The sequence below is a fragment of the Syntrophaceae bacterium genome (assembly GCA_013177795.1).
In the GTDB taxonomy this organism is placed as follows: Bacteria; Desulfobacterota; Syntrophia; order Syntrophales; family UBA2192; genus UBA2192.
Genome location: JABLXY010000004.1, coordinates 159044 through 505583, shown reverse-complemented (window position 1 = coordinate 505583; position 346540 = coordinate 159044). Strand labels below are relative to the sequence as shown.

At 63.1% G+C, this 346540-nt stretch carries 333 protein-coding genes, 3 tRNA genes, 1 other RNA gene, 7 pseudogenes and 1 riboswitch (1 of these 345 only partly in view); of the genes and pseudogenes, 206 read left to right on the top strand and 138 right to left on the bottom strand.

The window, feature by feature from the left end; all coding sequences use genetic code 11:
* Positions 1 to 186: 186 nt before the first annotated feature.
* From cobO to HPY67_16510, 7 genes are all read right to left on the bottom strand, one after another.
* Positions 187 to 744, bottom strand: coding sequence for a cob(I)yrinic acid a,c-diamide adenosyltransferase (gene cobO, locus HPY67_16540; GenBank protein ID NPV06323.1), 558 nt, complete (start codon positions 742 to 744; stop codon positions 187 to 189).
* A 193-nt stretch (positions 745 to 937) separates the two neighbouring features.
* Entirely contained in the window at positions 938 to 1909 is a 972-nt protein-coding gene (meaB, locus tag HPY67_16535; GenBank protein NPV06322.1) for a methylmalonyl Co-A mutase-associated GTPase MeaB, read from the bottom strand.
* Between the two features lie 15 nt (positions 1910 to 1924).
* Complete coding sequence (locus HPY67_16530) at positions 1925 to 2329, bottom strand: cobalamin B12-binding domain-containing protein (protein ID NPV06321.1); 405 nt, start codon at positions 2327 to 2329, stop codon at positions 1925 to 1927.
* Positions 2330 to 2347: 18 nt separating this feature from the next.
* Positions 2348 to 3997 carry a methylmalonyl-CoA mutase family protein gene (locus HPY67_16525; GenBank protein NPV06320.1) on the bottom strand — a complete coding sequence of 550 codons (1650 nt, stop codon included), beginning with the start codon at positions 3995 to 3997 and terminating at the stop codon, positions 2348 to 2350.
* A gap of 287 nt (positions 3998 to 4284) precedes the next feature.
* Positions 4285 to 5454 carry an aminopeptidase P family protein gene (locus tag HPY67_16520; GenBank protein NPV06319.1) on the bottom strand — a complete coding sequence of 390 codons (1170 nt, stop codon included), beginning with the start codon at positions 5452 to 5454 and terminating at the stop codon, positions 4285 to 4287.
* A 101-nt stretch (positions 5455 to 5555) separates the two neighbouring features.
* Positions 5556 to 6533, bottom strand: coding sequence for a DUF3391 domain-containing protein (locus HPY67_16515; protein ID NPV06318.1), 978 nt, complete (start codon positions 6531 to 6533; stop codon positions 5556 to 5558).
* A gap of 60 nt (positions 6534 to 6593) precedes the next feature.
* Positions 6594 to 6980 (bottom strand): type II secretion system protein, encoded by a 387-nt coding sequence (locus HPY67_16510; GenBank protein NPV06317.1) that lies wholly within the window; start codon positions 6978 to 6980, stop codon positions 6594 to 6596.
* A 424-nt stretch (positions 6981 to 7404) separates the two neighbouring features.
* Here HPY67_16510 and HPY67_16505 point away from each other — a divergent pair, with 424 nt between their 5' ends.
* The gene (locus tag HPY67_16505) at positions 7405 to 7692 is read left to right on the top strand and encodes a hypothetical protein (protein NPV06316.1); all 288 of its coding nucleotides are present in this window, start codon (positions 7405 to 7407) and stop codon (positions 7690 to 7692) included.
* Positions 7693 to 7774: 82 nt separating this feature from the next.
* On the opposite strand, the gene HPY67_16500 is transcribed toward HPY67_16505, so the two are convergent.
* From HPY67_16500 to HPY67_16405, 20 genes and pseudogenes are all read right to left on the bottom strand, one after another.
* Positions 7775 to 9634 (bottom strand): GTP-binding protein, encoded by a 1860-nt coding sequence (locus HPY67_16500; protein ID NPV06315.1) that lies wholly within the window; start codon positions 9632 to 9634, stop codon positions 7775 to 7777.
* A 74-nt stretch (positions 9635 to 9708) separates the two neighbouring features.
* Entirely contained in the window at positions 9709 to 10392 is a 684-nt protein-coding gene (locus tag HPY67_16495) for a hypothetical protein (GenBank protein ID NPV06314.1), read from the bottom strand.
* 50 nt (positions 10393 to 10442) lie between these two features.
* The gene (locus HPY67_16490) at positions 10443 to 10853 is read right to left on the bottom strand and encodes a hypothetical protein (protein ID NPV06313.1); all 411 of its coding nucleotides are present in this window, start codon (positions 10851 to 10853) and stop codon (positions 10443 to 10445) included.
* A 23-nt stretch (positions 10854 to 10876) separates the two neighbouring features.
* A complete protein-coding gene (locus tag HPY67_16485; GenBank protein NPV06312.1) occupies positions 10877 to 12052 on the bottom strand; it encodes an MBL fold metallo-hydrolase in 1176 nt (391 codons plus the stop codon).
* A 19-nt stretch (positions 12053 to 12071) separates the two neighbouring features.
* Complete coding sequence (locus HPY67_16480) at positions 12072 to 13499, bottom strand: hypothetical protein (GenBank protein ID NPV06311.1); 1428 nt, start codon at positions 13497 to 13499, stop codon at positions 12072 to 12074.
* A gap of 73 nt (positions 13500 to 13572) precedes the next feature.
* On the bottom strand, positions 13573 to 13830 hold the full coding sequence (locus tag HPY67_16475; protein NPV06310.1) for a hypothetical protein: 258 nt from the start codon (positions 13828 to 13830) through the stop codon (positions 13573 to 13575).
* Positions 13831 to 13899: 69 nt separating this feature from the next.
* Positions 13900 to 14229, bottom strand: coding sequence for a hypothetical protein (locus HPY67_16470; protein ID NPV06309.1), 330 nt, complete (start codon positions 14227 to 14229; stop codon positions 13900 to 13902).
* Between the two features lie 219 nt (positions 14230 to 14448).
* Complete coding sequence (locus tag HPY67_16465) at positions 14449 to 15786, bottom strand: sigma 54-interacting transcriptional regulator (protein NPV06308.1); 1338 nt, start codon at positions 15784 to 15786, stop codon at positions 14449 to 14451.
* A 151-nt stretch (positions 15787 to 15937) separates the two neighbouring features.
* A complete protein-coding gene (locus tag HPY67_16460) occupies positions 15938 to 16339 on the bottom strand; it encodes a redoxin domain-containing protein (GenBank protein NPV06307.1) in 402 nt (133 codons plus the stop codon).
* Positions 16340 to 16408: 69 nt separating this feature from the next.
* Positions 16409 to 16663 carry a redoxin domain-containing protein gene (locus HPY67_16455; GenBank protein ID NPV06306.1) on the bottom strand — a complete coding sequence of 85 codons (255 nt, stop codon included), beginning with the start codon at positions 16661 to 16663 and terminating at the stop codon, positions 16409 to 16411.
* Between the two features lie 89 nt (positions 16664 to 16752).
* Positions 16753 to 17778, bottom strand: a complete 1026-nt coding sequence (locus HPY67_16450) for a (Fe-S)-binding protein (protein NPV06305.1) — start codon at positions 17776 to 17778, stop codon at positions 16753 to 16755.
* Between the two features lie 75 nt (positions 17779 to 17853).
* Positions 17854 to 18291 carry an iron-sulfur cluster assembly scaffold protein gene (locus tag HPY67_16445; GenBank protein NPV06304.1) on the bottom strand — a complete coding sequence of 146 codons (438 nt, stop codon included), beginning with the start codon at positions 18289 to 18291 and terminating at the stop codon, positions 17854 to 17856.
* A 115-nt stretch (positions 18292 to 18406) separates the two neighbouring features.
* Positions 18407 to 18646 (bottom strand): zinc ribbon domain-containing protein, encoded by a 240-nt coding sequence (locus HPY67_16440; protein ID NPV06303.1) that lies wholly within the window; start codon positions 18644 to 18646, stop codon positions 18407 to 18409.
* A 27-nt stretch (positions 18647 to 18673) separates the two neighbouring features.
* Complete coding sequence (locus HPY67_16435) at positions 18674 to 19492, bottom strand: Mrp/NBP35 family ATP-binding protein (GenBank protein NPV06302.1); 819 nt, start codon at positions 19490 to 19492, stop codon at positions 18674 to 18676.
* Positions 19493 to 19526: 34 nt separating this feature from the next.
* Positions 19527 to 20417 carry a P-loop NTPase gene (locus tag HPY67_16430; protein ID NPV06301.1) on the bottom strand — a complete coding sequence of 297 codons (891 nt, stop codon included), beginning with the start codon at positions 20415 to 20417 and terminating at the stop codon, positions 19527 to 19529.
* On the bottom strand, positions 20374 to 21261 hold the full coding sequence (locus tag HPY67_16425; GenBank protein NPV06300.1) for a P-loop NTPase: 888 nt from the start codon (positions 21259 to 21261) through the stop codon (positions 20374 to 20376). The genes HPY67_16430 and HPY67_16425 overlap by 44 nt, the downstream gene beginning before the upstream one ends.
* Positions 21262 to 21266: 5 nt before the next feature.
* Positions 21267 to 22314, bottom strand: a pseudogene (locus tag HPY67_16420) (hypothetical protein).
* An 84-nt stretch (positions 22315 to 22398) separates the two neighbouring features.
* The gene (locus tag HPY67_16415; GenBank protein ID NPV06299.1) at positions 22399 to 22725 is read right to left on the bottom strand and encodes a DUF5320 domain-containing protein; all 327 of its coding nucleotides are present in this window, start codon (positions 22723 to 22725) and stop codon (positions 22399 to 22401) included.
* Between the two features lie 494 nt (positions 22726 to 23219).
* On the bottom strand, positions 23220 to 23687 hold the full coding sequence (locus HPY67_16410) for a transcriptional repressor (protein ID NPV06298.1): 468 nt from the start codon (positions 23685 to 23687) through the stop codon (positions 23220 to 23222).
* Between the two features lie 196 nt (positions 23688 to 23883).
* Complete coding sequence (locus tag HPY67_16405; GenBank protein ID NPV06297.1) at positions 23884 to 24462, bottom strand: C_GCAxxG_C_C family protein; 579 nt, start codon at positions 24460 to 24462, stop codon at positions 23884 to 23886.
* A 297-nt stretch (positions 24463 to 24759) separates the two neighbouring features.
* On the opposite strand from HPY67_16405, the gene HPY67_16400 reads away from it, so the two are divergent.
* Both HPY67_16400 and HPY67_16395 read left to right on the top strand, forming a co-directional pair.
* A complete protein-coding gene (locus HPY67_16400) occupies positions 24760 to 25518 on the top strand; it encodes a cytosolic protein (GenBank protein ID NPV06296.1) in 759 nt (252 codons plus the stop codon).
* Between the two features lie 28 nt (positions 25519 to 25546).
* Positions 25547 to 26548, top strand: coding sequence for a s-methyl-5-thioribose-1-phosphate isomerase (locus HPY67_16395; protein NPV06295.1), 1002 nt, complete (start codon positions 25547 to 25549; stop codon positions 26546 to 26548).
* 77 nt (positions 26549 to 26625) lie between these two features.
* Here the strand turns inward: HPY67_16395 and HPY67_16390 are convergent, their stop codons facing one another.
* Positions 26626 to 26841, bottom strand: coding sequence for a hypothetical protein (locus HPY67_16390; protein ID NPV06294.1), 216 nt, complete (start codon positions 26839 to 26841; stop codon positions 26626 to 26628).
* 266 nt (positions 26842 to 27107) lie between these two features.
* Here HPY67_16390 and HPY67_16385 point away from each other — a divergent pair, with 266 nt between their 5' ends.
* Entirely contained in the window at positions 27108 to 27422 is a 315-nt protein-coding gene (locus HPY67_16385) for a hypothetical protein (protein NPV06293.1), read from the top strand.
* A 63-nt stretch (positions 27423 to 27485) separates the two neighbouring features.
* Here HPY67_16385 and HPY67_16380 read toward each other — a convergent pair whose 3' ends face one another.
* The gene (locus tag HPY67_16380; protein NPV06292.1) at positions 27486 to 30230 is read right to left on the bottom strand and encodes a PAS domain S-box protein; all 2745 of its coding nucleotides are present in this window, start codon (positions 30228 to 30230) and stop codon (positions 27486 to 27488) included.
* A gap of 262 nt (positions 30231 to 30492) precedes the next feature.
* Here HPY67_16380 and HPY67_16375 point away from each other — a divergent pair, with 262 nt between their 5' ends.
* The 4 genes from HPY67_16375 (at position 30493) to HPY67_16360 (ending at position 33391) form a co-directional block, all read left to right on the top strand.
* Complete coding sequence (locus HPY67_16375) at positions 30493 to 31293, top strand: TPM domain-containing protein (protein ID NPV06291.1); 801 nt, start codon at positions 30493 to 30495, stop codon at positions 31291 to 31293.
* A 72-nt stretch (positions 31294 to 31365) separates the two neighbouring features.
* Entirely contained in the window at positions 31366 to 32097 is a 732-nt protein-coding gene (locus HPY67_16370; protein NPV06290.1) for a nucleotidyltransferase domain-containing protein, read from the top strand.
* A 123-nt stretch (positions 32098 to 32220) separates the two neighbouring features.
* Positions 32221 to 32790 (top strand): LemA family protein, encoded by a 570-nt coding sequence (locus HPY67_16365; protein NPV06289.1) that lies wholly within the window; start codon positions 32221 to 32223, stop codon positions 32788 to 32790.
* A 139-nt stretch (positions 32791 to 32929) separates the two neighbouring features.
* On the top strand, positions 32930 to 33391 hold the full coding sequence (locus HPY67_16360) for a hypothetical protein (GenBank protein ID NPV06288.1): 462 nt from the start codon (positions 32930 to 32932) through the stop codon (positions 33389 to 33391).
* A 7-nt stretch (positions 33392 to 33398) separates the two neighbouring features.
* On the opposite strand, the gene HPY67_16355 is transcribed toward HPY67_16360, so the two are convergent.
* Together HPY67_16355 and HPY67_16350 are read right to left on the bottom strand one after the other, a co-directional pair.
* Entirely contained in the window at positions 33399 to 34238 is an 840-nt protein-coding gene (locus HPY67_16355) for an NUDIX hydrolase (GenBank protein ID NPV06287.1), read from the bottom strand.
* A gap of 142 nt (positions 34239 to 34380) precedes the next feature.
* On the bottom strand, positions 34381 to 35550 hold the full coding sequence (locus HPY67_16350) for a class I SAM-dependent RNA methyltransferase (GenBank protein ID NPV06286.1): 1170 nt from the start codon (positions 35548 to 35550) through the stop codon (positions 34381 to 34383).
* A 287-nt stretch (positions 35551 to 35837) separates the two neighbouring features.
* Here HPY67_16350 and HPY67_16345 point away from each other — a divergent pair, with 287 nt between their 5' ends.
* The 8 genes and pseudogenes from HPY67_16345 (at position 35838) to HPY67_16310 (ending at position 42644) form a co-directional block, all read left to right on the top strand.
* On the top strand, positions 35838 to 36680 hold the full coding sequence (locus tag HPY67_16345) for a rhomboid family intramembrane serine protease (protein ID NPV06285.1): 843 nt from the start codon (positions 35838 to 35840) through the stop codon (positions 36678 to 36680).
* A gap of 111 nt (positions 36681 to 36791) precedes the next feature.
* Complete coding sequence (locus tag HPY67_16340) at positions 36792 to 37184, top strand: DUF3568 family protein (GenBank protein NPV06284.1); 393 nt, start codon at positions 36792 to 36794, stop codon at positions 37182 to 37184.
* A gap of 14 nt (positions 37185 to 37198) precedes the next feature.
* Positions 37199 to 38368, top strand: coding sequence for an MFS transporter (locus HPY67_16335; protein NPV06283.1), 1170 nt, complete (start codon positions 37199 to 37201; stop codon positions 38366 to 38368).
* A gap of 104 nt (positions 38369 to 38472) precedes the next feature.
* The gene (gene sfsA / locus HPY67_16330) at positions 38473 to 39627 is read left to right on the top strand and encodes a DNA/RNA nuclease SfsA (protein ID NPV06282.1); all 1155 of its coding nucleotides are present in this window, start codon (positions 38473 to 38475) and stop codon (positions 39625 to 39627) included.
* 75 nt (positions 39628 to 39702) lie between these two features.
* Entirely contained in the window at positions 39703 to 40212 is a 510-nt protein-coding gene (locus tag HPY67_16325; protein ID NPV06281.1) for a TIGR00725 family protein, read from the top strand.
* A gap of 291 nt (positions 40213 to 40503) precedes the next feature.
* Positions 40504 to 40986, top strand: coding sequence for a PilZ domain-containing protein (locus tag HPY67_16320; GenBank protein ID NPV06280.1), 483 nt, complete (start codon positions 40504 to 40506; stop codon positions 40984 to 40986).
* Between the two features lie 12 nt (positions 40987 to 40998).
* Positions 40999 to 41856 carry a flagellar motor stator protein MotA gene (motA, locus tag HPY67_16315; protein ID NPV06279.1) on the top strand — a complete coding sequence of 286 codons (858 nt, stop codon included), beginning with the start codon at positions 40999 to 41001 and terminating at the stop codon, positions 41854 to 41856.
* Positions 41856 to 42644: pseudogene (locus HPY67_16310) on the top strand (OmpA family protein). Before motA ends, HPY67_16310 begins: the two are co-directional and overlap by 1 nt.
* 358 nt (positions 42645 to 43002) lie before the next feature.
* On the opposite strand, the gene HPY67_16305 reads toward HPY67_16310, so the two are convergent.
* The 4 genes from HPY67_16305 to HPY67_16290 form a co-directional block, all read right to left on the bottom strand.
* Positions 43003 to 43569: a histidine phosphatase family protein gene (locus HPY67_16305; GenBank protein NPV06278.1), complete on the bottom strand. Its 567-nt coding sequence runs from the start codon at positions 43567 to 43569 to the stop codon at positions 43003 to 43005.
* Positions 43570 to 43710: 141 nt separating this feature from the next.
* A complete protein-coding gene (locus HPY67_16300) occupies positions 43711 to 44781 on the bottom strand; it encodes a linear amide C-N hydrolase (GenBank protein ID NPV06277.1) in 1071 nt (356 codons plus the stop codon).
* Positions 44782 to 44833: 52 nt separating this feature from the next.
* A complete protein-coding gene (locus HPY67_16295) occupies positions 44834 to 45574 on the bottom strand; it encodes an alkaline phytoceramidase (protein ID NPV06276.1) in 741 nt (246 codons plus the stop codon).
* Positions 45575 to 45674: 100 nt separating this feature from the next.
* A complete protein-coding gene (locus tag HPY67_16290) occupies positions 45675 to 46811 on the bottom strand; it encodes an META domain-containing protein (GenBank protein ID NPV06275.1) in 1137 nt (378 codons plus the stop codon).
* Positions 46812 to 47170: 359 nt separating this feature from the next.
* On the opposite strand from HPY67_16290, the gene HPY67_16285 reads away from it, so the two are divergent.
* The 3 genes from HPY67_16285 to HPY67_16275 all read left to right on the top strand — a co-directional run bounded on the left by HPY67_16285 (position 47171) and on the right by HPY67_16275 (position 49298).
* Positions 47171 to 47734 (top strand): twin-arginine translocation pathway signal, encoded by a 564-nt coding sequence (locus tag HPY67_16285; protein ID NPV06274.1) that lies wholly within the window; start codon positions 47171 to 47173, stop codon positions 47732 to 47734.
* Positions 47735 to 47770: 36 nt separating this feature from the next.
* A complete protein-coding gene (locus HPY67_16280) occupies positions 47771 to 48442 on the top strand; it encodes a hypothetical protein (protein ID NPV06273.1) in 672 nt (223 codons plus the stop codon).
* Positions 48443 to 48710: 268 nt separating this feature from the next.
* Complete coding sequence (locus HPY67_16275) at positions 48711 to 49298, top strand: hypothetical protein (GenBank protein NPV06272.1); 588 nt, start codon at positions 48711 to 48713, stop codon at positions 49296 to 49298.
* Between the two features lie 138 nt (positions 49299 to 49436).
* Here the strand turns inward: HPY67_16275 and HPY67_16270 are convergent, their stop codons facing one another.
* From HPY67_16270 to HPY67_16260, 3 genes are all read right to left on the bottom strand, one after another.
* Positions 49437 to 50972 carry an alpha/beta hydrolase gene (locus HPY67_16270; protein NPV06271.1) on the bottom strand — a complete coding sequence of 512 codons (1536 nt, stop codon included), beginning with the start codon at positions 50970 to 50972 and terminating at the stop codon, positions 49437 to 49439.
* 11 nt (positions 50973 to 50983) lie between these two features.
* Positions 50984 to 52180 (bottom strand): alpha/beta fold hydrolase, encoded by a 1197-nt coding sequence (locus tag HPY67_16265; GenBank protein ID NPV06270.1) that lies wholly within the window; start codon positions 52178 to 52180, stop codon positions 50984 to 50986.
* 84 nt (positions 52181 to 52264) lie between these two features.
* Positions 52265 to 53101, bottom strand: a complete 837-nt coding sequence (locus HPY67_16260; protein NPV06269.1) for a neuromedin U — start codon at positions 53099 to 53101, stop codon at positions 52265 to 52267.
* A gap of 588 nt (positions 53102 to 53689) precedes the next feature.
* On the opposite strand from HPY67_16260, the gene HPY67_16255 reads away from it, so the two are divergent.
* From HPY67_16255 to HPY67_16235, 5 genes are all read left to right on the top strand, one after another.
* A complete protein-coding gene (locus HPY67_16255; GenBank protein NPV06268.1) occupies positions 53690 to 54133 on the top strand; it encodes a DUF202 domain-containing protein in 444 nt (147 codons plus the stop codon).
* A gap of 70 nt (positions 54134 to 54203) precedes the next feature.
* The gene (locus HPY67_16250) at positions 54204 to 55697 is read left to right on the top strand and encodes an arylsulfatase (GenBank protein NPV06267.1); all 1494 of its coding nucleotides are present in this window, start codon (positions 54204 to 54206) and stop codon (positions 55695 to 55697) included.
* 230 nt (positions 55698 to 55927) lie between these two features.
* The gene (locus HPY67_16245) at positions 55928 to 56365 is read left to right on the top strand and encodes a DUF1622 domain-containing protein (GenBank protein ID NPV06266.1); all 438 of its coding nucleotides are present in this window, start codon (positions 55928 to 55930) and stop codon (positions 56363 to 56365) included.
* Between the two features lie 53 nt (positions 56366 to 56418).
* A complete protein-coding gene (locus HPY67_16240; protein NPV06265.1) occupies positions 56419 to 56874 on the top strand; it encodes a hypothetical protein in 456 nt (151 codons plus the stop codon).
* Positions 56871 to 57314 (top strand): DUF202 domain-containing protein, encoded by a 444-nt coding sequence (locus tag HPY67_16235; protein NPV06264.1) that lies wholly within the window; start codon positions 56871 to 56873, stop codon positions 57312 to 57314. The genes HPY67_16240 and HPY67_16235 overlap by 4 nt, the downstream gene beginning before the upstream one ends.
* Before the next feature lie 61 nt (positions 57315 to 57375).
* Here HPY67_16235 and HPY67_16230 read toward each other — a convergent pair whose 3' ends face one another.
* The 10 genes from HPY67_16230 to HPY67_16185 all read right to left on the bottom strand — a co-directional run bounded on the left by HPY67_16230 (position 57376) and on the right by HPY67_16185 (position 68581).
* Positions 57376 to 58731, bottom strand: coding sequence for an anaerobic sulfatase maturase (locus HPY67_16230; GenBank protein ID NPV06263.1), 1356 nt, complete (start codon positions 58729 to 58731; stop codon positions 57376 to 57378).
* Between the two features lie 35 nt (positions 58732 to 58766).
* Entirely contained in the window at positions 58767 to 59144 is a 378-nt protein-coding gene (locus HPY67_16225) for an SHOCT domain-containing protein (protein ID NPV06262.1), read from the bottom strand.
* Between the two features lie 177 nt (positions 59145 to 59321).
* On the bottom strand, positions 59322 to 60182 hold the full coding sequence (locus HPY67_16220) for a nitroreductase (GenBank protein NPV06261.1): 861 nt from the start codon (positions 60180 to 60182) through the stop codon (positions 59322 to 59324).
* A gap of 26 nt (positions 60183 to 60208) precedes the next feature.
* Positions 60209 to 62479: a DEAD/DEAH box helicase gene (locus HPY67_16215; protein ID NPV06260.1), complete on the bottom strand. Its 2271-nt coding sequence runs from the start codon at positions 62477 to 62479 to the stop codon at positions 60209 to 60211.
* On the bottom strand, positions 62476 to 63567 hold the full coding sequence (locus tag HPY67_16210; protein NPV06259.1) for an exonuclease: 1092 nt from the start codon (positions 63565 to 63567) through the stop codon (positions 62476 to 62478). The genes HPY67_16215 and HPY67_16210 overlap by 4 nt, the downstream gene beginning before the upstream one ends.
* A 134-nt stretch (positions 63568 to 63701) precedes the next feature.
* Positions 63702 to 64754, bottom strand: coding sequence for an RNA 3'-phosphate cyclase (rtcA, locus tag HPY67_16205; protein ID NPV06258.1), 1053 nt, complete (start codon positions 64752 to 64754; stop codon positions 63702 to 63704).
* A gap of 159 nt (positions 64755 to 64913) precedes the next feature.
* A complete protein-coding gene (locus HPY67_16200) occupies positions 64914 to 65075 on the bottom strand; it encodes a rubredoxin (GenBank protein NPV06257.1) in 162 nt (53 codons plus the stop codon).
* A gap of 160 nt (positions 65076 to 65235) precedes the next feature.
* Positions 65236 to 66009: a bifunctional DNA-formamidopyrimidine glycosylase/DNA-(apurinic or apyrimidinic site) lyase gene (gene mutM / locus HPY67_16195; GenBank protein ID NPV06256.1), complete on the bottom strand. Its 774-nt coding sequence runs from the start codon at positions 66007 to 66009 to the stop codon at positions 65236 to 65238.
* 61 nt (positions 66010 to 66070) lie between these two features.
* A complete protein-coding gene (locus HPY67_16190) occupies positions 66071 to 67549 on the bottom strand; it encodes a hypothetical protein (protein ID NPV06255.1) in 1479 nt (492 codons plus the stop codon).
* A gap of 87 nt (positions 67550 to 67636) precedes the next feature.
* The gene (locus HPY67_16185) at positions 67637 to 68581 is read right to left on the bottom strand and encodes an MBL fold metallo-hydrolase (GenBank protein ID NPV06254.1); all 945 of its coding nucleotides are present in this window, start codon (positions 68579 to 68581) and stop codon (positions 67637 to 67639) included.
* Positions 68582 to 68783: 202 nt separating this feature from the next.
* On the opposite strand from HPY67_16185, the gene HPY67_16180 reads away from it, so the two are divergent.
* From HPY67_16180 to HPY67_16155, 6 genes are all read left to right on the top strand, one after another.
* Positions 68784 to 70253, top strand: a complete 1470-nt coding sequence (locus HPY67_16180) for an FAD-dependent thymidylate synthase (protein NPV06253.1) — start codon at positions 68784 to 68786, stop codon at positions 70251 to 70253.
* Positions 70254 to 70270: 17 nt separating this feature from the next.
* On the top strand, positions 70271 to 71551 hold the full coding sequence (locus tag HPY67_16175) for a M48 family metallopeptidase (protein ID NPV06252.1): 1281 nt from the start codon (positions 70271 to 70273) through the stop codon (positions 71549 to 71551).
* 292 nt (positions 71552 to 71843) lie between these two features.
* Complete coding sequence (locus HPY67_16170) at positions 71844 to 72335, top strand: zinc ribbon domain-containing protein (GenBank protein NPV06251.1); 492 nt, start codon at positions 71844 to 71846, stop codon at positions 72333 to 72335.
* Positions 72336 to 72362: 27 nt separating this feature from the next.
* The gene (locus HPY67_16165) at positions 72363 to 73073 is read left to right on the top strand and encodes a DNA mismatch repair protein MutS (GenBank protein NPV06250.1); all 711 of its coding nucleotides are present in this window, start codon (positions 72363 to 72365) and stop codon (positions 73071 to 73073) included.
* Positions 73070 to 73477, top strand: a complete 408-nt coding sequence (locus HPY67_16160) for a hypothetical protein (protein ID NPV06249.1) — start codon at positions 73070 to 73072, stop codon at positions 73475 to 73477. Before HPY67_16165 ends, HPY67_16160 begins: the two co-directional genes overlap by 4 nt.
* A 55-nt stretch (positions 73478 to 73532) precedes the next feature.
* The gene (locus HPY67_16155; protein ID NPV06248.1) at positions 73533 to 74483 is read left to right on the top strand and encodes an aminoglycoside phosphotransferase family protein; all 951 of its coding nucleotides are present in this window, start codon (positions 73533 to 73535) and stop codon (positions 74481 to 74483) included.
* Between the two features lie 87 nt (positions 74484 to 74570).
* Here HPY67_16155 and HPY67_16150 read toward each other — a convergent pair whose 3' ends face one another.
* From HPY67_16150 to HPY67_16120, 7 genes are all read right to left on the bottom strand, one after another.
* The gene (locus tag HPY67_16150; protein NPV06247.1) at positions 74571 to 75188 is read right to left on the bottom strand and encodes an HAD family hydrolase; all 618 of its coding nucleotides are present in this window, start codon (positions 75186 to 75188) and stop codon (positions 74571 to 74573) included.
* Positions 75185 to 76228, bottom strand: coding sequence for an S-methyl-5-thioribose-1-phosphate isomerase (gene mtnA / locus HPY67_16145; protein NPV06246.1), 1044 nt, complete (start codon positions 76226 to 76228; stop codon positions 75185 to 75187). Before mtnA ends, HPY67_16150 begins: the two co-directional genes overlap by 4 nt.
* The gene (gene gatB, locus HPY67_16140; protein ID NPV06245.1) at positions 76225 to 77658 is read right to left on the bottom strand and encodes an Asp-tRNA(Asn)/Glu-tRNA(Gln) amidotransferase subunit GatB; all 1434 of its coding nucleotides are present in this window, start codon (positions 77656 to 77658) and stop codon (positions 76225 to 76227) included. Before gatB ends, mtnA begins: the two co-directional genes overlap by 4 nt.
* Positions 77658 to 79115: an Asp-tRNA(Asn)/Glu-tRNA(Gln) amidotransferase subunit GatA gene (gene gatA, locus HPY67_16135; GenBank protein NPV06244.1), complete on the bottom strand. Its 1458-nt coding sequence runs from the start codon at positions 79113 to 79115 to the stop codon at positions 77658 to 77660. The genes gatB and gatA overlap by 1 nt, the downstream gene beginning before the upstream one ends.
* 64 nt (positions 79116 to 79179) lie before the next feature.
* Entirely contained in the window at positions 79180 to 79467 is a 288-nt protein-coding gene (gatC, locus tag HPY67_16130; GenBank protein NPV06243.1) for an Asp-tRNA(Asn)/Glu-tRNA(Gln) amidotransferase subunit GatC, read from the bottom strand.
* A 184-nt stretch (positions 79468 to 79651) separates the two neighbouring features.
* Positions 79652 to 80395: a transposase gene (locus HPY67_16125; protein NPV06242.1), complete on the bottom strand. Its 744-nt coding sequence runs from the start codon at positions 80393 to 80395 to the stop codon at positions 79652 to 79654.
* A gap of 681 nt (positions 80396 to 81076) precedes the next feature.
* Positions 81077 to 82135 carry a histone deacetylase gene (locus HPY67_16120; GenBank protein ID NPV06241.1) on the bottom strand — a complete coding sequence of 353 codons (1059 nt, stop codon included), beginning with the start codon at positions 82133 to 82135 and terminating at the stop codon, positions 81077 to 81079.
* Between the two features lie 153 nt (positions 82136 to 82288).
* Here HPY67_16120 and tatB point away from each other — a divergent pair, with 153 nt between their 5' ends.
* From tatB to ilvD, 7 genes are all read left to right on the top strand, one after another.
* Entirely contained in the window at positions 82289 to 82570 is a 282-nt protein-coding gene (tatB, locus tag HPY67_16115) for a twin-arginine translocase subunit TatB (GenBank protein ID NPV06240.1), read from the top strand.
* A gap of 101 nt (positions 82571 to 82671) precedes the next feature.
* Positions 82672 to 83427, top strand: coding sequence for a twin-arginine translocase subunit TatC (gene tatC / locus HPY67_16110; protein ID NPV06239.1), 756 nt, complete (start codon positions 82672 to 82674; stop codon positions 83425 to 83427).
* Positions 83428 to 83513: 86 nt separating this feature from the next.
* The gene (locus tag HPY67_16105; protein ID NPV06238.1) at positions 83514 to 85466 is read left to right on the top strand and encodes a PBP1A family penicillin-binding protein; all 1953 of its coding nucleotides are present in this window, start codon (positions 83514 to 83516) and stop codon (positions 85464 to 85466) included.
* Between the two features lie 336 nt (positions 85467 to 85802).
* On the top strand, positions 85803 to 87515 hold the full coding sequence (gene ilvB / locus HPY67_16100; protein NPV06237.1) for a biosynthetic-type acetolactate synthase large subunit: 1713 nt from the start codon (positions 85803 to 85805) through the stop codon (positions 87513 to 87515).
* An 87-nt stretch (positions 87516 to 87602) separates the two neighbouring features.
* On the top strand, positions 87603 to 88088 hold the full coding sequence (gene ilvN, locus HPY67_16095; GenBank protein NPV06236.1) for an acetolactate synthase small subunit: 486 nt from the start codon (positions 87603 to 87605) through the stop codon (positions 88086 to 88088).
* 123 nt (positions 88089 to 88211) lie between these two features.
* Entirely contained in the window at positions 88212 to 89264 is a 1053-nt protein-coding gene (gene ilvC / locus HPY67_16090) for a ketol-acid reductoisomerase (GenBank protein ID NPV06235.1), read from the top strand.
* Between the two features lie 188 nt (positions 89265 to 89452).
* Complete coding sequence (gene ilvD / locus HPY67_16085) at positions 89453 to 91117, top strand: dihydroxy-acid dehydratase (protein ID NPV06234.1); 1665 nt, start codon at positions 89453 to 89455, stop codon at positions 91115 to 91117.
* A 215-nt stretch (positions 91118 to 91332) separates the two neighbouring features.
* Here ilvD and HPY67_16080 read toward each other — a convergent pair whose 3' ends face one another.
* Positions 91333 to 92361 carry a hypothetical protein gene (locus HPY67_16080; protein ID NPV06233.1) on the bottom strand — a complete coding sequence of 343 codons (1029 nt, stop codon included), beginning with the start codon at positions 92359 to 92361 and terminating at the stop codon, positions 91333 to 91335.
* Positions 92362 to 92565: 204 nt separating this feature from the next.
* On the opposite strand from HPY67_16080, the gene HPY67_16075 reads away from it, so the two are divergent.
* Together HPY67_16075 and HPY67_16070 are read left to right on the top strand one after the other, a co-directional pair.
* Positions 92566 to 93375: an alpha/beta hydrolase gene (locus tag HPY67_16075; GenBank protein NPV06232.1), complete on the top strand. Its 810-nt coding sequence runs from the start codon at positions 92566 to 92568 to the stop codon at positions 93373 to 93375.
* A gap of 43 nt (positions 93376 to 93418) precedes the next feature.
* Positions 93419 to 94054, top strand: coding sequence for a hypothetical protein (locus HPY67_16070; GenBank protein ID NPV06231.1), 636 nt, complete (start codon positions 93419 to 93421; stop codon positions 94052 to 94054).
* A gap of 115 nt (positions 94055 to 94169) precedes the next feature.
* Here HPY67_16070 and HPY67_16065 read toward each other — a convergent pair whose 3' ends face one another.
* Entirely contained in the window at positions 94170 to 94508 is a 339-nt protein-coding gene (locus tag HPY67_16065) for a hypothetical protein (GenBank protein ID NPV06230.1), read from the bottom strand.
* A 185-nt stretch (positions 94509 to 94693) separates the two neighbouring features.
* On the opposite strand from HPY67_16065, the gene HPY67_16060 reads away from it, so the two are divergent.
* The 6 genes from HPY67_16060 to HPY67_16035 all read left to right on the top strand — a co-directional run bounded on the left by HPY67_16060 (position 94694) and on the right by HPY67_16035 (position 101544).
* Positions 94694 to 94984, top strand: a complete 291-nt coding sequence (locus HPY67_16060; GenBank protein ID NPV06229.1) for a hypothetical protein — start codon at positions 94694 to 94696, stop codon at positions 94982 to 94984.
* A gap of 75 nt (positions 94985 to 95059) precedes the next feature.
* Positions 95060 to 96313: a cytochrome C gene (locus HPY67_16055; protein ID NPV06228.1), complete on the top strand. Its 1254-nt coding sequence runs from the start codon at positions 95060 to 95062 to the stop codon at positions 96311 to 96313.
* Positions 96314 to 96411: 98 nt separating this feature from the next.
* Complete coding sequence (msrA, locus tag HPY67_16050) at positions 96412 to 97536, top strand: peptide-methionine (S)-S-oxide reductase MsrA (protein NPV06227.1); 1125 nt, start codon at positions 96412 to 96414, stop codon at positions 97534 to 97536.
* Between the two features lie 69 nt (positions 97537 to 97605).
* Positions 97606 to 98370: an imidazole glycerol phosphate synthase subunit HisF gene (gene hisF, locus HPY67_16045; GenBank protein NPV06226.1), complete on the top strand. Its 765-nt coding sequence runs from the start codon at positions 97606 to 97608 to the stop codon at positions 98368 to 98370.
* Between the two features lie 77 nt (positions 98371 to 98447).
* Positions 98448 to 99242, top strand: a complete 795-nt coding sequence (locus HPY67_16040) for a sterol desaturase family protein (GenBank protein ID NPV06225.1) — start codon at positions 98448 to 98450, stop codon at positions 99240 to 99242.
* 172 nt (positions 99243 to 99414) lie between these two features.
* Entirely contained in the window at positions 99415 to 101544 is a 2130-nt protein-coding gene (locus tag HPY67_16035) for a fused MFS/spermidine synthase (protein NPV06224.1), read from the top strand.
* Positions 101545 to 101652: 108 nt separating this feature from the next.
* On the opposite strand, the gene HPY67_16030 is transcribed toward HPY67_16035, so the two are convergent.
* A complete protein-coding gene (locus tag HPY67_16030) occupies positions 101653 to 102264 on the bottom strand; it encodes a transglycosylase SLT domain-containing protein (GenBank protein ID NPV06223.1) in 612 nt (203 codons plus the stop codon).
* A gap of 487 nt (positions 102265 to 102751) precedes the next feature.
* Between HPY67_16030 and HPY67_16025 the strand changes: the two genes are divergently transcribed.
* The 10 genes from HPY67_16025 to HPY67_15980 all read left to right on the top strand — a co-directional run bounded on the left by HPY67_16025 (position 102752) and on the right by HPY67_15980 (position 113151).
* Positions 102752 to 104185 (top strand): DegQ family serine endoprotease, encoded by a 1434-nt coding sequence (locus HPY67_16025; GenBank protein ID NPV06222.1) that lies wholly within the window; start codon positions 102752 to 102754, stop codon positions 104183 to 104185.
* Between the two features lie 184 nt (positions 104186 to 104369).
* Entirely contained in the window at positions 104370 to 104936 is a 567-nt protein-coding gene (locus tag HPY67_16020; protein ID NPV06221.1) for a hypothetical protein, read from the top strand.
* 51 nt (positions 104937 to 104987) lie between these two features.
* Entirely contained in the window at positions 104988 to 106103 is a 1116-nt protein-coding gene (locus tag HPY67_16015; GenBank protein ID NPV06220.1) for an MlaE family lipid ABC transporter permease subunit, read from the top strand.
* A gap of 16 nt (positions 106104 to 106119) precedes the next feature.
* Positions 106120 to 106881 (top strand): ATP-binding cassette domain-containing protein, encoded by a 762-nt coding sequence (locus tag HPY67_16010; GenBank protein NPV06219.1) that lies wholly within the window; start codon positions 106120 to 106122, stop codon positions 106879 to 106881.
* A 16-nt stretch (positions 106882 to 106897) separates the two neighbouring features.
* Positions 106898 to 107827 (top strand): MCE family protein, encoded by a 930-nt coding sequence (locus HPY67_16005; GenBank protein ID NPV06218.1) that lies wholly within the window; start codon positions 106898 to 106900, stop codon positions 107825 to 107827.
* A gap of 57 nt (positions 107828 to 107884) precedes the next feature.
* A complete protein-coding gene (locus HPY67_16000; GenBank protein NPV06217.1) occupies positions 107885 to 108514 on the top strand; it encodes a hypothetical protein in 630 nt (209 codons plus the stop codon).
* A gap of 251 nt (positions 108515 to 108765) precedes the next feature.
* The gene (locus tag HPY67_15995; protein NPV06216.1) at positions 108766 to 109329 is read left to right on the top strand and encodes a GAF domain-containing protein; all 564 of its coding nucleotides are present in this window, start codon (positions 108766 to 108768) and stop codon (positions 109327 to 109329) included.
* 75 nt (positions 109330 to 109404) lie between these two features.
* Entirely contained in the window at positions 109405 to 110415 is a 1011-nt protein-coding gene (gap, locus tag HPY67_15990; GenBank protein ID NPV06215.1) for a type I glyceraldehyde-3-phosphate dehydrogenase, read from the top strand.
* Positions 110416 to 110477: 62 nt separating this feature from the next.
* Positions 110478 to 112607 carry an adenosylcobalamin-dependent ribonucleoside-diphosphate reductase gene (locus tag HPY67_15985; protein NPV06214.1) on the top strand — a complete coding sequence of 710 codons (2130 nt, stop codon included), beginning with the start codon at positions 110478 to 110480 and terminating at the stop codon, positions 112605 to 112607.
* A gap of 19 nt (positions 112608 to 112626) precedes the next feature.
* The gene (locus tag HPY67_15980; protein ID NPV06213.1) at positions 112627 to 113151 is read left to right on the top strand and encodes a C_GCAxxG_C_C family protein; all 525 of its coding nucleotides are present in this window, start codon (positions 112627 to 112629) and stop codon (positions 113149 to 113151) included.
* A 15-nt stretch (positions 113152 to 113166) separates the two neighbouring features.
* Here HPY67_15980 and HPY67_15975 read toward each other — a convergent pair whose 3' ends face one another.
* The 5 genes from HPY67_15975 to HPY67_15955 all read right to left on the bottom strand — a co-directional run bounded on the left by HPY67_15975 (position 113167) and on the right by HPY67_15955 (position 116513).
* A complete protein-coding gene (locus tag HPY67_15975; GenBank protein ID NPV06212.1) occupies positions 113167 to 113721 on the bottom strand; it encodes a cysteine hydrolase in 555 nt (184 codons plus the stop codon).
* Positions 113722 to 113733: 12 nt separating this feature from the next.
* Complete coding sequence (locus tag HPY67_15970; GenBank protein ID NPV06211.1) at positions 113734 to 114663, bottom strand: 2-dehydropantoate 2-reductase; 930 nt, start codon at positions 114661 to 114663, stop codon at positions 113734 to 113736.
* A complete protein-coding gene (locus HPY67_15965) occupies positions 114660 to 115076 on the bottom strand; it encodes a redoxin domain-containing protein (protein ID NPV06210.1) in 417 nt (138 codons plus the stop codon). The genes HPY67_15970 and HPY67_15965 overlap by 4 nt, the downstream gene beginning before the upstream one ends.
* 30 nt (positions 115077 to 115106) lie before the next feature.
* Positions 115107 to 115244 carry a redoxin domain-containing protein gene (locus HPY67_15960; GenBank protein ID NPV06209.1) on the bottom strand — a complete coding sequence of 46 codons (138 nt, stop codon included), beginning with the start codon at positions 115242 to 115244 and terminating at the stop codon, positions 115107 to 115109.
* Positions 115245 to 115448: 204 nt separating this feature from the next.
* A complete protein-coding gene (locus HPY67_15955) occupies positions 115449 to 116513 on the bottom strand; it encodes a tetraprenyl-beta-curcumene synthase family protein (GenBank protein NPV06208.1) in 1065 nt (354 codons plus the stop codon).
* 117 nt (positions 116514 to 116630) lie between these two features.
* On the opposite strand from HPY67_15955, the gene HPY67_15950 reads away from it, so the two are divergent.
* Both HPY67_15950 and HPY67_15945 read left to right on the top strand, forming a co-directional pair.
* Positions 116631 to 117731, top strand: a complete 1101-nt coding sequence (locus HPY67_15950) for a DUF362 domain-containing protein (GenBank protein ID NPV06207.1) — start codon at positions 116631 to 116633, stop codon at positions 117729 to 117731.
* Between the two features lie 137 nt (positions 117732 to 117868).
* The gene (locus HPY67_15945; protein ID NPV06206.1) at positions 117869 to 118291 is read left to right on the top strand and encodes a DUF1893 domain-containing protein; all 423 of its coding nucleotides are present in this window, start codon (positions 117869 to 117871) and stop codon (positions 118289 to 118291) included.
* A gap of 70 nt (positions 118292 to 118361) precedes the next feature.
* Here HPY67_15945 and HPY67_15940 read toward each other — a convergent pair whose 3' ends face one another.
* Both HPY67_15940 and HPY67_15935 read right to left on the bottom strand, forming a co-directional pair.
* Positions 118362 to 119312 carry a diguanylate cyclase gene (locus tag HPY67_15940; GenBank protein ID NPV06205.1) on the bottom strand — a complete coding sequence of 317 codons (951 nt, stop codon included), beginning with the start codon at positions 119310 to 119312 and terminating at the stop codon, positions 118362 to 118364.
* A gap of 118 nt (positions 119313 to 119430) precedes the next feature.
* Complete coding sequence (locus HPY67_15935; protein NPV06204.1) at positions 119431 to 120471, bottom strand: DUF362 domain-containing protein; 1041 nt, start codon at positions 120469 to 120471, stop codon at positions 119431 to 119433.
* Between the two features lie 169 nt (positions 120472 to 120640).
* Here HPY67_15935 and HPY67_15930 point away from each other — a divergent pair, with 169 nt between their 5' ends.
* The 3 genes from HPY67_15930 to HPY67_15920 all read left to right on the top strand — a co-directional run bounded on the left by HPY67_15930 (position 120641) and on the right by HPY67_15920 (position 121724).
* Entirely contained in the window at positions 120641 to 120817 is a 177-nt protein-coding gene (locus HPY67_15930) for a hypothetical protein (protein ID NPV06203.1), read from the top strand.
* Between the two features lie 76 nt (positions 120818 to 120893).
* A complete protein-coding gene (locus HPY67_15925) occupies positions 120894 to 121205 on the top strand; it encodes a hypothetical protein (protein NPV06202.1) in 312 nt (103 codons plus the stop codon).
* Between the two features lie 69 nt (positions 121206 to 121274).
* Positions 121275 to 121724, top strand: a complete 450-nt coding sequence (locus HPY67_15920) for a hypothetical protein (GenBank protein ID NPV06201.1) — start codon at positions 121275 to 121277, stop codon at positions 121722 to 121724.
* Positions 121725 to 121787: 63 nt separating this feature from the next.
* On the opposite strand, the gene HPY67_15915 is transcribed toward HPY67_15920, so the two are convergent.
* Both HPY67_15915 and HPY67_15910 read right to left on the bottom strand, forming a co-directional pair.
* Positions 121788 to 123377 (bottom strand): 4Fe-4S binding protein, encoded by a 1590-nt coding sequence (locus HPY67_15915; GenBank protein NPV06200.1) that lies wholly within the window; start codon positions 123375 to 123377, stop codon positions 121788 to 121790.
* Positions 123370 to 124272: a DUF362 domain-containing protein gene (locus HPY67_15910; protein NPV06199.1), complete on the bottom strand. Its 903-nt coding sequence runs from the start codon at positions 124270 to 124272 to the stop codon at positions 123370 to 123372. The genes HPY67_15915 and HPY67_15910 overlap by 8 nt, the downstream gene beginning before the upstream one ends.
* Positions 124273 to 124546: 274 nt before the next feature.
* Here HPY67_15910 and HPY67_15905 point away from each other — a divergent pair, with 274 nt between their 5' ends.
* The 4 genes from HPY67_15905 to HPY67_15890 all read left to right on the top strand — a co-directional run bounded on the left by HPY67_15905 (position 124547) and on the right by HPY67_15890 (position 129213).
* Positions 124547 to 125836: a 4Fe-4S dicluster domain-containing protein gene (locus tag HPY67_15905; protein NPV06198.1), complete on the top strand. Its 1290-nt coding sequence runs from the start codon at positions 124547 to 124549 to the stop codon at positions 125834 to 125836.
* Positions 125837 to 126393: 557 nt separating this feature from the next.
* Positions 126394 to 126636, top strand: a complete 243-nt coding sequence (locus HPY67_15900; protein ID NPV06197.1) for a hypothetical protein — start codon at positions 126394 to 126396, stop codon at positions 126634 to 126636.
* 106 nt (positions 126637 to 126742) lie between these two features.
* Positions 126743 to 128368 (top strand): 2-oxoacid:acceptor oxidoreductase subunit alpha, encoded by a 1626-nt coding sequence (locus HPY67_15895; protein NPV06196.1) that lies wholly within the window; start codon positions 126743 to 126745, stop codon positions 128366 to 128368.
* 26 nt (positions 128369 to 128394) lie between these two features.
* Positions 128395 to 129213, top strand: a complete 819-nt coding sequence (locus HPY67_15890; GenBank protein NPV06195.1) for a 2-oxoacid ferredoxin oxidoreductase — start codon at positions 128395 to 128397, stop codon at positions 129211 to 129213.
* A gap of 664 nt (positions 129214 to 129877) precedes the next feature.
* On the opposite strand, the gene HPY67_15885 is transcribed toward HPY67_15890, so the two are convergent.
* Complete coding sequence (locus HPY67_15885) at positions 129878 to 130375, bottom strand: VUT family protein (GenBank protein NPV06194.1); 498 nt, start codon at positions 130373 to 130375, stop codon at positions 129878 to 129880.
* A 124-nt stretch (positions 130376 to 130499) separates the two neighbouring features.
* On the opposite strand from HPY67_15885, the gene HPY67_15880 reads away from it, so the two are divergent.
* From HPY67_15880 to HPY67_15860, 5 genes are all read left to right on the top strand, one after another.
* Complete coding sequence (locus HPY67_15880) at positions 130500 to 131747, top strand: alpha/beta fold hydrolase (GenBank protein ID NPV06193.1); 1248 nt, start codon at positions 130500 to 130502, stop codon at positions 131745 to 131747.
* A gap of 153 nt (positions 131748 to 131900) precedes the next feature.
* Complete coding sequence (locus HPY67_15875) at positions 131901 to 132473, top strand: nitroreductase (GenBank protein NPV06192.1); 573 nt, start codon at positions 131901 to 131903, stop codon at positions 132471 to 132473.
* Positions 132448 to 134040: a cryptochrome/photolyase family protein gene (locus tag HPY67_15870; protein ID NPV06191.1), complete on the top strand. Its 1593-nt coding sequence runs from the start codon at positions 132448 to 132450 to the stop codon at positions 134038 to 134040. Before HPY67_15875 ends, HPY67_15870 begins: the two co-directional genes overlap by 26 nt.
* The gene (gene phrB / locus HPY67_15865; protein ID NPV06190.1) at positions 134037 to 135404 is read left to right on the top strand and encodes a deoxyribodipyrimidine photo-lyase; all 1368 of its coding nucleotides are present in this window, start codon (positions 134037 to 134039) and stop codon (positions 135402 to 135404) included. Before HPY67_15870 ends, phrB begins: the two co-directional genes overlap by 4 nt.
* A 135-nt stretch (positions 135405 to 135539) precedes the next feature.
* Positions 135540 to 137231, top strand: coding sequence for a L,D-transpeptidase family protein (locus tag HPY67_15860; protein NPV06189.1), 1692 nt, complete (start codon positions 135540 to 135542; stop codon positions 137229 to 137231).
* A 106-nt stretch (positions 137232 to 137337) separates the two neighbouring features.
* Here HPY67_15860 and HPY67_15855 read toward each other — a convergent pair whose 3' ends face one another.
* Positions 137338 to 138021, bottom strand: a complete 684-nt coding sequence (locus HPY67_15855) for a DUF882 domain-containing protein (protein NPV06188.1) — start codon at positions 138019 to 138021, stop codon at positions 137338 to 137340.
* Between the two features lie 282 nt (positions 138022 to 138303).
* Here HPY67_15855 and HPY67_15850 point away from each other — a divergent pair, with 282 nt between their 5' ends.
* The 5 genes from HPY67_15850 to HPY67_15830 are packed head-to-tail and all read left to right on the top strand — an operon-like array spanning position 138304 to position 142981.
* A complete protein-coding gene (locus tag HPY67_15850) occupies positions 138304 to 138714 on the top strand; it encodes a hypothetical protein (GenBank protein ID NPV06187.1) in 411 nt (136 codons plus the stop codon).
* Position 138715: 1 nt separating this feature from the next.
* A complete protein-coding gene (locus HPY67_15845; GenBank protein ID NPV06186.1) occupies positions 138716 to 139168 on the top strand; it encodes a pyridoxamine 5'-phosphate oxidase family protein in 453 nt (150 codons plus the stop codon).
* On the top strand, positions 139165 to 141348 hold the full coding sequence (locus HPY67_15840) for a hypothetical protein (GenBank protein ID NPV06185.1): 2184 nt from the start codon (positions 139165 to 139167) through the stop codon (positions 141346 to 141348). Before HPY67_15845 ends, HPY67_15840 begins: the two co-directional genes overlap by 4 nt.
* A 39-nt stretch (positions 141349 to 141387) precedes the next feature.
* Positions 141388 to 142248: an epoxyqueuosine reductase gene (locus tag HPY67_15835; GenBank protein NPV06184.1), complete on the top strand. Its 861-nt coding sequence runs from the start codon at positions 141388 to 141390 to the stop codon at positions 142246 to 142248.
* 4 nt (positions 142249 to 142252) lie between these two features.
* Positions 142253 to 142981 (top strand): cysteine dioxygenase family protein, encoded by a 729-nt coding sequence (locus tag HPY67_15830; protein NPV06183.1) that lies wholly within the window; start codon positions 142253 to 142255, stop codon positions 142979 to 142981.
* A gap of 18 nt (positions 142982 to 142999) precedes the next feature.
* On the opposite strand, the gene HPY67_15825 is transcribed toward HPY67_15830, so the two are convergent.
* Together HPY67_15825 and HPY67_15820 are read right to left on the bottom strand one after the other, a co-directional pair.
* Positions 143000 to 143437 carry a pyridoxamine 5'-phosphate oxidase family protein gene (locus tag HPY67_15825; protein ID NPV06182.1) on the bottom strand — a complete coding sequence of 146 codons (438 nt, stop codon included), beginning with the start codon at positions 143435 to 143437 and terminating at the stop codon, positions 143000 to 143002.
* Between the two features lie 48 nt (positions 143438 to 143485).
* Positions 143486 to 143890 (bottom strand): cupin domain-containing protein, encoded by a 405-nt coding sequence (locus HPY67_15820; GenBank protein NPV06181.1) that lies wholly within the window; start codon positions 143888 to 143890, stop codon positions 143486 to 143488.
* 111 nt (positions 143891 to 144001) lie between these two features.
* Here HPY67_15820 and HPY67_15815 point away from each other — a divergent pair.
* From HPY67_15815 to HPY67_15795, 5 genes and pseudogenes are all read left to right on the top strand, one after another.
* A pseudogene (locus HPY67_15815) lies at positions 144002 to 144949 on the top strand (DUF523 and DUF1722 domain-containing protein).
* 56 nt (positions 144950 to 145005) lie between these two features.
* Complete coding sequence (mutY, locus tag HPY67_15810) at positions 145006 to 146106, top strand: A/G-specific adenine glycosylase (protein ID NPV06180.1); 1101 nt, start codon at positions 145006 to 145008, stop codon at positions 146104 to 146106.
* Positions 146107 to 146181: 75 nt separating this feature from the next.
* The gene (gene ybaK / locus HPY67_15805; GenBank protein ID NPV06179.1) at positions 146182 to 146664 is read left to right on the top strand and encodes a Cys-tRNA(Pro) deacylase; all 483 of its coding nucleotides are present in this window, start codon (positions 146182 to 146184) and stop codon (positions 146662 to 146664) included.
* Positions 146665 to 146734: 70 nt separating this feature from the next.
* On the top strand, positions 146735 to 147193 hold the full coding sequence (locus HPY67_15800) for a thioredoxin fold domain-containing protein (GenBank protein ID NPV06178.1): 459 nt from the start codon (positions 146735 to 146737) through the stop codon (positions 147191 to 147193).
* Entirely contained in the window at positions 147190 to 148140 is a 951-nt protein-coding gene (locus HPY67_15795) for an iron transporter (protein ID NPV06177.1), read from the top strand. Before HPY67_15800 ends, HPY67_15795 begins: the two co-directional genes overlap by 4 nt.
* Here HPY67_15795 and HPY67_15790 read toward each other — a convergent pair.
* Positions 148124 to 148411, bottom strand: coding sequence for a hypothetical protein (locus tag HPY67_15790; protein NPV06176.1), 288 nt, complete (start codon positions 148409 to 148411; stop codon positions 148124 to 148126). The two genes, HPY67_15795 and HPY67_15790, sit on opposite strands and share 17 nt — an antisense overlap.
* Positions 148412 to 148792: 381 nt before the next feature.
* Between HPY67_15790 and HPY67_15785 the strand changes: the two genes are divergently transcribed.
* The 3 genes from HPY67_15785 (at position 148793) to HPY67_15775 (ending at position 152364) form a co-directional block, all read left to right on the top strand.
* The gene (locus HPY67_15785) at positions 148793 to 149146 is read left to right on the top strand and encodes a hypothetical protein (protein NPV06175.1); all 354 of its coding nucleotides are present in this window, start codon (positions 148793 to 148795) and stop codon (positions 149144 to 149146) included.
* 178 nt (positions 149147 to 149324) lie between these two features.
* On the top strand, positions 149325 to 151004 hold the full coding sequence (locus tag HPY67_15780; protein NPV06174.1) for a PAS domain S-box protein: 1680 nt from the start codon (positions 149325 to 149327) through the stop codon (positions 151002 to 151004).
* Positions 150991 to 152364, top strand: coding sequence for a sigma-54-dependent Fis family transcriptional regulator (locus tag HPY67_15775; GenBank protein NPV06173.1), 1374 nt, complete (start codon positions 150991 to 150993; stop codon positions 152362 to 152364). Before HPY67_15780 ends, HPY67_15775 begins: the two co-directional genes overlap by 14 nt.
* A gap of 33 nt (positions 152365 to 152397) precedes the next feature.
* Here the strand turns inward: HPY67_15775 and HPY67_15770 are convergent, their stop codons facing one another.
* Entirely contained in the window at positions 152398 to 153315 is a 918-nt protein-coding gene (locus tag HPY67_15770; protein NPV06172.1) for a hypothetical protein, read from the bottom strand.
* A 117-nt stretch (positions 153316 to 153432) separates the two neighbouring features.
* Between HPY67_15770 and HPY67_15765 the strand changes: the two genes are divergently transcribed.
* The 6 genes from HPY67_15765 to HPY67_15740 all read left to right on the top strand — a co-directional run bounded on the left by HPY67_15765 (position 153433) and on the right by HPY67_15740 (position 156530).
* Complete coding sequence (locus HPY67_15765; GenBank protein NPV06171.1) at positions 153433 to 153759, top strand: YkgJ family cysteine cluster protein; 327 nt, start codon at positions 153433 to 153435, stop codon at positions 153757 to 153759.
* 228 nt (positions 153760 to 153987) lie between these two features.
* Positions 153988 to 154338, top strand: coding sequence for a hypothetical protein (locus tag HPY67_15760; protein ID NPV06170.1), 351 nt, complete (start codon positions 153988 to 153990; stop codon positions 154336 to 154338).
* Positions 154339 to 154654: 316 nt separating this feature from the next.
* Complete coding sequence (locus tag HPY67_15755) at positions 154655 to 154903, top strand: hypothetical protein (GenBank protein NPV06169.1); 249 nt, start codon at positions 154655 to 154657, stop codon at positions 154901 to 154903.
* Positions 154904 to 155002: 99 nt separating this feature from the next.
* Complete coding sequence (locus tag HPY67_15750) at positions 155003 to 155728, top strand: SIMPL domain-containing protein (GenBank protein ID NPV06168.1); 726 nt, start codon at positions 155003 to 155005, stop codon at positions 155726 to 155728.
* A gap of 7 nt (positions 155729 to 155735) precedes the next feature.
* Complete coding sequence (locus tag HPY67_15745) at positions 155736 to 156110, top strand: hypothetical protein (protein ID NPV06167.1); 375 nt, start codon at positions 155736 to 155738, stop codon at positions 156108 to 156110.
* 15 nt (positions 156111 to 156125) lie between these two features.
* Positions 156126 to 156530 (top strand): cell envelope biogenesis protein OmpA, encoded by a 405-nt coding sequence (locus HPY67_15740; GenBank protein ID NPV06166.1) that lies wholly within the window; start codon positions 156126 to 156128, stop codon positions 156528 to 156530.
* 141 nt (positions 156531 to 156671) lie between these two features.
* On the opposite strand, the gene HPY67_15735 is transcribed toward HPY67_15740, so the two are convergent.
* A complete protein-coding gene (locus HPY67_15735) occupies positions 156672 to 157337 on the bottom strand; it encodes an MBL fold metallo-hydrolase (GenBank protein ID NPV06165.1) in 666 nt (221 codons plus the stop codon).
* 184 nt (positions 157338 to 157521) lie between these two features.
* Between HPY67_15735 and HPY67_15730 the strand changes: the two genes are divergently transcribed.
* Entirely contained in the window at positions 157522 to 158457 is a 936-nt protein-coding gene (locus tag HPY67_15730) for a DMT family transporter (GenBank protein ID NPV06164.1), read from the top strand.
* Positions 158458 to 158604: 147 nt separating this feature from the next.
* Here HPY67_15730 and HPY67_15725 read toward each other — a convergent pair whose 3' ends face one another.
* The 5 genes from HPY67_15725 to HPY67_15705 form a co-directional block, all read right to left on the bottom strand.
* Positions 158605 to 160047 (bottom strand): RtcB family protein, encoded by a 1443-nt coding sequence (locus HPY67_15725; GenBank protein NPV06163.1) that lies wholly within the window; start codon positions 160045 to 160047, stop codon positions 158605 to 158607.
* Positions 160040 to 160450, bottom strand: a complete 411-nt coding sequence (locus HPY67_15720) for an archease (protein NPV06162.1) — start codon at positions 160448 to 160450, stop codon at positions 160040 to 160042. The genes HPY67_15725 and HPY67_15720 overlap by 8 nt, the downstream gene beginning before the upstream one ends.
* A 436-nt stretch (positions 160451 to 160886) precedes the next feature.
* Complete coding sequence (locus HPY67_15715; GenBank protein NPV06161.1) at positions 160887 to 161069, bottom strand: hypothetical protein; 183 nt, start codon at positions 161067 to 161069, stop codon at positions 160887 to 160889.
* A gap of 36 nt (positions 161070 to 161105) precedes the next feature.
* Positions 161106 to 161372, bottom strand: a complete 267-nt coding sequence (locus HPY67_15710) for a hypothetical protein (GenBank protein NPV06160.1) — start codon at positions 161370 to 161372, stop codon at positions 161106 to 161108.
* Positions 161373 to 161685: 313 nt separating this feature from the next.
* A complete protein-coding gene (locus HPY67_15705; GenBank protein ID NPV06159.1) occupies positions 161686 to 162162 on the bottom strand; it encodes a glutaredoxin family protein in 477 nt (158 codons plus the stop codon).
* A 255-nt stretch (positions 162163 to 162417) separates the two neighbouring features.
* On the opposite strand from HPY67_15705, the gene rpsA reads away from it, so the two are divergent.
* The 3 genes from rpsA to tadA (HPY67_15690) all read left to right on the top strand — a co-directional run bounded on the left by rpsA (position 162418) and on the right by tadA (HPY67_15690) (position 167289).
* Entirely contained in the window at positions 162418 to 163593 is a 1176-nt protein-coding gene (rpsA, locus tag HPY67_15700; GenBank protein ID NPV06158.1) for a 30S ribosomal protein S1, read from the top strand.
* A gap of 26 nt (positions 163594 to 163619) precedes the next feature.
* Complete coding sequence (locus tag HPY67_15695) at positions 163620 to 164072, top strand: hypothetical protein (protein ID NPV06157.1); 453 nt, start codon at positions 163620 to 163622, stop codon at positions 164070 to 164072.
* Between the two features lie 385 nt (positions 164073 to 164457).
* Entirely contained in the window at positions 164458 to 167289 is a 2832-nt protein-coding gene (gene tadA / locus HPY67_15690; GenBank protein ID NPV06156.1) for a Flp pilus assembly complex ATPase component TadA, read from the top strand.
* Between the two features lie 75 nt (positions 167290 to 167364).
* Here the strand turns inward: tadA (HPY67_15690) and HPY67_15685 are convergent, their stop codons facing one another.
* Positions 167365 to 167748: a response regulator gene (locus HPY67_15685; GenBank protein ID NPV06155.1), complete on the bottom strand. Its 384-nt coding sequence runs from the start codon at positions 167746 to 167748 to the stop codon at positions 167365 to 167367.
* A 288-nt stretch (positions 167749 to 168036) separates the two neighbouring features.
* Positions 168037 to 168129, top strand: a riboswitch (cyclic di-GMP riboswitch).
* A 159-nt stretch (positions 168130 to 168288) separates the two neighbouring features.
* On the opposite strand from HPY67_15685, the gene HPY67_15680 reads away from it, so the two are divergent.
* Positions 168289 to 170241 (top strand): hypothetical protein, encoded by a 1953-nt coding sequence (locus tag HPY67_15680; GenBank protein NPV06154.1) that lies wholly within the window; start codon positions 168289 to 168291, stop codon positions 170239 to 170241.
* Between the two features lie 254 nt (positions 170242 to 170495).
* Here the strand turns inward: HPY67_15680 and HPY67_15675 are convergent, their stop codons facing one another.
* The 9 genes from HPY67_15675 to rsmG form a co-directional block, all read right to left on the bottom strand.
* Positions 170496 to 170639, bottom strand: a complete 144-nt coding sequence (locus tag HPY67_15675; GenBank protein ID NPV06153.1) for a hypothetical protein — start codon at positions 170637 to 170639, stop codon at positions 170496 to 170498.
* A 50-nt stretch (positions 170640 to 170689) separates the two neighbouring features.
* On the bottom strand, positions 170690 to 171181 hold the full coding sequence (locus HPY67_15670; protein ID NPV06152.1) for a hypothetical protein: 492 nt from the start codon (positions 171179 to 171181) through the stop codon (positions 170690 to 170692).
* A 46-nt stretch (positions 171182 to 171227) separates the two neighbouring features.
* Entirely contained in the window at positions 171228 to 173726 is a 2499-nt protein-coding gene (gyrA, locus tag HPY67_15665) for a DNA gyrase subunit A (protein ID NPV06151.1), read from the bottom strand.
* Positions 173727 to 173865: 139 nt separating this feature from the next.
* Complete coding sequence (gyrB, locus tag HPY67_15660) at positions 173866 to 176283, bottom strand: DNA topoisomerase (ATP-hydrolyzing) subunit B (protein NPV06150.1); 2418 nt, start codon at positions 176281 to 176283, stop codon at positions 173866 to 173868.
* Positions 176284 to 176359: 76 nt separating this feature from the next.
* Positions 176360 to 177481: a DNA polymerase III subunit beta gene (gene dnaN, locus HPY67_15655; protein NPV06149.1), complete on the bottom strand. Its 1122-nt coding sequence runs from the start codon at positions 177479 to 177481 to the stop codon at positions 176360 to 176362.
* A gap of 233 nt (positions 177482 to 177714) precedes the next feature.
* On the bottom strand, positions 177715 to 179067 hold the full coding sequence (dnaA, locus tag HPY67_15650) for a chromosomal replication initiator protein DnaA (GenBank protein ID NPV06148.1): 1353 nt from the start codon (positions 179065 to 179067) through the stop codon (positions 177715 to 177717).
* Positions 179068 to 179189: 122 nt separating this feature from the next.
* Positions 179190 to 180038, bottom strand: coding sequence for a ParB/RepB/Spo0J family partition protein (locus HPY67_15645; GenBank protein ID NPV06147.1), 849 nt, complete (start codon positions 180036 to 180038; stop codon positions 179190 to 179192).
* Positions 180035 to 180811 (bottom strand): ParA family protein, encoded by a 777-nt coding sequence (locus HPY67_15640; protein ID NPV06146.1) that lies wholly within the window; start codon positions 180809 to 180811, stop codon positions 180035 to 180037. Before HPY67_15640 ends, HPY67_15645 begins: the two co-directional genes overlap by 4 nt.
* 150 nt (positions 180812 to 180961) lie before the next feature.
* Positions 180962 to 181576 carry a 16S rRNA (guanine(527)-N(7))-methyltransferase RsmG gene (gene rsmG / locus HPY67_15635; protein NPV06145.1) on the bottom strand — a complete coding sequence of 205 codons (615 nt, stop codon included), beginning with the start codon at positions 181574 to 181576 and terminating at the stop codon, positions 180962 to 180964.
* A gap of 178 nt (positions 181577 to 181754) precedes the next feature.
* On the opposite strand from rsmG, the gene HPY67_15630 reads away from it, so the two are divergent.
* The 7 genes from HPY67_15630 (at position 181755) to HPY67_15600 (ending at position 188566) form a co-directional block, all read left to right on the top strand.
* Positions 181755 to 182489: an RNA methyltransferase gene (locus tag HPY67_15630; protein ID NPV06144.1), complete on the top strand. Its 735-nt coding sequence runs from the start codon at positions 181755 to 181757 to the stop codon at positions 182487 to 182489.
* A gap of 86 nt (positions 182490 to 182575) precedes the next feature.
* Positions 182576 to 183733 carry an iron-containing alcohol dehydrogenase gene (locus tag HPY67_15625; GenBank protein NPV06143.1) on the top strand — a complete coding sequence of 386 codons (1158 nt, stop codon included), beginning with the start codon at positions 182576 to 182578 and terminating at the stop codon, positions 183731 to 183733.
* Between the two features lie 150 nt (positions 183734 to 183883).
* A complete protein-coding gene (locus HPY67_15620; protein ID NPV06142.1) occupies positions 183884 to 185086 on the top strand; it encodes a DegT/DnrJ/EryC1/StrS family aminotransferase in 1203 nt (400 codons plus the stop codon).
* Positions 185087 to 185157: 71 nt separating this feature from the next.
* On the top strand, positions 185158 to 186129 hold the full coding sequence (gene rfaD, locus HPY67_15615) for an ADP-glyceromanno-heptose 6-epimerase (protein NPV06141.1): 972 nt from the start codon (positions 185158 to 185160) through the stop codon (positions 186127 to 186129).
* Positions 186130 to 186332: 203 nt separating this feature from the next.
* Positions 186333 to 187076: a 3-deoxy-manno-octulosonate cytidylyltransferase gene (kdsB, locus tag HPY67_15610; GenBank protein ID NPV06140.1), complete on the top strand. Its 744-nt coding sequence runs from the start codon at positions 186333 to 186335 to the stop codon at positions 187074 to 187076.
* Between the two features lie 7 nt (positions 187077 to 187083).
* Positions 187084 to 187830 (top strand): amidohydrolase family protein, encoded by a 747-nt coding sequence (locus HPY67_15605; protein NPV06139.1) that lies wholly within the window; start codon positions 187084 to 187086, stop codon positions 187828 to 187830.
* 94 nt (positions 187831 to 187924) lie between these two features.
* Positions 187925 to 188566 carry an MBL fold metallo-hydrolase gene (locus HPY67_15600; protein NPV06138.1) on the top strand — a complete coding sequence of 214 codons (642 nt, stop codon included), beginning with the start codon at positions 187925 to 187927 and terminating at the stop codon, positions 188564 to 188566.
* Here the strand turns inward: HPY67_15600 and HPY67_15595 are convergent.
* The 6 genes from HPY67_15595 to HPY67_15570 form a co-directional block, all read right to left on the bottom strand.
* Positions 188553 to 189074 carry a hypothetical protein gene (locus HPY67_15595; GenBank protein NPV06137.1) on the bottom strand — a complete coding sequence of 174 codons (522 nt, stop codon included), beginning with the start codon at positions 189072 to 189074 and terminating at the stop codon, positions 188553 to 188555. The two genes, HPY67_15600 and HPY67_15595, sit on opposite strands and share 14 nt — an antisense overlap.
* Before the next feature lie 143 nt (positions 189075 to 189217).
* The gene (locus HPY67_15590; GenBank protein ID NPV06136.1) at positions 189218 to 190447 is read right to left on the bottom strand and encodes an FtsX-like permease family protein; all 1230 of its coding nucleotides are present in this window, start codon (positions 190445 to 190447) and stop codon (positions 189218 to 189220) included.
* A 93-nt stretch (positions 190448 to 190540) separates the two neighbouring features.
* Positions 190541 to 191755, bottom strand: a complete 1215-nt coding sequence (locus HPY67_15585; protein NPV06135.1) for an FtsX-like permease family protein — start codon at positions 191753 to 191755, stop codon at positions 190541 to 190543.
* Positions 191756 to 191853: 98 nt separating this feature from the next.
* Positions 191854 to 192528, bottom strand: coding sequence for an ABC transporter ATP-binding protein (locus HPY67_15580; GenBank protein ID NPV06134.1), 675 nt, complete (start codon positions 192526 to 192528; stop codon positions 191854 to 191856).
* The gene (locus HPY67_15575) at positions 192528 to 193745 is read right to left on the bottom strand and encodes an efflux RND transporter periplasmic adaptor subunit (protein ID NPV06133.1); all 1218 of its coding nucleotides are present in this window, start codon (positions 193743 to 193745) and stop codon (positions 192528 to 192530) included. The genes HPY67_15580 and HPY67_15575 overlap by 1 nt, the downstream gene beginning before the upstream one ends.
* Positions 193746 to 193810: 65 nt before the next feature.
* Positions 193811 to 195148, bottom strand: coding sequence for a TolC family protein (locus HPY67_15570; protein ID NPV06132.1), 1338 nt, complete (start codon positions 195146 to 195148; stop codon positions 193811 to 193813).
* A 444-nt stretch (positions 195149 to 195592) separates the two neighbouring features.
* Between HPY67_15570 and HPY67_15565 the strand changes: the two genes are divergently transcribed.
* From HPY67_15565 to HPY67_15550, 4 genes are all read left to right on the top strand, one after another.
* The gene (locus tag HPY67_15565; GenBank protein ID NPV06131.1) at positions 195593 to 196399 is read left to right on the top strand and encodes a fumarylacetoacetate hydrolase family protein; all 807 of its coding nucleotides are present in this window, start codon (positions 195593 to 195595) and stop codon (positions 196397 to 196399) included.
* Positions 196400 to 196569: 170 nt separating this feature from the next.
* Positions 196570 to 198105: a DegQ family serine endoprotease gene (locus HPY67_15560; protein NPV06130.1), complete on the top strand. Its 1536-nt coding sequence runs from the start codon at positions 196570 to 196572 to the stop codon at positions 198103 to 198105.
* Between the two features lie 24 nt (positions 198106 to 198129).
* Positions 198130 to 198888, top strand: coding sequence for an endonuclease III domain-containing protein (locus HPY67_15555; protein NPV06129.1), 759 nt, complete (start codon positions 198130 to 198132; stop codon positions 198886 to 198888).
* On the top strand, positions 198825 to 199967 hold the full coding sequence (locus tag HPY67_15550; GenBank protein NPV06128.1) for a PHP domain-containing protein: 1143 nt from the start codon (positions 198825 to 198827) through the stop codon (positions 199965 to 199967). Before HPY67_15555 ends, HPY67_15550 begins: the two co-directional genes overlap by 64 nt.
* Positions 199968 to 200069: 102 nt before the next feature.
* Here HPY67_15550 and lipA read toward each other — a convergent pair whose 3' ends face one another.
* From lipA to gcvT, 6 genes are all read right to left on the bottom strand, one after another.
* Positions 200070 to 200909 (bottom strand): lipoyl synthase, encoded by an 840-nt coding sequence (gene lipA, locus HPY67_15545; GenBank protein NPV06127.1) that lies wholly within the window; start codon positions 200907 to 200909, stop codon positions 200070 to 200072.
* A gap of 101 nt (positions 200910 to 201010) precedes the next feature.
* A complete protein-coding gene (locus tag HPY67_15540) occupies positions 201011 to 202807 on the bottom strand; it encodes a KamA family radical SAM protein (protein NPV06126.1) in 1797 nt (598 codons plus the stop codon).
* Positions 202808 to 202918: 111 nt separating this feature from the next.
* A complete protein-coding gene (gene gcvPB, locus HPY67_15535; protein NPV06125.1) occupies positions 202919 to 204370 on the bottom strand; it encodes an aminomethyl-transferring glycine dehydrogenase subunit GcvPB in 1452 nt (483 codons plus the stop codon).
* 57 nt (positions 204371 to 204427) lie between these two features.
* Positions 204428 to 205753, bottom strand: a complete 1326-nt coding sequence (gcvPA, locus tag HPY67_15530; GenBank protein ID NPV06124.1) for an aminomethyl-transferring glycine dehydrogenase subunit GcvPA — start codon at positions 205751 to 205753, stop codon at positions 204428 to 204430.
* A gap of 79 nt (positions 205754 to 205832) precedes the next feature.
* Entirely contained in the window at positions 205833 to 206231 is a 399-nt protein-coding gene (gene gcvH / locus HPY67_15525) for a glycine cleavage system protein GcvH (GenBank protein ID NPV06123.1), read from the bottom strand.
* Between the two features lie 75 nt (positions 206232 to 206306).
* Entirely contained in the window at positions 206307 to 207401 is a 1095-nt protein-coding gene (gene gcvT, locus HPY67_15520; GenBank protein ID NPV06122.1) for a glycine cleavage system aminomethyltransferase GcvT, read from the bottom strand.
* A 554-nt stretch (positions 207402 to 207955) separates the two neighbouring features.
* Between gcvT and HPY67_15515 the strand changes: the two genes are divergently transcribed.
* Entirely contained in the window at positions 207956 to 209269 is a 1314-nt protein-coding gene (locus tag HPY67_15515) for a pyridoxal phosphate-dependent aminotransferase (GenBank protein ID NPV06121.1), read from the top strand.
* A gap of 99 nt (positions 209270 to 209368) precedes the next feature.
* Here HPY67_15515 and HPY67_15510 read toward each other — a convergent pair whose 3' ends face one another.
* Entirely contained in the window at positions 209369 to 209728 is a 360-nt protein-coding gene (locus tag HPY67_15510; GenBank protein ID NPV06120.1) for a J domain-containing protein, read from the bottom strand.
* Positions 209729 to 209812: 84 nt separating this feature from the next.
* A complete protein-coding gene (locus tag HPY67_15505; GenBank protein NPV06119.1) occupies positions 209813 to 210589 on the bottom strand; it encodes an enoyl-CoA hydratase in 777 nt (258 codons plus the stop codon).
* A gap of 174 nt (positions 210590 to 210763) precedes the next feature.
* On the opposite strand from HPY67_15505, the gene HPY67_15500 reads away from it, so the two are divergent.
* Positions 210764 to 211888 carry an NADH:flavin oxidoreductase gene (locus tag HPY67_15500; GenBank protein NPV06118.1) on the top strand — a complete coding sequence of 375 codons (1125 nt, stop codon included), beginning with the start codon at positions 210764 to 210766 and terminating at the stop codon, positions 211886 to 211888.
* Positions 211889 to 211942: 54 nt separating this feature from the next.
* Here the strand turns inward: HPY67_15500 and HPY67_15495 are convergent, their stop codons facing one another.
* Both HPY67_15495 and HPY67_15490 read right to left on the bottom strand, forming a co-directional pair.
* Positions 211943 to 212347 carry a PaaI family thioesterase gene (locus tag HPY67_15495; GenBank protein NPV06117.1) on the bottom strand — a complete coding sequence of 135 codons (405 nt, stop codon included), beginning with the start codon at positions 212345 to 212347 and terminating at the stop codon, positions 211943 to 211945.
* 11 nt (positions 212348 to 212358) lie between these two features.
* The gene (locus HPY67_15490) at positions 212359 to 212913 is read right to left on the bottom strand and encodes a TonB family protein (protein NPV06116.1); all 555 of its coding nucleotides are present in this window, start codon (positions 212911 to 212913) and stop codon (positions 212359 to 212361) included.
* Between the two features lie 93 nt (positions 212914 to 213006).
* Between HPY67_15490 and tadA (HPY67_15485) the strand changes: the two genes are divergently transcribed.
* The 8 genes from tadA (HPY67_15485) (at position 213007) to recR (ending at position 217961) form a co-directional block, all read left to right on the top strand.
* Positions 213007 to 213459 (top strand): tRNA adenosine(34) deaminase TadA, encoded by a 453-nt coding sequence (tadA, locus tag HPY67_15485; protein NPV06115.1) that lies wholly within the window; start codon positions 213007 to 213009, stop codon positions 213457 to 213459.
* A 10-nt stretch (positions 213460 to 213469) separates the two neighbouring features.
* Positions 213470 to 213564: transfer RNA gene (locus HPY67_15480), tRNA-Ser, on the top strand.
* 198 nt (positions 213565 to 213762) lie between these two features.
* A tRNA-Ser gene (locus tag HPY67_15475) sits at positions 213763 to 213857 on the top strand.
* A gap of 72 nt (positions 213858 to 213929) precedes the next feature.
* Entirely contained in the window at positions 213930 to 215159 is a 1230-nt protein-coding gene (thrC, locus tag HPY67_15470; GenBank protein NPV06114.1) for a threonine synthase, read from the top strand.
* A 7-nt stretch (positions 215160 to 215166) separates the two neighbouring features.
* Positions 215167 to 215264, top strand: an RNA gene (ffs, locus tag HPY67_15465) — signal recognition particle sRNA small type.
* 19 nt (positions 215265 to 215283) lie between these two features.
* Positions 215284 to 216933: a DNA polymerase III subunit gamma/tau gene (gene dnaX / locus HPY67_15460; GenBank protein ID NPV06113.1), complete on the top strand. Its 1650-nt coding sequence runs from the start codon at positions 215284 to 215286 to the stop codon at positions 216931 to 216933.
* A 106-nt stretch (positions 216934 to 217039) separates the two neighbouring features.
* Positions 217040 to 217348: a YbaB/EbfC family nucleoid-associated protein gene (locus tag HPY67_15455; protein NPV06112.1), complete on the top strand. Its 309-nt coding sequence runs from the start codon at positions 217040 to 217042 to the stop codon at positions 217346 to 217348.
* Positions 217349 to 217361: 13 nt separating this feature from the next.
* Positions 217362 to 217961 (top strand): recombination protein RecR, encoded by a 600-nt coding sequence (gene recR, locus HPY67_15450; protein ID NPV06111.1) that lies wholly within the window; start codon positions 217362 to 217364, stop codon positions 217959 to 217961.
* Between the two features lie 125 nt (positions 217962 to 218086).
* Here the strand turns inward: recR and HPY67_15445 are convergent, their stop codons facing one another.
* Positions 218087 to 218848 carry a sulfite exporter TauE/SafE family protein gene (locus HPY67_15445; protein NPV06110.1) on the bottom strand — a complete coding sequence of 254 codons (762 nt, stop codon included), beginning with the start codon at positions 218846 to 218848 and terminating at the stop codon, positions 218087 to 218089.
* A gap of 240 nt (positions 218849 to 219088) precedes the next feature.
* On the opposite strand from HPY67_15445, the gene HPY67_15440 reads away from it, so the two are divergent.
* The 12 genes from HPY67_15440 to HPY67_15385 all read left to right on the top strand — a co-directional run bounded on the left by HPY67_15440 (position 219089) and on the right by HPY67_15385 (position 229301).
* The gene (locus HPY67_15440; GenBank protein ID NPV06109.1) at positions 219089 to 219643 is read left to right on the top strand and encodes a pyruvate synthase; all 555 of its coding nucleotides are present in this window, start codon (positions 219089 to 219091) and stop codon (positions 219641 to 219643) included.
* A gap of 18 nt (positions 219644 to 219661) precedes the next feature.
* Positions 219662 to 219970: a 4Fe-4S binding protein gene (locus HPY67_15435; protein NPV06108.1), complete on the top strand. Its 309-nt coding sequence runs from the start codon at positions 219662 to 219664 to the stop codon at positions 219968 to 219970.
* A 1-nt stretch (position 219971) separates the two neighbouring features.
* Positions 219972 to 221135 carry a pyruvate ferredoxin oxidoreductase gene (porA, locus tag HPY67_15430; protein NPV06107.1) on the top strand — a complete coding sequence of 388 codons (1164 nt, stop codon included), beginning with the start codon at positions 219972 to 219974 and terminating at the stop codon, positions 221133 to 221135.
* Positions 221135 to 222082: a pyruvate synthase subunit beta gene (locus HPY67_15425; protein ID NPV06106.1), complete on the top strand. Its 948-nt coding sequence runs from the start codon at positions 221135 to 221137 to the stop codon at positions 222080 to 222082. Before porA ends, HPY67_15425 begins: the two co-directional genes overlap by 1 nt.
* A gap of 54 nt (positions 222083 to 222136) precedes the next feature.
* Entirely contained in the window at positions 222137 to 224041 is a 1905-nt protein-coding gene (locus HPY67_15420; protein ID NPV06105.1) for an FAD-dependent oxidoreductase, read from the top strand.
* An 89-nt stretch (positions 224042 to 224130) separates the two neighbouring features.
* On the top strand, positions 224131 to 224838 hold the full coding sequence (locus tag HPY67_15415; protein NPV06104.1) for a 4Fe-4S dicluster domain-containing protein: 708 nt from the start codon (positions 224131 to 224133) through the stop codon (positions 224836 to 224838).
* A 96-nt stretch (positions 224839 to 224934) separates the two neighbouring features.
* Positions 224935 to 225010, top strand: a tRNA-Asn gene (locus tag HPY67_15410).
* 496 nt (positions 225011 to 225506) lie between these two features.
* Positions 225507 to 225665: a hypothetical protein gene (locus HPY67_15405; GenBank protein NPV06103.1), complete on the top strand. Its 159-nt coding sequence runs from the start codon at positions 225507 to 225509 to the stop codon at positions 225663 to 225665.
* A 129-nt stretch (positions 225666 to 225794) separates the two neighbouring features.
* Positions 225795 to 226334, top strand: coding sequence for a DUF2924 domain-containing protein (locus HPY67_15400; protein ID NPV06102.1), 540 nt, complete (start codon positions 225795 to 225797; stop codon positions 226332 to 226334).
* 41 nt (positions 226335 to 226375) lie between these two features.
* On the top strand, positions 226376 to 227944 hold the full coding sequence (locus HPY67_15395; protein ID NPV06101.1) for a recombinase family protein: 1569 nt from the start codon (positions 226376 to 226378) through the stop codon (positions 227942 to 227944).
* Positions 227941 to 228384 (top strand): hypothetical protein, encoded by a 444-nt coding sequence (locus HPY67_15390; protein NPV06100.1) that lies wholly within the window; start codon positions 227941 to 227943, stop codon positions 228382 to 228384. The genes HPY67_15395 and HPY67_15390 overlap by 4 nt, the downstream gene beginning before the upstream one ends.
* Before the next feature lie 92 nt (positions 228385 to 228476).
* Positions 228477 to 229301, top strand: coding sequence for a DUF169 domain-containing protein (locus tag HPY67_15385; protein ID NPV06099.1), 825 nt, complete (start codon positions 228477 to 228479; stop codon positions 229299 to 229301).
* Positions 229302 to 229408: 107 nt separating this feature from the next.
* Here HPY67_15385 and HPY67_15380 read toward each other — a convergent pair whose 3' ends face one another.
* Positions 229409 to 230053: a TetR/AcrR family transcriptional regulator gene (locus HPY67_15380; GenBank protein ID NPV06098.1), complete on the bottom strand. Its 645-nt coding sequence runs from the start codon at positions 230051 to 230053 to the stop codon at positions 229409 to 229411.
* A gap of 263 nt (positions 230054 to 230316) precedes the next feature.
* Between HPY67_15380 and HPY67_15375 the strand changes: the two genes are divergently transcribed.
* From HPY67_15375 to HPY67_15305, 15 genes are all read left to right on the top strand, one after another.
* Positions 230317 to 232542, top strand: a complete 2226-nt coding sequence (locus tag HPY67_15375; protein NPV06097.1) for a molybdopterin-dependent oxidoreductase — start codon at positions 230317 to 230319, stop codon at positions 232540 to 232542.
* Positions 232543 to 232594: 52 nt separating this feature from the next.
* Entirely contained in the window at positions 232595 to 233761 is a 1167-nt protein-coding gene (locus tag HPY67_15370) for a hypothetical protein (GenBank protein ID NPV06096.1), read from the top strand.
* Positions 233751 to 234812: a hypothetical protein gene (locus tag HPY67_15365; GenBank protein ID NPV06095.1), complete on the top strand. Its 1062-nt coding sequence runs from the start codon at positions 233751 to 233753 to the stop codon at positions 234810 to 234812. The genes HPY67_15370 and HPY67_15365 overlap by 11 nt, the downstream gene beginning before the upstream one ends.
* Positions 234813 to 235109: 297 nt before the next feature.
* On the top strand, positions 235110 to 235442 hold the full coding sequence (locus HPY67_15360; protein NPV06094.1) for a hypothetical protein: 333 nt from the start codon (positions 235110 to 235112) through the stop codon (positions 235440 to 235442).
* A 182-nt stretch (positions 235443 to 235624) separates the two neighbouring features.
* Positions 235625 to 236221, top strand: coding sequence for a sigma-70 family RNA polymerase sigma factor (locus tag HPY67_15355; protein NPV06093.1), 597 nt, complete (start codon positions 235625 to 235627; stop codon positions 236219 to 236221).
* Positions 236222 to 236359: 138 nt separating this feature from the next.
* Entirely contained in the window at positions 236360 to 236674 is a 315-nt protein-coding gene (locus tag HPY67_15350; protein ID NPV06092.1) for a hypothetical protein, read from the top strand.
* Positions 236674 to 237690: a hypothetical protein gene (locus HPY67_15345; protein NPV06091.1), complete on the top strand. Its 1017-nt coding sequence runs from the start codon at positions 236674 to 236676 to the stop codon at positions 237688 to 237690. Before HPY67_15350 ends, HPY67_15345 begins: the two co-directional genes overlap by 1 nt.
* Positions 237691 to 237716: 26 nt before the next feature.
* Positions 237717 to 238496 (top strand): ATP-binding protein, encoded by a 780-nt coding sequence (locus tag HPY67_15340; protein ID NPV06090.1) that lies wholly within the window; start codon positions 237717 to 237719, stop codon positions 238494 to 238496.
* A gap of 24 nt (positions 238497 to 238520) precedes the next feature.
* Positions 238521 to 239015, top strand: a complete 495-nt coding sequence (locus HPY67_15335; protein ID NPV06089.1) for a DUF669 domain-containing protein — start codon at positions 238521 to 238523, stop codon at positions 239013 to 239015.
* Between the two features lies 1 nt (position 239016).
* Complete coding sequence (locus tag HPY67_15330; protein ID NPV06088.1) at positions 239017 to 239481, top strand: hypothetical protein; 465 nt, start codon at positions 239017 to 239019, stop codon at positions 239479 to 239481.
* Complete coding sequence (locus HPY67_15325) at positions 239451 to 241679, top strand: AAA family ATPase (protein ID NPV06087.1); 2229 nt, start codon at positions 239451 to 239453, stop codon at positions 241677 to 241679. The genes HPY67_15330 and HPY67_15325 overlap by 31 nt, the downstream gene beginning before the upstream one ends.
* A 29-nt stretch (positions 241680 to 241708) precedes the next feature.
* A complete protein-coding gene (locus HPY67_15320) occupies positions 241709 to 245029 on the top strand; it encodes a DNA primase (protein ID NPV06086.1) in 3321 nt (1106 codons plus the stop codon).
* 384 nt (positions 245030 to 245413) lie between these two features.
* The gene (locus HPY67_15315; GenBank protein NPV06085.1) at positions 245414 to 246304 is read left to right on the top strand and encodes a hypothetical protein; all 891 of its coding nucleotides are present in this window, start codon (positions 245414 to 245416) and stop codon (positions 246302 to 246304) included.
* Complete coding sequence (locus HPY67_15310) at positions 246301 to 246567, top strand: helix-turn-helix domain-containing protein (protein ID NPV06084.1); 267 nt, start codon at positions 246301 to 246303, stop codon at positions 246565 to 246567. The genes HPY67_15315 and HPY67_15310 overlap by 4 nt, the downstream gene beginning before the upstream one ends.
* A gap of 84 nt (positions 246568 to 246651) precedes the next feature.
* Positions 246652 to 247182, top strand: coding sequence for a hypothetical protein (locus HPY67_15305; GenBank protein ID NPV06083.1), 531 nt, complete (start codon positions 246652 to 246654; stop codon positions 247180 to 247182).
* A 311-nt stretch (positions 247183 to 247493) separates the two neighbouring features.
* On the opposite strand, the gene HPY67_15300 is transcribed toward HPY67_15305, so the two are convergent.
* A complete protein-coding gene (locus HPY67_15300; protein NPV06082.1) occupies positions 247494 to 248453 on the bottom strand; it encodes a tyrosine-type recombinase/integrase in 960 nt (319 codons plus the stop codon).
* Positions 248407 to 248808: a hypothetical protein gene (locus HPY67_15295; protein ID NPV06081.1), complete on the bottom strand. Its 402-nt coding sequence runs from the start codon at positions 248806 to 248808 to the stop codon at positions 248407 to 248409. The genes HPY67_15300 and HPY67_15295 overlap by 47 nt, the downstream gene beginning before the upstream one ends.
* 341 nt (positions 248809 to 249149) lie before the next feature.
* On the opposite strand from HPY67_15295, the gene HPY67_15290 reads away from it, so the two are divergent.
* The 41 genes and pseudogenes from HPY67_15290 (at position 249150) to HPY67_15090 (ending at position 291166) form a co-directional block, all read left to right on the top strand.
* Complete coding sequence (locus HPY67_15290) at positions 249150 to 250667, top strand: hypothetical protein (protein NPV06080.1); 1518 nt, start codon at positions 249150 to 249152, stop codon at positions 250665 to 250667.
* A gap of 248 nt (positions 250668 to 250915) precedes the next feature.
* Positions 250916 to 252358 (top strand): annotated as a pseudogene (locus HPY67_15285) (phage portal protein).
* 77 nt (positions 252359 to 252435) lie between these two features.
* Positions 252436 to 257001 (top strand): minor capsid protein, encoded by a 4566-nt coding sequence (locus HPY67_15280; GenBank protein ID NPV06079.1) that lies wholly within the window; start codon positions 252436 to 252438, stop codon positions 256999 to 257001.
* Positions 256998 to 257474: a hypothetical protein gene (locus tag HPY67_15275; GenBank protein ID NPV06078.1), complete on the top strand. Its 477-nt coding sequence runs from the start codon at positions 256998 to 257000 to the stop codon at positions 257472 to 257474. Before HPY67_15280 ends, HPY67_15275 begins: the two co-directional genes overlap by 4 nt.
* Entirely contained in the window at positions 257471 to 257815 is a 345-nt protein-coding gene (locus tag HPY67_15270) for a hypothetical protein (protein NPV06077.1), read from the top strand. Before HPY67_15275 ends, HPY67_15270 begins: the two co-directional genes overlap by 4 nt.
* A gap of 142 nt (positions 257816 to 257957) precedes the next feature.
* Entirely contained in the window at positions 257958 to 261818 is a 3861-nt protein-coding gene (locus tag HPY67_15265; GenBank protein ID NPV06076.1) for a hypothetical protein, read from the top strand.
* A 16-nt stretch (positions 261819 to 261834) separates the two neighbouring features.
* Positions 261835 to 262197: a hypothetical protein gene (locus HPY67_15260; protein ID NPV06075.1), complete on the top strand. Its 363-nt coding sequence runs from the start codon at positions 261835 to 261837 to the stop codon at positions 262195 to 262197.
* 18 nt (positions 262198 to 262215) lie between these two features.
* Complete coding sequence (locus HPY67_15255; protein ID NPV06074.1) at positions 262216 to 263079, top strand: hypothetical protein; 864 nt, start codon at positions 262216 to 262218, stop codon at positions 263077 to 263079.
* An 18-nt stretch (positions 263080 to 263097) separates the two neighbouring features.
* Positions 263098 to 263454 carry a hypothetical protein gene (locus tag HPY67_15250; protein ID NPV06073.1) on the top strand — a complete coding sequence of 119 codons (357 nt, stop codon included), beginning with the start codon at positions 263098 to 263100 and terminating at the stop codon, positions 263452 to 263454.
* On the top strand, positions 263441 to 263899 hold the full coding sequence (locus HPY67_15245) for a hypothetical protein (GenBank protein ID NPV06072.1): 459 nt from the start codon (positions 263441 to 263443) through the stop codon (positions 263897 to 263899). Before HPY67_15250 ends, HPY67_15245 begins: the two co-directional genes overlap by 14 nt.
* On the top strand, positions 263896 to 264258 hold the full coding sequence (locus HPY67_15240; protein NPV06071.1) for a hypothetical protein: 363 nt from the start codon (positions 263896 to 263898) through the stop codon (positions 264256 to 264258). The genes HPY67_15245 and HPY67_15240 overlap by 4 nt, the downstream gene beginning before the upstream one ends.
* The gene (locus HPY67_15235) at positions 264248 to 264733 is read left to right on the top strand and encodes a hypothetical protein (protein ID NPV06070.1); all 486 of its coding nucleotides are present in this window, start codon (positions 264248 to 264250) and stop codon (positions 264731 to 264733) included. Before HPY67_15240 ends, HPY67_15235 begins: the two co-directional genes overlap by 11 nt.
* 73 nt (positions 264734 to 264806) lie before the next feature.
* Positions 264807 to 265355 (top strand): hypothetical protein, encoded by a 549-nt coding sequence (locus HPY67_15230; protein ID NPV06069.1) that lies wholly within the window; start codon positions 264807 to 264809, stop codon positions 265353 to 265355.
* A gap of 17 nt (positions 265356 to 265372) precedes the next feature.
* Positions 265373 to 265579: pseudogene (locus HPY67_15225) on the top strand (hypothetical protein).
* Positions 265580 to 265645: 66 nt separating this feature from the next.
* A pseudogene (locus HPY67_15220) lies at positions 265646 to 265975 on the top strand (phage tail protein).
* Between the two features lie 315 nt (positions 265976 to 266290).
* Positions 266291 to 267502 (top strand): phage tail protein, encoded by a 1212-nt coding sequence (locus tag HPY67_15215; protein NPV06068.1) that lies wholly within the window; start codon positions 266291 to 266293, stop codon positions 267500 to 267502.
* Between the two features lie 11 nt (positions 267503 to 267513).
* The gene (locus HPY67_15210) at positions 267514 to 267975 is read left to right on the top strand and encodes a phage tail protein (protein ID NPV06067.1); all 462 of its coding nucleotides are present in this window, start codon (positions 267514 to 267516) and stop codon (positions 267973 to 267975) included.
* Between the two features lie 16 nt (positions 267976 to 267991).
* Positions 267992 to 268669 (top strand): hypothetical protein, encoded by a 678-nt coding sequence (locus tag HPY67_15205; GenBank protein NPV06066.1) that lies wholly within the window; start codon positions 267992 to 267994, stop codon positions 268667 to 268669.
* A 145-nt stretch (positions 268670 to 268814) separates the two neighbouring features.
* Positions 268815 to 272720: a phage tail tape measure protein gene (locus HPY67_15200; protein ID NPV06065.1), complete on the top strand. Its 3906-nt coding sequence runs from the start codon at positions 268815 to 268817 to the stop codon at positions 272718 to 272720.
* Positions 272721 to 272727: 7 nt separating this feature from the next.
* Complete coding sequence (locus HPY67_15195) at positions 272728 to 273039, top strand: hypothetical protein (GenBank protein ID NPV06064.1); 312 nt, start codon at positions 272728 to 272730, stop codon at positions 273037 to 273039.
* A gap of 2 nt (positions 273040 to 273041) precedes the next feature.
* On the top strand, positions 273042 to 273512 hold the full coding sequence (locus HPY67_15190; protein ID NPV06063.1) for a hypothetical protein: 471 nt from the start codon (positions 273042 to 273044) through the stop codon (positions 273510 to 273512).
* Positions 273509 to 273799, top strand: a complete 291-nt coding sequence (locus HPY67_15185) for a hypothetical protein (GenBank protein ID NPV06062.1) — start codon at positions 273509 to 273511, stop codon at positions 273797 to 273799. The genes HPY67_15190 and HPY67_15185 overlap by 4 nt, the downstream gene beginning before the upstream one ends.
* 98 nt (positions 273800 to 273897) lie before the next feature.
* Positions 273898 to 275163, top strand: coding sequence for a phage late control D family protein (locus tag HPY67_15180; GenBank protein ID NPV06061.1), 1266 nt, complete (start codon positions 273898 to 273900; stop codon positions 275161 to 275163).
* 13 nt (positions 275164 to 275176) lie between these two features.
* The gene (locus tag HPY67_15175) at positions 275177 to 275608 is read left to right on the top strand and encodes a DUF882 domain-containing protein (protein NPV06060.1); all 432 of its coding nucleotides are present in this window, start codon (positions 275177 to 275179) and stop codon (positions 275606 to 275608) included.
* Positions 275595 to 275921 carry a hypothetical protein gene (locus tag HPY67_15170; protein NPV06059.1) on the top strand — a complete coding sequence of 109 codons (327 nt, stop codon included), beginning with the start codon at positions 275595 to 275597 and terminating at the stop codon, positions 275919 to 275921. The genes HPY67_15175 and HPY67_15170 overlap by 14 nt, the downstream gene beginning before the upstream one ends.
* Before the next feature lie 15 nt (positions 275922 to 275936).
* Positions 275937 to 276986, top strand: coding sequence for a baseplate assembly protein V (locus tag HPY67_15165; GenBank protein NPV06058.1), 1050 nt, complete (start codon positions 275937 to 275939; stop codon positions 276984 to 276986).
* An 11-nt stretch (positions 276987 to 276997) separates the two neighbouring features.
* A complete protein-coding gene (locus HPY67_15160; GenBank protein ID NPV06057.1) occupies positions 276998 to 277765 on the top strand; it encodes a glycosyltransferase in 768 nt (255 codons plus the stop codon).
* Positions 277758 to 278132: a hypothetical protein gene (locus tag HPY67_15155; protein NPV06056.1), complete on the top strand. Its 375-nt coding sequence runs from the start codon at positions 277758 to 277760 to the stop codon at positions 278130 to 278132. The genes HPY67_15160 and HPY67_15155 overlap by 8 nt, the downstream gene beginning before the upstream one ends.
* Before the next feature lie 2 nt (positions 278133 to 278134).
* Positions 278135 to 278401 (top strand): PAAR domain-containing protein, encoded by a 267-nt coding sequence (locus HPY67_15150; protein NPV06055.1) that lies wholly within the window; start codon positions 278135 to 278137, stop codon positions 278399 to 278401.
* A gap of 11 nt (positions 278402 to 278412) precedes the next feature.
* A complete protein-coding gene (locus HPY67_15145; GenBank protein ID NPV06054.1) occupies positions 278413 to 278715 on the top strand; it encodes a hypothetical protein in 303 nt (100 codons plus the stop codon).
* A gap of 12 nt (positions 278716 to 278727) precedes the next feature.
* Entirely contained in the window at positions 278728 to 279699 is a 972-nt protein-coding gene (locus HPY67_15140) for a hypothetical protein (GenBank protein ID NPV06053.1), read from the top strand.
* On the top strand, positions 279699 to 280154 hold the full coding sequence (locus tag HPY67_15135; protein ID NPV06052.1) for a GPW/gp25 family protein: 456 nt from the start codon (positions 279699 to 279701) through the stop codon (positions 280152 to 280154). Before HPY67_15140 ends, HPY67_15135 begins: the two co-directional genes overlap by 1 nt.
* Before the next feature lie 67 nt (positions 280155 to 280221).
* Positions 280222 to 281631, top strand: a complete 1410-nt coding sequence (locus tag HPY67_15130) for a baseplate J protein (GenBank protein ID NPV06051.1) — start codon at positions 280222 to 280224, stop codon at positions 281629 to 281631.
* On the top strand, positions 281631 to 283202 hold the full coding sequence (locus HPY67_15125; GenBank protein NPV06050.1) for a phage tail protein: 1572 nt from the start codon (positions 281631 to 281633) through the stop codon (positions 283200 to 283202). Before HPY67_15130 ends, HPY67_15125 begins: the two co-directional genes overlap by 1 nt.
* Positions 283203 to 283211: 9 nt before the next feature.
* Positions 283212 to 283805, top strand: a complete 594-nt coding sequence (locus tag HPY67_15120; GenBank protein ID NPV06049.1) for a hypothetical protein — start codon at positions 283212 to 283214, stop codon at positions 283803 to 283805.
* 9 nt (positions 283806 to 283814) lie between these two features.
* Positions 283815 to 284801: a hypothetical protein gene (locus tag HPY67_15115; GenBank protein NPV06048.1), complete on the top strand. Its 987-nt coding sequence runs from the start codon at positions 283815 to 283817 to the stop codon at positions 284799 to 284801.
* A gap of 182 nt (positions 284802 to 284983) precedes the next feature.
* A complete protein-coding gene (locus HPY67_15110; GenBank protein ID NPV06047.1) occupies positions 284984 to 285385 on the top strand; it encodes a hypothetical protein in 402 nt (133 codons plus the stop codon).
* 13 nt (positions 285386 to 285398) lie between these two features.
* A complete protein-coding gene (locus HPY67_15105) occupies positions 285399 to 285932 on the top strand; it encodes a hypothetical protein (protein NPV06046.1) in 534 nt (177 codons plus the stop codon).
* An 11-nt stretch (positions 285933 to 285943) separates the two neighbouring features.
* A complete protein-coding gene (locus tag HPY67_15100) occupies positions 285944 to 289537 on the top strand; it encodes a DUF4815 domain-containing protein (protein ID NPV06045.1) in 3594 nt (1197 codons plus the stop codon).
* A gap of 13 nt (positions 289538 to 289550) precedes the next feature.
* A pseudogene (locus HPY67_15095) lies at positions 289551 to 289751 on the top strand (VrlD).
* A 101-nt stretch (positions 289752 to 289852) separates the two neighbouring features.
* The gene (locus HPY67_15090) at positions 289853 to 291166 is read left to right on the top strand and encodes a hypothetical protein (protein ID NPV06044.1); all 1314 of its coding nucleotides are present in this window, start codon (positions 289853 to 289855) and stop codon (positions 291164 to 291166) included.
* Positions 291167 to 291200: 34 nt separating this feature from the next.
* On the opposite strand, the gene HPY67_15085 is transcribed toward HPY67_15090, so the two are convergent.
* From HPY67_15085 to HPY67_15060, 6 genes are all read right to left on the bottom strand, one after another.
* Positions 291201 to 291470, bottom strand: a complete 270-nt coding sequence (locus tag HPY67_15085) for a hypothetical protein (protein NPV06043.1) — start codon at positions 291468 to 291470, stop codon at positions 291201 to 291203.
* 108 nt (positions 291471 to 291578) lie between these two features.
* A complete protein-coding gene (locus HPY67_15080; protein ID NPV06042.1) occupies positions 291579 to 291734 on the bottom strand; it encodes a hypothetical protein in 156 nt (51 codons plus the stop codon).
* Between the two features lie 52 nt (positions 291735 to 291786).
* The gene (locus HPY67_15075) at positions 291787 to 292140 is read right to left on the bottom strand and encodes a MerC domain-containing protein (GenBank protein ID NPV06041.1); all 354 of its coding nucleotides are present in this window, start codon (positions 292138 to 292140) and stop codon (positions 291787 to 291789) included.
* Between the two features lie 23 nt (positions 292141 to 292163).
* Entirely contained in the window at positions 292164 to 293843 is a 1680-nt protein-coding gene (gene merA, locus HPY67_15070) for a mercury(II) reductase (protein NPV06040.1), read from the bottom strand.
* A complete protein-coding gene (locus HPY67_15065; protein NPV06039.1) occupies positions 293843 to 294529 on the bottom strand; it encodes a hypothetical protein in 687 nt (228 codons plus the stop codon). Before HPY67_15065 ends, merA begins: the two co-directional genes overlap by 1 nt.
* Positions 294489 to 294941: a MerR family DNA-binding protein gene (locus HPY67_15060; GenBank protein ID NPV06038.1), complete on the bottom strand. Its 453-nt coding sequence runs from the start codon at positions 294939 to 294941 to the stop codon at positions 294489 to 294491. The genes HPY67_15065 and HPY67_15060 overlap by 41 nt, the downstream gene beginning before the upstream one ends.
* Positions 294942 to 295208: 267 nt before the next feature.
* On the opposite strand from HPY67_15060, the gene HPY67_15055 reads away from it, so the two are divergent.
* The 9 genes from HPY67_15055 to HPY67_15015 all read left to right on the top strand — a co-directional run bounded on the left by HPY67_15055 (position 295209) and on the right by HPY67_15015 (position 304211).
* Positions 295209 to 296198, top strand: a complete 990-nt coding sequence (locus tag HPY67_15055; protein NPV06037.1) for an amidoligase family protein — start codon at positions 295209 to 295211, stop codon at positions 296196 to 296198.
* Between the two features lie 170 nt (positions 296199 to 296368).
* Positions 296369 to 296695 (top strand): DUF5049 domain-containing protein, encoded by a 327-nt coding sequence (locus HPY67_15050; protein NPV06036.1) that lies wholly within the window; start codon positions 296369 to 296371, stop codon positions 296693 to 296695.
* Positions 296695 to 297477, top strand: coding sequence for a glucosamine 6-phosphate synthetase (locus HPY67_15045; GenBank protein NPV06035.1), 783 nt, complete (start codon positions 296695 to 296697; stop codon positions 297475 to 297477). The genes HPY67_15050 and HPY67_15045 overlap by 1 nt, the downstream gene beginning before the upstream one ends.
* A 71-nt stretch (positions 297478 to 297548) precedes the next feature.
* The gene (locus tag HPY67_15040) at positions 297549 to 298052 is read left to right on the top strand and encodes a gamma-glutamylcyclotransferase (GenBank protein NPV06034.1); all 504 of its coding nucleotides are present in this window, start codon (positions 297549 to 297551) and stop codon (positions 298050 to 298052) included.
* Between the two features lie 128 nt (positions 298053 to 298180).
* Complete coding sequence (locus HPY67_15035; GenBank protein ID NPV06033.1) at positions 298181 to 298378, top strand: helix-turn-helix domain-containing protein; 198 nt, start codon at positions 298181 to 298183, stop codon at positions 298376 to 298378.
* A gap of 2 nt (positions 298379 to 298380) precedes the next feature.
* Positions 298381 to 300753: a DEAD/DEAH box helicase family protein gene (locus tag HPY67_15030; protein NPV06032.1), complete on the top strand. Its 2373-nt coding sequence runs from the start codon at positions 298381 to 298383 to the stop codon at positions 300751 to 300753.
* 9 nt (positions 300754 to 300762) lie between these two features.
* Entirely contained in the window at positions 300763 to 302325 is a 1563-nt protein-coding gene (locus HPY67_15025; GenBank protein NPV06031.1) for an N-6 DNA methylase, read from the top strand.
* Positions 302326 to 302351: 26 nt separating this feature from the next.
* Entirely contained in the window at positions 302352 to 303476 is a 1125-nt protein-coding gene (locus HPY67_15020; protein NPV06030.1) for a restriction endonuclease subunit S, read from the top strand.
* Positions 303477 to 303482: 6 nt separating this feature from the next.
* The gene (locus HPY67_15015) at positions 303483 to 304211 is read left to right on the top strand and encodes an HNH endonuclease (GenBank protein NPV06029.1); all 729 of its coding nucleotides are present in this window, start codon (positions 303483 to 303485) and stop codon (positions 304209 to 304211) included.
* Positions 304212 to 304245: 34 nt separating this feature from the next.
* On the opposite strand, the gene HPY67_15010 is transcribed toward HPY67_15015, so the two are convergent.
* From HPY67_15010 to HPY67_14980, 7 genes are all read right to left on the bottom strand, one after another.
* The gene (locus HPY67_15010; protein NPV06028.1) at positions 304246 to 305562 is read right to left on the bottom strand and encodes an IS5 family transposase; all 1317 of its coding nucleotides are present in this window, start codon (positions 305560 to 305562) and stop codon (positions 304246 to 304248) included.
* 381 nt (positions 305563 to 305943) lie between these two features.
* Positions 305944 to 307530: a multicopper oxidase domain-containing protein gene (locus HPY67_15005; GenBank protein ID NPV06027.1), complete on the bottom strand. Its 1587-nt coding sequence runs from the start codon at positions 307528 to 307530 to the stop codon at positions 305944 to 305946.
* A gap of 19 nt (positions 307531 to 307549) precedes the next feature.
* On the bottom strand, positions 307550 to 307786 hold the full coding sequence (locus HPY67_15000) for an SHOCT domain-containing protein (protein NPV06026.1): 237 nt from the start codon (positions 307784 to 307786) through the stop codon (positions 307550 to 307552).
* Positions 307787 to 308330: 544 nt separating this feature from the next.
* The gene (locus HPY67_14995; GenBank protein ID NPV06025.1) at positions 308331 to 308801 is read right to left on the bottom strand and encodes a periplasmic heavy metal sensor; all 471 of its coding nucleotides are present in this window, start codon (positions 308799 to 308801) and stop codon (positions 308331 to 308333) included.
* Between the two features lie 318 nt (positions 308802 to 309119).
* Entirely contained in the window at positions 309120 to 309851 is a 732-nt protein-coding gene (locus HPY67_14990; protein ID NPV06024.1) for a peptidoglycan-binding protein, read from the bottom strand.
* A gap of 8 nt (positions 309852 to 309859) precedes the next feature.
* Positions 309860 to 311236, bottom strand: coding sequence for a sigma-54-dependent Fis family transcriptional regulator (locus tag HPY67_14985; protein ID NPV06023.1), 1377 nt, complete (start codon positions 311234 to 311236; stop codon positions 309860 to 309862).
* A gap of 2 nt (positions 311237 to 311238) precedes the next feature.
* Entirely contained in the window at positions 311239 to 313029 is a 1791-nt protein-coding gene (locus HPY67_14980) for a PAS domain S-box protein (protein NPV06022.1), read from the bottom strand.
* 294 nt (positions 313030 to 313323) lie between these two features.
* Between HPY67_14980 and HPY67_14975 the strand changes: the two genes are divergently transcribed.
* The 6 genes from HPY67_14975 to cadA all read left to right on the top strand — a co-directional run bounded on the left by HPY67_14975 (position 313324) and on the right by cadA (position 319358).
* Positions 313324 to 313701: a hypothetical protein gene (locus HPY67_14975; GenBank protein NPV06021.1), complete on the top strand. Its 378-nt coding sequence runs from the start codon at positions 313324 to 313326 to the stop codon at positions 313699 to 313701.
* 73 nt (positions 313702 to 313774) lie between these two features.
* A complete protein-coding gene (locus HPY67_14970; GenBank protein NPV06020.1) occupies positions 313775 to 314041 on the top strand; it encodes an SHOCT domain-containing protein in 267 nt (88 codons plus the stop codon).
* Positions 314042 to 314080: 39 nt separating this feature from the next.
* On the top strand, positions 314081 to 314392 hold the full coding sequence (locus tag HPY67_14965) for a hypothetical protein (GenBank protein NPV06019.1): 312 nt from the start codon (positions 314081 to 314083) through the stop codon (positions 314390 to 314392).
* A gap of 8 nt (positions 314393 to 314400) precedes the next feature.
* Positions 314401 to 316389 carry a protein kinase gene (locus tag HPY67_14960; GenBank protein ID NPV06018.1) on the top strand — a complete coding sequence of 663 codons (1989 nt, stop codon included), beginning with the start codon at positions 314401 to 314403 and terminating at the stop codon, positions 316387 to 316389.
* A gap of 20 nt (positions 316390 to 316409) precedes the next feature.
* On the top strand, positions 316410 to 317189 hold the full coding sequence (locus HPY67_14955) for a metallophosphoesterase family protein (protein NPV06017.1): 780 nt from the start codon (positions 316410 to 316412) through the stop codon (positions 317187 to 317189).
* A gap of 18 nt (positions 317190 to 317207) precedes the next feature.
* A complete protein-coding gene (gene cadA, locus HPY67_14950; protein NPV06016.1) occupies positions 317208 to 319358 on the top strand; it encodes a cadmium-translocating P-type ATPase in 2151 nt (716 codons plus the stop codon).
* A gap of 235 nt (positions 319359 to 319593) precedes the next feature.
* Here cadA and HPY67_14945 read toward each other — a convergent pair whose 3' ends face one another.
* From HPY67_14945 to HPY67_14930, 4 genes are all read right to left on the bottom strand, one after another.
* Positions 319594 to 320787, bottom strand: a complete 1194-nt coding sequence (locus tag HPY67_14945) for a pyruvate carboxyltransferase (GenBank protein ID NPV06015.1) — start codon at positions 320785 to 320787, stop codon at positions 319594 to 319596.
* Between the two features lie 161 nt (positions 320788 to 320948).
* A complete protein-coding gene (gene katG, locus HPY67_14940) occupies positions 320949 to 323150 on the bottom strand; it encodes a catalase/peroxidase HPI (GenBank protein ID NPV06014.1) in 2202 nt (733 codons plus the stop codon).
* Between the two features lie 127 nt (positions 323151 to 323277).
* Positions 323278 to 323724: a transcriptional repressor gene (locus HPY67_14935; protein NPV06013.1), complete on the bottom strand. Its 447-nt coding sequence runs from the start codon at positions 323722 to 323724 to the stop codon at positions 323278 to 323280.
* 180 nt (positions 323725 to 323904) lie between these two features.
* Positions 323905 to 324597: an MgtC/SapB family protein gene (locus HPY67_14930; GenBank protein ID NPV06012.1), complete on the bottom strand. Its 693-nt coding sequence runs from the start codon at positions 324595 to 324597 to the stop codon at positions 323905 to 323907.
* A 195-nt stretch (positions 324598 to 324792) separates the two neighbouring features.
* On the opposite strand from HPY67_14930, the gene larA reads away from it, so the two are divergent.
* From larA to HPY67_14915, 3 genes are all read left to right on the top strand, one after another.
* Positions 324793 to 326040, top strand: coding sequence for a nickel-dependent lactate racemase (gene larA, locus HPY67_14925; protein NPV06011.1), 1248 nt, complete (start codon positions 324793 to 324795; stop codon positions 326038 to 326040).
* Between the two features lie 131 nt (positions 326041 to 326171).
* Positions 326172 to 327560, top strand: coding sequence for an FAD-binding protein (locus tag HPY67_14920; protein ID NPV06010.1), 1389 nt, complete (start codon positions 326172 to 326174; stop codon positions 327558 to 327560).
* Between the two features lie 24 nt (positions 327561 to 327584).
* Positions 327585 to 328811 carry a (Fe-S)-binding protein gene (locus tag HPY67_14915; GenBank protein ID NPV06009.1) on the top strand — a complete coding sequence of 409 codons (1227 nt, stop codon included), beginning with the start codon at positions 327585 to 327587 and terminating at the stop codon, positions 328809 to 328811.
* A 64-nt stretch (positions 328812 to 328875) separates the two neighbouring features.
* Here the strand turns inward: HPY67_14915 and HPY67_14910 are convergent, their stop codons facing one another.
* The 4 genes from HPY67_14910 to HPY67_14895 all read right to left on the bottom strand — a co-directional run bounded on the left by HPY67_14910 (position 328876) and on the right by HPY67_14895 (position 334387).
* The gene (locus HPY67_14910; GenBank protein ID NPV06008.1) at positions 328876 to 329955 is read right to left on the bottom strand and encodes an ABC transporter ATP-binding protein; all 1080 of its coding nucleotides are present in this window, start codon (positions 329953 to 329955) and stop codon (positions 328876 to 328878) included.
* A gap of 64 nt (positions 329956 to 330019) precedes the next feature.
* A complete protein-coding gene (locus HPY67_14905; GenBank protein ID NPV06007.1) occupies positions 330020 to 331705 on the bottom strand; it encodes an iron ABC transporter permease in 1686 nt (561 codons plus the stop codon).
* A 74-nt stretch (positions 331706 to 331779) separates the two neighbouring features.
* Positions 331780 to 332805, bottom strand: coding sequence for an ABC transporter substrate-binding protein (locus HPY67_14900; GenBank protein NPV06006.1), 1026 nt, complete (start codon positions 332803 to 332805; stop codon positions 331780 to 331782).
* Between the two features lie 136 nt (positions 332806 to 332941).
* The gene (locus HPY67_14895; protein NPV06005.1) at positions 332942 to 334387 is read right to left on the bottom strand and encodes an iron-containing alcohol dehydrogenase; all 1446 of its coding nucleotides are present in this window, start codon (positions 334385 to 334387) and stop codon (positions 332942 to 332944) included.
* Positions 334388 to 334544: 157 nt separating this feature from the next.
* On the opposite strand from HPY67_14895, the gene HPY67_14890 reads away from it, so the two are divergent.
* From HPY67_14890 to HPY67_14880, 3 genes are all read left to right on the top strand, one after another.
* Positions 334545 to 334877, top strand: coding sequence for a hypothetical protein (locus HPY67_14890; protein ID NPV06004.1), 333 nt, complete (start codon positions 334545 to 334547; stop codon positions 334875 to 334877).
* A 288-nt stretch (positions 334878 to 335165) separates the two neighbouring features.
* On the top strand, positions 335166 to 335480 hold the full coding sequence (locus HPY67_14885) for an AtpZ/AtpI family protein (GenBank protein NPV06003.1): 315 nt from the start codon (positions 335166 to 335168) through the stop codon (positions 335478 to 335480).
* A gap of 307 nt (positions 335481 to 335787) precedes the next feature.
* Positions 335788 to 336720, top strand: a complete 933-nt coding sequence (locus HPY67_14880) for a DUF475 domain-containing protein (protein NPV06002.1) — start codon at positions 335788 to 335790, stop codon at positions 336718 to 336720.
* Positions 336721 to 336853: 133 nt separating this feature from the next.
* On the opposite strand, the gene HPY67_14875 is transcribed toward HPY67_14880, so the two are convergent.
* Together HPY67_14875 and HPY67_14870 are read right to left on the bottom strand one after the other, a co-directional pair.
* Positions 336854 to 338245: a hypothetical protein gene (locus HPY67_14875; GenBank protein ID NPV06001.1), complete on the bottom strand. Its 1392-nt coding sequence runs from the start codon at positions 338243 to 338245 to the stop codon at positions 336854 to 336856.
* A gap of 1 nt (position 338246) precedes the next feature.
* Positions 338247 to 339527 (bottom strand): FAD-dependent oxidoreductase, encoded by a 1281-nt coding sequence (locus HPY67_14870; protein NPV06000.1) that lies wholly within the window; start codon positions 339525 to 339527, stop codon positions 338247 to 338249.
* 139 nt (positions 339528 to 339666) lie between these two features.
* Here HPY67_14870 and HPY67_14865 point away from each other — a divergent pair, with 139 nt between their 5' ends.
* Positions 339667 to 340011, top strand: coding sequence for a hypothetical protein (locus tag HPY67_14865; protein ID NPV05999.1), 345 nt, complete (start codon positions 339667 to 339669; stop codon positions 340009 to 340011).
* 160 nt (positions 340012 to 340171) lie between these two features.
* On the opposite strand, the gene HPY67_14860 is transcribed toward HPY67_14865, so the two are convergent.
* Together HPY67_14860 and HPY67_14855 are read right to left on the bottom strand one after the other, a co-directional pair.
* On the bottom strand, positions 340172 to 340750 hold the full coding sequence (locus tag HPY67_14860; protein NPV05998.1) for an O-methyltransferase: 579 nt from the start codon (positions 340748 to 340750) through the stop codon (positions 340172 to 340174).
* Positions 340751 to 340874: 124 nt separating this feature from the next.
* Positions 340875 to 342152 carry an amino acid permease gene (locus tag HPY67_14855; GenBank protein NPV05997.1) on the bottom strand — a complete coding sequence of 426 codons (1278 nt, stop codon included), beginning with the start codon at positions 342150 to 342152 and terminating at the stop codon, positions 340875 to 340877.
* Between the two features lie 167 nt (positions 342153 to 342319).
* On the opposite strand from HPY67_14855, the gene HPY67_14850 reads away from it, so the two are divergent.
* Positions 342320 to 342856, top strand: a complete 537-nt coding sequence (locus tag HPY67_14850; protein ID NPV05996.1) for a hypothetical protein — start codon at positions 342320 to 342322, stop codon at positions 342854 to 342856.
* Between the two features lie 240 nt (positions 342857 to 343096).
* Positions 343097 to 343435, top strand: a complete 339-nt coding sequence (locus HPY67_14845; protein ID NPV05995.1) for an RNA-binding protein — start codon at positions 343097 to 343099, stop codon at positions 343433 to 343435.
* A 128-nt stretch (positions 343436 to 343563) separates the two neighbouring features.
* On the opposite strand, the gene HPY67_14840 is transcribed toward HPY67_14845, so the two are convergent.
* The 4 genes from HPY67_14840 to HPY67_14825 form a co-directional block, all read right to left on the bottom strand.
* Positions 343564 to 344352, bottom strand: a complete 789-nt coding sequence (locus HPY67_14840; GenBank protein NPV05994.1) for a crotonase/enoyl-CoA hydratase family protein — start codon at positions 344350 to 344352, stop codon at positions 343564 to 343566.
* A gap of 166 nt (positions 344353 to 344518) precedes the next feature.
* Positions 344519 to 345085: a LysM peptidoglycan-binding domain-containing protein gene (locus HPY67_14835; protein NPV05993.1), complete on the bottom strand. Its 567-nt coding sequence runs from the start codon at positions 345083 to 345085 to the stop codon at positions 344519 to 344521.
* 185 nt (positions 345086 to 345270) lie between these two features.
* Positions 345271 to 346194 carry a 3-keto-5-aminohexanoate cleavage protein gene (locus HPY67_14830; GenBank protein NPV05992.1) on the bottom strand — a complete coding sequence of 308 codons (924 nt, stop codon included), beginning with the start codon at positions 346192 to 346194 and terminating at the stop codon, positions 345271 to 345273.
* 21 nt (positions 346195 to 346215) lie between these two features.
* Positions 346216 to 346540 carry the 3' portion of an NAD-dependent epimerase/dehydratase family protein gene (locus tag HPY67_14825; protein ID NPV05991.1) on the bottom strand. It continues 638 nt past the right edge of the window, so only the last 325 of its 963 coding nucleotides appear in the window; its start codon lies beyond the right edge, outside the window; its stop codon occupies positions 346216 to 346218.

Below are 346540 nucleotides of genomic sequence, written 5' to 3'. Positions count from 1 at the left end.
CATGAGCGCATCTCCTTTCGCGGAGCACTCTAGCACACCGGGCCGGGGTTGGCGATCCTTCGAGGTGCGTTACGGATATTTTTTTGTCAAAGAACTCAGCCCCTACTCCCTATTGCGACACAGCCTCCCGGGGGAGAGGGAAATTTTGGATTTCCTCTCCCGACGGAGCAGAGGAAATCAATAAGGTCAGAATTCTATGCCGGCGCGTTCCTTGATCCCCTGGCTGTAATGGTGCTTGATCTCCTTGACCTCGCTCACCGTGTCGGCGATTTCGATGATCTGCTTCGGGGCGTAGCGGCCCGTGAGGATGACGTCGACGCCGGCGGGCTTGTGCTTGAGCATGGAGACGACGCTGTCCACGGGGATAAGCCCGAAGTCCATGGCCACGTTGATCTCATCGAGGATCACCATGTCGTACTCGTCGGAGAGGATGGCGTTGCGCGCAAGGTCAAGACCCTGCCGCGCCAGCTCCACGTCCACCGGCGCGGGGTTTCCGCGCATGACGAAGCTGTCGAGGCCGCAGAGGCGCACCGTGAGGTTGGGGAGGCACTGCTCGGCGCAGAGGACCTCGCCGTACTTGCGGCCCTTCATGAACTGGATGACGAGGACCTTCTTGCCGTGGCCCAGCGCGCGCAGGGCCTGCCCGAGGGCCGCCGTGGTCTTGCCCTTGCCGTCGCCCGTGAAGACCATGATGAGGCCGCGGCTGTACTTGGCGAGGGTTTCTTCGATAGGATCCTTGGTCATGGTGCCTCCGATTCGAGGAGCTGGAATATCGGGTCTGGTGAACCCTTTTGCAAAGGGGGATGTCTTGAGGAAGGGGAATGATCCCCCTCACCATAGCCCTCTTCCGCCGGGGGAGAGGGCATTCAGATGAAAAAGCCCGGGAGGCCGGAGTCCGACCGTCCCGGGCTTTTATCCCATCAGTTGACGGTTTCGCTCACAGGCACCCCTCCAGGTACCGCTTGGCGATGTCCTCGGCGATGGTATAGGGGTCGACCTCCTTCTTCATGACCTTGTCGATCATCCCCTCCATCTCGCCGCTGCCGATGAGCTTCTGAAGGACCGGCTCGAGGATGCTCGCCCGGATGGCCTCGTTGAGTTCGACCGTGGCCTTGCGCCGCAGCCGGTTGCCGATAATGTCCTTCTGGACGAGGTGCTGGTGGTGCTCCTCGATCTTGTTGGCGATGTCCTCGAGCGCCTTGTTGAACCCCACCGGCTCGAAGGCGTTCTCCACCTTCATGATGGGCGGCCGCCATCCCCCCTGGAACGTGGACGGCGGGGCCATGTCGAGCATGGCCATCAGCTCCCTCGAGAGCTTGGAGGAGCCCTCGCGGTCTGCCTTGTTGACGACGAAGATGTCGGCGATCTCCAGGATACCGGCCTTGATGGCCTGGATCTCGTCGCCCATGCCCGGCACGAGAACCACGAGAACCGTGTGGGAGTGGTTGATGATGTCCACCTCCTGCTGACCCGTGCCGACGGTCTCGACGATGATGATGTCCTTGCCCAGGACGTCCATCACGTGGATGGCATCGCCGACGGCCTTGGCCAGGCCGCCCAGGGCCCCGCGCGTGGCAAGGCTCCGGACGAAGACGCCCGGGTCCTCGGCGTGGCGCTGCATGCGGATGCGGTCGCCGAGGATGGCGCCCCCCGTGAAGGGGCTGGTGGGGTCCACGGCCAGCACGCCGACGGTCTTGCCCTTCCTGCGGAAGCAGTCGATGAGGCCGTCGGTCAGCGTGCTCTTCCCGGCACCGGGCGAGCCGGTGATGCCGATGACGTGCGCCTTCCCCGTGAGGGGGAAGAGGTGCTTTATGGTGGTCTTCGCCTCGGGGATGCGATCTTCCAGGTTACGGATGAGGCGAGAGGCGGCGCGGATGTCGCCGTCCTTGATCTTCTTTGTGGTTTCCATTCCGGATGTCCTTGCCTAGTTTCTCGGCTTCACGTTTTTGTTGATCCAGTCGATGATCGACTCCAGCGTGGCGCCGGGCGTGAAGATCGCTTTCAGGCCGGCGTCGTACAGAATCTGGAAGTCCTGGTCGGGGATGATCCCGCCGCCGATGACGGTGACGTCGTCGACGCCCTTCTCCTTCAGGAGCTTCGTGACCGCGGGATAGAGGTAGCGGTGGGCCCCGGAGAGGCAGCTCAGCCCCAGGAGGTCCACGTCTTCCTGGATCACCGCGGATACGATCTGCTCGGGCGTCTGGTGACAGCCCGTGTAAATCACCTCGTAGCCGGCATCGCGGAAGCAGCGGGCCAGCACCCTGGCGCCGCGGTCGTGCCCGTCGAGTCCCGGCTTCGCAACCATCACACGCAGTTTTCTCTCTGCCATCGTCGTGTCCCCTCCTTCCTAGTAGAGTCCCGGATCGCGGTATTCGCCGTAGACCTCGCGGTAGACGTCGCAGATCTCCTGCACGGAGCACAGGGCCTTGACGGCCTCGATGCAGTAGGGCATGACGTTCTCGCCCTTCTTGCAGGCCTGCCTCAGGTCGTCGAGGCACTTCTTGACGGCCTTGCTGTCGCGCTTGCGCCGCACGGCGTTGAGCCGCTCGATCTGCTCGGTCTCGACCCTGTCGTCGATCTCGAGGAAGGGGATGGACTCTTTTTCCGCAGAGACGTACTTGTTGACGCCGATCATGATCTTCTCGCCGGCGTCGACCTGCCGCTGGAACTTGTAGGCCGCATCGGAGATCTCGAGCTGGGGGAACCCCTTCTCGATGGCCGCGATCATGCCGCCCATGTCGTCGATCTTGTGGATGTACTCCCAGGCCTGCCTTTCCATCTCGTTGGTCAGTGCCTCGACGAAGTAGGAGCCGGCCAGCGGGTCGATCGTGTTGGCCACGCCCGTCTCCTCGGCGATGATCTGCTGGGTGCGCAGGGCGATCTGGACGGCAAAGTCGGAGGGCAGGCACCACACCTCGTCGAGCGAGTTGGTGTGCAGCGACTGCGTCCCGCCGAGAACGGCCGCCAGGGCCTCCGTCGCGGTGCGGACGACGTTGTTGTAGGGCTGCTGGGCAGTGAGCGAGCAGCCTGCCGTTTGCGTGTGGAACCGCATCCACCAGGAGCGCTCGTCCTTGGCCTTGTATCTCTCCTTCATGGCCTTGGCCCAGATCCGGCGGGCAGCCCTCATCTTGCAGATCTCCTCGAAGAAGTCGATGTGGGAGTTGAAGAAGAAGGAGAGCCTCGGGGCGAAGGCGTCGACGTCGAGCTTCTTGCGGCGGATCACGTCCTCGACGTACTCCATGCCGTCGCGCAGCGTGAAGGCCAGCTCCTGGACCGCCGTGGAGCCCGCCTCGCGGATGTGGTAGCCCGAAATCGAGATCGTGTTCCACTTGGGGACCTTCAGCGTCCCGAACTCGACGGTGTCGCTGATGAGCTTCACCGAGGGCTCAGGCGGGCACATCAGGGTCTTCTGGGCGATGAACTCCTTGAGCATGTCGTTCTGGATCGTGCCGCCGATCTTGGTCAGCGGGACCCCCTGCAGCTCGGCCGCGGCGCAGTACATGGCCCACAGGGCCGTGGCCGGCGGGTTGATGGTCATGGAGGTCGTGATCTTGTCCAGGGGGATGCCCTTGGTGAGAACGAGGAAGTCCTCGAGGGTGTCGATGGCGACGCCGCACTTGCCGCACTCACCCCGGGCCTTCGGGGAGTCGGTGTCGTAGCCCATGAGGGTGGGGAAGTCGAAGGCCGTACTGAGGCCCGTCTGGCCTTCCTTCAGGAGCAGATGCCACCGGGCGTTCGTTGTGGCGGCATCCCCCATCCCTGAAAACATGCGGAAGGTCCAGTACTTGCCGCGGTAGCCGGTGACCTGGTTGCCCCGGAGATAGGGGTACTGCCCGGGGTAGCCGATGTCCCGCTCGAAATCCATGTCCTTGATGTCTTCGGGGGTGTAAAGACGTTTGATGGGAAGATCCGAAACCGTCGACCACTGGTTCTCCGGCTTCTGATCGGGCCACTTGGAGACGAGCTTCTTGACCTCGTCTTCCCAGCGTTGCCGCATCCTGCTGGACGACTCGAGAACTTCTTTTGCGAAATACACGTTTCCTCCCTCCTTGTCCGTGAATTTGTAGAAATTTAAGCCATATACACTCCTTGAACCGTATTAATCCCTGACAATCCCTGAATAATAGACCCAATCGAACCCGTATACAAAAACCCCCAATTTGTCAAGCGAAAAGACGGCGTTTTTGCCCATTTCATGGGCTTCTCGGGGCAGGGGTCCTGCTGCAGCAGGCAAGCGTGCAGGGTCCCCCGGACCCATGGGCCTGCCACGAAGGGCCGCAAGCTTCAGACCTCGAAGAGCCGGCGGGGCGTCCTCGTCAAAATCTCGTTGCCCCCGCTGCAGACGAGGATCATGTCCTCGAGTTTGACCACTTTGCCCCCCTCGGACATCATATGCATGTCCAGGGCGACGACACAGCCCTCCGGGATCGACGAGACATCGTGCTCGGAGAGGATCGGGGGCTCGTTGAGCTCGAGGCCGACCCCGTGGCCGAGGATTCGCGACGCCTTCCCCCCGCCGAGGGACATGAACTCCTGTGTCCGGCCCAGCTCATCCGCCTTCTGCCTTGCCATCCGGCAGACGTCCCTCCCCGTCATGCCCGGCCGGATCGCGCTGACGAGGAGGTCGGCGATCGCCAGAAGATCGTCATGAAGCGCATGGACGGCCCTCCCGGCCCTGCCGACGCAGTAGGTTCTCGTCTGGTCGGCGTGGTAACCCTCAACGAGGGTGGGGATGTCGACGACGACGGTCTCGCCCCGCCGGATGGTCCTGCGAGACGGGCCGGCCGGCACGGCAGGGCTCAGACCCACACCAGTGATGGTGTAGACGACGCCGCTGATCTTCGAGAGATTCGGGCCCGCCCCGATGGGGCCCCGGCTCATGAAAAAGTCGGGCAGCCGGATGAAGAAGACCCCCTCGTGACCCGCAAGACGGTGGGCATTCTCGACGGCGGCGGCCAGCTCCAGCTCCGTGATCCCCTCGCGAAGTGTCGCCATGACCGCCTCGTGGCCGGCGTGCACGGCATCGCAGGCCCGGCGCAGCTTATCGATCTCCACGGGCTCCTTCGCCTTGCGCTGCTCCAGGGTGAGGCCGGAGACGCTGACGAAGTCGACGCCGGGGGCCGCTTTCCGAAGGGTCTCGAACTGCTCGGCCGTCAGGATGTCGAGTTCGGTGCCGATTCGTGCGGGCTTTCCCCCCAGGCGGGTCAGCAATGCGGCGAGAACCTTCTCCAGATGCCTCTCCTCGGCAAGCGATTCGCGGGGGATGAAGACATCACGCTCGGCGAACTCGAACCCGCTCCGGACATGCAGGGTGTAGGCGTCGGGAGTGACGAGAAGGCAGGCCGGCTGGGCCGTGCCGGTGTAGTAGAGGATGTCGCGGGAGTAGATGAGCAGGGCGGCGTCAAGGCCCCCGGCGGCAAGGTTGCGCTGCAGCACGCGGATGCGGTCTTTCATGGCGTTCCCCCGGCTCGGCACCATTATAAGTCCCGCGGGCCGCCGGTCCAGGCTTTTTTCCGCCTCTCCTTGAGGATGGTGAAGCGGTGCGGGACCGGCGGTCAGTTCTCGCCGAGGACCATGACGAGAGTTTCGAAAAGTTCCTTCTGCGTCCTGTCGTAGAGCCTGCCCTTGATGAGGTTGAGCGCCTGGAAGGGGGTCATCTTGCGACGGTAGGGGCGGTCCGATGTCAGGGCGTCGTAGACGTCCACGAGCGCGCAGATCCGGGCGTAGACATGAATCTCGCCCCCGAAAAGGCCGTAGGGGTAGCCCCGCCCGTCATCCCGCTCGTGATGCTCGAGGACAATCAGCTTGCACTCGGTGGTCAGCTGGTTCGTTTCCTTCAGGATGTCGAACCCGTAGAGGGGGTGCCTGCGCATCTCCGTCAATTCCTCGTCGTCCAGCAGACCCTCCTTCGTGATCACCCCGGGGTTGACACGGGTCTTCCCCAGGTCGTGCAGGAAAAACCCGATGCCGAGTTCGCGCAGGTCATGGCGGTCGGATCGCCCGAAGTATTTCCGGGCGACCAGCAGCGACAGGACCCCCACGTTGACGGAGTGCGTGTAGGTGTACGCGTCGTGATCCCGGATGGAAAGAAGGTAGCGGCTCAGATGATCCACCTCCAGGATGCAGTCGATGACCTCGTAGAACCCCTCTTTGGCCTCCTGGATGGTCTCCTCGTCGGGGGTGCTTTCCATGAGCCGCTGCATGACCATCTTGGAGCAGGCTTTCACGGCGGCGGCCCTGCAGTCGGGGGCGACGCCCCGGTCGTGCATCGTCTCCATCAGCGACGGCTGGATCGGTTCCTGCTGCACGGCGGTATCGGGGAACCCGGGCAGGCCCCCGTCGAGGATGGGCGCCGTGACGGTCCTCGGGGTATCGACGCTCACCGTCTTGACGCCCCAGTGTTTCATCTTCTCAATGTCCCGCTGCGAGTTGAGGGTGAAGCGGCTCCGGACGAAGGGGTGCCGGAACCACGACCCCGGGATGGTCACCTGCATCCCGACTTTCAACTCATTGACTGGGATCGACTGCTGCATAATGCCTCCAACAAAAAAACCCGGCCGGCTTTTTCGCGAATCCCGCGACCCGTCACGCGCCTACCGGCTTCTCCATTTCCCCCTCGCCGTCCCGGATGCCCCCCTCTCCGGGATGCCGGTCGCCGTGATCTCGATCTCGCTTCCCGCCACGGCAAAGCTCAACCGGTAGTCGCCGGCATCGGTGCTCACCGAGGAGAGGATGGCGTTCAGGTCGTCTGCCTCTTCCCGGGAAGTCATCAGCTTGATGGCGTACTGGTTCGTGAGCCTGTTCTGCGCCTCCATCACGGCCTGCATGGCGGCCCTGTTTTCGGCTTCCGCTTTCAGACCCACGAACTTCGGCGCGGCCACGGCGCTCAGGATGCCCAGGATTACGAGCACGGCAATGATCTCCACAAGGGTGAAGCCCTTCTGGCTGCGGCACCGGTCTGCGCTGACAAGCGGGTTCATCGGGTTCCTTCGAGACTCTGGATTCATGGCTGCCTGTTGCCTGAGCATGGACGATACCAGGCGGCCGGCCGGCTGCGCGTTAAAAATAATCCAATTATTTCATAATATTACAGGTCTTCGGCTCGGAGGGGCCCTCCGGGTCCCGCCGCCGCAGATGTGCCATTTCGGAACCGCAAGGCGACAAAACCAAATTATTTCGAAGAGATGGGATGATGATGCCGTTTCGGCACATGCCGGGATGGCACCATGGGGAGGCAATTCGGCATTGACAAAAGAAGTTGCGTCACTAATCTAAAAATAGGATTGAATTCGGACTCACACCCAATCGGGCAGTTCCCCACGGCAATCGGTTAACAAACTTCCGTATTGAAGATCATTCGATTTTCCCGGCTCGCCGGCCGGGTCGCATCGCTCGGGTGGTTTCATGGGAACTTTCTTCGAGATTTCGGTGCTTCCCGTCGTCCTCTGCCTCGGTCTCGGCGCCGGCAAGAGGCTGCTCGACGCCTTCGTCAGGCCGGGATGGGAGGAGGGTCTCTCCGAGCTGGCGGAACTCTCGACCCTGTGGATGGGCTATGTCTGGCTGTCGAACTTTACGGGCAGATGGGCCATCGGGTGCCTCGACGAGGGCGACATTATCAACGTGCTGGGGTTGGGTGTGGTCGTCCTTTTCGTCACTCTCTTCGGCGGCCGCGCCGGCCGGTTCGACGCCTGAGCCGCTTCTAAAGCGACAAATCGAAAAGGAGGCGGGGAACGATAACCCGCCTCTTCCGTTGCTTCTTCCGTTTTCCTGTCCGTCAAGCCCGTTCCATCTCGGTCTTCCAGACCTTCCAGACGTTTCCGACCAGGTCCGGTTCATCGCCTTGCGCAATGATGGTCAGGAAGCGGTCGGCAACCGCAGGCTGGGGAAACAACGACAGCTCGTAGCGGCCGGCAACATACTGGAACAGCATGGGTTGGGGGCTGTCGGTGAACTCTACGATCCCCTTGACGCGGAAGACCTCGGCGGGAAGCGATTCAACGGCGGAGAGGAATTTCTCACGATCCAGCGGTCCGGGGATTTCCAGGGTCTCGCAGCGCAGGCCGTCGTCAACGTGAGAATGACGGATGGGAACAGGTGACCCTGCTGTGACGGGCAATGCGTCTCTTCCCCGCCCCTGGTCTCCGATGTCGAAAATGAGGGCCGGGTTCAAATCGCCCCGTGTCGTCATGAATACAACGGCCCTGGGGTTGATCTCCCGAAGCCGTCTTCGCGCTTGCTCCAGGCATTGGCCGCTCACGAGGTCGCACTTGTTCAGCACAAGGACGTCCGCGGCGCGGATCTGATCCGCCGCAATCGAAAAGCGGGACAGCGTGGAATCGAGATTGAGCGCATCGACCACAGTGACCGTGCAGTCGTATCGCACCAGTTCCTCCAATTCTCCGATCTCATCGAGCAGATTCAGGGGGTTGGAGGCGCCCGTGGTTTCGAGGATGATGGAATCGGGCTGGAAGCTCGACAGGATGTCATGCACGGCCATCTTCAGATTGCCCGCCAGGCTGCAGCAGACGCATCCCTCATCGATCTCCGTGACCGTGTAGTCCAAAAGTTTCCCGTCCAGCCCGACCTCGCCGATCTCGTTCTGGATCACCGCGACGAATCGGCTGCGCTGGGTCTGATACTCGATGAAATGCTGCAGAAAACTCGTCTTGCCCGCGCCGAGGAAACCCGCCAGGATCGTGAGCGGCGGCCGCTCGTCGATCCCGAGGCTTTTCTTGTCCAGTGTCTTGTAGTCGCTTGTCTGCCGGGCGTTCCACCACCGCATGCTCCCGTAACCGGGGGGGATGGCCTCCCCCTCCTGCCATCGCAGGTCCCTGCCCGGGGCACGATGCGAACCGGCAAGGGCATCGAAGAGCTCGTCAAAGCGGCCCTCGCCGTACCCCAGGCCGACGAGGACCTCCTCGATGTCCGCTGCGGGAACTGTCTCGATTGCCCCCGCCGGATCATAAACGATTTCCGTGCCGGGAAACGAACGCTCGAACAGGCAGCCGGGGGACCGTTCGAGATGGAACGCCAGCGATGACGCCAGGACGTCGAAAAAGGCCCGCGTGATCGGCAGGGCCGGGAAATTCTGATCCCGTCCGCCGGGCTCGATCACCTGCACCATCCGCCCTTCCCGGGGCAGGCGGACCCCGGCCCGGGCGATGCTGCGCAGCACGGAGAGGCTCTCCATGCCCAGGTACAGCGCCTGCTGCCGGGCATCGAGGGCCAGGAGCAGCGTTCCGACCCTGAAAAGGGCGGCCGTCTCCTCGTGCTGCAGGAACTCGCGGACGAGGGTCATGTAATCGGGGCGCTGGGTGCAGGCCGCTGCACGCAGGGAACAGCTCTCGACGAGCGCCTCGCCGGCACCGGGGAAATAGCTCAGGCCGAATGTGCCGACCACCCAGCCCGGCGCATCTTCCATGCCGGAGAAGCGCAGCCCGAAAACGCCCTCATGCCCGGCGATCCGGGCCGTCCAGCCCTCCGCTTGCGCCGTGACCGACTGCTTCAGCCCCCGCCAGCCCAGCGAGTGGCGAACGCCGGGCACGAACTGGGCGCGCACCAGGATGGCGCGCATCAGTTCCTGCACGGCACCGGCGGCATCAGACCGGATGTCACCCCGGAAAAAATGACGCAACTCCACAGCAGACCCTCTTCAGCCCCCGGGAGGACGATGCCCGAATCGCTGCAGGGCACCTGCGGGGCCTCCCTCTAGCGTACAGGCTTTTTCGGGCCCAAAAAATTCAGCGCGACGATCCTGCCGTTCTTCCAGCTCACCGTGTACCTCTGCAAAGTATCGGCTGGAAGTTCGCTCGAGGTTTCGACGGTGCGGCCCTCGACCGTGTAGGTTATGACCGGCCCCTTCTTCTCGGTTTTGACGACGTAGGGCGTCTTGATGACCAGCAGCCCCATGGCCTTGCGCATGATCCCCGGGTCGCAGTATTTCTTCAGAACCGCCTCGTACTCCGCGGGCGACCCATGGGATCGCAGGCACTCCCGCATCTCAGGGATGACCTCCTCGTACACCCTTGGTTTGGCGTCGTAGAACTCGAGCGATACGACCCGGCGGTTCTTCCAGCAGACGTTGTACGTTTGCGTCGTGTCAGCAGGCAACTCGTAGGATGTCTCCACCGTGGTGCCCTCCACTGTGTAGCAGATCATATCCCCCTTCTGCTCGGTCTTGATCACGTAAGGTTTCTTGATGACCAGCAGCGCCATGGCCCTGCGGATGATCCCGGTGTCGCAGTATTTTTTCAGCGCCGCCTCGTACTCCGCGGGCGATCCGTGGGACTGCATGCACTCCTGCATCTCCGGAATGATGCCCATATCGGGGCCGGCCCACGCCAGCCCCGTCAGGCAATAACCCATCGCCATCATGAAAACGATTCGCTTCATGACTTCCCCTCTTTCTTGAGAAGCATCCTCCCAGGGGTTGTGACCTTTTCTCAGTACTCCACCTTGCCGCCCTTGGGGCCGCCCCAGGAGAACTTGACGATCTTGCGGTCCTTCCAGCCCATCTGGAAAATCCTCACCGTCCCCGTGGCTGCCGGTGATTGCTCGCATTTCTCGACCCTGGATTCCAGCGTGTAGTACGTGATGCCCTCCCTTTCCTCGGTTTTCGTCACGACCGGTTTGGCCATCTCGCACTGGGTCAACTCTTTGGGCACGACACCGGGCGCTCCATATTTTTGCAGGACCGCTTCCCGCTGGGACCGGTCGGCGAACCGGTCGATCACCTCTTTCATCTCGGGGCTGACCTTCGGCCCGAGGAACCCAAGCAAGCCGCCGGCCAGCAGCAGCAGAAGCGCGAGTATCCCTTTGCCTCCGGCAAACTTTCCTCTGACAGACGTCACCATGGCCGCCTCCTGCGCGGTGATCTTCACACGTCGATCCCGAAGCCGATCCTGTCGCCGTTGCCCAGGTATGCCGTGTCCTGTGTCCTGAAACGGGCCGTCCCCTTCTGGACCGGGTACCCTCGCTCGATGAATTTCTTGGCGCACAGGATCCCGGTGCAGTGGTTGCACCCGATCTTCTGAAACCCGTATTTGCCCAGGGAAATCACAAGGTCGTCATACTTCGGGTCCCAGTCCTCGAAGGGGGAGATGTGAAGGCCCCCATAGATGCCGTACAGTTGGTTTTTCTCGTATGCGATCTCCCGGTAGGCCGTCTCGGCGAACTGGATGATGCCGAAGTGGCAGCACCCCGTGGTGCTGACCAGCCCGAGGTCCTTCACGTTGGCATAGACGGCCTGCTCCCCGTAGACCCGGCAGATGATGGGAACGGCGAAGACATAGGTCGCCAGGCCGGGGATGATGGGGTTGAGCCCCGGCTTGACCTTGATCAGTTTCCCCTTGTGGCCGGCGTCTTTCAGATACTGCAGGCCCTCGGGGTAGAAACCGTCGGGGATGTAGGTGGTGATGTTGGGGGCATACTTGAAGGTGACCGGCACGCCCCAGAAGTGATCGAAGTGCTCGTGGGAGATGAACAGGGCCTCGATCTCCCCGTTTTTCAGCATCTGGTCGATCCCCTCGCGCTTGAAGCACTCGTGCATCCACTTGTAGGACCACCCGCTGTCGAGGAGGAATTTCCGCTTCTTGCCGCTCAGCTCCTCCACCTCGATCAGGGCGGCGAACCCCCCGGCGTTTTGCGGGTTCACAGAGAGTTTCTCGGTGATCGCCCACGCCTCGTCGACGTTGTGCGGCAGCAGGTGCCTGATCTTGGCGACGCCCGATTCGAACGAGCCCTTTCCCAGTCCGGTTCCGTCGCCGAAGGGCGGCCAGTTGTAGCTGTACTGGTTCACCAGGAGTCCCCCGGCGCCCTTGATGTCGCCCATCAGCACGGAGTTCTGAAACCAGCTGGTTTCGGAGATGTTGGTCACCTTGACGCTCTTGCAGACGCCGATGTCCGCCATCTTCCGCTTCACTTCGGGGAAGTAGCTCTTGCGCCAGGGGCTGTAGGAATAAACGCCCATCGCCAGGAAACTGCCCCCGAGAACGCCCGCGGCGGCTCCCTTGAAGAAGTCCCTGCGGCTGAATTTGCCCTTATCTTCAGACATAACGCCTCCTTGTCAAAGTCTACCGGATCACGGTGATGTTCTTGTACAACCAGGGCAGGATACCCAGTGTGATGAAGTACACGGCAACCCCGCAAAGGGCCCCGACGCCCAGCCCCCAGCCCAAAGAGGGATTCCACCGGACTTCGGCCACCTTCGCCTTTTCGGCGGCATGCTCCTCGGCGATTTCCTCCGCCGTCTTCGGCACCATCTTCCAGGCGGGCCAGTTGTCCATGAACCAGTGGTGAACCAGCCAGATGTTGATCAGCCAGATGGTGGGGATCATCGGGAACTGCTGCTCGTGCATGAACCCCTTCTGGGTGCCCAGGAAGTCATGCGAGAACATGTAGTACAGGATGTAGATCAGGCTGGCGGCGACAATCGTGATGACCGTGCGGACCAGCACGTTGACGGGCAGGCTGAAGCGGCGCGGCCAGTTGTTGCAGTAAAACGTGATGAAGATGGCCGGCAGCAGGAAGAAGACCGCCATCTCCCCGACGTGCAGCCAGCGCCAGTCGGGTGCATTGATGAGCCGCGTGCCGCGGATGGCAGGCCCCCAGGTGAGCTCCTGGGCGAAGTAGAGGAAGAAGAACATGGCCCAGGCCAGGGCGATGATCCCGAAGAACGCCGTCACCCGCCGCAGCCAGTCCGTCTTGATCAGCTTGAAGGGGAAACGTTCCCAGATGGTCTCCACGATCCAGACCATCACCGTGCAGCACATGATCCAGGCCACGTGGAAATTGCCGGAAACCGTGTTCGCGAACTGCTCCCAGTAGGGCGGCGCAATGGCAGTGAAGTACTGCCACGGGTAATACAGGATCCCCATGTGGGAGTGCATGGTCATGAAGAAAATCAGCGTGCTCAGGAAGAAGGTCATCACCAGGATGCTGATGCCCTTGCCGGGCTGCTTCATGTTCTGCCAGGGCACCTCCTCGCAGGCCACCACCCAGGCCGGGCTCAGCCAGGAGGCGATCGCGGCGAACATCAGGCAGGCAAGCGATGCGTACTCGAGGGCGAAGAACTCCGTCATCCGGGGCAGCTGCATGAGCCTGCCGGGGTTGAAGTAGGCGATCCCGAAATTGCCCAGGAGCCCCTCGAAGAAGCCCTTGATGAGCACGTAGAGGATGAAGACGGAGATGAACGTCAGGATGCTTCCCTTGACGACGGGGTGTGTCTTTTCCAGCCAGGCGCGCTTGAAGGGCCAGTAGTTGAAGATGTAGACCATCCAGATCAGCATGATCAGCCACCAGCGGGTGTACATGTAGCCCACGTACGGCGTGTACATCCGCAGCCAGCCCCGCGGGTCCTGGAAGATCCACCACGTGGCGTAAAACACCGCCAGCGTGAGGAGCAGCGCAACGATCGCCGGGATCGGCTGCCGCCAGCGCGGGATCAGCTTTCGCTCCTCCAGGTACCCCTCACCGTAAAGCCTTACTGTCTTCTCTTCCATCGAAGAACCTCCTTTCCCAGTCTCCATGTCGATCATGAAAGCCCTCTATCTCCCAGGTTTGGTTTCACCTCCTTCACGCGTTCTGACGGGAGAAGATCTCCCGGGCGATGTCTTCGCGGCTCCGCCCGGCGGTATCGATCCCGAGTCGTGCGGCCTCCTCGTAAAGGAATTCCCCGGCGTCGGCCAGCAGCGGCTGGCAGGATTCGAAGGTGGCAAAATAGTCCCGCGGCCGCTCCTCCTCCCCGCAAGTCCCCGATCCCTCGATGAGCTTCACGAGGCCCCCGAGAAGGTCCCTGGCCAGAAATTCCCGCCTGTTGCGATCAAAAGACATGGATCCGCCCTCCTTCGAAGACGGTTCATCGCAATCGCTTCATTCGCCTCTTCAACCTGCGCGGAAGGATCAATTGATGACTTCGCCGCTGCGCAGGGTCCCCTCGAGATAGCGGGCGACGGCATCATCGACATTACCGATGACGTTATCGATGAAGCGGATGTTGTGCTCCCGAAGGTGGCACTGACACTCCTGTTTCGCCCCGCCGCAGATAACCAGCTCCACACCGAGCTGGCCGAGCATGGCCGTCTGTTCCGCGGACGTCATGGAGCCGACATTGATGGTCCACCGCTCGAGAACACGGCGCTGGTCATCTATGGAAAAAACGACGAATTCGGGCGTGGTGTCGTAGAGCGGAGCGATGCGCCCGGCAAGCTGGCAGACGGCGATTTTTTTCATGCGATGAGCAACGGCAGGAATTATGCCAGCACCAGATCGGAAAATTCTTTAATGATTACAAAAAGATAAGAGCCAGCGGGGCCTGTCGGAACTGCCGACCCGTTGCATGAACGTTGCGTTCATTTAGGCAAACAGACGGGAAAGAAGAAGATATCTTAACAAAAATAAGGATGTAACATTGTTGCTTGGAATTGCAACATCGTTGCGCAATATGCAACGTCAGGTGGGGTCGCCTGGGAGAAGCCCGTGCTTTTTCATGCGGCGCCAGAGGGTTGTCCGGTTGATCCGGAGTGCCCGGGCCGCCGCTGTCCGGTTCCAGCCGTGGGTCTGAAGCAGCGCTTTTAGGGAATTTCGCTCGCCGTCATCGCCCGCAGCGGCGCCCCGCTCATCTGCGCCCCCTTCGCGTCCGGCGGGACTCAAAAGATAGGCCGGCAGATACTGCACGTCGAGCTTCTGTGCCCCGGCGAGAATGACGGCGTGCTCGATGATATTCTTGAGTTCCCGCACGTTCCCCGGGTAACCGTAGTTCAGAAGGGTCCTCATGAACTCCGGCGTGACCTCGAGCCTGGGCTTTCCGCTCAGGCGGGCGTGCTTGTCCAGAAAATGGCCGATGAGCAGGGGGATGTCGGCGGGCCTCTCCCTCAGAGGGGGAATCTCGATTTCGACGACGCTCAACCGATAATAGAGATCCGCACGGAAGTCCCGGTCGGCGGTCATTTTCCGGAGACGCCTGTTGGTCGAGGCGATGACCCTCACGTCGACGCTCACCGGGTGCGTGGAACCCAGCGGGAAGAACTCCTTCTCGTCGAGGACCTGCAGAAGCTTGGCCTGCAGCTCCCGCGGCATCTCCCCGACTTCATCCAGGAAGATCGTCCCTCCCTGTGCCAGCTGGAAGCGCCCCGGCTTGTTGGTCCTGGCATCGGTGAACGCGCCCTTTCGGTAGCCGAAAAGCTCCGACTCGAGAAGCTGGGGCGGCAGGGCGGCACAGTTGACCTTGATGAAGGGACCCTTCCGGCGCGGGCTTGCGTTGTGGATGGCGCGGGCGATCAGGTCTTTCCCCGTGCCCGTCTCTCCCTGGAGCAGGACGTGCGAATCCGTGGGGGCCACGGTGCCCAGGACATCGAAAACCTTGCGAGTCCGGTCGTCTCGCCCCACGATGTCCTCGAAGTGCCAGGAACCGCGGATTTCCTTTTCGAGGGACACCCTGACCGAGTCGTCGAGGAAGGATTCGACACCGCCGATGACGTTGCCGTCGCCGTCGAGGAGGACGGACACGGTGATGTCCACGGGGACTTCCCGGTTTTCCCGGTTCAGGATGACGTTGCGGACCTTGACGATCTGGCGCTTGGTTTCAATCGCCCTGCGGAGGGAGCATCTCTCGAGACACCGCTCGGTCCGGAAAATCTCGTAGCATTTGCGGCCGAGGGCTTCCTGCTTGGTGAACCCGGTGATCGCCTCGGCCTGCGCATTGAAGAAGCGGATGGTCAGGTCCGTGTCGACGCTGAAAACGCCTACGGCCACGCTGTCGAGGATTCGGTCGCAGTCCTTTGTGAGCATTGTCCGGAAGGCCCGTCATCGAAGATAGGCAATTCAAGTTACCAGCAGACCGTTCGAAAGTAAAGACGGCACTCCTGTCAAAAAAATGAAACGGGCTGAGGGTCTTGCCCCAGCCCGTCCCGTGTCCTTTCTCTCCGAATCACTCCCGTTTTCAATCCCGTTCCATCTCGGTCTTCCAGACCTTCCAGACGTTGCCGACCAGGTCGGGGCCGGGCTTGAGGGTGAGCTTGCCGGGACGCCAGCCCGAGGGCGTGGCCTCCGTGCCGCCGCTGTTGCGGACATGCTGGAAGGCCTGAATCTGCCGAAGGGTCTCTGAGACGTTGCGGCCCACGGGCGGGGTCAGGACCTCGTAGCCCTGGATCACCCCGTCAGGGTCGATGATGAAGCGGCCCCGGGTCTCCACCCCGGCCAGGTCGTCGAAGACGCCGTAGGCCGTGCCCACCTTGCCCCCCACGTCGGAGAGCATCGGGTAGGGAACGACCCCCGTCTTGACCATCTTGGAGATCTCGTGATCCACCCACATCTTGTGGACGAACACGCTGTCGATGCTCATGGTGAGCACCTGGACCCCGAGCTTCTCGAATTCCGCGTGTCTATCGGCGACCGCCGATATCTCGGTCGCTCAGACGAAGGTGAAATCCCCCGGGTAGAAGCAGAGAAGCACCCACCTGCCCAGGTAGTCCGAGAGATGCACGTTGATGAACTTTCCCTGGAAATACCCCGGCGCCATGAAATCGGGCGCCTTCCTGCCGATCATGATCATGGACCTCACCTCCTTCTTCGGTTCCGCCGCTTCCGCTGGTTTGTCCCCTGGGGGCTCCTCGCCGACGAGCCCCCCTGTCGGCCTCGCACAGCCTGCCTTGATCTCTTCAGCCAATGGGTCCACCTCCTTTCTCAACAGGATGCATTGTAAACGGCCGGGTCGTGCCCCGCAAGGGTCTTTTCACCTCCGGCCGTCTCCGGGGATCACTGGGGCCTGTCCGCCGGAAGCTCCTCGCCGAGGGCGAGCCGGCAGAGGTCGCTGATCATGTAATTCTTCATGCCCGCCTCGCGGACCTTCTTGTTGAGAATCGTGAAGCACATGGGGCAGAGGTACACCATCGCCTCGGCGCCGCTGGCCTTCGCGTCCTCGACGTTCTTCACCCGGAAGGGCTCGAAATTCTTCCCGCGGGGGAAGAGCTTGAGGCCCGGGCCCGCCACCTCCACGCCGCAGCACAGGGCGTCCTCGCCCTCGTACCGCCGCTTCATGCGCGTCACCCCGATGAGGTCGAAGATCTCGTTTACGATGGGGTCCTTCTCCGGCGTGTAGCGCGAGGCGCAGGGCCGCTGGTAGGCGACCTTCATGCCGAGTTTCTTCAGGCTCCCCTTCTTCTCCTTCAGGACGTCCCGGAGGTGCTCGAAGAGGTGGATCGGCTTGAAGGGGACCTTGATCCCCAGCTCGGGGGCGATGCCCATGAGCGCCGCGTAGCAGTCGTCGTGCAGGAAGACGATTTCCTTCGCCCCGGACTTGGCCAGGTTGTCCACCATCCCCTGGATGCGCTCGCGCAGGATCGACTCGTCGCCCATGTGGGAGAAGAGCACGTTGCAGAAGTAGTGCTTCCCCTTGAGCAGGGGGATCGTCTCGAAGAGCTGCCCCTGGATGGCCCAGGGCATGTTGCCCTGCATGACGCAGATCGACATGACGCGCTCGGCGGGCGGAACGGGCTTCGGCTCCCCTTCGAACTTGAACCGCGCCGCCATGTCGGCGCGCAGCTTCGGGTCCGTGAAATCCCCCGCCTCCTCCATCCGCTGCATGATGAGGTCGAAGGGCCGGGCCTTCGTCGGGCAGTACTCGTCACAGGCCAGGCAGGTCACGCAGTCGTAGATCCAGTCGGACTTCTCGCCCGCGACGAGCTTCCGCATCGCCGCCGAACCGCTCTCCTTGTCGAAGTCCAGGTACTTGCAACGCGCCAGGCAGTCTCCGCAAAAGTCGCATCTTTCCTCGTGGAACATAACCTCTCTCCCTTTCACACTCGTGTTGCATCACGTAACGTCATCCGCGTTTCATGATGCTGCTTCCATTCCTGTTCAGCCTTTCCGGGTTTTCCCGACGGCGTAGTCCCGCAGGGCCTTCTGGAGGGCCCGGGCCGCCAGCAGGGCGCAGTGGCGGTCCTCCTCGGGCATCCCGCCGAGATACTCCGCGATGGCGCTCTGGTTGATGTTCAGGCAGCCCCGAAGGGTCCTGCCCCGCGCCATCTCGGCGGCGGCGGCCATCGACGCGAAGGCGGAGATGCAGCCGTCTATGGTGAAGGCGGCGTCCTCGATCCGCCCGTCCTTCACCCGGAGAAAGAACTCCACCGTGTCGCCGCACTCGCCCACGAGCGTCGCGTAGCCGTCGGGCTTTTCGATGCGGCGGTTGTTCGTCGCGTCCGTCCCGAGCCGGATCAGTTTTTCCGTGTAGCGCCTGCCGGTGCGCTGGAAGAGCATCTCCAGCAGCGCCCGTATCGTTTCCGCGTCGCGTTCCATCGAGACAGGTTCCCTTCCTGCCGGTCACCCTTTTTCCTTCCCCTTAAGCACAACCGGCCCCCGGAATCAATCGGGCCTTTGCAAGGCAGAACGGCATCGGCGGTCCCCGCCCCGATCACCGATCACACCGGCCTTCCCCGCCGCAGGGCGGCCGATCGCATCGCTCGTCCCTCCCGCAGCAGGGGCGACCGCCCGATGGACCACGGCTCCGGCCGATGACGCTCGGCGAGAGGACCCGCTTCATGTCACCGCTGCCGCACATCCGGCAGGCGACGGGCTCGTCCCGCCCGCTGCTGTCCACGAGGAATTCCGACAGCCCGCCGCAGTTTCCGCATTGATACTCGTAAATCGGCATCGTTTGGCCCTCCTTTCGGGACTCGCCTCAAAGGGAGGTCACGATGTGCCGCACGATCCCCTGGAACGCGGCCGCCGACGGCGAGTCCTTCCGTGATTGGACGAAGGGGAGCCCCCGGTCGGCCATCTCCACCAGCTCCGGTTCGAAGGGGATTCGCCCGAGGAAGGGCACGCCGAGGTCCTTCGCGGCCCTCTCGCCGCCCCCCTGCTTGAACAGGAGCGTTTCCTTCCCGCAGTGCGGGCAGACGAAGCCGCTCATGTTCTCGATGATCCCGAGAACAGGAATCTTGAGCTGGCGCGCGAAGAACACGCTTTTCCGCGCGTCGAGGATCGAGACGTCCTGGGGCGTCGTGACGATGACGGCCCCGCTGACATCCGGGATGAGCTGGCAGGCGCTCAGCGGCTCGTCGCCCGTGCCGGGCGGCGAGTCGACGATCAGGAAGTCCAGTTCGCCCCAATTCACCTCCTCGAGAAACTGCCGTATGGCGTTGGCCTTCATGGGGCCGCGCCACACGATCGGGTTGTCCGCACTGGGCAGGGCGAAGGCGATGCTTGCCGCCTTCAGGTTGGGGAGCACCCGGACGGGCTCGATCCCGTTATCCGACCCGACGAGGCCCTGTCCCTCGACGCCCAGCATCTTGGCGATGTTGGGTCCGTGGAGGTCGATGTCGAGAATCCCGACCTCCCGGCCGGCCCTCGCCAGGGTATAGGAGAGGTTGACGGCGACCGAGGTCTTCCCCACGCCGCCCTTGCCGCTCATCACGATGATCTTGTGCTTGATCCGGGACATCCGGTCCTTGAGCTGCTTGTCTTCGTCCTTCGGTTCTTGGATCTGGATCGGTTTCATGGGTTGATGCTGTGTGACTCCTTTCTGGGATTTCCTATGACGGCCGGCAGTCCTTGCCCGCCGGTTCGGAATCGATCTTTTCCCATGCGCTGCGGATCGCCGCGGCGACTTCATCCTCGGCCGTCTCGACGTAGGGGACCGCACGGATCAGGGATTCGGCCACCCGTTTCGAGAAGGGAATCCGCCCCAGGAGGCGCACCCCCTCGTCGGCGCATAGGGCCTCGATTTCGCGGCTGCGCTCCGGGTTGATGTCCCACTTGTTGATCACGAGGCCGGCGGGGATGCGGAAATGCCGGGCCAGCTCGAGCACCCGGCGCGCATCGTGGATGCCCGACAGGGTCGGCTCCGTGACGATGACGGCGAGGTCCGTCCCGGTGAGCGAGGCCAGCACGGGGCAGCCGATCCCCGGGGGGCCGTCGATGATCACATAGTCCATGTTGCTCGATTGGGCAAGCTCTTTCGCCTTCTCCCGGATCAGGGCGACGAGTTTCCCCGAATTCTCCTGGGCGATGCCCAGCTTCGCGTGGACGAAGGGCCCATAGGCCGTCTCCGACAGGTACCAATGGCCGCAAAGGTTTTCCCCCATTTCGACGGCCTCGACGGGGCAGATGCGGGCGCAGAGCCCGCAGCCCTCGCAGGCGAGGGGATCAACGGCGAAGCGGTCGTCGGCCCCGCGGATCGCATCGAATCGGCACACCTCGGCGCACTTGCCGCATCCGATGCAGATGTCCGGGTCGATCCGCGCGGTCTTGCCGCTCCGGAACTCGTGCGTCTCGACGACGCGCGGGTTGAGCAGGAGATGCAGGTCTGCCGCGTCGACGTCGCAGTCGACCATGACCTTGTTCTTCGCCAGCGAGGCGAGCGACGCCGTGAGGATCGTCTTACCCGTGCCGCCTTTGCCGCTGATCACCACGATCTGCTTCATAATGATTCCTGATCGCCTCGTAGAGGCCGCGGAATTTTTCCGCGTACTCCCCGTCCGTTTCGACGACGCTGAGCCCCCGGGAGTAGAGCTCCGCGATCGTCCTGTCAAAGGGGATGCGCATCAGCACCGGGATGCCGTTGGCCTTGGCATAGGATTCCACCCCGTCGTCGCCGATGTCGCACCGGTTGATGACGAGCCCGTGCGGGATCCCCATGACCCGGAGAACCTCGACGGCGAGGATGAGGTCGTTGAGGCCGAACGGGGTCGGTTCCGTAACCAGCAGGCAGTAATCGCTGCCGTCCAGGGCATTGATTACCGGGCATGAGGTGCCCGGGGGCGCATCGATGAGGGTCGTCCGGGTCCGATCGATATGCTTCTTGACCTGCCGGATCAGCGGGGGAGACATGGCTTCGCCGACATGCAGGCGGCCGTGGACGAAGCGGATGGCCCCAGCCCACCCTGCTTCGACAACGCCGATCTCCCGGGGAACCTCACGGATGGCACCCTCCGGGCAGAGGAGGTAACAGGCACCGCAACTGTGACACAGATTCGGAAAGACGAGAACACCGCCCTTGAGACCGGCCCTCGGGGGGATGACGGCGATCGCGTTGAAGGCGCAGACCTCCGCGCATTTCCCGCAGTAGGTACATTTCTCCTCGATGATCTCGGGCACCATGACCCGGGCCGGGATTTTCTCCGTAAGCTCGGGTTTCAGGAAAAGATGGGCGTTCGGCTCCTCCACGTCGCAGTCGAGGAGATGGACGTCCCCCAGCACGCGGGCCAGGCTGACCGCCACGGTCGTCTTGCCCGTCCCGCCCTTTCCGCTTGCTACGGCGATCACCATGCCGGTTACTCCCGCACCATGGCCGACCCGCACTCGGGACACTTGACCGTGTAGCAGGGAACGCCGGGGGTGTGGGGCGTCTTGGTCCCGCAGTTCGGGCACAGGCAGTTCCCGCCGGGGCCCGCGCCCGCGCGGGTGCCTCCCATGCGTCCCCCGCCTCCGCCCGGGCCGCGGCCGCCTTCGGCACCTCGTCCGCCTCCCCGGCCTCCGCCTCCTGCACCGCGGCCGCCACCCTGTCCTGCTCCTTTTCCAAACGGCATGTCCAACCTCCTGTGTCGTCTATTTCGCTCCTGACTTGGCTCCGGCCGTCGGAACGCCCGTCGCCTTGTAGGTACCTCTCTTGAACCCTTCGACGGCCTCGCGAACCGTCCCGGACGCCCCCGTGTAGATGTCGATGCCTGCGGCCTGGAGTGTCTGAAAGGCGTTGGGTCCCACGTTACCCGTCAGAACGGCCTTCGCGCCGTGAGACGCGACGAGTTGGCCCGCCTGGATGCCGGCGCCGCCAGCCGCCCCGCCCGCGGCGTTGTCGACGGCCTCGAAGGCCATCGTTGCCGTGTCCACGAAGATGAAATAGCGGCAGCGGCCGAAGCGCGGGTCGACGTTCGAATCCAGGGTGTTTCCTTCCGCCGTCACGCAGACCCGCGTGTTCCCGGAAATCCCGGTCTTTTCCGCCCGTGCAAAGTCCCCCGGGGCGGCTGCGTGTTCATGATGGGAATCCCCGTGCGGATGGTCGCAGGAGCTGGGACCGCCCTCAAGAGTTCCGGAGAGGAACTGCTCGATCACGTTGTCGACAGGACCGCTCACCCCCTGCAGGGTCTTGATGCCGAGTTCCTGAAAGATATCCTGCGCCCGGGGCCCCATCCCCCCGGTGAGTACCACGTTGACGCCCTTTTCGTGAAGAAAGCGCGGGATGAAGCCGGGCTGGTGGCCCGGGTTGGGGATCGTGGCCCTGGCCTTGACCTTGCCGTCTTCGACGTCGATCAGCGTATAGGCCGGGCAGCGGCCGAAGTGGGCGGCAACGAAATTGCCGTCTGTTGAGATGGCGATCTTCATTTCTCGAGACACTCCTTTCAAACTGGACGGGGAGGCCCCTTCGCGAAGGGGCTCTCCCCTCAGGGAGGCAGATTCAATCTGCCGCTACTCTCTTTCGCCTTGCAGGGCGGCGAGGCGGTCCTCAAGGGCCTTCAGCCTCGACCGCAGAAAATCGGCTTCGCTTTTCAGCGCCTGTTTTTCGTCCTCCGCCGATACCGGGGCGCCCCAGACAGCCCAGCGCTGCCACCGGGGAAGCCCCGTGGCGTAATACTGGTTCCTCCAGCCCCTTCCGCCGCCGCGGCCGAAGAAGCCCCGGCCGCCGAAGAACGGCCTGCCGTAACCGGTCGCATAACCGGGAGCTGCGCAGAACCCCCTGCCGCCGCCCGTCATGGGGCCCATGCCCCTCGGACCTGTTCCGTCAAATCCTGGCATTGTACAAACCTCCTGATTGTTTTTTTCTTTTTTATTCTTTGCCCCTCGGGATGAACCGTCACGTTCTCTTCACGCCGGGGGCAGATGTTTCCCTGTATTCAATGAGACGGGGACGGGCATCCGTCTCCAGCACTTCCCGTTTTTTTGCGGGCCAGCCGGTGTTTGAAGCCGTCGCTTGTTCTCCTGCTCGGGCAGGCCGCAATCCGAAACGGACAGGCTTGGGCCTGACTTGACGCCGCGCAGTGCCTTGACGGCCCCCCAGATTGCGATGGCCTCCCGGACCAGCCACAGAATGTCCGAGAACCTGCCGCCCGCTCTCACCGGCGTGACGGTCCCCTTGCCGCCGCTGTCCCGTCGGCACTTGCCTCTGCCTCTCCCCATCCGGCGACCGAGACCCCTCGGACCCGTCCCATCATAATTCGGCATCGCCCTTGGCTCCTTGGCGTGATTTATCACAAATGAAAACCATTTTCATTTATCGGCAAAAATAAAATCTACCCCTTCCTGCATGCCGAGCACAGGCCGTAGAACTGGATGAGGTGATTGGTGATCGCGAAGTCGTATTTCTTCGACAGGCCCTCCTCCGTTTTCTTCAAAAGAGCGATCTCTTCGTCGATGAAGTCCCGGTAATTGATCACGTTGCCGCACCCCGTGCAGACGAGATGGTGGTGGTGGTCCTTGCCTTTCGGCCCCTCGGCCAGTTCAAACCGGGCCCTGCCGTCGCCGAAATCGAACTTGTAGACGAGACCGATGTTGACGAGCATGTCCAGGGTCCGGTACACGGATGTCAGGCCGATGGACGGGTAAATCTTGTGAACCTGAAGGTATATGTCCTCCGCGCTCAAATGCGCGTCCGTGCGGGACAAAACATCAAGTACGGCTTCACGCCCCAGGGTCATTCTGAACCCGCAACCCCTGACTTTTCCGTGGCACCATTGGTGCCCCCTCTTAAGATTCTCCATCACGAACGCCTAAATTGATATTGAAAACCATTTTCATTTGCAATCTACTCCCTCCTTCTTCCATTGTCAACTATTTTTTCAGGGTGCGAAGGGGCGATGGGGGCAGGGACGCAAAAGGCCCCGCATGCTCGAGCCGGGGCCTTTTGCCGATTTTCCGATTCTTTTGTGAGCGACCTGCTCACGATGCGGCGGAGCCTCAGGTCCCTTTTCCCGAGAGATCACAGGCCTCCGGCGTCTCCTCGAGGTGCTCGACGTTCTTTCCGAAAGGCCTCGATGCCGCCTCGTCACGGTCCGTCATGATGAGTTCCGCGGCGATGCCCGCCGCGTCGGTGATGATCTCCCTGCAGTACAGTGCGTGTTCCTTGCAGAGCCAGTTGTTCTGCCACTTCGTCGTGAGGTCGCGGCAGGCCGTGCAGCCGTACTTTTCGAAGAACTTGTTCGGGATCTGGTTGAAGAGGCGGTACAGGCCAGGCTTGCCGTAGAGCTGCTGGGCCGACTTCTTTGCCGCCTGCTTCGGGTCGGGGTCCTCGGGGAGCGTCGAGCGGCCGTGGACGCAGCCCACGGCGATGACGGCGCCCGTGATGGCCCCGCAGGTGTCCCCGTAGAGGCCCACGCCTCCCCCGAACCCGGTGGCGACCTTCTTGACCTCCGGCGGAAGCCCCGTGTCCACCAGCGCCAGGACCGCTTCGGTGACGCACTCCGTGCAGTTGTATCCGAGGGAAAAGTTCTTTCGTGCCCGTTGACGGATTGCCTCGATTTTCTCCTCTTTCGTCATGGTCCCGTCCCTCCCGTTTTTTTGTGGCTCATCCTAAGACCAATTTTCTGACAATATCAAGAATATTTTTCCCGGGGGGCGGCGGCCCGGCTGCCCGCGGCCTGCCGGGCGCGGCTCGCCGAGGCAGCCGGGGGAGAGACGCGTCGCGGGACGTTTCGCGCGGTTGATTTTTCCCTGGCGTTCATGTATGGACAGGTGGGGTCTGAAAAGGGCACCTGCCTTTCCTGTTCCCCGCCACGGAAGGGGTCTCCGACGGCGGGCTGGCCATCATCGAATCTTTGACAAGGAGGGAAAATCATGTCGTATCTGCAGAACGTCAAGAGGCCCGAGGATCTCAGCCAGGAGGACCTGGCCCGCTTCGTCGTCGACGCCTTCCACCGTGTGATCGTCCACTACACCATGTGGTTCATGGAAACAGAGCACCAGCTGGGTCTGGCGAAGTCCCTGGACATCTTGAAGGAGGCCCGCAAGAACAGCTACAATATTCAAATGGACCGCCTGTCCAAGACGCTGGGCTTTGCGATGAAGGACGGTGTGCCGAAGGTGCTTGCCGACATGCCGAAGGACCAGCTGATCAACCTCCTGAACAACGTGGGGATCAACTGGCTGGCCAACGACGGCGTCTGGTTCACCTGCGTCGAGGCGGCCCGCGACATGTTCGACGCCAAGCGCTGCAACGACTCCACCTGGACGCGCTTCTCCCCCTTCGAGGCATGGTCCATCAAGCAGTTCCTCGGCATGCCCGAGCAGCCGGGCATCGAGGGCCTGAAGGTGGCTCTGCAGTTCCGGATGTACGCCCGGATCAACGTCCAGTCCATCCTCGACGACGGCCCCAACGCCATCATCTTCCAGATGAACGACTGCCGCGTCCAGTCCGCGAGGAAGCGAAAGAAGCTCGACGATTACCCCTGCAAGTCGGCGGGTCTCGTGGAGTACACCACCTTTGCCGAGACGATCGACAGCCGCATCAAGACGGAGTGCATCGGCTGCCCGCCCGACAAGCACCCCGAGGAGTGGTTCTGCGCCTGGCGGTTCAGCATCCCCGAGAAGAAGTAGGCCTCAGGACACCGCGCCGGGACCGCTCATGAAAAAGCCGCTGCTCATGGACCTGGAGGAAAACGTCTTCCTTGAGGGCAATGCGCTCGTCGTCATCGACCGGCGGAGGCTCCCGCAGGAGATCGTCCGCCTGCGATGCCCCGACCACGAGGCCGTGGCGCGGGCCATCGAGGAGATGGCCGTCCAGGGGGCGGGGGACATCGCCATCACGGCGGGTTACGGCCTTTTCCTCGCGGCGCGGGCGGCCGAGCGGGGCGACCCGTCCCGCAGGGACGCGATGCTGCAAAAAGCGGCCGAGCGCCTCATCGCCACCCGGCCCACGGGCTACCACCTGGCGGCCCTCGTGAACAAGCTCATGCGCCGCGTTGGCGAGGCCGGGCCGGCGGCGCCGGCCTCCGAGGTCATCCTCGCGTCCCTGAAGAGGTCCCTGGAGGCGCAGCGCCGGATTTCCGAGGACACGGGGCGCCAAGCCGAGACGCTCCTGGCCCCGGGCGACCGCATCCTGACGCACTGCTTCCCGGGCCCGGCCCTGCTGTACATGCTGTGCTTCGCCCGCGAGAAGGGCAAGGACGTGCGGGTGCTCTGCACGGAGACGAGGCCCTACCTGCAGGGGGCGCGCCTCACGGCCTGGTCGGTGAGCGAGCTGGGCATCGACACGACGCTCATCACCGACAACATGGCCGCCTACTGCATGTCCAGGGGGATGGTGAGCAAGGTCTTCGCGGCGGCCGACCGGGTGGCCATGGACGGGGTCGTGGCCAACAAGGTGGGGACGCTGCAGCTGGCGATCTGTGCCGATCACTTCCGGATCCCCTTCTACATCCTCGCCTACGGGGGACCGGACGCGAAGACGCCGCGCGGCGCGGACATCCCCATCGAGGAGAGGGACCCGCGTGAGGTCCTCGAGTTCCGGGGCTCGCCGATCAGCGGCCCAGCCGTGAAGGGCTACTACCCGGCCTTCGACCTCACGCCGCCCGAACTGGTGACGGGAATTGTGACGGCACGGGGGGTGGAGCTGCGAAGGCGCTGAATGCGAAAGGGAGGCGATTCCGAGAACCGCCCCCCCTCGTTCTCGCCCGGGCTTCCGGGCCAACCGTTATCGTTCGATCACTGGTACAGGAGATCCCTCTCCGCTTCAGGGCCGACCTTTTCCACCGCGAGGGCCGACCCGGGGATCAGGTAGCTGCGCATCCGGCTGGGCAGGTAGACGAGGAACCAGGGGTCATCGGCCCTGTATTCGCCGCGCCTGCCGACGATCTTCCCCCGGGCTCCCTTCATCGGGTGCCCGGGATGGGTGACGCGGACAAAATCGCCGAGGTCCATGGTTTTTGATCCCCCTTGGCTTTTCGGGCAGGCCGAATGTAGCACAGCAGGGGGCACGAAACAATCAAAATAACGGCACGGACGCAGATTTCCAGACGCGGCTGTGACAAGGCTCGCCGCAGCATTCAGCGGCGATCGATCCAGAAATGCTCCTTTTCTTTCCTGACGCCTGTTGCCTTTGCCGTTCATCGGCGCAGGCCGGGGACGCAAGGCCGAGCGGTCGGAAAGGGTCGCATGGAGTGCATCGAACGCGAGGAGGGACACCGATGACAGACATCAAGATGCCCATTCATTTCCACGCCAACTACAAGGTCATCATCCGCACGAAGGACTGGGAGACGAGGGAACGGGCCCAGAAACTCACCGTCCGGGAGTTGACACCGGAGGAGCAGAGGGCCTCCTTCAAGGACCTCGCCGAGAAGGACATGCCGACCCACCAGGTCACGTTTTACGACTTCGGCTGCAAGCGGGTGATCGAGGGAAAGCTGCTGCAAAACGAGGAAGAGAAGATCGTTTTCCAGGTCCAGGAAAAGGAGTACGAGTTCTCGCACCTCAGGCCGCCGGCCGCCCGGGGCGATTGATCACCGGCTCGGCCCCCTTGCCCCCGCCCTCTCCCGCCGGGGGAGAGGGGAACGCAGAGGGAATCACGCCACGGCGCGCGTCTCTTCCGGTTTGTCGAGGATCTCGCGGATCTTCTTGGAGAGGTCGATGATGCTGAAGGGCTTCTGGATGAAGCCGCCGCAGCCGCGCGAGAGGATCTGTGCGGCCTGCCCGTTGAGACTGTAGCCGCTCGCCAGGAGGACCTTCACCGAGGGGTTGATGGCCTTCATCGCGTCGAACACCCTCCCGCCGCCCATCTCGGGCATGATCATGTCGAGGATCACCATGTCGATCTCGCCGGCCTTCTGCCGGTAGATCTCGATCGCCTCGGGCCCGCCGCGGGCCGCCAGCACCCGGTAACCCAGCGTCTTGAGCACCTCGATACCCACATCGAGGACGATGTCCTCGTCGTCGACGATGAGGATCGTCTCGGTCCCCCTGATGACCTGGCGGTCGAGCGAAGCATCCGCGACGGCCCCGCTCGAGGAGACGGGCAGGTAGAGGTTGAATGTCGTGCCGTGCCCCCGCTCGCTGTACAGGGTGATGAAGCCGCCGTGGTTGCGGATGATCCCGTAGGCCGACGCGAGGCCGAGGCCCGTCCCGCGGCCCCTGCCCTTCGTCGTGAAGAAGGGCTCGAAGACGCGCTGACGGGTCGCCTCGTCCATGCCGATCCCGGTGTCGGTGATGGAGACCTTCACGTAGCGGCCGGGCTTGGCCTTGTGTGGCTTCACATACTGCTCGTCGAGAATCATGTTCTGCGTCGCGAGGGTCAGCTCGCCTCCGCCGGGCATGGCCTGCCAAGCGTTGACGTACATGTTGAGGAGCACCTGCTCGATCTGCCCCCGGTCCGCATCGACGACCCAGAGACCCTCCTGCTCGCGGCGGGTGATCTTGATCTCCTTCTTGGTCCGGCCGAACATCTCCGAGGACTTGCGGAGCAGGTCGTTGAGATCCGTGGGCTTGACCTCGTACTTGCCGCCGCGGGCAAACCCCAGGAGCTGCCGCGTCAGCGTCGCGCCGCTGCGGATCATGTCCTCGATGCCCGTGAGGTGGACGGCGTGGGGGTGATCGGGGGTGACGTCCATGAGCATGAGCGACACGTGACCCTGGATGCCCATCAGGAGGTTGTTGAAATCGTGCGCGATCCCGCCGGCCAGCGTGCCGATGGCCTCCATCTTCTGCGCCTGCAGCAGCTGCGCCTCGAGCTGGCGGGTCTGCGTGATGTCGCGGGCGATGCCGCAGATGCCGCTGATCACGCCGGCGTCGTCGAACATGGGGACCTTCACGACGTGCAGCGTCACGGGCACGCCGTTGATCGTGTCGCTGTACTCGACCTCCACCATCTCGCCGTCGAGCACGCGGTAGTCCATCTCGCGGGTCCGCTGCTCGGTCTCTTCGCCGAACAGCTCCCCGTCGGAGAGCCCCACGATCTCGGAGGCGGGCTTCCCGAAGAGCGCCTCCATGCTCGGGTTGACCAGCACGTACTTCAGGGCGCGGTCCTTGATGAAGATGCAGTCCGGTGCCGTCTCGAAGATGGCGCGGAAGTTCTCCTCGCTCTTGCGCAGGGCCTCCTCGGCGAGCTTGCGCTCCGTGATGTCGTGGACCATGGCGATGACCCCGACGATCTCGCCGCGGGAGTTGCGGTACGGGGCGTAGGTGCCCGCAATCCAGCCCGTCTTGCCGCTCTGGGGCACGTAGTAGGTGAGGTCCGGCGCCGTGATCGTGGCCCCCTCGAGGGCCCGGTCCAGCAGCAGGTCCACGCCCTGCTCCCTCAGGTGGGGGAACACGTCGAAGGCGCTCACACCCAGGACCTCATCGGCGCGGAGCCCCGTCAGCTCCTCCATGAAGCGGTTCCAGACGATGAAGCGGAACTCCCGGTCGTAGACGATGATCCCCTCGTTGGCGCTGGAGATGATTTCCTTGTTGAACCGCTCGGACTCCCGCAGGGCCTTCTCGCTGCGCCGCCGCTGGGTGATGTCCTCGTAGACGGCGATGATCCGCCCCTCGCGGAGGGTCTCGCCGATCCGGGAGGCGTGGAGCCGCACGACGATCTCGCGGCCGTCCATGCGGCGGCAGGGGATCTCGGCGCTGCAGGTGCGCTGCCGGCGCAGCGTGGAGTAGAGGAACTTGCCGATGTCGTTGTACTCCTCGTCGCTGCGGTAGAGGATGCGGGTCGTCTTGCCGATGAGCTCCTCGGGGCGCCACCCGAAGACGGCGTCGACGGCGTCGTTGGCAAAGATGATGTGGCGCTTTGCAAGACCCAGCACCGCGTGCGGGATGGCGTCGAGGATCGAGGCCTCCAGGGCCTCGAGCTCCTGGAGCCTCCGGCTGCGCTCCTTCTGGGCCGTGATGTCCATGGAGTTGCCCAGGACGGCCCGCCTCCCCCTGTACTCGATGGGCGTGACGGTCTCCATGATCCAGCGGATCTGCCCGTCCTTCGTGATGATGCGGTACTCGTAGGGGGCCGACCGGTAGCCCTTGAGCATCGCGACGGCCTGCTCGAGGATCGCCTCCCGGTCCTCGGGGTGGACGATGTCGATGCTTCGCATGCCGATCATCTCGTCGGCGCTGTACCCCGCAAGCAGTGCGGCCTTTTCGTTGAGAAAGTCGAAGCGCCCGTCGAGGATGACGTAGATGCCGGCATGGGAGCTCTGCGCCAGGATTTCGTAGAGCTGGCGGGATTCGACCGGTTCGATCCGGGGAGGCGGTTCGCGGGAGTCCAGCTGTTTCCGGAGGGCCTCGATCTCTTCGATGAGCTGCTGTTTCGTTTTCCTGCTGGGGACGGCCATCTGCTCTCCCGGATAGACCGGTTTTGGTCGAGGCTGTGACATCGGAAACGGTGCGGCTGGGGTACCCGCAAGCGTGCAAATACTCTGCCAAGAAAAGCCGCCGGGACGACACCGGACGGGGCCATTCTATCCGCCCGGAATCCCGAGGAAAAGTTTGACTTCACCGCGACGCGTGCGTAGGATAGATGACGCTCGGGCGTCAGCAACCCGACCCCATGCAACAATCCTCTGACACGAGGCCCCGAAAGCTCCGCCGGCGCACATGACGAAACGCTTCCTCACCGCTCTTCTGCTGGTACTGGTGTCCGCCCTCTCTGCGGGACCGTCCGCCGCCGCGGAACCGGTCTTTCCCCGCCCCATCGGCGCCGTGAACGACTTCGCCAACGTGATCCCCGCGGCAGAGCGCGAATCCATGGAGAACCTCGCCCGGGAGGTTCTGCAGAAGACCGGGACGGCCGTCGTCGTGGCCACGGTGAGCAGCGTGGGTGACATGTCGCCCGACGAGTACGCGACCCGCCTCTACGAGTCCTGGGGCATCGGGAAAAAGGGCGAGGACAAGGGCGTGCTCATCCTGCTCGCCCTCAAGGAGCGGCGGGTGCGGATCGAGACGGGCTACGGCGTCGAGGGCATCCTGCCGGACGGGGTCGCGGGCGAGATCCTGCGCCTGCACGTCATCCCGCACCTGTCGCGGGGCGATTACGGCAAGGGGCTGTCCAACGCCATGGCGGCCGTTTCGGACGTGATCGCCCGCCAGGCCGGCGTGACGCTCACGGGCAGGCCCCCGATGCAGCCCGCCAGGCCGACGGGGGGGACGCCGGTGAGCCCCTTCACCATGATTCTGTTTTTCATCGTGGTCCTCCTGCTGCTCTTCACGGAGACGGGACGGTACATCCTCGCCATGCTCCTCTTCAACTGGTCCGGCGGCGGCCGGCGCTATGGGGGGGGCCGCTACGGAGGCAGCTGGGGGGGAGGCTCCTCCGGCGGCTTCGGGGGGTTCGGCGGGGGGTTCGGCGGGTTCGGGGGCGGGATGAGCGGCGGAGGCGGGGCAGGGGGAGACTTCTAGAAAGACAGAGGTTGAGAAGGTAAGAAGGTGTGAGGGTAAGAAAAAGACCGGGGATCATTCAGGAAGGGGTTTATGACCAAGGCACCGAAGACACCGCAGGAGGTATTCCCGGAGATCGTCGGGGATCTCAAGGGCATCTACGGAAACGGGCTGCTTTCCGTCATCCTCTACGGGAGCGGCGCACGGGGGGACTACATCGCCGGGAAATCGGACATCAATTTCCTCGTCGTCCTCGCGAAGGACGCGCCGGACGGCCTGGAGAAGCTTCTGCCCCTCATCCCGAAATGGAGGAAGAAGGCGGTCGCAACACCGGTGATCATGACAAAGGATTTCATCGGTTCCTCCCTCGATGCCTACCCGGTGGAGTTCCTGAACATGAAGCGGCACTACGAGGTCGCCTTCGGCGAGGACGTGCTCGCACAGCTCGCCTTCGATGAAAAGGCGCTGCGCCTCCAGTGCGAGCGGGAGCTGAAGGGGAAAGTGATGCTGCTGCGCACCCGCTTCCTGGAGACGGCGGACAAGGCGCAGGAGCTCCGGGCACTGCTGGCGGCATCGATCACGGCCTTCCTGTCCGTTTTCGTCGCCCTCCTCGCCCTGAAGGGCCGGGAGGCGCCCCGGGGAAGGCGGGAGATCGTGGCGGCGGTGGCCGAATCGTTCGGGATCGAGACAGCGCCCTTCCTGCGCTGCATCGACCTCCGCGAGGGCGAAAAGGGGTTGACCCTGCCGGAGCTCAGGGGCATCTTCCGGTCCTACACGGAACAGATCGAGAAGCTGATCGGGGCCGTCGACGCACCTGGGCCTTGAGAGACAATCCTCCCCGCGACGCCATGTCTCCCTCGACGGGGGCGGGTCCGGGGCAGGGAAAATCAGGTGGAAAGATCGGAATCATCCGGATAGAACGACAGGACAGACCAGATTGGAGGACCTATGGCAAAGAAAGGACTCTGGATTGCGCTGGCCGTGGCGGCCGTCATCGCCTTCTCCCTGTACGGCTTCGTCAAGGGGACCTACAACGAATTCGTCACCCTCGACGAGAAGGTCAAGTCGTCGTGGGCGCAGGTGGAGAACCAGCTCCAGCGCCGCTACGACCTGATCCCGAACCTCGTGGAAACTGTCAAGGGATACGCCAAGCAGGAGAGGGAAGTCTTCATCGAGGTAACGAACGCACGAGCGAAGGTGGGCGGGGCCGGGACGATCCCCGACAAGATCCAGGCCAACAACGAGCTCTCCTCGGCGCTGAGCCGGCTGCTTGTCGTCGTGGAGAACTACCCCGAGCTCAAGTCGAACCAGAACTTCCTCAAGCTGCAGGACGAGCTCGCCGGCACGGAGAACCGGATCGCCACGGAGCGGAGGCGGTACAACGAGGCCGTGCAGGCCTACAATATCAAGATCCGCAGCTTCCCGGCGAACCTCCTCGCGGGCCTCTTCGGGTTCTCCCCGGCAACGTTCTTCGAGGCGCCGGCGGCGGCGAGGACGGCCCCGCAGGTCAAGTTTTAGCAACCGGCACGGGCCGCAAGGCAAAGGGCGGAAGGAAATGCGTTACTCTGACGGGACATGCCGGTTGTCATGCACAGCGGCGCTTGCCTTGTCGCTGGCTGCGTTTGCGTTGACGCTCGCCGGGTGCGAGTCAACCCCGGTGTGGAAGGACGTCCTTTCGAAGGAAGGCGGGTTTTCGGTCTCGATGCCGGGCACGCCGGCCGAGAAGCGCCAGGCCTTTCAGACTGCGGCCGGACCCGTGGAGGCACACTTCTTCACGGTGGAGGCCGACGGCGGCGGCACGGTCTACATGGTGGTCTACGGAGACTACCCCGAGGCCCTCACGGCGACGAGCGACAGGGAGATGCTGCTCGATGCGGCACGGGACGGCGCTGTAGGCAATATCCGGGGCACCCTGCTGGGCGAACGCAGAATCTCGATGGGGAGTCACCCGGGGCGGGAGCTGCAGGTGCTGTCCTCCGACGGGAGGCTTGCCCTGCAGATGCGCATCTACATCGTCAACAACCGGCAGTACCAGGTGGTGGCGGTGACGCCGAAGGAGACCCGCTCGACGGCGGACAGGGACCGGTTCCTCGACTCCTTCAGGCTGACGGGGAATTGAGACAGGCCTATTCCTTCTCGGGCCAAGAATAGACGGGCGGGCGGCGTTCATAGGCGGTCCCGTCGGGCATGACCTCCACGTCAGCCCCGCCGATCCGCCGGATCTTCGTCAGGTTGGCGGGCACCTGCCGGTCGATCGTTGCGGCGATGGCCTCCTCGACGGTCCTGAACCGGGAGACGTCGACGAGTGTCATGATCTGGGGCAGGACCAGGCCGATCCTGCCCTTTTCGTACTCCTCGAGGGCCTCGGCGGGCGTGAACCACCGATGCTGCGTCAACTCCTTTCCGTCGTGGTTGACGGCCTGCGCCGCGGGGGCCTCCGCGAGGAAGAACCGCACGTCGTAGCGAAGCGGCAGGGGCTCGGGCGTGATCCAGTGGGAGAAGTAGTGGAGGCGCTCGAGGGGCAGGATCAAACCCTCCTTCTCGAGCATCTCGCGGAATTTCATCTCTCCCCTGTTGAGCGCCTTGCGGTAGCCGCAGAAGCGCCTGCGCTCCGCCTCCGTCTCGATCGTCACGGGGGAGCCGTCCCTGCGCAGGGCGATGAGCATCCCCACCTCCTCGAAGCTCTCGCGGATCCCCGCGACCCAGGCGCCCAGGGCCTTCTCGGGGCTGGACATGTCGTGCAGGATCCCGGAGGCCCGCGCCCGGTCGATCCCCCGGCAGAAGCGCTCGATGCCGGGCTCGTAGTCCTCGGCGTCGAGGATGCCGCCCGGGTAGACGTGGTAGCCCGGCACGAACCGGCTTCGGCGGTTGCGCAGGACCATGAGGACCTCGATGGCCTTTTCCGCCGCGTTGGCGCGGGGCCTGAGGAGCATGACCGTTGCGGCATCGGTGGGCGTTGCGTACATAAACTCGGGTCTTTCTCGAAAAGGGCCTTTTCAAGCCGCCCTTATCTTAGGCAGTGTGCAGCGGTTTGTAAAGCTTGCGATGTCTCATTGAAAAATGGACCGAGCAGGTCCTTTGTCATCATCGAATCCGCATACTCCACTTTCAGCGCTTGACGAGCAGGGCGACGCACTCGATGTGCCGGGTCTGCGGGAACATGTCCACGGGCCGGACGGCGATTAGATCGAACCCCCCATCGACGAGCAGCCGGGCATCGCGGGCGAGCGTGGTCGGGTCGCAGGAGACGTAGACGATCCTCGAGGGGCGAAGACCGGCGACGAGGTCGATCACCTCCCGCTCGCAGCCCGCCCTCGGGGGGTCGAGGACGATTGCATCGGCCGCACCCTTGCCCCCGCCGAATTCCCTTTCCAGGACGTCCCGGACGTCGCCGTGATGGAAAACGGCGTTTTCGATCCCGTGCCTCGCCATGTTGAGCCGCGCGCACCCGACGGCCTCGCCGTCGATCTCGATGCCGGTGAGCCTCGCGCAGGACGTCGCCAGAAACAGGGAAAAGAGGCCGGAGCCGCAATACAGGTCGAGCACCGCATCGCCGGGGCGGAGCGCGGCCAGTTCGATCACGCAATCGACGAGGCCGTCCGTCAGGGCCGTGTTGGCCTGAAAAAACCCCTCGTGGGGAACGAGGATCTCGCGCCCCTTGACGAGCCGCACGACGTGCTTTTCCGCGCCTGCGCCGGTGAGCGACCACACGACGTAGCGGTCGACGCGCGGGGGGGAATGGGTCGGCCGGCGCAGGTAGGCGAGCTGCTCGTTGATGGAGTCCTCCATGATGGCGCAGCGCTCGATATCGACGAGGCGGCCGCCACCGACATCCATGAACCCGATGCGGAAAGCGCCGTCGCGCGAGCGCTCCACGTGGAACTCTCCCTTGCCGCGGTAGCCGTAGGGGAGGGGCGAGGCGAGGGCCGGCTCGACGGGCGCAGACTGGAATTTCCCGATCCGCGCGAAGGCCTCGGCCACCTGGCGGCCTTTCATCGCCACCTGTTTCTCGTATCCGATATGCTGGTAATGGCAGCCGCCGCAGCGCTGATAGTAGGGACAGGGAGGCTCCACCCGGTCGGGCGAAGGGGTGAGCAGCTTCCTCACCCGGCCGCGGAGGAAACGCTTCTTCGCCTCCCGGATCTCCACCTCGGCCACGTCGCCCTCGGCGGTGAAGGGAACGAAGACGACGAGGTTCTCCACGCGGCCGATCCCCTCGCCGCCGAAGGCGACCGTCTCGATCGTCAGCGTGACGACATCCCCCTTGCGCATGGCCATTGCGATCCCCCTTCTCGTTCGGCCACTATAACAGCTATTGCCATGACAAGTAAATCATTCCCGGAGAAGGCAACTGGGGGCGAAGCTTGGAAGCTGTGAAGCTAGGAAGTTTGGGGCAGCAGGAGGCATGGATTTGACGGCCAGCCATTCCACGCTTCACAACTTCTCAACTTCACAACGTCTCGCCCGTTAGGGCCCACGCCGCCGCACAAGGCCGAATCACCTGCAATTCCTTTGACAGCCTTTCCCTGACTGTGTTACCGTGCCCCGAAGCGTGAGGCGTAACGATGGGTCAACTGGACAAGAAATCGATGCTCTGCCCCGGCTGCCGGAGGCTGATCAGCTCCGACGAGACCTCGTGCCCCTTCTGCGGGCTCGTGAACCCCGGGTCGCCGATCCGTCAGGGGCTCTCCCGGTTCTCGCTGCGCGACAGCGAGAGCATCATCCAGTTCATCATCTACGCCAACGCGGCCGTCTTCATCCTCGCCCTCGTCCTCAAGCCCTCGGAGATGGGGATGTCGCTCAACCCCTTCACGCTGCTGTCGCCCTCGAGCACGAGCCTGATGCTTCTCGGCGCCACGGGGACGTTCCCCATCGACTACTACCACCGCTGGTGGACGATCCTCACGGCCTCGTGGCTCCACGGGGGCATCCTGCACATCGCCTTCAACATGCTGGCCCTTCACCAGCTGGGCCCGTTCGTGGCGCAGGAATACGGCACGGCACGATTTCTCGTCGTCTACCTCCTGAGCGGCATCTGCGGCTTCCTTCTCTCCTATCTCGTCGGGATCCCCTTCACGCTGGGCGCCTCGGCCTCCGTGTGCGGCCTGATCGGCGCCATTCTCTACTACGGGAAATCCCGGGGCGGCTATTTCGGAACGGCCATCTACCGGCAGGCCATGGGGTGGATCATCGGCCTGGTCCTCTTCGGCCTCCTGCTGCCCGGCATCAACAACTGGGCCCACGGCGGGGGGATTGCGGCGGGGATCGCCGCGGGCTTCGCCCTCGGCTACGACGAGAGGAAACGGGAGACCCTGGTGCACCGCATCGCCGCGGCGGTCCTGGCCATCGCCACGGCGGGGGCCGTTCTGTTCACGATCGTGCAGGCGCTCCTCATCCGGTTTTCCTGACGTCGCGGACGGGATCGCCCGGGGTCAACGGCAACTCAACCGGCATCGGGCCGCGGCCGACGCCGCATCCCCTGCGCCCGGAGCCGAAAACGAATCACCGGGAGGTACGCTATGCTGAAACGAATCGCCCTTGTGGCCGGCCTTCTCTCGCTTGCCGCCCTGACCGGCTGCGCCGTCGTCGCCGGGGACACCGTCATGGGGTATGAATCGGGGAAGTTCGTCTATCACGACGGCAGCCTCGAGTCGGTCTACAAGTACCCCATGGACCAGGTGTGGGATGCCGCGCGCAAGGCCCTGGCGGATCTCAAGGCGACGGATATCGTGCCGGACCGCAGGATCGAGAAGGGCACGATCGACGCCGTCCTCTACGAGGAGAAGGTGAAGATCACCGTGACCTACCTCACGCGGACGGACACCACCGTCTCCGTGCGGGTCGGCACGGCGGGAAGCAACATCGGGGCGAAATACGTCCACGACAAGATCGAGGCGAACCTGAAGAAGTAGCGCTGGCCGCCATCATGGAATCGGACAACCGGCGGGAGCCGCCACCCGGAGAGACGAAGAAGACCGTCCGCACCTTTGCGTTCGCGTCGTTCTTCAACGACATGGGGTCGGACATGATCTACCCCATCTGGCCCCTCTTTGTCGCGTCCCTGGGGGCCAACATGGCCGTCCTCGGCCTCATCGACGGGATCGGCAACGCCGTCGTCTCCCTCTCGCAGGCCCTATCGGGCTACATCTCCGACCGGACGCGCAAGCGCAAGGTCTTCATCTGGCTGGGCTATCTCTTCGGGGCGGTCTCGCGGCTGGGCTACGCCCTGTCTGCCACGTGGCACTGGCTCGTCCCCTTCCGGATCCTCGACCGGGCGGGCAAGATGCGGGGCGCCCCGCGGGATGCCATGGTGGCGGACCTCTCGAAGCGAAGCAACCGGGGCGAAAACTTCGGGCTCATCCGGACCCTGGACAATGCCGGCGCGCTTGTCGGGATCGTCTTCTGCATCGTGGCCTTCCCGTTTCTCGGCTACCAGAACCTCCTGCTCATCGCCGCCGTGCCGTCCTTCATTGCCGTCGCCCTCATCGTGGTCAACATCCGCGAGCAGCGCCTCGAAGACGCAAAGCTCTTCAAGGGAATCACCCTCGCCAACCTCGACGGGAACTTCAAGCTCTTCGTCCTCCTGAGCGCGGTTTTTTCGCTCGGGGCCTTCAGCTACTCCTTTCTGCTCATCTTCGCCAACCGGTTCGGCTTCCAGGTCACCACGGTGCCCGTCTTCTACCTGCTGTTCACGCTGGTGGCGACCTTCTGCTCTTACCCCTTCGGCGTGCTCTCCGACCGCATCGGCCGCAAGGCCGTCCTCCAGATTTCCTACGCCCTCTGGGGGCTCGTCTGCCTGACCATGATCCACGCCGACAGCGCGTGGATGGTCGTGGCGGCCTTTGTCCTCTTCGGGCTGCATCAGGCCGGCATCGACACGGTGCAGAAGGCCTTTGTCTCCGAGCTGGGCCCGGTGGAGTACAGGGCGAGCGCGCTGGGCGGCTTCCAGATGGTGACCGGCCTGTGCGCCCTGCCGGCCTCCGTGGTCGCCGGCCTGCTGTGGGACCGCTTCGGAATGGAGGCGCCGTTTATCCTGTCGCTGGCGCTGACGGCGGTTTCGGCAGCACTGCTGTTTTTTGTGAAAGAACGGCCCTGAGGCCGCAGGCATCGGGCACCAGGCATCGGGATTGAAATAAGAAAATGAAAAAAGGCCGGCCGGCTTCGCAACTTCCCAACTTCTCAGCTTCACAGCTTCCGATTATGAAGGCCCGGTTCATCGGGAGGCCGAACCGGTTTCTCGTTCTCTGCGATCTCGGCGGCAGGACCGTCGAGGCCTACCTGCCCAACCCGGGGCGTCTCTGGGAGCTTCTGCTTCCGGGGCGGCTCCTGTACCTTGCCGCAAACGCGCCCGGCCCGCCCGCGAGAACCCCGTACACGGCCCTCGCCGCGGAGCGGGAAGGGATGCCCGTGCTGCTCCACACGCACCTCGCCAACGACGTGGCGGCCCGCCTGCTGGAGGCGGGAAGACTCCCGGGGTTCGAACAGGATTCGGTCATCCGGCGCGAGGCCGCCGCGGGGTCGAGCCGATACGACTTCCTTCTCGACCGCGGCGGGAGGGAGTTCTTCCTCGAGGTCAAGTCCTGCACCCTCTTCGCGGGCCGCATCGCCATGTTCCCCGACGCCGTCACCGCGCGCGGCCGCAGGCACCTCGAGCAGCTCGCCCTCCACGCGCGGCGGGGGATCCCCGGCGGGGTCGTCTTTCTCGTCCACTCGCCGCAGGTCGACACTTTCATGCCCGACTACCACACGGATTTGGCCTTCTCGCAGACGCTCCTGGCGGTGCGTGACGACATCCTCGTCAGGGCCGTCACCCTGTCGTGGACGGCGGATCTCGCTCTCGGGCCCTCCGTCAGGGAGGCCAGAATCCCCTGGGAACTCATCGAGCGCGAGGCGAGGGACGAGGGGGCCTACCTCCTGGTGCTCGAAATGGCGCGCAGCCGGCGGGTCGACGTCGGCACACTCGGCCACATCGCCTTCCCGAAGGGGTATTACGTCTACGCCGGTTCGGCCCGCGCAAACCTTTCGAAGCGGGTGGAGCGGCACCTGCGTCTCCGCAAGCGGCATCACTGGCACGTTGATTTCCTGCGCGGCGAATCCGATTCCTGCACGGCGCTGCCCGTCCGGGCAAGCGAGGACCTTGAGCACGACCTCGCGGCGGCGCTCGGGGGGCTTGCCGACTGGGCGATCCCCCGGTTCGGCTCGTCGGACTGCCGATGCCCGACACACCTCTTCGGCTTTCGTGAAAACCCCCTTCGCGACCCGCGGTTCATCGACCTGCTCCTCGGGTTCCGGATCGGGCGCCTGGAGGCCTTCCTGGGAGATAGCCCCGGGAAACAAGACGCAGGGGCATCCTGAGCCGCATGCCTCGCCTTGCCGGGAATTGACTCTGCCTGCTCCGTGGAGTAGAGGGTGATTGAGGTCCGTGATCGTATGACGAAAATCGAAGTCAGCAGAAAGCCCTTCGTCATCGGCGTCATGGGAGGGCACGATGCCCCGCCGGAGATCCTCGATGACGCCCGGCGCATCGGCAGGGGAATCGCGGAGCGGGGGCACGTCCTCCTGACGGGGGGAGGCGACGGGGTGATGAAGGCCGCCTCCGAGGGGGCATACCGTGCCGGGGGGCTTGTCCTGGCCGTTTTGCCCAGCGACCGCGTGCGGCCGCTCGCGGGCTACCCCAACGAGTTCGTCGACATCGCCATCCAGACCGGGATGGCCGATGCCCGTAACGCCATCAACGCCAAGACGCCGCACGTGATGATCGCCGTCGACGGCGGGTGGGGAACGGTCTCCGAGATCGCCCACGCCCTGCGCAACGGCACCCCCGTCATCGGGCTGAAGACGCCCGCGATCGGCCTGCCCCATGGCAAGAGCTTCACGGCCGTCGACACCGTCGAAGACGCCCTCGCCGCACTCGACCGCCTGCTGCCCGCGCCGATGTAGTTTTTCCTGATCCCCGCCTTCTTTCGCCCGCCTCCCGTCACCTGCATCCCGCGCCTGCGCACCGTTGCGTGGCACCTGCCTTGCATTGGCCCCCTGTGCCGAACCGCACGGGGTGAACCCAAAATAAGTGCCGCCATTACAGAGACTTGCATGGGAAAAATCTTCTTCAAGTTATAACGAAGGCAACCGATAAGAGAATATGAAACCGTTGCAACGTTTGCCAGGATGCCCAAAATGAATTTCAAGACAGAATTTCCCTGTCAGCCGAACCGCCGGGAATATTCCAGGGTTATGGCAGTCGTGCCCTTCGGCGTGCGGCTCGTCCCCGAGGAGGAGCGGAAAAGCCTCCTCTCGAGGATCTGCAACCAGACCACCGTCGATCTCGGGGGGCTTCCGGAGATCCAGGACCAGGCCCTTGCCGAGTGGCTCTCCACGATCAACCGCAAGCTCGACCTCCTCCTCAACACGCTGGGCGCGCAGAAGCTGGGGTTCAGCTCACTGCCGGTGCGCCGGATCAACATCAGCGGGGGCGGCCTGTCCTTCACCTCGAGCGAGCCCTTCAACCGCGGCGATATCCTCGAGGTCATGATGGTGCTCTCAGCGGGCACCTCGGTTGCCGTCTACGTCTACGGGGAAGTGGTGGCGGCAGAGTGCCGCAGCGACGGCTACGAGATCGGCCTGAAATTCGTCGCCATGGATGACGAGATCAGGGACGAAATCTGCCGGTTCGTCTTCGAGCGGGAACGGCAAATCCTTCGCGAGAAAAGGAGGTAGCGCCGGCTTCCCATGTTCACGATCATCGGAGCGACCATCGTCATTGCCTGCGTCATCGGCGGCTTCCTCCTGGAGAAGGGGAACCTCGCCGTTCTCTTCCAGCCCGTCGAGCTTCTCATCATCGGCGGGGCGGCCCTGGGCGGCTTCATCATCGCCTCGCCCATGAAGGTCATCAAGGCCGTCATGGGGGGCATCGTCAAGATGCTCAGCGGCAAGGGGTACACGAAGGCCGACTACCTCGAGGCCCTCACCATGCTGGGCGAGGTCTTCTACAAGATCCGCAAGGAGGGCCTGGTCTCCGTCGAAGGCGACGTGGACAACCCGAAGGAGAGCGTGATCTTCACGAAGTACCCGAAGTTCTTCAAGAACCACCACGCCCTCGATCTCGTCGTCGACACCCTGCGGACCGTCATGACGACCAAGATCGAGCCCAACGAGCTCGAGGCGCTCATCGACGCGGAGCTCGAGAGCCACCACGAGGAGCTCACGGCGCCCAGCAAGAGCGTGGCCACCGTGGCCGACTCGCTGCCCGGCCTCGGCATTGTCGCCGCCGTTCTCGGCATCGTGCTCACCATGGGCAAGATCAGCGAGCCGCCCGAGGTCCTCGGCAAGTCGATCGGCGCGGCCCTCGTCGGCACCTTCCTCGGCGTGCTCCTCTGTTACGGCTTCGTGGGGCCCATGTCGAGAAACATGGAGCACTCGGCCGCGGAGGAGCTCCAGTACCTGTCGGTTCTCAAGATGGCCATCGTGGCCTTCGTGGGCGGGGCCGCCCCGCAGGTGGCCGTCGAGTTCGGACGCCGCGTCGTCCCGGCCGTCGACAAGCCCACCTTCGCGGAAGTCGAGGAAGCCCTGAGGAGAATCAAGAAGTAATGTCGGAAGCCGTCCGCAAGGTCATCGTCAAGAAGGTCAAGAAGAAGCACGGCGAGGGGCACCACGGCGGCTCGTGGAAGGTGGCCTACGCCGACTTCGTCACGGCCATGATGGCCTTCTTCCTCCTGCTGTGGCTGCTCTCCATGGTGTCCACGGAGAAGCGGGCCGTCATGGCGGAGTACTTCAAGAACTTCAGCCTCTTCAAGGAAAGCGGCAAGACCTTCCAGCCCGGCTCGGCCTTCGTGATCACCGACCACATCAAGAAGGCCGAGCTCAAGCCCGAGAACGTGGCCATGTCGCTCCGGAAGGCGATCCGCGGCAAGGGCGCGGGGCAGCAGGGGGTGCAGGGAAGCGCCCAGGGGGCGGGCCAGGGGCAGGGCCTGGAGCAGGCGCTCATGGATCACGTTCGCGTCGACGCCGTCGAGGGCGGGGTGCGGATCCAGATCGTCGACAGGGAAGGCAGCCCCATGTTCCAGCTCGGAAGCGCCGAACCCACGGAGAAGTGCCGGGAGATCATCGCCGCGGTGGCCGAGGTCATCCGGGACCAGGATGCCCGGATCGCCGTCGAGGGGCACACGGACGCCGCCCCGTTTCGGGGCGACCAGATCACGAACTGGGAGCTCTCGACCAACCGCGCCTCCTCGGCCAGGCGCATGCTCGAGCTGAGCGGGCTCGACCCCGCGAGAGTGGCCCGCGTCGTGGGGTACGCCGACACGGACCTGCTCGTCAAGGAAAACCCCAAGGACCCGCAGAACCGCCGGATCAGCATCATCCTGCTGCAGCCCAGGGACGGGGGCGCGGCCGCAACGGCGCTCACCAAGCAGGAGGCCCAGGGGTCCGTGCAGCCGCAGATGCCCGCTGCGGCCGCACAGCAGCCCCAGGCGGCGCAGCAGACCCTGGCGTCTCAGCAGCCTGCCGAAAACCAGCAGGCAGCCCGGCAGGCGCAGCCAGCCGAGGCCGAAAAGGCGGCCGCCGAGGTCGCGGACAGGGAGAAGGCCGCCCGGCAGGCCCTCCAGGAAAAGAAGGCGGCCATGAAAAAGAAGAAGCGCGACGTGATGGGGCTCTGGGACTAGGGATCGGGGGCGTCGGACCGCATGATTCCCTGACGGATCGGGAACGTGGAATTCCCGATCCGTTTTTTTATGCTCAACGCGGCTGCCCTTCATCCGGGAAACGCCCGGCGACGGCAAGCCCCCCCGGCTCGCGGCGCAGGACGAGGATCTCGCCCTCGGCGGGGAAGATGCCCGTGAGGGCCGTGATGTTGACCTGGTGGGTGACGAGCACCACGGGACGGCTGAGGTCGGCCGCCGCGATCCAGGCCCGCAGCGCCCGGTCCTGCTTCTGCTCCTGCTCCGGGGTCCGGAAAAAGGAGTTCAGGGCAGGAAGCTCGACGACGGGTCCCACGGCCATCAGGCGCGCCGTCTCGAGGCACCGGCACCACTGGCTGCTGTACACCGTGGTCTCCCCAAGGCCCGCATCGCGAAGCCTTTTGCCGATGCGCGCCGCCTGCCTGCGGCCCTCCGCCGAGAGGTTCCGCTGGGTGGAGCAGTCCCCCAGTTTGAAATTGGCGGGGTCACCCGTGCCCGGCGCCCGGGCGTGGCGCAGCACGATGACGTGCCCCGGCTTGCCGACAAGCGCGGACAGGTCATCCCCTGCCGCGGCGGCCGTCATCGAGAGCAGAAGCGCAAGAACACAGGCTGCACGGATGATGATCATGGGGCACACCTCCCTGCCGCACTCCCCGGCAGGCCCCCTGCCGGGGGGACGTCATCGTTTCCCCTCCCCCGGTCGACCCTGTCCTCGAACCCGTGACAGGCCCTGCGGCCGTGCCCCTTCGTCCGCATCTCCCCGCCGCTACTTCACCGGGGCGGGCAGAAACGCGAAGGGCTGCGCCGGCTGGAACTGCGCCGCGGCGTTGCCGGCAAAGACGGCGCCGCCGGTCAGCGTGAGCTTCCGGGTCGGCTTGCCCGCCGCGAAATCCAGGTCGGCCAGGTTCACCCAGAAGACGTTCGGGCTCCGGGTGGACTCGAAGAAATAGCGCCGGTTCTTGTGGTCCGCGACGGCGCGCCAGATCGTCGTTGCGATGTTGGGCTGCCCGGGCGTGTAGATCCCCAGGGGCACCGAGGCGTTCCGAATGATCGAAAAGGCGCCGGCGACGGCTTCGACGGGATCCGACGTCTTCGGGATCACGTTGATGTAGAACGAGGTCCGTACGAACCGGTCGGCCGAGCGGTTGGTGCCCGGCAGCATCGCCTCCCCGCCGATCTCCTTCCAGTAGGCGTTGAGGGCGAGCTGCTGCTCGAACGGGGGCGAGTTCGTCATCACCTGGTATTGCCGGCCGTGGTGAATGACCAGCCGTCCGCCGAGGTACTGGAAGATGGCGGAGTCGCCCGTGGCATCGGAAATCGACAGGTGCAGCTTTCCGGGGCGGCCGTCCGGCGTATCAACCGGAACGACATAGAACGGTTCCCGGCGCAGCGCCTCCACCGCCTCCGCGACCGTGGCGAAGTTGTCCAGCACGTATTGCGCCCATGCGGAGATGGACATGGGCTTGCGCCTGTCATCGGGGGCGGGCTTGACGTACTCGGATTCCACCAGGTAGTGCAGGTTGGCGACCAGGCCCTTCTCGTTCATGCCGTCCGCCGTGCCGACGTCCCACCCAGCCGCCGCCAGGCTGCCGTATTTCGACGTCCAGCGGATGGCGTTCGGTCCGGCGGCGCCGTCGCGGTTCATGCCGCGCGGGAAAGCCCAGAGGTTTGTTCCCATGTCCGTCGCCCAGTCCATGCTGCGTGCGGTGATGACCATGTCCTCCGGGCCGAGGTAGACAACCCGGGTGCAGGCGCCCGCATCCTGCACGGGCATCCCCCCGACGATCAGGGCCGCCAGCATCCCGCAGAGCGCACATTGCATCGTGACTCTCTTCATTGCGATTTCTCCTTTCACTGTTCTGCCTTGCAGGTTTCAGGGTTCATGCAACTCATCCGTCACCGGCGGCCGGGAGCGGCCGTCTCCTCTGCAGCATGCGCAGGATCCAGTAGGCGGCGGCTGCGGACGCCAGGTGCTTCAGGGTGTGGCCGCTCACGATGCGTCCCATCGCGAAAATCCGCTCGTCGAGAATCTCCAGGACCTTCGCGAGGGCGTAGAGCCCGACCACGACCGCCAGGTCGGCTCCCCGCGTGTAGCGCGGCGGCATGAACAGCGCGATCACGAGCACGAGAACCGAGTACGCCTGCACCGCGGCATAGAAGCGCAGATCGCCCGCGCCGCGCACCTCGCTCGCGTACCAATGCAGCACGCTGCCGATCCCGATGAGCAGCAGTACCGGCAGCAGCCGGAGGCCGGCCCGCAGGCTCACGCGCTCCGCGATGACGGCCGCCACCAGCGACATGAACGCGACCGCCATCGGCAGCCTGTCCCACATGAGCGATGCGTTGTCCGGATGGAGGTGGTAGAACCAGGAGCCGACTCCCGTGAGCAGCGATCCGGCGAACACGAACAGGTACGGCCGGCGCTCGCGCCGGTCAAGAAAATGCCTCTGCATCTGTGGGGGTTGGAGCCGCAGCAGGAAGACGAGGCCCCACAGCCCGACGGCCACGAAAGCCAGATTGGACACGACATCGCCGATGTTCGGCAAGCCCAGGACACTTCGCTGGTCGGCGAACCGGTGATAGTCCTGCGGCTGCGGAATCCGCGGCACAAGGAGCGCGACCGCAGCCAGGATGCCCGTGACGGCAAGCAGCAGCAGCGCGCTTGCTCTGCGTGAGATCACTCGCTCTCCTTCTTCCCTGCCTGTCGCCCGGAGTCGAGGGCCGTTCGCGTCACGGCTTCACGATTTCCGTCTGGACGATCAGGTCCAGCACGTAGAGGGTCGGAGAGGCACCGGGAGGCACCGGGGTGCGGTTGAACCGCTTGACCCGCAATATCGTGCGTTCGCCTTCCCTGTGGGTGAAGCCCTCGATGTTCTCGTGCAGAAGCCGCCATTCGCCCGGTTCCCCGACGGCAAGGCCCTGCGCGTCGAAGTGCCTGTCGCGGACCAGGAGGCAGCGGGTGTTCGGGGGCGGCGGGTTCGCGCACTCCACGCTGCGCGCGGCGACCTCCAGAAAGGCGATCGTCCCGGGACCGTACAGGGCTTCCGGCGTGGCCCGGCCGGTGAAGGTCAGCGTCTCCTTCGACGCCGAGACGAGCCGCAGCCGGGGGGTGGGGGCACTGTCCATCTCGGCCTGCAGGGGCCCGGCCAGCAGGCCGGCAAGAGCGGCATCGGCACGCATCAGCTCCGGCGCGCAGGCCATGTTCGTGGAAGCCATGCCGCTTGCCGTGAGCCGGTTGGCGGCACTGACCTGGTAGGACCCCATCATCCGGTTGCAGGCGCCCTGCACGGCGAGCCTGGCGCCGGAGAATTCGAACACGACGGGGCGATCCTTTCGGGGGGCAAGGGCCTCGATGGGCTTTTGCCGGCCGTCGGTCGCGGACTCGAGGGTCCAGCGATAGCGCTCGAGCCTCTGCGCGAGGCCCTCCCCCGCTGCAGCCGCCTGCGGAACGAGCATCAGCACGGCCCCGGGCACCGGCTTCCCCCCGTCAGGGTGAAGCAGGAGAAGCCTGCCCTCGCCCACGGCGAACTGCTGCCCGCCGCCGGGCTCGTCGAGCCGGATGGCGTTTCCGCTCGGCTGCCATGCGAAGCTGCCGCGCACGGTCCGTGCCGCTTCCTGCAGGCCCGCGGGCTGGGTCACGCGCTCGTACGTGCCGTCCCGGCGGAGTGTCAGCCGCGTCTTGACGCCGGCGGCATCTGCGCCCGGCAGGACCCCCTCGTAGATGCCGGCCCAGTCGAGCGAGTCCCGGCTTGTGTGCATGTCGGGGGGCTTGGCCGTCACCGGCGGCGCTGCCCGCTCCATCGGCTGCGCACAGGCACAGAGCACCGCGGCAGCAACAAACGCGATGAGTAACGCTTTCCCGTTCATTTGACCTCCCGTATCCGTTAGAACAATCCGAAAACCATTTCCGGTGCAATCCCGCTTGACAGCCTGCCGCACGTCCCCTCGCATCGCCGGTGCGGCGGGCCGCCGTGATATCCGCGGGCCCGGCGGACCCGGCCGACCTTGCCGATTCGGCGCTTTCCCCGGACCGCGACCGACACCGTCACTCGAGCAACCCTGGCGACGTTGTCGGGTCTGACAAGTTGCCGTTTATTTTATGTTGACTCCGTTCAAATCTGCAAGCATTATATATTTGAGGTAAAATTTTTTTAGTTCCAACAGCAGAAAGCAAATAACGGTTTCCGCGCATCTCAACCATCGGATCTGAAAAAAGGAGGGTGATTATGAAGAAAATCCTGGTATCGGTTTTCGCTGTTATCCTGATGCTGGCCATCGGCTGCACCACCACGGGCCCGCGTTCGGGCGACCCCGACCTGACGCGCAAAAGCCTCAATACCGACGCCGACGCCGCGCTGTCCAGGCTCTATGCACAGGTCGCCGGATCGGAGCAGATGGTGCGCCAGGCCAGGGGCGTCCTGGTGTTCCCGAACGTGCTGGAGGCCGGCTTCGTCTTCGGCGCCTCGCGCGGCAATGGCGTGCTGCGCGTCGGCGGCAGGACGGTGAGCTACCACACCACGACGAGCGGATCCTGGGGTCTGCAGGCCGGCGCCCAGTCGACGGCGGTCTTCATCCTGTTCATGACGGATGAGGCGCTGAATCGGTTTCAGAACAGCTCGGGCTGGACCGTGGGCACCGACGCATCGGTGACCCTGATCTCGGTGGGCGCGAGCGCCCAGGTGACGACGGCCACGGCGCAGCAGCCCGTCGTCGGGTACGTGCTCTCCAACCGCGGGCTCATGGCGGGCATCACGCTGGAGGGGACGCGCATCACCCGGATGGACCTCTAGCCCGTGTCCGGGCGGCACGAGGCCGGCGAGGGCATCATGACCGCGCGGCGAGTCGCGGTTCTGCTGGCCGCGGCCGCGGTCCTGGCGGGCTGTGCAATGGCGGGACGCGCGGACCCGGCAGGAAAGGACCGACTGGTGCTCCGGGGAGAATTGGTCTCCCCGGAGCGGGTCGATCTGACGCCTGACTCGCTGGCCATCCTGGAGCTGCGCGCCGACGGCGCCGGACCCCCGCAGCCGGTGGCCGAGCATCGCCGGCAACTGGGCGGGCGGCCGCTGCCGGTCCCGTTTGAGCTCAGTGTGGATTCCTCTGCGCTGGAGAGCCGGAGGCGCCTCGTTTTCCGCGGGGCGATCGTTTCAACGAGGGGGCCGATGCACGTCACGGAACCCGTGGAGATCGAGGCCCGGGCCGGAATTGTGGAGCTGGGGCCCCTGCGGCTGCGGCGGGTGGAACGGATCGCCTTCGGCACACCGTACCGCTGCGGTGACACGCTGGTCGTCTTCGGCGCGCTGGGTCCGCATCCGCGGATGATCGTCGGCGGCGAGGCCTTCGACCTGGAAGCGGCCGAGTCGGCCTCGGGTGCCCGCTGCGAGGCGCTCGACGGCTCGGACACCCGCTTCTGGAGCAAGGGCGATCGCGCCACGGTGACCGTGCGCGGCGTGAAACTGCCGGAGTGCCGGGTCATCGTCGAGCCCGGGCCCGTGCGGTAGACCTTCCCGCCTGTGTGGACATGAAGCGCGACTGGAACACCCTTTTCCGGCCCGAGTAGGGCGCGCTCGCCTCGAACCGGGCCGCTACGCCGCGAGTCCTTCAGCGTGTCAATCCCGGCATGCACGTTCCTCTCGACCGCGGTCCGCTCCCGCGGGCAAGGCGAGCAACGGGGTGCATCACGGGAAGTGCTTCTCCAGCGGCCGGGTCTGCATCATCGGCCCGGAGGGGTTCTGGAGCAAGGCAGCGCAGAAAGGGAGAGGGAGAGTCATGTCGAGTGAACTTGTCGGGTTGCTGGCTATCGCCTACGGTGCGGTCTTTGCGCTGTTCGGCTATCCGATCTTCCGCATCCTGCTGCCGATTTACGGGGCCGTGATCGGCTACATCGTGGGAATCACGATCGTCGTTCCCGAGTATCCGATATCGGCCCTGGTCGTTGCGGTCCTTCTGGCGATCCTGTTCGCCAGCGCGGCCTACCTGTACTGGAGCGTCATGATCGGTATCGCCGGGGCGGTTCTCGGGTACGGCCTTGTCACGGTCCTGTTCGATGCCCTGTGGCCCTCAGCCACGCATACGCCCCTTCTGGTCGGTCTGGCGGGCGCCCTGGCCGGCGCATACGGGTTCGTGTGGGCCAAGGATACCATGGTCATGGTGGCCAGCGCGCTCAATGGCGCGATGATCGCGGCTTGGGGATTTCGGGCCTGGCTCTATCCCGGTTCGCGGATCCTGGACGCCTTCACAGTCATCGTGTTCGTCCTCCTGGCGGTCACAGGTCTCGCGGTGCAACTTCATTTTTTCGGTCAGCAGCGCAAGTATGCCCGCGAAACCGAAAAAGGACCCTCGAAGGAAGAAAAGTAAGGCTGAGCTTGGCGGGCCGATGGATGGTCCCGGCGGGCAATGCACCGGGACCCGCACGGCAGGGCCGGCCGGACAGGCGCCAGGTTCCCCTCTCATCGTTGCGGGATCAATACGGCCGGCGGCGGGGCTTGCGTTTTCTCATCGCCCGGGAGGGGTGACGCCGGCGCCTTTCTCGACGGTCGCTGACAGCCCCCTTTCGTCATTTCCGGAAACCCGCGCGTTCTCCATCCACTCCAGCACCCGCATCTCGAGATACGCATAAAACGGGTTGTGCCGTATGCGCAGCAGCCAGTCGGCGGGCAGGATGAACAGGCCCCGCTCGCCCAGGACGGCCATCTGCCCGAGAAAGAGAAGGTCCTCGTTGTCGGGAGGGCGCTGACCGTAGAGAGGATCGTCCGGCGGGACGGGGAGCGCGACATGGGACAGCGAGATCACCCCCTCCGGCCAGGCAAGGTTCAGCGGTTTGGTCTCCGACACGTCGGCCGAGAACGGCGCCTGGCGGCGTGCGACGACCGCGAGGCTCTCCGGGCTCTCGTTGGTGACCAGGGTCACGGCGAACGGCAGGCTGCCGTCGCCCATCACCCGGTTCGTCAGCTCCCCCGGATCGGAGACCTGCAGGATGGTCTTGGCGGCAAAACGGTTGATGTCGAACAGCACGAGCTCATGACGATGGGGGTCCAGAAGACGAAGCAGCCGGTCCACCACGGCATCCGTCGAAACGGTTGAGTCCACGCTCGACTTGAAAACCAGCGTCGGCGGCAAGACCCTGTCCGGATGTGTCCGGGACCGGCCCTGGATGTGCTGAGCAACGGATCGCGACAGCCGGAAAACCTGTTCGCCGGCATTGGTCGTGAAGGAGTTGTACTTGTACGGGTCGAACTCCGGCAGAACCTGCAGCCAGGCGAGGCTGCCCAGGCCGGGCAAGAGGGACATCCGGCGTTTCCACGAGGCCAGGGCCGCCGCCGGGTGGAGGCCGATGGCCGGGGAGATCAGCACCAGGCTGGCGGGCACCGGCGCGGCCTTCCCCTCCAGGGCGTTGAGGGCGAAGTCCAGGGCCAGGGGCGCCCCGGTAGAATAGCCGATGATGTGGATCGGCTTCTGCCCCGTCTTGGCCGCCAGGTGCTTGACTCCCAGCTGGACGGCGGCGGCCATGTCCTCCCACTGGACGTTCAGGAGCCCCGATGGCACCGTTCCGTGGCCGGGCAGCCGGAGACCGATGACCCAGTACCCGCGCCGGTTGAGGGTTTGCCCCAGGGCCCTGAGGCTGTAGGGCGAATCCGACATGCCGTGCAGGAGCAGCACCCCGCCGACAGGCGCCTCGGCAGGCAGCTCGAAGCTGCGGTTCCAGTTGGGCTTGCGGCCCTGCGGGTCGGCGGCGCTGCCCTTGCTGTAGCGCTCGAGCTTGTGGCCGGGCCCGGTCGCGGTGTGCGCGTAGACTTCCTCCTCCAGTTGCGCGAACAGGCGGTCTTCCAGCCGCTGGTAGTCCTGGAAGGTTTGCACCTCGCCGGCCTTGCGTTCCGTGAATTCCGCCGTCAGCGATTTGGTGTGCCAGAGCTCCAGGGACGTGCCCTTGCAGCCCTGGATGAAGATCGCGGCGGCGGCCAGAATGCCAAGGGCGCCCCATCTGAGATGGGACGGCAGATGTTCGACGACATGAGGAACGATAAATCGCATCGGGCCTCCGGTTAATGGTCTCGCTTCAGGATCCAGTAGATCGTGCCGTTGGGGGCCTCAACCGGGTAGAGCAGCCGGCTTCGGGGCGTCTTGGCGTTGGTGAGCCGCAGGAACAGGTCGTCGAAAAACTCCGGCGTCTCCAGGCTGAAATTGTGGAAATTGCGCGTGCGGTTCACCGCCGTGACATCCACCACGGCGACGGCCTCGCTGTCCGGATCGAGGTCCAGCACGCGCACCGCCTCCGCCACGCGGCTCGCATCCAGGGTGCTCTCTCCACGCCGCTTTCCCCAGTTGAGCAGACGGCTCGCCACCAGGGCCCTGTCGTTGGAGGAGACATAGACCGTGGTCCTGCGGGCCAGGGCCTCGAGCGCCTGCCGGAACCGTTCGTCCTCGAAATCCTTGAAATCGACGTCCGGCGCGGTCAGCACCAGGTGCTCGAGCAGGGTCTCCAGGTCGGCAGGGTCCGCCTGCCGGGAGAGGAGGCGAACGGCGTCGACGACAACCTGGCCCCCCATGCTGTTGGCGATCAGCCACAGCTTGTCGGGCCGGATCTCCCGGGCGATCATCTCCAGGGTGCGGGCCAGCTCCGCCCCGGACGCCTCGGCAACCCGGCGTGCCTGCCGGTAGCCGCCCGGCGTGCTTCCCTGGTTGCCGGGCCAGTCGAACAGGAGGATCGGCGAGTTGACGTCCAGCACGTAGCCGACGAAAGCGGTCTTGCGCAGGGCAGAGGGGAACGCCTCCCTGAACCCGTGCACGACGACAAGCAGCGATTTCTGCGGGGATGCCTGAACGAGCCCTTGCAGCTGCGTGACGAACGCGGACCGCTCCAGCCCCTCCACCGCCTTGAGCCGGATCTCCTCGTTCTGGAACCACTCGCTCGGGTTGATGATCATGCCCGGGCCCAGCTTCTGCTCGATCTTGACGTCGAAGAAGCCGAACGTGAGGGCCTCCCCGCGCTCCCTCCCGAACCGCTCCTCGAGGGGCCCCGCATCGCCTTCCGGGCGGCGGTTCGTGACGAAGAATAACCGATGCCCCCCCTGCTCGCTCAGCTGTGCGACCTGCATTCGCCGCAGCCAAAAGGTCTCGGCGAACCGCAACGCGCTGTACGTGGAATGAAAGTAGAAATAGTAGAACCAGACCCCGAGTCCTGCCAGAACCAGCACGCCGAGGCCCGCGACGATCACGGCTCGTCTCTTCAACCGGGTCATGACGCCTCCTCGTGCACCCGACGGGTGCAGATCCGGTCCTTGCCCCGGGGCGGCATGCGCCCCTGCGCCGATCGGCCGGTCACGCTATTTCGGCAGCAAAAACTGTATAAAGAACCGGACGCTCCACTCGGGACCCGCGTCCGGGCGTGCCACGTTGTAATACCCCTGCAGCGAGAGGTTCACGGGCAGCCCGCCGACCCACACGAGCCTGCCCGCTCCGCCCCCGAGGGGCACCGTCCACTGCTTGCTGTCGGCCATCATGTCCACCGTGACGATGGGGGCCGACACGACGTACCATCCCCCCGGGAGGTTGTAGTTGAGAAAGGGCTGGATCGTCCACGCGCTTACGGCCCCCCGGTCGTCCTGGCCCGCGAAGGACGAAAGGTAGTTGACCAGCGCCCCGTAGACCCAGTGCCCGGGCTTCTTCAGGACGACCGCGGACGGACCCGCCGCCCATTTGCCCGTCGTGGTCGAATTGTCCGTGCCCGACGGGAACAGGACGACGGGACCCGCGCCCCAGATGAGCTCGCCGGGCCTGGAAGGCGACAGGAAGGCCGTCATCGTGATGTCGCCCAGCCCCCAGGCATCGCCCACGCCGGGGGCCAGCTGAGGCTGGTAGACAATCGGCATGATCGTGCGCGTGATGATGTTCCAGTTCTCCGTTGCATGAAAGGGGTAGACGGGCTGGAGGTTGCCGACGTACTGCATCCTGTTGTGCGGACCGACGTTGAAGTTGAAGTTGTTCGACAGGGGGATGCTGATCAGGTCTGCAACCGGGTTCTGGGCCTCTTTGGCCAGATTCTCGGTGCCCTCGTCGGTCATGGCTTTTGCGTACCCCTGCGCCAAGCAGCGGGCAGCACAGGCGCCGAGGATCAGAAAAACGGCGAGCCCGGCAAGCAGCCGGGTTTTCATACGTCTCACAGTTCGATATCCTCCTTTCGGTCAAGAATGCGACATCCCGAGTCGCCGCACTTCACGTCCTGATCCCCGTCCCGGCCGAAGACCCGTCACGCCGGCGTCGATTCCCGGTCCAAACCCGCGGCAACCTTGCAGTTCGGCGGCGGAAAGAATTCGCCGCGTCCGTGAATCTGCACGATTTTACTCCACAAATCGTCAGCATCAGCCAGAGTCTTCAGGTGTCGGCCTGCCTGCATGTACCGGAATACCGTCGCCGCACCGCCGGGCGCGATGATTCAGCGTCGTCAATTATTTACATAGCATATATTTTGTATTCGAAGTATACTAAAAAGTAAGAGATTGTGGTTATGCAGTCCCGCCACACGGCCGCGGGCAGATATGCTGCCCTGCAGGCGTAATCATGCACTCCTGTACGGCCTCTCACACCGCCGCGGAACGGCATGCTCCGAAAGAAGCGCCATACCGGCGCATGACCTCAGCGGCTTCGCGAGCCAATAGCCGATGCAGCACGGATGAAGCGGCTTCGGACCGGGCTGTGGCGACGGCCAGTGCCCGGCTCGAGCGGACACCGGCGGAGAAGGGTGCAACGCGATGGGCAAACCGGAAGCCGGCAGGCAACCCGAACGGTTTGCGGTCCGACCGACGGCCGACAGTCATCTTGCCTGGGTGCGCACGCGGCTTGCTGCGGAGCGCACGCTCATGGCCTACATGCGCACGGCCGTCTCGCTGATCGGGTTCGGCTTCGCGATCGTCCAGTTCTTCGAACGCCTGCACGAGATGCCCGGGGCCGCACCCGCCCTGTACCCGGACGCCGCGCGGTACCTGGGCCTTGCGCTTATCTTCTGCGGCGTCATGGCGATGGTCATTTCAGCCTGGGAGTTCCGGTGGACGATTCGTTACCTGTGGGGCGAGAATTTCGCCGCGATCGCAGGCATGACGGCGGAGGGAAGGCAGACCCCGCTCTACGCAGTGGCAGCCGCCATCGTCTGCATCGGAACCTTCGCCTTCTTTGCCGTGCTGCTGCGTCTCGTGTAACGATTCACGCGGAGAAGACATCCACTGATAACCGACTGAATAAGGCAGGACCAATCAAAAGGAGGGCACCATGACGAAACCGAAGAAACCGAACATCCTGGTCCTTTGGGGCGACGACATCGGCTGGTGGAACATCAGCTACAACAGCCGCGGCCAGATGGGCTACCGCACGCCCAATATCGACCGCGTGGCCAACGAGGGCGTCGCCTTCACCGACTACTACGGCCAGCAGAGCTGCACCGCCGGCCGGGCCGCCTTCATCACCGGCCAGAACCCGATCCGCACGGGGCTGACCAAGGTGGGCATGCCGGGGGCCCCCCTGGGGCTCCAGAAGGAAGACCCGACGATCGCCGAGCTGCTCAAGCCGCACGGCTACGTGACCGGTCAGTTCGGCAAGAACCACCTGGGCGACCGCGACGAGTTCCTGCCGACGATGCACGGCTTCGACGAGTTCTTCGGCAACCTCTACCACCTGAACGCCGAGGAGGAGCCCGAGGACCCGGACTACCCGAAGGACCCCGCATTCAGGAAGCGCTTCGGGCCGCGCGGCGTCCTGCACTGCTGGGCCGACGGCAAGGGCGGGCAGAAGATCAAGGACACGGGCCCGCTCACGAAGAAGCGGATGGAGACGATCGACGACGAGGTGACGGACCACGCCCTGCGATTCATCGACGACGCCCACAAGGCGGGCAAGCCCTTCTTCCTCTGGTACAACACGACGGCGATGCACTTCCGGACCCACCCGGCCGAGAAGCACAGGGGCAAGAGCGGGCAGGGGGACTACAACGACGTGATGGTTGCCCACGACGAGAGCATCGGCCGGATGCTCAACAAGCTCGACGAGCTCGGCATCGCCGAAGACACGATCGTCATGTACTCGACCGACAACGGCGTCCACTACAACACCTGGCCGGACGCGGGCATCACGCCGTTCCGGTCCGAGAAGAACACCAACTGGGAAGGCGGCTGGCGGGTGCCGGCCTTCGTGCGCTGGCCGGGACGGATCAAGGCGGGCACGGTCCTGAACGGCATCGTCACCCACCAGGACTGGCTGCCCACGTTCCTGGCCGCGGCCGGGGAGCCGGACATCAAGGAGAAACTGCTCGAGGGCCACAAGGTCGGCGACCGCACCTACAAGGTTCACATCGACGGGTTCAACCTGCTGCCCTACCTGCAGGGTGAGGTGAAGGAGAGCCCGCGCAACTCCTTCGTCTACATCAGCGACGACGGGGACATCCTGGCCATCCGCCTGCACGACTGGAAGGTCGTGCTGATGGAGCAGCGGGCAAAACAGCTGCAGTGCTGGTTCGAGCCGTTCGTGAAGCTGCGCATCCCGAAGATCTTCCACCTGCGGCGCGACCCCTTCGAGCGGGCCGACGAGAACTCCAACACCTATTGGGACTGGTGCATCTCCCACGCCTACCTCGTGTACCTGATGCAGGGATTCGTCGCGGGGCAGATCGAGAGCTTCAAGAAGTTCCCGCCCCGCCAGAAGCCGGCCTCGTTCAACCTGGACGCGGTCCTGCGGACGCTGGAGGACGCGGGAGGCGGGGCAAGCCACTGACCTGCCGTGTCATCGGCGCAACCCGGGGTGCCGCATCCGGCGGGTGCGCCGGCTGCGGCACCCGTTGACGCGGGCGGCGGCAGGCTGTTCAAGCCGCCGCTCCGTGCCGATCGAATCCCGGCCCGCCCGATCGTCTGCGGGTGGGCCGGGACGGGGTCGGCGTCGCGCCCCCTCGCCGGTCATGCCGCCCCGTAACGGGCCGGGCTAGACCCTCGGCACTGGAGGATCGGATGAAGGAATGGCTCACCGCCATCGCCGAAAACGCCGTTGTGATCATCCATGCGATGGCGCTGGTGATCATCGTCATCGGGACGGTCGAGGCTTTCTGCCGGAGCATTCGCGCCGTCTTCAGCCCGTCGGCGGGCGGCCGCCTGTTTCGTGATGCCTACCTGCGGTATGCGCGCTGGCTGGTGGGCGGGCTGACGTTTCAGCTTGCCGCGGACATCCTCGAAACGTCCATCTCGCCCACCTGGGATGACATCGGGCGAGTGGGCGCCATCGCCGTGATCCGAACCTTCCTCAATTTCTTCCTCGAGCGGGATATCGCCGAGGCGGAGCGTCACGCATCCGAGGCTGGAGGGGCTGCCGCCGGGCCGCCGCAGAACGCCCACCCCCGTGACCCTGCCGGGCATCAGCGCGTTGTGCCGGAGAAGGAGCCCGAACGATGACAGAGACCGTATCGAAGACAAAAATCCTGCTGGCCCGGCTCGTGGTCGCGCTGATGCTCGTCTTCGTCGTTCTCGGCGCGGTGCTGTACGGCGTCTCGGCGGAGGTGTTCGGCCGCATCTGGCGAAACATGCTCGACCGTACGGGCGGGCCGATGACCTTCCGGTTCCTCCTGCAGCCCGTCATGGCGTCGATTGCCGCGCTGCTCGACGGCATCCGGGACGCCCGGGCCGGCCGCGGCTACTATCTCCGGACGATTCTCACCGACCCGGCCGCGCGCGCCGGCCGCCTGCACGAGGGGCTGATCGCCTCCGCGAGAATCATCCTCCTCGGGCTGTGCATGGACGTGATCTACCAGGTTATCGAGTTCAGGACGTTTTATCCCGCAGAAGCCGTCATCATCGCGCTCCTGCTTGCCTTTGTCCCCTACGTGCTGCTGCGCGGCCCGTTTGCGCGCATCGCGCGCCGGTGGCCCGGCAGCGGTCCTGCGAAAGAAAAAGGTGAACCATGAGTGACCCGGACACCGGCAAACAACCCCACCGCTTCGACGTTGACGTGACGGCCAACAACCATTTTGCCTGGGTGCGCACGCGGCTCGCCGTCGAGCGCACGCTGATGGCCTACATGCGCACGGCCGTCTCGCTGATCGGGTTCGGCTTCGCGATCGTCCAGTTCTTCGAACGATTGCGCGACATGCCCGGGGCCGCACCCGCCCTGTACCCGGACGCCGCGTGGTACCTGGGGCTTGCGCTGATTTTCTGCGGCGTGATGGCCATGGTGATTTCGATCCGGGAGTTCCACTGGATCCTTCGTTACCTGTGGAGCGAGAATTTCGCCGCGATCGCGGGCATGACGGCGGAGGGAAGGCCGACCCCGCTCTACGCAGTGGCCGCCGCCATTGTCATCATCGGCACCTTCGCCTTCTTTGCCGTGCTGCTGCGTGTCGTGTAGCTGCACGCGGGGAGAAAGACCCGCCGGGGCCTCGTACGGCGGACCCCCTCCATCGCCATCCTCAGCCCGTCCGCGGGCCGGGCGGTCCGTGCCGCTTGACGGCGGACCGTGCCTGCGGTTCCGGCAGCGTCCTCCTGACGGGGCCGGCCTGCGGCCGCCCGTGACAGCCCGCGAACGCGCGGCCGCTGCCGCAGGGGCAGGGATCGTGCCCGAGGACGCCGTCAAAGGCCCGGTCCAGGACGGGCATCACGTCCCTCGCATAGCGGCCGCGCCGCATCAGGCCGGCCATGAGCTGCATGGCGAACCCGGCGTGGCGGAAGAACGCCTTGAGCCCGGCGCACAGGTAGTTGAGGCCCGGTTCGCCGTCCGGCGTTGGGACGAAGCGGTTCTTGGGGCACTCGCCGTGGCAGGCGAAGCGCACGTCGCACTCCAGGCAGAGGCGGGGCAGGCGGTCCCGCTTGTCCCGGCCGAATTTCAGCTGCCGGGCGGAGGCCACCATCTCGATCATGTGCCCGTCGTGGATGTTGCCCAGGAGGTGCTTGGGCTCGACGAAGTGGTCGCAGGAGTAGAGATCGCCGTTGTGCTCGAGGGCCGGGCCCGTGCCGCAGGTCTCGTTGAAGACGCACATCCCGGACGTCGCCATGCCGAGCCAGTTGCGCAGCGTCGCCTCGAAGGTCTGGACGAAGATGCGGCCCACGTCGCGCCGGACCCACTCGTCGAAGACGGCGCACAGGAAGCGGCCGAACTGCTCGGGCCCCACCGAGCGTTCGGACACCCCCGGCCCGTCGGCACCGACGCGCTCCACCACCGGGATGAACTGCATCCAGGTCGCCCCGGCCTCGTCGCGCAGGAAGCGGTAGACCTCCAGCGGGTAGTCGGCGTTGACGCCGTTGACGGCGGTGAGCACGTTGTACTCGACGCCGTGCTTCTGCAGCAGCCGCAGGCCGCGCATCACCCTGTCGAAGGTCGGCCGCCCGATCTTGTCCACGCGATAGACGTCGTGCACGTCGCGCGGCCCGTCGATGCTGATGCCGATCAGGAAGCCGTGCTGCTTGAAGAAGGCCGCCCACTCGTCGTTCAGCAGGGTGCCGTTGGTCTGCAGGGTGTGCAGGTAGGTCATGCCCGGGCGGCGGTATTTCTCGGCCAGCGCCATCGCCCGCCGGTAGAAATCGAGGCCCATCAGGGTCGGCTCGCCGCCCTGCCACGCGATGTTCACCGTGTCGGCCCGGTGCGACTCGACGAGCTGGCGGATGTAGAGCTCCAGCGTCGCGTCGCTCATGCGGAAGCGGCTGCCGGGATAGAGCGCCTCCTTGTCCAGGAAGAAACAGTAGGCGCAATCGAGGTTGCAGGCTGCGCCCGTGGGCTTTGCCAGGAGGTGGAACGCAGGCGGTGCGTTCTGCGGTCGCGGCATTGACATGGGGCGCCCCTTTCGGCCTCCGCGCGCCCGTGGGCTCAAGAGAGCGCCTTGGCCTTCAGCCGCGCGAACTCGTCCTGGCTGATGGCGCCGGCATCGAGAAGCGCCTTGGCCTCGGCAATCTGCTCCGCCGGCGATTTCCCGGCCACCCGCCTGATGTACGCCTCGGTGTCGGCCTTCACCCTGTCCTGGAAGGCGCGCTGCCGCCCGGCCATGCCGCCGCCGCGAACGATCAGGTAGAGAAACGCCGCAAACACCGGCACGGCGATGAGCACGAGGATCCAGAGGGCCTTCGAGAACCCCCCGAGCTCGGGGTCCCTGAAGATGTCGGTGACGATCTGGAAGAGGATCATCAGGTACGCGATGAACACAAAGACCTCGAAGATCAGCACAAAAACCTGCCAGAAGCTGCTCATGGGATTTCTCCTCGGAAGGGGGGGTTGGGATGATTGAAACCCGATCGATGACGGGCAGCGCGACCGGACTGTCAGCAACGCCGCTTCAGGGGGCAGGAAAAAACGGCTTGTCGTGAGAATTACCAAGTTGCCTGGAGATTGTCAAGGCGCTGCCGGGCAGGATCCGGCACCGGGTGCTCATCGCCGTTCCTCTCCCGTGACCCAGCTCGTGACATGCTCCCACGTTCCTGCATCGAAGCCCGGTTTCGCCTGCTGCCAGCTTCCCCCGATCCCGAGTTCCGAGACTGCGAGCTCGAAGTGGCACAGGGCGATCCCCATGTCCACGTCCTGGAGCTTCACCTCGCCCGTCATCTTGTCATAGCCGGGTGTCCTCTGGAGGAAGAAGTGGAAAAACGCTCCTTCACGGACGATGCGCCAGGGCTGGCGGTTCGAGGCCGAGGGGCCGATCCTGACCGCCTCGAGGGCCTCCGCGAAGGGCCCCGCCTGTTCCCTCGCGAGAGGGTTGCCCGGCCTGCCGTCGAAGAAGAGCTCCTCCCAGGGCTTTCGCCTGTCGGACTTCGCCATGAACCGAAAGGCCCGGTCCGTGAGCGTGCGCTTCTGCGCCGGGTAGCCGACAGGGCTGATGGCGGGCATCAGCTCGTTTTCCGCCAGGGCGATCTTCCGGGCGAAGCCTGCACGGTTGAGCGTCCCGCCGAGCCAGCAGGTCCCGAGGCCCAGGGACGTGGCGTAGAGGATGTTCCGCTCCATCGCGTAGCCGAAATCCACGAGGGCCCGCGGCCCCTTCCGCACCGCGCCGGCGATGTAGAGGGAGGCGCCCCGGATAACGCCGTAGGTGCCGAGCGTCTTCAGCTCGGCCCTCTCCGCCTCCGTCAGGTCGATGAGCTCGAACCGAAGGGCGTTGCCGAAGGGACCCCGGGTGTTCTCCCGGAAGAAGGCCCGCAGAGTCTCCTTCATGCCGTTTTCCAGAGGCCTGCCGTCGAAGCTCCGGCAGGAGTTTCTTTTTCTCATCGTGTCGACGGGAGACGGGATATCCATCATCTTTCTTCCCCTGAACCTGCCAACTGTTACCTGCCGCCTGTCACCTTCATGTTCTCCAGCATCCCCTCGAGCAGCAGGAGCGCCCCCTGCTTGTCCATGGGCCGGTTGTCGCTGCCGCACTTGGGCGAGAGGATGCAGGCGGGGCAGCCCGTCTCGCAGGGGCAGACGCGGATGAGCTCCAGGGTCAGGCGTGTCACGCGCTCCATCAGGCCCTGCGCCTTCTCCGTGAGCCCGATGCCTCCCTCGTAGCCGTCGTAGAGGAAGATGGTGGGCTCCCCCGTGCCGGGGTGGCCGGGTGTGGAGAGGCCGCCGATGTCCCAGCGGTCGCACATCACCTCGAAGGGCAGGACGGCGATCATGGCGTGCTCGAGGGCGTGCAGCGCGCCGCCGAAGTTGAGGCCGCGGTCGTAGACGGCCCGCCTGAGCTCGTGGGGGATCGTGAACCACAGTCCCGTCGTCCGGAACCGGAGCGGCGGGAGCTCCAATTCCTCGCGCGCGATGACCTGGTCGTCACGGATGACCTTGTAGCCCAGGGTGGTCTCCGTGACCTCGAGCTCCCCCAGGTGGATTTCAACCTGCCCGAGCCGTCGCGTGCCTCTCGTGGCCAGGATCTCCAGGTCCACGGCCTTCACCGCCTGGGTGTAGTAGTCCACGTCGCGGCGTTCCGCCTCGACGAGGCGGTTCTCCACGTCGAAGCGCCGCACCACGTAGGTCTCGCCCTGGTGCAGCAGCACGGCGCCCCTGTGGGCCTCGCGGTAGGCCTGGCTTGTGTCCATCGTCTCGAGGAGCACCCCATCGCACAGGATGCGGTAGGCGTCGCGGGCGATGTGGTCGAGCCCGACGGCCTCCACGGGCCTTCCCCGGCCCGTGTAGACCCAGCCGTGGGGGGTCTTTCTGACGAGCCCCTCGGCGGCCAGCTCCGGCAAAAGCTCCGCGAGGTGCTCGCCCGGCAGGATGTCCTCCTGCCCGGCGTCGAAGGGAAGCTCCGCCACGGCGCACAGCAGCTGCCCCGAGAGGATGTAGGGGTTCGCGAGGTCGATGATGGCCTGCTCGTGGGGCTTGCCGAAGAAGGATTCGGGGTGCTTCATGAGGTACTGGTCGAGCGGGTTCTGGAAGGCCACGAGCACGGCCAGGGCGTCGCGGTTGCGCCTTCCCGAGCGGCCCGCCTGCTGCCAGGTGGCAAGCACCGTCCCGGGGTAGCCCGAGATGATCACGCAGTCGAGCGAACCGATGTCGACGCCCACCTCCAGGGCGTTGGTCGACGTGACGCCCGTGAGCAGGCCCCGCTTGAGGGCATCCTCGATCCCGCGGCGCTCCTGCGGCAGGTAGCCCGCCCGGTAGGCGGCGATCTGCCCCGAGAGCGCCGAGCCGGCCGTCGCCGCCTCCTTCGACCACAGGGCGATGAGCTCCGCCATGCGCCGCGAGGCCGTGAAGCACAGCGTCTGCAGCCCCCGCTTTACGAAGTACAGGAACAGGTCCCGCGTCTCCTGGTGGGGCGAGAGGGTGCCCGCACCGTCGAAGAAGGGGTTGTAGAACAGGAAGGTCTTCCCTCCCCGGGGCGAGCCGTCCTCGGCGATCACGTCGAAGGGCAGGCCCACGAGCTTCTCTCCGAACTCCCGCGGGTTGGCAATCGTGGCCGTGGAGAGGACGAATTGGGGAGAGGCCCCGTAGAACCGCGCGATGCGGCGGAGCCTGCGGATGACGAAGGCCACGTTCGAGCCGAAGACCCCCCGGTAGCGGTGGGCCTCGTCGAAGACGACGTAGCGCAGGTTGCGGAAGAAGCGCTCCCACTTGGCGTGCCAGGGCAGGACGTGGTGGAGCTCGTGGGGGTTGGTGAGGATGATCCGCGACATCTCGCGGATGCGCCCGCGGCGCGAAACCGGCGTGTCGCCGTCGTAAACGGCCGCATCGGCCCGGATGCCCGTGGCGCGCTCCATCTCCCGGAAGACCTTGAGCTGGTCGTTGGAGAGGGCCTTGGTGGGGTAGACGAAAAGGGCCGTGGCCTGGCGGTCGCGCTCGAGGGTCTCGAAGACGGGCAGGTCGAAGCCGAGCGTCTTGCCCGACGCGGTGGGCGTGCAGAGGATGACGTTGCGGCCCGCGCGAAGGGCCTCGACGGCCTCGCACTGGTGGCTGTAGAGACGGATGCGCCGGGCGCTCAGGTAGTGGGCGATGCCCGCAGGCAGGGGCTCTTTGAGTTCCCCATATCGGGGCTCCCGGGCCGGCAGGACCTCCACGTGCGCGATGCGGTCCCGGAAGCGGGGGCTCCGTTTCAGCGATTCCAGGGCGCTTGCGATCACGGCCGCCACTCCTCGTGGAGCTTCGAAAAGAGACCCGCCAGCGTGAGCAGGTCGCGCCGGTTGTGCTCAACGATGGGGACGAGAGGCCCGGGGTTTCCCGTCTGCATGTAGCTCTCGTAGAACTCGGGCACCAGGGCGCTCGGCACGTCGTCTTCCCGATCGATGCCGAGGAAACTTCGCTCGAGTGTCGTCAGCCTGCAGTCGGGCACGCAGCCGCGCCAGGCGCGGCGGGAAAAGTGCAGGACGTCGAAGTGGGGGCCCCCGAGGTCGGCCCGGATGCCGTAGTAGGCCAGCCGCTCCCGGATGTAGGGCAGGTCAAAGGTGCGCCCGTTGAAGGTGACGAAGGCCCGGCGGCCTCCGAGGTGATCGAGCAGGCCCGCCAGGGCCGCCGGCTCCTCGTCGATGCGGCGCAGCAGGTACTGATCCACCCGGATCCCGCTGCCGCGGACCTGCGCCAGGCCGAGCAGGATGATGGGCCGCTGGAACATGCCGAGGGTCTCGATGTCGACGAGGACGAAATCCTCTTCGCTGTGAAAGCCCGATGCCAGCAGGGCCAGCGGGTGCGACGCCCGGAACCCCCGGCCGATCCGGTCCAGGAGTTCCGACGTGTCGGCCGCCTCCACCATGCGCAGGATTTCCCGGGCCTGCCGGCCGAAGCGGGGGTGATCGGCCAGGTCGGCGATCGTCGAGACGCCCTGCCTCTTGAGGGCCGCCTCGGTCACCTCGCCCACGCCGCAGAGGAGCTTGAGGTCGGACAGGATGCTGCGGCGCGCCGCGTCGGGGCCGACGGTGCGCAGCCGCCCGTCTTCGCGGCTCACAAGACGGTAGCAGACCCCGCGCGCCGTGCGGACCTCCTCGCCGGGCAGGACCTCTTCCAGGCGACGGCCGCGATACCGGCGGAGCAGTTCCCGCTTGAGCCTCTGGGCCTCGTGGAACTGCCGGGTTTCGACCCAGGCGGCGCCGAAGGGCCGCGAGGCCGTCACAGGCTCCCGCTCGGCAACGACGATGTCCCCCGACCTCTCGAGGCTCTCCCGAAGCCTCCGGCCGATGTGGCTGCTGATTCGTTTATCCCGGTCGCCTTGGTTCATGATGGTTCATTGAAATGCACGGGTAACCTCGCAAAGCTCACGAAGTTGGGAAGTTATGAAGTTGAGAAGTTCGGAGGGGCTTCCCGCTGACGTCTCTCCGGCGGACCCTCCAAGCGTCCTAACTTCCCAGCTTCTCAACTCCCTCTCACCGGAGGCGCGAACCCTACGCCCTCGATGGAGATGACGTTCCCTTCCCGTGCTGTGCGGGCCCCCAGGATCGTCTCCACGAGCCACAGGTTGGACTCCACGTGATCGGTCATCGCGGGGACGCGGTAGCGCGTCGTGCCGCCGGCCAGGGCCGCAAAGGGGATGAGCTGGTCCGCCAGGTGACGGTCTACCGTGGCCCCCGCGGAGAGGTCTTCCCGCAGGGACGACACGACGAATTCGGCAATGGCCTCCGATCGGCGACCCCTCTTGCCGGCCCGGTCGGCCCCGAGGATGCAGCCCGTCGTCGTCTCCGCCCCGAGGAAGAGGGCCGCCCCCCTCTGCGGGGCCGTGGAATCCCGCAGGACGTCGATCTCCACGGGGGCATTCCCCTCCAGCAGTTCCCGGCAGCGTGCGGCCATTCTCTCGCTCACCCTTTCTTCGGCCAGGTGGGAGGCAAGCGCGACGCCCCGGAACCGCCGGGGTTCGCCCGGCTCGAGCCGCTGCAGCGGCGCCAGCCGTGACCGGAGCGGCTCCACCTCGAGCGTCAGCCGCCCGCCGCCCTTCGGGACATACCCGGGCCTCTCGACCGCCATCCGGACCCGCGCCCCCATGCTTTCCAGGTGGGCGAGGAGAACGTCGCGCATGTGAAAGGCCCCCGGGGCGAAGTCCTGGAAGATCCCGCCCGTCAGGGAAAAGCGGCTGGGCGACCCGGCATGAAGGGCAAGGGGAATGAGGGTGAGGGCGAGCATGGTGGCCGAACCGGCCGTCCCGATGTCGAAGCGGAACGCGCCGCCTTCCCGGATGCGTCCGGGCCGAAAGACGACGGTGCGGGACCCCACCTCGTCTCCTTCCAGGAGCCCGCCGCAGAAGGCGGCGCAGGCGCGCACGGCCTGCAGGTGCTGGGGCCGCAGGCCGGGCTTCTGGCGCCTGGCCCGGATGTTTCGAATGCGGACGGGCTCTGCCCGGAGCGCGGCGAGGGCAACGGCGAGCCGGAGCACCGTGCCGCTGCCGGAGTGCATGGAGCCGTCGATCTCGATCATGACTTCCACCCTCCTGGAGGGACCGGGAACGGGCCCTGTACCAGGCGGGTCAACAATTCCCAGATGCAAGGCCCCCGAAGTCCCGAGGAGGGAGGCGTACTTGGCGCGTACGCCGACTGACGAGGGAAACGCCGCAGATGGGCGTTTTTCACCCGTCTGTCAATCGACGGGGCTGAACTCGCTCTTCGCCGCCCCGCAAATCGGGCAGACCCAGTCCTCGGGCAGTTTCTCAAAGGCCGTCCCCGCCGGGATCCCGCCGTCGGAATCGCCTTCCTCGGGATTGTAGATGTAGCCGCAGACGGAGCATTCGTATTTCTTCATGGCTTGTGTCCTTTCGTGGCAGAACCGATTCGGCCGACAGGAATGTATAACCGATATGCACTGGAACCACAAGGGATCAGGTTGCAGGTCCCTCCTCTTTTTTCCCTGCCGCCTGTCCCCTCATCGGCGGCATGGCGGAACAGAAGCCCCGTGCCGCTGGTCAGCTCTGGCAGCGCGGGCAATAGAACGTGCTCCGGCCCGCGATGAGCACTCTGCGGATCTCGCCGCCGCAGGTCCTGCACGGCTCGCCCCGCCTGCCGTAGACGCGGAGGTGACGCTGGTAGTCCCCGGGCCCCGCGTGGAGGTCACGCCAGTCTGAGATCGATGTCCCGCGCGATTCGACGGCCTTCTTCAGGATGCGCGCCGAGGCCGACGCGATCTTTTTCCACTCGGCGGGAAAAAGGTCGCAGGCCGGGCGCAACGGGTCGATCCCCGCCCGGTGCAGGATCTCGCTTGCGTAGATGTTGCCGATGCCGGCAACGGCCTTCTGGTCCATGAGGAAGGACTTGACCGGGAGGCGGCGCCTGCGGGCTGCATCGGCAAGGCGCTTCGGGTCGAGCGCCCCGAGCCCGTCCGCCGCCGGGCTGCACGGCGCAAAACGGCAGAGCTCCACGGTGGCAAAGCGCCTCGGGTCGGAGAGGACGACCCGGCCCGCGGAAAAGGAGAGGACCAAGCGCGCATGAGGCGGGGTGTCGTCCCCCTCGAGCCAGAACAGGCGGCCCGTCATGCGGAGCTGGAAGACCAGGTATTGCCCGTCCGAAAGCAGCCAGGCCATCCGCTTGCCGTGCCGCTCGATCGACCGGACCGACCGGCCCTCGAGCGGCGGCAGGTTCCCCAGCCTCGCGTCGAGAACACGAAGCCCCAGGATTGCCCGGCCCACGATCACCGGCCTGAGCTGACGGCAGAGGGTCTCGACTTCGGGGAGTTCAGGCATGGGGGGCGATGCTCTATTCGGGGTATCCGTTACTGTTTCATGCCGGGCCCGGCCTCGGAGGCTAATCCGCCGGCCCGGCGGAGGCCGCCCCTTTCGACGCAGCCGCCCTGGGCCTGACCCGGATGGTCACCTCCACGAACAGGGGCTTCCCCCCCTCGAAGGATACCTCCGGCGGGGTGATCAGCTTTGCCGTCACAGTGGTCGATGCGGTGACTTTCTTCAGGTCGATGGGCTCCGTGGGGATCTGCAGGTCCGTCCCGACAAACCGCTTCGGCACGAGCACCGCGACGTGGGTCGGCTTCACCTCGATGCGCTGCAAGACGACCCCTGGGGGCAGGTTTCCTTCGGAGCGCACGTCCACGGGGAGCACCGCGGTGCGCAGGCGGGAGGCGCTCACCACGATGCGGGAAGGCGACACGTTCACCACGGAGATGTTGGCGGGCGTCCGGATCATGTCGTTCGTGAGCTCGATCTCCTGCCGCCCTTCCCGGATGTTCGACAGGTCGACGGAAACCCGGAGGCTCGCGGGGTTCAGGAGGTTGAAGGCCTGCTCGGGGCCCGACAGGGTGACCTTGGCCTCGGTGACCTTCGTGCCCTCGATGACCCACTGGGGCGAGAGGTTGCGATACTCGATGGGCAGGGTGAAGTCGCGCCGGACGAGATCCCTCTGATAGCCGAAGGCGACCCACAGCAGGGAGGCCAGCAGAATGGCCGTCGCCTTCTCCAAGGGGTTTCGCCGGAACCAGCCGAGAATGTAGCCGGCCCCGCTCTTCGGCATCTTCTTGCCGTAGAGGCGCTCGAGGATCATGCCGAGCTCGGTGGGGCTCTTCAGGACGTCGATTCGCCCGCCGAAGGCCACGGAGACGGTGCCGCGCTCCTCGGAGACGACGATGCAGGTGGCGTCGGTCCGCTCCGAGAGCCCGAGGGCCGCCGTGTGGCGCAGGCCGAGGTTGCCGATCTTCTCCGCGTTGGTCGAAAGCGGGAGGTGGCACCCGAAACGGACGACCCGCCCGTGATCGATGACGACGGCCCCGTCGTGGCCCATGGAGTGGGGATCGAAGATGCTCTCCAGCAGGGGCTGGCTGAGGACGCCGTCGAGGGGCACACCGCCCGCCAGGTGCCGGTCCAGGGGATCCTCGCCCTGGATGACGATGAGGGCGCCCGTGTGCTGCCGCGCGAGCGTCGCCACCGACTGGACGATGATCTCCACCTCCTCGTGGAGCGTGGAGACCCTGCCGCTCTTGCGGAAGCGGCCCCAGGTGGCGATCCGCTCGAAGAAGCGCCGGAGTTCCTCCTGGAAGATGATCACCATCGCCAGCAGGATGACGGCAAAGAACCCCTGCAGCACCGCCGCCGAGAGGTAGAGCTGGAACGAGCGTGCCAGGTAGTAGATGATGCCCAGGATGCCGATCCCGACGAGGACGAACCGCGAGGCGGCGTCGCGGAACCAGACCAGGAGCCCGTAGATCATGAAGGTGATCAGCAGGATATCGAAGAAGTCCTGGATCCGGAAGCCATGTACGAGGTGCGTGAAATCCATCGTCGTCCGCGTTCGTTTCGCATTTTTTCCGGGGCCGGCCGCCGGCTGAACGGGCAGGCCGCGGGCCGTGGCATTTCCGGGGGCGAATCAGGCCCGGAAGGTCAGGGTCGTACCGGACATGTTCAGGATGAACTGCCCGGGCATCTCCTGCTCGAGCCGCTGGATCGCCTTGCGCCCCGTGCAGTGGCAGGGGATCACATAGTCCGGCCCGATTGCCTTCATCGCCTCCGCGGTGGGCGCGACGACCGCCTCGAAGGCGGGCCCCGAGAGATGAAACCCCCCCATCACGGCGTGGACCCTGGCGACCCCCGTGACGGCCATGGCGTGACGCACCGTGTTGACGATCCCCGAGTGGGCACAGCCCGACAGGACGATGAGCCCCTTGCCCCGAAGCCGCATCACGATGGAGGAGTCCTCCTCGATGGGATCCCGGGCCTCCTTGCCGTCCTGGAGGAAGAAGGCATGGGGCATCCCCTTCTCGAAGGGCGTCGTGCGCGGGATCTCGCCGAGAAAGAGGGCATCGCCGCCCAAGAGGGGCAGGGGCTCGCGGGTCGCCACGACGCGCAGACCGAGCGCTTCCAGGTCCTCCCGGACGAGCCGGGGGAAGCGATCCTTCGAGCCGTGCCGCACGAGGTAACGGTCGGGCTTGAAGGCCGCAGGGTGCACAACGAGATCGAGGCCCCGTTTGCCGATTTTCGAGAGGAGGCGCTGCAGGCCGCCCGTGTGGTCGCCGTGCCCGTGGGAGAGAACGAGCAGCTCCACCTCGCGCAGATCCGCATCGAGGGCGTCGGCGTTGAAGGCCGCCCCGTGCTCCGAGAAGCCGAAATCGAACAGGATCGTTCTCGTCCGGCCTTCGCGGCCCAGCCGGACGAGGGCCGAGAACCCGTGCTCGGCCAGGATGGAATTGCAAATCAAGCCGTCCCGGACGTTCCGGGCCCTCCGGACGACGTCGCCGTCGTCCATGGCCGTGATGTCGATGTAGTTGTCCTGGAGGGAAAGAATCTCCACCCGGTCGAGTTCGTTGAGTGCCATCCCGCTTTCCGTTGAGCGCACCGGGGCGCTGCGCTTTTTCTATTTAACACATTTTGCCCAAAACGCTACCCCTAAATTGCCTCATTCCCCGCAAACCCGCGGACGGACGGCCGGGCGGGGCCGCCAGTCGGAGAAATGCGGTTTGACCGGTGCGGGAAATCCTGTTATAAAATCCCGCCTGCCACAGGAGGGGGCGCAACCCGTGAAGGTCATCCTTGCCGGCTTCAACCTCGATGTCGAAACGATCCGGGACATCCGGGCCGCAAACCCGCACGCCGAGCACTTCACGCCCGAGACCCTCTCGGCGGCCTATGCCCGCATCAGCCGAAGCCCGGCCCCCGTCGACGAGCTCAGGGCCGCCGCCCGCCGGGACGTGGACAAGGCCCGCCGCTCCAACCAGGCCATCGTCTTCGACATGGGCCACAGCTCGATTGCCGAGCACGCCGTGTTCAACATCGACGTCCTGGGGGTCTCGCGCCTGCTCGTCGAGGAGATCGAGAAGTTCCGGCTGTGCTCCTACACGGAGAAATCCCAGCGTTACGTCCTGCTGCAGGACGACTTCGTCATCCCCCGGGAGATCCGGGAGGCCGGCCTCGCCGAGACCTTCACGGTGACCGTCAAGGCCCAGAATGCCCTCTACCACAGGCTCTACGAAAGACTGCTGCCCTGGGTCCTCGATGCAAACCGGGAGCTTGCCGCCGTCCCCGCCAACCGCCCCATGCTGGAGGGCTGGGCCAAGGAGGACGCCCGCTACGTGCTGTGCCTCGCCACGGAGGCCCAGCTCGGCATGACGCTCAACACGCGGAACCTCGAGCTCATGCTCCGGCGCCTCGCGGCCCACCCGCTCGAGGAGGCCAGGGAGTACAGCCGGCAGCTCTACGACGCGACGAAGGGCATCGCGCCCTCGCTCGTCCGCTACACGGAGGCCACGGCGTTCGACCGCCTCACGCGCGACGATCTCCGGGCGATCGCCGGGCCGGCCCTCGACCGGGCGGGGCTCGCCCCGGCCGCCGGGCCCGTGGAGGAGGTCCGCCTGGTGTGGGCGACCCCCGATGCGGACACCCGGATCGCCGCCGCCCTTCTGCACTCCTCCTCCCGGCTTCCCATGGCACAGTGCCTGAAGGCCGCGGCGGCCCTCCCGCCCGAAGACCGCGCGGGCCTCTTCAAGGCGTCCTTCCGCCGCATGCAGCCCTGGGATGCGCCGCTGCGGGAGTTCGAAAATGCGGATCTGCAGTTCGATCTCGTCGTGAGCGCATCGTGCTTCGCGCAGCTCAAGCGGCACCGGATGGCCACCCTGGTCGCGCAGGATTACGACCCGGCCCTCGGCGTGACCGTGCCGCCCTCGATCGCCGCCGTCGGCATGGAGGCCCCCTTCCGAGAGATGACGGCCCGCACGGAGGAGACCTACGAGGCGATCCGGCGCGCCGCGCCCTCGGCGGCGCCCTACATCCTGACCAATGCGCACCGCAAGCGCGTCCTGATGAAGCTCAACGCCCGGGAGCTCTACCACATCGCGCGGCTCCGGGCCGACCGCCACGCCCAGTGGGACATCCGCCGGCTGACGGAGAGGATGCTCGCGCTGGGGCGCGAGGCCATGCCGCTCACCCTGATGATGGCCGGGGGCAAGGACCGCTTCGCGGAGATCTACCGGGACGCCTTCCCGCCCGCATGACCCGGGGGCCAACCGCCATGATCCAGTTCAACGCCCTGTCCGCGGCCTTCTTCACGTTGTTTGCCGCCGCCGCCCTCACGCGGTACGCGCTGACCTGGCTCAATGTCGCCCACCTGCTCCGGCACGGCCACATCGTCCCCGGGGCCTTCCGGGGCGAGATCGACGCCGCCACCCTGGCCCGCATGCGGGACTACACGGTCGAGTCGTCGCGCTTCCACGCGCTGGAGTCGCTCGCCGACGACGCCATCCTGCTGGCCGTGCTGCTCGCCGGTGCCCTCCCGTGGCTCGCGGGCTCGGTCGAGGCCCTGGGTATCCATCCTGTCTGGTCCGGCACGCTGTTCTTCGGCATCCTCTACGGGGCGAGCGTCCTGCTCGACATCCCGTTCAGCCTCTGGGACACCTTCGTCATCGAGAAAAAATACGGCTTCAGCACGATCACGCCTCGGCTCTGGCTCGCCGACCTGGCCAAGTCCACGGCCGTCTCCCTCGTCCTGATGGCCCTGCTGTTCATCCCCTTCCTCTCGCTCGTCCACTGGCTCCCGCGGGCCTGGTGGCTGGCCGCGTGGGCGTTCTTCGCCCTGTTCCAGATGCTGATGATCTGGCTCTACCCCCTGGTGATCGCCCCGCTGTTCAACACGTACACGCCGCTCAGGGACGAGGCGCTGCGGGAACGCATCCTGCGCCTCGCCGAAAAGGCGGGGCTCCGGGCCGAGGGGATCTTCGAGGTCGATGCCGGAAAGCGCAGCCGGCACTCCAATGCCTACTTCACGGGCCTGGGCCGATCGAAGCGAATCGTGCTGTACGACACGCTCATCGCCACCCACAGCCACGACGAGATCGCCGCCGTGCTTGCCCACGAGATCGGCCACTGGAAGCTTCGCCACGTGCTCAAGCAGCTCCTGCTCATGGAGGCCGTCTCCTTTGCGGGGTTCTACGTCGTCTTCCGGCTCATGGGCTGGCCGCTGCTCTACGAGACCTTCGGGTTCGCCGCTCCCCTGCCCTACGCGGGGCTGCTGCTGGCTGCCGTCGTGCTCAAGCCGGCCGTCTTTTTTCTCTCGCCCCTCGGGGCCGCCCTCTCGCGCAAGTACGAGCGTGACGCCGACCGCTATGCGCTCGGGCTCGTCGGGTCGACCCGCTCCCTCGCCCAGGCCCTCAGGAGGTTGGCGAAGGAGAACCTGGCCAATCTCCACCCGCACCCGGCTTACGTCGCCTTCCACTACTCCCACCCGCCCCTGGCCGAGCGCGTGGAGCGGCTGGAGGCGATGAACGGGGAAGAAGGCATGACGGTGCGGGGGTGAGAACGAGCCCTCTTGATTTTGACCCTTGAATCGCTACAATGATGCCCAACGGACTGGTTTCACATCCGCTTCCGCATGAGACGAGAGCGAGCAGGATTCTGGATAGCGAAGTTTGACGCGTTTCCGGTAAACGCTCTTTGCGAAGCGAAGCGCCTGCAGCGCAAACTGTTTGAGCCCGGAGGGCGAGTTTTTGCGCCTGCAGCGAAGCGAGCATCAGAGCGGTCGGAAACCGTCAATTCGCTGTAAGAATCTTGCTTGATCGAAACCGCTTCGATCAGGCGAGGTAGGCCCCATGCCCATCTACGAGTTCTACTGCCGCAAGTGCAACACGATCTACAATTTCTTCTCCCGCAGCGTGAACACGGAGAAGATCCCCTTCTGCCCGAAGTGCAGGAAAGTCAGGCTCCAGCGCCAGATGTCGGTCTTCGCGAAGCTATCCGGGAAGAAGGAGGAGCCCGGTGGCGACGAGCTCGCCGGTCTCGACGAGGCGAAGATGGAAAAGGCCATGGAGATGATCGCGCGGGAGGCCGACGGGCTCGACGAGAACGACCCCCGCCAGGCGGCCCGGCTGATGCGGAAGCTGACCGACGCCACGGGGCTTTCCCTGGGGCCGAAGATGGAGGAGGCCCTCGCGCGGATGGAGAGGGGGGAGGACCCGGAGAAGATCGAGGAGGAGATGGGGGATGCCCTCGGGGACGAGGATCTCTTCTCGCTGGCCAAGAAGGCCGTCCGGGGGAAAAAGGGCGTGCGCCCGTCGGTCGACGAAAAACTCTACGACCTCTGAGACGGGGGTCGGCAGCCGGAGCGGACCGTGGAATCGAATCGAGCACCCCTCGGGCATCAGCCCTTCAAGGGGTTGAAATCCCGCCTCAAGGACGCCCCGCCCGCTGGCAAGAAGGCGCCTGCAAAACCTGTCGCGCCGCCACCCCCTCCAGACGACCCGGACGAGGAGAGACGGTTCTTCCTCCGCGCCATGGAGGGCATCCGCCCCGTGAGCGGCCCGGAGCGGGAAGGGGGGCGGGGGACCCCGCATGCCGGGGGCGCGGCACCGAAGGCCGGCGGGGAGGACGCCGTGGAGGGGATGAAGGCCCTGATCGCGTCCGGCCGCGGTTTCGTCGTGGCGGACACCCCCGAGTACATCGAGGGGACGGGGTACCGGGTCAGCCCGAAGATGGCCGAGAGGCTTCACCGCGGGGAGTTCTCCATCCAGGCCCACATCGACCTGCACGGCCTCGGCGTCGAGGAGGCCCGCGCGGCCTTCGAGGATTTCCTCCGGGAGTCGGTGATCCGGAACCGCCGCTCACTCCTCGTCATCCACGGAAGGGGGCTCTCCTCCCAGGGTGAGCCGGTCCTGAAGGCCAAGGTGACCGAGTGGCTCACCCGCGGGCCATGGCGCAAGTGGGTGATCGCCTACTCGAGCGCGAGGCTCTGCGACGGCGGCGCCGGGGCGACGTACGTCCTCCTGCGCACCAGGCCGGTCACGAAGAGCCAGAAAAAATCCCCCCCGAGGGAGCAGACATGAGAAAATTCGCCAGGACCCTGACCCTCGCCTTCGGCGCGGGGGCCCTGGGCGGGCTCGTCAACAGCCTCAGCCTTTGGCTGGCCGTGAAGTACGGCCTCACGGGGGCCCTCGGCGTGAGCCTCTCGGCGCCCCTGACGCCGGCCTGGCTCTACCCGAGGATCGTCTGGGGCGGGATCTGGGGGCTTCTGTTCGTCGTCCCGCTCTGGGAGAGAAACATCTTCCTTCGCGGCCTGTTCTTCAGCATCGGGCCCACCCTGGTGCAGCTCTTCGTGATCTTCCCCCTGAGGCTGGGCAAGGGCATGATGGGCCTCGACCTCGGGACGTGGACGCCCGCCCTTGTCGCCCTATTCAACGCCGTCTGGGGCTGGACGGCGGCGGCGTGGATGAAGTGGACAGCGAAGTAAGCAACCATCCGTCAGGATTGCTACCGGCGGGAAGTTCCGAAAAGGACTCGCATCATTGACCATCCCCCATTTCAGCGACATCCTCCGTCACTGGGATATCGAATTCAAGGCCGAGCGGCCGGAGCTGACGCCTGCAGGCAGCCCCGAGCGGTCCCTGTTCAGGACCGTGGTCGAGGACGCGGGGGGAAGGCGTTTCGTCCTCGAGCAGGTCGCCCCCCGGACGGTCGGGCGGAAGCGCGAGATCGCGGCGACGCTCGACTGGCTCGTCTCGCGGGGGCTTGCGGGCGTCCGCGGCTACCTCAGAAACGGGCAGGGGGATTCCCTCGTCAAGGAGGGCGGCGGCTTCTGGCAGATCTCCCCCTTCGTCGACGGCGTCGAACTCGCGCGCCCGGGTTACGCCTTCGAGGCATGGAGGGGGCAGGCACTGGCCCGGTTCCTCATCGACCTGAAAGAGACATCGCAGGGCATCCCCTTCGGCAAACCGGGGCGTCCCTTTCCCATCGCCGAGTTCATCCGCGATCTGATGACAAAAATCGCCCGTCACGCACACGGCTGCTGCGCGGCCGTCCGGAGGGTGCATGAGAATCTGGAGGCCTGCCTGTTCCCCGTCCACGACCGCCTCCCGGCCGCCTTCTGCCACGGGGACCCCCACCCCGTCAACGTCATCTGGGGCGAGGAGGGGATCCGCGGCGTCATCGACTGGGAGTTTTCGGGGTACAAGCCGGAGATCTACGATGCGGCCCTCGTTCTGGGCTGCTTGGGGATGGAGGACCCCGAGGCCCTCGCGGGACCCATGGCCCTGGCGTTCATCGGGGAACTCCGGGCATCGGGGCGTTTCGACGCCTCCGGCTTCGCCGTGCTTCCCGAATTCGTGACGGCCGTCCGCTTCGCCTGGCTCTCGGACTGGCTGCGGAAACAGGACGGGGACATGGTCGAGATGGAGACCGATTATCTGAACCTGCTGCACGACAGCCGCGAGGAACTTAGGCTGGCGTGGGACCGTTGAGTGGCGTCCCGGGGCGCGGCAAACCCGCTCAAGGGGTCACAGCCGCGGGGCCCCTGTCAATCGCCGCAGGCAAGACGGACTGGGAATTCAGCACAGGTCGAGCAGGTCCGCCGGCTGATCGATCATCGCATCCGGCCGGGCCCTTTCGAGCCTTTCTCTCCGGTGCCAGCCCCAGGTGACGGCCGCTGTCCTGACGCCGGCCTCCCTCGCCTCCCGGACGTCGCCCGCGGTGTCGCAGACGTACCAGGTGCGCGCGGCATCCGTCCCGAAGTGTCCCTTGGCGTAGAGGATCTTCTCGACCTTGCTGAAGTTGAAATCGGCCCCCAGCACGTCGTCGAAATAGGGCTCGAAGCCGAACTTGGCGAGCATGAGCCGGATCGCAAAGGAGGAGTTCGAGGAGATGATGACCAGGCCGTGGCGCGCCTTCATCTCGGCCAGAACGGGCAGGAGCCCCTTGACGGGCTGCACGACGCCGTAGTCGAGCGTGGGGGTCACGGCCTTCGAGGCCGCCATGAACGCCTCCACGTCGACGCCGCGCCTCGCGATCGCGCTGTAGAAGTTGTCCTCGAAGAGATCGAGAAACTCATCGCGGCTCCCGATCGGGGGCCGGCCGATGCGCTCGAGGCACACGTTGACCGACCGCTCGTAGAGCGCCAGGGAATCGACGAGGACGCCGTCGAAGTCGAAGAGGAAGAGCTTCATCATGCCGGGGCCCTGAACAGCCGGCGGATCGAGGGGCCGAAGGGCCGCTTCGCGACCCCGGCCTCGGTGATGATGGCCGTGATGTAGCGGTGCGGGGTGACGTCGAAGGCGGGGTTGTAGACGCCGACCTTCTCGGGGGCCGTCCGGACGCCGCAGAGCTCCCTGACCTCGTCCGCGTGACGCTCCTCGATGGGGATGCCGGCACCGTCGGCAACAGAGCGGTCGATGGTGGACAGCGGCGCCGCCACGTAGAAGGGGATCCCGTGCTCCTTCGCCAGGACCGCGAGCGAGTAGGTGCCGATCTTGTTGGCCGTGTCGCCGTTGGCGGCGATGCGGTCGGCCCCGACGATCACGAGGTTCACCCTGCCCTGGGCCATGAGGAAGCCCGCCATGCTGTCCGTGATGAGGGTTGCCGGGATGCGGTCCTCGAGCAGCTCCCAGCAGGTGAGCCTCGCCCCCTGGAGAACGGGGCGCGTCTCGTCGACGTAGACGTGAAGCCTCTTTCCGTCCTCGCGGGCCGCCCGGACGACGCCCAGGGCGGTGCCGTAGCCGGCCGTGGCCAGGGCCCCCGCGTTGCAGTGGGTGAGGATGTTGTCGCCGTCGCGGATGAAGTCCTTGCCGTTCAAACCGATGCGGCGGTTGATCTCGATGTCCTCCTCGCCGACGGCGACGGCCTCCGCGACGAGCGCCTTCTTGGCCGCCGCGATGCCCGAGGGGAGGGTCTCGTCGAAGCGGCGCTGCATCCGCTCGATGGCCCAGAAGAGGTTCCGCGCCGTGGGGCGGGCCTTCGCGAAGGCCTCGCAGAGCCTCGCGAAGGACCTGCGGGCCTCCAGGACGGAGGACTCGGGGAGATGCAGGGCGCCCAGGGCGATGCCCATGGCCGCGGCCACCCCGATGGCCGGGGCCCCGCGGACGGTGAGGTCCTTGATGGCCCCGAGCACGTCGCGCCAGTCCGTGAGGGTGAGGTAGCGCACCTTCCCCGGCAGGGCCTTCTGGTCGATGAGCACGACGGCGTCGTCGGCCCAGAGGATGGTACGGATCATGACCCCGAGAGCATCTTCTTGAGCAGGTCGTTGACGAGCTGCGGGTTGGCCTTGCCCTTGGTGAGCTTCATCACCTGGCCCACGAAGAAGGCGAAGAGCTTCTCCTTGCCGGCCCGGTACTCGGCCAGCTGCGTCGGGTTTTTCGCCATGGCCTCCTCGATGGCCTTGACGACGGCCCCCTCGTCGGTGATCTGGGTGAGGCCCTTTTCCCGGACGATGTCGGAGGGCCGCTTCGAGGAGCGGTACATCTCCTCGAAGACCTCCTTGGCGATCTTGCCGCTGATGGTCCCGTTGTCGATGAGGTTGATCATCTCCGCCACGTGGGCGGGCGTCACGGGGCTGTCCTTGATGTCGCGCCTCTGCTCGTTGAGGTACCGCAGCAGGTCGCCCATCACCCAGTTGCTGACGATCTTGGGCTTGCCGCAGAGCCGCACGGCCTCCTCGTAGAAATCGGCCAGGGCCCGGGTGGCGGTCAGCACGCCCGCGTCGTAGACGGGGATGCCGTACTGCTCGACGAAGCGGTCCTGCTTCTCGAGCTGGAGCTCGGGGAGCGTCCGGCGGACCTCCTCGATCCACTCGCGGGAGATCATGATGGGGACGAGGTCCGGGTCGGGGAAGTAGCGGTAGTCGTGGGCCTCCTCCTTGCTGCGCATGGAGTGCGTCTGCCCCTGGGCGTCGTCCCAGAGGCGGGTCTCCTGGACCACCTCGCCGCCGCTCTCCAGGATGTACTGCTGGCGCTTGATCTCGTACTCGAGGGCCCGCTGGACGTTGCGGAAGGAGTTCATGTTCTTGAGCTCCGTGCGGGTGCCGAAGGCCGTCGAGCCCTTGGGCCGGATCGAGACGTTGGCGTCGCAGCGGAAGGAGCCCTCCTCCATGTTTCCGTCGCAGATCTCGAGGTACACGAGGATGTCGCGCAGGCGGCGCAGGTACTCGGAGGCCTCCTCGGGGCTGCGGATGTCGGGTTCGCTCACGATCTCGATGAGGGGGACGCCCGTGCGGTTGAAGTCCACGTAGCTCCAGGGGTTGCGCTCGTCGTGGACGAGCTTGCCGGCGTCCTCCTCCATGTGGATGCGGGTGATGCCGATCCTCTTCTTCCCGCCGTTGACGACGATGTCGACCCAGCCGTGCTCGGCCAGGGGGTGGGCGTACTGCGAGATCTGGTAGCCCTTGGGCAGATCCGGGTAGAAGTAGTTCTTGCGGGCGAAGTTCTCGTAGGCGTTGATCGTGCAGTGGGTGGCCAGGCCCATCTTGATCGTGAACTCCACGACCTTCTTGTTCAGCACGGGGAGCACGCCCGGCATCCCGAGGCAGATCTGGCAGGTGTGCTGGTTGGGCTCGGCCCCGAACTTCGTGGAGCAGCCGCAGAATATCTTCGAGTCGGTCAGAAGCTGGGCGTGGACCTCCAGCCCGATGACGGGTTCGTAAGCCATTAGAGTTTCGGCCTCCTTCGTTCGATTCCGGAATGTTTCTCGTAGGCGTGGGCGACCTGGAGGAGCTTGCCCTCCTCGAAGTGGCCCGCCTGGAACTGGACCCCGATGGGCAGGCCCGCCTGCGTGTAGCCGCAGGGCACCGAGATGCCCGGGATGCCCGCGAGGTTCGTCGAGATGGTGAAGATGTCCGAGAGGTACATCTGCAGGGGGTCGTCCATCTTCTCGCCCACCTTGAAGGCGGGCGTGGGGGTCGTGGGGGTCAGGATGACGTCGCAGGTCTTGAAGGCCTCCTGGAAGTCCCGCTTGATGAGGGTCCGCACCTGGGAGGCCTTCTTGTAGTAGGCATCATAGTAGCCCGAGGACAGGGCGTAGGTGCCGATCATGATGCGGCGCTTCACCTCGGCGCCGAAGCCCTGCGAGCGCGTCTTCTTGTACATCTCCATGAGGTCGCGCCCGTCGGCGGAGCGGTAGCCGTACTTCACGCCGTCATAGCGGGCGAGGTTGGAGCTCGCCTCGGCCGGCGCGATGATGTAGTAGACCGCGAGGCAGTACTCCGTGTGGGGAAGCGAGATGGGGACGCTCTTGGCGCCAAGCCCCTCGAGGACCGCGATGACCCGCTTCACGGCGGCATCCACCTCGGGGTCGATGCCCTCGATGAAGTACTCCTTCGGGATCCCCACGGTGAAGCCCCGGATGTCCTTGCCGATGAAGGAGCGGTAGTCGGGCACGTCCATGGGCACCGACGTGGACTCCATGGGGTCATAGCCGGCGATGGCGTTGAGCATGATGGCCGCGTCCTCCACATCCTTCGTGAAGGGGCCGATCTGGTCGAGCGACGAGGCGAAGGCCACGAGGCCGTACCGCGAGACGCGCCCGTAGGTGGGCTTCAGGCCCACGACCCCGCAGAGGGCCGCCGGCTGGCGGATGGAGCCGCCCGTGTCGGAGCCCGTCGCGGCGATGCACTCGTCGGCGGCCAGGGCCGCGGCGGAGCCGCCGCTCGAGCCGCCGGGGATGCGCTCGAGGTCCCAGGGGTTGCGCGTGATGCCGAACCAGGAGGTCTCCGTGGAGGAGCCCATGGCGAACTCGTCCATGTTGGTCTTGCCCACGAAGACGGCGCCCTCCTCGCGCAGCTTCCGCACCACCGTGCCGTCGTAGGGCGGGATGAAGTTGTGGAGGATGCGGGAGCCGCAGGTCGTGCGGACCCCCTTGGTGCAGTGGATGTCCTTGAGGGCGATGGGGATGCCCGTGAGCGGCCTGAGGGCCCCCTTGCGGATCTCCTCGTCGGCCCGCCTGGCCCCCTCGAAGGCGTCCTCCCGCATGACCGTCGTGAACGAGCGGACCCGCTCCTCCACGGCATCGATGCGCTTGAAGACATCCGTGACGATCTCCGTGGACGTCACTTCCTTTTTCCGGATCAGATCCTGCAGCTCGTGTATCGTCAGTTCATTCAGTCCCATTCCGATCTCAAACGCTCCTTCCTCTTTTCCTGGTGCCTGCTGCCTGCTGTCCGACGCCTCAAGCCTATTCGATCACCTTCGGCACCCGGAAGCAGTTTCCGCTCTCGGAGGGGGCATTGGCCAGCGAGAGCGAGTGGGGGAGGGACTCGCGGACGATGTCCTCGCGGAAGGCGTTCTGGATGGCGATGGCGTGCGTCTCGGGCTCGACGCCCGTCGTGTCCACCTCGTTGAGTTTCTCCATGTAGAGAAGGATGTCGTTGAGCTGGGTGGTGAACTTCTCCTTCTCCTCCTCGCTGAACTCGAGCCGCGCCAGGTGCGCCACGTATTCGACCTGTTCCTTCGTGATCTTCAAGGGATACCTCCAAAAATGGCTGAAGGCTTAGGGCTCATGGCTTAGGGCAGAGGAGGCGGAATTTTCTATGCCCCTGAGCCCTGTGCCACACGCCTTAAGCCCGATTGTTCACCCTAGTTCTTATGTGACAAGTGTCACGACATAGGTAACCCGGGTCTAAGGGTAAAAAGTGTCATGACATAGGTTACCCAAGGACGTTATTCCCAAGTTTCGGTAGGCATTCGATACTCGAAGGCCTCCACCAACTCTTCCCGAGATAGACTTTCAAAACGTGATCCGCAGTGACGATCACGGCTTTGACATACGAGTAGACCAGCTCTTTGGCAACGACGAACCGCTCCCCGAAGATATCCAGCTTCCGGTCGCTGCGGATGAACCGGATCAGGATGATGGTCCCCTCGGGGATCTCTTCGAGTCGGGGCACCCGAGCATTGGGAGGCACCCTCATGGGCTGGTAGCCGGAGGCGGCCAGAACCTCCATCGGGGTTTTGCCGCCCAGGCAGCTGTACCGATGATGGCGGTTATGGAACCGCTGGAAGTTTTTGCTTTGCCGCTTGAGGGCCTCGTAGCTCGGGAACCACTGCCTGCGAAAGAACATCTTGTCGTAGGTCTCGTTGAACCGCTCCACATCCCCGTTTCGCCAAGGCTCGCTGATGGGGATAAAGACCGGCGTGACCCCGTAATAGAGACACAGCCGGATCACGATCCCGAAGGATCGGGGATAACGGTTGCTGCCCCGGAAGCTCAGCTCGTTGTCGAACTGGGCAAAGTCCGGGATGCCCATGGCCTTCCAACTCCGCAAGAGACTGGCGGCCACCGGGTCATCGGCCTTGGTTCGCTGCGACTCGAGATAGACCGCATGGCTGAAGCGATCCATCACGTTGAGCGAGTAGAACCGGCCGTCGCCTTTGATATACCGGGGCCCCACCAGGTCGATCTGGTGGATGTTGTTGACCTCCAGGGCCTCCGCAAAGTAGGGGTAGGTGACCCCTTTGGCGACGTACGCAGTTTTTTTTAACGAGCCCTGCCCGCTTCAGGATCCGGGTGATGTGCCGGTCCGAAGGGAACGGGGCCTTGAGCTTCTTCAGGGCCCACTTGATGGCGGTTACACCCGTCTGGGCATAAGGCTCAGTCTCCAGACGCTGTCGGGTGGCAATGATGAGATCCTGCTGCTTTTGGCTCGTCTGGGTCGGACGCCGCCGGGGTGCACGGCCCTGATCCTTGAACCAGTCGGCATCTCCCGTTTGGTAGCGTTTGAGCCATTTGAAGAACCATTTTTTCGATCGCTTCAGGCTCGTGTAAATGCTCTTGGGAGATTCGCCATCTGCGATATGCCGGTAAATGGCTTGCCTGCGGATCTCTTCTTCCATGGATACTCTCCTTTCGGGGTTCTTCAAAGAGAGTATCGTACAGGATATGTTCCGTCAGGGTAACCGATGTCCTGACACCAAAAGGACCCTTAAGAGTAACCTATGTCATGACACTTTTGGGTAACCGATGTCCTGACATTTGACACTTATGCCTTTGAATGACTGAAGGCCCAGGGCCAAATCACTTCCTTATTGTACCCTTCGCCCTATGCCCTGTGCCTTTAGCCTTATGCCTGTCTTTATTGAAAACATTTCCAGTACGGCTTGATCTGGCCGATTACCGACTCGATCGTCCGGTTGATGGACGCATCGGCCTCGCTCTCGACACGCTGCAGATCCGCCTCCGTCACCCGGGTGGCGCCGCACATCTCGTCGAGGACTGACTTGATCCCCTCCGTGAGACCCCCCAGGTGATAGCCGCCCTCGAGGACGGCGGCGAACCGGCCGCCGCAGCACGCTTCGGCGATGTCCATCAGCACGCGGGCGAGCATGCCGAAGCCCGCCGGGGTCACCTTCATGCCCCCCAGGGGGTCCCGGAAGTAGATGTCGAACCCCGCCGAGAGCAGCACGATCTCGGGCATGTACTCGAACGCCAGGGGCTGGAGCACCCTGCGGAAGATCCGGACGTACTCGGCATTGCCCGGGCCCGCCCTCAGGGGCACGTTGACCGTGAAGCCCTGGCCGTCGCCCCGGCCGATCTCCTGGAGGCCCCCCGTGCCGGGGTAATAGGGGTACTGGTGCGTCGAGAAGTACACGACCCGGGGGTCCTCGTAAAAGGATTTCTGGGTCCCGTTTCCGTGGTGGAGATCCCAGTCGACGACGAGGACGCGCCTCATCCCGTGGACCTTGATGGCGTGCATCGCCCCGATGGCCACGTTGTTGAAGATGCAGAAGCCCGCCGCGCGGTTCTCCTCGGCATGGTGACCGGGCGGCCGCACGAAGGCGAAGGCGTTGCGCAGATCACCCTTCACGATGCCGTCGATGCAGTTGAGAAAGCCGCCCACGGCCAGCTTGGCCACCTCGTAGGACTCGGCGGAGGCCTCCGTGTCGGGGTCGAGGTAGGTGTGGTCCTTTCCCGCCGACTGGGCGATCATCTTCACGTACGAGTGCTTGTGGATCATCTCGATCTCTTCGTCGAGGGCGACCCGGGGCTTCACCTCCACGAATTTCCCGGCCATCTCGGGCGATTCGAGCATCTTGTAGATCGCCTCGAGACGCTTGGGGGACTCGGGGTGGTAATGTCCAGTCTCGTGACGGAGGTACCGGTTATCCTTTACGATTCCAGTGGCCGCGGCCATAGGCGCCCCCTTCGGGTTGAGATCGGAAGAAACCCTTTACCACACAATCCCTTAAAAATCAAAAGGATTCCCTTGCGAAAAGGGGCAAAAGCCTTGACAATGGGGGGGACAAAAGCTATGTAAACCAAATTCCGCTCCCGCGAGGTGTCTGCCGTGTTCGGCATCGGCATGCAGGAACTGATCATCATCCTGATCGTGGCGCTCATCTTCATCGGGCCGAAGAAGCTGCCCGACCTGGCCAAGGCGCTTGGCAAGGGGGTCGCCCAGTTCAAGAACGCCATGGACGACGTCAAGGGCACCTTCGACGAGGGCATCCGGAAGGAAGTCAACCAGGTGAAGGACTCCCTCCTCGAGGACAAGAAGGCGGACAAGGCGCCGTCGACCCCCGCCGACCCCTATGCGACGGCGGAGGAAAAAAAAGACAAGCCGGCATAAGGATCCAGGCGCAAGGATAAAGGGCAAAGGCTCGGGGGAAGAGACATGACCGGTTTCTTGCCATACGCCATTTGCCTTTCGCCCTTCGCCGTTTTTTTATCATGACCGACCCCAACGAAGACAAGATGCCCCTGACCGCCCACCTGGAGGAGCTGCGCAAGAGGCTCGTCCGGAGCCTGATTGCCGTGGGCGTCGCCTTCGTGGCCTGCTTCTTCTTCAAGGAAGACCTCTTCGCCATCGTCGCCCGCCCGCTCATCCGCGTGCTTCCGCCCGGCAGCCACCTGATCTACACGGGGCTGCCCGAGGCCTTCTTCACCTACATCAAGGTGTCCTTCTACGCGGGCCTGTTCTTGGCCAGCCCCGTCGTGCTCTACCAGGCCTGGAAATTCATCTCGCCGGGGCTCTACCCCGGGGAGCGCAAGTTCGTGGCCCCCTTCGTGGCGACCTCGACACTGCTGTTCGTCGCCGGGGTCTGCTTCGGGTACTTTCTCGTTCTGCCCCCGGCATACAGCTTTTTCCTGGAGTTCTCCACGGACTTTCTCAAGCCCATGCTTTCCATGCGGGAGTACCTCACGCTGACGCTTAAGCTGCTGCTTGCCTTCGGCATCATCTTCGAGATCCCCGTGTTCCTCTTCTTCATGACGAAGATCGGCCTGGTGACACCCCGCAAGCTCGCGCGGATGCGGCGATACGCGATCGTGGTCTTTTTCATCGTCGCCGCCCTCATCACCCCCACGCCGGACGCCTTCACGCAAAGCATGATGGCCATCCCCATGATCATCCTCTACGAGGTGGGCATCCTCGTTTCCAAGCTCGCAGCCCGGCGCAAAGACCGCGAGGACACTGAAACCGCCTGATGTCACCGAGCAGCCGTTCCTCCATCAAGAGAGCCGTCGTCAGGAGGGCCCGCAGGAGCCGGATCTTTCGGCGGGTCTTCACGTCCATGATCGCCGTGGGGCTCCTGGCCGGCCTTGGTGCCGCGGGCTTCATCGCCTGGCTCATCCACGAGTCCCCGAGCGTGGACACTCTGAAAGACTACCGCCCGAGCACCACGACCCGGATCTACTCGGACAGGGGCGAGCTCATCGACTCCTTCTATGCCGAGGACCGGCGGGTCATCCCCATCGCCGAGGTCCCCGACGTGGTCATCAAGGCCTTCGTGGCCGGCGAGGACGCGCGTTTCTTCCAGCACGAGGGACTCGACCTGATCGGCATCCTGCGGGCCTTCGTCAAGAACATGCTCGCCGGCGAGATCGTCCAGGGCGGCAGCACCATCACCCAGCAGGTCGCCCGGTCGCTCTATCTCTCGCCGGAGCGGACCTTCACGCGCAAGATCCGGGAGGCGATCCTCGCGTACAAGATCGACCGTTACCTCAAGAAGGAGGAGATCCTCGAGCTCTACCTCAACCACATCTACCTCGGCCATGGGGCCTACGGGATCGAGGCGGCCTCGCAGAGCTACTTCGGGAAGTCCGCGCGCGACCTCACCCTGCCCGAGGCGGCCCTTCTGGCTGGCCTGCCGAAGGCGCCCAGCCGGTTCTCGCCCTACGTGAACATGGAGAGGGCACGCCAGCGCCAGGCCTACGTGCTCACCCGGATGCAGGAGGACGGCTACATCACCCCGGCGGCAAGGGACCTGGCGATGAGGGAGCCCTTGAAGCTCATCTCGTCGAAGCCCCGGGAGAAGATCGCCCCCTACTTCACGGAGAACGTGCGCCGCTACATCCTGGAGAAGTACGGCTCCGATGCCCTGTACCGCGAGGGGCTCGAGGTCCACACGACACTCAGCGTGGATCTGCAGAAAGCGGCCAACGAGGCCGTCGAGCGGGGCCTCCGGGAGATGGAGACACGGGAGAAGTTCACGCCGGGCGAGCTCCAGGGGGCCTTGCTTTGCATGGACGCCCGGACGGGCGAGATCAAGGCCATGGTGGGGGGACGGGACTACAAGAAGAGCGAGTTCAACCGGGCCACCCAGGCCCGGCGCCGCCCCGGGTCGTCGTTCAAGCCCTTCGTCTACACGGCCGCCTTCGACAAGGGGATGACGCCGGCGACGGTCATCCTCGATGCGCCCATCATCTTCAACGACCCCGTCCGCGGGGAATGGAAACCCCAGAATTTCGAGCACAAGTTCTTCGGGCCCACGACGCTCCGGACGGCGCTGACCTTCTCGCGCAACGTGGTGACCGTGAAGCTGCTCCAGGAACTGGGACTCGCCTACGTCATCGACTACGCCCACAACATGGGGATCAAGTCCCCGCTCACCCGGGATCTCACTCTGGCCCTCGGGACCTCGACGGTGACGCTGCAGGAGATGGTCCGCGGCTACGGGGTGCTGGCCAACGGCGGCAGGCGCGTGGAGCCCTACTTCATCCGGAAGATCGTGGACCGCAACGGCCACGTCCTCGAGGAGCATGCCCCCCAGGTGGAGCAGGCTATCGACCCCCGCGTGGCGTTCCTCACGACGTCGGTGCTGCAGAACGTGGTCCAGGAGGGTACGGGCGAACGGGTCAAGGCCATCGGGAGGCCCGTGGCCGGCAAGACGGGAACGACGGACGACTACGTCGACGCCTGGTTCATCGGCTACACCCCGTCGCTCGTGGCCGGGGTCTGGGTCGGCTTCGACGCGGAAAAGACGATGGGGCGATCCGGCGTCGGCGGCCGGGCCGCGGCGCCCATCTGGCTCTACTTCATGGAGCAGGCCCTGAAGGGAGTGCCCGTGGAGGTCTTCACTGCGCCCGAGGGGGTCGTCTTCGCCCGCATCGACCCCAGGACGGGCCTGCTGGCCGGCCCGTGGACGAAGGATTCCGTCTTCGAGAGCTTCCTGGAGGGCACGGCGCCCAGGGAGTACTCGCCCCCCTCGGGCGACGAGCCGGCCTCGGAGCCGGTGAGGCCCTAGCGGGCAGGGACCGGGGTTTGGGGACGGGTCCCGGGCAAGGAAAAGAAAAAAGCTTGACAAAGGCCCGGTTTTATTGCATAAGGGCCCTCGTTTGCACCGTCTGGAGAGAATGTCATGTTCCGTCAGATCATTACGAGCATCGTGGTCGTCGTTGTTGTCGTCATCGTACAGGCGGGGACCGCAGCTCGCACCCTCTGATGGAAACATAGAGCAAAACGAGCCGCGGCCCCCGAAAGACCGCGGCTTTTTCCTGTCGATCAAGCCGCGACGGAACCCGTTGGCGGCTTTTTTTGTTGCCATCATTATTTATTCTTCATGATTGGAGGAGGTAGTCCCGTGAAAATGAAAGGAACCCAGATCCTGCTCGAGTGCCTGAAGGCGGAAGGCGTGGAGGTCATGTTCGGATACCCCGGCGGGGCCGTCATCGACATTTACGACGAGCTGCACCGCAACCCTGCCGTCAAGCACATCCTGGTCCGCCATGAACAGGCCGCCGTGCACGCCGCCGACGGCTACGCCCGCGCGACGGGTAAGGTCGGCGTGGCGCTGGCCACATCCGGCCCCGGGGCCACCAACACCGTGACGGGAATCGCCACGGCGAACATGGACTCCATTCCCATCGTCGTGTTCACGGGGCAGGTCCCGACGCACCTGATCGGCAACGACGCCTTCCAGGAGTGCGACATCACGGGCATCACCCGTCCCTGCACCAAGCACAACTACCTCGTCCGCAACCCCGACGAGCTGGCCAGCACCATCCGCGAGGCCTTCCACATCGCGCGGACGGGCCGCCCCGGGCCGGTGCTCGTCGATTTGCCGAAAAACGTCATCGCCGCCGAGGTGGACTACGACCCGGCGAAGATCCGGATCAACGCGACGAAGCTCTCGCTGCCGCCCAAGCCGTCGTCCAAGAAATTCGTGCAGATGCTGGAGATGCTGAGGGCCTCGAGGCGGCCCGTGCTGCTCACCGGCGGCGGGATCCTCCTGGGCAAGGCCTCGGACGAGCTGCGGGCCTTCGCCCGCCGCGCGAAGATCCCCGTCACCTCGACCCTCATGGGCCTCGGGGCCTTCCCGGGCTCGGACCCGCTCTTCCTGGGCATGCCGGGGATGCACGGCACCTACTACGCCAACATGGCCATCAGCCACTGCGACCTGCTGATCTGCATCGGCGCCCGCTTCGACGACCGGGTGACGGGCAAGCTCGACACCTTTGCCTCCAACGCGCAGATCATCCACATCGACGTGGACCCCTCGTCGATCAACAAGAACATCGTCGTGGACCTGCCCATCGTCAGCGATGCCAAGAGCGCCCTGGAAAACATCAACCGCCTGCTGAAGGACAACAACTACGCGCCCACCGACGCGGAGCGCAAGGACTGGCTGGAGCAGATCGAGGCGTGGAAAAAGAAGGCGCCCCTGGCCTACTGCCAGGACGCCGAGCACATCAAGCCCCAGTGCGTCATCGAGACGCTCTACGAGCTGACGAAGGGCAAGGCCATCATCACCACCGAGGTGGGCCAGAACCAGATGTGGGCGGCCCAGTTCTACCGCTACGACGACCCCAACACGTTCATCTCCTCGGGCGGGCTCGGGACGATGGGATACGGGTTCCCCGCGGCCCTCGGCGTCAAGCTCGCCTTTCCCGACCGGATCGTCGTGGACATCGCCGGCGACGGCAGCATCCAGATGAACATCCAGGAGATGGCCACGGCCATGCAGTACAACATCCCCGTGAAGATCGTCCTGCTCAACAACGGCTACCTCGGGATGGTCCGCCAGTGGCAGGAGCTCTTCTACGAGAAGCGATACTCCAACACGGACATGACCTTCCAGCCCGACTTCGTGAAGGTCGCCGAGGCCTACGGGTGGGAGGCCTTCCGGGCGAAGAGGCCCGAGGAGATCCGTCCCGTGCTCGAGAAGGGGCTCTTCAGCAACAGGCCCTGTCTCATGGACTTCCAGATCGCCCGCGAGGAGTGCGTCTACCCGATGGTGCGGCCGGGGGCCTCCATCAGCGAGATGACGCTCGGGACGCGGGAAATGACGAATTAGGCTTCAGGCATCGGGCTTCAGGAAACGGAACGAAACGGGACCGCAGAGAGGCGGCCCGGAATTCATAGCAAAGGAAGGCGCGGCATCATGGAAAAGAGAGAAAACGTCATCTCCATTCTCGTCAACAACAAGCCTGACGTGCTGGCCCGCGTGGCGGGGACCCTGGGCGGCAAGGGGTACAACATCGAGTCGCTCTGCGTGGACGTCACGGTCAACCCCGACGTCTCCAAGATCATCCTCACGACGATCGGCACGAAGGCGACCATTCAGAAGATCGAGGCACAGCTCGCCCGCCTCATCGACGTCATCAAGGTCGAGAACCTCACCGACGTGGAGACGGTCAAGAGGGAACTGGCGCTGATCCGGATGACCCTCACGGCTGACAACAAGAACGAGCTGATCCGGAAGATCAATCAGCTCAACTGCAAGATCCTGACGTTCAACTCGGACCACTGCGTCCTGGAGTTCAGGGGGAGCAAGGCCGAGGTCGACAAGGTCCTCGAGACCCTGAAGCCGCTCGGAATCGACGACGTCGCCCGGACGGGCATCGCCGCCCTGGAACGGAAGAACTGAGAGCCTGCGGACGCCGCCGGGGGCACGCATTTCCTGCCGGCAGGACAGCGGGGGGTATTGCCCTTTTTTCGGGATGCCCGGCGCAGGCAATCCGTCAACCCAACACGACCGAAGGAGGAACCCATGGCAAAGCTCAACATCGGCGGGGTGGTCGAGGAGGTCATCACCTCGGAGGATTTCACCCTGGACAAGGCCCGCGAGGTTCTCAAGGACGAGGTGGTGGCCAGCATCGGTTACGGCGTCCAGGGGCAGGGCCAGTCCCTGAACCTGAGAGACAACGGCATCCGCGTGATCATCGGTCAGCGGCAGGGAACGGCCACCTGGGACAAGGCCGTCCAGGACGGATGGAAGCCGGGCGAGACGCTCTTTGACCTCGAGGAGGCGGCGCGACGGGGCACCATCATCCAGTACATGCTCTCCGACGCGGGCCAGAAGGCTCTCTGGCCGAAGCTGAAGCCTCACCTGACGAAAGGCAAGGCCTTGTATTTCTCCCACGGGTTTTCCGTCGTCTACAAGGAGCAGACGGGGGTCATCCCGCCGCCAGACATCGACGTGATCCTGGTCGCCCCGAAGGGCGCAGGGCGCACGGTGCGGCGGAACTACCTGGCCGGAAGCGGCATCAATTCCAGTTTTGCCGTCTTCCAGGACGCAACGGGCAGGGCCCGGGACAGGGCCCTGGCGCTCGGCATTGCCATCGGCTCGGGGTACCTCTTCCCGACGACGTTCGAGCACGAGGTCTGGAGCGACCTGACGGGGGAGCGGGGCGTGCTGATGGGGTGCCTCGCCGGGGTCATGGAGGCCCAGTACAACGTGCTGCGGAAACACGGGCACAGCCCGAGCGAGGCCTTCAACGAGACCGTCGAGGAGCTCACCCAGAGCCTCATGCCGCTGGTGGCCGAAAACGGCATGGACTGGATGTACGCCAACTGCAGCACCACCGCACAGCGCGGCGCGCTGGACTGGAAAAACCGCTTCCGGGACGCCGTGGCCCCCGTGTTCGACGAGCTTTACGACCGGGTCGTTTCCGGCAAGGAAACGGCAATCGTTCTGGAGGCGAACAGCGCCCCGGATTACCGGGAGCGGCTCGAGCGGGAGCTCGGGCAGATGCGCAACTCCGAGATGTGGCAGGCGGGCGCCGTGGTCCGCTCCCTGAGGCCGGAACGGAGAAAAAAATAGAAGCTGGGAAGTTACGAAGATGAGAAGTTGAGAACGAGGGGACAAAGGAGAGCCTTCGGACTCTCCGAACTTCCCAACTTCCGAGCTTCTCAACTTCGCCAGGACAAGGGAGGGACCCAACGATTGACCCTCCCTTTGCCTTGTGGCATAAGGAGAGCATTCCGCAACCGAAAGGGAGGGGAAAACACATGCGAAGCGACCTGATGAAGAAAGGCGTGGAGAGGGCGCCCCACCGCTCCCTCTTCAAGGCCATGGGCTACACGGACGAGGAGATTGCGCGCCCCCTGATCGGGGTCGTCAACTCCTACAACGAGATCATCCCGGGGCACATCCACCTGCGGAGCGTGACCGAGCAGGTCAAGGCGGGCATCCGGATGGCGGGCGGCACCCCCGTGGAGTTTCCCACCATCGGGGTCTGCGACGGCATCGCCATGGGGCACGTGGGGATGAAGTACTCGCTGGCGAGCCGCGAGCTCATCGCCGACTCCGTCGAGGTCATGGCCATGGGACACCCCTTCGACGGCCTCGTGCTCATCCCCAACTGCGACAAGATCATCCCCGGGATGCTCATGGCGGCCCTGCGGCTCAACATCCCCTCCATCTTCATCAGCGGCGGACCCATGCTGGCCGGGAAGCTGCGGGGCAAACCCATCGACCTCATCACCGTCTTCGAGGGGGTGGGCGCCGTGAAGTCGGGCAAGATGACGGCCCGGCAGCTCAAGGAAATCGAGGACTGCGCCTGCCCGGGCTGCGGCTCCTGCTCCGGGATGTACACGGCCAACACGATGAACTGCATGACCGAGGCGCTCGGCCTGGGCCTCCCCGGCCACGGGACGATCCCGGCCGTCGACGCGGCAAGGATGCGACTGGCCAAGGAGGCCGGGATGAAGATTCTGGAGCTGGTCAAGAAGAACATCCGGCCCCGGGACATCGCGACACTGGCCGCTTTCAAGAACGCCATCGCCGTGGACATGGCCCTCGGCGGCTCGACGAACACCGTGCTGCACCTTCCGGCCGTTGCCCATGAAGCGGGTATCCGGCTCGACCTCGAGCTCTTCAACCAGATCGGGTTCAAGACGCCCAACCTCTGCAAATTGAGCCCCGCGGGCGCCCACCACATCGAGGACCTCGACGCGGCGGGAGGCGTGCAGGGCGTCATGAAGGAGATCAGCAAGCTCGGCGTGATCGACGGGAGGGCCCTCACCGTGTCCGGCCCGGTGGCGAAGAACCTCAAGGACGCCAAGGTCTGGGATTACTCCGTGATCCGCCCGATCAAGAACCCCTACAGCCCTGACGGGGGCCTCGCCATCGTCAAGGGGAACCTTGCGCCCGACGGGGGCGTCGTGAAGCGCTCCGCCGTGGCCCCGAACATGCTCGTCAACGAGGGCCGCGCCCGCGTCTTCGACAGCGAGGACGACGCCATCGAGGCCATCTTGGGCGGCAAGATCAAGCCGGGCGACGTGGTCGTCATCCGCTACGAGGGCCCGAAGGGGGGCCCCGGGATGCGCGAGATGCTCGCACCGACCTCCGCCCTGGCGGGGATGGGTCTTGCCGAGTCGGTGGCCCTGCTGACCGACGGGCGCTTCAGCGGCGGCTCCCGCGGCGCGGCGATCTGCCACATCTCGCCCGAGGCGGCCGAGGGCGGCCCCATCGCACTGGTGAAGGAAGGCGACCGCATCGCCATCGACATCCCGAAGCGCAAGATCACCCTCGCGGTGAGCGCCGAGGAGCTCAAGAAGCGCAAAAAGGCATGGAAGCCCCCGAAGCCGAAGATTCAGTCGGGCTATCTGGCCCGGTACGCCTGCCTCGTCACCTCCGGGAGCACGGGCGCCGTTCTGAAAGACAGGGTGTGATTGCAAAAGGGAAGGGGAGCCGACGAGGCTCCCCTTCCCTACTCAGAAGCTGGGAAGCTATGAAGTTGGGAATTTCGGTTCGCCGCAGACCGAGCGCTGCCCACCGGGTTCTCCTAGCTTCTCAACTTCCTGATAGCAACAAAAACACGTTACCTACTGATACGCCCTTAGGGGCACTATCGGTTTTTCATTGAGCCGGTAGTGGAACAGCACCGTCAGGACGTTTTCGATCCCGCGGTCGCTCCAGCGGGCCCCGCATCGGCCCTGCGGTTGAGTTCCCTCATCTCCCGCTCCAGGGGAGCGGTGGTCGTGAAGGCAAAGCCCTTGTCGGCCTGCCAGCTGAAGGCGTGCGGCTGAGCGTTTTGGAGGTGCTCGGCCGACTGACGGAAGCCGTCGCGCTGCAGCTCTTTGATAAAGGCATCCAAGCCCTCGGGGGCTCGGGGCCCCCGGCGCCACAGCAACCGCTTGAGGCGCTTCTGGTAGTGCCGGCGCTGCTCGACCTGCATGCCGTCGAGCCAGAGGTAGTGATTGAGCTGGTGCACCAGATGCCAGCGGCAGCGCTGGACCGCAGAGGCACAGGCCTCGAGGTTCAGGCCCCCATCATGCACGAGCCGCTCGATGGGCAACCCCAGCAGTCGCCGGCGAAGCCCCTCGGCATCACCCACGTGCACGTGCACCAGCCGCTTGACGATGGTCGGGCGTCCGGCCACCGCGGGACCCGGGATGGCGCTGACGGCCAGATAAACGGCCGAGCCCCGCGGGTTCTTCCCCGCCTTGACCCGGGTGCCGTCGACCAGCACGGTCTTGCCGGCCACCTCGTCGCTCGGGGCGAGCGTCGCGGCCCGGGCGGCGATCTGGCGCCGCAGCCCCTCCGGGGAAGGCGCATCGGCCAGCAGCGCGCGCAGGGCCCAGGAGGCCCGCCCGAAGGGCATCTGGATCCCCAGCCCGATGGCCTTCTCGACCAGCTCGTCGAGGAAGCGCCGCCCGAAGGGAAGCCCCAGCACGGCATTGACCGGCCGAAACGTCCGGCCGCAGGCCTTGCAGCGCATCTGCAGGACCGCCAGTGACAGGCGCCCCCGCGACGTCCGCAGCACCCGGCTCCGCCAACCCTTGCGGATCAGCGCCGTGCCGTCGCAGCGCGGACAGCGCAGCCGGCCCCGATGGGCCGACAGCCACTGCAGCTGGATGTCCCGAAGCCGCTGCCCGTAACTCCGGGGAAAGGCCTGATCGTACAGGGCGGCCAAATGAACAAACAACCGGTTGACAACGTCCCCGGGGCAGGCAACAATCCATCCGGGAGGGGTAACTCTCCTGGGAGCATCTTGATACCTCCTTTCGAGTTTTGGCGAATTCTCCAAAGGCGTATCAGATGCTCTCTGCTTTTTCAAAGAACAGGTAACGCGTATTTTACGCTATCAACTTCCTAACTTCGCAACTTCATTATCTCCATGGTTTCCGCCGCCCTTCGCGCCATCGCCCTTTCCGTCACGGGGGTACTCGCCTTGATGTTCTTCCTGCAGTCGCGGCTCGTCTACTTCCCGGACGGGCAGATCGTCGCCACGCCGGGCGACCGGGGAATGGCCTACGAGGAGGTTTCCTTCGAGGCCGCCGACGGCGTGCAGCTGGCGGCCTGGTACGTGCCGTCGGAGGCGGGCCGCGGGGTCGTCCTCTTCAGCCACGGAAACGGCGGCAACATTTCCTACAACCTCCCCTTCGTCGAGAACCTGCATCGGGTGGGGCTCTCCACCTTCATCTACGATTACCGGGGCTACGGCCGCAGCGAGGGAAAACCCTCCGAGGAGGGCACCTACAGCGACGCGGCGGGGGCATGGCGGTACCTGACGGAGAGGCGCAAGGTCCCCGCCGGAGAGATCCTCCTCTACGGGCAGTCCCTCGGCGGCCCCATTGCGGCGAAGCTCGCCCGGGAGAAAACCCCCGCGGCACTCATACTCGATTCCACCTTCACGAGCTTCGTCGACATCGCGGGCCACCACTACCCGTTTTTGCCCGTGCGGTGGCTCGCCCGTTTCGAATACAACACCCTCGAGCACGTCCGCAACGTCCGCTGCCCCGTGCTCGTCATCCACAGCCCCGACGACGAGATCGCCCCCTTCGCCCAGGGGGTCTCCCTTTACGAGGCGGCGCCTGAGCCGAAAGCCTTCATCAAGCTGCGCGGCGGGCACAACGACGCTCTCTTCCTGTCTGCCGGGGCCTACCGGGAGGGCATCGACGGGTTCCTGAAGAAAATCGGCCGCTAGGCAGCCATGATGGGCGGCATCTTTCGTGCATGGCCCCTTTGGCATGTCCATCACTCCGCAGCGAATCATCAGGGCCGCCGGGAACAGGGCCGAGCTCGCCTTTCGCTTTTTCCTGTGCCGGTTTTTCAGGATCGACAGGTGGCACCAATGCCCTCTTGCGGCGAAGGACTATGCCGTCGCCGTCATTCAATATCTCAACGCTCAACCGGCGGCACGGAGAAAAAGAGTCGTCGATATCGGCTGCGGACTCGGGGACATTCTCCTGAACCTGGACTACGAGGAGCGCCTCGGCCTCGACAGGGACGAGGCCGTCCTGCGCGGCGCGGAAGTCTTCCGCAGGACACATGCCAAAGGGAAGGCCCGATTCGCCCGAAGCGAGTTCCCCCGGGATGCGCTGCACGGCACATTCGACGCCGTCATCATGGTCGGATGGACACACGCCATTGCTCCGGAGATCCTGCAGGGCGGAATCCGAAGCCTCGTGGCCGACAATCTGCGGACCGGCGGGGTTCTGATTACCGATACGGTGAGCGGGGAAGGCTACCCTCACAGGCATTCGCCCGCCACACTCTTCGAGGGCCTTGAAGGCCGCGTCGAAAGCCTCGGAACTTTCGTCAATACCCGCCGGGTCTTCTCGTTCACCAAGTCCCCTGCGGGCGCAGGGTGTGGAAGAAGATGAAAATCGGTGACCGGAGATCAGTGACCGGGGAGAGATGAAAAGCAAGAAGATTTGTCCCGGTTGAATCTCTCAGGCGGTATGCCGCCGACTGTCGGCTGCTGACGAGCGAGGCGCCTCAGCGGGTGGGTCCCCACATCTCCCGGCGCTCCCAGTAGGACTTTCTCTCCCAGATGTTCCGCAGGCCGATCTCGCGCTGAACGTCCCGCATCCGCTGCTGCAGATCGGCAGTGTAGACGTCCGCAGGAACGCCTTCCGGGGCGGCCCCGCCGGCATGGACGCGGGCCAGTTCACTCTCCACCCGGTCCAGATGACGGATCAGCTCGGGTTTGGACATGAGCCTGTGGTCCGCAGCGAGGACCCCCTCCGCGTAGACACGCGGATGTGGCGCGCACCCCGCCGTCGCAAGGGCCAGGACCGCGATGCACAACAAAACGGCGGCTCGCCTGTCAGTCACGGGTTTCCTCTTCTTTTTTTTCTGCATCGAAGCAGCCTCGGGATACAGCATAAGGCCCTTCCGCACCCGTTTCAAGGGTTGTCCTGAAAAGAAATCAGTTGGCAGCAAACGGGGAAAAAGTGTAGGGTAGCCCCTGTGATAACCGCAGCCGCCGTTTGCGCAACGACGCCCGAGAGGTTCCCGATATGAAAGCGAAGCCGATCCTCGTTGCATGCCTTGCCGCGCTCCTGTCGCTTGTCACCCTGGCCGGCTGGTCCGCGCCGCCGTCATCGGTGGAGCAGGTCCCCCGCCTCACGAAGGAGCAGGTCAGGGGGATGCTCGGGAAGCCCGGCGTGGTCGTCATGGACGGCCGCTACATCAAGCAGTACGAGCAGAGCGACCGGAAGCTGCCCGGCGCCGTTTTCTTCCAGCCCGAGACGCTCGACGAGTTCGTCAAGAACCACCCGCAAAAGGACAAGACCTACATCATCTACTGAGCCTGACCCAGGGAATACACGGCTGCCCGGGCGGCGGTCGAGCTCTACAAGCGGGGATACACGAAGGTCTACGCCCTGGCGGGCGGCTGGAACGAGTGGGTCAAGGCGGGCTTGCCCACGGAGAACAAGTCGGTCCAGTCGGCGAAGCTCTGTGCGGACTGCCACGCGGCGGTCACGCCGGGCATCGTCTCGGACTGGAAGCTCAGCAAGCACAGCCAGAAGGGTGTCGACTGCGCGGTCTGTCACGGTGACAAGCATTTCTCGCCCGAGACGGTCGCGCTGGCCGAGATTCCGACGCCCGAGCGTTGCGCCTACTGCCACGGCACCCAGGTCAAGCAGTTCAAGGACGGCAAGCACGCCAAGGCCTGGGACGCCATGAAGGCCATGCCCACCTTCCACATGCAGCCCATGGCGATGATCGACGGCATGAAGGGCTGCGGGGGATGCCACAAGATCGGGATCAAGACGGAAGCCGAGATCAAGGAGCTGAGAAAGCAGGGCGGCCAGTTCGGTGTGGCCTCCTGCGATTCCTGCCACACCCGGCATATCTTCTCGAAGACGGAGGCCCTGCAGCCACAGGCCTGCCGCACCTGCCACATGGGCATCGACCACCCCCAGTGGGAGATGTACTCCTCGTCGAAGCACGGGGTGCGCAATGAGCTGAAGCAGCTCGGCGCCCTTCCCGGGAGCGCCGCGGCGCCCACCTGCCAGAGCTGCCACATGACGAACGGCAACCACGCCGTGCGGACGGCCTGGGGGTTCGTGGCCGTGAGGCTCCCCATGCCGGATGATCCCCAGTGGGCCGCCGACCGGACGAAGATCCTCAAAGGGCTCGGGGCCCTGGACCCGGCGGGCAAGCCGACGGCCCGTTTCGGCGCGCTCAGGGACCTCGACGTGTTCCGCACGACCCAGGAGGCCTGGCAGAAGGAGCGGGACCGGATGTTCGCCAACTGCCGTCAGTGCCATTCGCCCAACTTCGCCCGCGGCGAGCTCGAAAAGGGCGACATGATGATCCGCGAGGCGGACCGGCTGCTCGCCGAGGCGATCGAGATCGTGGCGGGCCTTTACCGGGACCGCATCATTCCAAAACCCGGGCATTACGCCTACCCATACCCGGACCTGCTGGCGTTCCACGACGCGCCGACGTCGATCGAGCAGAAGCTCTACCTCATGTTCCTCGAGCATCGGATGCGGACCTTCCAGGGCACGTTCCACGCCAACCCCGACTACGCCCTCTGGTACGGCTGGAGCAAGATGGTCTCGGACCTCACGGAGATCCGGAAGATGGCCGCCGACCTGAGGAAGGAAAAGAAAGGCAAGAGAAGATAGGGCGATAGGCCCTTTCGGCAGGCGCCCCCGCGACCGGGGGCGCCTTTCTTTTTTCCCCGCCCTTTACAATCGGCCGGGGCGCCACCAAATTACGGGACATGAGGGTCCATACCGTGGTCAAGAGAAAATGGATTTTCGCCGGGCTCGTCTTGATCCTGGCCCTGGGCTGCCGGAGCCCGGAAACCAGCGCCATCGAGGGGAAATCACCCATGACGAAAGAAAGCGCACACACGAAGGTCGCCACCTTTGCGGGCGGCTGCTTCTGGTGCACCGAATCGGACTTCGAAAAGGTGCCCGGTGTCCTGAAGGTGATCTCGGGGTACACGGGCGGCAGGAAGGAAAACCCCACCTACGAGGAGGTGTCCTCGGGGCGGACGGGCCATTTCGAGGCCGTCCAGGTGCACTACGACCCGGAGAAGGTCACCTATGAGCAGCTCCTCGAGGTCTTCTGGCGGCACATCGACCCCACGGACGGAGGCGGGCAGTTCGTCGACCGGGGTCCCCAGTACCGCAGCGCCGTCTTCTACCACGACGAGGAGCAGAAACGGCTCGCCGAGAAATCGCGCGATGCGCTGGCCCGCTCCGGGAAGTTCGCCAGGCCCATCGCGACGGAGATCCTTCCCCTGACGACATTCTACGAGGCCGAGGACTACCACCAGGACTACTACAAGAAGAGCCCCCTGCGCTACCAGTTCTACCGATCCAACTCGGGTCGGGACCAGTTCCTGAAGAAGACCTGGGGCGACGAGAAGCCGAAGTCCGCGGGACCCGCCGGGAAGTCCTGGTCGAAGCCTGACGACGCGACCCTGCGGCAGAGACTCACGCCATTGCAATACCAGGTGACGCAGAAAGACGGGACGGAGCCGCCCTTCCGGAACGAGTATCACGACAACAAGCGGGAGGGGATCTACGTGGACATCGTCTCCGGCGAGCCCCTGTTCAGCTCGCTGGACAAGTACGATTCCGGCACCGGCTGGCCGAGCTTCACCAGGCCGCTGGAGCCCGGCAACATCGTCGAGCGGACGGACCGGAGCCTCTTCATGGTCCGCACCGAGGTCCGCAGCCGGCACGCCGACTCGCACCTCGGGCACGTCTTTCCCGACGGGCCCGCGCCGACGGGCCTGCGCTACTGCATGAACTCTGCGGCCCTGCGCTTCATCCCGAAGGAGGACCTGGAAAAGGAGGGCTACGGGGAATACCGCAAGCTCTTCGAGAAAAAATAACATTGAAGGCAAGGGCCCGAATCGGGTATCCATCGGGAACCGCTATTCTGTGACGAGGAGGGGAACGCGATGGATCCGATCAAGGTCATGCCCTGCCTGGACATGAAAAACGGCCGCGTCGTCAAGGGGGTCCACTTCGTGGACATCCGGGACGCGGGCGACCCCGTGGAGAACGCCGCCTTCTATGAAAAGGAAGGGGCCGACGAGCTGGCGATGCTGGACATCGCGGCCACGGTCGAAAACCGCAAGACCCGCCTGGAGTGGGTCCGGCAGGTCTCGGCCGTCATCTCGATCCCGCTGACCGTCGGGGGCGGGATCAACAGCCTCGAGGACATCGAGCTCGTCCTCGGGGCGGGTGCCGCCAAGGTCTCCATGAACAGCGCCGCCGTGAAGAGGCCGGCGCTCGTCCGGGAGGCGGCCGACAGGTACGGCACCGGGAGGATCACCGTCGCCATCGACGCGCGGCGCAACAAAGCCATGCCCTCGGGGTTCGAGCTGGTCGTGGCGGGCGGCACCACCCCCGTCGGAAAGGACGCCATCGCCTGGGCGAGACAGTGCCAGGACCTCGGGGCGGGTGTGATCCTGCCGACGAGCATGGACGGGGACGGGACCCTGGCAGGCTATGATCTTGAGTTCACGAGGGCCGTCGCCGACGCGGTCAGCGTGCCCGTCGTGGCCTCGGGCGGGGCCGGAAAGCTCGAGCACTTCTACGAGGCCGTCGTCAAGGGCGGCGCGAGCGTCGTCCTTGCCGCCTCGGTCTTCCACTTCCGGACCTTTAGCATCCGCCAGGTGAAGGAGTACCTGCGGGACAGGGGGCTCCGTGTGAACCTGTAACGGAAGCGTTCCCGTTTGATCGCCGATGCTCTTCCGGGGGGTTGCTGGAATGTTACGCAACATCGGGTGACGGCCTCGTGGAAAACGAAGCAACAATCCGCCTGGGCTTCTTCCTGGGGGCCCTTCTGGTCCTCGCCGTGCTGGAGCGGATCGCGCCGAGGAGGGCCCTGACGGTCTCCAAGGCCGCCCGGTGGGTTGCCAATCTCGGGATCGTGACGCTGGGCGCCCTCATCGTCCGTTTCCTCTTCCCCGTTCTCCCCGTGGGCTTTGCCCTGCTGTGCAGCCGGGAAGGATGGGGGCTTCTGAATGCCTACCCCGTCCCTTACGGGGCCGCGGTCCTCATCGGGGTGGTCCTCTTCGATCTCTTCATCTACGTCCAGCATGTGCTGTTCCATCACCTGCCGGCGCTGTGGCGTCTGCACATGATCCACCACGCCGATCTCGACTTCGACCTCACCACGGGGATCCGCTTTCACCCCCTCGAGATCGTCCTCTCCATGGGGATCAAGCTCGGTCTCGTCTACCTCTTCGGGCCGCCTGCCCTTTCGGTCATCCTCTTCGAGATCATCCTGAACGCAACGGCCATGTTCAGCCACAGCAACCTGAGGCTCCCGCTCGGGCTCGACGGCGTGCTGAGGCTTCTCGTCGTGACACCGGACATGCACCGGGTCCACCACTCCGTCGTCATCCGGGAGCGCAACAGCAACTTCGGCTTCAATCTCTCCATCTGGGACCGGCTCTTCGGCACCTACCGCCCCCAACCCGAGCGGGGACACGAAGGGATGACGATCGGGCTGGCCAACTTCCGCGACCCGTCGCGGCTCGGCCTTGTGCAGCTGCTGGCCCTGCCCTTCACGCAGAGGCACCCCTGAAGAAGGGAAACCGGAATGTCGGAATAATGGAATATTGCAAAATGATCCATTACGCCCATCCTTCCAATACTCCATGATTCCAGGTTTTCTGGCCTGCGTGTCCCCCTCAAAAAACAGCTTGCCCATCGGTCCGATAAGCGGTATGGAATACCGCTTTCGGAGGTTGGGAGGGATGAAAACGGCGGATGCGGGAAGCGACCGGTTGGCCATGGCCGTCCTGACGGCCATGGTCTTCTGCGGGGCGATTCTGCTCTTCGGGCTGGAGCCGCTCACGGGGCGGCTGCTGACCCCCTATTTCGGCGGGGCGGCCCACGTGTGGCTCACCTGCCTGATGTTCTTCCAGGCCGTCCTGTTCATCGGGTATCTCTACGCCCACCTCTTCGCCAGGAAACTCGGCGTGTGGCACCTGGCCATCCTTGCCCTTCCCCTCGTGAACCTGCCGCTCCGGGTCCACGCCCAGCCCGACCCGCATGCCCCGCTCGGGCATCTTCTCTACGTCCTGTCGGTCTACGTCGCAATCCCCTTCGCGGTGCTCTCCACGACGGCCGTCGTGGCCCAGGCCTGGCTGAGCGAGTCCCGCCTAGGCACGCAAAAGGAGCCCTACCCGCTCTACGCCGCGTCCAACGCGGGCTCCCTGATCGCCCTGCTGGGATACACCTTCGTCGCCGAGCCCCTCATGGGGGTGAGGCTGCAGAGCATCGCCTGGAGCCTGACGTATGTCCTGTACGCCGCGCTCGTCGTCGCATCGTGGTTCCTGCTGCGCCCCAACCTGGGACCGGCGGCGGCATCCGCCCAGGGCGAAGGACGGCAAGACGGGGTGGCCGTCGGCGCCGCAACCTACGGCAAATGGCTGCTGCTGTCCTGCCTGCCCTCGGCATTCCTGCTGGCGGTGACGAACTACATCGCCCTCGAGGTGGGGTCCTTCCCCCTGACCTGGATCCTGCCGCTCGCCCTGTACCTGGGGAGCTTCATCGTGACCTTCCGGACCGGCGGCGGCGTGCCCCGCGCGCTCCGCAACGCCTGGCCCGAAATCCTGCTGGCCGGACTTCTCATGTACCTCCTCGGGCCGGTGCACTGGCTCGCCATCATCGGGCACCTGACGGTTTTCTTCCTCGTCTGCCTCGTGTCCCACGGGACGCTCTACGAGCTGAGGCCCCCGGCATCGCGCCTGACGAATTTCTACCTTGCGGCGGCCCTGGGCGGCTGGGTCGGCGGGGCACTGATCAGCCTCGGGGCGCCCTTCCTGTTCTCGGCGCTCTATGAATACCCGATCATCATCGTGCTGCTGGCCCCCACCTTCTGGTGGTGCCGGGAGAAGCCGCTGACCCGTCCCAGGACCGGTCTCTCCTACGCGGTCGCTGCGGGCCGTGCCGTAACGGTGGCCTTCCTCGTGTTCCTCATCGTCAAGGAAGGCTCGGACGCCCTGCAGGAGCCCGTGCGCTTCCGCCACCGCAACTTCTACGGCACCTACACGATATGGGACGTGGAAGCCCACCCCCACGACGTGCGGCAGCTCCTTCACGGCCGCACCATCCACGGCGCACAGCTCCTGGACCCCGAGGAGCGACTGACCCCCATCATGTACTACTTCATCGGCGGCGGGATCGCGGACGTCTACGAGACGACCCCTCCTGTCCGGAGAATGGCCGTTCTGGGGCTTGGGGCGGGCGCCGCGGCGGCCTACGTCAAGCCGGGCGAAACCATGGTCTTCTACGAGATCGACCCCGACAACGAGGGGATCGCGCGCCACTGGTTCTCGTTCCTGAGTGAGAGCAGGGGGGACGTGCGGGTCGTCGTGGGTGACGGGAGGCTTGCGATGCAGAACAGCGGCCGGCATGAGCCCCCGTACGACATCATCCACATGGACGCCTTCACGGGCGACGGCATCCCGACCCATCTGCTGACGCGGGAAGCGGTCCAGATCTACCTGGAGCGGCTCAAGGCCGACGGGGTGATCCTCTTTCACGTGTCGAACCGCTACTACGAGCTGCGCCCCGTCATCAAGGCGATTGCCGCCCAGCTCGGGCTCGCCGGCGCGATCAACGTGCCGACGCCGAAAACCGAACTCAAGGCGAACCAGAGCGCCACGTGGTGCGTGGTTCTTGCCAGGAAGCCCGAACGGCTGAGGGCCCTGCTCAAGAAAGGCTGGATCCCTTTCGGGCCGGGCGACGGCCTCAGGGAGGCGGTCCCCTGGACGGACGACTACATCAACATCCTCGCGCCGCTCAGGGACAGCACGAAGGAACGCTGGGGGGAGTTCAACCTCAAGGCCTGGCTCGAGTCCATCCGGCCCTGGAGATGACGGAGCGAGCGGCCACGGCAAAAACGGCAAAAAAAAGCCCCCGTGCTTCCGTCCCGGAAGCGGGGGCTTTTCCTTTCTGCACGGGCCCTTTTGCCTGAGGCCGCCGGGTCAGACGCCCGGGAGCCTGGCGCGGTTCCGCTCATACTCCTCCATGACTTTCCTTGTGTACCAGGTCTTCGGTTCGCTGTTGCGCTGCATGTTCTGCCGGGCCCGGGTGAAGCCCACGTTGTAGGCGTAGAGGACGGCGTACTCGTTGTCGTAATGCCGGCTCAGCCACGACAGGTAGTAGACGCCGAAGCGGACGTTCGCGTGGGGGCACTGGAGGACGTCCCGCCTGTACGGGATCCCCACCTCTTCGGAGAACTCCCGGGCCACGACCGGCTTGACCTGCATGATCCCGATGGCCCCCGCGTCGGAAACGACATTGTGGCGGAAGTTGCTCTCGGCGTCGATGACGGCCAGGACCAGTCGGTAATCGACTTCGTAGCGCCGCGCGGCGTCGTACATGGTCCTCGCAATCTCCCGGAGTTCCCCGTCGGGGATGAGGGCGTTCTTTTCCGCCAAGTGCGCCGCGATCAGCTCCACGGCGCGCTCCTCCTCCCAGTTGAACTCAAAACCGAGGCTGCTGTACTGAGCGGCCTCGTCGGAAAAATTCAGGCTCGTCAGCGACACCACGCCGACGATCAACCCCAGCAGGGCCAAGTATTTCATCGCTTTCATGTCTCCTCCCCTTCTTTCTCCTGTCCTGTCCCCACCCGGCTGGTCCTGTCGAGAGGCTTTTTCTCAGGCGTTGTCGTTGGGGGATTTCAGCGGGACAAGGGGACCGGAAGGTCAGGCTGGTTCAAAGACTGCTGTTGAATCGTGCACCCGCTGCAACTTTGTTTTTATGAATGTTACAAGCCGATGACGGGGATTGCAAGAAAAAAGTGGCCGTTTTCTTATAAAGATCAATATTATCAAGAACATACGAGAAAAACGGGGCATTTTTGGCCTCCCGATGCATAAAAAGCTTGATTTTTTCTTTTCTTGAAGGCCGGATTCCGGGGGCGCGGCAGCGACGAAGCCGCAGGCCGTGCCCGCCCCGCCGCGGGTGGGGCCTTTTCCTCCCTTGCCAGCCCCGGCGTTTTCAGTTAACGTGAAATCTCCGCAATGGGGGCCCGGCAGCGGCCCCCGGGACGGGAAAACAATCCCATCATGGAGACACACGATGAAAGACCCGAGATACGCAAAATCGACCCGGCGGGTGGTCGCAACCCTACTGGGAATGATCCTGTTCGCCGTCGTGTTCCCGGGTATTGCCGCCGCCCAGAAGGCGGGCGCCCCGGATCTCAGCACCGCCATCATCCAGATCGCAAGGGAGAACATCCCTGCCGTGGTCCACATCGAAGTGACCCGGACCCAGGAGGTCCGGCGCCCCACGCTGCCCTTCGAAGGGGACCCGTTCTTTCGCTTTTTCCAGGACCCGCAGCAGGCGCCCCGGAGGTACAAGCGGGAGATGAGAGGGCTCGGCACGGGAATGATCACCGATGCCAAGGGGCATATCCTGACCAATAACCACGTCGTCGGCGGCGCCTCGAAGGTCCAGGTGCTTCTCGCCGACGGCACCCGGTACGAGGCCCGCGTCGTGGGGACAGACCCCAAGACCGACCTTGCCGTCTTGAAGATCGATGCCGGCAAGCCCCTTCCTCATGTACGATTCGGCGACTCGGACGCCGTGGAGGTCGGCGAGTGGGTCGTCGCCATCGGCCACCCCCGGGGCCTCGACCAGACGGTGACGACGGGAATCATCAGCGCCAAGCACCGCAGGGGGATCACGGACCCCTCCGGCTACCAGGACTTCCTCCAGACCGATGCGGCCATCAACCCGGGGAACAGCGGCGGGCCCCTGTTGAACCTGCGCGGGGAGGTGGTGGGGGTGAATGCCGCCATTGCCTCCACATCGGGCGGGTTCGAGGGTATCGGCTTTGCAATCCCGAGCAACATGGCCACCTATATCTCCCGTGAACTGATCGCCAAGGGAAAGGTCGAGCGCGGCTGGCTCGGCGTCTCCGTGCAGGACCTGACCCACGACCTCGCCAAGACCATGGGCATCGAGACCACGCGGGGCGCCCTGATCTCGGAGGTGCACAAGGCCAGTCCCGCGGAGAGGGCGGGGCTCAAGCAGGGCGACGTCGTGGTCGCGTTTAACGGCAAGCCAATCCGCGACGCCTCGCAGCTCCGCAACGAGGCGGCCGCATCGCCCATCGGCAAGGAGGTGCGGGTGACGATCCTCCGCGAAGGGAAGAAGCGCGATGTGCCCCTGCGGATCGAATCCATGGAGAGCCGCGCCCAGGCATCCGCCGTCCCGATCCAGGAGCGCCTGGGCGTCACCGTGAGGCCCGTGACGTCCAGGGAGGCCTCGCGCCTGAAGCTCCGACCGGGCCAGGGCGTCATCATCACCCGCGTCGAGGCGGGAAGCCCCGGCGCCAGGGCGGGGCTGGAACCCGGGGACGTGATCCTCGAGGTCAACGAGATGCCGCTCTCGAGCGCCCAGGACCTCTCGGCGGCCCTCGCCCTCGTGAAGCCGGGGGAGCAGATCCTGGTTTCGATCGTGGACGGGCGCACCCGGGACAGGGGATCGCTCCAGATCAGGCTGCGATGAGCCGCAACGGGAAGAACACCCGACGACGGGGGCCGCCGGCGACAATCGGCGGCCCCTGCCTGTTTCCGGGCAGCCGCACACGCCGCCCCCTCAAGAATCCGTGAATTCGAAACCCCTTTTTGCTATACTGCAAATCCGGGCGCGGACGAAGCCGCGCGCCCGACTCTTTCCAAGGGGATGTAACGTGGCAGCTTACCCGGCGGCGCGAAGGCCCGGGATGCGATTTCTGGGCGCGATCCTGGCTCTTGCGGCGGCGTCCGCATCGGCGTGCGCCCCCCCGGCACCCGGCCCCTCGAAGGCCGAGGAAGCCTTCCGGAAAGAGGTCCTGGCGGCCCGTGAGGCCTTGTCGGCTTCCCTGACAGACGCCGCGGCCAACCGCGAACCCCAGGCCGCCGGGCGCATCCTGCAACAGACCTGCTCGCTCGCCCGGGAGAGCGGCCGCCCCTTTGCCTGCGGAATCACCGTCCTGGACCGCCAGGGCATCACCCTTGCCTCCGCTACGCCCGGTGCGCCGTTTCGCCGCCTCGACTATTCGCGATACGACGCGGTCTCAAAGGCCTTGAAGGAACGCAGGATCGTCAAGACGAAGCTCTACCTGCAGGACCGCTCGGCGCTCTACGTGGTGGCGATCCCCCTGGAGCGGCGGGGCGAGGCGGTGGGGCTCCTCGTGCTGACGTTCGATCGGGAGGATCTCTCGAACCGTCACGGTCTGACCGAAGAGGAATTCCAGCGGGTCGACCTGGGCCGTTGAGCCCCGCCTACAACGGGAGCCATGTCTGCAAATCGAACTGCCGGATACAGGATGAGCGTCGAGGGCACCCGGGGTGCGGAGGCAACGGTGCGGCTTGCAGGCCGCCTCGCCCTCGCGGACCTCGAGCCCCTCATGGCGGAGCTCCAGGCCATTCCGGTGCGCCTCGAGCCCCGGAAGATCGCCGTCGACGTCTCCGGCGTGGAGTACCTCGACAGCGCCGGGGCGCTGGCCCTGATCGAGATGGAGAACCTTACCCGGTCCAGGGGGATCCCCTTCGAGCTCCTCGGCGTGTCCGAGAAGGACCACGGCCTTCTGAGCCTCATCGACCGGGAGGCGCTGCAGAGGCCGCCGCTGAGGCCCGAGTCCGAAAGGCCTCTCGTCATAGAGAAGCTGGGTGAGCTGGCCCGTCGCCAGTACCGGGACTTCCTGGAAATCATGTCCTTCGTCGGCGACCTCGTCTCGGCCCTCGCCTACTGCCTGGCGCACCCGCGCAGCGTGCGCTGGGACGAAGTCAAATTCACCATGAAACGGGCCGGCGCCGACGGGCTTCCCATCGTGGCGCTCATCAGCCTCCTGCTGGGCCTCATCATGGCCTTCATGTCTTCGCTGCAGCTCAAGCAGTTCGGGGCCAACCTCTACGTGGCCAACCTCGTCACCATCGCCATGGTCCGCGAACTGGGCCCGATCATGACGGCCATCATCGTCGCGGGGCGGTCGGGCTCGGCCTTCGCCGCCGAGATCGGCACCATGGTCGTCAACGACGAGGTGAACGCGCTGGTGACCATGGGGTTCGACCCGATCCGGTTCCTGGCCGTCCCCAAGGTGCTCGCGGCGATGATCGTCGTGCCCATCCTGACCGTCTACGCCGACTTCTTCGCCATCCTCGGCGGCCTCATCGTGGGCATCACGGGGCTCGATCTCACGGCCTTCACCTACATCCAGCAGACGAAGGCCAGCATCCGGGTCTTCGATTTCACCACGAGCCTCGTCAAGGCGGTCGTCTTCGCGGCGCTGATCGCCGGGATCGGCTGCCAGCGGGGGTTCCAGGTACGGGGAGGGGCCGAGGGGGTGGGGCAGTCGACGACCTCGGCCGTGGTGTCGGCGATCTTCCTGATCATCGTGGCCGACTCGGCCTTCGCCATCATGCTGCACTACATCCGGTACTGACAGGGGTGAAGCAAGGATGGCATCGTCGAACAGCGACCCGGTCATCATCGTCGAGGGGCTCACCGCGCGATACGGCGACGTGACGATCCTCGAGGACGTGAGCTTCGAGGTCTACCGGGGAGAGCGTTTCATGATGCTCGGGGGCAGCGGATGCGGGAAGTCGACGCTCCTGAAGCACATGATCGGGCTCCTCCAGCCCGCCGCGGGCCGGGTCGTCATCAACGGCGTCGACATCACGCGGGCCGACGAAGACACCATGCGCCGGGTCCGCAGACAGATCGGCGTGCTCTTTCAGGCCGACGCCCTGTTCGGGTCCATGTCGATCGCCGAGAACGTGGCCCTGCCGCTCGCGGAGTACACCGACCTGCCGCCTGAACTGATCCGCGAGATCGTCCGGATGAAGCTCGGCCTCGTCGGGCTGGCGGGATACGACAACCACATGCCCTCCGAGCTCTCCGGGGGCATGCGGAAGCGCGCGGGGCTCGCGCGGGCGATGGCGCTGGACCCCATGTTCCTGTTCTACGACGAGCCGTGGGCGGGTCTCGACCCTGTCACCGCCGCCGAGCTCGACATCCTCATCCGGAGCCTCAACGAGGGGATCGGGACGACGATGGTGTTCGTCACGCAGGAACTGGCCTCGATCTTCAGTCTCGGTCAGAGGGTCATCATGCTGCACAAGGACGCCAAGGGCATCATCGCCCGGGGGACGCCGCAGGATCTCCGGGACAACTCCACGGACCCCCGGGTCAACCGTTTCTTCAACCGCCAGGCGTACTAGAGGGAGAACGTTTGCGATGGCCAGACAGGTATCCAACAGGGCCCTCGGCATCTTCGTGACCGCGGGCGTCCTTCTCGGGGTGGCCGCCGTCATCTGGGTGGGCGCCTCGAAGTACTTCGAAGAGGGGTCCCGTTACGTCAGCTACTTCGACGAGTCCGTCCAGGGGCTCCAGCGGGACTCCGCCGTTAAGTACCGGGGCGTCGATGTGGGACGGGTGGAGGACATCCGGGTGGCACCCGACAACCGCCTCATCGAGGTCGTCATGAAGATCCGGCTGCGCGACGAGGTGGAGAAGAACACGGTGGCCTCGCTGAGGGTCGCGGGGATCACGGGCATCGTCTTCGTCGAACTCGACCGCCGCGACCCCGACGAACCCGACCAATCGCCCAGGCTGGACTTTGCCTCCGAGTTCCCGATCATCCCTTCGAGGCCGTCGCAGATCCGCCAGATCGTCTCCAGCATCGACGAGATCGTCGAGAAGATCAAGCAGGTCGATCTCGAAGGGATTTCAAAGAGCATCACCCGCTCGGCGAAGGCCGCGGAGGATCTCCTGTCCGGCCCCCGGACACAGAGGGTGCTGGCGAACCTGGAGTCGATGTCGTCCAACCTCGACCGGGTCGCGGCCCGGGTGGAGAAGGTGACGGCCGAGGGCCGGCTCGAGGGGATCGCCGACGAGACGCGGGCGGCCCTGGCCGAGGCCCGGTTCCTGATCGCAGCGACCCGCGACGAGATCAGGGCCCTGCGGCTTGCCGAGACGGCCGAAAAGGCCAATCGGGCCGTGGATCATTTCACGAGAGCATCGAGGACGACGGCCCGCGATGTCCAGCTCATGAGCGAGAACCTGCGGCGGGCCTCGGAGACCCTGGAGAGGCTCCTCGAGAGGCTGGAATCGAACCCCTCGGATCTCCTTTTCGGAGGCAAGTCTCCGGCGGGCCGGCGGGACTAGAAAAAGAAGGAAATTAAGAAGTTGCGAAGTCAAGAAGCTCGGAATGAGGGAGGAGTGATGAAGCGGCTCCCATACTTGCTGTTGGCATGCATGGTCATCGTGGGCTGCGGGGGCGGGAAGTCGACCTATGTCGTGAAGCAGTATCTTCCCGAGTACCCCCCGCCTGCGGCGGCCGGCCAGCCGAAGATCGACGCCGCAATCCGCGTCGAGCCCTTCTCCACGGCCCGGGCCTTCGCGGGGACGGCCATGGTCTACCGGCCTTCGCCCTACGAACGGGGGACCTACAGCCGGGAGCGATGGCGCGTGACGCCGGGCGACATGGTGACGGATTTTGTGCTGAGGGACCTGCGCGCCTCGGGCGCCTTCAAGGCCGTGCTCGGCTACGATGACTCCGGCGAGGGGCGCTTCGTCCTGGCAGGCGCCGTCACCGAGTTCATGGAAACCGAGGGGGCAGGGGGCCCGGCAGCGCGTCTGGCCGCCGACGTGACGCTGCTGGACACGACCCGGCAGGAGATCACGCAGCGCGTCGTCTTGCAGAAAACCTATGCCGTCGAGGAAGCCATGAAGGAGAAATCGGCGCGGGCGCTGGCCGAGGCCATGAGCGGGGCCATGCAGAAATTCTCCGCGGCCCTCCTGGCGGACTTGCACAGGGCCGTCGTCGAGTCGAAGAACGCCAAGGCGCCCTGAGCGTTCCGGAGGGCTCTCCCTCCCCCGGTCAACGCCGGTATGGATCCGGGGCTGGGGGAAGTGCCTCCGACGGCACGTGAAAAACCCCGGTCCGCAGGGACAGGGGCTTCACAAAGGAGGAGAAAAAGGAGACCGGTGCAGGCCCTCAAGGGCCTGACCCATTCAATCACTTTAATCAGCATAAACCATGCCAAGGGGCGCCGCGAAGGGAAGGGGCCCCGATGCGAAAAACGCCGGACAAGGGGGATGCCATGACGAACAGGGAAAAAGATTATTTCACGGCCCTCTACGAGGTGGCCAAGGTGGTCAACGCCTCCCTGGAGCCCGCGGAGGTCCTCGAGAGGATCGCCTGCTGCGTGACGGAGGCCATGGGCGTGAAGGCCTGCGCCATCCGGCTTCTCGACGCGCGGGGCAGGCGGCTGCTGATGGGGGCGGCCTGCGGTCTGTCGAAGGGATACCTCGTCAAGGGGCCCGTGCTGGTCCGGGAAAGCGGCGTGGACCGCAAGGCGCTGGGCGGAAAGACGATCTGGGTCCGCGACGCCCAGTCGGACAAAGGGTTCCAGTACAACGCCGAGGCCAAAAGGGAAGGGATCCGCTCCGTCCTCGTCGTCCCCCTGCAGGTGGGCAAGAAGGTCATCGGCGTGCTCCGGGTGTACACGAGGGAGGAGCGGAAGTTCGACAGGCAGGAAATCCGGTTTCTCGAGGCCGTGGCCAACCTCAGCGCCATCGCCCTGGACAACGCGCGCCTCTACAGCGCCCTCAAGACAAATTTCGACCTGCTGGTCGAGCACAAGTACCGGATCGATGACAACTGAAAGGCAAACAGAAGGCGAAGGGCTCATGGCAAAGGGTTCCAGGGACGAAGATTTCAGCCAGCCAGGGAGAAGAACATGACACGGATCGGAATCAACGGATTCGGACGGATCGGGCGCCAGGTGCTCAAGGCAATCCTCGAGCGCCACCCGGACACGCTGCAGGTCGTGGCGGTCAACGATCTCTTCGACGTGGAGACCAACGCGCACCTCTTCAAGTACGACACCAACTACGGCCGGTTCACCGGGACCGTGACCGAGGGAAAGGACGAGTTTGTCATCAACGGCAAATCCGTCAAGAGCTTCGCCTTCCGCGACCCCGCCCAGATCCCCTGGGACGACGAGGGGGTCGAGATCGTCGTCGAGAGCACGGGCCTCTTCACGGATGCCGCGAAGGCCCGGGCCCATCTCGAGGCGGGGGCAAAGAAGGTCATCATCTCGGCCCCGGCCAAGGGCGAGGACATCACGGTCGTGATGGGCGTCAACCACGGGGCCTACAACCCGAAGAAGCACCACATCGTCTCCAACGCCTCGTGCACGACAAACTGCCTCGCCCCCCCGGTGAGCGTCGTCCATGCGGCCTTCGGGATCGAGAAGGGGATGATGACGACGGTGCACTCCTACACGAACGACCAGCGGATTCTCGACCTGCCCCACAAGGACCTCCGGCGGGCCCGTGCGGCGGGCTGCAACATCATCCCGACGACGACGGGCGCGGCGCGGGCGCTGGCCCTGATCATCCCCGACCTGGAGGGGCGCTTCGACGGCTACTCCCTGCGCGTCCCCACGCCGACGGTCTCCGTGGCCGATTTCACCGCCGAGTTGAGGAGACCGGCCTCGACACAAGAGCTGCACGAGGTCCTGCGGCTGGCGTCGCGAAAGGCGCTCAAGGACATCATGGCCTGCGAGGATGAGCCCCTGGTCTCCATGGACTACAAGGGCGATGCGCACTCCTCCATCGTGGACATGGAATTCACCCAAGTCTTCCGCGGCAACATGGCCAAGGTGGTGGCCTGGTACGACAACGAGTGGGGCTACTCGTGCCGCGTGGCGGACCTGGCAGACTACATCGCGGGCAGGGGACTATGAAAGAAGGCGCACGGCGAAAGGCACATGGCTGGAGAAACGGCCGCAGACAAATGGAGACCGCAATGCCTAAGCTGACCCTCCCCCGCAAGATCCGCAAGCGCGACGGCTCCGTCGTCCCCTTCGAGAAGGAAAAGATCCGCTACGCCGTCGAGCGGGCGGCCTTCGAGGTCCTCCAGGACCGGCTCAAATCGATCGCCGTCTCCGAGGCGGTGACCGACACCGTGCTCACCGACGTCAGCCGCCTGTACCGCAGGGCGACCCCCGGCGTCGAGGCCGTCCAGGACCTCGTCGAGCAGGGCCTCATGAAGGCGGGCTACGGCCCCATCGCGCGGGCCTACATCCTCTACCGCGAGCGCCGCGCCGAGATGAGGCAGGCCAAGGCGGCGCTGGGGCTGCGGGACGACCTGAAATTCCCCATCAACGCCATGGAGGTCCTGAAGAAGCGCTACCTCATCAAGGACGACGGGCGCAACGTCGTCGAGACCCCCGGCGAGCTCTTCCGCCGCGTGGCGCGCCACGTGGCCGGGGCGGAGAAGCGCTTCCGGTCGGCCGTCTCGGCCACCGAGGCCGAGGAGACCTTCTACGACATGATGCGCGAGCTGACCTTCCTGCCCAACTCCCCCACCCTCATGAACGCAGGGACGGCGCTGGGCCAGCTCTCGGCCTGTTTCGTGCTCCCCGTGGACGACTCGATCGACGGGATCTTCGGGGCCCTGCGCCACATGGCCAAGATCCACCAGTCCGGCGGGGGAACGGGCTTCAGCTTCTCGCACCTTCGGCCCAAGGGGGACCTCGTTCAAACGACCAAGGGCGAGGCCTCGGGGCCGGTCTCCTTCATGAGCATCTTCGACGCGGCCACGGGGGTGATCGTCCAGGGGGGAAGGCGCCGCGGGGCCAACATGGGGATCCTGCGATGCGACCACCCCGACGTCATGGAGTTCATCGAGGCCAAGATCGACAGGGGCCGCTTCGCCAACTTCAACCTCTCCGTGGCCGTCACGGACCGCTTCATGGACGCCGTCCGCCGAAACGGCGGCTTCGACCTCATCAACCCCCGGACGGGGAAAAAGGACCGGACGGTCAGGGCCCGGACGATCTTCGACCTCATCGTGTACGGCGCCTGGCGCACGGGCGACCCGGGGCTCATCTTCACCGACACGGTGAACCGCCGCAACCCCACCCCCGCCCTGGGGCGGATCGAGGCCACCAACCCCTGCGGGGAGCTGCCGCTGCTGCCCTACGAGAGCTGCAACCTGGGGTCCATCAACCTGGCACGGATGGTCAGGGACGGCAGGCCCGACTGGGAGCGGATGGCCGAGACGATCCGCTGGGGCGTCCGTTTCCTCGACGACGTCATCGAGGTCAACAACTTCCCCCTCGAGGAGATCGCCGCCATCACCCGCGCAAACCGCAAGATCGGGCTGGGGATCATGGGCTTTGCCGACATGCTCATCCGCCTGGGCATTCCCTACGACTCCCGGGAGGCGGAGACGTTCGCCCGCAGGCTCATGGCCTTCATCCGCCGCGAGTCGCTGAAGGCCTCGTCACAGCTGGCCGCGGAGCGGGGCGTCTTCCCGAACTACGACCGGTCGGTCTACGCGCGGAAAAACCTGCCCCTCCGGAACGCCACGGTCAACACCGTCGCCCCCACGGGGACGATCAGCATCATCGCCGGCTGCTCGAGCGGCATCGAGCCGCTGTTCGCCATCAGCTACGTTCGAAACGTCCTGTCGGGCACACGGCTCTTCGAGATCAACCCGATCTTCGAGACCGTCGCCCGGGCCCGGGGGATCTACAAGCGGGAAATTCTCGCCGAGATCGCCCGCTGGGGGACCCTGCGCCGCATCCGGGGGATCCCGCGGGACGTCAAGCGGGTCTTCGTCACGGCCTTCGACGTGGAACCCGAGCAGCACCTGCGGATCCAGGCCGCCTTCCAGGAGCACTGCGACAACTCGGTGTCCAAGACGATCAACCTGCCCGCGGAGGCCACGATCGACGACGTGCGCAACATCTACCTCATGGCCCACCGGCTCAAGTGCAAGGGGATCACGGTCTACCGCTACGGGAGCCGGGCCGAGCAGGTCCTGTCCTTCCGGGGGGCCGACGGTGGCCCCGTGATCCTCGAGGAGGATCTCGTGGCGGCGGATTCCGAATTCGCCGGCGGATGCATGACGGGGACGTGCGCGTTTTGAGCGAAGGCACAGGGCAAAGATGAAAGGGGAGGAAGCTGAGGTGAAAGAGCGGCGCGTCGAAGAAGCGGTAAAACGGCATCAGAGCGGCTTCAGCTGCGCCCAGGCGATCCTGGCGACCTACGGGCCGGAACTGGGAATGGACCGCGAGACGGCGCTGAAGGTGGCCGGCGGGTTCGGCAGCGGCATGGGCCGCATGGCGGGGACCTGCGGGGCCGTGACGGGGGCCTACATGGTCATCGGCCTTCTCCACGGCATGACGAGGGCGGACGACCAGCAGCAGAAGGAGCGCTCCTACGAGGTCGTGCGCCGCTTCGCGGAGATGTTCAGGCGGCGCCATGGGTCGCTGGAGTGCCGGGAACTGATGGGGGTCGACGTGAGCAGGCCCGAGGGGCTTGCCGTCGCAAGGCAGAAAAACATCTTCCGGACCGTCTGCCCCGGGTACGTGCGCGGCGCGGCGGAGATCCTCGAGGAGATCCTTGCCGAATCCGGCGGTGCGGCAGGCACAGGGGCGGCCAACCTGTTCCCGCTCTACCGGGAGGAGTGAGGGGCCCCGGCCGCCTCAGCCCTGCACGGATGTCATGAACCCGCCGGCCGACACCACCTCCGCGTAGATCCCCTGCAGGGCCGCCATGAAGGCGCCGTGGACGGCCCAGGCCGGGACGGACTCTCCCTTGAAGGCGAGATTTCTCGTGGCGCAGGCGTCCTCGACGACGGTGCACCGGAACCCCAGGTCGAAGGCCGCCCTCGCGGTGGCGTCGATGCACATGTGGGACATGGCGCCGCAGATGACGAGATGCCCCACTCCTTCCTTGCGCAGCAAGTCCTGGAGGTCCGTGCCCCGGAAGCTGTTCGGGAAAACCTTGGTCAGCACCGGCTCCCCCGGAAGCGGCTCGACGGCGGGGTGAATCTCGGCCCCTTCCGTCCCGGGCAGGAAGAAGGTCGCCCCGGGGCGCTTCGAGACATGCCGGATGTGAAAGACGGGCTCGGACCGATTTCGAAACAGTTCAAGGAGCATACTTGCCTTTCCGGCCGCCGCCTCCATGCCCACGAGCGGCATGGCCCCGCCCGTGAAGTAGTCGTTCTGGATGTCCACCAGCAGCAGCGCCCGCTTCATGAACGCCCCCTTTCAGGCCCTCGCCCCCGATTCGGCCTCGATCCGTTTCAGTTCGTCGAAGAGGCGCCGGTTCACCGGCGTCGCAATCCCGTGACGCTCCCCGAGTTCGATGACCGTTCCGGCAAGCATTTCCACCTCGGTTTTCCGCCCGGCCTCGACATCCTGGAACATGGAGGTCTTGCCGTCTGCGCCGAGCCCTTCGAGGACCTTGTACCATTCCCCGATGTCCTTCTCGGAGAGATCCACCTTCAGGGCCCCGGCCAGCGCGATGACCTCCCGCATGGCTGAATCCATGAGCTCCCTGGCCTCGGGGGACGTCCGGAGGGTCCCGTAATTCGCCCGCAGGACGGCCGAGGCTTGGTTGGCACCCACGTTGACCATGAACTTGAACCAGAGGCTGCGGATCATGTCCGGGGGGATCACGTGGGCGATCCCTGCGCGGTCGAACAGTTCGTGGATGCGCCGGACCCGTTCCGTCATGGAGGGGTTCTTCGCCTCGCCGAAGAAGATGCGCCCCTGGTTGGTGTAGCGGACGCTGTTGCCCTCCCGCACGGCGTCGATCCCGAGGGTGAGGCCGTAGACCACCCGGTCCATGCCGTAGACCGCGCCGATGCGCTCCTCGCTGTCGATGCCGTTCATGACGGAGAGGACCGTCGTCGCGGGGCCGACGGCATGCTTCATCTCGGCGATGGCCTGGTCCAGATGGTAGTGCTTGACGGCCACGATGAGCAGGTCCGCCGGGGCGGCCTCTTCGGGTCTCACCACGGCGATCGCGTAGCGCCTGCCGTTCACGACGACGCCGTCGCGCTTCAGCTTTTCGAACCGGGGGCCGCCTGCGATGAAGCAGACGCACTTCGGGTCCATGTCGTAGAGGATGCTGCCGTAGGCCGCCCCGAGGGCCCCGGCGCCGATGATGGCGATGGTTTCAATGGGAGGGTTCATGGCTGCCTGGGTGACTTCTTTTCAATCGACGAGGGGCGTAGGGGGCCCGTTTCCCTGCGGGCCTTTTTCGCCCCGGGTCTTCGTTTCGCTGCTGCGACCTTCTCCAGCTCGCTTTCCAGCCGGATCACCTTCTTGAGCTCGGCGAACAGGACCTTGTTCTTGGGCCGGTCGTCGATGTCGTGGATGTCGATGTAGCGGATGATCCCGTACCTGTCGAGGACGAAGATCGCCCGCTCCGAGAACCCCTCCTTTCTCTTGACGCCGTACTTTTTCGCAACGGCGGCCTGGGGGCAGAAATCGCTGAGCAGCGGGAAGGAAATCCCGCCGAGGCTCTCCGCCCAGGCCTTGAGGCAGGGGACGTGATCGACGCTGATGCCCAGGACCTGGGCATTGAGCTCCTCGAACTTGGCCATCTCGGCCTCGTACGAGGGAAGCTGATTCGTTCAGACCGGCGTCCAGGCCAGGGGGAAGAACGCGATGACGACAGGGCCCTTGCCGAGGCACTTCGAGAGGGTCACCTTCCTGTCGAGATGACTCGGCAGGGTGAAGTTGGGGGCTTTCTGTCCGACCTTGAGTTTCATGCACATCCTCCTTTGCAAGCCGAATTGAATCAGGCGGCACGGGGTGAGCCGGGGCCGCATTTTTGAACAATCTAGCATGGATCTGGAAAAGGCAAAACGGGTTTCCGGCTTTCCGGCCAGGCTGCAGGGGCATCCATCAACCCGTCTTTCCCTCTCACCTTCTTCCTTTCCCGGCCTGACGGATTGACCTCCTGCCGGGGTCCGTCAGGTATTCCTCGCCCGGCGATAGATCCAGCAGTTGGCGAAAAAGAACCAGGCCAGCGGTCCGCCCTCCCGAAGGAGCCGCCTGGAGAGTCTCTTCGCGCGGCTGCCCTGGCGGCTCATCTTCACGTCCGAGAGGTACACCGCGAGCACGCCCTTGAGCAGCATGCGCTGAAACCCCGGGTTCGGCAGCCCGCCGAGCGCCCGGTCCGACATCCGGTAGAAATGGATGAACCGCTCGGCCATCTCGCCTTCGTCGCGGTAGTAATCACAGAAGTTCAGCTCCCCGGCCAAGCGGTCCTCGTCGCGGTCCACGCAGTAGTCGAGCAGGATGTGGAGACCCTGAACCCACGGGAAATAGGCCTCCTTGATCCCCTGCAGGGCCTCATCGGAAAGTTCGCCCGCCCAGCTCTGCGCGACGAGAGAGAAGACCCCCAGCGTGGAGCCCGAGGCGGCACAGAACTCCTGCCAGCGGATACCGGGAAACCTGTCCCGGTACCCGGCATGCCACGCCTCGAGGCGCGGCCTGACCTCCCCGGCCGCCACGTGCTTGTGCACCTGCAGCTCGCGGTAATAGCCGGCGAGCTCGTGAAGGTGCGGGGCGATCCGCCCCTGCGCCGGGTGATCCTTCAGGACGTTCTGGCAGGTCCGGACGAGGGCGGGCAGGTAGCCCCCGTCGTCCTTTTCCGAACGGCAGCGGTAGTAGTCGCCGGGCTCGGCCCCAGGGGTCAGGGCATCCGCCAGGGCCGTGTGCAAGGCCCGGAAATCCTCCGGGTCGCGCGAGGTCCCCCGGTCACAGAGGTTGTCGAGGTAGTCACTGATCGTCTGGTAGGCGACGATGAAGCGCATCGTCTCCCGGGCGTGCTCCCCCGCAAGCAGGGTGTAGATCCCGCCGCCTTCGCAGTGGAAGGTCTTGTTCCCGATGCTCATGAGGGCCTGGTGCCGAAGCTCGGGGTCGGGGATCTTCATCGCCTTTTCCCTCCACCCCGCGAGAAACCGGTGCACGGCGGGCAGGACCCGCGTCATGGCGATGTGCGTCAGCGTTACGAAATTTCCGGGAACCCCCATCGGTGCCTCCGTCGGCTCTCTTAACACAGGCAGTGACCCAGCACAAGGGACTCCGGGGCTTCACCGCGGCGGCGCGCTCTGGTATGATGCCACGAGGTCCAGGGCGCAGGGAGAAAAATGTCCAAGGTCATCGCCCGGCAGGCGACGTACGATTACGACCGGCTCAAACCGGCGGTCTTCGGGATCCTCGATGCCGTCGGGGGCGCCGGGATCGCGCCGGGCCGGCGCGTCCTGATCAAGCCGAACTTTCTCTCGCCGGCAAAGCCGGGCGACGCGATGCTCACGCACCCGCTCGTCATCCGGGCGGTTGCGGAATACGCCCTGGCAAGAGGGGGGCGGGTCCGGATCGGCGACAGCCCGGCCTTGGGCTCGTTCGATCGGATCCTGAAAACCAGCGGGACGCGCGATGCCCTGGCGGGACTCGACGTGGAGTGCGCCGAGTTTTCCGCATCCCGGAAGGTCGACATCGGCGAGCCCTTCGGCACGATCGACCTGGCCGCTGACGCCCTCGACGCGGACATCGTCATCAACCTCCCCAAGCTCAAGACCCACGGGATGATGCAGCTCACCCTGGGGGTGAAGAACCTCTTCGGCTGCGTCGTCGGTCTGCGGAAGCCCGAGTGGCACATGCGGGCGGGTGTCAACCGCGATCTCTTCGCGCGTCTTCTCGTCCAGATCTGCCGCACCGTGAACCCGGCGGTGACCCTCCTGGACGGCATCCTCGCCATGGAGGGCGAGGGGCCCGGCAAGAGCGGAAGGCCGCGCCGCCTCGGGGTTCTCATGGGAAGCGCCGACACGGTCGCCGTCGACCGCGCGGTCTGCACCCTCGTCGGCATGGACCCCGAGGCGCTGCCGACGAACCGGGCCGCCCGGCAACTGGGCATGGCCGGCGGGGAGATCGAGATCGACGGGGTGCTCCCCGAGGTCGGAGACTACGAGATCCCCGGCATCCGTGCATCGGGCAGGCTCGCGGGACTTCTGCGGGAGCGGCTCGTCGCCAAGCCCGTCGCCGATGACGACGCCTGCACGCTGTGCGGGGAGTGCCGGGAATACTGCCCGGCGAAGGCCATCACCACGGACGGAAACCGGATCCGGTTCGACTACGCGGCATGCATCCGCTGCTTCTGTTGCCTCGAGGTCTGCCCCCGCGGGGCGCTGCGGATCCACGAGTCCCTCCCCGCGAGGCTCGTGAGGACCTTGACCGACAGGAAGCCGTGATCGAAAACAAACCCGGTGCAAAACCGGGGACGGCCGTGGTACGGTAAAGCTCTGTTGAAAAGGGATGCACACGGTGGGGCCCCGAAATCGGTGCTGGCCGGATTCCGCTTCCCGACGGGGAGCGGAGGCCTCCCGGTTTGCAGGACCTCCAGACGGTACCCGGTATGCCGACGCCCGACTTCGACCGCTACAGCCTGGCCCTCTTCGACGGGGACCGCATGGTCTTTTCTTCCGGGAAGGAGGGGCTTCGGCCCCTCGTGGAGTGCATCCGGGCCTGCCGGGGACTCTATCGCGGCTGCGAGCTCCACGACCGCGCCATCGGCTTGGCGGCGGCGAAGCTCACCGTCGCCTCGGGGATGATCGCCCGGATCGTCGCCCGGAGGGCTTCCGCCGGGGCCGCGGCATTCTTGGAGCGCCGCGACGTCCCGCTCACCGCCGGCGAGGTCGTGCCGATCCTCCTGAACCGCGAGCGGACGGCCCCCTGCCCCATGGAACAGAAGGCCTCGGCGACGGAAGACCCGGATCAATTTCTCAGGGAGATCGACGCCCTCTTCACATGAACCGCGGGCGGCCGGGGCATTCCCCCTCAGGCGGCCGGTTTGGATCTTCGCGGGGGAGAGGGACGGGGCGTCAGGTCGTCTGCGTGAAGCAGACCTGGTTCTTTCCGGCGGCCTTGGCCCTGTAGAGGTTCTGGTCCGCCCGGCGCAGGAAGTCCATCATCTCTTCATTCTTGGCGTGCTGGGCCAGCCCGATGCTCACGGTGACCCGGATCTCGGTGTCGGGGCGCGGTCTGAAGATCTCGTTTTTCAGTGCGAGCCGAACGCGCTCGGCCGTGATGATCCCCTGCTCGCCCTTCGTGGACGGCAGGATGACGGCAAACTCCTCTCCGCCGTACCGGTAGGCCGAGTCGGTCTGGCGCAGACAATCGCGTAGGATCTCGGCGAACCGCGACAGGACGCGGTCGCCCTCGAGATGCCCGTAGGTGTCGTTGTACTTCTTGAAATCGTCGATGTCGAGCATCAGCACGGTGAGCGGGTGGTCGTAGCGGTTGGAGCGCTCGATCTCGCCGTGCAGGACCGCATAGAACTGGCGCGAGTTGAACAGTTTCGTCAGGCCGTCGGTGATGCTCAGCTCCTGGTACCGCTGCTCGCTCTCCCTGAGCTTCTCCATGGCGAGGTTGCGCTCCCGAAGGAGGGCCTTCTCCCTCACCACGCGCTTGATCCGAAGATCCAGCTCGGGGATGGCCACGGGCTTGACCATGAAGTCGCTTGCCCCCTTCGTGATGATGTCCTCGTAGTTGTAGTCGTCGGTGTAGCCCGTTATCACGATGACACCCACGTCGTGATGCTGCTTGATGTGCTCCGTGAGTTCGAGGCCGTCCATCTCCGGCATCTTGATGTCCGTCAGCACCACGTCAACGGCATTGACGGCCAGGCACTCCAGGGCCTCGCGGCCGTTGCCTGCCGTCAGGCACTCGTAACCGTAAATGACCATCGCCTCCCGCAGCATGTCGCGAAGCTCGACGTGGTCGTCGACGATCAGAATACGGGTCTTGTTCTCGCTCTGTCCGTTGTTTTCCATGATGCCTGGCGGGGGAAGATTTCCGGGTCGGCCCCGGACGACTCAGAACCCTGATGCACGAACCGTACCCGCTTCATCGCAGGGCGCATGCCCTGTGCAAGACCCTTTCCCGGCAGCCTCACAGCCGGATCAGCGAATAGTCCCGTCGGCCGAGCCCGATGGACTCGGCATAGGCGAGGATGTGGGTCCCATCCATCCGCGTCGCGTTCTTGAAGATGTCGACGTCGCCATGCCGGGCCTTCACCAGATCGAAGGCGGCCTGCTCGCAGGCCACGGGGTCGACGGAGGCGACGATGCCCACGTCGCGCCCGATGAGCTCGCTGTCGGCCATGCAGTCGCAGTCCTTGGCGATGTTGTTGACAAAGGTCACGCAGACGCAGGGTTTCCCGTTTACGGCCCCCAGGGCATACTCGGCTGTCCTCTCCATGACGGCGCTCGAGGCCAGGGCCATCCAGGGAATCTCGACGGCGTCGAATTCGCAGGCGGCGATGCAGCTCGCGCACCCTTCGCATTTCCCGGGGTCGATGACGGCCCTGTCCTCCCCCAGGAGGATCGCGTCTGCGGGGCAGACCTCGACGCACCGGCCGCACAGGGTGCAGCCCTCGCCGATCGAGGGTTTCAGGGTGGAGTGCATCTCGAGCTTCCCTGCCCGGGAACCGCACCCCATGCCTAGGTTCTTGATGGCCCCCCCAAACCCGAAGAGGATGTGCCCCTTGAAGTGGGAGACGACGACGAGGGCCCGGGCCTCGGCGATGCGGCGGGCGATCCGCACGGTCCTGAAAATCTTCCCCGCGATCGGGACTGCCGTTTCCTCCTCTCCCCTCTCCCCGTCGGCAATGAGGATGGGCACCCCGAGGGCGCCAAACCCGTGCCTGCGGGCAAGCTCCAGATGGTCCGTCGCGTTGTGGCGCCTGCCCCGGTAGAGGGCATTGGCATCAGTGAGAAAGTGATTGACATTCTGCCTGGCCAGGCGAACCAGAAGGGGCCGCAGGTTGGCCGGGGAGACGAAACGGGTGTTTCCCTCCTCTCCGAAGTGCAGCTTGACGGCGACTCGATCCTCCTTTCCGATCCGCCCTCCCGTGTCGGCCAGGGCCTTGTCGAAGAGGCGGCCGATTGCATCGTCGCCGAATGTCTCGGAAAAATAGACGGCAGCGGCCATCGCGCAACCCCCTGATCCGTGTTGGCAAAACCATACCGAAAAAAACGCGGTTTGCCAAGTGGCGTTTGCGGTATTCTCTTTACAAAACGGGGCCTTTTCGTTATATTGGGCGCAACGGCCGGTTCTTTGTCACGGGGGCCGGCCATTTCTCGAGGGGAGGGGGAAGACCATGTCCCAGATAATGCCCGAGGGAGAGGAGATCAGGCGTGCCATCAAGTGGATCTCCGACAACCTGGATACCGGCAAAACGAAGGCAAAACTCATCGAAGAGGCAGCCCTCAAGTTTGATCTGTCCCCGGCACAGACCGATTTTCTCATGAACTTTTTCTCGAAGAAGCAGGGCTGAGCGAAAACGCCCGTTCGGCGGCGGGGTTGGGTGGAGCGGCCCCTCTTTGGCGACGGGTCCGTCGTAGAGGTTTTGGATGAGAATCGACGGTGCGACGGGGACAGGACATCCCGATCGGGCGACCGCCGTGCAGGGCGTCAGCCCTGCGGGGGCGCTGGTCCCGGCGGGATCCGGCGAAGGCCGCCGCGGCCATTTCCCGCAGCCCCCGCATGTCCCCCCGGACGGGTTCGCAGTTGTTCACGACCCTGCGCACGGTGCCGTCGTCATCGACCTCTGCCGCACCATCCTGCAGAAAGACGAGTCCCCCACGTACCGTCTTTCGCGGGAAGGCACCTTCGAGATCGGCTCGAAGCCGCGCAAAGGGGGCCTCATCGACCTGCGTGCGTGATCCCGCGCATACGTGAACCCCACGAGGGACCCGGACGAAACGACAACGACGATCAGGAGGGAGCCGCACATGTACGCATTCGCCGACAAGCTGCTCGAGGTGACGGAGCGGCACGCCGAAGAGATTGCAGCCCAGTGGTGCAAGGCCGTCAGGACAAACCCTCACACGCCCTGGTTCCACGTGCAGCAGTCGGAGAGCTGCACTGCCTTCGCCCTCGATTTCTACAGGAACTTCCGTGTCGTCTATTTCGACGAGAAGCCGTACAAGAAGCTGGAAAAATACTTCGCAGACTATGCCGAGGAGTGTTTTCGGAGAGGCGTCCCCATGGAGGAGGCCATCTATGCCCTGATCATGATGAGGCGGCACATCTGGCTCTTCGCGGAATTCCAGGCGCTCTTCGTCACTGCCGTCGACGCCCACCGGGCGGTGGAGACGCTCAACCGCACGATCCGCGTCTTCGACCAGGGAATCTTCGTCATCATCCGGCGCTACGGGGAGCTGCAGAAAGCAAAGAAATAACCGGTATCGTCGCGAAAGAGGAAAGCCCCGCGGGCGGCCGCCTGCGGGGCTTTTTCGTTCGGCTCATGTCCCGGGCGATGCGGACCCGGCCGGGTCCAGCAGAAGGAGCTGATGCTCCGGCGAGCGCGACTCGCCTGCAACCGTCACGTAGATGGCAGGCTGGCCCACCACGGGGCAGTGCTTCTCGCAGGCCCCGCATCCGATGCACGCCGTGAGGTCCACGTGGGGCTGCTGCAGCCGGACGGGCCTCCCCCCGCGGTCCCGCACCGTCACCTCCTCGAGCCAGATGGCCTTTTTCGGCGTCGGGCAGGTCTCCTCGCAGACGATGCAGGGCGTGGCGTGGGCGAAGGGCAGGCAGCGGCCCCTGTCGATGGCGGCGTGCCCCAACCGCACCCGCTGTTTCTCATCCAGGGGCAGCCTGCGGATCGCCCCGGTCGGGCAGACCTGGCCGCAGAGGGTGCAGTTGAACTCGCAGTACCCGATGCGCGGCACGAGCACGGGCGTCCAGAGCCCCTCGAGACCGCCCTCCAGCCATGTGGGCTGGAGCCCGCCCGTGATGCAGACCTTCATGCACTCCCCGCAGCGCACGCAGCTCTGCAGGAATTTTCCTTCCTCGAGCGCCCCCGGCGGGCGGATGAGCCTCGCATCGGACATCCGCGGCCTGGCAAGCGGCGAGATGCGCAGCAGGGGCACGGCAAAGGCGCCCGCGAAGAACGCCGCCATGACGTTTCTCCGGCCCAGGTCGAGGCCTGTCGCGGGGCGCCCCTTCGTAAAGCCGAAGCGCACGGCGTTCTTCGGGCAGATGTCATCGCAATTGTTGCAGACGAGGCACTCCGCGGCCCGTCCCTTCTCCTTTGCGGCCGGCGCGGCGTCGGCCTGGCAGACCCCGGCGCAGGCCCCGCAGGAATCGCACTCCTCGCTCACGCTCCGGCGCAGGATGGACCAGCGCGACAGCAGGCCCAGCAGGGCCCCCAGCGGGCAGAGAAACCGGCACCAGAAGCGCCGCTGCACGAGGTTCAGCGCAAGGACGCCGAGAAAGAGAAGGCCGATGAAGGTCCCCTGCGCAAACCAGGGCTGCTGGAAGGGAAGGAGCGTCTTTTTCAGCAGGGCGTAGAGAGCCTCCGAGGCGGGGGTGACGGCAGGAAGGTTCAGCCGGTACAGCGCGTCGAAGAGGGACGCGGCCGCGTAGCTCATCGCGGGGTAGAGGGCCAGCGCGAAGGAGCGGATGGTCAGCGAGATGGGGTCCAGGATGCCGGCCAGCTGCACGCCGAAGAGCGACGAGGCGAGAAGGCCGATGAGAAGATAATACTTGACCCGGAACCACCCGGGCCCGGGCGCCTTGGGCCGCTTCTTCCGCAGGCTGCCCGCCAGATTGTTCAGCGTGCCCAGGGGGCATACCCAGCCGCAGAAAACCCTCCCGAGCACAAGCGTCAGGCCCACGAGGATGAATGAAAGCCAGAAGAGCCCCTCCACGCGGTGCGCGGCAAGAAAGGTCGTCAGGACGATCAGGGGGTCGAAGTCGAGAAAGAGCTTCACGGGCCATCCCAGCTCGTCAGTCCCCTTCGACTCCGTCTGGATGAAGAGAAAGAGAAAGAGGGCCAGGAAAAACCCCTGGACGATGCGCCGCGCGCGCGTCAAGGTCAACTCAGACACCGATCCTCTTGATCTGCAGCTTCGAGAGGTCCATGACCCCGAGGCCCGCCTGCGCCGCGAGCCTCACATGCCCGATGTCGGCGGGCTTCATGCCGAAGAGGGTGGCTCCGAAGGCGTCGACAGCCACCGGGTCCACACCGACGACGACCGTGTCCAGCCGCTTCACGTCGCCGAGATCGCCCCCGGTCGGCCCGTTGGCCGTGAGAATCCGGACGGCGTCGAGCACGGTGAGCGTCGGCTTGATGACACGGCACAGGTCGACGAGGCTCTCGTCGAGGCGCTGGTGGACGCGGAACCGCACGCCCCCCATGACCCCCATCCAGTTCTTCATGCCCAGGGTCAGCCCCGAAAGGCTGTGGGTCTTGGCGATGGGAACGTTGATCAGCTTGTCCGCCTCGAAGATCTCGCCGTAGAGGGGCCAGGACTTCAGCGCCGTCCCGTTGATCTTGACGTCCCTGTACTTCCGGCCGTCCATGACAACCATCTCGGCCCCCGCCGCGGCGGCGGCATCGGCGATCCCGCTCTGCCTGTAGCAGCGTCTTGCGTCGTTGACGGTGTTGTCGAAGACCCGGACCTTCTTCGCACCCGCCTCGAAGCACAGCTTCGCCAGGGTGCCCACGACCTCCGGGTTCGTGGTCGCCGCGTACTGCGGTGTGCGGTCCCAGCCGATGTTGGGTTTCAGGATCACCACATCGCCCCGGGCGACAAAGCGCTTCATCCCCCCCATGGCATCCAGGGCCGCCCGGACGACCTGCGGTGTCGGGGTCCCCCGGGCAACGACGAGGTCCGGCCACTGCGCAGCCTGCGCGATGCGCCCCAGCATGGGGAGGCTGACGGGAAGCGCAAGCCCCGCGGAGGAAACGGCCGTCCATTTCAGAAAGTCGCGCCTTTTCATGCAACACCTCTCGGCTTCAATATATTAAATTACCATGATCAGCCGAACGAGGTAAATCGAAAAGGAGATTCTGCTTTCCAGCCGGTCGCCCATGTGATAACGTCCGCACGAGATTTCCCGCCCGGGACAATCGGGTCGTGAAGCGGTTCTGCGACGATTGTGCAGAACCCTCGCGCCGAGGTGCCGGGAATACTGAAGGACCGGGTTTATTCTTGATGATGCCCGCTCGGCCCGCGGCAAGCTGCGGGGAATGCGCGTGCACAAGGTTTCAGCCATGGGACACATCGTCAACCCCGACCGCGAATACCGCCTGCTGCAGCAGCGCCTCGATCGCAACGTGACGGGCGCCCCGGATTCGCCCCACTTCATGCAGATCCTCAAGATCCTCTTCTCGCCCGAGGACGCCGCGATCGCCCGTCAGATCCCCACGCGCTTCATCACCGTGGAGAGGCTCGCGAGGAAGCTGGGCATGGAGACGGCCCGCCTGGATGACTGGGTCACCGCGATGGCCCAGAGGGGACTCGTGATCGACATCGGCCGGGGCAGGCGCCGCTTGGTGTCGCTCGCCCCCGTCGTCATCGGTTTCTTCGAATACACCTTCATGCGCACCGACGACAAGCTTCCCCTCAAGGAGCTTGCCCGGCTCTTCGACGCCTACATGCACGGCGACGACCGCTTCGCCCGGTCGGTTTTCACGGCCGATACCCAGATCGGACGCTCGCTGGTCCGCGAGGAGGCCCTGCCCGAGGGGGACCACACGGAAATCCTCGACTGGGAGCGGGCGACGTGGCTCATCGAGTCGGCCACGGCGGCCTCCGTCTCGATCTGCGCCTGCCGGCACAAGGCTTCCCACCTCGACAAGGCCTGCGACAGGCCGCAGGAGAACTGCATCGCCCTCAACACGGGCGCCGAGATCCTTGTGAAAAACGGGTTTGCCAGGCCCGTCTCGACGGCGGAGGCCTTGAGGATTCTCGAGCACAGCAAGGAGCAGGGCCTCGCCCAGACGGGTGACAACGTGCAGAAGGGCGCAGCCTATATCTGCAACTGCTGCGGCTGCTGCTGCGAGATGATGAAGGCCGTGCGCGTCATGGGCCTGCGAAACGCCGTCGTCACATCGAACTGGACCGTCGAGATCGACGAGTCGAAATGCAGGGGCTGCGGCAAGTGCGCCAAGCTCTGCCCCGTGGAGCTGATCGACATGGTCCCCGCCCCATCCGAGACGGGTGAAAAGCCCCGCAAGAAGGCGCGTCACGAGGGGGAGTTCTGCCTCGGCTGCGGCGTCTGCTACACGGGGTGCAAGACCGGCGCGATCCGAATGAAGCCGCGGGCCAGACGGGTATTCACCCCGGAGACGGCCTTCGACAAGATCATCACCATGGCCATCGAGCGCGGAAAGCTCGCCCATCTCGTCTTCGAAGGCCACGAGCACTGGGGCTGGCGGGCCTTCGGGCGGATCGCCGCCGCGCTGGAGAGCACGCCGCCCGCCCGGGCCCTGATGGCCATCGGACCGCTGCGATCGGCCTTTTTCGAAGCCGTGGTCCGCAGGGCCAAATCCCCACTCTGAGAGCCGGCCCCTGACGCCCCTCAACCTCCCCGAGCAACACAGGGATGGTCCGCTCCGCGCCGGGAATCTTTTGTATGGATTTTGGCTGCCGGAGTGGTTACTATAGTTTCACTTCAACAAGGAGGCTTCCCTATGAAAAGAACGCACCTGATCGTGCTGGTCTCGGTTGTGCTCGCCGTGCTGGTCGGCGCCTCGTCCGCCATGGCAAAGGAACGGGTCGTCCAGATCCTCCTGCCGGACTGCTCGTGACCCTTCACCCGGGAGAGGGTCAGTTGGACCCTCGAGAACGTTGCCAAGGCAAAGGCCCTGGACATCAACGAGTACACCCATATGGCGGTTGTGCAATTCGATGACGAGGTGACGAGCATCGAAAAAATTGTGGAGGCTCTTGAAAAGGCGGGATTCCCCCTGGGGGGTCCGCCCAAGTTCCTGAAATAGACAGCTGAAAGCGGGGCGGCGGCTTTGACAGGTGCGCCGCCCCGCCTGTTTTCGATGTGTCCTGCTCCCAGCCCTGTTTTTCCTCTCTGCGCACAGCAGGCCCCGGAGGTGAAAAACCCATGGACGGCTCCCCGCGGGAAAAATTCCTCGACACCCTGATTCGGTACCAGGAGCGATTCGGACAGGAGAAGGCTTCGGCCATCCAGGAGAGATTCCGACAGGAAAGGGAGCGGGTCGCCGCGGAAAGCGCGGCGGAAATCGACTGGTTCCCTTCCTGGAAGAAGAGTCAGATCCTCGAGTCCCTTCTGGAACAAACCTATCGGGACCTCATCCTGGAAATGGAACGCGAGGGTCGCAGCTGACGAGGGCATCCCCGCCGGCCGATACCGCCTTGCACGGGCGATCAGCCACGCAAAGGGTAGCCTTCGCGCCTTGCCGTTCGGTCGAAGAAACCCGCAGGAGGTCACCATGGAATTCAATGTGCTCATCGGCGGGGAGGCCGGCCAGGGGATGTTCTCCGTGGAGCTGGAGCTCTCGGAGACCCTCTCCCGCCTGGGGTATCCTTTCTTCGCAACAAAGAACTACATGTCTAGGATCCGGGGAGGACACAACTACCACATGATCCGCGTGGCCGACCGGCCCGTTCATGCCCTGAGCGGCAAGCCCTGGGATCTGGTCATCGCGATGGACAGCGCGGAGACGGAGCGCAGGCACAGGCCCTCCCTGGCGGCAGACGGAATCTTTCTCGGCGCGGACCGGGTCGGTCAGATCGAAGCGGAGGCCCGGGAAACATTTCGGGACCCCACGGCCTCGAGCACCATCCTCGCAGGCCTGATCCTCGCCTGCATCGGCGCCGAACCCTCTGCATCGCGGCCGCTCGCGCCCGACGAGTCAGCCGCCAGGGCCCTTGCGAAGGGCGGGGAGTTTGCCGCCCGCTGGGGGCTGGCGGCCCGCAGGGTCATCACCCCGAGGCCCGGGGACCGCTGCAAGCTCGACGGGAACCAGGCCATTGCCCTCGGGGCGCTCATGGGAGGCTGCCAGTTCGTGGCCGGATACCCCATGACGCCCGCCACGTCGATCATGCACTATTTCGCCTCCGTTGCATCGGAAATCCCCGTCCACTTCGAGCAGGCCGAAGACGAGATCGCGGCGCTGAACATGGCCCTGGGGGCCTCTTACGCGGGACTGCGGTCCATGGTGGCCACCTCGGGCGGGGGCTTTGCACTCATGACGGAGGCCGTATCGCTTGCCGGCATGACGGAAACGCCGGTCGTCGTCATCGACGCCCAGCGGCCGGGGCCGGCGACCGGCCTGCCGACGAGAACCGAGCAGGGGGACCTGAACTTCGTCCTGCACGCCGGTCACGGGGAATTCCCGCGCGTGATCTTCGCGCCCGGCTCGATCGAGGAGGCCATCTCGCTGACCCGGAGGGCCTTCGATGTGGCGGACCGCTGGCAGATCCCCGTGTTCATCCTGACGGATCAGTACCTCGCCGACTCCGTCCAGGTCATGGAGGGGCGTGTACCGACGAAGATGCTCAGGCGTGACTACCCTGTCTTCGAGGCTGGCTACCGGCGCTATGCCATCACGGACACCGGGGTGTCGCCGCTGACCTACCCCGGCCTCTCCGAGGCCCGCGTCGAGGTGGACTCCGACGAGCACACGGAAGACGGCAAGATCACGGAGGACCTCGACCTGAGGGTCCGCATGGTCGACAAGCGGCTTCGAAAACTGGAAGGGCTGCGCAAGGAGGCCGTCATGCCCTCGCGCGCAGGCGACCGCAGGGCGCCCACCGTGCTCGTCTCGTGGGGTTCGAACCGTCAGATCGTCGAAGAGGCGGTCGAGGCCCTGCGGGCCGAGGGGATCGCCGTGTCATCGGTGCATTTCGGCCAGGTCTACCCGCTCACGGCCCCGATGGCGCGGGGGCTTGCCCGCAAGCGCCTGATCTGCATCGAGAACAACGCCACAGGGCAATTCGGGCAACTGCTCCGGCGGGAGCTCGGCCTGAAAGTTGCCCACCGGATCCTGAAATACAGTGGAGAGTGCTTCACCGTGGCCGAGCTGGTCGAACGGGTCAGGAAAATCCTCGGTTGACCGAACCGGACAGGAGGGATCGCGTCATGAAACAGGACATCGCCTGGTGCCCGGGCTGCGGGAATTTCCCGATCCGGGCCGCCCTCGAGAAGGTCCTCAAGGAGCTGCCGGTCCCGGCAAAAAACATCGTATTAACCTCGGGGATCGGACAGGCGGCTAAGATGCCGCATTACCTGCCCTACAGCTATTTCAACGGCCTCCACGGCCGGTCGCTGCCCCTTGCCGTGGGCATCAAGCTGGCCCGGCCCGATCTCACGGTCATCGCCGTCTCGGGCGACGGCTGTCACTACGGCGAAGGCGGGAATCACTTCATCCACACGATCCGGCGGCGGTTGGACATCACGATCCTGGTCTGCGACAACAAGGTCTACGGCCTCACGAAAGGCCAGAGCTCCCCGACGACGGACCTGGGGATGAAGAATGCGCTCGACCCCCAAGGCAACCTCAACACCCCATTCAGCCCCCTCGTGACGGCTCTCGCTGCCGGGGCCCCCTTCGTGGCCAGAACCTTCGCAGGCGACGCGCAGCACATGGAGCAGGTCCTGCGCGAGTCGATCCTCTTCAGGGGCCCCTCTGTTGTCGACATCCTCCAGCCCTGCGTCAGCTTCAACAAGGTGAACACGTACGCCTGGTATCGCGAGCGGCTCTACAAGCTCGAGGAGCCGCCGCGGGACCGGCAGGAGGCGATGCGGTTGGCGGAAATCTGGGGGGAGCGCATCCCCATCGGCGTTTTCTGGCGCGACGGCCAATTCGTCTGCCGGGAGATCAGGGAGACGTTCCGCAGGCCCGTCACGGAGGCAGCCGTGGCCAAGCTCCTGGACACGAAGTGCATCATGATGCGTTAGCGGCGGCTCCCCCGGTGCGTGACCGGAGTTTGACGATCAAGGGTGGGGCAGAGATCAGGGCATTGCCGAGAAGAGGGCCAGCCGGATGCTGAGCGGGAATCCTCGAGGTGAGGCCGAATGGGAGGGGCGCCGTCAATTTTCCGGCGACTGGGGCAGCCTAAGCGACGGTTTTACGTCACGGACCGCAGTTCGTGCGTGAATGGATGCCGTCATCCGGGAACGTGCTCTTCCTCCGTCCCGTCTTTTTCACACAGAGAAAAGGTGAGGGCAGCGATGAGAAAGGGGGGCCGGGTCCCTCATCAGCCGATAAAACGGCGCTTTTTCCGTTCTTCCCAGGAACCCCCCGTATCTGGCCGGCCCGGTTGGTGAGCCGGCGCACATGTTGCGCAGGGACTGCCCGTGGCCGACAAGGAAGGACAATCTTCGTACAAGGGTGAAAAAAAAAGATTGGGTGCCAGGTGAAGGAGGGGAAACTGGCACCCAGAGAGAGATAAATGGGGTTTCAGGTTATCGGATTCGCTTGATGTATATTGCAATAACCATGACAAAAACGGCGACCACCAAAAATAATTTGTGGGCCGCTGCATATTTTCCCGGAGCCCCGACCAGTCGGCAGAGAATACAGGCGCAAGTCGAACCCGTCGGCAGGGTGTGCCCCTCCTCTTCAGGCCGAGGGGGCGGCAGGGGACGGTTGGCGGGCCAGGATAAACGGAAGAACCATAAGCCCTGAAATATATTTGATTATCGCCTGCCCGATGATCGCGGGCCAAACGGGCCCGAAGGCGAGCAGGACAAACACGAGGGAGTCCGCCGGGCAGGAAACGAGATTGGACCATACGATCCGGGTGGCGAATGACCGTTTCAGGACGCGGAAAAAGAACCAATCAAGGCTCTCTGAAACGAAGAAGGCGGCCATGGAGGCCATGGCGATCTCGTAATTGAAAAAAAGAGTGATGGCCGAGGCGACGATCATCCAACCCCAGGTGGCCCAGTCACCCCAGTATCGCTGGACAAAGTCCCGAAATGAAAAGGTAAGTCCGATCCACACCACCCCGGCCGGGAAGGAGAGACCAGCTACGGTCACGATGCCGAACCAGATGACGAAGGCATTGCCCAACAGGATGCTCAGGAGGTATAGAAGACCCCACACCCACTTCTTCATGGCGGCGCTCCTACATTTTTTGTAGGGGTTTCTACAAAGGCGGGACCTTTATTTCATAGAACAACGGCCGATTCAAGGTATTTCGCCTTGGCCGCCGGGGGCGGGATGCAGGAATGAGACGAGGATGACTTCGAAAGGACCTGACCCCAAGAGGATAACGGTCACGGCAGCCGTACTGGAAAGAGACGGGAGGGTTCTCATCGCCCGGCGGAAGCGAGGGGACCGCATGGCCGACAAGTGGGAATTCCCGGGGGGCAAACTCGAGGAGGGCGAGACCCTAGAGAATTGCCTGCGGCGGGAGATGCGGGAGGAATTCGGGATCGATGTCGCCGTGGGTCCCCTCGTGGGTCGAAGCCGCCATGCATACCCGCATGGCGAGGTCGACCTCACGGCTTACCGGGTCACCCATCTCTCGGGGGATTTTCAGCTCCATGACCACGAGGAGATCCGATGGGTCTGCCCGGCTGACCTGATGACGTATGATTTTTCCGCGGCCGACATCCCGATCGCGGGCATTCTGGCGAGACAGGGGGGCGGGGTGCCTGCCGACGGTTCTCCGTCCGAACAGTTCCTGCCGATCGGCGGCCTGCAGCTTCGAATCCTGGAACAGGGCCGTGGCCGCGGCAGACCCCTGCTCCTTCTCCACGGCACCGGGGACAACGCCCACACGTGGGATCTGCTGGCGCCTGCCCTGGCCGGGACATTCAGGGTCCTGGTCCTCGATCAGCGCGGGCACGGCAAGAGCGGCTGGGCCGTTCCGCCCGCATACCGATGCGAGGATTATCTGCAGGATCTATCGGCCGTGATCGGCCTGCTCGGTCTCGAGGGCCTGATCCTGCTGGGTCACTCCATGGGAGCCCTGCACGCTACCCTCTACGCAGCCCTCAACCCCGAAAAGGTGGCGGCCCTCATCCACGTGGACATCGAGCCCTTCCCCCCGGAGTGGAACCGCAAATATCTCCTTGGGTTGTACAAGAAGCTGCCCGACTCCTACGCGCAGCCCGGGGATTTCACGGACGAGATCGCGAAGAACGCCCCATACGCGCGGCCTGAAACCTTGCAGCACCTTGCAGCCCGGTCCCTGGTCCTTCGCAGCGGCCGATGGTACAGGACCTACGACCGCGAGATCCTGGCCCGGTTTGACCGATACGACCTGCGCGGCCATCTTGGTCGAATCCGCTGCCCTGCACTCGTCATCCGCGGGTCGGAAAGCCGTGTCCTCGGGCGCGAGGCCGCCGAGCAGATGGTCCAGGCCCTGCCGGCGGGCGAGCTGGCCGAGATCCCGAGGGCCACCCACCCGGTACACCTCGATAACCCGGAGGCGTTCCGGGATGCGGTCACGGGGTTTTTGGCGCGGCATGGGCTTCTGTGAAACCTGAAGCGAGGAAGCTGTGAACTCGAGAAGTTCGGAGCAGCGGGGCCGTGAGGTCCGTTTTGATTATCCAGTCTTCAAGACTTCCCATCTACAAGGGTTCAGCACAAGATAGACACGGTTCAATGACACGATAGATATAAGGAGGGACACATGGACGTATTCGAGGCCATCAGGGCACGGAGAAGCTGCCGGAAGTTTCAGCCCGATCCGGTGAGCGACGCGGACATCGAGAAGATTCTAGAGGCAGGCAACTGGGCACCGTCGCCCGCCAACCAGCAGCCCTGGGAGTTCGTCGTCATCTCGAGCCCCGGCATCAAGGAGAGGATCCTCGCCGAGAGCGAGGTATGCAAGAAAAAGCTCTTCGAGCGCAGCGGGTGGAAGTGGCTGGAAAAATTCCCCATCGACTTCGTCAGGGAGGCGCCCGTCATCATCGCAGTCGTGGGCGACCCGAAAAAAAGCGGCGCCGACATGTTCCTCGACGAGGGTACCGGCCGGGGATACCTGGAGGGCTGCTCGGCGGCCGTCCAGAACATGATGCTGGCGGCCCACGCCCTGGGGCTGGGAACCCTGTGGTTCAGTCTATACGAAGCGGGGGCTGTGCGGCAGATCCTCGGGCTCGACCCCGGCAAGGACCCCGTCGCCCTTCTGTGCGTCGGCAAGCCCGCGTCCGTGGCCGCGTCGAAGCGAAAGGACTTCCGTGAGAAGACGACGTACCTCCGCTAGGGGGCCGGACTCGAGTCCGGTCCGCAACCTCGTGCTCGTCCTGGGTGACCAGCTCGACCGGCGCTCGTCGGCCTTCGACGGCTTCGATGCGGGGCTGGATGCCGTCTGGATGGCCGAGGCGGCAGGCGAGGCCGATTACGTGCCGTCCCACAAGGCCCGGATCGTGCTTTTCCTCTCCGCCATGCGCCACTTCCGCGAGGCCCTCGAAGCCGAGGGGGTGCGCGTGCACTACCGCCGCCTCGAGGAGCCGGAAAACCGCGGCACCCTCGCGCTTGAACTCCAGGCTGCCTGCCGGGACCTCAGGCCGCGCAGGCTCGTCATCGTCGAGCCGGGCGAGTGGCGGGTGCTCGAGGACATCAGGGCCGCGGCGAAAAAGGCCGGGGCCGACCTCGAGATCCGGCAGGACCGGCACTTCCTCGCCACCCATGAGGATTTCGACCGTTTCGCCGGGGGCAAAAAGCAGCTCCGGATGGAGTTTTTCTACCGCGGGATGCGGCGCAAAACGGGGCTCCTGATGGCGGGGGAGAAACCCGAGGGCGGCCGGTGGAATTACGACGCCGACAACCGCGGGGCCTTCCCGAAGGAAGGGCCGGGCAAGGTCCCCGCACCGGTGTCCTTCCTGCCCGACTCGATCACCCGCGAGGTCATCGAACTGGTGGAGAATCGCTTTGCCGCTCACCCGGGGAGCCTGCGGCACTTCGACTGGCCCGTCACCCCGGGGCAAGCCGGCAAGGCCCTGAGGGACTTTGTCGAAAACCGTCTTTTTCTCTTCGGGCCCTATCAGGACGCCCTGTGGACCGGCCAGCCCTGGCTCTACCACTCGCGGCTCTCCTCGTCGATGAACCTGAAACTGCTCGACCCCCGCGAGGCGGTGCAGGCCGCCGCCGAGGCGTACGGGAGGCGCCGCGCCGCGCTTGCCTCTGCCGAGGGGTTCATCCGCCAGATCATCGGCTGGCGGGAGTATGTCCGGGGGGTTTACTGGCGCTACATGCCCGATTACATCGGCATGAATGCCCTGGGGGCGTCGCTGCCCTTGCCGTCGTTTTACTGGACGGCGCAGACCGAGATGCAGTGCCTGCGCGAGGTGATCGGCCAGACGCTGGAGTACGGCTACGCCCACCACATCCAGCGGCTCATGGTGACGGGGCTCTTCGCCCTCATGCTGGGGGTTGCGCCCCGGGAGGTCCACCGATGGTATCTCGCGGTCTACGTCGATGCCGTCGAGTGGGTCGAGCTGCCCAACACGCTCGGCATGTCCCAGTTCGCCGACGGCGGCATCATGGCCTCCAAGCCCTATGCCGCCACGGGCAAGTACATCGACCGGATGAGCAACTACTGCAGGCAATGCCGATACGACCCCGCGCGGACGGACGGCGGGTCGGCCTGCCCCTTCTCCGTCCTCTATTGGGATTTTCTCCTCCGAAACCGGGACCGCCTCGCCCGCAATCCCCGCATGGGTCTTCAGCTCCGCAACGCCGACCGTCTTGCGCCGGCCGAGGCCAGGGCCATCCGGCGAAGGGCGGACGCCCTGCGGGACGCAATCGACTTCCGGGAGTATCGCCCATGATCCATCCCGCGCGCATCCAGCCCCTGAACCGACGGAGCATCCAGGACGGACGGTACGTCCTGTACTGGATGCAGGCCTCCCAGAGGGTCGAGTGCAACCATGCCCTCGAGTACGCCGTCGGCGAGGCCAACGGGCGCCATCTTCCCGTTGTGGTTGTCTTCGGCCTCACGGACCGATTCCCCGAGGCCAACCTGAGGCACTACACCTTCATGCTCGAGGGGCTCGAGGAGGTGCGGGAGGGTCTCCGCGCCAGGGGCATCCGCTTCGTGCTCCTGCACCGCCCGCCCGAACGGGCCGCCGTGGATCTGGCCGCCGAGGCGGCCCTCGTCGTCACCGACCGCGGCTACCTGCGCATCCAGCGGCAGTGGCGCAGCCACGTCGCGGCCAATGCGCCCTGCGCCGTCGTGCAGGTGGAATCCGATGTCGTCGTGCCCGCGGAGACGGCCTCGCCGAAGGAGGAGTACACGGCGGGCACCCTGAGGCCCAAGCTGCACAGGGTCCTCAAGGGGTATCTGGCACCGCTCGGAGAGAGGCCGGTCCGGAAGGATTCGCTTTCCCTTCGGCTCGACGTCGACGCGCAGGAGGATTATGCAGCGCTGGCCCGCTCGTTGAAGGTCGACCGCACGGTGCCCCCCGTCGTCTCGCTGCGCGGGGGCACGGCTGCGGCCCGCGCCCGCCTGGAGACCTTCATCGCCGGGAAGCTCCGCCACTACGGAGACCGGCGCAACGACCCGGGCCTCGACTATGCATCCGGCCTCAGTCCCTACCTGCATTTCGGCCAGATATCGCCCCTGGCCGTCGCCCTGCGCGTCTGTGCAGAGAAGACCGTGCCCGCCGCTGCGCGCGACGCGTTCCTCGAGGAGCTCATCGTGCGCCGCGAGCTGGCCGTCAACTTCACCCTCTACAACGAGCGTTACGACGAGTACGCAAGCCTCCCCGACTGGGCGAGAAAGACGCTGGCCGCCCATGCGCGCGACCGCCGGGAATACCTCTACGACGAGGGGCAGTGGGAGCGTGCGGAAACGCACGACCCCTACTGGAACGCCGCGCAGCGCGAGATGGTCCTGACGGGCAGGATGCACAACTACATGCGGATGTACTGGGGGAAAAAGATCCTCGAGTGGAGCCGGAGCCCGGAGGAGGCCTTCCGCACGGCCCTGCGGCTCAACAACAAGTACGAGCTGGACGGGCGGGACCCCAACAGCTTCGCCGGGGTGGCGTGGTGCTTCGGCAAGCACGACCGGGCCTGGCCCGAGCGGAAGGTCTTCGGCAAGATCCGCTACATGAACGACGCGGGGCTCAGGCGCAAGTTCGACATGCCGGCCTACCTGGAAAAGGTGGCCGCCCTCGAGAGGGGCCGCTGAGCGGCGCAAAAAACCTGTCGACATTCGGCTGCGTTGCAGGTATATATCCCTCGGGCGCGCCAGGGCCATGGCCGCTCCGATCGCCGGTCGCGACCGGCGGTTTTTTTATATGACTCCCGTATCCGGACAAGATCGATGACCCCCGCACGACTGTGTTGCCGTTTGCCCCTGCCGCTGCTCATCGTCCTCGTCGCCCTCACGGCCGGCAGCGCCCTTGCCCAGACCCCGTCCGAGGACATCCGCAAGAGCCTCGAGAAGGCCGTCCGGTCCGGCGCCGTCAAGAAGGCCGTCTGCCCCGGCGCGACCTACTGCAACCCCGGGTTGGTCGCCTACTTCTACCAGAAGAGAAAATTCGAGCCCGCCTGGACGCGGGAGGGCATTCCGCTGCCCGCAGCCGACACCCTGGCCCGTGCCATCCGTTCGGCCGATGCCGAAGGCCTTCAGCCGAAGGACTATCACCTCGAGCGCATCGACGCGTCGCTCGGCGAGCTCCGGCAGATCCTTGCACGGAACGAGAGGCCCGATGCGGCCCGCGTTGTCGCCCTGGAGTTCCTCCTGACCGATGCCTACCTGGTCTACGCCGCCCACCTGCTCAACGGCCGCGTCAATCCCGAGACGCTTCACGCCGACGAGTGGACGATTTACCCCACGCGCTTCAACCTGGCCCGTTATCTCCAGACGGCCCTGGAGGGCGACGGGTTCGAGGAAAGCCTCCGGCGGCTGCTGCCGGCCCAGCCGGGGTACGGGCGGCTCAAGACGGCGCTGGTCGTCTACCGGGCGATCGCGGAGAGGGGCGGCTGGCCCGCCGTCCCGGGCGACGGCAGGCTCGAGAAGGGCATGAAGAGCGAGCGGGTTGCCGCGCTGCGCGCGCGCCTCAAGGTCACCGGCGACATGCCGGCGGAGGCCGACGGGACCGGTGATCTCTTCGACGACGCCGTCGAGGAGGCGGTCAAGCACTTCCAGCGGCGCCACGGGCTTTACGACGACGGCATCGTCGGCGCCAGGACCCTGAAGGCCCTCAACGTGCCGGCGGCAAGCCGCGTCCGCCAGATCGAGCTGAACCTCGAGCGCTGGCGCTGGCTGCCCCAGAACCTCGGCAACCCGTACATCCTCGTCAACATCGCGGGCTACGGCCTCGAAGTCGTGGAGAACGAGGCGCCGGTTTTGACGATGAGGATCGTCGTGGGCACGGCGTTCCAGAAAACGCCCGTTTTCAGCGGCAAGATGACCTACATCGAGATGAACCCCTACTGGAACGTCCCCCACAGCATCGCCACGGAGGAGACCCTCGAGAAAATCCGGAAGGACCCGAACTTCTTCGCCAAGGAGAACATGAAAGTGTTCAGGGCGGGTCCGAACGGGGAGATGGTCGACCCGGCCACCGTCGACTGGGCGGCGCTTTCGGCGAGCAACTTCCCCTACCGCCTGCGCCAGGAGCCGGGCCCCCGCAACCCCCTGGGGCGCATCAAGTTCATGTTCCCCAACAAGCACAGTGTCTACCTGCACGACACCTCCGATCCGCACCTGTTCCGCCGGGAAAGGCGCGGGTTCAGCCACGGCTGCATCCGGATCGAGAAGCCCATGGAACTGGCGGAGTTCGTCATGCGGGGAAGCAAGGAGTGGCCGAAGGAAAGGATCGCGGCGGTGCTCAAGACGAGGGAAACGACGGTGGCCAACCTGCCGAAGCCCATCCCCGTTCACATCCTGTATTTCACGGCATGGGGCAACGGCGACGGGACGGTCCACTTCCTGGAGGACATCTACCGGCGGGACGAGCGGCTCGACAGGGCCCTGCAGCAAAAAGCAAAGCCCCGGCCAGGGCCGTGAACCCCTAGCAGGGCGACTGCACCGCAAACGAAATCCCCCTCCCAATCGAGAGAGGGGGATTTCGTTTTCCCTGCCTTGCTGCCCGGACCCTACCGCTGTGTCCTGCTCAGGCCTTCCCGGCTGCCTTCTTCTTTCTTCTCCTGCCGTCCTGCCAGGTGCGGACATCCCCCACATCGAGGTGCACGAAGCCCCGCCTGGCGTAGTACCCGACGCCTCCGCAGCGCATCTCGAGCGCCGCGTTGCAGAGGTGCTTGACGTGCACGTCGGGCACCCGCAGGTCCACCGCCATCCCGGCCATGTGCAGGCTGTTCCGCGCCACGCGGCGGTTGCGCCTGCGCAGGGCCGCATTCGTCTTCGGGGAGCGGTAGCCGGAGATCACATGGAAAGGCTTCTCGAGTTCAAGCCTCTGATTGAGATTGTAGAGAAGGTCAAGCAGGTTGGGGTCGATTTCCTTGACCAGGTTGGCCCGGTAGTCTCGCATCAGGTGGTCGATCTCCTCGAGAGCCTCGGGGATGTAGTCCCCGTCGGCCCAGTAGACCCCGTTGAACGTCTCGCCCGTGTTGGTGCTGTAGAGGTGGAGCCGTCTTTCCCCGCTGGGCTCCATGATGAGACCGGCCTCGTCCTTCCACCCCGGGGAGCCGATGATTTCAGGCGAGGTCACCGGCTCGAGGCTGGCCAAGACCTTCTGCGGGAGAAAGAGAAGAGCGGAGCCGAGAAGACCCAGTTTCAGAAAGGAGCGGCGGCTGAACGGTTCGACGAGAGGATCGCCATGTTTTCTAAAGGAACGCATTGTCCCCTCCTTTGCTTTTCCTTAAGAAAGCATGCGCCAAGGCGGCAAAAACGGTGCCCTTTTACCCCGACGGGAAGGAAAAAATCAAGAAAAAATTTCATTCTCTCGCAGAATCAAACACTTGGCTGATATTCGTTGCACAAAAAAACCGGTGTCGCCCCGGTATCGTCCAGTATATCGGCTCGACCCCCGACCGGCTTGAGCGCCTTTCCCCGACGTCTATGACGGCGAGAGCGCAGATCGGAATGGAAAACTTCGGGGGCCTTCACTAGAATATACGGCATGAAACCGACCCCCTTTGACCCGCAAACCGATCTGGCCCCCATACCCTTCGACGGCCGCCACCGGGAAGCGGCCCGGCGCCTGAAGCAGGCCGGACTCGCCTGGGAACCCCATGTCGGCTGCTTCGTATGGGACCCGGACGGGTTGCTCCCGGTGGATTCGCCGTTTCCCGACCGGGTCTATTTCATCCTCAACCTGGGTCATTTCGTCCGCCTGCTGGGCTCGGTCGATGCCGTGCGGGAAAGGCTCGTCTGGCTGCCGACCTGGCACCAGGCGAGGCTTGTCGCCGAGGCGCTCGGCGTGGGTGAAGAGGCAACCCGCACGATCTGGGCCGGCGGGAAACCCCCCGGGCCGGGGGAGGATCTCCTGATGCTCTATGGGCGGATCCTCGAGGCCCTCGAGAGGCGCTGACATGGAAGAGATGGAGAACCTTCGCGGCAGGCTCGATGCGATGCTGCAGTCCCAGCGACTGGCCGTGCTTTCCACCGCAGGCGCAGGGGGCGCCCCGTACGGCAGTCTCGTCTCCTTCGCGGCACTCGGCGCCGGGCGGCTGCTGTTCGCCACGACCCGGGCGACCCGCAAATATGAAAACCTCAGGGCCGATGCCCGGGTGGCATTGCTTGTCGACAACCGAAGCGGCGGGGAGGCTGATTTTCACGAGGCCCTGGCCGCCACGGCCCTGGGCAGGGCTTTCGAGCTGACCGGGAAGGATCGGGAGGAGGGGATTTCCGTCTACATCGCGAAATTCCCCTTTCTCGAGGAGTTCGTCCGCGCGCCGTCGTGCGCACTCTTCCGCGTGGACGTGGAACGCTGGGTCGTGGTCACGAGATTCCAGAACGTCATCGAGGTCAAACCCCTCCCATGAGCTTCATCCTGCCCCTCGACCGGGTCGAGCCCCGGGACCGCGAGCGCGTGGGCGGCAAGGGTCATGCCCTGGCCCGGATGGCCGGTCATGGGTTCCCCGTCCCCGATGCCCTGCTCGTCACGGTCGACGCCTACAGGCATTATCTGCGGCATACGGGGATCGGCGAGGCCGTCGCCCTCGAGATCAACCGCAAGATCGCCGACGAGATGCGCTGGGAGGAGATGTGGGACGCGGCGCTGCGCATCCGCAACCTCTTCCTGCGGACCCCCCTGCCATGGGGGCTCCGGGACGAACTGGCCCGAGCGATCGAGGCGCGGTTCCGCGGCGCCGCCGTCGTGGTGCGCTCCTCCGCCCCCGGCGAGGATTCGGCAAAGGCCTCTTTCGCAGGGCTCCACGAGTCCTTCGTGAACGTCCGGGGCACGGAATCCATCCTTGACCGCATCCGCCTCGTCTGGGCCTCGCTGTGGTCCGACGCGGCGCTGCTGTACCGGAAAGAGCTCGGGCTCGACGTCGCCACGAGCACCATGGCGGTCGTCGTCCAGGAGATCGTGGCGGGCGACCGCTCCGGCGTTGCGTTCAGCGTGAGCCCCGAGGACCCTTCGCGTTCGGTCATCGAGGCCGTCCACGGGCTCAACCAGGGTCTCGTCGACGGCACCGTCGAGCCTGACCGCTGGGTCATCGACCGCGGGAGGGGGCGGATCCTTTCTCACAGGCCCGCGACGAGGGAGAAGGCCCTCTTTGCAGCCGATTCCGGGGTTGACGCCCGTCCCCTCCCTGCCGCGATTGCCGGGACACCGCCGCTTGAAGCGGAGGAAGTGCTCCGCGTTTTCCGGACGGTCATGGACGCCGAGCAATTCTTCGGGTCGCCCCAGGACATGGAGTGGACGATCCGGAGCGGCTCGCTTTACATCCTGCAGGCGCGCCCCGTGACGGCAGGCGGCTCCGACGGCGACAAGAGGGCCTGGTACCTGACGCTGCGGCGCAGCTTCGAAAACCTCAAGGCGCTCCGGCAGGAGGTGGAGGCAAAATGGATCCCCGCGATGGTGAGCGATGCCGATGCGCTCGCCGGGACCGACCCCGCGGCCCTGTCCGATCAAGACCTCGCGGCCGAGATCGGGAGGCGGCAATCCCTTCTCGACAAATGGCACGACATCTACTACGCTCGGTTCATCCCTCTGGCCCACGGGATCCGGCTCTTCGGGCAGGTCTACAACGACGCCCTCCGGCCCGCGGACCCTTACGAGTTCATGGACCTGCTCGGCGGCACCGAGATGATCAGCCTGGAGCGCAACCGCCTCCTGGCAAGGATGGCGGGCCGGATCCGAAACAACCCGCTTCTGGCCGTGTCGTTGAGGCGGGGCTCGCTCGCGGGCGTCGACCCGGCCTTCGACGCGGATTTCGAAACATTCAGCCGCACCTTCGGCAACCTGGGCTGCGGGACGGACCGCTGCTTTTCCGGGCAGGATGCCCTCCTCGGGCTTCTGCTCCGCATGGCCGAGGCCCCGCCGGCGCGGGAGCGATTCGACGCCGGCGCGATCGAGGGGCGCAGGGAGGCCTTTCTCAAGAGTTTCGAGGGCGATGCGCGGCAGCGGGCCGCGGAGATCCTCGACCTCGGCAGGGCAAGCTACCGCCTGCGGGACAACGACAACATCCATCTCGGGAAAATCGAGGGGGCGCTGCTCGCCGCCGTCGACGAGGGAAAGCGGCGGCTGGCCCGGCAGCGGGGGGCTGCCGCTTCGGCCCTCTCCGCCGAGGATACCGCCCGGGCGCTTCGCGACCCGGACTGGCGCCCGCAGGAAGGTGTCCGGCAACCGGAGGGCAAGGGGCCCGCTCCAGGTCTCCGCGCGCGGCAGCTCCGCGGACAGCCGGCGGGACCGGGGGTTGCGCGAGGCCCGGCACGGGTGATCGCAGGCCCAGAAGACCTGCTCGAGATCCGGGCGGGGGAGATCCTCGTCTGCGACGCGATCGACCCCAACATGACCTTCGCCGTCCCTCTCGCGGCGGGCATCGTGGAGCGCCGGGGCGGGATGCTCATCCACGGCGCCATCATCGCCCGTGAGTACGGGATCCCCTGCGTGACTGGAGTCCCGGGGGCCGCCGAGCTGATCCGGACGGGCGACCGGGTCAGCGTCGACGGCTGGCTCGGCATCGTCACGATCGAGGCTTCGCCTTCCCTTTGAGCGAAAAATGGACTATAAGGAAACGAGAGGAGCCGCTGATTGATCCCCCCCGGCCAGGAACTCAAGGACGACATCACCCGCTTCTGCAGGGAACGTGGCGCCGATCTGGTGGGCTTCGCCCCCGTGGAGCGCTGGGACGAGGACGGCATCGTGCCGCCCGATTTCCGTCCGAAGGCCCTGTTCCCGACGGCCCGCACCGTCATCGTCATCGGCATGTCCATGCCGCTTCCCGTCGTCGAGACGACACCGTCGGCCCTCCACAAGGAGCTCTACGACACGACGAACCGGCAGCTCGACGACCTGGCCGTGGGACTCACGAGACACCTCAACCGCCAGGGTCACGCCTCGATGCCCTTTACCCGAGACACCTACACCTCCATGCGGGCCCTGAGGGAGAACAACCTGGCCGCCTTCGGCCACGTCCCGGCGGCAACGTACGCGGGCCTCGGAACGATCGGGGTCAACCAGTGCGTCCTCACCCCCGACTTCGGTCCCCGGGTCCGCTTCGTCTCGGTCTTCACCGAGGCGGCGCTGCCCCCCGACCCCCTGCAGCCCAAGGAGCTGTGCATCCGCTGCGGGCTTTGCGCCGAGTGCTGTCCCAAGAACGCCCTCACGCCGCGGGAGGACAGAATCATCGGGGAGTTCGACAAGACGGCCTGTCTCGAGATGCACGAGGAACTCGTCAGGATGCGCTGCTACCCCTGCGGCATCTGCACGAAGGTCTGCCCCGTGGGGAAGGACCGCGCGCTGTATAAGAGCAAGGGGATCCGGAAGAAATACCAGAGGGAACGGGAAACGATTGCGACAAACCCCGACGCCCCCGAGTACCGACCGTGGACCCATGTCCGCAAGTACGGGGTCGCCCGCAAACCCCGGGACAAAGGAAAGGAGAGGGAGTAGGCGCATGAACCGGTTCGAGGCCTTCTGCGGGAAGATGGGGAAAATGCTTGCCGGCGACAGCCCCGTGATGCGGAAGATCGAAAACGGCAGGGAGATGGTCTCGGAGCTGACTTCAGACCCGCGGTGGTTTTTCGACACCTTGAAGGCGCTGGTGCTCGATCCGGCCGCCATGGAACGCCAGAAACCCGGCATCTGGCCCAATGAACTCACGCTGCACCGCGCCCCCGACCGCTCCTTCGTCGTGCTGGCGTACATCTGGGACGCGGGTCTTGCCGATACAATCCACGATCACGGCTCCTGGGGGGTCATTGGGACACTTCTCACAAGGCTGGGGGAGAAAAAATACGAGCGGGTGGACGACGGGAAGCGGGAGGGGTACTGCGAGCTCCGGGAGACGGCGAGCGGCGTCTTCAGCCCCGGCGAGACGACCTTTGTCCTGCCCCTCGACAAGGGGCTTCACGCCATGGACAACCCCACCGAGGGCATTGCCGTGAGCATCAACGTCTACGGCAAGACGGTGCGCCAGGGGTACATCCAGTTTTTCGACCCGGTGAAAAAGACGGTCACCCGGGCCTACCCGCCCAGGACGCTCAAGGAAGTGCTCGCCGTCAAGACCCTGGCGGCCCTCGACCCGTCGCAGGCCGAGGGGGTGCTCCGGGAAGCCCTGTCGACACCTCGGCCCCCGCACCTCCGGGCTCAATACGAGGAGACCCTCCGGAAGCTCGGGGGCTGAAACCCGGCCCCCGGACCTCTACGTCAGCTCTTCGTAGTAGGCGTCCTTCACCCCGTCGAGCAGCTGGAAGCTCTTCACCTTCACGGCGAAGACCTCCGCGTCGGGGTCTTCCGCAAAGGGCTTGAGCTGGGGGTGTCTTCTCAGCAGCCTCTGGCGCACGAGCTTCTTCTTGGCCTTGTCGCCGATGGTCGAGAAGACGCCGGTCACCGTGAGGGCCTTGATCTTCGATCGGTCCGCCCCGCAGTCCTCCTCGCGGGTGTCGATGAGGAGGCTCACCGTCCGGTTGGCCGAGAGATTCCGGTATTTTTTCGTCCCCCTCTGCGTCATCATGTAGATCTCCCGGCAGTCGCGGTCCGCCACGTAGGACATCAGCGAGCAGTGGGGCACGTTGTCGGTGACGGTGGCCAGCACGCAGACGTCCTTGTCCTTCACGAGCTTCTTCATCTCCTTGAGCATGGGCTTCCTCCTGTCTGCGTCTGATCGGCCCGCCGGACGCGGGCCCCTTCACAGAACCTTCGCGGGCGCCGTCTGCAGCTCCTTCTCCGCGTAGAAAACGACCAGAAAGATCTCCTTGTCGGACCGATTGACGATGGCGTGGGGAAGTCCCGCGGGTATCGCGAAAAGCTCCGGCTCCCCGCCGCCGATGCAAATCTCCTCCGGCCCCGCGATAAGGGATGCCGGGCCGCCGCAGAAGAGAAGCCACTCCTCCGCCGCGCCGTGGGCGTGGTTTCCCCGCACCGCCCCGGGCCTCATCGACGCCACGTGCAGATTCCCCAGCGGCGCGCCCTCGAGCCCGGCCAGAAGAAGCGGGTCCAGGACCCAGCCCCGGGCATCCGTCCATGCCTTCTCCCCGATGGGAATCCGTCGGATCCTGTCCACGAGCGCTGCCCTCAGGGACAGTTGTCCCATGGGTCTTTCTCTAGCACGCAATCCCGGCGTCAGGCAAGCGGGACGTCCCCTCTTCCGAAAACCCCGAAGTTTTGGGTTGCCCCGGACAGAGGATGTGGTAGGATGTCGACCATGGAAAAGATCCGCCTCGGAATCAGCACCTGACTGCTCGGGGAGAACGTCCGCTGGAACGGCGGACACGCCATGGACCGCTTCCTGGTGCACACCCTCGGGAAGTACGTCGAATACGTGCCCGTGTGCCCCGAGGTGGAGTGCGGCTTCGGCATCCCGCGGGACACCTTCCGCCTCGTCGGCGACCCGCAGAGGCCTCGGCTCGTCATTCACAGGACCGGCGCCGACCACACGGAACGGATGGAGGCCTGGGCCCGCAAGCGCGTCAGGGAGCTGGAGAAGGAAGACCTCTGCGGCTTCATCTTCAAGAGCGACTCGCCCTCGAGCGGCATGGAGCGCGTCAAGGTTTATGACGACAAGGGGGTGCCCCGGAAGATCGGCGTGGGCGTCTTCGCCCGGATCTTCATGGAGCATTTCCCGCTCACCCCCGTCGAGGAGGAGGGACGCCTGCACGACCCCGTCCTGCGGGAGAACTTCATCGAGCGCATCTTCACCTGCAAGCGGTACTGCGACCTCATGGAGGGCGGCCGGCAAGTGGGCCGCCTCGTGGAGTTTCACACGAAGAACAAGCTGCTGCTCATGGCCCACAGCCCCAGGCATCTCAAGGAGATGGGAAACCTCGTCGCGCACGCCAGGGAAATGCCGACGAAGGATCTCCTGGAGCGCTACGAGAAGCTGCTCATGGAGGCCATGGCGCTCAAGCCCACGGCAGCCAAGCACGAAAACGTACTCACTCACATCATGGGCTACTTCAAGAAGGTCCTCAGCGCCGACGAGAAGCAGGAGCTCCTCGAGGTCATCCGCTCGTACCGCAAGGGGCTCATCCCCCTGATCGTCCCCGTCACCCTGCTTGCCCACTACGTCCGGAAGTACAACCAGCCCTACCTGAAGGAGCAGACCTATCTGAACCCCCACCCGGCGGAGCTGATGCTCCGCAACCACGTCTAGAAATTATGGCAAAAGGCGTAAGGCGAAAGGCAGAGGGCCCACAATGTGGGCGTCCCATGCGCCGTGCGGGCATGGGGAAACACGCCGAAGCGGACATCCCGCGGCTGCTGCTCGGCTGGTACGGGAGAAACAAGCGCGGCCTGCCCTGGCGCAGGACGACGGACCCCTACCGCATCTGGGTAGCCGAGATCATGCTGCAGCAGACCCGCGTCGAAACCGTCCTGCCCTACTACGAAAGGTTTCTGAAGACGTTCCCCGACGTCCGTGCCCTCGCCGGGGCCCGCCAAGAGGCCGTTCTCAAGGCATGGGAAGGGCTCGGGTACTACTCCCGCGCCCGGCACCTCCACGAGGCGGCCCGTGTCGTGGCGAGGCAGCACGGCGGGAAGATCCCCGCCGACCCGGACGAGCTCCGACATCTCCCCGGCGTGGGCGATTACACGGCCGGGGCAATCCTGAGCATCGCCTTCGGAAGGCGCGTTGCGGCCGTCGACGGCAACGTGCTCCGCGTCATCGCCCGTCTCTTCGCGGTCGAAGACCCCGTGGACCGCGGCACGACCAGAAAGAGGATCGGGGAAATCGCGGCACGGCTGGTCCCCGCAGACGAACCCGGCCATTACAACCAGGCCCTCATGGACCTCGGCTCGGCCGTCTGCACGCCCCGAAGCCCCGACTGCCCGGCCTGCCCCCTGGGGGCAATCTGCAAGGCGCGGAGAAAAGGCTCCCAGCATGCGATCCCCGCAAAGCGGAAGCCGGCGGCCGTTCCGCGGCGGGAGGCGGCCGTCGCGCTCATCGCCAATGACCGGGGGGAACTTCTACTCGCAAGGCGGCCGTCCCGGGGGCTGCTCGGCGGCCTCTGGCGATTCCCGGGCGGCGTGCTGAGGGAAGGGGAGACACCGGCCGCGGGGTTGCGCAGGCTGCTCCGGGAGGAGCTGAGCCTGAGGGGCAGCCCGGGGAAGGCCTTGTTTTCCGTCGAGCACGGGTATTCCCATTTCACCGTGACGGTGCACGTCATGTCCGTCTCGATCCGGGGGCCGGTTCCGTCTGCCGGGGGCGGCACCCCGCTGCGCTGGGCCGGTCCGCGGGGGCTCACCCGTCTCGCCGTCTCGAGGCTCGAAAGAAAGATCCTGGATGCGCTGCCGACGGACCGGCTGCTCTGAGGGCGGATTGATGATGGCAAAAGGACCCCCGATCGTGTTAAGGAACCCCTAGCGTACCGCACGCGGGGCAGGCCCATGAGCAAGGATCACGTACCGGCAACGCCGGCCATCCGGGTCTTGAAGGACAACGGGATCGACTTCATCCCGCGCCCCTACAAGTACGAGGAACGGGGGGGAACGGAGGTCGCCGCGAGGGAGCTCGGCGTCGACGAGCACCTCACCGTCAAGACGCTCGTCATGGAGGACGAGAAGAAAGCACCCTTCATCGTGCTCATGCACGGCGACCGGGAGGTCTCCACCAAGGAGCTCGCCCGCATCCTGGGCGTCAAGGCGGTGCAGCCCTGCGACCCTGCGGCGGCGCACCGCCACACGGGCTACATGGTGGGCGGGACGTCGCCCTTCGGCACGAAGAAGGCCCTGCCCGTCTACGTCGAGGAGACGATCCTCTCCCTGCCCGTGATCTACATCAACGCGGGCCGCAAGGGTCTCCTCGTGGAAATGAGGCCCGCTGACCTCGTGAAGCTGCTCAAGCCCGTGCCGGTCAACGTGGCCAGATGACACATCTCCGTCGAGATGTCTGTGCCGTAAGGAATGTGGGCCCGGCATGCCGATGAAGTTCAGGAAAGCAATGGATCAGGAAGCCGTCATCATCGAGTGCCTCCGCTGCGGGACCAAGAACCGCGTCCCCCGCTCGCGCATCGACGACCGGCCCCGCTGCGGGAAGTGCCGTGCGCCGCTGGCCGTCGAGGCCTTCGCCGTGAGGCCCGTGGAGACCGGGGACGGGACGTTCGCCCGCGACGTCCTGGCCTCCGGGGCGCCCGCCCTGGTCTATTTCTACTCGCCGTCGTGCCCTTACTGCCGGATGCTCTCGCCCGTGATCGACGAGATCGCCGTCAAGTACGAGGGCAGTGCGGTCATCGCCCGCACCGACGTCGCGGTCAATCCCCGGGTGGCCCAGCAGTACGGCATCCAGGGCGTGCCCTCCCTGCTCCTGTTTCGCGAGGGGAAGCTGGTGAAGCGGATGGTCGGCGTCCTGTCGGGCGACGAGATCGAGCGGAGCCTGAAAGGAATCATCAAGCTGTCGTGACCGAAACCCGGGCCAAACTCAAGGAAGGCTTCAGCGGCGGATTGAAACGGGGGTGGGGCGGATTCCTGTGGATGATGAAGATCATCATCCCCATTTCCTTCCTGACGGCCGTGCTCGCCTGGACCGGGTGGCTCGGCGCACTCGACTTTCTCCTCGCGCCCCTCCTGGGGTTCATGGGCCTTCCGGCCATGGCGGCCCTGCCCATCCTCATCGGCGGGCTCACGGGTATCTACGGCGGAATCGCGGCCATGGCGGTGCTGCCCTTCAGCGTCGCCGAGATGACCCTGCTGGCCAATTTCCTGCTCATCTGCCACAACCTCGTCCAGGAAGGGGTCATCCAGGCCAAGTCCGGTCTCAACCCCGTGAAGGCGACGCTGTTCCGTGTCGCGGCCGCCGTCGCCACGGTCTGGGCCCTGACCTTTTTCATCGAGACCAACCCCTCCGCGGCCGTCCACGCGGGCAGTCTGGTCAGTTCCTCCACGCAGGCCTTCCCCGCCATGGTCTACGACTGGGCGGTCTCCATGCTGGACCTTTCCGTCAAGGTTTTCCTGATCATCATGACGATCCTCACCCTGCTCGAAATCGCCAAGAGCATGGGATGGATCATGCCCGTCGTGAAGGCCCTGTCGCCGTTTTTGCGCGTCCTGGGACTGAGCGAGAAGGTCGGAATCCTTTGGATGACGGCCGTCGTCTTCGGCCTCGCCTACGGGGGGGCCGTCATCGTGGAGGAAGCAAGGCAGGGGCACATCTCAAAGGAGGAGCTCGAGGAGCTGCAGCTCTCCATCGGGATCAACCACTCCATGGTAGAGGACCCGATCCTGTTCATGGCCTTCGGGATCAGTGCCTTCTGGCTCTGGGTGCCGCGGCTCATCACGGCCATGGCGGCCACCCGGATGCTCACCCTCTGGGTGTCGTGGCGAAAAAGGGCCCTCAGCCCCGCGGCATGATCCGGTCCCGTATCGACAGGAGAAATGCCCGCGCCTCCTCGAGGCCGTTGCGATAGGCCTCGTCGAAGGCCTCGTCCCCCATCCGGCAGGTGAGGAAGACCGGGGTGAAATAGATTGCGTTGAAGGCCTGGACTTCGGAGGAGTTCTCCCCGCAGAGGGCCTTCAGGACCCCTTCCGTCTGTCCCCTCCATCGGACGAACTCCCCCGAAACGGAAGACGTTCCCGCCAGCCCATCGATGGCCCTGATCTGCTCCTCCAGCTTCTCGAGCATCCTGCAGCCCCCGGGTTTCGGGTTCCCGGAATTAGAAAACCATTTTTAAATCAAAGATTTGACCCTTTGTCCTTGCACCTTTTGCCTGTGGCTTCATACCACATCATCCCGTCCAAGAACAGGATTTACAGGAGTGAATCATCTGCTCCTGCAGTAAAGCAAATGCTTCAAGTTTTCAACTGGTTAATATTAAAAGGTTTTTCTTTTGTCTCCCCGGAGGGTCGCCGGCAGGCGGAGGAAGTGCTTCATTCTCCCGGGGTCACGACCGAAGGGCGACGCACAAAATGTTGTGCAATATCGAACAATTAGAAATCTTCGCAGCCGGGCACGGCCTTTGCTCTGCTGGAATTCGAACAGATTGACGAACGAGGAGGCGACAACATGAAGGCGCCGAACAGAGCCGCAACGATCTATCAGTGGGGTGCCGATCCGGCCCAAGCCTGCCTTGGCAGGACGAGGGACCGCGTGGCCGAAGTCATGGCGGCGGAACCGATTCCCGGCAGGGTGTACATTCCGGCCGGAGCGGCGGCGACAAGGGTCCGAAGGCTCCCGGAGCCGCTGGTCAAGTACGAAAAGCGCGGCTTCCTGGGTGTCATTACCGCCCGCGTCGAGAATGTCGGCGAGGTCTTCGACGAAATCGATGCCCTGCTCGATCGGATCGAACGGGACAGGGACGTCCGGTTCGTCGCCATCTACACCCTAAACGGGCTCTTCGCGTCGCTTCCCATACGCTGAAACCGGCGGAGACCCTGCTGAAACCGGATCGCTCATCGGCAGGCGGCGATTTCATTCTCCCTTTTCTTGGAACGGCTGACACGGGAAAGGGTGGGGCTGAAAAAAACATTGCAGAGCGCGCCATGATGCGCGTAATCTATTGATGCGTGGTGCCGGGAACCCACCACCCAAGGCCCGCATGAGCCCGAAAGCGCAAAGATCGACGGAAAAGCAAAGACTCTCGCCATGGACACCCCGGCAGGACAACGTCGATCTTCATGCCAAGGATCGGCTTCTCTCCTCCATCCACAAGATCAGCAGCCTCCTCATCCGGCCCGTCTCGTTGGACACCGTTTTGACCGCCATCGTCGAGGAAACCGCGCACGTCTTCGGCTATGACCGCGTGGCCATCTATCTCGTCAGCAAGGACCGCAAGCTGCTCGAGTGTAAATACGAGATCGGCTTCACGCCAGAGGAGATGGAGATCGCCTTCAAGAGGCCCTTCAGCCTCGAACGTCACGAGTGCATCGAGACCCTCGTGGTCAAAACGGGACAGACCGTCTACATCCGGGACTACAGCGCCGACAGCCGGGTAACCTACCTGGACCGGAAAGTCAGCGCAAAGCAGAACCGGTTCGCCACCATCGCCGTGCCCCTGCACCTGCGGGAATCCGTCATCGGTCTCATAGAGGCCGACAGGGGCGGCTACCCCCTGGTCCTGACGGAAGAGGACATCCAGCACCTGTCCATCTTCGCCAACCAGGCGAGCATCATCATCGAGAACACGCGCCTCTACGAACAACTCGTCAACGAGCGCAACTTCGCGGAAAACGTCGTGGAAAGCTCCCCCAACGGCATCCTGGTCGTCAACTGCGACGGGACGATCCGCACCATCAACGAAATGACGGAACGCTTCTTCGGGCTAGAAAAGGACAAGGTTGCCGGCGTGCCGTCGCGCGAGGTCTTCGACGAACCGGTCGCGGCGATCATCCAGGAGGCCATCCAGGGCCGGATCACGGAGGGCCTGGAGCTGGTCATCCGGAAAAAGCAGGGGGGCCGCGCCGTCCTCGGCGTCAGTTCCTCCCAGCTCAAGAGCCGCGACGGGGCCGTCCTGGGCGCCGTGCTCATCGCCCGGGACCTCACGGAAGCCAAGCGGTCCGAGGAGTGGATGCGGCGGATGGACCGCCTCTCCTCGCTGGGCCAGCTCTCGGCCGGCATCGCCCACGAGATCCGCAACCCCCTGGCCAGCATCAATTTCAACGTCCAGTTTCTCGCCAGGCAGCTCGACCCGGACGACAAGACCCGCAAGATCATCGACGACACGCTGACCGGCGTCGAGCGGATCAAGGGTCTCGTCAAGGGCATGCTGGATTTCTGCCGGCCCGCCCCCCCGATCCTGAAGAGCGATTCCATCAACCGGGCGATCGAGGACGCCGTCTCCCTGCTCGACTCCCAGTTCCGAAAGCACAACGTCCGCGTCGAACTGGCGCTTGAGCCGGAGGCCCCCGACGTCGTGTTCGACAGCCAGCAGATTCACCAGGTTTTCGTGAACATCCTGCTCAACGCCATGCAGGCCATGCCGCAGGGCGGCACCGTCCGGGTGGAGAGCCGCGTCGAGCCGGAGGCGAAAAAGCCGCACCGCCGGCTCAGCATCTCGTTCAGCGACAGCGGCACGGGGATCGCGAAGGAGGACCTCCCGAGGATCTTCGATCCCTTCTTCACGACCAAGCCCGAGGGGACGGGCCTGGGCCTCTCCATCGCCCACAAGATCCTGGAGCAGCACCGCGCCGTGATCGAGTGCAAGAGCCGGCTCGGCCAGGGGACGACGTTCACCCTGCGGTTCCCCATCGACGAGGAGAGGGCGCATGTACCGGTATAAGATCCTCATCGTCGACGACGACAAGCTCCTGCAGAACTCCCTGAACACCATCCTGTCGGAGAAGTACGACACCTTCGTCGCCGGAAGCGGGGAGGAGGCCCTGCGCATCCTGCCGACGCACGACATCGACCTCGTCCTGCTCGATATCCGCCTGCCGGGCATCAACGGGATCGACACCCTCGGCCATATCCGCGAGATCAACAAGGATGTCGCCGTGATCATGATGACGGCCTACGAGGACGTCAAGTCCGTCATCCGTTCCATCAAGATGGGGGCGTTCGACTACCTCGTCAAGCCGCTGGACATCGAGGAGCTCGACGTCATCATCGAGAAGGCCCTGGAGACCCTCAAGCTCAAGCGCGAGGTGGAGGAGCTGCGAAAGCAGTTCGTCAAGGACTACAACCTCGACAACATCGTCGCCCAGAGCCCGTCCATGAAGCTCGCCCTGCGGCTGGCCGACACGATCGCCCGCAGCTACGACACGACGGTCCTCATCGAGGGCAAGACGGGCACGGGCAAGGAGGTCATCGCGCGACTCATCCACCACCGCAGCGACCGGTTCGACAAGCCCTTCGTGAGCATCAACTGCGGGGCGATCAGCAAGGACCTCGTGGAGAGCGAGCTGTTCGGCTACGAGAAGGGCACCTTCACCGGCGGGCTGCAGGAGGGCAAGAAGGGGAAGTTCGAGGCGGCAAACGGGGGCACGGTCCTGCTCGACGAGATCAGCGAGCTGCTGCCCTCGGCCCAGGTCAAGCTGCTGACGTTTCTCGAGGAAAAGGCCTTCTACCCCGTGGGGGGCTCCGAGAAGAGACACGTCGACGTCCGCATTATCGCCGCCACGAACAAGAGCCTCGAGGAGTGCATCCGGGAGGGCACCTTCCGCGAGGATCTCTACTACCGACTCAACGTCGCCCGGATCACCATCCCGCCCCTCCGGGAGCGCAAGGAGGACATCGAGGCGCTCACCCTGTTTTTCATCAACAAGTTCAACCAGCGCTTCAGCAAGAATTTCCAGCGGGTCAGCGAGGATGCCAAGCGCCTCCTTGCCGAGCACCCCTGGACCGGCAACGTGCGCGAGCTGCGCAACGCCATCGAGCGGGTCATGCTGATGGAGGACGCGCCCGAGATCACCCGGAAGCACCTGGAGTTTCTGACGACGCCGCCGCCGCTGGCCGGGGGGGCGGAACCCGCGGTGCCGAGGATCCCCTCCTCAGGCCTGAACCTCGACGAGATGAACAAGGAGCTCATCGTGCAGGCCCTCCAGCGCTGCGGGGGGAACCGGACGAAGGCGGCCAGGCTCCTCGGCATCTCGCGCCCCACCATGATCTACCGCATCGAGAAGTACGGCATCAAGGTCTGATCCCTCCCGCCGTTTGCGCTTCGCACCATGCCTTCAGCGCTCTCCGTGTATGATCAGCCATCGGTACTCCCTCACGTGATCGAGAAACTCATAGGTGAACGCCTGCTCGTCCGTCGAGCACGCCCGGGCGTTGAAGATGAAGCGCGCCTTCTCCACGCTCGGAAAGCCGATCAGCTCCAGGAGGCTCCCCGTCTCGACCCTGCGGCCGAGCGAGCGGGCAACCTGCTCGAGGTGCGAAAACCGGATGGTGTACTCCGAGTGGGCCGAAAGCCGGATTTCCCGCGGCCAGCCGCCCGCATCGAGGCCCCGGACGAGAAAGGGCATCCCCGGGGGAATGAGGGGGTCACTGGCGTGCTCCGACACAAACGCCGCGCAGCCTTTTCGACAGAGCGCCTCGACGAGCCTGATCGCCCCGATGTTGAAGTGAAACGGTCCCTCCCCGGGGACGGAGAGCCCGTAGCGGTCGACCAGGGCCGCCGCATCGTCGGGAAGTCTCTTCGGGTCGAGACCCGTCCACACCGGAAGATCCCCGATCATCTCGTTGACGAGAAACAGGTCCACCCCCGAGAGGGCGGGCAGCACTTCGAGGGCATCGCCCAGGATGAAGCACACCCGGTCCTTCCAGGGTTCCAGGGCGCGGCGCTGGATGCCGATCAGGGAGCGGGAGAGATCCACCATCACGACCCGCCGCACGCGCTCCCCGTGGGATTCCAGCATCCCCCGCATGAGGCTGCCGTAGCCGCCCCCGATCTCGCAGAGCCCCGCCCCCTCGCGCAGGAGCCCCCTCTCCGCGAGACGATCGCCCAGAACCGCCCCGTAGGTCCTCTTCATGCCCAGGGCCCTGAGGGTCGGCGAGCATTCGTGACCGAGCGATTCACACACGGTGAACTCCGTCAGGAGATCGATGGGGTGGTTCAGGTGGTAGCGGCGTGTATCGTGAAGGGCGGGCACGTTTGGTTCACCCTTTTTCCTTTCGTCACGACAGGCGCGGGTGTATAGAACGAGCAGGCAACCCAGCACCACGCCATACCAACAACCGCGTTGCCCCGTCAAGCCCGGAGGCCGCAATTGTCGGACAAAGCGTCCATAGCCTGCCTTCGCTGCGGCACCTGCTGCATGGCCGACATGATCGCCGACGCCGACGCCGATGACCTGGCGCGATGGAAACGGGAGGGCCGTGACGACATCCTGCGGGCCTGCCGCGACGCTCTCTGGGTGGGAGACCATGTCCTGTCCGTCACGACGGGGATGACCATCCACGACTGCCCCTTCCTGGACTTCCGGGAGGGGAAGTTCGCCTGCACCATCTACGAGACACGGCCCCGGGTCTGCCGAGAGTTCGAGCCCGGCTCGTCGGCCATATGCCCGCAGTTCGGGAAACGGTCTCCCGATTGACAGGCCCCGGGTTCTCTGCTATTTCCCGCATGCTTCGATCCCTTCAACCGCGCAGGTCGACCGGGCGAGCGAAGGAGTCGCACGGGATCCCCCGAAGGCGGCCCTGGCGCTCAATCCGGATATCCGCAGGGATCACCCGGGCGGTTTGAGAACCGTGGTTCGAGACCCGGGGGGCGCAAACAGCGAAGAGCAGACGCTCAACGACGACCGAAACCTACAGGGACTGGGATGGAAAAAAAGAAGACGCAGACCCCAAAGCCTCCGGCGAAAAAACAGGCAGCGAAACGTGCGCAGGCACCGGAGAAAAAGCCGGAGAAGAAGGCCGCCCCGAACCCTCGCATCGCGGCTCTCGAGGACATCAAACTCCGGGGGCTTTACCTCCACGGGTATGCCATCACGATGGACTCGGCACCCGTCGTGTTCGACACGGAGGAGTTCCGCAGCCTCGTCGACCAGTTCTACGAGGAGAACAAGGACCTCGTCACCCCTGTCGTCCACCGCGCCTGCCGGGAGAACTACGAGTTCTTCATGACGATAGTGGAGAAAACGTTGAACCAATTAAACGACCAGGAAGAATAACTTCTTGTATTTGTTGAGTTATCTTCGCCTTGACATTTTCCCTCTCCCTGGGGATCATAATTCATCAACCGTCAGGGAGGATGGAGTGAGCGCTGGTGAGCAACCGGCAGGTTACGGGGTGTAAGCCCGGGCCGCCTGTCTTTCCCTTCCATCACCGGGATACGTCCCGATCGTAACCTTCTCGAGCAAATTCCTGCAGCCTGAAACCGGGGGCAGACGTGCGTCCGCCCGGAAGGGGCTGCACATTGCCGATCCTCCAGGCGCCGTATCCGGCGAAAACACGATCCCGAGCCGTTCCACCGGGGAGGTGTCTGCCATGATCACAAAACTCGTCCTGATTTTCTTTGCAGGCTTTGTCATCGACCTGCTGATCACCAAGTACACGAGCGACGTGGCCCAGAGACGCGTCTGGCGCGCGACGGTGCTCAGCGGGCTGATCACGGTCGCCAACTTCCTCCTTCTTTCCGTGATGCTGAAGGACAGCGCCATGGACGGCGTCTACAGCATCATGGCCTTCGCAGCAGGAAACAGCCTGGGGACCTTCCTCGCCATGAGGAGAGCCTGAGCAAAAATCCCTTTGCATCGCCATGGGCTGTGGTAAGATGCCCCCGTCGGGATCCCAGGCAGCGCCCCGCCGCGAATCATGCCCGACAGGGGGTACATCATGAGAAAGACCTTTGCCCTTTTTGCCGTTGCCCTGACGGCGCTCGCCTGCAGCACGGCCGCAGCCCAGTTTCCCGAAGATCCCGGATGCCGCCCGGCCGCCGTCACCGTGACGGGCTCGGGAGAGACCCACGCCAAGCCGGACTTCGCCCGGGTTCACGTGGGGGTCGTCACAGAGGGGGCGACGGCGGCCGAGGCGCTGAGGAAGAACAACGAGGCCATGAGCCAGCTCATCGTCCTGATCCGCAAGCGGGGCATCGAGGACAGGGACGTGCAGACGTCTCAGTTCAACGTCGCGCCGCGCTACCGATACGACAAGGATCAGCGGGAATCCCCGAAGATTGCGGGCTACCAGGTCACAAACGAGCTGTCGGTGAAGGTCCGGGACATGACCCGGCTCGGGGGGTTTCTTGACGAGACGGTTGCCCTGGGTGCAAACCAGGTCCGGGGGGTGAGTTTCGGTGTTGCCGAACCCGCTCCGCTCATGGACGAGGCGCGCAGGAAGGCCATGGCCGACGCGCTGAGGCGCGCCCGGGTCTATGCGGAGGCGGCGGGGGTGAGAATCGGAAAGCCCGTGAAGATCTCCGAGCAGGAAGGCGCTCGCCCCGGCCCCTACCCGGTTGCCCGCATGGAGGCCGCAGCGGCCTCCGGCGTGCCCGTCGCGCCGGGCGAACAGACCTTCACCGTCAGCGTCACCGTGAGCTACCCCATCGTCGATGCAAAGTGAGGCAGCCATGCCGCAGAAGATCAGGATCATCGTCGGGCCCGTCGTTGTCCCGGCGGAGCTTGCCGACACGGAATGCGCCAGGGCCATCGCCTCAACGCTCCCCATCGAGGCGGTCCCGAACGAGTGGGGCGACGAGTTCTACCTCACGATCCCCGTGAAGCTTCCCCTTGACGCAACGGCCACGGGGAAGGTAAGAGTCGGTGACATCGGCTACTGGCCGCCGGGACACGCCCTGGCCATCTTCTTCGGGCGCACGCCCATGAGCACGGGGGCGGACCCGGTCCCGGCAAGCGAGGTGAACCTCGTCGGCCGGATCACCTCTGATGCCCCATTGCTGAAAAAAGCCAAGGGGGCCTCGAGCATCCGAATCGAAAAGGAGTGAAGCGTGAAAACCATCATGTTCCCCGTTCTGACCCTTCTTTGCCTGACCTTCATCGGGTGCGCCGCCTCGCAGCGGCCCGTTCTTTACCCGAACAATCACCTGAGGGTGGTGGGCAATGCGCAGGCCGAGCGGGATATCGACGACTGCATGCAGATGGCCGAGGCCCACGTGAGGAGAAACCAGGATTCCAAAGTGGCCGAGGGGGCCGTCAGGGGCGGCGCCATCGGGGCGGCGACGGGGGCGGCCGTGGGTGCCGTGACGGGCAACTTCGGCAGGGGCCTCGCGGCAGGGGCCGCTGGAGGCGCTGCCGGGGGCGCCACGCACGGGCTGTTCAAGGCGGCCGAGCCGAGCCCGGTTTTCAAGAACTTCGTGAACCGCTGCCTCAGGGAAAAGGGCTACGAGCCCATCGGGTGGCAGTAGCCGGCACAACACGGCGGATGCCGAGCTTCGGGAATCAGGAATGTAGGCAAGAAGATCGAAATCCCCCTTTCCTCCCCCTTTGCACAAGGAGGAAAGTGAGGGGTTTTCTTTTCTCTGGGCCTTGAGGCTTGCGGCGGGTCCTTACAGGTACGGGAAGATCCCCTCGATCACTTTCTCAAAGTTCCTCTTCACGTTCGCCTTCCCCGTCACCATGCCCATGTGGCCGGGCAGCAGGTATTCGACGTCCAGCTTCGAGAGGCTCCTGATGCTCTCCTTGAGGAGCTTGCTGTCGCCGCCGGGAAAATCAGACCGGCCCACATTCATTTGAAAGATCACGTCCCCGGGGAAAAGGGCCTTCGTCGCAGGCCAGTACAGGGCGATGGAGCCCGGCGAGTGCCCGGGCACGATGGAGACCTGGAAGGGTTCCCCGTTGAGGTTCACCTCGCCCGCCTTCAGGGGCAGGTTCACATTTACGACGGGGGCCTTCAGACCGAAGAGCTTATAGAGATAGGCCCCCGGGCCCTTCATGAACTCCATCTCGATCTCCGACAGGGCGATCTTGACCGCGGAGCTGTCGAAGAGCGCCGAGGCCTCGTAGTGGTCAGGGTGCGAGTGGGTGTTGATGACGTATCGAATGTCTTCCTTCCTGATGCCGTCCTTGGCCATCCGCGTCAGCAGGTCCGGCAGGTGCTTGCCCAGCCCCGGGTCGACGAGCGCCCCGACGGCGCCCCCGATGAAGAAGCTGTTGCAGTTGTTCTCGAAGTAGTTCGTCCACTCGTAGACGTAGAGGTTCTCGGCAAGCTTCATGGCATCTCCTTCTCCCGGCGGCATCACGGGGTCGACCTGTCTATAGCCGATAGGGGCCGCGAAAACAAGGCCATTCTCCACATTCCCGTTGCGTCAGGGTCCGTTCTGTGATTAGCAGGACGAAGACCATCCCCCTGCATCCCCCGTTGCCGAAGGGGGACGTCGTGCAGCGAGGACATCGCCGATGGAGCGACAGACGAAGGCCTATCTCTACGCCGCGGCGACGGTGCTGCTCTGGTCGACCGTGGCCTCGGCCTTCAAGCTGACGCTCGGGCACCTGGGCTTTCTCGAGATGCTCCTGGGGGCGTCCGTCGTGTCGCTTGCAGCCCTCTTTGTCATCGTCGTCGTCCAGGGCAAGCTGGCCGTCATCGTGAACTCCCCGGCGCAGGACGTGGCCCGATCGGCGGCCCTGGGGTTTCTCAACCCCTTCCTCTACTACGTGATCCTCTTCAAGGCCTACTCGCTGCTGCCCGCCCAGGAGGCTCAGCCCCTGAACTGGACCTGGCCCATCATGCTGGTGCTGCTCTCCATGGCGATCCTGAAGCAGCCCATCCGGTGGGCAAGCGTACTTGCCATCGTCGTCAGCTTCTCGGGCGTCTTCGTCATCTCCACCCGCGGCGACGTGTTGTCCTTCCGGTTCACGAACCTCCCGGGTGCGCTCCTCGCGCTCGGCAGCTCGGTCATCTGGGCGCTGTTCTGGATCTACAACGTGAAGGACAGGCGCGACGAGGTCGTCAAGCTCTTCCTCAACTTCGTCTTCGGTTCGGTCTTCACCCTCGTTGCGGTGCTTCTCTTCGGGGATCTCCGGATCCCGCCGCCGGCGGGCCTCCTGGGGGTTCTCTGGATCGGCCTGTTCGAAATGGGGATCACCTTCGTCAGCTGGCTCAAGGCCCTGCAGCTATCGCGCACGACGGTGCAGGTGAGCAACCTCGTCTACGCCGCGCCCTTCCTGTCCCTCTTCCTCATCCATTTCATCGTCGGCGAGGAGATCCTGCCCTCCACGGTGGTCGGGCTCGTCCTCATCGTCGCAGGGGTCATCGTGCAGCAGTACGCAAGCCGCGGGGTGCGTGAGCCCGATGAGGGGCGCCTCCGAGGAAATCCGGCAGACCCTGCTCGCTGAGGGCGCCGCCCACGGGGGGGTCCTGTACGACGGTCCTCGCGGCCGAAGAGCGCGGGGACTTACCCGCACGATCTCCGTCGCCGAAAGCAGGGACCCTGTTGAATGGGATATCCGATCGTGTAAAACGGAAGGCAAAGCAGCAGGCCTTCATCCCTTGATGCAGCCGATCGCCCTGAGCCGGGCAACCTTCCTCGAAAGCCCGGCGCCGTGGACGACGTTGATGACCTCGTCGATGTCCTTGTAGGCCTCGGGGATCTCCTCGGCCAGGGTGCCCTTGGCGGCGGCCATGACGAGGACGCCGCGGTCCTCCATCTCCCGGCGGATCGCCCGGCCCTTGCTTGCCTTGATGGCCGCCGCGCGGCTCAGCACGCGTCCCGCCCCGTGGCAGGTGCTGCCGAAGGTTTCCCCCATGGCCCTCTCGGTGCCCACGAGCACGTAGGAGCCCGTGCCCATGTCGCCGGGGATCAGAACGGGCTGGCCCGTTTTTTGGAATTTCGACGCGAGAGCCGGGTGCCCCGGCGGGAAGGCGCGTGTCGCCCCCTTGCGGTGGACACACAGCCTGACCTTCTTCCCGTCGACGACGTGCTCCTCGATCTTGGCGATGTTGTGGCAGACATCGTAGACGAGCCGCATGCCGAGGTCGCGCGGGCTCATCCCCAGGGCGCGCTCGAGGGCCTCGCCCGTCCAGTGCATGAGCATCTGCCGGTTGGCCCAGGCGTAATTGGCCGCGCATGCCATGGCCGAAAGGTATTGCCGGCCCTCCGGGGACTGGATGTAGGCGCAGGCCAGCTGCCGGTCGGGCAGGCTGATGCCGATCTTGTCGACATGCTTCACCAGCCTCGCCAGGTAGTCGTCGCACACCTGGTGCCCGAGGCCGCGGGAGCCGCTGTGGATCATCACGGCCACCCGGCCCTCTTCGATCCCGAGGGCGGCGGCCACATCCCTGTCGAAGATCTCTTCGACGATCTCCACCTCGAGAAAATGGTTCCCCGAACCCAGGGTCCCCACCTGGTCCTTGCCCCGCTCGAGGGCCCGGTCGCTTACGCACTCGGGATCGGCGCCGGCCAGGCAGCCCCCGTCCTCGATGGATTCCAGGTCGCCGGGGGATCCGTAGCCGTTTTTCACGGCCCAGCGGGCCCCCTCGACGAGGACGTTCTTTTCCTCGCTGCGGGGCAGCTTCAGGGCCCCCTTCGAGCCCACGCCGGAGGGGACGTGATGGAAGAGGGCCGTGACGATCTTTGCGATCTGCGGGCGGATCTCCTCGGCGCGAAGGTTTGTCATCATCAGCCGGCAGCCGCAGTTGATGTCGTACCCCACGCCCCCGGGAGAGATGACGCCGCCCTCGAGATCGAACGCGGCCACCCCCCCGATGGGGAAGCCGTAGCCCCAGTGCATGTCCGGCATGGCAAGCGAGTGCTTCACGATCCCCGGCAGCTGGGCCACGTTGGCCACCTGCTTCGGGCTTTCGTCCTGCCCCATGGCCTTCATGAGCCTGTCGCTGGCGTAGATGATCCCCGGGACGCGCATGGCGCCCTCCTGCGGAACTTCCCACCGGAATTCGTCGAGACGGCGCAGCTTCACATCAGACATCGAAGATCACCCTTGCCTCCCAGCCCCCTGTCGTCTGCCGAACCTGGGCCTGGTGATAGGTTACCGCCTTGATTTCCTTTCGGATTTCATGCTTGCGCCCGTCGAGGGGCTCCCCGCGGGCCTCGGCCTCGAGCACATGGTCATCCACCCGGTTCACGCGGATCTCCTTCAGGAGCCAGCGTTCGCCGTTGTAGAGGTAAAGGATTTCACGGAGATAGTTGATCAGCAGGTCCTCGGGGCCGTCCCCCTCGACAAGAATGCGCCGGGTCTCGCGTGCTTCGACGAGCCCGAGGTCCGTGATGATGTCAAACACGGCAAACGCGGCGTTTGCGTAGAGATCCTCCCTGCTTTTCCCCGCCACGATGAGGCCGAGATCGGCCGTGTGATCAAAGGTTTTGTACATATGTCATCTTAGTGCGCAAGACAGGGATCTGTCAACGACGGGGGCGCCGGTTTCCGTCCTTTGTGTAGCCTTGTCCGGCTTCGTCATTTTTGTCGATAATGGGTTATTTCCTTAAAATCAGCGGGCGAGAAGGGCGATCTTTCTCTCACGGCCCCTTTTGGATTCGACATTTATTGCCGGCAAGGCGGGCGTCGATAAATTAAAAGTCGCACAATTTCATGATGTTGTACACATTTCGGATGATGGCACAGTAGGTGCAAATTACAAGAGCAACTCGCTTGACAGCGCGAGTGAAATAGGAAACCGAAAAAGGCGAAAAAAGGAAACAAGAAATCAACGATCTCCTCCAGGGAGGCGACCCGCAACGGGTCGTCTCCCTCCCCCCCTGCTAAAAAACCCCGTTGAGAAACGGGGTTTTTTCGCTGGACAGAGACGCTCAGAGGGTCTTGGCCTTCATGCGGTCCAGGATAGTCCGAATGACGGCCTCCTTGTGCTTCAGGCTGCGGCGGAACTCCCGGTCGTCGGTGTTTGCGATCTCGACGCGAAGGTCGTGATAGTATCTCTCGATGAAGGACAGAAGCTCCTTTTCCTCATCAGTCGTCAGTTCCAGATTTCCCATAGTCCGTACCTCCTTTCAAGGCGGGCGTCTGCGTCTCTACGCCCCCTGTTTCTTCACCAGCTCCTTGGTCGCCCCGAGGGGCCACACGGGGAAGATCTCGAACATCAGCAGATTGATCCAGGCTGCACGGCAGGCGATGAGCCCGGCGGCGTCGCAGTCGACCACGTAGATGGTCCGGCATCCCTGGAGATCATAGAACTCCGAGATCACCCGCACCTCCTTCGGCCACTCCCAGTTTGCCCGTTTGGTCCTGACCTCCCGTTCGTCTTGCGGATCCCAGGTGCAAATCATCATGAACAGCATATGACCACCTCCCGTTGTGGACTTTTCCCCGTTGCGGGCTCGCGGCGGTGACGGCTGTCTGGATTCTGTTGCCCGGTGGCGGGGATCGGTTTGCTGGAGCGTTGACCTGATGCGACGCGGACGAGCAAATGGAGAATGCCGGGAATGGAGCGCCCGATGGAGAACGCGAGTCGGAAGCGGAGAATGCGGTAGTCGTAAAACCGGTATGCTTAATTTTAAACGCGGCGCATCGGGCAAGTCAACGAAAAACAGCCGGAAGGGCCTTTGGCCCTTCCGGCTGCAGGGGGGTGATCGATGCAGGGAATCTTCCCCCTCATTCCCTGAAGATTTCCTTGAGCCGGTTCTGGTTGAACCCGACGATCACCTCGTCGCCGACGACGATCACGGGCACCCCGGTCTGGCCGGAGATTTTCACCATCTCGTCAAGTCCCTGGCGATCGGTGGTGACGTCGATTTCTCGATAGCGGATTCTCTTGTCCCGGAACCACGCCTTCGCCCTGTGGCACCACGGGCAGGTGGGCGTCGTGTAGATGGTGACCTCGCCGGGACGCACCCGGAATTCTCTTTTTTCCGTGGAAGGCCCGGCCGCCGGCTCTTTCGCAGGATCCTCCCCGACGACGGCCTGGGCAACGTTCACCTTTCCCTCGGGCGGGTTCTCGGAGACATGAACCACCCCCTTGTCGTCAACCCAGCGGTAAAGTGTCGCGGCGCCGGACAGGCCGGCGGCCAGCGCCACGAACAATAATATGGCTGCGCATAAAGGCATCAAGTGACGGAGGGGTTGTCTCATGCAGATGTCTCCTTCTTTCTTCTTCGGGCCGTGTCCGCCGGACGCACCGGGAGGGGCCTTCCCGTGTAATCGGCCCGAACCATCCTTAACCTTAATCCGTCGCCTGTTCAAGCTGAATTTCCAGGGGATCCGGGCTTCGCAGTGAACGTTTGACAAATGGGGCGAGTCAGACTATACGTAGACCCCTGCACGGACGCCAGCCCCTGCGGCAAGGCGGGGGGGGGCGGAAAATAACGACTGGACGGAAACAAGACCATGGAAGAGGAAAAGAGTTTCGCTGAACTCCTGGAGGCCTCCGAGCGCAAGCCGCTCCGGCTCAAACAGGGGCAGAGCGTGGAAGCGGTGATCGCCAAGATCACGTCGGACTGGGTTTTCATCGACCTCGGCGGCAAGACCGAGGGGATCGTCGAGCGCAACGAATTTCTCGACAGGGAAGGGCAGCTGACGGTCAAGGAAGGCGATACCGTCAAGGTCTACTACCTCACGTCGAGGCAGGGCGAGAGGGTCTTCACGACGAGGGTTTCGGGGGATGCCGCCCGTCAGTTCCTCGAAGAGGCCTGGCGGAATGCAATCCCCGTCGAGGGCATCGTGGAGAAGGAGGTCAAGGGCGGGCTCGAGGTCCGCATCGCGGGAACCTACCGGGCGTTCTGCCCCTTTTCACAGGCGGGCATCCCCCGCGGGGAGACGGCGGCGGCCCTCATCGGGCAGCGCCTGCCGTTCATCATCATCGAGTACGGCGAAAGGGGGCGGCGGCTCATCCTCTCGAGGCGCAGGATCCTCGAAGAGGAAGAGCGCAAGAGAAAGGACGCCGTCAGGGGAACGCTCCGCGAGGGGATGATGGTCACGGGCACCGTGAAGTCCCTGAGGGACTTCGGCGCCTTTGTCGACATCGGCGGCATCGAGGCCCTGTTGCCCATATCCGAGGTCGGCTGGGGCCGCGTGGAAGATATCCGTGACCGCTTCACCGTCGGCCAGTCCATCGAGGCGGTCATCCTCAACATCGACTGGGCGAAAGACCGCATCACCCTGAGCGTCAAGGGAACCCTGCCGGACCCGTGGGAAAACGTGGAGACCCGCTATCCGCAAGGCTCCCGCCACCAGGGGACCGTTGCGAGGCTCGCGGACTTCGGGGCCTTCATCACCCTCGAGCCCGGTGTGGACGGGCTGATCCCCATCTCCCGCCTGTCGCGGGGCAAGAAGATCCGCCATCCGCGGGAGGTCCTCGTCCAGGGGGACACGATCGAGGTCGTGGTGGAATCCTCCGACCGGGCAAAACGGCGGCTGTCGCTTGCGCCGGTGTTGCCCGAGGAGGAGCAGGAAGACTCCTACCGCCCCTTCCTGCAGCAAAAGGGAACCAAGGGGTTCGGCTCCCTTGGCGACATGATGAACCGAAAGGACTCGAAGGGGAAGAAGAACGGCACGGAAAGCTGATCCCCGGCCGAAGGGGGGCCTTGACCATGAGTCTCGATGCGATTCTCGGTTTCGCCGGACCGGCACTCGTCGTGGCGATCCCCTTCCTGCTGGTCTACGCCCTGGTCATCCGGGAAATTCGAAAGCGCCGTGAGCGGCAGGCTGCCCTGGCTGCGATCGCGACGGAGCTGGAGTCCCTCCGGCAGAGGATCGCCGTCTTCCCGTCGGCGACGGCTCCCGGTCGTAAAATCGCCGAGGATCTCGGCCCGGTCAGTGCCGAGGGCTCGGCGGGAGCAGGCTTTCTCGGGGTCGCCGAAAAGAGGGCCCTCATTCTCCTTCTCAAGCGCGCCCTTGCCCTGGGGGCCGACGCCGTCGTGGAGGTCCGTCACGAGCGCGCGACGGATGCGGCGGGAAATCTCCGCTGGCAAGCCGGCACCGTCAGGCTTGCCGGCCGGGCCGTGAAGTTGTCCGAAGAGGGGCAGCCCAATCCATCCTTGTGAAAACAGTCGGTTTCTGGTACATTTCGTGCAGTATCTCTCACCATGAATGACAGGCTCGCTCCTCGAGCGCAATACCGGGCATTCTCTGCACCTCTCGTTGCGAACTCCGATCGGTAACCCTGCGACACACTTCGTTCGAGGGAAAACGAGTCCGTGAGCGGATGAGGTCATACTATTCTCGTAGGACGAAATCATACTGGCGCCGTATTGAAAAACCGAGAGGGTCTGTTATCGTCAACTGCACTCGAACAGGGGGGACCGGCGGCCAGGCCGTCCCCGGGGCCATCCTACGGAAGCCGTTGCCGCTCTCTGTGCTCTTTCGTTCGGGCGGCAGGCCCGGGGGACCCGGTCAGCCGGACGCCATGCCCAAGAAGGTGAGAATGCCATGAAACACCCTCGCTTCAACGTCAGTCTCTACATCCTCGTGCCGATCATCTTCGGCGGGATCGCCCTGCTGTCGGTCATCACGACCCACCAGATCCTGCGGTACACGAACCTCATCCCCGACCCGGACCTCTACCTGAAGTGGTGGGGCGTGGGGATCGGGGCCTTTTCCTTCCTGTGCGCGCTGCTCATCACGTGGCTGCTCCTGAAGCCCATGAAGAACTTCATCGCCAGGATGAAAGCCATTCCCGCCGTGTCGAGACAGTCCTCCGCGAAAAAGCAGAAGGGCAAGGGTGACGACCTGAAGGAGTTCAACGCCGTCTTCGAGCAGGTGAGCGATCTGCTGAGCAAGGTGGAGGGCAAGGCGCTCTTTCCGGAATTCATCGGCCAGGGCAAACGAATCCGGATCCTCTTCAACCAGATCATGATGATCAGGCCCGAGGACCGCACCGTGCTCATCCTGGGCGAGCCGGGGACGGGCAAGTCGCTCCTGGCCAAGACGTTCCACAACTTCACGGCGAAAAACGAACCCTTCGTGATCGTCAACTGCGAGGGCGTCCCGGAGCAGGTCCTGGAGGCGGAGCTGTTCGGTTACGAAAAGGGGTCCTACACGGGGGCCACGACACGCAAGACGGGCAAATTCGAGGAAGCCGGCAACGGCACCCTCTTCCTGCACCAGGTCTCGGCGCTGCCCCTGAATCTCCAGGCGCGCCTGCTGCGGGTCCTCGAGACGGGCGAGTTCCAGCGCATCGGGGGCCGCGAGAAGATCCCGCTGACGGCACGGGTCATCGCAGCCACCGACAGGGACATCCGGGGGATGATCAAGGAGGGCACCTTCCGCGACGATCTCTACTACCGGCTCAACGTGGTCACCCTCTACGTGCCGCCGCTGCGGGAGCGCAGGGAGGACATCCCGCTTCTCGTGGATTACTTCATCCAGCTCATCAACCAGGAGTTCCGGAAGGGCCTTCACGGTGTCAGCCGCGAGGTGATGGACCGGTTCCTCGAGTACACCTGGCCCGGCAACGTCGCGGAACTGGAAAAGCTCCTCCTGCGGGCCGCATCGGTGGCCAAGGAACAGACCCTGACGGAGAGCGATTTTCCCGAGTTCATCACCGAGCTCGAGGCCTCGAAGACCGGCCCGACGGACCTGGCGGTCGTCGACGGGCAGTGGAAGAAGTTGGGCGAGCTGCTCCTGGAGGCGAGGCTGCTCGACGAGATGCAGCTCGAGGAGGCCCTTGCGGCCCAGCGCTACACGGGGCTTCGGCTCGGCAAGCTCCTCGTCCAGCAGGGGTTCCTCCGCGACTCGCAGATCGTCGACATCCTGAGCCGCCAGCTCCGGATCGAGCGATACGCACCCGACAAGTACCCCGTCGATCTGAGCCTCTCGAGGCTCATCCCGATGGACTTCGCGCGGAAGTATCAGGCCGCGCCGCTGAAGAAGACCGCGAACCGCCTCGTTGTGGCCATGCCGGACCCCACCAACCGCTATGCCCTCGACCTGCTCCGGATGCAGTCGGAGGAAGGGGTGGCGCCCGTGATCTGCACGGAGCGCGAGTTCGACAGGCTCATGGGGCTCATCTACGACATGCCTGCCGGCAGCTACTCCTCCGAGGCCCCCCGGCAGCCGGCAGCCGAACCGGCGCGCCCCCAGGCGCCGCCGGCGCCGGAAAACGGCGACCCGGCCGGCCGGTTCCTCGAGACGCTGCTCGCGCAGGCCGTGCGCGAGGGCGCCACGGACATCCACATCACCCCGCAGACGAAGAACGTCCGCGTCCGCTTCCGCGTCAACGGGACGACCCACGATCTGCCGGATCTGCCGAAATCGATGTCGATCCCCGTGATCAGCTGGGTCAAGGATCTCGCGAACATCGACGGCAGCGTGCGCGGGGTACCCCAGGAAGGGCGCTACATCGAACGGGTCGGGGACCGGGACATCAGCGTGGTCGTCTCCTCGATCCCGAGCATTCACGGAGAGAGTCTCATCCTGCACCTGACGGATCTCAGCACGAATTCCATCGGCCTGGAGCAGCTGGGCCTCGCACCGAAGGACCTCGACGGCCTGAATGAGATCCTGGAAAAGCGGCAGGGGCTGATTCTCGTGTCGGGCCCCGAGGGGAGCGGCAAGAGCACCACCCTGTACGCCATGCTCCGGCGGTTGGCGAAGGCCGAGGCCGAGATCGTCACGCTGGAAGATCCCGTCAAGTACCCGCTGGCCGGCGTGACGCAGATCGAATTCAACCGCTCCGCCGGCGTGACCCTGGCGGCGAGCCTGCGGCTCATCCTGAAACAGGAGCCCGACGTGGTCTACCTGGAGGAGATCCGGGACGGCGAGTCGGCAGTGCTGGCCGTCCAGGCGGCCATCTCGAACCACCGGTTCCTCAGCACCCTGCAGGCGCCGGATGCGGCGGGCGCCGTCGCCCGCCTCATCGAGTTGGGCGTGGAGCGGTTCCCCGCGGCGGCGGCCCTCTCGGCGTCAATCGCCCAGCGACTTGTGCGAACGATCTGCCCCGCCTGCCGGGAGCCCTACGAACCCTCCGAGCAGGTCCTGGCCTCCGTGGGTCTCGAGTCGCTGGCGGGCGGGCGTTTCTTCCGGGGGACTGGATGCCCGGCCTGCAGGAACTCGGGCTACAAGGGCCGAACGGCCCTCTTCGAGATCCTCTTCAACCACAACGGGCTGCAGGAGCTGATCCTCAAGGGCGCCGACGCGGCCGGGATCCGGGCCGCCGGGGAGCGGGACGGCAGCTTCCGGCCCCTGAAGCAGGATGCGATCAACAAGATGCTCCAGGGGGTCATCAGCCTCGAGGATGCCGTGGCGGCCATGAAGAGCTGAACGGCGAAGGCAGAGGGACAAAAAAAGGCAGCGCCCCGAGAGAGGCTCTGCCTTTTTTTCTGCCGGAGGCGGCCCTCAGGCCAGGGCGAGGACTTTGTCGATCTCGTTCATGACCTCGACGGGGGTGACGGGCTTGGCAAGGATCGGGTGGCCGTGAATCTGTCCCAAGCGCTCCTCCGCCTCGTCCTTCTTGATCGCCGCCGTGATAAAAATGAGAGGGATGTTCCGGGTCCCCTCGTCGTCGAGGAGGCATTCGGCGGCTTCCGTGCCGTCCATGTCGGGCATCATGAGGTCCAGCAGGATCACGTCGGGCCTTTCGATCTGGGCGTAACGGACCCCCATCCTTGCGTCGGTGAACGTCGTCACTTCGTATTTCCCCGTCTTTTCGAGGTATTCCTTCATCAGACGGCAGATTTCCTTGTTGTCGTCGATCATGAGCACTTTGGGCCTTTGGACCATGACTCCTCCCCTTGCGATCGGAGATCGTGCAGCCGTCGATTCTCTCAGGTTCATATCCCTACTGCCTCCCGCGATTGGAATGGCCCAGCCGGGGTCTCAAACTCAAGGAATCGGTGCCTCGTTGCCGGTCAAAGCGCACTGCGACCAATCGGGCTCGTTCCGGCTGTCGCCGCAGCGTCCACACCGTGCAGAATAGCAATAACCGTACCACACTCGGCAACGGGTTTCGCGGGATCTGCTAAAGTTTCGCCCCATGCCTGCCGATGGAGGAGACGAAGGAATTGACGCGCCTGAAAAGGGCAAACCGTCCGAAAGGATGGGACGCAAAGCCTATGGCCTACGTCCCGCGGGCTCGCGGGATAGGGCGGCAGGGCTGCCAGGCGAGCCAAGCGCCCTCCGGATCCGGGGCTCCCGGTCCCGGGGGGCTGCCTGAGGCACCCCGCCCTGCAAATCCCATCAGTTCGCGACTGCCCCGTTCCCGTCAAGATCACCCGCGCACGTGCTCGACACGGAGCCGCCGGGCAACTCTGGAGGGAAGCCATGAAAACCCGCTGTCTCGTCCTCGCCGTCACTCTGCTGTCACTTTTCGCCGCATTGTCCGCTCACGCGCAGAGCGCCCCGCTGTCTATCAGGCAGTTCGGCTCTGCCCAGATTGATTACATCAAGGGAGCCGGCGCAGACGGCCTCGGCAATGTCTTCGTGGCAGGCACAACCCACGGCGCAATCGGCACCGCTCCCGACGGAACCGCAAACACGAATAAGGGCGGTTCTGATGCCTTCCTGGCCAAGCTCAATGCGGACGGCGAGATCCTCTGGGTCGTCCAGTTCGGGTCAGCGGCGGATGATGTCGTCACGGCGATTGCCGTAAACAACCTCAGGGGCGTCACATCGGTGTACGTCGCAGGGTGGACGCGCGGAAGCATTCCCAACGCCGGCCGGCCGAGAACCGCCGGAGAATCCGACGCGGACGCATTCCTGGCAAAGATTCACGAGAGCGGTTCGGTCCAGTGGGTCCGGCAGGTCGGTTCTTCGGAAGATGACTTCGCCAACGGTGTGGCGGTCGATCGCAGCGGCCTCGTCTACATCGTGGGATCGACGGCAGGATCCCTCGACGGAACGTCGACCCCGGACAACGGTCGCGATGCCTTTATTGCGCGGTTTGACGGCACGGGTCTTCTTTGGCCGACCATTCCCCAATTCAGCATCGCGTCTCATCCGAACGGTACCTCCGCCTACGGGGTTGCCGTCGACGTCAGCACGTCGAACGATTATCTGTTCGTGACGGGTATCGCCCAAGGAGCGGACAGCGCGTCGATGTTTGTCGCCAAGTTCGACATATGGCTCGAGAGGTGGAGAACCGCCGTTCTCGCCGGGCCCAGGGCCGGCAGTGAAAGCGTTGTCGGCAGGGCGATCGCCGTGGACAGCCGGGGCAACGTCGCCGTTGCAGGCTCGACTCTGGGATCCTTCGACGGAAACGCCTGGTCGGGAGGAGAGGATATCGTCGTCATGAAGTTCACGTCGGGGCTGACGAAGCTTTGGTCCGTCCAGTACGGAACGGATTCGAATGATTGCGCCTACGGGGTCGCCTTCGACGCGGAAAACAGCATTTACGTCACCGGCATCACGGGCCACCCCTCCTCCGGTCATGGCCTCGAAGGGCAGCGGCCCCTCGGCAACTACGATATCTTCCTCACCCGCCTTGCATCGGAGGACGGCCGCAGGGTCTTCACCCGGCAGCTGGGTTCTCCGATGCAGGACTGGTCTTACGCGGCAGCCGTCGACGGCTCGGGTAACGTTTATCTGGCCGGCGCCACAGAGGGAACCCTGGCCGGGCAAGGCAACGGTTCGATCGATGCCGTCCTGATCAAGTACGGACCGGACGGGCCCGTTCCGCCGCCGGTGACGGAGTTCTCGATCGACGGCACGGTACGGGAGATTCCCTCGGGAGAGGGGCTGGAGGGCGTGAGCATCTCCATAACGGACGAAGGCGGGCAGGTCGTAGCGGACACCTCCACGGACCGGCAGGGCCGGTTCTCAGCGAAAGTCAAGAAGGCCGGCACCTATTTCATCAGGAAACTCAAGATCGGCTACACCGCCCGGGTCAACCCGGACGTCGTGCAGGTGAGCGAGGCGTCCCCCGCCATCGCGCCCGTGCTGGACATGGAGAGGATCGTCATCCCGTCGTCCATGACGTTCCGGAAAGGCTACAACACGGTGCGGTTCGAGAAGCTCCCCGCGTCGGACCGGTCCGTCCAGGGGGTCTTCGGGCCTTACGCCGGCAACCCATACGTGGGGCTCATCTTCAGCTTCCAGAGGCCGATGCAGTTCCTGATCCTTGCAAAACCGAGGTTCGCGGGGAACCTCAAGGCGCTGGAGTTCGACCGCAGCTACCTGATCTACACGGGCCGCGCCTTCACGATCGACACGACATCATGGGTCAGCCAGCCGCCCGCCGCGGCCCCGACGGCGCCGAGTCACGGCATGGGCAGATAGCGGGGACGGATACCGCCGGGTCTCCCCGCGGGAGCCTCGGATCGGCTGAAGCCTTCCCGCCGGGACGCAGCGGCACACGAACCCTCTTGAACCGGGCGGCGGTCAAATCCGCGGTCCTGCTTGAGGCACGGGCTTTTCGACGGCAAACCGGGCCCGCCGGGAAAGGAGATCATCGAGGAGGTGAGAGCGATCCGCTGTCGGACGATAAGGCCGGCAGGGAATCTGCCGCGGAATGGGAAAGCCCGTTCAATCGATCAGTTGTCGGGCGCACAGTCCGTGCAGTAGTAATGGGCGCTGACGAACTTGCGATGGTCCTTGCAGACCTTTTTCGCGCAGGAATAACAGGCTTTCAGATCGTCCTTGCTGCTGCACTTGGAACAGGTCTCCTTTTCCGACATGGCGGTCTCCTTTCCGGCCTGCCGTCCGTTCACCGGCCGGCAACCTGATTTCATCCGTTCGGATCCCTTCCCGGTCCCGCCCCTTTCCCTCCAGCGCCCTTTTGCACATCGTCTGTCTGCTCCCGGGGACCGTCGGCAGGACCCGGCGGGATGATCTCGACCGTCGGCTGCGGTGGCCCCGCCTTCGCAAACCGCTGGTACATAAACGTCCCCCGGACGGCGTTGACGAACAGCAGCAGCAGGATCCCCGCCGTCAGTATGCGCAGCAGGTCTCCGCCCTGCAGGGAGAAGAGGACCTCCGGCGCCATCATGAGGGCCCCGATGACCGCTGCGAAGCGGGACTGCTTCCTTTTCGCAAGGTAGCCGCAGATCGCGACGACGACAACGTCCAGCAGCTTCTGCGGCTGCGATGTCAGCACGGCCCCGAAGGAAAGAATCAGGTACAGGACGGCCGCCAGGAAGCCCTGCTCGGCGGCCTTTTTCGCCGACTCCAGGTCCTTGACGGCGGGCCAGAAAAACTCCTGCAGATATTTGAAATCCATCGTCGTTCACTCCTGGCGGAAAGCGCAGGCGCCCCGGTGCGCGGGATCAGGCCTCCCGTCCGTCGTCCTCCGCGTCGAACAGCGTTTCCCCCTCGGCGGAGTCATCCCCGCCGCGGGCGTCGCTCTCGCGCTCCACCCGGGCGATGCCGGAGAAGTTCTCGCCCTCCTCGAGGTCGATGAGCTTCACGCCCTGGGTCACGCGGTGCAGCACGGGGACCTCGTCGACGCGGATTCGGATGATGTTCCCCGAGTCGCTGATGAGCATCAGGTCCTCGTTGCCCGTCACCTGGCGGATGCCCGAGACGAGGCCGATCCGCGGGGTGGTCTTGAGATTCAGGATTCCCTTGCCGCCCCGGCTCTGGAGGCGGTACTCCTCGATCTCGGTGCGCTTGCCGAAGCCGCGCTCGGAGACGGTCATGATGGAATTGCCCTCGGTGAGGATTTCCATGCCCACCACGTAGTCGTCGTCGTCCATCCGGATCCCGATGACGCCCGTGGCCGTGCGGCCCATGGGGCGGACGTCGTCCTCCTTGAAGCGGATGGCCATGCCCTTGCGGGTCCCGAGGAAGATCTCCTGGGATCCGTTGGTCTGCTTGACGTCCATGAGTTCGTCGCCGGCCTCGACGTTGATCGCGATGATGCCCCCGGTGCGCGGGTTGGAGAAGGCCGCAAGCTCCGTCTTCTTGATGATGCCCTTCTTGGTGGCCATGACGACGAACCGGTTGTCCTCGAAGTCGCGCACGGGGAGAATGGCGGCCACCTTCTCGCCGGGGTTCATGTTGACGAGGTTCACGATCGCCTTCCCCTTGGCGGCGCGCCCCGCCTGGGGGATCTGGTAGACCTTGAGCCAGTAGACGCGTCCCTGGTTCGTGAAGATGAGGATGTAGTGATGCGTCGAGGCGATGAAGATGTGCTCCACGAAGTCCTCCTCCTTCGTGGTCATCCCGACCTTGCCCTTGCCGCCGCGGCGCTGGATCCGGTAGAGGCTGGCGGCGTTGCGCTTGATGTAGCCCTGGTGGGACACGGTGACGACCATGTCCTCCTCGACGATCAGGTCCTCGATGTCGATGTCCTCCGTCGACTCGACGATTTCCGTCCGGCGCTCGTCGCCGAAACGCTTCTTGGAGTCCAGGAGCTCCTCCACGATGATGTCGAGGACCTTCTGGGGATCCTCGAGGATCCCCTTGAGCTTCGCGATGAGCTGTGTGAGCTCGGCGTGCTCCGCGAGGATCTTGCCGCGCTCGAGCCCCGTGAGTCGCTGCAGGCGCATCTCCAGAATCGCCTTGGCCTGCACCTCGGAGAGGCCGAAGGTCGACATGAGGCCGGCCGCGGCCGCCTGCGGGTCCTCGGAGGCCTTGATGAGGGCCACGACGGCGTCGATGTGGTCCAGCGCCGTGATGAGCCCCTCGAGGATATGGGCCCGCTCGCTGGCCTTGTTGAGCTCGAAGATCGTCCTGCGCGTGACGACGGTCTTCCGGAAATCGACGAAGCGCTGGAGCATCTCCTTGAGGTTCATGACCCGCGGCTGCCCGGCGTCGATGGCCAGCATGCTGATCCCGAAGGTGCTCTCCATCTGGGTGTGCTTGAAGAGCTGGTTGAGGATGACGCCGGAGACCTCGTCGCGCTTGAGATCGATGACAATGCGGATGCCGTCGCGGTCCGACTCGTCGCGCAGGTCGGCGATGCCCTCGATCTTGCGCTCCTTGACGAGCTCGGAGATCTTCTCGATGAGGCTCGCCTTGTTGACCAGGTAGGGCAGCTGCGTGATGACGATGCTCTCGCGCTCGGTGCGGTGGGCCCGCTCGACCATGGCCCGCGCGCGGATGCGCACGGTGCCGCGACCCGTCCGGTAGGCCGAGAGGATCCCGTCGCGGCCGTTGATGAAGCCCGCCGTGGGGAAGTCGGGTCCCTGGATGTGCTGCATGAGCTCCTCGACGGAGATGTCGGGGTTGCGGATGAGGGCCACCGTGCCGTCGACGACCTCGCCCAGGTTGTGCGGCGGGATGTTCGTGGCGACCCCGACAGCGATCCCGGAGGTTCCGTTCAGGAGCAGCATCGGCAGCCGCGAGGGCAGCACCACGGGCTCTTCCAGGGAGCCGTCGTAGTTGGGCACGAAGTCGACGGTGTTCTTGTCGAGGTCCTCCAGGAGCTCCTCGGCGATCCGGGCCATCCGGATTTCCGTGTACCGCATCGCCGCCGGCGGGTCGCCGTCGACGGAGCCGAAGTTGCCCTGGCCGTCGATGAGCGGGTAGCGCATCGAGAAGTCCTGTGCCATGCGCACGATCGTGTCGTAGGCCGCGGAATCTCCGTGGGGGTGGTACTTGCCGATGATGTCGCCGACGATGCGGGCCGACTTCCGGTAGGGCCGGTTCCACCGGTTTCCCATCTCGTGCATCGCGAACAGCGCGCGCCGGTGGACGGGCTTGAGGCCGTCGCGCACGTCCGGGATGGCCCGCCCGATGATGACGCTCATGGCGTAGTCCATGTAGGACTTCTTCATCTCGTCTTCGATGTTCACCGGGATGTTCTTCTGATAGAGCTCCATGAAAAGCGACTCTCCTTCGGGAAACAAAATTCCCCCCTTCCCGGGGGGACGGAAAGTGTCGGCATTCTGGCTTCCGGTCCCTCGGCTTGCTCATCCCGGGGCCCGGCGCCTGAAGCCCGTTGCCTGCCGCGAGGCGGCGTCAGATGTCCAGGTTCGAGACGTACTGTGCGTTGCGGTAGATGAACTCCTTGCGCGGCTCCACCTGATCGCCCATCAGCGTCGTGAAGATCTCGTCTGCCGCCAGGGCGTCCTCCACCTTCACCTGCAGCAGGGTCCGCTTCTCGGGGTTCATGGTGGTCTCCCAGAGCTGCTCGGGGTTCATCTCGCCGAGACCCTTGTAGCGCTGAATGGTGAGGCCCTTCTTGCCTAGGTTCATGACGAACTCCGTGAGGGCCTGAAGGCTGTCGAACTTGCGGCTGTCCTTCTCCTCGCCGTCGTCCACGAAGACCGTGAAGGGCGGCTCCCCGAGGGCCTTGAGCTGCGTGAGCAGGTTTCTCGCCTCGATGAACTTCGGCGAGGCGAAGAGATCGCTGTCGATGACCGTGTTCGTCTCGAGGCCGTCGCGCCGGACCGTGAAGACCAGATTGTAGCCCCCGTGTTCGAGGTTGAAGTCCGTGCCGACCTGCACGACCTGCTCCCCGAGAATCCTGGCCACCCGCTTGCCGACGGCCGCGAGGGCTTGCTCGGAGGCGAAGTCGGCGGCCGTGAAGGAAGGGTCCGCCGCCAACACGTGGATGACGTCCCGGTTCTTTTCCTCCTTGTCGAATTTCTGGAGGATCGTGTCGAGCCGCATGGCGCGCTGGATCAGGGTGGCCAGCCGGTTGCCCGTGATGGCGTTGCCGTTGCCCGATCCCACGCGGATACGGCTCACGCCGTTCTCGAGGATGAATTTCCTCATCTCCTCGTCGGTGCTGATGTAGAGCTCGCGCTTCTTGTCGCCGATCTTGTACAGCGGCGGCTGGGCGATGTAGAGATAGCCGCGCTCCACGAGCTTCCGCATCTTGCGGAAGAAGAAGGTGAGCAGCAGGGTGCGGATGTGCGAGCCGTCGACGTCGGCGTCGGTCATGATGATGACCTTGTGGTAGCGCAGCCTCTCGATGTCGATGTCGTCCTCGTCGTCGCTGCCGCCGATCCCCACGCCGAGCGCCGTGACGATGGTCTTGATCTCCTCGTTCTGCAGGATCTTGTCGAAGCGGGCCTTCTCGACGTTGAGCACCTTGCCGCGCAGGGGCAGGATGGCCTGGTTGCGGCGGTCGCGGCCCTGCTTGGCGGAGCCTCCCGCGGAGTCTCCCTCGACGAGGTAGAGCTCGCTTGCGGCCGGGTCCTTCTCCTGGCAGTCGGCAAGCTTGCCGGGAAGGGTCGAGACCTCGAGGGCGCTCTTTCGCCGGGTGAGTTCCTTGGCGCGCCGGGCCGCCTCGCGGGCCCTCGAGGCTTCAAGGGCCTTGCCGATGATCGCCCTGGCCACGGGCGGGTGCTCCTCGAAGTAGGTGGTGAGCTTGTCGTAGACGATGCCCTCGACGAGGCCCTTCACCTCGCTGTTTCCGAGCTTGGTCTTCGTCTGCCCCTCGAACTGGGGTTCGCGGATCTTGACGCTGATGACGGCGGCGAGGCCTTCACGCACGTCCTCGCCCTTGATCGAGTCCTTCCCGTTTTTCAGGAAGCCGTTCTGCATGGCGTAGTTGTTGATCGCCCGCGTCAGGGCGGACCGGAACCCGCTCAGGTGGGTGCCGCCCTCGGTCGTGTTGATGCTGTTGGCGTAGGAAAAGACGTTCTCGCCGTAGGTGTCGTTGTACTGGATGGCGACCTCGGCGATGCAGTCCTCCTTTTCGCCCTCGATGTAGATGGGCTTCTTGTGCAGGACGCCCTTGTTCTTGTTGATGAACTCGACGAAGGAGACGATGCCGCCCTGGTAGTGGAACTCGGCCTTCTCATCGTTTCTCTCGTCGATGAGGATGATGCGGATTCCCTTGTTCAGGAAGGCGAGCTCCCGCATGCGGTTCGAGAGGATGTCGAAGCTGAACTCCGTCTCCTCGAAAACCTCCGGGTCGGGCGTGAAGGTGACCGTCGTGCCCCTGCCCTTCGTCTTGCCCACTTCCTTGAGCGGCGCCGTGGGGACACCGCGCTCGTAGGACTGGCGGTACACCTTGCCGTCGCGGCGCACCTCCAGCTCGAGGTGGCTCGACAGGGCGTTGACCACGGAGACGCCGACGCCGTGCAGGCCGCCCGAGATCTTGTAGGTCTCGCGGTCGAACTTGCCGCCGGCGTGCAGCTTCGTCATGACGACCTCTGCGGCCGAGACCCCCTCGGTCTTGTGCATGTCCACGGGGATGCCGCGGCCGTTGTCGTCGACCTGGATGCTGTTGTCGACGCGGATCTTCACGACGATCGTGTCACAGAAGCCCGCGACGGCCTCGTCGACGCTGTTGTCCACCACCTCGTAGACCAGGTGGTGCAGACCGTCGCGGCCGGTGCTGCCGATGTACATGGCGGGCCGCTTGCGGACCGCCTCGAGACCGTTCAATACCTTGATGCTGTCAGCGCTGTAGGTTTCAGACATGTTGGTTCTTCACAACTCCTGGCTTCTTGATTGGACTCCCCTGCCTGAGCGGCGGCTTGTCACCCGTGCCCTGCGGCTAAATCTTCAGCGGCATCACGATGCACATGTAGCCGCTGTCCTGGGCCGGCCTGACCATGGCGGGCCTCAGACCGCTTCGGATCTCAAGCACGAACCTCTCCTCGTCGACGGCCTCGATGGCCTCCAGCAGGTAGCGGACGTTGAAGCCGACCTCGACGTCGCCCTCCTGGTACTGGATTTCGACCTCCTCGCTGGCCTCGCCGACATCGGGGTTGATGGAATTGAGGACCATCTTGTCCGTCAGCAGCTTGATCCGAACGCCGTTGTAGCGTTCGCTGGCCATCACGCTCATTCTCCTGAGCGCGTGGAGGACCGCCGCGCGGTCGAGCTCCACCTGGGTCCCCTTGTCCTTCGGGATGACGCGCTTGTAGTCGGGGAATTCGGCATCGATGAGGCTGACCTTCAGGACAATGCCGTCCTTCTTCAGCACGCACATGCCCTTCCGGGCCCCTATCTCGACGGCCCCGTCCCTGTCCTCGACGAGGCGGCGAATCTCCGTGATCCCCTTTCGGGGGATGATCATTCCCCTTTCGAGCTCCATGACCTGCTCGACCTTGGGGTTTGCGCCGGCGATGGAGAGCCGGTGGCCGTCGGTCGCGACCATGCGCATCATGAACTCCCCCGTCTGCTCCTTCTCCGCCTTGAGGTAGACGCCGTTGAGATTGACCCTGGACTCGTCGGTGGACATGGCAAAGTAGGTCTTCTTGATCATGTCGCCGAGCATCGCGCCGTCGACCCGGATAAACCCGACCTCCTCATCGTCCACGATCTTCGGGAATTCCTCCGCCGGTATGCCCGGGACCCGGAAGTTGACCTTCCCGCAGTTGATGGCCACCCAGTTCGTCTCCTCCTTCTTGAAGTGGACCTGCTCTCCCTGAATTTCCCGAATCATCTCGTAGAGCTTGCGGGCCGGAAGCGTGATCTCCCCTTCCCGGATGACCTCCGCCTCGTAGTCCGCAATGAGACCGATTTCTCGGTCCGTCGCCACGATGCGGATCCGTTCCGACTCTGCCCTGATCAGAACATTGTTCAGTACCGGCATCGACGTGCGCCTGTCCACAATACCCAGTGTCCTCTGAACACCGCCCAGGAAAACGTCACGCTTCACACTGAATTCCATAAGCCCGCATCCTTTCCGTCACTTTATTCGCAGTGGCCCCGCTCAAGGCATCCCTTCTCCCAACTCTCTCCCCACGTTTCACAGGCCCTATTTACTCTCTTTAATAAAACAGAAAAAGAGGAGTAAGAGGATTAATCATAATAGGGACTGTTCATATGTGGATATCTCCCTTTCCTCTTCCCGGTCGACAAGATGTCTTGCCTCACGGTGTGGATATCCCCCTCGCAACCCTGTCAGCTCCTGTTGAGACTCTCTTCAATTTCCCTGACGACAAGCTCCATCTTCGGGTCTTTCTCCAGCAGGTCCTTTATCTTGTTGTTCGCATAGATGACCGTCGAGTGATCTTTCCCGCCGATCTTGGCACCGATGTCAGGGAACGAGTGGGAGGTGAGCCTTCTTGCAAGATACATGGCAATCTGCCGCGGGATCACCAGGTTCTTGTTCTTTTTATGAGATTTCAAGTCCGCGATTCTGATGTTGAATTTTGCAGCAACCGTCTTCATGATCTCGTCGATGGTCACTTCCGGCTTTTCACCCTGCTTGAAGAATTTTTTCAGCACTTCCTTGACGAGATCCATGTCGATTTCCCGTCCCGTGAGTGACGCATAGGCCCCGATGCGGATGATGAACCCCTCGAGTTCCCGAATGTTCGATTCCGCTTTCGAGGCAATGTAGTAGGCCACATTTTTTGGGAGCGAGATGTTGTTTTCCTGGGCCTTCTTGTCGACAATGGCCACCTTCGTCTCGATTTCCGGGGGCTGGATGTCGGCGATCAGGCCCCACTCGAACCGGGAGCGGAGCCTTCCCTCCAGGTTCGGGATGTCTTTGGGGAACTTGTCGCTCGTGACGACGATCTGCTTGCCCGAGTCGTGCAGCGTGTTGAACGTGTGGAAAAACTCTTCCTGCGTCCGTTCCTTCCCGGCTATGAACTGTATGTCATCAATGAGCAATGAGTCGATATTGCGGTACTTTTCCCTGAATTGCTGCATCTTGTCATAGCGGATCGAATTGATCATCTCGTTCATGAACTCCTCGGCTGAAACGTAGAGGATATTGGCCGAGGGGTCGATCTTGAAGGTGTGAAGCCCGATGGCGTTCAGGAGGTGCGTCTTGCCGAGGCCCACACCGCCGTAGATGAAAAGCGGGTTGTAGTTCTTTGCGGGCGCCTCCGCGACGGCAACCGCTGCGGCATGGGCAAACTGGTTGCTCGGCCCGACGACGAAACGGTCGAAGTTGTAATTCAGGTTCAGCGAAGGGTGAATCCGGTTAACAGGAATCGCGGGCTCGGCCGGTTTCGGGCGGTCGGCCTGCGCCGAATCTGAAACGTCGGGTCTCGCCTGTACGGGAGTCTTGTCGATGCTGAACCGGACGGTCATGGGCACCCCGGATACGGACGAAACCGAGTCCTTGATGACGTCCATGAAGTGTTCGGTCAGCCAGTCCCGGAAAAAGCGGTTTGGGACCGAAAGTTCGACACCCGATGGCTCCAGCGAGCTGATCCTCAGGGGGCTGATCCAGGTATCGAAATTTTGCTTCGTAACCTTTTCCCTTATGATATCAACACTTTTTTTCCAGAAAGATTCCACGGTCCCCCTGCCTTATAAACAGAAATTAAACAATTGTTGACAACAAAAACATGAGAATCCAGCCAGGGTCAGTCCGTTGCAATCATTGGCGTTTTCCGATAAACGCACAGTTCCCGACGCGGTCACGTCCGCAGGAGAACATCCAGAAGCCTGTCGAGCTCCTCGGGAGAGCTGAAACGAATCTCGATAGCTCCTCCCTTCCTCCCGGAGCGGACGGTGACTCTTGTCATCAGGCGCCGGGCGAGCCGCTTTTCGATTTCCGCGAGGTGCTCGTCGGCACCGCGCGTTTTCTTCACGTTTCCCGCCTTCCGCTTTCCCCTTGCAAGGGCCTCGGCCTCCCTCACGGTAAGACCCTTTGAGAGGATCGACCTGAACAGGTGATTCTGTTCCTCGATCGTTTCCAGCGCGAGGATGGCCCGTGCATGACCTGCCGAGAGGGTCCCCTTGGCGATGGCCTCGCGGATCTCCCTCGGGAGCTTGAGCAGTCTCAGGGCGTTGGTGACCGTGGAGCGGTCCTTGCCGACGGTCTCGGAAAGGGCCTCGTGCGACAGGCCGAACTCGTTGATCAGCCGATGGAATGCCTCGGCCTCCTCGATCGGGTTGAGGTCTGCCCTCAGGAGGTTTTCGATGAGCGAGAGAACCGCCGTGTCCTGGTCCGCCGCTTCGCGTAGGATGACCGGCACGCTCTTGAGCCCTGCCTCCTGGGCAGCCCGCCAGCGTCGCTCGCCTGCGATGATCTCGTAGCCCCCGTCGAATTTTCTGGCCACGATGGGCTGGATGATCCCGCTCTTTCGGATCGACGCGACGAGGCTCTTGTGCTCCTCGGGGTCGAAATCCTTCCTTGCCTGGTAGCGGTTCGGGACGAGCTCCTCGATGCCGCATGTCACGAGGACGGGCTTGTCCCCGATCTTCTCCAGGAGGTCGGGGAACATGGCCCCAAGACCCCTCCCCAGCGAGTTTTTCTTGATCATCCCTGGACTCTCCCGTCGTAGAGAATTTCGTGGGCCAGATCCATGTAGGCCACGGCCCCTCGGGACTTCACATCGTAGAGAATGATCGGGAGCCCGTGACTGGGACTCTCGGAGATCCTGACGTTTCGCGGAATCACCGTGTTGAAGACCTTCGAGCCGAAATGGTTCCTGACCTCCTCGACGACCCTGTGGGACAGGCGGTTGCGGACGTCGAACATCGTGAGCAGGATCCCCCCGAGGGAAAGAGACGGGTTCATCCTGGAGCGGACGAGCTTGACGGTGTTCAACAGGTGAGCCAACCCCTCGAGGGCGAAATACTCGCATTGAAGAGGGATGATCACGTAATCCGACGCCACCAGCGCATTGAGCGTGAGGAAACCGAGTGACGGCGGGCAGTCGATGATGCAATAATCGTATGGGACCTGCAGCTTCGCCAGGAGGTTTTTGAGCCTTTTTTCCCGCTCCTCGAGGGAGACGAACTCGATCTCCACGCCGACGAGATCCTGGTTCGACGGCGCCACATCGAGAGTCGGGATCTGTGTCTTCACGATGATCTCCTCGAGGCTGCAGCGGCCGATGAGGGCATGGTAAAGATTCTTGTTTTCGATCAAGGCCTTGTCGATCCCCATACCGCTGGTCGTGTTGCCCTGGGGGTCGCCGTCGATGAGCAGTACCCTCTTTTCGGCCGCGGCGAGGGACGACGAAAGATTTATGGCCGTCGTGGTCTTCCCGACCCCTCCCTTTTGATTGGCAATACAAATAATTTTACGCATGCTGTATCGCGGAAACTGGAAGTCTAGCCGGCTGGATAATGTTGGTCGATGCTAGCATAAAAAGGGGGTTTTTCAAAGGAAATTTTCGGAGGGGCAAAAAACTAATTTATCTAATAAAATTAGAAAGTTATAATTACAGTGACCGTCGTTTCAGCCGGGTTTATCCACAAGGACGATCCGCCGCCGGTCCCCGGTGAGCGGAAGGGTGAACGAGTGGTCTTTAAGGACTCGGAATCCTTTGAGTTTCATTGTATCCAGGGGTCCTGTCTCGTCTTCCAGGCCGGGCCCCTTCATCGCGGCAAGAATCCCCCCGGGCCTGAGAAGAGGAAAGGAGAGTTCCAGGAGCTCGTTCATCTTGAACGTCGCACGGGATACGATCATGTCGTACACAGGCGGGGTCTTGCTGGACAGGAGCGCCTCGAGGCGGCTCTGCGCGACCGCGATGTCCTTCAGCCCCAGTTTCCGGATGACCTCCTTGAGGAAGGAGCACTTCTTGCGTGAGGACTCCAGCAGGGTGAAGTGGAGATCGGGTCGGAAAATCTTGAGAGGAATCGCAGGGAACCCTGCCCCCGAACCAATGTCGAGAAGCCTGGTCCCCCCCGCGGGGAGAAAGGGCAGGAGCGTGAGCGAATCGATGAAGTGTCTCACGGGCAGGTCGGTCTCCGAACGCAGGGACACGAGGTTCATCCTGCTGTTCCACAGCAGCAGCGTCTTACGGTATTCCTCGAAGAGGGCAAGACGGTCCTGATCGATGACAATCCCCATCTCGACCGCCGCTGCCAGAAGAATCTGTTTGAAACTCCCGCCCATTGCCTGCTGCCGTTGCCGAATGCCCGCGCTGGTCTTCGCTTACCAGACGGGACGCGGGGCCGCAACGAAAAAGAGGGGATCGATCGCCGGATCTGTGGTAAACTCGCGCCACGTTGCAGAGAGGGTTTCAGGTATGGCCGCCGGAGTGCTTCTCGAGAATGTCACCGTCGTGCTCAACAGACCCAAGTACCCGGGCAACATCGGGTCCGCGGCCCGCTGCGCCAAGAACATGGGCATCGAAAACCTCCTGGTCGTAAGCGACATCGATTACGACCGGGAGAAGATCCTGCAGATGTCCACGCACCTGGCCTCCGACGTCGTGGAGCGCATCCGCTACGAGCGCGACCTGGCAGAGGCCCTGTCGGGATTTCAGTACATCGTGGCGACGACGGCCCGGGTGGGCCGTGCCAGGCCCGCCTTCCAGACGCCCCGGGAGGCAGCGGAAAAACTCGTTGAAATATCGAGGAAAAACAGGGTGGCCCTGCTCTTCGGCGCCGAGGACGCCGGACTGACCAACGAGGAGCTTCGTTACGGGCATATGCTTGTGCACATCCCGGTTTCGGAGCGTTTCCGCTCCATCAATCTCTCGCATGCCGTCATGATCCTTTGCTACGAAATCTTCACGGCTGCCTCCGAGAAGAGGACATTCGCACCGAGACTCGCCACATCGGGGGAACTCGAGGGGATGTACCGGCACATCAAGGAGGTGAGTGTCCGCATCGGCTTCATCAATCCCCAGAATCCCGAGTACTGGATGACCAGCATCAGGCGACTCCTGTCGCGGGTGGAGCTGCGGTCGCGGGAGGTGAAGATCATCCGGGGGTTCTGCAGACAGCTCGAATGGTACTGCGGGAAACAAAATCCTTGACTTTCAAAGGCGGTCTGCGCGATGCTGCACCGAAGCGCCCTCGGAAATTCCATAAGCATCAAAAGGGGTTGCAGGAGGATCGATTCATGACGAAAACCTTTTCCTTCACGGGAGCAAGAAAGATCGTCTTCGGCTGCGGCACCTTTTCCGGGCTAGCAGCCCAGGTGCGTGACCTGAGGGCGGAAAAGCCCTTTGTCGCGCTCGACGGCAACCTGGCCAATCTGGGGATGCGGGACAGGATCGCGGAGATGTTCGACCGGGAGGGCATGAAGGCCGTCCTGTACGACAAGGTGTTGCCGGAGCCGCCCCTCGAGCAGGCCGACGAGGGTGCCAAGCTCGCCCTGAAGGGCAAGTGCGACATCGTCATCGGCATCGGCGGCGGGAGCGCCATGGACGTGGCCAAGGCCGTCGCCGTGGTTGCGGCCCACGGGGCCGAGGCGAAGGACTTCCTGGGCCTCAACAAGGTCCCGGGACCGGGACTCCCGACGATCATGGTGCCGACGACGGCGGGGACGGGCAGCGAGGTGACGTTCACGGCCGTCTTCGTAAGGCCCGATCTTCAAAAGAAGGAAGGGATGAACAGCGTATACATGTACCCGGACCTTGCGCTGCTCGACCCGGAACTCACCCTGAGCCTCCCCCCGCAGCCGACGGCCGCATCGGGCATCGATGCGCTCTGCCACGCCATCGAGTCCTACACGTCAGTGATCGCAAGCCCCGTAAGCGAGATGTTCTCGCTGGAGGCCATCCGGCTCATCGCCGGGAACCTGCGAACCTGCGTCCACAACGGCAAGGACCTCGAGGCCCGGGAGGCCCAGATGCTCGGGAGCCTGTACGCGGGCATCGGGCTGGCAAACGCCGGTGTCGGCGCAGCGCACTCGCTGTCCTATCCGCTGGGAGGCAAGTACGGGATCTCCCACGGCATTGCCAACACGCTGATGCTGCCCAGGATCATGGAGTACAACCTGCCCGGGGCCCTGGAGAAGTTCGCCCTCGTGGCCGAGGCCATGGGGGAGAACACCGAGGGGCTCTCCGTTCGTGACGCGGCGATGCTGGCCGTGGAGGCCGTCGACGACCTGATCGAGGATTGCGGCATCGCCACGGGTCTCGAGGAACTCGGGATCCCCGAGGAGGACTTCCCCGAAATGGCACGGGTGGCCATGACGGTCGCCCGGCCCCTCGAGAACAACCCCCGCAAGGTGACCCTCGAGGACGCCATCGCGATCTACCGCACGGCCCTGTGAAGAAGGAAGAAGGTACGAGGGTGAGAAGGTAAGACAGAGAAGGAATTTCTGAACCTCTTACCCTCTCAACATCGTAACTTCGCGAAGGCCGGATCGGGTCTGTTCGTAACGGTATCACGAAACATCATAGAGAAACTGGAGGCAGCAAGAATGGCCGGTTCTGAGCTGATCGGAAAAGAGGAAATCAAGGAGGTCGTGGAGGTGCTGGAGACGGGCGTCCTGATGCGCTACGGGCATGACAAGGAGCGCAGGGGCGTCTTCAAGGTCCGCCAGTTCGAGCAGGAGTTCGCAAAGTACCTGGGCGCCGGGTACGCCCTGGGAGTCTCCTCGGGCACGGCGGCGCTGAAGGTGGCCCTGACGGCCATGGACGTGGGGCCGGGGGACGAGGTGATCGTGCCGCCCTTCACGTTCATCGCCACCTACGAGGCGGTCCTGGAGACGGGGGCCGTTCCCGTGGTCGGCGACATCGATGACAGCCTGAATCTCGACCCCGACAGCATCGAAAAGAGGATCACCCCGTACACGAAGGCCGTCATCCCCGTGCACATGTGCGGGGCGCCCTCGCGCATCGACAGGATCGTGGAGATCGCGAAAAAGCACAACCTCAAGGTGCTCGAGGACAACGCCCAGAGCGCGGGCGGCAGCTTCCGGGGGAAGAAGCTGGGCACCTTCGGCGATGCCGGGATCCTCAGCTTCGACTACTACAAGACCATGACGACAGGCGAGGGCGGCATGGTGGTCACGGACAGCAAGGAGATCTACGACCGCGCGGACTGGTACCACGATCACGGCCACGACCACAACCCCGCCGTGACGAGGGCCATGGAGGGCCGGTTCATCCTGGGCTTCAACTTCCGCATGAGCGAGCTCCAGGGGGCACTCGGGTTGGCGCAGCTCCGCAAGCTCGACACGATCATCGGGGAGCAGAGAAAGAACAAGGCCGCCGTGAGGGGGGCGCTGAGCGGGGTGCCGGGCATCCGGTTCCGCAACATCCCCGACCCGGACGGCGACACGGCCACGTTCATCGCCTTCAGCCTGCCCTCGGCGGCGGTCACGAAGAGGTTTCAGAAGGCCATGTCGGAAAACGGCGTCGACTTCGTGTACTTCTACGAGAATTTCTGGCACTACCTGCCCAACTGGGAGCACTTCATCGCCAAGTGCACGGCCTGCTCGGCCAAGTATCCCTTCGCCGACCCGTCCTACAAGGGCAAGGCCTCGTACGGCCGGGAGCTCTACCCGAAGGCCGAGGAGATCCTGTCGCGGACGCTCTTCATGGCCATCCCCGTGAAGATGCCGGAGGGGCGCATCGACCAGATCGCCGCCGCCGCAGAGAGGGCGGCAAAGGCGATCTGAACATTCTCGAAGGGCCCTTCGCCGCAAGCCCTTCGCAGGCCGCGACGCGGCATATCGACTAGGAGACAGGCATGTACATCGTCACCGGCGGGGCCGGGTTCATCGGCAACGTGTTCGTCTGGAAGCTCAACCAGGAGGGGATCGACGACATCCTGATCGTCGACTCCCTCGGGTGCTCCGACAAGTGGAAGAACCTCGTGAAGCGGCGCTATGCCGACTTCATCCACAAGGACGCCTTCTACGAGATGCTCTGCGGGGGCACGCTCCCCTTCAAGCCGAAGGCCGTCATCCACATGGGGGCCTGCTCCTCGACGACGGAGCGCGACGCCGACTACCTCATGGAGAACAACTTCCGCTACAGCTGCGCCCTGGCCCGGTGGGCCGTCTCGAAGAGGATCCCCTTCCTCTACGCCTCGAGCGGCGCGACCTACGGGGACGGCTCCCGGGGGTTCTCCGACGACGACCGGGTCACCCCGACGCTGCAGCCCATCAACATGTACGGCTACTCCAAGCAGCTCTTCGACCTCTGGGTCATGCGCAACAACCTGCTGGACAAGGTCGTGGGGATCAAGTTCTTCAACGTCTTCGGTCCCAACGAGTATCACAAGGGCGAGATGCAGAGCGTCGTCCGAAAGTCATTCTTCCAGATCCGGGACACGGGGAAGGTCAGGCTTTTCAAGTCCCACCGGGCGGGGTTCGGCCACGGCGAGCAGGTGCGGGACTTCGTCTACGTGAAGGACTGCGTCGAGGTCATGTGGTGGCTCCTGCAGACCCCCAAGGCCAGGGGCATCTTCAACCTCGGCACGGGCAAGGCCCGCACGTGGAACGACCTGGTCAAGGCCGTCTTCAAGGCCATGGGCGCAAAGCCCCGGATCGAGTACATCGACATGCCCGCCGAGATCCGAGACCAGTACCAGTACGTGACGGAGGCGAAGATGGACAAGCTCCGCAGGGCCGGCTGCCCCGTGCAGTGCCGGTCGCTGGAGGACGCCGTCGAGGATTACGTGAAGGGGCATCTGCAGCAGGCCGATCCTTATCTGTAAGAGGCTGTCGATCGGGTGCGCCCGACAAGAAGGTAAGAAGGCGAGAGGGTAAGAACGTTGGATGAGTCGATGGCCGAAGTCCTGCCATCCGCTTCTCCAGCCGTCTCACCTTCAAACCCTCTGACCCTCTATCCGACAGGGGGCCTTGTATCCGAACTTTTTTGACAGCCTGAAAAAAGACATCAGGCTGCCGGGAAGCAAGCATGAAGGTCGTCGTCATCATCCCCTCGCGGTATCAGTCGTCGCGGTTCATGGGAAAGCCGCTGGCCGATGTCCTCGGAAAGCCCATGATCCAGCACGTCTACGAGAGGGTGCTCCGGTCGAAGACGGCATCGCTGGCCGCCGTGGCCACGGACGACCGGCGGATCTTCGAGGCCGTGGAGAGATTCGGCGGGCGGGCCATCCTCACCTCGCCGGACCACCCGTCCGGGACGGACCGGATCGCCGAGGCGGCGGGCGCGCTCGGGCTGGCCGACGAGGACATCGTCGTCAACGTACAGGGCGATCAGCCCACCTTCGAGCCCGCCCAGATCGACGAAGTCGTGCAGCCGCTCCTCGAGGACGGTACCGTCGATTTCTCGACGCTCGTCTACCGGATCCGCAGGGACGAGGAGGTGGCCGACCCCAACGCCGTCAAGGTTGTCTTCGACAAGGACCACTTCGCCCTGTACTTCTCGCGCTCGACGATCCCCTTCGTGCGGGACCGTGGGAAAAAGGCCGACTACTGGAAGCACCACGGCATCTATGCCTACCGCAAGTCGTTCCTCGTGGCCTTCACGAGACTCCCCCAGGGCATGCTGGAGAAGCTGGAGGCCCTCGAGCAGCTGCGGGCCCTCGAGCACGGGTACAGGATCAAGGTGGTGGAGACGGCATTCGACTCCATCGAGGTGGATACCCCGGGCGACCTGGAGCGCGTCAAGGCGCTCCTTGCCGGACGGAAACCCTGAGAGGACCATGAAGATCATCGACTCCCACATGCACTGCGGGATCCAGAACGCGGACCAGCCGATCGAGCTCATCCGGGCCTATCTGGACCGGGCAGGCATCCGGGGGGCCTGCCTCTTCCCCCCCGTGGAGGACATCTACGACCGTTACGACTACAACTTCAGGGACAACGCCCGCTGGGTCGCCTGCAGGCAGATGGCCAACGAGTACCTTCTCGACATCCAGAGGCGGGACCCGGACATTCACGCGTACTTCTTTGTCTGGAACGATTTCCGCGCGGATGAGCTGAAAAAGGGCTACCGGGGGGTCAAGTGGCACCGGCACGACAACGAGCCGGTCTACCACTACGACGACCCCGCCTGCGAGGCCTTTCTCGACGAGGTCTGCCGGCTCCGGCTCCCTATCGTCCTGGAGGAGTCATTCCGGAACACCCTGTATTTCATCGAGCGGGTGGCCGGGCGCACCCCGATCATCATCCCGCATCTCGGGGGGCTCAACGGGGGATTCGACGCGCTCTTCGAGGCCGGCGTGTGGGACGGCGAAACGGTGTATGCCGACACGGCCCTCGCCTCGATTCGGGAGATGGGGGTTTTCCTTAAGCGCTACGGGAGCCGCAAGCTGCTCTTCGGCAGCGATTTCCCCTTCGGCATCCCGTCGAGCGAGCTTTCGAAGGTGCGACACCTGGGCCTGAAGGACGACGACTTCGAGAACGTCGTGAACCGCAACATCCTGCGGCTCATCGGGCGGGAAGAGTGAAGCGGGAAACGTCGAGCCCTGTACAACCCCATGCCCATGGGGTTGAGGCATGCCGCCGATCCGGGCAGGCAGAGCGGAAGAAAGGGAAACGGCAATGAAGATCCTGGACGGCCTCTACGGTTTCATCTGGCAAAGCGCCAGCGAGAACAACTGCAACAGCTTCCTCATCGACGGATCGAAGAAGATCCTCATCGACCCGGGGCACCGCCACCTCTTCCAGCACGTCCGCCGCGGGCTGGATCGGATAGGGATCACTCCCGAGCAGATCGACGTCGTCCTGGTTACCCACGGTCACCCCGATCACCTCGAAACGGTCGGTTCCTTCGGGCCCGGCACCCGGTGGGCGATGAGCCGGATCGACTACGAGTTCGTCCTGCGGTATATGGGCTCCCATGCGGGGCTGCCCCAGCCGGCGTTTTTCCTGCAGGAGGGCGATCTGGCGATCGGCGACAAGACCCTGCAGGTGATTCACACGCCGGGGCACTCGCCGGGTTCGGTGTGCCTCTACTGGCCCGAGAAGAAGGCGCTGTTCACGGGGGATGTCGTCTTCAGCCAGAGCATCGGCAGGACGGACCTTCCCGGCGGGTCGGGCAGGCAGCTCAAGGAGAGCATTGCGCGGCTTGCGCAACTCGACGTGGATGTCCTCTGCCCGGGTCACGGGGACGTCGTGACCGGGCGCGAGCACGTGAGGAAGAACTTCAAGATGATCCGGGATTTCTGGTTCAACTATCTATAGCGTCGAGGAGGCGCCTGGCGAGGGCCGCCTGCATCTCATCTTTCAGCGTCTTCCACTGCGGGTCCGCTTCAGGGTTGGGCAAGACGGCCGAACCCGCGATGCCCGATGATTCCAGTTCCGCCCTCTGCCTCTCCGCCAGGGCGGTCTTCCTCGCGGACGACTCCGCCTGCCAGGACCGCAACGTCTCCCGCAGCCGCTCCACGGGGGACCCCACCAGCCCGCTGACGATCCGGAAAAGGTGCTCGTTGTCCGAATCGGGGTCGGCATGCGCGGCCAGGGCGTTTTTCAGGTGGCCCAGGGCTTCCGCGGCGCGGCCGCTCTTCTTTTCCCTTTCCAGCTCCTCCCTCGCGTCGTCGAGGGAAAGGCTGTGGTCCAGCAGCCGCTGCACGAGGCTCCGGAAGTGCTTTTCGCGCTCGCGGCGGTGCCAGGCCTCCCGCTCTTCCGGGGTCGCGGAGAGGTTTTTCGTGCGCTCCATGATGAGATCGATGGTGCTCTTGATTTCCGCCATGGTCCTTTCCCTGCTTCGTCAGGCTCTGCTCCGGGTGGGTCCGAAGCATAATCCCTCCGAAAGAAATTGTCCATAAAAAGCTGTGGCTGTTGACAGGACGGCAGTCTTCCCGAGGCGGATGCCCGCTGCGCCGCCGCGGCCGTCTATGTCCTCAGGATGTCCACGGGCTCGAACTGGGTGGCTTTCTTCGACGGATAGATTCCCGCCAGGATCCCGACCAGAACGGAAGCGCCGAAGGCGATGGCAAGGCCGGCGAGGGACAGAGTGAAGGGGTACCGCAGCACGCGGAGCAGGATGATGCTGATCAGGGCCCCGGACAAGACGCCGATCATGCCGCCCGCGAGCGAGATGATGGAGGATTCGATCAGGAACTGCAGCACGATGTCGCGCTTGCGCGACCCGACGGCGCGCCGGATCCCGATCTCGAGCTTTCGCTCGTTGACGATGAGGATCATGATCGAGAGGATGCCGAGGCCGCCGATGATGAAGGATACCGCTGCCGCGATCCGGCCGAGGACCGTGATGAGATCCATGGCCTGCGCCTTGAGGGCCAGGACGTCCTTCATGTCGATGACGGCGAAGTCGTCGCTCTGCCCCGGCCCGGTCTTGTGGCGCTTGCGCAGCAGGGCCTCGATGTCGGTTTTGGCCGGAGAGATGAGTTCGTCGCGGGTGACCTGGACGAAGATGTTGCTCACGTTCGTCTTGTTGACCAGGACCTTCAGGAAGGTCTGCAGAGGGACGAAGATCTGGTTGTCCTGGTCGGCCCCGGAGACGTCCGAGCCTTTCTCCTCCATGACGCCGATGACCTGGAACGGTACGCGCCAGATCAGGATGTACTTCCCGATGGGGTCCTCGTCGCCGAAGAGCTTCTCCACAACGGTGCGGCCGAGGACGGCAACCTTGTTGCGGTCGAGGTTGTCCTGCTCGGAGATGAAGCTGCCTTCCCGGGCGCGGAAATTCCGGATGTCCTGGAAATTCGGTTCCACCCCGCCGATGAGGATCCCCTTGAGGGAGACGCTGCCGTAACGGACGGGGAAGGTCCTGTATCCCGCCGCGGAGAGGTCGGCAACGGCGGGGATGGAGTCCCGGATCGCGCGGGCGTCCTCGGGGGTGAGGTTGGTTGCCTGGCTCATCAGGGGCGTGCCCGCCCCGACCCGCCTGACGATCCCGCTGCGGACGATGAGGAGGTTTTTCCCGAGGCTGTCGATCTCCTGCTCGGTCTTCACGGCAAGAGAGCCGGAGAGATTGGAGACGATGATGAGCGAGAACGTCCCGAAAAACACGCCCAGCACGGCGAGCGCGGTTCGCCACTTGAACTGCGCCAGCGAGCGCCTGGCGATCTTCAGGTTGAGCAGGATACGCCTGAGGTCCATGTTTTCGTCTCTTCTCTTTCGGGCGGTTCGCCGAGGCCCGGAAGAGGGTGCCTCTGACAGAATGAAGTGCCGCGTGCTTCGTAGCGACCGATACTATGTCCGGATGGCCTCGATCGGCTTCAGGTTGGCTGCCTGCCGCGCCGGGTGCAGGCCGAACCCCACCCCGACGGCCCAGGAGAGCACCATGCCGATGGCAAAGGCCTTCCAGGAGAAGTAAACGGGAAACTCGGCCACGTACGTGAGCAGCTGGGCCGAGATCACGCCGAGGACGAAGCCGACGATACCCCCGGCCGAGGTGATGATCACCGCCTCCGTGAGAAACTGCGCCAGGATGTCCCTCCTGCGGGCGCCCACGGAGCGGCGGATCCCGATTTCCTTGACCCGCTCCTTGACGGACAGCAGGAACAGGTTTGCCAGGACAAACCCGGCGACGATGAGGGAGATCACGCCCACGACCCCGATGAAGACCACGAGGGAGCCCGTGAGGGCGACGAGGAACTTGACGATGTCCTTGGAGGTGAAGATGCGGAAGTCGTCAGGCTGCCCGTCGGGGAGCCGGTGACGGTAGCGCAGCAGCCGCTTGAGTTCCTCGACGCGGCCCTCGATGTTCTCCAGGTCGGTGAAGCGCAGGCGGACGGCGTTGACGTACTGCTGTTCGTTCAGGAGTTTCTTCATCACCGTCGTGTAGGGCATGATGATCCGGTTGTCGAGGCTGCCGCCCCCCGGCGACGTGCCGCGCTCGGAGAGCACGCCGACGATCTGGACGGGGAGGTTGCGCACCTGGACGAACTTGCCCACGGGGCTCTGCTCGCCGAAGAGCTCGCGGGCCGTTTCCTGCCCGATGATCCCCACGTTGGCAAACCGCCGGATGTCGTCCTCGGTGAAATCGGAGCCCTCGACAACGGGCCACGTCCAGGCCACGCTGTAGTCGCTCGTGGAGCCCACAATCTGGCTCTGGTACCGGTTTCCCCTGTAGGAGACCGTAGCGGTCCCCACCCACGCCGACGGGGCGACGACATAGGCCGTGGGGAAGGCCATGCGGATGGCCTCCACGTCCTCGAGGGTGATCGTTTTTTCACGCTGGCCGATGGCGCGGGACTCCTCGCTTCCCCCGATGAGCATGACGGAGTCGGGGCCGAAACTGGCCACGATGTCGAAGGCCTTCTTGTAGGCGCCCTCCGTGGCGGCGACGATGATCGTGATGGCCGAGATCCCCAGGGCGACGCTCACGAGGCAGAAGAAGGTCCTGAGCTTGAAAGCCTTGACGGCCTCGAAGGCCTGGATGAGCAACAGCGTGAAACGTTCCATGAAAACAGGCTCCAGGCATCAGGCGTCAGGCGTCAGGCGTCAGGACAGGAAAAAGACTGCTGACTTTTTCCCGGGGCCCGAGGCCTCGCGCCCGGCGCCTACTCGCTGATGATCCCGTCGCGGATGTGGATGATCCGCCGGGCGTAGGCGGCGATGCCGGCGTCATGGGTGATGACGACAACGGTCTTGCCCCGCTCGTTGGCGCGGGTCAGCACGCCCATGATCTCCCCGGCGGTCCGGCTGTCGAGCTGGCCCGTGGGCTCGTCGGCCAGAAGGAGCTCCGGGTCGTTGATGAGGGCCCTGCAGATGGCGACCCGCTGCTGCTCGCCGCCGGAGAGCTGGGTGGGCCGGAATTTCATCCGCTCCTCGAGACCGACGAGCTTGAGCAGCTCCACGGCCCTGTCGCGGACACGGTCCTTCCTCTTCTCGCGGTAGAGCGTCGGCACCAGGACGTTTTCCAGGACCGTGGCGTAGGGCAGCAGGTAGAAGCTCTGGAACACGAAGCCGATGTGCTCGTTGCGAAGCTCCGAGAGTTCGTCATCGTCGAGCTGCATGACGTCGCGGCCGGCGAGGAGAAACCGGCCCGAGGTCGGCACGTCGAGGCAGCCCATGAGGTTCATCAGGGTGGACTTCCCGGAGCCGGAGGTGCCCATGATGGCCGCAAACTCGCCCTGCTCGATCCGGAGGTTGATGCCCTTGAGAACGTGAAGGTCCTGGTCGCCCACGCGGAAGGTCTTCGTGATGTTCTCCATGAGGCAGACGGGGGTGGACATCACTTCATCGCCCCCTTCTGCGGGGCCTGCTGGGCGTCGGCGGCGACGGGCAGGATGATCTTCGTGGCCAGCACATCGCCCTCGCTTGCCCCGGAGAGGATCTCGGTCTTGTCCTCCCCGCGGATGCCGATCTTGAGGGTCAGCTTCTCGACCCTGTTCTTTCCCGTGACCTTGTAGGCCACCTGCCTGCCGCGCTCGAACTTCACGGCGGCGTTGGGCGCCGTGAGGATGTCTTTCTTCTCCTCCGTGATGATCCGCACGTGCGTCGTCATCTCCGGCTTGAGGTACGCGGCGTCTTCCGGGGGGATCTTCATCGTGGCGAGGTAGTAGACGATATTCTCCTTGACGACGGGCTGGGGGTAGATCTTCTCGATTTTTCCCTTGAACGTCTTGGCCGGGAAGGTGTCGACGTAGTACTCGACGTCCTGCCCGACGGCGGCTTTCCCGATGTCCGTTTCATCGATGTAGATCCACATCTCGAGTCTCGTGGGGTCGAGGACGGTGACGAGGTTGGCGACCTGGAGGCCCGCGACGATCGTCTCGCCCTGTTGGGCCGTCACGTCCGAGACGACCCCGTCGATGGGGGAGTAGATTCTCGTGTATGTCAGCCGGACCTCCTGCTGGCGCAGTCGCGCCTGGATCTCCTCGAGGTTGGACCGGGAAATCGTTCGCTGCGTCTTGAACTCGTCCTGCAGGCGTGTCAGGACGGCCTCGGCGGCCGTAAACTGGCTCTCGGCGCGGTCGACGGCATCCTTCGTCGTGTACTCGTGTTTCAGCAGCTCGCGCTCGCGCTCCACGTTGACCTTGGCGTAATCGTAGTTGGCGCGGGCCTCGCGGATCCTCTCGGGATAGGTCTTCTCCACCTGGGCAAGCGTGTTCTGCGCCGACACCAGGGCCGCCTGCTGCTGGCCGATCTGCTGCCGGATCTCGCGGTCGTCGACCAGGGCGATGAGCTCGCCCGCCTTGACGCGGTCTCCCACCTTGACCCGCATCTCCTGGATCCGCCCCGTCGTCTGGGCGCCGATCTTGACGACCGCCCCGACCTGGGACTTGATGATGCCCGTCGCCACGAGGACCCCGCGGATGCTTCCCCTTTCGACCGTCCCCGTTTCGAGGACCTGCAGGGACGGCTTGGCGAAGAAGACCCGGTAGAGAAGGAAGGCCGCAAGCAGGAGAACGACGGCGGCCGCGGCGGCGACGGCGATCTTTTTCTTCATCGGAAGCGCTTTGAGCGAGGAGAGATTCATAGGCGGATGCATCCGTTCTGAAGGCTGTTCGGGACCTAGCGCGTCCCTGCGTTAGCGGATTGTGCCGGGGTTTCCTGCAGGGCTTCCAGGCTCTCGACGCCGGAGACTCTCTCCAGGAGAGCCTTTGCGAGGTACAGGTTGAGCTTCGCCTGGACGTCCTGCTCGCGAGCCTGCGACAGCAGGGTCTCGGCGATCACGACGGAAAGGATGTCCCCCTTGCCGACCTTGTACTCGCCGAAGGCCTGGTCGTAGTTCTGCAGGGCCTGCTTGAGCTGTTCCTCGGCGACCTTGACGTTGCGCGACGCGGTGAGGAAGTCTTCGTAGCTCTTCCGGAGCTCCAGGCGCAGCGAGCGCTCCGTCTCCTTGAGGGTCTTGGCCGCCGTCAGGGTGTCGATCGAGGCGGCCTTCCTGCGGTAGAATTTCCCCAGCTCGAAGAGATTCCAGGTGGCCAGCAGCGATGCCGAGCGGTCCTCGTAGGGGTTGCCGTAGATGGACGCGGAGCTCGATGCGGGGTTGCTGGCGTCCGTCCGGGAATAGCTCAGGTTGCCGGACACGACGGGCAGGAAATCGCCCGTGGAGATCCCTTCGGCGCTCTCCGCACGCTTGACGGCGAGTTCGGCCTGGAGGATCTCGGGCCGGCGCATCAGGGCCTCTTCCAGCCGCTTTTCCTCGGGCAGGACAAGATCGAAGGTCAGGGCCCCCTGCAGCTCGGCGGCGTCGGTGACCGGCGTGCCGATCAGGGAGCTCAGCTCGGAGAGGCTCTTCTGGAGGCTGCCCTCGGCCTGGACGAGATTGAAGCGCGCCTGTTCGAGTCTCACGGAGACCTGCAGGACGTCCGAGAGTTTCGCCACGCCGAATTTTCTCCGCCCTTCGGCCACCTCGTAGTTCTTCTGGGCGTTCTCGAGCTGGATTTTCCGCTGCGCGAGGATCCCCCGGGTTGCCAGCGTCGTGTAAAAAGATGACTTGACGCTGAACTCGAGGTCCAGGAGGCTCCTGCGGAGGCCCTCCCGCTCGGCATTGAAATTGTAGCGGGAGATGTCCCGGTTGTGGCCGCGCTTGTAGTCGAAGAGCCGCAGCGAGGCGGTCACGTCGATGTTGTTGGAAGAGGAGTCATAACCTGCGATGTCTCTTCGGGTCGCGACGCCTGAAGCATCAATGCTGGGAACGTAGGCCCCGAGGGTGGCGTTATAGAGGGCCTCAGAGGACCGGACCCTCGCAGCCTGTGCCTGGTAGGCGGGAAGGTTCGACTTGGCCAGCGACAGGGCTTCCTCCAGCGTGAGGGCCCGTGAAAACGGGGCAGCCGGGACAAACGCAAGAAAACAAGCGAGCAACGGGACAAAAAAAAGCTTGCCGACCGGTCTGCGGCAGTCCATAAAGCTACCTCGACGAAGGGGTTGACCCCCGGGGATGGTCATGACGGCGGTAGTGTAAGAAGTTTCGCGCCCCTTGCGCAAGCATATTTTCCGCAGAAGCACCCGTATAGAAATCAGGAGAACAAAAAGCATATAGCATGCCGTCGGGTCGATAATTTATAAGTCATTGAAATATTTGATAAATAGGGATGCTCGGTCCTGGGGCCGTCGCCGCAGGAAAACGGGCTGTATAAGATTTATACTGACAGGGAACAGGAAGCGGATAAATAATATCCACAAAAAGTGTGTCCAGCATCGGGCTGATGCAAGAGTGGATGCCGCATTCTTATGATTTTTCGTTGCTGCGATTTGTGATATAAAGAGGCACAATGATTCCATAGGCGTAAAGCGGACCCGGTCGGCGGGACCACGAACGGGACGCAGGCGACGGCAAAGGAGAAATTCATGAGAATCGTTCGTTTTATTTCGGAAGACGGGGAGAGTCTCTACGGGACCGTCGAGCCGGGTGAACCGGGCAGGGCGCGCATCATCGAAGGGGACATCTTTGGAGCGTTCACCCTGTCGGGACGCAGCAAGGCGGTCAAGAAAATCCTGCCCCCGGTGCAGCCTCCCAACATTCTTGCGCTGGGCTTCAGTTACGGGAAGCACGCCGGGGAGACCGAGAGCCGCGCCCCGGAGAGCCCCGTGCTTTTCATCAAGGCAACGAACAGCCTCCTGGGGCCGGGCGAGCCGATCCTGCTTCCCAAGGCGGGTCCCGACGAAGTGGATTTCGAGGCGGAGCTGGCCGTTGTCATCGGAAAGCGGGCGAAGAACGTTTCCCCCGGCGAGGCCATGGCGTGCGTGCTGGGCTATACCTGTGGCAACGACGTCAGCGCCAGGGACTGGCAGATGCTCAAGCAGAAAAAACAGTGGGCCCGGGGGAAGAGTTTCGACACATTCTGCCCGCTGGGGCCCTATCTCGTGACGAAGGACGAGATACCCGACCCGAACAATCTCAGGATACGCTCCATTCTCAACGGGAAGGTGATGCAGGATTCCAACACGTCCGACATGCTCTTCAGCATTGCCGACATCGTGAGCGATTTGAGCCGTTCCTTGACGCTCCTGCCGGGCACGGTCATCATGACGGGCACACCGGAGGGGGTGGGCTTTGTCAGAAAGCCGCCGGTCTTTCTGCGGCACGGAGACGTCATCACGATCGAGATCGAGCGATTGGGGGAGCTCACGAACCCCGTCGAGCGTGAGCCCTGAGCGGCCCGGTTCCGGTGCAGGGGGTGAGGAACCGGTGGAAAATCCGTGAAGCCTGTGTTAGAAGCAAAAGGGGGCTTTGCGGGAGAAGCCCCCGTTTTTCATCATGAATGCACAGCGTGCGGCGGGTGAGCCTCCGGGGGCGAAACGACCGGCACACGCGGGAGGTCGAGATGAGTGACGCTGCAAGAGAGAGAAAGAATTTTTTCGTGATCCTCGTCGTATGCCTCGTGGGGTTCTTCATCCTCTCCGTGATCGGGGTGCTGCGGTTTTCCCTCGCGCCGGGGCTTCGCTCGTCCTATGCCGGGGCCGAGGGAGCCGGCGCACCGGCCACTGCCCCTGCGGCTCCGAAGTCCGTTTTTCCGTCTGTTGCCGGTTCACCCGGAGTGCCGGGATCGCTTGCCGACCTCGTGGAAAAACTCAGCCCGGCCGTCGTCAACATCAGCACGACGAAGGTCGTCAAGATGGACGGCAGGCGCTCGCCCTTCAACGAGATGTTCCCCTTCGACCGCTTCTTCGGCGGCGAGGACGAGTTTTACCGGCGCTTTTTCGGCGACAACCCCGAAAGGGAGTTCCGTCAGCGCAGCCTTGGCTCGGGCTTCATCATCAGCAAGGACGGCTATATCTTCACGAACAACCACGTGATCGAAAAGGCGGACAAGATCAAGGTCCGCCTCTCGACGGGAAAGGAGTATGACGCAACGGTAAAGGGGAGGGACCCGCGGACGGATCTTGCCCTCATCAAGATCAACCCCGACAACAGCCTTCCGACCGTCATCCTCGGCGATTCGGATCGGCTTCGCGTGGGCGACTGGGTCATGGCCATCGGCAACCCCTTCGGTCTCGATCACACGGTGACCGCCGGGATCGTGAGCGCGAAGGGCCGCGTCATCGGTGCGGGGCCATACGACAATTTCATCCAGACCGACGCCTCCATCAACCCCGGCAACAGCGGCGGCCCGCTGTTCAACATGGCGGGCGAGGTCGTGGGGATCAACACGGCCATCGTCGCCCAGGGGCAGGGCATCGGGTTTGCCATTCCCGTGAACATGGCGAAGGAGATCCTGGAGGACCTCAAGTCAAAAGGCAAGGTCACCCGGGGCTGGCTGGGAGTTTCCGTCCAGGATATCACGGAAGACCTGGCGAAGAGCATGAAGCTCAAGGACCGGAGCGGGGCCCTGGTGACGGAGGTCTTCGAGGGCGACCCGGCGGACAAGGCCGGGATCAAGCAGGGCGACATCATCATCGAGGTCGACGGCAAAAAGGTCAAGGACACGCACGAACTGCTGCGCGTCGTGGCCGTCCTGCCTGTCGGAAAGGTGGCAACGGTGAAGGTCCTGCGCGACGGTCAGGTGAAGGAGATGCAGCTCACGGTGGCCGAGCGCGAGGAGAAAAAGGAAATGGCCGCCGTCCGGGGCGAGGGAAGGGACACCTTCGGGATGACGGTTCAGGACATCACCCCGGAGATGGCCAAGCAGCTGGGCCTCCCTTCGACGGGGGGCGTCATCGTGACGAGGGTGCGCGAGGGAAGCGCGGCCGACGAGGGAGGGCTGCAGCCCTACGACGTGATTCTCCAGGTCAACCGGGTCAAGGTGTCCTCCGTGAGAGACTTCCAGCGGGAGATCTCGAAGAAGACCGCCGATGACCGCGTTCTTCTCCTGATCCGCCGGGGCAAGGGGACCTACTACGTGGCCATACGGAAGGAGTAGGGTAGAGGGCGGACCGGGAAACCATTGGACACGAGGGACCAGCTGATCTGCATCTACCGGGCGCTCGACAGGTTCTTCGGCCCGCTTCACTGGTGGCCGGGGGATACGCCCTTCGAGGTCGCCGTCGGCGCGATCCTCACGCAGAACACCAACTGGGCCAACGTGGAGAAGGCCATCGGGCGGATCAAGGCGATTGGGGCCATGAGCCCGTTTTCGCTTTACGGCCTGGATCCGGCAGACCTGGAGGAGCTGATCCGGCCGTCGGGGTACTACCGGGTCAAGGCGAGGAGGCTCAGGGCGTTTCTCGAGGTGCTGTGCGGGAGCTTCGGGGGCGACCTGGACGCGATGCTCTCCGGGGATCTGGCGGAAGCGAGACGACGGCTGCTGGCGATTTCTGGGATCGGCGAGGAAACGGCCGACAGCATCTTGCTCTATGCCGGCGGCAGGCCCGTCTTCGTGGTCGATGCCTATACGCGCCGCATCCTCGAAAGGCACGGGATTCTGAAAGGGCGGCATTCCTACGGGGAAATTCAGCGGCTCTTCATGCAAGAATTGCCGCCGGATGCCGGTCTCTACAACCAGTACCACGCCCTGATCGTCGAGGCCGGAAAGCGGTTCTGCCGCAGGGAACCGCTCTGCGGCCGGTGCCCGCTGAACGGCATTTCTGAAAGGTTCGGCAGGGCCGGAAACATCGGCCGCGAGAAGGCGGGTAGACGGTCTTGTTCGCCCGGAAAGACATTCTCAAACCAAGGCTCCAGGAAGAACGGCGCCTGTTCGTGCTGAAACTCAACGACTACGCCGGCGTCATCCACCTCCATTCCGACTACTCCCATGACGGGCACGCATCGATCCGGGAGATCGTGTCGGCGGCCAAGGCCAACGGCATCGAATTCGTCATGCTCACCGACCATAACTGGCTCGAGGCGAAATACGACGGCCACGAACGGTCCCACGACGGTGTGCACCTCTTCATCGGGATCGAGGTGACACCCCGCTATAACCATTACCTCGCCTTCGGCATCGACGAGCCGCTCATCACCTGTGACCTGCCCCGTGTGTTCCCCTACGCCGACGAACTGGACATCTCCCCGCAGAGCTACATCGACTGGGTCCGAAACAGGGGAGGGATCGGGTTCATCGCCCACCCCGACCACGATGGGGCGCCGAGGTTTCACGTGAAACCTCACAACTGGAACGACTGGACCGTCACGGGCTACACGGGGATCGGAATCTGGGACTTCATGACCGACTGGCAGGGAAAGCTGAAAGGATATGCAAGTGCCTTGTTTGCCTACTATTTTCCCGCCTACGCGCTCAGCGGCCCCAAGAGGGAGACCCTGAGACGCTGGGACGAGCTGAACCGGGCCCGCAAGGTCGTCGGGATCGGCGAGCTCGACAATCACGAAACCGTCAGGGAAATGTTCGGCCTCGAGTTCCACATATTCCCCTTCACCAAGGCCTTCCGGTTCATTCGCACACATATCCTGACGGAGGCGAGGTTTGTCGGGCAAGACGAGCTGGACCGGGAGATCATCCTCTCGGCTCTCAGGAGGGGCAGGGCCTATGTGGCGTTCGAGTATTTCGCAAAGGCCAGGGGGTTTTTCTTCGTCATCATGGACGAGTCGAAGGCGGCCACCATGGGGGACGAATTCCTGCTGGACGAAATGGCCGTTGTGCAGATCGAACTCCCCGAAAAAGGGAGAATCCGCCTGATCAGAAACGGTGAGCTTTTTCGGGAGACGGTTGGAAAAGAACTGACCTGCGGGATCGACGAGCCGGGGATATACCGTGTCGAGGCTTACATCCGCAAAGCCTTCAAGTACCGTCCCTGGATCTTCTCGAATCCTGTCTACGTGCGATAAGGCGGGCAAAAGGCTCAGGGCATAGGGCGGAATTGCAAATCCGGACCATGCGTGCGGCTCTCTTTTGACCCTTAGGCCTCTGCCTTGTCCCGTTTGCCGTCCTCATGCGTATTGCGCCGCATGGTAGGAGCTGCGGACGAGCGGCCCCGACAAGACGGTCCTGAAGCCCCTCTCGAGGGCCGCCTGCTTCAACTCTTCGAATTCCTTTGGAGTATAGAATTTCGCGACAGGCCAGTGGTGCCTCGAGGGCTGCAGGTACTGGCCGATGGTGAGGTGCGTGCAGGAGACTGCGGCAAGGTCGTCGAGCAGCGACAGGATGTCGTCAAGATCTTCCCCCAACCCGATCATGAAGCCCGACTTGATTCGGGGACGGACCGGGGATTCCGCGGCACGCCGCAAGAGCTCGAGAGACCTGCGGTAGTCCCCCTCGGGCCGCAGCCGGGCGAATAGCCCCTGCGTCACTTCCAGGTTGTGGTTGAGGACATCGGGGCGTGCCGCAAGGACCGTCTCGAGGGCTGCACGGTCTCCCCGGAAATCCGGGATCAGCACTTCCACGCGGCAGCCCGCCCGCGCACGGCGCAGCGCATCGATACACCGGGAAAACTGTCGGGCGCCGCCGTCGGGCAGATCATCCCGCGTGACGGAGGTTATGACCACGTGGCGCAGCCCCAGGGCCTTTGCAGCCTCGGCGAGGCGCTCGGGCTCCTTCTCGTCGACGGGCGTGGGCCGGCCGTGGCCAATGTTGCAGTATCTGCAGTTGCGGGTACAGCGATTTCCGAGGATGAGGAACGTGGCCGTGCCGGAGCCGAAACACTCCCCGATGTTGGGGCATCGGGCTTCCCGGCAGACCGTGTGGAGTTCAAGGCGGCCCAGCAGTTCCTGCATGTCGACGAAGGCACGGGAATTCGGCAGGGGGACTTTGAGCCAGTCGGGTTTGCGCATGCGATGGCTGATGGCAAAAGGCTAAAGGCAAAAGGCTAAAGACTCCAGAGAAAAAGCTGAAATATTTCCCTTGGCCTTTGGCCTTTTGCCCTGCGCCGTCTTTAGAAATAGTACCAGATCGAGGCGTAATCGTTCACGTTCTCCCCGTCCTGGGCCAGCCGCTTGAGATAATCGTAGATGGAAACGTCGGTGTGCAGATAATCGAGAGCGGTGACGAGGCGGACTTCCCATGAGTAGAACCGATAGATCCGGCGCCCGTCAGGCAGGATGTTGACGATCTCGTGGTCCTGCCAGGCACGGAGATTGACCTTGCCCAGTCTCGGGACGTTGAACACGGGCTCGTCGGTCCGCACGAGGCCGGGCAGCAGGCGCGCTTCCTCCATCTGCTCCTGCTCCATGCGGCAGATGGGAACCCGGAAATCGATCGTCTCCTCCTTGCCCTTCGTGCTGAAAGAATAATAGGGGTCCACACCGGAGAGCTTCAGCGTCTTTCTCAGCAGGGCCGTCTCGAAGCGGCGGCTGTTGTAGTAGGTGAAGACCTGCTGGTTGTAGATGTTCATCCCGACGCTCTTGATCTTGCGGATGCATTCCAGGGAATCGGGGGTCATCTCCGTGGGGTGCTCGAAGTGGGTGACGACGGCCAGCTCGCGCTTGCCCCACTGGTGATACTTCCGGAAGACCTCCAGGAGCCCCTCGTCGACGCGGAAGGGGAGCGTGACCGGGATTCGCGTCCCGATCCGGATCCGCTCGACGTGCTTGATGGCGGCCACCTCTCCGATGATCCAGTCCAGGTAGTCGTTGCCGAGCGTCAGCGGGTCGCCGCCCGTGATGAGCACCTCCGAGATGTTCTCGTTTGCATCGATCCAGTCGAGGGCCTCCTTCACCTTTTTCCTTGCCATCATGACCGTGTCATCCATGCCCTTGATCTCCCAGTTGCGCTGGCAGTAGACACAGATCTGCGGGCACGAGTTGTAGGGCTTGAGGATCAGGATTTCCGGGTAGCGGCGGGTGATCCCGTCGATGGGGCTCGTGGATTTCTCCCCCATGAAGTCGAGGTCGATCCCCCGGCGGCGGCTCTCGGCGACCTGCTCGCAGTAGCGCGTGCTCGGGATGACCTGGGCCCGGATGGCGCGGTCGGATTCGCCGCGGCCCTCTTTCCGGAAGAGGGAGAGATAGTAGGGGGTGATCTCCACGGGGATGTCGTTCTTCTTCGCGCTCATGAGCCCGCTGACCTCGTCCTTCTCGAGCTTGACCAGCGCCTGGATCGTATCGAGGTCCTTGATGATGTGTCGGAGGTGCCAGCGGTGATCCTGCCAGTCCTGCTCCGTGGCGCCGAAGAATCGGAGGATGTCCCCCTTGAGGGCCTTTCTCTCGCGCAGCAGGGCCTTGTCGTATCCGGTCTTGTACCGGCGGAAGTGACGCCGGATATTGCAGGCGTACTCATCGAGCTGTGTCGACCGGACAATGGCCGCCTCACGGCCGTCCTTCATCTGGAACACCTCCTTGCGCTTGAGGTGCTTGCCGCCCTTTCCCGTGATGCCGAGAAACAGGGCGAGATACTCGCAGAGGAAGGCTTCGCTGACCTGATCGAGCGCCTCCTTCTTTCCCTGCGCCAGGTCGTAGAGAACCTGCAGGGGGGAGAAGTGGGTGACGTACTCGTTCTCGGTCCTCATCGTGTTCGAAAGCACCCGGATGCATTCCTTGGCGTTTCTCTTCTCAACAATGTTGAGATTGACGAAGTACGTGTCGGACCGCATGTTGAAAAGATCGCGCTCGAGCCGATTCAAATAATCGAACAGCAGATGGCGGGCCTCTTCCATGTGCTTGGAATTTCTCAATATTTGACGAATTCGGGGCTCTGTTGCCCACAGCTGCTCAACCAGTTGCTCCTTGGTCATTTTCAGCCAGTTTTTCATGTCCCGTCTCTCCGGGTTGTTGATAAGTTGTTCGTATTCAATCCGCTGGACCAAAGACGCATCCCCCGGGTCCAGCCTTGCCGGCGGTCGGCCTCACTCCCCCTGGCAGACCGTCCAGCAAACATCCGGTTTCCTGGCCGCCAACACGTCGTCGAGCCGCCTGACCGGGGTCGTCAGGGGCGCCGAGCGCACGAGATCGGGGTTCTCTCTTGCCTCGCGCGCTATGGATATCATGGCCTCGCAAAATTCGTCCAGCGTTTCCTTGCTCTCCGTTTCCGTCGGCTCGATCATGATGGCCTCGCGCACGATCAGGGGGAAATAGATCGTCGGGGGGTGATATCCGTAGTCCAGCAGGCGCTTGGCGATGTCCGTGGTGTGCACGCCGCTCTCCCTGAGCTGCTTCTCCCCCGTGAAGACGCACTCGTGCATGCATGTCCGGTCATAGGCAAGCTGGTAGTGGCCCCTGAGGCGCTCCTTGATGTAATTGGCGTTGAGCACGGCGTTCTCGCTCACCCGCCGCATCCCGGCTGCGCCGATGGAGCGGATATACGCGTAGGCCTTCACCATGACGTTGAAGTTGCCGTAGAAGGACCGGACGCGGCCGATCGAGTGCGGGAAGTCCTCGGACCACCGGTACCGCCTTCCCCGTTTCACGACTCGCGGGACGGGCAGGAAGGGGACGAGGTGCCGCTTTACGCCCACGGGCCCGCTGCCCGGGCCGCCGCACCCGTGAGGGGTGGAGAAGGTCTTGTGGAGATTGAGCTGGATGATGTCGAACCCCAGATCGCCCGGTCTCGTGACGCCCACGAGCGCGTTGGCGTTTGCGCCGTCGCAGTAAAGCAGCCCGCCCTTGCGGTGCACGATGTGCGCCACCTCCTCGATGTTGCGTTCGAAGAGCCCCAGGGTGTTGGGGTTCGTGAGCATGAGCCCCGCCACGTCCTTCGTCATCAGCTCCCGCAGGTGCCCGACGTCGACGCCCCCCTCGGCGTCGGAGCGGACCGTAGCAACTTGGAACCCGCAAAGGGCAACGGACGCGGGGTTGGTTCCGTGCGCCGTGTCGGGGATGAGGATCGTGGAGCGCCTCTGGCCCTTCCTCTCGAAGTGCTTCTTGATGATCATGACGCCCGTGAGCTCACCGTGCGCGCCTGCCGCAGGCTGAAGCGTGAAGTCGGCCATCCCGCAGATCTCGGAGAGATACCCGGCCAGCTCGTAGAGGAGCTGGAGGTTGCCCTGGACGAAGGCCTCCGGCGCGTATGGGTGCAGGGCCGTGAAGCCGTCCAGGCCGGCGACTCTTTCGTTGATCTTGGGGTTGTACTTCATCGTGCAGGACCCCAGGGGATAGAAGCCCACATCGACGCCGAAATTGCGGCGGGAGAGGCGCGTGTAGTGGCGGACGATGTCCACCTCGGCAAGCTCCGGCAGGTTCAGCGTATCGCGCAGGAGTTCGGGCCCGATGAGCCTCTCCAGGGCCGTCTCGGGGACGTCGCTTGCCGGGACGGTGCCCGCCGCGCGGCCGGGACGGCTTTTCTCGAATATCAGTTCCATGGCCACCTCGATTGCGCTTGTAACGTTACAAGTAACGGAAGGGCGCACCCGCCCCGCTCACTTCAACAGAGAGACGGCCTTGTCCATGTCTTCCCTTCGGAGCATTTCGGTCGCGCAGAACAGGATGCCTCCGCCGAGCTCCGGGTAGTCCTTCGAGAGATCATAGCCGCCTGTAAAGCCGGCCTTCTCCAGCCGTCTGTTGGCCGCCCCTGCGTCCGGGCAGGACATCGCGAACTCGTTGTAGACGGGACCCGTGAAGAGGGGCCTCCAGCCCGGCAGGGCCGACAGTGCCTCCTTCAGGTAGTTGGCCTTCCAGACGTTGAGTGCGGCCAGCCTCTTGAGGTTCTTTCCCAGACAGGCCAGGTAGACGGCTGCCGCGAGCATGCACAGGGCCTCGTTGGAGCAGATGTTCGAGGTCGCCTTCTCGCGGCGGATGTGCTGTTCGCGCGTCTGGAGGGTGAGCACGTAACCCCGCCTGCCCTCGCGGTCCACCGTGGCTCCCACGAGCCTGCCGGGGATCTTGCGCATGAAGGCCTCGGTGCTCGCCAGGATGCCGAGGTAGGGGCCGCCGTAGTTCATGGGGTTGCCGAAGCTCTGCCCCTCGCCGACGACGAAATCGGCCCCCGAATCCCCAGGGGCCTTCAGAATGCCAAGGGAAGTCGGGTCCGTGAACCCGGCCACGAGCAGCGCCCCCCGGCTGTGCGCCAGATCGGCCAGCGGGCCGATGTCCTCGATGACGCCGAAAAAATTCGGGCTCTGGACCAGCACGGCCGCCGTCTTGTCGTCGAGCAGCTCCCGGAGCGCAGCCTGCTCGAGCCGCCCTGTCGCCCCGAAAGGGATCTCCTCGCAGGCGTACCCGTTGGCCCAGGCGTATGTCCCGACCACCTTCCGATACTCCGGGTGGACCGAGCGGCCGACGAGAAGGCGGCTCCTCCCGAGGCTCTTGGCAGAAAGCACGGCCGCCTCGGCCATGGCCGTCGCCCCGTCGTACATGGAGGCGTTGGCGACCTGCGTTCCCGTGAGCCGCGTGATCATGGTCTGGTACTCGTAGATCGCCTGCAGGATCCCCTGGCTGATTTCGGCCTGGTAGGGCGTGTAGGCGGTGTAGAATTCCGACCGCCCCACGACATGGCTCACCACGGCCGGTATGTAGTGGTGGTAGGCCCCGGCTCCCGTCAGCGTCGCGCCGGGCAGCCTGTTTCGCGCTGCCAGGCGGCCCATGTGCTCCCAGATCTCCTGCTCGGACAGAGGAGGCGGCAGGTTCAGAAGCCCGCCGAGGCGATACTTTGCCGGGATGTCGGCGAAGAGGTCTTCGAGGTCCCCGACGCCGATCACCTTCAGCATCTCCTTTTGTTCTCCCGGGGTATGCGGAACGTAGTCCATGGGATCTCCCCGTTATGGCTTGCTCGTCGATTGTCTCCCCATCCAGGCCCCGCCGCACGGCTGCTGCCCTCCAGGCGCCTCAGTGCGGGCTCGCCTTGATGTGCTCCTCGTACTGGTCCGCCGTCATGAGGCCTTCGAGCTCGTCCGGCGCATCCATCCGGATCCTCGCAATCCACCCCTCACCGAAAGCATCCTTGTTGACGAGTTCGGGCGACGCCTCGAGGGCCCGGTTGACCTCGATCACTTCGCCGCTCACCGGGGCATAGACGTCCGACACGGACTTCACCGACTCCACGACGGCGATGGGCTCCTGCTGCCTGACCTTGCGGCCCACCGCGGGAAGCTCCACGTAGACCACGTCGGTGAGCAGTTCCTGGGCGTGATCCGTGATGCCCATGGTGACCGTGCCGCCTCCGTCTGCCTTTGCCCACTCGTGTTCCTTCGTGTACTTTCGGTCATGGGGATTGGGTTTGGCCATCTGTTGCTCCTTTCGTTATCGGCTGCCCGCATCTGTCGCTGCGCGGGGCGGCCGCCCGCCTTCCTCTCGGGCCGCCTATTTTCGTCCTCGGTAAAAGGGCAGGGGCACCACCCTCGCCTTTGCCCTCTGGCCGCGGATCTCGATCTCCAGTTCCGTTCCCGGAGCCGTGAACCTCACGGGCACGAAGGCCATGCCGATGGCCTTTCCCAGCGTCGGCGAGAGTGTCCCCGAGGTGACTTCCCCGATTTTCTCCGTGCCGGACAGGACGGGATAGCCGTGGCGCGCGATGCCCCGCCCGATGATCTCGAACCCCACGAGCTTCTTCCGAACCCCGCTTTCCTTCTGCTTGCGCAGCGCGTCGCGGCCGATGAATTCCTTGTCCAGGTCGGTGATCCAGCCGTAGACGACCTCAAACGGCGTCACCGCCTGGCACATCTCGTTTCCGTACAGCATCATCCCCGCCTCGAGCCGCAGGGTGTCGCGGGCGCCGAGACCCGCAGGCTTCAGCCCGTGCGGGTCGCCGATGCGCATCAGCAGGTCCCAGATCTCGCCGATCCGATCCGCCTCGGTGTACACCTCGAAGCCGTCCTCGCCGGTGTAGCCGCTTCTCGAGACCAGGGCCGGCATCCCGGCCACGCGGGTGTCCAGGGCGTGGTAGAATCGCAGCGTCTCCAGGTCCCCCTCGGCGATCTCGGCGAGGATCTTCTGGGCGAGCGGCCCCTGGATATCCACTTTCCCGATGGCATCGGACCGGTCTGTCACGGCGGCCCCTTCCAGTCCCCGTTCCCGCCGGGCCCGGAGGATCCACTCCAGGTCGCCCTCGCGCGTCGCCGCGTTGGTTACAACCATGTAATGCCCTTCCCCCCGCTTGTACACCGTCACGTCGTCGATGATGCCCCCCCTCTCGTTGGTGATGGCCGAGAGCTTCATTTCGCCGACCCGCTGGTCTGCGAGATTGCGGCTCATCACCCATTGGAGAAGATCGAGGGCCTGGGGCCCCCGGACCTCGATCTCCCCCATGTGGCACACGTCAAACAGGCCCGCCAGTGTCCGGGTGTTGCGGTGCTCCTCGAGGATGCTCGTGTACTGGACGGGCATCGTCCATCCGCCGAATTCGGTCATCGTGGCGCCCAGGGCGAGATGCCGCTCGTACAGCGGTGTCTTCTTCATGGGGGGCTCCTGCGGGTTTGCCTGCGCAGCAGGGGAGGTGAAGAGGGGAGGGGCAGGTTTCGGGGCGGGCCCGTGCGGGTCCGCCCCCCGATACCAACGCCCGCGCTCAGGCCGGCGGGCGCCGCATGGAGGGACAGATGGAACGTCGGGCTTTCCAGAACTCGCTCTGTAGCCATCGCTGCCGGTTGCCGGGGTCGTTTCAACGACTCGTCCGGCTGCCGGGCATCCCGGTCAGCCGTCCGGTAAGAAGGGACCGTGCTGTTTGCGAAACCGCAGGTTGAGACTACACCAATCCCCGCGAGATTTCAACACGGATGTGCCCCTCATCCCCGGCGGCCGCTGGCGCGGCGAATCCGTTTTGCTGTTTTCCGCATCCCCGGGGGTGAGGGGGCAAAAAATTCAGTAGAAATTTTCCCCCAATTGTAATAAGCGAAGTGAATATTCTGCATTTTTCCTGATGATGCGCCCTTTTTTACGGCCGGTTTCGCCGGCGGCGCCGCGGAACGGATTCGTGACGGGCCGATTCTTCAGGAAGGCGCCGGGAGAGGATCATCATGAGATTCGACATCGCCAAGAGAGGCAACGGGCTTACCTACGAAATCCGAAACATCGTCGGTGTCGCGAACCGTCTCAAGGCCTGCGGCATGGAGGTGATCTGGGAGAATATCGGCGACCCCGTCCAGAAGGGCGAGCAGATCCCGGAGTGGATGAAGGACGTCCTCGTCGAGATTATCCGGGACAACACGTCGTTCGGCTACTCCCCCACGCAGGGCATGGACGCGACGCGGGAATTTCTTGCCGACCTGGTGAACAGGCGCGGCAGGACGCAGATCACCCCCGACGACATCTTGTTCTTCAACGGGCTCGGCGATGCGATTGCACGGTGCTACAGCGCGATCCGCGTGGACGCCCGGGTCATCCTCCCGGAGCCGACCTATTCCACCCATTTCCTGGCCGAGGTCCTCCATGCCTCGTTTCCGCCCAACACGTACCGGATGAACCCCTACCACAAGTGGCACCCGGACATGAACGAGCTGGAGATGAAGGTCAAGAACCACAAGGCCATCGTGGGGATTCTCGTCATCAACCCCGACAATCCCACGGGGTTCGTCTACCACGAGGAGACGCTCAAGAGGATCGTCCGCATCGCCAAGGAGAACGACCTGTTCCTCGTCTTCGACGAAACCTACATCAACATGGTCTATAACGGAAAGGTCGCCGTGCCGCTCTCCGACATCGTCGAGGATGTCCCGGCCATGAGCATGAAGGGCATTTCAAAGGAATTCCCCTGGCCCGGGGCACGCTGCGGCTGGATCGAGTTCTACAACCGGGACAAGGACGAGACGTTCCAGCGCTACACCAGCGCCATCCTGCAGCAGAAGATGTCCGAGGTATGCTCGACGACGCTCCCCCAGATGGCCATCCCGAAGGTCATGACGCACCCGGAGTACGAGAAGTACCTGAATGCCCGCATCCGCCGCTACGAGAAGCTCTCGAACATGGCCTTCAACATTTTGAAAAATGTCCCCTACATCGTCGTCAACCGCACCGACGGGGCCTTCTACATGACCGTGGTCTTCAACGAGGCCGTCCTGAACAACAAGCAGACGCTGCCGATCGAGAACGCGAGCATCAAGCAGTTCATCGAGAAGATCACCGCGGACAACATCGAGCTCGACAAGCGGTTCGTCTACTACCTGCTGGGCTCGACGGGCATCTGCGTCGTTCCGCTCACGTCGTTCTTCACGCCGCTTCTGGGCTTCCGCCTCACCCTGCTGGAGACCGACGAGGACCGCTTCGAGTACACCGTGAAGAAACTCGGGGAGAAGATCGTCGAGTACATCGACTCGACGAAACGCCCCGTGTAGGTCTGCCGGGCACAGAAACAGCAAACAGCACCCCTCCGAACCGGGGGTGACAAAAATCGAGAGGCCGTCAAACGCCGATCCCGCGGGGTCGGCGTTTCCTCATTTTTCCACCAGCCTGTTTCGCCGTCTCCGGTGCGGCGTTTCCTGCCTTTCGGTTTCCGGGAAATGGCTGCCCCAGATGTGGTCGTTGCCGAATTGCCGCCACCACCACCGGTCGTACTCCCCCCACGGGTCGAGGACGCCGAACTCCTCCTTCATCAGCAGGGCATAGGCCCCGTTGAGCTCCTGCATCCGGGCGTGGGCGTCCTCGCCGGGGTTCACGTCGGGGTGCCACTGCTTGGCAAGCTCCCGGTATCGCCTCTTGGCATCCTCGGCCGTCGCGTCTCCGGGGATGCCCAGCAGCTTCCGCGCCCGGTCTACCTTGTAGTTCCGATTTCGTATCCGCGTCGTGCCGGACATCCGGTCAATCCTCCCCTTTGCAAAAGGCCCAGGGATTCAGGCACGGAACGCCCGGGCATCCGCCCTGTCCCCTGGGCACTGTCTTCAGCGGTCTTTCCAGACGGGCTTTCTCTTTTCCAGAAACGCCGCCACCCCTTCCTTCCCGTCCTCGGTGAAGAAGTTGTTCACGATGACGTTCGAGGCCAGGTCATAGGCCGCCGGGTCCGGCAGGTTGACCTGGCTGTAGAAGGCCTGCTTTCCGATGGCGAGGCACGAAAGGCTCGCCTTCGCGATGTGCCGGGCCAGCTCCATCGTCTCCGGCTCGAGCCTCTCCGCCGGGACGACCCGGTTGACGAGGCCCCAGTCGCAGGCCTCCCGTGCGCTGATCAGCCGGGCCGTGAAGAGCATCTCCAGGGCCCTCTTTCGGCCCACGGCCCGGACGATGGACACTGCAGGCGAGGAGCAGAAGACGCCGAGGTTGACCCCCGGGGTGCCGAACCGCGCCCCCTCCTCGGCGACGGCGAGGTCGCAGGCCGCCACGAGCTGGCAGCCCGCGGCCGTGGCGATCCCGTGGACCTGGGCGATCACGGGTTGGGGCATACGCTGGAGCCGCAGCATCATCTCCGCGCAGATCGAGAACATCCTGTTGTGCACGGTGATCGGCTGGCCCGCCAGATCGCCGAGATCGTGGCCCGCGCAGAAGTTCTTCCCCGCGGCCCGGATCACGATCACCTTCACATCGCGGCTCTCCGCCGCAGCTGCGAGGAGTTGGTTCATCTCCTCGAGCAGGGCGATGGACAGGGCGTTTTGCCGCGCCGGCCGGTTGAGCGTGACGATCCCGACGCTGTCCGCTTTTTCGTACGTGATGTTCTGAAATTCCATGGATTTCCCCCCTTGCAAGAGATGGCCGCGTTCGGGCTTTCCTTGACGCCAGCCCCCCCGATGGGATAGGAATGATCGCTGCAGGTCCCCGGGGAAGCGCCTTGTTCCCCATACCGGTCAGCGTCGGCCTTGTCAACAGCAGAGATCCCCTATTGACGACGTGGAGGCGGTTGCATGAGTGATTCCGTTCTCTTTCGGGAAGCAACGATCGGCCCCCTGCCCATCCCCAACCGGTTTGTCCGCTCAGCCACATGGGAGGGCCTTGCTGCGCCTGACGGCGGCTGCACCGACGATCTCGTCAGGCTCATGTCGGATCTTGCCGAAGGCGGCGTGGGGCTCATCATCACGAGCCATGCCTACGTGAGCCCCGAGGGCTTTGCGGTGAGGGGGCAGCTGGGCGTGGACCGGGACGAGCGCATCCCGGCGCTTGCCCGCATGGCCGAGGCCGTTCACGCCAGAGGCTGCCGGATCGTCCTGCAGCTGGCCCACGGCGGCATTCTGGCCGGCACGCAGCTGACGGGACAGCCGGCCTTTTCCCCCTCGCAAGAAGGCGGTCCCGAGAAGACCCGCCGGCGCGAGATGACGCAGGCCGACATCGCCGACACGGTCAGGGCTTACGGGGCTGCAGCCCTCCGGGCGAAGAAGGCCGGATTCGACGGGGTCCAGGTCCATGCCGCCCACGGCTATCTCCTCAGCCAGTTTCTCTCGCCCTGGTTCAACCGAAGGGCAGATCGATACGGGGGCAGCATCGAGAACAGGGCGCGGATCATCCTGGAGATCCTGGCCTCGATCCGGAGCGCCGTCGGCGGGGAATTCCCGGTCCTGGTGAAGATCAACTCCGAGGACTTCCTGGAAGGCGGCCTCACCCGGGAGGACTCGCGCCGTGCGGCGCTTCTGATCGCCGAGGCCGGCGCCGACGCCATCGAACTGTCCGGGGGGACCCTTCTTTCAGGCAAGCTGAGCCCGTCACGGCCGAAGATCGATTCCGTCGAGCAGGAGGCGTACTTCCGGGATGCCGCACGGGCCCTGAAGCCGAAGCTGGCCATTCCCCTGATCCTCGTGGGGGGGATCCGGTCCTTCGATGTGGCCGAGGGGATCGTCCGGGACGGGGTTGCGGATTTCGTTTCCATGAGCCGCCCCTTCATCCGCGAGCCGGGACTCGTCAACCGATGGAAAAGGGGCGACCGAAGCAGGGCGGCCTGCGTGTCCGACAATCGCTGTTTCGGGCCGCCCATGCGCGGGACGGGATTTTACTGCGTCGTGGACAAGGAGGAAAGAGAAGAGAAGAAAGAAGGATAAGAAGCGCGGATAAGGGGAAAGGACTTTTCTTACCGCTCTTCTTCACACTCCTCTTTAACGGGTGCGGTGATAGCCCAGGGCCTGCCCCGTTGCGACGAGCGTGCCCGAGGCGTTGCGAACGTCGACGGTCCAGAGGCTGAGGGCCCTCTTGATGTCCACGGGCCTCGCCTCCGCCGTCACGGTCTCCCCGGGGGCGGCAGCGGCGAGATAATTGATCTTCAGCTCCACGAGCAGGACGTCTTCGCCCATGGAGTTGGCGGCGACTGCAGCCGCCTGGTCGATCATCGAAGACAGAATCATCCCGTGCGCCCGCCTGTGGGCGTTGAGGTACTCGGGCCTGATCTCGACGGAAAGGCGGCAGTAGGCCCGCCGCACCTCCTCGAGACGGATCCCGAGGAAGGAGGCCATGGGGTCCCTGGCCACGATCTCGCGGGCGTACGTGATGTCGGGGTCTTCCATGGGGGTGCTCCTCAATTGATCTCGTATTCGAACCTGGCCACGATGTGCAGCGTCGAGAGGTTAAACGTGTCCGGGAACGGGGCATAGGGGGCAGCGGCCTCCACGACTGTGAGCGCCCCGCGGTCAAGAGACTCGAACCCCGATGATGAGACTATGCCCGTGGCGGCCAGCGTACCGTCGCTCTGGATGGAGAAGCGAACCACCGCCGTCCCCGTCTCGTTGCGCGAATAGGCGTCCGGCGGGTATGCCCACAGGGTCTCGATCCTCCGTCGAAGGTCCCGGAGATAGGCCCGGTACTTCCCGGAGGGATTGGCGAGATCGACGGTCTCCTCGGGTCCTGCGGCCGGCTCTCTGAGGGGTTTATCGAGGGAAACCTCCCTCTTGATTTCCTCCTTTCGGCTGCCTTCGGTGTTGTATTTTGCCGGCGCATCGGCAATCTGCACGGTGAAGGTCTCGAAGGGGAGCGGGGAGCCGGACGAGACCAGCAGGCCCGCCAGCGTCAGGAAGGCCGCGTGAAAGGCACAGGACGCAAGGACGAATCGGATCAGGGCTTTCCCGGATATCATGAGGTCACACCCTTTGGAGCCCCCTTTTTATAGACAACGGCTTGAAAGAAAGCAAGTTTGCTGCCAGACCGGCAGCCGATAGGGAGATTGGCGATGGACCGGGATGAGCAATATATGCGGCTTGCCCTTGCCGAGGCGCAAAAGGCCATGGCCGCGGGCGAGGTGCCCGTGGGCGCCGTCATTGTCAGGGGCGGGGGGGTCATCGCCTCGGCACACAACGGGCCCGTGGGCCTCAGCGATCCCTCGGCCCACGCCGAGATCCTGGCCCTTCGCATGGCCGCATCCGCGGAGGGCAATTACCGCCTTGCGGGCACGACGCTCTACGTGACGATCGAGCCCTGCCTCATGTGCGCGGGGGCCCTCGTCCATGCCCGCGTTGCACGGCTCGTGTTCGGGGCGACGGACCCGAAAGGCGGTGCGGTCGTTTCCCTCTACCGGGTGCTTGACGATGCCCGCCTCAATCACCGGATCGATGTGACGGGCGGGGTCCTCGCGGAAGAATGCGGTGAAATTTTGAGTAGATTTTTCCGCGAAAAACGATTATGAGAATGAAAGCGGAGAGATACCGAAGTGGTCATAACGGGACCGACTCGAAATCGGTTTGAGGGCCTAACAGCTCTCACGGGGGTTCGAATCCCCCTCTCTCCGCCATTTTTCTGACCTTCCCCCGCACAGTGCTTTTTTTGCTGCTCCCCGCTGACGCCCGGTCCGGGATCTCCTTTTTACCGGGTTGCCTCGTGTTTTGCACGGCAAGATGGGTATGGACAAACAGCGGCTAAACTGGTAAGAGACGCCCAAAGCAAGGAGGGCTCCCGGCGGGGGCCCCTCTTTGCTGATGAGGGATTTTTCGGAGAGATGCCAGAGAGGCCGAATGGGCACGACTGGAAATCGTGTGTGCGCCCCTTAAAGGTGCACCGGGGGTTCGAATCCCCCTCTCTCCGCCAGACAGCAAGACGGCGGCAATCGGATGTTGCCCGCCGTTTTTCTTTCCCCGGCCCCGTGGTGCGGATCGAGACGTGAAACGGCTGCTGTCCACCATCTCCGGCCAGGCCTTCCCCTTCGAGCGCATCGAGGAGTTTGCCGACAACGGCGAGTCCCTGGAAGTCTCGATCGACGGGCTGGCCGGTGCCCGTGTGAGACCGGGCCGGCATCTCTGGGAGCGATTCGCCGACTTCATGCCCGTCGCGATCGACGGGGACCTGAGTCTCGGCGAAGGCAACACACCGCTTCTGCCTGCCGGTGAGGCCCTTTGCCGGCACACCGGAATCCGCCGGCTGCTCTTGAAAAACGAAACCGTGAATCCCACGTGGAGCTTCAAGGACCGCGGCTCGCTCACGACGATCGCCATGGCCCGCCTGATGGGCGAGACCGTCACGGCGACGATCTCGACGGGCAACATGGGGAACTCCATCGCCGCCTATGCGGCGCACGCGGGGATCCGGGCCGTCGTTTTCGTTCCCCGCTACGCCCCCCCGGAAAAGATCCGGGCCATCGCGATCCACGGGGCCTCCGTCGTGAGGGTCAGCGGCGCCGACTACTCCGTGATGAAGCGGACGATCCTGGGGATGGCCCCCGGGCTCAACCTCCGGGTCGTCTCGGGCAACGGCCCGATCCGGACGGAAGGCTACAAGCTCGAGGCCTTCGAGATGGTCGAGCAGCTCGAGGGGGGCGTACCCGATTTCATCGCCGTGCCCACATCGGCCTGCGGGCACATCCGTGGAATCTTCAAGGGCTACCGGGAACTCCTGGAGGCCGGGATCATCAACCGCCTGCCCCGGATGATCGTCGTCCAGGCGGCTAACGTCAATCCCCTCGTTTCGGCAATCCGGGAGGGCCGTGACCGGGTTGTCCCCGTGACCGGGAAGCGCACCGTGGCCGAGGCCATCACCTCGGGGGACCCGCCGGGCGGCGATGAGATCGTCCAAAAGGCAAGACAGTACGGCTGGCTTGCCGAGGACGTGCCGGAGGAAGAGATCCTCGATGCCCAGCGGCGGCTTGCCGGGGCCGGGTATTTCGTCGAGCCTGCCGCGGCCGCCCCGCTTGCGGCGGCGAGAAAGCTGAGAGCTTCAGGTCAGATCGGCGAGGAGCATTCTGTCGTCCTCATGCTCACGGGCTCGGGCCTCAAGGACATGAGCGCTGTTGCCCGCCAGCACCTCGAGGTCATCGAAAGCGACCTCTCGAATCTCCGGTGCGATGTGGAAAGAATCCTCGCCCCTTCCCATAAGGACAGAGAAAGGATATACTAGAAAAGATAGCCGGGCCCCGTGCAACGCCGACTTGTGAACCCCGTCAGGTCCGGAAGGAAGCAGCGGCAGCAAGAACCGTCGTGTGCTACGGCAAGCCCGGCTATCCTTATAGAACACACGGGCCATGGTTGAATACTTAGTCCTCGCCAGAAAGTTCAGACCCCAGGTCTTCGAGGACGTGGTCGGGCAGGATCACGTGGTCACGACGCTGCGCAACGCGGTCCGCCTGGGCCGCGTGGCCCACGCCTTCCTCTTCAGCGGACCCCGGGGGGTCGGCAAGACGTCGGTCGCGCGCATCCTGGCCAAGGCCCTCAACTGCGAGCACGGGCCCACGGAGAGGCCCTGCAATGCCTGCACGAACTGCCGCGAGATCACGGAAGGCTCCTCGATGGACGTCCGCGAGATCGACGGGGCGTCCAACCGCGGCATCGACGAGATCCGCGAGCTCAGGGAAAACGTGAAGTTCTCCCCCTCGTCGTCGCGCTACAAGATCTACATCATCGACGAGGTGCACATGCTCACCAAGGAGGCCTTCAACGCGCTGCTGAAGACCCTCGAGGAGCCGCCGCCCCACGTCATCTTCGTTTTCGCCACCACGGAAACCCACAAGATCCCCGCCACGATCCTGTCGCGCTGCCAGCGCTACGAGTTCAAGCGCATCACCCTCAGGGAGATTACGGCGACCCTGCGCAGGATCGCCGACAAGGAGGGCATCACGGTGAGCGACCAGGCCCTCACGTGGATCGCCCAGGGCGGCGAGGGCAGCCTGCGCGATTCCCAGAGCATCCTCGACCAGGCCGTTTCCTTTGCCGGCCACGACATCAGCGATGCCGACGTGGAGGCCCTCTTGGGGATGGGCGACCGCAGGTACCTCCTCGAGCTCTCCCGCGCCGTCCTGGCCCGGGATGCCGCAGCTTGCCTCAAGATCATCGACGAGGCCTTCTACGCCGGGGCCGATCTCAAGGTTTTCTACGAGAGGATGCTGGGCCATTTCCGGAACCTGCTGCTCGTCAAGATCACGGCAGGCGAGGGGGACCTGCTCGATCTCTCCGACCACGACGCGGCCGAGCTGCGGCGGCAGGCCGCCCCCGTCTCGCGGGAGACGCTGCAGCGCCTTCTCGATGTGCTCATGGCGGGCGAGGAGGAGATGCGCAAGAGCATCAACCCCCGTCTCGTCCTGGAGTTCACGGCCGTCAAGATGGCCTGGCAGGAGCCCCTGATCCCCGTCGACGAGATCCTCGCCCGCATGGAAGGGATCGAAAGGCGCCTCGGCCAGGGCCCCGCAGCCGCAAGGCCCGCCCCGGAGAAGACCTATGCGCCGCCTCCCGAGCGGACGGCGATCGATCCGGGATCCGACCAACCCGTGGTCAGGGAGCCGGCCGCGCAGGGCACCGAGGACCGCTGGGACGAGTTCAAGCAGTTCGTCAAGAGGAAGAGCCAGCCTCTCTGGGCGAAGATCGAGCCGGGCCGGCTCATCGGGTTCGTCGACGGGACGCTGCGGCTCGGGTTCCCCAGGGGTTATCTGTTCCTGGATTTCTTCGATGAGAAGCCCCAGCGGGAAAAGCTCGAGGCCATGGCCCGGGAGTTCTTCGGCCGGCCTGTCACCCTGGCCGTGGAGACCATCGAAAACGGTCCCGGGGAGGCGGCAAACGGCCCGAACCCCAACCGGGCGAACCATATCCGGCGGGAAGCCCTGAACCACCCGCTCCTGCAAAAGGTCATGGACGTCTTCGAGGGGGCCGAGGTGCAGGAAGTGATCGTCAAGGAAAAATAGGGGCCAGGGCACAGGGTCCGGGGAGCAGGGAGAAGGTAGAAACAATTTTGACCCCGTTGCCCGTTCCCGGAACCCAAGCGCATTTTTTATAGAGGAGGTAGCCGTCTTGAATTTCCAGAATCTCGTGAAACAGGCCCAGAAGCTCCAGGAGAAAATGGCGAAGGTCCAGGAGGAACTCGCCTCGAAGACCGTGGAGGCGACCGCCGGTGGCGGCATGGTGACGGCCGTTGTCAACGGCAAGTTCGAACTCCTGTCGATCCGGATCGAGAAGGATGTCGTCAACCCCGATGACGTCGAGATGCTGCAGGATCTCATCGTGGCGGCCGTCAACGAGGGTATCCGCAGGGCCCAGGAGATGGCCTCTGCGGAGATGGCGAAGGTCACAGGCGGGATGAAGCTGCCCGGCATGATGTGAGAGGGTGCGAGCCATGACGGGATACGCAGCACCTATTCAGAGGCTCATCCAGGAACTCGGCCGCCTGCCGGGCATCGGCGAGAAGACGGCCACGCGCCTGGCCATGTTCATCCTGAGAGGCACCGAAGAAGATGCCAGAAGGCTTGCTGGGAGCATCGTTGAGGTGAAGGAGAAGATCCGCCTCTGCACGGTCTGCTTTAATCTGGCCGAGGACGAACTCTGCGCGATCTGCAGCGACCCGGCCCGCGACCGGGAGCGCATCTGCGTCGTCGAGGACCCCGACTCGCTCACCGCCATCGAGGAGAGCGGCAGCTTTCGGGGCACCTACCACGTCCTGCACGGGGCCTTGGCGCCCCTCGACGGGATCGGGCCGGACCAGATACGGGTCAGAGAGCTGGCCGAGCGCCTCGATCGCGGCTGCATCCGCGAGGTAATCGTGGCCACCAACCCCAGCGTCCAGGGGGAGTCCACAGCCCTGTTGATTATGCGGCTTCTCAAGGAGAAAGGGGTCGAGGTCACGCGGATTGCCTTGGGGGTTCCTGTGGGCGGCGACCTGCGCTACACGGACAAGATGACACTGGCGAAGGCCATGGAGCACCGCCGCGGCATGTAAGCGGGATGCACGGGCTGTGCACCCGGTCCCTTTCAACGGCCGTTTGGGTTCTCTTCTCTTCGTATTGCATAACCCCGCATGCAGCTCCCCCTGTCCCCCGTTCCAAAGGTGAGGGCGAAGGGCATTTACGGACTCTTTGCCGACGGCGGGCGGCTCTTTCGGATCAGGTTCACTCCCAGCCAGACCAGCACGACGGAAAAGAGGACCCTCAGGGTCTGCTCCGGCAGGTGATTGGCGGCCGTTCCTCCCATAAAAGCCCCGAGGATGATCCCCGCGGCAAGACCCGGAACGATGCGGGTGGCGACGTTGCCGAGGCGCCAGTGGGCCCAGGCGCCGACGGCGGCCGCCGGAACCATGCTCAGCAATGCGCTTCCCTGGGCAGTGTGCTGGCCCATCCCGACAAAGAGCACCATCCCCGCAATCAGAAAAGCCCCGCCGCCGATTCCCAGCAGCCCCGCGATGAATCCGGTTGCAAGGCCGGTCGCCGCAAGGGCGGCAACAGCCGCCGCTCCCGTGAGGGACATGACCGCCATGGCCCCCAGGAAAGGTTTCACCGGAAGAAGGGCCGCCACAGCCACAAGGACGCAGCCGAAGTAACGCCTGAGCTTCCACTCGGGAAGGCTCGAGCTGTAACCGGCGCCGAGGCGGGCCGTCAGGGAGGCCGTGACAGCCAGGATCAGGGCCGCCGAGATGTCGACGGTCCCCTCCCTGGCATAGGCCCAAGCGCCCGAAATCCCGGCGAATACGACGACGGCAAGACTTGTCCCGTGGGCCTGCGGCTGGGCAATCCCCAGGAAACGTGTCATCATGGGGATCATCACGACCCCCCCGCCGAGTCCCACGAGGCCGCCGAAGGCCCCGGCAATCAATCCGACGAGGAAGCTCATCCGGCTCCTCCTGCTTTTGGAAGGAAAAGGTAACACAAAACAGGATCTTATATCCACCCCCGATTGGCTCTTCCCCTCGGCGGACCGAGCGGAAGCAGGCGAAAAATATATGAAAAGGTCCCAAATTGATATTGACAGACAAACCCGATTCGGATATGGAAAATCGCCTGCAATATAATATTTGATTGCACCAGTCCCTTTTTGCTCGTTTCGCAAATCCTTCTGGGGGGAGAATCACCGATGATCGAGATCCGATGGCATGGAAGAGGCGGCCAGGGGGCCGTGACATCCGTCGAGATGCTGGCTTTGGCGGCCATCGAGGCGGGAAAGTACGCCCAGGGGTTCCCGGCGTTCGGGCCGGAGCGTCGCGGCGCGCCCGTCATGGCCTTCAATCGAATATCCGACAAGCCCATCAAGATCCGTTCGGGCATCTACCAGCCCGACGTGGTCGTTGTCCTCGACCCCAGCCTCGTGGGTCTCGTCCCCGTCACCGACGGGCTCAAGCCGGGGGGGATCCTCATCGTCAACACCACGAAGCCCGCCGAGGAGATTCGCAAGAAGCTGAATTACAAAGGGAAACTCTTTACCGTCGATGCCACGCACATCGCCCGGGAAGAGCTCGGCGTCCCCATCGCGAACACGACCATGCTCGGCGCCGTCATCAAGGCCACGGGGGTTCTGGGCCTCAACGCCATGAGATCGCCCCTCGAGCACCGCTTCGGCCGCGTGGCCGCGAAGAACATGGCCGCCATGAAGCGGGCCTCCAATGAAATGAAAGCAGCAAAAGCCGCCTGATCGACAAGAGGTTTTGATATGGCAAAGAAAAAGACAGAGCAGAAAGCGTGGCCCGAGAAGTGGCATGAGGTGAACCCCGGCTGCATGGTCTTCGCCGCGGGCAATGCGGCGAACACCAAGACGGGCAGCTGGAAGTCCCAGCGCCCGGTCTGGGACAACGCCAAGTGCATCAAGTGCGGCATCTGCTACATTTTCTGCCCCGAGGCGTGCATTCAGGATACGCAGGACGGCTTCTACGAGGCGAACCTGGACTACTGCAAGGGCTGCGGGATCTGCGCCCACGAGTGCTGGCCCGGCGCGATCGTGATGCGCGAGGAGGAGGAGTGAGATGGGAAAACGCGTAGGAATGGAAGTGGCCATCGCGGCGGCCGAGGCCGTCGCGCTCTGTAATATCGACGTGGCGGCCGTCTACCCGATCACGCCGCAGTCCCACATCGCCGAGCACATGGCGGACATCGTACACGACGGCCGCATCGACGCGGAGTTCATCACCGTCGAGAGCGAGCACTCCGCCATCAGCGCCTGCGCCGGCGCCTCGGCGGCAGGGGCGCGGGCCTACACGGCGACGAGCTCCCAGGGGCTGATGCTCATGCACGAGATCCTGCCCATCGTCTCGGCCATGCGCCTGCCGGTCTGCATGGCCAACGCCAACCGCGCCGTCTCGGGGCCGCTCAACATCTGGAACGACCACTCGGACATCATGCCCCAGCGCGACAGCGGCTGGATCTGCCTGTTCACCGAGAACGGGCAGGAGGTGATCGACCTGTCGATCATGTCCTTCAAGATCGCCGAGGACCCCGAGGTGATGCTGCCCTGTGTGGTCAACATCGACGGCTTTCAGCTCACCCACATGATCGAGCCCTTCGAGTTGCCCAGCCAGGCCGAGGTCGCGAAGTTCCTCCCGCCGCGCAAGCCCTTCGCGCAGCTGCACCCGGACAACCCGATCTCCATGGGCTGCTTCGCCATGCCCGACACCTACGCGGAGACCGTGAAGGCCAAGGATGTGGCTCTTCGGGGGGCCAAGAAGGTCGTCACGAGGGTCTTTGCCGATTGGGCCAAGCGCTTCGGCCGCAAGTATAACGTTGTCGAGACCTACAAAGCCAAGGACGCCGACACCCTCATGCTGACGATGGGTTCCATGGGCGAGACGGCGTCCGCCGCCGTCGACGAGATGCGGAAGGCGGGCCGGAAGGTGGGGCTCGTGAAGCTTCGGCTCTGGAGGCCCTTCCCCGTCGAGGAATTCAAGGCCGCGGTTGCGGGCTGCAAGACGCTCATCGTGATGGACCGCGCCCTCTCCACGGGCGGCGCCGGCGGCCCCGTGGCCACGGACGTCAAGTCGGTGCTGTACGGCGAAAAGAAGAAGCCCCGCGTGCTGAACGTCATCGCGGGCCTCGGCGGGCGCGACCTGGCCGTCAGGGATTTCGAGAACATGTTCGATCTCGCGAGCAAGAAGAAAGACGAAACCTTCGAATTTTACGGAGTGAGGGAATAATGAACCCGGTACAGAATTTCGAGATCTTTGCACCGAAGCTCGTCGACCGAAAGGAATACTTCAGCTCCGGCCACCGGGCGTGCCAGGGCTGCGGCGAGGTGCTCGCGCTGCGCCATATCCTCAAGGCGCTGGGCGACGACGTGGTCGTCGCCAATGCCACGGGCTGCATGGAGATCATCTCCTCGGGCTATCCCCAGACGGCCTGGGAGGTTCCCTATGTCCACGTGGCCTTCGAGAACGCGGCAGCCGCCGCCTCCGGCGTCGAGGCGGCCCTGAAGGCCCTTCGCCGCAAGGGGCGGATCGCCGACCGCTATGTCAAGACCATCGCCGTGGCGGGCGACGGCGGCACCGCCGACATCGGCCTGCAGGCCCTCTCCGGGGCCATGGAACGTGGCCACGACATGATCTTCTTCTGCCTCGACAACGAAGCCTACATGAACACGGGCATCCAGCGCTCGAGCGCCACCCCCTACATGGCGGCCACGACGACCTCTCCGGCCGGCCAGGCCATCCCGGGGCAGCGGACCCAGAAGAAGAACGTCCCCGAGATCATGGTGGCCCACAGGGTGCCCTACGTGGCCACGGCCTGCCCGAGCTACCCGCTCGACCTGATCAGCAAGGTGAAGAAGGCCGCGGCCGTCAAAGGCCCCTCCTACATTCACGTCTTTTCCATGTGCCCCACGGGCTGGCGCTGCGCCTCGGAGATCACCATCAAGATAGGGCGTCTTGCCGTCGAGACGGGCGTCTTCCCCCTCTACGAGGTGGAGCGGGGCAAGTACCGGCTCACGATGGAGGTTCCCGAGAAGCTCCGCCCCGTCGGGGATTATCTGAAGCTCCAGGGGCGGTTCCGTCACCTGACCCCTTCGGACATCGAAAAGATCCAGGATCAGGTCAACCGCGAGTGGGAGATCCTCCTGAACAAGGTCGAGTGCCTGCAGCCCTGGTGAGGGTCCGCGTCGCGGGACGAAAACAGACAACGGAAAGATAGAGGGTGACAGGGAATGAGCGCAGTATCCTTCAGCAGCTGGAATGGCAAGATCATCGACAACCGGACCGGTAAGGCGGCAAAGGCTGCCGTCCCCGGGATTCCCACCATGCTGGGCGACAAGTCCTTCTCGGCCCTCATGGGCTGGAACGGGATGGTCGTCTCGGAGACCGTAGCGAACATCCCGTCCCTGGCTCTTGGATACCTCAGGGAGGCGAGGAAGCTCTCCTGCGGCGAATGCTCCGTCTGCAGCATCGGCATCGACCGGCTGATCGGGCTGATCGACGGCCTCATCGCCGGCAAGGGCAAGAAGCAGGATATCGCCGAGATCGAGCGCATCGCCAGGGGGGTCATGGAACTCTCCAAGTGCAACTTCGGCCGCGCCTCGGCGGTCACTCCCGTCTACGATGCCGTCCGCTACTACAAGGATGACTTCCTTGCCCTCACCGCGGGGAAGAAGGGCACCACGAGGCCCTACAAGACCGCCGTCACGGCGCCCTGCCTCGAGGCCTGCCCGGCCAGGCTGGACATCCCCGGCTACATCGAGCTCATCCGCAACAACCGGTTCGGCGAATCCCTGGACCTCATCCGCAAGCGCTGCATCCTGCCCGGCGTCATCGGCCGGGCCTGCACGCACCCCTGCGAGGACGCCTGCGTTCGCAACGGCATCGACAAGACCCTGGCCATCCGCCTGCTGAAACGGGCGGCGGCCGACAGCGACCTGTCATCCGGGGCCAGCGCCCTGAAGAAGCCCACTGCCGAGCGGCCGGAGAAGGTGGCCGTCGTGGGTGCCGGTCCCGCAGGGCTTGCCGCGACCTACCACCTCCGCAGGATGGGCTACCAGGTGACGGTGTTCGAGGCCCTGCCGAAAGGGGGGGGCATGGCCGCCGTGGGGATTCCTGACTACCGTCTGCCCAAGAGGATTCTCGAGCACGAGGTCGAACTGATCCGCAGTCTCGGCGCCGATTTCCGCTACAACCGCAGGATCGAAAAACTCGACATGGACGAGCTGACGGCCCAGGGGTTCAAGGCGATCTTCCTGGGCGTGGGAGCCCACGAGGGCACCAAGATGGGCTGCAAGGGCGAGGATGCCGGATACGAGGGCTTTGTCGACGGCGCCGTGTTTCTCCGGGAGCTGGCCCTCGGCAAGACCGTCGAGCCGAAAGGCAAGGTCGTCATCGTCGGCGGCGGCAACGTGGCCATGGACTGCGCCCGCAGCTGCGTACGACTGGGCTTCAAGGACGTGGAGATCCTCTACCGCCGCACCCGCAAGGAGATGCCTGCCCGTGCCGAGGAGGTCGATGAGGCCCTCGAGGAGGGGATCAAGATCCGCTACCTCGTGGCCCCCGTCGCTGTTCTTGCCGACGGAAACAGGGTGAGGGGCGTGGAGTGCATCCGGATGAAGCTGGGCGAGCCCGATTCCAGCGGGCGCCGCCGGCCCGTCCCGGTGAAGGGGTCCGAGTTCAAGGTGAAGGCGGACCTGGTCATCCCCGCCATCGGCCAGAAACCGGATCTCGGGTTTGCCAAGGACGTGATCCAGGTGACGGGCTGGGGCACCATCGAGGTGAACCCCGATACGCTGCGGACCAACCTGGAAGGCGTGTTTGCCGGCGGCGATTGCGTATCCGGCCCGGCTACCCTCATCGAGGCCCTTGACGCCGGCAACAGGGCCGCCCGCAGCATCGATGCCTACCTCCAGGGCAGAACCCTCGAACCCGAGGTGAGTTTCAAGGGAATCGATGTCAAGGCCCAGCGCATCGAGGGCTTCATCGATGCCTGCCCGCAGGAGAAGGTGACGCTGCTCGACCCGAAGGAGCGCGTAAAGAGCTTCGACGAGGTCGAGGGGCCCTTCGGCAATGACGCGGCCATGAAGGAAGCAAACCGCTGCCTGCGCTGCTACCGGCTGGTGGTTTGGGAATAGTGAAAATGCCCGTCCGGTCAAACGGTGAAAACGGAATGGACGAAGCGGACGGGAATGACGGAAGAGACAAGAACTCGAGGGGAATGTCGATGTTGAACGTGACGATCGATGGCAAGAAGGTGGAGGCAAAGGAAGGGACGACGATCCTGAAGGCCTGCCAGGAGAATCACATCCCCATCCCGACGCTGTGCTTCCACAAGGACCTCATGCCCTTCGGCGCCTGCCGCCTCTGCGTCGTGGAGGTCAAGGCCAACGGGAAGTGGCAGCTCACGAGCTCCTGCGACGCGGCCGTGAAGAACAAAATGGAGATCCGGACGAACTCCGAAAGGGTACGGGAAAGCCGGAAGCTCGCTGCGGAGCTTCTGTATTACAAGTACCCTTCGACAAAGGCCGTCCGCGACGTGGCGGCGAGCCTCGGGGTGAAGGTGGCCGAGGGGGAGGCCCGCGGAGCCGACTGCATCCTCTGCGGACTCTGCACGCGGACCTGCCACGAGATCGTCGGTGTCGATGCCCTCAAGTTCCTCGACCGGGGCCTCGGCCGCAACGTGGCCGAGCCGAAGATCGAGTACATCGCCGATGCCTGCATCGGGTGCGGCTCCTGCGCTTACGTCTGCCCCACGGGGTTTGTGAAGATGGAGTCTTCCGGGGACCGCCGGGTGATCTGGGACAAGTCTTTCAAGATGCTCGCCTGCGACAAGTGCGGCCGGTACTTCGCCCCCGAGGACCAGCTCAAGTGGATCAGCAAAAAAACCGGCGTGCCCATGAGCCAGCTCACGGTCTGCACGAGCTGCAGGTAGCCGGCAAGGAGACAGTCTTGCGGGTCGTAAGACCGCTCTTGACAAGGGGCGGTCTTTCCTTTAATATCCGAATTTCGATTTTCTAAACCGACAGATTCCCCGGTAGCTCAGTCGGTAGAGCAGCTGGCTGTTAACCAGCGGGTCACATGTTCGAGTCATGTCCGGGGAGCCAAAATTCAATCCGTCGATTTATACGGTCATTTGTTAGCACGAAACCCCGTGGGATCATCCCCTCGGGGTTTTGTCGTTTCAGCCGTATCCACGCCGACTTACGCCCGCCCGAACATTCTCTCCAATTCTCCGTTCCCCTCACAGCTTTCGAGTTTCAACCAAGGACGTTGACGTTCGCGCCCGCCGCTCTCCGATGTGCCCCTCGGATTCTCCGATTCTCCGTTCCTTTTTCGGACGCTGTTAACGCCCGCCTGGTCAATTCGGCCCGACACCCCGAGGGGTCCTCCGGTAGGTATCGACCGAAGCCGGGTGAATACGCCCGGCGGAAGAGAAACACCAGACAGCGGAATCGGCCGTGAGAACGGAGACCGTTGTGGGTGCCGGCGGACCTGCCCTTCGGGGCGGACCGATGGACTCCGCGGTCGAAACCTCGCGGCTGACCCATCCCTTCCCGGCGGCATCCACAATGACCCGGCGGTCGCCGCAAGGAGGACACGATGGAATTCAGAGAATCCGCAAAACGCGATCTCGAAGAAACGATTTCAGAGATCGCCTCGATCCTGGGAGAAGGCTACCTTCGCTACCGACGGGGGCGTCGGCTGCCGACATCCAGCCCGGATATGGCCGGCAATGTGGTGCAAACCAAAGAATCCTAGGCGTTTACAGAGAACCTACTTGATTGTTCCGCCGATAGAAGCCTTCATTCATGCACCGGTTAACGTCGCGAGACGGCCGGAGCACAAGGTCGGTTTTAGATACTGATCATATACTCTTTGGAGGTTGCCATGAATGAAACAACGTATCAACAGGTGCAAGCCCTTTCCCGAATGACTGTCGGGGAGCTCCGGGAAAGGTATATCGATGTCTTCGGAGAGGAAACAAGATCCCACCACAAGGATTTTCTTCGTAAGCGTATCGCCTGGCGGTTGCAGGCCCTGGCCGAAGGCAGCCTATCCGAACGGGCCAGACGGAGGGCCGAGGAGATTGCCAATGACGCGGACCTTAGAATCCGCATGCTGCGGGACCCTATTAAACCGGGATTGATGGAAGTCAGGGAACGGTCGGTGAGCGGCAGGCTGCAACCGCAACGAGATTCCAGGCTGCCGCTTCCGGGAACATTGCTCGTCAGGGAGTTCCGGGGCCGGGACATCGTGGCAAAGGTGCTGGACAAGGGCTTCGAATATGACGGCAGGTGGTTCAAGTCCCTGTCCGCTGTCGCACAGGAGGCAACTGGGAGCAAGTGGAATGGCTTCCTCTTTTTCGGACTGGTGGAGCCCAAGGGACCGCAAGATCAAGACGATGAGCCGGACGGGAGGAACCAATGAGCAGGCAATACGAAAGAAACAGTACCCCCAACCACCAGTCTATGGAGAACCGGCAAGCGACCGTGCGCTGCGCCGTCTATACCCGGAAATCCACCGACGAGGGTCTCGACCAGGACTTCAACAGCCTCGACGCCCAGCGGGAATCGGCGGAGGCATACATCGCGAGCCAGCGGCACGAGGGATGGCTTTGCATCGCCGATCGGTATGACGATGGCGGATTTACCGGCGGCAACATGGAGCGGCCCGCCCTCAAAAGACTCTTCGCCGACATCGAGGCCGGTGACATCGATTGCGTGGTCGTCTACAAGGTGGACCGGCTGAGCCGCTCCCTTCTCGACTTCGCCCGTATCATGGAGCTTTTCGACAAGCATGCCGTGAGCTTCGTTTCGGTCACCCAGCAGTTCAACACCACCAGTTCCATGGGGCGGCTCACGCTAAACATCCTTCTGTCTTTCGCCCAGTTCGAGCGGGAAATCATCTCGGAGCGGACCAGGGATAAAATGGCCGCGGCCCGGAAGAAGGGCAAGTGGGTCGGAGGCATGCCGGTCCTCGGCTATGACCTGGATCGTAAGGGAGGACGGCTGGTCGTTAACGAGGAAGAAGCCCAGCAAGTGCGAGCCGTCTATGATCTTTACATGGAGCACAAGGCGTTGATGCCTGTCGTCCAGGAACTCGAGCGCCGTAAGTGGGGTGTAAAAAAGTGGACCACCCAAAAAGGAGAGGAACGCGGGGGGAATCTTTTTACCAAAAGCAGTCTCTTTCGACTGCTGACCAACATCATCTATACGGGCAACATCAATTACAAGGGCACCGTCTACCCCGGAGAGCATGAGGGGATCGTGGCTCCGGAGCTCTGGCAGCAAGTCCAGGATACCCTTAGGCACAATGGCCGCTCCGGCGGCAAGGAAATCCGAAACAAATACGGCGCGCTGCTGAGGGGGCTGCTTTACTGCGCGCCTTGTGGAACCGCCATGGTGCATTCTTATACCGCCCGCAAGGGCAAGCATTACCGTTACTATGTCTGCCTGACCGCTCAGCAGCGAGGATGGGCGTCTTGCCCGACCAAATCGCTCAATGCTTATGAAATTGAAGACGCAGTGGTGGATTATATTCGAGGATTGGGCGCGAACCAGGAGGTCCTTTCGAAAACGGCTTCCCAGGTTCGGGTTCAAAGTGAAAAGCGTCTGGCGGAGCTCGAATCCGAGCGCCGCACCCATGAACGGGAACTCAAACGGTTGGGCGCCAGGCTCCGCGCCCTTGTGGGAGACCTGCGGGCATCGGGCACGGACCAGAGGCTGGTAACCGATCAGATGGCCGACCTCCAGGACCAAATTCGTTCTCTTGAACAAAGGATGACCGTGATCCGCGAGGAAACCATCGCCGTCCAAAGAGAAACACTCGAGGACGAAGACTTGGAAAAAGCCCTCGCAGCCTTCGACCCCATCTGGCAATCGCTTGCCCCGGGCGAACAGGCGAGGGTTATTAAAGCCCTTGTCGAGCGCGTCGCCTATGATGGCCGTGATGGCAAAGTGACCGTTACGTTCCGCTCCCCCGGCATCAAGGCCGTTTGCCTGGGACAGGCAGCCCTTGGAAAGGAAAACCGCGTATGAAACCGACCTTGAATAACCTTGGAAGCGACGGGCGGCTGGAGGTAAGTTTCACGTTCCAGCCGCGAAACAAACGAGAGAACGTCAACCCACAATCGGACAGCCGACGCGGATCAACCGGCAAAGGGAACATACCGCGGGTTGCGAAGCTCCTGGCTTTGGCGATCCGCTTTGAAAAACTGGTCAAGCGAGGGGATATCCAGGACTATGCGGACCTTGCCCGCTTGGGCTATGTAACCCGTGCGCGCATCACCCAGATCATGAACCTGCTCAACCTCGCTCCGGACATTCAGGAGGATATCCTCTTTCTTCCGAATACAATGAAGGGCCGAGACTCGATTCTGGAAAAAGACATGAGGCCGGTCGCCGCTGTCCCCCATTGGACACGACAACGCAAGATGTGGGGCGAGCTAAAAAAGGCCACAAAATCGACCGACAGTTGATATAATATTGACTTCCGGTCGATTTTCATCTAAACTCGTTGATCACCGTGAAACCCATCGAGATGGATAAAACAAGCAAAGGAGAACGATCTATGGAATCCAAAATCGCTAAAGCCATTGGACTCAAGTACAACCCCGTGGCGGTTGTTCTGGCGGATGACAAACCGGAAAACGCTCTTCAATTTAAACCGGGCAAATGGGGATGTGTGATGTTTTTGTTTGCCAATGCCGCGAGGGGCAAGACCGCAGCCTTTGACGCACAGACCTACGGCTGCTGGGGCGGCGGCGTGGGCCTGGGGTTCGGCAATGCATACGAGCAGTTTCCAGGTGGAGTCGACTGCTTTACCCGGTTTTTGTCGTCTGGAAACAAGCAGTGGGAAAAGGGAAGACAGGTTGGGGAAGGTCTTGCCGGAGCTGCGGGAAAAGAGTTTGCAGATGATTTTCTGGAGGGCGAAAGATATGTAAAGAATCCAGAGCTGGTGGATCAGTGGCTTAAGGAGGAACTGCCCATCATGGAAATCAAATCCCGTTATGTACTTTTTAAGCCGCTTTCTGATACGGACCCTGTGGCAGACAAACCGGAAAACGTGGTTTTTACCGTTGATGCAGACCAACTGTCGGCGTTGGTGGTTCTCGCCAACTACGAAAGACAAGGCATGGAAAACGTGATCATCCCCCAGGCTGCAGGGTGCCAACAAATTGGCATCATTCCCTGGAACGAGGCCAAATCGGAAAATCCCCGGGCGGTTGTGGGGCTCACGGATATTTCGGCCAGAAAGAATGTTCGCAAACTTTTAGGCTCGGAGTATCTTTCGTTTGCAATGCCCTGGAAAATGTTTCTCGAAATGGAGAGCAATGTTGGTGGTAGCTTTCTGGAGCGTCCCACCTGGCAGTCTCTTCAGGATTCCAGGCCGTAAACCTTTTACAACAGGAGCAACTGGCGCCATTTCAAGCTTGCTGGATCATCTGCCTCAGGCGATCCAGCAAGCTTGAATGCAGCCTACAAAGCATCTGCATTCGTCCCTTATTCATACACACCCAAAATACGCAGAAATAGATCGTTGAGTTTATTGGGCACGTCTTCAGCGCGCTGTGTCCCCATAATGGCCTCATCGCAACCGCCGCGAAAGCTGTAAAACATGACTACCGCAGTCCAACGTTCATCATCAACCTGCCAAGCCCCTGCCTCGCAGCCATCATGAATCAATTTTGTAAGATACCGGGTAATTTCGGCATCAACCATTGCGTGCCGAAACGGCATTCCTAAGCTATAGATCACAACGTCATGAAGTTCTTTTAATTCGAAGTAGGCATCGACCGCTGCGTCGATCCATGACTTGATACGTCCGCGCCAATCATCGGCTGGGCAGCTTTCCACACGTGCCAGGATACGTTCCATGACCTCGTTTTCGAAACCTTCCTTCAAAGCTCCAAGCAGTTCGGCTTTGTTGGCGAAGTAATGGTAAAGTGTCCCCTTTGCAAAATTGGCAGCGGCAGCGATCTCATCCATTGTGGTGGCCTCGTAGCCCTTTTCCACGAATAGTTTCCCTGCGGCTTCAATCAAGGTTGCGCGTCTCAGGTCAGCCTTCCGTGGACCCGACGGCGCGCCGATCCGACGAGTGGCCCTGGGGTCCGGAAGTTGGTTGGAGACTGAAGTTGTCTGTTTCATATTTTTCTCCTTATCGGTTATGCCGTTCGTTCAGCCAGTGAATTGCCCAGCGATACCGTGTGTGAACCTTAACGACATTATCGACCAGTGGTCGATTTTAAATTGACTCGAAGTCTATTTTATCATAGAATCTAATCAAATTACACCTTAATTATGGTACCGGCCGTGGCCCAACAGCGAGGCTGGTGGTTTTCATCGCGGCCGGGCCGGTCCATGAACCGTAAACTATAAAAAATCTTCTCAATGAGAAGCAGGAGGCGAACATGAAAAAAATTATCAGAAGTTATTGCGGCCTTTGTCATCCGCGATGTGGAACCTTGCTACACATTGAAAATGGCCAAGTTGTAAAAGTCACCGGCGATCCAGACCATCCTATCACTCGGGGAGGCATCTGCGAACGTGGACGGTTGATGCCGGATCATATTTATCATCCGCAACGCTTGAATTATCCTTTAAAAAGAATTGGTGAAAGAGGGCAAGGCCGTTGGCGGCGAGTGACTTGGGATCAAGCCTTAGACGAGGTGGCAGGGAAATTATCCAGCTTAAAAGATAAATACGGAGCTGAAACTCTCACTTTCACGCATGGCACTAAGCGAACTTATCATTGGGATTGCCGTCGTTTTTTTAACTTGTTCGGCTCTCCCAATACCTGTGGTGTGAACAACATTTGCTTTTGTCCAACTTATGCCACTGAATATGCCACTTACGGGGGGGTCTCCTTTGGTGAGATATCGGACACTCGATGCATCGTTTTGTGGGGTTGCAATGCCTCAAAATCCAGCCCTATTGGTCTGTATCCTCAACTGGTTAAAGCTCGAAAAAACGGCGCCAAACTAATCGTCATCGACCCTCGAAGGATAAAAGAGGCGGAGATGGCAGATTTATGGTTGCAGATTCGCCCAGGCACGGACCTTGCCCTGATGCTGGGCTGGATTCGCTTGATCATAGCGAACGATTGGTATGACCATGAGTTTGTGTCCCGCTGGACCGTCGGTTTTGAAGAGCTTAAAACTGCGGTTGAAACCTATACGCCGGAGAAGGTTTCCGAGATCACCTCGGTTCCTGCTGATCTTATAATAGAATCAGTAAAGTTGTATGCAACGGTCAGTCCGGCCGTGATTCCTTTTGGATTGGGGTTGGACAAACAGGGCGTCAATTCCACACAGTGCGCGCGGGCTCGGGCAATTCTCCGGGCCATTACCGGCAACCTGGAAGTTCCAGGCGGTGAGATTTTCTCCTTGGCAGGTGAAGTGGGGAAAATCCGGGATGCTGAGTATTTGGAGATAAACGACATCCTGCCTGAGAGCCAAAGGGTCAAGCAACTCGGCGCAGATAAATATCCGTTTTTCGGTTTTCCGGGCTGGGAGAGAAACTCGACCGCCAATAAAAGGCTGCCTTCGGGATACGTGGCCGCGCCTGAAGCATGGCACTCCAACCTTGCGCATGCCAGAGAGGTTATGGACGCCATTATTAGCGGTAAACCATATCCGGTGACTGCCGCCATCACCTTGGCCAACAACCCGCTTCTTGCTCTGCCCAATGCGAAACGAGTATATGAAGCCCTGCAGGGCCTTCAGCTTTATGTGGTCATGGATTACTACATGACCCCGTCTGCGGCTTTGGCCGATTATGTTCTTCCGGCGTCTTCCACTGTGGAACAACCTGAACTCTGGCTGACAAGCAGATTCTGCATGGCCTGCCCGCAAGGGATTGAACCGATTGAAGAACGACGCAACAGTTATGACTTTTACCGCGGTTTGGGTTTGCGGCTGGGTCAGGAAGAATACTGGCCTTGGGAAACCGTGGAAGAGGTTTATGACCATTGCTTGGAACCGGTGGGACTGACGTTTAAAAAACTAGTGGATCAACACGGCGTATTAGGCGAGATGGAATATCGTCGGTACGAACGGTTCGGATTCGGCACCCCTTCAGGTAAAGTCGAGCTTAAATCCTCGATTTTTGAAGAACTGGGGGCGGCTTCTCTTCCTCAATACCGCGAGCCGTTATGGAGTCCGGTGGGCAATCCGAAGTTAGCAGAAGAATACCCTCTGATCCTCATTACAGGAAGCCGCTTCATGCCCATGTATCACTCTGAACAGCGGCAAATCGAAAAAGCCCGTAAAAAAGTGCCAGATCCCTTGGTCTCAATTCATCCAGAAACAGCTGAAGAGTTGGGACTGTCCGAGGGGGACTGGGCTGTGATTTCGACCCCGCTGGGTTCGATACGTCAGCGCGTTAAGCTTTCAAATGTCATGCATCCCAAAATGGTTGATTTACAGCACTCGTGGTGGTTTCCGGAGCGTGATTCAAAGCTTCCGGATCTTTTTGGCGTCTTCGAATCGAACACCAACCTCCTTTGTCCGGATGACCCTGAGTTTTGCAGTCCGGAAATTGGCAGTTGGCCTCATTCTGCATTGTTGTGTCGTATTGAAAAAGAGCATGATAGACCTAAAAATACGGGAAAACTGATAGGCCTTGAGATATCCTGAAAAGGAGAAATCCGATCCCAATATTTTGATCGGAAAAAGGAGGTGAGAACGAATGGCGACTTACAGTCTCAGGCGTTTTGCCCATGCCGACGGCCTCAAGGCCATCGCGCGTAAGCACCTGTTGGCTCTGCTGAAACCTCACAAGCCCTACTTCGACGGCCGAGGATTGACGTTGCCACCGCCGTCCGCCTCCGACGGCATCGATTACGACCAACTCGTCAATGTGCTCATGAACCCGGATACGGACACGCCGAAGGGCCTGCTCGACGCACTCTACTTTGTGCATGAGATGGCCACGCCCGAAGCCATGGACGTCCTCCTCCAAGAGGCGGAGAACAACGGCATCTCTCTCGACGGGAACCCCGACCCCACCGCGGCCGACGTGGCCGTTCAGGTCTACCTGCAGGACAAGGACCTTCTCGAGCGCAAGCACGCCGAGCAGTACCTCTTGAAGCCCCGGTCCTTCGAGTATTTTCAGACCGATACACATCCGATCCCCAAGTTCAAACAGCCGACGGCGAAAGCGCTCGTGGCTCTGGAAAAGGACCTCGACGATTGGTTCGAGAAGAAGAAGCGCGGACGGGGATCGAAAGTCTTCGTTTACCCCAAGAAGGATTCCGTGTGGTTTCTGGTGCGCCACGGTGATCCGTTGCGGCGTGAAGGCAGCCTCGACGGCGGTCAGGCATCGAGCGTCTTCTACCGTCCCGAAAAGTACGACGTGCTGGTTTACGAACCGACCATCGGCGAGATCCGAATGCATGCTTGCGGAAAAGGGGAAAAGGACCTCTTCCGCCGGCAGTTCGGCCGCCATGTGTTCAGCAAGGAGGATTTCTTCCCTGAGACCGGCAAGTACACTCTCGAGCCGCTTCGAAACGGCGGAGACACATCCATCGTCTGCGCCGACGTGGACGGCATGGAATGGGTTCGCCTAAAGGAGATTCAGTTCTTCTGGGGCGGCTCCGAAAAGGAGATCGAGATACGTAAAGCCAACGACGTGTTCGCCGCCTATGCCGGCCGCGGCCGCGCCATGCCCCAGAAGGCACGGATCATCCGGGCGAGCTTTCAGGTGAGATTCACCGACTCCAAAACGGCCAGGACCGTGACCATCCGGCCCTCGAACATCGCGCAGTACACCAGGGACAGTGACGCCGCCGTGGTCGAGGACTGGCTCACGAAGCGAGGATTCATCCTTGCCGAGCAGGAAGACGATGACGAATAGGTCGACCGGATTCTGGCAGGCACTTGAAACCGTCCCCGGCGTGGCCGCGGTGGATGCCGAGTGGAAAGTCCGGTTCGGAAGCGATTATGGGACGGCTAAGGCCTTCCTTCGTCCGAACGGCAAGCTGGCATCTTCGCATACCTGCTTGGTTCAACGCGGCTGCGGCTGTGAGCACGAAGTGGTCGTGCACGATTCGGAGGACATTGTCGCCGTCTGCAGGTGCGAGCGTGGATGCGAGACCTTTGCCCTACAGCGATCCGACATAGTGGTCTATGAGCTGGATCGTCCGGCCCTCGACACGGCGCTCGCCAAGGTCTTCGGCCTGATCGAAGAAACCGACGCGGGAACCGACCTTCCCGGAACGACGCGCATCGGTGTTTACTCTCCATATGCCGGATACCGTTTTCCGGTCTACCTGGCGATCCAAATCGAGCCCGATGATTTTAACGAGGCGTTGGATGGTCTCTTGGGGAGGAATGGCACGCCATTCATTCTCTTGTCTCCCACGCGGGAACTCTGCTCCGCGAAGGCGGAGAAGCGGCTGACCGACAAGCGGTCGGGCTTCGTGCCCCTGTCGGAAAGCGTTGCCATCGGTGACAAGCGACAACTTCGGCTCCTTCGTCCACTCGATGAAATCCTTGCGCAATTCCGCGGGGTCAATCTTCCGCCGCCGAAGGAAGACGGTGCCTCAGCCTTTTTCCCCACACCTCCAGACGCATCGTGGGGCGACGTGTCGATCCGCTTCAAGGACGGGCATACCGTCTCGGTCAAAGCGAAGACGGTCGGAGGCGTGTTCAATTACACGCAGATGGGCATGGCCAATAAGAAAAATGGAAACCCCACCGTTCAATGGGAGCTGCTCAAGACCTTCGCCGATGAGCGAGGAATTCTGGACTGGAGCAGCAACAAGGCACACAGGCACAATCAGAAACGCCGCGAACTCCTCGCTGCCAACCTGCGCGATTTCTTCCGCATCGAAGGCGATCCCTTCCGCCTGACGGATGACGGAAAGGGTTGGCAGGCACGCTTCATCATCTCCCCCGACGAATAGCCTATCTTCCGGCCCAGCGAAATTTCGATGGGCATCCGGAAAAAAAGTTTCCCCTCCGTAGCTCAGGTATCCGCCTGAGTTTTCTTCATTTTCACGTCGCTCACCATCGACGCGCCGGGCCGTCCCGCCCCTCCCATCGAAATTTCGCCAAAGAGGGGTGACGGTCCGGCGAGACCCTCACCCTGGAAGAAACGCCCGGATAATCCGGGTGAACGCCCCCTGGGAGGTCCATTCGCCGGACCCGCCTCCCAGGGGGCTTTTCGTTGATGCGCCCAAGTGCGCGAAAGGAGGTCCGGTATGACGGATGTTGTGACAAAGGCGGCCCTGACTCCTGCCAGGAAACGCCTGGTCGAGCTGATGCAGGAGGTCAACTACGGACGGATTGAGGGACTGCGCGTCCAAAACGGCGAGCCGATCTTCGATCCTCCGCCCACCGTGCTGCGGCTGTTTCTGTTCGGCAAGGACAACGGGCCGAACGAATCCCGCGGCAACGACGGCTTCGCCCTGAAAAAGAAGGTGGCGGAGCTGTTCGAGGTCTTCGACCGGGAGCGCTCGCTCTCGATCCAGGAACTCATGATCGACAACGGATTGCCCGTCCGCATGACCGTGGCGGACGCGGTCCGGGTCTGATTCAGACCCGGCCATAGAGCACGGTCCATCACCAGACAACAGACTGGCCGCAGAGCGGAGGTCGTTGTGGGTGTCGCCGATACCGGCGTACTCGCAACACCTCCGCTCGCTTCATATAGAGCGGTCGTCCCGGCGCAGGTCGACACCCACACGAGCTCCTCCTCGGCCCCGAGGAGGCTCAAATGGGTTTCGACAAACGCTACGAAGGAATCGACGAGTATGCCGTTCGGATCATCAAGTACAAAGCAAGACAACTGGTCGGCCGGGTGGGTTTCACTGAGTCCGACCGCGAGGACCTGGAGCAGGAAATGATCCTGGACCTGCTTCAACGCCTGCCCAAATACGACCCCGCCCGCGCCCAGCGCACCACTTTCATCGCCCGCGTGGTGGACCACAAGATCGCCACCATCATCGAGGCGCGGAAGGCCGGGTTGCGGGATTACCGGCTCTGCCGCTGTTCCTTGGATGATCGTTTCGAGTACGGCGAGTATGAAGACGGCTTCTGCATCGAGCGCATGGAGATCATAGACCAGGAAGACTACCTCATGCGCACGGGCAAGATTTCACGCCCCCCTTCCGACTTGCGCGACCTCTCCATCGATGTCCGTCAGGCAATCGAAAAGCTGCCGCCGGAGCTACGCGAACTGTGCCGACGTCTCGACACGGACACAGTAACGGAAATCTCCCGCGACACCGGGATTCCGCGGGGGACGATCTACGAATCCATCAAGAAGCTGCGAGCGATCTTCGAGGACGCCGGACTGAGGGACTACCTCTGATCGTCCGACGGTCCGGGACCGCCTCCGGTAGGTAATGAGCGGGTCGGATGCACGGAAGGCGTCCGAGAGGCAGCCGAAAGCATCCGGCCCGGGCGCGCCCTCCAATAGACCTTACTGAACGGAATGGAGGCATCAAACATGAACCGAGAACTTTACCGATACAACTTCGACTCCAAGGTCCCGATCCGGGACGTCGAGGAATCCCTGCTCCTGGCGGTGCTCGCCGCCGAGAGCCTTCACGGCCGATCGCTCGTGCGGCTGGACGCGTCCTTCTGCCTGGATTCGCACAAGCGCTCCTGCATCGTGGATGCGGCGACCGAAGTCGGGCGCGCCATCGCCCGCATCTTCACCGGTTTTCTCACCCGAGAGTTCGGCGAAGAGGCCTTCAAGGTCGAACGAGTGGGCGGTCCTCCGCCCGTCGGCCCCGAACTCAAAGCCACGGGGGCCGCGTGATGGAAACGAAAACGACCACCACCTATTCGATGTGGAGCCTGTTCCGCAACTGCCGCAAGGCCTGCGAGTGGCGCTACATCCAGGAACTGGTTCCCCTGGAACGGGACCACAACCTGGCCTTCGGCACGGTGATCCACAAGTGTCTGGAGATCTGGCACGGCTGCAGGGACCTGGGACTCGTCCTCGATTTCATCGACCGGACCTACCCCAACCGCGCACAAGAGGAGGACCAGAAGCGGGAATGGCATCTGGCCGCGGCGATGATGAAAGGCTACGCGGCCTGCTATGCGAGCGAGGAGTTCGATGTCGTCTCCCTCGAAAAGACCTTCGAGGGGGGCATCGTCAACCCGGCCACCGGCGCTTCATCCAGAAGCTTCGTGCTGGCCGGAAAGGTGGACGGCGTCGTCCGAATCGGCGACGAGCATTTCCTGCTCGAGCACAAAACCGCCTCGCAGGTGGATGCGGACTACCTGGAGCGGCTCTGGACCGACTTCCAGATCGTCCTCTACTCCCGCTACGTGGAACAGACGCTCGGCATCCGCATCGCGGGCGTTCTCTACAACATCCTGGTCAAGGCCCGTCTGCAACAGGGACGCGGTGAAACCGAAGCCGAGTTCGAGGCGCGACGGGCCGATCTGATCGCAAAGTCCAAGACCGGCAAGAGCAGCGCCAAACGCAGACTGCCGGAGAGCGACGACGAGTTCCAGGCGCGGCTGGCCGCCAAATATACCGAGCCGGGCATGTTCCACCGGGAGATGCTTTACCTCTCCCGTGACCGGTTCGAGACCCTGCAGTCCGAACTCTGGGAACTGACCCAGGCATTTCTCGACGCGCGCCGTCGCGGCGTCTTTTACCAGAACACCGCCTTCTGTTTCCACTACCGCCGGTCCTGCGCCTATTTCCCGCTTTGCCGCGCCGACGGCAGCACCAACGTCATCGAGAACTTTTACCGCAAAGTCCCCCCGCACGAAGAGCTGCGGGACGAGACCTCGTTCGAAGAGGCTTCGGCTTTTTGAGGACCCCATAGAAAAGGAGAACCGACATGTTGCCTACGAAGAAAAGTCCCCCCAAGCAGGATCACGCCGATCTCACGGTGCTGGTATACGGCCCGAGCAAGATCGGCAAATCGACCTGGTGTTCCCGGTCTGAAGGCGCGCTGTTTCTCGCCACCGAACCGGGACTGAATTCGCTGGATGTCTTTCAAGTCCCCATCAGGAGCTGGGAAGAGTTGCTCGCCGCCTGCGGCGAGATCGCCGAGGGGAAACATCCTTACAAGACCGTCATTCTGGATACGGTCGACAACGCCTACCGGATGTGCAGCGACTACATCTGCACGAAGTTCAAGATCGAACACGAGTCCGATCTCGGCTACGGCAAGGGCTGGGCGCTGATCAACAACGAGTTCCACCGTGTCCTGACCAAGCTGGCCTTCCTGCCATACGGACTCGTCCTGGTATCCCACTCTCAGGAAAAGGAAATCGAGACGCGGACCGGCAAGTACATCCGCATTATCCCGACCCTCCCCGACAAAGCCCGCAAGATCGTGCTGGGCATGGTCGACCTGATCCTCTTCTGCGACCTGGAAGTGACGAGCGACGAGAGCGGAAAACCGGTCTACCGCCGCGTCATGCGAACCAAGCCCAGCCCCCACTACGAGGCGGGCGACCGCACGGGAAGGCTTCCCGAAACCATCGACCTCAATTTCCAGGCTTTCATTGAAGCGTTCAACAGGCCGGCGGCCGCGCCGAGGGCGAGTGCCCCGCGGTCGGTGCCGGCACCGGGGGACGGGCAGGACAAGAAGCCCGCACCCGCCGGTAAATAAACCCCATAGATGGAGGAACAGACCATGGAGAACGAAGACTACGGACATTTTGACCAGCCCCGCGGCGCCGAGGACATCGACCTCGCACAGTTCGACGACGATTTCGAACATGCCGAGGTCGAAGAACGCGAGTTCGAGACCATCCCGGACGGCAAGTGCCGGGTGAACGTCGAGCGGGTGGAACTGACCCGGGCCCAGACCTCGGGAAACCCCATGCTCAAGTGGACGCTGCGAATCCTCGCCCCGAAGTTCCGGGGAAGACTCCTGTGGCGCAACAACGTCATGGCCACCCGCGAAAACATCAAGTGGCTCAAGACGGACCTGCACACCTGCGGGTTGAACCTGGACAAGCTCTCCGAGCTTCCGGCCAACCTGGAGAAGCTCATCAACGTCAAGCTCGAGATCACCAAGCGCACGCGCGGCGAGAACGAGAACGTCTACATCAACCGGCGCATCGTGCTCGAAGACGGCGGAGACGAATACGACGCGGCGTCTCGCAACGCCCTGGCCCCGTTCTGACGTGAACCGGGTCACCGTCGTCGTCGACACGCGGGAGCAGGAACCCTACGCCTTTGAATCCGGTTGCACGGAGGTCGTCCGCCGCGCCCTCCCCGCCGGGGATTACTCCGTCGAGGGGCATGAGGATTCCGTGGCGGTGGAGCGAAAGACCCTCGAGGATTTCGTCTCCACCGTCATCCGATCCCGCAAGCGATTCACCAGGGAGCTGCGCCGTCTCTGCGAGTACGACGCCGCATGCGTCGTGGTGGAAGCGGACCTCCGGGACATTCTCGGCGGCCGCTACCGCTCCGGAGCACATCCCAACGCCGTCCTGGGAACTCTGCTTTCCATCGTCGTCGACTTCGGCATCCCGGTGTTTTTCTGCTCCGACCGGCAGGCTGCCTGCCGGTTTGTGGAGGGATTTCTACACAGGTATCACCGGAAGGTATCGAGACGATGCGAACAAGATCAAACAACCAATCCGTAAACGTTCGCGGCCGAATCGAAACGGTCTTCTACGCCGGGCCGCGGTTTTCCGCAGGCCGTCTCGTGACGGTCGACGGCGACGAGGTGCAGTTCGCCGGGCGGCTCTTCGCCCGTGAGAACGAACCGGTCGTGCTGAACGGCCGCTGGGTGACCCACCCGAAGTACGGCCGACAATTCGAGGTCGAGGGCATGGAATACGACCTCGATCTGGACGCCGACGGTCTCGCCAACTACCTGGCCAACCACCCGGAGATGAAGGGCGTCGGCCCTGTCAAGGCCCGCTTGATCGCCGAACGCTTCGGTCATGATTTCGACCGGATCATCACCGACGATCCCGGACAAATCGCCGAGGCTGCAAGGCTGTCGCCGGACGCCGTACAGAAGCTCCGCGTGGAGTGGCTCAAGACGCGGGAGACCAACAAGGCGATCACCTGGCTGGCCGCTTTCGATCTCACCCATCACCAGGTGACGAGCCTGGTCAAGAAATTCGGCAACGACGCGTTGGGCCTGCTCAAGGCAGACCCTTACATCATCGTGCGCGAGGTCCGCGGCTTCGGGTTCAAGCGCGTGGACAAGATCGCCAGGAAGATGGGCACCGCCAAAGACGACCCCGCGCGTATCCGGGCCGGTGTTCTCCACTGCGTGAACGAATCGCTGGATCAAGGCGACTGCTGGATCGAATTCGAGGAGCTGGTCGATCAAGCCAACGTACTGCTGGTCATGGACGTCCTCGACAGCCGCGACCGCATCGAGCAGGCGCTTGACCGGCTCATCGACGAGAAGGTCTTGGTCTGCGTCTCCCACGGCGGGAGGTTCCTCGTCGCCAAGCCAGAAATCCGCGCAATGGAGGAGGACCTGGCAAAGGTCTTCGGGAACGGCGGAGCGCCCAATCCGCACTTTTCCGACCGAGACCGCCTGCCCGACATGGTCGCTGAAACCGCGCCGCAGCTCAACGCGGGCCAGCGGCAGGCCGCCGTCACCGCACTTCGTCATTCGATTTCGCTCATCTCCGGCGGAGCGGGCAGCGGCAAGACCTTCACCGTATCCGCCATCACCGGCGTTTACGAAGAACAGGGACTGCGCGTCATCCTGGCCGCACCCACAGGCAAGGCCGCCAAGCGTCTCGAACAGGTCGTCGGCCATCCAGCGGGTACGATCCACCGGCTACTGGGTTTCAACGGCAAGGACTACGCCCGGGGACCGGACGATCCCATCGATGCCGACGTGATCATCGTCGACGAGGTCTCGATGGTGGATGTGCCCCTGGCCTGGCACCTCTTTCAGAGCATCGATCTCGAGCGGACCGCCGTGGTGCTGGTTGGAGACCACAACCAACTGCCTCCCGTCGGACCGGGCAATCTGTTGCGGGACCTTGTCCAGTCGCGGATGGTTCCCACGGTGCTCCTCGACCAGGTGGTACGGCAGGCCGGCATCCTGAAGGAGAACAGCATCGCCGTCTTGAACGGCGAGGTCCGCAAGACGAGCGACGCCGAACCCTCCGGCCGCCGGGCCTGGTACGTGGTGGATCAGTTCACCGATCAATGGGGCGCGCAGCGGTTCGTACTGGACCTCTTCGAGAATGTGCTCGTTGAACGCCTCGGGTTCGACCTGTTGACCGATGTCCAGCTTCTGACCCCGACCCACAAGGGGCCGCTGGGAACACGCGATCTCAACTGCGAGCTTCAACGTCTGGTGCAGCGCAGACTCTGGAATGTCGAAGCGCCCCCGACGACGCCAGGTCGCCGGCCCAAGTTTCTCGTGCATGACAAGGTCATCCAGACCCGGAACAACTACGAGATCGGCGTCATGAACGGCGCGATGGGCGTGGTGCTCCACGTCGGCCGAGACGGTTCCCTGAGCGTGGACTTCGACGGCATCCCGGTGGAGATAGAGGCCGGTTCACCCAACCTGCAGGACATCCAACTCGCCTATGCCCTGACGATCCACAAGGCCCAGGGCTCCGAGTTTCCATGCGCCGTGGTGGTGGTCCACAAGGCCCACTCCTTCATGCATCACAGGAATCTTCTTTACACCGGCGTCACGCGGGCCAGACAGACGACGGTCCTCGTCGGGGACCGCTGGGGCATCTCGAACTGCGCCAGAAAGCGGAAACAGGACGACCGCCGAACGTTCCTCTCCCTCCTACTGGATGCAGGTCGCCTTGAGGAATCCCGTGTTCCCGCGACGACCGGTCGGTAGCGAATGGACATTCTTGGAGCGGAGCGCGCATGACATTCGAACGTCAGGACAACGTGAGGGAGTATTACCGGCGGATCACCGAGGTCGACATCGGTATGGTCGCGCGGGAACTGCTTGGCGCTCACGTCCTGCATGAATCCGACCGCCTGCTCCAATGCGACTGCCCGAACCACAGCAGCCAGTCGCACCGGTCCCTTCATGTCATGCTCGACAAGCAAGGTTGGTATTGCTTCGGCTGCGGCGTCGGCGGCGACGTGCTCCAGCTCGTGGAGTTCATCCAGTCGGGCCGGGTGACGCGGGGCCAGTCCGGTCCCATGCCGGAAAGCCATCAACATGCCCGCGATTTCCTCGCGGCCAAGGCTGGGTTGCAGTCTTTGGCCAAGCACGGACTCTCGCCAGAGGAACTGGCGGAAGCGGATGCCCAGCGCCTGGTTGAACTGCGGGTCCATGAGGTGTTGACGGCCCTGGCGGAACACTATCACGGGCGGCTCAAGGACAACCCCGAGGTACTCGAATGGCTTCGGTCCAAGTACGGTCTTTCCGTGGAGACTGTCGATAGGCTCCGTATCGGCTATGCGGACAACGAAGGCGATGATGGCATCGTCCGGAAGTTGACCTGCAAGGAACGCGGTTTCTCCCCGCGGGACTTGGCCGCATCCGGCGCGTTTCGTCCCACCAACCAAGATGGGCTCGATCCGTTCTTCGACCGGCGCATCGTATTTCCCTACTGGAGCCGCGGTCGGGTCGTTTTCATGATCGGACGCAAGACACCGTGGACGCCTGACAAGCCATGGGAGCAAGGAAAATACAAGAAACTCCCGGTCCACGACGAAAACACCCGCAAACACATAGCCCCGTGCATCGACAATAGTCATCTCTACAACGAGGACTGTCTGCTCGCCGACCCGGAGCGGTTGATCATCACCGAGGGCGTGACCGACTGCATCTCGCTTATGGAACATGGCTTCCCGGCAGTGTCGCCGGTGACCGTCCGTATCCGCGAGGCGGATTGGGAGCGGCTGCTGCCGCGCCTTCGCAACGTAAAGACGGTCTACGTCTGCCAGGACAACGAGATCTCCCAAGCCGGGTTGAACGGCGCGCTCAAGACAGCAGCGGTCCTTTCCGAGCACCGCATACAGACCCGTCTTGCGCTTCTCCCCCTGGATGAAAGACGCGAGAACGCCCGCCGGGAATTGCGGGAGCGGTTCGGTCTCGACGCCGCGGTGGGAGCCCGCGAACTGACCAAGCGCCTCGACGGCCGGGCCCCGGATGAAATCCGCGAGGCCGAGCGCCTGCTCTCCGAAGCCAAGATCGACGTCAACGACTACTTCGTGGCCGGTCACTCCGCCCAAGACTTCGAAGAGTTGCTGGCAAAGGCCGAGACGCCCTTGGAGTTCGGCATCTCTCATCTGCCTACCGACGTCTCGGAAGAGGAGCGCAACCGACTGCTCGAACCGATCCTGCGGGAAGCCGCATACCTCTCCCCGCTGGAGCAGAACCGCCATCTGAAACTCATTCAGGAGCGGTTCGGCAAGACGGGACCCTCGCTGGCCACGCTGCGCGATCAAGTGCGGGCGGTGCAAAAAGAGCAGCGGTGCCAGGCCAGGCAGGAACGGAAGCGGGAAAAGCGATCATCGGATGCATCTCCCGGATCGTGCCGGGCACGGATCGAGGAAGTCCTGCTTGCGACCGAAGAAGAACGCGGCTCGCCCGACTTCACCCTTGCCGCCGAAGCCGCCTACGAATGGTTCGCCGCCCACGGGGCCAGGTTCTTCCGCACGCCCCAGGGCGAACCGTTCATGTTCTTCGAGGACACGATCCTGTGGATGGACACGCCCGACCGGGGCCGTAAGCGGCTCTACGCGTCCCTCATGTACAAGCACACCGGGATGGTACAGACCACCGGCGGCGGCCGCACGTTTTACGAAGTGCTGTCAAACCTGGCGGTGGAGCGCGGACAGGTGCGGGAGCATTTTTCCTGGCTTCACACGGACGTGGCCAGGGAAACGGTCTACTTCAACCTGAACAACACCGACCACGAGATCGCCAAGATCACCCCGGAGGGAGTCGAAATCCTCAAGAACGGCGGCAACGCCGACGGGATCATCCTGGACGGTTCGCGGAAGATGGCACCGATCCGCTTCCTTGCCGACGCCGATCCAGCGGAAGCCGACCGGCTCCTGGTGGAGCTGCTGCTCGACAATCTCACCTGCGCGCCGGGGGATCGAGTGCTGATCCTCTCGTGGCTGTCCTGTTTCCTCCTGATCGATTTCGCCGGCACGAGGCCCATGACCCGGTTCGAGGGTCCTGCGGGCTCGGGCAAGACCACTGCGAGCAAGTTGATTTCGGCGTTGCTCTACGGCGAGTCCCAGCAAAAGAAGAGCACCGACGCGGCCAACTATACCGACGGCTCGCAGAACCCGCTGATCGTCCTCGACAACATCGAGGTCAAGCAGATGACCGAGGACCTGACGACCTTCATCCTGACCAGCATCACCGGCATCGCCAAGGAAAAGCGCAAAAGCGGCACGGATACCGAGACGGTCATCGAGCGGACAAAGTGCCTGCTCAACACCACTGGCATCGAACCCTTGGGAGGGGAACTCGCAGAAATCCTGTCCCGCTCGTTCATCATCCGGTTCGATATGGACGAGCAGGCGAGCGATTGCTTCCTCGAAGCGAAAATTCTGGCCGCTCTCCGGGAGCACCGCGACCTGATCGTCTCTTCCCTGATGAAGCGCACGAGCCATCTGCTGGCCATGCTCCGGGCCGGCGCTCAAGAGAAGGTGATGCGGCTTCTGCACCGAAGCCTCGGGAACCACAGCAAGCGGCGATGCAACGACTACCTGAGCCTCATGTATCTGATGATGCTCGCCGGTGAGCAGGAGGAAGTGATCGACCGGGCGCTGGAAGAACTCCATCCGCAGTTTGTGGGCCGGATCGCCACGCTCAACAACGTCAGCCTCGAGACCGCCCGCGAGTCCAATCCCATAGCCACCTGCCTGGCGGCGCTCTTCAAGGCCTACCGGCACGCGCTTGAAGCGGACCGGGAGAGCTCCGCATTGAACGTCGCCAAGACCAACAAGGCGGCCTTCCTCGAACGCTACCAGCTCGATTTTCGGAACGAGACCACCGTCGAGGGCGCTCTGGCCCGCGACCTGTTCGTGGCCGTCAAACGGCTGTCCAAAGATTTCGGGCTGTCCTTCAGCATGAACTCGGTGCAGCAGTTCGCCCAGCGTTTTTCGAACGACTTGGACACCATCCGCCAGGCCGGGTTCGAGATCGCCGTCAACCGGTCGGAGCATTCCGTCCGGCGCACCGCCACCTACGACATCACCTTCCTCATCTGAGCCTTTTCCCTGCCGCCGTCTCCTTGTGCGAAGGGTACCCTTCGCAAACCGCGAAGGACCTTCGCACCCGTAAACAGCGTCATATCAAGCTGTTGCGCCGACACTGCGAAGGTGCGAAGGGTTTCAGGGGTTCACCCCCTTGCTCAGAAAAAAATACCGCATGCCGTGATCCCGTGTCTCTCGCCGGATCACCGGTTGTTTTTTCGGTCCGCGCGAGAGTGACCCTCTCTACATCCTTCGCACCTTCGCATTCTTTATTCATATCTATCAGCAATATCAATCATCTACAGCACTGCGAAGGCCCCTGCGAAGGTTCGAACCGCATTCATCGACCTTCGCACCTTCGCATCCCGGCGGTACGGACCCCGCTCCGGTAGGTATCCCATGAACGGAAACCACCTGATTGGAGCAGGGAACGTGAGCCTTCTCGAACTCATGATGCAACAGACCGCCGGAGGATCAGCCCCGGTCGATACGAGCAATCCGTCGGTCGATGTCTCCAAGCCGGAGACAACGGAACCGGCTGAGCGCAACGATCCGCAGGAAACCATCGATCCCGACGGCACCGCCCTTTACGCGGCCACGAACCTGGAATCCTGGGAAACCGACAAACCTCGACACTTCGCTCGGGACGTGGGGATCGACGGCGTCTGCTACCGCCGTCTGGACCCGGAATACTACGCATGGCTCCGGCACAAGATGGCGTTGGCAAAGAAAGCGTTGGAAGCGGGACGACTCGATCCCGCAGCTTTCGAAGAGTTGCGGAGGCGGTTTAACGACATTCATGCCTGGGCCGTCCAACGTTTCAGAGAGAACGAACTTCTCGCCGCCGTTCGGAGTATCGATCCCAAGACCTATCCTCCACCAGCGATTGACCCGGCCGCCCAAAGCCGTCCCGCTTGTACCGAACCCGTCTCTCCGGTTGTATGTCCCCCTGCACCGGCTGTCGAGCAACACCTTTACCCCAAGGACGGGGAGTGGCGTTTCACGGAAAAGGTACCGCAATCGGCCATCGACAAGGTCGATGCCATCCGCGACCAGGCGCTTTCCCTCGGCTGGTCCGAGGCGCGGCTCTATCAGAACCGGGGACGGTTCCGTTTCCCGTGCGGCGAGGACTTCGGTCTCGTCTGTTTCGTCGACGCCAAGGAGCGCATCGGCGACGTGACCCGGCAGTACATCGAGATCATCGGTCCGCCCCCGCGGGAGAACCGCCTTCGTTTTCACAACCCGGATGTGGATCAACCATGGCTCAAGAAAACGAATCCGGATACATGAAACGACCCTACGCCAATGCCAGGGATGTCCTGCCGCCCGAGGTCCTCGACACCGTCCGGCGGCATTTCACCGGTCTCCTCTGGGTGCCGAGCGATGTGGGCTTTTACGAGGAACGCCGCAAGCTCGTATTGGCGCTCAAGGATCAAGGCGTGCCCACCCGCGAGATCGCCAGGTTGTCCGGCGTGACACCCCGCCGGGTGCGCCAGATCGTGGCTCAGAGCCGCGAGGAATCCATTCCGACGCATCGCGATTCGCTCCGGTAGGTATCGAGGGGGTTTCCCCTGAAGAGGGCGAAATCCGCCTTCCGCCCCGAACCCCGAGATGCCGAAACGAAAAACGCGGTGATCATGGCAGACGACAAGGCCCAAGACAGGATCGGAAAACACGACGCGGGTCAGCTCAAACGCTGGCACCGCAACGCTGCGTCCGAGCAGGAGGTCCGCAAGACCGCCAAAGCGCGGACCGGCAGCGGCGCAGTCCCTGGCAACCAGAACAGTCTGCGCCACGGCATCTACGCCGACCGCTTCCTCTCACCGGAGGAGCGTCCCCTCTTCGAGGCCATCATCGGCCAGCTCTACCAGGACTTCGTGTTCAACAAGAGCTCTGACTTCATGCAGGTCGAGCTGGTGGCGGTCTATTTTCTCAAGCTGGGACGGGCGCAGGAGTCCGGCGACTGGGACGCCGCCGAGCGACTGGACCGGATGATCCGCTGTCACCTCAAGGACCTCAAGGCAACGAAGATCGCCCGTGAGGGTGAGGCATCCCAGGGACCGGAGACGACGCCGGCTGAGTGGGCCACGGCCCTGCTTGAAAAGCTGGCGGAGTCCCAGAAGAAACCGGCCCGGAAAAAGACCGCGAGAGGGAAAACACGGAAATGAGGTCGGATAACACCACCGTATGCCATGCAGCGACCCGCGAAACACGCGGACTTGCGGCGACCCCCGGCCTGGGAATGTCGGATAAGACGTGTTCTCTGACATTCCGAAGCCGCCGGTCACCGGAAGGTTCTCTCAATCAATGCTTCCGCCCGGCTCCCGAAGGCTCCGATGCTGCCCGCATCATTGCCTGCGGATGTGTTCGGGGACGCGACTGTAGGCGGACTGTCTCTTTCCTCTGTCATTGCCTGTCCGAAGGCGGGAATGGAAAAGCGGCCCGGGTGGACCGCTTGGCTTCCATGGTCGGCTGCGGATCAGAGGCGCTCGAGGGCGTCCTCCAGCGCGCCGTCCACGAGGTGGGTGTAGACCTGGGTAGTCGACAGGTCCCGGTGCCCAAGGGCCCGCTGGACCACCAGGATGTCCCCGGTCCGGCTGTAGAGGTGGGTGGCGAAGGTATGACGCAGCGCATGCGGACTGAGCTTCTTGTCGATGCCGGCAGCCTTGAGCCAATACTCGAGCCGCCTGGCCACCTGCCGCTCGCAGAGCCGCTCCCCGCGGTTGGAGAGGAACAAAGCCCGGCATTCGCCGTCGCCCCGGCGTCGGCGCTCGACCAGGTAACTCCGCAGGAGGGAGCGCAGAGTGGACTTTAGAAATTTCACTTGCGGGACGGAGCCCTTGGCGAGCACGCGGAGATGCTTGGCGTCGAGGTCCACGTCTTCGATGTCCAGGTCGACGAGTTCCTGCAGCCGGATGCCGGTCCCGAGGAAGACCTCGATGATGGCGCGGTCCCGGATCGCCAGGGAGGATGCCCTGCCGCGAAGTTCCTTGAGCAGACGGCGCTTCTCGGCCTCGGTCAGAAACTTGGGCGGAGTCCGGGGAAGCCTGCGAAGGGTCAACGACCCGGCCGGATTCTCCCGGACGATCCCGTTCCGCTCGGCCCAGGTGAAGAACGACCGGACGGCCGCCTTGAACCGATGCATGGATGCCGGCGACCGGACGCCGCCCCTGGCCGAGGTCGTCACCTGCGGTGAGGTCAGCGCCTCGTCGATCATGGCGCTGGTCACCTCGTCCGGAGCGGTTTCCGGATGCCTCCGGATGAGCGTCTCGGACAAGTACGAGAGATCGCGCAGGTATGCGCTGATGGTGTTCTCCGAACGCCCTTCGGCCGCGAGCCTCCTGCCGAAGGCTTCCAAGGCGTCGGTGAAACCGGGCCGCGCGTCTGAAGGCTCAGGACTGCTCAGCAGCCGGAGCCTCGATGGCGTCGTGTTCGTCATTACGCTCTCCTCCTTTCTTGGCGCTCCGGCCCATGGGCGTGTCCTTGGGCAGGGGCAGCTTGTCGATGCGGCCGGTATCCTTGGCCCAGATCAGAAACATGCGGAGCACCCGCTTGGTCTTCTCGACCGTGGGCACGGAGCGCTCCCGCCCGTTGGGCAGCTTGAGCAGCGCATCGGACTTGAAGAATTTTCCCACGTGCGGAATGAGGACGCTGGACAGCTTGCGCTCCGCACCGAAGAAGGCCTCGATCTGCTCGAAGTCCTTGCCGTAGGTGTAGAGCGTCCGCTCCTTTTTCCCCTGGGTCCGCAGGTTTTCCAGATAGGCCTGGGCGGCCTGATGCAGGGTCTCGTTCATGACTCGTTCTCCTTTCGTTCGCTGAGTTCAGGTTTCCCGATCCGGATGGTCTCGGGTTCGAAAAAGCTCATTCGGCACCTCCTTTCAAACGGCTCAAGTCCTTGTATTTCAAAGCCCTGCGCACATTCACATACAGGCTTCGTGTGCGCAGGAAGTCAAGGCGTTCCATCGGTATTTGCATGAATGTACAAACATTGCAGTGAAAGGCAGGCAATCGTGAAAAAGGAATTTGAACTCATATTGCGGGCGATTGTGGTTGCAATCCTGGCGGCATCGTTGGCCATGTTGTTTAAAATGGTCCCCTGGGGATTTTTTATGGCGAGGCCGTCTTAATGGCCCGCATGTCCGCCAAGGAGCGCAAACTGGCGGAGACCCTGGCGGACCCGGTCCTATGGGGACAGGGATACCTGCGCAACCGCGACGGGGGACAACGGGTCTACTGGCCGCACCAAGCCGAGGACCTGCTCTGCCCGGACAAGAACATCATCCACCTGGACGGGCGCGACGTGGGCAAGAGCGTCTGCATCACCACCGACGCCCTGCATTTCGCCTTCACCAACCGGGGCTGCCAGGGACTCGTCGGCGCGCCTCACCAGGGACATCTCGACACGCTGATCGAGGAGATCGAGTTCCAGCTCGACGCCAACCCGGACCTCATGGTCAGCGTGGCTCTCACCAAATACGGCAAGCCCAAAATTCACCGCAAACCCTACTTCCGGCTCGAATTCACCAACGGCGCTATCCTCTACTTTCGGCCCGCCGGAGCGTACGGCGATGCTTTCCGCTCGCTGCATGTGGACCGTGTCTGGGTAGACGAAGGAGCGTGGCTCACCGAGCGGGCATGGAAAGCCCTGCGCCAGTGTCTGAAGTCGGGCGGCAGACTGCGCATCTATTCGACGCCAAACGGGCTGCGCGACACGACCTATTACCGCTTGACGGGCTCGACCCAGTTCCGGGTATTCCGCTGGCCTTCCTGGCTGCACCCGGCGTGGACCCAGGAGCGCGAGGCCGAGCTGCTGGAATTCTATGGCGGGCGGGACAGCGCGGGCTGGCAGCACGAGGTGGCCGGCGAACACGGCAAGCCTTCCTATGGCGCGTTCAATGTCGAGCACCTCAATCTCTGCCGACAGGACGTGGTCGAGTATCAGAAGGTCGTCGTCACCGGCGAGGATCTGCGTGGCTGCGCCACCGAGGAGGAATCCCACGACCGCCTGGAGATGCTGCTCAATCTCATGCCGCGGACCGGCGTCTATTGGATCGGCGGCGACCTCGGCTACACCAACGACCCGACGGAGATCGTCGTTTTCCAGGAAATCGAACTGCCCGAGCGTAAGATCGTCAAGCTGGTCCTGCGGGTCCGCATGGAGCACGTGGCCTATCCGCACATCGCCCAGACCATCGCGCTTCTGGACCGGTATTACACAGCCGCGGGCATCGGTGTGGACAACGGCGGCAACGGAATGGCCGTCGTGCAGGAACTGCTTACCCTGGACAAGTACAAGGACTTGGTTCTTCAAGGACGGCTGCGCGGTTACGACTTCGGGGGCATGACCACCCTGGCCGTGCGCGACGGCCACGAGGTCAGGAAGCGGACCAAGGAATTCATGACCAGCCTTATCGCCGGGGCGCTGCAGCGACGTCAGCTCGTGTTCCCCGTCGAGGACCTGGAGATCGAGGACCAGTTCACCACCCACACCTATACGCTGCACGACGGACGCATCGTCTACTCAAAGGGCAACGACCACGTCATCGACGCCGTGCGCTGCGCCATGCTGGCCCGGGAGCAGGCCGTCCTCAACCAAGTGGGCGAGGAGACGGTTTCCTTGGTGCCGCTGACGACTGACCCGGTGTTTATCTGATTCGGGAGGATGCGTTCCCCTTCGTCCTTTGGAATCATCCAAGTCTTGCCGTATCCCGCCCACCGACGTTCCTTCCCCGCCTCCGGTAGATAACCCCAGGGGCGGGCTATCCCCGCCATACGGCGCGAATGTCGCGCCCACAAGGGCAAGAAACCGAGAGGACCCCGGTGGAAACACGATCCAATCCGACATCCGACAACCCGGCATCCGGATCGGGCGCTGAGTCGACGCCGCTTTCAGCGGACGGTCTGGTGCTCGTTCCTCTGGCAGCCGCCGCGGCCTTGGACCCGTCCGTGTTCAGCAAGGTCAACGCATCCGAAGCGATCCCGGCCTCCTGGGAGGACCGGGCGCGCAAGGCCTGGGAGTATTACCTCGAAGAGCCGCTGGTGAAAAACTGCGTCAACTCCTGGCGCACCTTCGCCGTGGGCGAAGAGATCAAGATCGCGGGCGATGACGAGAAGGTGAAGTGGGAGGCTGTGGATGTCGCCGACCGCCTGGGCGTCTCCGAGTTCGTCAAGGACATGATTCTCCAGCTCCTGGTCAAGGGCGACGCCGTCGGGTTCAAACGCTACACCAAGGACGGAAAGGACCTGGAGGAACTGGTCTGCGTCAACCCGGTTTCGGTCAAGGTCAAGTACGCTCAAGGGCGGCTCGTCGAAGCCCGGCAGACGCCGGAAGACAATCCCGCCGCGGACGAGGGGCTGGACCTGCCGGTGGAGCAGGTGCTCCATCTCAAGTGGGACGCGCCGGCCTTCTCGCCACGGGGCAACTCTCTCGTCCTTCCCGCTTTCCAGTCCATCGAACTCCTTCGCGACTACCGCCGGGCCGAACAGGCCATCGCCAAACGCTGGGCCACGCCGTTCAGGCTTCTCAAGGTCGGCGGCGCGTTCGGCCAGAAGATGGTCATGCCCGACCAGAAGATGCTCGAACAGGTCCGGGACATGGTCAACAAGATGGACCTCAAGAGCGGCTTGGTCGTCCCCTTCTACGTCACGGTCGAGACCCACGGCACCGAGGGGCAGGTCCTCAACGTCGAGGACAAGGTCAAGGAAGTGAAGGAAGACATCGTCGTGGCGCTGGGCCTCTCGCGGTCGCTGGTGACCGGGGACGGCCCGAACTTCGCCACGGCCTCGGTTAGCCTCCAGAAGATGCTGGTGATGATCCGGGAGATCAAACAGGTCGCCCGGATCATCCTTAACTGGATATTCAACGACTGGCTGGAGCTCAAGGGCTGGGAAGACAAGACGCTCCAGTTCCTGTTCAACGACCTCGATCCCTCGGATGCGGTCGACTTCAAGCGCCTGCTTATCGAGCTCTACGACCGCAAGCTCATCAGCCGTTCGAGCCTGCAAATCAAGATGGACCTCGACCCTGACATCGAGTCCGCCAACCGGGAGACCGAGAAGCGCTCGGTGGATCTGCTCGACGAAAAGCAGATCAAGCCCATCGTCGATATGGTGACCGCCGGGATCATGGGCGTGGAGACGGCGCAGGAGATGCTCGGCCTCGACCCGGCGAAGAACCCGGCTGGGAGCCGCGCCGAAGCATCGTGGGCCGGACCGTTCGCCCGCGCAAGCATCGCCGCCGTCTGTGACGACTGCGCGCATTTCGACGGCGATCTCAACCACTGCCGGGTCCAGCGAAACGAAACCACCTTCGATACCCCGGTCTGCCGTTTCTTCGACCCGAAGACCGCTGCGATGGAACAAGGCCCCGACCGGGAAAAGGAACCGACGTCCCGGCAGCCGGCGTGCCGGGAGTGCGCGGGATGATCGGTGCGCTCGCGGCCAAACAGCCTCTTTCTCAAGCCGAAGCGATTCGTCTGGCCACGGAGAAGAGCGTCCGCGGCCGCAATCTCTATACGGAGCAAACGGTCGCCGAACTGACCGCGATGCTTGCCGCCGCCGAAGAGGAGGTGCGCCGCGCCATCCTCCGCTACAAGAGCCTCGGCTCCCTCCCTGACAACAAGCTCGCCGCCCTCGAAGGTCTCAAGAAACTGCAAACCGACATCCAGGAGACCACGAGCCGCCTACACCGGGAGCAGACGCTGCTTTTCCGGAAGACGGCCAAAACATCCTTCCGCCAGGGCGTCTACCGAGGCATCGACGAATTCGCCGCGGCCCAGCTTCCCTTCTACCGTGACTTGACCCCGGAAGGTATCGACAAGCTCGCCACCCGAGTGTTCACCCTGGTGGACACAGATGCCCTCGATTTCATGACCAATTACAACCTGGTCTTGGCCGGCGACGTCCACCGCGAGCTGGCCGACGGCGTCAAACGCGTCGTGATGGGTGGCATCGCCACCGGTAAGGGCGTCGAGGACATCGTCCGCGACCTCGGGCGCGTGGTGAAAGACCCGGAATCCTTCCGTTATGCCGGTTCCAAGGTGTTCACCAAGGCCCAGTACCGCATGGAGGTGATCGCCCGCACGGAGGTCCTGCGCGCCCATAACCAGGGGCGACTCAAGTTCCACGACCAGGTCGGAGTCCGGAAGCTCGAATGGATGACCATGGAGGACGAGCGGGTTTGCCCGGTCTGCGGACCGCTGGACGGCAAGGTGTTCGACACGAACCGCTTTCCCCAGCAACCGGCCCATCCCAACTGTCGCTGCACGAGCGTGGTCGCGTGGCCCCTGGTGATCTGCGGAGGAGAGCTGGGGGCGAAAGCGGCGGCTGAACCCGCCGCGTGCATCATCCCGCCCCAGAGCATCGAAGAGCAGGCGAAGACCAAGGCGGCGGAAGACGCAAAGCTCAAGGCAGCTTTCGAGGGCGGACAGATCGCCGACCTGAACACTTTGAGCGTGAAGCAACTCCAGACCCTGGCCAAGCAGAACGGCGTCTCCATCGCCAGGACCAAGGCCGACTTCATCAAGCTGCTCGATGCGGCCGAGCCCGGCGTGGACCATTCCACTCTCGCGGGAGCCGGGCTCGACGCCAAGCTCAAACAACACAAGATCGGCCTGCTCCGCACCAAGGACGACCTGATCCAACTCCTCGCCCAGAAGCAGGCATCCCTCAAACAGGCGCAGCAACTCGCCGAGCAGCTCAAGAAAATCCAACCGACCGGAGGGCTGCACGACCTCACCGTGGTCGAGCTGCAGGAGATGGCCAAGGCCAAAGGCATCTCGCTGAACATGACTAAGCAGGACGTCATCGACCTTCTCGATGAGTTGGAGCCTGGAGCGGATCACGCGGGGCTCAAGGGCGGGTCCCTGATCGACGCCAAGAAGAAGCACCACATCGGCCCGCTCAAGAACAAGCAGCAGCTTGTCAAGGCGCTGGAAAAGTCGGCCGGTGAGGAACTGGCGGAAAAGGCCAAGAAGGAAGCTCTCGAAGCAGCCGAGAAGGCCGCAATCAACAAGGCGAAGCAGGCGGTTGAACAGACCGCGGCGAAAGTGGTCGTGCCGGAGTCCCCCGCAGGATACGCCGACTTTCTTTCGGCGGTGAAAGATGCGGAATCGGCGCTCGCGGCTTCGCCCGCTCTGCCGCAGGAGATACTCGAAGGACACGCCAAAGAGCTCGCTTTCAAGAAAAAACTTTTTCAGGACCAAGTCGCGTCCATGAAGGTCGGCGACCTCAAGACCCTGGCCAAGGACACCAAGGTCAAGCATTGGCAGTGGGCGAACAAGGATGAACTGGTCTCGTTGTTCACGGAGACCGATCCCGCCAAGATCGAGGCCGCCAAGGCCGGCATCGAAACGAAGCACGTAGCCTGGCTGGAAAAGCACGGCGGCAAAAAGAAAGTCGCCGCGCCTGAACCTGCGAAACCCGCGCCGACTCCGAAACCGACGCAGCCGTCCCCGCCGGTTTTCACCAAGAAAGGCGCTCAGTTCGAGGAGACGGACGCGGCGTGGATCGCCAAGGGCAAGTCGGGGAACTTCAAGCCCGCGGGCAAGGCCCAGGTCGGCGGCGCGCACAGCAAGGAGTTCTGGACCGATGAAGCGGGCGACCGCTGGCTCTTCAAGCCGGTGGAACGCGGTGGCGATGAGTTCATCGCCTATGGAGAGGAAGCCGCTTACAAGATCGGACGCCTCATCGATCCGGACGCCGTGGAGGTCCGCACCATCCGTCTGAACGGACGACTCGGCTCTATCCAGAAGTGGCGGACCGACCTGAAGGATCGCTTCGACTTCGCCGGATTGGACCTCGCAGACCTCACCACCCTCGACATCGAGCAAATTCAGCGGGAGCACGTCGTCGACTGGCTGATTTCCAATCACGACGGCCACGCCAAGCAATTCCTGCGGGGTCGTGACGGGAAGGTCTACGGCATCGACAAGGGGCAGATCTTCAAATACCTGGGTGAGGACCGCCTGGCCGTCGACTATCACCCTAACGCCAAGTACGGCGAACAAGAGCCTTTCTACAATACGGTTTTCCGCACCGCCAAGGAAGGCAAGGTCAAGATCGATCCCGCGGCGACCCTGCGCTACATCCGCGAAGTGGAGAAGGTCGCCGACGAGGATTATCTGGCTATTCTGCGTCCCTATGCTGAAGGACGATTCGGAGGGGACGAGTCCCGGAAGCAGGCTTTCTACGACACCGCACTGGCGCGGAAGCGGAACCTTCGGCGCGATTTCGAAGGTTTCTATGCGGATGTGTTGGGCCGTCGGGACTTCCGTTTCGAGGATGTGTTGGATGCGCTGCCGAAGACACGTCTGGGTCCGACCGAAGAGGCGCTTCTTGAGGAGGTCCGTTCGCTCGGTTGGCAGGGGAAGGTCCTGCCCTTCGATGAGGACGACATCGAGGACCAGAACGCCCTAATCTTTGTCGAGACATTGAAGGGAAAGCAGCGGACCGTGGTCAAGATGAAGGTTCGACCCGAAGCGGAGGGAAAGCTCCTGGACGCGCTGCGCAAGGCCGGTGTCGACACCACCGCCGTCCGGGTGGGTGAGGCGCTGCCGCAGGACGTTTTCGCGCAGGACATATTGTCCGCGGTGAAAACGGTCAACCACCATGCCACGGACCAACAGTACAACCAGGGGACACTCAAGAAGGCTACAGACCACCTGAAGGCGCTGAGACGTCTGGCTGACTCGACCGACCCGGACGAACGGGCCATGGCCCGAAGCTACATCGACTGGATCGAGAAGGTCCAGGAAGCCGCCCGTGAACACAAACCGGTCGCCGGACGGTTCGATGCGTATCTTAAGAAACACGCCGCGATGGAAAAGAAACCCAAGGAGGCTCCCTTCACCGTGCGCCGGACGAAGGTGCTTCAGGCCAAACGGGAGATCAAAAACGGCGAACTCGTTGTCGTGAACGAGGCGGCGGACAATTCCGCGCTCTTTCGCGGCCGCGGCATGAAGGCCGGCGAGCAATACGAAATCGACTTCGGCGACGGCACGCGCGCAGTCTACCGCCCGTGGTCGGACAAGAACCTCTATGCCCAGCAGGGCGAGTTCGAGCTGGTCCTTCCGGACAGACCTGACGCCAAGAGCCTCGAGCGGGCCATGGAACGTATGGAATCGCTGGGCATCAAGGCAGGTGCGGCCACGCCGCAGGACGCCGAACTTCTCTATCTTCACAAGCAAGCATACCTCGCCAAGGTGGACCGAGAGCCGGACTACAAGCGGCTGGTCGAGGAGCTGGACCGCCGGGCTGCGGGCAAGGAGGAACGGGTCCGGGAGATACGCGGCTTCTGGGAAAAACGGCTCGGAGTGAAAGATATCACCCGCATGCCGGGCTACGACCCAATGGGCGAATACCAGGCTGCCTTCAAGGACCCCGCCAAGCGCGCCGGCTACAGGCATCAATACCGCTTCGACATTTCCGACGCGGACATCGAGAAGCAGATGAAGGGATACGGCCTTCACCACCGTTTGACCAACGGCGAAGACGTGGCGTCGTTCATCGACGCGGCGCTGGGAAACAACGGAGCCATGGTAAGCACGGTCGAGAAGCTGCGCGCCGGTGTGCCGGTGGGCGGGATGTCGCCGGAAGCGGACATGGACACCGGCGGCGCGAGCTATTTCTTCACCCGGATCAAGAAGCTCCCGACGGCCGGAGGATCGTCCGACACGGGGCTCTACTTCAAGAAGCGAATGCTCCGGCGCATGGACGCCATCAGCTACGACCACGACGCCTTCGGACGAGTGAGGGACGAATACGTCTCGAACCACCGGGGGAGCACGCCAGAGGAGTGGAAACAGTTCGCCCGACGAGGCGGCAACGAGACGATCTTCAAGTACTCGGTGACCCTGCTGGACAACATCGACGTGATCGTGGTCGGAAGCGAGCGGGAAAAACAACGACTGATAGAGGTCTTCCACAACCGCAAAATCATGAAGCTGCCCGACGGCCGCAAGGTCGAGGACATCGTGCTGGTGAGGTGAGCATGAAAGAGTTCATCGAAAAAGAAAAAGCCCGTCTGCAGGCGCTCTTCGAGCCGTTCAACACCAGAGGCTCCTGGATGACGCTGGCGGAGAAAGGCCGGACGCCGGTCCGGGTCGGCATCGTGGACGGGTTCACCGTGACCCGCGTGGCCCCGCAATTCGACGCCGGGGGCGAGGTGACGCGTGTCGATTTCTGGCTTCTCATCCGGCTCTCCGGATACGACGAGGGCTTCCAGCACGCCCACACCATCAAGGTCGTCTCCTGGTCGCAGGACGACACCTACCTGCTCGATCTGCTCGATGATCGGGATCGCAGGTTCCACATCGAGCTCATCTTCCCTGACCAGGAACCCAACCAGGCGGCGGACTGGAAGCACTGGCGAGACTATAAGGCCGGAAACCAGGACCGATTCGAACGGATCGACGCGGAGCTTCTGAACGAGCACACCCGCATTGCGGAGGAATGGGAATGAAGCTCAGGTATATGATCGAATACGTGCTCCGCGACCAGATCCGTAACCCGCGCTACGAACCCATTGGCGTCTGGGTCCAGGGCCCGGGACCGGGTTTGGATCTGGTGATCGAGTTCCTGCCAGGGAATTCCGACGCCGAGGAAGATGCTCAGTGGGTGGTCAACCGGCTGGTGGAACAAGGTGTTCGCAGCCTGCCCGACGATTTTCTGGCTTACCACCAGGGCACCCTTTCCCAATACCGCGGCATGCGCGGTCCCTTTATCCAAACCGACGAATACCCGTCCACCGAATCTTGCGCCCGGTCGGTTATCGACCGGATCAAGTCGGGCCGCATCTCCTGATTCCCCCTCCGACACTTTTCAACGGTCTCCGGTAGGTATCCAAGCGACAGGGCTCTCGGCCTGAGTTCGGGGTTCGTCCCGGGCACGGGCCGACCGCTCACCGGCATCAACCGGATTTGTCGCGACATGACCGGAGAACCGAATGGAGCTTTTCGCAACCGACCGTGACCGGCTGGCGTTCCTCCTCGAAACGGACGCCGCCCTTGACCTGGACTTCGAAGCGCTCGAGGCCCAGGCCGAGGCGGCTGCCGAGGAGCCGTCGCCGGAACAGCGGCCCAAGTACATCACCAACTACATCGGCTCGAAGCAGAAGCTGGTGGATTGGATTTGGAAGCACACCCCGGACGGCGTGGAATCCGTCGTCGACGCGTTTTCCGGCTCGGCTGTCGTGGCCTACATGTACAAGACCAAGGGCCTGCGGGTCCTGGCCAACGACCGGCTGCGCTACTGCCACCACGCGGCCCGGGCGATCATCGAGAACGACAAGGTGCGTCTCTCCGATGAGGACCTGGAGGCGCTACTCGCGGACAACGCGAAGGCCGGAACCTTCGTCCGGGACAACTTCAAGGGCATCTTCTTCGCCAAGGGCGTCCACGGTCTGATCGACACGATCCGGTCGAACATCGACAAACTCTCGGGTTTCAAGAAAGACATCGCTCTCTTCGCCCTGGGAAAGACCTGCATGTCCGGCAAGGGCGGCTTCGGACATTTCTCGTCGTCGACTCGCTACGGCAAGCGCGAGGACACTCCGGAGGAATTCAAGGAGCGGCTGCGCAAGAACGTGGCACGCATCAACGCCCTCGTTTTCGACAACGGCAAGGAGTGCAAGGCATTCCGCAAGGACATCAACGATTTCCTGCCGGAGGCCAAGGCCGACCTGGCCTATTTCGATCCGCCCTACGCCACGGAGTTTTCGACCACCAACTACGAAAAATCCTACCACTTCGTGGAAGGGCTGATGACCTATTGGGAGGGGCTGACCCTCGTCGAGGACTCCAAGACCAAGCACTACGAGACCGACCATAAGACCGTGACCCGCGCCAACGCCGCGGAGTTCTTCGAGTCCTTCCTCGGAAACGCCAAGCATATCCCGCACTGGCTGATTTCATACCGCGACCACGCCTATCCGAACGAATCGGAGATGCGGCGGATCATCGCCTCCCTGGGACGGGATTCGTCGATGCGCTCCCACGATCACCATTACGCCATCACATCCCGGCACGGCGAGGCGTCCCACGCCAAGGAACGTCTGTTCATCTGCCGCAGGGCCGAGGGCGCGGAGCGATCCGCCAAGGCGTCCACACAGGACGAACTGAGCGCCGAGGCCGTCTGGGAGGAAACCGAGAACGAGATCCGCTACCGCGTCCGTAACCCGGACGAGTTCGAACCCGACAGCTTCCGCCGCAAGCCCCTGGATGGCGTCGACGGCGTTGCGATCATCATCGGACGCTTGAAAAAGGAGTTCGTGCCCGATGGCGGAAATCCGCGTTCCATGGTGCTGCAGGCCTACCGGTTCGTCCGCAAGACGGAGAAGAACCCGGACGGCTGGACCATGGAAAAAGCCAAGGAGTGGATCGACAAGCACGAGGCCGGACGGGCCGTGGATGCCGCCCTGCGAGTGGAGGAGAATCTGATCGCTCTGGCGGACGCTCCGCTGGGAGAATCGCTGGACCTCCTGAGCTGCCAGGCCGGGAAAGCGGAATCAGTCCGCGTCACCGGTTTCATGGGCAGCAAATACTTGATGCTCGGTTGGATCGAAAGCCATGTCCCCAAGGACGCGGAGAGCATCCTCGATGCTTTTTCAGGCGGGGCCAACGTCGCCTATCACTTCAAACGCAAAGGTCTGAAAGTCATCGCCAACGATCTCCTGCGGTATCCCCACCATCTGGCGCGGGCCGTGGTGGAGAACTCCAGCGAGACTCTGAGCGACGAGGACGTGGATCGAATCCTCGCCCCCAATGCGGACGCGGGCACGTTTATCGTCGATCACTTCTACGGCTACTACTACACCAAGCCGGTACTCCGTTGGCTCGACCAGGTCTGGGCGAACATCCAGAAGCTTCACGGCTACAAGAAAGATCTGGCGCTGGCCGCGCTCGGTACCACCGTGAAGGCCAAGAGCGCCTTTGGTCAGTTCTCGCGGTCCAAGATGCACCGCCGGGCCGATCTCGACACGGATGCCAGCCTGGAGCAATCCCAGCTCTCCAATCCGCCGCTGTCCAAGTTCATCGAGTCGTTCCGACGCTCGGTGGGCCAGCTCAACCGGCTGGTCTTCGACAACGGCAAGGAGTGCAAGGCGTTCAACCTGGACGCGGCCGAAGCTGTCCGTCGGTTCGGCGCGGACGTTCTGTACCTGGACCCACCCTACGTCACCGAGTTCGGCAGCAACGACTACGAGGATTCCCTGCATTTCATCGAAGGGCTCATGACCCGCTGGGCGGACAAGGAACTCCAGGACAATCCCCGCCGCAATTACCCGTCCCGGACACGCTACACCAAGGAATCGATCCGTTCCCTGATGGAAACAATGGCAGCCGACGCCCGCGGCAAGTACGGCACGGTGCTCCTGTCATACCGCGACCGGGCTTACCCGCGGGAGGAGGAAATCAAGGAAATCTTCGCCCAACACTACGGTCTGGTCCGAGTCCGCGGCATGGAAGTGGACTACAACATCGCCAAGGACATCGGCCGGGAAGGCAAACACGCCCGAGAGCTGCTCTTCGTCGCCTCCAAATCACGCGGCGCGGCGCGGTCCAAAGCGGATTCGCGGGCACCGGCGGCATGTCACACCTCGTTCCCCGTGGAGCTGTCGCTTGATACGTTCGCCGGGCTCCAGACCGAGGCGGCGGCATTGGACCAGGCCGCGGGCGATCCGCAGTTCACCTTCATTCTCTGCCGGGCCGGCACGAACAAGAACGGCGACCATTTCACCCCCGACGAACTGGCCGCCCGTTACATGTCGGCGGTCAACAAAAAGATCGACCTGAAGCATTCCCAGGATTTCACCGACATCGTCGGCGGCATCGTGGGGGCGGATTACGTCGAGGACGAAAGCGGCGGCCGGATCGAGTGCGCGGGGGAACTCTATGTCTCCGACAGCCCACACGCGCAGTTGGCTTACAAGCTCATCCGCAAAGGGATCATCTCGCAGGTCTCCATGGAATGCGATTACGAAGAAGGTGAGTGTTCGGTCTGCGGCAAACGGGTCGCCTCGAAGAGCGATTACTGTGTCCATCTGCGCAAGAACAAGGGCGGCGAGCTCCAGGGGCAGCCCGTCTACGAAATCCTCCACGGAGTCACCTTCACCGGGCTCGGGCTCCTCGACCGCAAAGGCGCGGACGAGAACGCCCGCATCCTGAAGGTCGCCGCGGCGGAAAACGATGGTTCGACAACCCACTCTGAAGGAGGTCCGACAATGGACGAGAAACACAAGGAAACCGAGGAACGAGCGCTGGAAGCCGCCAAGAAGAAGGACGACGGCGGCGGGACCGCGCCCGATGACAAGACCCGCCTCAAGGAACTGGAGCGGGAGAACAAGGAACTCAAGCAGCAGGTGCTCGGCCTGCAGAAGCAGCTCGAGGAACTGGAAGCTGAGAGGAAGGCCGCCGCGAACCGGAGCCGTGCCCAGAAGCTTCTGCGCAAGATCGAGAAAAACGGTCTGGCCTTCGAGTCCGACGAGGAGCGTGAGCAGGAACTCACCCGTCTGGCCGGACTTTCCGACGACGCCTTCGCCGCCAGCGAAGCCGCCTTCGAGCGGATGCTCAAGGCCGGTCCTCGCGCCCACGCCGACGACAAGGACGCCAATGAGCGCGGCGCTCCCGCGGAAACCGCAAAGGGTTCACGCGCAGGCGACGATTCGCCCCTGCGCAGCGATGCGGGCGTACGTCCGAAGGACATCGAAGACAAGAAGACGAGTCTCGAGGACCGGCTGAAGAGCGGCTTCATGGCCGCCTACCGGCAACGAGTGGCGTCCGCGACCGGCGAACCGGTTTCGACCAACTGACAAAGGAGGAATGACCATGGCTTTCATCAATCCCAATCACCGGGGCCTCGCTTACGGCGACGGCTACCTGCAGGGCGACGGCCAACTCGGCCAGGTGGTGAGGATCGTCGGCAACGACCTCTTCGCCGTGAACACCACGCCGACGGCGAAGTCCTTCGGCATTCTGATCAAGGACTACAAGAACGGAGAGATGCCCGGCATCTACTGCATGGGCGGCGTCTACGAGACCGACGTCTTCGAAGGGACCGTGAATCCCGGCGACGACCTGAAGGTTTCGGCCAACGGCAAACTCACCGCGGGCGTGCAGGCGGGCGAAGAAGTCATCGCCCGGGCCGTCTCCGTCTCCGGCGGAACGATCAAGTTCCGGCTGCTCATCTGATTAAAGGAGGAAAACGAAATGGAGACGATCCGCATGAACGTGCACAGCCAAGAATACATGGAGACGATGGCGCGCCTGATGTCCGAGGCGCTCGAGTCCCCGGAGGGGATGCGCGCGCTGGCCGCGGCCATCGCCGAGCCCATCGAACAGGAGATCAAACGCAAGGAAATCTCTTCGCTCCTGCTCACCAAGCATACTCTTCCCAAGGGCGAGCGTCCTCTCTATCAGAAGAAGCCCAAGGTCAAGGCCTACTGGATTTCCACCGAGGGCGAGGCTCAGGAGCAGGAAGTCGGCAAGGACGAAGTGGAGTTTCCGACCAACCGCATCCACTCCGCGCCCATGGTCGACGTCTCGGTGCTCAAGAACGGCAACATCGGCACCCTGATGGACATCCAGACCGCGGCCGCGGATGAAATCCGCAAGGAGATCGACAAACGGACCATCACGGTGCTTTCGGCGGCGGTTCCCGCGGCCAACACCGTGGAGGTGACCGGCGCGACCCTCACCGAGGAGGCGCTCAACGAGGCGATCTCCATCATCGAGGACCTCGAGTTGACGGTGAAGTACATCGTCATGCGGGGCCGCCGTTTCAATGACCTGCGGGGCTGGAACCTCGACCCGGAAACCAAGGCCGAGCTGCGGGCCAAGGGCGTGATCAAGAACTACGGGACCGGCGGCATTCTGTTGACCGCCGCGCAGGCCATCGACGAGGTGCTGCTCATCCCCGACGAGGAGGTGGGCAAGTTGCCGGTGCGCGAGAATCTCAAGACCGAAGCCATCGAGCAGAAGACCCGCTTCAAGACGGGCTGGCTCGTCTGGTCGGAACTGGGGCAAGGCATCACCCGCCCGGACATTCTCGCCAAAATCAAAATTCTCGGCTGACGGAGGTGAACCGTGACCGTGAAACTGAAGAACATCCGGCCGGGAGTTTTGATCATCGCCGATGTGAAGCTGCGCCTCGATCCGGGCCAGGCCTTCGAAACGGAGTCGATCTCCCCTCAGATGGAGTCGGCATTGTCCGCGGGAAGGCTCGCCCGGATGGACGGCAACGACGATCCCCGGAAACAGGACGAAAGCCCTCCGACCGGTATTCAAGAGGAAGACCTTTCTGGACTCACCGCAGCCGAAGCTATCTCCCGGATCGGCATAGAAGGCGATCCCGACAAGCTCAAAGCCCACCTGGCGGGTGAAAAACGCAGGACGGTGATCGACGCCCTTAAGAGGCGGCTGACGGAGGTGGAAGGTGGCGCTGGCTGATCTCGTCGCCGTTCTCCGGACCGACCTGTCCGATCCACAGAGCGAGTTGTTCACTGACGATGTCCTTTCCCGCTGCATCCTGAAAGGCGTCTATCGTCTGGCGCGCGACCTGGAAATCTCTCTTTCCATCGTGAACGGAGAGGTGGTTCCCGAGCCGGAAGGCGAACCGCGCGAGCTGCTGCTCCTGTTGGGCCAGATTCATGCCTGCCAGGTCATGCGGGCTCAGACCGCCAACGCCTTCGCCTTTTCCAGCGGCGACAAGCGGGTGGATAAAACCAAGCAGCCGGAGCATTGGGCCGGGCTCGAGGAAGACCTCAAGGCCGTGTACAAACAGCGGCTGAGTGAAATCAAACCGGGAGCCGCCGCATCCCCCGAGGACTACATCATCACGCCCGGCGGACTCGTGCCGGTCATTTACGATCAAGGAAGCGAGATTGAGCTGTGACCCTGCTGAGCGATCCCGAGAAAGCGTCTGCCGTCGGGGACGTAAAGGAACTGATCCTGGCAAGCTCACAGGAAGCCGCGTTGCTGCGTGCAGTCCCCGGTGAGCGATTGTATGGATCGGACGACGCCTCGTTCACTGAAGTGGAGACCTTTCCGCTCGAGTTCATCGAAACGCCTCCGGAAGATCTCGCCAACAAGATCGACGCCACGGCCTGCGTGCTCCCCGGTCTGGACGTGAGAGCGGAAGACCGGGTGCGCAGCGGCACAGACGTCTTCCGGGTACAGACCGTCGTGGAAGAGCGTCTCTTCGGCGTCGTGACCCACAAGGCGCTGAAACTGGTGCGTCAGCATGGGAGTTAAGCGCTTCGGAGATTGGGACAAAGCGAAGGCGAAACTGGCCGCCAATCCGGGAGCCCGGCTCGCTCTGGCGATCCGGCAGGCGACCATCAAGAACGCCCTATTCCTCGTCCGCGAAATCAAACGCGGCATCCGCTCCCAGGCACCGGGGGGCAAGGCGTTCGTCAAACTGGCCGAGAGCACCATCGCACGCAAGGGCTCCAGCAAGGCCCTGATCGACACCGGCTTCCTCGTCAATTCCATCACTCAGCGCATCCTCGCCGACCGGGCGTTCGTGGGGCTACTGCGCGGCACGGTCAACAAGGACGGCGACGACCTGGTGAACATCGGCGCGGTAATGGAATACGGAGCCACCATCCAGCACCCCAACGGCACGGTGATCGTCATCCCGCCCCGACCCTTCCTGCACCCCACCATGGAAAAGTACCGCGAGCAGATTATCGAGAACTACCGCCAGGCGATCCGCGCGGCTCTCTGATCTCCGCCGACACTTCCCGGCCGCCTCCGGTAGGTATCCAGCGGAACATTCGCTTGAACCGGAGGAACCTGACTTGGAAACCGTTCGCACAGTCGTCGAAAACCTTATCCGCCTGGTCAAGGCGGAGATCGATCCGGACGCGGTGCTTGTCGCCGCGGACGACGTCTTCGAGGTGCCCAACGTTCCGAGCTTGATTCTGCAAGGACCGACTCTGGCTGAAAACGGAGACCGACGCACCATGGCCCGTATGCAGGAAAAGGACATACCGAACCTCGTTTATGAGGAGTGCCGGTATCCCCGGCTCTACCACCTCGACTTCGACGTCATCGTCACCGCCGGTCACGAAGGTGAACTGCTGGACCTCCAGGAAAGAGTGTCCCGTTTCTATCAGCTCCACCCGATCCTGGCCGTGGAAGACCGAGGCTTCCTCAACCTGACGGAGATCGTTCCCTTGGGCGGATTGCGACGGGTGAACCTGTCGAACCTGCGCCAGAGCAGCGGCCGCTGCCGGATCGAGGACTGTCCGGTTTACGACGGCCTCGTCGAAACGGGCCCGCTCATCAAAGACCGGCGGTTCGAGTTCCGGGACGGCGTCGAGGAGGATCGGCTCCATACCCCATGAAACAAGGAGGAACTACAGTGATCGAGATCAAAAATCTTCTGTTCCAACCGCTCACGTTCCACCTCGCGGGAGGCGGCCGGGGGCTTCATCTGAACCCCCGCGAGCGCAGAACGCTGGGTGAGGACGACATTTCCGCCGAGATCGATGCCGCGGCAAAGCGGGGCTTCGTGTCGCTGACGCCGGTGACGCCGACCGCCCCCATACCCGAGACGTCGCGGGAAGAGCTGGTCGAGACCGAGACGGAGAACACCGGCGCAAACGGCGGCAAGCGTCGGAAACGGAGGTAACCCATGGGCACATATCTTTCACCGGGCATCTATACCCGCGAAGTCGACTTCAGTTTCTACGTCAAGCAGATATCCACCTCCTCCTGCGGCATGGTGGGCGTGGCCGAACGCGGCCCGATCAATAAGCCCGTGCTGGTCACGAGCTGGGAGCAGTTCATCAACAAATTCGGCTCCTACCTGCAGGCCGGATACCTCGCCTACGCCGCAAGGGCTTTTTTCGATAACGGCGGCTCCGTCCTTTTCGTGAACCGCATCGCCCATCTGACCGATCCCACGGATCGGAACACCCTGACCGCCGCGAAGGCGCAAGCCGTCCTCAAGGACCGGCGTGCCGCGACGGCGTCACTCGCAACAGGCACCGTCGGCACGGATCGTATCGCGTGGCGAGCGATTCAGTCTGGGGCTGCGGGAAACGCCGTCTCCGTCGAACTCGTCGTTTCGGGAAACGATACGCCGCTCTCCGTCGAGGTCTTGGGACAAGCAATCACCGTCAACCTGGCGACCGACGGGGCGGGCGATCCGGCTGCCACCGCGGACCAGGTGGTCGCGGCCGTCTCCGGGTCTCCGGAGGCCTCCGCGCTGGTCACGGCGGAAACGCAGGACACGGGCATCGTCCAAGCCGCGGCCTCGGCGAACTTGTCCGGAGGCATGGACGCGATGGACACACTCAAGGTACGCGCGGCCGATGAAGGAACCTGGGGCGCACGGCTCTCCGTTCAGGTAGAAGACGGTTCTCTCGATCCGAGCGGCGCGTTCAACCTGGTGGTCCGCCACAAGGGTGAGGTCGTTGAGGTCTTCAAGGACCTCTCCATGGACGAAGCGGCTCCGAATCATGTGGAGTTGGCTGTCAACGAACGGTCGGACTTCATCACCGTCGAGGACCTTGGAACGGTATCCGGCCTTCCGTCGGACCGGCCGGTGATCGGGGTGTTCAACCTTTCGGGAGGAGACGACGGTCTTACGGGGCTGGACGACGCCGACTACTCCGGCGATCCGTCGCAGCACACCGGGTTCTACGCTTTCGACGAGATCGACGCGCTGAATCTGATCATGGTTCCGGGCGTCACGACCGCCGAGGTGATCCACGCCGGCGTCACCTATGCGGAAAACCGCCAGGACCTCATGCTCCTCGCCGAAGCGCCCATTCACCTCGAACCCCTGGAAGCGGTGGATTTCCGCAAGGGCCAGGGGATGTATTCCCACGGGGCGTTCAACTCGTCTTATGCCGCGCTCTACTATCCCTGGATCGAGATCAACGACCCGGTGACCGGCAAGCGCAAGCTCGTTCCGCCCAGCGGAGCCGTGGCCGGGTGCTACGCCCGCAGCGACAAGAAGACCCATGTCTGGTACGCGCCCGCGGGCATCGACCGCGGCCGGGTCTTCAACGCCTTGTCCCTGGGCTACAAGACCAGCCGGGGCGAGCGGGACGTCCTCTATCCCGAGGGCGTCAACGTGATCGCTTCCTTCCCCGACAGCGGCATCAACATCTGGGGGCAGAAGACGCTGCAAAGCCAGCCCTCGGCGCTCGACCGAGTGAACGTGCGGCGGCTGATGATGTTCATCGAGGAAGCCATCGCCGAGTCCTCGCGCTTCGTGGTCTTCGAACCCAACAACCCGCAGACTTGGCGCGCGCTGATCCGGTTGATCAACCCCTTCATGCAGGACATCAAGGACAAGGGCGGGCTCTACGACTTCGCCGTCCAGTGCGACGAGGAGACCAACACCCCGGCCGTGATCGACCGCAACGAACTCGTGGCGCGCGTCTTTGTCAAGCCGACCAAGACGGCGGAATTCATCGAGCTCAACTTCGTGCTCACCGCCACGGGGGCCGATTTCAAAGAGATCTTCAAGACCGGGTAAGGAGGTAAGTCATGCGCAGCGGCAACATGCCCAAGAGTCTGTATCAGAACTGGCAATTCGCCGTCGAGGTGAACGGCTTCGACGTCGCGCTTTTCAAGAAAGGCCAGGAACCCAAGACCGAGTTCGAGGAGGTGGCTTTCGCTCCCGCCGGTTCCATGTTCGACCAGAAGGTGGCCGGACGGGTCAAGTTCGAGGACATCACTTTGGAGAAAGGGATTCTCCAGGACGGTTCCGACGAGGCCGCCAGGGAGTGGATCAAGAAACAGGTGGACGTCAACGCCGTGGTCGGCGGCCTGCCCAACGACTACATGCGCGATATCGACCTCGTCCGCTACGACCGAACCGGCAACGAAACGCGACGATGGACTCTGCACGGCGCGTGGATCAAGGTCCTGGAGTACGACGAACTCGAGGGCGCGAACACGGACAACACCATCGAGAAGCTCGCCATTTGCTTTCAGTATTGGACCTGATCCAAGGAGGTAGACCATGCACACCTTTGAATTGCCGAGCGGCCTCGAGATCGAGCTCCGGGAGATGACCGGAGCCGAGGAGGAACTGCTCACCAACCAGCGTCTCATCCGGACGGGAGACGCCGTCAACCAGGCGCTCAAGAACTGCATCGTGCGGCTGGGGGACAACGACGAACCGACGGTGAAGGACGTGCTCGACCTCCTCTCCGGGGACCGGCTGTTCATTCTGGTCCGCCTGCGTCAGGTCTCTCTCGGCGACGAGGTCGAGCTGGAACTGACCTGCCCGAACACCGCCTGCCGGGCGTCGAACGCCGTCAGGGTCAACCTGGAAGAGCTGGAGGTCACGCCATACGGAGAGGAAAGGGAATTCGCTTTCACGCTCCCCGGCTCCGGGCGCAAGGTCCGGTTCAGCTATCTGGACGGCAACAAGGAAAAACGCCTGGCCGCTCTCAAGGAGCCTTCCATCTCCTCGGCCATGCTGATCCGGATCATCGACGTGGACGGCGCGCAGCCGACCAAGAAGCTTATGAACGATATGTCGATGCGTGACCGAAGCGCCCTCCGGCAGGAAATGCTGCGGGTGGACGCGGGTGTCGACACAACCGTGGAGACCGACTGCGAATCCTGCGGGATGCGTATCCGCACCCGGCTGGAGGCGGAACCGGGTTTTTTGTTCCCCGGAGTTCGCTTGTAAGGGACGCGTTTTTTCTCGCCTACGGCGGGCTCCACTGGGGTTTCTCGGAAACACGGGCGCTGCCGCTCTCGGTCCGCCGCGAATTCGTGGAGGCCCTGGAGCGGCAGCTCGCTTTTGAGCGTGAAGAACTGGAGCGCAGGCGCAAATGAACGGAGATCTTGGACTCGGCATCATCGTTTCGATGAAGGACGCGTTCTCGCAGAACGCGGGCCGGGTCCAGTCGTCCATGCAGTCGCTGGACGCGACGGTGGCCGCCTCCAGCGAGCGCATGACGCGCAATCTCGACCGAATCCAGAAAGGCACCATGATGATCGGCGCGGGCCTGGCGCTCATGGCCGTGCCTGTCGGACTCGTGGCCTCCACCGCCGCGACCCAGAAAGCCCTGGGCGAGATGGCATCGCTCGGAATCAAGGACCTTCGCGCTCTCGAGGACGCCTCCGAGAGCTTCACCAATACTTGGGCCGGTTACAGCAAGGCCGAATTCATCAGCGCGGCCTACGACGTCAAGTCTGCTCTATCCGCCTTGAGCGACGAAGCCGTGGGCACTTTCTCCGCCATGGCCGCGCTCACCGCCAAGGCCACCAAGGCCAGCATCCAGGAGATGGTCGGCACCTTCACCACCGGGTACGGCATCTTCAAGCCGATCATGGCGGACATGACCGACATGGAGTGGGCCAAGGCCTTCTCCGGAGCCATGGCTCAGACCGTGGCATCTTTCAAGACCACCGGGGCGCAGATGGCGGAAGCCGTCAAAAACATCGGCGCGGTGGCCGCCGCCTCCAACATTCCGCTGCAGGAACAACTCGCCATTCTCGGACAATTGCAGACCACCATGCCCGGTTCGGAAGCCGGAACGCTTTACAAGGCTTTCATCATGAAAGCGGCGGAAGCGGGAGAACAGTTGGGGCTGTCCTTCGTGGATTCCACGGGGAGACTCAAGGGGGTCATCCCCATTCTCCAGGAGATCAAGTCGCGATTTCCGGACCTTTCCCAGGCAGCCGCGCAGGTGCAGATCAAGAAGGCTTTCGGCTCCGACGAGGCGGTGAAGTTCCTGCTCCAGATGTCCCAGGGAATGGAGTCCCTGGAGGGCAACATCAGCTCCATCGAACAAGCGATGAAGAGCGGCACCGCTGTCACCGAGGAAATGGCGAAGGCCATGAACATGGATATCGGGAGTCAGTTCCAGCTTTTGCGCCAGCAGGTCGGAAACCTCGCTGAAATCCTCGGCCGCACGCTCCTTCCGGTGGTCACCCCGATCATCCAGGGAATATCGAAGGCCGTCCTGTTTTTCCAGAAGCTCGCACGTTCGATGCCGGGGTTGACCAGGGTTCTCCTGACCTTGTCCATGGCGCTGGGTGCCGTGCTGGTAGTCGTCGGAGGAGTGATCGCCGCGGCCGGGACCATCGGCCTGATGCTCCCCGCCATCAAGGCGGGGCTTGCCGCCATGGGCGCGGCAATCGCCGGTGTGGGAAGCACGTTCGCGGCATATTTCCTTCCGGTGGTCGCGATCATCGGCGGTGTGGTGCTCGCCGTTTATCTCCTCAAACGGGCTTGGGAGACCAACTTCGCCTGCATCAGGGACACCATCCTCGGCGCATGGGAAAAGGTGCAACTCGTATTCCAGGGAATCCGGGCGCTCGTCACCTCGCTCTCCGGCGGAGCCGGAACCATGTCGGCCGACCTGGCCCAGAAGCTCGAACAGGCCGGACTGATGGGACTGGTGGTCACGGTCTTCCGCATCTACTACCGGGTGCGCCAGTTTCTGACCGGCTTGTGGGAGGCATTCTCCGACGCGTTCGGAAAGATCAGGGCGATTCTCGAACCCGCGGTCCGGGCGCTCATGCAGGCTTACGGCATGCTGTACAAAGCGATCTTCTCGGTCCTTGAAATCTTCGGCTTGGCGGCCTCTTCCGCCGATGCCTCCTCCTACCGGAGTCTCGGCGAGACCCTCGGCACGGTGCTCGGTGTGATCGCCAAGGTCGGCGCGTATCTCCTTAAGTTCGTCATCTACAACCTGGCGGCCGTCATCACGGTGGTGGCTTGGGTGGTGCGCGCGGTCGTCTGGCTCGGCAAGACCATCGTCACCGCCTTCATCGAGGCGGGGAAGTTCATCTACAAGTTCTTCCTGCCGGTCAGGCTTTTGGTCGAGGCGCTCCGCATGGCGGCCCGGGTCGTCCATACAGTCTGGCAGGTCCTCACCGGTGACCTCTCCGTGCTCGACGGGCTCAAGGCCATCGGGGGAGCGATCTTCGATTTCCTGGCCACGCCGTTCCGCTGGGCCCGGGACGTGATCGTCGGTGTCTGGGATTTCATCAAGGGACTCTTCTCCGCCGTCGGAAGTTTTTTTGCTTCCGCGGCATCGGCTTTGACTGCGGCCTTCATGAACCTGCCTCTGGTCCGAACGCTGGCCGATGTCTTCGGCGTGGTGCGGGGATTCTTATCCGGCGACACGACTTTCTTCGAGGCGGGCAAGGCGATTCTCGTATCCGTCGGAAAAGGCATCTGGTCGGCGGTCACCTATCCGTTCGAGACGCTCAAGAAGGCTCTCGGGTGGCTCCGCAGACTGCTGCCTTTTTCAGACGCGCAGACCGGCCCCCTGTCGGACCTCACGGGCTCCGGCGCGTCCCTTCTCAAGACGCTGGCCAAGGGAATGCTCGGCGTCCTTTCCCTGCCGGGCAAGGTTCTGAGTCTGGCGCTGCAAGGAATGCTGAACGCGGTCCGCTGGGTGTGGGACGGTTTGAAAAATCTGGGAAGCGGCATCCTTGCGGCGGTCACCTGGCCGTTCAGAAAAGGAGCGGAGGCCGCGTCCGCCGTCTGGCGCACTGTCGGCACTGCGGCATCGAGCGCTTGGAACGGGCTCATAACGCTCGGGCGTGGCGCTGCGGGCGTGTTGTCCGCGCCCTTCGGTTGGATGCAGTCCGCAGCCGGGACCGCATGGAACGGCATCGCGAGCGCCGCAATCGGATTCTGGGGGAGCATCGGGAGCATCGGGCGCACGGCTTGGTCGCTCGTCAGCACGCCCTTTTCGTGGATCGCTGATTCCGCGGGAGCGGCCTGGGACCGGGTTCAAACCTCCGCCGGCGCGGCCTGGGATGGAATCGCCAACCTTCTGCAGGGTGGATGGAACCGGATCGGTTCGCTGTTTCAGTCGTCCTGGTCGCTCCTGTCCGCACCATTCGACTGGATCGCAGGAACCGCTTCCTCCGCTTGGAGCCGGATCACCGGCATGGCGTCGACGGCATGGGACAGCCTCAAGACCATGGCGCAGAGCGCGTGGGAGTGGATCAAGGCCCCGTTCGAGGGTTTGGCATCGGTCGTATCGTCCGCATGGGAACAAATCAAAACCTCCGCATCGAGCGCCTTCGGATCTCTGGTGTCCAGCGTGTCCGCACTGGCGGGATCGGCGTTCGAGAGCGGCAAGGCGTTCATGACCGCGGTGGGCGACGGCATCAAGTCCGCCGTGAGCGCGCCGTACCAAGCCGCCAAGTCGGCCCTTTCGTTCGTGCGGAATCTGCTTCCGTTCTCCGATGCCAAGGAAGGCCCGCTCGCTGACTTGACCCGAAGCGGTGCGGCGCTGATTCAAACCCTGGCCGGAGGCATCACCAAGGCGGCGTCCGCGCCCGCCGAGGCCATGACCCGCGCATTCGGGTTCATGAACGGGCTGACCGGCAAGATCGCCGCTCCGGCCATGTTGGCGGGAACTCTGGCGCTCACACCGGTCATGGCGGGAGAAGCTCCCACGATTGCCGCTTCCTTGGAAAGCACCGGAGCGGCGGTTCCGATGGAGCGACCGGCCGCATCTCTTCCCACCGGCCGGGCCCGTCTTCTCGGCGAGACCAAAGGAGCGCTCGGCCCGGAATCCGGCATGCCGTCCGCACCTCCGGGAGAGACGCTTCGCCCGGTGCTCGAATCCTTGCTGGCGAAACTGGAGCAACTCGGCGAGCGGCCCATCGAGGTGTCGGTGACCACGCTGCTCGACGGACGGCAGGTGGCCCGTTCCGTGTACCGGGACCTGCGCGAGCGCAAGATCAAGAACTACGAGACGCTGTGAGGAACGCATGAAACGGGTATTCATTTGCAGCCGGTACGCCGGGGATGTTCCCCGGAACACGGCGACCGCCGAGCGGCTTTGCCGGAAAGCGGTGGAGCGCGGTTGTGCGCCCTTTGCGCCGCACCTTCTCTACACGCGCTTCCTGGATGACGGGAAGACCTCCGAACGCGAGGCAGGCATCGCCTGCGGCCTGACGTTCATGGAGTTCTGCGACGAGGTCTGGGTGTTCACCGGCGAAGGCCTTTCCGACGGCATGCGCCGGGAAGTCGATCATGCCCGGCGTCTGGGCAAGCCCGTGGTCGAGGTGGAGGTGCTGTAGCCGTGGCCTGGGACCAGAAAGAGATCACCGCATACCTGGTGGACGTGGACACGGGCGACTACCTCGATTTCCAGTACAACCCGAACGACATCGTCGACGAGAAGAGCACGGCCTATGCGGCCATCAAGATTCCGGGCATGAGCCATCCCCGCTACCAGTACGTGGCCGGCGAACCGCGCAAGATCGGTTTCAAGCTGGTCTTCTTCAAGGGGGCGGTAAAGGAGTCGGTGGACTGGCTGCGCTCACTGCTCTATCCCGAACACGCCGGAACCATGCTCAAGAATGCCCCGCACCGGGTGATCTTCATATTCGGAGACCTCTACCCGGGCGTGCTCTGCGTCGTCCGCCAGGTGAAGGCCCGGTTCTTCCACATGTTCGACCGGGACAACCTGCTGCCCCAGCATGCCGAAGTGGACGTGATGCTCGAGGAGTACATCGACCAGTCCGTGGACTACTCGGAGGTGCGCGGATGATCGGACGGCGATCCAGATACGCGGCATCCATACTCTACACGTCGGGAGAAGGGGATTTCCTGGGCACGCGTCTTCCGACCGAGGGCAAGCCACGCCCCGACGACCGGTTTCACACGGTGGTCGAGGGGGACCGGGTCGATTTGCTCGCCCATCGCTATCTGGGACAGGCCGATCTCTGGTGGATCATCTGCGACTACAACGACATTTTCTTTCCCATGGAACTGATGCCGGGGACCATCCTGCGCATCCCCTCGGCCGAACACGTCAGCATGCGGCTTCTGGACTGAGTCCCCGGACTCATACATCCATCCCGACACCTCGCGCCGCGCGCCGGTAAGTATCCGGTGGAGTCCGTCTTTCAGGCGGGCCGACTGGAGATCGGCGCATGGATATCGACACCTTCAAACCGACCTTTCTGATCCAGATCGAGGGGCAGACCCTCTCGGCGGATATCACGCAAGAGATCACCTCCTTCGTCTTCGAGGACAACGAGGAGGAACTCGACGTGTTGGAGCTCGCGGTCACCGACCGGAACCTCCAGTTCGTCGACGATCCTCTGTTCCAGGAAGGCAACGAGATCGTCGCCCGTTTCGGATATGTCGGCAACCTCTCGCCGCGCAAGAAAGCAGTCATCAAGGACATCGACTACGACTTCCCGGAGGACGGCGATCCGACGATCCGCATCAAGGCCTACGACAAAGGTTTCAAGCTGGCCGGGAAGGAGAACCAGAAGGTCTGGCAGAAGCCCGCGCCCGGCATCCTCTATTCCGAGATCGCCGAAGAGATCGCAGGGACCAACGGCCTCACTCCGGTGGTCACGCCCACGAAAGCCCGCCATCTGCGCGTGACCCAGAGCAACATTTCAGACGCCCAGTTCCTCAAGGAGCTGGCCGGAAAGGCGCGCGACAAGGACGGCGACGGCGTCACCGGATACGTCTTCTACATCCAGGACGACGAGCTGCATTTCCATCCCCGCGATCTGGACAAGAAACCCGCCGCGATCCTCGAGTACTTCACCGACCGCAAGGGCGTTCTACGTTCCTTCCGCCCCTCGACGCAATCACAGGGGGCCAAGGGAGCGGGCGTCGAGACCAAAGCCGTGGGCGTGGACCCCCGCAAGAAAGAGCCGGTCGAGCACAAGGCCAACAACGAGACCACCCCGGAGCGGACATCGCTCGGCAAGCGGACCTACCTGGTGGACGGGAACACAGGCGAGGGGGCGTTCAAGGAGCAGGAGTCCGGGCAGGTGGTCCCCACCTTTGACCGTTCCGAGGGCTTCCACGAGGAGCCCCGGCAGGAACCGGCACAGGACCTCTCCGAGGGGAAATTCCGCGAGGCGGAACTCCGCCAGGTGGAAGCTGACGCGGTGACCATCGGCATCCCCGCGCTGCGCGCCAAGCAGAACGTGGAGGTCAAAGGCGTGGGCCGCAAATTCTCGGGCGTCTACTACTGCCATTCGGTCCGCCACGCTTTCGGCGAGGGTGGATACCACTGCGAACTGAAACTCAAGAAAAACGCCCTGGGCAAAGGGGCCGGCGACAAGTCGGACGAGGCCAAGGGCAAGCAGAACGACCAGGAAGCGCCGCCCACGCCGAAGGAAGAGCCGCCGCCGATGGTGACCATCGACGCGGACAGCGGGCGGAGGCTGTAAGGAGGAAAAGCACATGGGAGATTTGAGCCGGAATTTCTCGAGGAGCGAGTTCGCCTGCCGGTGCTGCGGCAGGGCCGAGATCGATCCACGCCTGGTGGATGCGCTCCAGCAGCTCCGCGATCTTGCGGACGCGCCCGTCCGCGTCACCAGCGGCTACCGCTGCCCCGAGCACAACCGTGCGGTGGGCGGTGCGAAACAGAGTCGACATCTGCTCGGACACGCCGCGGACATCGTGATCAAGGGCTTGTCCGTCGCCGGGATGTACGAACTCGCCGAGCGGGTGACTGCTTTCCGCGAGGGCGGAATCGGCGTCTACCCGGAGCGGGGATTCATTCACGTCGACATACGCGAGGGGCGGTCCCGATGGGGACACCTCGACGGCAAATACGTTTCGTTCGAAGTAGCCATGACAACCAACGGAGGTGACCGCAATGCAGCAGTTTGAACAGATTCTGACCATCATCCTGGACCACAAGGAACTCATCGCGACCTTGTTCGTGACGCTCCTCACCGTCATCAAGCTCACGGCCTGGGGCCGGGCCAAGGCCGTGGCACTGGACGCGGTGATCGGCGTCATCGAGCGGCTCGGCGCGAAAGAGGTCAAAACCGGCGTCGCCGGTCAGGAACTCAAGCTCGAAACCGCGGCGCAGGACGCCCTGCGTCATGCCGTGGCCAAAGTCGATCCGAAGAAGACGCCGGACGGACCTGTCACCCGCATCGTGCGCGAGGTGCTGCGGGGCTTCCTGCCGCTGAAGTAATTCGGAGGACGAACCGTGATCGAGACACAGGACCGCCAGCACGAGGAACGCTACAAGAACCGTTGGTACGGAAAGTACCGTGCCTTCTTGCGGGACAACAACGATCCGGAGCGGCTCGGCCGCTGCCGACTCGAAATTCCTGCGGTGCTCGGCACCGGCAAGGAGAACTGGTCGGATTGGGCGTGGCCGTGCTTTGCCTACGGCGGCAACGAAGACATCGGGGTGTTTCTCGTCCCCGAGGAGGGCGCCTCCGTCTGGGCCGAGTTCGAGGGCGGCAACGTCCAATACCCGATCTGGTCCGGCGTATGGCTGGCCAGGAGCAACCCCGGCGAGCAACCGGAGGAATCCAAACGCCTATGTTCCGATCCGACCTGCCATGACTGTGAGGACAAGGTCGAGCACAAGCCCGACCGGCTGGACGACCTGGAGCACAAGAAACACCACGGCCACCCGCCGTACTACTGTCCGCGCCGCAAGGTTCTTCTCAAGACCGAGACCGGTCACACCATCGTTCTCGACGACCGGGACGAGGAGGAGTTCCTCAAGGTCATCGACCGGGCCGGGCAACTTCTGCACATGGAATGCCGCGTGAAGCGTGACGTTCAGACCGGCAATGCGCGCCGCCGGGGAACCAAGGACGCCGAGCAGGGCGACCAGCTCGACATCGACTCGGACATCAAGGACCAGAAAGCCCGGATCGAGATCACCGATCTGTGCCGCCAGTTCGTGCGCTGGGAGGCGTGGAAAGACAAGGAGAAAATCCATATCCAATCCTGCGACAAGTCCCGCGCCCGCTGGCAGAAGATTCTCATCGACACCACCAAAGGCAAGGAGAAGGTGCACATCTGGGGGCTCTGCGGTACGCAGGAAATCCTCATCGATTCCACCGCCGGGACCGAGATGATCCGCCTCACGGACAAGGCCGGCCAGGTGGTCGTGATGAACGCGGCCGCCGGTCAGGAACGCATTCAAGCCACTGATAAATCCGGAAGCGTGATCCTCATGGACGCAGTCATGGGGAACATCGTCATCCGATCCTCGAACAAGGTGTTGATCAACCCGTAGAGGAAGAACTTATGTATCCAACTGTTTCAATAATCATCAGGGGATATAACCGGGAGCGATATATCGGCCGGGCCATCGAAAGCGTGCTTGCTCAGACTTATACAGACTTCGATCTGCTCGTTTGGGATGACGGCTCGACCGACAAGACCGCCCAAATCGTTATCGAATGCGCCAAGAAAGACAGACGCATCCGTATTGCCGCATGCAACCACCGGGGGGCCGTCAGGTCCCTGAAAGCCGCCCTGGCCGACACCTTCGGGCCATACCTGTGTTGGGTGGACAGCGACGATACGCTCGCTCCCACGGCGTTGGAGGAAACGGTCGCGGTGCTAAATGAAAACCCGAACGTCGGAATGGTCTATACGGACTACCAGGTCATCGATGCCGCCGACCAGGTCAAGAGTTACGGCAGGCGTTGCCGAATTCCATATTCCAAAGATCGACTGCTTCTCGATTTTATGACCTTCCATTTTCGTCTCATTCGGCGTTCGGTGTTCGAGCAGGCCGGCGGCATCGACGACGAGTTTCAATGCGCCGAGGATTATGACCTTTGCCTGCGCCTTTCGGAAATCACCGAGATCCGCCGTATCCAGAAACCTCTTTACCATTACCGCATCCATCCTGAATCCGTTTCCCATGAGATGAGATTGGAACAGGTCCAATGGTCTCGGGAGGCCATTTCAAGAGCCTTGGAACGTCGTGGCCTGTCCGAGCGCTTCGAAGTCGACCTTCAGATTCGCGAGCAGTTCAGATTGAAGAGGAGAAACCCCGATGGATGAACGTGAACTCGGCCAACCGCCGTGTAATTGGGAGCAAAGCGAACGTCTTCTGGCGCGCACCTTTGAATCATGGCGCGCTGAGTTCCGCACCATCCTCGAAGACCACCGGCGGGAAATCCAGGCACGCTTAGAGAAGATCGAACGCGAGATCGAGAAGAAATCGGACAAGGAGAACGTGGACCTCTTGGTGCGGAACATTCAGGACGACCTTCGCCGCCACGCTGATGACATCAAGAACCTGCAGTCGGGGATGAACGAGAAGATGGGCGTTGAGACCATGTGGAAGGTGATCGGTCTCGTGCTCACCGTCGGCGGTGCCGTGGGCGGCATTGTCGGCTTTCTGATCCACCTTCTGGCGGGGAAATAGTCATGGCTCGACCACAGGCGAGACTCGGCGACATCTCCAGTCACGGCGGCGTAATCGTCACAGGAGCGCTTCGCACCGTTGTCAACGGAAGACCCGCAGCGCGACTGGGCGACTTGCACGTCTGCCCGATACCGGGTCACGGCGTGACGCCCATCGTCACGGGCAGTCTCGACACGGCGACCGAAGGACTGCCAAACGCCCGCATCGGCGACATCACGGCCTGCGGCGCGATCATCGTGACCGGCAGCCTGAACACGAACGACGATTGAGGGGGCGAGCAATGGAATTCGGTGAAATGGATTTCCGCTACTGGGATGTATTTCCGAAAAAAATCAGGGTCACGCGTAGTTGGTGGTCCATGTCGATCCCCCTTTCGATCCGAGGAAACCCCAAAGGCGAATTGCAATACGAATCCGTCAATTCGGACATCGCCTGGGTCGACTGGGAAGGACGAGTGCAACTCGGTTGGAGTGTCGGAGCGACGGTCATCATTGTCTATGATTCTCCTTCGCGGGACAGTGTCCGCTACATCCAGGTTGAAGTGATCGAGGAAAGCGGAGGCGGATATGGCATTCCGTCATAGGAGTTATTCGTCATGGTGATGTTTGACGAAGAAGGTTTCGGATACGGGTACGGATATGGTTACGGCGAAGAAGGCGGGCCGATCATCGAGCAGACGAGTTCCTCGGAATCCCACTATGAACTCATGGCGCTGGCGCGTCTGATCGCCGACGGGCTCGGCGTGACGGACAGCGAGGGTGAGCCGCCCTATCTCCAGCAGATCCGAGACGGTCTGGCCGAGATCAAAGGCATTCTGCAGCAGAGTCACGACGCCTCCGAAACCCTGCGGGCGGAAGCGCAAACGGTATTGGAGGCTCACGCAGAAAGCGCGCAGCAATACATGCAGGCCGTGGATCAACCAATGCCGCCGGATTTCGACCCCTTCGTCACGATGCCCGCCGGCACTGTTGTGAGAGACCTTCCCGACGGAGGACGCCTTTTCACCCTGGCCGATGGCGTCATGGTTCGGGTGGGACCGGACGGAAGACTGACGGCCATCGGTATGGATGGCTCTGTGGCCCTTCTCGAACCCGCGCGCGGCGGCGTGGTGACCCTTCCCGATGGGCGAGAGCTTACGCTCAAGCCCGAGGCGGTGCGGATGACCCATAAAGCGGCCGGGATCGAGGGGCTTCCCCTGGACATCGATCCGAACCAGACCGCGCAAAGACGCTACCGCATCGAGCTGCCGGGCGGATACCGGTTGGATGTATTCCAGTCAGAGCGCACGGCCATAATCGGCAACCCCGCGGGCACCTCGGTGGTGCTCGGCATTTCCCGCATCGAAGGCGTGGGAGAGGATATCGAGGTTCGTCTGGTCCCCGGCGGGGCCAAGGGCTTTACGGCCATGGAAAGCGGTCACAAGGGCGTCATCGAGGCCGACGGCACGATCCATGTCGCCATGGCGAACGGCTTGGACTTGGTCATTCATTTCCCGGACGACGATGGCTCCAATGGAGACCCAGGTTCGGGTGGCCCGCCCGGCTGCATCTGCGAGGAGCGTGACTGATGGCTTTGGATTTCCTCGGACGCGGGTTGAAGTTTCCCTTCCGCTTTCAGCGGCGGTCCGGGGGCGCACAGATCTCTTCGGACACCTCCACCGAACACGAACACATCCACGAGAGCATCATTCAGATTCTCGGCACCCGGCCGGGCGAACGCTTCATGCGCCCGGAATTCGGATCGAGGCTCAAAGACCTGGTGTTCGAACCGAACGACGAGGTGCTGAAGGGCCTGATCCGCCATTACGTGATCGAAGCCGTGAAGCGCTGGGAGAAACGGGTCGTCATCACCGGTGTGTCCTTCGACGATTCCCCCTCCAATAAGGACAGCAACCTTCTCCCGGTCCGCATCGCCTATCGCGTCATCCAAAGCCAGGTGGAAGGCAACCTGGTCTATCCCTTCTACCGCGAACCGCGCCAATCCGCTCCGCCCCGACAGTTCCGCTCCGTCGCCGGTAAGTAACAAGCGGGTCCTCGTCCGGATCGTCCGGCGGGACCACTTGTGACCGAACCGCAACGGACGAACGGAAATGGGCAGAGCGAGCATCGCTTACACGAACAAGGATTACGACTCCCTGCGCCGGGAACTGCTGGCGCGGGTGCCGCAACTCACCGACCGCTGGACCGACTTCAACGCGTCCGACCTCGGCGTGGTGTTGCTGGAACTCTTCTGCGGAATCGGCGATATGCTGGCCTACTATCTTGACGCCCAGGCGGCGGAGGCCTTCCTGCCCACCGCTCGTCAGCGGCAGAACGTCATCAACCTCTGCAAACTCATCAGCTACCGGCTCGACGGGCCGGTGGCCGCAACCACCGCTTTGCGATTTTCCCTGGCCGCGCCCCTCGACGCGGATCTCGTGATTCCGGCGGGAACGACGTGCAGGGCCCGTCTGGAAGAAAACGACATCGTGTTCGAGACGGCCGAAGACGCGACGATCCCTCGGAGCCGGACGAGCGTCGATACAGGCGCGCGCCAGGGAAAACGCAAGACCGAGACCTTTACGGCAGACAGGGACACGGGCGATCCGATCATCCTGGCCGGAAAGGAAATCGCTCACGGTTCGATCCGTGTGTGGGTGCAGGACCAGGAATGGACCGAGGTCTCCCACTTCCAAAAAAGCGGCTCCGACTCGCGCCACTTCATGGCCGAGACCGACGCGCTGGACATCACCCGGATCGTCTTCGGAGACGGATTGCGCGGAGCGGTTCCCGACTCCGGCGCGGAAATCCGCGTCCAGTACCTCGAAACCCTCGGGGCCGAAGGCAACCTGGGTCCCAATCTCGTCACCGAGCTTCTCACGGCCATCTACCTCGACGGCGGTCTGGTTCCCCTCGCGGTAACCAACCCAGTCCCCGCGACCGGCGGAGCCGCCCGCGAGACGCTGGAGCACGCCCGAAAACAGGCTCCGGCCGAGGTGCGCTCGCTCTGGAAAGCGGTCACCAAGGAGGATTATCTGGCCTTGGCGGAGGGGTTCCCCGGTGTAGCCAAGGCCCAGGTCCTCGACGTCAACGACTGCAAGAACATCCGCTACTACCAGGTCAACCTGGCCGTGGCCCCGGACGGCGGCGGTCCGCCGTCGATGCTTCTCAAGCAGGACCTCGCCGAATACCTGGAATCGCGCAAAGTCATCACCGTCGAGATCAACCTCTTCGATCCCGTCTACCGGCCGGTCTCGATTGACGCGGAGGTGTTCGCCTATGCCGGCGAGGACCTCGACCTGGTCCGGAGCCGCGTCGAACTGGCATTGGCGGACTTCTTCGCCTTCGACCGCATGAGCTTCGGCGCACCGGTCCATTTCTCGGATCTGGTAGCGCTTCTGGACGGCGTGCGGGGCGTGAGCCATGTGCGCATGTACACGCCGACCCAGGACGTCGACATCAGCGCCGGTCAGATCGCGGCGCTTGGTCAGGTCAACCTCGACGTGCGGAGGGCGTCCTGATGTCCTCCTACTTCGAAAAGAAACTCATCGACCTGCTTCCGGCGCTCTACCGCGAACGGGATGAGTCCGGCGATCTGGACGCCCTTCTCAAGGTCCCGGCCGCGAGCCTGGACGAACTCAAAGCAATGGCCGAGCGTTTCCCCGAGATTTTCGACATCGTGCGTTGCGAGGAGAGGTTCCTGCCGTTCCTCGGCGGGATCGTCGGTCACCGCTTCGATCCCACCTCAGACGCGTCGGTCCAGCGGCGTCTCATCCGCGAGGCCATAGAGATTTACCGGCGCAAGAGCACCATTCCCGCCATCGGCCGCTCGCTCGTTGACATCGGGTGGGAAGGGCGCATCGAGCAGACTTTCCACAAGGCGCTGCGTCTGAACCGCCGTTCGGTTGTCGGACGGGCCAAACTGCCGGGGCTGATCTACAGCCTGGGCGTCTACCGCATCGACAGCGACAACCTCGTCCAGGGAGTCCGGGACGCGCTGCCCTTCCATCATCCCGCGGGTACGCGGGTTTTCTTCCTGCAGTGGCTCTACACACTCCTGTCCATGGAGTCGGATTTCGAGGCGGTCATTAAGAAGGTCGTCGAGCGGGTGTGCCTCGGGCATCTGCACGAAACGTTCGTGGTCAACCACAATGCCCTGAACACGGATTTCCATCTCACCCGCAAGAACAAGACCTGGGGTTGGTGGCGGATCACCGACGGCACCACGCTCATGCAGGATATCGAGCGAGCCGCGGTGTGCGTCTCCCGCTGGCATGGTCGCTCGCCCCGGTTCCGCCTGAACACCGGCAACCTCAACGCCGAACGCCTGCCGAACCTGTGGATCAGCGAACGACGTGCGGCGTTCTGCTGCGAGATCGAAACCAAACCCGTAGTGGAACCCGGCGTCTCGTTCATCCGGCTGGCGGGCCAGGACCTGAATCGTTCGCGCCTGAACCGTTCCGCGCAGCCTTGCCGGATCAAATTCAGCCAGAAAGACATGCTCTCGGAAGCCGTCCAGGATGCGCCCGACCTCACGGGAGACCGCCGCACGCACCGGTACGGGAAGCGGTCGCGGCTCTCCCATTGGTTCCGCGTCGGGCATTCGAGGCTCGGAAGGGACGACAAGGTCTCCGGCGCGGCCGTGGGCCGTCACCTTTTCATCACCGCTTACGCCGACGCTCAGTGGTCGGAGGTATCCGGCGCATGGGACATCGTGGACCGCTGGCGCGCCCGCAGGCCCGGCTTTTCCCTGAACAACAAGGCGCTCAACCTCGCCGAACTGACCGACGCCTATGTGACCGAGGCCCGCGCATCCTTCGAGATGGACGTGGACACAGGCATTCCGCGCAGAAGACGCGTGGAGACGCTTCTGCTCAACCACCGCAGACTGAATCACACAGGCTTGCTCCTGTCCGTGGACCGGACCCGGCCGATGCGGCTCGGCTCGATGCCGCTCAACGCCTCGGGCTTCCGCAAGTCGAAGCCTTGCCTTCGCTGGCGTTTCCGCCAGCGGGACGATCACGCTCAGGCGACAGCCGGTTTCGAGGCGGCGGCGAACCAATACACGGTCACCCAATGGCCGGCGGCATAGGAGAGATCGATGGCGATACATCTGTACGAAGACCTGACATTGACCCTGCAAGTATCCGAAGGGGACCTCGCGAATCCCGATGACGACACCTACAACGGCACGGACGGGGAAGCGAAAGACAAGGAGCTGTTCGTGGCCAACGAACAGACGATCCTCGCAGCGGCCCTGGCATCGGGGGAAACCTCGCTCCAGCTCTTCGCACCTCTCTTCATCGACGGCGAAATCATCATCGTCGACGACGAACAGATGCGCATCCTGAGCGGCGGCGGGACGACCGTCCTCGCGGTGGAACGCGGCTACGGCGGCACAACCCCGGCCGCCCACGATGCGGGTGCCGTGGTCTATTCCGGGTACGACTATACCGGGCTGGTGATCGAACCGGTGGATGTAGCCGGGGGAGACGAGTCGGATTGGTACGTGCTGGCCCTGACGCAGGCGGGTCTCGATACCGCCGTCGGCGGCGCACCGCTCAACCTGGGCGATAAAGCCCACGACGTGACCCTTTCGTTCTGGCGTCGCTGCACGGTGCCGTCCGGAACGCCGGTGCAAAACAAGACCGACCTCAAACTCCGGCTCACCGGCACGGAAAATCCGATCCTGTAGGAGGAACGCATGGCCTATCACAATGTATCCGGGACCGCTTCGAACACGACCGACTTCCTCGTCCGCCTGAAAGACTTCCTGGTGGGAACGGTTGGATGGTCGCTTCACGACGACAGGTCGGGCGACGCCGAGCCCAGCTACGTGCTGTCGTCCACGGGAGAAAGCGGAGCCGAGGACATCTTCCTCCGGTTCGTCAACGACACGGCCGCCGACCGCATTGCGGTCCGGGCCTACCTATATTGGGATGCGGTGACGCACGCGGGCGTGAAAGAGGCGTTTCAAACCAGCTACACCTACATCAAGACCGTGGACGCTTCGGCTTTCCTGTATTGGATTTACGCCGACAAGGATCACGTTTTCATCGTCATCAAGATCGTCGCCACCTACTACGGGCATTACAGCGGTCTGATCAAACGCTTCTGGTCAGGGGCGGTGGCGGTCACCCAGGCGGCGGCCGGACCCGGCGCGGACATCACGGTGCAGGTCAACGACGCCACCCTTTTTACGGTCGGATTGAGCTACATCATCAAAGACGACGTCGGGATCGAGCGCGCCCAGGTATCCGCCGTCGACACGGTTTCCACCCCCAATACGGTCACTCTGGCGAGCCTCGTAAGCGCCTACACGGCGGGAGCCAAGATCGGCGAAGACCCGCAGCCGGTCGTAGTCGGCCACTACCAGTCCCCGGGCAGTATTTACGCCATCAACAAATTCGACGGGTGGGCGAGCGCGGCCGGACAGACCGGATCATGCGCCGCGGCCCACGGCAATTTCCACACCGCCGCCAATCCCGACCAAAGATTCGGACTGGTCACCATGTTCCCCTGGCTCGTCGCGCACACAACCGCGGCTTACAAGGAACTGCGCGGCGAGTTGATCGAGGTCTATGCCATCGGCAGCGGTGCGGCCGATTCGGAGGACGTGCTCACGTTAAACGGTGCCTCCTACAAGATCTTCAACCTGTCCGGTCCGGGATGGTGCGCGGTGAAGGAGTGATCCCATGGCGGTGAAGCAAGGCACCAAGAAGGAGATTTCGGCAAACGCCGGACGCCTGACCTCGATGTTCCGGGTGGTCCGGAACGTCGGTAAGGCGAACAGGATCACCGGGAGGCTGAGACGTGGCAATCCGTAGCGGAAACACTCTCTCCGTCCGGCCCTTCGCAGGGTCCGTGGTTCCGATGAACCGCTCCCAAATGCCGGCCTTCCCGGCTGTCGTGTTCGAGGCCGTCGGAGCGGCGTCCGAGACGCGGACAATCCGCCACGACACGGACACGGCCCTGAGGATCACGGCTGAGGTGAACACCCCCGCCGACATCCAGGCCGTGATCGTGCGGCCGGTCCTGCGGAGCTTCGATCTGCGGGGATGGGTGGTCCGTTTCCCGACGGTCCTTTCCGACGCAGCCGTCCGGATTCACCGGCCGGTCGAACGGCGGAGCGATACCCGCTGCGCGGTGTTCGCCGAGATCGAGCGGACGGCGGATTCGAAACAACTTGTAGTGCGCGAGACATCCCGTCAAGCGGAAGCGCGCCAGACCGTCTTCGCCGTGCTGATCCGCGAAGGCCACACGATCCAGACCTGAAGGAGGAATACGAATGTCACTTGGACTCATTGTCAAAACGGGCCGCATCCTCACCGCACGGCTGCTCATGGGCGATCCCATCGAGGGCATTACCCACTGCGCCATCGGCGAGGGCGACGCCACGTTCACCGATCCCATCAATCCGCCCGCCCCGGACATCGATCAGACGACGCTCAAGAACGAGCGGGCCCGCAAGAAGCAGTACAAGCGCACTTTTCTCAAGGAAGATCCGGAAGGGACGCTCATCGTCAACGGCATCCATTACATCGAAACCGCCGAGGAGACCCAGACCATCGGCGTCTTCTTCCGCTTCGAGGAAAACGAGGCCAACGGCATCACCATCCGGGAGTACGGCTTCTTCGGGGGCGACGTGGCCTACATCGCCGGGCTGCAGTCGGATTATGCGGCGAACGGTGTTTACCACCCGGATACCAACCCGACCGGTGAGGTGCTCGATCCCGGCTACCTGTACGAAGTGAAGAACATCCCCGACTTCAACAAGACCTCGGACACGCGCGTTGAGCTGGTCGGGGTCATCAAGATATAGGAGGAAAGACCATGTCCATCTCGCGCGATACGTTCGACCCGGCGAAAAATTACAAGCGGGTCCGTTACCACCAGGACCGGGACCTGCTCGACTCGGAGCTCAACGAGCAGCAGGACATCATCAACCAGGAGCGCAGGAAGCTCGCGGACATCCTCTTCAAGGAGGGGGCCATCGTAAGCGGCTTCGGCGTGACGGTCGCCGCCAATGTGCTCACCGTGGCCGAGGGGCTGGTTTACATCGACGGCTGTCTGGAGCGCGTGCCCGGCGCGGTGCTCACCTACGACCCGGCCAAGACGAGCGGCGCGGATTACGTCTATGTCGAGCTGCTCAAGTACAACTACGGCTACAACCAGGACGCCGTGCTCATCAATCCCGCGACGGGCGAACCCACCGCCGAACGTGAGAAGTGGATTCTATCGCTCAAGGATCACGACACGAGCGGTGAGGCGCTGCCCAACAACGTGACCCAGCGCAAGGTGGTCGCTCTCCACAAGTTCGACCGTGAGACCGGCGATGTGACAGCCACTGTCCGTGAGAAATCGAACCTCTACCTGCAGGACCTTCTTGGGACGCTGCCCGGAAGCCGGATCACGGTCGCATCGATCACGGAGGATCAACTTGCCTTCGCCGCCGCCGAGGGGCTGAACTCGCTGCTCCAGAATCTGGCTGAGCGCACCTACGACCAGGCCGGAAGTTATCTGGTCAAGGGGCTCGACAGCTTCATCGGCGACAACGACGGCGAGAACGTCGAGGTGATCACCAACGCGGGCCGCGCCTACATCCAAGGGTTCCGCCTGCAGAAAGACCTGCCCACAACCACCTTGGTGCCCAAGTCCACGGCGGTCAAGTCGGTCCGCGGCGAGCAGAAAACTTATGTGATCGGCACCCGGCGCTATGCCCTCAACAACACGCCGCTCAAGGAAACCACTCAGGTCGAAGCCATTGTCGAGATCGTCTCCAACATCACGCGCGGCTCCGTCGGCGGCGGGGAGGACCTGCTCGTCCCCAACCCGGTGGTGGACATCCTCGAGGTGAGCCAGGGCGCGACCGTCTTCCAGGAAGGATCGGACTGGCAGCAGTCCGGAAACTACGTGGACTGGCTGGGTTCGGGCAACGAACCCGCCATCGGCACGACCTACACCGTCCGCTGGACTTACACAAAACAGATGATCGAAGGGACGGACTATGTGGACGGAGGCTGGTTCGGACGCTCGGGACACCCGGCGGCGGACGAATATTTTTACCTGGTCACCGTTCAGAGCGCCACCGGCGAGACTCAGTACGACTCGGCCAAGGTCGTGTCCCGCGACACCCTGACCGGGGAAATCAACCGCCTCTCCTGGCTGCCTGTCAGCGGTGCGACCGGTTACCGCATCTATCGCGGCACGCAAAATACGGTCCGCGCGGACTTCCAGCGGCTCAAGGACGTGGCCGCCGGAGTTACGTCATACACCGACGACGGCGTGGACGAGATTGTGGGCGGCAACCCGCCCGCCTCCAACACGAGCGGCCTGACCATGTCCCCGGTGCAGGTCGAACCCGGCAATCTCTCCATCATCAACTTCGGCCGCACAAGCATCGGCGACGAGCCGGTGGGCGGCTCCAACTGCAGTATCGACTACGACTACTACATCGGACGCAAGGACATCATCTACGCCACCACCCGCGAGATCAAACGGCTGGAAGGCGCTCCCGCGGACTGGCCGAAGCTGCCCATCGTCCCGGAAGGTTCGCTCGGGCTGTGCAGCGTCGAGTGTCCGCCGAACTCGGTGGATCTGGCGGTCTTCAATTTCGGGCTTACCCGGATCACCATGGACCAGATTCACGAGATCATCAAAGACGTCGAGGACCTCAAGTACAACGACGCCCAGTTCCAAATGAACAACGAGCTGCAGAACCGGGACGCCCAGACCAAGAAGGGCGTCTATTCCGACGATTTCTCGAACGACGCCCAGTCCGACATCTACCACGGCGAGTGGAGCGCCCGCATCGATGAGGTACGGCAGTTCGCCGCCCCGAACCGAGCGGCCACGCCGCAGGTGCTCGATGTTGACTCTGCCGGGAGCGACGCCATTTTCAAGGACAGCCTCGTTCTCCTGCCGGGCACGGAGCGCGTGCTCATCGAGCAGACCGATTGGTCCGAAGACAAGAACATCAACCCCTACGCCGTGTTCGAGAAACCAGACGCCGCCGTGGAGGTGACGCCGAATATCGGTCGGCGCGGTCAGACAGGCGTGGCTGTGGTCGGCTCCAACTTCACCCCCGGCGCGACCGGCGTGACGGTGCGCTGCGACGGGAAAGTTGTGGCTTCAGGTCTCACCGGCGACGCGGTAGGCAGAGTCATCGCCTCCTTCGTCATTCCCGAAGATGTCCGCAACGGCAACCGCGTGGTCGAAATGACCGACGGCACCTACTCGGCGCAAGCCAACCTTCAGGTCAACGATCCCTTGGTCATCACGCGCATCGAAAGGGTCGTGGTCAACCGCACCATCGTGCAGCGTCAGACCATCGTCCAGCAGGTGCCGCCGCGCATCATCCGCGTCCCCGTAGTGCGAACCGTATGGCGCTGGCGTTGGGTGACCCGCCGCCGGGACCCGCTCGCGCAGACCTTCAGCTTCGAGCAGAACCGGGTCATCTCCGCCGTGGGGCTTCACTTCACGCAGAAAGACGCTTCCATCCCCGTAACCATTCAGATTCGCGGCGTCACGACCGGGCTTCCCAACGAGGTCATCCTGGCCGAGAAAGTCATCGCCCCGAGCGAGATCACCCTCGGTTCCGAGACCAAGGTCGTCTTCGACGATCCCTTCTACGCGGAGGCGAACACCAGCTATGCCGTCGTGCTGCTTACCAACAGCACCAACTACCGGGTGCGTATCGCCACACTGGGCCGCCTGGGGCAAAACGGGGTCATCACCCGGCAGACCTATACCGCCGGGGTGTTGCTGGAAAGCTCGAACGCCGAGACCTGGACGCCGCTCAACAGCTCCGATCTCACCATGCGAATCTACGGCTACGATTTCCAGCCCGAAGGCGAGGTCCGCTTCCAGCCTATCACCGGAGTGCAGTTCAGCGATCTGAACCTGGACGAGTATTCGTCCATTCCGGAAGGCTGTGGCATCGTGTGGGAGTATTCCACCGACGGCGGCGTCATCTGGGACGCCATCGTGCCGGCGGAGGAGGAGCGGCTGCCCAACCTCGCGGCGCAGGTGCTTGTGAGGGCGATCCTCTCCTCCAACGTTCCCAACGACTCTCCTGTGCTGAACTACAAGGACGTCAACCTCATTGGTTATCTCAACGACCCGACGGGTGCGTATTTGAACCGTGAGAACGAACTCACCCAGGGTGTCTCTTCCACCAAGGTCTACACCCAGATGAACATCCCCAGCGGGACCACCATCGATTGGTTCGCCTCCAACGACGGCGGGTCAACCTGGGAACCGATGTCCATCCAAACGACGCGGGAGATCGACCAGGAATGGACCGAATACACGCTCACCAGGACGTTCACCGATCCGAGCGGAACCAAGGTCCGCTACAAAGCGGAGATGACCGGCAACAACCTCGTGTACCCGAGGATTCACACCCTCGGCGCAACGCTGAGCTGATCGGAGGGATGTCATGATCGTTCGAAGACAAGGCGGATTGACCGAGTTCATTCCGTCACCACAGGAAAAACGCGAGGGCATCCTGCGGGATCACACCCTCGATCTGCTCGCCAATCTCGACGCCCGCATGCGGCGCATCGAGGAACTGCACGGTATTGAGCCGGAGGCCGCGGAGGCGTTCTCCGAACTCATGGCCCTCATCCGGCGTGAGGAGATCGAAGCCGGGCGGATCAACCGGGAACTGATGGACGCCGGATACCTGCATGAAGACCTGTCCGCCGCGGCGCTTGCGGCGCAGGCCGGGAGGAACCAACCATGAGCATCACCATCAAGAGCAACACCGACACGATTCTGGAACTGCCCGGGCTGACCGGCACGGTTGGACCCGGAAAGACCGCCGTCGTCCAGGCGATGACCCCGGACCTACTCCGCGCTGTGGATCTCGGCCTGCTGCTGGTCCCCTCCGGAGCGGAACCGCCCGATGGTCTGCCGCCGGTGGTGTTCGACCACCGCTACCCGCAGGTTCTGCCTCTAACCGCCGGGCGCGCTTACTATGTCAGGGTCCTTCGGGCCGTGGATGGTTTCCACGACGGGACTCGGGTTCGGGACTTCATCGCATATTATGGCGACGGAGCGGGCATGAGCTGCGCTTTCTCCGACAACGGCTTTGCCTGGGACGCTGAGAAAAAAGTCACCGGCATCGCGGCCAACGGCTATCACGTGGTCTGCGCGCTGAAGGCCGCTGACCGGCTGCGCATCCTCTACTGGAACCCGGACGTTCCCAACCAGCCCTATGCCATGGCCGGTCTGCGCACAGCGGTCTGTGATCCGTCGGTTGCCCCCGCCGCGTTCACGGGCGATACCCCGTGTTCCGGTGACCTGGTGACCGAGGGAAGCGTCCAGGTCTGGAACCGCGGCCATTACGGGCCATCATTTCTCTGGTACAACCCGCTGCCCACCTCGGTCGAAGGAAGACCGTTCACCTGGCGCTACGCCATGTATTTCATCGCCTCGACCGGCGGCAACGACAGCCTCGGCTTGGCCTGTTCCGATGATGCCGTCGAGTGGAAACTGATCGGAAACGGTCCGATCCTCTCCGGCCTGATCGACCCGCAGCCCTGGGAAGGCGCGAACGGCTACGTCTCCGCCGCACATGTCGAGCGGCTTCCCGACGGGAGATGGTGGATGCTCTACTCCGGGGGCTCCGCGGGAAACGCCGGAATCGGCTACGCCTGGTCCTGGGATCGCGTCCACTGGCGCAAGTCCGAGATCAACCCCGTGTTCAAGAACGGCAGCGGGCCATTCCTCGAGCGCTGCTACACGCCGAGCCTGGTCCGGGACGCCGACGGCTCGCTGCTCCTTTACCGGGCGGCCAAGGACGCGACCGCCTACCGGACCTTCGTTTCCCGTCTGCGGGCACCGGCCCTCGGATGGCGGGACCTGCTCGGCCCGGACCGGCTCGGTCAGGGGCTCACCGCGCGGGAGGCCATCCACCGGGGCGTCGGCACCCAGGCTGAACGCGACGCTGCTCTCCCGAACCCGTCCAAGGGCGACGAGTGGTTCAACACCGACCTCGCGGGCGGCGGAAAGTGGGAGAAACACACCGGCACCGACTGGAAGCGGAGCTGATTCGGTCCCGGTGTATTGATGGGATTAAGGACGGTCAAGCGACCGGCTGACCCAGCCCGGCGGCGCGAAGCGTGGCCTCGTCCGGTCCGCGTCCGGCGCAGCAGCCGGCAAGTTTTCCGTCGATCACCACCGCCGGAACGGAACGGATGCCCAAATCCTCCGCGCGCTTGGCGACCTGGGAGTTGTGCATATCCAGCACTATGACTTCGCAGGAAGGACAAGCTGCGCGATTGATCATGCCGATGGTTTCCTCGCACGCAGGGCATCCCGCGCTGAAAACCTCGATTCTGCGTTTGCTGTTCATAGCGATACCTCCTCATTCCTTTGCCCAAGGGGCGTTATGAATGTTTTTTGATGTAATCCCGTTTCGCCTCATCGCGTTGTCCACCACCTGGCGGACGTCGGCAAGGCATCAACGACCTTTCGGATTCTTGACGGCGCGCCGGCATCCGCCGTTTTTCTTTTCGAGCAGGATTCTCTCCAAGATCGTGGATTTTTCATTTTCCACGACGTCCCGTTCGATGTCCGCCGTAGTGTAATTGAAGCAATAACAGATCAGATCTTCCATCGATTCCTCCTTCAAATAGGTCCTGCCCCCTTATGTGTTCAGGACAGTTCAATCAATGAACCCGCCTGCCGAGGGCGAAATCCCACAGCGAAGCAGCGATAAGTCCGGCGACGCCCAGCCAGACGAGAGGCGTGACAAACAGGACGAATGTGAACATGAAAACCGCAACCGCGCCCGAGATATGGACCACCAGCGGGCCGATGAGTCTGTGACGCCGGTAAGTAACGCCGATGCCGATGCCCCCGATCACCAGAAAGACAACCAGCAACGGAGCCAGGACCACGTCATTGACCAAAAAACCCGCCCCGATTGCGGACAGCAACGCGATCAGCGGACCGAACCCCAGGCAACACAGAAGCGTGAACAGTGATCCCGCCAGGCCGACCTTTTTCAGATGTAGATTCATGAGACACCTCCCAGCCCGCTGTCTCAGGCGGAACAGCAGGACAGCTTCTTCACGTCTTTGGAAAAAGCCTGGGCGCAGAGTTTGATCCCCTCGGCCTGTGTCAGATACGGATGAAACATCGCCGCGATCTCCGACACGCCGAGACCAAAGCGGATCGCCATGGCCGCCTCCATGATCTGCTCGCCCCCCTCCTGGGCCAGGACACGCGCGCCCAGAAGTTTGTCGCCGCCGCGCTGCTTGATGAGTTTGATGAATCCACGCGTATCCCGCGCGGCGAGCGCGCGCGGCACATTGGAAAGATCGAGCTTGGCCGTATCGATCTCGATCCCGGCCCGCAACGCCTCCTTCTCGTTCATTCCCACGCCGGCGACCTGCGGATCGGTGAAGATCACCCAGGGAAGTGCGGCGTAGTCGCGCTTCCGGTTGCCGCCGTCCAACGCGTTCTCGGCGGCCAGGCGTCCCTCGTAGGCCGCCGTGTAGACGAAGGCAGGCTCCCCGATCACGTCACCGGCCGCATAGACACCGGCGGCCGATGTCCGCAGATGATCGTCGACCACGATGCGTCCGTCTTCACCCAGGCCGATACCAGCGCCTTCCAGCCCCATGTCCTCCGTGATCGGCCGTCTGCCTGTGGCGCAGAGAATGCGTTCCGCTTTGAAGCTTCTTTCTTCGCCGCCGATCCGCGCCTGAACGGTCACTTGCCCCGGATCATGGGACACGCGCTCTATGCGCACCGAGGTCTCGACAGCGATACCGTCCTCACGCAGGTAACCCGCCAGGGCGTCGGTCAGGTCCTCATCTTCATCGGGCAGGAGATGGTCGCTCCGCTGGAGGATCGTAACCTTGGCTCCGAGCCGGGCGAGCATTTGGGCGCATTCCAGCGCGATGTAGCGTCCGCCAAGGACGACCACCGATTCGGGCAGGCGGTCGAGTTCGAAGGCCGTGGTGCTGGTCAGAAGCTCGACTTCGCGCAAGCCGGGAATGGGCGGTATCCAAGGGCGCGAGCCGGTGGTGACGACGATGCGCGGGGCGCGTATCGTTCGGCCGTCCACCGTGATCGCATCCCGCGAGACAAACCGCGCGCGGCCTTCCACCAGCCGGACGTTCTCATAAGCGGCCAGGACATCGACATATTTCGCCTGGCGAAGGGAACCGACCAACTCGTCCTTCTGCCGGATGATCGCGGCGAAATCCGAAACATGGGATGAAGATTCAATGCCTACAAAACGGATATGCGCCGCCCGATGACGGGCTTCCGCTGCCCGGATGAGCGTCTTGGAGGGGACGCAACCGACATTGACGCACGTCCCTCCGATGACCCCGGCGTTGACCAGGATCACTTTCGCGCCCAACTCATGCCCTCGGATGGCCGCGGCGAACCCGGCGGAACCGCCGCCGACAATGATCAGGTCGGCGTCCGCGCCATTCGGCTTGGAAATATGAGCCGGAGCCGACCGCGGAGCATGAACCGACTGTTCAGTGCCGGACTTCTCCATCTCTGTACGGTATCCCGCTTGACCTATCGCGGAAACCACCTGTTGCGGGTCCAACTCCGTTTCTCCGATGACGAAGGCGAGGCCGGACTCAAGGTCGACCTCCGCTCTTTCGACACCGGCCACGCTCACGGCGGCTTTCTTGACCGTATCTGCACAGTGCCCGCAGGTCATGCCCCGGACGATGAAGCGGTATTCTCTCGATCCCATTATTGGATGCCTCCTTGTTTCTTGCGGGTATTTTCAATCGATGACACGGAATAGCCCGCGACCTCGACCGCCTTCCGCAAGACCGTCTCGTTCACCGCGGGTGTCGCGGTGATCACCGCGCTGCTCTGCTCGTAGTCCACCTTCGCTTCCGAGACACCGGGTACCTTGATTAGCTCCGACTGGATGTGCGCGGCGCAACCCTGGCAGGTCATGCCTTTGATGGTCATCCTCCATTCGACACTTTCAGTGTCTGCCCTGACTTGAGCCGTGCCGTTGCCCGCCAAGAGGAAACCGACGTAATTCGGGAAAAAGGCGAAGGCGAGCACGAAGACGGTGACCACCCAGAGCATGATCTTGTTCAATCTCTTGATCGTAAACCCCTTCGCGTGCTCCGGCGGACAACCACACGACTCCCCGCCGCCTGAAGCAGCGGCCGCGACGACTTTCGGCTTTCGGTAAGTGAAGAAGAACGCCAGGCCGAGCAGGGCGAAGGTCACAGGCAGCAACACGGGCCGGGATGCCTCGAACTTGGCGGCCATCGTTCCGCCCGATACTCCGAACGCGATGAGCAACAGCGGCAGCCAACAACAGGCGGATGCGAGCACGGCCGATATCAACGCACCCGCCTGGGCGATGGTCCCCGCCTTACTTGTCGCTTTGTCCTGACCTATTCCGTTCACTTTCATTTGTTTCGTCCTGTTGAAGCACTTCAAGGATGGGACACGCGCTGGTAACGGAGCGATTTCGACAGCTACCTACGAGCCGCGCGAGAACCGCCTCCATCCTCTGTAGGGTCCTTATCTTGCCGCGCACGTCCTCGATTTTTTCCTCAGCCAGTTTTCGAACCGCATTGCAAGTGGCCGACGACGACAAATCGACGCGCAATCCCAGTAGCTCTTTGATCTCCCTGAGCGTGAACCCGAGTTCCTTCGCTCGCTTTATGAAGCGGAGCCGGTGGACGGTTTCTTCGGGATATTGCCGGTATCCGGATTCCCTGCGAGGAGGTTCCTCGATGAGACCCTCCCGCTCATAGAACCGAACGGTTTCGATTCCGATCTCCGCGAGGCGGGCGACCTTTCCGATTGTCAGCGATTCCATCAGGGTCTCCTTTCGCTCTGATTACATTATAAGGTCCGTACTATACTACAGAGTCAAGGGTTAAAACCAAAAAAATATCTGTCCCTGGCAACCCAGTAATCCCGGCGTGTTTCCGCAGGTTACGCCTCCATGTACATAACTCATTGGAATCAAAGGGGCTATGTGTCGAATTCGCCTTGCTTTCTGTTCGGAAAGAAGCCTGTATGTGTGTGAACACAAGAGCCAATCCCTTGCCGGGAAAGGGCTTACAGAACGCAAGGAGAGACCATGGACTTACGCCGGATCAACTTCGGAATCGAGATCGAGACAGTCAAACGGACGCGCGAGCGGGTCGCCCAGGCAATCCAGTCGGTGGTGGGCGGCCAAGTCCGCCACATCGGCAGCCCGGGCAGCTTCGACCCCTGGGAAGTCACCGACAACCATGGACGGGTCTGGAAAGTGGTATCCGACGGCTCGCTCATCAATGTGCCGATCCACCTGCGGGCCGAGGTGGTGAGCCCCGTCCTGTCCTACGAGGACATCCCCGTCCTCCAGGAGGTCGTCCGGGCCCTGCGGGCCTGCGGAGCCAAGGTGGACGAACGCTGCGGCATCCACGTCCACGTCGACGCCACGGCCTTCGACGGCCGGACCCTCGCGAACCTCGCCAAGATCGTCTACAAACAGGAAGCGCTCATTCTCACCGCCCTGGGCGTGAACGAGACCCGTCGCCGGAGCTACAGCAAACCGGTGAGCGACGATCTCATCGCGCAAATCGAGCGTCGCCGTCCCAGGACCAGGGACCAGCTCAACCACATTTGGTACGGCTATCACAACCGGCAGCCCCAGCACTATGACAGCACCCGCTACCACGGGGTGAACCTGCATAACGTTTGGTACCGGGGCACGGTCGAGTTCCGTTGGTTCGAAGGGACGCTCCACGCGGGGAAGGTGAAAGCCTACGTCCAACTGGTCCTGGCCGTGGCAGCCAAGGCGCTGAACGGCCGGGCGGCATCGAGCCGCAAACGGTCCTTCGACCCGCAGAGCGCCCGGTACGACTTCCGGGTCTTCCTGCTCCACCTGGGGCTCATCGGCGATGAGTTCAAGACCGCGCGCAAGCATTTGATCGCCGCCCTGCCGGGGGACTCGGCGTTCAAGCGAGGCAGACCTAAACCGGAAAGTACCCAATCCGCAATTCAAAATCCGCAATCCGCAATCGAATCCCGGCCTCCGGCATTTTCGGGGGACGAGACCGGCGGGACGCAAGGAGGCGCGTCATGAGAGTGCTGATTCGAAACACCGCCCTCAATGGGCAGCCGCTGGAAGGCGACGGCGAAATCTTCACCGGGGCGACGGTGACCGACGTGGTCTTGGCCATGAAAGGAGCCACGCTCTTTTCCGACCAGCGGGACCTCGAGGATTACATCGACATGGTCCTGCGCAACGCCAAGATGCTGTCTGGCGTCGAGCTTACGGTCCGGGGCGATACGTCGGAGGAAAAGGCCGCATCCTTCCTGGATGCCCTGATCAAACATGGCCTTGCCGAGGTGCAGGACGACAAATCGGCCCGGATACCGATTCCCTCCCTGGTTTGGCAGGGCATCGACGCGGTCCGGCTCTCGGGGTTGACCAACATGCTCGACCGGCCGGTCGTCGCCCGGCTGGCTGGGGAGCTCGGATATCCCGATGCCGCGAGCTGGATCGAGGAGCATCCGAAGGAATACGCCGAGGGCGTCTTCCGCGGGTTCATCGTCGATCCGCAGGGAGGGAAATCCTGATGTGCGGGCTCGCGGGAGTCATCTTCGGAAATAAGCGGCGACGCGCCGAGGAGCGGGAGTATCTCGCCTGGCTCTTCACCCGCCTGCTTGTATTGAGCGAGGAGCGCGGACCACACGCCACCGGCGCGGCATGGCTCGACACCGACGGCGGACACCGGCTCTTCAAGCGGCCGGTGACGGCCGAGCGGTTCGTCACGGACAAGGCCTTCGCCGAACTCCTTGCCTCTATGGACAACCGCGCCACGCTCCTGCTCGGCCATACCCGGTGGCGCACCCGAGGGGACGAGCGGGTCAACAGCAACAACCACCCGATCCGCGCCGGGGAGGTGATCGGCACCCACAACGGCACCATTTACAACGCCGACTACCTGTTCCGGCGCTGGAAGATGCGGCGCTTCGCCGAGGTGGACAGCGAGATTCTGTTCCGCCTGGCCGCGAACGCCGCCCGGGACGGGGCCATGGATATCGAGCGGTTCAAAGCCCGGCTCCGACGCTGTCGGGGTCAGATCACCGCCGTCATCGCCTGCCGGACCGACCCGGGCACCGTCTTTGTGCTCAAGGGGAATCGGCCGTTGGAACTGCGCTGGCATCCCCGCCGCAAAGCGGTTCTCTACGCTTCGGACCCCGCATACCTCGACGCCGTGCTGGCGGAGGAAAAAGGCTGGCGTGAGATTGCGGTCCCGCCCATGAGCCTGGTGGTGTTCCGGCGCGAGGACCTGGCCGCGTACTCGGTGGAGCCCTTCGAGTTCGTCGCCCAGGAGAGAAAGGGCGCGGAGCCATGACAGACACCCCAATGAACCCGATGAACCAGGCAATGAACCCAACAGAACCCTCGAACGGGAACACAAGCGGAATGCTGAGACTCTTTGTCTACGGCACACTGAAGCGCGGTTTCTGGAACCACGACCGCTTCTGCCGGGGCGTCGTGACGGTGGAGGACGCCTTGGTCCGCGGCCGCCTCTTCGAGACATCCTCCGGAATCCCCGTCCTGCAGGTCCCGGAAGAGGACATCCTCGCCGTCGGGACCACCAATCCGCACGCCGACGTGGCCACACAAGCGCTCGTTGCGGCTCGTATGTCCATTCCCGAGCCAACCCCCGACCGGTTCCCGAAGAACGTCACGGGCGCGCCCTGGGGTCTCGTGTACGGGGAGCTTCTTGCCTTCGACGACCCCGAGACCCGCCTCCCGGCCATCGACCGGCTGGAGGGGTTCCACCCCGGCGGTCCCTGCCTCTACCGCCGTGTTCTGGTCACAGCATGTATGAACCAAGGAAAGGTGCTGACTGCGTGGGTCTATGTTGCCGGAAGCAACATAGAAGGCCGTTTCAAATCGTTACCGGACGGCACTTGGCGCTGAGCCGGTCCTCGATTGAACCCGCCGGCTATTCCAAAAAATAATTGACACGAACTGACACGAACTGTAACCTACATCTCTGTGATGAGGTATAATAAGGATAAATTTACCTGGACACTGCAGAGGTGCTTCTGATGGAAAACAAACCGGACAACGTCCTGACCATAGAAGAGTTATCCCTTTATCTGAAAATACCGAAGTCGACGCTCTACAAGCTTGTTCGGGAGGGAAAGATCCCTTCTCAAAAGGTCGGACGCCACCTGCGTTTCCATCGGGAGTCCATCGACGAATGGTTGAAGCGCGAAGATGAACACGTGAGGCGGGGGTAGCCATGGCCTTGAACGAAGCCGATACCTGCCGCCGCTATATCGTTCCCAAACTCCAGGCAGCTGGCTGGGATGACGAACCGCACCGCATCAACGAACAGGTTACGTTCACCGATGGCCGCATCATCGTGTCCGGCCGCCAGGGACGCAGAAGACCCGGAAAACGCGCCGACTACATTCTTCGCTACCGCCCCGACATGCCCATAGCCGTGGTCGAGGCGAAACCCTCATACGCCACCCCTGGCCAGGGTCTTCAACAGGCCAAGGAATATGCGGAAATCCTCGGCCTAAAATTCGCCTATGCCACCAACGGTCAAGGGATTGTCGAGTTTGATTACATAACCGGCCTCGAACGCGAAATAGCGGACTTTCCCATGCCGGAAAATCTGTGGACGCGTTTGATCAATTCGGAGTCTATCGACCCCCGGTCGGTGGAACGGCTTCTCGCCCCCGCATATCATTTGAGCGGCAAATCGCCGCGCTACTACCAGGAGATCGCCATCAACAGAACCGTTCAAGCGGTTCTTCAGGGACGCCGGCGCATCCTACTGACAATGGCTACCGGGACGGGAAAAACCGTCGTGGCCTTTCAGATCTGCTGGAAGCTTTGGTCATCGCGCTGGAACCGAACCGAGGACTACCGGCGACCCCGAGTCCTGTATCTGGCGGATCGCAATGTCCTGGTCGATGATCCTATGGCCAAGATATACGCGCCCTTCGGCGATGCGCGCTGGAAAATAGAAGGGGGCGTGGCCAACAAGAGTCGGGAAATGTACTTCGCAATTTATCAAGCCATCGCCCGAGACGAACGCAGACCCGGACTCTACCGTGAATATTCGCCGGTTTTTTTTGATTTGATCATCGTGGACGAGTGCCACCGCGGAAGCGCCAAGGACGACAGCAACTGGCGGGCCATCCTCGAGTATTTCGAGCCGGCAATCCAGGTTGGGATGACGGCCACCCCCCGGCGGCAGGATAACGCCGATACATACCGCTACTTCGGAGATCCCATTTACCAGTACAGCCTTCGCCAAGGGATCGACGACGGGTTCCTGGCCCCCTATCGGGTTCACCGCGTCATCACCACTTGGGACGCGGCGGGTTGGCGTCCGAGCCAGGGAGACCTTGACCGCTATGGCCGGGAAATCCCGGACGAGGAATACCGCACCAACGATTTCGAGCGCATCGTATCTTTGAAGGCCAGGACCGAGGCCGTCGCCAGGCATTTGACAGAATTTCTGAACAAGACAGGGCGGTTCGACAAGACCATCGTCTTTTGTGTCGATCAGGAGCACGCCGACGAGATGCGCCGCGCGCTGAACAACCTGAACGCCGACCTGGCCCGCCAACATTCCGATTATGTGTGCCGTGTAACGTCCGACGAAGGCGGCATCGGCCGAGGCCATTTGAGCAACTTCCAGGATGTCGAACGCCGAACACCCGTTATTTTGACCACGTCGCAGATGCTGACCACGGGCATAGACGCGCCGACGGTCCAGAACGTCGTGCTCGTCCGGGTCATCAACTCGATGACGGATTTCAAACAAATCATCGGGCGGGGGACCCGTGTCCGGGACGATTACGGCAAGTTCTTTTTCAGCATCCTTGATTACACCGGGTCGGCCACCCGCATGTTCGCCGACCCCGACTTTGACGGGGACCCGTCCATCGAGACGGAGCAGCATATCGACGAGGAAGGCCGGCCGACGGATTCGGAAACGGTCGTGACGCCCGAGGAAGAACCCGAGGCGGGCGACGAGGTGATTGTCGATCCACTGCCCCCGGATGATGGCGCTCCCGCCGAGAGGCGCAAATTTTACTTCGACGGCGGCCAGGTCGCCATTGCCGCTCACCTCGTCTATGAGCTCGACGCCGACGGCAATCAACTCAGGGTTGTCGGCTTTATAGACTATACCGCGGAAAAGGTGCGGACCCTTTATCGGAACGCGGCCGAACTTCGTAACGATTGGGCCGACCCCGATCATCGAAAAGAGATTATCGACAAATTGGGCGAACGGGGCATCGATTTCGACGCGTTGGCCTCCCTGGCGGATCAACCCGATGCCGACCCCCTCGACCTCCTGTGTCATATCGCCTTTAACGCGCCGCTGCGGACACGGCGCGAGCGCGCCCAGCGCCTGCGCTCCGAGAAGAAGGATTTCTTCGATCAATATGGCACCGAGGCGCGGGAGATACTCTGTGAACTTCTCGACAAGTACACCGAGCATGGCACCGCCCAATTCGTCATCCCCGAAGTGCTGGAGGTCCCGCCCATCAGCAAACGCGGCAATGTGATCCAAATCGCCCGTTATTTCGGCGGAGAAGACCGGCTGGTCGAAGCGATTCGAGAACTGCAAACGCTGCTCTACGCGGCTTAAGGGAAAATGATGGCCAAACGAACCAAGAAAGCGACCCCGCCCAAAACCACGGCCGAGCGTCTGGGCAGCGTCATCAAGTCCTGCCGGCAGATCATGCGCAAAGACAAGGGCCTGTCCGGCGACCTGGACCGGTTGCCGCTCCTGACGTGGGTCATGTTTCTCAAGTTTCTCGATGACCTGGAGCAGATCGAAGCGTCGCGCGCCAAGATGAGGGGAACGAAATACCGCCCGACCATCGAACCGCCTTACCGCTGGCGCGACTGGGCCGCTCAAGACAATGGTGTTACCGGCCCGGAGCTGATCGCCTTCATCAACCAGGAAGAGGCTGTCCGGCCCGACGGGACGAAAGGGTCGGGGCTGTTCGCTTACCTGAGCGGCCTGCACAACGGCCCCACGAGCCGCAAGCGCGTCATCGCCAGCGTTTTCAGCCGCCTGACCAACCGAATCCAGTCCGGCTACATCCTGCGCGACGTCATCAATCAGGTCGACGCGATCCATTTCGAGGCCCAGGATGAACTCTTCACCCTCGGTCACCTCTATGAATCCATGCTGCGGGAGATGCGTGACGCGGCCGGCGATTCGGGCGAGTTCTACACCCCGCGTCCGGTGGTGCGCTTCATGGTCGAGGCCCTCGACCCGCACCTTGGAGAGACGATCCTCGACCCTGCCTGCGGCACCGGCGGCTTCCTGGTGGAGTCCTTCAACCACTTGGGTAAACAGGTCAAGACCGTGGAGGACAGGCGGGTACTCCAGAAACAATCCATATTCGGCGGCGAGGCCAAGCCGCTTCCCTATCTCCTCTGTCAGATGAACCTGCTCCTGCACGGTCTCGAAGCCCCTCAAATCGATCCGGAGAACAGCCTGCGTTTCCCGCTCAACGAGATCGGCGACCGCGACCGGGTGGACGTGATCCTCACCAATCCGCCCTTCGGCGGCGAGGAGGAGCGCGGCATTCTGAACAACTTTCCTGAGGCCAAACAGACCACGGAAACCGCCCTGCTGTTTCTCCAAATGATCATGCGCAAGCTCAAGCGCGGGCCCAAGCCCGGCCGCGCGGCCGTGGTCGTGCCTAACGGCACCTTGTTCGGCGACGGGGTCTGCGGCCGGATCAAGGAGGAGTTGCTCACGGCCTTCAATCTCCATACGGTGGTGCGCCTGCCCCAGGGTGTATTCGAGCCCTACACCGCCATCCCGACCAACCTGCTTTTTTTTGACCGCTCCGGCCCCACCGATATCATCTGGTACTATGAACTGCCCCTGCCCGAGGGGCGTAAGAAATACACCAAGACAAGCCCGCTGCAATACGAGGAGTTCGCCGACCTGCTCAAATGGTTCCACGCCGAGCGCCGCCGCGAAACCGAGCACGCCTGGAAGGTCAAGGCGCGAGACGTATTGGCCGGCGGCGGTAACCTCGACATCAAGAACCCGCGCGGCGCGGAAGCCCTTGAGCACCTGCCGCCCAAACAGCTTGCCGAGAGCATCGCCGAGAAGAACCGCCGGGTCGGCGAGATCATGGAGGAGATCAAGGCCATCCTATCGGAGCCGGCTGCATCGGGGGGGAAGGTCCGATGAGTTCGAACGGCTGGCGAAGGGTTCCCTTGAGAGAATTGCTTACCATCGATCTTGACAAAGTTCCCGTTAGGGCCGGTGTTCAATACCCAATGGTTGGAGTTTACAGCTTCGGCAAAGGGCTTTTTCATCGTGAGCCAGTTGATGGAACAACTTGCAGTTACAAAACCTTCAACCGGCTCAAGTCAGAACATTTTGTGATGAGCCAGCTTTTCGGTTGGGAAGGCGCTCTTGCCTTGAGTTCGGAGGACTTCAGCGGCCATTTTGTGTCGCCTCAATTTCCGACGTTTCTTTGTGCGCCTGAGTTGAATCGTGAATACCTTGGATACTTCACACTCCAACCTGTTTTCTGGCATGACTTGGGCAGCCGAACCCGAGGAATGGGAGACCGGAGGAGAACGCTTAATCCAGAAGCTCTTTTTGCATGTGAAATCCCCCTCCCGGACCGCAAGGAACAGGACCGGATCGTGGCGAAACTCGACGCCTTGTCCGCCCGCATCGACGAAGCCCGCGAATGCTATCGCCAGATCGAACAAGAAGCCAGTACCATGCTTCACAGTGCCTTCTCACGGATCATCGAAGGCGCTCCGCGATTGCGGATTGGTGATGTAGCCCCCCTTTTAAGACGACCAGTGGACGCCACCGTTGACGGTGAGTATCCGGAATTGGGTGTTCGCTCCTTCGGCAAGGGAGTCTTTCATAAGCCCACACTTCTGGGTGCGGAGTTGACATGGCAGAAGCTTTTCCGTGTCAAGGAGGGCGACATTGTCATCAGCAACATCAAGGCATGGGAAGGAGCGATTGCTGTAGCTGGACCCGATGACGATGGACGCGTTGGCTCACATCGCTACCTCACGCTCGTTCCTGTCGAGGGCAAAACGACGGCTGGTTTTCTATGCTTCTACCTTTTAACGGCCAAAGGACTTGTAGACATCGGGTATGCTTCTCCAGGTAGCGCGGATCGCAATCGAACTCTTGGTCAAAAGGCCCTGGAAGAAATCGAGGTTCCGATCCCGGATTACGGCCAGCAGGTTTGGTTCGACCGCCTACAGGCAAAGGTGCGTGAAATGCTCATGACACAACAGGATGGCCTAACAGAACTCGACGCCATGCTTCCCTCGATTCTGGACAAGGCGTTCAAGGGAGAGCTTTAAACAGGTATGCCCAAAACAGAGAACCAAGCACCCAAGCGCCCGAAGCAGCGCAAAACGGTTTCAGCCTTGACGAGCAAGAAGCTCTACCAGGAAGCCGACAACCGCTGCCCGTTCTGCGGCGTCGCGGATGTGGCGGTGCTGGAGATTCATCATATCGACGGAGACCCCTCGAACAACAAGATCGAAAACCTGATCGTCGTGTGCGGGAACTGCCACTCCAAGATCACGCGCGGGGAGATTTCACCGGCGGATGTCCACGCCAAGAAGATGGAACTGTTCTGGACCCACAGGGCGTCACCCCGGCGGGCTGAAAAAAGCCCCAGGCAGTCGGTGAGTGTGAATGCCGCGAGTGTCAGCGGCAGCATTATCGCCAACACCGTAACCTTCGGCCGCAAACGGTCGCCCCGGATGCAATACCCGGTGGATTCCATCGGCGCGGACACCATCAAAAAGGGATACATCGACTATCTGATCAAGCGCTACTTCGATTATCGTCAGGCCGACGCCAGCTATGGCAGCTTCCGCTCCTTCAACCATGCCGAAATTCACACCACCATTCAGCGCAAGTTCAAGGCGAAGACGTTCTTCATCCATGTTTCGCGCTTTGAGGAACTCTGCGACTACATCAAGGGCCGGGTGGACCAGACTATTCAAGGCAAGCGCAACCGCTCGCGCGGCATTCCGAACTACGACTTATTTGAAAAATACGAGGCGGAGCAATTGCGGCATGGCTAATGAGTCGATCCTGAAAAACTCTAAAAGCGGGCCATCAAGCACAAACGTGTAACGCCCGAACATCTGGACGAAAAACGTGCCCAAGTAATTTGAGGCACAAAAAATACAGTATCCGGATGAACTTCCGGAAATTGAAGGCCGCGCAGGCCATGAACAGGTTCACGGAATCGCCGATCCGCCCTTTGAGGTAGTTTCGAAGCATCCTGTGATCGTTCTTGAGATGGCCGATGATTGGTTCGATGGCGGCCCTGCGGCGAAAGCGTGCCCGAGCTTGGCGCTTTTCGTGTTCAGTTTTTGGGCCTTTGCCTGATTCAGGGATTTCGATGCGGGTATCCCCGATCCTGCGCTTGCCTCGGTAGCCACGGTCGCAGATCGCCATGGTCGGCCTTTTGCCGACGATACTCTCGACCTGGCTCAGAACTGCGGGGAGAGTATGGCCGTCGAAGGGGTTGTCCGGGAAGGACAATGCGCCAACGATGATGCCGCTGATCTTGGTCACGGTCACGGATGCCTTGGCGCCGAACTCGTACTTCTTGTGAGCCTTGCCTTTGCTGATGCAGGAAACGTCTGGCTCATGGAGGCTGTAAATTTTGCCCGTGTCGGAGCGCTGCTGGCGTTGAACGCGGTCGTAGAGGTCAAGAGACTGCCGGTGAATCTCAAGCGCTTCCGGGGAAAGCTTTCGTCTCATATCGCGGATCAGGACGCCGGCGATAGTGCGCAAACGCCTGATAGCTCGCTGGGCCTCGCCCTGTTTGCGGCCTTTTGACTTGAAGCGAATGGTCCGCAGCAGCTTCTTGATCTCACGCTGGTAGCTGCGCCGGAGTTTGACGTCTTCGAGTTTGGCCATGATGCGGCAACGCGTCACGATCTTGGTCAGCAGCTTAGTGTCCGTGGGAAAGGTGATGTTCTTTTCCTGCACGGTGGAGTCCACGATAACTTCCTCTTCCTTGGCCTTGTCGCCATGGAGGGTCACGGAGACTTCGAAAATTTTGCGCACGCCGTCTTCCCCGATGCGACGCCGAAAATAGGTCAACTCGGACGGGTCGCACGGCAGCTTCCAGGTGAAGCGCTGCTGACCGCAGAAGGCCTGGAAGTAGGGGTTTTGAACCCAGATCTCGACGACGCGCTCATCGCTCAGGTTTTCAAGCTGTTTGAGGATGAGAAGCCCAACCATCAAACGGACGGGTTTGGCTGGGCGACCGGATGCGGCATAAAGCGGACGAAAGCTGTCCTCAAAAACCTGCCACGGGATGGCCTTGGCCAACCCCAGAAGGTGGTGTCGAGGATCGAGTTGATCGATCAGATCTGGGCAGAGGAAGCTGCGCTGACGGTCCGATTTTTTGGGCTGCATCGTTGGTAACCTCGGAGTGATTTCGACCAGAAAAAATGCATTATCACTGCATTACTGGTTATTTGAAATACATTATCTCCGATTAAATTTCAATAAATTTCAGTGTATTGTCACATTATCAGGGTCGACTAATGAGCTTTACACATGGAGTCGCCTGTCCGTAACGACTGAACGCGCGACGAGGCTGGAATCGTTATGACCGAGCGATGCCAAACGATGAGCCTGCATGACGCGGCGATAGGGTTTCTGTGAGAGACTGAGATTGTCTTAGAGCCGGCGGAAATTCAAGATAAGGACTATACTATACGGACAACTCCCAGGAGAATTGAAGTTTTTTGGTCATGACGGAAAACCACCAAGGACATGATTTTTCATCAGTTGTTACGATTTCCTCACAAAATAATTGCGCATCATGCCCATATCCTCATGTTCCAGGTTGTGACAATGGTACAAAAACATTCCCGGATAATCATCAAAATCAACCAATATTCTGATCCGTTCACCGGGCATTAGCAAAACCGTATCTTTCCATCCTTCATCAACATAGCCGTCATGAGCAACGCCGCCGCGTTCAATAACGCGGAACTGTTTACCATGCAGGTGAATGGGATGGGGCATGTTCATCATATTCATCATTCCACCCCCGGCGTTGTTGAATTCCCATATCTCCGCCGTGTCCAATCGGACTATCTCGTCGTCTGCCACCTCCTCCATTTGAAACACCCGGCCGTTGATGGTCCATTGCATATGCCGCATCGTGAGATAAAATTGCCGGGGACGAAAATAGTTCACAGCGTCTTTAGGACTGACAGGCCCGATCTCGGAAAGTATGTCCGGGAGACGGTAATTTGTTTTCACAGATCGGGTCACATTCACCTTGAGTACAGGAAAGTTCACACCATCTGGAAGGCGTTGATTCTGGTCCATCATTCCGCCCATCATCATGCCGCGGCCCATCTGCCCTCCACCCATGCCGCCGGCGTCGAAGGGAAGGCTCATAAGGGATGTCTTATAGCCGACTGGCTTATCGCTGAAATCGGCCCAAATCTCCAATCGCTCTCCCGGGCTAAAAAAAGCGTACCGACGATAGACCGCTTTTTCCAGTAAGCCGCCGTCTGTACCAATGATGGTCAGAGGGCGGCCGTCTTCCCATGCCAGCTTATAATTACGTGAATTGGAGCCATTCAGCAGGCGCAGGCGATAGGCACTGGTCGATACCGGCAGTGTAAAATCCGGCATGCCGTTCACCATTATCAAGTCGCCCAAAAACCCGGTCATCTGCTCCATTCTGTGCCCTGACATGTACACAAGCTGATTTTCCGGATCAAAGGTTCGATCCTGAATCACCAGCGGGACATCATATTCACCTTCGGGCAAGCCAACGGCTTGTTCTTCTGCATCGGACACAAGAAAAAGGCCTGCCAGACCACGATACACCTGTGGGCCGGTTCTGCCGTGTGGGTGTGGATGATACCAATAGGTACCGGCTCTGTTCTTGACTTCGAACTCATACAAGTAGGATTGCCCCTGCGGAACGACATAGCGCGGGTGTCCGTCCATGATCGCGGGCACATGCAGGCCGTGCCAGTGCACGATAGACTCTTCCGGAATGGCGTTATTGAAGCGAATCCGTATTTTTTCACCCTGATGGACTTTGATGATCGGGCCAAGGTAGCTACGGGGCATTTCAGCAATTCGAGCACGGTCGCCTTTGTGCACCGTCGCATGGTAGCGCCAAACCCTGGTGGGGTTTCCCGGAAAAACAGAAACCTCGCCGGGGCGCGCGGAAAGGGAAATGTCGAGGTCGGGAACGAATTCTGTATCCTGGGTTTGCCCGGCAGCCAAACGCTCAAGCCCCGGCCAGATCCCGCCTGCCATCAATCCCAGCGTACCATAGCCGGCCAGCTTGAAAAATTGCCTTCTGGAATGCCCGTTATCCATTTTCATTCCTGTGTTTTTGCCTTTCATCGCAAGCCTCCCACGGGGCCTACCGGAGTATCTCTTTTTTCATGGATTCAAATTCATCGCGGGTGATTTCTCCCTTGGCATAGCGTTCCTTTAAAATATCCATTGCCTGAGTACCTGTGCTGACTCCGGAATGGCTTCTGCTACCCGTGTTTTGAACCAACCATCGAATCAAAAAGACGATGCCGGCGATGACTAAAACCCAAAACAATAACATCATTATCATGCCAAACCACCCCATTCCCCAGTCGCCCATCATCCATCGTCCCATGTGCCAGTTCCGGTACCCGCCGGATTGAGCGAATGCGGGGCTTAAAAGAATATTGTTCAAACCCCATATCGTGAGAAGTCCTAACAAAACCTTGTTGTAAAAAGATTTGATGACCATATCTTTCACCTCAATGGTAATTCAAGTTGAGACGAATATGCTCCATCACCATCCGCAGTATCCGCCTCGGCCATCCCCGTAGCCTGGCGCGCGGCGGTGGTAGCCTCTGCCGTCTAGGTCATACATAGTGCCGTAGGAGCTGCTATTTCGGTAATCATCGCCATGATATCCATTGTAGCCATATCGGTATGGGCCATGGCCCGTTCCGCAACCCGCCAGCACCGTTAATGCAAGTCCCAAAATCGCAATAAGCGTGATTGGCCTTATCGCCGTTTTCAAAAAATTCCTTTTCATCGGCTCACCTTTCTATCGAGTCGTCATTTGTTGCAATCGTCAACCGGTTCCCTGTAGGTTTCGTGTATGACAATGGGCGGCGTTCGCCGCCCTGTCATACACCTTCAACCGCGTAACGAGTTTACCACATGCAATATCCACCACCACGGGGACCGTAACCCATCATTGAACCGTGGCCCCGATACCCGCGATTGTAGTTGGGGACGGATTCTCTGGCTTGCATTTCATAATCCAGCCGCTTTTGATCAAGCTCGCCCCGCAGCTTGGAAATTTCGCTCTGCAACGTTGAGGCCTTGCTGGTGTCCGGGTTTTCCTTGCTCAACTCACCTTGCAATGCGAGTTCCTTCTCATACAGTTGTTGCCTGATGCCTTCAGTCGCCTTGAAGAACTCCGAGCGCTGCTGATCCAGCTTTGCGATTTCATCGGCGGAGAGATTGCCGTAATAGCCGCTTCCTCCCTGCCAGCCCGGTCCCATCATGCCTGGTCCCATCATATGTCCGTATCCAGGGCCCCATTGGGCAAACGCCACGGTCGAGATTCCAAAAACGGCCAATACAGCCAGCGTCATAAGTCCTTTAGTATTTCGTTTCATTTCGTGCCTCCATTATGTAATTTAATTTTTTGCGATTTGTTGTTGTCCCCAATCATAAAAGCGGCCGCTTTCTGAAAGCCGTTTGGCTTTTATTTTAAGAATAGAGCAAACATGATGCCAACACTCTGCCATGCCGTCCCAAAACGAATATATGTAGCTGTAATAACTTAACTTTTAAAATATGAAGTGTGCGGTAGGATAGATCGTATTAAGGCATGCAGGTGGGGATGTGGTTCGATAATACCCACTTTAGTCTTTCCTGAATTGCATTGTGGGGTTAAAAGGGACAGTTCATGAAAAAGCGGGACCTCTATCTAATCAAAGCCATCCCGAGATGACCAGGAAAATGGCGAAGCCCGCAAGAAGGCTAAGCGCGGACCAGCGGCTATCTTCGGCACTCTCATGGGCCTCGCGCATCATATCCTCCATGGCGGCAAGCATATACAACCCGGCGACAAAGACTAGTCCGGCCATTTTTATAATTTCGCTCCGCCCTTGAAGCATGACGTATGCAAGAATAGCGGCAATGACGACCGGCAAGAGAAACGAAGCGGAAACGAGTAGCCGTTTGGCCCGCCCCACGCCCTTATCCCGGAAGTTGGCAATGGTTGCGAAGCCTTCGGGGATATCCGCCAATACCTGGCCCAAGGCCAGGATGAGCGCCATTTGGCTCGACACCGCCGATCCCGTGCCGATGAACAGTCCATCCCCGACAAGATCGGTTGCCACCGCCAGGTAGACCATCCATGCCCCTGCTCCAGCTCCGGCTTGTTTGCCCTCTTGCCATCGTTTGACGCCGGATTCTATGAACAGGTAAGCGCTGCCACCTCCCATGAAAGCCAAGGCGAGCAGCCAGGCCGGCGCGCCAGCAAGTGCAGCCGGCATCACTTCGACCGCAACAACTGCGAGGATAATTCCGGTGGCAGCATGCAGGGCGTGATTGAGTGTTTTTTTCGACGGCCGCAGCCACTCAGCGAGCACGCCGCCGCTGAAATTTCCCAGCGCCGGAAGCGTCGCCAAGCCAAGGACCGTTAAGAATTCGCTTTCCATTAGGAAGCTCAATCTATTCCATAATCTTTGAGTTTCTTGTGAAGGGTCTTGCGGTTGATGCCAAGCCTGCGCGCTGTTTCGCTTTTATTCCCGCCACTGTCTTCAAGCGTGGCCAAAATCGCCTCCCTTTCAACTTCCTCCAAGGGGCGGTTGGCTGCAACCGGTGGCGGCGGAGCCGCCCAGTCGCTTTTCTCGGCATAGCTTTCGGTGATGGTGGCGGGAAGTTCTTTTTCGGTGACGTGCTCGTCCGGCAGGAGAATCACGGCGCGCTCAATGACGTTTTCAAGTTCCCTGACATTGCCGGGCCAAGCGTATTTGAGCAGCATATCCATTGCCAGCGGCGAAAAGCCTTTAACCCGCTTGTGGTTTTTGGTCGCGTACTTGGCCAGGAAATGCTGAGCGAGTACAGGAACATCATCCTGGCGTTCGCGTAGCGGCGGGATACGAAGCGTGACGACGTTCAGTCTATAGAAAAGGTCTTCACGGAATTTTCCGTTTTTCACATCCTCCTCCAGGTTTCGGTTGGTCGCGGCGAGAATCCGCACGTCCACGCGCAGGGTCTCCTCTCCGCCGACTCGCTGGATTTCCCGCTCCTGGATGACTCGCAGCAGTTTGGCCTGCATCGCGGCGGAAGTCTCGCCGATTTCGTCCAGAAAAATGGTGCCCTTGTCAGCCTGCATGAAGCGGCCCTCGCGGCGTCTGTCCGCGCCCGTGAAAGCGCCTTTCTCGTGACCGAAAAGCTCTGATTCCAACAGCGTTTCGGTAAGGGCCGCGCAATTGACCACTACCAGCGGCCGGTCCTTGCGTTGGCTGTTGTGATGGATGGATTTCGCGATCAACTCCTTTCCTGTCCCGCTTTCCCCGGTGATCAATATGGTTGCCTCCGATGGCGCGATCATGGCCATCATGTCGATAAGCGCCTTCATCGGTTGGCTCTTTCCGATGATATTTTTCAGTTCGTAGTCAGCGCTCAGTTTAGATTTCAAGGTGGCGTTTTCGGATTTCAGGCCGGAATGCTCAAGGGCGCGCGCCAGGCTTATCTTAAGCACTTCAAAGTCCAGGGGCTTTGTTAAATAATCGTAGGCCCCGGCCTTTAGGGCCTCAACCGCCGAATCAACGGAAGAATAGGCGGTCATGATGAGAATCGGTATGGCTGGGTTGTATTGCTTGATTTGTTTCAGGGCCTCGATACCGCTCATATGGGCCATGCGGACGTCCATCAGAATCAGGGCGAAGGGCCTTGCCTTGACGCTTTCCACTGCTTTTGCGCCGTCATCGGCCGTGAACACCTGGTAGCCCCAGCTTCTGACAATGGTTTGAAGGGTTTTTAAATGATTCGTGTCGTCATCGACGATCAAGATGTGAGATGAGCTTGGTGCGGTCATATCTACCTCATTTTTTCGTTCTGCAAGGGCAGGGCAATGGAAAAAACGGTGCCTTGACCAAGGGCGCTGCGGACCTTGATCTGCCCCTGATGGGCTTCGATGATTTTATGAACAATCGCCAGCCCCAGTCCGGTCCCCTTGGGTTTGGTGGTAAAATAGGGGTCGAATATCTTGCTCAAGTCATCCGCAGATATTCCACGACCATTGTCCTTGATATCAATCGCAAATATGTCGTCTTCCCTGATGGCGCTGGAGACGGTCAGTTGACCGCCCTTTTCCATGGCTTGCAAGGCGTTCAGGTACAGATTTAAAAAGCACTGGGTCAGACGGTCCGGATCAACGTTCATATCTGGGATATCGGGTGTGAGATGTAATTGAATATCAACGTTTTTTGCGGCCGCCTCTTGTTGAACCAGCCTGACCGAATGCATCAAAATCTCGTTCAGATCCGACGGCTTCGGCTTCAACTTTGTTGGCCGTGCGAACTCCAACAACTCACTGATCACCCGGCTCAACCGATCCACTTCTTCGATCATGACCCCGGCCATCTCCCTATCCTCGCTGCCTTCCTCGAACTTGCTCTTGTAATAAGAGGCGATGCCCTTGATGGAACTCAAGGGATTTCTGATTTCATGGGCCACACCGGCGGCAAGGCCGCCGATGGCCGCCAGTTTTTCCTTGCGGCGGACTTCATCCTGAAGGCGGCGGATTTCGCCAAGATCGCGAATGATCAGAACCTGCCCGACAAATCGCCCTTCCTCGTTGATAATTTTCGATGCGCTGATGCTAACCGGAACAACCTTGCCCTCGGCGAATTCGCATTCCATTTCTTTTTCGGATATCGATTCGCCTCGGTCCAGGCATTCCGTTAATCCGCAAAGATGATATGGCAGAACAGCGTTGGACTCCTTACCTCGTGCTTGGGACAGATCCAGTCCGGTGATACGCTCGGCGGCGCTGTTGAAAAATGCGATTTTTCCGTTTTTATCCGTGGCGATCAACCCGACGGGGAGACTGGTCACCACCTGGTCCGCCACCGCGCTGGTATCTTGAAGCGAGCGCCTGGCCGAGCGATAGCTTTGCAACCAGAACATGGATATGAAACCGGCCAGTCCCAAGACAACTAATACGCCTGATATAATGGCCGTGTTACGGATATCCTCCAAACGCGCGTCCTCAAAGGGTTGGGGGTCCAAACCAACCAGCATCACCTGTTCTTCGTCGGCACTTGTCGAAGGAAAGCACCAGTCATTATCCATCCCCATCATCATGCCGCGCCCTTGCATGATCCGGCCCATGTGATTGCCCATCCAGGTGTTCCGGCCGGAAATAGGCCGGAAATATCGGTACACTTCAAACGCATGCCGCTGGTTGTCGATGCTTCTAAAACGCCAGTTGATTCCCTCCGACGGACTTAGCTTGCCTTCAGGCGAATCCGTGCTCATCTGGGTGCCAATCAATCCGCGATTGCTGCTGGCCAGAACCAGCCCCTGGTTGTTCACCACCGTAATGTAAAGGACGTCCGGAACCTGGGCGGTTTCTTCGATCAGGGTTTGAACCTGCTGCCCGCCCCACATCATGCCCATCATTCCGGTCCGGGCGCCGGCCTCCACCGCCTTGATGATTGCGGCGCCCTTTTCACTCAAGATCTGGGACATGTATTTTTTTTCTCGGCTGTAATTTTGGTAGGCCAGCACCACCGCGACGATCAGCAAAATTACCGCCGATCCAATGATGACCCAAGGCGATGTGGGTAGGCTGGTCCGTTTTCGGCGAATTGTTTTTGGAATCATGGCAACCTCGATCTCCTTGTTTTTTTAATAGTATACACATGAGTGGGTATTTTGGCAACAGTTCATTTTCTTTGGAATGGGAATATTGGGTAATATGGCCACAGATGGTGGGGTGGTTAACCTTCAAAGGCTCTGAATGTCCACCTCTTCATATCTATTTATATCAAAAAATTCAAATACATAGATTGTATTTTTGGTTTTATGGCACGCAATTTGATATCAGTAAAAGCAACGGCGACCATGGTGCCATGGACATTCAGTTTATGTAGAAAAAAACACACTGGAGGTAAAAACATGAAAAAGGCGATTCTCATCGTTGTGGCGGTGGCCTTCACCGCATTGATCGGAACGCAGGCTTTCGCCTGCTATTGGGATGGCTACTGGGGCGGCCCCACAGGTGGGCCGATGGCGGGGTATTACAGCGGCAACTATCAGGGATTTTACGATCAAACCGCCCAACTCCGTCAGGACTTGGCCGCTAAACAGGGCGAATACAACGCGCTGCTGGCAACGTCTAATCCCGACCCCAAACGGGCCGCGGAGCTGAGTCGGGAAATCACGGTCCTGCACGACAAGTTGAGCGCCCAGGCGCGTTCGCACAACCTGCCGGCTCCGAATGCCGGATACTCCGGATACTACGGCCGGATGGGCGGATACGGGTGCTGGTGGTAACATCAATAAAGATGATGAGACGGCCGGGCGGCTTCCGGCCGCCTCGCTATTAAACCGATAAGGAGATCTGGTCATGTGGGGCTGCGATTACGGACCTATGTCAGGAGGCTGGTGGGGTGGATTTTTCCCGGGGAGTTTACTGTCTCTGCTGATATGGGGCTTGGTTATTTTTTTGATTGTGTATCTTGCAATTCGGATATTTAAGGCCCAAGCGCATGGCCCGCAGGGACCGTCTCAGGATCGTTTCGATTCCGAGGCTATCTTGAAGGCGCGATTCGCCAGAGGGGAAATCTCACGGGAAGAATTTATTAAAATGAGGCAAATACTCTCTCAGCCATAAATGGTGTCGGTTGCTATAAATTGGAAAGGAAGTGTCGCCATGCAATCAAAAAAAGATTATCAAACAGGTGAGTCCCAAAGATCGACGGATGTGGAGCTGGCAGGCGCTGAGCAGGATGCCCTGGCAAAATATTTTGACGGCATGGGAACGGCCACTGCCAGAATCATCATCAACCGGCACATTAATGACAATCAATGGGAAAAATACGGCCTGAAGGATTTAAAAAACACCGGGCGCTATTACATTGCCAGAATAGTAGAAAAGGACGGCGGTCTCATCGATGAGGTCCTCATCGACAAACAATCCGGAACAATTCAGTCGCTGCGAGGCAAACCCGGTAATGGAGACTGAAAGCGACCATGGCGTTGAAAGCATATGAGATGACAACTTCATGCAAAACCACGCTCAAGGTCGGGGATGTGCTCAACAATAAATGGGTGATCCTCGGATTTCTCGGCAAGGGCGGAATGGGCGAGGTCTATCGTGCGCACCAGAACAATCTGAATCGCGATGTGGCAATCAAGGTTGTTTCGCGGGAATGGCTCGAATCCATCGACGAGGGCGATGAAGAGGCCGAAACACTGGTCCAGCGGTTCAGGCGGGAAGTCCAGGCCATGGCTCAGATTCGGCACCCCAATATTTTACAGGTTTTCGACCATGACGCCATCACCGTAAAAAAGTGCGATCAGGACGCGTCCGTAGAGTACATCGCCATGGAATACATTCCCGGCGGGTCTCTTAGAGACACCATGTCTGAGGAAGGATTCTACCCGGAAGAGGCTCTTATCAAGACCTGGGTGAGGCGGTATTTTTTTCCCCTGTTGGCGGGTGTGATGGCACTGCACGACAGCGGCATCGTGCACCGCGATCTCAAACCTGAAAATATTCTCATGGACCAGGACACGCCCAAAATCGCCGATTTCGGCCTGGCCCGTTCGAGCAGGCTGAAACCGGTCACCCAGTCCATGGACGTGAAAGGTTCGCCTCACTACATGTCTCCGGAACATTTTTTCGATTTCAAAAGGGCCGATCAGCGCGCCGATGTTTATTCCCTGGGCAAGATACTTTTTGAAGCCGTTGACGGCAAAATCAAGTCTGGAACGACGCCGTTTAAAAACGCAAAACTGGCCAAAACCGAATCACCTTTTTTCCAGGAGCTGGACCGAATCATTCAAATGGCCACGGCCGAGAGCAGAGACGAGCGGACGGAGTCGGTCCGGGACTTGCTCGGACAACTTGAACGCGTCATCCAGGGACTGGAGCTTCAAAAAAAGGCAGAAAAATGGTCCAGATCAAATTCCGCTTCCCCTTTTTCGAACGCCAAATGGATATGGGCAGGGATCATTGCCGCGGTGCTATTGGTCACGTCAATGACCATCTGGCATCTAACGGGCGAACCCGGTTTGCGAACGCAAAAGGGTGCCTTATCGACATCCATTAGCCAACACGAAACCAAATCAAGGCCGGGTAAGGATGAATCCTTCGCGGCTGAACACCTTGGCAAACAGCACTTCATTCAAGGAGGAGCGTTTACGATTCCCGATGTAGCGGGTGGAGATGATGAACAGTCGGTTCAGGTCGCTCCCTTTTATATGGACGAGTTCTTCGTCACGAATCAGCAGTTTGTGGGTTTCTTGAATCATAACCTTTCAAAAATTTCCATAGAAAGCGGCGTAGTAAAAGGCAATGGAGCAAACTGGTTTTTGTTGGGCGAGGTACGTTCGGGGTATGAACCGATCGTTTACCGCAACAACGAATTTCATACAAGCGATCCAGCCTATGCGTCCAGCCCCGTCCTTCGCGTCACCGGTTATGGCGCTTCGGCTTTCGCTCAATATTTTGGCAGACGACTGCCGACACAAGTGGAAATGCTCTTTGCCATGGTCAAGGGGACCGACAGCTCGACGGTGAAAGAACCCTCAAGAGATGTTAGTGTACCACCAATGGAAGGTATGATGCGGATGATGGGAGACTGGCAAAACGAAATGGAGAATTGGCCGGGAGAGAAGCGGAGCAACGCATCCCCTGAGCCAAATCCGAGCGCCAAAGGCGGCGCTGAGCCGATGGGCTCCGATTTTTTACTGTCAGCCGCGTCTTTTTCACCGAACCTGTTGGGCATAAAGGGGCTGAACCATGAAATCGGTGAATGGGTTTTTACAGAGGGACAGGGCCAGCCATCCGGGGGAGTATCGAAAACACATCGCTATGCGGTTATTGGTGGGGTCGAGGGGGCTCCAAAGGATAAAAATTCTTTGCCCACGGTCGTTGAGCGTTTCCCTTGGGAGGGATTCGAGGAAATTGGTTTCAGAACAGTTGAAAGTGCCGCTGTTGGCGATTCGGCGAAATGAGAGAGGCGTTTAGCTAAGCTATGAGAATAGCGGTGATGTCAGATATTCATGGCAATTTTGAAGCATTTGGCTGCTGCATGGAAGATATTGAGCGGTCAGGTGTTGACCGGGTTGTCAATCTGGGCGACGCCATCGGATATGGTCCACAACCAGAAGAAGTCCTTAACCTTTTGGAAAAGCGGTGCATACCGAATATTCTCGGCAACCACGAACTGGCTGTGCTGGATAAGAAATATCGTGGCGATTTTTCAACCCAAGCGTTACGCTCCCTGGAACAGACCCTGAAATATTTAACATCTGCGTCGTTGCGCTATATTGGAACGCTTCCCCGCTATCTGGAAATGGAAGGGGCGCTCATGGTGCATGGCTGCCCGCCTGATTCACCGACGGATTACTTGAACCACATGAGTTTTTCGGAAATCAGGGAGACATTTACGTCAAATGGTTTCGACATTGCCTTCGTCGGGCACACCCACCACATGATGCTCATGGGTTATGATGGAAAGGATCTTCAGTTCGATCCATTGCAGCAGGAAACCATTCAACTTAGGTCGAAATATCGGTATATCGTCAATGTCGGCGCAGTCGGCCAACCCCGAGATGGCGATCCGCGCGCAAAATATGTAATATACGATAGCGATTGGAAAACTCTGCAAATCAGGCGAGTTGATTACGACGTGGATCGGGTGATCGCTTTGATAGGTGAGCGAGGTTTTCTTCGACGGGACGCCCAAAGGCTTCTTATCGGGGATACGCCCGATAGGTGCGAAATTTATAAATTGGCGTCTCGTGATAGATAAACAGCGAGGAATCACTATATGCAAACCATTCAAGAAAAGAGGTTCCGGGTTCAAAATCTGGATTGCGCCGCCTGCGCGGCCAAGATCGAGCGGGAACTGTTAAAAACCGAAGGCGTTGAAGCGGCGACTTTGGATTTCGCCAACCTTACTTTGCATTTGAGGGCGGCTGATTTATCGAAAGCTCTCGCGACAATCATGCGGATCGAACCCGACGTCAAGATCGAGACCACAACCCAGGATTCGAAAGCGGACATCGACCGGCCAACAGAGGCAGGCAATTTTCGAAAGCAAGTCGGGGTTATCGTCATCGCGGGCATTATTTTTGCGGTTCACCTGTTTACTGAAGACCAATTACACCAACTGCCATGGGCGTGGGTGGAATATCCCATTGTATTAATGGCATATTTGCTGTCCGGATGGAGCGTATTCACAGGTGCGCTGCGGACCTTGAGGCGCGGACAGTTCTTCGATGAGAATGTACTCATGGTCCTTGCCACGGTCGGGGCCATGGCCATTCATGCGTTATCCGAAGCGGTTGGAGTGATGTTGTTTTTCAAGGTCGGCGAACTGCTTCAGGATATGGCGGTTTCCAAGTCTCGACGATCAGTCCGCGGGCTATTGGCGGCTCGACCAAACCGGGCTTTGCTCAGAACCGCAAGCGGTTTTAAGGAAACAACACCCGAGAAAGTGAACGTGGGCGAAATCATCCTGGTCAAGCCCGGCGAGAAAATCGCCCTAGATGGCAAGGTGATTGAAGGAACCTCGCAGATAGACACGTCACCTTTGACCGGCGAACCGGTTCCTGTTCAAATACGTCCGGGAGACCTCGTCCTTGCTGGCAGTATTAACAAGTCCTCGGCGCTCGCGGTTCAAGTCACAAAGCCTTTTGAGGCGTCTTCGATTGCGCGCGTATTGGAACTGGTGGAAAGCGCGGCTACCCGAAAGGCGGCCACTGAAAAGTTCATCACTACTTTTGCCCGTTACTATACACCGGCGGTGGTGGCCATCGCAGCGGCTATTGCCCTGGTTCCGCCACTGCTCATGAATGACGCTCAATTCTCGACCTGGATATATCGCGCCTTGGTTTTACTGGTGATCTCCTGTCCCTGTGCTCTGGTGGTCAGCATCCCGCTCGGTTATTTCGGTGGAATCGGCCGGGCCTCGCGCAGCGGAATCTTGATTAAGGGATCAATGTTTATCGATGCCCTTTCAAAAGTCAAAACAGTGGTCTTTGATAAGACCGGCACCTTGACATGCGGCGTTTTCACGGTGGATCGGGTCGTGACCGACAATGGATTTTCATCTGATCAGGTGCTGCAAATGGCCGCTGCGGTGGAGCTGCACTCCGATCATCCCATCGGCAAATCCATCGTAGAAGCGATGAAGAGCAAAGGACTTGCTATCGATGAATCGCTGGTAAGCGACCACGTTGCCATTCCCGGAAAAGGGGTAAAAGCTCTCTTTGACGGAAAAATTATCGCCGTCGGCAACGATGCACTTTTGCATGAGAGACAGCTCGACCATGGGCAATGTGTTTTTGACAGCACCGTGGCCCACGTAGTGGTGGATGATCAATACGCCGGCTACATTCTAATCGGAGACCAGCTCAAACCGGATGCCAAGCAGGCCGCGGAACGGCTGCGGGCAGATGGGGTTTCGAAACTTGTGATGTTGACGGGGGACAACGCGTGCGCCGCCGCAAGCGTTGCCAAGGCTCTCAATCTGGATCAATTTCATGCCGAATTGCTACCCGAAGACAAGGTCCGCATTTTCGAACAAATCCTCACGGATACCAAAGGGGACGGAAAGGTTGCCTTTGTTGGAGATGGTATCAACGATGCGCCGGTCTTGGCCCGGGCAGATGTGGGAGTGGCCATGGGTGCCCTCGGTTCGGACGCCGCCATCGAAACCGCCGATGTGGTGCTGATGACCGACGCACCGGCAAAAATGGCCGAAGCGGTCGGGCTCGCCAAGCATACCCGTCGAATTGTCTGGCAAAATATCGCGTTGGCTTTTTCCGTCAAAGGCGTTTTCATTTTTCTAGGGGCTTTTGGGATGGCGACTATGTGGGAAGCCGTCTTCGCCGATATGGGAACCGCCCTTCTTGCATTGCTTAACGCAACGCGGACGCTTCATGAGAACCCAGCCTTGAAAGTAAAATCAGATTAAGAATGTTTCCTGCACCTAAAACCAGCCACAAATTTATAACCAATCGATATTGCAGGTTTTCGGTTAACAGCCGGAGAACGAGAACGGTTATGAAGAGGGTTGCACACGGGGAGCCAGCAAACGAAACGGGACCTTGTGTTCAAGGTCCCGTTTTCTTTGGTATCTCGCTGTCCGCTTCCGTCTTCGACCGGGCGGCAGGGGAAGAGAAAATCTTCCCCTGCCGCGGACGTTCAGTCTACTTCTTCCAAACGGGCGCCGACGGGCCCCACTTCTCGGGCAGCTGCGCCTTCTCGGGCCAATCGGGCGGAACCCGCTGGCCGGGCTTCTCGCCTTCCTTCTCGATGAGCTTCTTCAGGCCCGGGCGCGCAAAGCGCGGATGCCCCGCCTTCTCCGTCCGGCCGTTGATCACCGCCTCGCTGCGCAGCCTGCGGCCGATCGTCTTCTCCATCTTCTGGCCCAGCCACAGCATCCGGTCCACGTCGTAGCCGTGCTCGATCCCCAGCTCGTCGATCTGCACCAGAAGATCCTCCAGGCAGATCAGACCCACGTAGCGCGGATCCTTGTAATAGTATTCGCCGGTGCCGCGGACCGGGCAGTCGTCCAGGAAGTTCGCCGGCTGGCCCCCCAGCCCTCCGAACGTCCCCTCGAACCGGCATATCCCCGCCTGCAGCGCCGCCAAAATCGACGACGAGGCGATCCGCTTCGTCTCGTGCAGGTGGCACAGGTGCGCCTCCGGGTTCGGCATCGCATCCAGGATCATCGAAAAATACCGGTACACGTCCGCCGCGTTGGCCGACCCGTCATGGTCTGCGTGCTCGATGTCAAAGGCCCCGATCGAGAACCACCGCTTCGTGAACTCCACCGCGTCCTCCAGCTTCGTCGCCCCGCTGATCGGGCTGCCCCATATCGTCGACACCGTGCCGCACATCTTGATTCCCGCATCCGTCGCCTTCTTGATGCAGCGCTCCGCCTCACGCCAGTACTGCGTCAGCGTCGTGCCCGAGTTGGCAAAGTGATGCTCCGGATCCGTCGACACCATCATCAAAATCCGGTCCGGACCGTAGCCCTTCTTCTTCATCTCGATGGCCCGGTCCACCGCCGGCTCGCGGATCGTCACGCACGTCAAGGTCACGTCCTTGTCGATGTCGATCTTCGCCCGGGCGCAGCGCTTCCTGAACCCGTCGCTGCGCATGGCCTGCATCACCTGTTCGGCGTCGCGGAACTGGGGAATCCCCTCGGGGCTGCCCAGGTTCGTCACCTCCAGCTCCCTGCAGCCCGCCAGGATGCTCTCCTGGCCGTAGAAAATCTTGGCCGCCGTGGAGATGAACTTCTCCTCGTGCTGAAACCCGTCGCGGATCGTGATGTCGCCGATCATGACCTTCTTCGGCATCCGGGGAAAAATCTTCCAGAAATCGTACTCCGTCGCCATGTCTCTCCAATACCTCCCTTTCGATTAGATTTGATCTGAATGGTTGACGTCCCATCGCTCATCCCGGCGGGATGAGCAGGGAGGGGGCGGTGCCCGGTTACGCCGGCGGCTTCACCGCCCGCTGCTCCCCTTCCCACAGACAACTCCCCGACGCGTCTCTGTCACTTCCGGGCCAGGTCGAAACGGTCGAGGTTCATGACCTTGTTCCACGCCGCGACGAAGTCGCGGAGGAACTTCTCCTGCGAATCGGCACACCCGTAGACCTCCGCCAGGGCGCGGAGCTGGGAGTTCGAGCCGAAGATCAGATCCGCGCGCGTGGCGGTCCACTTGAGCGCACCCGTCTTGCGGTCCCGCCCTTCAAAGACATCCCCATCGCCCGACACCGGTGCCCACGTCGTTCCCATGTCGAGCAGATTCACGAAGAAGTCGTTGGTCAGGGCCTCCGGCCGCTTCGTGAAGACGCCGTGCCGCGTGCCTCCGTAGTTGGTGTTCAGGACGCGCATGCCGCCGATGAGGACGGTCATCTCCGGCGCGGTCAGCGTCAGGAGCTGCGCCCGGTCGACCAGCATTTCCTCGGCCGAAACGGCGTACCGGGTCTTCTGGTAATTGCGGAAACCGTCCGCCTTCGGCTCGAGGACGGCAAACGAGGCCACGTCGGTCTGCTTCTGCGACGCATCCATCCTGCCCGGGGAGAAGGGGACACTCACCTTGCAGCCGGCGTTCTTCGCCGCCTGTTCAACACCGGCGCATCCGCCCAGGACGATCAGGTCGGCGAGGGACACTCTCTTGCCGCCGGACTGAGCGCTGTTGAACTCCTTTTGAATTTTCTCCAGGGTCTTGAGCACCTTCGCCAGCCGCGCCGGCTCGTTGACTTCCCAATCCTTCTGCGGGGCGAGGCGGATGCGAGCCCCATTGGCGCCTCCCCGCATGTCGGAGCCGCGGAACGTGGATGCCGACGCCCAGGCCGTCGAGACCAGTTGGGAGACGGACAGGCCCGAGGCAAGGATCTTGCTTTTTAGGGAGGCGATGTCCTTTGCATTGATCAGCTTGTGATCGACGGCCGGGATGGGGTCCTGCCAGATGAGCTCTTCGGCCGGCACCTCCGGGCCGAGATAGCGCGAGCGGGGACCCATGTCGCGGTGGGTCAGCTTGAACCACGCCCGGGCGAAGGCATCGGCGAATTCCTTCGGGTTCTGAAGGTATCGTCGGGCGATGGGCTCGTAGATCGGATCGAAGCGAAGGGAGAGGTCCGCCGTGGTCATCATGGGCCTGCGCTTCTTTGACGGGTCGTGCGCATCGACCACCATGTCCTCCTCGGCCACGTCCTTGGCCAGCCATTGATGCGCCCCGGCCGGGCTCTTGACCAGCTCCCACTCGTATTTGAACAGCACCTTCAGATAGCCCATGTCCCATTGGGTCGGGTTCGGCTTCCAGGCGCCCTCGATGCCGCTGCTGATCGTGTCGCCGCCCTTGCCGCTGCGGAAGCTGCTCTTCCAGCCGAGACCCTGCTCTTCGATGGGGGCGGCTTCCGGCTCGGGTCCCACGTAAGATGCGGGACCGGCGCCATGGCATTTGCCGAAGGTGTGCCCCCCGGCGACGAGCGCGACGGTCTCCTCGTCGTTCATCGCCATCCGCGCGAAGGTCTGCCGGACGTCACGGCCCGACGCGACCGGATCGGGGTTGCCGTTCGGCCCCTCGGGGTTCACGTAAATCAGGCCCATCTGCACGGCGGCCAGCGGGTTCTCGAGATCGCGGTCGCCCGAGTAGCGCTTGTCGCCGAGCCAGGTGTCCTCGCTGCCCCAGTAGATGTCCTCTTCGGGTTCCCAGACGTCCTCGCGCCCGCCGGCGAAGCCGAAGGTCTTGAATCCCATCGACTCCAGAGCGCAGTTGCCGGCGAGGATCATCAGGTCGGCCCAGGAGATTTTCCTGCCGTATTTCTGCTTGATCGGCCAGAGAAGACGGCGTGCCTTGTCCAGGTTCACGTTGTCCGGCCAGCTGTTGAGGGGAGCCAGGCGTTGGGAGCCGGTCCCCGCTCCTCCGCGGCCGTCACCCATGCGGTAGGTGCCCGCGCTGTGCCACGCCATCCGGATCATGAGCCCGCCGTAGTGACCCCAGTCGGCCGGCCACCAGTCCTGCGAGTCGGTCATCAGCGCGTAGAGATCCTTCTTCACGGCCGAGAGATCGAGCTTCTTGAATTCCTCGGCATAAATGAACCCCTCGTCCATCGGGTTGCTCTTGCGGGAGTGCTGATGCAGGATCTTGAGGTTCAACTGGTTCGGCCACCAGTCCCGATTCGACGTGCCGCGGCCGGCAATCGGTTTATGCGCCTGGCCCGTTAGCGGGCACTTGCTGTCTTCAGTCATGGTTTCATCTCCTTCCGTCGGGCAAGACGTTCATCTTCCAAATTCCGGGTATCGTTGCCTTGTTGCGCATGATTATTCGTCTCTACAGAGAATTATTATTCACAGCATGGTAAAAAAAACGGCGTTCTCAATTCTGCTTCTGGCATTCGGGGCAGAGGCCGAAGAATTCAAGCTCCTCGTAGTATATTTTATATCCCGTCTTGCGGCTTATTTCCTCTACCAGGGGATCGATGTTCATCAGCTCGGGATCCATGATCTTCCTGCATTTGACGCATATCGCGTGCGGGTGCGGTGAGGGGTTGTTGCCGTCGTAACGGTTGCTCCCATCGGGGAAGCTGAGCTCGAGGACCTCGTTTAGTTCCTTCAGAAGCGATACGGTTTTGTAGACGGTCGCCACGCTTGTCGTGGGAAACTCCACCTTTACTGTCTGATAGATGTCATCGACGCTTGGATGACCCTTGCTTTCAGCGAGTATTTTGAGAATGGCGAGGCGCTGCGGCGTTATGCGGAAGTCCCGTTCCTTCAGCTTGGCAAGCATCTCCTCGACTCGTATTTCGGGATTCCTGGCATACATGGAAGGCACGACATAATGATAATGCTTATTTTTAGAAATTATCTATTAACAAATTCTTATTCCTCTGTCAAATCTTTTTTCCTTTCATCTCCGGCCATCCTTTTTCTGGGATACGATGCTGATTTTAAAAGATTTGCCGAAAACCGTGCACACATCCCACTTCAGATGAAAAAGCGGCCTTCAGTCGCTCGTCGGGCAAAGTTTGAATTCGACGACCGCCCCGTTCTTTTCGAGGCTCCGACTGAGGCGAACCAGATTCTCCTCCTTTCTGGTGTTTATGATCAGATCGTAGTCAAAGAACTGCTTGTCGTTGGTGACGGCCAGGCACATGTTCGATATCTTGAAACCGTGTTCCTTCATGAGGGCCCGGATCTCTGCGTCTGTCATCGCCCGGTCCCGGTGAAAGCGGATGAAGTTTTGGACGTAGAAGAGCATGGGGAGCTGCCGCTCCACGAGCCGGTACAGGGTCAGCGTGCTCAGGGTCAACCCCGTGACAACCACCAGGGCACTGTAAAATCCCACTCCTGCCAGGATTCCGATCGCCGCGGTGATCCAGATCGATGCCGCCGTCGTCAGCCCGCGGATCGAGGCTCCCTCCTTCATGATGACACCGGCCCCGAGGAACCCGATCCCCGTCATAATGCCCTGGGCCATGCGTGTCGGGTCCACCCGCACCGTTTCGATCATGGCCCCGGTGAACCAGTCCCGCTGATAGATGGTCACGATCATCAGCAGGCTCGAGGCCATGCAGACCAGCGTGTGGGTTCGAAAGCCGGCCGGCCGCCCGTAGTAGCTTCGCTCGAGCCCGATCAGCCCGCCCGCCACCATGGCCACGACGAGATGAATGAAGATGTCCAATGTCTCCTTGTTCATGTGGGACCTCCTTCAGCCTGAAGTGCCTCATTGCAACGGTCCCGTGCAATGTAACACGATTGTGCTGCAAGAAAAATTCCTTTTGCATTATTTTCTTGATCTTTTCCTGCAAGTGCCATTAATTGTGCCAACAGGCTGTTGGAATGGGAAGATGACCCCGATGGCGGCAGCTGATAAAAATGACGGGAGGGGGCCATGAAGATAGAGATTCCTTACGGGGATACTGCTGAAACGATCGAATTGGCGGACGGCAACATCGAGCAGGTCATCGTGCCCAATGCCGTACAAACCGGTGACGAGGCCAAGACTCTCAGGGACGCCATTTTCAACCCCCTCAAGTCCCCGGGGATCGAGGATTTCCTGAAGTCCCGTGAGAACATCCTCCTGCTCGTCAACGATGCGACCCGCCCCACCCCGACGGGCGCCATCATGGAGATCCTCTACCCCCTGCTCAGGGGCAAGAATTTCAAGTTCCTCATTGCCACGGGCAGCCACCGTGCGCCGACGGAGGAGGAGTACGACTTCATCTTCGGGAAGCTCTATGGGGAGATAAAGAACCGTGTCCATGTTCACGATGCCAAGAAGAGCGCCTGCTACTCTCTCGGCAGGACGAGACACGGCAACGACCTGATGCTGAACGCCCTTGTCCGCGAGGCCGATGCCATTATCCCCATCGGCAGCATCGAGCCGCACTACTTTGCCGGGTACACCGGGGGGCGGAAATGCTTCATGCCGGGAGTGGCGAGCTATGACTGCATCACGGCGAACCACAGGCTGGCCATTTCTCCCGCCGCCCAGGCGATGGTCCTGAAGGGGAACCCCGTTGCGGAGGAGCTCGACGACGCCGAGCAGCTTCTCGAAAAGCTGAACATTTTTGCAATCATGACCGTTCTCGACGGCGAGCATCGCGTCTATGCCGCGGCAGCCGGGGACCTGAAGGAGTCTTTTTACTCGCTGCTGCCCCGCGCCGACGAGGTCTTCGTCGTCCCCATCAAGAGGCAGGCCGACATCGTGGTGACCGTCGCCCTGGAGCCCAACGACATCGATCTCTACCAGTCCCAGAAGGCCCTGGACAACGGCAAGACGGCCCTCAAGGACGGCGGGATCATCATCCTCGTGTCCGCTTGCCGCAGCGGGGTCGGCTCACAGGCCTTCCTGGACCTGCTGAGCTCCGAGCCCACCTGCAAGGCCGTCATCGAAAAGCTCGACCGGGAATACAAGCTCGGCTACCACAAGGCGGGCAAGATGGCCGAGATCGGTGTCAAGGCCAAGATGTGGGCCGTCACCCCCCTGGATGCAAGCCTGATCAGCAAGGCCCACATGCGCCCCTTCGGCCGCGTCTCGGAGGCGCTGCGGGCGGCGCTCGAGGAAAAAGGCCCAGGCGCGAAGGTCACGTTCATCATGGACGGCGGGATGACCATCCCGCGGCTCTCGGCGGCCTAGACGGCTTGTGTTCCGTTGACAGGGACCGAGGGTTCCCTTATAGTGAGCGGGCTTGCAACAGGGGGCTCCGCCCGCAACTGCACCCGAATCGGGCATCATGCAAGGCTTGAACATGACAGGAGGCCAAATCGATGATCGCAGACGACATCAAGAATAAAATCCGAGGCATCGTGGGGGCGGAAAACGCCCTTGATTCCGACCTGGACCGTTTCGGCTACTCCTATGACGCATCCTTTGTGCCGCTCTTCCCGGCCAACAAGCCGGAACTCGTCGTGCGGCCCGCCACGACGGAGGAGGTCTCGAAGATCATGGCCATCGCCTGTGAGCACGGCATCCCCGTCACGCCGCGGGGTGCGGCGTCCGGGCGCACCGGCGGGAGCATCCCCCTCAAGGGCGGGATCTCCATGTCGCTGGAGCGCATGACGAAGATCCTCGAAATCGACGTCAACAACATGATGGTCTGGGCCGAGGCGGGAGTGCGCACGATCGACCTCTACAATGCCTGTGCCGCCAAGGGGCTCTTCTACCCGCCCGACCCGGCAAGCTGGAAGTTTTCCACCATCGGCGGGAACGTCGCCGAGAACGCGGGCGGCATGAGGGCCGTCAAGTACGGGGTGACCTCCAACTATGTCATGGGCCTCGAGGTCGTGCTTGCCGACGGCACGGTGCTGCTGACGGGCGGCAAGGCCATCAAGAACGTGACGGGCTACAACCTCACGAGCCTCTTCACCGGTTCCGAGGGGACCCTGGGGATCATCACCAAGGCGCTGCTGCGGCTCATCCCGATGCCGAAGAAACGCGGCACGCTGCAGCTCATGTTCCGCACCCTCGACGACGGCTGCAACACGATCCACCAGATGCTGCAGTCGGGCCTGCTGCCGGCGGCCGCCGAGATCATGGACCGCTTCTGCCTCGAGGCCGTTGCCAAGCACCGCAAGACGGAACTCGACCCCGCCGTCGGCTGCTGCATCATCGTGGAGATCGACGGCGAGGATGATGCGGCCCTCGACACTCAGGCGAAGAAGATGGAAGCCGTGGCGAAACAGTGCGGGGTCTACCAGTTCCGCGTCGCCCAGACGCAGCAGGAATCCGACGAGCTCTGGGCCATCCGCCGGGGTCTGAGCTCCGCCATCGCCAGCCTCGTGCCGAACCGGCTGGGAGAGGACATCTCCGTCCCACGCGACGCCTTCCCCGAGGTGGTGCGCCGCATCGGCGCCATCGCCGGGAAGCACAAGCTCACCATCGCCGTCTACGGACATGCCGGCGACGGGAACATCCACCCCTCGATCCTGTGCGACCTGAGCAAGCCCGGCGAGGAGGAGCGGGTCCACCGCGCCGTCGAAGAGCTCTTCGACGCGACGCTGGCCGTCGGGGGAACCCTGTCGGGCGAGCACGGCATCGGGATCACCAAGAAGCCCTACATCGCCAAGGCCCTCGGCGAGGCGGGGGTGAAGACCCTGGCTGCCATCAAGCAGGCCCTCGACCCGAAGGGCATCCTGAACCCCGGCAAGATCTGGTAACAGACGAAGAGAGACGAGAATCTCATGCGCAATGATACGGACAAGAAACTTCTGGAGGCCGCAAGAAAAATCGTCAGCCAGTGCGACCGCTGCGGGACATGCCTGCCCGCCTGCCCTCTGTTCGAGGTCAACAGCGTGGAGGCCTTCAGCGCCAGGGGCAAGAACGTCATCGCCAGGGCCCTGACCGAGGGCGGCATCGAGCCCACCCCGGAGGCGCTGGCCAAGGTCAACTTCTGCCTGCTTTGCCGCGCCTGCGTCGATCTGTGCCCGAGCAAGATCGCAACCGACGACGCGATGATCCACATCCGCCAGTACCTCGTGAACAAAACGGCGGCGCCCAACACGCGGTACAAGGCCATCGGCAAGATCCTCAAGAGCCGGGGCATGGTGACGCTTGCGGCGGGCTCCCTGGCGCTTCTGCGCAGGCTGGGCCTCAACAGCGTTTTCCCCCACGGCATGGTGCCCGAGGAGTACACGCGGGCCCATTTCCTTGCGGCCTTTGCCGGGCCCGCCGCCCTGGCCGGCAAGACGCCCCCGTCCCAGGTGGCCGTCACGGCGGCCACCCGCGTGGCCTACTTCGAGGGATGCGGCATGCGGATGATGTTCCCCGAGGCCGCCGCCGAGACGCTCAATCTCCTGAAGGCCGGGACGAAGCCCCTCGTGAAGGACAACGTCTGCTGCGGCCTTCCGCACCTGGCCCACGGGCTTCGGGACGAGTTCCTGGAACTGGCACGGAAGAACATCGAGATCTACGAGGACGCCGACGCCGTCGTCTGCGACTGCGCGAGTTGCGGCGGCACCCTGAAGCACATCGCGTCGTACTTCGCCGACGATGCCCGGTGGAAGGACCGCGCAGCCGCCTTCAGCCGCAAGGTGATGGATTTGACCGAGTATCTCGCCAAGGCGGGCTACACGCCCCGGCAGAGGGTGGAGGCGACCTTCACCTACCACGACCCGTGCCACCTGTCCCGGGGTCAGGGAATCCGGAAACAGCCGCGCGAGCTGCTCAAGGCGGCGGGCAACTTCGTCGAGATGAAGGATGCCGACGTCTGCTGCGGCGGGGCGGGCTCCTTTCACCTGGACTACCCCGACATCGCCTCGAAGATCCTCGACAAGAAGAGGGCCAACATCGAGAGGACCGGCGCCGCCGTCGTGGTGACCGGCTGCCCGGGGTGCCTCATCCAGCTCTCCAAGGCTGCGAAGGCAAGCGGCGGCAAGTTCAAGGCCATGCACATCAGCCAGGTGATCTGACCGCGTGGCAGGGGCTTCCTGAAAGCAAAAACCCCCGGACGCACAGGGCCGGGGGTTTTCTTGCTCAGAAGGGCATCACGACGACACGGCTGAAGGAGAGCCACACGGGGCTTCCCTCGGCCAGCCCGTCGGTGGCGGCGGGCCCGGTGGCCCTCACCTCCAGGGGGCCCAGGGCCACACGGTAATCCATCTCGTTTCCGAGGTAGATCTTCCGGATGAGACGCCCGGGGACGGCCTCGGGCGCGGGTTCGCTCAAAACCGCGATCGTCTCCGGGCGGGCCGCCAGGACGACCCGGTCCCCCGTTTTCATGGCCGCATGCAGTCGGCCCTTCAGGTGCACCGGCCCCGGGATGTCGCTGAGGGCCACGACCCCGTCTGCGCCTTCCAGGGCCACGAGGGTCCCCTCCAGGAAGTTGATGAGACCGATGAAGTCGGCCACGAACCGGTTGGCCGGGGTTTCGTAGATCTCCCGCGGGCTGCCCGTCTGCTGGACATACCCCTTGTCCATGACGATAATCCGGTCCGACATGACCATGGCCTCGGCCTGGTCGTGGGTCACGTAGATGACCGTGATCCCGAGGCGCCGCTGCACGTCCTTGATCTCGAAGCGCATGCTCTCGCGCAGCTTGGCGTCGAGGTTCGAGAGGGGCTCGTCGAGCAGGAGAAGCGCGGGCTCGGCCACGAGGGCCCGCGCAAGGGCCACGCGCTGCTGCTGCCCCCCGGAGAGCTGGCTGGGCAGGCGCTTGTCGAGCCCCTCCAGGTGCACGAGTTCGAGCACGCGGTCCACCTTTTCGCGGATCTGCTTCTTGTCCATCCCGCGGACCTTGAGCGGGTAGCCCACGTTGGCGAAGACGTTCATGTGGGGCCACACGGCGTAGGACTGGAAGACCATCCCGATGTTGCGTGCCTCCGGGGGCTTGTAGAGATTCGTCTCGGAGCAGCTCACGAGTTCGTTCCCGATGAACACGCGGCCGGTCGTTGCCCGCTCGAAACCGGCGATGATCCGAAGGGTGGTCGTCTTCCCGCAGCCCGAGGGTCCGAGCAGGGAAACGAATTCACCCTCCCGGATCGTCTCGCTGAAGGCCGCCACGGCCTCCACGTTTCCGAACTTCTTTGATACGTTTTCAAGCCTGACATCCGCCATGGATCGTCTCGTTCCTTTCCCCTGCTGCCTGCCCCATGCCTTCGGCCCCCGCCGCCCCGCACGGTCAGATGGTGATCTTCCCCTTCGTGATCCTGGAAACCAGCACGTTCCCCACGAGCACCACGACCAGAATCAGCACGGCGAGCACGGAAGCGGCCTGCGGGTTCGAGTACGTCTGCATCTCGTAGAGAATGACGCCCAGGTTGTGCGTGTTCGGGCCGTAGAGCAGGATGGTCATCGTCAACTCGTAGAACGTCGTCATGAACACGAGAAACCATGCGGCGATGAGGCCCGGGCGCACCAGCGGCAGGATGATGTCCCGGAAGCTCTGCAGCCAGCTTGCCCCGGAGATCTGCGCGGCCTCCTCGAGCGACAGGTCGATCTGCTCCAGGGAGGCGCAGACCGTTCGCACGGAGAAGGCGAGGTACTTCACGATGTAGGCCACGATCAGGATCGAGAAGGTGTTGTACAGGTTCAGGCCGTATTTCCCCGAAAAGGCGATGATGAGCGCCAGCGCGATGACCGTGCCCGGCGTCGCGTAGGGGACCGTGGCGATGAGGTCCGCCGCACGGGCCAGAGGGCTTTTCGCCTTGACCCGGTAGTAGGCGATGAGGCTTGCCACCACGAGGGCCAGGGTCGCCGCCACGACGCCGAGGAAGAAGCTGTTGTAGAAGGCCTCGAGCGCCGTCTTGAAGGTCAGGATGTAGCCGTAGTGCTCCAGGCTGAGGTTCTCCAGGGAGATCGGTTCCCCGAAGATCCGGACGAAGGAGGTCACCACGATGGCCCCGATGGGCAAAATGACCAGGAGAAACCCGAGCAGACCCGAAAAGACGAGGGCCGGGATCCGGAAGCGGCCCAGGGAGACGGGCAGCACCCGCGAACTCTTCCCCCCCACGAGGGTGTAGCGCTTGCGGCTCAGCAGCCGGTTGCCCAGGGCCATGGTGAGCACGGCGATGACCATGAGGACGACGGAAAGCGCCGTCGCCTCTCTCATGCCCGAGGATGTCCCCATGTAGACGTACTGGATGACCTGCGTCGAGAGCACGTAGATGCGGCTGGGCATGCCGATCATCGCGGGCACGCCGAAGGCCGAGGCCGAGGCGGCAAAGACCAGGAGGCCCCCGGCGAAGAAACTGGGGGACACGAGCGGCAGCGTGATGTCCCAGAAGACCCGAAGGGGGGAGGCCCCGCTGATGCGGGCGGCCTCCTCCAGGGTGTTGTCCATCTGCTCCAGGGCGCTGGCCACGTTCAGGAAGGCCAGCGGGTAGTAGAACAGGGTCATGACCCATACGAGGCCCGGGACGGTGTAGATGTCGAACGGTCCGGGAATCTGCGCCCCGAAGACCTCGACGAGCATCTTGTTGACGTACCCCACACCCGGGGTGAGCAAAAGGATCCAGGCGATGGCGCCCACGTAGGGCGGAATCACGTACGGGATGAAGAACAGTGAGCGGAACAGGCGCCGGTAGGGCAGGTTGCTGCGCACGACGAGCCAGGCGAGCCCCGTGGCGAAGATCATGGAAAAGAGCATGGTGAGACCGCAGACCCAGAGGGTCATCACCACCGCGTCCCAGTTTCGCTCCATGCCGTAGACGGCGAGGTAGTTCTCGAGGCTGATTTCGCCGTCGGCCCCGAGGAAGCTTCTCAGGACGAGCAGGGCGAGCGGGAACAGGACGAAAGCGACGAGGAAAAGGAGGGCTGAGCCGATGACGAGGTTGCGTACGCTGAAGATCCTGCCGAGGGTGGACATGAGCGGGGCCGCTCCGCAAGGGGAAATGCCCGCCGGCCGCGGCGGGGCCGGGCCGGCGGGGCGAGAACCGGAAACTACCGGAGAACCGTCCTGTCGAACCTCTCCTTGACCTTCTCAGGCTCCCGGCTGATGGCTTCCCAGTCCATGGGGAGGGCGAACTTGTTGATCTCCGTGATCTTCATGGCGGCGTTCCGGGGCGGGGGCATGTCGGGCCGCACCGAGTGCATCCAGCCGTCCAGGATCGCCTGCTGGCCTGCCTTGGAGAGGAAGAAGTCGTAGACGGCCTTGGCCGCCGCGGGGTTCTTGGTGGTCTTCATGATCGCGATGCCCGAGGGGTTCACGACGGGCCCGTCGGAGGGGTACACGAAGCCCAGGGGCTTCTTCTCGCTTATGGCCTTCAGGACGTTCTCCTCCAGAAGCATGCCCACGGCGAGCTGGCCGGAGAGCAGCTTCGTCTCCACGGCGCCGTTTCCGGGTTCGCAGGCGATGCGGTTTTTCCGCAGGGCCTCGAAGAAGGGCCAGCCGTGCTTGGGCGAGCGCACCAGGCCCGACGTGCCCGCAAAGGCCGTCCCGGACAGCAGCGGGTTGGGCATGCCGACCTTGCCCGCCCACTTGGGGTCGGCCAGGTCCCACCAGGTCTTGGGGACGTCCTTGGGGGCCACGATGTTCTTGTTGTAGGCGATGCCGATCACGTTGATCCGCACCCCGGAGAAGTAGCCGTCCTTGTCGAGCCATGCGGGATAGACGTACTTTGCGTTCGGGGACCTGTACTGCAGCAGCTTTCCCTCCCGCTTGAGGGTCAGGTAGTAGGCCGGGTCGGCGATCATGATGAGATCGGCCATGGAGGAGCCCTGCTCGAACTCCGCCACGAGCTTGGCGATCACCTTCTCCGAGCCCCCGTAGAACCACTGGACGTCCAGCTCCGGGAACTCCTTTTTCAGCACCGGCTTGAGCTGCTCGATGATGTGCAGGTAGATGGAGCTGTAGATCATGACCTTGCCCTTCACCGGCTCCGCGGCGAAGGCCGAGCCTGCCGGCAGGACCGCAAGCAGGATCAGGCCCGCCGCCAGGACCGCCCATTTCGATCGCATGCGCTTCATAGTCCCTCCTCCTGGGGTTTGATCCGTCGATTGATGATTCGATGCGTCCGGGCTTCACCGGACGGCGGATCCGCCGGCCGGCGTTTGCCGCCCGGTCTTTCAGCGCTGTCTCTATAAGGACAAATCAGGGGATTTGTCAAGGCAAGACGACGAGGTCTTCCCGGCCCATCCAAAAGAGCAGGTCCGACAGATTCATCCTGGACCGCACAAAGGGGGAAAACGCAACCGCCCAGCGGAGCTCCTGTTCGGATGTCTGCGGTTCCGTTTCCTCCGGCCGGCAGGGGAGTCCGGATTTTCTCAGCAGGGGCTCGAGATCCGCCGCCCGCATGGTCAGGCGCGCCAGCTCCCGGCGAAGGTCCCCCCAATTCTGCTCGAAGATTCCGACCCGCTCTTGCGCAACGGCCCATCGTGCCGATTTTTTTTGATATTCACCGGTGAATTCCGCCAGGGCGGCCTGCATCTTCTCCCGGAAGGCTTCTGCACCTCCCGGCAGGGGAGCCTCGAGAAGCCTCTCTTCCAGGACCTTGAGGGCCGTTTCGGCGTCTCCGCCGCGCCATCGGGCCCCCCGCAGGCTCTCCATTTCCAGAATCCGGTCGATCGTCCGGGCGCTCACCAGGGAACCCAGGGCGACCTGCTCCCCGTGGAAGACCAACTCCCGGCCCGCCGTGAGTTTCAGGAAATCCAGGCCGTGGCTGATGACGTGCTCGAAGCCCGAAAGCGGTGTCGTCTCACCGGCGGTGGACATGGAGATTCCCGCCATGGCCAGCGCTGCCGCGGTGCAGGCCGTGGCCTCGGGAGGCAGGGTCTCTTCCCGGAAGCCGGCCGCTGCGGCCCGGATCCCTTCGGAGAAGGGTTCCATGAGGCGGAAGGCGGACTCGTCGTACCCGTCCATGACCCCGAGGCGGTATCCGAGGAACCAGTCCCCGTAGGCCACGAAGCGGGCCAGGAGATCGCCGTATCCGGCCCGGGACATCCTGGGCGGGGCGCATTCCAGGAAGGGCTTCACCCAGAAGGCGGCCGACACCGGCCTGGACTGCAGGGTCCGCTTGGCCCCGTGGTAATCGATGACGGCAAACGCCGATGTGAAGGCCGTGACGGTCAGGGCCGTAGGGACCGAAACGAAGGGGATCGGCACGTTTTCCGTATGCAGCGCGTGCTTCACGAGGTCGGTGATGCTGCCTGAGCCGAGAACAACCGCTGCGGCGTCGCCGCCGTCACGCACGACATCCTGCATTCGCCGGAGACAATCATGGGAAGCGTGGAGATCCCCGCGCGGGAGGGCAAGGGCTGCGGAGAGGTCCGTCCAGCGGTAGGGGATGCCTGCTGCGGCCAGCAGGGAACGGAACGCCCCGTCGATGTCCGTCTCCGGTCCCTCGGCGCACCTCTTGGAGACACCGTCAACAAAGACCCGGATCCTTCCGCCTGCCGGCAGGCGTTCCCGGTGCCAGCGGGCGAGGGCGCCGCGCAGATCGGCGAGGGACTCGGCATAATGCTGGACGGGAACGTATCGGGCCTTATCCGGGTTGTTGGGAATCCCCTCCCGGTCCAGGGCCTGCTGGAGGGCCTCAAACCAATGGTTCATGTCGTCGGGTCCTTGCGCACTAGAAGATCACGCATTGTAAACAAGGGGATGCAGAAAGTAAAGCGGGCGGGGGAAAAAGAAAGGTTGTGCTCCGCGGGCAATTTCCGTACAGTGTCAGGCACATTCGCGCACCGCCCATGCGTCGACGGAGTTTCGCATGAAACGAAGAAAGGGAAAAGTAGCCCCTCCTGAACGCCTTCCCGCCCTGGTGGATGATTGCCCCTGCGTGCAGGTTCGCTGCCACCGCCACGGAAACTGCGTGGAGTGCATCCGGGTGCACCGGACAAGGCAGGAGCACATCCCGGAATGTCTCCAGGGGATGTTCCGCGACCGCATCCGGGAGCTGGCCGCACTCGTGGAATACGGCATCCGGGACTTGAGGAGGACCCCCGAATACTGGGACGAGCGCCTGGGCAGGGAAGCCCCGGCTTCCGCCCCGAACAAGAAAAATCCCCGGCGAGAGCGGCGTCGGGCAAATCCCCGACAGTGAAAGGGAAGTGACCCGGGGCCCCGTCTTCACGTTTCGTTGTCCCCTGTTGAACGGATCTTTCAATACCGGTTCCTTCCGGCGACGCCCAGGCATCCCCGCCCCTCCGGCCGCCTGACGCCTAACCCGTTGTCCGACAAGACGTTTCGGGTTTTTTTTCGGCGTCACCTTCTCCCTGGCACGGGATTTTCAATATCAGCATGCAAGCAAAACGGCCGAAACCGCGGCATCGGATACAGGCCGGCAGGAAAGAAACGACAGCGCCGGCATCGACCGGCCGTGGGAGGAACCATGAGAACCGGAACCATCACAGAACCCCGCTGCACACTGACGGACATCCTGGCGTTGAGCGCGTGGGGGTTCGTCATCGCCGCAGGCTCTCTCGTCTTCTTCTGGGTCGGGGTCCTCATCGACGGTGAGCTGAGCACCGAACCCTTTTTCATGCTGGGGCTTTTGATCCTGGCGGTGTTTCTCACGATCGGGCGGCTCTGGAAAAAGGCCTTTGCGATCAAGGAACGGATGCGCTCCGGGCTCATCCCGGAGCAGGAACGGAAAGTCCTGAGGCAGCTCGGGAAGACCGCGATAACCCCTCCCTGGCGGCAGTAAGCCCCGGATCGTCACATCAACGCGCAAAGGAGGCAGGTCGTTTCGGCCTGCCTCTTGTGCTGTCTGCGGGCGCTGTCCGTGAGGCCATCGCCCGGGTTCGGAAACTCGCCTCCGAGCCCGTCGGGGTCAACCTCACGACCCTGCCGTCGCCGGGCATTTCCGGTTTTCGCCACAGCATGCCCCTGCCGGCCTGCCCGCAGGGGCGGGCTGCGGACTGCCGCGGCCGGACGGCATCTTTGGTCTTGACGGTGCAGGCGCGGCCCCCTATTCTAACGGCGTTTCAACGACTGACCCAGGGTAGCGCGTCATGGACATTCCCACCGCCATCCTCATCGTCTTGGGGCTTTCCCTGTTCGAGTCGATCACCAGCATCGACAACGCCATCATCAATGCCGAGGTTCTGCAGGGCATGCAGCCCTGGGCGCGTCGGTGGTTTCTCACCTGGGGCGTCTTCATTGCCGTCTTTGTCGTTCGGGGAGTCCTGCCCTGGCTCATCGTCTGGGTTATGACCCCTGGGCTCGGGCCGTGGGATGCCTTCACGGCCAGCCTCACAGGCGACCCGGCCGCGCTCAGGGCCATTCAGGACAGCGCCCCCGTGCTTCTCATGGGCGGCGGGGTCTTCTTCGTCTTCCTCTTCTGCCACTGGATCTTCCTCGAGCCCAAGAAGATCGGTCTCCCCGTGGAACGCATCTTCGCCCGCCAGGGGGCCTGGTTCTACGCCGTCGTCTCCGTCGCCCTCACCGTCATCGTCTGGTTTGCCCTCAAGGACAGCCCCATGCTCGCCTTCGGTGCCGTCGTGGGCTCGACGGCCTTCTTCATCACCCACGGCTTCAAGCGCTACGCCGAGGAGCAGGAGGCACGCGTTCTCTCCGGCGAGGCCCACATGTCCGACATCGGGAAGATCCTCTACCTCGAGGTCATCGACCTGACCTTTTCCATCGACGGCGTCGTCGGGGCCTTCGCCTTCACCCTGTCGGTTCCCCTCATCCTGCTCGGCAACGGAATCGGCGCCGTCGTCGTCCGGCAGCTCACCGTCTACGGCGTCGATCGGATCAAGAAATACGTCTATCTCAAGAACGGCGCGATGTACTCCGTCTTCGTCCTGGGCTGTGTGATGATCGCCCATGGGTTCCGGATGCACATCCCGGAGTGGCTCGCCCCCGTGACGACGTTTTTCATCGTCGGCTACTTCTTCCTCAAGTCCCGCTGGCAGGCCCGACGGGCCGCGGAGTCGGCATGACGAAAAAGCGGCGGCCCGTCCGGCGCCGCCGCTCACGTCGATAAGGAATTGTCTCGCACTCCCTGGCCCCCGCCTTGTTCGTTCCGTCGGTCTGTCGTGCCGAGACCGTCCGGCGGATGGAAACGTTCCGGGTTTACAGCATGAAGATGGCCACGATGACAACGCCGACGAAACCGGCCATTGCAGGCCACAGGTTGCGCCGGGCGATCTCGACGGGGTCCGTGCCCGTGATGGCTGCCGCCGGGATCACGGCCCAGGGGATGATCGTCCCGCCGCCCACGGCCACGGCGAAGAACTGTCCCAGCGCCCCCAGGGTGGCAACGTCGAGCTTCGTGGGGCCTCCCAGGGCCTGGGCGAGGGTGCCCACAAGGGGAAGCCCCGAGAACCCGGAACCGTCAAGTCCCGTGATCCCGCCGACCACGGCCTGGATGAAGGCGATCGGCAGGGCGCTCAGCGGGACGGTATTGGCCAGGGCCTGTCCCAGGTCGAACAGCAGGCCCTTCGCCCCGTCGCCGAAGATCGCCTTGGCCGTTCCCGGAGAGCCCATGAAGAAGAATGCCGCGATCAGCAGCACCGGGGCGAAGATCCGGATGCCGAACTGGAACCCTGCCCGGGTGTGCTCGGTGAGCTTCGCGAACCCCTCCCTGCCGTAACCGCCTATGGCGACGAAGACCATCACGATCCCGACGGTCCCGCCCAGCAGGGCCGTCGCGTCCCCTCCCCGCAGCTTGAGCACCATCATGCCCACGACATCGAGGGCGAACAGGACGGCGATGACGGGAAGGGCGATCCTCCTGAACCCCGGGGTGGCGGCGGTCCACTTCTCTCTTTCTTTCAGGGCCTCGGCGGAGGCCTCGAAGGGGGCCCATTCGATGGGCTTGCCGGCATTGGCCCGGATGTCCTTCTTCACGGAACGGAAGGAAAGCGGCAGGGCGATGGCCGCCCAGACGACGAGCATGGGGGCGCTCTTCCACATGACGGCATCGACGCTGACCCCGGCCGCTTTGGCGGTGATCCCCGGGGCGCCCTGGATGACGAAATCTGTCGTCAGCGCGCAGCCGTAGCCGAACATGCTGATGGCCATGGCGGCGTTGATGGGGGAGAGCCCCGCCTTGATGGCCGCCGGCAGCAGCAGGGCCCCCACGAGCGCGATGGCCGGCGAGGGCCAGATGACCCAGGCCACGAGCATGATGACGACCCCCATGACCCAGAACGCCACCTCGGGCGAGACGAGCATCCTCTGCACCGGCCGGAACATCATTTCGGCCAGTCCCGTTTCCTCGAGCATTCTCGCCATGGCCACGATGATCGAGATGATGGCGATGATCCCCAGGAGTTCGGAAAAGGCGACGGTCAACGAGTTGAAGACGGCCTGCACGGCCCTGACGAAGCTGCCCGTGACGACCCAGGCCAAGACGAACGAGGCCACGATGCAGACGATCGGCGTCTCCTTCCGCATCGCCATGGTGACGAGCACGGCCACGACGAAAAACGCGTAAACCCAGTGCGCGAGAGTCAGTTCCACGTCAGTTCCCTCCGTTGAAAGCGTTCAGCAGGCCCGCTCGCTCCACCCTCCTGCGGATGGACTCCCGATCGGTCGAGTATAGATTCGTCGCCTTCATTCTCTCGAAGTACACCGACCCCGAGAAGGTGAACTTGCACCCCAGGCCTTCCTCGGTGGCCATCTGCTCCCGCACGAAGCCGATGACGTCGCCCGCGGCAAGAGAGCGTGGCAGGATCAGCGGCTTCTCGCCGCGCAGGTGCCTGACGGCATTGTAGCCCGCCAGCGTCCCCGTGACGATCGCCTCCGTGTGGCCCACGAGCAGGCCCGCCTTCTCGCCTGCGCAGAAGAGATTCCCCACCCCCTGCACCCTGAGGCCGTCGTCGCGCGGCGACATGCCCACGAAGCGGATGGAGTTGCCCAGACCCCCGGCATAGGGGTCCTCGTAGCGGGCGTTTTCGAAACCCCCGATTTTCCGTAGCGCCTTGAGCGGGAAGAAGGGGACCATGAGCTTGGCATGGCCCGTGTCCAGAAGGACGAGGTTTGCCTGGAATTCGGGGATGGCGTACTGCTGGCATGCCTTGATCGAGCTCTGGACTTCCCTCTGCAGGGACTGCGGAAGGGGGACGACGACGACCCCCCTGCGGTTTAGCTCTGAGACGAGGTCCCGCGACAGGGATTCCTTCAGGAGCTTGCAGGAGCCGCTCATGGCGCCCACCCGGCCCCCCTTCATGCCGACGAGCTCCCGCACGCCGCAGAGGGCCGTGACGCTCACCCGTCCCCCGAAGGCCGGGCAGCGCAGCACGCAGAGCACGCAGCCGTTCCCGTGCTTCGCGCACTGGCCGGGGGGGCCCGCCGTGCCCGTCGCGTCAACGTAGGCCCCCGCCGTGAAACTGACCGTCTCTTCGCCCTCCTTGCCGTGGACGGCCGTGATGAAGCCGTCCTGCATCTCCACGTCGTTGATGCGGGTCGCGAGCCGGATCTCGATGCCCCTGGACTCGAGGAAGGCCCGCACGAGGGGCTCCATGGTGGCCACGTTGTACAGGGAAGCGTGGGGGTGTCCGGGAAACTCGATGTCGCGGTGCAGGGAGTTGGCTTCGGTGAGCTCGAAGAGCTCGCCCCCGCCCATGGCGAGCATCTCCTCGGCGGCGGTGAGGCGGCCGTTGTTGCGCATGATCCCGCCGACGAGCCCCGTGCCCAGGAGCATGTCCGTGCGCTCGACGAGGGTGACCTCGGCCCCCTGCTTTCTGGCGGACAGGGCGGCGGCGCATCCGGCCCAGCCGGCCCCGATGACGACGATACGCATGGAATTCTCTCCCGGGCGCAATTGATGCATCCTACCCGTTCCTTCGTGACTTGTAAATGGAAAGTGCCGGACGGCGGCCCCGCGAAAAAGGGCTAAGGTCAGGACGCGGATCGCCCGATTGAACTACCGAGGGCGACTGATGAAGGCATCCAGGGCAGATCTGCACCAGTTCGAGTACGGCGTGGGGCTCGCTTCGCTCGTGGTCCTCGTGGCCGGGCTGAACATCCTCGATGTCATTTTCACGCAGCTGATCCTCGCCGCGGGGGGTGCCGAGTGCAACCCCGTCGTCCGGGCGGCCATCGACGTCTACGGCGACCGGTTCTGGGTCTGGAAGGTCGCCGCCGTCTCTTCCCTGCTCGTCCTGATATGCCTCTACAGCCGCTTCCGGCTCTTCCGGGCCATCCTTGCCGGCACGGCCCTGCTCTTCGCGGGCGTCATCTCCTGGCAGATTCACCTGCTTGCCAACGGTCCCCTCGGGCGCTGACCGGCCGGGCTCACCGCAACCCGGCCGCGACAGCCGCGGATGTCCCCCGTCGGCCCTGAGGGCTGCAGAGAACCCCGGCGTCTTCATGACCCGATAGAGGCTATCGGAAAAAAAGGAATACCTGAAGGGGAAACAGGACTTTTTTCTTGGGTCCCGGACATTACGCCGCCCGGTGACGGTAGCTCAGGCACATGCCGTCGCCCGTCGTCGCGCTGACGATCACCGTGTCGAACTCGGGGTGCCTGCGGATCATCTCCGTGTACTCCTTCAGGTCCCCGGCGGCGGAGACGGCGTTGTGCACGGCAATGATCGCTCCGGGAGCGAGCTTCGCCGGGTGGAGCTTTTGGAAGTAGTCCACCTGACCGTCCTTGTCGGCATCGAAGAACACGAAATCGAAGGGGCCTGCCAGCCTCGGGATCTCCGTGTGGGCGTCCCCCCGGATCAGCAAGATCCGTCCGGCGAGACCTGCCTCCCTGACATTTCTCTGCGCGATGGCATGACGCCCCCTGTCGATCTCGATCGTCGTCAGCCTTCCGCCCGTCTCCTGGAGGCCGAGGGCCATCCAGATGGCCGAGTACCCCTGCGATGTCCCCACCTCGAGGATGCGGGTCGCGCGGGTCGCCTTCACCATCAGGCTCAGGAACTCGCCGTCCTTGCGGGGTACGCTCCAGTAGTGGCCAATCTTGGATTCCATGGCGTCCAGGACCTTGTGGATCCGTGCCGCGTCAGCCCGGGGCATCGGGCTTGCAGTCTCTGTGGCCTGCCCCGTCGCGGAAGACGCGAATGCCCCCGCGGCAATAAGGCCCGCCGCTGCCGCCGTGCAGAACTCCCTTCGACTCAGAAAATTGTTTGAATACATAGGTTTACCTTCCCGCCTGTCTTTTCTTCTTCTTCTCTTGGGCCCTCCACGCCGCAAGCCCTGCGGCGACCGTTGCCAGCCCGACAACGCCTTCCAGCGGCCTCTGTACGACGGTGAAGGCCGTCATCGCCGCAACCCCGGCGAGGAAGAGCCACGGGACGACCGGCCAGCCGGGCACAACCACGGTTTCCCCCTCCCGCTTTCTCAGGACAATGAGGGCTGCCACGGCGGCGCCCGTGCACAGGCTCAGGGTGAAGCCGATCCAGGTCAGGAGCGCTTCGAAGGTCGCGCTCCACAGAAAGAAAAGGGCAAGGCCCGCCTGGGCGGCGATCGCGGCCCTCGGGGGGCCCTCCGCGACGGCAAGCTGCCGCGGAAGGTAGCCGTCGGCGGCCATCTGCGCGCAGACCCGAGGCCCGGCCATGACGAGAGACGAGACGCTGCTGACGAGCACGAGCGCGATGAGCCCCGCCACGGCTTCCTCCAGGACGGCTCCGCCCACGGCCCGCGCGGCGATGCGACCCACGTCGAGCTTGCCGGCCAGCTCGGCGGCCGGTGCTGCCAGGACGAACGCGGCGTTGAGGGCCAGGTAAAGGACGGTGACCAGCGCCGTACCGAGGAGCAGCGCCCGCGGGACCGTGCGCTCCGGGTCCCGGATCTCGCCCGCCACGTAGACGGCGGCGTTCCAGCCGGAGTAGCTGAAGGAGATCCAGATCAGCGAAACCCCGAAGGCTGCGAGGGGGAAGGGTTGCCTGGGCTCGGCGGGCGGCGCTTCGCCCACTGAAAAGACAAAGGCGACAAAGGCGGCGATCAGGGCGACCTTGAGCAGGACCGCCCAGTTTTGCACCAGGGCGCCCCGGCGGACCTCGTAGGCGTGCACGGCAACGAAGACGGCAATCAGGATCGAACCCGCCGCCGCCGGGGAGAGACCCCCGAGCCAGGGCTTCGCGTAGGTCCCGAAGGCGAAGGCCGCCGCCGCGAGCGGGGCCGAAAAACCGACGAGCAGCGAGAGCCAACCCGCCACGTACCCCGCCGCAGGGTGCAGGGCGCGGGAGAGAAACCGGTACTCCCCGCCCGACTCGGGGATGCGCCGCGCGAGTGCCCCGTAACAAAGAGCCCCGAGAACGGCCTGCACCCCCCCCGCGGCCCACGCGAGCAGGACGTAGAGCGGCGATCCGAGGTCCGCGAGCAAAAAACCGCTTGTGGTGAACACGCCTGCGCCGATCATGTTGGCCACCACGAGCGCCGTGGCGCTTGTGAGGCCCAGACTCCTCTGCGATGACACGTTGCGCTCCTGCCGGTCTCGTTCCAACGACCGATTCCCGCGAAGTATAGGGGACCCGCTGCCCGGCGACAAGCGATATCTGTGCGGCGCCCCGGAAGTCGCTCCTTGAATCGGCCGGCGAGGTGGTTTACCATGGGGCCGCATGAAACCCGATCAAGGAGGGGACGATGAACATGCAGGCCGTGGTGCGCAGGGGGGTTGCTCTGGTGGTCTCCGCTTTCCTGGCCGGCATGCCGGGCCCGCAGGCCGCGGCGAAGGAGCCGTCGCCCCCCAAGAGCAGGGGCGAGACGAAGACGGCCCCGGCCGGTGCACTGCCGGCGACCGTGTCGATCGTGAAGAAATGGGACGGCGATTTCCCGGTCAGTGCGCTGAAGAAGCTGCCCCGGGGCCAGCAGAAGACCCCGGCGGGGTACATCGGGGACAAGGCGGCCTTCGCCGAGATATGGAAGTCCTTCAAGCCGGGCGAGAGCGTTCCCGCCGTCGACTTCAAGAAGAACCTGGTCGTCTTCACCCGCAACGTGAAATTCTACAACCGCAAGGCGATCACGAAGGTCACCTTGCTGGACGGGGTCCTGGAGGTCCAGGGCATTGAGACGGTGACCTCGGTGCCGGTGACGGACAGGGTGGCGATGGCCATGGCGGAAGTCCCCCGCCAGGGGGTGAAGAGCATCAGGGCGGGCGACAAGTTCATCCCGGTCAAGTGACCCTGCGCGCGGGAAATAAAATCTTGACCTGCCGAAGGGGCTGTAGTAGCGTGATGCTGCGTCGAAGGCGGCCTTCAGGAAGGGGCCGGGGCGCGATTGTTTGCAGAGCAGCATTTTGACGTGTAGGGGTTGGCCGCCATACTCTCAAAGTGTGGCGGCTTTTTGTTACCCGCCCGCGGCTTTCATCCGGGCCGTAGCGCACGGGCCGCTTGGCGGAAGACCCCGGCAAAGGAGATTGACATGAACAAGAAACTGTACGTCGGAAACCTCTCGAGCGAGGCGACAGAGGAGGACCTGCGTTTCAATTTCTCCCAGGCCGGCAACGTCCTTTCGGTGAGCCTGATCAAGGACCGGATGACGGGCCTGAACAAGGGCTTTGGCTTCGTGGAAATGGACTCCGAGGAAGGCGCCCGAAAGGCCATCGAATCCTTCAACGGCGGGGAACTCCACGGCAAGGTCATCGTCGTCAGCGAGGCGAAGTCCCCGAAGGACGGTCCTTCGGGCGGCGGCTTCGGCCGGGACAGCCGGCCCCGCCAGGGCGGTTACGGCAGGCCGGGCGGCGGCGGAAGGCGTTACTAGCGATCCCGACGCGACAACCGGCCCGCCCTGTTCGAAGGGTCCGACGGGCATGTCGGGTCGCCCTTTCGCGTCGGTGCCGTGCGCCTGCATGAAGCCGGTAGGGGCGATGGATGCGGCCGTGCGAGTCCTCACCGTCCCTTGAACAGGGCTTCCCTGCGCTCGATGAAGGACCGGATCCCCTCGGCGGCGTCCTCGCTTTTCATGATGGGCGCAAGATCCGGAAGCAGGCGCGCGATGGCCGCCCGGTCTCCCTCAGCGCAGGCCCGCCTGGCCGATTTGAGCGAGGCCTGCACGCCCAGGGGCGCCTGCCGGGCCACGGTCTCCGCGATCGCCAGGGCCCGGCCGACCTGCCGACCGGGTTCGACCGTCTCCTGCACGAGGCCCAGGCGCAGGGCCTCTGCCGCGCCGATCTCGTCGCCCGTGAGCAGGTAGCGCATGGCGTTTCCCCAGCCGATCTCGCGGTGCAGGCGCACCGTGGCCCCGCCCACGGGGTAGATGCCCCGCTTGACCTCGATCTGGCCGAAGCGCGTATCCGTCGCCGCCACGCGGATGTCCATGGCAAGCAAGAGCTCCAGGCCGATCGTGTAACAGATCCCCTGGACGGCCATGACCATGGGCTTGCCGACCTGCCTTGCCTCATCGAGGCCGAAGGGGTCGCAGGCGCCGGCGGGCAGGTCCGGGAATTTCGCCCCGCCGAAGTACGGCGCCCATTTCGGCAGGTCGAGGCCCGCCGTGAAATGCGTCCCATGGGCGAAGAGCAGCCCGCAGCGAAGCTCCCTGTCGCGGTCGAGCTCTCCCAGGGCCGCCGCAAGCTCCAGGTACATCTCCACGTCGAAGGCGTTCATCTTGTCGGGCCGGTTGAGCCCCATGAGGAGCACGCGGCCCCGCCGCTCCACGGTGATCTTCTGTTCGTTCATCGCCCATCCCTCCGATTCCTGCTTGGGTCGCCCCGGCCATCCCGATGAGCGCGGTGACCCAAACGTTCCGGGCCGCCGGGAGCCGTAGCGGGACGGCGGAATACCCCGACGGAAAAAGCCCGGCCTGATGCGGCCGGGCTTCACCGTTTCCAGGATGGCGGCTTTTTTACTTGCCGACCACGAGTTTCTGCCCGGGCCTGACCGGGTCATTTTCGCCCAGGTTGTTGAGCTTTCGCAGTTCCTCGGGCTTCATCCCGTATTTCTTGCTGATGCCGTAGACGGTCTCCCCCTTCTGGACCGTGTGCGTTTTCTTGCCCGGGGCGGCGGCCTTTTCCTTCTTGTCCTTGGCAGCCGGTTTCGGCTTCTCCGCCGCCGCGGCGACGGGCCTCTTCTCCAGGGCCTCGACGCGCTGCGCGAGCGTGTCGATCCTGCCCGCTATCGCCGCCTCGGCGCCCTCGGCGGGAAGCCTGGCCTGCAGCGCCGCCTGCTGCCGTTCCAGTGCGGCGATCTTCTGCTCCATCGCGGAGAGCTTCGTCTGCATGAGCCGGACCTCGTCCTTGGAGACCCCTCCGCCCCCGAGCATCAGGTAGGCGCCCCCGAGAACGGCTAGCACCGCGATCCCGACCGCGGCGATCATGCCGACTTTCTTCTTGTCCGGCCCCGACTGTTTGCGTTCCGGCGAATAGACCTCTTCCTCCGCGTCCATCAATCGGATATCGGGATCCTCGGGCATGGCACATCCTCCTCCTGGGTGTAATTAGGCCCCCCTCCAGACCCAAGAGCCCTATACCATAAAAATGCAACAGATGAAACGGGAATCGGGTTGTGCGGGGAAAAGGAAGGGGGCCCGACCGGAATCGGGCCCCCCAGGAGGGAGGATAAGGGCAATGCGCGTTGATCGAATCCGCCGTCCGCCGATCAGAAATTCACGGCGTCGATCCCCTTGAGCCCGAGGATCCGGCGCGCCTCGTCCGGCGTCGCCGGCTCGATGCCGAGTTCCCGGGCGATGCGGATGATCTTGGCGACCTGCTCGCCGCTGCTCTTCGCGAGCACGCCCTTTTCCAGGTAGAGGCTGTCTTCGAGACCCACGCGGGCGTGGCCCCCCATCAGCAGCGAACCCGTGCACATCGGGATCTGCGTGCGTCCGGCGGCGCAGACGGAAAACTGGAACTCGCCGATCTGCTTGCGCGCCGTCTCGACGAGGTAGACCAGGTGCTCCAGCGTTGCCGGGATGCCGCCGAGGATGCCCATGACGAACTGCAGGTAGACGGGCCTCTTCGCGATGCCCCTCTGCAGCAGGAAGGCCAGGTTATTGATCATCCCCACGTCGTAGATCTCGAACTCGGGCTTGGCCCCGTTGGCATAGATGATCTCGAGGTACTGGCGCATCGTCTTGAACGTGTTGGGGAAGATGAAGTCCTCCGTCAGGTCGAGGTACGCCTCCTCCCAATCGTACTTGAACTCCTTGACCTGGTCCTTGATGTGGAACAGGGCGAAGTTGAGCGAGCCCGCGTTGAGCGAGGTCAGCTCCGGCTTGAGGTTCGAGGCCACGCGGACGCGGTTCTCAACCGGCTCACCGAGCTTGCCGCCCGTGGTGAAGCACATGACGACGTCGCACTGTTTCTTGACGGCTTCGGCGATCTCCCGGTAGATGTCCTGGTCCGCGTTGGGCAGGCCTGTCCGGGGGTCCCGCACGTGTATGTGCACGACGGCGGCCCCCGCCTCGTAGGAGCGGAGGGCCTCGTCGATGATCTGCTTCGGGGTCACCGGCAGGTAGGGCGACATGCTGGGGGTGTGGATGGCGCCGGTGAGAGCGGCGGTGAAGATACGCTTGTTGCTCATGGTGTCTTTCAACGTGCCTTTCTATTCGTAGTATTTTCGGTTCTGCTCGAATTCCCGGATGAAATCCTCGACGAGCTCCGCAAGCGGGTACGCAGGCTGCCAGCCCCACTCCCGGCGGGCGCACTCTTCGCTGATCCTCAGGGAGCCCAGCTCGCGGAGAAGTTCCACGACGACGGGGTCCGGCCTGAAGGAGAGCTGCGCCCCCGGGATGCGCCGCCTGACGGCGTCCACCAGCTCCTGCGCCGAGTAGGGCGGCGTGATGCCGGCGATGTTGTAGATTCTCGTCTCGATCCGCCCCGGGTCAGCCTCGGAGAGCCTCTTCAGGGACATGGCGGCGTCCTTGAAA

Coding starts and splice junctions, on each gene's coding strand:
- HPY67_15075 (NPV06041.1), bottom strand. CDS start 292,140: ATGAATCTACATCTGAAAAAGGTCGGCCTGGCGGGATCACTGTTCACG.
- HPY67_15065 (NPV06039.1), bottom strand. CDS start 294,529: ATGAAAGTGAACGGAATAGGTCAGGACAAAGCGACAAGTAAGGCGGGG.
- larA (NPV06011.1), top strand. CDS start 324,793: ATGAAGATAGAGATTCCTTACGGGGATACTGCTGAAACGATCGAATTG.
- HPY67_16465 (NPV06308.1), bottom strand. CDS start 15,786: ATGCTCACAAAGGACTGCGACCGAATCCTCGACAGCGTGGCCGTAGGC.
- HPY67_14905 (NPV06007.1), bottom strand. CDS start 331,705: ATGTCCACCCTCGGCAGGATCTTCAGCGTACGCAACCTCGTCATCGGC.
- HPY67_16010 (NPV06219.1), top strand. CDS start 106,120: ATGGCATCGTCGAACAGCGACCCGGTCATCATCGTCGAGGGGCTCACC.
- HPY67_15640 (NPV06146.1), bottom strand. CDS start 180,811: ATGCGTAAAATTATTTGTATTGCCAATCAAAAGGGAGGGGTCGGGAAG.
- ilvD (NPV06234.1), top strand. CDS start 89,453: ATGCGAAGCGACCTGATGAAGAAAGGCGTGGAGAGGGCGCCCCACCGC.
- katG (NPV06014.1), bottom strand. CDS start 323,150: ATGACTGAAGACAGCAAGTGCCCGCTAACGGGCCAGGCGCATAAACCG.
- gap (NPV06215.1), top strand. CDS start 109,405: ATGACACGGATCGGAATCAACGGATTCGGACGGATCGGGCGCCAGGTG.
- HPY67_16510 (NPV06317.1), bottom strand. CDS start 6,980: ATGAACCCGCTTGTCAGCGCAGACCGGTGCCGCAGCCAGAAGGGCTTC.
- HPY67_15905 (NPV06198.1), top strand. CDS start 124,547: ATGGGACACATCGTCAACCCCGACCGCGAATACCGCCTGCTGCAGCAG.
- HPY67_15595 (NPV06137.1), bottom strand. CDS start 189,074: ATGGCGGAAATCAAGAGCACCATCGATCTCATCATGGAGCGCACGAAA.
- HPY67_16400 (NPV06296.1), top strand. CDS start 24,760: ATGTCGTATCTGCAGAACGTCAAGAGGCCCGAGGATCTCAGCCAGGAG.
- HPY67_16450 (NPV06305.1), bottom strand. CDS start 17,778: ATGTTCCACGAGGAAAGATGCGACTTTTGCGGAGACTGCCTGGCGCGT.
- HPY67_16190 (NPV06255.1), bottom strand. CDS start 67,549: ATGGATTTCACGCACCTCGTACATGGCTTCCGGATCCAGGACTTCTTC.
- tadA (NPV06156.1), top strand. CDS start 164,458: ATGAAACACCCTCGCTTCAACGTCAGTCTCTACATCCTCGTGCCGATC.
- HPY67_16150 (NPV06247.1), bottom strand. CDS start 75,188: ATGATGAAGCTCTTCCTCTTCGACTTCGACGGCGTCCTCGTCGATTCC.
- HPY67_15155 (NPV06056.1), top strand. CDS start 277,758: ATGGATGAACGTGAACTCGGCCAACCGCCGTGTAATTGGGAGCAAAGC.
- HPY67_15280 (NPV06079.1), top strand. CDS start 252,436: ATGATCGGTGCGCTCGCGGCCAAACAGCCTCTTTCTCAAGCCGAAGCG.
- HPY67_14935 (NPV06013.1), bottom strand. CDS start 323,724: ATGTATGCCAGGAATCCCGAAATACGAGTCGAGGAGATGCTTGCCAAG.
- gcvPA (NPV06124.1), bottom strand. CDS start 205,753: ATGGACTACGTTCCGCATACCCCGGGAGAACAAAAGGAGATGCTGAAG.
- HPY67_16325 (NPV06281.1), top strand. CDS start 39,703: ATGACGAAAATCGAAGTCAGCAGAAAGCCCTTCGTCATCGGCGTCATG.
- HPY67_15930 (NPV06203.1), top strand. CDS start 120,641: ATGTCCCAGATAATGCCCGAGGGAGAGGAGATCAGGCGTGCCATCAAG.
- HPY67_16405 (NPV06297.1), bottom strand. CDS start 24,462: ATGACGAAAGAGGAGAAAATCGAGGCAATCCGTCAACGGGCACGAAAG.
- HPY67_15335 (NPV06089.1), top strand. CDS start 238,521: ATGGAGAACGAAGACTACGGACATTTTGACCAGCCCCGCGGCGCCGAG.
- HPY67_16335 (NPV06283.1), top strand. CDS start 37,199: ATGGAATCGGACAACCGGCGGGAGCCGCCACCCGGAGAGACGAAGAAG.
- HPY67_16175 (NPV06252.1), top strand. CDS start 70,271: ATGATCCAGTTCAACGCCCTGTCCGCGGCCTTCTTCACGTTGTTTGCC.
- HPY67_16235 (NPV06264.1), top strand. CDS start 56,871: ATGAGTGACCCGGACACCGGCAAACAACCCCACCGCTTCGACGTTGAC.
- HPY67_14970 (NPV06020.1), top strand. CDS start 313,775: ATGTGGGGCTGCGATTACGGACCTATGTCAGGAGGCTGGTGGGGTGGA.
- HPY67_15215 (NPV06068.1), top strand. CDS start 266,291: ATGGACGCGATGGACACACTCAAGGTACGCGCGGCCGATGAAGGAACC.
- HPY67_16470 (NPV06309.1), bottom strand. CDS start 14,229: ATGAAAAAAATCGCCGTCTGCCAGCTTGCCGGGCGCATCGCTCCGCTC.
- HPY67_16025 (NPV06222.1), top strand. CDS start 102,752: ATGAAAGACCCGAGATACGCAAAATCGACCCGGCGGGTGGTCGCAACC.
- HPY67_15445 (NPV06110.1), bottom strand. CDS start 218,848: ATGAGCTTCCTCGTCGGATTGATTGCCGGGGCCTTCGGCGGCCTCGTG.
- HPY67_14845 (NPV05995.1), top strand. CDS start 343,097: ATGAACAAGAAACTGTACGTCGGAAACCTCTCGAGCGAGGCGACAGAG.
- HPY67_15575 (NPV06133.1), bottom strand. CDS start 193,745: ATGAAGAAAAAGATCGCCGTCGCCGCCGCGGCCGCCGTCGTTCTCCTG.
- cadA (NPV06016.1), top strand. CDS start 317,208: ATGCAAACCATTCAAGAAAAGAGGTTCCGGGTTCAAAATCTGGATTGC.
- HPY67_15295 (NPV06081.1), bottom strand. CDS start 248,808: ATGAACGAGACCCTGCATCAGGCCGCCCAGGCCTATCTGGAAAACCTG.
- HPY67_15115 (NPV06048.1), top strand. CDS start 283,815: ATGGCCTATCACAATGTATCCGGGACCGCTTCGAACACGACCGACTTC.
- HPY67_16275 (NPV06272.1), top strand. CDS start 48,711: ATGTCGAGTGAACTTGTCGGGTTGCTGGCTATCGCCTACGGTGCGGTC.
- HPY67_15675 (NPV06153.1), bottom strand. CDS start 170,639: ATGTCGGAAAAGGAGACCTGTTCCAAGTGCAGCAGCAAGGACGATCTG.
- HPY67_15860 (NPV06189.1), top strand. CDS start 135,540: ATGACCCCCGCACGACTGTGTTGCCGTTTGCCCCTGCCGCTGCTCATC.
- HPY67_15880 (NPV06193.1), top strand. CDS start 130,500: ATGACTTCGAAAGGACCTGACCCCAAGAGGATAACGGTCACGGCAGCC.
- HPY67_15235 (NPV06070.1), top strand. CDS start 264,248: ATGGGAGTTAAGCGCTTCGGAGATTGGGACAAAGCGAAGGCGAAACTG.
- HPY67_16290 (NPV06275.1), bottom strand. CDS start 46,811: ATGAACGGGAAAGCGTTACTCATCGCGTTTGTTGCTGCCGCGGTGCTC.
- HPY67_15325 (NPV06087.1), top strand. CDS start 239,451: ATGCGAACAAGATCAAACAACCAATCCGTAAACGTTCGCGGCCGAATC.
- HPY67_16300 (NPV06277.1), bottom strand. CDS start 44,781: ATGAAGAGAGTCACGATGCAATGTGCGCTCTGCGGGATGCTGGCGGCC.
- HPY67_16210 (NPV06259.1), bottom strand. CDS start 63,567: ATGAACCAAGGCGACCGGGATAAACGAATCAGCAGCCACATCGGCCGG.
- rtcA (NPV06258.1), bottom strand. CDS start 64,754: ATGATCGAGATCGACGGCTCCATGCACTCCGGCAGCGGCACGGTGCTC.
- HPY67_15415 (NPV06104.1), top strand. CDS start 224,131: ATGTTGAACGTGACGATCGATGGCAAGAAGGTGGAGGCAAAGGAAGGG.
- HPY67_16355 (NPV06287.1), bottom strand. CDS start 34,238: ATGTACGCAACGCCCACCGATGCCGCAACGGTCATGCTCCTCAGGCCC.
- HPY67_15745 (NPV06167.1), top strand. CDS start 155,736: ATGCCGCAGAAGATCAGGATCATCGTCGGGCCCGTCGTTGTCCCGGCG.
- HPY67_15960 (NPV06209.1), bottom strand. CDS start 115,244: ATGAAACTCAAGGTCGGACAGAAAGCCCCCAACTTCACCCTGCCGAGT.
- HPY67_15150 (NPV06055.1), top strand. CDS start 278,135: ATGGCTCGACCACAGGCGAGACTCGGCGACATCTCCAGTCACGGCGGC.
- HPY67_15570 (NPV06132.1), bottom strand. CDS start 195,148: ATGGACTGCCGCAGACCGGTCGGCAAGCTTTTTTTTGTCCCGTTGCTC.
- HPY67_15340 (NPV06090.1), top strand. CDS start 237,717: ATGTTGCCTACGAAGAAAAGTCCCCCCAAGCAGGATCACGCCGATCTC.
- HPY67_16270 (NPV06271.1), bottom strand. CDS start 50,972: ATGCGATTTATCGTTCCTCATGTCGTCGAACATCTGCCGTCCCATCTC.
- HPY67_16345 (NPV06285.1), top strand. CDS start 35,838: ATGGGTCAACTGGACAAGAAATCGATGCTCTGCCCCGGCTGCCGGAGG.
- gyrB (NPV06150.1), bottom strand. CDS start 176,283: ATGTCTGAAACCTACAGCGCTGACAGCATCAAGGTATTGAACGGTCTC.
- HPY67_15365 (NPV06095.1), top strand. CDS start 233,751: ATGACGAATAGGTCGACCGGATTCTGGCAGGCACTTGAAACCGTCCCC.
- HPY67_15440 (NPV06109.1), top strand. CDS start 219,089: ATGATCGAGATCCGATGGCATGGAAGAGGCGGCCAGGGGGCCGTGACA.
- HPY67_16385 (NPV06293.1), top strand. CDS start 27,108: ATGACAGACATCAAGATGCCCATTCATTTCCACGCCAACTACAAGGTC.
- HPY67_15790 (NPV06176.1), bottom strand. CDS start 148,411: ATGCTCGAGAAGCTGGAGGAGCAGATCAGGGCCATCGATGGGCTGGCG.
- HPY67_16255 (NPV06268.1), top strand. CDS start 53,690: ATGGGCAAACCGGAAGCCGGCAGGCAACCCGAACGGTTTGCGGTCCGA.
- HPY67_16485 (NPV06312.1), bottom strand. CDS start 12,052: ATGTCTGAAGATAAGGGCAAATTCAGCCGCAGGGACTTCTTCAAGGGA.
- meaB (NPV06322.1), bottom strand. CDS start 1,909: ATGGAAACCACAAAGAAGATCAAGGACGGCGACATCCGCGCCGCCTCT.
- HPY67_16515 (NPV06318.1), bottom strand. CDS start 6,533: ATGCAGCAGTCGATCCCAGTCAATGAGTTGAAAGTCGGGATGCAGGTG.
- HPY67_14960 (NPV06018.1), top strand. CDS start 314,401: ATGGCGTTGAAAGCATATGAGATGACAACTTCATGCAAAACCACGCTC.
- HPY67_16285 (NPV06274.1), top strand. CDS start 47,171: ATGAAGAAAATCCTGGTATCGGTTTTCGCTGTTATCCTGATGCTGGCC.
- HPY67_15270 (NPV06077.1), top strand. CDS start 257,471: ATGAAGCTCAGGTATATGATCGAATACGTGCTCCGCGACCAGATCCGT.
- HPY67_16265 (NPV06270.1), bottom strand. CDS start 52,180: ATGACCCGGTTGAAGAGACGAGCCGTGATCGTCGCGGGCCTCGGCGTG.
- HPY67_15985 (NPV06214.1), top strand. CDS start 110,478: ATGCCTAAGCTGACCCTCCCCCGCAAGATCCGCAAGCGCGACGGCTCC.
- HPY67_15420 (NPV06105.1), top strand. CDS start 222,137: ATGAGCGCAGTATCCTTCAGCAGCTGGAATGGCAAGATCATCGACAAC.
- HPY67_16185 (NPV06254.1), bottom strand. CDS start 68,581: ATGGCACTCAACGAACTCGACCGGGTGGAGATTCTTTCCCTCCAGGAC.
- HPY67_16375 (NPV06291.1), top strand. CDS start 30,493: ATGACGAAACGCTTCCTCACCGCTCTTCTGCTGGTACTGGTGTCCGCC.
- rpsA (NPV06158.1), top strand. CDS start 162,418: ATGGAAGAGGAAAAGAGTTTCGCTGAACTCCTGGAGGCCTCCGAGCGC.
- HPY67_14870 (NPV06000.1), bottom strand. CDS start 339,527: ATGCGTATCGTCGTCATCGGGGCCGGCTGGGCCGGATGCGCCGCCGCC.
- HPY67_15175 (NPV06060.1), top strand. CDS start 275,177: ATGGGAGATTTGAGCCGGAATTTCTCGAGGAGCGAGTTCGCCTGCCGG.
- HPY67_15180 (NPV06061.1), top strand. CDS start 273,898: ATGGATATCGACACCTTCAAACCGACCTTTCTGATCCAGATCGAGGGG.
- HPY67_16170 (NPV06251.1), top strand. CDS start 71,844: ATGCCCATCTACGAGTTCTACTGCCGCAAGTGCAACACGATCTACAAT.
- ybaK (NPV06179.1), top strand. CDS start 146,182: ATGAGCAAGGATCACGTACCGGCAACGCCGGCCATCCGGGTCTTGAAG.
- HPY67_15205 (NPV06066.1), top strand. CDS start 267,992: ATGCACACCTTTGAATTGCCGAGCGGCCTCGAGATCGAGCTCCGGGAG.
- HPY67_15995 (NPV06216.1), top strand. CDS start 108,766: ATGACGAACAGGGAAAAAGATTATTTCACGGCCCTCTACGAGGTGGCC.
- sfsA (NPV06282.1), top strand. CDS start 38,473: ATGAAGGCCCGGTTCATCGGGAGGCCGAACCGGTTTCTCGTTCTCTGC.
- HPY67_14840 (NPV05994.1), bottom strand. CDS start 344,352: ATGAACGAACAGAAGATCACCGTGGAGCGGCGGGGCCGCGTGCTCCTC.
- gatB (NPV06245.1), bottom strand. CDS start 77,658: ATGGCTTACGAACCCGTCATCGGGCTGGAGGTCCACGCCCAGCTTCTG.
- gatA (NPV06244.1), bottom strand. CDS start 79,115: ATGGGACTGAATGAACTGACGATACACGAGCTGCAGGATCTGATCCGG.
- HPY67_15980 (NPV06213.1), top strand. CDS start 112,627: ATGAAAGGGGAGGAAGCTGAGGTGAAAGAGCGGCGCGTCGAAGAAGCG.
- HPY67_15005 (NPV06027.1), bottom strand. CDS start 307,530: ATGAAAGGCAAAAACACAGGAATGAAAATGGATAACGGGCATTCCAGA.
- HPY67_16445 (NPV06304.1), bottom strand. CDS start 18,291: ATGGAACGCGACGCGGAAACGATACGGGCGCTGCTGGAGATGCTCTTC.
- HPY67_15085 (NPV06043.1), bottom strand. CDS start 291,470: ATGAACAGCAAACGCAGAATCGAGGTTTTCAGCGCGGGATGCCCTGCG.
- HPY67_16395 (NPV06295.1), top strand. CDS start 25,547: ATGAAAAAGCCGCTGCTCATGGACCTGGAGGAAAACGTCTTCCTTGAG.
- HPY67_14895 (NPV06005.1), bottom strand. CDS start 334,387: ATGAACCATTGGTTTGAGGCCCTCCAGCAGGCCCTGGACCGGGAGGGG.
- HPY67_15850 (NPV06187.1), top strand. CDS start 138,304: ATGAAACCGACCCCCTTTGACCCGCAAACCGATCTGGCCCCCATACCC.
- HPY67_15890 (NPV06195.1), top strand. CDS start 128,395: ATGAAACAGGACATCGCCTGGTGCCCGGGCTGCGGGAATTTCCCGATC.
- HPY67_15750 (NPV06168.1), top strand. CDS start 155,003: ATGAGAAAGACCTTTGCCCTTTTTGCCGTTGCCCTGACGGCGCTCGCC.
- HPY67_15600 (NPV06138.1), top strand. CDS start 187,925: ATGAAGATCCTGGACGGCCTCTACGGTTTCATCTGGCAAAGCGCCAGC.
- HPY67_16225 (NPV06262.1), bottom strand. CDS start 59,144: ATGAGCAGCTTCTGGCAGGTTTTTGTGCTGATCTTCGAGGTCTTTGTG.
- HPY67_15670 (NPV06152.1), bottom strand. CDS start 171,181: ATGGATTTCAAATATCTGCAGGAGTTTTTCTGGCCCGCCGTCAAGGAC.
- HPY67_16250 (NPV06267.1), top strand. CDS start 54,204: ATGACGAAACCGAAGAAACCGAACATCCTGGTCCTTTGGGGCGACGAC.
- HPY67_15395 (NPV06101.1), top strand. CDS start 226,376: ATGGAGAACCGGCAAGCGACCGTGCGCTGCGCCGTCTATACCCGGAAA.
- HPY67_15540 (NPV06126.1), bottom strand. CDS start 202,807: ATGACCAAGGAGCAACTGGTTGAGCAGCTGTGGGCAACAGAGCCCCGA.
- HPY67_16075 (NPV06232.1), top strand. CDS start 92,566: ATGGTTTCCGCCGCCCTTCGCGCCATCGCCCTTTCCGTCACGGGGGTA.
- HPY67_15685 (NPV06155.1), bottom strand. CDS start 167,748: ATGGTCCAAAGGCCCAAAGTGCTCATGATCGACGACAACAAGGAAATC.
- gcvPB (NPV06125.1), bottom strand. CDS start 204,370: ATGGAACTGATATTCGAGAAAAGCCGTCCCGGCCGCGCGGCGGGCACC.
- HPY67_14910 (NPV06008.1), bottom strand. CDS start 329,955: ATGGCGGATGTCAGGCTTGAAAACGTATCAAAGAAGTTCGGAAACGTG.
- HPY67_15975 (NPV06212.1), bottom strand. CDS start 113,721: ATGAAGCGGGCGCTGCTGCTGGTGGACATCCAGAACGACTACTTCACG.
- gcvT (NPV06122.1), bottom strand. CDS start 207,401: ATGAAGAAGACACCGCTGTACGAGCGGCATCTCGCCCTGGGCGCCACG.
- HPY67_14835 (NPV05993.1), bottom strand. CDS start 345,085: ATGCCCGAGGATCCCGATATCCGATTGATGGACGCGGAGGAAGAGGTC.
- HPY67_15255 (NPV06074.1), top strand. CDS start 262,216: ATGGAGACGATCCGCATGAACGTGCACAGCCAAGAATACATGGAGACG.
- HPY67_15355 (NPV06093.1), top strand. CDS start 235,625: ATGGGTTTCGACAAACGCTACGAAGGAATCGACGAGTATGCCGTTCGG.
- HPY67_15565 (NPV06131.1), top strand. CDS start 195,593: ATGAGAATCGTTCGTTTTATTTCGGAAGACGGGGAGAGTCTCTACGGG.
- HPY67_14850 (NPV05996.1), top strand. CDS start 342,320: ATGAACATGCAGGCCGTGGTGCGCAGGGGGGTTGCTCTGGTGGTCTCC.
- HPY67_15290 (NPV06080.1), top strand. CDS start 249,150: ATGTCCGCCAAGGAGCGCAAACTGGCGGAGACCCTGGCGGACCCGGTC.
- HPY67_16070 (NPV06231.1), top strand. CDS start 93,419: ATGTCCATCACTCCGCAGCGAATCATCAGGGCCGCCGGGAACAGGGCC.
- HPY67_16490 (NPV06313.1), bottom strand. CDS start 10,853: ATGGTGACGTCTGTCAGAGGAAAGTTTGCCGGAGGCAAAGGGATACTC.
- HPY67_15755 (NPV06169.1), top strand. CDS start 154,655: ATGATCACAAAACTCGTCCTGATTTTCTTTGCAGGCTTTGTCATCGAC.
- dnaX (NPV06113.1), top strand. CDS start 215,284: ATGGTTGAATACTTAGTCCTCGCCAGAAAGTTCAGACCCCAGGTCTTC.
- HPY67_15840 (NPV06185.1), top strand. CDS start 139,165: ATGAGCTTCATCCTGCCCCTCGACCGGGTCGAGCCCCGGGACCGCGAG.
- HPY67_16435 (NPV06302.1), bottom strand. CDS start 19,492: ATGAAACCGATCCAGATCCAAGAACCGAAGGACGAAGACAAGCAGCTC.
- HPY67_15080 (NPV06042.1), bottom strand. CDS start 291,734: ATGGAAGATCTGATCTGTTATTGCTTCAATTACACTACGGCGGACATC.
- HPY67_15800 (NPV06178.1), top strand. CDS start 146,735: ATGGATCAGGAAGCCGTCATCATCGAGTGCCTCCGCTGCGGGACCAAG.
- HPY67_15725 (NPV06163.1), bottom strand. CDS start 160,047: ATGTCTGATGTGAAGCTGCGCCGTCTCGACGAATTCCGGTGGGAAGTT.
- HPY67_16000 (NPV06217.1), top strand. CDS start 107,885: ATGAAGCGGCTCCCATACTTGCTGTTGGCATGCATGGTCATCGTGGGC.
- HPY67_15030 (NPV06032.1), top strand. CDS start 298,381: ATGGCCTTGAACGAAGCCGATACCTGCCGCCGCTATATCGTTCCCAAA.
- HPY67_16005 (NPV06218.1), top strand. CDS start 106,898: ATGGCCAGACAGGTATCCAACAGGGCCCTCGGCATCTTCGTGACCGCG.
- HPY67_15825 (NPV06182.1), bottom strand. CDS start 143,437: ATGCTCAAGGAGATGAAGAAGCTCGTGAAGGACAAGGACGTCTGCGTG.
- HPY67_15500 (NPV06118.1), top strand. CDS start 210,764: ATGAGTGATTCCGTTCTCTTTCGGGAAGCAACGATCGGCCCCCTGCCC.
- HPY67_15830 (NPV06183.1), top strand. CDS start 142,253: ATGAACCGGTTCGAGGCCTTCTGCGGGAAGATGGGGAAAATGCTTGCC.
- HPY67_15505 (NPV06119.1), bottom strand. CDS start 210,589: ATGGAATTTCAGAACATCACGTACGAAAAAGCGGACAGCGTCGGGATC.
- HPY67_16410 (NPV06298.1), bottom strand. CDS start 23,687: ATGGAGAATCTTAAGAGGGGGCACCAATGGTGCCACGGAAAAGTCAGG.
- HPY67_15510 (NPV06120.1), bottom strand. CDS start 209,728: ATGTCCGGCACGACGCGGATACGAAATCGGAACTACAAGGTAGACCGG.
- tatC (NPV06239.1), top strand. CDS start 82,672: ATGACCGACCCCAACGAAGACAAGATGCCCCTGACCGCCCACCTGGAG.
- HPY67_14920 (NPV06010.1), top strand. CDS start 326,172: ATGATCGCAGACGACATCAAGAATAAAATCCGAGGCATCGTGGGGGCG.
- HPY67_15040 (NPV06034.1), top strand. CDS start 297,549: ATGCTGAGACTCTTTGTCTACGGCACACTGAAGCGCGGTTTCTGGAAC.
- HPY67_15055 (NPV06037.1), top strand. CDS start 295,209: ATGGACTTACGCCGGATCAACTTCGGAATCGAGATCGAGACAGTCAAA.
- HPY67_14975 (NPV06021.1), top strand. CDS start 313,324: ATGAAAAAGGCGATTCTCATCGTTGTGGCGGTGGCCTTCACCGCATTG.
- HPY67_15970 (NPV06211.1), bottom strand. CDS start 114,663: ATGAACCCTCCCATTGAAACCATCGCCATCATCGGCGCCGGGGCCCTC.
- HPY67_15140 (NPV06053.1), top strand. CDS start 278,728: ATGGTGATGTTTGACGAAGAAGGTTTCGGATACGGGTACGGATATGGT.
- HPY67_15645 (NPV06147.1), bottom strand. CDS start 180,038: ATGATCAAGAAAAACTCGCTGGGGAGGGGTCTTGGGGCCATGTTCCCC.
- msrA (NPV06227.1), top strand. CDS start 96,412: ATGAGGGTCCATACCGTGGTCAAGAGAAAATGGATTTTCGCCGGGCTC.
- HPY67_15735 (NPV06165.1), bottom strand. CDS start 157,337: ATGAAGCTTGCCGAGAACCTCTACGTCTACGAGTGGACGAACTACTTC.
- HPY67_15120 (NPV06049.1), top strand. CDS start 283,212: ATGGCGATACATCTGTACGAAGACCTGACATTGACCCTGCAAGTATCC.
- HPY67_14995 (NPV06025.1), bottom strand. CDS start 308,801: ATGAAACGAAATACTAAAGGACTTATGACGCTGGCTGTATTGGCCGTT.
- HPY67_14860 (NPV05998.1), bottom strand. CDS start 340,750: ATGCCCCGGGCTGACGCGGCACGGATCCACAAGGTCCTGGACGCCATG.
- HPY67_15625 (NPV06143.1), top strand. CDS start 182,576: ATGACGAAAACCTTTTCCTTCACGGGAGCAAGAAAGATCGTCTTCGGC.
- HPY67_16390 (NPV06294.1), bottom strand. CDS start 26,841: ATGGACCTCGGCGATTTTGTCCGCGTCACCCATCCCGGGCACCCGATG.
- HPY67_14890 (NPV06004.1), top strand. CDS start 334,545: ATGAAACGAAGAAAGGGAAAAGTAGCCCCTCCTGAACGCCTTCCCGCC.
- HPY67_16460 (NPV06307.1), bottom strand. CDS start 16,339: ATGAGCATCGACAGCGTGTTCGTCCACAAGATGTGGGTGGATCACGAG.
- HPY67_16505 (NPV06316.1), top strand. CDS start 7,405: ATGGGAACTTTCTTCGAGATTTCGGTGCTTCCCGTCGTCCTCTGCCTC.
- ilvN (NPV06236.1), top strand. CDS start 87,603: ATGGAAAAGAGAGAAAACGTCATCTCCATTCTCGTCAACAACAAGCCT.
- HPY67_15090 (NPV06044.1), top strand. CDS start 289,853: ATGAGCATCACCATCAAGAGCAACACCGACACGATTCTGGAACTGCCC.
- HPY67_15920 (NPV06201.1), top strand. CDS start 121,275: ATGTACGCATTCGCCGACAAGCTGCTCGAGGTGACGGAGCGGCACGCC.
- HPY67_15425 (NPV06106.1), top strand. CDS start 221,135: ATGAACCCGGTACAGAATTTCGAGATCTTTGCACCGAAGCTCGTCGAC.
- HPY67_15185 (NPV06062.1), top strand. CDS start 273,509: ATGATCGGACGGCGATCCAGATACGCGGCATCCATACTCTACACGTCG.
- HPY67_16430 (NPV06301.1), bottom strand. CDS start 20,417: ATGAAGCAGATCGTGGTGATCAGCGGCAAAGGCGGCACGGGTAAGACG.
- HPY67_15620 (NPV06142.1), top strand. CDS start 183,884: ATGGCCGGTTCTGAGCTGATCGGAAAAGAGGAAATCAAGGAGGTCGTG.
- hisF (NPV06226.1), top strand. CDS start 97,606: ATGGATCCGATCAAGGTCATGCCCTGCCTGGACATGAAAAACGGCCGC.
- motA (NPV06279.1), top strand. CDS start 40,999: ATGTTCACGATCATCGGAGCGACCATCGTCATTGCCTGCGTCATCGGC.
- HPY67_15135 (NPV06052.1), top strand. CDS start 279,699: ATGGCTTTGGATTTCCTCGGACGCGGGTTGAAGTTTCCCTTCCGCTTT.
- HPY67_16440 (NPV06303.1), bottom strand. CDS start 18,646: ATGCCGATTTACGAGTATCAATGCGGAAACTGCGGCGGGCTGTCGGAA.
- HPY67_15300 (NPV06082.1), bottom strand. CDS start 248,453: ATGACGAACACGACGCCATCGAGGCTCCGGCTGCTGAGCAGTCCTGAG.
- HPY67_15195 (NPV06064.1), top strand. CDS start 272,728: ATGAAACGGGTATTCATTTGCAGCCGGTACGCCGGGGATGTTCCCCGG.
- HPY67_15590 (NPV06136.1), bottom strand. CDS start 190,447: ATGGACCTCAGGCGTATCCTGCTCAACCTGAAGATCGCCAGGCGCTCG.
- HPY67_15720 (NPV06162.1), bottom strand. CDS start 160,450: ATGTACAAAACCTTTGATCACACGGCCGATCTCGGCCTCATCGTGGCG.
- HPY67_15715 (NPV06161.1), bottom strand. CDS start 161,069: ATGGGAAATCTGGAACTGACGACTGATGAGGAAAAGGAGCTTCTGTCC.
- HPY67_15785 (NPV06175.1), top strand. CDS start 148,793: ATGAAGGCGCCGAACAGAGCCGCAACGATCTATCAGTGGGGTGCCGAT.
- HPY67_14985 (NPV06023.1), bottom strand. CDS start 311,236: ATGACCGCACCAAGCTCATCTCACATCTTGATCGTCGATGACGACACG.
- HPY67_15405 (NPV06103.1), top strand. CDS start 225,507: ATGGAATTCAGAGAATCCGCAAAACGCGATCTCGAAGAAACGATTTCA.
- ilvC (NPV06235.1), top strand. CDS start 88,212: ATGGCAAAGCTCAACATCGGCGGGGTGGTCGAGGAGGTCATCACCTCG.
- HPY67_16035 (NPV06224.1), top strand. CDS start 99,415: ATGAAAACGGCGGATGCGGGAAGCGACCGGTTGGCCATGGCCGTCCTG.
- HPY67_15100 (NPV06045.1), top strand. CDS start 285,944: ATGTCCATCTCGCGCGATACGTTCGACCCGGCGAAAAATTACAAGCGG.
- mutM (NPV06256.1), bottom strand. CDS start 66,009: ATGCCTGAACTCCCCGAAGTCGAGACCCTCTGCCGTCAGCTCAGGCCG.
- HPY67_15345 (NPV06091.1), top strand. CDS start 236,674: ATGGAAACGAAAACGACCACCACCTATTCGATGTGGAGCCTGTTCCGC.
- HPY67_15265 (NPV06076.1), top strand. CDS start 257,958: ATGGAGCTTTTCGCAACCGACCGTGACCGGCTGGCGTTCCTCCTCGAA.
- HPY67_16530 (NPV06321.1), bottom strand. CDS start 2,329: ATGGCAGAGAGAAAACTGCGTGTGATGGTTGCGAAGCCGGGACTCGAC.
- HPY67_16525 (NPV06320.1), bottom strand. CDS start 3,997: ATGCGGCAACGCTGGGAAGACGAGGTCAAGAAGCTCGTCTCCAAGTGG.
- gcvH (NPV06123.1), bottom strand. CDS start 206,231: ATGGCCAAACCCAATCCCCATGACCGAAAGTACACGAAGGAACACGAG.
- HPY67_14945 (NPV06015.1), bottom strand. CDS start 320,787: ATGGCGACGGAGTACGATTTCTGGAAGATTTTTCCCCGGATGCCGAAG.
- HPY67_15630 (NPV06144.1), top strand. CDS start 181,755: ATGGCCGCCGGAGTGCTTCTCGAGAATGTCACCGTCGTGCTCAACAGA.
- gyrA (NPV06151.1), bottom strand. CDS start 173,726: ATGGAGCTCTATCAGAAGAACATCCCGGTGAACATCGAAGACGAGATG.
- HPY67_15010 (NPV06028.1), bottom strand. CDS start 305,562: ATGCAGCCCAAAAAATCGGACCGTCAGCGCAGCTTCCTCTGCCCAGAT.
- tadA (NPV06115.1), top strand. CDS start 213,007: ATGGACCGGGATGAGCAATATATGCGGCTTGCCCTTGCCGAGGCGCAA.
- mtnA (NPV06246.1), bottom strand. CDS start 76,228: ATGATCCGTACCATCCTCTGGGCCGACGACGCCGTCGTGCTCATCGAC.
- HPY67_15845 (NPV06186.1), top strand. CDS start 138,716: ATGGAAGAGATGGAGAACCTTCGCGGCAGGCTCGATGCGATGCTGCAG.
- HPY67_15940 (NPV06205.1), bottom strand. CDS start 119,312: ATGGAAAACAACGGACAGAGCGAGAACAAGACCCGTATTCTGATCGTC.
- HPY67_16350 (NPV06286.1), bottom strand. CDS start 35,550: ATGGCCATGCGCAAGGGGGATGTCGTCACGCTGACGATCGAGACGGTC.
- HPY67_15885 (NPV06194.1), bottom strand. CDS start 130,375: ATGAAGAAGTGGGTGTGGGGTCTTCTATACCTCCTGAGCATCCTGTTG.
- HPY67_14965 (NPV06019.1), top strand. CDS start 314,081: ATGCAATCAAAAAAAGATTATCAAACAGGTGAGTCCCAAAGATCGACG.
- HPY67_15895 (NPV06196.1), top strand. CDS start 126,743: ATGGAATTCAATGTGCTCATCGGCGGGGAGGCCGGCCAGGGGATGTTC.
- HPY67_14930 (NPV06012.1), bottom strand. CDS start 324,597: ATGAACAAGGAGACATTGGACATCTTCATTCATCTCGTCGTGGCCATG.
- rfaD (NPV06141.1), top strand. CDS start 185,158: ATGTACATCGTCACCGGCGGGGCCGGGTTCATCGGCAACGTGTTCGTC.
- cobO (NPV06323.1), bottom strand. CDS start 744: ATGACCAAGGATCCTATCGAAGAAACCCTCGCCAAGTACAGCCGCGGC.
- HPY67_15695 (NPV06157.1), top strand. CDS start 163,620: ATGAGTCTCGATGCGATTCTCGGTTTCGCCGGACCGGCACTCGTCGTG.
- HPY67_16495 (NPV06314.1), bottom strand. CDS start 10,392: ATGAAGCGAATCGTTTTCATGATGGCGATGGGTTATTGCCTGACGGGG.
- HPY67_16220 (NPV06261.1), bottom strand. CDS start 60,182: ATGATGGATATCCCGTCTCCCGTCGACACGATGAGAAAAAGAAACTCC.
- HPY67_15130 (NPV06051.1), top strand. CDS start 280,222: ATGGGCAGAGCGAGCATCGCTTACACGAACAAGGATTACGACTCCCTG.
- HPY67_15515 (NPV06121.1), top strand. CDS start 207,956: ATGAGATTCGACATCGCCAAGAGAGGCAACGGGCTTACCTACGAAATC.
- HPY67_14865 (NPV05999.1), top strand. CDS start 339,667: ATGAAGGCATCCAGGGCAGATCTGCACCAGTTCGAGTACGGCGTGGGG.
- HPY67_16415 (NPV06299.1), bottom strand. CDS start 22,725: ATGCCAGGATTTGACGGAACAGGTCCGAGGGGCATGGGCCCCATGACG.
- HPY67_15740 (NPV06166.1), top strand. CDS start 156,126: ATGTTCCCCGTTCTGACCCTTCTTTGCCTGACCTTCATCGGGTGCGCC.
- HPY67_16245 (NPV06266.1), top strand. CDS start 55,928: ATGAAGGAATGGCTCACCGCCATCGCCGAAAACGCCGTTGTGATCATC.
- HPY67_15000 (NPV06026.1), bottom strand. CDS start 307,786: ATGATGGGCGACTGGGGAATGGGGTGGTTTGGCATGATAATGATGTTA.
- HPY67_15110 (NPV06047.1), top strand. CDS start 284,984: ATGAACCGCTCCCAAATGCCGGCCTTCCCGGCTGTCGTGTTCGAGGCC.
- HPY67_15390 (NPV06100.1), top strand. CDS start 227,941: ATGAAACCGACCTTGAATAACCTTGGAAGCGACGGGCGGCTGGAGGTA.
- dnaN (NPV06149.1), bottom strand. CDS start 177,481: ATGGAATTCAGTGTGAAGCGTGACGTTTTCCTGGGCGGTGTTCAGAGG.
- HPY67_15320 (NPV06086.1), top strand. CDS start 241,709: ATGACATTCGAACGTCAGGACAACGTGAGGGAGTATTACCGGCGGATC.
- HPY67_15125 (NPV06050.1), top strand. CDS start 281,631: ATGTCCTCCTACTTCGAAAAGAAACTCATCGACCTGCTTCCGGCGCTC.
- HPY67_15490 (NPV06116.1), bottom strand. CDS start 212,913: ATGATATCCGGGAAAGCCCTGATCCGATTCGTCCTTGCGTCCTGTGCC.
- porA (NPV06107.1), top strand. CDS start 219,972: ATGGGAAAACGCGTAGGAATGGAAGTGGCCATCGCGGCGGCCGAGGCC.
- HPY67_15710 (NPV06160.1), bottom strand. CDS start 161,372: ATGCTGTTCATGATGATTTGCACCTGGGATCCGCAAGACGAACGGGAG.
- HPY67_15900 (NPV06197.1), top strand. CDS start 126,394: ATGGACGGCTCCCCGCGGGAAAAATTCCTCGACACCCTGATTCGGTAC.
- phrB (NPV06190.1), top strand. CDS start 134,037: ATGATCCATCCCGCGCGCATCCAGCCCCTGAACCGACGGAGCATCCAG.
- HPY67_15200 (NPV06065.1), top strand. CDS start 268,815: ATGAACGGAGATCTTGGACTCGGCATCATCGTTTCGATGAAGGACGCG.
- HPY67_15305 (NPV06083.1), top strand. CDS start 246,652: ATGGCAGACGACAAGGCCCAAGACAGGATCGGAAAACACGACGCGGGT.
- HPY67_15015 (NPV06029.1), top strand. CDS start 303,483: ATGCCCAAAACAGAGAACCAAGCACCCAAGCGCCCGAAGCAGCGCAAA.
- HPY67_14880 (NPV06002.1), top strand. CDS start 335,788: ATGGACATTCCCACCGCCATCCTCATCGTCTTGGGGCTTTCCCTGTTC.
- mutY (NPV06180.1), top strand. CDS start 145,006: ATGCGCCGTGCGGGCATGGGGAAACACGCCGAAGCGGACATCCCGCGG.
- HPY67_15170 (NPV06059.1), top strand. CDS start 275,595: ATGCAGCAGTTTGAACAGATTCTGACCATCATCCTGGACCACAAGGAA.
- HPY67_16230 (NPV06263.1), bottom strand. CDS start 58,731: ATGTCAATGCCGCGACCGCAGAACGCACCGCCTGCGTTCCACCTCCTG.
- HPY67_16475 (NPV06310.1), bottom strand. CDS start 13,830: ATGTCTTTTGATCGCAACAGGCGGGAATTTCTGGCCAGGGACCTTCTC.
- HPY67_15950 (NPV06207.1), top strand. CDS start 116,631: ATGTCCAAGGTCATCGCCCGGCAGGCGACGTACGATTACGACCGGCTC.
- HPY67_15360 (NPV06094.1), top strand. CDS start 235,110: ATGACGGATGTTGTGACAAAGGCGGCCCTGACTCCTGCCAGGAAACGC.
- HPY67_16105 (NPV06238.1), top strand. CDS start 83,514: ATGATCGCCGTGGGGCTCCTGGCCGGCCTTGGTGCCGCGGGCTTCATC.
- HPY67_15855 (NPV06188.1), bottom strand. CDS start 138,021: ATGCGTTCCTTTAGAAAACATGGCGATCCTCTCGTCGAACCGTTCAGC.
- HPY67_15145 (NPV06054.1), top strand. CDS start 278,413: ATGGAATTCGGTGAAATGGATTTCCGCTACTGGGATGTATTTCCGAAA.
- HPY67_16380 (NPV06292.1), bottom strand. CDS start 30,230: ATGGCCGTCCCCAGCAGGAAAACGAAACAGCAGCTCATCGAAGAGATC.
- HPY67_15705 (NPV06159.1), bottom strand. CDS start 162,162: ATGAGACAACCCCTCCGTCACTTGATGCCTTTATGCGCAGCCATATTA.
- HPY67_15935 (NPV06204.1), bottom strand. CDS start 120,471: ATGGCCGCTGCCGTCTATTTTTCCGAGACATTCGGCGACGATGCAATC.
- HPY67_16160 (NPV06249.1), top strand. CDS start 73,070: ATGAGAAAATTCGCCAGGACCCTGACCCTCGCCTTCGGCGCGGGGGCC.
- HPY67_15350 (NPV06092.1), top strand. CDS start 236,360: ATGAACCGAGAACTTTACCGATACAACTTCGACTCCAAGGTCCCGATC.
- HPY67_16120 (NPV06241.1), bottom strand. CDS start 82,135: ATGGCCGCGGCCACTGGAATCGTAAAGGATAACCGGTACCTCCGTCAC.
- lipA (NPV06127.1), bottom strand. CDS start 200,909: ATGCGCAAACCCGACTGGCTCAAAGTCCCCCTGCCGAATTCCCGTGCC.
- HPY67_15315 (NPV06085.1), top strand. CDS start 245,414: ATGAACGGAAACCACCTGATTGGAGCAGGGAACGTGAGCCTTCTCGAA.
- HPY67_15605 (NPV06139.1), top strand. CDS start 187,084: ATGAAGATCATCGACTCCCACATGCACTGCGGGATCCAGAACGCGGAC.
- HPY67_15050 (NPV06036.1), top strand. CDS start 296,369: ATGCTGTCTGGCGTCGAGCTTACGGTCCGGGGCGATACGTCGGAGGAA.
- HPY67_16370 (NPV06290.1), top strand. CDS start 31,366: ATGACCAAGGCACCGAAGACACCGCAGGAGGTATTCCCGGAGATCGTC.
- HPY67_14900 (NPV06006.1), bottom strand. CDS start 332,805: ATGAAGCGCATGCGATCGAAATGGGCGGTCCTGGCGGCGGGCCTGATC.
- HPY67_14955 (NPV06017.1), top strand. CDS start 316,410: ATGAGAATAGCGGTGATGTCAGATATTCATGGCAATTTTGAAGCATTT.
- HPY67_14885 (NPV06003.1), top strand. CDS start 335,166: ATGAGAACCGGAACCATCACAGAACCCCGCTGCACACTGACGGACATC.
- kdsB (NPV06140.1), top strand. CDS start 186,333: ATGAAGGTCGTCGTCATCATCCCCTCGCGGTATCAGTCGTCGCGGTTC.
- HPY67_15210 (NPV06067.1), top strand. CDS start 267,514: ATGCGCAGCGGCAACATGCCCAAGAGTCTGTATCAGAACTGGCAATTC.
- HPY67_16480 (NPV06311.1), bottom strand. CDS start 13,499: ATGGAAGAGAAGACAGTAAGGCTTTACGGTGAGGGGTACCTGGAGGAG.
- HPY67_15955 (NPV06208.1), bottom strand. CDS start 116,513: ATGGGGGTTCCCGGAAATTTCGTAACGCTGACGCACATCGCCATGACG.
- HPY67_14980 (NPV06022.1), bottom strand. CDS start 313,029: ATGATTCCAAAAACAATTCGCCGAAAACGGACCAGCCTACCCACATCG.
- HPY67_15160 (NPV06057.1), top strand. CDS start 276,998: ATGTATCCAACTGTTTCAATAATCATCAGGGGATATAACCGGGAGCGA.
- HPY67_15560 (NPV06130.1), top strand. CDS start 196,570: ATGAGTGACGCTGCAAGAGAGAGAAAGAATTTTTTCGTGATCCTCGTC.
- HPY67_14990 (NPV06024.1), bottom strand. CDS start 309,851: ATGGAAAGCGAATTCTTAACGGTCCTTGGCTTGGCGACGCTTCCGGCG.
- HPY67_15775 (NPV06173.1), top strand. CDS start 150,991: ATGTACCGGTATAAGATCCTCATCGTCGACGACGACAAGCTCCTGCAG.
- HPY67_15730 (NPV06164.1), top strand. CDS start 157,522: ATGGAGCGACAGACGAAGGCCTATCTCTACGCCGCGGCGACGGTGCTG.
- HPY67_16200 (NPV06257.1), bottom strand. CDS start 65,075: ATGAAGAAATACGAATGCTCCGTCTGCGGCTACATCTACAATCCCGAG.
- HPY67_16320 (NPV06280.1), top strand. CDS start 40,504: ATGGCAGTCGTGCCCTTCGGCGTGCGGCTCGTCCCCGAGGAGGAGCGG.
- HPY67_15045 (NPV06035.1), top strand. CDS start 296,695: ATGTGCGGGCTCGCGGGAGTCATCTTCGGAAATAAGCGGCGACGCGCC.
- HPY67_15435 (NPV06108.1), top strand. CDS start 219,662: ATGGCAAAGAAAAAGACAGAGCAGAAAGCGTGGCCCGAGAAGTGGCAT.
- HPY67_15965 (NPV06210.1), bottom strand. CDS start 115,076: ATGGCCAAGTTCGAGGAGCTCAATGCCCAGGTCCTGGGCATCAGCGTC.
- HPY67_15495 (NPV06117.1), bottom strand. CDS start 212,347: ATGGAAGACCCCGACATCACGTACGCCCGCGAGATCGTGGCCAGGGAC.
- HPY67_15060 (NPV06038.1), bottom strand. CDS start 294,941: ATGGAATCGCTGACAATCGGAAAGGTCGCCCGCCTCGCGGAGATCGGA.
- HPY67_15780 (NPV06174.1), top strand. CDS start 149,325: ATGAGCCCGAAAGCGCAAAGATCGACGGAAAAGCAAAGACTCTCGCCA.
- HPY67_15400 (NPV06102.1), top strand. CDS start 225,795: ATGAATGAAACAACGTATCAACAGGTGCAAGCCCTTTCCCGAATGACT.
- HPY67_15310 (NPV06084.1), top strand. CDS start 246,301: ATGAAACGACCCTACGCCAATGCCAGGGATGTCCTGCCGCCCGAGGTC.
- HPY67_15385 (NPV06099.1), top strand. CDS start 228,477: ATGGAATCCAAAATCGCTAAAGCCATTGGACTCAAGTACAACCCCGTG.
- HPY67_15380 (NPV06098.1), bottom strand. CDS start 230,053: ATGAAACAGACAACTTCAGTCTCCAACCAACTTCCGGACCCCAGGGCC.
- HPY67_15820 (NPV06181.1), bottom strand. CDS start 143,890: ATGGGACAACTGTCCCTGAGGGCAGCGCTCGTGGACAGGATCCGACGG.
- HPY67_16365 (NPV06289.1), top strand. CDS start 32,221: ATGGCAAAGAAAGGACTCTGGATTGCGCTGGCCGTGGCGGCCGTCATC.
- HPY67_15370 (NPV06096.1), top strand. CDS start 232,595: ATGGCGACTTACAGTCTCAGGCGTTTTGCCCATGCCGACGGCCTCAAG.
- HPY67_15925 (NPV06202.1), top strand. CDS start 120,894: ATGAGAATCGACGGTGCGACGGGGACAGGACATCCCGATCGGGCGACC.
- HPY67_15760 (NPV06170.1), top strand. CDS start 153,988: ATGGAAAAAAAGAAGACGCAGACCCCAAAGCCTCCGGCGAAAAAACAG.
- HPY67_16280 (NPV06273.1), top strand. CDS start 47,771: ATGACCGCGCGGCGAGTCGCGGTTCTGCTGGCCGCGGCCGCGGTCCTG.
- HPY67_16520 (NPV06319.1), bottom strand. CDS start 5,454: ATGAAAGACCGCATCCGCGTGCTGCAGCGCAACCTTGCCGCCGGGGGC.
- HPY67_16030 (NPV06223.1), bottom strand. CDS start 102,264: ATGAAAGCGATGAAATACTTGGCCCTGCTGGGGTTGATCGTCGGCGTG.
- HPY67_16015 (NPV06220.1), top strand. CDS start 104,988: ATGAGCGTCGAGGGCACCCGGGGTGCGGAGGCAACGGTGCGGCTTGCA.
- HPY67_15580 (NPV06134.1), bottom strand. CDS start 192,528: ATGTCCACCCCCGTCTGCCTCATGGAGAACATCACGAAGACCTTCCGC.
- HPY67_16340 (NPV06284.1), top strand. CDS start 36,792: ATGCTGAAACGAATCGCCCTTGTGGCCGGCCTTCTCTCGCTTGCCGCC.
- HPY67_15910 (NPV06199.1), bottom strand. CDS start 124,272: ATGAAAAGGCGCGACTTTCTGAAATGGACGGCCGTTTCCTCCGCGGGG.
- HPY67_16240 (NPV06265.1), top strand. CDS start 56,419: ATGCTCGTCTTCGTCGTTCTCGGCGCGGTGCTGTACGGCGTCTCGGCG.
- HPY67_16425 (NPV06300.1), bottom strand. CDS start 21,261: ATGGTGATCGCCGTAGCAAGCGGAAAGGGCGGGACGGGCAAGACGACC.
- merA (NPV06040.1), bottom strand. CDS start 293,843: ATGGGATCGAGAGAATACCGCTTCATCGTCCGGGGCATGACCTGCGGG.
- HPY67_15025 (NPV06031.1), top strand. CDS start 300,763: ATGGCCAAACGAACCAAGAAAGCGACCCCGCCCAAAACCACGGCCGAG.
- HPY67_15375 (NPV06097.1), top strand. CDS start 230,317: ATGAAAAAAATTATCAGAAGTTATTGCGGCCTTTGTCATCCGCGATGT.
- HPY67_15105 (NPV06046.1), top strand. CDS start 285,399: ATGTCACTTGGACTCATTGTCAAAACGGGCCGCATCCTCACCGCACGG.
- HPY67_15680 (NPV06154.1), top strand. CDS start 168,289: ATGAAAACCCGCTGTCTCGTCCTCGCCGTCACTCTGCTGTCACTTTTC.
- HPY67_15260 (NPV06075.1), top strand. CDS start 261,835: ATGGCTTTCATCAATCCCAATCACCGGGGCCTCGCTTACGGCGACGGC.
- HPY67_16060 (NPV06229.1), top strand. CDS start 94,694: ATGAAAGCGAAGCCGATCCTCGTTGCATGCCTTGCCGCGCTCCTGTCG.
- HPY67_14830 (NPV05992.1), bottom strand. CDS start 346,194: ATGAGCAACAAGCGTATCTTCACCGCCGCTCTCACCGGCGCCATCCAC.
- rsmG (NPV06145.1), bottom strand. CDS start 181,576: ATGGGGATTGTCATCGATCAGGACCGTCTTGCCCTCTTCGAGGAATAC.
- recR (NPV06111.1), top strand. CDS start 217,362: ATGACGGGATACGCAGCACCTATTCAGAGGCTCATCCAGGAACTCGGC.
- HPY67_15585 (NPV06135.1), bottom strand. CDS start 191,755: ATGGAACGTTTCACGCTGTTGCTCATCCAGGCCTTCGAGGCCGTCAAG.
- HPY67_15875 (NPV06192.1), top strand. CDS start 131,901: ATGGACGTATTCGAGGCCATCAGGGCACGGAGAAGCTGCCGGAAGTTT.
- HPY67_14915 (NPV06009.1), top strand. CDS start 327,585: ATGCGCAATGATACGGACAAGAAACTTCTGGAGGCCGCAAGAAAAATC.